We start from the raw sequence: 461373 nt of genomic DNA, 5'->3' as shown, positions 1-461373 counted from the left end.
GCTGTGAGCAATAATCTAAGGCAGAATTCATATGACCTGCAGCAGTGGTATCATATACAGCAACAACACCAAGCACAACAACAGGCATATCAAGAACAATTACAACAACAAGGATTTGTGAAGAAAAAGGGATGCAATTGTGGGAAAAAGAAGAACACAATAAAACAATATGAAGAATGAAACACTCATGCTACTGTGAGTGTTTTTTATTATATATAAAAAGCGGTATTTCTGTATAAGAAATACCGCTTTTTACTAGCTAATTTGTGCAACTGTTAATGCTGCAGCACGAATGTCTACAGTTCCAATTAACTGAACTGGCACAATTTGAATTAAGTCACCAGGATTTAAGTTAATAAGAATAACACCGCTGGATACGTCTACTTCACCAGTACCAATAACGTTAGAACGAACTGCTGTACCTGATCCAGGAATAATGTTAGCTGGTGTATTTAATGATAAGAAGAAACGACCAGCTTCTGGTGCAGTAGGTACGTTATCAAGACTAATTGTTAATGTATAACTAATTTGATAAATACCAGCTCGTAGAATTCGAATGCCATCTCCGACACTTACTGTATCATTTATTACAGGAACAGTAATATTTGGGTTTGGACTTACGCTAGGTAATAATAGTGGTGTAAATAGTGAAGCAAACTGAGGTGCAGACGCGTTGAAAGCAAAACCAAAGGCAGGTAGTGTACTAGCTGGCTTCGCCTCACAATCGATTTTAGTAAATTCGCAATCAGAAGAGAACATGTTTTTCACTCCTTTATCTGTTTCTACTTTCAGTTAATGAAAAGGACAGGTTCTATGTTCTAGACAAGTTCCCAATTTTAAGAAATTTACATAAGAATACTCTTTAAGCATGGATTGGGTGGCAGAATACTCTGCCACCCAATCCATGCTTAACTCATTATTTAGTTTTAAATAGAAACATCACGTAAGCATTGAATAGCGCAGAAGCAACTTAAATCAACAGTAATGCAAGTGGAGGTTGATATTAGTCTTGCATTTGGTACAGCTAAAAACGTACAGATTGGGTCGTCACCAGGTGGTACAGCGGTACCATCACCTAAAACTACAGTTAATACACGCAATACAGCACAGTCATCATCATCTATACTTTCTACGCGGAAAATAGGAGATCGGCAGCTAGTAAGGCTTGAAGATGGTGCAAATGCTTCAAAAGGTTCTCCAGTTTTTGTGTATAAAATAAAAGGACGTGTATTCGCTACTGATGCATTGTTATGTGCACCTAAAAATGGAACTTCGCAACCAGATCCACATGTTGTCGTTGCACATTCTTGTAGTTCATGTATAAAACGAACAACATTCGATACACAGTTGAAATCACACTCATGTTGATGATCTTCATTACAATTGCAGCTCATTATGTTCACTCCTTCTCGTGAGTTCTGACATACACTATTACAATATGAGTGGGATATGGCTGATATTACGTTAATTCTCACGATAAAAACAAGGAATTTATATAGGAGGGATGTACATAACGTGATATAAAAAAAGACATCCTTATTTAGTGGATGTCTTTTCAGGTAAATCTTTTCGCACAGTATATAAAAAACGAGATATATCTAATTTCTTTCCTCTGAAAAATTGCGGAGAAGAAATGTAAAGTTCTTCTTTCGCACGTGTAATGGCAACATAAAGTAATCGGCGTTCTTCTTCTAACGCTTCAGAAGTTTCCGTAACACGATCATTTGCATCTTTTAAAGAAGAAGTATGAGGCAGGATTCCATCACTCGCTCCAAGTAAAAAGACACATGGAAATTCAAGGCCTTTTGCGTTATGAATTGACATAAGTGAAACGGCATCTTTTTGCGGCATTGTTTTTAATGCTTCCATTTCTTTTTGACCTTGAATCGCCTCGTCGATAAATTGTAAATAAGCTGGAATATCGGTGAAACGAGTTGCAGACTCCATTAATTCTTCCAACATTTCTTCTTGTATGTCTTTATGCATTGTAAAGGAAGAACGATCGTTACTTTGTAAGTACTCTAAATATTTTCCTTTACCATGAATGATTTCTTTTAATGCTTTTTTCGGTTCTAATTCTTTAATAAACTTAATAAAATCGATGCGCTCATTTACCTTTTTCACTTGAAAAGGTTTTAAGCTTGGATTTAATAGTAAGAAATGAAGAAGAGAAGGGAAGCGCCCCTCACCATATTTCCATTGTTCACGTTCAATAAATGAAATACAATCATCACGTCCGATATACATCGTCGGCAATATGTTTGAAAGTGATTCTAGTCGAAACGGCTCAATCACGAGTCTTAAATGATCTAATACAGGCTTAATTAAAGAATGTTCATAAAATGATTGGCTCGCTCCGTGTTTAATAAACGGGATTTTATGAATGGTAAGCTGATCAAGTAACGAACGACTTACAGAATGTGTGCGATACAGTAAACAAAAATCTTTAAAGTTACGTTCACCACTCTCTACTTTTTCTTGAATAAGCTGCAAAATTTGATTTGCTTCATCAAGAGTCGTAGCAGGTCTTGCATAAAAAGGTTGTACACCTTCCTCACGAACAGAGTATAGCTCTTTATCAAAACGTTCTTGATTTAATTTTATAACTTCATTTCCAAGCCCGACGATAAAGGGATTGGATCGATAATTCGTATTTAGTGCAATGATTGTTGTGTTATCAAATTCTTTTGGAAAAGATAAAATAATTTGGTGACTTGCTCCTCGCCAGCCGTATATCGCCTGGTCGTCATCACCTGCGATAAATAAATTATTTCTTGGCGTGGCTAACAATTTTACGATTTCATATTGTGCATACGATGTATCTTGAAACTCATCTACTTCAATGTAGTGAAAACGTTGTTGTAATTGAGTTAGTAAAGGAGCATTATTTTCTAACATATAATATGTTTCCAATAAGATGTCATCGAAATCAATATAATTGTATCTTTGTTTTACCTCTTCAAAACGTTCGTATACTTCTTTAAATTCTTGTTCGACTGGTGTTTTCGCTTTTACATCTTTCGGACGATTTAATTTGTTTTTCTCAAGTGAAATCATCGCGAGCATCGTTTCAGCATCATAATCGTCTTTTAAACGCAATTCTTTTAAGATTTTCTTTATCATAATTTGTTTATGTTTTTCATTTGCTAAAATTTGCTGATTATAACCTTGACTACGAAGTAATTTTAAGAAAACAGAGTGGAATGTACCAGCAACTACGTAGCTACTTGCTGCATGATTCATACCTGGTAACTTCGCAACACGACTTCGTATTTCTTCAGCTGCTTTTTGTGTAAATGTAAGTAATAAAATATTTCGTGGATGAACTTGTTTTACATTTACTAAATAACCAACGCGAGTTGTTAAAACAGATGTTTTCCCGCTTCCGGCACCAGCTAGTGTAAGAACAGGACCTTCTGTTGTGCGCACGGCTTCTAATTGTTTTTCGTTTAAAAAAACATTTTGTTGTTCAAGAGCGCGGAAATAAGCCGCATCTACATCTTCTTCCATAATTAAATGGGTAGATGTTTTCGGAATATGATATGTCGCACGCGGAATATCAGCGTGTGTTAACGATTTTTGTGAAAATTTTTCTTGTGTCATATGTTCACCTTCAAAACTATAGCATCAACATTTAACTTTAGCGGAAGAAAAAGAAAATAGCAATGTAAAAAAACAGGAGGGATCACCTCCTGTTTTCAAATTACAATTCTTTTATCATTACGACGTGCGGGATATTCGCTTCCATAAATACATCAGAACTTGTTACATATCCAAGTTTTTTATAGAAATCTTCGGCATGTGTTTGAGCGTGAAGTTTCAATTTCGGTAGCGAATTTTCTTTTGCATACGCTTCAAGAGAATCCATAACAATTTTTCCAATCCCTTTTTTGCGATGGGAATTTAGCACGCAAATGCGTTCCATTTTTCCTATACCATCAAGGGTGCGAAAACGTCCAGCACCAACTGGAACATCATTGTCATATATAACAACGTGTGTTGAAGTTTCTTCAAACTCATCGTACTCTTCTTCAGCAGAGACACGTTGTTCATTTACAAACACTTGTTTACGTACAGAGAATGCATCTCTTAGTTGTTCGTCCGTTTGTACAATCTGTGCGTGCAAATTAGTTGTTCCCCTTTCCAAGACGGAATGTTTCGTGTACAGTCCATGTTCCATTTTCTAATTGATATAGAAGATGGAAACGATCAATTGGTTGTTCGTAATAGAAATCTTTCATACGTAATCGGCCCAACACATCAGCATGCTCTGCATCTGATAAGCCTTGTCCGATTGTTAAATGAGGTACGAAAGCATATTCGCGTTCTTGCGTGAATAACCCGCTATGCATTTCTTCATTTAAGAAAGTAAGTTCAGGTGTTTTTTCTACTTTAAAGTAAAGGACGTTATTAACAGGTGCGAATGAACCAACTTTCCCAACATGAAGGGTGAAAGGGTTCGTTTTACTTGCGATTGTATGTAACTCGTTTACAATCGACTCTAATTGTTCATCTTGCGCCTCAAAGGGTGTTTTCAATGTAATATGTGGCGGAACTAATGCGTAGTGCGGGTCATAACGTTTACGCAATCCGTTCGCTTTATCTTGAATCATTTTAGATGGAAAAATTACAATGCCTAATTTCATGTTCCAATTCCTCCCTTTGTAAGTCTAGTTAGATTTTGAGATAAATAAATCTCTTTATCTATTATATCAAATTATTCTGAATACTGCTCTCTATTATTTCATTGATAGAATATGAGAGAAGGCTTTCGGTAAATCAGTCTGCCAATATTTCCAAGTATGATTACCTTCAAATTCCTCATAATGCGTGATGAAGTTTCTATCTGTAAGAAGCGTATTTAACTCACGGTTCGGCCCTACGAAATCAGATACTTGTCCATCAGTACGCTTTACAGCCGTTTCTTCTGTACCGATGACGTGATACAGTTCTAACGCCTGTGGATCTTTGAATTCTTTTGCTAAGTTCATCACTGTCTCATCCACAAATGGTGATTGCATAACGACTTTACCGAATGTATGCGGATACATAAGTGCAGTCATAAAGGAAACTGTTCCGCCAAGAGAATCACCAATTAAAACACGACCTTTTCCCATTTGGTACGTTGGATAATTTTCATCAATATATGGTGCAAGTTCATGAGCAAGGAAACGAATATATGCAGCATTTTTTACTTCATTTGGGAAATATTTTTCTTTACGATCATGTACATTTTTATATGGAATACCGACAATAATTGTACGGTCAATTTCTTCGGTTTCACGAAGGCGCTCAATTACACGGTGCGCTTTACCAAGCTGAAAATAATCTCTACCATCTTGTGCAATTACAACTGTATGTTTGTGCAGTGGTGTGTAATTTACTGGTAAATAAACGAGAAGTGTAACATCTTCTTGAAGTGATGCGCTATAAAATGAAATTTCTTCAATTCTCCCTATTGTTTGACTCATGTAGATCCCCCTAAATAAAAATTTACTGTAACGATTGTAAGAGCGACTCTTGTAGTGAAAAGGAAAGAAATATTCACTAATTGGTGCCTTAATTTCTATTTTACCATAATGGTACGAAGAATCTAAAAAATTAGTATTTAAGTTGCGAAAGAAAACGGATATAATGAAGTGGGATTTTTGACAGGTGAGAGGGGAGACAGGATTTGAAACAAGAAAAATCAATCGCACTACCATTAGCAATTTCTATAATTGCCATTTCCTTTGCAGCAGTTTTTGTAAAGATGTCCTCAGCACCATCTTCAATATTAAGTATGTACCGCTTATGGATTATCGTACTTATTATGCTGCCTATCGTATGGAAAAAAAGAGAGGAATTTAATAGGATTCAAATGAAAGATTGGGGCTTTTTAATTGGATCTGGTTTCTTTTTAGCACTGCATTTTCTTTTATGGTTTGAATCTTTAAAGCATACAACAGTTGCTAGTTCAACAATTATTTTGGCACTTCAACCAATCGTATCTTTAGTTGGAGGTTTTTTTCTATTTAAAGAAAGAACAACATATTCAGCCATTGCAACGATGGGAATCGCTATTTTAGGAGTAATGTGCATTGGTTGGGGAGATTTAGGTTTAAGTAAGCAAGCAATTTATGGTGACATATTATCCTTTCTAAGTGTAATAGCGGTTGTCGGTTATTTATTTATCGGGCAAACGACAGTGAAGAAAGTATCGCACTGGATTTATAGCTTTACAGTCTTTGCGTTCGCAGGTCTTTTTATGGGGATTTATAATGTTATATTACAAGTACCCTTTACAGGTTATACGAAGTGGGATTGGACTGTTTTTCTTTTACTTGCGGTTGTGCCGACAGTGTCACATGTAATTAATAACTGGCTATTAAATTATGTAAATGCAACGACAATTTCAATGAGTATTTTAGGAGAACCTGTTGGAGCATCTATACTTGCGTTCTTCTTACTTGGAGAAAAATTAAATGCAATGCAAATGATCGGTAGCATGCTCGTATTGTTTGGTGTATCTGTTTTCTTAATGCAGCAACAAAAGCGAACAGCAAAAAATGTCGTAAACGAGCCAGTGTATACACAGGAATTATAGTGTTAGGGGAGAAAAGAGAAGTTATGATACTTCTCTTTTTGTTTTATAGAAATGCGGGCGTAGAAGGGGGAGGAAAATGGAAGAGATATTAAAGAAGTATATGAATAGATTTACAACACTAAGTGAAGAAGAGCAGCAAATGATCCTCAGGGAATTACAAATTGAAGAATATAAAAAAGGAACAGTGCTCCTAAGACAAGGAAATGTTCCGTTAAAATGTTATTTTGTATTAAAAGGATGCGTTAGGCAACATAGTATAGATGAAGCAGGGAAAGAAGTTACATCAAATTTTTATACAGAAGAACAGGCAATTTCGAATTTCAACCATCATAAACAAGATAAATCTTCATCATATACGTTAACGTGTTTAGAAGATTGTACTGTAGTTGTTGGTGATCTACATAGTGAAAAGGACATGTATAATAAGTATTCACAATTAGAAGAAATGACGCGTAAAATGATCGAGTACAATTTCGGTGAAGTACAAGATGAACTTGCTGTATTTATCTCATCGACACCAGAAGAGCGATATAAAACATTGTTACGAAAACGCCCGTATTTAATTCATCGCGTTCCACAATATCAGCTAGCAAGCTATCTTGGCATGACACCAGAATCATTAAGTAGAATTAAGAAACGGCTTAATTAGAGTGTTTACCACCTTTCAATAGTAGCCATATCGCAAGTCCTAATTCACCTGCAATCATAGGTAATTGGAATAGTGATTGTATGAGTGAAATCATTGTATCGTATTGTGTAAACATTGTATTCATGACGTGAATTAGCATATAACCGGTAGCAGCAATGAACAGCAGTATACTAATAAACTTTGGTATCTGTTTAGAGAGAAAAGCTACATAGCCTAAAACGAAAAGATGCAATCCAAAAATGATCAATCCTACAGACCAAATGTATTCGAATGCACTGAGAAACAACATTGTATATGTTTCTGGATTTGCAATTGTATTTTTTGAAAGCAATAATGCCAATATTAGATTGAATATAGCAATCCCAAGTATAGCTGTATACATAAGACGAAGCAAAGCGGCTAGTAATGAGAGGCTAGTATGAATTGGTTTTAGAAAGAAATAAAGAGCCCACGCAGCGACAATATCAGTGATAAAAATGATAATCCACCCAAAAACTTCCGCTTTGAAAAGTGAATTTGAAGTTTGGATATTATGGAATGTTGTACTCGCATCTCCTTGTATAACGAGGTTTCCATGAACAAAACCGTAAGAGAAAAATGCAATGAATGCCATAACAAGAAGAGATGTGCTAGCAAATAAGGCGTACTTTCGTTCAGTCATAATATGTCCTCCTTTTCTAATATTGTTTTCATTGTAATAGGGAAGAGAAGGAGATTCATTGACTTAAATCAAGACGGGGAAAGTTTAGTAGAATTTCCATCAAAAAAAATGTATGGTTATATCCAATTTTTTATTAACCTTGTAAAAAGTAAAAACTCAAATATTGAAATCAAGTAAAAGAGTGGCTACGAAGCCACTCTTTTACTTTGGATTTGTCATATAAGGTTGTACATGAATGACACATAGGTCACGAAATTTGCCTTCAGCAGTTGTGACAATTACGACTGCTTTACCTGCACTTTTTCCAGTAATCGTCACGGTGTCACCTTTTGGATATATGGTGATGATATCAGAATTCATATTTGACCAAATAAGCTCTTTATTCGTTGCTTGTATTGGTAAAATAGAAGCTGATAACACAATGTTTTGTCCCGTTTTTATTTTTAATTTATGTTTTTCCATATGAACACCGATGACTGAAATAACAGAAGGAGCAATTGAAATTTTAGGCGGGTTAGGTTGCATGTTTAAACAAGACGCAGAAGTATTTGTGATAGGTGAAAATTTTCGTGTTTGTTGTTGCTGGAAAGCTGCTAACATGTTGGAGTCCCCTTTCTGTATAAGTGCTGATACTCATACTATAAAGGAGTAGTGTTATGTTAAATTTAACGAAACATAAAGAATTTGTTAAATTTGATAAAAAGATTGTCGAACTGTAAAAAATCTCTGCTGTTATGATAACAGCAGAGATTTTTTTATAAATTATGACGATGTTGTTTTTCGAAATCCTCAAATTGCTCTTTAACTTCTTTTGAAGGTTGTGTTAGTAAACTAACAATTACGATGGCTAGTAAACTAATAGCGAAACCTGGAATCATTTCATATAAGAAATCTTTTAAGAATTTGAATTGAGTCCATATAATAACAGTAGCGGCACCAGAAATCATACCGGCAAGTGCGCCCCACTTCGTCATACGTTTCCAATATAAGCTTAATAAAATAGCAGGTCCGAATGAAGAACCAAATCCAGCCCAAGCGTATCCAACAAGAGCTAAAATCGTATCATTTTGTTTAAACGCTAATGCGCACCCAACTAATGCAATAACAAGTACAGCCATACGACCGACAAATACAAGTTCTTTATCAGATGCAGAACGTTTGAAGAATGTACGATATAAATCTTCAGTTACAGCACTAGAAGTAACGAGTAGCTGTGATGAAATTGTACTCATAATCGCTGCTAGAATGGCTGCTAATAAAAATCCAGTAATAAGTGGATGGAATAAAATTTTCCCAAGTTCAAGGAAAATTGTCTCTGGATTAGATAATGTCAACTCTTGTTGTGAATAGTAAGCAATACCAATAAGACCAGTAAACATAGCTCCAACAACAGAGAAAATCATCCAGCTCATACCAATTCTTCGTGCACTTTTAAGTTCTTTTACAGAAGAAATTGCCATAAAGCGTACGATAATATGAGGTTGTCCGACATAACCAAGGCCCCATGCGAATAGAGAAATCATTCCTAAAGTAGAGGCACCTTTAAAAATATCTAGACGTGTTGGATCTACAGATCGAATTGTATCAAATGCAGGTCCAAGTCCGTTCGAATTCATAATTGTTACGATAGGAACAAGAATAAGAGCGACCACCATAATGATTCCTTGTACGAAGTCTGTCCAACTTACTGCTAAGAAACCACCAAATAATGTGTAAGCGACAACAACGCCTGCAACAATGAATAATCCAACATGATAGTTCATGCCAAATGAATTTTCAAATAATACAGCGCCTGAAACTAATCCTGAAGCTACATAAAAAGTAAAGAAAATCATAATAACAAGTCCGGATACTAAGCGTAGCATATGAGATTTGTCGTGGAAACGGTGTTCCAAAAATTCTGGAATAGTAATAGAGTTATTTGCAATTTCTGAGTAGGTACGTAAGCGAGGAGCGACATAAAGCCAGTTTGCGTATGCGCCTAGTGTTAGGCCGATCGCAATCCAACTACTACTTAATCCAACGCTAAACATTGCACCGGGTAATCCCATTAAAAGCCAACCACTCATATCGGATGCTCCAGCACTTAATGCTGTTACTGCGGGGCCTAGTGTACGCCCGCCAAGCATATAATCTGTTAAGTTGGACGTTCGTTTGTAGGCGAAATAGCCGATTACTAACATCCCGAGCATGTAAATAGAGATAGAAGTTAAAGTTAACATCTGCGTACTCATGTAGTTCCCCTTTCTTTTGTCAGGTCTTTTGATGCGTTATGCATATTTATCCCGCATTAACGGGCAGCAAAACTCCCACCTTAAAATTGGCTGGGCAAGGAAGTTAGGTGGGAGATCAACTGTCCGTTAATGCCCGATTGATTCAACTAATAATCAGTGGGGATGAACACCCTCTACTGATTAAAGTTTCACTTTATAATCTATCATGATTATTCTGAAAAATCCATATAGAAATACGAATTTTCAGAAATGTAAGCGTTTTTTGATGTCATTTTACTTTTTTAATATATAATATTCATACAAAAAACCTTATTTTTAATAGAGTATTTATTATATTTACATAAAAAGAGGTTGTTTTGTCAATATAATATTGAAAGGAAAGAAAAATAAAATTTTTAAAAAAGTATTGACTTGTGAAAAAAGTCAGGTCTATAATGAGTGCAACTTAAAAAAATGCAAGCGTTGATGAAGAAGAGTACACATGATGAACATGTCAGAGAGCTGATGGTTGGTGCGAATCAGTATGGAATTGATGTGGAATGGGCTTCGGAGCTTCCAAACCGAAACGAAAGAAGTAGGCTTTGGCGACATGATCTCATCGATACAAGAGACACGTATTGTTTTTGATACGGTAAAGTGCGTTACATTTGTAACGAATTAAGGTGGCACCACGGGAGTACCCGTCCTTTCTATAGGATGAGTACTCTCTTTTTGTGTATAAAAAATTAAATAAATGAAATCGTTTAAGTAAGAAGAGTACGTATATTGGAGACGTTACAGAGAGCCGGGAATAGGTGGGAGCCCGGTACGGTGCCATATACGGAATGGGCTTACGAGAGGTATGCTGAACAATTATTTTTAGTAGGCAACCCGGGTTCCGCCGTTACAAGGATAAGGTATAAAATTTGTACCTGAACAAAGCGGGATGCTTTTGCATCCAACACGAGGTGGTACCGCGGTATATTTATCGTCCTCTACATATTTTCGATATGTAGGGGACTTTTTTATTTTTCAGGGTGAGGTGAAGGACATGATGACGAAAGAAGAATTTATAAAACAAAAAAGAGAGAGAAAGACATTTTTAGTAATCACTGAAGAAGAAGGAGATAGCATTACGCCAATTTCTTTATATAGACGTATGAAAGGGAAGAAGAAATTCTTATTAGAAAGTTCACAGCTTCATCAAGATAAAGGGCGTTATTCTTACTTAGGATGTAATCCTTATGGAGAAGTGAAAAGCGTTGGTACGGAAGTGGAACGAACGATTTACGGCCGGGCAGAAAAGTTACAAGGTAACGTACTGCAAGTGTTAGAAGAAGTAATCGTACCATCACAAGTAGACAGTCCATTTCCATTTTGCGGAGGAGCAGTTGGTTATATTGGATATGATGTCATTCGACAGTATGAAAACATTGGAGCGGATTTACACGACCCATTAAATATTCCGGAAGTACACCTTTTACTATATCGTGAGTTTATCGTTTACGATCATTTACGCCAAAAGTTGTCGTTTGTATATGTATGCAGGGAAGATGATTCAACAGATTATGAGGAAGTATACGAAAGGCTACGAGTATACAAAGAGGAAGTGCTACAAGGAGAAGAAGCTGAAGTAAATGCAATACAATCCCCATTATCATTCACTTCTTCTATAACGGAAAAAGAGTTTTGTGAGATGGTAGAAATTGCGAAAGAATATATAAGAGCGGGAGACATATTCCAAGTCGTACTATCACAGCGTTTACAAAGTGAATGTATTGGGGATCCATTCGGGTTATACCGAAAACTTCGAATTGCAAATCCATCACCATATATGTTCTATATCGATTTTCAAGATTATGTTGTACTCGGTTCTTCGCCGGAAAGTTTACTATCAGTAAGGGAGGATAAAGTGATGACGAATCCAATTGCTGGTACAAGGCCGAGGGGGAAAACGAAGAGGGAAGACGAGGAAATCGCAAAAGAACTGTTAGGCAATGAGAAAGAGCGAGCAGAGCATATGATGCTTGTAGATCTTGGGCGAAACGATATTGGTAGAGTGAGCGAAATCGGCTCGGTTACGATAGATAAATATATGAAAGTAGAAAAATATTCTCACGTTATGCACATTGTATCTGAAGTTTACGGAACATTGCGAAAACAAATGGGTGGATTTGATGCGTTAGCGTATTGCTTACCAGCAGGGACGGTTTCTGGAGCTCCGAAAATTAGAGCGATGGAAATTATAAATGAACTAGAGAATGAAAAAAGAAATGTATACGCTGGTGCAGTTGGATACGTTAGTTTTTCAGGAAATCTTGATATGGCGCTCGCTATTCGAACGATGGTCGTAAAGGATGAAAAAGCATACGTTCAGGCAGGAGCAGGAGTCGTTTACGATTCAGATCCAGTAGCTGAATATGAAGAAACATTAAATAAAGCGAGAGCGCTTTTGGAGGTAATGAAATGATTGTACTTATCGATAATTACGATTCGTTCACATATAACTTGTATCAACTGTTAGGCGAACATGAAGAAGAAATTGTAGTTGTAAGAAATGATGAAATAACGATAGAACAGTTAGAAGAGATGAATCCAAGAGGAATTGTACTTTCACCAGGACCAGGAAAACCAGAGGATGCTGGCGTTTGTATCGACGTCATCCGTCATTTTTATAAGAACGTTCCCATATTAGGGATTTGTCTTGGCCACCAAGCGATCATAGCTGCATTTGGAGGAGACATTGTTAGAGCAGAACGTATTAAACATGGAAAAACATCGCGTGTGAAACATAACGGAATGTCAATCTTTTCATACGCTACACAGCCGCTAACGGCGATGCGCTATCATTCCCTTGTTGCAGAGCAAACGAGCTTGCCAGAGTGTTTTGACATATTAGCGACAGCGATGGACGACGGAGAAATAATGGCAGTCCGTCACAATTATTATCCGCTCTTCGGATTACAGTTTCATCCGGAATCAATCGCAACAGAAGAAGGCGGAAAGTTAATACGTGCCTTTTTAACAGAAGTAAAAGAGGAGGAAAGAGTATGAATAACTATCTTCGTAAATTAGTTGAGGGTCAACATTTAACAGAAGAGGAAATGTATAAAGCAGGATTACTTTTATTAAGTGAAAACATATTAGAAAGTGAAATTGCAGCTTTCTTAGTCTTACTGAAAGCGAAAGGTGAAACTGCAGAAGAAATATACGGTCTCGTTCGAGCTCTTCGCGAAAAGGCATTGCCGTTTTCGAACCATATACAAGGAGCAATGGATAATTGCGGGACGGGTGGCGATGGTGCTCAAACGTTTAATATTAGCACAACATCAGCATTCGTACTGGCAGGAGCAGGTGTAAAGGTTGCAAAACATGGTAATCGTGCTGTTTCTAGTAAAACAGGAAGTGCAGACTTATTAGAAGAACTAGGTGTAAATATTAGTAGTACGCCAAACGAAATTGATTATTTACTAGAGCATGTAGGTATTGCATTTTTATTTGCACCAGCGATGCATCCAGCACTAAGGCGCATTATGAAAATAAGAAAAGAGTTAAACGTGCCGACGATCTTTAACTTAATTGGCCCTTTAACAAATCCAGTGAATTTAGAAACACAATTTGTCGGTATTTATAAACGAGATATGTTATTACCAGTTGCACAAGTATTACAAAAGTTAGGCCGGAAACAAGCGCTTGTCGTAAATGGAAGTGGTTTTTTAGATGAAGCATCATTACAAGGGGAAAATCACGTGGTCCTTTTAAAAGATAATGAAATAGTAGAAATGAGTATTGATCCAGAAAAGTATGGTTTTTCAAGAGTGAAAAATGAAGAAATTAGAGGGGGGAATTCAAAAGAAAATGCAAAGATTACGCTTGAAGTATTGAGCGGAGAAAAGAGTGTTTACCGCGATACCGTTTTATTAAATGCAGGTCTAGCTCTTTTCGCAAATGGAAAAACGGAAACGATTGAAGAAGGAATTAAACTCGCGGCACATAGCATCGACTCTGGAAAAGCATTAACCAAATTAAACTTATTAATTGCAGCAAGCAACGAAAAATTAGAAAGGGTGAACTAAAGTGGGGACGATTTTAGATAAAATTGTAGAACAGAAGAAAAAGGAAGTTGCGGAGTTATATGAAATATATACACCAGTAAAAACAAAAAGAAAGGCACATTCACTTGTAGAAGCGTTACAGCAGTTTACTGTCATTGCAGAAGTAAAGCGAGCATCACCATCAAAAGGAGATATCAATTTACACGTTGACGTACGAAAACAAGTGGGAACATATGAGAAATGTGGTGCAGGAGCAGTTTCTGTTTTAACAGATGGTCAATTTTTTAAAGGATCGTTTCACGATTTACAAACAGCAAGAGAAGAAAGTAACATTCCGCTTTTATGTAAAGATTTCATAATCGATAAGATTCAAATCGATAGAGCGTATGAAGCGGGAGCAGATATTATTTTACTAATTGTAGCAGCGTTAACGAAAGAGAAGTTAAAAGAGTTGTATAGCTACGTGTTAGAAAAAGGATTGGAAGCGATTGTTGAAGTTCATGATGAACAGGAATTAGAAACTGCGATTGTATTAAATCCGCACGTTATTGGCATTAATAATCGTAATTTAAAAACGTTCGAAGTAGATTTAAGCCAAACTGAAAAGCTTGGAAAAAGATTGAATGAGGAGAAACTACTTTGGATTAGTGAAAGCGGGATTCATTTAAAAGAGGATATTATTCGTGTTAAAAAAGCAGGAGCAAAAGGTGTATTAATTGGAGAGGCACTTATGACATCATCTTCTATTAGTAACTTTTTTGAAGACTGTAAGGTGAATATATGAAAGTGAAAATTTGCGGCATCACTGATATGGAAACAGCAAAACGTGCTTGCGAATACGGCGCAGATGCACTCGGATTTGTTTTTGCAGAAAGTAAGCGGAAAATCACTCCAAAGAGAGCGGAAGAAATCATTCAGGAGCTTCCAGCCAACGTGTTAAAAATCGGTGTTTTCGTAAATGAATCAGTAGAAGTGATCCAGAAAATTGCAGATGAGTGCGGGTTAACACATGTACAACTACATGGAGATGAAGATAATTATCAAATCAGAAGATTGAATATTCCGTCTGTAAAATCACTAGGAGTAACTTCAGAAAGTGATATGAAAAACGCTCAAGGGTATGAAACGGATTATATATTATTTGATAGCCCGAAAGAAAAGTTTCATGGAGGAAATGGAAAGACATTTTCATGGGAACTACTTGGGCATATGCCAAAAGAATTGCGAAAGAAAACGATATTAGCTGGTGGATTAAACGCTCTTAATATAGAAGAAGCAATTCGAACTGTTCGGCCTTATATGGTCGATGTGAGCAGCGGAGTAGAGACAGAAGGAAAGAAAGATGTAGAGAAAATAAAACAATTTATTATAAAAGCGAAGGAGTGTTCCAAATGAACTACGCATATCCAGATGAAAAAGGACATTACGGTATATACGGAGGACGATACGTTCCAGAAACGTTAATGCAATCTGTACTAGAACTAGAAGAAGCATATAAAGAAGCGATGCAAGATGAGGCATTTCAAAAGGAATTAAATCATTATTTAAAAACGTACGTCGGAAGAGAAACACCGCTTTATTTCGCTGAAAATCTGACGAAGTATTGCGGAGGTGCAAAGATTTATTTAAAACGTGAAGATTTGAATCATACAGGAGCTCATAAAATTAACAATACAATCGGTCAGGCACTACTTGCAGTGCGAATGGGCAAGAAAAAAGTTGTCGCTGAAACAGGAGCTGGACAACACGGAGTGGCAACAGCTACTGTATGTGCTCTTCTCGGATTAGAATGCGTCATTTTTATGGGAGAAGAAGATGTAAGACGTCAAAAATTAAATGTGTTCCGAATGGAATTACTCGGAGCGAAAGTAGAAAGTGTAGCGGCAGGTAGTGGTACATTAAAAGATGCGGTAAACGAGGCGCTTCGTTACTGGGTTTCACATGTGCATGATACGCACTACATTATGGGATCTGTTCTCGGACCACATCCATTCCCGCAAATTGTACGTGATTTCCAAAGTGTAATTGGAAATGAAACGAAAAAACAATATGAGGCGTTAGAAGGAAAGTTACCAGAAGCAGTCGTTGCTTGTATTGGAGGTGGTAGTAATGCAATGGGGATGTTTTATCCGTTCGTACACGATGAAGAAGTTGCTCTTTACGGCGTAGAAGCAGCTGGAAAAGGCGTTCATACAGAAAAACATGCAGCAACTTTAACGAAAGGAAGCGTTGGGGTTTTACACGGATCAATGATGTATCTTCTGCAAAACGAAGAAGGACAAATTCAAGAAGCACACTCTATTTCAGCAGGACTTGATTATCCAGGTGTTGGTCCAGAACATAGCTTGCTAAAAGATATTGGCCGCGTTTCTTATCATTCGATAACAGACGAAGAAGCATTAGAAGCATTTCAATTATTAACGAAAAAAGAAGGCATTATCCCGGCGCTAGAAAGTTCACATGCTGTCGCATATGCATTAAAATTAGCTCCGAAAATGAAGGAAGATGAAGGACTTGTTATTTGTTTATCTGGCCGTGGTGATAAAGATGTAGAGAGTATAAAACGTTATATGGAAGAGGTGTAAAAAATGGGAGTAGAAAAAATTAAAGCAGCGTTTGAAAATGGTAAGAAAGCATTTATTCCGTATGTAATGGGCGGAGATGGTGGTCTTGAAAAATTAAAAGAAAGAATTCGTTTTTTAGATGAAGCAGGAGCGAGCATCGTTGAAATCGGCATTCCTTTTTCGGATCCAGTCGCAGACGGTCCAACGATTCAAAGAGCAGGGAAACGAGCGCTAGATAGCGGTGTAACAGTAAAAGGTATTTTTCAAGCATTAATAGAGGTAAGGAAAGAAGTGCAAATTCCGTTTGTACTCATGACATATTTAAATCCAGTACTTGCATTCGGAAAAGAACGATTTGTAGAGAAGTGCTTAGAGGCCGGTGTGGATGGTATTATCGTTCCAGACTTACCGTATGAAGAACAAAATATTATTGCGCCGTTACTTCGAGAGGCAAACATTGCGCTCATTCCACTCGTTACCGTAACGAGTCCTATTGAAAGAATTGAAAAAATTACGAGTGAATCAGAAGGGTTCGTTTATGCTGTTACAGTAGCGGGCGTAACGGGAGTACGTCAAAACTTTAAAGAGGAGATTCATAGTTACTTAGAAAAAGTAAAATCACACGTCAACTTACCAGTAGTCGCTGGATTTGGCATCTCAACAAAAGAACATGTAGAAGAAATGGTTACAATATGCGACGGAGTTGTCGTTGGAAGTAAGATCATTGAGCTTTTAGAAAATGAAAAGCAAGAAGAAATATGTGAATTAATATATGCAACAAAACAAAAAGAAGAGGCGTAGTCTCTTCTTTTTGTTTTGCGTAATAAATGTTAAAATATACAGAAAATACATATAATTTAGAGGGTGAGAAGGCATGCTAAGACGTAAACTACTATATCTATTCTTAACTGTACCGCTATACGCTTGGCTCATTAGCATGACGAAAATAGAGTTAATGGCTCTATTTTTAGGGTATGTATTCATCTTTTCCAACTTAAATCGCATTCAAGAACAGTCTATTTTAGAAATATGTCTATTTTCGATTAGTATAGAATTATTTAGTATCGTTTCGATTGTATTATTAAACGAATTATTTCTACGGATTCATTCATTTACATTAATGAAATTTTGGAATATTATATTGCAAGCAATATGTACTTACATTGTGTTTGTTGTGTTGAAAGAAATAGTCGGAAAGCAGACAGTTTTTCAGGATAATAGAAAATGGGGGTGAATGAAAAGGAGCCGTTTGGTTCCTTTTTTGAATCTGTTGTAAAAACAATTGAAAATTATAGTATCTGTTATATAATAGTTAAAAATTGTATTTTAAACGAAATGAGATGATAACATGGCCATATTGTTGGCACTTATCCCAATTATGATGATTTTCATTTGTTTATTTTTATTTAAACAAACGTCATTAAGGTCCTCGTTAATTTCTTATGCTGTGTCTGTTGGAATCGTTTTACTCTCGCCAATGTTTCAATTAGGGATAAGTGAAACTGTGCACGCAACGATTAAAGGATGGTTAATTTGTTTTATTGTCGGGTACGTTTTATTTTTCGGTATTTTTTTATTTCACCTCATGAACAAAATGGGGTACATCGATCAAGTAGCACGTTTTCTAGAAGCAGTTACTCAGGATCGCTTATTACAAATGCTGCTTATGTGTTTTGGCATTTGCCCGCTTATTGAATCAGTAAGTGGATTCGGTATTGGCTTCATGGTTGCAGCACCTATTTTTCTTTCACTAGGATATAAACCATTTCAAGCTGTACTACTCTCATTCATCGGCTTACTAGCTAGTTCATGGGGCGCAATGGCAACTGGTACGATTATCGGTTCGCAGCTAATAAATATGCCTCTTACAACACTTGGCACAAATACAGCGCTATTAAGTATTCCGATGTTTGCTTACTTCGTTATTCTTTCTTTACACGTTGTTGGCGGCTGGCAAGCGGTTATAGAAAAGTGGAAAGAAGGAGTAGGGTTCTTTCTATTATTTTCTCTCGGAATCTATCTTTCTAATGCGTACGTAAGTGTTGAACTAGCCGGGATATTAAGTTCTATCGTTACGATTACCTTTGGCTTTTTTATCATTAAATTAAAAGGAAAAAGTGGGCAAAATCTTATAACAGAACATGCGGCTGCAACGGAGAGAGAAGTATCCATTATAAAAATTATTAGCCCTTATATATTTCTAACAGTTTGTATTTTACTTTCTCGCCTCGTTCCAGCATTACATGATTTGTTCAGATCATATGCAGTCCTTGATTTAAAATCATACTCTTACAAATTAGAAATGCTGTATTCACCAGGATTTTGGCTCGGTATGACTTGCTTATTTACTATTATTTTCTTCCGGATACCATCTCATATTATTAAACAATCACTCTCGCAAACGATAAAACAATGGATTCCATTTGCGATTACGACGACAATGTTTATCGCCATTTCAGAACTAATGGGTGCATCTGGTATGCATTTATTACTTGCAAAAACCGCTGGTGAAACGTTTGGAAATTTTTTCGTTTTCGTTGCCCCGTTTATTGGCGCTATTGGTGGATTTTTAACAGGTAGTAACGCAGGATCAAATGCAATGTTTATAAAACTACAAATGCAAACCGCACAAAACGTAGCACTCCCGTGGCAATATGTCACAACACTTCAAAACACCGCATCATCAGTAGCGACAATTGCTTGTCCATCACGGATTACACTAGGTGCTTACTTATGTAATATCCCTTACCGTGAAAATGAACTATTAAAGAAGACGACGTTAATGATCTTTGGTGCGGTTTTGCTTGTAGTGGTAGAAGTTATTGTTTGGTATATGTTGAGAAATTAAAAATCCTCCTAACATAGGAGGATTTTTTTTATGAGTGGATAATGATTTAAATATGAATAGCTTCTACTAAATGAATAGGAGATGAAATGTATGCCCCTAAAAAACTACGGTGTGTTAAAAGGTACAGTTATACAATCAAAGATTGGAAAAGGGAAAACACCTCATTATCAAGTTCATTTACAGGGCGAGACAGGAGTAAATTATCGTATTGCAATTAACGTAAAATCGCAAAGCTATCCGTCAGAAGTTTTATATTTTGCGAGTAACAATATTAAGTCAGAGGCGATTCATATTTTACCGACATTACCATTCGGTTTTACAGAAATAAAAAACAATGAACCGAAAGTAGCTTTAGATTATGTAAGAGGAAATCTATTTGACTCAAATCAAATGATTCCTTTGCCTCCCGAAAAAGCAGGAGCAGATAATGATTTAAATGAAAAAATAGAACGTTATATAAAACGAGCAATAGAAGAAAAAGCAATTATTTACGCGTTTGGTGAAAGATGGGGACCAGAAGAAAATACACCAGATTCCTATTTTCATTTCAAACCAGGAAACGGTATACATGATATTCATATGAATCAAGGGAATGTAGAAAAATGGCAAGGTGATGATGGCATATGGCAAGACGGAGGAATACTCATTCACTTCGAAAAGGAAGAAGAATGGATTGGTATCTTTCTTGCATTCCAATCACAGTCATGGTGTACCGATGAAGAAGGGCATGCTCGCGTTCCGGTTGAGCATTGTGATTATAAGGGGAATAATTAATAAGAAGAGGGCGTTCAAAAAGAACGCCCTCTTCTTATTTTATAAAACGAAAAACTAACGAGTGTAGAAAGACAAGAGAACAGCAGTGCCACACTAGAAAACGCAATGAGATACATATTATATTTCATAACCTGTCCAATTAGCTGATTACTGTCGTATTGAAACAGTCCTGCTATTATGTTGAATAAAAATAACACGATAAACATGACGATAACACCGTCTATTGATCCTTTAATATCTGGTTTACTTAAAGCGATATGTGCGGAAATGCAAATGGCGATAAATAAAAATAACCAAAAGGAAGGATTCAATAAATTGCCGATTGTAAATAAGCTTTTCAATAATACAAACGTCGACAAGAGCATGTTTTGAATCATTTCTACATTAATAGAAGTAGAAGCAATCGTTTTTTCGAGAGTTGTATTAAATAAAAAATATGATTCTGGTACGAAATAGCGCATTAAAAGGATTAATGCAGTAATACCAGAAATAATAGGCCCAATGCCGATGAAGAAATTCCCAATCCGTTGATACACACTTTTTTGATTGTATTGATGTTGTACGTAACCTAAAGCCCCTTGACTTGTATCTGTCGGGAAGAACTGCGTTGCTACAATCTTATGACGGAACAGCACGCACATAATGGCATGTCCAAGTTCGTGAATAGGAACACCGATCCAAGCCGTTAATAGGAATCCTTTTCGTCCAAAAGCTCTCGACCAATACATCCGTGTGAGAGATTCTAAATAGCCTAATAGAAATCCAATTACAATGATAACGCCAATTAAAGATAATAATTGGATTACGCTTGTAAGGAGTATTTGAAAAATTGAGTTTACCAATTCCATTGCCAGTCATCCAATCTGTTAAAAATATTATTTATTCTGTTTCATAATAGCATTTTTTTTCAAGATTACTAGCACATATATTTTCTTTCGGAAGAAGGATTTCAGAATCTTTTTCTTGTAGTCATGTTTTATGTACAAATTCATATATTGAATTTGTAACACCCTATACGGTATATCCTTAAGGAGGGATAAGAGAATGAAATGTCCGTCATGTCATACAGAAAATGCAGCGGAGGCAAAATTTTGCGGGAATTGTGGACATTCGTTAACGGAAGAAGTAGTGGCAAGTAGTGGCCAAGAAGAAGGGCCGGAACAAGCACGTGCGGCACAAGCAAAGGAAGCTCGGCAAAATGAAACGGTAGAGCAAGCGAAGCGGTTTGCGAGCGGCTATTTTCAATTTTTTAAACATGCATTACAAGCACCGACAGCGATTATGCAAAGCGGCGCTATTGAAGTACGAAATGGAATTGTAAGTCTTGTTCTTATTTGTTTTTTAGGAGCATGTATTTTTTATAGAATGATGAGTGCAGCATCAGCAGTTACGAGAACATTTGCACCAGATATATCTACTCCCACGTTTTTTGTAGAATCTATAACGGTCTTTTTCTTTTTATTAATTTTAACTTTATTTGTCGGATTTATTATTTTTGTAAGTGGTAAGATGATGAAATCATCTTTTTCGTTTCTTGAAGTATTCGGTATATGGGGAACGATAGCGACGCCGGCTATTGTCATATTAGTCCTTTCTTTTCTTTTTAGTTTCTTATTAATCTTTTTCTTACCGATATTATTATCCGTAGCTGCAACTTATATAGGGATTAGTATAACTGTAGCCGTATTAAAGCTAGACAATGGCGGATTAGATCTCGTTTACACACTTATTATTGCAAATGTTTTAATTGGAATTGCAACATTCATTGTACTTTGGTCTTACATTAGCACGATAATTCAAGCCTTAACACAGGGAATAACTGGCTTCTAATGAAAAGGTGGTTGACTGGATGAATGTATGTACAAAGTGCGGAGTTCAGTTTGAAGATGGTGTGCAGTTTTGTCAAAACTGCGGGACGAAGAGGGGACGTTCTGTAGTAAAGAAGAACATGAGCGGTGGTGTAAAAGTTGACATTACACTGTTAGCGCTATTTGTTATAGCGATTATTGGATTGTATTTGTACGGATTGTCGTATTATACGCAGGTGGCACAAGTAGACCGGATGATTACGATTTTACAAGAGAGGGACGGAGAGAAATTAGCTGAGATCGTTACGGCAGATGATCCATCGGTTATGATAACGAGAGAGAGCGTAACGCCTCTATTTTCATATATAAAAGAAAATCCATCTTACGTGAATGAATTAAAAGAATATTTGAGACAAGGTGAAAAACAACGGGACGGAATAGAAAGAGCTGATTTTTCATTAACGAAAGACGGAAAGTATTTCTTTATATTTGATCGATATAAATTGAAAGCGAAGACGTACTATGCAACTTTGCTTTCAAATGAAAAAGACGTATCGTTAAAAATGAACGGAAAAGAAATTGATAAGACAGATGACAAAAAGTTTGAGAAGCAATATGGGCCATTTCTTCCGGGAAATCAAGTGTTTCAATCAGAATATAAAAATGACTACGTAAAACTATCGCGTGAGGAAAAGGTTGTACTTATGAAACAAAGCCAAAATAACGTAACGGTAGATTTAACGTTGCAAGGTCAATATATTACAGTTCAAACGAACGCGCCTGGTGCAACATTGTACGTAAATCAAAAACCAGTTACAGCGCTCGCAGGAGAAGAAATTACATGGGGGCCTGTAGCGACTGATGGAAGCGCGAAAATTTATTTAGAACGAAATGGAGAAAATGGACGGGAAACGACAAAAGTAGAGACGGTAACGGCACTTTCGTCTTATAATCTTCCATTCCAAACGAAAAGTGCAGAAAAAACAGTTGTTTATAATGTTACTCCAACGCCCGCGACTGGGTATGTATATAATGGTTTCATCTTTCCTGATAGTGATATTCGAAAATTAACGAGCACAGATTTAACATATTTATCGAAAGAACAGTTGAAAATTGCTAGAAATGAAATATATGCAAGGCATGGACATATTTTTCAAACGAAAGATATGCAAGCGTATTTTGCAAAACAGTCTTGGTATAGAGAAAATCCTTATTTTACAGGAAAGTTAACAGATATCGAAACTTATAATATTGAACTAATTAAATCAAGAGAATAGAGCGCGGGAAAAAGGTACAGTGTATATTACTGTACCTTTTCTATCGTTATTTGGCTGGACCAGGTTCCCTAGAGAAAAAGATATGAAAGAGAAATGTGACTTTACTTGCCCCTCCTGATGTACTGGCTTGCACATCAGATAAAGAACTAGACGTTAAAGCAGCTTCAGAATGGGGAGGGACGATTATTTTAAGAGCATCATCTGATTCTGAGGATGCAGTAACTGTTATTGTATCGTCAGAAAAATTTATAATTTTAACAGTACCGACTGGAAAGATGGCCTTGCGAGTGTGTGATGAAGAAGCGAAGCGGGTAGCTTTCCAGATAGTTTGTGAGAAAGTGTCATTGTCAGATAACCAAGCACGAGCACTGTATAAAGTTACACTAACGGTAAACTCCTGTTCAAGCGGGAGGGCGGGTTTCGGTTCTATCGGTTCCTCTGGAAGCTGGACGAGAAGGCCGGCGCACATGTATGTTTCACCTACTTTCAACTGGTTACTGTTATAGGATATTAAACATGTTGTTTATAAGACACGACAGTTACCTATTCAGGCATAAGTTTGTGCACAAAATTTGAAGATGAAATTCTCTTTCTTTACAATGGAAGTAGGTGTTATTTCTATAAAATATGGAAAACGTAAAGAGTATGTAAAAAAGAAGGAGTGGTAAAGTGAACTATGTCATTATTGGCGGAGATGCAGCTGGTATGAGTGCAGCGATGCAAATTGTTAGAAACGATGAAGATGCAAATGTTGTAACTTTAGAAAAAGGTGAAATTTATTCGTACGCGCAGTGTGGGTTACCGTATGTCATTAGTGGTGCTATCGCTTCAACGGAAAAGTTAATCGCGCGTAATGTAAAGACGTTTCGTGAGAAATATGGAATTGATGCGAAAGTGCGTCATGAAGTAACGAAAGTAGATACGGAAAAGAAAATGGTGTACGCAGAGCATACAAAGACGAAAGATGTCTTTGAATTTCCGTACGATCGATTATTAATTGCGACCGGGGTACGTCCTGTTATGCCGGAATGGGAAGGACGGGAATTACAAGGCGTTCATCTTTTAAAAACAATTCCAGATGCTGAGCGCATATTAAAAACGCTAGAAACGAATAAAGTTGAAGATGTAATCATTATTGGTGGTGGTGCAATCGGACTGGAAATGGCAGAAACATTCGTCGAACTTGGTAAGAAAGTAAGAATGATTGAGCGAAATGATCATATCGGTACGATTTACGATGCAGATATGGCAGAGTACATACATAAAGAAGCAGATAAGCATCATATTGAAATTTTAACGAATGAAAATGTAAAAGCGTTTAAAGGGAATGAACGAGTAGAAGCAGTCGAAACGGATAAAGGTACGTATAAAGCAGATCTTGTTTTAGTATCGGTTGGAGTGAAACCAAATACTGATTTTCTTGAAGGAACAAATATACGTAAGAATCATAAAGGAGCAATCGAAGTAAATGCATATATGCAAACGAATGTGCAAGACGTATATGCAGCCGGTGATTGCGCAACACATTACCACGTTATAAAGGAAATTCATGATCATATCCCGCTCGGAACGACAGCCAATAAGCAAGGGCGACTTGCTGGACTGAATATGCTTGATAAACGAAGAGCTTTTAAAGGTACGTTAGGCACAGGCATTATTAAATTTATGGATTTGACACTCGCAAGAACAGGCTTAAATGAAAAAGAAGCGAAAGGGCTACACATTCCGTATAAAACGGTCAAAGTAGATTCTACAAATATGGCGGGCTATTATCCAAATGCAAAACCACTTTACTTGAAATTACTATATCGCTCCGATACGAAACAATTATTGGGCGGGCAAGTAATTGGAGAAGAAGGCGTAGATAAACGTATTGATGTGATTGCGATGGCGCTTTTCAATAAAATGAGCATTCATGATTTAGAAGACGTCGACTTAAGTTATGCACCACCATATAACAGCGTGTGGGACCCAATTCAACAAGCGGCAAGGAGAGCAGAATAGCACTTTTTAAAGTGCTATTTTTTTGTTAAAGGGGAATTATCATTTTTGTCGAATGAAGAGGATCAGGAAATAGTTACATATGAGGAAGGGGAGTTTTTTTATGATTGTAGCACTTCAAAAAGTTCAAGAATCAGAAAAAGAAATATTACGTAATTTGTACGCATTATATCTTCATGATCTTTCTAAGTTCACTATGAATATAACTATCGGAGCCGATGGTTTTTTTGGATACAAAGATTTGCATATGTTTTGGAAAAATGACGGAATCACGCCGTATTTTATAAAAGTTGATCATAGTATTGTAGGATTCTTATTACTACTGGAACGTCCGTTTTTGAAGAAGGAAAATGATTTTGGTATTAATGATATTTTCATATTGAATCAATATAAAGGAAAAGGAATAGGTAAACAAGCTGTTGAGAATTTACTAGAAGAGAAAAGAGGACAATATTTCGTTATCGAACTTCTAAAAAATGTACCAGCAGTGTCGTTTTGGAAGAAAGTATATAAAAAACTGAACATAGAATTTGATGAGAGAGAGCAGTTAATTGATGATGAAGAATGTCTCGTTCAAACGTTTAAAATTTAATGAAATTGGTTTTCCTTTTATATTACTTTGAAATTTAACTTTATCCCGCTATTTGCGGACAGTAAGACCCCACTGATTAAAGTTTCACTTTATTTTGAATATACCGTTTCCCCTTGAAAACATATTACGTATCGCTTATATTTTCATATAGTATTTATTTTTTAAACGAAGCAATGAACGAACCAGGGGGCGCAGTATGGCAATTAACATGAAAACAATCGAAGAATGGATTGCTGAATCAAATGCAAGACATGAAGAAGACTTTGGACACGTTGTGGAAGAAATGAAAGAAGTATGTGTCGGACTTGATAACGCGACATTAATTTATACGAAAAATGTATTTTGTTTCGGTAAAAAAGTAGAAGTCTTTTTCTTCTTCCAAGACCATGTCGTGATTGGACAAGAAAAAGACGAATATGTTGAGATTGAAAAATTAAAGTATGATGCCATTACAAATAGTAACTTAAAAACAAATGACAAAAATACTACGTTAGAATTAAAGTTTGCTAACGGACAATCTATCAATTTAGATAGTTTAAATGATAACTACGGTACGAAAAATTGGTTATTTGCTAGACAAATTAAGAGTATTTTTAAGTTAATCTAGTGAAAAAGCAGACCCTTTGAGGTCTGCTTTTTATTTAATTCCTATTACGCAAAGACAACCTCTTTCTTCGTAACATTGTACACTTGTAAATCCTGTTTTATAAAAGAGATTTATTAGTTCTTCGGTCGTGTTAAAATTCTTCATATGATATTGAATTTTGAAAGTTTCAGCTACTAATAAAAAGGAGCCGTCCGGTTTTAAGACGCGAAATACTTCTTTTATATCTTGTTCAACATCAGGCCAAAAATAATGAGTTTGAAAGGCGGTAATGAGATCGAAGAAGTTCGTATGATGTGGAATAGAAGAAACGCTTGCTTGTTGAACAATTACTTTTTGTTTTTGAACATCTTTTGCATTCGTCTGTATAGAATTTTTCACAGCTTGATCGGAGTAATCAATTCCATATATTTCCCCAAGTGGAGTTCGTTTTGAAAGAGTGTGTATGGTTTTGCCTCCACCACAGCCGATGTCTAATACGACTGCATCTGTCTTTATATGTACTTTCTGCAATGCCCAATTTATTAATCTCGTATGTGCAGCGTTCATAATACAAAGCATGGAGGAACCAATTGTTCCGCTAGGATTTTTTGCTTGCTGAATTAACCGTTGTAAAATGCTCAAGTTAAATTCTCCTTTTATGTAAGAATATATACTCATTTCGCTTTTTATAAATTAAATCCTTTAAAAAAAGCACGCCGATAGACGGCGTACTTCTAACTATGCAAAGCCCCTTTTAACCAATTCCGCGCCCGATATGCCCCAACTGGAACTTGAATAAGAGATGTTTCATTCCCAGCATCTATTCCGTACAATTGATCACATGCATTTGTATCAAAACTAAGTAAAGGATGCCCGCCCATCCCCATAGCGGTCGCTGCAAAAACGAGTTTATGAACGAGGATACCAGCTTCCATTTGGTGAATGCGATATCCTCTATAGCCTAATGCACGTGTATAGTAATCTTTCTGTCCGACTACATGTAAGCAAAGTGGTACTTGAAAAAGGTTTACGTTATCCATCGTCATACTAGACTGAAGTGGGTAGCGAAGGTCTCCATACCGAATTGGTTGTATGAAATGTGTTTTACTGTTATAAGCGTAAGCTCCGTTTTCAATATTTTTCACGTTATAAAAACATCCATATAAGGAGACGCGTGCATTTTCTTTTGTATACTTACCGTCAAGGTCGTTGTAATAGGGGAAGGAGAGGCTCGCTTCTTGTAGTAAAGTAGCGAGCTCGGCTGCATCCCATTTCGTTAAAATAAAGTCCGCATCAGGAGAATATCGTTTTTTACAAAGTTGTAGGAAATCATACGATAACCGTTCTACTTTCGGTAGCTGTACAGCGTACGTATTATGTTGATAGTGCTCTTCATGATGTAGCGTTTGGAAGTGTGCTGTCGATTCGATCATAGAAGCTTCATTTATTTTTGTTATCATCGGATATTCACCTACATGTTTTGAGCGAACGAAATGTTCATGTGCGAGCGGCGGAATTTGTTGCAACAACTCATGAGAAGTAACTATTTTATTTTCACGGTAATTATTGTGAAACCAATTAGTTTCTGGTTCTGTACTTAAAGGAATAACGGCATACACACTTTCTTCACCTTCTGACAATCCGAGTAAATGGTTCAGTGCACGGTCTAGAAATTGAAAGTATACGCCGTTCGTATAACCGAACTGTTTTGCACATTCTAGCAATTGTCCAATGAGAACCCCGCTATCTAATCCTTGAAGTCGATATGAAAAGTTATTGTATTTAAAGAAGTTTTTCCAAAACATAGTGGATACGAATGCAGCACCGAAACAATCATGTATATTACAGCGATTACCGAGTGCGTCTGCCAAATAAGAATCGAAATTTCCTTCGCGAAGTAAAATAAGTCGGTGATGCGCGGCGTCATAATGGTAAATGCCGTCTGGATAATCGTCAATCTTTAAATAGATATACAATTCATTCGGGTATAAGGCACCGCCTGAAGGAATGGATCTACGTAATACATTTCTCTCGCTATTTAGCTGACATAATTGTGTTACACCAAATGAATACCAAAGGTAGTGACCAATCTCATCTAAAGTAGGTGTAGTAGAAGAGTTCGATAAAGATAATGGGATTTCTAAGGAGAGCGGGATGGTAGGAACATTTCGATATAATTTATAAGGAAGCGGTGCGTCTTTCCAGTCCACCTCATGATTCGGCATAATTTCGTCAATAGAGAAATGGAGATGATGTAAAAAAGTATCTAGCTGCATGAAATCCCTCCTTTACTATGGAAACGGATGTGGATGTGGATTTAATCTTTCATTCGTTAAAGGTTCGTCTGTATATCCAAGTGTCATCGGTACGGTATATACCCGGTCCAGTCCTGTAACTCGAGTAAGATGGTGACCAAACGTCATCGGTAGCATGCCTGGAATAATAACTTTTACACAATGTAATCCATTCTTTTCTATGAGGGGAACGGTTTGATCTACAACGATTATTTCAAGATTAGATTGATGCAAACGATTTAAAAGTTGGTGGAGATCGGATGTTAAATCCATATCAAATGATTGTGATACATTCATTTCTTGGAACGTTTGCACCGGTGCATCTTCCCGTAAAAGGAAGTGAAGACGTTCTTCTGTTTCTTTCAATCCATACAGCATACTATGGTCTTCCATTTTATTAACGAAATAAGGATCTTGTAAGCATTTTTCGTAGTATTCTCTTTTGTGCTCGAGCTCATCGTCTGTTATAAGTAACATGCCTGCTATTTCTTGAATGGCGCTTTTTAAGGCTCGAATAGGATCTAAATGAGCGCCTCCTGCACAAACAACGTTCATTCCATTTTCACGCGTATTTTTTGCAATTACCCATAAGCTAGGAATGCCGTGTTCCATCGTCGCGTTAAAAGCGTGTAATTCATATCCGGTAATCGTACGTAACCGCTGAATCATTAATTGTAATTCTGTATCATTTGCTGAACTAAGATCAAGGCGGGGAAGAGGTAATTCGGCATACCAAGTGAGTAAGAAGGCATCACGCTCTACTATTTCTAAAATGCCGTGAAAAATCGCTTCTTCTAAACTACCGCCAATTGCACATCCATTTGATGTTTCATACACGAAAGCATCTCGATGACCAAGGCTATAATAAGCAATTGATTCAGGAACTAAAAGCGGTCTGTTTTGTGATAAAGAATATCCCCATACCCAGTTTTGCTCATAATCAGGATCAAACGGCTTGAATGGAAAGTTATCACGATTGTAATGTTCATTTGTATGGACACCGAGTGTGAGGGGATTTAGTGCATGTTCCTCTAAATCATGAAAACTACCATGCACATTTGTCTTTTTCCCTCGAGGCGACATACCGCAATATCGTTCTAAACCTTCTAAAATAGCAGTTGCTTCACTCACTGCAAATGAATGAGTTCGTCCCGCAACACCTTCATTTCCGAACATTAATGGCATGTTTATAATGACGTCAGCGAATGGTAATACAGAATGCTGCATTTTTCCGTTCAACATACCGACCCGATAATCTAAATAGTCTCTCGTTAAAAATGTGTTTAGCTCATGAATGGAACGGCAGCGATACGTTTCGGTGCTTACTTTTAAACTCGGTTGTAAAGAAACTTCCGCCGCATCCGCAGTATCATCAGGTAAATTACTACATACAGGACAGAGAGGATCTGGAAGAAAAGAATGCCGCGTACATTGTAATGTTTGTAAGTTTAGTAAAATAAGTTCATTTTCTAAAGAAGAATGGTTATGAGTTAATATTTTTCCTGTTTCTGCGCAAATAAGATGGCACATTTGCAACATTCCATTTTGGGTGGCACGTACGTCACGTCTCGTTACATTATCTGCTTTAAAGGCATATTTCCGCTGTAGTTCCCACATTTCTTTTTGATCAAAGCCAGCGATAAAACGGCGTCCATCAGAACAATGGGAACATCCAGGCGTAAGAGGATGAATGTAAGGACCGATAATACCTTCGCCAAATGAAGTGAAACCACGAAGCCATGGAATATGATTTGAGCGAAAAATAAGTTCGGCATCATGATGAATAGTAGAAGGAGATCCGTCATGTAATACGAGAGCGAGATGAATATTTTCAGGAAGTTCTTCTGTAAGGGTCTGCTGACGAATGATGGAATATTGTTTGCATAATTGATCATGTACATAGTCTGCAAGAAGGCCATCTCCTATAAGCAATATATTTTGAATCATAAACCGTCCTCCTTTGCAATTAATACCCCATACACACCGTCTAGGTTTTCTTTCAAAAATGGTTCGATTGCTAAATCGAACACGAAGGGATAAAAATTATGTTCTTCTAAATGCTGTAAGGCAAGCTGTAAAGATTGCACACTTGGAATTTCTTCTTCCGCTTGTATTTCCACTCTAAAAGAATCTGTGTCATATAAAATAATAGAGGATTCAGGCAAGATATTAGCTCTGTAAGGAATTTCTTCATTTTGAACGTGAAAGAGTGATAGTTGTAGTGCGTTTCGTAACGCTAACGTCATATTAATATTAGATGCACCGTACCATCTATCATTTATACCAACCCAAACGACTGGAAAACTGAGAATCTCTTCACTCATTGCGATTTTAGGTGTTTCATGGATTGTAGAGAGAGCATCGTAATAAAATCTACAATGTTTATCTTGAATATCAATTAAATCAACAGTTGTAAGTTCCTCTAGAATATGTGACTGCCGCTCATACAGTTTATTGTTTAAATGTTGTTGTAGTGCCCGGTAAAATCCTTCTGTCATCGTTTCTCCAGCACCGATACCGATATTGTTATGTTCAGGAATAAGGCGGTGAATGATTTCTGCTACATATGTTTCAATTCCTGTTAAACCAGCTTCTCGGCGTGCTTCATTATGAGTCAATCCACTACGAGTCATAAGAGGCAGAAGGGGAGCTGGGCCATCTGATAGTGGAGTAGCTACTTGAATATAGCATTGTGATAATGGTAATTGATATGAATCTTGTTCATCCCATACATGGAATATACCGGCTTCTTTAGAAGTTAATGAATCGAAAAAGCGGAATACATCAGTTGAAGTATGTTGGCCATACCGATGCTCAAGTTTTTCAGAAATATTTTCTATCGTATCAATTGTAAAACTTTCATCAGTTGCAAGAGGGTGTTTTATAAAAGGATGCCACGTTCCTTCAAGTGTTTCATAGTTTAATAAAAAGAATTGTGATTCTTTTTCACGATATGAATCATCCGCGGCATGTTTAAACAATTCAAAAACAATTACATTTGCTAACATGGCAGATGTAATTGGTGAGAAGGAATCCGATGAATTTTCATTTTGTAAAGTCGTTTCATGTAGCCGATGCCATGCGGATTCCCAGCATTCATCACGATTTTCTGTTACGACAGGTCCAGCTATACCGAGTGTTGATAAACAAATAGCTGGTATGAAATTCTTTTTCGTTTCTCTACAAATAGTGTGAACTGTTTTTAAACCGTCAATGTCTCCGTTTTGAGAAACATATAAAATCCAATCAAAAGGTTCGAATACTTCACGCAAGGGACGGTCAATTGTAGTATCGATTTCTTGAAGGAGTACACTGTTATCAACTTCATATGCACGTTCTATTAGCTCATGTATTCTGTCATAGTTTGTTTCATTCCGATCTGTAACGAGGTAATGAAATGTAGGTAAACCAGATTCTAATAAAGAAGAAACTAAGGAAGTGAGCATATCCCCAGAACCAAGTACAAGGACATTTGCTCCGCGGTATGTTTCAAACTTTAAAGCACCTGAATGAGAATCAGCTTCTAAAAATTCAATTTGTGAAGCATATCTGTCGAGTAATGTACTGTTTAATTCATGAGGTGCATCTTGATTTGCATCGCGAACGAAACCATTTTCATATAAAATCTCTCCAATTTCAAATACACGGTTTTGATAGGGGAGAGGGAGGCCATCGGTTATTTCGGCTAAAGAATAATTCCCGTTAAACATTGGCATTAATTTTTCAATCCAATCATAAATTCCATCACCGTCCATACGAAATGAACTGGCGTTATTTCGAAAATAGACACCCCCGTTTGAATCGGGGAGGAAGAAAGTATCCTTATTTACTTTAAGTTTTGCATGAATTGGAAGGTTATTCATTTTAATCCTCCTTACGTTTAGGCATACATTATTACCTTATGTCATGAAATTTGTCCCGTATGAACACAATAAAAAAAGGCTGTAGAATGATTCATTCTACAGCCTTTAATAGATTTTTAATCTATCAACCTTCTAATAATAATGACTTTGGATCTTCAAGCATATCTTTAACAGCAACAAGGAAGCTAACTGCTTCTTTACCATCAACAATACGGTGATCGTAAGATAAAGCAATGTACATCATTGGGCGGTTTTCCATACGCTCGTTATCAATTGCAACTGGGCGTACTTGGATTTTATGCATTCCTAAAATACCAACTTGTGGGCTATTTAGGATCGGTGTTGACATTAGAGAACCGAACACACCACCGTTTGTAATTGTAAATGTACCACCTTGTAGTTCTTTTAATGAAAGTTTGTTGTCACGTGCTTTTTTACCTAATTCACGAATTTCACTTTCAATTTCAGCGAAATTTAATTGGTTGGCATCGCGTACAACTGGAACAACTAATCCATCTGGAGCTGCTACTGCAATACCGATATCATAGAATTTTTTAATGATAAGCTCGTCACCTTGAATTTCAGCATTTAATAATGGGAATTGTTTTAATGCTGCAACAACTGCTTTTGTGAAGAATGACATGAAGCCAAGACGTACATCATGTTTTTTCTCGAAAGCATCTTTGCGTTCTTTACGTAATTCCATGATCGCACTCATATCAACTTCGTTAAATGTTGTTAACATTGCAGATGTTTGTTGAACTTCTACAAGACGTTTTGCAATTGTTTGACGGCGGCGGGACATTTTCACGCGCTCAACTGGTTTTTCGAATTCCGTTTTTGCAACTGGAGCAGGAGCTGGACTCTTTGGAGCAGCTGGTGCTTCTTTTGGTGCTGCAGCATGAGCTTGTACATCATGTGGTCTCACGCGTCCAAGTGGGTCTGTGCTACGTACGTCGTTTAAGTCGATTCCTAATTCACGAGCCATTTTTCTAGCAGCTGGTGATGCGATAGGACGGTTTGTATTTGGTAACCCTTGTAGTGTTGCAGTTTGCTCAGCATTTGGTGCCGCAGCTTTCGGTGCTTCAGTCGTTTCTTGTTTTGGTTGCTCAGCCACTGGTGCAGGTGTACTTACTGCAACTGGTGCTCCATTAGCATCTAAAATTGCGATAGTTGCACCAACTTCAACTGTATCCCCAGGTTCGCCTAGTAACTTCGATACAATACCTGAATCTTCTGCAATGATTTCTACATTGACTTTATCAGTTTCAAGCTCAACAACGCTGCCACCTTTCTCAACTTTGTCGCCTACGTTGATAAGCCATTGTGAAATAGTTCCTTCAGTAATAGATTCTGCAAGCTCAGGTACTTTAATTTCGATCATTTTAAATGTCCTCCCCTTATTTGCCTAACGGTGTGTTTTTTCTTCTTTTGTCTTCGGTAATCTCCATTTGTTAGCCTGGCCTTGGGCAGAATATCTGCCCAAGGAACAAGCTAGAAAGCTTCATTGTTACTTTTTAGTTGCTGTAAACTTCAATTTCTTGTTTATCTTGACGGAAGTTATACTTCACATCTAAAGCATGTGCAACAATTAGTTCTTGCTCAGCTTTGTGAGCGAATGGATCGCCGCCAGATGGACTAGAGCGATCAGGACGTCCAATGTAGCCTGTTTTCACTTTATCTCCAGCAAGTTCGAACAGAATTGGAGCCATGTAATGCCATGCGCCCATATTACGAGGTTCTTCTTGAACCCAAATGATTTCTTCTAAGTTTTTAAAGCGTTTAATAATAGATTGAACTTTCTCAGCAGGGAATGGGTACAATTGCTCAATACGAACGACATGAACTTCGTCTAAGTTGTACTCATGTTTACCAGACTCGATTTCTGCTGCTAAGTCAATCGCCATTTTACCTGTGCTTAAAACAAGACGTTTTACTTTATTTGGTTTCATGCCAAGGTTTTCTTGTTCTAAAGCAGGTTGGAAACGTCCTTCGCTTAACTGACTAGCAGTTGAAAGCGTAAGTGGGTGACGTAATAAACTCTTCGGCGTCATCAATACTAATGGTCGAACAGCTTCTGTTCCTAAGATAGATGCTTGACGACGCAGGATATGGAAGTATTGAGCCGCGCTCGTTAAGTTTGCAACTGTCCAGTTATTCTCAGCAGCTAACTGTAAGAAACGCTCTGGACGTGCACTAGAGTGCTCTGGTCCTTGACCTTCATAACCGTGTGGTAATAGAAGAACTAAGCCAGATTTTTGACCCCATTTTGCTCTTCCAGCTGAAACATATTGATCAAATAATGCTTGCGCAGTATTTGAGAAGTCACCATATTGCGCTTCCCACATAACAAGAGTTTCTGGAGCGAATACGTTATAACCATATTCGTAACCAACAACAGCAGCCTCTGATAACGGACTGTTATGAACAGAGAATGAAGCATTAATGTTTGGTAAGCGATGTAATGGTGAATATGTTTCATTTGTATCAGTATCGTGTAATACGATATGACGGTGTGCGAATGTACCACGCTGTGAATCTTGACCAGTTAAACGAATTGGCGTACCTTCTTGTAAAATAGAAGCGAATGCTAATGATTCAGCAAGTGCCCATTCAATTTTGCCGTTCTCTTCAAGAGCATCTTTACGGCGCTCAAGAATTTTCTTCACTTTCGGATATACGTTAAAGCCTTCTGGCCAAGATAGTAGACCTTCATTAATTGCACGAAGTGAGTCAATCTCAACGCCAGTATCAATTGACTGAATACCTTTTGCAACAACATCTGGTACTTTAACGTGAATTGTTGCATCACTCGTATCAGCTGGTGGTACTTGTGCATAGTCGGATTTTAATTGCTCTTGTATAAACTGTGTAATTGTTTCAACCTCATCTGCATTTAGAACACCAGCAGCTTGTAATTGATCTGCATAAATTGCTCTTACAGTTGGATGGTTTTTAATTTTTTTGTACACTTGTGGTTGCGTAACTGCCGGGTCATCCATTTCGTTATGACCGTAGCGGCGGTAACCAATTAAATCGATTAAGAAGTCTTTTTTGAACAACATGCGATATTGAATCGCAAGGTTAGCAGCTGCAAGACAAGCTTCCGGATCATCAGCATTCACGTGAACAATCGGAATATCGAAACCTTTTGCAAGGTCACTTGAATATTTCGTAGAACGAGAATCATAGCTATCAGTCGTAAAACCAACTGCATTGTTTGCGATAACATGAATCGTTCCGCCTGTTTGATACGCGTTCAATCTGCTTAAGTTGAGTGTCTCAGATACAATACCTTGACCAGGGAATGCAGCATCACCATGAACTAAAATTACGAATGATTTTGAAGTATCTTGATCTGGAAGACCAGATTTTTTACGATTCTCTTGAGCCGCACGTGCGAAACCTTCTACTACAGGATTCACGAACTCAAGATGACTCGGGTTATTTGCTAATGTAACGCGAGTACTAACTTCTTCGTTACTAACGACTTGTTCTCTACCTAAATGGTATTTCACGTCGCCAGTCCAGCCTGAATTAGCCACTGCGCCTTCTATTTTTGCATGTTTGAACTCAGCAAACATGTGGCTATATGGTTTTTCTAATACGTGAGCAAGTACGCTTAGGCGACCGCGGTGAGCCATACCAATCATGACATCCTCTACGCCGTTCTTAGCACCTTCTAGAACAATTTCATCTAAAACAGGTACAAGCATATCAACGCCCTCGATAGAGAAACGTTTTTGCCCAACGAATGTTTTATGCAAGAATTGCTCGAAACCTTGAACAGCTGTTAAACGTTTTAAAAGAGCAGTTCGTTTTTTATTTGATAGTGGTTGACGCAATGAATTTGATTCCACCATTTGATGCAACCACGCGCGTTCTTCACTATCTTGTATATGAGAAAATTCATAAGCTAAAGATTTTGTATAAACGTCTTTTAATCTATGAATTACATCAAGTGCAGTGTGAATACCTTCTGGTGCATCTTGCCATACCGTTTTCGCTGGAATCGCTTTCAAGTCAGCATCGCTCAGTTCGTTCATTGCTTTCTCAAGAAGAGATTGTCCATTTGCAGCATCTTCCATCGGGTTGATGTGAGCCAACGTGTGCCCGAAAGAACGAATCTGCTCAACAAGTTGAACGACTTTAAGAATTTTTTCAATGTTACCTGTGTTTTGAGGAGAAAAATGTGTTGCTGTGTTGTCCCCTGTTACGACATCATCTTGAAACGAAGGAGCTCCAAAAATTTCAAAAAGCTCTTGTAATTCCGGATCAACAGAACCTGCTCCAGTTACGTAAAGATCATACTGCTCAATAACATAACCAAGGTTCGGACCGTGGAACTTGGCCCAAGGGTTTGTCGTTGTATTCTTCCTCGTCATTTGTTTAAACCTCCCAATGCATATAATCCTTTTCCATACAAAGGTGCATTTTGCTCTTTTTCAATAAGTAATGAATCAATAATCAATGTAAATGTTTTTCTTTACTCTTATGTTATTACAATAATTTACATAATACCAAACACTATTACTTATCTGTTTTGTAAAAAAACATTCACAATAACTTATCACCCAAGTTAATCTTTCATGTTATAAAGTAATTTTACAGAAAAATGGGGTGGATATATTTGGTATGCCTATACTAATAGCTATAATTGTTGCATTTAAATATAGGTATAATAGTTAGAATGTTTCGATAAAAACAGTTTGAATTATGTATATTGAAATAATAAGCGCTTTCATAGATATTATACAACAATATAACGGAATATAGTATAAAAAATAAAAAATTATGAATTTATCGTAAACTTTATTTAGATAGTGTTAAATATTAAAAGGAAAGTGAAGGATTTCTACAAAAAAAGTTGCTAAACATAAAAAATGCTCCATAAACAGTTAGTTTCTATAAATATGACGAAAAACACCGTAAAACAAATAACGCATTTCGTGAAATAAAGAAATAAATGAAATATTTTAAAAGGATAAAACAAATATGGAGATATTAAATTTTAAAAAAAGAAGTGAGGAGATATAGTAACAGTTATTTACAGTGTTCCGTGTTTCGCTTCAAAATAGACGTGCTGAAATTTAAAAAAGTTTCTTCTATATAAATAGCGTGAATAATAATCAAAATATATGTAAAGGGAACTTGACGTAAAGTTTCCTTTACGTATATACTCGGTATATGGAAGGAGGGAGAAATTTCCTTGGAAAATAAAATGGTCGAATACCGAAAAAAATTTGGACTATCTCAAGAAAAGTTGGCTGAGAAACTTGGAGTTTCCAGACAAACCATTATCTCAATTGAAAAAGGGAAATACGATCCATCACTTCCGCTAGCATTTGAAATAGCGAAAACATTTCAGACAACAATAGAACATGTATTTATTTATGAAGGAAAAGAAGAGGGGGAATAGGGATGAATTATTCACAAAAGTACTTTGTAATTATGGGGATTATTTTTCTATTTATGAGTGGATTTATGATATTAACAGGTATAATGACGCATTCTGCACCGCCAGCCATAACGTATCCATTGCTGGGGATGATGATTATGTGTTTCTGTCTAAGCTACTTGCATCCGCAATTTAAAGAAAAAGACGAGCGAATGAAACTGATTCGTTATAAAGGAATGTTTGTAACCTTTTTTGCATTAACGGCATATTATCTTCTTTTCTCTATCGGCTTAAACTTAAAAATACTTACACTATCAGCTACTGAATTATTGAATATACTTATGGCACTTACAATGAGTACCGTCTTTATCTCATTTGTTGTTTTAGCAAAAAGATTTTAAGATGGAGGAGAGAAAGGAAGATTAACATATGCAAATGATGTATGCTTTTGGCATTGGGCTTGTATTATTTTTAGCCGTATTCTTATTTATTCGTAAAGACGTTCAAGGTGGGACATTAACGAAGCGAGGATTTTATAAATTAATCGGCTGTTTAGTTGTTATGCTTATAGCAATTATTGTAATGATCGTATTAATTAATCAGTCACTATAGAATGTAAAAACGGAACCTTACTTTGGTAAGGTTTTTCTTTATTGTTAAACCTAAAAATTACCACTAAATCCATTTACTATAAATAACTTGTATTATATAATCCAATGAAATGATAGATAAGGAGTGTAGTATATGAATAAAAAAACTATCTTCTATTTATTAACTTGTATACTACTTGTAGCTAGTACTACTTATATAATATGTAACAAAAGAGAACAAGTGCCACCTATATTAGTATGGAACGAACAAGAATACTATGTTACGAATGAACCTGCCAAAGTAGAAGAAGTTGGGCAAAAACTTGGCGAAGTAACAAAGAAAATTAAAACAAGTAAAAAACCTACTAAAAATAGAGAATCTAATACATTACAAGAGAAAACAGAAGTATTCACAATGATTGAGGAAGAAAAAAGTGATTACCCGCCTTTAATCATAAAGGAAGCTTATAGTGATGAATATAGGGTAGTGAGGCCGATGTTGAAGCAAGTATTATGATGAAAAGGGGATTCATATGCAGACAGTAACTTTGTATCCGTGGTCGTTAAGAAAAATATTTGTCTTTTTCCTCCTATCGGTGCCGCTTACATTTTGATGAATAGAGGAGCAATGCAAAAGAGAGATTTCATTTTATATTTATTATTTACTGCTATTAATATATCGCTTTGGTTATTGCTTATGATTTTTGATTGGAGTATGTGGATGGTGGCGGGTAGTAGGGAACAGAAAATGTGGTTCATTTGTGCTACGGATACGGATTAATAGATAAAGAGTCTTGTAGGAATGCTGCAAGGCCCTTTATCTTTTGGGAATTAATAGAAAACGAATCATATAAATGATATACTAAAAAATGTTTGTAATGTCAGTTTCATACTATTATATAATGCTGACTTACTAGAAAAGATAAGAGGAGAATGAGCGTGCAAAAGATAAAGAGATTATTGCTATTAATGATGGTAGTAGGATTAACAGCAGTTGTTTTAGCAGGGTGTGCAAATCCGAAAGATACTACAGAAGAATTTTTAACAGCGATACAAAAAGGTGATGTAGAAAAGGCTCGTACATTTGTTGAGAGTGACAAGGAATTTAATAAACTAAATGAAAAAACAGATGATGCTGAGGCAAAAGCAATGCTAAGTGCAATTACAAAAACCTTTAAATTTGAAAAGCTAGAAGAAGTATCGAAAAAGGATGACAAAGCAGAAGTGAAAGTGAAAATTACATCTGCTGATCTATCCGTTGCTGTAACAAAAGCAGTGGGAGAAGTTATGCCAATGGCGTTCGCTAGTGCCTTTAGTGAAGACAAAGAACAATCTGAAAAAGCAATCGAAAAAACAATGACATCAACTATCGTCAAAAACTTAGCAGATAAAGATGCAGCAATGGCAACTCGCGAAGTTACATTGAACTTAAAGAAAGACAAAGATGGCGACTATAAAATCGTTGCTGACGATAACTTGAAAGAAGTATTGTTTGCAAATGCGAAGTCTTTGGAGAAGATGTTTGGTGGGAAGTAATTGAATTAGATAAAAAAGAGACGCCATATCACGTAGAAGGTTGATATGGTGTCTCTTTTTTATGAACCTGGAGAGGTTTGAACTCAAGAAATTAATTCTATAAATTTTATATTATGATTTTTTGGTTTATGACATACAGCTAGTTGTAACAGAGGAGGTACTGTATTCTATGTTTTCTTATGCGGATCCTGTAACGTAGAAAGGTAAAGTTTCTGGACCAGATTTTAATTAGTGTTCCTTCAGCTTTAATGAGGAGGTGTACGAAGATGTTGTGACTATACCTGCTGGGTATTATTAATTGTGAAGTCAAATAAGAAAACAATTTATTAGAGGAAGATTAGTTAGTTTAAGTATCAGATTTAGGTGTTTAACAGGGGGTACTAATTAATTTCAGTTCTTTCATGAAAAATTATAGAAAAAGTATGGATAAACAAATTCTTGTTTTAAGTGAATTTTGTGAATGTGGGGGCTGCTTTAAATAAAGATGGTCAAACACTATGTAAATAATTAGGAATGTTAAAATATGCAAAATTGCATATTAAATATTTTAAATCTTATGCTAACCTTATAATGCGAAATATAACATTTGTTGGTAATTATTCATTTTTGAAAGATAAAAAATGAATAATTACAGTGAATTGTATACCACTGTCCTATAGTATAAACGATAATAACGAAAGCTATTTGAAGTCCTTTGAAGGAAATAAGTTATTTAAAAAATTCCATATAGAAAATTTGTTAAAATTTCAGATGTAACAAATGTCATTTTATTTTTAATGTCTGATAAAAGCGATGCCATTAGAGGGCAAAATATTGTGGTTGACTATGGATATACAATTGTATAAATAAATCATCTTGGGAATTAAGGGTGTGGATAATGAGTTTACTAATTAAAGATTTAACAAAGAAATTTGACGAGCATGTTGCAGTGAATAATTTGAATATCGAGATACCAAAAGGTGAAATATTTGGATTCTTGGGCGGGAATGGAGCAGGTAAAACGACTACATTTCGAATGATACTTGGACTTTTATCGAAATCAAGTGGGACCATTTCATGGAATGGTAAACCTATAAATTATGGTGTTACAGATAAAATTGGGTATTTACCAGAAGAACGTGGTCTTTATGCGAAAATGACTGTCAAAGAACAAATTAACTTTTTTGCAAAACTAAAGAACATGAAAAGTAAAGATGCAGAAAAAGAACTTCACTATTGGCTGGAGCGTTTTAATATTACTGAGCATCTGAACAAAAAGGTAGGAGAACTTTCTAAAGGCAATCAGCAAAAAATCCAGCTGATAACAGCGATTATACATAAGCCTGAACTCTTAATTTTAGATGAACCATTTAGTGGTTTAGACCCAGTAAATGTTGAAATGTTAAAAGACGCTGTTCTTGATATGCAAAAACAAGGGTCGTCAATTCTTTTTAGTTCACATCGTATGGAACATGTGGAAGAGTTATGCCAACACATTTGTATTATGCACAAAGGTGTACCTGTTGTTCAGGGTGACATTACCAAAATTAAAAGTGATTTTGGTAAAAAGAACGTTGTAATCATTGGCGATCATAACTTTGACCATTTGAAAGAAATAAAAGGTGTAGAAAGTATGAAGAAACGTAAAAATGCAGTTACTCTTAAAATTTCATATGAAGAAGTTTCACATGTTTTATTTAAAGAGATAACAAAATTAGGGTATGTTAAAAAGTTTGCAGTAGAAGAGCCTACATTAAATGATATCTTTATTGCGAAAGTAGGTGCACAAAATGAATAGTTTCTGGACAATTTTTTTACAAAACTATAAATCTAAAGTGAAATCAAAATCATATTTTGCTATTACAATAATAGTTTCTATGTTAATTATAGGATTGATGAATTTTGACAAGATTTATAACTTGTTTGCAGGTAACGAGGACGATCAAGTTGTTGTTGTTACAGAAAAAGAAGAATTATATTCAACCATTCATCAAGTGTTTAAAAATGTCGATAGTAAGATACAAGTTAAACGTAGCACGGATAAGCAAAAAGCAGAATCAGGTGTTAAAAATGGTGATTATACATATGCAATCGTTGTAGAGGAATTGAATAATAAACAATTAAAGGCTACGTATATAACTGAGACGGATGTAAATCAGCAAGATGTTAGCAAGGTTCAAACGATTTTATCTCAAATACAATCTTCTAATTTCGCCCAGCAATTGAATCTATCTCAAGATGAATTAAAGGTGTTAACAACGCCAGTAGAAATTCATACCAAAACGGTTTCAGATAAGGTTAAAGATGGAGAACATACTGAGGGTGTAGGGATTTTAATTAATGTCTTTATCATGCTAAATTATCTAATGATATTAATGTATGCTGCACAATTAGCAACAGATGTTGCAACAGAGAAATCTTCTCGTGTTATGGAGTTAGTTGTTTCGAGTATTTCGCCTACCAAACATTTATATGCGAAGCTATTCTCAACATTATTGGCTGGTATTACGCAAATCATAATTTGGGGCTTGGTCGCAACTGTTGGATATAAAACAGCAATTAATGATTCGAAAAATGATATTTTAAATAGTATTGATTTAAATTCTGTTGCTCCAACTCTAGTGTTTTATGGGATTCTATTCTTCACATTAGGATTCTTATTATATGGCTCATTATCTTGTCTATTTGGCTCTATCATTACGCGTATAGAGGAATCTTCTCAAGCTGTTATGCCGCTGATGTTTATGTTACTTGCTGCTTTGTATATAGCAATTTATGGAATGTCAAACCCAAGCAGCATGGTTGTTACCATTACTAGTTATGTACCTTTCTTCACTCCTATTGTTATGCTTGTACGAATTGGATTCCTCAATATCCCAGTATGGGAGATTGCGCTTGCATTAGCAATTCTAATTGCAACAATATGTATGATGATTGGTTTAACGAGTCGTGTTTACCGCGGTGGCGTATTAATATATGGTAAAGGTGCATTTAGTAATATCAAAAAGGCAATCAAATTAGGGCAAAAATAGGATTCGTCTATTCATTTCTAAACTTAAATTTACAAAGATCTGCATAGTTAAACTGTGTAGATCTTTTTTGTTGAGAAATTTATATAAATAAATATAAAAATTGCTGTATTAGGCTATTTTTCAAAGAGAATTTTAAAAAGCTCCCAAAAGAGAGTAAAGAATCGAGTTCTAGCGAACAACGTAGAGCGATAATTAATATAATTTATGTCTTTCTCCAAAATGGAGAAAAGAAGTAGGGAAAAATTTAGTTTTAATAATAATCATTTATTTGCTACATAAAGAAAACCCCTTGACTATCAAGGGGTTTTTCATATGACCCCGGAGAGGCTCGAACTCACGACCTCCACCCTGTCAAGGTGGCGCTCTCCCTGCTGAGCTACGGGATCCCAACTATAAATGTTACCATCAGCAATGTATTTTCATTTCATTCGTGTAATCGGAGAATTTGTACAATTTGTTGAGTATTGTAACATTTGATGTATTCCTATAATAGCAACAAACTTTAATGGTGTAAAGATGTAATTTTATGAATATTCATATTCTAATTTTTGTATAAAAAAATAAGCCCCGAAGAGCTTATTTTAATAATAATATCAACGCAATTATCAATGATATTTTCAAAAATACAATCATAAATAATGGAGCTTGTTCATAAGCTATCGTCCTGTAACTGTCATTCCTGCTGTGTAAATTGTATCAATAGAACCGTCAGCGCCTTTTATTTCGACTTTATAACGATATGTTCCATCTTCATAAATATCATCGCCATATCCTGTGAAAGTTGCAATTTCATCATTGCTTCCAGCTGGGACCCATTGATTTTGCCAACGGAAGTTGGTTTCAAATTCTCCCCATCTATCGCCATATTTCTTTTCAAGGCTGACATTGTAATGAATTTCTTCAGCTCGGTCATTTGTAATTCTTGCAATTACGCTGTTACCAAAAGTAACTTGTGTAGAGTGTACCTGAACTGTAACACCGTTCACCGTTTCACCAGGACCACAAATGTAATGACAACCATCCCATTCGTCAGCATGTGCTTTTGGTGTTTCAATGTTCATAACCGTTAAACCGCCTAAAGCTAATGCGCCAGTTAATAATACTTTACCAAATGTTTTCACTTGAAATTCCCCCTAAGTATATTCTCAATTCGTTCGATAGATATCACATTAATCTAATGGAACGTTTTTTCCTTAAGTGTATTCGCTATGAATCTTTCATCTTGTAGTAATCTAATCACTACATAAAATTTCATAGTTTTGATTCCATATATGTATCATGATTTACATAGAACAAATCTGTTAATACGCTTTGGTTATTTACTTATTCCACCACTTCTTATTACCTTTTATTGGTAAAACGTTGGTTTTATTATATAACATTATTATCTATTTACAAGAGAAAATAATACTGTATGCAAAAATGCATAATAAAAAACACTGCTTGTATTCTAGATTACAGATTAAATGGAGTGTGGGGTTTCAATTAATATTTGAGTGGAACTTAATGCTAATTTTTTATGCTTAACAGTATGCATATATCATCGTTTATTAAAGTCATAATTGATAAACCTTGTTCAGGGGACGCTCTTCCTGCTGAGCTACAGAATCTTCAAAAGGGAAAGTATAAGCGATTATGCTAGTAATGTATGAAGGAATAATGATGAGAAGCGAATTTAGTAGAAAGTAGTCTTTGGATGTAGTGGTTATATTATTTACGATACCAATCCAAAGGACCTTCAGCACTCAAATCAACAAGAAAAGGGAGTAAGAAATGTAAAGGTAAGCTTATAAGTTCTGGCATAGCGTTCACCGTTTTCTTTGATAGATATTGTCTCATAAAACAATACGGACAATCCTTTTCAAATGTCACGAGTATTGCCCATACATCTTTTATTGTCCACTTCGTTTTACAATACGTACAACGCGTCATGAGGTTCCTCCTCATTTTAAGTTTTCTTCTAGTATACTCCATTCCATTGTAAGAAAGTCATTTGTATTTAGTGTGGTAAAATGTAAGTTGTTTTATTTTTATGTGAATCTATTCAGTCATTTATGAACAATTACATATCATTTGATATTTTTGCAGAATGATAGATTTTCAGTTTCAATATACCAATTGGCCAATATATCCTTTTTACAATTTACTGAAAATCATGTATAACAGAGATACATGATTATTTTATCTCGCTATTTGCGGGCAGTAAGATCCCTTACCTCGAAATTCAGCAAAAGTAAAGAAGTTAGGTTCGGGTCGGAATGCCCGTAAAAGTCCGATTCGTGAGGGTTGATGAAAGTTTCACTTTATAAATATTCAGAAGTAGAGGGAGAAAAGTTGTAATGGTAAGAAAAACGTTCAAGATGCGCGTGTCTAAAAATAGAACGATTTCGATTAATGGATCGATTCTTGATGTGGATGTTACACATGATGAATTTTTACAAGAGTTTGTTGAGTGGGTTGATTCTAAAGGTTGGTCGTTTATGGGAATAACAGATGAGATTACGCCCGAGGAAGCTAGTCAAAAGTTAATAGATTCGTTGATTGATGAGAAGGATAAGAAAGAGTAATTCCTTCTTATTTTTATTGTATATTTATGTTCTTTATCGTAAAAGTATGATATAGTAAAAAATAGTGAAAATTCTTCCAATATAATACAAATTACATATGATTGGTAGATTTATTATTTTGTTAAGGAGTAAATGGAAAAGGGAGAGTCATATGGTAAATTTTAAGAAAATTTTGGTTTTTATTACAGTTATTTGTTCGTTTTTTTTGACGCCCATAACATTGCGTGCTGAGACGAATATTGGAGTAAATCCAGAACAAGTTGCACCACCACCTGCGGAAGGACCGAATGTTTTTAGTCAGTTTGCAACGACAATTGATGCAAAAACAGGAGATGTTTTGTATGACAAAAACGCATATCACCGCGCATTTCCTGCTAGTACGACGAAGGTGTTAACAGCGATTTTACTCATGGAGCATACAAAGCCAGAGGATCAATTTACATTTTCACAATTAGCATTAGATCAAGAGAAGAGTAATTATCAAATTGAGTTTCAACCTGGAGAGACAATTAATAGAAATACTGCGCTTATGATTTTAATGGTGCTGAGTGCGAATGATGTGTCGTATGCGATTGCGGAGCGGATTGGCGGGAGTGTTGAGAATTTCGCTAATATGATGAATGAGAAAGCGAAGCAATTAGGGGCGAAAGATAGCCACTTTGTAACACCGAATGGATTGCATGATCCGAACCATTATACGACGCCGTATGATATGGCTATGATTACGAAGGGTGTGCAAAAGTATCCTGAAATTTTACAAGCGATGAATACGAAAAGAACGACAGTTACGACGTCTAGGCAGACGGTGTCTATTTTTAATAAATCTAATTTTTTTGAAAATCCATATAGCATTGGCGGTAAGACAGGGTTTACGAATGAAGCACGTAATACACTTGTTTTATTAAATGAGAAAGATGGAAATCGTATTATAAGCGTAGTAATGGCTTCTCAAAGACCTGAAATTTATGAAGATTTGAAGCAGATGGCGGAATATTCTTTCGGTCAATTTACGAAGCAAATGGTGCTTGATAAACATAATTGGCATCAAAAAACAACATATTTAAATAAAGATGTTAATTCTGAGTTGGAACAAAGTGCGGAGCTTATGCTTAAGAAAGATGAAGGGAAAAATGTGAAAACTATTTTCCGGGCGGCTTCATTAGATAAAGAATCTTTATATCATAAAGGAATACATCGTGGTGAGGTAGTTGGTGCAGTTGATATTACGAAAAATAATCAAACAATTGCGACGGTAAATGTTCTTTCAACAGAAGATGTCACTTTTACGATGCCTAAAAAAGATACAACTATGCCTGAAGTAAAAGACTCAAATGTGAAAGTAATAAGTGTTGGGATAGGTGCGATTATATTATTTGGAGCAATTTTATATGTAGTGTTGCGCCGAAATACAAAAGGAATGAAATCAGAAGGTAAATAAATTACTAATAAAAAGACTGTGTAAAATTTTGGCACAGTCTTTTTTCTATATTTTAAATAACTAATAATTGTAAATTTTCTTATTGCAATAACTTAAAGTTCGTTATATCATTTACTTGTGTTCTTGTTAAAGAACAAAGTGGATATTGCATACTTCAAATAATATAAAACAACGGAGAGGGAGAGAGACGATGAAATTAATATGGAAGATAATTAGCAACGCGATCTCATTTGTTTTATTTGCATTGATGGTTTTTTTAGCTTTTGTAGTTATTTCTTCAAAAGCAAGCGGTGGTGATCCGACAGTGATGGGATATCAATTTAAGAGCGTTCTTTCAGGATCAATGGAGCCGACGTTTTTAACAGGATCAATCATTGCAATAGAACCAAACAAAGATGGTTCTAAATATCAAAAAGGTGATGTTATTACCTTTAAAGAGAAAGATCAAAAAATTATCACTCACCGTATTATCGGTGTGAAAGATACAAATGGAAAAGTAATGTATGAAACAAAAGGGGATAACAACAACGGACCAGATTTAGAGCCAGTACTTGCAGAAAATGTAGTTGGAAAGTATGCAGATATTACAGTTCCGTATGTTGGTTATTTACTGAATTATGCGAATTCAAAAGCGGGAGCAGCATTGCTTCTTATTATTCCAGGAGTCTTTTTACTTGGGTATTCCGCGATTTCTATTTTTGGTGCTATTCGTAGCATTGACGGAGAAAAGAAAGATAAAAAAGTAGAACAATCCGTCTAGTTCGTTTGGTTATACTTTCCGTTTAGGAAGTTAACAAATATATATTAAGGGGATATGGACATGACTTTAAAGAAAAAATTAGGAATGGGTATTACATCAGCAGTATTAGGAGCAGCTTTAGTTGGTGGAGGAACATTTGCATTTTTCAGTGATAAAGAAGTGTCAAATAATACATTTGCGGCTGGAACACTGGATTTAGCATTAAATCCATCAACAGTTGTTAACGTATCGAATTTAAAACCTGGGGATACAATTGAAAAAGAATTTAAACTAGAAAATAAAGGCTCTTTAAATATTAAAAAGGTTCTACTGAAAACAGATTATAATGTAGAAGATGTAAAGAAAGACAATAAAGATGATTTTGGTAAACATATTAAAGTAACATTCTTAAAAAATGTAGATAAGCATGAGACAATTGTGAAACAAACTACTTTAGATAAATTAAAAGGTGACACACTTACAGCTGTAGATAATGATTTATCGGCTTGGTTCTGGGATGAAAAAGGTATTTCAGCAGGTAAATCTGATAAATTCAAAGTGAAATTCGAGTTCGTTGATAATGGAAAAGATCAAAATCAATTCCAAGGCGATAAGTTACAATTAAATTGGACGTTTGATGCACAACAAACAGCAGGTGAAGAAAGATAATAAGAAAAAGGGCTATCACATGGATAGCCCTTTTTCTATTTTTCTAGTATTTGTCTATCAATTTTAATAGTTCTTTACTATAATATAGATAATGTTCTGTATAAAGAACGTGATGTTCGATGGGAGAGATTAAGATGCTGAAAAGACCGCGTAATTTTAAAAAGATGCTTATATTGCCGTGTATGTGTTCTATTACGTTTTATTTAGGATCTCAAATTATGACGCATACAGAAGCGGCGTTCATTCATGAAACGAAAGTAGAAGCGACGCTTTCTACAGCAATTATATTTCCGAAAACAGTTAATACGTTAAAAGAGCAATCTGAGAAACATAAACAGTTTATTGAGCGTGAGTATGGAACGATGAAGGGAAAATCGAAAGCAACTTCTATTGAAGAAATAAAACAGGCGATTTCTGTATGGCAACAAGGGCGTGAGAAAATTGTTGCTGAGAAGGAAGCCCTGCAAAATGTATATACTGAAATAGAAGCTCCTTACAATCAAATACAAGAAGAATTAAAGGTAAATAAAGATGAATCGATGCAGCAAGTGTCCATATATGTAAATGAAGGCTTCCGCAGTATCAAAGAGAAGCGTGACTATATTGAGAAAGAAATTAGCTTGAAAGCTATTGATGAGCAAATTCAGGCTCTTCAGCAACAATTAAACGTTGCAATTGAAGCAGAAGAACAGAAGAAAGCAGAAGAACAGAAGAAAGTAGAAGAACAGAAGAAAGCAGAAGAACAGAAGAAAGTAGAAGAACAGAAGAAAGCAGAAGAACAGAAGAAAGTAGAAGAACAGAAGAAAGTAGAAGAGCAAAAGAAAGCGGAGTAACTGCTTTAGTGAAACAGCCGGAAAACAAGAATGTGGTGTAAGAGAGAGTGAACGAATAAGCAAGACTAGTAATATTTATACGAGTGTGAGGGAACGTTAGCCCTCACCTCTTTGTTTTTCTTTTTTCTTATAGTATTAAATGATTTGAGTGTGAAAAAAGTTATAAATTATCATTGTTTTTTTCTGAAAAGTCTAAATGATATTGAGAAATAAAAATAACTGAAAATATTAATAAATATGTGTTGTGTTTATATAGGGTTGTTCGTTATAATGAACATAAGGTTTTTAAAAAAGAACGCATATTAGCTAAGCTAATATAGTTTTCTTTACATCTCTTATTGAAAAATAAGTGATAAAAATATAAAAAAAAGCTAGGGGGAATTGATTGTGAGTCTGAAAAAGAAATTAGGTATGGGAGTTGCATCAGCAGCATTGGGGTTAGCTTTAATTGGTGGAGGAACATTTGCATTCTTTAGCGATAAAGAAGTATCAAACAATACATTTGCAGCTGGGACGTTAGACCTTACATTAAACCCTAAGACGCTTGTAGATATTAAAGATTTAAAACCAGGGGATTCTGTTAAGAAAGAGTTCTTATTACAAAACAGCGGTTCGTTAACTATTAAAGACGTTAAATTAGCAACAAAGTATACTGTTAAAGATGCAAAAGGTGATAATGCTGGTGAAGACTTTGGTAAGCACGTTAAAGTAAAATTCCTTTGGAACTGGGATAAACAAAGTGAGCCTGTATACGAAACAACTTTAGCAGACTTACAAAAAGTTGATCCAGATCTTTTAGCTAAAGATATCTTTGCTCCTGAGTGGGGAGAAAAGGGTGGATTAGCAGCTGGTACAGAGGATTATCTATGGGTACAATTTGAATTTGTAGATGATGGAAAAGATCAAAATATCTTCCAAGGTGATACATTGAATTTAGAATGGACATTCAATGCTAACCAAGAAGCTGGGGAAGAAAAATAAAAAAAAAGCGGGTATTCCCGCTTTTTTTTTTTATAAAGAAAAAGAAGTGCTGGTTGTAAGCACTTCTTTCTATTATTATTTTTGATTTTGCTTCCACTTTGTAAATTCAAGAAATTCACGAAATTGTTCTTTGGAGACACCAGAGTTCATTGCATCTTTAACGAGTTGTGTCCATTCGGAGTCTAGGTTAGTTTCCTTTGTTGTTTCATCATGAAGTAAAGTATCAACTGGAATTTGTAGAACTGCTGCGATCTTTTCAAGAAACTGAATGGAAGGGTTTTTTTGTAAATTTCGTTCTATAGAACTAATGTAAGATTTAGCAACGCCAGCTTTTTCGGCAAGTTCAGTTAATGAAATCCCTTTTTGTAAACGAAGGCGTTTTATACGTTCTCCAATCATATTTGCGCACCTTTCTATCAATATGTAGTTGTCTTATGATGTCATTATTATAACATAAACTTCGTTAAAAAGAACAAACCTATTGAGCCTGACTGGATGGCTTCATACGTTGGAAAAATTGCTCGATGTCTTGCATGGCGATACCAGCATCTAGAGCTTCAAGTATTAAATCAATCCATTCTTGATCCAGTGCGTCTGTCTTATCTTTGTACAAATGTAATTCCTCCCTAATTATCGGTCATAATTGCTGCTACAGAATACATGATAATGCAATCCGATTTTGTGTTTTATATAGTGAATTATCAAATATTGTGTAGATGAAACAAAGATAAAATCCCCATTAAACTCCCTCTATGGAAATTATAAATTGTTCGATAAAAACTTTCAATATTTTCAGAAAACATTGTTGAATTGTGATATATTCGTATGCTAACTATGAAATTTTTACAAATATATTAAAAACATTACATAATATGACTAAATATTGAAAAAATATTGAATTTTTAATAAAATTCAATTTGTAATACATATTATTTATTAGGGGAGGAAATAAGGGATGAACAAGAAACCGTTCAAAGTTTTGTCATCAATCGCATTGACAGCTGTATTAGGCCTTTCATTCGGAGTTGGCACTCAATCTGCATATGCTGAAACGCCTGTGAATAAAACAGCTACGAGCCCAGTTGATGATCATTTAATTCCGGAAGAACGTTTAGCAGATGCATTAAAAAAACGTGGGGTAATTGATTCGAAGGCTTCAGAGACAGAAACAAAGAAAGCAGTCGAAAAGTATGTAGAGAACAAAAAGGGTGAAAATCCTGGGAAAGAAGCAGCGAATGGGGACCAACTTACGAAAGATGCATCCGACTTTTTAAAGAAAGTGAAAGATGCGAAAGCAGACACGAAAGAAAAATTAAATCAACCAGCAACAGGCACACCTGCAGCGACAGGCCCAGTTAAAGGCGGTCTAAATGGTAAAGTACCAACTTCTCCAGCGAAACAAAAAGACTATAACGGTGAAGTTCGTAAAGACAAAGTACTCGTTTTACTTGTAGAGTACGCTGACTTTAAACATAATAATATCGACAAAGAGCCTGGATATATGTATTCTAACGATTTTAATAAAGAACATTATGAAAAAATGTTATTCGGCAACGAGCCATTTACATTAGATGATGGAAGTAAAATTGAAACGTTTAAACAATATTACGAAGAACAATCTGGTGGTAGTTACACAGTGGACGGAACAGTTACAAAATGGTTAACAGTTCCTGGTAAGGCGGCTGATTACGGTGCAGATGCTGCTAGCGGCGGCCATGATAATAAAGGACCAAAAGGGCCACGTGATTTAGTAAAAGATGCATTAAAAGCAGCTGTAGATAGTGGTATTGATTTATCAGAGTTCGACCAATTTGATCAATACGATGTAAATGGTGATGGAAATAAAAATCAACCAGACGGTTTAATCGATCACTTAATGATTATTCATGCGGGTGTTGGACAAGAAGCAGGCGGTGGTAAATTAGGCGATGATGCAATTTGGTCGCACCGTTGGACAGTTGGACCAAAGCCATTCCCAATTGAAGGTACACAAGCGAAAGTACCATATTGGGGTGGAAAGATGGCAGCATTCGACTACACAATTGAACCAGAAGATGGAGCGGTTGGTGTATTCGCACATGAATATGGTCACGATTTAGGTCTTCCAGATGAGTACGATACACAATATAGTGGTCAAGGTGAGCCGATTGAAGCTTGGTCTATTATGAGTGGCGGAAGCTGGGCTGGTAAAATCGCTGGAACGACGCCAACGAGTTTCTCACCACAAAATAAAGAGTTTTTCCAAAAAACAATCGGTGGTAACTGGGCAAATATCGTAGAAGTAGATTACGAGAAATTAAATAAAGGTATCGGTCTAGCGACATATTTGGATCAAAGTGTTACGAAATCTAACCGTCCGGGTATGATTCGTGTTAACTTACCAGACAAAGATATAAAAACAATTGAGCCGGCATTTGGAAAACAGTATTACTACAGCACAAAAGGTGATGATCTTCATACGAAGATGGAAACACCACTGTTCGATTTAACAAATGCAACGACTGCAAAATTTGACTTCAAATCATTATATGAAATTGAAGCAGAGTATGATTTCCTTGAAGTACACGCTGTAACGGAAGATGGTCAACAAACGTTAATTGAAAGACTTGGTGAGAAAGCAAATAGTGGAAATGCAGATTCGACAAATGGAAAATGGATTGACAAATCATATGATTTAAGTCAATTCAAAGGCAAGAAAGTAAAATTAACATTTGATTACATTACTGATGGTGGTTTAGCATTAAATGGATTCGCTCTTGATAATGCTTCATTAACAGTAGATGGTAAAGTAGCATTCTCTGATGACGCAGAAGGTACACCACAATTAAAATTAGATGGTTTCGTTGTATCTAACGGAACAGAGAAGAAAAAACATAACTACTATGTTGAGTGGAGAAACTATGCTGGGGCAGATAACGCGTTGAAATTTGCTCGCGGTCCAGTATTTAACACTGGTATGGTTGTATGGTATGCAGATTCAGCTTATACAGATAACTGGGTTGGTGTACATCCAGGACACGGTTTCCTTGGTGTAGTTGATTCTCATCCAGAAGCAATTGTTGGTACTTTAAATGGTAAACCAACAGTTAAGAGTAGTACACGATTCCAAATCGCTGATGCAGCGTTCTCATTCGACAAAACGCCAGCTTGGAAAGTCGTATCTCCAACGCGTGGAACATTTACGTATGATGGTTTAGCAGGCGTACCAAAGTTTGATGATTCTAAAACGTATATTAATCAACAGATTCCAGATGCAGGACGTATTTTACCGAAGCTTGGTTTGAAATTTGAAGTAGTAGGACAAGCTGATGATAATTCTGCAGGTGCTGTTCGTTTATATCGTTAATACAGTAAAACTACCGAGAGATTTTCTTTCGGTAGTTTTTTTGTGAGCAATGAATTTTATATAGCTGAAAAAGTCATATATAATGTAACCTTAAGAATAGAAATTTGTTATATATGAAGTCTATATAAATAATGAAAGAATTGGATAAAAATAGTGGGAGAAGGTGAGTGAATGAGTATTTCCTCTATTGTAAGTAGGCAAAAGGAATATTTTTTAAAAGGGCATACGAGAAGCATCGAAATGAGAAAGAATAATTTGAAGAAGCTTTATGAAGGCATTCAGCGTTTTGAAGAAGAAATATTTCAGGCATTGAAATTAGATTTAAATAAGTCAGTTCACGAGTCGTTTACAACGGAAGTTGGATATGTATTAAAAGAAATTTCCTTTCAATTGAAACATATGTCATCGTGGAGTAAACCGAAACGAGTTCGAACAGCACTCACTCATTTTGGATCAAAAGGAAAAGTAGTGCCAGAACCGTATGGTGTGACGCTTATTATTGCACCGTGGAACTATCCTTTTCAATTAGCAATTGCACCACTTGTAGGAGCACTGGCAGCTGGAAATACAATCGTTTTAAAGCCGTCAGAGTTAACGCCAAGCGTTTCAAAAGTGCTTAAGAGAATGTTAGATGAATTATTCCCAGAAGAGCTTGTAGCGGTAGTAGAAGGTGGCGTTGAAGAGAGTACATCTTTGCTGAGGGAACCGTTTGATTATATTTTCTTTACTGGTAGTGTTGGAGTTGGAAAAGTTGTAATGGAAGCAGCAGCGAAACAGTTGACACCGCTCACTTTAGAACTTGGCGGGAAAAGTCCTTGTATTGTACATAAAGATGCAAAGATAGAGATGACAGCAAGAAGAATTGTTTGGGGTAAGTTTTTAAATGCAGGGCAGACGTGTGTAGCGCCTGATTATATGTATGTGCATTCTTCCGTGAAAGAAAAGCTAATTGAGGCACTGCGACATGAAATTACAGAGCAGTATAGTAAAGAACCTTTGCGAAATGAAAATTATGTGCGTATTGTAAGTGAGCGTCATTTTGAACGATTATGTGGATTCTTACAAGATGGTCAAGTCGTAATTGGTGGAAACTATAAGAAAGATACATTACATATTGAACCGACAGTACTAGCGGATATTACATGGAAAGATACTGTTATGGAAGATGAAATTTTTGGTCCGATTTTACCAATCATAGAGTACGACAACATAGAAGATGTAATTGGCACAATCCAGCAACATCCGAAGCCGTTAGCGTTATATGTATTTTCTGAAGATAAAGAAGTACAAAAGAAAGTGACGAGTAATATTTCATATGGTGGAGGCTGTATTAATGATGTTGTCTATCATCTTGCCACGCCATATTTACCTTTTGGGGGTGTTGGAAGTAGTGGATTAGGGGGTTATCATGGGAAAGAAAGTTTTCGGACTTTTTCACATTATAAAAGCATTTTAGCCCAATCTACAGCATTCGACATGAAAATTCGTTACTCTTCTACAAAAAGTGCTTTAAAATTCATACGAAAGTTGTTAAAATGATGATGGTGTTTATCAGTAGGCGTAGCCGTATGATAATAGCCCCTTCGCAATGGAAGGGGTTTTTCTGTTCGACGTTATGTATCATGCGAAAATGAATCCAACATACTACATAAAGAATAGAAACGAACGCTTGTTAAATAATCATTTTTGTTTGGATCGAAACAAAAAATAGTCTATAGAACATAAATATTTATTCATGAATATAAAAATTAAAAATTTAAGGTAGATAGGACGGGAAAATGAAAAAGATTATTAAAGTTGAAGCAGTTGAAAAACATTTTGGAAATCAAGTGATTATCCCACCTCTTTCTTTAGATATTAAAGAGGGAGAGTTTTTAACAATTTTAGGACCGAGTGGCTGCGGGAAAACGACTTTACTTCGTATGATCGCAGGATTTGAAACTCCAACTAAAGGGAATCTTTTATTAGATGCTGAAAGAATTAACGATTTGCCGCCATATAAGCGTCATATGAACCTAGTGTTCCAACATTACGCACTATTCCCACATATGACAGTAGAGAAGAATATTTGTTTTGGTATGAAAATGCAGAAAGTATCAGCAGCAGAGCAGAAAGAGCGTGCTGAAGAGGCAATGCGTTTAACGCAGTTACTTGAGTTCCGTAATCGTAAACCTGCGAAGCTTTCTGGTGGACAACAGCAGCGTGTTGCAATTGCAAGAGCGATTGTAAATAATCCGCGTGTATTACTATTAGATGAGCCACTTGGAGCGCTTGACTTTAAGTTACGAAAAGACTTGCAACGTGAATTGAAAAACTTACAACGTAATTTAGGAATTACGTTCATATACGTAACGCACGATCAAGAAGAAGCAATGAGCATGAGCGATCGTATTGTAGTTATGAATAAAGGACATATCGAACAAATCGGAACACCGAAAGAAATTTATAATAAGCCGAAAACATTGTTCGTTGCGACATTCATCGGTGAAAATAATATTGTGAAAAACGGGGAAGGCTATGTAGCAATTCGCCCTGAAAATGTAAAAGTACGTTCGGTTGAAGAGTCAATTTTAAAAGAATACCATCTTGGACATATTGAAGATATCGAGTTTGTCGGAAATATGGAGAAGCTTTATGTACGTGATGAGAAAACATCAGAATTACTAATGGCATATCAAACTGCTGAAGAGGCAGCGCAGTGGAGCATTGGAGATAATGTATATGTAGGCTGGGAGCAAGAGGACGAGGTGACCTTAAATTGAAAAAAGGGAAATTACTCGCACTACCTACAGTCGCGTGGCTGTTAATTTTCTTCCTAATCCCGCTCGTATTCGTATTAGGATTCGCCTTCATGCAGCGCGGAGCTTACGGGACAGTAGAAATGCAATTTACGCTGGAGAATATATCCCGTGTGTTTGATCCTTTGTACTTAGGAACGTTATGGGAAACTGTTAAGATCGCAGTTATTACAACAGTAATATGTTTATTAATTGGTTATCCGTTTGCGTATACAATTACAATTGTTGACCGCAAATACCGCTCTATTCTTTTATTATTGGCAACGATCCCGTTTTGGATTAACTTTCTTGTTCGTTCATACGCATGGATTGTTATTTTACGTTCACAAGGTCTTGTGAATACGTTGTTATTAAAGCTTGGCATTATTAGTGAACCGTTAAATTTATTATATAATACTCCTTCTGTAATACTCGGAATGGTCTATTCTTTATTACCATTTATGATTTTACCAGTGTATGCAGCAATTGAGCAGCTGGATAAGCGTAAGCTAGAAGCGGCTTATGATTTAGGAGCAACACCAATAAAGGCATTTTGGAATATAACAGTGCCGATGACTATGTCAGGAATTGCGACTGGTTCTATTTTAGTATTCGTTTCTTCTATCGGAATGTTTGTTGTATCAGACGTGATGGGCGGATCGAAAGTAGCATTAATCGGAAACGTTATTCAAAATCAATTCTTAGGTGCACGTGACTGGCCATTTGGATCTGCGTTATCGATTATCGTTGTTCTATTCTCTGTTCTGTTAATTTACTTATATTATCGTGCAACGAAAGTATATAAATATAATGAGAACGGAGGGGAATAGGCAAAGATGAAGAAGTTTTTAGTTTCTTATTCTTGGTTAATTTTGTTATTCTTGTATTTTCCAATGATGGTTTTAATGGTCTATTCTTTCAACGACTCTCGCATTAATGCGGAGTGGGAAGGTTTTACATTCCATTGGTATACAGATTTATTTCAAAAACAAGATGTTATTGATGCATTTGTAAATAGTATTACGATTGCAGTTATAACAACGATTGTGACAACGGTACTTGGTGTATTCTTTGCAATTGCTTTACATCGTTATAAATATCGTTTCGAAGGGGCTATTAATGGCCTTGTATATTTACCAATTTTAATTCCTGATATTTTAATGGGATTATCTTTACTAATTCTTTTCAGCCAGTTAGGAATGGAACTTGGACAAACAACGATTATTATTGCACATATTACATTTAGTATTTCGTTTGTTGTTGTTATTTTAGCTGCGCGTCTTTCAAGTATGGGACGTGACTTAGAAGAAGCTGCAAATGATCTAGGAGCAACGCCTTGGCAAACGTTTCGTTATGTAACGTTCCCAGCAATTGCACCGGGAGTTATTTCGGCAGCATTATTAACATTCACATTATCAATTGATGATTTTGTAATTAGTTTCTTCGTATCAGGACCAGGATCAACAACATTGCCATTATATATTTACAGTATGGTTAAGCGCGGAGTATCACCAGAAATTAATGCTCTTTCTACAATTTTAATTGTTGCTATCGTAGGATTAATGGTTCTATCTGAAATCTTCCGGAACAAAGGTGCAGATGGTGAAGAAAACTCTGGAGGACACCTTCCTTTATAATACGAACGATATAGAAAGTACAAGGGGGTAATAAACCGATGAAATTAATGAAAAGAATAGCTGGCGCAGCAATTAGTTTTAGCCTTGTTGCTGGTGTGCTTGCTGGTTGTGGTGAAAAGAAAGAAGAATTAAATATTTATAGCTGGGCTGACAATTTTGATGAGCAAGTGCTAAAAGATTTTGAAAAGAAATATAATGTGAAAATTAACTATGACAAGTACGCAAGTAATGAAGAAATGCTTGCGAAATTACAAGCTGGTGGCGCAAAGTATGACTTAATCCAGCCGTCGGATTACATGGTTAAAACAATGGCGAAAATGGACTTATTAGCGCCGTTAGATAAAAAGAATATCCCGAATATCGAAAATATGGTTTCTAATTTCAAAACACCTGCGTTTGATCCAGAGAATAAATATTCTTTAGTGTACACTTGGGGTGTAACAGGGATTGCATACAATAAAAAGTATGTGAAAGAAGCACCTACAAGCTGGGCGGACTTATGGAATGAGAAATATAAAGGACATGTAACGTTACTGAACGATTCTCGTGAAGTATTAGGAGTGGGTCTTAAGAAGCACGGGTTCTCAAACAGTACGAAAGACGATGCACAATTAAAGACAGCAGCAGATGATTTAAAGAAGCTGCTTCCAAACTTATTAGCATTTGATACAGATAACATTAAACAAAAATTCATTACAGAAGATGCTTGGATCGGAACAGTTTGGTCTGGAGATGCAGCATTTATCGCAAAAGATAATAAAGATGTAGAATATGTTGTACCGAAAGAAGGCGGCACAATTTGGGCTGATACGTTAGCAATTCCAAAAGGTGCAAAACATAAAGAGCTTGCTGAGAAATTTATGAACTACTTACTAGATGAAAAAGTAAGTGTGAAAAACTACGAGTCAATTGGTTACAGTAATCCAAATGAAAAAGCTCATCCTCTTCATAGTAAAGAATACCGTGATAATCACATGATTTTCTTAACGAAAGAAGAGTTAGATCGTACAGAATGGCTTGTTGATGTAGACGATAAGTTAAAAGACTATGATCGTTACTGGACAGAGCTAAAAACAAAAGGTAAATAAGTAAGGAAATGCGGTTTCTAAAGTAGAAATCGCATTTTTTTCATAGTAGGAGGAAATCGTTTGAAGAAGAAGTTACATCAGTATGAGGTAATGTGTATCGGTTTGTTATTTGCTGTATTTGGTATTGTTGCTTGGCGCGTACATGCAGGTGGCGTTACAGTGATGGATACATATGTCCGTGGATTAGTAAGAGGGCTACAAACGGAAAGTTCTCTTATATTTTTCTCGTACTTTACAAAATTGGGATCAGCAATTGGGATAGTCGCTACGCTCGTTATAAGCTTGCTTGTTTTTTGGAAGAAGCGTTATTATGCTGCGATGATTGTATATCCAATGGGGATTTTAATAACACATCTTGTGAATAAAGGGATAAAAGAGATTGTAAAGAGAGAACGTCCGTCATTAAATGAAGCGCTAGATGCACTTGGATATAGTTTTCCTAGTGGACATGCAATGCTATCGATTATGACATTTGGATTTCTTACTTATATCATTGCTGCTAATTTGAAAAGCGTAGCTGGGAAATGTGTCACAACGATTTTGATGGGTATAGTAATTCTATCGATTGGATTAAGTAGAGTCATTTTAAATGTACATTACCCAACTGATATTTTAGCTGGTTACTGCGTAGGTGGTATTTTGTTAATTATCGCGATTTACTACCATCGTTTACTTACTGAGAGATTAGGGTTTAATAAAGAGAGATAGAAAAACGTCTGGAAAAACTATTATTATAGTTTTTCCAGACGTTTTTTGTTTATATCAAGATGTGATACAGTATAAGTGACAATTGAATTATTTAAAGTAGGTGAAAATGTGTGAAGACAAACGTACATAAAGTTGATAAGTGGGGGAAGTTAGGAGCCTTTTTGTATCAGTTTCGTTATACAGTAATTGTAGCGTTACTGTTGCTCGCAATCGCACTTGGGATTTTTGCTCCAAAGCTACCGGGAGTATTAGGTGGTGACGGTTTCCAAACGGAAGGCGACTATCAAAAAACAAAAGAAATTTTAGATCAAGATTTTAAGAAGTCTCAAGATACGCTTCTGCTCGTTTTTGAGAAAAATAAAGATGCTTCGCATGAGGAATTTAAAAAGCGAATAGATGAAATTGTAAAGAATGTTCAAGAGAAAGAGAGCTATGAATCTTTCCATCACCCAATCCAAAATAAAGAAATGCTACAAGATGACATCGGTTATGCGACAATTTTATTTTCCGGGAAAACAAATAAAGAAAGAATGGAAAAGACATTACAATTTGCTGATGAGATTGAGAAAGAAAGTAATGTAGCATTAAAAGTAACACCTACAGGATTTCCGAAAATTAATCAAGAGATTAATGAAAGAACGCAAAATGATTTAAAAGTAGCAGAAATGATTGGATTACCAATTGCGTTTCTTGTATTACTATTTTCGTTTGGTAGTCTTTTGGCATCAATTTTACCGATTTTGAATGGGGCGCTTAGTGTTATTAGTACGATGGGGATATTGTATTTCATCGGTGTTGATAAAGAACTATCTATTTTCGTGTTAAACGTTGCACCGATGATTGGACTTGCATTATCTATTGATTTTGCGCTATTATTTGTGAACCGTTTTCGAGAGGAAGTTGCTAAACGAGCGGTAAAAGAAGCGATAGCAATTACATATCAAACGGCAGGACGTGCGATTGTATTTTCAGGATTATGCGTATTTGTTGGGTTATCCGGTTTGTTTTTCTTTAAGATAGATTATATTCAATCTGTCGCGATTAGTGGAATGATTGTTGTCATTATGAGCATTTTATTCTCACTCACACTTCTTCCAGCACTATTATCGTTAATAGGTAAAAGAATATTAAAAAAGAATCAAGTAGCACATACGCCGGCAAAAGCATGGCGTAAATTTGCACAATTTGTGATGAAACATCCAATTGCAATGATTATTGTTGTTACAACATTTATTGTTATTTGCTTATTACCGTTACGTACAGCTAATTTACAGTTCCCTGGTGTTGAAGCTTTACCTGAAAAGAGTGATACAAGGATTGCATATGAAAAGTATGAAGAAGCATTTAATGAAACTGTCAAAACACACGCTGATGTTACGTTAGTTGTAGAGACGAAAAAAGATATGAAAGAAAAAGAAAGTCTACAAAAGATAGAAGAAGTCGTTCAAAAGTTAAAAGATGATAAGAAAGTACATGAAGTAAGAAGTTTATACGACGGGTTAACTGGAATGAAAGCAGATCAAGTTGTTGGAATATTGCAGTCGCCAGAATCAGCGAAACTAACTCCTGTATTTGAAGCATACACGCAAGGGAATAAGACGACGATAGAAATCTTTTTGAAAACAAAACCACGTACAGAGACTGCAAAACAGTGGGTACGTGACTTTAAAAAGAACTATAAAGAAACGGATGTTACGTATTATCTAGGCGGAATGACGACGTTTCAACAAGAATTAGAAGATGAAATTAAAGATAAAGTTGTAATTGGTATGTCTGTTATATTTGGATCGACCTTTGTTATATTATTATTTGCATTCCGATCTATACTCATTCCAATTAAGGCAATTGTTATGAATATACTTAGTTTAAGTGCAACCATTGGAATTGTTGTTTGGTTATTTGAAGGTGGTCATTTCGGTTTAGAAGCAAGTCCGGTTCTGTTTGTCTTACCAATCTTCATTTTTGGCCTCGTATTTGGGCTTAGTATGGATTATGAAGTATTTCTTATTTCACGTATTCATGAGCTCTATGAAGAAACAGGAGATAACGATCAAGCAACGTTAGAAGGGCTCGTTTCAACAAGTAGAATCATTACATCAGCTGCTTTAATAATGATTGTTGTAACTGGTGCATTCGCATTTACTGATATTTTACCAGTAAAGCAGATGGGTCTTGGCGTTGCATTAGCAATATTTCTTGATGCAACAATTATTCGTCTTATGCTCGTACCAAGCTTAATGAAGTTATTTGGAGACTGGAACTGGTGGTTACCATTTCGAAAAAAACGAGAAAAATCATCATAAAAAATGCTCATCATATTGATGAGCATTTTTTATGAATAGCAAAGCCTACATTTTGCAAATAGTATGTGATAAGAACATTACATAATAAGTAGGTGAAGGCAATGTTTCGTTATTTTAAGTTTAAGTTAAATGATACAGTACAGTTTGCCGAGAACGATGGGCATATGTATCGCATTGTCGGTTATCGGTTAGAAAAAGGATTTTATCCAAAAGATGAATGGACTCATATCATTTATGAACTACTTAGAGAATTTGACGGGTATACGATGGATGCAGAAGAGGAAGAACTTGTAAAGGTCGTTCAAGTAGAGGATGAGTATTATAAAATACAAGAAGTATCAGGTTATCGCTATCCAGTAAAAATGAAACAAAAACAACAAGTGATGAAAATAGAAAAGATGGACGATTTATTAGATGCTTACAATGATTATAAAAGGTTGGCGGATTTCTTTAAAGATTTATCGTATGAACAAAAAGCTGAAGAAGTATTATTAGAAATGAAAAGACTTAGAGCTTGAGGGGCAGTCTATTATAAGACTGTCCTCTATTTTTGACAGTGCATCAAAGTGTGTTTTCCGTTACAATGAGAGAATCAATAGAAATAAGGTGATAAACAGTATGGAAACAAAGAAAAAGGGCGAATGGTGTGAAATTATCGTTCCAGCTAAATGGAATGGTATAAGTATTGAATCGGTATTAAAAGTAGAATGGGAAATACCGAAAAAGCTATTACATCAGCTTCGTATGGAAAAAGGTGTTACGGTTAACGGGGAACAAAGAAGATGGAATGAGCTTTTAAAAGAGAACGATAAGTTACAAGTCCATATGTTTGCGGAGGAAGAGTACGGTGTAGATCCAGAATATGGTGAATTACATGTAGTATACGAAGATGATCACGTACTTATCGTAAATAAACCAGAGCAAATGGACACACACCCTGCTGAAAAAGGTGGAACCGGGACGCTTGCAAATCTTGTTGCTTTTCATTTTCAAATGCAAGGTTTAGAGACGAAGGTGCGTCATATTCATCGTTTAGATAAAGATACGACAGGTGGTGTCGTGTTTGCTAAGCATAGAATTGCTGGTGCAATTATGGATCGTCTATTAATGGAAAGAAAAATTAAAAGAACGTACGCAGCGCTCGTTGAAGGGAAAGTAAAGAAGAAACAAGGAAAGATTGATGCTGCTATCGGAAGGGACCGCCATCATGCTACAAGGCGTCGTATTTCTCCAAAAGGTGACCAAGCTATCACATATTATAAAGTAGAAAAGTATTTTAAGAAGCAAAACACGACTTTCGTAACGTTACAATTAGAAACGGGTAGAACACATCAAATTCGTGTTCATATGAGTCATAATGGTAATCCACTAGTTGGGGATGTATTATATGGTGGACAAACAAAATATATGTCCAGTCAAGCATTGCATGCGATGAAGATAAATTTCTTGCATCCAATTACGAAAGAAGCAATTGAAGTTGATGTGCCGTTTCCTACAAAGTTAAATAAAAAAATAAAAGAATTTCAAAAAGAAAATGCGTAAAGTATAAGTTTTAACTTGAAAAAAGTAGATTTTTGCAGGGATTTCTCTAAAAGAAGCGAAGCCGTTAAGAGAAAAGAGAGGTGAGAATCACTTGATCAAATATAAGTATGTACTTGGAATATTTTTCGCTTGTCTTTTACTTACTCTATTTCTCTATCCCTATTTACCAAATCGTATGGCAGTACATTGGAATGTAAATGGTGAGCCAAACGAGTTTATGAGTAAACAAGTTGTTGTAGCATTTATTCCTTGTTTTATTATTTTTTCATATGGATTTTTGTATATTATTTCACATAATATATTTAAGTTTAATGAAAGAGAGCATGGTATTATAGGCGGATTTATAAAGAAAATTACGTTATTTATGTTGTTTATTCATATGCTTATCCTCTTTATTAATTTGGGGGAGTTGATATCCTTTCAAACAGGATTAACGATTGGGATTAGTATGTTTCTTTTTATGCTGAGTAAAGAATTTAAGAAAATAAAAGGCAAAGAAAAAGATCCAATTAAATTACAAAAAATTCGTTTAGTAAGTAGACGAATTTTTCAAGTGATGGCATGTGGCATATTGTTTTCATTGTTTTTGAACTTAGAGTGGGGATTTTATGTATTGCTTAGTGTAATAAGCTGTGGATCTATGTTGTTTATGTTATATATTTTCTATTCATACATAATAGAAAGCTATGAAACTTAAAAAAGAGTCTTCTCATGAGAAGACTCTTTTAATCTATTTACTTCGTAATAAATTGTTGTGTCCAGTAGTTGCCGCTTTCTACATAACCAACACCGATGTGAGTGAAGCCGTTATTTAAGATGTTTGCACGGTGTCCAGCGCTGTTCATCCAAGCTTGTACTACTTCTTCAGGTGTACGTTGACCTTGAGCGATGTTTTCACCTGCAGATGTATAAGAAATACCAAATTTCTTCATCATGTCAAACGGAGACCCATATGTAGGGCTGTTATGATCAAAGTAGTTGTTTTTTTGCATATCTTCAGACTTAATACGTGCTACTTTGCTTAATTCAGTATCGATTTTTAGTGCTGGTAAGCCTTGTTTTGCACGCTCAGCGTTTGTTAATTCAACAACACGTTGTTCAAACTCGCTTAAAGATTTTGCTTCTTCAGCAGGCTTTTGCTCAGCTGGTTTTTGTTCAGCAGGTTTTTGAGTATTGTTGTTTTCAGCAGGTTTTTGAGCTTCTGGTTTTTGAACTTCTTCAGCAGGCTTTTGCTCGGCAGGTTTTTGTTCAACTGGCTTTTGAGTTTCTGGCTTAGCTGTTGGTTGCTCAGTTACAACATTTTCAGTAGGTTGTTGACCAGGAATGAAGCAGTTTGGTTGGAAGTTTCCTTGTTGCCATTGTGCTAATGATTCAACTCCCATAGATTGTAAGAATGCTTGTAATTCTTGTTGGCTCATTTGTTTCATCATCACTTTTGAATGCTGAATATTTTGAACCTTTACGTTAGATGGTTGTACTGTTGCAGCTTGTGCATCTAGAGAAGATACTCCTAAAGTAAGAGCTGTTGCAGCAGCTACAGATAATAAAACACGCTTTTTCATGATGTGTGTCCCCCTATATAAAGTTTTAATTTGTTTTCACACGATTTGTTTTTGACAGCCTGTCTGACTGACAAATTCATCGTAGCATACAATTTGCGAGAAAAAAGATGGAAAAAAATTCATAGACTTTAAAATTACCTAATTTATCCTAAGAGAAGGAGGGAGCAAAAATAAGAGAAATATAGAGTATAAAAGGAATTTATAGTGTTTTTATACTTGGTTTTAAGAGGGGATTTTTGGATAAAGTTACCTAAATAGAAAATGAAGAATCCTATTGTATCAATGGTTTGAGCGATTTTTTAAGGAATATAATGGATTGATTTTTACAAAACTGTAATGTTTCTGTTGTTCTTTTTTATAATAAAGTAACATATTTTTAATGTTGTAGCAGACAAAAAAGCGGCTATCTCTTTACATAGACGAAGGAGATAGCCGTTTTCCTATTATTACGTATGTTACGAGTTGTTACGAGTTAGTTTCAATTGCTTCTAATAATAAATCCACAATGTGAATTCCTCTCATCTTATGAGAAAGCCCTTCTCGCTCAATACCCAATTTCATTTGTAATAAACAACCTGGATTTGCAGTAACAATGGTTGCTGCTTCTGTTTCATGCACACGGTCCATTTTGTAATCTAGAAATTCCATTGATAACTCTGAATGAACAATATTGTAAATACCAGCAGAGCCACAGCAACGATCGGCATCTTTCATTTCTCGATATGTTGCACCTTGGATAGCCTCTAGTAACATACGAGGTTCAGAAGATGTGCGCATAACATTGCGTAAATGACAAGAGTCTTGATACGTAATAACTTGCGGCGTGAGTCGTAAGTCAGTTCGCTTATGGAAGTCTAGTTCTACTAGTATAGCAGTAATATCTTTAATCTTAGAAACAAACTGCTTAGCACGTTCAGCCCAATCCGGATCATCCTTTAAAAGATAATCATAGTCTACGAGGTAAGCTCCGCAACCACCTGCATTCGTAATAATATAGTCGATGTTTAAGTCTTCGAATGCTTTTATATTGCGCTTTGCTAATTCTTTTGCTCCACTCTTTTCACCAGCATGTCCATGCAATGCACCGCAGCAACTTTGTGTTTTCGGAATAACGATATCACAACCAGCTAATTGAAGAAGTTTCATCGTTGCGTTATTTGTTTCTAAAAACATCGTATCCATTAAGCAGCCTGTGAAGAATGCAACTTGTTTTTTCTTTGTACTTTCTGCAGGTAAAAATGAAGGACGATCTTTCATCGCTTTCATTTTAGGGACTTTTGGTAAAACGAGATCCATCGTTGCAAGTGTTTCGGGGAATAACTTCATAATCCCTGTTTTATGTGTTAGCGTTTGTAAACCAGAACGTTGATAAAATCCGATTAGTCCAGTTAATGTTCTCATTCGATTTTGATGGGGGAATAATCCTTCAAAAACGACTTTTCGAACAGCTTTCACTGGCACCGAGAATTTTTTATTTTGATTAATAATATCACGAGCTTCTTCTAATAAATGCCCATAATTTACACCAGATGGACAAACAGGTTCACAAGCACGGCAACCAAGACAAACGTTTAATGTATTCTCAACATCTTCATCTGGTTCGATTAAACCATCAACGACAGCTTTCATTAATGCGATACGTCCGCGCGGTGAATGTGACTCTTTATATCCGGATTGAATGTAGGTAGGACAAGTAGGTAAACAAAAACCGCATCGCATACAGTTTAGTAATTCATCTTCATTTAATCGTTCTTTAAATTCTTTTTGAATATTTTCTTTATTCAATGTCGTCATCGCTCAACCACCACTCTTTTTCGGGTGTCTTTCGCGAACATTTTTCCAGGATTCATAATGTTATTTGGATCGAAAGCTTGCTTTATTCCTTGCATAGCTGCAATACCTTCCTTACCTAATTTCATTTCTAAATATGGAGCTTTCATCGCACCAACACCATGTTCACCAGTAATTGTGCCACCAAGTTCAATTGCTTTCGCAAATATTTCAGCAAAAGCTTGTTCAGCTCGATGCATTTCTTCTGCATTACGAGCGTCTGTCATACAAGTTGGATGTAAGTTACCATCACCAGCGTGTCCAAACGTACAAATAGGAATATTATATTTTTTTGCAATGGTATTAATAGCTTCAACCATTGGAGCTATTTGTGAACGTGGTACAGTTGCATCTTCTAATATTGTAGTAGGTTTTAATCGTGCGAGCGCTGATAGGGCACTACGGCGAGCGGTACGAAGCGCATCTGCTTCCGTCTCATCTTTTGCAACGCGAACATCAACTGCATTCATAGAGTGGCAAACGTTAGCCATTTTTTCAATATCTCGATTGACTACTTCGGGTGGACCGTCTTGTTCGATTAATAAAATTGCTTTTACATCTGTAGGTAAACCGATTTGTGCAAACTCTTCTACTACTTCAATTGTCGGTTGGTCTAAAAACTCCAGTGTTGCTGGAATGATTTTATTTGCAATAATAGAAGAAACAGCACGTGCAGCTTCATTAATATCTTCATATAATGCAAGCATTGTTTTCTTTGTTTCAGGCATAGGAACAAGTTTTAATATGGCTTCTGTTACCACGCCAAGTGTTCCTTCAGAACCGATAAATAAACGAGTTAAATCGTAACCAGCTACATCTTTTGCTAATTTACCACCAGTGCGAATAATATCACCATTTGGTAAGACAAGTTCAAGCCCCATTACATAATCACGTGTTACGCCATATTTCAAACCGCGTAATCCACCTGAGTTTTCATTAATATTACCGCCGATTGTAGAAATTTTCATCGAGCTTGGATCTGGTGGATAAAATAAACCTTTTTCTTCTACCGCTTTAATAATATCAAGTGTAATGACACCAGCTTGTACAGTAATTGTTAAGTTTTCTTCATCAATTTCTAAAATATTGTTCATATGGCGGAAAATAAGGACGATACCGCCTTCAAGTGGACATGTTCCTGCGCAAAGATTTGTTCCAGACCCGCGCACATACACAGGAATTTTGTGAGTGTTACATACTTTTAACACTTCAGCTACTTCATTTGTATTACGAGGAGCAATGACTGCATCAGGCATTGCTTGGAAGTTTGGAGTGGCATCATAACTATAAGTTAAACGCCCCATATTGGATGTATCTACATTATCTTCGCCAACAATAGATACGAATGAATGAATAATTTGTTTTTCTAACATTGGAAATCCCCCTCAAACTGTTAACGTGTTTAGTTATAATAAACAACGTGGTAACAGTGCTTTCATTATAATGATAAAAAAGTCGAGGGATTCTTTCTATGTATAATCATCTAAAGATTAATCTATTTTATCGTTCTTTTTTGTATGATTATCTAATAGGAGGAGTGCGAAGTATAAAACGTTTAAGTCTTTGAATTGTTTTGGATCAAGTCCTGTATGTTCTTCAATCTTTTTTAGCCTATAATGTAAGGTGTTAATGTGTATATGTAATTGTTTAGCTGTCTGTTTATAAGATTGGTTATAATCGATAAATAAGCGTAAAGTGTGCATAAGCTCAGGAGATGATAGTAAGCTTTCGATGGTACGCTTTAGAAATTGTTCACGCGTTTCGACAGAAATATCTTGTAAACACATTTCTAAACGTAAATCTTCATTAAATACAATTTTTTTCGTTTCCAATGATACAGAAAGAGCACGTAATGCTTGTTCGTAACATATGTTCATATTGTTTGGGGTAACTGTTTGCCCAATCCCGATATATAAAGGAATAGAAAATAAAGCTTCGCAGTCTTGTTTTAACCGTTTTAAAAACTGATAAGTTTGTTCTTTGGAGCTCATCGCTGTAAATAAAATAAAACGATCATTTCCCCAGCGAACAAATAGATGCTCTTTTGTTAAAATATTTCGTACATGTTGCCATATTTTACGCTGGAGCATTGTGTCATTTTTGCCAATAGAAAACAAAACAAGTTGTTTTTTCTTATATAAATCAATGCCAAGTGTTTTGGCACGATCAAGAAAACTCGGGGACCACTCTGTATTTTGAAGCCAATCAAAGACAAAAGCTTCATAAGAACGGTGCTCAAGTTCTAATTGCTCTAAAAAGTAGTTTTCATGAATTAATAATTCGGTCATCTTACGCAATATTTCTCCGTAGCGTGAAATATTTTCAGGTTCTCCGGTAATCCCAATGACACCGATTACTTCATCATGAAATAATAGAGGAAGATTCATCCCAGCCTTTACACCTTGCAATCGCCTTTCATCTTCTTTTGTAATGATGACGGTTTTCTTTTGTTTAGCGCAGCGGAGTGCACCTTCATGAAATTGGCCAATTCTTTCTGTATCTGTACTTGCGATAATAACGCCTTCTATATTAATGATAATTATATTTTCTGTAATTAGTCTGCGTACTTCTCGTACAATTTTATTCGCTAAATCAGGAAATAGCATAATTGACACACCTCAAATTCTATTTGTTGTACATTATATATGTAAATTGAGTAAGAAAGGGGAATTTCACACTTTCCACACATTTATTTGTTATTTTACAATTATAACGAAATCATCTGAAGATGGAGGGAATCTTTTGAGAAAGTATGTTTTTCTTCTCTGTTTTTTATTTCTATTAGTAGGGTGTCAAGGAAGTTCATATACACCAATTGCTAAAGATAAAAATGTTATTATAACTACGAATATAAAAGAAGGCAGTATTAGTTTTATTGATAAAAAGGATAAAAAGTTAATTACGACATGGGAACTAAATGAGCCAATGGCCGGAATCACACTGCTTCCAAATGGCGATGAAATACTTGTATACGGTAAGCAATTAGAATATATGTATGTATATTCACTAGCGGAAGGAAGGCAAGTGGAAAAATATAAAACTGGAAAGGGCATTGTAAATGTGGTCGTATCAGCAGATAAAAAACAATTATTTGCTGCTGATCAAAATGTTCAAAAGGTAAGGTTCTTTACGATAAATGGGAAAGAGACAGGAAATGTTTCAACAGGAAAAGGGCCTATAACGATGGTAGAGTATCAGAATCGGTTATCTGTACTAAACTTTTATGATACGAAACTAACGACAATTGATACGAAGAAAAAAGAAGTTGTTCAATCCTTTATGATTCCGCCAGCATCAACAGGAGCGACGATTAGTCCTGATGGGAAAGAAATATGGATTGGCGGGCATGGTGATGGAAATCAAGTGAATGAGAAAGTATTAGTGTATTCTTTACAGAGCGGTGAAATGGTACGTTCTTTACACGCTCCATTTATGCCTGTGAACATAACGAAAGATAATAAGTACGTATATGCATTAAGCCACGGTTCGAATATGCTTAGAAAATTTGATACTAGTACGTATAAAGAGGTAGCTTCCGTTGAAATAGGCTCAAATCCATTTTCATTTTTGAAAAGCGGAGCAGAAGGATATGTAGCAAGTTATGATAGTGATGAAGTGTGCGTTATGGATATGAAGAGTATGAAAATAAAACAAACAATTAAAGTCGGAAAAGGACCGTTTCAACTCATAGAGAGGGAAGGGAAGGACAATGAATAAATATAGAGTGCTAGTTGTAGATGATGAAAGTGATATGAGGCAGCTTGTTGGAATGTATTTGGATAACTTTGGATATGAGTGGGGAGAAGCTGAAAACGGAAAAGAGGCTCTTAAAAAACTAGAAACGGATCATTATGATTTCGTTGTATTAGATATAATGATGCCAGAAATGGATGGACTTTCAGTTTGTAAAGAAATTAGAAAAACGTCAGATGTGCCGATTATATTTTTAACCGCAAAAGGTGAAGAGTGGAATAGGGTGAATGGCTTACGTATGGGAGCAGATGATTATATTGTAAAACCGTTTAGTCCTGGTGAATTGGTTGCACGTATGGAAGCTGTACTAAGAAGATATACAAAGCAAGAACAGCAAGAAGAGATTCAATTTGGACCAATTCTTATCAATGAAAAAAGCAGACGAATTGAGGCGAATGGTGAGTCGATTTCTCTTACTGTAAAAGAGTTTGATTTACTATATTTTCTTTGTCAGCATACAGGACAAGTATTTAGCCGGGAGCAATTACTTGAAAAGGTATGGGGATATGATTATGCCGGAAGTACAAGAACAGTAGATACGCACGTGAAAACGATGCGCTTGAAGCTTGGAGAAAGTGGAAACTACATTCAAACTGTTTGGGGTGTAGGCTATAAATTTGAGGTGTAACATATGTTTACGATGGTACAAAAACTTTGGCTTACAGTAGTATGTGCAGTATGTGTAACAGTGTCCTTTCTTTATTTCGTATCTTTATACTCGTATGAAAAGTTATACGTTGATAATTTAAAAACTTCGTTAGTAATGGAAGGGAAAAGTCTTGCTGCTCAATATGATAAGCGTGAAGGAATATCAACTTTTGAAGAGAAAGTAAGATCGTTTGATCAAATATCTAGTTCAGACGTTATTTTCGTATCTAATCCGCGTGATTTAAGCGCATGTTTGCCTTTTGATGTGCATCATCATTCTCTTATAAGTGAAGGAGACAGGCAAACGCTATTAGATGGGAAAACTGTGACAAAAATAGGATATGAAGAACATTTTGACCGTAATATTATGGGGGTTGTCATTCCTGTATTGGAAAATAAAAAATTAGTCGGAATTGTCTATTCGTATATTCCTTTAAAAAGTATAAAAGATTTAATCTATGATATGGGTCTTATTTTAGCACCGTTAGCAATTGCTATGATTTTAATTACGATATGGGTTGGAAGAAAAATTATAATTGCAATTACGAAGCCACTTTCGCAAATGGAGCGGGTTGCAAATCATTTGGCTACGGGAGATTTTTCGGAGCGGATTACAGTTTCTTCAGAGGATGAAATTGGACGATTAGGAAAAGCATTTAATAAAATGGCAAATTCATTAGAAACAGAAGATGTAAAGCGTAAGGAATTTTTAGCAAATGTTTCGCATGAACTTAGAACACCACTTAGTTATATAAAAGGGTATAGCGAGGCTATTTTAGATGGTGTTGCAAAGGGAGCTCAGCAGGAAAAAGTAACTCAGCTAATTCATAAAGAAGCAGGTCGTATGCAGCGTCTCGTTCATGACTTGTTAGACTTAGCACAATTAGAAGGTGAGCACTTTCCGTTAAAGAAGCAACCTATCGTTTTTTCACAGCTGATTGAAGACGTATTAGATACGTATGAGATTAAGTTTATAGAAAAGGAAATTCATATTTCAACCAATTTAAATCCAGAGGTCATTGTCATGATTGATGAGGATCGTATGCAACAAGTGCTTCATAATGTGTTAGATAATGCGATACGATATACAAATCAAAAAGGAAATATCGTTATAACTTTAGAGCAAATCGATGATTACTGTGAATTAAAAATAAAAGATACAGGAATTGGCATTGATATAGAGCATTTGGAGAATCTTGGGGAACGCTTTTACAGAGTTGATAAAGCGAGAAGTCGTCAACATGGTGGAACAGGTTTAGGCCTTGCTATTGTGAAACAAATTGTTCATATACATGGTGGACAGTGGAAAATTGAAAGTGAAAAAGATAAGGGAACAACGGTTATTATTAAACTGAATGTACAGGATGAGGGGGGCATGTTCTAATTTTTAGGGCATGTTCTTTATATTGAAGAAAATATTTATCCCGCTATTCGCCGGTCAGTAAGACCCTCACCTCAAAATTCAGCGGAAGCAAAGAAGTTAGGTAGAGGCACTGCTGCCCGTAAAAGCCCGATTGGTGAGGGCTAATAATCAGTGGGGGATGAACAAAACCCTCACTGATTAAAGTTTCACTTTATACGTAAAAATATAAATTAATATGTAATAAATATCGAAAATTTGACTATTTTATGAACAAAACATTTGTACTTCTTATCAATTCGGTCTAAAATAGTTATGATGCAAAGTTCTTATAAATCGTTTCAATTGTTGTTTGGAAGATACTGAGGTGATTTAACTGGAGTACAAATCTATTAAACCGAAAAAAATTTACGAAGAAGTATCTGAAGCTATTTTAACAATGATTAAAAATGGTACGTTAAAACCTGGTGACAAACTACTCCCTGTGCATCAATTAGCTGAGCAGTTTCAAGTTGGCAGATCTGCTGTTCGTGAAGCGCTAAGTGCGCTAAGAGCGATGGGCTTAATTGAGATGAAACAAGGAGAAGGTACATATGTGAAGAACTTCGATTCTTCTTCATTAACGAAATCATTAAACAATAGATTATTAATGAAGAAAGAAGATATTTTGAATTTATTAGAAGTACGAAAGGTGCTTGAAGTGGGGGCAGTTCGAGTAGCGGCGGCAAAACGTACGGAAGATAATTTACAAAATATGAAACATTGGTTAGATGAAATGGCAAAGAGCATTGGAGATGAAAAGGCTGGCGAAAAAGCCGATTTTCAATTTCATATGGGAATTGCAGAGTCTTCGCATAATAGCATTTTGCTTGAACTCATGAATCATGTTTCAGAGATGATTGCTGAAACGATTGGTGAATCAAGACGCATTATTTTATATGGTGAACAAACGACATCAGAACGACTTATAGAAGAGCATCAAGTTATATATGATGCGGTGTTAAAACAAGATGTAGAATTAGCGCAGCAAGCAATGCTAGATCACTTAACAAATGTAGAACATATTGTCACAGGTAAAAACGATATAAATTCGTAATTTAATCTTTTAAAAATTTAATTTTCTGATAAAATAGAGAAAGATTAAGTAAGCGTTTTCTTTAGAAGAGGGAGAGGATAGGCCATGGTTGAGCCTATTTCTTCTCTGCTAAGTCATCTGATGACCATATGTTTGTTGGTGAAGTTGTAAAAAGGGGGAGTAATAGTTATGAAAGTTACTTTATTTGTTACTTGTTTAGTCGATATGTTTGAAACAAATGTCGGTAAAGCAACGGTTGAAGTGTTGGAGCGTTTAGGTTGTGAAATTGAATTTCCAGAAGCGCAAGTTTGTTGTGGTCAGCCTGCTTATAATAGCGGCCATGTAGAAGCAGCAAAAGAAGCAATGAAACATATGATTGAAACTTTCGAAGATGCAGAATATATTGTTACGCCATCTGGTTCTTGTGCGACAATGTTTCATGAGTATCCACATGTTTTCAAAGATGATCCAAAGTGGGCTAAACGTGCACAAAAAGTTGCTGATAAAACTTATGAATTTACACAGTTTATTGTGGATGTTTTAAAGGTTACTGATGTTGGTGCAAGTTTACCAGGGGTCGCTACTATCCATAAATCATGTCATATGACACGTATGCTTGGAATAAAAGAAGCACCAGGAATTTTATTATCAAATGTAAAAGGATTAACTGTGAGAGATTTGCCAAACGTGCAAAATTGTTGCGGGTTTGGGGGAACGTTTTCAGTTAAGATGACTCCAATTTCTGAGCAAATGGTAGACGAAAAAGTAGATAGTGTAATGGAAACAGGTGCAGATTATTTAATCGGTGCAGATTGTGGGTGTTTGTTAAACATTGGCGGACGTATTGAGCGTTTAGGAAAAGAAGTAAAAGTAATGCATATTGCTGAGGTACTGAATAGTCGCTCATGAAGGGGGAACATAAGCTATGTCTATGAAAATCAGTGAGAAAAAATTTAATGATCGCGTTGGTGATGGAATTCAAGATTCGTTTATGCGCGGAGCAGTATCTTCTGCACAAACGCGTTTATATACGAATCGCTTAAAAGCCGCAGATGAACTAGGAAACTGGGAAGAGTGGCGTGAACTAGGTGAACAAATTCGTCAACATACGTTAGAAAATCTTGATTATTACTTAATGCAGTTAAGTGAAAATGTATCAAAAAGAGGCGGACACGTGTACTTTGCGAAAACGAAAGAGGAAGCAGCAAAGTATATTCAAGACGTTGCAAAAAAGAAGCAGGCAAAAAAGATAGTAAAATCAAAGTCGATGGTAACAGAAGAAATCAGTATGAACCATGCGCTTGAAGAGATTGGCTGTGAAGTGTTAGAGAGTGACTTAGGAGAGTATATCTTGCAAGTAGATAACGATCCACCTTCACATATTATTGCACCTGCACTTCATAAAAATAGAACGCAAATTCGCGATGTATTTAAAGAAAAGCTAGGCTATGAAAATTCTGATGACCCGTATGAAATGACAAAGTTTGTTCGTAAACAACTTCGTGAGAAATTTATGGATGCAGAAATTGGTGTAACTGGTTGTAACTTTGCTGTTGCAAATACTGGCTCTCTTTGTTTAGTAACGAATGAAGGTAATGCAGATCTTGTTATGTCAATTCCTAAAACACAAATAGCGGTAATGGGTATGGAACGTATGGTTCCGACAATGGAAGAATTAGATGTTTTAGTTGGTTTACTATGTCGTAGTGCAGTAGGTCAAAAATTAACAAGTTATGTAACAGTAGCGGGGCCAATTCAAGAAGAGGAAGTTGATGGACCTGAAGAATTTCATTTAGTTGTTGTTGATAATGGTCGCTCTCAAATTCTTGGATCTGAATTCCGTTCAGTATTACAATGTATTCGTTGCGCTGCTTGTGTTAATGTATGTCCTGTATATCGTCACGTTGGTGGACATTCATATGGATCGATTTACTCAGGACCAATCGGTGCGGTATTAACACCGCTTCTAGGTGGATATGATGATTACAAAGAGCTTCCTTATGCATCTAGTTTATGCGGAGCATGTACAGAAGCTTGTCCAGTAAAAATTCCATTGCATGATTTATTATTAAAACATCGTCAAGTCATCGTTGAGCAAGAAGGTCGTGCACCACTTGCAGAAAAACTGGCTATGAAAATGTTTAGTATGGGTGCTTCTTCAGCTGCTTTATATAAAATGGGTTCAAAAATGGCACCAGCGGCAATGAGTCCATTTACATCTGGTAATCGTGTATCAAAAGGTGTTGGACCACTTAAAAACTGGACGGATATTCGTGAATTCCCAGCTCCAAGTAAAGAACGATTCCGTGATTGGTATAAAGATCATAAGAAAGGCGGGGATAAATAATGACAGGATTAATTCAAAACCGTGATGCCTTTCTAGATAACATTGCAAAAGAACTTGGGCGCGCGCGTAAAACAGAAGGTGTAGAGCGTCCAGTATGGAAAAGTAATGTGAATATAGAAACGTTAAAAGATTATTCACAAGAAGAATTACTAGAAGTGTTTAAAGAGCAATGTACAAACATTCATACAACTGTAGTAGAAACGACAAACGACCGTTTAGGTGAAGACCTTCAAAAAGTAATCATGGAAAACGGCGGGGGACCTATTTTATTATCAGCAGATGCGCGTTTTGATGCATATGGTTTAACATCTTTATTTAAAGAAGAACTTCCAAAGCGAGATGTTGAAGTAAATGTATGGGATCCAGAGAGAAAAGACGAAAATATGCGTTTAGCTGAAAAAGCGAATATTGGTATTGCATTTAGTGATTATACATTAGCTGAATCTGGTACAATTGTTGTACAAAGTCATAAAGGTCAAGGGCGTTCTTTACACTTTTTACCGACTGTATATTTTGCTATTATTCCACGTGAAACACTTGTGCCTCGTATTACACAAGCAGTTCAGGATATGAACTCACGCGTAGAAAATGGGGAGACAGCGGCATCTTGTATTAACTTTATTACAGGGCCAAGTAACTCGGCTGACATCGAGATGAATCTTGTTGTCGGAGTACATGGACCATTAAAAGCAGTTTATTTCATCGTATAAAAGAGGGGAAAGCAGGCCAGGAAATGGCCTGCTTTTTAGTAGAATAAAGGATAATATGAAGTAGAAGTTCTCTCCTTTTTTTGCTATGTTTTTTGGGAAAGGAGAGGAAGGGATGTTCACTTATTTATATGCACTGTTAGCAGGGATGGTGTTTGGTTCTTTTTTTATGCTAGTTGCGATGAGGGTTCCATTAGGTGCTTCTATTATTACCCCGCGTTCACATTGTGATTATTGCAAATATGTGCTAAGGACAAAAGAACTAATCCCCATCATTTCATTTTATATACAAAGAGGCTGTTGTACGAATTGTAAGAGGAAAATTCCAATTATGTATGTAGCATTTGAATGTATAACAGGAGGTATATTTCTTCTTACAGTGTATATGATTGGAATAGAACGAGAGCTTATTATTATTTTATCCCTTTTTTCGCTACTTCTTATTATTTCAGTTACAGATTACTTATATATGTTAATTCCTGATTGTATTTTAATTTCGTTTGCCTTTTTACTCATTCTCGAAAGTGTTTTTGTACAATTAGTTACTTGGACAGATAGTATAGCTGGTAGTGGTGTTATATTTATTTTGTTATATTGCATGCAAAAGATATATCCAGAAGGGATTGGCGGAGGAGATATAAAACTACTTTCGTTACTTGGATTTATAGTAGGAGTGAAAGGAGTTTTTATCGTTTTATTTTTAGCATCTTGTTTTAGTCTTTGTTTTTTCGGGATTGGTATCGGATTAAAACGTATAGAAGTACGAAAGCCAATTCCATTTGGTCCTTTTATTAGTCTCGGGGCAATATGTTATGTATTGGCCGCATATTCAAATTAGAGAGGGAATCGAAAATGAACGTATATATGGATGATCAAAGAAGTTGCCCGTTCGGGTATGTGCCCGCAACTACAGTAGAATGTGCTTTGCAAATGGTTCGGGATTATGATGTGAATATTCTTTCTCTTGATTTTAATATGGGATGGGGAGCGAAAAATGGACTAGATTTTGTAGAAGCTTTTTGTACAGAGGGGTTATATGTAAATGAAATTCACTTTCATACGAATGATGTCATTGGTATGCACAAGATGAAACAGAGAATGGATAAGGGAAAGGAAGAAGGAGAAATTACTCCTCACCTTGTTGTTAAATACGTGGGTAGCTAAAAACTCCAAAGTAAAACTTTGGAGTTTTTAATGTTTCATATGGGCTTGTAAAGGAATAATCTCTTCTTGTTGAGCTGTTGCGATTTCAGTTTCTTCCTGTTGAACTTCAGGCGTTTTCTTTGTTAAGTAGTGGTATACCATACCGACAAATACTGATCCGCCAATAATGTTACCAATTGTAACAGGAATTAAGTTATGAATAGCACCTGAAAAAGAAATTGTCTCAGGATGCGGTGAAACTAAAGATAAAGCAAAGAGTGATAAGTTTGCAATACTATGTTCGTAACCAGATAAGAAGAATGTGAAAACAAGTAGCATCATCACCATTATTTTTGCTGTGTCACCTTTAACCTGAGAAGGTAAGAAGCAAGCAAGACATACGAGCCAGTTACATAAAATGGCTTTAAAGAATAACTGCATCGTAGGTGTATTCATCTTTCCTTCAACGACTTTACTCATTAAGTGACCGTGATCAATTGCTTCAAAAATTCCAGTTGCGTAAAATAGTAAGGCAAAGAATAATGCGCCGGCTAAGTTACCTGCATAACAAGCAACCCAGTTACGAAGTGTATCAGAAATCGTTGTTTCTTTTCTTAAAGTTGCGACAGTAAAGTACATTGTGTTCCCAGTAAACAATTCAGCACCACCATATATAATAAGTACGAGAGCAATCCCGAAAAACATAGAGGCAGATAAATAAGTTGCTGGTGAATCTGCAATGTGAAAAAAGTTACCTAATTTAAAACATAGTACAATAATAAAACCGATATAAATACCAGCAAGTGCAGCACGAATGAAATATTGCATTGGGTTTGTATCTAGTATTTTCTTTTTGCTTTTAGCCAGTTTGACAACATAATCTAGTCCTTGTTCTAGCATGAGTAATACGCTCCTTTAGTAAATCTTCTATAAATACTCCTTATATGAATAAAGTACATGGAATTGTTCCTACTTTCAATGAGTTTGTGCAATGTTTCACAAAAAGGACATACATACATTAAGAAAACGTTTACAAAAGATAGTATAATGGAATTTTTTCTGGACATTGCGAGGAAGAAAGGAAAAAGAAAAAGCGCTGTAATTACAGCGCTTTTTCGTCTAAATTCTTTTCCACTTTTACTTCTACTTCTTTTGAGAAGAACCAACCACCAACTGCGATTCCGACTAATACAATCCAGAATGTAAGCTTCCACGGAGTGGATTCTGGGAATGAATGTGGAATTACATTTAATGCAGGGTGTGCTAATGTATAAACTGCTAGCTTCACACCAACCCAACCTACAATTAAGAATGCTGCAGTTTCAAGCCCTGGTTTACGTTTTAAGATTTGTACGAAAGCAGTTGCTGCAAATCGCATAATGATTAATCCGATAAGTCCACCTACAAAGATAACAACGAATTGCCCAGTATCAAGACTACCAATTGTACCTAGTCCTGTTTTTGGTAAAGTCATTGCTAGTGCAACAGCAGCTAAAATTGAATCAACTGCGAAGGCGATATCAGCAACCTCAACTTTAAATACAGTCCACCAAAAGTTCTCTTGTTTTTTCTTTGCTTCTTTTTCTTCTGTTTCTTCATCTGTATTCTTTTTAACATATGTTTTAAATAAGTGATTACCAGCGATAAACATAAGGTAGATGGCACCGATTGCTTGCACTTGCCATACATCGACTAAGAACGAAATCATAAATAACGATCCAAATCGGAAAACGAATGCCCCCGCTAATCCGTAAAATAGTGCTTTCTTTCGTTTTTCTTCTGGTAAATGTTTTACCATAATTGCAAGAACAAGAGCGTTATCAGCCGCTAAAATCCCTTCAAGTGCAATTAGGATGAGTAATACCCAACCATACTCCAATAATAATGATACATCCATGTACATTCTCCTCTCATCTCTATAACTTCTAAATAAGTGAAGAATTTCCCCACTATTTAGTTTCCCCATACTCCTGCCTATTAATTTTGGAAGAATCTGGAAATGAATGCAAAAAAGACCTCTGCCGTTAATAGGCAAAGGTCTTGCTAGACATATGTAATAAAAATGCCAACAAAGCCGGAAGAACTAAGTTCTACGTAATGACGACTTTGTTTCCAAGATATATTCTTGGACGCTACTCCCCTTTGGAGATATGTTATTGTATTCTCATTATATGGATAATTTATACGGTTGTCAACCTGTTAAAATATCTTCATTCGGATATTTTATTTTTCGGTTCTTTTTACGAGCAAATGAAAATGCCAATGTTAAAGGACCCATTTTCCCAAAAAACATCATAAAAATAATAATCGTTTTTCCAATTATAGTTAAGTGGGGTGTTAAGTTCATACTGAGGCCAACAGTCCCAAATGCTGAAAATACTTCGAAAGCACTCATCAATAGAGGAACTCGTTCAGTAATACTCAAAATTAAAATAGCAAAAAAGATAAATGAAATAGAAATAATAGTAATGGTTAATGATTTGACAATGAGAGTATCTTTAATGGATTTTTTAAATACGACAATATCTTCTTGTTCTTGTAAAAATTTAAATACACCAAAAAATATGATTAAAAATGTTGTTAACTTAATCCCCCCACCCGTTGAAGCACTACCAGCACCAATAAACATAAGTAGCATCATTAATAGCAGGGAAGGTTTTGACAATGTAGAAATATCAACTGTATTAAACCCGGCAGTTCGTGTTGAAATTGCTTGGAAATAAGAGGCCATTCCTTCTTCAAATGGGGTAAAACCTCTCATAGAAAGAGAGTTATGGAACTCGAATATAAAAATAAAAAGGGTAGCAATAATGTTGATGATTAGAGTAGAAGAGAGCATAAGTTTTGAATGTAGTGTAAGGTTTTTAAAGTTTTTCTTTCTTTTTATGTCTACGATCACTGTAAAACCAATTCCACCTAAAATGATGAGAGAGGAAATGACGAAATTGACAATAATGCTATGAGAATGGGACATTAAATTATCGCTCCACACAGAAAAACCAGCATTGTTAAAGGCTGAGATTGAATGGAAAAAACTATAATAGATCCCTTTGGTAACCCCGTATTTTGGTACCCACTCAAAAGAAAGAATTAAAGTAGCGATACATTCGACTGTAAAAGAGAATAAAAATAATGCTTTGGCAAGACGGATGACGCCGCCTATATTCGTTTGATTTAATGCTTGTTGTAATAAAATACGATTTTGAAGACCGATTTTTCTGCCGAGCATAATCGCAATTAAGACAGCAAAGCTCATAATACCAAGTCCGCCAACTTGTATAAGCGTTAAAATGACACATTGGCCAAACAAAGTAAATACTTTTCCAGTGTCCACAACACCAAGCCCTGTAACCGTACAGGCAGAAACTGTTGTAAATAAAGCATCGAGCCATGAAATAGACGTTGTTGTAGCGATTGGAAGCTTTAATAAGCATGTACCTATAATTGATAACATGATAAAAGACAAAGTAAGAACGCGGGGAGGACTCATACGAATGTTAATCCGTTTCATGTTATATATCGTTCCTTTCTGTTTGCTCTTACTAGTATGTGAAAAAGTCCGATTATGTATGTGAAAAATAGAAAGAGGCAGAGAATATCTGCCTCTAAGCCATATGTTATATTATTATCCGCGTAATTGTTGTTGAGCTAAAGAAACAAGACGTTTTGTTACTTCACCGCCAACTGATCCGTTAGAACGAGATGCTGTATTAGACCCTAAGCTTACGCCGAATTCTTGTGCAATTTCATATTTAAATTGATCAAGTGCTTGTTCAGCACCTGGAACTAGTAATTTGTTTGTTTTTGCCATGATGATACACATCCTTATGAGTAATCCAGTCCAGATAAGTACTTATCTGAATTGGTACTGTTATTTTATGTGGAACCGGCGTGCTCATACGCGGAAGTAATCGGTGTGATTAGAAGTTATTGGATAGAAAAAAGAGTAGCAAATTTGCTACTCTTTTTTTAGTATTGTCGCTGTACCTTCCACGACAATATCATCCGATTGATTATATATATTTGTTTGCAACGTAATGATTTTTTTATCGTCACGCTTCTTAATAACCTCTGCCACAACGCGAAGTGTATCACCGATTTTGACAGGGGCACGGAATGAAACATTTTGGGATAAATAAATCGTATTTTTGCCTGGGAGTTTCGTTCCAAGGATGGTAGAAATAAAACTCGAAACGAGCATACCATGGGCAATGCGTTCTTTAAACATTGTCGTTTTTGCAAAAGAGTCTAAAATGTGAATAGGATTCACATCCCCAGTCAATTTTGCAAAATTGATAACATCTTCATCTGTAATTGTTTTTGTAAGGGATGCTTGATCACCGACTTGAATCTCATCATAACGAAGCTCCGGGACGGTTTGTGCTTCTTGGAATGGATTCATTTTGTCCTCCTTCTTTTCCATATCGAAAAATGCCAGCCATCTTGATGTAGTAGGAGGAAGAAAGAGTTTTGTTTGTGCTGCAGTTAGCTCCCACATTTTTCTTACTTGATGGAAGTAAATAGATTTTTTGAGTTTTCCTCGAACTTTTTTGCGAGTTCCAACTGTTTTGACTTGAACTCTTCCAAAAAACCCTCTAACTGTTTTTGAGCCTCTTCACGTTGTAATTGTTGTTGCTCAATAAATTGTTTTGTTGTTTCTTCAAATTGACCGCTTGTTTGTGTAAGAATTGACAAAGATGTTTTTGTAGGAGAAACAGTAAGTTGATGCATATGAGCAGAAAGTTCCTTCCATTTGTCCTGCCACTCGTTAATTTGATCATTTAAGGAGTTTCCAGTTAATTGTTTCACGTAATCTGTATATTGGTTGTTGAACTGAGCAGTGAGTTGTTGTAGTTCTTTTTCTAGTTCATCTACTCCTGATGTTAATTTATGCAAAGCGTCTTGTTGTTGTTTTAATGTTTCTAAAGTAAGCTGCTCTAATTGTTTCCCAGCTGAAGAGAAAAGGGAAAGTGATTGAGACCAGTTTTTCCAAAATGCATCGACTAATTCGTATGGTTTAGTTTCCATTATTTGACCTCCAAATGTTTTTTTGCATATTGTGAACGCAGATTACTCTGCTGTACCACCAGGTGAAGATGAAGAATCCTTTTCATCCTTTTCTGGAGAAGTAGAAAATGGAAAGAAAGCATTGGTGTATAATGTGAAAAACGTTCGCAACATATTTTGATAATGTTCAAAAGAAGTCGCACATGTTGTTAAATATTGCTCTCCATATTCAGTTAAAGAATAAATTCTTTTTGCCGGCCCTCCATCGCTTGTATCCCAAGTAGAAGAAATAAGGTTTTCTTTTTCTAATTTGCGTAGTGTTCTATAAACATTACCTTGGTCAACAGAAGAAAAGCCGATATCCATTAGCATTTGAATAAGTTTGTAACCATGAAGACTCCAGTCTTTTAGACAGAGAAGTAAGAAGGGAACTAAGAAGTTTTTTGGCATGGAGTTTGGTTGTTTCGCTTGGTTGCTTTCCAAACTTTCGCGTTGTTCTGGTTCATTTTGTAGCATGATTGTGCATCACCTCATGAATCAGTTAGATGGAATTTTTTGTTTATAAGTGCAATTTACACCTATCTGTTTTTAAAGTCAACACATTTGTTAGAAAATAGAAAAAAATAAAATATAGACTTGAAGTTTTATTCAGAATATTAGAAAATAGTGAATAGGTTGAATTGTTTCAAAAACGAAAAAGGGAGTGTAGGTAAAGTGATTGATCAAAAATTCGATCCACTACAAGCATGGAAAAATGCTTATGAACAAACCGAAACATTTTGGGGAAAAGCGCTCAATGAAACAATTAAAACAGAAGAATATTCTGCTTGGATGGGCAGCGTTCTAGATTTGAATTTGTTTTATCAAAAAGCATTAAATGATACGACAAAAAACTATTTAGAACAAGTAAATGTGCCGACGAAAGAGGATATCGCAAGAGTAGCTACGCTAGTTATTAACTTAGAAAATAAAGTAGATAACATTGAGGAGTTTCTAGAGGAAAAAGTAGATTCTTTAGGACAAGCTCCTACATTAAAGCGTGATGTAACGAAAGTAAAACAAGATATTCGTATGCTTGAAACAAAAGTAGATCAAATTTTAGAATTGCTAGAAAAGCAAAATGCAGTACTAGCTAAACTACAAGTACCTGTAAAAGAAGAGGTAAAGCCTGCGAATAAGCCAGAAAATAAAAAATGATAAAAGCGCTTGTTTATAACAGATAAAAGAGAGAGGGAGAATCTCTTTTCACGTATAAACAGCGAAACATAATTATATATGGACTCTATAGTATGAGTACCAAAATGATTCATAACAATCGTTCACAAATTCATTTAAGGGGGAAAAGAAATGGTTCAATTAAATGGAAAAGTAGCAATCGTAACAGGTGGAGCAAAAGGAATTGGAAAAGCGATTACAGTAGCATTAGCACAAGAGGGAGCAAAAGTAGTTATTAACTATAATAGCAGTAAAGAAGCAGCTGAAAACTTAGTAAACGAATTAGGAAAAGACGGACATGACGTTTATGCAGTGCAAGCGGATGTTTCTAAAGTAGAAGATGCAAACCGACTTGTAGAAGAAGCTGTGAATCATTTTGGTAAAGTTGATATTCTTGTTAATAATGCTGGTATTACAAGAGATCGTACATTCAAAAAGTTAAATCGTGAAGATTGGGAGCGCGTAATTGACGTGAATTTAAGTAGCGTATTTAATACGACAAGCGCGGTTCTTCCATACATAACTGAAGCGGAAGAAGGAAGGATTATTAGCATTTCTTCTATTATTGGTCAAGCAGGTGGATTTGGCCAAACAAACTACTCAGCAGCAAAAGCAGGTATGCTAGGATTTACAAAATCGTTAGCGTTAGAACTTGCAAAAACAAATGTCACTGTAAACGCTATTTGCCCAGGATTTATTGATACTGAAATGGTAGCAGAAGTACCAGAAGAAGTACGTCAAAAAATCGTTGCAAAAATCCCGAAAAAACGTTTTGGTCAAGCTGATGAAATTGCAAAAGGTGTAGTATACCTATGCCGTGACGGTGCGTATATCACAGGTCAACAATTAAACATTAACGGCGGATTATATATGTAATGAAGTAAGAAAAAAGTGCATATCCATAGCAGGAATGCACTTCTTTTTTTAGAAGGAAATCGACCAAAAAGGAGATAGAAAAATGACTACATTCGCAACAGAATGGGAAAAGCAATTAGAGCTATACCCAGAAGAGTACCGAAAAGCATACCGCCGAGTGAAAAGGGCGAGTGAAATTTTATTACGTGAACCAGAGCCGCAAGTAGGATTAACGCCGAAAGAGGTTATTTGGACGAAGAATAAGACGAAGCTTTATCGCTACATTCCAAAACAAGAAAAAACACAAAGAGTTCCAATTCTGTTAATATATGCTCTTATTAATAAACCATATATTATGGATTTAACTCCTGGAAATAGTTTAGTGGAATATCTAGTGGATCGTGGTTTTGATGTGTATATGCTTGATTGGGGCACATTTGGTTTAGAAGATAGTCATTTGAAATTTGATGATTTTGTGTTTGATTATATTGCAAAAGCCGTAAAAAAAGTAATGCGAACTGCGAAATCGGACGAGATTTCTTTACTTGGTTATTGCATGGGTGGAACGCTAACTTCTATTTATGCAGCGCTTCATCCGCACATGCCAATTCGTAACCTAATCTTTATGACAAGTCCTTTTGATTTCTCTGAAACAGGATTGTATGGTCCTTTATTAGATGAGAAATACTTCAATTTAGATAAAGCGGTTGATACATTTGGAAATATTCCGCCAGAAATGATTGATTTCGGAAACAAAATGTTAAAGCCAATTACGAACTTTGTTGGTCCATATGTTGCTTTAGTAGATCGTTCAGAGAATGAACGCTTCGTCGAAAGCTGGAGATTGGTTCAAAAGTGGGTTGGGGATGGTATTCCGTTCCCAGGTGAATCATACAGACAGTGGATTCGTGATTTTTATCAAAATAATAAATTGGTTAAGGGTGAACTCGTTATTCGCGGACAAAAGGTAGACCTTGCAAATATTAAGGCGAATGTCTTAAATATTTCTGGGAAACGTGATCATATCGCTTTGCCATGTCAAGTAGAAGCATTGCTAGATCATATTTCTAGCAATGATAAACAATATGTATGTTTACCGACAGGACATATGTCTATCGTTTACGGTGGAACAGCTGTAAAACAAACATATCCGACGATTGGAAATTGGCTTGAAGAGCGTTCTAATTAAAGATAAAAAATCCAACTAGCCTATGTTAGTTGGATTTTTTTATGAAAAATAACAAAACATAGAAAGGAGAAATTTATATTTTAGGAGTATAATTATGAAACTTATGATGGGTAAGTTGTTTTGGAACACAGGAGTTTCTGTACCTTGTTATCCACTGTTAGAAAATGATATGATATGTGATGTGCTCGTAGTCGGAAGCGGCGAAGCTGGTGCTCATATAGCGCATTCGTTAGCGAAAATTGGCGTGAGTGTTACACTTATTGAAAAAAGAGCCATTGCATGTGGTAGCACAGCTGCTAATACAGGTTTACTACAATTTCTCCATGATAAATCGTTAACCTCTCTTATCCATACATTTGGTAAAGAAAAAGGGGTGCGAGCATATAAGCTTTGTTATGAAGCGCTAAGAACAATGGAAGCGGTAATACCGACTCTTGATATTAATCCCCATTTTATTCTGCGAAATAGTTTATATTATGCAAGTAAAAGTGAGGATGTCTCATTTTTACAAGAGGAGTACAATACGTTACAGAATTATGGATTTCCTGTTGAGTATTTTACAGCATCTGATATTAAGGAGCGTTATCCTTTTATAAAACAAGCGGCATTATATACACACGGTGATGCTGAGGTAAATCCGTATTTATTAGCACATAGTCTTTTGCATAAAGCAAACCAAATGGGAGCTAATATATATGAACATACAGAGGCAATACATATAAAAAAACGCAAAAATGATTTAATTTGTTACACGAAAACAGGGAATCAAATTGTAGCAAAGAATATTATTATGGCGACAGGTTATGAAGCGCTTTTTGGAAAGAAAGAAAAAAATACAACAGTAGACACCTCTTATGCAATTGTAACAAATGAAATAGATCAGTTTGAAGGCTGGCATGAGCGATCGTTAATTTGGGAAACGGCACGACCCTACTTATATTTTCGAACGTATCAAAACCGCATTATTGTAGGCGGATTAGATGAAGCGATGCAAATTCAAACAATCGGTGATACGAAATTATTGCATAAGCGTGATATCCTTATTAATATTGTAAAAGAGATGTTCCCGCAGTATAAAAATATACAGGCAGACTACTATTGGGCAGCTGTATTTGGTGGTACTCATGATGGTCTTCCCATTTTAAAAGAAGATGAAAAGATACATAATTTATTTTACGCATTGCCGTATGGAGGTAATGGAACTGTATATGGAATGGTCTTTGCCAAATTATTTGAGCAGTTATTTACAAATAAAGAAAGTAAAGATTTTTCTTTATTTAATCGATAGAAAAAAGGTAGCGAAGTGATGGAATGAGAGATATAAAAAAGTTTTTACAAAAATTACGTCCTGTACAACTCATCGTTTTGTTTTATTTATTAGCGGTAGTTGTATCGGTAATATTGCTTAGTTTCCCGTTTGTTACGAAGCCCGGTGTGAAATGGACATTTATAGATGCTCTTTTTACATCGGTTAGTGCGGTAAGTGTTACGGGGCTGTCTGTTATTACGATTCCAGATACGTTTACTACTGCAGGAATTATTGTTTTAGCTCTTATTTTACAATTAGGCGGCTTAGGAATTATGGCGCTTGGTACATTTGTTTGGATCATTACGGGGAAAAAGATTGGTTTGCAAAGAAGAAGATTAATTATGGCAGATCATAATCAAGGAAATTTATCGGGTCTCGTAGAATTGATGCGTTCTATTTTAATTGTAATTATTTCGATAGAACTTATTGGAGCAATCTTATTAGGTACAAGATTTTTACTTTACTTTCCGACTTGGCAAGAAGCTTATTTTCACGGTTTCTTTGCAGCTGTTAGTGCGACTACGAACGGCGGATTTGATTTAACAGGACAATCATTAATTCCGTATAAAAAAGATTATATTGTTCAAATGATTCATATGTTACTAATTATTTTAGGAGCGATTGGTTTCCCTGTGCTAATGGAAGTAAAGCAATTTCTTAGTAAAAGGCGACAACAATTATTCCGTTTTTCATTATTTACAAAATTGACGACAACAACATTTTTCACACTCGTTGTTGTGGGTACAATTATGATTTTTTTACTGGAGAGAAATCATTTTTTAGTAGGAAAATCATGGCATGAAACTGTATTTTATACATTATTTCAATCTGTGACGACGCGAAGTGGTGGACTTGCAACAATGGATATACGTGAATTATCACAACCGACGCTTTTATTTATGAGTATATTAATGTTTATAGGGGCATCTCCAAGTTCGGTTGGGGGCGGAATACGTACAACTACATTTGCTGTTAGTATATTGTCACTATACACCTTTGCAAGGGGCGGTAGAACAGTTAGAGTCTTCAAACGTCAGCTACATGAAGAGGATGTACTGAAAGCATCTGTCGTTATGACGATGGGGATTTTGTTATGTGCTACTGCGCTATTCATTTTATCTATTACGGAAAATGTACCGCTTATGAGCTTAATTGTTGAAGTTTGTTCTGCTTTCGGAACGACGGGACTATCAACAGGTGTTACGCCTGATTTAACAACTGTTGGGAAACTTGTACTTATTGTGCTTATGTTTATCGGACGCGTTGGTATTTTAACATTTATTTTAGCTAGTGGTGGAAGGGAACAACCACCTCGCTATAAATACCCGAAAGAGCGGATTATTATTGGATAGTATGAAACCATTCTACCTACGTTAGGTAGAATGGTTTTTTAGTCGTTAATGCCAAATTGTGGATGCATAAAAGCTTCATTTTTATTATCCACTTCGTTTTTTAGCAACTCTTGATTTTCTTCTGAAATCCACCCAATATCATTTGTCGGATGGATCCACTCATCGCCAGCCATAATGGCAGGATCTACTTCATCACTCCAATTATTAAGCGGACTGTTCTCGGAATTATATTTACTGTCTCCAATTACAACATTATATTGATTCACAAAAGGTTGTTGCATCGTTTTTCCTGTTCCTTTAAAAGATGGAAAATTCATTTGATGCGGGAGCGTTTCGCCTAAAATGGGTGATTGAATCTTTTCTTTTTTCTTCAAAATTATCGCTCCTTTTTATAATGATTTCTTCATATGTAGTATTTCCATCTAACGCCTCTTATGTACTTGTTAACACTTGCCAGTAATAATTATTTTAAGTTGTTTCAAACTAGAGTAGAAAGTGATTTCTTGAGAGCAGGTGGATGTATTGGTAAAAAGAAAAGTGAAACAAAATGCGGCAATCAATAATAATAAAACTCCGAAAGAAAGCTTACCAGATGCAGAATTTGCATTAGAGTATGAAGGAGAAAATAGCGCAAAGTATGCGAATCGTAATTCAAAAAAAGGGAAACAAAAATGAGGCGTTTTTTACAAACGCCTCATTTTTTTGTGGGATTATAAAGGTTTTTTTAATTATTTGTAAATTTAGTGTTTTCTATTAGCAGAAAAATGCGAAAAAACATAGAAGTAGCAACGTATTACACAAAAACAAACAACAAACAAAAGATTAATGTTGGTTTAATACTGCTTTTACACTAGTTGTTTATATTTGAGTTGTACATAAGATTTGTAAAAGGAGAGAGAAACAGTGAAAAAAACAATCTTTAAAGCTGTAGCGACTGGAATGGTATTTTCGTTATTAATGGGGTGTGGTGCAAAGAAGGAAGAAAGTGCTGGAGCGAAAGTGAAAGATGACAAATTATCTGGATCATTAACTGTTTACACAGCAATTGAAGAAGAGCTTGTACCAATTTATCTTGATTCCTTTAAAAAGAAATATCCTGATGTGAAATTGAACATTGTACGTGATTCAACAGGAGTTATTACTGCGAAATTACTAGCTGAAGGGAAAAATACACAAGCCGATGTTGTATGGGGAACTGCGGCATCAAGTCTATTAGCTTTAGATAAAAAAGATATGTTAAAAGGATACTCTCCAAAAGGAGCAGATCGTGTTCTTCCACAATTTAAAGATGATAAGCAACCTGAAAAATGGGTAGGAAATACTGCATTTATGACGGGGATTGCTGTAAATAAAGAAGAGTTAAAGAAGAAAAATTTACCGATGCCAGAATCATATGAAGATTTAACGAAACCAGAGTATAAAGGAACACTTGTTATGCCACATCCAGCATCATCTGGAACAGGATTTTTAACAGTTTCTGCATGGCTACAAATCATGGGTGAAGATAAAGGCTGGGATTACATGAAGAAACTTCATGATAATATGGCAAGTTATACGCATTCAGGATCAAAACCAGCGAAATTAGCAGGAGCGGGTGAATATCCAGTTGGCGTATCAATGGTTTATAGTGCTTTGAAAGAGAAACAAAAAGGTGCACCAGTTGAAGTTGTATTGCCGAAAGAAGGATTAGGTTGGGAAGTAGAAGCGAACGCACTTATTAAAAAAGATAATGCAAAAAATGAAAAATTAGCGCAAGCATTTTTAGATTGGGCGATTACTGATGATGTAATGAAGTTATACTTCGAGAAAAATGGATTTGCGACAATTAAAAATGATTATAAACTTCCAGATGGATTTCCTAAAGATGTAACAGAAAAGTTATACAAAAAGAATGACTTTAAGTGGGCAGCAGAAAATCGTGACAAAATTTTAGAAAAATGGGAAAAAGAGTTTGGCCAAAAAGCAGAACCGAAAAAGTAAGTGAGTGGGAGAGAGAAAAAATGAGCGAATATTTATCAATTCAACACATTCAAAAACAGTTTGATGCATTTACAGCGTTAAAAGATATTTCTTTTACTGTGAACAAAAATGAGTTTGTATGTTTATTAGGCCCAAGTGGTTGTGGGAAAACGACATTGCTTCGAATTTTAGCAGGGCTAGAAGAGGCAACAACAGGTAGTATAGCTGTGAATGGAAAAGATATTACAGCATTACCTCCTGGAAAGAGAAACTTCGGAATGGTGTTTCAATCGTATGCATTATTTCCGAATTTAACAGCACTTGAAAATATTGAATACGGCTTAAAGACAAAAAAATATGGAAAAGTAGAAGTAAAAGAGAAAGCGCTAGAGGCGTTAAAACTTGTAGATTTGCTGAATGTAAAAGATAAATATCCTGCTCAAATGTCTGGTGGACAACAGCAGCGAGTGGCACTTGCACGTGCGCTCGCTCTGTCTCCAGATATTTTGTTACTCGATGAGCCGTTATCTGCTTTAGATGCAAAAGTACGTGAAAAGTTACGTAGAGAAATGCGTGATTTGCAAGAGAAAGTAGGAGTAACAACTATTATGGTCACGCATGATCAAGAAGAGGCATTAACGATGGCTGATAAAATTGTTGTAATGAATCATGCGGAAATTATGCAGATTGGAACACCAGAGGAGATTTATCAAAGACCGGCCAATCCGTTTGTGGCAGATTTTATTGGTTCTATTAATTTCTTTTCGAAAAATAACGAAGAGCATGCAATTCGTCCTGAACATGTAACAATTGTACAAAAGGACGGTATTAAAACAGTTGTGGAAAGTATGGAATTTCGTGGATCTGTATATCGAACGGAAGTGCGAGTCGTAGAAGAAAACACACACCTTTATAATGAGAAAATTGTAGTGGATATATTAGCATCAGAAGTAGAAGTAGCTGATATTAGAAAAGGAAAGCCGATTCAAATCTCTTTCTCAGAAAATCATATGTTGTCATATGGAAAGAAGGTCATTGTATAGATGGAGATGTTAGAAAACTACAAGGTAGAAAGTGCGAAAAAAAAGATTAAGAGAAGTATAGGGAAAGAGGAATGGATCCAAAGGCTTGTAATTATCGGTATGATTCTTTCCTTCCTTGTCATACTTGTATTACCACTATTACAACTATTTACACAAGCTTTTTATAATAAAGATGGAGTTTTCATTGGTTTAGCGAATTTCAGTAAATATTTTACAACACCAACTTTAGTTCAGTCTTTACAAAATACGGTATGGATTTCGGGCGCAACAACAATTATTTCAGTTTCAATTGCATTCGTTTACGCATATGCAATTGCCCGTACGAATGTTTTTGGAAAGCGTGTATTTCAGTATGTAGCGTTATTACCATTGTTTGCACCAACGATGATGCACGGTATAGCACTTACATATTTATTTGGTAATCAAGGGCTAGTAACGAAAGGAATGTTTGGGTTATTTGAAGGTATACAAATCCCTTTATATGGACCAGTAGGAATTGTAATAGCTGAAGTTATGTATACATTTCCGCAAGCCTTTCTCATATTACTAATTGCCTTTCAAGGATCCGATTATCGTTTATATGAAGCTTCTAATATGCTAGGGGCGAGTAAAACAAAACAATTTTTCACGGTTACTTTACCTAGTGTAAAGTACGGATTAATTAGTGCAATGTTTGTTGTGTTTACACTTAGTTTCACTGATTTTGGGGCACCAAAAATTGTTGGTGGACAATATAATGTGCTTGCTACTGACGTATACAAACAAGTAATTGGACAGCAAAATATGTCGATGGGTGCAACAGTTGGAATGATTTTATTAATCCCAGCTATATTCGCATTTGCAGTTGATCGTATTACGCAAAGAAAGCAGGCGAATTTCTTATCTTCAAAAGCAGTACCATACAGAATAATAGCTAATAAGAAAAGAGATGTCATCTCATTCATATACTGTAGTGTGATTACATTTATGATCATTCTGTTATTTGTGGCAGTTGGTATTGCTGCAAGTGTGAAAGTATGGCCATATAATATGAGTTTTACATTTGAGCATTTTAATTTTTCGAGTTTAACAGGAGATGGACTTGAAGCATTTAAAAATAGCGTAATTGTTTCAGCAGTTACAGCAGTTATTGGGGCGATTTTAACATTTGTATTTGCATATGCAATTGAGAAAATAGACCAGCTACAATTCTTCCGAAAAACAGGTTACTTTTTCTCTATCGTTCCTTTAGCCATACCAGGTTTAGTACTCGGATTAGGATATGTCTTTTTCTTTAGTCAACCAACGATTCAAATTTTGGGACTATCAGTAACGAACCCGTTTCATTCTTTATACGGAACAATCGCTGTGTTAGTACTAGTAAATATCATTCATTTTTATTCTGTAACATTTGTCACGGCAACGACTGCTTTAAAGAAATTAGATCGAGAGTTTGAGCTTGTTTCGCAGTCGATGGGTATTCCGTTTTATAAAACATTCTTTAGAGTAACGGTACCAATGTGTTTACCAGCAATTTTAGAAATGGTAATGTACTACTTCGTAAATTCAATGGTAACTGTATCGGCAGTTGTATTCCTATATGCAGCTGATTTTAAACTAGCTGCCGTATCAATCGTAAATATGGATGATGCAGGAAATGTGGCGCCAGCAGCTGCAATGAGTGTGCTTATTGTTGTTACAAATATTGTAGTAAGAGTTGTATATGAATGGGGAACGAAAGCACTTCGTAACCGAACTTCACAATGGCAAAAAAGATAAGTAAGAAAGGTGATGGACAGAATGAAAATTGAAGCAGTTATTTTTGATTGGGCAGGGACAACAGTTGATTACGGATGTTTTGCACCACTAGAAGTATTCATGGAGATTTTTCATAAACGGGGTGTAGCAATTACAGCAGAAGAAGCTCGTAAGCCAATGGGGTTATTAAAAATAGATCATGTAAGGGCACTTACTGAGATGCCTCGTATTGCGAGTGAGTGGAATTTTATTTTCCAACAATTACCAACAGAAGCAGACATTCAGGAGATGTATGAAGAATTTGAAGAGATTCTCTTCGCTATTTTACCACGCTATGCTTCGCCGATTAATGGAGTAAAAGAAGTGATTGCTTCTTTACGTGAAAGAGGAATTAAAATTGGTTCAACGACTGGTTATACGAGAGAAATGATGGATATTGTAGCAAAGGAAGCAGCGTTACAAGGATATAAACCTGATTTTCTTGTTACGCCAGATGATGTTCCAGCAGGCCGTCCATATCCATGGATGTGCTATAAAAATGCAATGGAACTTGGTGTGTATCCGATGAACCATATGATAAAAGTTGGGGACACAGTATCAGATATGAAAGAAGGTAGAAATGCTGGAATGTGGACAGTTGGTGTAATTCTTGGCAGTAGCGAGCTCGGTTTAACGGAAGAGGAAGTGGAGAATATGGATTCGGTAGAACTTCGTGAAAAAATAGAAGTAGTTCGCAATCGTTTCGTTGAAAATGGGGCGCACTTTACGATAGAAACGATGCAGGAGCTCGAAAGCGTAATGGAACATATCGAGAAACAAGAACTTATTATTTCATAAAAGGGGAATAGGATCATGACTGAAAATCACTACTTATTATTAACACCAGGACCATTAACGACAACAAAATCAGTAAAAGAAGTTATGCTATACGATTGGTGTACGTGGGATGATGAATATAATACGATGGTGCAAGAAGTAAGAGCTAAACTTGTATCGTTAGCGACGAAGGAAGAAGAGAAATATACAACAGTGTTAATGCAAGGAAGCGGTACGTTTTCAGTTGAAGCAGTAATTGGTTCTGTTATTCCGGCAAATGGGAAGATTCTCGTTTGTACAAATGGTGCGTACGGTAAGCGCATTGTGCAAATGGCAGAGATGTTACAGATTGATGTGGTGGTCAGTCAAACAGAAGAGTGGGAACCTACTAATATTGTAGAAGTAGAGAAGTTATTGCAAGAAGATAAAGAGATTACGCATATTGCAGTTGTTCATTGCGAAACGACGACAGGCATTATAAATCCAATTGTAGATGTATGTAAATTAGGAAAACAGTATGGAAAGGTTACAATTGTTGATGCGATGAGTAGTTTCGGCGGGATTGAAATAGACATTGCTGATTTACAAATTGATTTTTTAATTAGTAGTGCGAATAAGTGTATTCAAGGGGTTCCTGGATTCGGATTTGTAATCGCAAAACGTGATGAATTATTGAAGTGTAAAGGGCAAGGACGCTCTTTATCTCTTGATTTATATGATCAATGGGAAACGATGGAAAAACAAAATGGGAAATGGCGTTTTACTTCACCTACACATGTTGTACATGCTTTTTATCAAGCACTACTTGAACTAGAAAAAGAGGGAGGAGTAAGAGCGCGTTACAATCGATATTACAACAATCAAAAACTACTAGTAAATAGAATGGGAGAAATTGGATTTAAGCCACTAGTAGATGAGGAATACCAATCTCCTATTATTACATCTTTCATTTATCCAAAAGAGGGATTCGAGTTTCAACAGTTATATAACGAATTAAAGCGTTATGGATTTGTTATTTACCCTGGGAAAATTTCGAAAGTAGATACGTTCCGCATTGGAAATATCGGTGATGTACATGAACAAGATATTAATCGCTTAGTTGATAGTATTGCTAAAGGAGCTGTTATTGGGTGAAAGTGTTTTGCTTAGGTGGAGCAGGTAAAATTTGTCGCGAAGCTATTTTGGATTTAGTTCAATTTTCATCTTTTGAGACAATTACAGTAGCTGATTTTAACGAGGTGGAGGGCCGTAAAGTAGTAGAATGGCTCAACGACCCTCGTGTTGATTTTGTAAAAGTAGATGTAACGGATCACGAGGATACGGTTGCAAAAATGATTGGTTATGACATTGTAATGGACGGTACGACGATAAAGTTAAACAGATTGTCGACCCGCTGTATTGCAGAAGCAGGATGTCACGGTGTGAACTTAAATGGATTTGGTGAAGAAAATGAATCGCATGCTATATTTGTTGAAAATGAAAAGATATGTTTACCTGGATTTGGCATGACGCCGGGTGTAACGCAAATGATGGCAATGCATGCAGCAAATCAATTGGATACTGTAGAGTCTGTCCGTGTAAGTCACGGTTCGTATCGTCCGATTGCTTTTTCTGCATCAATTACAGAGACAACGACATATGAATATGATCCATATTTACCATCGCGTACAGTGTATGAAGATGGTGAATTTAAGCAAGTACCTCCGTTTGCGCGTCCGAGAGAAATAGAATTGCCAGAGCCTTATGGTAAGGCAACGCAGTATATCATTCCGCATTCTGAAACGATTACGCTAGCAAAGGCATTAGAAAATAAAGGTGTCAAACTGATAGAGACGAGAGGAACTTGGCCACAGCAAAATATGCAACTTGTACGTGCTTTATATGATTACGGCATATTGCGTAATGATCAGATTGAAATAAACGGGAAAGAAATAGGCATTATGGATTGTATTTCACAGTATTTATTGCAATCGAAAGAAGGGCAAGAAACAGAGCTTTATGGTTATGCACTTCATGTAGAAGTAATAGGTATGAAAAATAATGAGAAGCAAAGACATGTGTTATATCATACACATCCGTTATCTGATGGTTCTGTTGTAGGATGGGAAAAATTAAGAGCGTATACGAGAAACGTCGGTATTCCATTTGGGATTGCTGCAGAGTTAATTGCAAATGGAAATGTAAATAGGGTGGGTGTTGTTACGCCTGAAGAAGCCTTTGAAAATCCACAATTGATTTTTGATGAGCTAGCAAAGCGCGGTATTCATATTCATGAAGAAGTTTCTACTTATAAAGAAAATTATAGCTTTGTATAAGTAAGGACGTTTATAAGGGAGATATAAATGAGGTGAAGCTATGTCTGTAGTAGGAGAAGAAAGAAAGCGAACCATTCTTGAAAAGGTAGAATTTAAAGGGAAAGTAAAGGTTTCAGAATTAGCGAGAGAATTTGCTGTATCAACAGAAACGATTCGTCGATATTTAGAAGAATTAGATCGTGAAAAGAAGCTGAAAAAAGTGTATGGTGGAGCTGTTCAACTTCCAGGCGCTGGAGTAGAGGCACCAATGTTAGAAAGAGAAATGCTACATATAGAAGAGAAGAAAAGAATTGGTTATAAAGCAGCGACATTTGTAGAAGACGGTGATGTCATTGCAATTGATGATGGAAGTACACCGCTTCAAATGGTTCCATACCTTGTTCATCGTAAAAACTTAACGATTGTAACAAGTTCATTTCCAGTCGCAACACAATTAATTTCTTCTATTAATAAAAAGATGTTTCACGGTGAAGTTTTGTTTATAGGTGGAAAAGTATCTCCAAAGCATTCGCGTGTATCAGGGTCTATTTCTCAGCAAGTCATACAGCAATTTCATTTTCATAAAGCGTTCGTTTCGATTGATGGGTTATTACCTAGTTTTGGAGTTTCCAGCTTTGAATTAGAGAAAGCGAAATTGTCAGAGGCGATCATGAAATTAGCTGAGAAAACATATATTTTATGTGATCATACGAAGGTAGGCGTGAAAGGGAATTATCGTATAGCAGCAATTTCGCGTATTCAACACGTAATTTGTGATAAAAAAATGCCATATAGCTTTGAAGAAGAACTTAAGAAGCATAATATTCAGTGGACAGTTTGTTAAATACAGTGAAAGCACATAAACTCCCGCCTAATTTTTAGGAGGGAGTTTTATTATCTGTAAATTGTAAAATAAAAGATTTGCAGTTATGCAAAAAGTGGACACATTTTCTCACCTCTTTCATATAATTTACCAATACAAAAAAAGTTGGTCGAAGGAAAGAAGGGAGAACATGTCAGAACGAATATATAATAAACTTGTATTGTACGCGAATATTTTGCAAAAAATCGGTGTCATCAATGAGAAGGAAAAAAGTGAAATTCTTCATACGATAGGTAAAAAAGCCCTTTGAATAAAGGGCTTTTTTATTTTTTATCTTTAAAAATATAAATTTAATGTAATATTCTCATTGACAATGATAATGATATTCATTATCATTTATTTGTGGACAATTGATAATACTTATCAATTGTAAAGATTATATATGATAGGGGATATTATTTTGAAAAAAAATTACATGAAGGCGCTAGTAGTAGCGACAACATTAGCAATTCCATTTGCTACGTACTCTACTCCAGCATTAGCGGCATTAAAAGTTGAAGCAAATCAATCGGTAGCAGCAGCGAGTGATCGCACGTATGATACTGAGATTAAAATATATAAGGACCAAAAAGATGAGCCATCTATGGTTTCTCAATATATAAAAGATCCTAAAGTAACGATTGCAGCTGGCAAAAAAATTGTCACTGTAACAATGCAAGATAGTGATTATTTTCAATATCTTAGAATAGAAGATAGAAACCAGCCTGGTGTATTTCATGATGTGAAGGTTTTGTCAGAAGATAAGAGGAAGAATGGAACGAAAGTAGTTCAATTTGAAATTGGTGAGTTTGAGAAGAAGCACAATATGCAAATGCATATACTTATTCCAGCTATTGGATATGATCACAAATATCAAGTTCAATTTGAAATTAAAGATCCAACTGTAGGTAACAAAGAAACAGAGAAACCAGATGATAACTCTAATTCAGGCAATACGGAAACGGATAATCCAGTTGATAATCAAAATATGATAACAGATAAGAAATTAAGAGAGCTTGTTAATAAAAAAGTATTTAATAGAAAAGATTTAAATACACCAATTACGAAAGAAGATTTATTACAAGTAAAGGATTTGTTTTTAAATACAAATGAGATACTTGATTATAGTGCATTAAAATATATGCCAAATTTAAAATCTTTAACAGTTGCGAATGCGAAGATAAAAGATCCGTCGTTCTTTGCGAACTTAAAGCAATTAAGTCATTTAGCTTTGCGTGGTAATGAATTTTCAGATGTAACGCCACTTGTTAAGATGGATAATTTAGAATCTCTTGATTTAAGTAATAATAAAATTACAAACGTTGCACCACTAACTGAAATGAAAAATGTAAAAAGTTTATTTCTATCAGGCAACCAAATAGAAGATGTAACAGCATTAGCGAAAATGGAACAACTAGATTATTTGAATTTAGCAAATAATAAAATTACGAACGTTGCTCCATTAAGCGCTTTGAAAAATGTAACATACTTAACTTTAGCAGGTAATCAAATTGAAGATATTAAAGCGTTATATTCATTACCTTTAACAGACTTAGTATTAACACGTAATAAAGTTAAAGATTTATCCGGCATTGAGCAAATGAAGCAATTAGAAGAATTGTGGATCGGGAAAAATGAAATAAAAGATGTTACTCCTCTAAGTAAGATGACACAGTTAAAACAATTACACTTACCTAACAATGAGTTAAAGGATATTACGCCATTATCAAGTTTAGTAAACTTACAAAAGCTTGATTTAGAAGCGAATTATATTTCAGACTTATCACCAGTTAGTAATTTGAAAAAATTAGTATTTCTAAGTTTTGTTGCAAATGAAATCCGTGATGTGCGACCAGTTATAGAACTAAGTAAGACGGCTTATATTAATGTCCAAAATCAAAAAGTATTTTTAGAGGAAACAGAAGTAAATAAAGAAGTAAAAGTACCTATATATGAAAAAGATGGTGAGGTTTCTACGAAAATCCGTCTGAAGAGCGATAACGGTACGTATAGTAATGGTGTAGTGAAATGGAGTACACCAGGTGAGAAAATATATGAATTTGGTGTGAAAGATCCATTCGCGGATACAGGAATTTTCTTTACAGGGTCTGTTATTCAAAATGTAGTAGAAAGTAAAGACGGTAATACGTCTAAAGAAGATGAGAAAACAGAAGTGGTAGAATTTAAAGATGTACCAAAGGGACATTGGTCAGAAGAAGCAATTAATTACTTAGCGAAAGAAAAATTATTTATAGGCTATGGAAATGGTGAATTTGGATTTGGTGATAACATTACTCGTGGACAAGTAGCTCTTCTAATACAAAGGTATTTAAAATTAGAAAATAATCTAGTACCAAAAACGGCATTTACAGATACGAAAGGAAATATGTATGAAACGGCTATTGATGCAGTGGTTCAAGCTGGAATTATGACAGGCTATGGAAATGGTATGTTCCGTCCAGATGGAGTATTAACTCGATATGAAATGTCAGTAGTATTACAAAGAGTATTTCAGTTAAAAGAAAATGAAAATAGTGCAGAGAATTTTAAAGATATACCAAATGACCATTGGGCGAAAGGATATGTGAAAGCTTTAGTGGATAATAAAATATCAAAAGGCGATGGGGAAGGGAATTTTTTAGGAGATAATTTCGTAACACGTGAACAATATGCACAGTTTTTATATAATGCAATAAAGAAATGAAGTGAAACTTTAATCAGTGGGGGTTTTGTTCATTCCCCACTGATTATTAGCCCTCACTAATCGGGCTGCCCGTTAATGCGGAATAAAAAATGAGGAAAATACGCTATTCTTTAATTAAAGAGTAGCGTATTTTTATGTACAAAATGAAATAGGAAATAGATAGGAGTATAGACATATGAATAGCCTATTTTAAAGAAGAACCACGAAACTATATTGACAAAAAAGCGTTCTCATGTGATAATTCAATTAATTTTTAGAATAATCAAAAAATATTCCTTTTACATAGAAAGGATTTGAACCTTATATGAATATTATGCCGGGGGTGACGAAATGTTATTTTTTCTGAAGAAATGGAATGAATTAAAAGATGTGAAATCTGAATTGGCACTTCGTGATTGGTTTTATGGTACCAAAATTAGCTTATCGCTATGTACGTCAAAAGAGCCGTTAACATTCTTAGTAAATGTTGAAGGAAGAGATAAAGGGCTATTTTCGGAAGAAGATTTTATTGTCGTAAATTGCATGTGCGAGTCAGTATTTGAAAATGAAGAAAAACCAGCTGCAGAGTCATTTATGCATGCGGATATTTATAAAAAAAGTAGTGCAGGATGTATTTTACAAGTGCAGACTGTAGATAGTCATTTAATATCAGAGTTATATGGGGAAGAAGGAGAAGTAACGTTCGATAAACGCAGTGTGGAGCGTGTTTTCGGAAAAGAAGGTATAACAGAAATGACAATTCCAATTGTAGAAGATGAAAAAAAATTCGCTGATTTATTAGAAAGGAATGTTCCGAATTTCATTGAAGGTGGAGGGGTAGTTCTTGTTCATAATTACGGCATGATTGTGTGGGGAAAAACGCCAGAAGAGGCGAAAAAATGGCTAGAGGGTATAGAATATTTAATGAACTATCATGTAAAGTTATTAATGATTAAGGGGGCAAGAAGCTCTGTTATATAAAAATGGATGTGATATAGCTACAAGTTAATAAATAAATGAAAGCGTTTTAAAAATAATTTCACTCATAAAATATAGGTCTCCTTATTATATATAGATTACATGTTGACATGTAAGGAGGAACATATTTTGCGAGTTAAATATCATTTTCTGCCAAAGCAGCAAGTAACATTTTGCAAAATAAATGATTCTGGTGAAGAGGCACTGCAAATGATGAACGAAACGGGATTTCGAGCCATCCCGGTATTAGCAGAAGATGAGAAGAAATTCACGGGGATTATTTATAAAGTAGATTTATTAGAAAAAAAATGCAATAGCGGATTAGAGCATGTAAGTGCAGGGGATATGCTCGACGATTCCAATGCATTTATTTTTGAAAAGGATTCCTTCTTCAGAGCCTTTTATGTAATTCGTCGGCTTCCGTTTTTAGCCGTGCTAAATGATTATAATGAATTTGTCGGTATGTTAACGCATTCGAATATATTTGATGTTATTGAAGATTCATTTGGTATGCGAACAGGTGGTTATATATTAACAATTGCAACACAAGATTGTAAGGGAACGATTAAAGAGCTTGGGACATTGTTAAAAGCATATAATATCGGTGGCCTATTTACGCTAGATAACGGTGATCAATATATCCGCCGCGTTATTGTAAATATATCAGATGAGTTAGATGAAACAAAATTAAAGCAATTAATCGGAAAAATAGAGAAAAAAGGATTCAGAGTGAGTCACGTAGATTATATTTAAGTTAAAAAGAAAAGTACCTATCTGTTATATATAGATAGGTACTTTTTTGTCCCACTATTTGTGGGCAGTAAGATCTTCGCCTCAAAATTTGGTGAAAGCAAAGAAGTTAGGTGGGCGGGTGTTACCTGTAAAAGCCCAATTGGTGAGGGCTGATTATATGTGAGTAATGAACTTTATTTTGAAACAGGAGGCGGGGATAATGCTAGATCAGATAAGAAAATAAAGTCTGCATGCTCACGAATTTTAGGGATAGAAGTTTCAATAACGCGTGATGTAATTTCACCTGGGGGGCCCACATGCCCGATAGCTACCACAATAGGTTTTTCTTGAATTTTTTTGATGAGTAATTGGGCTTGTTTTGAAATATGCCCTGCTGTATATACATCATCAAAAAATAGTTGGTTTTCAATAATAGGAACTCCTAATTCTTTTCCGATTTTTGGGACGACACTATTAGGATTCGTTTTACTATCTAAGTAAAATAAACCGTGTTTTTTACAAGCAGCAAGTATAAGGCGAACAATTCTTTCATCCGCTGTTACTTTTGACCCCATATGATTGTTCATTCCAATTGCATGCGGTACTTCTTGAATCGCTTGTTCAAGTCGGTTGTTTATTTCTTCATCGCTTAAATCAGTTGTAATTGCTTTCGGCCCAAGCCATTCTTTTTTACCTTTTATAGGTTCCATTGGCATATGTATAATAACTTCATGTCCTTTCTTATGGGCAGCTATTGCGTCTTCTTTTGTGGAAGGAAGAAAAGGCATAACAGCAACAGTGAGTGGAATGGGAAGTGATAACATTTGATTAGTCCCCTTCATATTATTACCGAAATCATCAATGACAATAGCAACTTTATTCGTATGAGCATTTGCTTGAATAGGAAATAAGAAAGACGGTAAAAACAAAACAATGATGAATAATGCAATCGTATATTTTCGCATATAAATATTTCCTTTCTATTGTTATCCTGCTATTTGTGGGTAGTAAGACTCCCACCTCAACATTGGGCTGGATAGGTGGGAGATTCACTGCCTACCCGATTGGTGAATGCTAATTATCAGTGGGGGCTGAACAAAAAAACACTGATTAAAGTTTCACTTTATCAATCATCATTATGTTTTGCTTTTTTATATAAATTAAACAAAAAATGTCGAAGAAAAGTAGGTGGAAAATTAAGAATCCCCGGTTTACGTAGAATTTATAAAAAAAGAAGATGAAAAAAATGTCTATTATTGCGAATGTATTTACAAAGATAGAATAATTTGTAATAATTCTCAAAGTGAGGGTAAAGATTTGTAAATTACAGGGAGAAAATGTTAAATTTTCTGATTCTTCAAATTTGCATATGATTAAGTAGTTAAACAAGTCAATGGAGAAGTGAAGTTAAGAGCATGGAAGTATAATAAGGGGGATATGGATGTTTACTGTAAAAAGGAAGTACACATTAGAAAAGCTTTCACGTGATATTCATATGAAACGTGAAGAAATGATTCAACTAGGATTAACAAGTGGGCTAAATAGTAGGGAGACAATTCAAGTTAGTCAAGAATTGGACAAGCTTATTTTACAATATCAATGTTATAAAGAAAAACAAACACCGAAATGGTTTTCAATTATAAAAATACCTATTTTCCAAATCGGGTATGAAGGAAAATCAAATAATTTTTGGCGAATGCTTGTGGCTGGTTTTATGAAATAAGTATAATTACCCTTATAGGATAAGGATAATTATACTATGTGTAACGGAATTTCGATATGAACTGTCGTTCCTTCATTTTCTGTACTGTCGATAAAAATATGCCCATTATACATCTCTACAATTCGTTTACATATGACAAGTCCAAGACCTGTTCCAGTATCTTTATTAGTAAAGAACGGATGAAAGAGGTGTTTTTGAATATGTTGCGGAATCCCTTTTCCAGTATCTGTAATATGCAGTTGTGCGTGTGTTTCATTGTTTTTTACTACAATGGTTAGTGTATCATTAGAAGTCATGGCCTCAATTGCATTTTTGGTAATGTTTAAAACCACTTGTTTCATATGGTCTTTCGAACAACGGATATGAACAGGATGGTCTGGCAAATGTAAATGGAATACAATGTTATGTAAATTCGCCTCAGATTGAATAATTAATGCTACCTCATTTAGAATTGTTCTTACATCATATGTTTGTTCGATGATGGCGGTTGGCTTTCCTAGAATAAGAAATTCACTTACAATTTCATTGATTCGCTCTATTTCTTGTTCAATTACGGAAAAGTAGAACTGATCTTGTTCATCTTTATATTTCTCTTTTAATAGAGCGACGAGTCCTTTAATTCCAGTAAGAGGATTACGGATTTCGTGTGCTGTACTCGCTGCAAAAGTTCCAACTAATTCAATTTTCTGTAGTTCATTTTGTTGTCTTTCAAGTTTTGTTTGACGTTTTAACAATATATATTGAGCAAGCAAAAATAAAATAGACATTAAAAATAAAGTAGCTATACACTCTATTGCAACCCACTGGTATAAGGTTTTTTGATGAATGGGTAATGGAGAAACAGAGACCTTCCAATTTAATCTTTGGAGTGGGGTAGTAAGCATATTAGAATGCGTATCACTTGTGTCGTTATTATCATCGGTTAGAAAAACTACATCATGTTTATCAGTTACCTCAAAATGGTATTGTGGTTTAATGGCATTTAAAGAAGAGGAAATGTAATCAAAGCGTAAACTAGCTAATAATAATCCTGAGAGCTCCTTCTGTTTATTAAATATGGGGGCAGCAATCATAATAGCTTTATGTCCAAGAACGCGATCAGTAATGACTGATGATACAGTGGTTTTTTTAGTTTGGAGCGCGTCTTGAATATATTTACGGTCTGAAACATCTATAGGCTTTGATTCATCTTCAGATGCGATTGTAATGACTCCTTCTGGTGTAGCGTAATATAGACCAGAAAAGCGTGCATCGTTTCCATCTGTATCATGTACAATTTGTTTAATGCCATTTATATTACCAGTCTCGGTGCCTACAACTTTTGCAAGCATGTCTAAAGCAGAAATTGCTTCACCAAGATGATGATCCAAATAATCTCTATATAAAAAGAGAACTGTATGAGCAGATAATTTGTTTTCCTGTTTCATTTTATATGTATGATACGAATAAAATGTAGCACCAATCCCTATTGTCGGTAGGATAACAAGCAATATATATATAATTATGCTTTGGAATTTGACTTTCAAATGTGGTACTCCTTCTTTTTTTATTATCATTATATATAAACTATGTTAAAATTGTCATGTTTTTATTCAAGAATGATTTTTAATATATTAGGGGAGAGGAAATGGATGAGTGAATGCTCATTCGGAATTCACATGAAGTATGAAGTGGTATTTTCTTTTTATTGCTGAGAATTTAAGTGAAGGGTTGAAAGTTGTATGACATCAAATAATGAACGAGAAGATATTTCTCAATCTTTAAAAGTATTTATTGCATTATCTCGTGTACATCGTTCTGTTATGGATACTACAAATAAATCTATACAAAGTAACGGGTTAAATCCAACTGAATTTGCTGTATTAGAACTGCTATATCATAAAGGCGGTCAACCACTCCAGCAAATTGGTGAGCGCATTTTAATAGCTAGTGGCAGCATTACATATGTTGTAGATAAGTTGGAGAAAAAGGGATTAGTAAAGAGAATCCCATGTCCGAATGACAGACGTGTTATTTACGCGCAATTAACTGAGTCTGGCGAGAACTTTATTGCTTCTATTTTTCCGGGGCATGAGAAAGTTATACATCAGTCTTTTGAAATGTTAACGAAAGATGAAAAAGATGAATTACTTGATTTATTAAAAAAAATTGGGAAGTATGAAAAATAATATGTTCCAAAGGAGCTTTGGATAAATAAATCCAAGGCTTTTTTATTTGTAATGAACTCATGGCAGTCACTGCCGAAATTTGTTGAAAATTAAGAGGGGATTCGAGAATACGTATTGAATTATAATAAAGGTATGTAATGGAGAGGAGGCTCGTTCATGTCATTTAAAGACTATGAATATAAACGCCCAAATATTGAAGAGTTAAAAGAGAAATTTACTGTTGCTTTAGAGAAGTTTGATAACGCAAAAACTGTAGAAGAACAAAAACAAGTCATTCATTCAATTAATGAGATTCGCAACGATTTTGGTACAATGGGAAACCTTTGTTACATTCGCCATTCTGTTGATACGACGGATACTTTTTATAAGGAGGAGCAGGATTTCTTTGATGAATTCTCTCCAGTTGTACAAGGATATGGTACAAAATATTATAAGGCACTCATTAATTCTCCATTTCGTGAAGAATTAGAGGCGTATTATGGAAAACAATTATTTGCTCTAGCAGAATGTGATTTAAAAACATATTCAGATGAAGTCGTGAAAGATTTACAATTAGAAAATAAATTATCATCGCAATATACACAGTTATTAGCATCTGCAAAAATTGACTTTGCTGGAGAAGAAAGAACGTTATCGCAACTGATTCCGTTTATGCAAGGAAAAGAAAGAAGCGAACGTAAAGCAGCAAGTGAAGCATACTACGGATTTTTAGCTGGAAATGAGGAAGAACTAGATCGTATTTATGATGAGCTTGTTAAAGTGAGAACGAAAATCGCAAAATCTTTAGGTTTCAAAAACTTTGTTGAACTTGGATATGCAAGAATGTACCGTACAGATTATAATGCGGAGATGGTGGCTAATTACCGTCAGCAAGTGCTAGATTATATCGTTCCCGTTACAACGGAATTAAGAAAGCGACAACAAGCACGTATCGGTGTAGAGAAGTTAGCTTATTACGACGAAAACTTTGAGTTTGCTACAGGTAACCCAACTCCAAAAGGAGATGCGGATTGGATTGTTGATCATGGAAAGACAATGTATAAAGAGTTATCGGTTGAAACAGATGAATTTTTCAATTTCATGCTAGATAATGATTTATTAGATTTAGTTGCGAAAAAAGGAAAAGCTGGTGGCGGATATTGTACATATATTGAGAATTATAAAGCGCCATTTATTTTCTCAAACTTCAATGGAACATCTGGTGACATTGATGTATTAACACATGAAGCAGGTCATGCTTTCCAAGTATATGAAAGTCGTAAATTTGAAATTCCAGAATATAATTGGCCAACATATGAGGCATGTGAAATCCACTCTATGAGTATGGAATTCTTTACATGGCCATGGATGAAGCTATTCTTTGAAGAAGATGCAGATAAATATTACTTCTCTCACTTAAGTTCAGCACTCCTGTTTTTACCTTATGGTGTATCTGTTGACGAATATCAACATTATGTATATGAAAATCCTGAAGCATCACCGGAAGAGCGTAAGACAGCATGGCGTAACATAGAGAAGAAATATTTACCGCATCGTGATTATGAGGATAATGATTATTTAGAGCGCGGTGGTTTTTGGCAACGTCAAGGACATATTTATAGTTCGCCGTTCTATTATATTGATTACACGCTTGCTCAAATCTGTGCGCTACAATTTTGGAAACGTGCAAGAGATAATAGACAAGAGGCTTGGGAAGATTATGTGAATCTGTGCCAACAAGGTGGAAGTAAATCGTTCTTAGAATTAGTAGAAGTTGCAAATTTAACATCACCATTTGCTGAAGGCTGTGTGAAAAGTGTTATTACAGAAATTGAAGCATGGTTACATGCGATTGACGACACAAAATTGTAAAAAACATGCGCTTTTTTTCACATGTTTAACATCGACATAATGGGAAAATGATGAGATAATAAAAGAAAATTCAGAATACTAAAGAGGTGTTTCTAATAAGGAGCACCTCTTTTCACAAACAAAAGGGGGGAACAAGTATGCTTCAATCTAATATGGATGTAAGTTTAGAAAGTTTAGTAAACTCATTACAGTCTACTCGAAGCACGCTATTATCAGAAATTGAAATGTTAAATGACACAGAAGTGAATGTAAAGCCACGCCGTGATAAATGGAGCATTATTCAAATTTTACACCACTTGCATTTAGTTGAACAATCTGTCACGTCTGCCCTTGTATATGCTTTACAAAAAAAGGAAAGAAACATGACTCCATTTAAAGACCTCCAACTTACGCTTGATCGCACACATAAACGAGAAGCTCCTCAGCAAATGCAACCAACAGAAACTTTAATGAAAAAACAGCAAGGAATTCAATTGCTAGAACATTCACGCCAAGAACTATTACACGCGCTTCATAGTGTTATAGATGAAAAAGATTTATTTGAAAATGGATTAAAGCATCCTGTTTTTAATGATCTGAATTTGTATCAATGGGTTCAATTTCTTGATTTGCATGAACAAAGACATCTTACGCAGTTAAAAGAGGCGAAACATGCAATTTTGCAACGCTAAAGTGGAAGAAGTGGGAAACCACTTCTTTTTTGATACGTGCATAGTTTTCTTTCTTATTTTGGAATACTACATGGAGAAAGAAAAGAAGGAGTTGAAAAAACATGTCTAAAAAGAAGCGAGAAGAAGAGCGCGCCTGGAAAGCACGTAAAGAAAATCAACAACCGCACGGAAAAGTGAAAGCTTTTGCTGAATTAGTTGAAGGAACAGAAAAAACGTGATGAGTATTTCATCACGTTTTTTGTATGAGTGGAAAAGTTAATAAAAAGGTTGTACCGATTCCTTTTTCACTTATAATATCAATTTTTCCATTCATAGCTTGAACAACACTGAATACGACCATCATTCCAAGTCCAGTACCTTTTTCTTTCGTTGAATAAAAAGGAGAGCCAAGACGTTTTACTTGTTCTGAATCCATACCGACTCCTGTATCTTTTATATATAACTGAATATGCTTATGATCAGGAACTAATGTGAAATAAAGATCACCGCCTTTTGGCATAGCCTCAATGCAATTTTTTAAAATATTTAATAAACATTGATTTAGTTTTTGCTTTTCTCCAACGATAAAAAAAGAAGTGCTTTGCTTTATATAATGAGTACGTACATTTGTTAAATTAGCAAGTGGTGTAATTAACGACAATGCATGTAGTAATTCTTCTTCTAACTGTAATGTTTGTTCTTTTTCAATGCTTGGTTTAGCAAAGGTTAAATAATCTGTAAGAACATGATTTGCTTGTTCGATGCCATTAATGGCAATGTCGATATATAATTTTCGTTCCTGCTCAGTGCATGTACCTGATTGTAACAGTTGTAAAAAACCTTTCGTTGAAGTTAATGGATTGCGAATTTCATGAGAGATAGACGCTGCCATTTCACCAATTAAATGAAACTTTTCAGCATTTATAAGTTCGTTTTGGAGACGAACTTGAGTTTGTAATATGTGTAGTAAATATAGAATTAGAATCGTACCAAGCATTGAACATAATTCATACACAATAATATGCGGTATATAATCAGTCTTATTTGTAACCTTTGAAAGGAAGAAGGGTATCCAACTAAATCCGTATGTGAGACTGTAGATAATAGCAAGTGTTATTTTTATACGATTAGAAGTTCGATTGAAAAATTTATATGTTAATAATAGAACAATAAATAGAAGAACAGAACCGATAAGAGATGGGAAAACACCTACCCCACCTAATAATAAGCGATATATGTTTAATACAACTAAGATAGAACCACCAGCAATAGGCCCTCCCGTTAATGTACCGACAATTAATACAATATGGCGCATATCAAATTGAAAACCATTATTTGTTTTTGCTGCAAATGTAATACAGAGTACGGTAGCAAGGCAACAGAGTACAATGAATATAGCTGAATTTAATTTAGGAGAGCGTTTCCCTTTTTGATTCCAAAATAAATGATATACGAGCATTGTAATCAGGATGAATAATATATTTAAAAAGAGATAAATAATAAAGGATTTCAGTGGGATGCCTCCTCTCTTCTTAGATTAAATTAATCATACTATAAAATGAAAGAAATGAAATAATAAATAGCGGAAAAATCAGAAATTTTTACGCTAGTATACAATATGTTACAATAAGCTGTGTCAATGAAAGAAGAAATTCCGTGCATCGCGCGGGAGAGGTTCGCGAACTCCCTCTATAAAAAACTATGGAAACAACAATATCCTTAGGTATTGTTTTGTTTTTTTATTGTGACAGTTCAAGAACGTTCTTTCTTCTTATTTATAGTAGAGAAGGAGAATGAGTGAAATGAAAAAAGAAAAAGCAGTTGTTGTTTTTAGTGGAGGACAAGATAGTACGACATGTTTATTTTGGGCAATAGAGCAGTTTGCAGAGGTAGAAGCTGTAACGTTTAATTACAATCAACGTCATAAGCTAGAAATTGATTGTGCAGCGGAAATTGCAAAAGAACTAGGAATAAAGCATACGGTACTAGATATGAGTCTATTAAATCAACTTGCTCCAAATGCGTTAACGAGAACGGATATGGAGATTACACATGAAGAAGGTGAATTGCCATCGACATTTGTAGATGGACGAAATTTACTCTTCTTATCATTTGCTGCTGTATTAGCAAAACAAGTTGGAGCACGTCATATTGTAACGGGTGTATGTGAAACTGATTTCAGTGGTTATCCAGACTGCCGTGACGTGTTTGTGAAATCGTTAAATGTTACTTTAAATTTATCTATGGATTACCCGTTTGTCATTCACACGCCACTTATGTGGATTGATAAGGCTGAAACATGGAAATTATCAGATGAACTTGGAGCATTTGAGTTTGTTCGAGAAAAAACATTAACATGTTATAACGGAATCATTGGTGATGGTTGCGGTGAATGTCCAGCATGTCAACTTCGTAAAGCAGGATTAGATACGTACCTACAAGAACGCGAAGGAGCGAATAACTAATGGATAACTTTTTTGGATTTCGCATCGTAGAGAATTTGCAAAAAATGGACAAGGATATTCAGCGTAAACAACTCAAATACCATAATAAAAGAGTAATGGTCAGCAAGGAATTTACATTTGATGCAGCACACCATTTACACTGTTATGAAGGGAAATGTAAAAACTTACACGGTCACACATATAAAGTTGTATTTGGAATTAGTGGATATGTAAATGAAATAGGTCTTGCAATTGACTTTGGAGATATAAAAGAAATTTGGAAAAATGAAATCGAAATTTATCTAGATCATCGTTATTTAAACGAAACGTTACCTGCAATGAATACGACTGCTGAAAATATGGTCGTTTGGATTTATGAAAAGATGGCAGAAGCACTAACAAAAGAGAATCGAGTGAACGAATATAAAGGAGCTCGCGTTGAATTTGTTCGTCTATTTGAGACGCCGACTAGTTATGCGGAAGTAAGACGGGAGTGGATGCTTGATGAGTAAAATCCCTGTCTTAGAAATATTCGGTCCGACTATTCAAGGTGAAGGAATGGTTGTAGGGCAAAAAACAATGTTTATCCGTACAGCTGGTTGTGATTATAGCTGTGCTTGGTGTGATTCTGCTTTTACGTGGGATGGATCAGCTAAAGATCAAATTAGACAGATGACACCAGAAGATATTTGGGATGAGCTTGTTGCAATTGGAGGAGAAAATTTTTCTCATGTTACGATTTCAGGTGGAAATCCGGCATTGCTGAAAAATATTGAGTTTCTTCTTTCTATATTAAAAGAAAATGGAATGCGAACGGCAATTGAAACGCAAGGGAGTAAATGGCAAGATTGGTTACTTCAAATTGATGAGGTAACAATTTCTCCAAAACCACCAAGTTCAACGATGAAAACAGATTTTCATAAGTTAGATGCTATTATTCAGAAACTAGCAGGAAAAGATATTAGTTTAAAAGTAGTAGTATTCGATGATCATGATTTTGAATATGCAGTTAAGATGCACGAACGTTATCCAAAGGTACCATTTTTCTTACAAGTAGGAAACGATGATACAAAAACAGTGGATGATGCGATGCTTATAAAAAATTTATTAGATAAGTATGAATGGCTGATTGATAAAGCTGTAAATTGTAAAGAGATGAATGATGCAAAAGTATTGCCTCAGCTTCATGCGTTAGTATGGGGAAATAAGCGCGGCGTATAACGAGAAGGGATGTTTAAAATGACAGGAAGATTAGATGAAGATTTAAAAGATGTAACATTACTAGGGAATCAAAATACAAAATATTTATTTGAATATAGCCCAGAAATATTAGAGGTATTTGATAATAATCATCCAAACCGTGATTATTTTGTAAAATTCAATTGTCCTGAATTTACAAGTTTATGCCCGAAAACAGGACAACCAGATTTTGCAACAATTTATATTAGCTATATTCCAGAGCAAAAAATGGTAGAGAGTAAATCTTTAAAGTTGTATTTATTTAGTTTCCGCAATCATGGTGATTTCCACGAAGATTGTATGAACGTTATTATGAACGATTTAATTAAATTAATGGATCCGCGTTATATTGAGGTATGGGGGAAATTCACACCACGTGGTGGCATTTCAATTGATCCATACTGCAACTACGGGCGCCCAGGTACGAAGTATGAACAAATGGCTGACTACCGCATGATGAACCACGATCTATATCCGGAAACAATTGATAATCGTTAATAGAAAGAAAGGGCCTGTATACTATACAGGCCCTTTCTTTCTATTATATTATGCATTTTGATTAATGACAGTATAGTTTTTATGACTTACAACTGTAAGAGGTTCCATATCTAGTTCTCTAAAATTCTTCATAATTGTTATATCAACAATAACAGAGTTTTGATTTACTTTTTGAACACGGCCTTGCATTCCACCTTTAAATTCGATGATATCTCCAGTTTCTGCGATCTGCATAAGCAACTCTCCTTGTTACAGTTTTCCCAAAAAAAGAATAAATTTGGGTTTTTTTATTTCCTCCTATTTTGAACCATATTTCCTACTTTGTAAATGTTTCCAAAGTAAAAATTCGAAAAATATTCACTTTTTGTAAGAAAATATGTAGAAAATCCATGTTTTTTAGAAAAAATAGCAAAAATGCGAGAATCTTTATATCGAGGTATAATGAAAAAGTAGAATAACCTGCTGAAGTGGGAGAAATTAGAGGCGGTAAAATGATGTTTGAATTTGTGGGGAGTGTTATAGCTTTAATTTTATTTTTATTTTCTTATATGCATTTAAAAAAGATTCGTCAATATGATACGAGTACATATTTTGATGGGATGGATGGTATCCATGCTTCGATAACACATGATAGTGGTGGGGAGATGTAAAGGGATATAACTTTATTTTCTTGCGTGGTATGATGTTTAGAACTAGTGCATAATAGAGTTCATAAGTGATGAATGGAGAGTGAAAAGAATGAAGATTTCTTTTATTCGTCATGGTTGTTTAAGTCGTATAAGAGAACCGATGACAATTAATTCATTTCACGAATGGATGAAACAGTATGATTCCGAGTCAATGATACAAAAAGCTAAAATGCCGATAGAAACAATAGAGGCAATTGAAGCAGCGAAATTTGTCTTAACAAGTGATCAAAGGCGTGCTGTACAATCAGCAGCTGAATTGACGGATTCTTTATCTTTTATGCAAAATTCTCTTTTTAGAGAAGCTGAAGTTCCTTCATGCTTTTTTGCTCCGAAGTGGTTGAAATGCACAATTAAGGTATGGATGTTCATTGGACGAACATTATGGATACTTGGCTACCATAAAGATGTTGAGTCTTATAAGGAAGTAAGAGAGAGGGTAAGGCAAGCGGCTTACCTGTTACATCGTTATGCTCTCGTACATGGAAGTATAGCTCTTGTAGGTCATAATTATGTGAATGTAATGATTGGTGCCGAACTGAGAGCGATGGGATGGTCTGGTTCTCCTATTTTGCACAGAGAGCCATGGGGATGTACAACATATACGTTTCACGAGGCGATGGATGGAAATATATTAAATACAAATTTAACATAAAAGCACACGATTTATATAAATCGTGTGCTTTTATGTTAAGATATAGAAATTTTGACGTTTAATGGTTTTACGAGATGAGCATAAGGTTCCCCTACTAGCATAACAATTTCATCTTTTTTATAACCTAACTTTTCGTATAGTGAATAGGCGCGTTTGTTTTCTAAATTAACAAGTAAAGCGATTTTTTTATGCCCTTTTTCAGTTGCATAGATTTCGGCAGCTTCAATTAATTTAGAACCTATACCTTTTCCGCCGTGTGCACTTGAAACTGATAATGTATCAATGTAATACTCATCAAGCTCAGCTTCTTTTTCTAACGTAATTGATTCATCTTTATGTAATGCTCTTAAGTGATGTACAATTGGTGCGTCAAGCTGTGTTGCTTCACTACCGTGATAAGCGACAATAATTCCAACTGCACTCTCGTCTTGTTCATAGACAAAACAGTTTTCGTAGCTCAGACGGTTATTTTCTTTTGAGAACCATGTCTCAAGTCCTAGTAATACTTCTGCTTCAACTGTGCTACCTGTGATTTTTTCAGCAATTTCATGCAGAGCATTATACAATAAAGGAGCTATTGCCATCGCATCTGTCTTTTTTGCTTTCCGAATCATAGTATCCCTCCTAGTTCTATTTGTATATTGTAGCATAGTGGTATGGAACTTTGCATAATTGAATGCCGAAATGTTTGATATAGAGAAGTAGCTATGTTAGTATATGATATTTAGTGGACATATAGTAAAACAATATTGTTTGCGAAATAACGAAAATAAAATCATGGCATAACAACGAGATAAAGTGAAACGTTAATCAGTAAGATTTTTTGTTCATTCTACGACTGATTAGTAGTCAACACCAATCGGACTACCTACAAATAGCGGGATAAATTTACAGTTGTTGACCTATAGAATATAAGATAAAATAAAATATTGCAGAGAGGTGAAATACATGGATAAAGAATTAGCAAATACAATTTTAGATCAGCTAAAAAATGGTGAAATAAAGGAGTATGTTGTTACGAAAGATGTATTTTATACGTTCAGAGAAGTTGTTGTAAATAGAGAAGACTTTAAGCATTTCATTGGTAACGCACAGCGAGGCGGGCAAGTGATTTATACATATTCAGAAACGCCACGTTCATAAAGGAGAATTTTGATCAGCAGGGCATCTCTCACTGATTAGTAGCCTTCACCAAATGGACGTTTAATGCGGGATAAATAAAAGATAAAGGAGAGGGGAATTATGGGCGATTTTAAACAAGGCATTTTACCACATTGGGATTATATGTGGAAAGATAGAGCCGGCAATCGATTTATGGGAATGGTTATGTATCCAGAGAAACGAAAATGTTCAGCAAAAATGCTTCAGAAAATAAAAAGAGCATATGAAGAAGCAATAGAAATTAAAGTAACTGTACAAGTTCAACATACATATCAGTACGTAGAAGGACTGATTGTATACTTTGATGAAGAGGCTCCTGTATGTACAATGCTGGATAAAGATGAAAATCCACATCATATATTTGTAAAAGATATTTTGCGCATTGAGTACTCTGAATAAACTTTTCATAAATAAATTGAAGTTCCATAATAATAATCTTTTTCTATAATAGTTATCTTTTAGTATGTAACGAAAAACGAAAGTATATGTATAATATATTTAATAAGGTAAATTTGATAAATGTAATCGTTTTTTAGAGCAGATTATAGTTTCATATCTGTTCTTTTTTGCGTAATGCTGGAGAAATATATTTCTTCAGCATCTACCGTTTTATGACAAAATATATTGTTAACTTTTTTAAAAATAAGGTTAAATTCGTTGACAACTTTTTTGAAAAGCACTTTATTGACATGAGTTTTAGAATGTTGTTTCATAGTCATTGTATTGAAAAAAAACGGCTATCATGTCGAAAAGTAAAAGTTAAAAAAAGAAAGAATTTATACATATATCTTGTGTCTTATTTTGAAACGTAATACAATATATAGAGAAATCAAGAACAACATATAGAGAATATAGATTTGAGAGGGAGGGTCGGAAATGTTAGTTGCATATGATTCTATGACAGGAAACGTGAAGCGTTTCATTCACAAATTAAATATGCCGGCCGTTCAAATTGATGAAGATCTAGTAATAGATGAAGACTTTATTCTTATTACGTATACAACAGGTTTTGGAAATGTACCAGAACGTGTTTTAGACTTTTTAGAGCGCAATAATGAAAAATTAAAAGGCGTATCTGCAAGCGGCAATCGTAACTGGGGAGACATGTTCGGTGCAAGTGCTGACAAGATTTCTACTAAATATGAAGTGCCTATTGTATCAAAATTTGAGTTATCTGGAACAAATAACGATGTAGAATATTTTAAGGAAAGGGTGCGGGAGATTGCGACACATTGAACTGAATAATGAAATCACGCAAATGCAGGACGGTTTTTATCAGCTTCATAAAGATAAAGAGGCATTAGAAGTCTTTATGGAAGAAGCTAGAGAGAATACCGTTCCTTTTAATAGCGTGGCAGAGCGAATGGAGTATATGAAAGAACATGATTACTATTACAACGTTCTGGACGAGTATAGCTTGGAGGAAGTAGAGGAAGTATATAACATCGCTTATGGTGAAAACTTCGAGTTCCAATCTTATATGGCAGCATCTAAGTTCTACAAAGATTATGCGTTAAAAACGAATGATCAAAAACAATACTTAGAAAGCTATGAAGATCGTGTAGCAATTGTTTCATTATACTTAGGACGCGGTGATGTTTCGAAAGCAAGACAATTCGCAAGCATGATTGTAAAACAAAACTACCAACCAGCGACACCAACCTTTTTAAATGCGGGAAGAAGCAGAAGAGGAGAAATGGTGTCTTGTTTCTTGTTAGAGATGGATGATAGCTTAAATTCAATTGGCTTTAACATTAATACTGCGATGCAATTATCAAAAATCGGCGGGGGAGTAGCTTTAAACTTATCTAAGCTACGCGCACGTGGTGAGCAAATTAAAGGTATCGACAACGCTGCAAGTGGCGTAGTACCTGTTATGAAATTGCTTGAAGATTCGTTTTCATATGCGAATCAGCTTGGCCAACGAAAAGGTGCCGGTGCAGTATATTTAAACATTTTCCATTGGGATATTATTGAATTCCTTGATACAAAAAAAATAAATGCCGATGAGAAGAGCCGTATTCAGTCTCTATCAATCGGAATTATCGTTCCAAGTAAGTTCTTTGAGCTTGCTGAGAAAAACGAACCTTTCCATGTTTTCGCGCCTTATACGGTTTATAAAGAATATGGCAAGCATTTAGATGATATTGACATTGATGAAATGTACGATGAATTAATGAGCAATCCGAAAGTGAAGAAGAAGCCACTAGATATTAGTGCACGTGATATGCTTATTAAAATCGCTATGATTCAGCTTGAGTCTGGTTACCCATACTTAATGTTTAAATCAAATGCAAATAATCAACATCCATTGAAGGATATTGGAACTGTGAAGATGTCGAACTTATGTACAGAAATCTTCCAGCTTCAAGAAACTTCAGAAATAAATGATTACGGTACAGATGACATTATCCGTCGTGATATTAACTGTAACTTGGGATCGTTAAATATCGTAAACGTAATGGAAAATAAAGAAATTCGTGAAGCAGTTCATGCGGGAATGGAAGCTTTAACAGCTGTTTCTGATATGACGATTATTCCGAATGCACCAACTGTGAAAAAAGCAAATGACGAGCTTCATTCAGTTGGACTTGGAGCAATGAACTTACACGGATATTTAGCAAAAAATAAAATCGCTTATGAAAGTGCAGAAGCGAAAGAATTCGCTCGTACATTCTTTATGATGTTAAATTACTATTCTATTGAGAAAAGTATGGAAATCGCTACAGAAAAAGGCGAGACATTTAAAGACTTCGATAAATCTGATTATGCGAATGGCACATACTTCGAAAAGTATGAAACGACAGATTACAGTCCTGTAACTGAAAAAGTTCAGCAACTATTTGAAGGAATTCATATTCCGACAAAAGAAGATTGGACAAGTTTAAAAGAGCAAGTGCAGAAGAATGGTTTATACAACTCATATCGTCTTGCCATTGCTCCAACACAATCAATCAGTTACGTTCAAAATGCAACTTCAAGCGTAATGCCGATCGTAAGTCAAATCGAATCAAGAACATATGCGAATGCGACAACATATTATCCAATGCCGTATTTATCAAAAGATACGTTCTGGTACTATAAATCTTCTTACGATATGAATCAGTTTAAATTAATTGATTTAATCGCAGAAATTCAAGAACATATTGACCAAGGAATTAGTACAATTCTTTACGTTAATAGTGATATTTCAACACGTGAATTAGCACGTTACTACATCTATGCACATAAAAAAGGCTTAAAGAGTCTGTATTATACGAGAACACGTAAATTAAGCGTGGAAGAGTGTGTGGCTTGTACCGTTTAATATAAAAAGTGAGACATGATGAGCAGGGTTTTCTGAACCCTGCTCATGCTTAGTTATCATATTTAGAGAAGGGGCGATTTAATGCGTGCGGTAAACTGGAACAAAAAAGAAGATGATTTTAGTTTAATGTTTTGGAAGCAAAATATCGCTCAGTTTTGGACAGAAGAGGAAATCGCGGTATCTTCTGACAAAAATACTTGGGCACAATTATCAAAAGAAGAGCAGATTGCTTATAAGCGTGTATTAGGTGGTTTAACACTTTTAGATACGAAACAAGGCGGCGAAGGTATGCCTCTTGTACTTGTTCATCTTGAAAATTTACAAGCGAAAAGTGTATTAGCTTTCATGGGTGCTATGGAAGAAGTTCATGCGAAGAGTTACAGTCATATCTTTACAACGTTAGCTACTGAAGAAGAAATTGATGATATTTTTGAATGGGTAGATACTCATCCATTACTTGAGAAAAAGGCCGGTATTATTACTGGTTACTATCGTCGTTTGCTAAAGCCTGAAGTAACGAAAAAAGAGTTATACATGGCAATGGTAGCAAGTGTGTTCTTAGAAAGTTATTTATTCTATAGTGGATTCTTCTATCCGCTTTACTTAGCTGGTCAAGGTAAACTGACGGCAAGTGGTGAAATTATTAACCTTATTATCCGTTAACTTATGGCGGCTTTTGGTAGAGATACCAATTGAAAAACCCTTTTAATTGCTGGGACCCCCTATTGTAAATTTATCTGTATTATTATTGATGAATATATGCATTCAGGTTATTCTCTAACTATCAATAGATGGAAAGGAGAATAGCTGATAGGGCAATCAGCAGCGAAGCCTTTATCTAGCGATAACATGTACGGAAGTATCAGACATCGAAAACTGTATAAACAGTGGTGGGTGCGATACGTAGATAAAGGAACGTTCAACGACTATCCCAATGGCGGTGAAATTCCGCAAGAGGAGTAGGGCCAAGCGGTGGGTGAGAATCCCTTAAATCGAAATGGAGGGCTACCTGAGAAGGTAGATGATATAGTCTCTTCTTACAGGAAACTGTAAGCTGTATAAACGGCATAGGAGTAGCGAACTTATGTGAAGGTAAAGGATGAGTCAATTCACGGCGTATTCGTCGGTATTTTAGCACAACAAATCTTCGCAGAACTTTCTGTAGAAGAGCAACAAGAAGTGCAAAAAGAAACACAAGAGTTATTAATGGAACTATATGAAATTGAAATGGCCTATACAGAAGAAATTTACACTTCTATCGGTCTTGTAGAAGATGTAAATCGTTTCGTTCGTTACAATGCAAATAAAGGGCTTATGAACTTAGGACTTGAGCCGAAGTTTGAAGAAGAAGAAATTAACCCAATCGTTTTAAATGGTTTACGTACAGATACGAAAAACCATGATTTCTTCTCTGTAAAAGGAAATGGTTACGTAAAAGCAACGAACGTTGAAAAGTTAGCTGACGATGACTTCGTGTTTAACTTTTAATATAGGATTATAAGGAAAAGCTGTCTTATTGATTAATAAGACAGCTTTTCTTTATAATTTTGTTTACATAACACTATTATTTTTGTATAGCGATTTATATTTGGGAAGTTCTATTCGGTTAACGGATAGAACTTTTTTGTAATTAAATGGGTATTTACAAACCTTTTGTATCAGTGTATTATTAAACTAGTACACCGATACAAAAGGAGGGAAGAAATGAAAATAGAGTTTTCTCCAAATACACCAATTTACATTCAGGTAATGGAATACATAAAAAAAGAGATTGTAACAGGACATTTATTGCCTGGTGATAAAATTCCCTCTGTCCGTGAATTAGCGAGTGAATTACAAGTGAATCCAAATACGATTCAGCGTACATTTCAAGAGCTAGAACGGGATGGAGTTGTTGTCACACGTAGAGGAATGGGACGGTATGTAACGAATGAAGGGGAGAAAATTATGGAGCTACGAAAAGAGATGGCGAAAGAATTACTTCATTCTTTTATAGATGGAATGGACAATTTAGGTTTTTCAGAAGAAGAAATTCTTACAATTCTTCGTTCTTCATTACATGATAAGAGGGAGGAGAGCCAATGATAGAGCTATTGAAAATAGAAAACTTATGGAAGAGATACGGATTAAAAGCAGTGATCCGTGAATTAAACATAGAGATTACGGAAGGGAAAATCGTTGGGCTTGTTGGAGATAACGGGAGCGGGAAAACGACGTTATTGAAAATGATTGCAGGCTTGCAACACCCTTCTGAAGGTAGTATTACAATAGACGGCAAAAAGGTAGGATTACAGACGAAAGAAATCGTTTCATTTATGTCCGATAAGCCAGTCTTTGATGATTGGATGACTGTAAAAGATGCTTTATTTTTTTACCGAGATTTTTATAAAGACTTCGATATTCAAAAAGCGGTAGATACGATTGCAGAATTTAAAATACCGTTAGAAGAAAAAATTACAGCATTGTCAAAAGGTATGGTTGAGAAGCTGCAGATTATTTTAACGTTTTCTCGAAAAGTGAAGCTATACGTACTGGATGAGCCGTTGGGCGGGATAGATCCTCTTTCTAGAGAACATGTATTGGATCTAATTCTACAGTTCTATAGGGAAGATTGTACGATATTAATTTCCACTCACTTAATAAATGAAATTGAAAATATTTTTGATGAAGTGATCTTTTTAAAAGATGGAGAAATGGTTCTATATGAAAATGTAGAAGAAATTCGTTTTCAGAGAGGAAAAGCAGTTCATGAATTGTTTAAGGAGGTGTTTAGTAAGTGAAGTCAGTACTTTCCTATTTATGGAATGTAAATAAGAAAAGATATATTGTTACTTTTTTACTCTTTGTGCTAATTGAAGCTGTGTTATTTTCACAAATGATTGTAAGAAAAAGTGATGCGGCTATCAGTAGACAAGAGGGTATATTTGGAATCATTATGATTATATTTTTCTTTTATATTGTTTATATGTTTATACAAACAATGAAATCATATTCACGCTTACTGACTAATCCAATGTTACGACTTACAGCAATATCTGGGAAACAATATGTAATTTCTATGCTTATTTTCTCATTTATTGCAATGGCTATATGGTATGGGATATGTGGAATTCTTTTCTACGTAAGTTATGTATTAGCTTTTCCTACGACTTCTGTATATGTAGAGGCAAAAGAGATTATGCAAGTAGGCATAATTAATAATTTAATATATATGATAAGTGATTTATTTGAGTTTTTGTTTAGTGTGTTACAAATCATATTAGTAATTACTCTAGTTAAGTTACTTACGAAAAAGAAAAAGGCGCAAAATATACTAATTGTTATTATTTTTCTAGTAATAAATATAGCGATTACTTTAGCGACAACCTTGCTAGGAAAATTAGCTCCAGCTTTCCAAGTATTGCGAAGAGTAGAATATCATAGTGAAAGCAAGAGTCTATTTATTAATATGTTTCAAGAAAATGGATTTAACATTTTTAATATAAGTTTCATGGTAATGGTTAGTGCTCTAATAATATATGTAATTGCTTATATTATCGATAAAAAACTAGAAGTCTAAAGGAGGAATCAGCATTGGGAAACGTAGTAGTAAAGTTAGAGAATGTTCGAAAAAAGATTGGTGGAACGGAAATTATTCGTGGTTTATCATTTGAGGTTCGTGAAGGAGAAGTATACGGATTTCTTGGGCCGAACGGTAGCGGTAAGACGACGACGATCCGTATGATGACAGGTCTTATTTCAATGACAGAGGGCGATATTACAATTTGTGGACATAGTATTCGCTCGGAGCGTGAAAAGGCACTAGAGCAAATTGGAGCGATTGTAGAAAATCCTGAACTATATGATTATATGACAGGAATGCAAAACTTAAAGCATTTTGCGAATATGGCCATTACACCAATTAGTAAAGAGCGCATTGCTGAGATTGTAAAGCTTGTTGAATTAGAGCATGCGATTCATAAAAAGGTGAAAACATATTCACTTGGTATGAAACAACGTTTAGGAATTGCACAAGCATTACTTCATCAGCCGAAAATCTTAATTTTAGATGAGCCGACAAATGGATTAGATCCAGCTGGTATTCGCCAAATTCGTGATTATTTACAACGTTTAGCGAAAGAAGAGAATATTGCTGTAATCGTATCAAGTCACTTATTGAGTGAAATTGAATTAATGTGTGATCGCGTCGTTATTATTAAACAAGGTGAGTTTGTACAAGAGTACAACTTACATAAAAAAGTGAAACATGATGAGGCAGCCGTTGTAGCGTTTGAAGTAGGTGAAGTTCAGAAAGCAAATGAAATCATTAAAGGTAAAGCAAAAGGGAATGTAATTGTAGCATCTGTAACAAAAGACAACATTCCGCAACTTGTAAAAAAACTTGTTCATGCTGATGTGCTTGTATATGGCGTTACTGTTCAAAATAAAACGTTAGAGGATGAGTTCTTAGCGATTACTGGGGGAGTGAAAGCGTAATGTTTAAATTAATTCAAAATGAATTTTTAAAGTTGCATGCGAAAAAAGGTATGTATATTTTAATTGGTGTCATTGCGGCACTCGAAATTTTAGGTACTTTAGCAATGTTGAAGTGGGGAAAAGGTGATGAGTTTAAGGGGTCATATTTAGATTATGCAAACTCAGAGATTGGCTTAATTGTTTTATTTACAACGATTTTTGGGATTACACTTGCTGCCCGTACTCTTACTGATGAGTTCCAAAAAGGTACAATTAAACAATTGTTAATCCGTCCAAGAAAAAGACTTGCAGTTTTATTTTCTAAATATATTACAGTGTTATTAGCAATGTTATTTATCGTATTAGCTGGTATGCTAATTGCAATGATTATTGGCGGTATTGTAATGGATGGTAGTAAAACAGAATTAACATTAGGAATCGTAATGAAGTCCACTTTATATCAACTACTTTCACCGTTCTTTTTTGCAACACTTGCATTTTTCCTAGCAAATGTCTTTAGAAAATCTGTATTACCATTAATTATTACGATGTTCCTATTCTTCTTACAAGGTGCAATTAATATGGTATTAATAATGCTTGCAAAAGGTGTAGCGAAGTTTGTAGTATTCAACCATTTGGATTTAAGAGCTTACGATAGTAATAAATTAATCAATGGTGGAATGGAACCAACATTTACAGAATTTACGTTTACAACTTCATTATTACTTGTAGCTGCATACTTTGTTGTGTTACTTGTAGCATCAAGTGCATTATTCCAAAAACGTGACGTATTATAATAAAAGAAATCCCCGCTTGTAAAAACGGGGATTTTTATTACATAAATTTCTCTTAGATTGCAATCTGAAGAACAGCGATATGTTATTTTAAGAGATATGCTGTTTGAAATGATTTGAGAAAAATAGGAAGAATTTCAACTATATTCATATTATAATTTAGTTATCCTGCTATTTATAGGGAAAGTATTGATTAAAGTTTTATTGTATTTTTACTATCTTTGGGGGTGTTCTATATGCACTATGCATTTTCACGTATAAGGCTACGTAGCTTTTTTGGATGGATGATTATAGGGGTGCTCCTTATAATGATCCCATTAGGTCTAGCAAATGTTTCTGAGAATACGATGGAGGTTATTTCACAAATAACTGTATTTTTTGTATTTCCGTTACTTTGGCTATACGTAAAAACAAATAAAAATAATATTGTATTTAACAGTTTTTTTTATAAGCAAGGACATTTACCTTGGGGATTAATTGTATTAGCAACGATAATGGGAATGATTTTTTCAGTTGGCATATCTCAGATTCAATTTTACATATTAGCACATACGTTACCGAATTTCTTAGTTACTATGCTAGAAGACGGAAATGTTATTAATACGAGTAACGTATATATGACGATATTTACTTTCATTTCAGCATGTGTGTTAGCACCTATTATGGAAGAGGTTATTTTTAGGGGATTTTTCTTACAGCGAATGGCTTATAAATGGGGAATTAAAAAAGCTGTAATTATATCTTCAATTATTTTTGGCTTAGGACATTTTGATGTTATTGGTGCGTTCATGTTTGGTGTCGTTATGTGTCTTTTATATATAAAGACACAAAATATATGGACGAATATAGCTGTGCACGCTCTAAATAATTTGATTGCAACAAGTATGCAATTTTTCGGTGGAGAAGAAAGTGGTACAATCTCAATTACTGAATTACAAGCGCAAAGTAATTTATGGATTGGTATTGGTCTTACAGTTGTTGGATTACTTTGGTTAATTCCTTATGTTTGGAAACAATGGCGTACAGTAAAAGAAGTTGGCGTGCCACGCGTACGTTTTATAAATGAGCAAAAAGTAGTGAGTTCATCACAAGAAAATGAAGTGTATAGTCAAGTGATCGTAACCGATAGATTGATGGCCATAGAGTTACCAGATGAGGCTGTAAATAAGCTTCGGTTAGAAGAAAATGATTATGTAACAGTATCTGTAGAAGAAGATAAAATCGTTATAAAGAAAGCACATAATAGATAATTAAAAAGTAGCTCCTTAGGAGCTACTTTTTAATTTGTAATAATTTCTACACGAAAATTATTACCGTTCTTTACATATTTAATATCTGTAACAGTGCGGACCGTCTTTAAAATCTCCACTTTTTCACCAATTCGTGGGATGGTCGGAACATTGTCCCAAATACCAAGCAAGTCATCTAATTGTGCCGTTTTTTCATAAAACCAGATTTTCAATGTAAAGCCCCTTTCTCGAACTTTATGTATTTTAATACATAATATATTATTTTTATTCTTATTGTAAGGGTTTTTTTTATATTTTATGAATAAAAATAAATTAATCTTCTGGGAAGATATGTTCAATATCAGGAGTAAGAGATACTTCTGATAATACGATATGAGAAACGGTCGTTGCATATGAAGAAACATCATTGATAAATTCTTCCAGTTCAACGAGTGAAGGAACAGAAATTTTTACAATGTAGCATAAGCTTCCTGTTACTCGGTAACAAAAACTTGCAGATGGATAAGATTGAATAAACTGTTGCATACGTGTTGTATCACCATTTTTTAAAGTGATTTCTAAAATACAATCTAAAACGAGTCCTGCTTTTTTATAATCAATATCGATTGTGTATTTTTGAATAACACCTTCGCTTTCGAGCTTACGAACACGTTCTGAAGTAGATGGAGCAGATAAGTTTACTCGTTTCGCCAATTCACGCATCGAAAGGCGACTATCATTATATAATTCATTTAAAATTTTTCGATCAACACGGTCTAATTGCATTTGTAAATATACCTCCAGTAAAATAATGATTTTTGTAAAGGGAAAATATAAATTAAGATTCATATGAAATGTAAAGTGAACGTTATTTATTTTACAATAAAACAGAAGGAAATAGGAGGGGAAATGATGGAGAGAATTTCATTATCAAATGTAGGAGATACAAAGTTTCAAAAGTTATTAGGGCATAATTCGGATATATTACATTCGTGGAGTACGTTAGAAGATACACTGTACAATAAAGGAACTCTTTCAGCAGAGTTGAAGGAGCAAGTGAGAAGAACATTAGCGTATGGGAATGAATGTCCGTACTGTATGGCAAAAGGAAGACCTGATGATATGCAAAAGGCAGAGGAGATTGGTGTAGCCGTTACTTTTGCGCATACATTTGTTCATGACCGAAAAGCAATAGATGATACTATGTTTCACGTATTAAAACAATATTGGACAGAAAAAGAAATTGTAGAGCTTTGCGCCTATGTTTGCTTTATTACTGCGTCACAACAACTTGGTTTTCTATTTCAATTACAGCCAAATTAAGGGGGAAATGATGACAAATCAAATAGCACTTATCATAATCGATGTACAAAAGGCATTTCAATTACCAGATTGGGGCGAGAGAAATAATATTTTTGCTGAAGAAAACATGAGAATTTTATTAGAAGAATGGAGAAAAAGGGAACGACCAGTTTTTCATATTCAACATGTAAATAAAGAAAATGCTCAGTCAATGTTTTATGAGAGAGCGGAAACGGTAAACTTTAAAGAAGAAGTGCAACCACTACTTGGTGAAGTGGTTATTCAGAAATTCGTTAACAGCGCGTTCATTGGGACAAATTTAGAAGAGCAATTAAGAAAGAACAAATGTAATGCAGTAGTGGTTGTAGGATTAACGACAAATCATTGCGTGGAAACTACAACACGAATGGCAGGGAATTTAGGATTTACAACATATTTAGTGAGTGATGCAACGGCTACTTTTAACCGTAAAGGTTTAGATGGTAAGGAGTATAGTGCAGAAGATATTCACAATATGACACTTGTAAATTTACATGAAGAGTTTGCTACGATTGTGACGACAAAAGAAGTATTAAAATTATTTTAAGAAAATAATTGCAAATTATGTAGAAAAAAATAAGAATATTTCGTATAATCTAAGTACAATCATTTTGAAAATAGGGGTGGCATCATATGGAGCAAATTTCAGTAAAGAAATTAGAAGAGGTACTTGTTGTAGCAGGGGATGATAAACAGAAGCAAAAGGAATTTTATGAATTGCTCTTATCTACTGAGTTTTATGTTGCTGGTTCACTAGAAGCAGAGGACGGGGCAACAGAGGGAATACTTCGTTTGCGTCATTTCCAAGGAGAAGGTAGATGGATCGTTCCGTTCTTTACACAAATGGAATTTGTAAAAGATGTGTTGCCAGAAGGAACGCCCCTTATTACGATACGTGGGAAAGAGTTATTTGGTAGCATTGAGAAAGATGCTACAGCTGTATTAAATGTTGGTACTGATATAAGTAAAACATTTATTCCAGAAGAAATTGCAGATATCTCATCTGGACGAATTTTTAATTATTATAAGTAAAAGGAAAAGCGTAATCGCTTTTCCTTTTTAATTTGAATATGGAGTGGCTATACCGGAAGAAATAGAGACTGTTTTATTATTCGTGTTTATTGTCGCTGTAGCTCCAAGTGGAATACCGATGTTTGGACTTATATGTCCAATTGGTAAACCGAATAGGACCGGTATATAATATGGTGCGAAATATTCATATAATATTGCTTGCAATGATTGAGATGGCTTTGAAGGAGTGCAGTCGTGACAACTTGTGAAAATAACGCCCCTGCATTCATTAAACTTTCCAGATAAAAGTAGCTGATTTAACATACGGTCAATGCGGTACGGTTCTTCACCAATGTCTTCAAGTAATAAAAGTGTATTGTCCGTATTTATCTCGTAGGGCGAGCCAATTATACTTGTTAACACAGCTAAATTTCCTCCAACTAACGTACCTGTAACTGTACTGTGAGAGCAAGGTACGATACATTCTGATGCAGATAAAATGGTTGAATACGGATGGAATAGTTGATTGAAAGAGGATAAAGATAGGGAATCAATACCTTTTCCTAGTTCTTCAATCATCGGACCATGAAATGTTATAAGCTTTGCATAACGTGAAACAGCAGTATGTAAAGCTGTAATATCGCTATATCCCCAAAAGATTTTAGGGTTTTGGCGAATGATTTCATATTGAATGTGAGGGAGGAGACGAGCACTTCCGTAACCACCTCGTGCACAGAAAACGGCCTTCACTTCATTATTTGTAAATGCTTCATGTATATCGTCAAGCCGAACTTGATCACTTCCGGCTAAAAATCCATATTTCTCGTAAACGCTCTTCCCGATTATTACGGATAACCCCATCTCTTGTAATACATTCACACCTTGTAATACATTTTCGATTGTAGGTGGACCAGATGGTGCAATAATCATTACTGTATCACCTTGTTTTAATGCATTTGGATAAATCATTAAGCTCAGCCTCCTTCTCTTTCAATATATTCGCTTCATATGAAGTTCAACCCTTGCAAAAGCAGGGGAAAGCTTATCAAATAAAGAAGATATAAGGGAAATAGGAGGGAAAATGATGTTTACAAGTCGAGTAACAGACATATTAAAAATTGAGTATCCCGTTGTTCAAGCCGGTATGGCAGGCGCGATTACGACGCCAGAACTTGTTGCAGCAGTAAGTAATAGCGGAGGATTAGGGACGCTTGGAGCGGGCTATATGAGCCCAGAACAAATTCGTGAAGCGATTTATAGAATAAGAGAACTAACAGATAAGCCTTTCGGTGTTAATTTACTTGTAACGAAAGAGATACAAATAGAAGAAGAGAAGGTAAATGAGGCGAAAGTATTACTAAGCGGAGTGAATAGAGAATTAGGTATAGAAGTAGAAGGAACGTTAAAGCTTCCAAAAAGCTATAAGGAACAATTACAAGTGCTATTAGATGAAAAAGTACCGGTCGTTAGTTTTGCATTTCAAACGTTAGAAAAAGAAGAAATAAATGATTTAAAAAGAAGTGGAATAAAAGTTATCGGAACAGCTACCCATGTGAAGGAAGCGAAAGTACTTGCCGAGTTAGGAGTAGATATTATTGTCGGGCAAGGAAGCGAAGCCGGAGGGCATAGAGGAACGTTTATTGGGAAAGAACGAGATGCTATGATCGGTACTTTTGCGTTAATACCTCAGTTAGTAGGGGCTATTCCGCATATCCCAATTGTCGCAGCAGGTGGTGTAATGAACGGACAAGGGCTTGTTGCGGCATTGGCACTAGGAGCAGAAGGTGTTCAAATGGGATCGGCCTTTTTAACAAGTGAAGAGAGTATTACGCACGATGTGTATAAAGAAGCGGTTTTACATAGTACAGATACGAGCACAACTGTAACTCGTGCGTTTTCCGGGAAATATGCACGGGGTATTCGGAATGAATTTATAGAGAGACATGAAGGAAAAGAAGAAGGGCTTCCGATGTATCCAGTGCAAAACGTATTAACTTCTAAAATACGCAAAGAGGCAGCGAAGCAAAATAAGGAAGAATATATGTCGCTTTGGGCAGGACAGGCAGCATCATTAGCTCGAATCGAATCAGCTCAGTATGTAGTGGAGCGAGTTATGAAAGAAGCAGAGAATGCAATCGAACAATTACAAAATATATACAAAAAGACCACTTGAGTAATTCAAGCGGTCTTTTCACTAGTTTGCTTTATAAAATTGTTGGATGGCTTCGTCGATGTAAACCCAGCCTTTCCAACCTAAGTGCATATGATCTTTTAAGAAGTATTTATCATATTCATGATTTGAGAAGTCGGCAATTGGATAACCAGCTTTTTCAATTTGCTCATGAACTTTCTTATAGTATGCTTCGCGGCGTTCTTTCGGGAAGCCAGCGTAGTCGTACCAAGGACCTTTGACAGGAACAGAAATGAAGAGTGGTTTTGCACCAGATTGTTTTAATAAATCAAGTACAATTTGTAAATCTTCATATTCTGGCGATTGGTCGTAAGCATCATTTTTTAAGTAACCTTCACGTTGCTTTAATTTTTTCTTAATTTTGCTATTGAAGTAACCATCTTCGATACCATATTCATTAGATCCAGATTCTGCTGCACCTGTTTGATCCGCATGTTTACGAGCTTCTTCCCAGTTCATTTGTTTTAATGAAGGATCGAGCTTCTCTTTGTGCGGTTTAATATTAAACATAGCTGTAAATAAATCTTTACGATCTAAAATGTTACGGTAAATATAAGCGAAAGGTTTAGCAGCAATTGCTTTTACTTTATACTTCGTATCATCATAAGCGATACCTTCAAGCGAGATTTTTAATAAAGTTTCTTTTTTTACAATCTCAAAGTTTAATAAACGCTTTGCAATTTGTTTTTTCATTTCAGGTTTTAAATCATTGTTGAAAATGAAGTGGTAACCTTGTTGTTTTGAAAAGTTAGGTGCAAAGTGCGTTTCATCAATACCTTGTGGTACAAACCATTGCGGAGAAAGAACGAATACCATTTTCTTATCTTTCAATTGATCCATTGTAGATGCAAAGTTTAACACATGTACAAGGTCTTGTGTTCCGCCGCGTCCAAGAAGGAATGGTGTGAACCCTTCAGGCTTTACTTTAAAATAATTAGATGGATGGAAAGCATCCATACGTGCGAATTCCGATGAACCGTACATCGGAAGATATTTTGGATCTGCTAACATCTTTTGCTGTAAAATCATACTTTGAATTTTTTCTTCTTTTAAAGAAGTGGCAGCTTGTTCTACTTTTTCATCACTTAAAAGTGGAAGTAGGAAGCGCGTTGGAATAAGTAAGAATACAGCAAAAAGGGCCAATGCTAAAAGCATCGGACCAAATTTTGCTTTGTTCATCGGATTTCTTCCAACTTTTTAATAACCATGTTTGGTGTAGCCCACTCGTCACGGTCAAAATCAGAAATAGAAACTTCAATATCTAAACGCTCTTGGAATTCAACTAATAAAGATACTACAGCAAAAGAATCAAGAATACCTTCTTCAAATAATTGAACATCTAAGTTTTCTTTCACAATATCGTTTTCACATACTTCTTCTAAAATATCTAATACTTGCTCTTTGAATTCTGCCATTTTTAAAATCTCCTTTATATCCGAAATATATTATATGTGCAACTTCTTAATGGAATAAGAAGGGTGCATTAAAAGTATCTGTTAAGGTGTCCAGAGAAGATTAGGAAACCGAAACATACAATGTGGAACGTAATTACAATCGCAAGGATGCGTGTGAATTTATTGTTTGGCCAAAATTTATGCTTCTTGTTTTTTCGTTCGAAAATATCGAATAAAATAAACAGTGCGGCATGATATAGACCATAAATAATATACTGCGCAACAGCGCTTCCTTGGATATGCCAAATTCCCATAATGAAGAAGTTTAAAAATGCACCGATATACGAAATTGTGTAACGGTTCTTAATTAACTTTTTCTTCGTTGCAAAAAATACGAAACGCATGTAGATGAAGTCACGGAACCAGAATGATAAACTCATGTGCCAGCGGTTCCAGAAGTCTTTAATATTACGACTAAGGAATGGTTTATTAAAGTTTTCTGGCGTTTTAATTCCCATCATATAACTTACACCAATTACAAAAGAGCTATAACCAGCAAAATCAAAGAATAGATATAAGCTATAGCTATACATGTAAATCATATTTGAAAAGATTGTATCGTGTTGAGCGAATGCTGGATCCATACAATATTGCTTTATTAAGTAAGCAATAATAAATTTATACAAGAAACCTTGGAAAATACGATTTAGTCCTGTATATAGTAAATTTTGATATTCTTCAGCGCTAGGTGGCTTTTGAATATCTTTTTGGAATCTACGGTAACGATCGATAGGTCCTGTTGAAATCGCAGGGAAAAATAAAACGAATTCCCAGAAGTTAAAGAAAGAAAGCTCTTTAATTAAACCATCACGAACTTCAAATACCATTTGAACTGCTCTGAATGTTACGTAAGATATACCTAGAAAAACAACAAGTTTTAACTCAGGTAGTAACGATGCAAATGGTGCGATTTTTGCCAAAATAAGAGGCAAAATCGATAAAATAACAGCTATGCAAAATGTGAATGTACTATTATTTTGTTTTCTTAAAATTAAATAGCCTTTAATTAGGGCATATTGCCAAATAATAAATGCGGCTAACATCATTGCTTGCTTTGGTTTATCTGAGAAGATAATAGCAAGCATGACTAATGTTAAAACGGCATTATATTTACGCAACATTTTACCTTTTAATCCAGCTATGATAGTAGGTATTAATAAAATGCCCACTATAGCGAAAAAATAAAATGATCCATATGCGGTCATGCTGTAACCTCACTCAATAATTTTTTGCGATCTACCTTTCCATTTGGTGTCATTGGAATAGAAGATTGATACATGAATTTACGTGGAATCATGTAGTTTGGTAATCGCTCATTGAGTTCTTTTTTGATTGCAGATGTTAATTTGAATTCTTTTTCAAACGAATGCTCCCCAGGAACAACAACCGCTAATAAATAATCGTATTTCTCACCTTTTTTAATTGGAACGATAACTGCTCCTTCTACGTAAGAACACGCACGAAGGTGATGCTCAATTTCTTCTAATTCCATTCGATAACCATGCAACTTAATTTGGAAATCAAGACGACCATTATAGAATAGAAGACCATTTTCAACATAGCCAGCATCGCCTGTTTTATAGGCGCGCTCACCGTCAATCATAGTAAATGCTTTTTCTGTTAATTCAGGGCTTCCTAAATATCCAACGCTTACGCTTGGACCGACAATTACGATTTCACCTTTTTCACCATCAGGTGCAATCGTGCCATCTTCTTTCATAATAAGAAGGCGACAGTCTGATTTACAATAGCCAACTGGAAGTGATTTGTATTGATTAAGCACTTCTTCTGTAACGTGAATACCTGTTACAGCGACAGTAGCTTCTGTTGGACCGTAAGTATTCATAATTGTTGCTTTTGGGAAACGCTCAATTAATTTTCTAGCCACTTCATTTGGTAACACTTCACCGCAGAATAAGAATGTTTTCATGTTCGGTAGCATACTTTCAGAGAAGGATGATTCCATTAAACACATTTCAGCGAAAGAAGGTGTCGAAGTCCATACTTGAATATCCGATTGCTCTAAAGAAGCAAACAAGTCTTTTGGACGCGCAATCATATCTTTATCGATTGCCCAAAGTGTACCACCTGTTACTAATGATGGGTAAATATCCATTACAGATAAATCGAATGAGAAAGGTGCTTGATTTAAGAATACTTGCCCTGTTTGTAAGTTGAAATCTTCTACAGCCCATTTTGTAAAGCTAACAAGGCAGTTATAAGTAATCTGAACCCCTTTCGGATTACCTGTGCTTCCTGATGTGTAAATAATGTAGAAGTTCTCATCACCTTTTACCGCATGTTCAGGATTTGGAGTGTTCCCTTTATGAGTAAAGAAAATATCTTTTAAGTTGTCTTCACTTACGATGCGAACTGGTAAATCAGTTACAGTTACTGCTGTTGCCGATAAAAGTAATTTCGCACCAGAATTTTCAGCAATACGTTGTACACGATCAGCTGGGATAGATAAATCTACAGGAATGTAAGCATGTCCAGCTTTTACACATCCTAAAAAGTTAACAATCATTTCAGGTTGCATATGGCCATACACCATAATTGGTGAACGATCGTCTGGATACTCAGAAGAAATCCAATGTGCCAACGCATCAGAATCTTCCTTTAATTGTTTGTACGTAATTTTCGCATCTCGCCAAACAAAAGCGGTTTGATCAGGCGTTTCTGCAGCCCACTTTTCAATTTGTTCTAATAACTTCATAACGTTCCCACCCTAGAATTCATTGTAAATAAATGTACTTGTGTTTGTATCATGGAATCCATACAACCAAAGTAATGCAAATAAAATTGCAAGATAATAAACCGTCTTTGCAACCCATTGTGTGAGTGGTCGAGACCATATCTCTTTTAATCTTTCCATGTCTTTCCCTCTCTTAATGAAATAATAGCTCTTTGTAGGTATCATGTCCTACATTATTGTGAAAAAAACAAAATCCCACATTTTAGGTAAAAATAAGTCAAAAGGCTCTTTTTTGATATTAGCACTAAATACTAAAAAAGAAAATCCCTAACTTAGCAATTATATTACATTCAGCATGAATTTGTAATGGGTTTGACATGTAAATAGAAAGTGGATTGTGTGAATACATAAAAGTGGACTATAAGAATACGTAAAAATACAGTATTTGTTTTTATTAATCATTCAAGACGGAGTAAACTTTTAAATTTCTAGTTCTTTTGAAAAGGAGGAAATTATCATGAATAGAGTGTGGAAGAATCTAATTTCGGAAGAAAATATCGTGAAATGGAGAAGGCACTTCCATAAGTATCCGGAATTATCATTTCATGAAAAAGAAACTTCGCAATTTATATATGATACATTATGCTCATTTTCTTCTTTTGAAGTAACGAGACCGACGAAGTATAGTGTACTAGCAATTAAAAGAGGTGTGAAGCAAGGGAAAGTAATTGCGATTCGAGCTGATATAGATGCTTTGCCAATTCAAGAGGAGACAAGTAAATCTTATACATCTGTGAATAAAGGAATGATGCATGCATGTGGGCACGATGCTCACACAGCTATTTTATTAAGCACAGCAGAGGTGCTATCAAATATAAAGGAAGATTTTGCAGGTGAGATTCGTCTATTCTTTCAGCACGCAGAAGAGGTGTATCCTGGCGGGGGACAAGAAATGGTTGAGGCAGGTGTAATGGACGGTGTTGATTATGTAATAGGTTTACATGTTATGTCTGGATTAGAAAGCGGAAAGATAGGAATTGTGTATGGGCCGATGATGGCGGCACCAGACGTATTTACAGTTGAAATTCAAGGCAAAGGAGGACATGCGGCGCGACCAGAAGAAACGATAGACCCTATTGCTATCGGAGCACAGATTATTACAAATTTACAACATATCGTATCAAGAAATACGAGTGCTTTTATGCAAAGGGTTATTTCAGTTACACAATTTCATGGGGGAACGGCTGACAATATTATTCCTAGTACAGCAACTTTAATGGGAACCGTTCGTTCATTTAATCAAGCATTGAGGGTGGAAGCAGAAGGGAAAATCGAGAAAATTGTGAAAGGAATTACAGAAGCACATGGAGGATCGTATACATATACGTATCGATATGGATATGATCCGGTTATTAATGATGAATATATTACGAAAATAGTAGAAGAAAGTGCACTACATTTGTTTGGGAATGAGCGTGTTGTGAAGCTTGAACCTTCTATGGGTGGGGAAGATTTTTCAGCATATTTAAGAAAAGCACCCGGTTGTTTCATTAAATTAGGAACAGGTAATGAAAATATATATACTTGTTATCCACATCATCATCCGAAATTTGACGTGGATGAATCAGCATTAATTTGTGGAGTGGAGCTATTTTTAGAGACGACTATAAGATTACTAAAATCATAGAAAAACAAAAAAAGGCAACTGCACTCTATTGCAGTTGCTTTTATTTCTTTCCGTCAGAGAGGGCTGAGAAAGAACTATGCTCATTCATAGTATATGAATAGCTAACGGACAAGCTTGTACATTTTAATCATTTTTTTAAAAATAGTTGTTGACATTGATAATCAATGTCAATTAATCTAAAAGTAGTTGAAATTGATAATTATTATCAATAGGATGGATGCGACATGTTAATGAGAAAAAATTTTCACCTTCTGCGGAGGGGATTAAAAGATAAAAATAAAGATAAAGATGTTGATCAGCATATGGAATGGCAAAGAAATGTAATTCGGTCTGAATATGTAGATGAGAAGAAGAGCATTCAAACAGAAAAAGAGATACAAAGTAAAGGGAGAGGTTCAGTTGAGTAAGTTAGTAATGATTTTTGCAAGTATGAGTGGAAATACAGAGGAAATGGCTGACCACATTGCCGGCGTAATTCGTGAAACAGAAAATGAAATTGAAGTTATTGATATTATGGATTCACCAGAAGCTTCTATATTAGAACAGTATGATGGAATTATTTTAGGTGCATATACTTGGGGAGATGGTGATCTTCCTGATGATTTCTTAGATTTTTATGATGCAATGGATTCTATTGATTTAACTGGGAAAAAAGCGGCAGTATTCGGATCGTGTGATTCGGCTTATCCGAAATACGGAGTGGCAGTTGACATTTTAATAGAAAAGCTACAAGAGCGCGGGGCAGCAGTTGTGTTAGAAGGACTAAAAGTAGAATTAACGCCAGAAGATGAAGATGTAGAAAAATGTTTACAGTTTGGAGCTGAATTTGTAAAACACCTTTCTTAATGGCAGAAGGGAGATGAAGAGCAAGTGCATGAGAAAATCTCAATCAAAACGATGACAGATTATCATTTGTATGATTTTATGCGTTGTCCGCATAAATTTTATTTTCGTCATATAAAAAGAAGAGAACCTTCTTCATTTGAATGGCAACAAATAGCACAAATGATTGTCAATCAAATTATTAACGAGTATTACACGCTACCTGCGGGTCAACAAACGAAAATTGTACTTTTAATATTAATAGAAAAGTATTGGAAAAAAGTAAGGATTAATATGTTTGCTTCGAAGACGGAGTACTATATTGTATTAGCTAAGCTAACGGATCACTTATTACAGTTTGTTGAAAAGGATGATAGTCAGACACCACCATTGTTTTTATACGAGAAGTTTCAAACATATATGGAAGAGTTAGGTGTCCACATGTCATTGACATTTGAAGTTGGTGAGTGGAGTGCTGGGTCGTTTGTAATTAAAAAGTATGTCGTCGATGCGGATGAGGAAATGCTTGCTCTTTGTCAGAAGCTAATGACAGTATTCAGTTATAAAGCTTTCGGCGTTCTTCCAGGAAAGATTGAAGTTATTAATTTAATAGAAGGAACTAAGTATGAGTACATTCCAAAACAGGAAGATATTATAACTGGAATGGCTGATTTATCTAGAATGAAAGAAATGTTGCAACAACCTGAGCATTATACAGAGCGCCATTTTCGTTCTGAGTGTATAAGTTGTGCATTTCGTAGTGAATGCCAAGGGGAAGAAGTAAAGAAAGAAGCGGAGCAGAAGAAAAATATCGTACATTAAAGGATGCAACTTTGCATCCTTTTTTGTTGTTGACATGAAAAGCTTTTCATCATTTACCGTATATTTGTAGCAGATTTTAATAAAGGGAGGAATAATCAATGAAAGATGAAACGAAAGTATTTCAGTGGTTAAAAGAACAGAATGCTCCTTTTGAAATTCAACTGCAAATTTTACAAGCATTTCAACTGTATAAAGTCATTGTTGAAATGGATAAAAAGTTAATGTTGTATGAGGAGAGAGTATATAGGGAGAGAATGTAATCTCATCCCTGCAGTATTATTTTCAGTTGTTCTGTACCCGATATGAATTCAAGTTCCTCGTTTCTAAGTTAAGTTATTCCACTTTACGATATCAGAATTTTCTTTCTATATGTTAAAATATAGCTATCATTATGAAGAAGGGCGGGAGTATTACGAAAAAAAGACTGTTAATCAGTTCTCTATGTATCGCTTTTATATTGTTATGGTCATATAAAGAGGAGGTTTTTGCTACCTTTAAACCGATTGATCAGTACGAGTTAAATAAGGAGTTAAAGAACAAAAGTATAGAAAATTTAACTCATAATGAAATGAAAAAGGTAGGAGAGCATTTTGTGACCGAGCAACTATCAGTGTTTGGGTCTACTAATAAAGAAGATGTGAAACGAAAAGGTGAAGAACTATTTTTAAATAGAGGGTATGAACAATTAATGGGAAATTATTATCCAAATCGTTTTCGAGATTTAGAGTATAAATTTACAAACGAGGAGATACGTGAAGAGACCGATGAGAGTTTTCTTTATCAAGCTGTAGCGTACGTTGCGGGTACTGAAAATGGTAAGAGAAGCGAAATGAAATTGAATTATGAAGTGAAAATTGTAAAGGTTAATAATATATTTATGGTGCTAGAACAAAAGCAACGCGTACAATAAAGGAAATTCATTGCTCAATAGAACATTTTGGGGTGTGTACTACTTAATGCGGAATAAAAAGGCCCTCAAGGAATAAAGGGCCTTTAAAGATTTTCATTTTGTTGACCAAGTTCTTTTTGAGCAATATATAAATTTCCTTGCTCGACTTGTTTAAGGGTATGAACAGAATCCCCTGCATATCCTTTTTGTGTTTTAACAGTTCTTTTTGAACGATTGGAATCTTGTTTCTTCATATAATAGGCCACCTTTCATCAAAAATAAACGAAAATGATAAGTATGAGTAATACAGCAGCGAAAATGGTAATGCCCATTAAAAACGAAGTGTTTTTATATTTAGGTGGCTTATGTACATCTTGCCGATATCCAGGTGAAATTTCAGGGGCAAATTCTTCATCGAATGATTGCTTTTTTTCTTTGTCGTCCATATGTACCCACCTTTCTTGTTCATTATATTATACGTTACAAGAAAAAATATGCATAAAGAAAACAGCCGCTTTATTATTAGCGGCTGTTTTGTGTTGTATATTTTCGTTGTACTTGAAAGAGACGGATAAGTAGGAAGGCAGCGCCAAATGCTAGACCGATAATAAGACCGATCCAATAGCCTTTTGCGGCCCATTCTGTATACGTTGCTAATATATAACCTAGTGGTAGACCTATTATCCAATAAGCAATTAAAGTCATAATTAGAGCGACATTTACATCTTTATAACCACGCAGAGCTCCTTGTACAGGGGTTGCAATTGCATCTGAAATTTGAAATAAAATCGCAAAGATAAGAAATTCTTTTGCTAAATGATGAACTTTTGCATCTGTCGTATAAATAGAAGCAATTTGATCATCAAAGAAGTAGAGAAGAATCGAATATAATAAAGCAAAGGCAAGGGCTAATCCAATTCCAATCAGTCCGTATTGTTTTGCATTATCGAAACGTTTTGCACCAACTTCGAATCCGACCGCAATAGTCATTGCCATTGCTAAACTTAGCGGAGTCATATATAACAAGGAAGCAAAGTTCATAGCTGCTTGGTGAGCTGCAATAGTTGTCGTACTAAAATTACTCATCATAAGCGTTACCGCAGCGAAAATACTCGTTTCAAAAAAGATAGCAAATCCGATAGGGACGCCAAGCTTTAAGAATGCTGTCCAACTCGAAAGAGAAGGGCGGTATAATTGTTTGAAAATGTTGAAAGAGGCAAAAGGCTCTTTCGTCTGAATAATAATGACTGTAATAATTAAAATGCACCAATATGTTGCAGTGGAAGCAATTGCCGCTCCGACACCACCAAGTTTTGGGAAACCGAAGTTACCAAAGATTAATAAGTAATTTAATATTACGTTAATTGGTAATGATAGTAATGTAATAATCATCGTTGTTCGAGTTTTTCCTAATGCATCAATAAATCCACGTAAAACCGTGTAAGTGAATAAAGGTATAATTCCTATTGCGATAATACTTAAAAATTGAGCTGCAATACGTTCCACAGGTTCTTCTAAGCGCATGCCGTTTAAAATAGGTGAAACGACGAAGAAACCGATGAGGATAACAACGAAGCTAGCACAAATTGCTAAATAAACTGCTTGTATGACAACGTGAGGAACGTCCTCTTTTTTCTTGGATCCAACGAGCTGGGCAACAATGGGAGTCGTGGCCATTAAAATCCCTGTTAACCCAGTACTAACTGGAATCCATATACTTGTTCCAATTGCGACACCTGCTAAATCAGTTGGGCTTGCATGTCCTGACATTGTTGTATCAAAAAAACTCATCGCAAATAATGACATTTGCGTTACGAAAATCGGAAAAAATAGTAATACAAATTGCTTTAACTTTTGTGAGAATGAAGTAGTTTCTTTCATAAAATCCCCTTTCCGTATAAAAAAACAAACTCTTACTATCATACAATTTAATCAAAGATTAGAAAAGAAATACGCGCCTACAACATATGAAACCAATAAAAAAAGGATGCACTTTGAAAAGGGATAAGGTATTATGATAAGGTGTGAAAAAATTACATATTATTTGTTATTAAGGAGGCACTACTTGTGGCTGATTGGTTAATTGGTTTAATCATGGGTGCTGTTGAAGGGTTAACAGAGTTTCTACCAGTATCATCAACAGGACATATGATTTTAACAGGACATTTAATTGGATTTGACGATGAGAGAGCGAAAGTTTTTGAAGTTGTTATCCAATTGGGATCGATTTTAGCAGTTGTTGTTATATTTTGGAAGCGTCTATGGTCGTTAGTTGGAATAGGTAAAGTAACAGACGGACCATCGTTAAATTTATTACATATTATTATCGGGATGATTCCTGCCGGGGTACTTGGCGTATTATTCCATAGCACTATTAAAGAGGTTTTATTTGGTCCAGGACCAGTTGTTATTAGCTTAGTAGCCGGTGGTATTTTAATGATTGTTGCTGAGAAGTTTTCGAAACCAAGTACAGCAAGAACGTTAGATGAAATCACATATAAACAGGCATTTACAATTGGAATGTTCCAATGTTTAGCTCTTTGGCCAGGATTTTCTCGTTCTGGTTCTACAATAAGTGGTGGTTTATTAGCTCGCGTGTCGCATACAGCGGCAGCTGAATATACGTTCATTTTAGCGGTACCGATGATGGTAGCTGCAAGTGGCTTAGATTTAATTAAAAGCTGGGATGTATTAAGCTCAGCAGATATAACGCTATTTGTAACAGGATTTGTAACTGCATTCGTTGTTGCGATGCTTGCAATTGTTTCATTCTTGAAATTATTATCTCGTGTAAAACTAACACCGTTCGCTTATTATCGTTTCATTTTAGCTGCGGTATTCTATTTCTTCATTATGTAAAATAAAAACCTGCCGAGCTCGGCAGGTTTTTATTTTACTAATTTTTCTATCATGTTTTCCATTACATGTTCCCAAAGAGAAGTATCATCAGCTAATGTAGCACGGAAATTAGCATACATTTCTTTTTGTTTTTCTTCGAATGTTGGATCTTCTTTTTCAGGTAATGTAGCGCGCATTGAAGTTACTAATTCTTGTACTTTTGGAGCGCGTGGTCCAAAGACGGCTTGTTCATTTCCATCTTTATCAATGAAAATAAAGATTGGAATCGCACGTGCTGTTCCATTTGTTAAATATTGATCCATTAATTCTAAGTTTTCATCGCGAATTAATAAACGCATGTCAATATTTGCAACTTCAGAAATTCGTTTCATAACAGGTACGCATAAAAGAGCATCGCCACACCAATCGGCAGTTAATACGATAACACGCCAGCCATCATTTTGACGTTCTTCTAATACAGGAAGTAATTCATTTGGAATTAAAAAGTTATTGTAAATGTGTAGTAGCTCGTATTGGTTTACTTTCATTTCATTCACATATGTATCAAAGGACATACCTTTATCAGCCCATTGTTGTAAGTTCATAATTAACACCTCTTTAGTAAGATTTGCTTTCATTGTACCAATTTTTATATAGAAAAGCTTGTATTCTTACTCTTTCTTGTCACTTAATAATTTATTTAATAGAAAAAAGAATAGTACGGCACATAATTCAGCTAAGTTGGACATTTGTACATTTTCTATCCAATCATCAGCAGTATGAATGACGAACCAATCTAGTGTAATTTCAATGAATGAGAAAAGAGTGATAGAAATCCAATTTGGCATGTTTTGAGTCGATGGATATAGCAGCGCTTTGAAGAAACTGAAAATAAAAAATGTAATACCTTCTAAGAAAGTGATTAATAAAAAAAAGAGAAGTAAAGCAGTACGTGAACTATACGCTATACCTGTAATTTGAAAGATTCCTACATATACAAAAAATATAAATGCAAAAACTATAATGAGAAAAAGAGCAATAATACTAATAATAATTATTTTATCTTTTTGGCTGAGATTTGAGAACCTCTCCTCCTCACGCATTAAAATCCCCCTTTTTCTGGAAGTTGACTTCATTTTATCATGAAATACATATTAAAAAACTACGAATTATGGGAAAATAAGATGACAAAAAGTAAGATTTCATGTAAAATTATTAATAAGGTTTTTATTTAACTAAATGAAATAAAAGGAGCTGTCAATGTTGTCTCAAAATCGAGAGCAATTAATGGAAGAACTATCGACAAATGTGTTTGCTATGTTTCGCACATTGCGTAATGATATCGGAAAAATATTCGGTGGTTACATACCGTGGAATGAATTCATCGTTCTGAGAATATTAAATCGTACGAATAAAGAAATGGTATCGCGTGTAGCAAATGAATTAAATGTGTCGAATAGTCATATTACAGCTGTTACAGAAAAATTAATTAATAAAGGTTTTGTAACTCGTTCACGTTCTACATCAGATCGCCGAGTTGTGTATTTAGAGATTACAGAACAAGGGAAAGATTTAGTTGCGAAAATGGAAGATGCGAAAAAACAATATTTACAAGAAAGATTCTCTGCACTTTCAGAAGATGAAATGAATGTAATGATTTCAATTTCCAAAAAACTTATTTAAGTGATTATAAACAAGAAAACGCTTACGTGATGAAATAGAAGATCTTCCTTATATATGGGAGGTCTTCTTTCGTGTGTAATAGATGTTAAAAAATAAAATGTGTATGAAAAAACATAGAGCGCCATACTACTAATACAAGGAAGGAGGGAGAGATATGACGAATCGTAACGGTAGTAAAGGGAGCGGTAATCAAGGATCACCAAAGTCCGGCCAGTTTAATCAGGAATTTAGCACTGAATTTGAAACTGGTAATGATAATAAAGGGAAAGAATATCGTTCTAAAAAAGGGAGTAAATCAAAAAAGGAGTGAATTAATTCACTCCTTTTTTGATTTACGATGCTGCCGATTGATCCGTATTATATTTTTCTTCTGATTTTGCGACAATCATTGCGCAAATTGCATCCCCAGAAATGTTTACAGCTGTTCTAGACATATCTAGAATACGGTCAATACCGATAATTAAAGCGATACCTTCTACTGGTAGATTTACTTGATTTAAAACCATTGTAAGCATTACAAGTCCAACACCAGGTACACCAGCAGTACCGATACTAGCTAGTACAGCAGTTAATACGACCATAGCTAATTGCGGTAATGTAAGTTCAACTCCGTATACTTGAGCGATAAATACAGTGGCTACTCCTTGCATAATGGCAGTACCATCCATATTAATAGTTGCCCCTAGTGGTTGTACAAATGAGCTTATCGCTTTTGGAACGCCAAGCTTATCTTGTGCTGTTTTCATTGCAAATGGAAGCGATGCATTAGAGCTAGATGTACTAAATCCAATTGCCATTACTGGTCCGAAATGTTTAAAGAAACGAACAATATTTTCTTTTGCTAATACCTTTAATAAGCCACCATATACAAAAACCCCGTGAATAATGAGTACTAACATAACGACAATCATATACTTGAACATCGCAGCGACGCCTGCAAGCCCCATTTTACCAACGGATGAAGCGAGCAAACCGAATGTTCCAATTGGGGCTAATTTCATAACGAGATTAACAAGATACATCATTAATTCGTTGCCCTGTTCAAGTAATGAATGGATACCTTGAACTCGTTTTCCTAAAATAGCTATACCGAGTCCAATCAATACGGCAAAGGCAATGATTTGTAACATGTTTCCGTCAGCCATCGCTTTTGCTGGGTTATCTGGTACGATATTTAGCAATGTGTCAACGAAAGATGTTTCAGTTTTTGCACCTTCATACTTAAGACCTTCTGTTTTAAAATTACCGCCAGCTCCTGGTTTTATAATAAGTGCAAATGTAACCGCTATAGAGATGGCAACCGCAGTTGTTACGAGAAAGAATGAAATTGATTTTAAACCGATTCTTCCAAGTTGTTTCGGATCTCCAAGGCCGGCAGCACCAAGTACGATAGAAATGAACACAACAGGAACAACTAGCATTTTAATAAGTCGAATAAACAATTGACCAATTGGGTTGAACACATATTGATTTAGTGGCTCAAAGATAGATGGAGCAGCTAAATTTAGAGTGAGTCCAACAACTAGACCTAGAAATAATGCGATTAAGATTGCTTTTGTTTGTTTCAATAAAATCCCCCCTTTTGTTTTTGTGAAATTTCTTTCTAAAGTAATTATACCGAAAAAATCCCTAATTTAACAATATTTTCTGAATTTTTGGTTTTTAGGTGTAGATAGACTGATTTTGTGTTTGGAAAATAAAATAGACCATCACATAGGATGGTCTAGGGAAGGGGACAATTTATGTCAATTTAATTAGGGATGGAAGTTGCTTTAAGACACTGGGGAATGTCTTATAAATTAGGGAGGAACAACTTCAATACATATACTATAAAAGGTAGGTGTGACTCTCATGTGAACATAGGGTGAAAGAGAGAGGGAGTTTTAAATAAAAGGTAGAAAGACAAAAAAATAAGACCATCATTTATAAGATGGTCAAGGAAGGGGACAATTTATGTCAATTTAATTAGGGATGGAAGCTGTTCAAAGACACTGGGGAATGTCTTATAAATTAGGGAGGAACAACTTCGATACATATACTATAAAAGGTAGATGTGACCTCTGTGTGAACATAGAGTGAAAGAGAGAGGGAGTTTTAAATAAAAGATAGAAAGACAAAAAAATAAGACCATCATTTATAAGATGGTCAAGGAAGGGGACAATTTATGTCAATTTAATTAGGGATGGAAGTTGCTTTAAGACACTGGGGAATGTCTTATAAATTAGGGAGGAACAACTTCGATACATATACTATAAAAGATAGATGTGACCTCTGTGTGAATATAGAGTGAAAGAGAGAGGGAGTTTTAAATAAAATGAAAATTTAATGAGTGTTTTTTGTTCATCCCCTGTTGATTATTAGCCTTAACCAATCGGGCGTTTATTGCCCACAAATAGCGGAATAAAAGATAAAGCAAACAAAAAATAAGACCATCATTTATAAGATGGTCAATGGAAGGGGACAATTTATGTCAATTTAATTAGGGATGGAAGCTATTCAAAGACACTGGGGAATGTCTTATAAATTAGGGAGGAACAGCTTCGATACATATACTATAAAAGGTGGATGTGACCTCTATGTGAACATAGAGTGAAAGATATGGGGATTTGAAAGATAGTACATATGAAATTGTTATTGCTAGCAATATAGAATTAGGATATAGAGTTTTCCAGCATAAAACGAAAAGGAATCTGAATATAAATAAAAGTTGTAATCTATGAAAAAAAAGATTATGCTCAACTATATTATGAGAATATAAGGTTTGTCCCAATTATTTAAGGGCTTTTAAAAAGCTTTTTATTGTATGAGGGGAAGCTTCACTTTAATAAGGGAGTTAGTGATATGGACGTAACAAAAAAACAAGGGCTGTATAATCGTCTTATACGATTAAACCCACCACAAATATTAGCATTAGGCTTTTTCTGCTTAATTGTGGTTGGTGGTTTGTTATTAAAATTACCATTCGCAACGAAAGTACATATTAGTTGGGTAGATGCTTTCTTTACAGCAACGTCAGCAGCGACCGTAACTGGTTTGGGAGTAGTGGATACAGCAAGTACATTTACGATGTTTGGCGAAATTGTTATTATGTTTTTAATTCAAACAGGTGGTCTAGGCCTTATGACAATTGCCATTTTAATTGTTTGGGTACTAGGTAAAAAAATCGGATTACGCCATCGTTTATTAATTGGAGAAGCATTTAATCAAACAAATATAGGTGGTCTTGTAAAATTAGTAAAGCGTGTCTTTATATTTTCGATTTGTATTGAACTTATTGGGGTCATCTTTTTATCGTTTCGCTTTATTCCAGAGTTTGGTTTTGGAAAAGGTTTATACTATAGTATTTTTCATGTAATTGCATCTTATAATAATGCAGGGTTTGCTTTATGGCCAGATAATTTAACAAGATATGTAGGGGATCCCATTATTAATATTGGGATTTGCTCTTTAATTGTAATTGGTGGACTCGGTTTTACCGTATTAATTGATATATGGTATAGTCGCAGTTTTCGAAAATTATCACTTCACTCAAAAATAATGATTATTGGAACAGTAGTACTAAATGTTATAGCAATGATTGTGATTTTTGTATTGGAATATAATAATGTGAAGACGTTAGGGAATTTATCTTTAAATGAAAAACTATGGGCTTCCTTCTTTCAAGGTATTACTCCGCGGACAGCTGGATTTAATACGGTTGACTATGGAGGTATGGAAGAATCATCTATATTATTTACGATGATTTTAATGTTTATTGGTGCAGGAAGTGTATCAACAGGTGGAGGAATTAAATTAACGACGTTTGTTATCTTAATTACATCTGTCCTTTCTTTCTTTAGAAAAAAGGAGGAAATTGTTTTATTTCAGCGTACAATTAAAATGTCGACAGTAACGAGGGCCTTAGCGATTGCTGTTGCCAGTCAAATACTTATTTTAGCAGCGGTATTCATATTAATGCTTACAGAAAACTTCAGCTTTATTCAATTATTATTTGAGACAATATCAGCGTTTGGCACAGTCGGATTAACGATGGGAATTACTGCAAAGCTATCGGCATTCGGAAAATGTATTATTATGTTTGTTATGTTCTGCGGATTAATTGGACCATTAACACTTGTGTTCTCTTTAGCGCGACCAGCAAAACAAAAAATAAAATATCCATCGGAAGATGTGTTTACAGGATAAGGTATCCCGCGTTAAGCGAGATACCTTTTTCTTTTTTAGAACAGGGAGAACAATAGACCAATAAGTGCTACTCGGAATAAAATTGCGATAAGTGCAGCAATTCCACCGACAACTGCAGCGATACCGCCAGTTACAGTAGCTCCGCGATTATAAGCGTAAATACCGAGTAAAACAGAAACAAGACCAAATAGTGTTGGAAATGTAAATAGCGATAAGATAGATAGCGCAAGAGCGATAAAACCAGCAGTTGATCCAGCAGCGGACGATTTTACAACATCTTTATCGTCTTTATCATCGTAATCATAATCAATGCGTTGTGGTGCAACCTCAGCGGCGTACTCTTCTTTATAGTCACTATAATCACTATCTATTCTATCTCTTTTTTTATAATCATCAAATTTCTCAGTCAAAGTCATGACTCCTTTCATAACAAGGTTCAATAGTAGTATGTATCTCTTTTTCTTTTTTATCCCGCTATTTGTGGGAGTCGAGCTACGTACACATCCCACTGATTAAAGTTTCACTATACCGGAGCATGTACAGGGAGTAGTATCTTTTAAAAGAAGGAAAATGTTTTTTTGAAATAGGAAAAGTTAGTATGACTTCCTCTATTTTGGAAAATATAAAAAGGAATAATGAGGAAAGGGTGCAATACATAATGGAACATCCAATTGAAAATTTAATGAAAACGGCAATGACAAATTTAAAAGAGATGGTAGATGTAAATACAATTGTTGGGAGCCCGGTTTCAACAGCTGACGGAAATGTAGTATTAACGGTATCTCAAGTGGCTTTTGGTTTTGGAGCTGGTGGAAGTGATTTTAAAGGGGATTTCATCACTGAAAAACATAACGGTGGGCAAAATCAGCATAAAGAGAACAAACAACGGCATCCATTTGGAGGAGGAAGCGGGGCTGGGGTTTCCATTAGTCCAGTAGCTTTTTTAGTAGTTGGTTCTAATGGGGTGCAAGTATTACATCTCAACAGCAGTACACATTTAATTGAAAAGGCTTTAAATACTGTACCAAGCACTGTAGATAAATTTGTGAATGGTCGTCAAAAGTGAACTTGCATTTTTTAGGAATTATGATATATTAGAAAAAGTGCGCTTTAGGATGATCGGAATAATTGAAATGTAAATATATATGATGTGTGGAATAAGGGAGAGGAATTTATGATTAATATCAAAAACTTAGTAGTTGGCTTATTTATGTTAGTAAGCGGCTTTGTTGTATATGTAATAAAAGAAAAAGCTCCATTCTAAAACAGACAAACCGTTAATGTCTGTTTTTAATTTGCGGAAAAAAGTTGACAAGTTATTGTATTGGTGTTAAAATTTTAATTCGTGTCTCGGTTACAGCTAGTGTAAAGTAAATATCTCTTATGAATGCAATACGAAAAGTTTGCGAAAGATCGGGTAATTTTATCAACAACTTTTGTGAACAAACCCTATAAATTGTATTTGTAAGCTATATATGTATACTAGTGAATCAAGGAGCGGTCAGTGGAACCGTAATGATGAGAGAGAGGTAGGGCTTTCATCCAGTATATGTTACTTTCCCGTTAGGTGAATATAAAAAAGAGGACTCCTTTTAAAAGGAGTCCTCTTTCATTTTTTAAGTGCGACTTTCAACTTGTTGACAAATTTCATCCGTTGTTAAACCGTGAGCTGTAATGACTGATCCTTTAATTGATGTATCTGCAATGCCCATCACATTAGAATCTTGCCCAGTTACAATGCAACAATCACACCCTTGTGCATCCTGTTCTGAGTTAAGTGTAACAACTTCATGACCTTGTTGTTGAAGAGCTTGTTGAACGTCTGTTAATGAGTTTTCAACGCCAATTCTAGCCATAATTATCACCTCCTACCATCTAATTGCTAGTATGCTCAAGTTCACTGCATATATTTATGAAAAGACGGTAGGAAGTAAATCTTTGTTTAGTCGTTATATACGCCAGTAAGCATTTGACTAACGAATTGATCGTTTAATGTATCTTGTGCTGAAGAAGTATTTGAATGGATGTCGATTGAAGCAATAAAATGATTATGTTCTTTCGTATTTGGTTCTACCTCTACGTAATTATCGAATTTACAAAAACCTTTCGTATCCATTAGATCAAATAATTGCAGCATTTCTACTACCTCTTGTCTCGTTCCTTTAATTTGTACACACGCCATATTTATTTCCTCCTTTATTTTGACAAATTGTTTTTTAAAAATAGGATTATGATTACGAAATGAAAAATATGAATGTTATTTTTAGACAGCGCTATTTTTGTTATTTTCCCCCTTTTTCAGCAAAAGTCGTTATATATTCCCAGATTTATAAAATAGGACGTCCGTTTATTGAATACAATAGATTCGTATCAATTGATGAAAATCCTTCTTTTAAACAAATATTTTTTTTAGTGGAAATTGGCGAAAAAATTTTTGACTTTTTTGTAAACGTTAACAATGTTGTTAAATCAGTATAAGTAAAGAAGTACGTACGAATAAAAATTATAAATTTTCTAAAAATTCACTTGATTTATTTAGAAAGGAGAGTAAACTAGGAAACAATAAAAAATTCATAGAACATAGGAGGCGCTTCTAGTGAATGAGCAATGGATTTTCTTAAATGGAGAATTTGTTCCAAAAGATGAGGCAAAAGTTTCAGTATATGATCATGGCTATTTATATGGCGATGGAGTGTTTGAAGGAATTAGAGTTTATAGCGGTAATGTTTTCCGTTTGAGAGAGCATCTTGTCCGGCTGTATGAATCAGCAAAATCAATCCTTTTAGAAATTCCATATTCATTAGATGAAGTAACAAATATTGTTGTTGAGACGATTCGACAAAATAAATTATCTAATGGATACATTCGCCTTGTTGTATCAAGAGGAGCAGGAAATCTTGGATTGGATCCCGATTCATGTAAGAAGCCGAATGTAGTAGTAATTGCAGAACAATTATCTTTATTCCCACAAGAATATTATGAGAAAGGGATTCCAGTTGTAACAGTTGCAACGCGCCGAAATCGTCCCGATGTTTTATCCCCTCAAGTAAAATCTTTAAATTACTTAAACAATATTTTAGTTCGTATTGAAGCGAAATTAGCTGGAGTACAAGAAGCACTTATGTTAAATGATCAAGGATATGTAGCTGAAGGATCAGGAGATAACGTGTTTATTGTTAAAGGAAATAAATTAATTACACCACCAAGTTCTGCTGGAGCGTTAGAAGGTATTACACGAAACGCCATTTTAGAAATCGGCGAAAAACTTGGGTATGACGTAAGAGAAGAGTTATTTACAAGACATGATGTATATGTAGCTGATGAAGTGTTTTTAACAGGAACAGCTGCTGAAGTGATTGCTGTTACGACAGTAGATGGTAGAACGATTGGCTTAGGGCAAACAGGTCCACATACGAACCGTTTATTAAAAGAGTTTCGTAAGTTAGTTGTAGAAGATGGAGAGAAAATTTACGAAGAAAATAAAGTTGGATAACAACTTTTTTAACATAAGAAAGCGTTGATAGGGAGGAGTAGTTGATTGTGAAGCCTCACAGAGAGTCGGTGGTTGCTGAAAACCGATGGTTCACGTCGACGAACATCGCCCTTGAGTGCTAAGCTAAAGCATTTGTCTAGGCTTAGACGGTAGCTCCGTTATTAGCTAGATCCATTTATGGATCACTGAGGCAAGAGTATTCTTGCGAAGAAGGGTGGTACCGCGAAATCTTTCGTCCCTTCAGCACATAGCTGGAGTGTGGACGTAGGATTTTTTTATTGTATAAAAGTTTGAAAAAGGGGGCTTATAAGAACAATGTCTTCAAAAACGGAAGAGAAACTGGCAACTGGTGCACAGCTATTGTTAGAAGCGCTAGAAAAGGAAGGCGTAGAAGTGATTTTCGGTTATCCGGGTGGTGCCGTTTTACCTCTCTATGATGCATTGTATGATTGTGAAATTCCGCATATTTTAACAAGGCATGAGCAAGGGGCAATTCACGCTGCTGAAGGGTATGCCAGAATTACAGGGCATCCAGGGGTTGTAATTGCAACGAGTGGGCCAGGTGCTACAAATGTAATTACGGGTCTAGCTGATGCGATGATTGATTCATTGCCACTTGTAGTATTTACAGGCCAAGTAGCAACAACGTTAATTGGGAGCGATGCTTTTCAAGAGGCAGATATTATGGGACTTACGATGCCAGTGACAAAACATAACTATCAAGTACGAAAGGCCTCAGATTTACCTCGAATTATTAAAGAAGCATTTCATATTGCTAAAACTGGAAGACCAGGACCAGTCGTTATTGACCTTCCGAAAGATATGGTAGTCGAGAAAGGTGAGCAATGTAGCAATGTACAAATGGATTTACCGGGATATAACCCTAATTATGAACCGAATCTACTTCAAATAAACAAATTACTCAAAGTAATTGAAACTGCAAAAAAACCGTTAATTTTAGCTGGAGCGGGTATATTGCATGCGAAAGCTTCGAAAGAATTGACAAATTTTGCTCGTAAATATGAAATCCCTGTTGTGCATACATTACTTGGTCTTGGTGGTTTTCCACCAGATGATGAACTATTTCTAGGGATGGGAGGAATGCATGGTTCTTATACAGCCAATATGGCGTTATATGAATGTGACTTACTCATTAATATAGGCGCGAGATTTGATGATCGGCTTACAGGGAATTTAGCTTATTTTGCTAAAGGGGCTACTGTTGCGCATATCGATATCGATCCAGCAGAAATCGGGAAAAATGTGCCAACTGAAATTCCTATTGTTGCAAGTGCTAAGCGGGCATTGGAAGTATTACTTGAACCAGAAGGGGGAAAAGAAAATCATCATGAATGGATCACTTTATTAAAGGGGAGAAAAGAACAATATCCATTCTCTTATAAAAGAAATTCTGAAAGTATTAAGCCCCAATACGCAATTGATATGTTATATGAAATTACGAAGGGAGAAGCGATTGTAACAACAGACGTTGGGCAACACCAAATGTGGGCAGCCCAATATTATCCGCTGAAAAATCCAGATAAATGGGTAACTTCTGGTGGATTAGGAACGATGGGGTTTGGATTTCCAGCAGCAATCGGTGCGCAAATTGCAAAGCCTGAAGAATTAGTTATTGCAATTGTTGGTGATGCTGGGTTTCAAATGACTCTACAAGAATTAAGTGTATTAAAAGAACACGCTTTACCCGTTAAAGTATTTATTTTAAATAATGAAGCTTTAGGAATGGTAAGACAATGGCAAGATGAATTTTACAATCAAAGATATTCACATTCTTTATTACCATGCCAACCAGATTTCGTCGCTCTTGCGAATGCATATGGCATAAAAGGTGTTCGTATTGACGATCCACTTCTTGCAAAGAAGCAAATCCAGCATGCTATTGAATTACAAGAGCCAGTCGTAATTGATTGTCGTGTACTTCAATCAGAGAAGGTTATGCCGATGGTTGCGCCAGGAAAAGGTGTTCACCAAATGGAGGGAGTGGAAAAAGGGTGAAGAGAATTGTTACAGCGACAGTTCGAAATCAAAGTGGTGTTTTAAACAGAATTACAGGGGTTATGACACGAAGACATTTTAATATTGAAAGTATTTCAGTAGGTCATACAGAATCATCAGATATATCACGAATGACGATTGTTGTACACGTTGAAAGTGAACAGCAAGTGGAGCAGTTAATTAAACAACTGCATAAGCAAATTGATGTACTGAAAGTATCAGATATTACAGAAGAAGCGATGATTGCTAGAGAGCTTGCTCTTATTAAAGTAGCAACTTCTGTAGCGAGGGCAGAATTATATAGTTTAATTGAACCGTTTCGAGCCGCTGTAATAGATGTTGGGAAGGATTCCATAGTTGTGCAAGTAACAGGTACGCAAGATAAAGTAGAAGCGTTAATTGAATTACTTCGTCCATACGGTTTGAAAGAAATTGCTAGAACAGGTGTAACAGCATTTACACGTAGTATGAAAAAACAAGATAAGCAAGTTATGTTAATTCAATAATCATTTAAATATAGGGGGAAATGAAAATGGCAAAAGTTTATTATGAGAAAGATGTAACAGTAAATGTATTAAAGGAAAAGAAAGTAGCAATCATCGGATATGGCTCGCAAGGTCATGCACATGCGCAAAATTTACGTGATAACGGATTTGATGTAGTAGTAGGTTTAAGAAAAGGTAAGTCTTGGAATAAAGCGAATGAAGATGGATTTTCTGTATATACAGTAGCAGAAGCAGCGAAAAAAGCTGATGTAGTAATGATTCTACTGCCTGATGAATTACAACCAGAAGTATATGAAGCTGAAATTGCACCAAATTTACAGGCTGGAAACTCTCTCGTGTTCGCACATGGATTTAATGTTCACTTTGATCAAGTAAAACCACCAGCTAATGTAGATGTATTTCTAGTAGCGCCAAAAGGACCGGGGCATCTCGTACGCCGTACGTTCGCCGAGGGCGGGGCTGTTCCTGCATTATTTGCAGTATATCAAGATGCAACAGGAGTTGCGACTGAAAAAGCACTTTCTTATGCTGACGGAATTGGAGCAACGAGAGCTGGTGTACTAGAAACGACGTTTAAAGAAGAAACAGAAACAGATTTATTTGGAGAGCAAGCTGTACTCTGCGGCGGAGTGACTGCACTTGTAAAAGCAGGGTTTGAAACGTTAGTTGATGCAGGATATCAGCCTGAACTTGCATATTTTGAATGTTTACATGAACTGAAGCTAATCGTTGACCTTATGTACGAAGGTGGACTTGAAAATATGAGATATTCAGTTTCAGATACAGCGCAGTGGGGAGACTTCGTATCAGGACCACGCGTTGTTACTGAAGATACGAAGAAAGCGATGGGGGCAGTATTAGCAGAAATTCAAGATGGTACATTTGCAAGAGGCTGGATTGCAGAGCATAAAGCAGGAAGACCAAATTTCCATGCGACAAATGAGAAAGAGAATAAACATGAAATCGAAGTAGTTGGACGTAAATTACGTGAAATGATGCCTTTCGTACAGCCGCGAGTAAAGGTAGGGGTTAAATAATATGAAGCAGGTTTTGTTCATGGATACAACGCTTCGTGATGGCGAACAATCACCAGGAGTAAATTTAAATGAACAAGAGAAATTACAAATTGCTAGGCAATTAGAGAGGCTTGGTATTCATGTAATGGAAGCTGGATTCGCGGCAGCTTCCGAAGGTGACTTTCAATCGGTAAAACGTATTGCGAATACAATTCAAAATGCTACGGTTATGAGTTTAGCTAGAGCGAAAGAAAGTGACATTCGAAGAGCATATGAAGCTGTGAAAGGTGCTGTATCTCCTCGTCTACACGTATTTTTAGCTACGAGTGATATTCATATGAAATATAAACTTTGTATGTCAAAAGAAGATGTGTTAAATAGTATTCATCGCTCGGTTACGCTTGGAAAATCATTATTTCCGACAGTACAATTTTCTGCAGAAGATGCGACAAGAACATCGAGAGCATTTTTAGCTGAAGCAGTAGAAATTGCAATTCGAGCAGGAGCGAATGTAATTAATATTCCGGATACAGTTGGATATACGAATCCAGAAGAGTATTATTCTCTTTTTAAATACTTACAAGAATCCGTTCCATCATATGAAAAAGCGATTTTTTCTTGTCATTGTCACGATGATCTTGGTATGGCAGTAGCAAATTCGTTAGCTGCGGTTGAAGGAGGAGCATTGCAAGTAGAAGGAACGATTAATGGCATTGGAGAAAGAGCAGGGAATGCAGCGTTAGAAGAAGTTGCGGTAGCTCTTCATATTAGAAAAGATTTTTATAAAGCAGAGCCTTCAATGACTTTAAAAGAAATTAAGGCGACGAGTATATTAGTAAGCAGGTTAACGGGTATGGTTGTACCGAAAAATAAAGCAATCGTTGGAGCGAATGCATTTGCTCATGAATCGGGCATTCACCAAGACGGGGTTTTAAAAGAAGTAACAACTTATGAAATTATCGAACCAGCGCTTATAGGAGAATCTCAAAATCTCTTTGTACTTGGGAAACATTCTGGCCGTCATGCGTTTACGGAAAAAATGAAAGAGCTTGGTTATGAATTTACAAATGAAGAGCGAGATGCGGCATTCGAAGCATTTAAAAAATTGGCTGATCGTAAAAAGGAAATTACTGAAGAAGATTTACGCGCACTTATGCTTGGTGAAGCAGCATTTGCAGCTCAGCAATATAACATTACGCAATTACAAGTGCATTTCGTATCAAATAGTACACAATGCGCAACAGTTGTGCTGAAGGATGAGGAAGGAAATGTATATGAAGATGCAGCCACTGGTTCTGGTAGTATTGAAGCGATATACAATGCGATTCAAAGAATTTTAGGATTAGAATGTGAATTGGCAGATTATCGCATACAATCTATTACACAAGGTCAAGATGCACTTGCTCACGTTCATGTTGAATTAAAAGAAGGTAGTCACCAAATATCAGGTTTCGGAGTTGCGCAAGACGTATTGGAAGCGTCGGCGAGAGCTTATGTCCATGCAGCAGGGAAATTAAAATCTCTTATAGCGCTTGTGAAATAAATATTTGATAGGTGAGAGAAGCTTTCCTCACCTATTAAATTAAAGTTCTGAAAATTCAGTTAAAAGGAGTGTTAAAAATGGAAAAACGTATCGTTTGTTTAGCTGGTGATGGTGTTGGTCCAGAAGTAATGGAAAGTGCGAAGGAAGTATTGCATATGGTAGAAAGGCTATATGGACATCATTTTCATTTGCAAGATGAGTACTTTGGTGGTGTTGCTATCGATTTAACTGGGCAACCATTACCACAGCGAACACTTGCCGCCTGTTTAGCGAGTGATGCGGTTTTACTTGGAGCAGTAGGTGGACCAAGGTGGGATAGTGCGAAAGAAAGGCCTGAGAAAGGATTATTAGCATTAAGAAAAGGACTTGGTGTATTTGCGAATGTTCGCCCTGTAACGGTAGAAAGTGCAACTGCACATTTATCACCATTAAAAAACGCTGATGAAATTGATTTCGTTGTCGTTCGTGAATTAACAGGCGGAATTTATTTTTCTTATCCGAAAGAGCGAACGGAAGAAGTGGCGACAGATACACTTACGTATCATCGCCATGAAATTGAACGTATCGTTTCGTATGCTTTTCAATTAGCGAATAAGCGGAAGAAAAAAGTAACATCTATTGATAAAGCGAATGTTTTAGAGTCTAGTAAATTATGGAGAACTGTGACAGAAGAAGTAGCACTTCGCTACCCAAATGTGGAAGTAGAACACATTTTAGTAGATGCAGCAGCTATGGAATTAATTCGGAATCCAGGAAGATTTGACGTTATTGTAACGGAAAATTTATTTGGTGATATTTTAAGTGATGAGGCTTCAGTATTAGCTGGATCATTAGGAATGCTTCCATCAGCAAGTCACGCTGAAAAGGGGCCTTCATTATACGAGCCTATTCACGGATCAGCACCGGATATTGCGGGGAAAAATAAGGCGAATCCAATTGCGATGATGCGTTCTGTTGCAATGATGCTTGGGCAATCGTTCGGATTAACGAGAGAAGGATATTCAATTGAAGAAGCAGTTTCTGCAGTCCTTAAATCAGGAAAATGTACAGCAGATATCGGGGGGACTGAAACGACAACTTCATTTACAAAGGCAGTTATTCAAGAAATGGAAGAGCAAGCGTTAGTAGGGAGAGGAAGATAATGGGGAAAAGGTTACTAGATAAGCTTTGGGAAAGACATGTAGTTGCGACTAATGAAAATGGATTGGATTTATTATATATCGATCTACATCTTGTTCATGAAGTAACGTCACCGCAAGCCTTTGAAGGCTTGCGGCTTACAAATCGAACAGTCCGCAGACCAGATTTAACATTTGCAACGATGGATCATAATATTCCAACGAAAGATGTTTGGAATATTACCGACCGCATTGCGAAGCAGCAACTAGATACACTTCGGGAAAACTGTAAACAATTTCAGGTGCCATTAGCGGATATCGGAGATGAAGAGCAAGGGATCGTTCATGTAATAGGACCAGAACTTGGACTCACACAGCCAGGAAAAACGATTGTTTGTGGTGATAGTCATACAGCAACACACGGTGCTTTTGGCGCACTAGCGTTTGGTATTGGTACGAGTGAAGTGGAACATGTATTGGCGACGCAAACGTTATGGCAACGAAAGCCGAAAGCAATGGGCATTGAGTTAAAAGGAAAGTTACCGCAAGGTGTTTATGCGAAAGATATTATTTTACACCTTCTTTCAAAGTACGGAGTAGCAGTTGGAACAGGTTACGTAATGGAATTTTACGGAGAGGCCATTCATGCTATGGATATGGAAGAGAGGATGACGCTTTGCAATATGGCAATTGAAGGGGGAGCAAAGGCTGGCATTATTGCACCAGATGAAAAAACGGTTGCTTACGTAAAAGGGCGTAAATATGCACCGAAAGACTATGAATCTATTAAGAAAAAATGGTCAGAACTTTATACAGATTTAGATGCAGTTTATGATTTACATATTCTAGTAGATGTTACGGATTTAGCGCCGTACGTTACGTGGGGAACAAATCCTAGTATGGGCGTTCGGATCGATGAGAAATTGCCAGAAAAGCATGATGCAAATGACGAAAGAGCGTTTTCTTATATGGGATTGAGTCCCGGACAAAGTACGTATGACATTCCAGTTCAACATGTTTTCATTGGATCTTGTACAAATTCCAGGCTTTCTGACTTAGAAATTGCTGCATCTGTCGTGAAAGGTAAAAAAGTAAAAGAAGGTGTGCGAGCACTTGTTGTACCTGGATCTCAAAGGGTAAGAGAAGCAGCGATGCATAAAGGATTACATCGCATATTTGAAGAAGCTGGATTTGAATGGAGAGAGCCCGGATGCTCAATGTGTCTAGGTATGAATCCAGATCAAGTGCCTGAAGGGGAACATTGTGCCTCTACGTCAAATCGCAATTTTGAAGGAAGACAAGGAAAGGGAGCACGAACGCATTTAGTTAGCCCGGCAATGGCGGCAGCGGCTGCGTTATATGGTCATTTTGTTGATATTAGAAAGGAGAGTTATGATGGAGCCATTTCGTATTCATAAAGGTACTGCCGCAGTACTGATGAATGATAACATTGATACAGATCAAATTATTCCGAAGCAATATTTAAAGAGAATTGAAAGAACTGGGTTTGGGAAGTTTTTATTTGATGAGTGGCGATATGATAATAATCGCCAAGAAAACCCTAATTTCCCGCTTAATGCACAAGAAAGAAAAGGAGCCAGTATATTAATCACAGGTGATAATTTTGGATGTGGCTCGTCAAGAGAACATGCTCCATGGGCGCTTGCTGATTATGGTTTCCGCGTTATTATCGCTGGAGGATTTGCCGATATCTTTTATATGAATTGTATGAAGAATGGCATGTTACCGATTGTAATGGATAAAGATATGCGTGAACAACTTGCTAAAACAGATGCGAGGGAACAAATTACAGTTGATTTAGAAAATGAAATAATGACAACGAATACGCATAGATTCCATTTTACAATCGAGAAAATGTGGAAAGAGAAGTTATTAAATGGTTTAGATGAAATTAGTATTACAATGCAATATGAACAAGAAATAAAAGAGTATGAAAGAAAAGTGGCTTTACATTAAAAAAGTGACGGAATATTAAAAATGTATTTACATTCAAAATTAACTGTTATATACTATGTGAAAATCAGAGGAGAAAGGGAGTAAGTATTATGAATATCGTGCAATCTATTACAATGCTTACACAACTACATCATCATACATGAAACCCTTGAACCTAGCGTGAAAACGTGTAGGTACAAGGGTTATTCCCGTTGTACCTACACTCTACTGAAGAGCCTTGTAGGTATTTTGTCTACAAGGCTCTTTTTATTTTCGGCTTAGGGGAATGAAATAGGCATACATTAGAAGGGGAAAGGTGTGAAAATTTAGATGACAAAATGGAAACGAGCAAACCCGAATGGAACGAGAGATTATTTATTCGAAGAATGTACGTTAATTGAAGAAGTAGAACAGAAATTAAGGCTTACTTTTTTAGAGAGAGGTTATGAGGAAATAAGAACACCTACAATTGAATTTTATGATGTTTTTGCATTTCAAAATAGACCGATAGATGAAGAGAAGATGTATAAATTTTTTGATGAAAAGGGAAGGATTATCGTTTTACGTCCAGATATGACAATTCCTTTAGCGAGAGTTATTGGAACACAGAGATGGGATACGCCACTTAAAGTGACGTATAGCGGGAATGTATTTCGAGCGAATGAATCCCATTCTGGAAAATATAATGAAATCGTACAAAGTGGTATTGAAGTTATCGGGATTGATAATGTAAGAGCTGAAATTGAATGTGTAATAAGTGTCATTCAAGCACTTCAAAAGTTGAAGGTGCAATCTTTTACAATTGAGATTGGGCAAGTACAGTTATATAAATGTATTGTAAAAAAACTCTCCATCCATGATGAAGAAGAAAGGGTACTTAGAACGTATATAGAAAGTAAAAATTATGCAGCCCTCTCAAATTTTATCGGAGAAAAGAAATTAAATCGATGCGATGAGACAGTAAGGTTACTTGAGAAATTGCCAAGGCTATTTGGAAATTTAGAAGTTATTGAGGAAGCAGAAAAGCTTGCTTCAAGTAATGAAATGAAAATGGCAATTGCAAGAATAAAAGAAATGTATGAAACAATTGAAACGTTAGGATATGGTTCTTACATATCAATTGATTTGGGCATGATTCAACACTTAGATTACTATACGGGTGTTATTTTCAAAGGATATATATATGAAATTGGAGAAGAAATCGTTAGTGGCGGAAGATACGATGAGCTAATTGGCAATTTTGGAGAAATGCTGCCAGCTGTTGGACTCGCGGTACAAGTAAATCAAATTGTGAAGGCGCTGCAAGAGCAGCAAGAACCATATGAACGAAATCAAATTGATATTGTGATTCATTATGAGTTAAATAGATTAGCGGAAGCAGAAAGGTTACGAAATTTACTTCGAAAGGATGGGAAGAATGCTTGGTTATCTCTATTCTCTAATTTAAGCGATACCTTTCAATTTGCAAGAAAAAATAAAATAGGAACGGTTGTTGAGGCAAAGAATGAATATTTAGTGGAATATGTATGGAATGAGAAATGGGTAGTCCAGAAAGAAGGAGAGGCTTCATGCGTAACATTCAAATTGCGTTAACGAAAGGAAGATTAGAAAAACATGTCATTCCACTTTTTGAGCAGATTGGAATTGATTGTTCCGAGCTCAAAAATAAAGGTCGGAAGCTTGTATTTCAAAGTAAAAATACAAATATTTCATTTATTTTAGTAAAAGCGGTTGATGTTGCTACTTATGTAGAACATGGGGTAGCTGATATTGGCATCGTTGGAAAAGATATTTTAATGGAAAACGAGAAAGATATTTATGAAATGCTGGATTTAGGAGTGGGGATTTGTAAGTTTTGTGTTGCTTCTATTCCTACGTATAATCCGAAGAGTTACCGGAAGAAAAGAATCGCTACGAAATACCCACATATTACTTCTACTTATTTTCATGATAAGGGAGAGGATGTAGAAATTATTAAAATAGAAGGTTCTGTAGAAATCGCTCCTCTTCTTGGATTGGCAGATGCGATTGTAGATATTGTTGAAACAGGAAAAACATTACAAGAGAATGGACTCATTGTATTTGAGGAAATGTACTTTATATCGGCTCGGATGATTGTAAATAAGGCAGCCTTAAAAACTAAAAAAGACGAAATATTCAGCATTATAAATATGATGGAGCAAGAAATCTTATCAGGGAAATAGGAGGATTTAAAATGGAAATCATTTATGAAGACTTTAAGGAGGCATTATCTAAAATAAAAGTGCTAAGAGAAAACGCTAATATAATAGAAGAAACTGTTCAAAGAAGTGTAAGAGAAATCATTAGACATGTAAGGGAAGGAAATGATGAGGCTTTATCTTTCTATACAAAAAAGTTTGATGGTGTAGAGATGAAAGATTTTCGTGTAAGTGAAGAAGAAATACAGCAAGCGAGTATGTTTGTAGAGAATTCATTTTTAGAAGCTTTAAAAGAGGCGAAGAAAAACATTGTTTCGTATCACGAAAAACAAAAGAAGTATTCAATCTTCGATTGTGAAAGTAAAGGCATAATTAGAGGGCAGCTTATTCGGCCATTAGAAAATGTAGGTGTATATGTACCAGGTGGGACAGCTTCATATCCTTCTTCAGTATTAATGAATGTATTGCCGGCGAAACTTGCAGGTGTGAAAAAAATTGTAATGGTAACACCGCCGAGGAAAGGGGGAATTGATCCTCATATAGTAGCTGCTGCAAATCTTGCGGGAGTAGATGAAATTTATACGATAGGTGGCGCACAAGCAATTGCTGCTTTAGCATACGGGACGGAATCGATTCCGAAAGTGGATAAAATAGTTGGACCGGGAAATTTGTACGTCGCTCTAGCGAAACGAGAAGTATACGGGATAGTAAATATCGATATGATTGCTGGTCCATCAGAAATTGTAGTTGTCGCGGATGAAACAGGTAATGCAAAATATATCGCAGCGGATTTATTATCGCAAGCAGAGCATGATGAGAGAGCAACGGCGATTTGTATTACAACGAATATGGAACTAGCTAAAGAAGTAGAAAAAGAGGTAGAAAGACAGTTAGAAACGTTACCAAGAAGTGAAATTGCACGTGAATCAATAAATAGAAATGGAGCCATCTTTATCGTTGCTTCTTTAGAGGAGGCACTAAAGTTATCAAATGAAATTGCTCCAGAACATTTAGAGTTACATATAAAAGAACCGATGAATGCTCTAGATTATGTGAAACATGCAGGCTCTATTTTCCTTGGGCCATATGCACCTGAACCGCTCGGGGATTATTTGGCGGGACCGAATCATGTATTACCAACGAGCGGAACGGCAAGATTTTTTTCTCCGTTATCAGTCGATGATTTCGTGAAAAAATCAAGTTTTATTTCTTATACAGAGGAAGCATTAAAAAATGTACAGCATCATATTGTAGAGCTTGCAAATAAAGAAGGGTTACATGCACATGCGAGAGCAATCCAAATAAGGTTTGAGGAGGAAAAATAATGCGTCAGTCCAGTCAAGCACGTGAGACGAAAGAAACAAAAATTAAATTAAGTTTGCAGCTTGATGAAAGTACGAGTGTATCTATTCAAACGGGGGTTGGTTTTTTCGATCATATGCTGACTTTATTTGCTAGACATGGAAGATTTGGTTTGCAAGTTGAGGCAGAAGGTGATGTATTTGTCGATGCACATCACACCGTTGAAGATGTTGGAATTGTACTCGGAAATTGCTTGAAAGAAGCATTGCAAAATAAAGAAGGAATTAATCGTTACGGTTCCGCGTATGTACCGATGGATGAATCTTTAGGATTTGTTGCAATTGATATAAGTGGACGCTCATATTGTGTATTTCAAGGGGAATTAACAAATCCGAAGCTCGGGGATTTTGATACAGAATTGACGGAAGAATTTTTTAGAGCAGTTGCACATGCTGCCAATATTACATTACATGCGCGCGTTCTATACGGAAGTAATACACATCACAAAATTGAAGCATTATTTAAAGCTTTTGGTAGAGCGCTTAGAGAAGCGGTCGAAAAAAATGCCAACATTACTGGTGTAAATTCAACGAAAGGGATGTTGTAATTGATTGCCATTATAGATTATGGAATGGGGAATATTCGCAGTGTAGAGCAAGCATTAAAATATACTGGCGCAGAGTACATTGTAACGAGTGATAAAGAAGAGATATTGAGAAGCGATGGCGTGATTCTACCGGGAGTAGGTGCATTTCCGAAAGCGATGGAAGTATTAAAAGAAAGAGATTTAGTGTGTGTACTAAAAGAAGTTTGTGACATAGGAAAACCACTCCTCGGTATATGTTTGGGCATGCAACTTTTATTTGAACGAAGTGAGGAACTAAAAGATTGTAGCGGGTTAGGTTTACTACCAGGTGAAATTCGGAAGTTAAAAGTTTCGTATAAAATTCCTCATATGGGATGGAATGAATTAAGGAAGGAAAGAGAATTTCCGCTTTGGAATGGATTAGTGGATGGTTCTTTCGTGTATTATGTTCACTCATATTACGCGGATTGTCCAGATGAAATTGTATGCGGAGTAAGTGATTATGGAATGCAAATACCAGGGTTTGTCGCGAAAGGAAATGTATTTGGTGCACAGTTTCATCCAGAAAAAAGTGGCGAAATAGGCATGCAAATATTAAAAAATTTTCAAGGAGTGGTAGAAGCATGGAAATCTTCCCAGCTATCGATTTAAAAGAAGGGCGATGCGTTAGACTTTATCAAGGAGAGTTTAGTAAAGAAACGGTGATGAATGAAGATCCGGTAGCGCAGGCGATCATATTTGAAAAGCTTGGAGCGGAAATACTACACATTGTTGATTTAGACGGTGCAATTGCTGGCGAGTCGTTAAATTTGCCCGTCATTGAAAAAATCTGCAAGGCGGTACGTATTCCTGTGCAAGTGGGAGGAGGAATTCGTTCACTTGTAACGGTGGAGAAGTTATTGTCAGCAGGTGTAGAAAAAGTGATTTTAGGAACAGCAGCTCTTTATGATAAGTCATTTTTAGAGGAAGCAGTTCGTCTATATAAAGAGAAAATCATTGTTGGAATTGATGCGAAAAATGGTTTCGTAGCAACGAGAGGTTGGCTTGATCTGTCTGAAATTTCTTACGTTAGTTTAGCGAAACAAATGGAAAGTTTAGGTGTTCAAACGATTGTGTTTACAGACATTTCGAAAGACGGGACGCTTGCAGGTCCAAATTTTGAACAATTAGCGATACTTCAAAAAAGTGTGGGCATTCGTCTCATCGCCTCTGGAGGAGTGGCATCTATTCAAGATGTGAAAAAGTTAAATGATATGAATATATATGGTGTCATAATTGGAAAGGCGCTTTACGAGAAAACGATTGATTTAGAAGAAGTGTTACAGGTAACGAAGTTATGTTAGCGAAACGAATCATTCCATGTCTAGATGTGAAAGAAGGGCGAGTCGTAAAGGGTGTAAATTTTATAGGATTACAAGATGTCGGTGATCCGGTTGAAATAGCTGAAGCATATAACGAGGCAGGGGCAGATGAAATCGTATTTTTAGATATTACAGCGACTCATGAAGGAAGAAAAACGATTATAGATGTTGTAGAAAAAACAGCAGCTAAAGTATTTATTCCTCTTACGGTTGGCGGGGGGATTTCAAGTGTGAAAGATATGTACAATTTACTAAGAGCTGGAGCAGACAAAGTTTCAATAAACTCAGCGGCAGTGCGAAACCCGAAGCTTATAGAAGAAGGGACAGAACACTTTGGATCACAATGTATTGTCGTGGCAATTGATGCTAGAAAAGTAGCAGAAGGTAAATGGAACGTATACGTCAACGGCGGAAGAGTTGACACAGGAATGGATGCCATAGAATGGGCGAAGCGTGTTGTTAAACTTGGGGCAGGTGAAATTTTGTTAACGAGTATGGATGCAGATGGAACGAAAAGCGGATATGACCTTCGTTTAACAGAAGAAATTTCAAAAAGTGTTTCCATTCCAGTCATCGCATCAGGGGGCTGTGGTCATACGGATCACATTATAGAAGTTTTTCAAAAGACAACAGTTGATGCAGCGTTAGCGGCATCCATCTTTCATTATGGTGAGGCGACAGTGCAGAGTGTAAAGCGAAAATTAAGAGATGCAAATGTTGAGGTGCGGTTATGAAACCTAATTTTTCAAAAGGATTAATACCAGCAATTGTCATCGAAGAAGGTACGAAAGAAGTTTTAATGCTAGCTTATATGAATGAAGAAGCATATGAAAAAACGTTAGAGACGAAAAGAACATGGTTTTATTCTCGTTCTAGGCAGTCGTTATGGAATAAGGGGGAAACATCAGGGAATCTTCAATATGTGCAATCTTTATATTTAGATTGTGATCAAGATTCAATTGTTGTGAATGTGAAACAAGTAGGATCTGCTTGTCATACGGGAGAGAAGACATGTTTTCACTATCAAATTATATAGGGGGATACATATGGAAAATGCCTTTAAGTTGCTGTATAAAACAATTGAAGAACGAAAGGAAAGCCCACTTCCTGAATCGTATACAAATTATTTATTTTCAAAAGGAGAAGATAAAATTTTAAAGAAAATTGGTGAAGAGTGTGCTGAAGTAATTATCGCATGTAAAAATAATGATAAAGAAGAAGTAGTGAAAGAAATGGTTGATGTATTTTATCACTGTTTCGTTTTATTAGCTGAAAAAAATATTACATTGGAAGATGTCATGCGGGAGGTGAAAGAACGAAATGGAAAGCTTTCGAGAGTTGGGGATAGAAGGGAAATAGATACATTATAAGGGGGAATGTATATGAAAGTAGATTATCATCTTCACTTAGAAGAAGGACCGTATTCAATAGGATGGCTTGCTAAAATAAATGAAGCGCTGGAACGTTATGAACCGCTTCAAGAAAGGCATTCTATTGATTGGCTTATGAAAACACAAGAGCGTTTGCAAAAGCGTGTGAAGGAAGGGCCATTTACAACAGAATGGATGGACCTCTATTTAGAAGAAGCTGTGCGAAAAGGTATAACAGAAGTTGGGATTGTTGATCATTTATATCGTTTTCATGAAGCGAAAGGATATTATGAAAAATATGTAGATATTAGTGATTCTAAGCTCGGTCGTATACAGAAGGAATGGTTAGATCAAGTAAGGGTAGTTTCACTGTATGATTTTACAAAGGTCATTGAAGAGGCGAAAGAACGATGGAGTAAAAGAGGTGTCACACTTAAACTTGGAATTGAAGCGGATTATTTTATTGGTTGTGAAGGAGAGTTAAAAGAATTATTAGCGCTAGGAGACTTTGATTATATAATTGGTTCCGTTCATTTTTTAAATGGCTGGGGATTTGATAATCCAGATACGAAAGAATATTTTGAGAAGCATGACCTACGCGCATTATATGATATGTTTTTTAAAACAGTTGAGAGTGCGATTCGTACCGAGTTATTTGATATTATCGCTCATCTTGATAATATAAAGGTATTTAATTATCGATTGGATGAGAATGAACAGCTTTCTTATTATGAGGAAATTGCCTGTGCGTTAGTAGAAACGAATACGGCAACAGAAATAAATGCAGGATTATACTATCGTTATCCTGTTCGTGAAATGTGCCCAAGTCCACTATATTTACAAGTATTAGCTAAGTATGGTGTTCCAATTACGATTTCTTCGGATGCCCATTATCCAAATGATTTAGGGAATTATGTACAAGAAAATGTACAAACATTACTAGCTCACGGTGTTAATCAGGTTGCAACATTTACGAAGCGAGCAAGAGTAATGAGGTCGCTTGAAGAAGAAGTAACAAATTCAAAATGAAACGCAATTTTTTGATGAAAACCGTCCTTTTTGTTCAAAATAAGAAAGAATGAAAAGGAGGGTAAGAAATGGCGAAACAACAAAATAAACAAAATGTACAAGGTGCACAGCAACAAGCTTATACTTCTGAAACGAATGCTGAATCTCAATCGGTTATTGAGGAGCAAATTAGCGATACGGTTGCAGAAGGAACGATTGATGTGAAGCTTGGAAAAGAATCGCAGGAAAAAGCGTAAGAAAAGGGGAGAGTTGCATCTCCTCTTTTTTCATGGAAAAGTGTCGATTTTTAAAACTATAATCAAATTCCTTGGTTTTTATATGTGGATTTCTTACAATGAAATATAAGAGATATCTTATTTTCTATAGAAGAGGTGTTAGTAGTGGCAAAAATATTAGTAGCGGGAAAAATTCCGGAAATTGGATTAGAACTATTAAAAGATCATGATGTAGAAATGTACGATAAAGAGGAGTTAATTTCTATAGATGAATTAACAGAGCGTGTAAAAGATAAAGATGCATTGTTAAGTTTACTTTCGACAAAGGTGCCAAAAGAAGTTATTGATGCAGCGCCTCATTTAAAGATTGTTGCAAACTATGGTGCTGGTTACGACAATATTGATTACAAGTATGCGGGCGAAAAAGGAATTGCAGTTACGAATACACCGAAAGTATCAACGGAAGCGACTGCAGAATTAACATTTGCACTTCTTTTAGCAGCGGCGCGTAGAATTCCTGAAGGGGATACGTTATGTCGTACGACTGGATTTAACGGATGGGCACCGTTATTTTTCTTAGGACGAGAAGTTCATGGTAAGACAATCGGAATTATAGGTCTTGGAGAAATCGGGAAGGCTGTTGCAAAACGTGCGAAAGCATTTGGAATGGATGTTTTATATACAGGGCCAAATCGTAAGCTTGAAGCTGAAAGTGAGCTGGGGGCAACGTATGTGATGTTGGAAGAATTATTACAAACAGCAGACTTTATTACAATTAACTGTGCTTATAATCCAAATTTACATCATATGATTGATGAAGAGCAGTTTAAAATGATGAAGAAAACAGCGTATATTGTAAATGCTTCACGTGGACCAATTATGAATGAAGCAGCACTTGCTCATGCATTAAAAACGAATGAAATTGAAGGAGCAGCTCTTGACGTGTTTGAATTTGAACCGAAAATTACAGAAGAGCTAAAAGAATTAAAGAATGTAGTACTTGCTCCACACGTAGGGAATGCAACATTTGAAACTCGTGATGCGATGGCTGAAATGGCTGTCAGAAATATTTTAGCTGTATTAAACGGCGAAGAGCCAGTAACACCTGTAAATCAAAAGGTATTAGTTACAAAATAAAAAGAAACCTTCCGGACTCGGAAGGTTTTCTTATTTTTCTTTATTCGCTTTTTTAGACGGTCTTTGTCTAATGAATTGAGATAACATGTACAAAATATATAGTGGAATGGCAATAAATAAGAAAACAGAAAAATTTCCAAATCCTGTTTGATACATTGTAATAATGATTCCAACTAAAAATAGTGTAATAATGATGCTATATCGTGGAATTGGTACATCTTTTAAACTTGGGATACGAATGCGGCTCACCATTAAAAATGCGAACGTTACAAATACGGTAATAAGAACGATTTTTGGAATGGTATGTGAAAATAATGTTAAGAAAGCAACAAGCCCTCCCGCTGCTGTAATCGGTACTCCAGTGAAATATTTCATTGAAGTAGAAGATGGTGTTACATTAAATCGTGCTAAACGATATGCTCCGAAAAGAGGGAATAATCCCGCTATGTATAATCCGATGATTCCGTAGTTTGAGAAAGATGTGTAATACATTAAAACAGCTGGTGCTGCACCAAATGTTACGACATCTGCAAGCGAGTCGAGCTCTTTTCCCATTTGTGAATCAACACGTAATAAACGAGCAACACGACCATCAAGACTATCTAACATCATCCCGATAAGTACTAAAATAGCAGCTGATTTATAATATCCTAAAGATGCATAGCCGATTGATAAAAATCCGCTATATAAATTTCCGAGCGTAAATAAGTTTGGAATAGCTGCTCTATACAAAATCTGATCCCTTGCTTTCTGTAATAAATTCTTAATTAGTGTATGAAAGTTTACTTATTTTATCATACCATAAATTTATTCCTCATACGAAAGAAATTACCAATTTGTGAAAGATTTCATAGAAGGATGGTTTGAAAATTAAGTGAAAATAAAAAGAGGAAGCAACTTGTATAAAGTTGCTTCCTTTACTATTCAAATTTCGTTGTCATCGTTCCAGTTTTATATCGATTATTAGGATCGAAGCGTAATAAATCTCCATAAATTAATTTATCGGAGAGTTTTAATTCTGTTTTTGCTTTTTCAATATACGGCTGACATAGCGTCATGTCAGCTTCTTCACCCGTACTTCTTTTGTAGCACATATTTTTTGTATAAACATACTCTTCAGAAACAAAGCTACCATCACGCATTACCATAAGCGGGTCTTTCTCTTTAATAAATAAGTCAGTTCCAAATTCAACGGATTTATTTGTTTTAATACCAAGTAAATGAAGGAGCGTTGGCTTAATATCAATTTGACCGGATACTTTAGAAACAACTTTTCCTTCTTGGCCAGGCACATGAATAATAAGAGGGACTCGTTGTAATTGCATAGAATCGAATGGTGTAATAGTATCTTTTCCTAGGAACTGTGCCATAGCTGCGTTATGGTTTTCGGAAATACCGTAATGATCACCATAGATGACAATAACGGAATTATCATACAATCCTTCTTCTTTTAATTGTTTAATAAATAATTTAAGAGCTTCATCTGTGTAACGAACAGTTGGGAAGTAGCGGTTTACAACACCACTTTCCGAGTTGAATTCATCAACATATTGATCTTCCGGATTTAGAAGAAATGGAAAATGATTTGTTAATGTAATAAATTTTGTATAGAACGGTTGCGGTAAAGATTTTAACTTTGGAATAGATTGTTCAAAGAACTCTTTATCTTTTAATCCCCAACCGACAGACATTTGCTCCGTTCCTGCGTAATCATTTAAATTAAAGTAACGATCATATCCAAGCGCAGGATACATTACATCCCGATTCCAAAACGTTTTATCATTTGAATGGAAGACGGCAGAAGAATATCCGTATTTCTTTAATTGTTCTGGTGTCGCTGTGTATTCATTTGTTGCATGAGTAAAGAATACAGAACCACGATCTAGCGGATAAAGTGAGTTTTCAACGATAAATTCAGCATCAGAAGTTTTACCTTGTCCAGTTTGATGATAGAAGTTATCGAAATAGAAACTATCCTTAATAAATTCATTTAAAAATGGTGTAATTTCTTTTCCATTTATTTTTTTATTAATAACAAAGCTTTGTGTAGATTCCATTGAAATTAAAATTACATTTTTACCTTTTGCAGCTCCAAATAAGTTTTTATCAACTTGTTTGTCTTTTGAGTCTGTATAGTTTTTAATTTCAGAAAACCCATCCCCACTTGCAAATACACGCTCAGCTGAGGACTTGGATTGAAGCGTAATATCAAATAGATGATATGTGTATAAACCTAAATTCTTCACGACAGTTTGACGGTCAAATGAGCGTGAGAACATTTGTGGTTTATAAATAACTGATACAACAATTTGTAGTGCTAATAAAGCTGTTACACCGCTAAAGAAAGTTCGCTTCTCTGAGCGGGAAAGTGGTGTTTTGTCGCCAAATGATGGGAATTTACGCGAAATAAACATTAAAATAATTGCATCTGCAAATAAAAGTAATGTTTTGTACGTAAAGAGTTCTTTTATACTTGTCCCTAAATCAGCCATATTGTTTGTTTGGAATAAAACTGGGAAAGTAACGAAATCGTTATAGAACCCATAAAACATTGCGTTTCCAAATAAAATAAATGACAGTATAAAACTGATTCCAATTATAATTCGGTTTCGGTGCTTAGATGCAAGTAAAGCTAAGCCGAAAAATAAAAGTAACGCAGCTAGTGGATTGATAAAAAGCATGAATTCTTCAAAGAAATTATCAATTTTAATATCAAATGCTAGCTTGTACACAATATATGTTTTAATCCATAGTAAAACGACTGCAACGAGTGCAAATCGCAGTTTTGGAAACAGATGTTGTAGCATAATATACTCCTCTCCTAAAAAGCATGACAGTTCTTGAGAGTCAGTTTGCTTAACGACTCATTTTATATATACGAACAGTCCTTTGTTATTATGATTATTATACTATGAGTATCATTATACGAAAATAAAAGAAGGTTGTGGGCTTTTTTATAATAATCGAGTAGAAAAAGAGTGGTGGGAGACAATAAAACAGAATTTCTATGTATGATAATTATCGTACGCAGAAAGAATCGCGTGATAATACGGAGGTTATAATGCGAAAATTATTATATTTTATAGCATGCAGTAGTGTTATACTTTTTACTTCACCGAGTGTGTCGGTAGCCCAATATGATGCACCTCTTATGGAAGATGCACTTTATTCTGTTTTATTTCCAAAAATAAATAAAGCAATTGAAAAACAATATGGAAGTTTGAAACCTTATCAATGTCCTAAAATTATTAGTTTAAAAAAAGTGTATAGCGGTACATATTTATTTCAAGCAAGTATTGAAGTGACAAAGTATGAACGTGTTGCTGGGAAAATTGCTCCACCATTTGAGAAGGTAACGATTACATTTAATAACGAAGAAGGCGAATGGGAAGTAACAAAGGTATTAGTAAAGCGCTTACCAGACGATACGAAATTAAACTGCAAAAAAACAATATAAAAAATTGTTTGACAAATAAAATGGTCCTTTGGTATTGTTAATAGCAACAATTAGATGTTTGAAAATTAAATAGACTTACCTCATCTACTCTCAAAGGTAGAGGCCGCGATAGGAAAGAGTAAGCTATGGGAGATTTAATGGAATCTGTGATCATAGGTTGAAAGGGACTATTGCCGAAATATAAGAATAACCATCTTATTCATATATTGGGACTGCATTGAATAAATGTAGTACTGTCATAAGATTTATTTTATGGAGAGCTATTTGGAGATGTTGATGCGGTTTCTTATTTTGAGGAGATAACAACTCGTTTATTTTTTCAATATATATTTTTCCTAATAAGAAACGCGTGTGAACATTGTTCCGCGCGTTTTTTGTCTATCTAAAAGCGTGCTGCAATGAATAGAAGATTGGGGTTATGAGTTTTAGAGGAAATAAGGGAGGAATTTAAATGTATTTACACGGCACAAGCCGAATTAATGGGCAAGGACACTTAGAAATTGGAGGGTGCGATACGACGCAGCTAGCAAAGCAATACGGAACACCACTTTATGTATACGATGAAGAGTCTATCCGAGGAAAATGTCGAGCATTTCATCGTGCTTTTAAAGAAAGTGGTTTCTCTTATCAAGTAGCATATGCAAGCAAGGCGTTCTTGTGCATGGAGATGTGCCGAGTAGCTCGTGAAGAGAGTATGTCATTAGACGTTGTTTCTGGGGGAGAATTATATACTGCGCTCCAAGCAGGATTTCCGGCATCACGTATTCATTTTCATGGAAATAATAAAACAGAAGAAGAAATAGTGATGGCTCTTCAGGCGAATATCGGTTGTTTTGTCGTAGATAACTTCTTTGAATTAGAAGTTTTACACGATTTAGCGATGCAACATGGGAAATTTGTGAACATATTAATTCGTGTAACGCCTGGAGTAGAGGCGCACACACATGAATATATTACAACAGGTCAAGATGATTCGAAATTTGGATTTGGCGTTTCAAACGGTCAAGCGATGCAGGCAATTGGATTTGCTTTACAAAAATCAAATTATAATGTGTTAGGGATCCATTCACATATTGGATCACAAATATTTGAAACAGCTGGTTTTGTTCGAGCGATTGAAGTTCTTCGCCAATTTTTAGAAGAAGTGAGAGAGCAAACAAACTATGTAGTAAAAGTGTTAAATGTAGGCGGAGGATTTGGAATACGTTACACAGAGTCAGATACACCATTAACTCTTGAGACATATGTGCGAGCTGTAACAAGTGCAGTGAGAGAACAATTTACTGTATGTGAATATCCATTGCCAGAAATATGGGTTGAACCAGGCCGTAGCATTGTAGGTGATGCTGGGACAACACTTTATACAGTTGGATCTGTGAAAGATATTCCTGGTATTCGGAAATATGTATCAGTCGATGGTGGAATGACAGATAATTTAAGACCAGCTTTATATAGCGCGCGTTATGAAGCGATGTTAGCGAATCGAGGGAATGATGAGAATGAGGAACTCGTTTCGATTGCCGGGAAATGCTGTGAGAGTGGAGACATGTTGATTTGGGATATTCATTTACCGAAAGTCGCTGCTTCTGATTTACTAGCAGTTTCCTGTACAGGAGCATACGGGTACTCGATGGCGAATAATTACAATCGGATTCGAAGACCAGCCGTTGTCTTTGCAAAAGGCGGAACATCGCAAGTAGTTGTGGAACGTGAAACATATGAAAATATTATTGGGAACGATCGCATACGTATTAAAGAGCTTGTCTAAATAGGAAAAGGAGTTGTTCGTATGGGCAATTCCTTTTTTATAAAATAAAATAATTAAAATATATCGGAAAACTAGGATTGAAAAAAATCAGAATTGTGATAAAATACAAATACAAAGCTTATCAAGAGAAGCGGAGGGAACTGGCCCGAAGAAGCTCGGCAACCTGCTTATAGAAAGCAAGGTGCTAAATCCAGCAAAATGGGATCCATTTTGAAAGATAAGGTAAAATATATTACCGAACAGTCTTTTCGAAATGGGAAAGATTTTTTTTATGAATAAAAAGGGGGGCTGTTTGCGTGAGTGTACGGGAACATTTTGATGAAGTATCCGAGAAGATTGAAGCGATGCTTGCTGATATGAAATATGGTTCAATTACAATTGTTGTGCAAGATGGAAAAGTAATTCAGTTAGAGAAAAGTGAAAAAGTACGTTTAAAGTGAAAAGCGCTGACTAGAAAAACTAGAGGCGGTTTTAACCTATTTTCATTAGGTTAAAACCGTCTTTTTGCTTTTACAGGGGGAAAAAACATGTTGACGTATGAAACGTGGGAAGAAAATGTTGTTTCATTTTCGGAAGAAGACGAAACAAAAGGCGCGCTATCAGTATTAAAGTGGGCTTATGGAGAGTATAAAGATGAAATTGTCTACGCATGTAGCTTTGGGGTGGAAGGTATGGTATTGCTGCACCTTATAAACCAAGTAAATCCATATGCTAAAGTCGTATTTTTGGATACAAATGTTCATTTTCAAGAAACGTATGAATTAATTCGGAAAGTGCGGGAAAGATTTCCTTCATTGAATATTATAGAAAAACAGCCAGAACTTACACTTGATGAACAGACGAAGTTGCATGGTGAAAAACTGTGGGAGAGCAATCCGAATCTTTGTTGTAAGATTAGAAAAATTTTACCTTTAGAAAAATCATTAGTAGTGGAAAAAGCATGGATATCAGGCTTAAGAAGGGAACAATCAGAAACACGTAAGCATACAAAGTTTATAAATCAAGATCATCGTTTTCAATCTATTAAAGTTTGTCCACTCATTCATTGGACGTGGAAAGAAGTTTGGCGATATGTATACAAACATAGCTTGCCGTATAACCCGTTGCATGATATTGGTTATCCAAGTATTGGGTGTGAGAAATGTACGTTACCTGTTGGGGATGGTGGCGATTCAAGAGATGGTAGATGGGCTGGAAAAGTGAAAACTGAATGTGGTCTTCATTACCAATAAGATGAATCTTGAAATAAAGCTAAGAGAGGATATAGAAAAATGAGCATAGTAAACGAATTAGTAAACCGTATAGATGAGGCATATGACGTATCACAAATTGAAAAAGAAATTAAGTTAGACAATATTGCGTTAAGTGATTTAGAACTATTGGCGACAGGTGGATATAGCCCCCTTACTGGTTTTTTAGGGAAGGAAGATTATGATTCAGTCGTAGAAACGCTTCGTTTAGCAAATGGTAGTGTGTGGAGTATACCAATTACATTACCTGTAACAGAAAAAGTCGCAGAAAGCCTGAAAGTTGGAGAGGAAGTAAAGCTTGTCAACAATGGAAATATATATGGTGTCATTCAAATAGAAGATATTTTTGTACCAGATAAAGAAAAAGAAGCGTTACTTGTATATAAAACAACGGATGGGGCTCATCCAGGAGTGGAAAAATTATATGAACGACCAAACGTTTACGTTGGAGGAACTATTATTCTAACAAAACGCTTTGAAAATAATCAATTTCCTTCTTATCATTTAGACCCAATTGAAACGAGGGAAGAATTTAAAAAACGTGGGTGGAAAACAGTGGTCGGGTTTCAAACGAGAAACCCGGTACATCGTGCCCATGAGTATATCCAAAAGTCTGCTCTTGAAATTGTAGATGGTCTCTTTTTAAATCCACTCGTTGGAGAAACGAAATCGGATGATATTCCTGCTGATGTAAGAATGGAAAGCTATGAAGTACTCCTTCAAAACTATTATCCGAAAAATCGTGTCTTTTTAAGTGTATTTCCTGCTGCAATGCGTTACGCAGGACCAAGGGAAGCAATATTTCATGCGTTAGTAAGAAAGAATTTTGGATGTACCCACTTTATTGTAGGGCGTGATCATGCTGGAGTAGGAGATTATTACGGAACATACGAAGCGCAAGAAATTTTCACGAATTTTACGATAGAAGAGTTAGGAATTACACCACTATTCTTTGAACATAGTTTTTACTGCACGAAATGTGAAGCGATGGCTTCAACGAAAACATGTCCGCACGGAAAAGAAGATCATGTTATTTTATCGGGTACAAAAGTAAGAGAATTATTAAGAAACGGTGAGATTCCGCCGAGTACATTTAGTCGTAAAGAAGTAGTGGAAGTACTAATTAAAGGATTGAAAAAAGCAGTAGTAACAGAATAGGGAGAGAACGAGATGGATACGAATATTACTTGGCATACAGCGTCGGTTTCAAAAGATGAGAGAAGAGCGAAGAATGGACATCACAGTTTTGTAATTTGGTTTACTGGTTTATCAGCTTCGGGTAAATCTACAGTAGCGAATGCGGTCGCTCGTAAACTGTTTGAAAAGAATATTGGAAATTATGTGCTGGATGGGGATAACATTCGTCACGGTTTAAATAAAGACTTAGGATTTTCTGAAAGTGATCGCATGGAAAATATAAGACGTATTGGCGAAGTGGCAAAGTTATTTGTAGATCAAGGAACAGTTGTCCTTACAGCATTTATTTCACCATTTCGAGTAGACCGTAAACAAGTAAGAGATTTATTAGCGGCAGATGAATTTATTGAAATTTTTGTGAAGTGTCCGATTGAAGAGTGTGAGAAACGAGATCCGAAAGGGCTTTATAAAAAGGCAAGAAAAGGTGACATTAAGGATTTCACAGGTATTGATTCGCCTTATGAAGAGCCAGCACAAGCGGAATTAATTGTAGAAACGCACAAATATTCTATTGCAGAATGTGCGGAACAAATCGTGAAGTATTTACAAGAGCGTAGTTTTATATAGGGGGATAAACAATGAGTTATGAAAAAGTATGGGCTAACAATGAAAAATTAAATCAGACGGAGAAAAATAAATTAGAAAAAGATGGCTTAGAAATTTTTAATGATATTCCTTACTATGCGGAAAATGGATTCGAATCTATTCCGAAAGAAGAGTGGGATGCCTTTAAATGGGCAGGATTGTATTTACAACGTCCAAAAGAAGCTGGTTATTTTATGATGCGGGTAAATATTCCGTCAGGGATTATTACAAATGCACAGGCAGAAGTGCTTGCTTCTATCGCTGAAGATTATGGACGTGATGTAATAGATATTACGACGAGACAAGCGATTCAGTTTCACTGGTTAGAAATTCAGCAAATTCCAGATATTTTTAATAGATTAGCAAGAGTTGGGTTATCTTCAGCGGGGGCTTGTGGTGATATAACGCGTAATATTACAGGTAATCCGCTTGCTGGCATTGATGCAAATGAATTATTTGATACAACGCATATTGTAAAAGAAGTATACGATTACTTCCAGCACAATGAAGAGTTTTCTAATTTACCACGTAAATTTAAAATGTCTATTAGTTCTAATATTTATAACTCAGCAAACGCAGAGATTAACTGTGTTGCATTTACACCTGCTACGAAAGAAATAGATGGTGAGAAAAAAGTTGGTTTTCATATAAAAGTAGGTGGAGGATTATCAGCCCGTCCGTATTTAGCTGATGAATTAGATGTATTCGTTTTACCAGAAGAAGTGAAGGCGGTGGCGATTGCGATTGCTACTATATTCCGTGATTTTGGATATCGTGAAAAACGTCATTTAGCTCGGTTGAAATTTCTTGTTGCGGACTGGGGAGCAGAGAAATTTAAAGAGAAACTAATAGAGTATACAGGGCCTTTACAAAGTAAAGGGGAAAGTGCACTCAAAGGATGGAATGCAGGCTATTTTTATGGTGTTCAAGACCAAAAACAAGAGGGATTAAAATATGTAGGTTTTAATGTACCGGTAGGTCGTTTACATGCAGAAGAAATGTTTGAGATTGCAAGAATCGCAAAGCAATATGGAAATGGACAAATTCGTACATGTAACTCGCAAAACTTCATTATTCCGAACGTTCCTCCGGAAAATGTAAAAGGATTACTTAGTGAACCGCTGTTTGAAGCGATATCTGCTAGCCCGAAATCATTTATTGGTCATGCGGTTTCATGTACCGGTATTGAATATTGTAATCTTGCACTAGTAGAAACGAAAGAAAGATTACGAAAAATTGCAGAATACTTAGATACACAAATTGCACTCGATGTTCCAGTTCGAATTCATATGGTAGGCTGCCCGAATTCATGTGGTCAACGTCAAATTGCTGACATTGGGTTACAAGGTGTGAAAATGAAAACGAAGGAAAAAGGCATTGTTGAAGCGTTTGAAATATACGTAGGTGGAACATTATTAGATGGCGGTGCCTACAATCAAAAGTTAAAAGGAAAAATAGATGGCGAGGATCTACCTGATGTACTCGCATCATTTATAAGTTATTTCAAAGAGAATAAATTACCAGCTGAAACATTTTATGATTTTGTAGGTCGTGTTGGTGTAGATACATTACAAATAGCGTTAAATAACGTGCTAGAAGAAGTAATAGCGTCTTAGGAGGGACGATATGGATTTATATCGATTTGAAGCTGTGTTAGTAAATAGTATTGTTCCGATTGTTGTTGTTGCTCAAAGTGAAGAACAGGCATTTAAGCTTGCGGAGATTGAGCTTGAAAAGCATTTTTTACCGTTGCCAGAGGTAAAAGAGATTTCTTTGTTTGAAAAAAAGAAGATTCGAAAAGGTGCGGCATTTGTTATCCATGAGTAGAGATCAGTAATACGAAAAAATAAAAACTTCCATTCTTATATACGAATGGAAGTTTCATTTTAATAGAAGAAATGAGGAGAGATGATGGGAAAGGTTTATATTGTTGGAGCGGGTCCTGGCGATCCAGATTTAATTACTGTTAAAGGGTTGAAATGTATTGAGAAGGCAGATGTTATTTTATACGACCGACTTGTGAATAAAGAGCTGCTTTCACACGCAAAGCCTGACGCGGATTTAATTTATTGCGGAAAACTCCCGAATTATCACACGATGAAGCAAGAGACAATTAACACGTTTCTTATTAAGTATGCGAAAAAAGGAAAAGTTGTAACGAGGCTTAAGGGCGGCGATCCATTTGTGTTTGGTAGAGGGGGAGAAGAAGCTGAAGCATTAGCAAAGCAAGGTGTACCATTTGAAATCATTCCTGGTATTTCAGCTGGAATAGCTGCTCCTGCTTATGCGGGCATTCCAGTGACGCACCGTGATGCAAGTGCAAGTTTTGCTATTGTGACTGGGCATAGGAAAGAAGGTGCTGAAGAAGAAGTGAAATGGGAAAGTTTAGCGAAAGGTGTAGAGACTTTAGCGGTATATATGGGGGTTAGTAATTTGCCCTACATATGTGAGCAACTTATGAAGCATGGAAAAGATAAAAGTACGCCAGCTGCTATTATTGAGCAGGGGACGACGTCTATGCAACGCACAGTTGTTGGAACGTTAGGGACAATTGTAGATGTTGCGAAAAAAGAGCAAATTCAAAATCCGAGCATGATTGTAATTGGAGAAGTTGTCCGTTTTAGAGAAAAAATTCATTGGTTTGAGAAGCAGACAGAAAATGCTTATCAAGTAAGTGGAGTGTTGTAAAATGAAAGCCGTTTTATATATATGTCATGGAAGTCGTTTGAAGACAGCGAAAGAAGAGGCGATTCAATTTATTACATCGTGTATGAGCCGTATAGAAGCGACTATTCAAGAAGTTTGTTTTTTAGAGTTAGCGAATCCTTCTATTGAAGATGGTTTTCGTACATGTGTGAAGCGTGGGGCCACAGAGATTATTGCTATCCCTGTTTTTTTATTAGCGGCAGGTCATGTGAAGAAAGATATTCCGTTTGAATTGGTAAAGCTCAAGAATCAATATCCAAATGTTAAAGTGACCTATGGTAATCCGTTTGGTGTATCAGAAACACTTGTTAAATCGGTGTATAGCGGAAGTGGCATCGAACAGGAAGATAAAAATGAAGTGACGTTACTTCTCGTTGCAAGAGGGAGTAGTGATCCTGAAGTATTAAGAGATATAAACTGGATTGCTTCTTTATTTCAAACAAAAGAGAAGGTTAAAAAAGTAGAAGTTTGTTATTTAGCGGCTGCAGAGCCAAAATTTGAGAAGAAGTTAAAGGAAGTTGTAGAACGAAAAGAAAAGAACATCGTTGTACTGCCTTACTTGTTATTTACAGGTTTACTTATGAAACATATTGAGAAAGAAGTGCGCCAATATGAATTGGAAGAGATAAAAATCAGTCCATATTTAGGGAAGAATGAAGCGTTTCAAGATATGTTAATTCAGAAAACGACGGAGTTATTGAAAGGAGATCAGAATGTATCCACTTACAGTGCGAGTTAATGAGAAACGCGTTGTTGTTATTGGCGGGGGAAAAGTTGCAGGATTTAAAATTATTCCTTTACTCAAACAGGGTGCGGATATAGTTGTGATAAGTCCAGAATTAGATGCGAATTTAGTAAAACTTGTGGAAGAAAAGAAAATTCGTTGGTATCAAAGAGAATATGAAAAAAGTGATATTAAAAGTGCTTTTTTAGTTGTTGCAGCGAGTAGTGATTCAATATTAAATGAACAAGTTGCTGAAGATGCCGCCGAGAATCAATTAGTAAATGTTATTACAAATCCGGAAAGTGGTAATGTTCATTTTCCGGCAGCAATTCATCGTGGTTTACTTAATATAGCAGTTTCTACTGGGGGAGCGAGCCCTAAGCTCGCAAAAAAAATTCGAGATGAGATTGCAAATAAATATGATGAGACATATGAATTGTATTTAGATTTTTTATATGAAGTAAGGGTGAAGTTAAAAGATTTACAGTTAGAAAAGAGAGAGCGAAATATATTGCTCCAAGAAGTGTTGAAATCAGTATATGTGCAAAACGAGGGGAAAAGAGAAAGTTTTTTACGAGAATTAGAGGAAAAGGTTTTAAAATAATAAAAGATAAAGTGAGCTTTACAAATATAAAAATATAATTTATAATCACAAGTAACTTCAATAGATAAAATCGATGAGCAAGAAGAGTACGTATATTTGATGCGTTCAGAGAGCTGGGGTTAGGTGGGAGCCCGGTACGATAAAATATACAGAATGGGCTTGCGAGAGGTATGTTGAACATTGTAGTAGGCAACCCGGGTTCCGCCGTTAAAAGGATAGAGTATCGGAATTATTCCTGTACTTGAACAAGTGGGATTTATCAATCCAATTGAGGTGGTACCACGGTATTTATATTACATATATCGTCCTCTACATGCATATTTGCGTGTAGGGGACTTTTTTATTTTCTAAAGGAGGTGTGCGAGTATGAAATGAAAGTGTATAATTAACAAAAGTTTAAATATTCAGAAAAGGAGAATTTATGATGAAAGAAACACAGCAATGGACGTCGAAAATAGGCTTTGTACTCGCAGCAGCCGGAGCCGCAGTAGGTCTTGGTGCGATATGGAAATTTCCATATGTTGCAGGTAATGGCGGGGGAGGCGCATTCTTCCTTGTATTTTTACTATTAACTTTATTTATAGGTATGCCTCTTTTAATAGCGGAGTTTGTTATTGGACGTAGCACGCAAAAAGAGGCGGTTACAGCTTATAAAGTACTAGTGCCAAATAGCAAAGTATATCCTTGGATTGGTCGTATGGGAGTTGTTACTTGTTTTAGTGTACTATCTTTTTATAGTGTTGTAGGTGGATGGATTTTACTTTATTTATATTATAGTGTGACAGGAAGTTTCTGGAATAGAGCAGCTGATTATGGACAATTGTTCGGTGAAACGATTTCAAATCCGTTAAGTGCGATTGGAGCACAATTTATCTTTATGCTTTGTACAATTTTTGTCGTAAGTAAAGGTGTAGAGAAAGGTATAGAAAAGGCAAGTAAGTACATGATGCCGCTATTATTTATTTTATTTATTGCGATTATTGTTCGTGCGTTAACACTCGATGGTGCTTTTGCTGGAGTAGAGTTCTTCTTAAAGCCAGATTTTTCAAAGCTTACAGCAGATACGATTTTATACGCGATGGGACAATCTTTCTTCTCACTAACAGTAGGTGCCTCAGTAATGGTCACGTATAGTTCGTATTTAAAGAAAGAGGAACATTTAGCGAAATCAGCAACATCTATTGTGAGTTTAACTGTTTTTGTTACAGTACTTGCAGGATTAGCAATTTTCCCAGCGATTTTCGCATTAGGAGTAAAACCAACTGAAGGACCAGGATTACTGTTTATCGTCCTTCCAGCAGTATTTGCAAAAATACCATTTGGTCAATTTTTCTTTATTATGTTTTTAATTTTATTCTTCTTTGCGACTTTAACATCAGCAATTTCAATGCTTGAAATTGTAGTAGCATCTGTTGCGAAAGGTAATGAGAAGAAGCGTCCGTCAGCATCATTATTAATCGGTATTCTTATTTTTGCAGTCGGTATTCCATCAGCTTTATCATTTGGGATTATGAGTGACGTGAAAATATTCGGGAAAACATTCTTTGATTTAGTTGACTTTTCGGTAAGTAACGTATTGCTACCGTTAGGAGTACTAGCTATTTCATTATTTGTACCAAATAAAATGAGTAAAGAGTTATTGATGAAAGAATTAGAAGTGACGGAAACGAAGGGGAAAACGTTATTTAACATTTGGTTCTTCTTACTTCGTTATGTTATTCCGGTAACTGTAATAATTGTATTTTTAAATGCGATAGGTGTATTTAAAATGTTTGCATAAAAAAAGGCGGGGATCTCCCGTCTTTTTTTATGTGGATGTTGATGAGTGTAATAAACGATTATATGCTTTATAGGCTGTAGTGACTGCAAGGAATGAACCGATTAAAAATAATACTGAGCCGCCAAATGTAAATATCCGGCCAATATACGTCTCTCTAGCTTCTTCTATTTTTTGTTGTAATTGCGTATTCATATTGATCACCCCGTAAACTATAGGCATTTAGTTATAGTCTATGTAGAATGCCTATATTGTGTGAAGTGTAAATAAAAAACCTCGGTAGGCACCGAGGTTTTTTATAATCCGATATAAGGAGATGGGTCAACTGCGTTTGTCTTGCCGACATTCCATTCTCCAAGATGAAGTTCGAAGTGTAAATGTTGTCCGTATGATTGGCCCGTGTTCCCCATAAATCCAAGCTGATCGCCTTGTTTTACAGTTTGTCCATTCGATACAGAACGGCTATTCATATGAGCATATACTGTCGTATATGTTTTTCCGTTTATACGGTGAGATAAATACACTACGTTTCCGTAACTAGATGATAATTCTGAACGAATAACAACGCCATCTGCAGCGGCGATAATTGGAACCGTTCCCGAAGCAGCGATGTCAATTCCTTTATGGTTATCTAAAGAACGTACACCAAATCCGGAAGTTTTTGATCCAGCTGCTGGTTTGATAAAGCCACCGATGTTTGTATCATGTGGTGTTGGAGCTGCTTGAGTTGCTTGAGCAGATTTAGTAGCTTGTTGTTTGCGGGCCTCTTCTGCCTGGCGGGCTTCTTCCGCTTTACGAGCTTCTTCGGCCCGTTTTTCTTCTTCAATTGCTTTTTGCACAGCTTGACGTTGATTTTCTAAAATGCCTTTGGATTCTTCTAATCCTTCAATCTCTGAATCTACTTTTGCTACTTTCGTATGTAGATCGTTAATAAGAGTTTGTTGCTGTTGTTGGTTATTTTGTAATTCTTGCTGTTTTTGTTCTAGTTTTTGCTCAGATTCTTTCAGTTGTTGTTCTTTTTTCTCAACAGCCTCTTTTTCTGTAGTTACAGCATTTTGATCAGATGTTTGTTTTTTTACAATATCTGTATCGTTGTTTAATATTAAACTTACGGAGTACATATTATCAACAAGATCGGCAATATTTGAAGAATTTGTTAGTACCTCTGTAATGATATTTGTACGAGGTTTTTCTTGCATAGATTGTAATCGTTGTTTAATAACTTCCTGACGTGTATCTATGTTTGTTTGTAATTGTTCTATATGTTTCTTTTTGTCAGCAATTACTTGTTGAGTTTTGCTAATTTCTTTTTTTGTATCGTTTAATTCAGCTTCGTTTTTATTAATAGAAGTAGTTAATTCATCAATTTTCTTCTGTAATTCTTGAATTTCTTTTTCTATTTGTTCTTTCTCGACTGATTTATTTTGTAAATCACTTTGTTTGCCTTCTAATTCAGATTGAATGTTAGATAATTTATCTTGATTTGTTTCAGCGTATACGGGTGAAAGTAACGGGGAAGCAAAAATCGTTCCTGCTGCTAAAACACTAAACGCTGCAAATTTCTTTTTCATAGTTGTCTGACTCCTTTCTCTATGAATGTTATATATCATAAGAAGAAGAGTGTCTATCGTTGTAATCATAATGTAAAGAAAACTTTATAAAATTGCTAAGTTTTGTCGGAATTTATCATTTTTCAACTGTAATTGTCATAGTACATACATTTTATTCATATGTGTAACAAAGGTATATTTTGGAATTAATCTGTAAAATGAAGAAGGAAAGTAATCGTTTTTATGAGGTGAAATATTACTTGGAAAGCTAATAAAACACTAGTGAGGAATCGTTCTCATGTTAGGTTTTCTGACATGGGTCTGCTTTTTGTCAAGAAAATTATTTGTGTTCGGGCAAAGTTATTTTGTTGTCAGATTTAAATTTTTGATTTATGATTTTTAACAGGGACAAAATGTAGTGAATTGTCGAATAATATGTAATACTCTTAATTTCTTAGTTTTATAGAGATAGAATGAGAGATAGAGTGACACATCGAAGAGGGGGTTACAACAAATATGAAAAGAATAGGACTTGCATGGCAAATATTAATAGGGCTTGCGCTTGGTATTGCGGTTGGGGCGATTTTCTTTGATAATCCAGCTGTTGTGAAGTACTTACAACCAATTGGTGATATTTTCATCCGATTAATTAAAATGATCGTTGTACCGATTGTTGTAGCAAGTATTGTTGTTGGGGTTGCTGGTGTTGGTGATGTTAAAAAACTAGGTCGACTAGGCGGAAAAACAATTCTTTACTTTGAAATTATTACAACAATTGCAATTATTGTTGGTCTATTAATAGCGAATATTTTCCAACCAGGAAAAGGCGTAAATATGGAGCAGTTAACAAAGACAGATATTTCGAAATATACACATACGACAGAGCAAGTACAAAGTCATTCATTTGCAGATACGTTTGTAAATATTGTTCCAACGAACATTATGAAGTCATTGGCTGACGGAGATATGCTTGCTATTATCTTCTTCTCTGTACTATTTGGTTTAGGTGTAGCAGCAATTGGTGAAAGAGGAAGACCAGTTCTTCAATTTTTCCAAGGTGTAGCTGACGCAATGTTTTACGTAACAAACCAAGTTATGAAATTTGCACCATTTGGTGTGTTTGCACTAATTGGTGTTACAGTTTCTACATTTGGTCTTGCTTCATTAATTCCATTAGGGAAATTACTAATTGTCGTATATGGGGCAATGATCTTCTTCGTCGTAGTTGTCTTAGGACTTACAGCGAAAATATTTGGAATCAACATTTTCCAATTCTTTAAGATTTTAAAAGACGAGCTGATCTTAGCGTATTCTACAGCAAGCTCAGAAACAGTTTTACCAAAAATCATGGAGAAAATGGAGAAATTCGGTTGTCCGAAAGCAATTACATCTTTCGTTATTCCGACAGGTTATTCATTTAACTTAGATGGATCAACTTTATATCAAGCAATTGCGGCTATTTTCTTAGCGCAAATGTACGGTATTGATTTATCTATTACACAACAAATTACATTATTGCTTGTATTAATGGTTACATCAAAAGGTATCGCAGGTGTACCGGGCGTATCATTCGTTGTATTATTAGCGACACTTGGTACAGTAGGTATTCCACCTGAAGGCTTAGCGTTCATTGCTGGTATTGACCGTATTTTAGATATGGCTCGTACAGCAGTTAACGTTGTAGGAAACTCTTTAGCAGCTGTAGTTATGTCTAAGTGGGAAGGTCAATATGACGCTGAAAAAGGACAAGCTTATTTAAAAGAGATTTCTGAAAAGGGTCAAGCGGCTTAATTATAATATGAACAAGCTCTCACATAATATGTGGGAGCTTTTCTGTATATAGAAGAGGAGCAGACATAATGAAACGAAAATATGGTGACGGTTCTTCGTGGAAGAGACTAATAGAAAAGAGTTATACGGTTAAGCAAGTGGGAGAGGGAATGCTCGGAATACTGGATATAAAAAAGGTGAGAGAGCCTAGTTGTAAAGAATATGATGGTGAAGAACTTTGTATTGCAGCGGATCAGTATACGTGGATTCAATATTTCATAGACGGGAAAAACTTTGCGATTACCGCTATGTTAGATGATCAGAAAAAATTAGTGCAATATTATATAGATGTGGCGAAAGAATATAAAATAGACGATCGTGGTTTACCGTATTTTGATGATTTATATTTAGATGTAGTATTATTACCTAGCGGTAAGGTGTATGTATTAGATGAAGAGGAGCTAGAGTATGCTTATAAAAGTGGCGATGTCACGAAGGAAGAGTATGAGTTGGCTTGGTGTACTACGAAATGGATATTAGCAACAATAAATAATAGTAAATTTTATTGGATTTCAATATTGAAAGAAGAAATAGAAAAGTTGAAATGATTGTTGTATTCAAATTTTTGTATAATTACCAAAAAAATCTATACAAAAAATAATTGACTTTTGTTTTGTAAGCGAGTAAAGTTAGGGAAGAAATTATTATTAAAAAATAAATATGAAACCTTCTTATAAAGAGAGGCGGAGGGACTGGCCCTACGATGCCTCGGCAGCGGACTCGATTTCAGAGTGCTGTGCCAAATCCAGCAAGCGTGTGCTTGAAAGATGAGAAGAGTGTTTCTTATAGATGTATAAGACCTCTTCTCATCGGAAGAGGTCTTTTGTTATTCATTAGAAAAAGGTTGAAACTAGGGAGAGATGGTACTTTGAAAGAAACGAGAGAAAATGGTTTAGCTTTATTACCACTTGGGATATTTTTGGCGCTATTTATTGGTTCTGGAATTATTACAGGTGATTTCTATAAATTGCCGATACTTGTAGCGATTTCAATTGCTGTAGGAGTCGCTTTAGTGATGAATCGTAAAGAAAGTTTTAATGTGAAAGTAGAGCGGTTCGCTAAAGGTGCAGGAAATCCGGATATTATGATTATGGTATTAATTTTTGTGCTTGCAGGTGCATTTTCTGAAACTGCTAAAGGAATGGGCGGAGTAGACTCAACTGTTAATTTAGCGTTAACTATTTTACCGCCAGGATTTATCGTAGCTGGAATCTTTGTTATTGGTGCATTTATTTCATTAGCGATGGGAACTTCAATGGGAACAATTGCAGCATTAGCGCCGATTGCTGTAGGTATTAGTGGTCAAACTGATATCTCAATTGCGCTTGCAATGGCTACTGTTGTTGGCGGAGCGATGTTTGGTGATAATTTATCATTTATTTCAGATACAACAATTGCAGCTGTTCGTTCACAAGGAACAGAAATGAAAGATAAGTTTAAAACGAACTTTTTAATTGTGTTACCAGCGGCTATTATTACAATTGTACTATTAGTAATAGTTACTTCAGGAAGTGACACGCACATTAAAGCACATAACTTTGATTGGATAAAGATTTTACCGTACGCAGGAGTACTTATTACAGCGCTACTTGGCTGGAATGTACTTATTGTATTAACTGGTGGAACTGTACTATCTGGTGTTATCGGTCTTATAGATGGAAGTTACACGTTAGAAAGTTTCTTTAAAAGTGTAACGACTGGAATGGGCGGTATGATGGAGTTAGTATTACTTGCTATATTAATTGGCGGTATGGTTGAATTAATCCAATATAATGGTGGTATTCAATATTTAATGAATGTATTAACACGTAATATTCGTTCGAAAAAAGGAGCGGAATTTGGTATTGCTGGTTTAGTGAGTATGACGAATATGTGTACAGCGAATAATACGATTTCAATTATCTTTACAGGCCCTCTTGCAAAAAATATTGCAGATCAATATGAAATAGACCCTCGTAAATCAGCGAGTGTATTAGATCTTTTCTCATGTTGTGTGCAAGGATTAATTCCGTACGGTGCCCAAATGTTAACGGCAGCAGGATTTGCAGCGTTATCTCCGGTTGAATTGTTGCCATATGCATTTTATCCAATGTTAGTTGGAGTATGTGGGATTGTTTCTATTTTAATTGGGTTTCCAAGGTTTTCGAAAGTAGCTGAGAAAAAAGAGTATCATAAAACAGCTTAATTTAATATGAATGTTAGTAATTAAAAAACGTGCAGAGAATAGATTCTGCGCGTTTTTTTGCGTAAAGGGCTGAATATGACTCGGTCTTAAGTCTGAGTTAAAAACGGTTCTTAAGCTCGTTATGGGAAGATGAAAAATTAGTTAAGATAAGAGTATCAAATCGAAGGGAGGCAAGCACAAGATGAAACAATTTCTAGCGTTTATCGCAGCCGGTATTTTGGCTTTAATTGCTCTTGGTAGTCTTGCTGGTATTGTAGGATTCGCAATCGGAGCAGGAGTTGTATATTGGAGCTATAAATCATTTGTGCGAGCTAAATCATTTTTTGGAAAGTTAGCTTGGGGTATTGTTGGTTTAATCGGTTTATCCATTGCACTTTCTCATTCGCCAGCATTAATCGGTATCGCTGCTTTAGTGGTTTTATACTACGGATACCGTGAGTGGAAAAAAGAAAAAGATGTAGTTGTTGAATCTGCTCCAGAAAGTTCTAAACCATATAGCAACTTTGAAGATGAGTGGAACAAATTAATGAAAAACTAAAACAATAAATCAAATTATAAATAAAGTAGAAGAGAGGAAGATTTATAATGAAACAATCTTTATTCGGACGTGTACGCGATGCAATTTTAGCTGATTTTCATAACGTGTTAGATGAGAAGGAAAGAAAAAATCCAATTGCGATGTTAAACCAATATTTACGTGATAGTGAGCGTGAAATAACAAAAATTGAGAAGTTAATTGGGCGTCATAAAACATTAAAATCTAATTTTGCTCGTGAGCTTGAGCAAGCACGTTATTTCGTTAATAAAAGATCAAAGCAATCTATCATTGCTCAAGAAGCAGGCGAATTACAATTGCACGAACGTGCGTTAGAAGAGGTAGCTTATTATGAAGGGCAAGTAACTCGATTAGAAGAAATGTATGCAGGTGTTGTAGAGCAAATTGATGAGTTAGAGCGTCGTCTTTCTGAAATGAAAAATAAATTAAAAGAAATGCACGCAAAGCGTATGGAACTAATGGCACGTGAAAATATGGCACATGCAAATCGTCGTATGAATACTGCGATGCATAAAATGGATGAAAATAATCCGTTCTTACGATTTGAAGAGATTGAAGATCATATTCGTGACTTAGAAACTCGTATGAATGAAGAGCATGAGCGTGACACGTTTGATATGAAAATTGCAAAACTTGAGCGTGAAATGAAAGAAAAGAATGATGTATCGTTAACGAAAGAGTTAACAAAATAATAGTAGTATATTATAAAACAGGCTTATGATATAGTGATAGGAGAAAAGGTGTTGGAAAGCAATGCCTTTTCTTCTATGTATATGTGACAAGAAGGGGGGGAGCTGAAATGAAGAAACATTTTTCAAAGACACAATTAATGGGGATGCTCCTCATCATATTTGGATTCGGTCTTTTTCTTGATATGATACTTGGACATTTTGAACCAGGTGGTCTCATTTTTGCATTTATTATGCTTATGTTTGGAAGGCATTATCGTAAAAAGAATCGTCATGTACGGGGAAATGTATTTTTATTTGTTGGTGGTATCGTATTTTTATTCTTCTTATTTTCATCAGCAGCATTTGTTCTTGTCGTATTTGCTTGTTTAGCTTTAATAGGTTATCAACTGATTCAACAAGGACATCAGCAAAAAGCAATGAAGGTTGAAATTAAAGAAAAAGGGATTATAGACGAAGAGAAGCAAATATATCGTACAGAACCATATTTAAAAAATATGTTTGTAGGCAATGTACGAATGATGGATCATATTTATGAACTTGAGGATATTAATGTTCAATATGGTGCCTGTGATGTGGAAATAGATTTAACGACTGCTATGATTCCAGAAGGAGAAACGGTAATTGTTATTCGAGGTGTCGTTGGTAATATTCGTTTATATGTGCCATATGATATTGAACTTTCTTTAAATCATTCTGTTATTGTCGGACGTGTGCTCTTGCCAGGTCATGAAGAGACAGGGTTTAACCGCAATGTTATATTTAGAACAGAGCAGTATAAAGAGGCTCCTCGTCGTATTAAAATTATTTCTTCGCTTGTCGTAGGCGACACGGAAGTGAGGAAAGTATAATGAAGAAACAAAAAAATATTTCGTGGATGTATATTCGTTATTCTATGTTGTCCTCTGTTAGTATCGCACTCATTTGTACAATTGTATATGTATGGAAAAGCGAGCAACAAGTGTATGATTTATTATGGAAGGAATCCATCGCTTCTGTTCCAATTGGCTTGTTTATTATGACTACAAGTTTACTTATCGGGGGAATTGTAGGATATGCAATCGGTTACTATATAGAGCAGCGTATACAAGGATTAAATACGTTTCTATTTGAAGTAGAGCGAGGGAATTTTCCGAGCGATGTTTCGTTTACTGCAGATGATGAATTTCATGAAGTGGAACGAAAAGTAATCGTTCTGGCTCGTCGATTAGAGGAGCAAGCTGGACTCTTTCAAAAAGTAACGAATGAACGAGCTCATTGGAATGAAGAGATGAGACAAGAAGCGATTTCCCAAGAAAGGCATCGATTGGCGAGGGAGCTGCATGATTCAGTAAGTCAGCAGCTTTTCGCAATGTCGATGATGATGTCAGCGATTAATGAACAAATAACTGAATTTCCAGATGTGACAAAAAAACAATTGCAACTTGTTGAAAATATGGTTGTAAATGCTCAATCAGAAATGAGAGCATTGCTCCTTCATTTACGTCCTGTACAATTGGAAGGTAAGAAACTGACAGAAGGTATAGAGGAATTATTAACGGAATTATCGCGAAAACAACATATGAAAATTGAATGGCTTATTGAGCCAATAGAATTAAAAAAAGGTGTAGAAGATCATTTATTCCGTATTGTGCAAGAAGCGCTATCAAACACGTTGCGACACGCGAAGGCAAAGAAAACAGAAGTGCGCCTTCGAAAAATTGATCAATATGCGATTTTAAAAATCATTGATGACGGCGTTGGGTTTGAAGTAGGGGTTAATAAGGCTGGTTCATATGGCCTAAGATCGATGCAAGAGCGTGTTCATGAAATTGGTGGGACACTCAAGGTACTTAGTTTCCCAGCAAAAGGTACACAAATAGAAGTAAAAGTACCGATTATGATTGAGAGAGGGGGAGAAGTATGATAAAAGTATTGCTTGTCGATGATCATGAAATGGTTCGTATGGGTGTATCGGCATATTTATCTACACAGCCAGATATTGAAGTAGTAGGAGAAGCTGAAAATGGAAGAAAAGGATCAGAATTAGCATTGCAATTAAGACCGGATATTATTTTAATGGACCTTGTTATGGATGAGATGGATGGTGTCGAAGCAACACGTGCTATTATCCAAGAATGGCCAGAAGCAAAAATTGTAGTTGTAACAAGCTTTTTAGATGACGAAAAATTGTATCCTGTTATTGAGGCTGGGGCGACCAGTTACTTATTAAAAACATCAAGGGCAAGTGATATTGCTGATGCTGTACGAGCTACTTATGATGGAGAAACAGTATTAGAGCCAAAAGTTACCGGGAAAATGATGTCCCGTATGCGTCAAAAGAAAGAGCAACCTTTGCATGATGATTTAACGGAAAGAGAGTTTGAGATTTTGTTATTAATTGCAGAGGGGAAAAGTAATCAAGAGATTGCGGACGAGTTATTTATTGCACTGAAAACGGTAAAGACACATGTGAGTAATATATTAAATAAATTGAATGTAAGTGATCGTACTCAGGCGGTTATTTATGCATTTAGGCATCAATTAACGAAGTGATAAAGTGAAACTTTAATCAGTGGGAGGGATTCATCCCCCACTGATTATCAGCTCTCACCAATCGGGTTTTTACGGGCAGTTAATGCGGGATAAAGTGAAGCTTTAATTGGCGGGGAATTCCTCGCTAATTATTGGCTAGATACAATATAGATTTGGCGTTAAAACAATTGAATGTTTTTATTGACGATAAATAATGTAAGCGTTATCATTGAGGTGTTAACAGTACATATAAAAGGGAGAATGTATATGTTAGTTCAAACTATATTCGGAATGGATAAGTCTAAAAAATTAGGGGATTATGTGAACGCATTACAAGCGCTTTGTGAACAATATAATGTTGAAACAGATAAAATTGCGATTATTGAGGCAACAGAGGAATACTATTTATTTTTAGTAAAGCAAGAAGAGCACTATGATGTTGTCAAGGTAGAAACAGTTGATACGAATATTGAATATTATACGAAAGCTTATAAAATAAGCAGTTTTAATCATGCTGCGTATCAAATGTAAAAAAACTCCCTTTTGGGAGTTTTTTTAGGAGGCTTTTACTTCGTGAGAGTCGGTTACTAATGGAACTTTTTTCGTACCGCTTAGCTTAGCCATTGCAAGACCAATAAGAGCTCCTACTAATGCTGGTATTAGCCAGCCGATTCCTTCATTATATAAAGGGATAAATTCAAAATATGGTGTGATAAATGAAACTGAAATACCACCTTGTTTTAATCCATCAAATACGCTTACTACAGCTGCTCCGATTAAAGCACCTACATAAACAGAGCGATATCCACCGAAGTATTTATGAAGCAATGATAGTAGTACGAGTACAATTGCAATTGGATACACAACAAGCAGAATTGGAACAGAGATTGCGATAATTTTCGTTAAACCTAAGTTGGCAACTAGTAATCCTAATGCGCAAATGATACTCGCGAACGTTTTGTATGAAAATGTAGTCAATAATGTTGAAAAATATTGGCTGCACGCAGAGACGAGTCCAACGCATGTCGTTAAACAAGCGAGTGTAACGATAAGAGATAATAGGAGCAAACCATATGGACCGAATAATTGTTGTACGATAACAGTAAGTAGCTGTCCGCCATTTTTTGCATATCCGAGCGAGACGCTAGTTGCCCCAAGCCAGCCGAGTGCACCGTATACAAGTACGAGCCCTGTAGCGGCAATAAGCCCTGCTTTTGCTGTGGCGATGGCAATGGACTTACGATCATTCACACCTTTAGAGCGAATTGCATTTACAACGATAATTCCGAATGCAAGTGCTGAAATGGTGTCCATTGTTAAGTAGCCTTCCATAAAGCCTTTGAAGATTGGAGAAGTTTGAAACTCTTGCATTGCTGGTCCTGATTGTCCAAGTGGTGTAAATACACTTTTAACAAACAATAAGAAAATAGAGAGTAATAAAATAGGTGTTAATACATTTCCAATACGATCAACAAGTTTAGATGGATTCAAACTCAGCCAAAATACGATAGTAAAGAAGATGATTGTATATACAAATAGTACTAGGCTGCTAGAGCGGATTGTTTCTGGCAAGAAAGAACTAACACCCATTTCATAAGCGACATTTGCAACACGTGGGATGCCCATGGATGGACCGATGGCAATGTATACAACCACTGTAAAGAAAATTCCGAATAATGGATGAACATGACTTGCAAGTTGTTGCATTCCATTTCCTGATAGAGAAATTGCGATAACAGTAAGTAGTGGTAAGCCAACTCCTGTTAGTAAAAATCCAATCATTGCTGGCCAAAAGTTTTCACCTGCGTTTTGCCCAAGCATGGGAGGGAAAATTAAATTACCTGCCCCAAAAAATAAAGAAAATAGCATAAGACCCGTGAAAAAAATATGTTTTTTTGATACAGTGTTCATTGTTTTTCCTCCTTTTTCATTCATTTGTAAGAACACAAAAAACTCGTCCCTAAAGAAAGGGACGAGTTATATTTACCCGCGATACCACCCTAATTTACACATGTAGAAATTAATCTATATGTATACGGCTTTGCAACGTACAACATGATACGTGTTCCTTGTAACGGGGGACGGCCGGTAAGAACTTACTGTAACATTCGGTTCTACTTCTCGGAGATGATTTTCGGTTACGCACTGAACGTTGGCTTTCAGCAAATCGCCAACTCTCTGGGGAACAGTTCTATAACGTACTCGTTCTCGTCAATGAATTTTTATTCAAGTATTCTGACAGTATTGTTGCATGTTTTTTTTAGAAAGTCAATATGTTTTTGGAAAGATATATTTATATACGGAAATATCGAAAGTGATATTCGTTGTTGTAAAGGTAATGATGAATTGTAAATTTTATAGAGAAAATTGATATTTATAGGAGTGAAGAAGGGATTGTTTGAATTTATAGAGAATAATACAACAATCCACTTGCTGGAAAGAACAAACCAAAAGAGGTGACTGAAATGCTTGCGATGGGAGTATTATTTGGCATTATTGCTATAATTGGTTTTATGTGGTTATATTATTCGCGTTCGTTTAAACAAGCAGAAGTTTTACTCTTTCAAAAAGGTAGTTTGTTGACAAATCAGTCTAGATATTTAGTATGTCCGAAGTGTGGAAGTGCACAGGCCAGAAGTGGAGGATATCAAGAGTGTTGCAAAATTAGATTATGAAAGAAAGGAAGCCTCACATTATTTTGTGAGGCTTCCTTCCTTACAACTTCATCGCGCTCCAAATTGTCCATCGATCTCTTTCAATAATAGGAGAGACGTTTTGTAATGCGGTCTGTATATGTTGTAGAAGTTGAGAAAGTTCATCATCTGTTAACTCATATAGAATGGATCGACCTGTTCGAGGAGATAAATCTTGCAATAATGCTTCTACAGAATCATGTATTTTTCGTATTTCCCATTGTGTTTGTGTGGGAAGTACATGAAGAGAATGTTTTTGCAATTCAGTCTGTATAGTGTTGGTTTTTGGACGTCTTTTTGACTCTATTTCAATAAGTTTTGGAAATAGAGAGAAAAAATATCCGCGAATGTGTTCGGGACTTCCTGGAATTGTACAATCTTCAATTGTTCGATCTTGTAAAATAAGTACACCGTTTTTATTTAATATACGAGAAGCTTCACGTAAAAATGTAGGAATGTCTTGTAAATGATGAATAACTGCACGTGAAATAACTATGTCGAATGTTTCATTAGGGTATGGGATATTATGTGCATCACCGTGGATGAATGAAATGTTTGAAAAGTTGTTACAATTTTCTTTTGCAGCTTGTAATATTTCTTTTGAAAAATCAAGTCCCACAACATTATTGGCTCCCATAAGAGCGAGTTCTTTCGTATAAATCCCACCACCACAGCCGATATCAATTATTTGCTTGTTTTGTATTTCTGTAATGTTTTTTACCATTTCAGCCCAAGAAATATGAGCGTTTCTTGTTGCATATGTGTACTTATTATTTTCATCATGAAAATTAATGGACATGATAAAGACCTCCTTTCAATGATTAGTATAGCGTATTTAATAGGATGTCACGTTTTTGTTTTATGTATGAAGATTATAAGGATTTCTTATCGTAAGAGGAGGATTAATTTGAAAGGGAAATATGTATTGGTGTTGTTGTTTGTTATGTTACTAGCAGCTTGTGGTCAAGTTGAGCCGAAAAAAGAAACAAAAAAAGTAGAAGAGACGGTGAATGAAGTGAAAGAAACAATAGGGGTAACCGTTATACAAAAAAAATATAAAGAGAAAAAGTTGCAGGAATCAGAAGCGAAGTTAGTAATAGACATTTTGAATAAAGCTGAGAAACAAGAAATAACAGGAAGCTTCGGTGAACCTGAATATGAAATACAAATTAGTAGAGATGGGAAAAAAGAAACTTATTATGCATGGTTAAGGGGAGAAGATAGACGAGGATGGGTGCAATATAAGAAAGCTATGTATATGTTGAATGAAAAAGATACGGAAAAGCTTTTGGATATATTTCCAAATGTCTCAGAACAAAAAGAAGATGAGATGCAGGTAAGCCCTTTAACGGAAGTAACAAAAAAAGATTTGCAGATTACCGCGTTTCATATTAAAACAGGCGATCAAAACGTGAATTATACGGTACGGTATACGATTTCACAATCACTATACAATAAGTTAGTGAAGGAGCAAGAATATTATTTACAACTCAATTTTCCAGAAAAAGTTCAAAAATTAATTGGAGCAAAAGAGAGTGAAATGACTTTAGGTGAAAAAGTAAAGGAAGGGTATAAGCAATATGAATTACATGCTACTGTTCCGATAAAAAGCGCTTCAGAATCACAATTAAAATCATTAGAAACATATTACGAAAGTTATGATTTGAAAATATTAAACAGTAAAAAAGAAAAAATAGGTGTGTTTCAAAATATAATTCAGATTGTTAAAGATTATGGTAAAAAAATGAATTTTCAAAGATAAAGTAAGACTTTAATTAGCCCTTACGGATTGGAATGAATATAAACTCGTCAAATCTATATGACTTTTCCTAGGAAATGATAATAGAGAGGGGAAAGCACCCCTCTCTATTACTTTGCTTTTGCAGATGGCTCATTCATTGATTTTCGTGTAATAAGAAAAGAAATCATAAGAGCGGAAAGGATGACAAGGGCAATAAATACGTGATTGGGCAACAAATCTAATAATAATACGTAACTAACGGTATAAAAAATAAGAGTTGAAGCTAAAAACGATAGAGCACCTATTATAAGAGATTGTAAATTCATTTTTGTGCACCTCCTTTTATTTATATTTTTGGCTGAAAATGGATTATATAAACATTATTTCTAACAATAGAAAAAAATATGTCATAATAGAGAAAAGAACAAGCTTTAATGAATGAATATGATTCATTAATGAGAGATAAAGGAGAGGAATATGAAAAATAATAAAAAAGGATTATGGGGAATTATTGTTGCGATAGGTCTATTTTTACTGTCTAAGTTAAAGTGGGTATTTGCAATTTTTAAATTAGCAAAGTTTTCAACGGTATTTAGTATGTTTCTATCGCTTGGCGCATACGCAGTTCTATATGGTTGGAAATTTGGAGTGGCGCTCATTTATTTGTTGTTTGTTCATGAAATGGGCCATTTATGGGCTGCGAAAAGAAAGGGGATCCCAACATCGCCAGCAATCTTTATTCCATTTATGGGGGCCCTTATTGGAATGAAAGAGATGCCGAAAAATGCGAAAGATGAAGCTTACATTGCCTATATGGGTCCGTTTTTCGGACTTCTGTCATTTTTACCAGCGATACCGCTTTATATAATGACGAAAGAGCCATTTTGGGCGCTTGTTATTTTGCTTGGAAGTATGATTAATTTCTTTAATTTAATTCCCGTTTCGCCGCTAGATGGTGGGCGAATTATTTCAGTTGTCAGTACTAAAATTTGGGGAGCAGGCCTTATTTTATTACTTGGCTATTCAATTTACTTTAAAAGTATTTTGGGAGGATTTATTGTTATTATCGGTTGTATGGAGCTATATAGAGTAATAAAGAGAGATGAGCCGATTAAGGAATTAGGGCATAAAATTGATGGGATGAAAGAATATGTTACTAGGCTTGAAGAGGAATTAAAAGAAACGGGTGCTGTACATCGGACTATATACGTGATGCATCATGAGATGAATGCATTAAGACAAAGAGAACGGGAAAAAGAGTTACAAATAGGTGAACTTCAAAAAATGGAAGTGTTAGAGTATCTTTTACCGAAGTTCGAACCGTTAGATTATGTTCCATATGAAGATGAAAAAGATGAGTATACAATTCACATAAGGGAAGCATTTGAAGCGTCAGAAAGAAAATTAAATGAATGGAAAACAGAAAAGGAACAACAAGAAAACTATTATAAAGTGGATGCGAAAACGAAATGGACAGTATTTGCTTGTTATATCGGATTAATGGCTATACTCGGTTACACAGCTTATGAAGGATATATTGTTTTACAAGAACATTTGCCAACGAGAAATGTATAGAAAAATATTGTCGAAATGATAGGAAGAATTTATACAGGAATTATATTTCTACAAGAGAATGTTACAAGTATAGTCATACGTTGTAATATTTTTAGTAGAGAAGGAGTTCTGTATATGAAGAAATTGTTAAGTGTATTAGGTATTATTATCGTGATGATTATTGCGAGTTATAGTCTTATGAATGTGCTGTTACATTATGCGAATAAGCCTGCTGAGGTAAATACAATAGCTCAAATAGAAGATGTGCAAGAAGAGACAAAAGTGCTAGATTTTATTCGAATGACACATGAAAGCTATAATAATTTCTTAAATTACGGTAAAGCAGAGAATTATACAGATGGGGATTGGAATCAATTTAAGCAATGGTTTCAACAGCAAGAACAATCTTTAAAAAATATACATATGGAAATAAAGAATGAAAAAATAAAACGCGATGTAAATAGAAGCTATGAAATTGTAAAAAAAGGTGTGGAACTTCAAAATATTGAGTATGTAGTGTATGCCCACCGTGTATATCATGACTTGGATATCATCGTAAATAAATATAGAGGTGAAACGAATATCTGGGGGTATACGGAGTTTGGCGATGGGAAAGATATAAAAGTAATTGAACAAGCTATACAAACAAAATAATAAGCTAGCTAGAATTCTAGTTAGCTTATTTTCTTTTGTAAATATAATGTTCATATATTATTCACAAAAACACCGTGTTAATAGTGATTAAAATCACAATCTGCATTATAAGATTCAGTTAAACTAAAAATAGTTAAGGAAATAGAGGAGTGGGATACAATGTTAAGTGCAAAAACAATTGAAATCGTAAAGTCAACAGTACCATTATTACAAGAAAAAGGCGTTGAAATTACAACGAGATTTTACGAAATTTTATTTTCGGAACATCCGGAGTTATTGAATATTTTCAACCATACAAATCAGAAAAAGGGAAGACAACAACAAGCGTTAGCGAATGCTGTTTATGCAGCTGCAACGTACATTGATAATTTAGAAGCTATTATTCCAGTTGTAAAACAAATTGGTCATAAGCATAGAAGTTTAGGTATTAAAGCAGAGCATTACCCGATTGTAGGTACATGTTTACTGCGTGCCATTAAAGAGGTCGCAGGTGCACCTGATGAAGTTTTAAACGCATGGGGAGAAGCGTATGGTGTCATTGCTGATGCATTCATTAGCATTGAAGCAGAGATGTATGAAGAAGCTGCACATAAAGAAGGTGGATGGAAAGACTTCCGCAACTTTGTGATTGTTAAAAAAGTGAAGGAAAGCGATGTTATTACGTCATTTTATTTGAAACCTGAAGATGGAGGTAAAGTTTCTTCATTCATCCCAGGTCAATATGTAACGGTTCAAATCAATATTGAAGGTGAGACATATACACATAATCGTCAATACAGTTTATCCGATGCTCCTGGGAAAGAATATTATCGTATTAGTGTAAAAAAAGAAAAAGGTGTAGATACACCAGACGGTAAAGTGTCTAATTACTTACATGAACATGTAAAAGAAGGAGATGTTTTACCAGTAAGTGCACCAGCGGGAGATTTCGTGTTAAATATGGATTCAACATTACCAGTTGTACTAATTAGTGGTGGAGTAGGGATTACACCGATGATGAGTATGTTAAATACGTTAATTGAACAAGATTCAAAACGTAATGTATATTTTGTTCATGCAGCAATAAATAGTAATACACATGCAATGAAAGAAGACGTTAAGGCAGTAGAAAATGAATATGAACAAGTTAAAGCATATACTTGTTATTCTGCACCGACTGAAAAAGATTTAGAAATGAAGAACTTTGATAAAGAAGGTTTCATTGAAAGTGAATGGTTAAAAACTATTATTCCGACAACTGAAGCAGAGTTTTATTTCTGTGGTCCAGTAGCATTTATGAAGCATATAAATGCTGCACTAACTGATTTAGGTGTGAAACAAGAGCATATTCATTATGAATTTTTCGGCCCAGCAACAAGCTTACAATAAGCAAAAAAACGAGGTATTTATTTTACCTCGTTTTTTATTTGTTCTCGTAATAAACGGTTTACTGTTTCACGGCGTATACCTATCAGTTGACCAATTTCGGTTTGTGTTAATATTTCATATATAGGAATGTCACCTAAATATAGGGTGAACCATTCTTGTAAACGATGAAGACGTTCTTTCGGAGAGACGGTTGTCAATTGATCAATTCGTTGTTGCATCATTCTTAATTTAGATTGCAATTGCATAGCGATGTTAGCATACGATTCGGGATTTGCTTGAAGTCTCTCGTACCATTCACTACTAGTGATCGGTTCCACTTCTGTTTTTATTAAAGCGATAGCTGTACCGTGATATTCTTTCGGTGAAATTAAAGAATGATGAGGTATCGTTTCACCTGGAACGATAATGTTGAATAAAAATGGTGTTCCGTCTTCTTCTAGCCGAACTACTTTTAATAAGCCTGTTTTTATAAAGTATAAAGGACCGTCCTCGCCTTGACGGAATAGTACATCTCCTTTGTGTAGAATCAATGTTAGCCCCCCATTAATATGTTTCTATTTCTTCTATTTTAGCGTATATGTATATAGACAATATGCTATTTCAACAGCAATTTCATTGACGAAATGTATGCTATTACAGTAGTATACTATTTAGTGTGTAATAGTACTAGCAATGAATACGCTGTAGGGGGTTTAGTATATTGTTAGATGCGATGAGAATGACGGATATGAGAATTCCGGCGAATGCTATCATTCATGTAGAAGAGATGAAAGGTGGAGTCGTTTTATCCGTTGAAGTAGACGGCCAAATTATTTATACGATGGCTTATGATGAAGAAACAGATAGCTATGCTGAATTATATGATCGAAACGATAAGAGGGCGTGCCAAGTACATGAAGACTTCATGGGGTGGTCACTTCTTCATTAAAAAAGATGTCAATATGACATCTTTTTTTATTAAATCGATAGAATATACAAAGAAATGAAATATAAGGATAAAATTTGTAATAATTGATTTTGCATTGTTAGCACTCTGTAACTGCAAGTGAACTATTTTTTCGCTATCATAAAGATAACAGTCGCAGTTATAGGAGTGGTCAACTTGAAGAAAGTACATATTTCAAATTATATGTTATTATGTGTTTGTTTAATTTTATTTGTTCTCCTCGGAGGATTTTTATATTCATGTGTATAAGAAAAACGCATTCTAAAAAGAATACGTTATAAAAGGGAAATAATGATTAATCTAGTTCCAAGAATAATCAACGTAATACGTAATAAATTAATTACGGCGTTACCACTTAGTTTTGTATTAATGTAAGCCCCGATTTTTCCGCCAATCCATGCACCCGGAATCAGGATTAATGCATAAATCCAGCTGACATTTCCAAGTGAGATGTGAGTTGCAGAACTTACAATTGCTGATAGAAATACGATGAACATTGAAGTTGCTACTGCAATATGTGCTGGGAATGCAAAAAGAAGCATCATTGCTGGAACAAGTAAGGCACCGCCACCAATTCCAAATAATCCAGATATAAACCCAACTATAAAGGCGATAAAGATAGCAAGAAACGGTGGGAATTGGTAGTGTACAGTATTTCCATCATTATCTGTAAAAGAACGCTTAATTACAGACGTATTTGAGAGGGAAAGAGGTTTTAATTTGTCTCGAAGCATAAGTAGAATTGAGACGAATATAAGGAAAATCCCAAAGTATAAAGAAAATGTGTCTTGGTTTAAAAATTTATTTGCCCATGATCCGATAATACCACCAGGGCCGCTTCCGATAAATAAAATAAGTCCACTTTTATAATCTACTCGCTTATGCTTCATGTAAGTAAGGGTGGAAGATAGTCCTGTGAAAACGACTGTTACCATGGAAGTCCCTACTGCAAGTTGTGGTGATAAACTGTGTAATCCAATTAATAACGGAACAATAATAATTCCGCCTCCAAGCCCAACTAGGCTGCCGACTGTTCCGGCGATTAGTCCGATGAAAAGTAACATGATGTATTCCAAAATTGCCAACTCCTCTAAATAACTTATCCACCAATTATTATACACGCTTTTTAATGAGAAATAGGCTTGTTCACAAAAAAGTCGTCTTCCTAGAAAAATAAGGAAGACGACTTTTGATTAGAAAACAAAATGTAATAGGTAGTAAAACAGAGCAGCTAAAGAAGCTGAAATAGGAAGTGTAATAACCCATGTAATTAACATACGTTTTGCAGTTCCCCATTTTACCCCTTTCACACGGTGAGAAGCACCAACCCCTAAAATAGAAGAAGAGATAACGTGCGTCGTACTAACCGGTAAGTGAATGAATGTTGCACCGAAAATAACAAGTGATGATGATAAATCGGCAGCTACACCATTTACAGGACGAATTTTCATAATTTGTCCACCGACAGTTTTAATAATTTTCCATCCACCGACAGAAGTACCAAGCCCCATTGCGACAGCACAAGATAATTGTACCCAGAACGGGATATCGCTAGAAGTATGATAGTTATTAGCCATAAGTGCCATCGTAATGATCCCCATTGCTTTTTGTGCATCATTCGTACCGTGTGTGTAGGCTTGTAATGCTGCAGTGAAAATCTGGAATATACGGAAGTTCTTATTCGTTTTCGTTAAGTTAAAGTTTTTAAATACTACTTTAAAAATACTGTATACGATATAACCAATAACAAAAGCGATAATCGGTGAAATGATTAAAGCTTCAATAATTTTAATGAATCCTTTAAGATTTAGCGAGCTAATCCCAGCGGCCGCAATTGCAGCACCTGCGATTGCGCCGATAATTGCATGCGAAGAACTACTTGGAATACCGTAGTACCAAGTAATTAAGTTCCAAGCTATTGCCGCAAGCAAAGCAGCTAAAATTACAAGAGAACCATTTTGTAAGGCGAATGGATCAACGATATCTTTTGTAATCGTTTTTGCTACACCTGTAAATGTCATTGCGCCTAAAAAGTTCATAATAGCCGCCATAATAATGGCATGTCTAGGCTTTAGAGCTTTCGTTGAAACAGCCGTTGCAATAGCGTTTGCTGTATCGTGAAATCCATTGATAAAGTCAAAAGCTAAAGCGCAAATGACTACTAAAACGGTCAGTATCAAGAGTGTATCCATGATCAAACTCCTTACGCGTTCTTCATAATAATTGTTTCTAATACGTTTGCAACGCTTTGACAGCTATCAGCTACTTCTTCAAGCTCTTCGTAAATCTCTTTAAATTGAATAATCTTAATCGGATCTTTTTCACGAGAGAATAAGTGCTTAATCGCATGACGGCGAATATCATCACACTGTGATTCATAATCCTTAATCTTAATCGCATTTGTACGAATGTCGACTAATTTTTTGTTAGACATTAATTCAACAGAGTTTGCAATCTCAATCGCACATTGATTAATTGCTTCTACGAATTTAATCATGTATTCATCAGCTTCTGTAATAGAATACATTTCGAACAGACCAGCACTGTGATCTAATCCGTCTAATACATCATCCATACTCATTGCAAGTTGTAGGATGTCCTCACGCTCAATCGGAGTGATAAACGCTTTGTTTAACTCCATAATGATTTCGTGAATAAATGAGTCACCTTTTGACTCATACTCTTTCATGCGCATAGAAAACTCTTTTAAATCGCTAGCATTTTTAATTTTATACTCCACGAAAAACTGCGCGCCTTCTTTTAAATTTTCGGAAACATTCATTAACATTTCAGAAAATTTATCTTTTTTTGATTTAAAGACCATTATTGTTACCCCCACAAAAGTAATATATGTAAAATATATTGGCTAATCAATTCTAACAAAAAACTGTCGTTTTTTAAAACATTTTATCGAAAAGTTTACAAAAACTTAACATAACTCTCGTTGTTCTATTAATAATATTAATATCCAATAGTGAATATCTTACTTGTAGAATGTCCTTTTCTTGCAAAAAGTATGAATGTAAAAGAAAAGCTTTACACTATAGGAATGACTACGTTATTATAATAAATTTAAAAGGCGGTATATTCTTCCTTTTAAAAAGAAGAGTGTAAATAAATGAAGGAAGTGAACGAATGAAATTGAAGAACACTCATTTTAAAAAAATGCTTGAGTGGTTCAATAAGAGGAAGAAACTTCGTAATTCATTAATTGTATTGGGAAGTGTATTCGTTACTCTATTTATTGCTGTAAATATAATAATTTCCATTCAAGACATATCTGAACTAAAACAAGCTGTTCCACAACCGACTTTAATTTATGATGCAAATAATGAGGTCGCAACTAAATTAGCTTCTTCGAAAACAGAAGGCGTTAAAAGAAAAGATATTCCTGATATTATGGTTCAGGCAATTGTTGCAGTAGAAGATAAGGAATTTTTTAACCATCATGGTATTTATTATAGTGGAATTATAAGTGCGGTTTTTAAAAATATTACAGCAGGAGAAGTTGTAGCTGGGGGAAGTACAATTACACAGCAGCTTGCGAAGAATGTATTTCTGACACAAGATCGTACATTTTCTCGTAAAATAAAGGAATACTTTTTAACAAAAAAAATAGAACGTACTTATACAAAAGATGAAATTGTTGAAATGTATATGAATCAAATTTATTTTGGGGAAGGTGCTTGGGGTATAAAAAGGGCAGCAAAATCTTATTTTGATAAAGATGTAAAAGATTTATCAATTTCAGAAGCTGCAACGATTGCAGGCTTGATTAAAGCACCATCTGCATATTCACCTTATAAAAACTTTAACAAGTCAATTGAAAGACGTAATGTCGTATTAAGCTTAATGAAAGAGCAAGGGTATATTTCTGACGAACAGTATAATAAAGAAAAAGAGAGCGGTCTTGTATTAAAACGTGGTGTGGATGATAAATACAAGGGAAAATATTCTCAATATGTAGACTATATTGTTAGAGAAGCAATGGACAAGTACGAATTGACACAAAATGAAATTTTAGCGGGTGGTTATCGTATTTATACAGAGCTTGACCCGAAAAAACAACAGGCTGTAGAAGACGTTGTGAATAATGATAGTTATTTCAAAGATAATGGCTCAGACCAACTGATGCAAACGGGTGTAGTTCTTATGAATCCAAAAACAGGTGGTGTACCAGCTTTAGTTGGAGGGAGAGGACCGTACCAGTTTTTACAGTTTAATCATGCAACCCAATTAAAAAGACAACCTGGCTCAACGTTAAAGCCTTTAGCTGTATATGTACCCGCGTTAGAGCAAGGGTATGAAGTATACGATATATTGAAAGATGAACCATTTAATATTAAAGAATATAAACCACAAAATAGCGATCATACTTTTCACGGTGATGTGACAATGTATGAAGCTGTGGCAAAGTCGTACAATGTTTCGGCTGTTTGGCTATTGGAACAGATTGGATTAGATAAAGGGTTGAAATCTTTAGAGCGATTTGGTATTCCATTAGCGCCAGAAGATCGTACGTATCCAATCGCTTTAGGCGGTATGCATGTAGGAACATCCCCATTTGTAATGGCTCAAGCGTATAGTACATTTGCAAATGATGGTGTTCAAGTGGAAGCTCATGCGATTAGAGAGATACAAAATGCGGAAGGTGAAACGATTGGAAAGTGGTATAAGAAAGAGACACGAGTGACAAGCGAGAAAATTTCTCAAAAGATGACATATTTATTAAAAGGCGTTGTCGAAAAGGGAACGGGCGAAAAGGCGAAAGTTAATAATGTTGATACGGCTGGTAAGACAGGAACTACTCAAATTGTAAATGGCCCAAGCACCGGCGCAAAGGATTCATGGTTTGTTGGATACACACCAGATTTGGTAGGTGCGATTTGGGTAGGATATGATAAAACAGATAGCGATCATTATGTTCCGGGTGGTAGTCAAATTACGACGACAATGTTCCGGGATATTATGAAAAAAGCGAACGCAAATCCAGCTCAAAAAGCATTTCAGTTATCGCTCATATCTGAGGCTGATTATAAAAAACAATTGACTACAATAGAAGAGGAAAAACGAAGAAAAGAAGAAGAGAAGAGAAGGAAAGAAGAGGAACAACAAAGAAAAAAAGAGCAACAAGAGTGGATTGATAAAGTGAAAGAATGGATTCCTTCATTTTGGTAAAAGAAAGAGGCGAATAATGAAATTCGCCTCTTTTTTGTATGAAAAACAAAATGAAATTTTAAACGATTGAAATTATCCCTTCTCCGTACTAGTTACTACTCGTTAAGTATAATGTTCGTATTGCCAAAGGATTGAGAATCGTATGTGACAATTATTTTTCCTTTACTAATAGGTTCGTAAGGTAATTCTTCTTCGTAATTACCATTATTTTTATTGTGGATAGAAAGTGTAATTTCATCGATTTTTTTATTTGTATACTGATCTTTAATCGTTTCAGCAATTTGAAGTAATGCTTCGGAACTAGAAGCTTTCGTAATAAGCATTCCCGTTATAACTTTCTTTTCATTTTTTGTTGCATTGGAATAAGGGATGTTGCTTTGTTTCGTATACAAAATTTTGTATGGAACAGTTTTTCTATCTGCTTTTGAAATAGTGGAATATTTTAGAGTTAAAAAAAATCCTACACATAAAATAATGCATATCATAAGAGCAATCCAAATGCGTATCGGTGACATAACTCTCATTTTTCATCCCTCTTTCATATCTTTGACTTCATTATTTATCATACAAAATGAGGATTAAGATAGAGTAAATTTGAGGTAAAGAAACGTAAAGAAGGAGCACTTATCCTCCCAAACAAGTGCTCCTTTTTATTAAAAGAGAGATTTAATAGACAATCAAAATCACATCTATTACTTATAAATGTGCTTAGTCCTCCCAAAATATTTTCGGAAATTGTGGTTAGTAAATTCGGAAGACAGATAGTGTCGCAGTTGTATCGCCCGCAGGTCCTTGAGCGCCTTGAGGTCCTTGAGCGCCTTGAGGCCCTTGAGCACCAGTAGTCCCCGTAGTTCCTCCGCCTAGGCAACCAGATCTATATTGAACTAGAATAGCTTGACCAAGAGCTTGAAGAAGTCTTTCTGTAAGTTCTGACTTAGGGATGTTAATATGGCTACATGCTCTTAATTTGCAACAATCATTACCATAAAATACTTTTCCTTTATTTTTATTGTTCATCTTTTCATTCTTTTCTTTCATAGAATCATTAGTCATTACTATATATTAAAATGAAATTTATACTAAATTCGTGATGGACAAACTACCATTTCTAAAAAAATAAGAAATTGGCCCACCTAGAAAGAAATAAGTAAGATATAGAGAAAGGTTTATATAATGTAAAGAAGAAAAGTACAACATAAAAAACTACATGCTAATTGTTGGGAGTGTTTAACAATTGGCATGTAGTTCGTGGATTAGTCCTTTATTTACATTGGTTTAATTTTTCAAGGGTTGTTTTAGGTAAGATTGGAATTGAAATAGTGAAAGTTGTACCATCTTCATTACTAGTCATTTTTAATGTGCCGTTATGATTTTGGATGATTTTTTTTGTTACTGACAAGCCTAGTCCTGTTCCCGAATCCTTCGTTGAGAAGAATGGATCAAAGATATATTCTTGAATAGCTGGATGAATACCAATTCCATTATCTGTGAAAGTAATCCGAACGAAGTTATTAAGGCGATAACTAGTAATTTGAATAGAAAGAGGTTTGTCGCCTTGAGCATCGACGGCATTTTGAAATAGATTTAAAAACACTTGAACAAGTTCATGTCGATCAATATTGACTAAAATATCATCTAATTCATTAGAGAAGTTATAATCAATTGAAATATTATGCAAGGAGACTTCACTAGCTAGTAACTGTTGAATATAGTCACGTAAAAATGTATTGATGGGAAACGGTTCTCTTGTAAATTCCCGTGTTTTTGAAATGGCTAAAAATTTTGTAATAATATTATTTGCACGATCTAATTCAGGGATAAGCAAGTTTTTAAATAACTCTTTATTTGATGGAGAAATGCTTTCTTGTAAAAATTGTAAGTATCCTCGTACTGTTGTAAGAGGATTTCGTACTTCGTGTGCAATTCCAGCTGCGATTCGCCCTGCTAACGAAAACTTCTCAGCATCACGTTCTGTATTTAAATAATGAAAGACACTGATAACTCTAAAAATCTCCCCGTTATAATCGCGAATAATTCGGTTATTTATAATGCCATAGTTTTTGTCTAAAACTTCTTCATTATATATTTCTGTTCCCGTTTTTAATGTTTCAATTGCTTTAATTTTTTCTTCCGGCAAGTTTAGTAATTGTTGAATCGGTTTTCCGATAATATCATTTCGTATTACACCGAAATCATCTGCAGCAACTTGATTACATAAAGTAATATTCCCTTTACTATCGATAAAGGTTACATGATGTGAAAAGGCATCAAAAATATGTACAAAGTGTTTTTCAAGTTGTTCAAATAAAAATAATGAATCACAAGTAAGTTGAAAATGAGCCTCTTTATTCTCTTTTGGTATTTCTTGAATGGAATGAGTCGTTCTAGTTTTCTTTATTCGTAAACCAATATGTGGATTTTTGTATGTGAAATGATGTGGTAATTGATTCACAAGTTCTTCATAAAAACGTACTTTATTTTCTAGTTCTTCAATTCGTTTTTCATGAGATACAGTAGCATCGTTTGGAAGCATAAATAAATAACCCCTCATTTTAAAAATTCTTCCATATAGTATATCATATTTTTATAAGGATACCCTTAAAGAAAAGGCTACATGATGCAAAGTGAATAGAAGATGAAGTTAAAAAGGGAGGGGTATATGTGCTGTTTATTGGAGTGACAGGATGGGGAGATCATGATTCTTTATACATAAATCCCTATGAAAATAGAAATAAATTACGAACATACAGCGAGTATTTTCCTATTGTGGAAGTGGATAGTTCATTTTACGCGATGCAACCTGCACGAAATTATATAAAATGGGCAATGGAAACGCCGAAAGATTTTTCTTTTATCGTAAAAGCGTATCAAGGAATGACAGGACATATGAAAGGTGAAATTCCTTTTTCTACGTTCGATGAGATGTTTGATGTGTATAAACAGTCTATTCTTCCTTTAATAGAAGCTGATAAATTAAAAACAATTTTATTTCAATATCCACCATGGTTTGATTGCAAAAAGAAAAATGTAGATTTTCTTCGATATACGAAAGAAAAAATGGAAGGTTTACCATGTGCAATAGAATTTCGAAATCAAACATGGTTTTATCCAGAAATGAGAGATAAGACGTTACAGTTTCTAGAACAGGAGAAATGGATTCATACAATTTGTGATGAACCACAGGCTGGGATAGGTTCTGTGCCACTCGTGTTAGAGGTTACAAATTCAGACATGGCATTAATACGTTTTCACGGTCGAAATGTTCATGGTTGGCTTGATAAAGGGGAAAATTGGAGAGCGGTTCGCTGTTTATATCGCTACAACAATAAAGAACTCGAAGAATGGGTTGAACGACTAGAGCAATTAAAAAAGAAAACAAAGGATATATACGTACTGTTTAACAACAATTCAGGTGGGGATGCAGCAGATAATGCGAAACAGCTTATGAAAATGATGAACATTACATATGGTGAGCCGAAGCCGGAGCAATTAAATTTTTTTGAATGATAATAAACAAGAAAGGCACTGTACAAACAGGGGGAATGTACAGTGCCTTTCTATATGAAAAAGAGGGGTAACAATGTTACTGAGCGTTTGGTTGATTCATCAATTGTTGGCTTCATAATAAATGATAATGGTTATCATTATCATTGTCAATGGTTTTTCTAAAAATATATATAAAACTTTGTGTATTTTAAATAGAGATAAAAAAAGAACAGCGATTAATGCTGTTCTTTTCCATTGACGAATTGTTGTAAATCAAAAGGAGTTATCGCTTGGATAAATTCTTTTGAGATAAGTGTTTGAACGAGAGTGCTCTCAGAGATAGAAGCACCTGTTTTCTTTTCATAAGCTTGTTTTAATAAATCAAGTTTTTCAGCCGTTTCTTTTGGTAATTCAATTGTAAGTGTGTTCATAATTTCTCCCCCTTATTACTAGAGTACCACTACAGTATAGGAGAGACAAGAAAAGAGAATATGAAATATAAAAAAGGTTACCAAATTTTAAAATGGTAACCTTTTTTATGTATAAGAGTTATTAAGCAATACCGATATACTTTAAAGTTTTTGATGGAGTACTGTGATCAAAGAAGTGTTGTAAAAACGCAATATCAACACCTGATTTGTATGCACAATAACCCCAAGTTTTTCGAAGTGTATGTGAGCTAATCCCTTCTAATCCAACTTCTTTTGCAGCTTTGTTTAAAATGTACCATGCATGTTGTCTCGTAATAGATTTTGTTCCTTTTTGAGATTTTAACAATGGTTCATTACGTTTCCAAGTTTTACGTTCTTTCATGTAGTCTTCGATTGCGTGCTGTAAGTCTTCATTTACAGCAAACCATTTATGTTTCTTCACTTTTTCATTGTAAAATAAAATGGAATGGCGAACATTTTCATTTTCATCGATTACATCACTAACTTTTAATTGTAAGATTTCACTTACTTTTAAGCCAGAATTTACAGCTAATACGAATAATAAGCCATCACGTTTCGAAGATTGTAAAAGTATATTTTTGATAGTTTCTAATTGTTTTTCATTTTGAATAGGTTGTCCTGCTTGTTTCATTTCACGCACTCTCCTCTTTTATATGTGTAAAGGAAAGGATTAACTTGTTTCTTACTATAAAGGGAGAGTGTGAATTTCATGTGAACTCCTAGTGAAATTAAGACAAATTATTTGACTTCTTTTACTTTTTGTAAATTGAAATAGAATACAACACTGTTAGTCGTATTATACACACCATACTCGGCATGATGTAGGTCTAAAATGTTTTTTACAATAGATAATCCGAGACCGGTACCTCCAGTGTGACGGCTACGTGATGCATCTAGACGATAGAAGCGATCCCAAATTTTTTCAAGACTTTCTTCAGGAATAGGGTTTCCTGTATTCTCGATTTCGACTTTTACGGTATCTTCTGCTTCTATAATGGAGACTTGTATTTTTTCTCCCTCTGGCGTATAACGGATTGCATTACTTAGTAAGTTCACAACTACTTGCTCAATGCGACTGCGATTTGCTGTAACAAGTATAGAAGGGTCTGCATCGATGTTCACTTGTAAATGTTTTTCTTCCATGCTAAATAATAATTTTGTGTAGACTTGTTGCGTTAATTCACCGATTGAGAACGTCGTCATATCTAGTTTGTAAGTACCAGATTCCAACTTTGCTAATTCTAACATTTCAACAATCAGCCTGTTCATATTTTCTGTTTCTTCTAAAATAACATCAGTATAATACGAAGTATCCTTACTAACACCATCTTTAATTCCTTCTGCAAAACTTCTAATTACACTTAGCGGTGTTTTTAATTCGTGTGATACGCCAGAAATGAATTCTTTTCTTGTTTTTTCTAATTGACGTTCACGTTCAATATCTTGTTGTAACTTTGTATTAGCAACATTTAATCGATCGATTCGATCTTTTAAATTTACAGATAATGTATTGATACTGCCAGAAAGCCCGCCAATTTCATCGTCAGCTGTAACAGGTAATTTCTCGCTGAAATCAAAATTAGCCATTTTTTTTGTAACACGATTTATTTTAATTAATGGCTTAACAATGATTTTTGAGTAGTAGAAGGATAACAAAATAATTACGAGAAACACGATGATTAAGGCATAGACATAATAATCTTTTAAAACGAGCATCGCTTCATTAACAGGCTGCAAAGATGCTATCGCAAAAGCGTATTCTGTAATCCTTCCATTTTCTATAATCGGTTTTACAAAGATACTATTTTTTATATTTTCTCCGCCATCTAATATGAAAGTACTTAATTGGTTCGAGTTAGAAGTTCCCTCTCTAATCATATCTGCAAAATATTGAACGGCTTGTAATGTTTCAATATCATTTGCAAGACGAACCTCAGCTTTGGATGGGAGCTGTAACTTAGTTATAACACCTGTAAAGACGATTCGAGTTGTAGATTTGTATCGGCTTGCAAGTCTGTTCTTAGAAGGGTTACCATTAATTGACTGAAAATCCGAATAGAAATGTTCGTTTTGCCATTGATTATAATTCGTTCCTAATTTTTGTGGTGTGATTATATTATTCTCTTGCACGACTCCATCAACATTGATTATTACATCTTTTTTTAAACCTAAATTTTCGAATTTATTATATTCTTCTGGTGTTAAAAGATTATTGAGTGGAATGGAATACTGTTTATTATTGTTGGGATTAAATACATCGATATAGTAATTGTTATCACTTTTAATAATACCGTTAGAGTCCAAAAACTGCATATCGGCATTTGTTTTATCATGAAATTCTTGTTTTAGTTTTCTAACCTGCTCATAACTTTTATCACTTTTATCATAATTATCTACGAATTTTTCAAAAGCAGTTTGGACTGTTTTTACTTTCTTATTAATATAAAATTTCTCTAAAAATAGAGATTGTCCTAGGAAAAAAAGTAGGAATATGATTGTAAATAAAGTGGATGTTAATAAAAATAGTTTAAAGACGATACTTCTGTTTTTCACTACGTCACCTCTTATGAGAAATACTGTAAATGATTTCTTTATCCCGCTTTAACGGGCAATAAGACTCCCACTTCAAAATTCGGCGAATACAAGGGAGTTAAGTGGGAAATCAATTGCCCGTAAAATCCGATTGGTTCAACTAATAATCAGTGGGGGATGGAAAAAACCTCCACTGATTAAAGTTTCACTTTATTATAACAAACGTTACAAGAAAGTAGAGGGGAGAAATCTGTCTCTTTATAAAGTAGTTATTTATAAAAAGTCACATAAAAAGAACTCGCCAGACGTATGACAAGTTCTTTAGTGTATTATTGTTGAATTGCTGCATCTAAAGCGATTTCAATCATTTCGTTAAATGTAGTTTGACGCTCTTCAGATGTTGTTTCTTCGCCAGTGAAGATGTGATCGCTAACTGTTAATATAGATAATGCATTTACACCGTATTTCGCTGCTAATGTGTAAAGAGCAGTTGTTTCCATTTCTACTGCTAATACACCGTAATCTCCAAGTTTTTTAACCATGTCCATGCTTTCACGATAAAACACATCTGCTGTTAAAACGTTACCGACACGAACGTGTAATCCTTTTTCAGTTCCAGCATCATAAGCTTTCTTTAAAAGGTCAAAGTTTGCAGCTGGTGCAAAATCAAATCCTGGGAATGTTAAACGGTTCATATTAGAATCAGTACAAGCCGTCATTGCGATAATAACATCACGAACTTTTACATCTTTTTGAATTGCACCGCAAGTTCCAACGCGAATTAAATTTTTAACTCCGTAGCTTTGGATTAATTCGTTTACATAAATAGAAATAGAAGGAACACCCATACCTGTACCTTGAACAGATACACGTTTTCCTTTATAAGTTCCAGTGAAACCTAACATACCACGCACATTATTATAGCAAGTAACGTCCTCTAGAAATGTTTCAGCGATATATTTTGCACGTAATGGATCACCAGGTAATAGAATAGATTCAGCGATTTCACCTTGTTTTGCTTCGATATGTACACTCATAAAAAAGTCCTCCTTATAATGTATTGATAGAAATCAATATCATTTGCATTATACACTACGAATCCTTTCAATTAAAATCTTTTTATTATTTGTAATATGTGCAAAATAGGAGGATTTCATAAATCATAATCTAGAATATATATCTTAAGAAGTTTTGTATGAATAGAGACAATAAAAATGGTAGGTGATGTTTTGAAAAATCTTGTCATCGGGCTTATTGCGTTAGTACTTATTGTGGCAGGAGGATTTTACATAAAAAAATATCAAGAAAACGAAGAGACTGTAGGAGATGTTCAGGAAGTAAAGTGGGGTGTTTCAAATGGAAAGGGAAATGAGAAAGTAGATATTGTATTTCAGTTGTTAAACAACAAGAATAATGAAATTCGTGGTGTAAATGATCAAATGCGGGCAGTGATTGTAGATGGACAGTTAAAAAACATACAACAAATTAAACCCACATTTGCAGGGAACGGGTCATATAAGTTATCTTCCAAAATAGCGAAAGACGAAGAATATACAATATTTTTATACGAAGACAAAAATAAGTCCGTAGAGTCATTCGCTAGGAAGAATTTTGGTAGAACGAAAGAGGAGAACAATAAGAAAAAAGTGAAATTTCCAATCGACAGTGTACTTACAAAAAAAATAGGAGAGTATGAAGTTTCTCTTTTATTTGGCGCATTACATCCGAATGAACCAGTTACGTTAACATTTCAGTTTCAAGCGAAAAAGGGTGAAAAATTGAAATTGCATTCAGAGAGAGGAGAAGTAGAGTCACTCTATATCGTGGATGAAACGAAGGAGAATTTTTTATACGCTATGCCTGTAGATACGGATGAACAATTACAATACCGAATTACATTTCCTGCCGAAGGCACGTATAAAATGTGGGGGAATTTCTATATAAATGGTAAGAAGTATGAAAAAGAATTTATTGTACAAGTTCAAAAAAGAAAAAACAGCTAAGATTTTAGCTGTTTTTTCTTTTTCCTATTAATTTTGTTACAGAGAGCATTGTAATTGGTAAAGAATGATTCTTCCTAAATGCTAAATATTTACCGCTCCATGCTGGTTTATATTTTTCTTTAAAATGTCGTAATCCGCTGAAACTATACGTATAACGAACGTTATTAAAGATTGCAGCAGCCACTCGTTCAGACCAGAAAGACTGTGTGGATAAACCAACATTTGAAAGTGGTGCCATACCGATATTAAAGGAGTGGTATTCATTTTCTTTTGCCCACTGGAATAAGTGGATGAAAATTGCGTCCATAATGCCGCTAGGCGCATCTGGATAATATCGCATTAAATCGACAGATAATGATCCGTTTTGATATACAGGCATGAATGTTGTGAATGCAATAATTTTTCCATCCGCATCAGATAATGTTGCGATAGGAGCGCGACTAATATATTCACGATCGAAGTATCCGAGTGAAAAACCTTTCTCTTTTTTTCCACCAAGCCATGCATCTGAAACTTTTCTTAACTCTTCATATAATTCGTCGGAGAAAGGTGGCTCATGAATAGAGAATGTATAGCCTTCTCTTTCAAAACGGTTGAAAGTAGCTCGCATGCCAGCGCGTTTCTTTCCTGTTATTGTAAAGGTATTTAAATCAACAACAGCTTCTTCACCAAGCTTAAAGAAGTTATAACCAAAATCGTGGTATAAACTCATCCATTTACTTTCAATTTGATAGAATACACAAATGTATCCAAATCGATCAGCCTCAGCTAAAAACTCTTGCAATACAGTACGATAGGAGGAAGGGTCCCCAATTGGATCACCTAGTACAATAAGTCGTTTTCCAGTTATTGAGAAGAGAATGAGTGCTTTTCCATCACTACTGAAAAAGAACTGTTTATCTCCTAAAAAACCTAAATGACTAAGTACATTTCCACCATGTTCATCTAAGAAGTTTTGTAATCGTTTATCATTAGCTGGTTGCCCGGGAAATTCATTTCGATAACGATTTGCAATGAGTGAACCAATTAGTAAAAAAGTAGGAACAAAAAAGGCAGCTGCTAATGCACTTCGTTTCACTTGTGTAATATTACGAACGACAAAATCAGGTTTGAAAGCTTCTTTTGCACCTGCAAATAAAATACCTAAGTTTTTATATAAATATAACGTTACAAGTAGGAATATAAAAACTTTTACGATATCGGAAAGTGAGACTTCCATTTTCTCACGTACAAACCTTTTACGAAGCATATACAATACAGCGAGTACGATTAATAAAATAAAAGTTTCTTCAACATCAATTCCTTTTAGTGTGTTAAAAATAGCGGCTCCAATTAAAGAAACAATCGTCATATAATAAGAACGTTTTGTTCCGTAATATATCCCCCGCGAAAGAATGAGGAGGAGAATACCGAATGTTAGCGATAAGCTAAAAGAAAATTGAATAAGATGTTTTGGAGCTAGAATATGTAAGGCGTGTGCCCGATTTATACTTGTCGGTAGAATGGTTGATAAAATAACCATTAAGCCAGCAAATACTGTTAAAGCAGCAGATGCCCAAGAACCTAACTTTCCTAGAAAGTCACGCTGCAAAGTCCATATAACACCAGTTGTCTCTAATGCAGGCGCAATAAAAGGTTTATCTTCAAACTTTTTAATGGCTACTCCTGTCATTTCAAAAGCTGCAAAAATGAGACCAAGGCAGAAGGGCAAGATGTAATAGACGAGACGATATAATAACATAGCAGGGAGTAAAACACCTGTATCGATGCCGTATTGCCCAAGCCCAGTTAAGAAGACAAGATCAAATGATCCAAGGCCACCAGGAACAAGACTAACGACACCAGCTAAAGCAGCAATAACATATACGCCTAAAAACTTTTGGAATTCGATTTCAATGCCAAATAATAGTAATATGACGTACATAACAATACCAGCAGATACCCATTCGACTAATGAAACTAATGAGTATAAAACAGTTGGGTTTTTCTCCTCTTCTTCTTGTTCCTCTGTTTGCGTCGCTTTTCTATTTTTTAATTTAGAAAATCCGATATATATAGGGACGAAAAGAGCGAAGAAGATAAGAACAGGCCATAGCCATGGTTTTTCATGCAAAATAAATCTCGTGTCTAATATTCCGATGAGACCAAGAAATGAAAGAATGGCTAATCCATTAATAAAGGCAGTTGTCATCCAAGCGATACTTTTAATAAGTTTTCCATTTTCTTTTATATATGGACGATAAAGCATTGTGCGTACGCCGGCTCCAACAAGACCACCAAACCCGATAAATCCATTTAAAGTATTAGCAATCCACGAGATACGGAAAATCTTTTGGACAGGGATATCAGCTTTTAAGTAACGAAGCATAACATAGTCATAAAAGAACATTGTTGATACAGCGAATGCACCAAGTGTAATTGCTAAAAAGACTCCTCCAGTTGGAATGTTTTTAATTGTATCAATCGCTTCTAAAAAAGAAATGCCCGCTAATTCTTTTTTTGCTTGAAAGAATACAATTGTTAATACAACAAATGGGAAGACAATTTTCCCGATTTGTAAGAAACGTTTCCATGAAAACGACATAAATACAACTCTCCTTGTATAAGAAAACTGAGACAATAATATTATTATGACAAACTTCCAGAAAAATAAAAAGGTAAATTCCTGTATAGGCGAGCTATTTTTTATATAGGTATATTTAAAAGAATATTTTGTTTATCAGAAAATTAAGTTAGAATAAGATGAAAGAGGGGGAGGGGAGTATATGATTATAAAAGGTTACGTAGGATATGAGTTAGAAAAAGCGAAACCTAATACATCAGAAGATTTTTTTAACAGATCTGAAGTGACATATATATTAAATGGTAAAGAGAAAACTTTTTCGGTTTTATACGTTCGATATTTTGAAGAAGTTTTACAAGAAATTACTCCTTTTGAAGGAAATCCAGTGTATAAAGTAGAAGAACAAAACATATATTTGCGTGATATTGTAGCGATATGTTGTTTAGTGAAAGATAAGGAGCTTCGTGCGCAAAAACGTTTGTATTTAAATAATATGGAAGAATTTCAACAATATTTTGATGAGGGAACGGTGTCGAAAGTACAAGAAATATTGGCTGAATTACATAAAAATAAAAGAGTAGAAATAGCGTGAAATGGCAAAGGAGAGAGAAAAATGTCTAATTTGATGGTTGAAAATCAAACAGAACAAGTTTCTATATTTTTAGAAGATGCTATTAATTTGATAACCAATTATGTAAATTATCATACGTTACCTTCTTTATTAGAGGAAACACCAGCAGGGAATGAGCAATATTATAAAGGGGTATTAGCATCAATGAGACGACTTCTCGTTTTTTGCGAAGAAGGACAGGATGCATGTTTTGTTTTGTTGAATAGCCAGCCATTTCGAAAAACAGCAGCTGAAAAAATTTTATATAAGATTTACCATCAAGTAATTGCAGAGTTTTTTTCACCGAAGAGTGATCATTGGTATGAAAATAGTCGGTCTGCATATACAGGGAAAAATTCTATCGTTTTTCAACAAACACCACCTGCATCTTTGGAGCAAGTGATGAAGAGTTTAGAAGGTAAATTTCAATTGATGCGTGAAGAACTAGAATATTATGAGACGGATTATCAGACAAAGATGTTACACAAATATTGATTGAGGAAAAGAAGCTAAGGTTACTTAGCTTCTTTTCCTTTTGTACAGTTATATAAGGGATTTTCATTGAATATAGTTAAGTGGATAGCATTAGGGAGGTGCAACATGAATCAGCAAGGTGTATTTACAGATTACTTTCATGAAGTAGAAAATTGGTGTGAAAGTGTTCTTCACGTATTAGATAGCCGCGCAATGGAAGTGTATGATGTCCATATGCTTGCCTATAAAATTCAGACGTTATTAGAGCGTATGAAAGAGCATGAGTATGAAACAGATGCAGAGTTTATGTATGAAATAAGCGATGATGTAGAACATATTCAGCATCACTTGCAGGAAGTATTTATGCAAGAAGAAGAGGAATATGAATTATATGAAAGAGGGGATAGTGAACGAGCTGTCCCAATTGGAGGACATACACTCCCGCCATTACCTTATCCGTATAATGCATTAGAACCGTATATTTCTAAAGAAATTATGATGTTACATCATGATAAACATCATCGGAGTTACGTGGAAGGGTTAAATAAAGCAGAGAAGATGATGGAAGAAGCGAGAAAAACAAATAAATTTGATTTAATTAAGCATTGGGAAAGGGAAGCGGCTTTTCATGGGTCAGGTCATTACTTACACACGATATTTTGGAATAACATGAAAAAAGACGGTGGTGGAAGTCCAAGAGGAGCTTTTTCACAACAAATTGAACAAGATTTTGGGAGCTTTTTACGTTTCCAAAAACATTTTACAGAAGCGGCCTCTAAAGTAGAAGGTTCAGGCTGGGCAATTCTCGTTTGGGTACCCCGGTCTGGAAGGTTAGAAATTTTGCAAAGTACACTTCATCAATTATTTACACAATGGGATACGATACCGCTCCTTGTACTAGATGTCTGGGAACATGCGTATTATTTACAATACCAAAATCGAAAAGATGAATATATTAAAAACTGGTGGAATGTTGTAAATTGGCCTGATGTAGAAAAAAGGTTTGAAACTGCGAAACAAATTGAATGGACACCATATTAGACGCAAATTCTCTGCGTCTTTTTTAATGGAAGTAGAAGGAAGATTTCGTTCATATTTTAAAAGGCCAAGCATACACTTGTACAAAAAGTGCCAAAAGGACGTGGGGGGAAATATGAGACGAATTTGTGTAATCATTACGCTTCTTATGATGTATGCAAGCGTTATGCCGATTCCTACATATGCAAAGATGAACAGCAATGTCAGTGCTCGAAATGCTGTATTAATGGAGCAACAGTCTGGTCGTGTATTATACGGAAAAGCAGAACATGAGCCTCAAAAAATTGCTAGTATAACAAAAATTATGACCGCTTTATTAGCTGCTGAATCAGGGAAGATGAAAGAAATGGTATCAGTTAGTAATGAAGCGGTGAGGGTGGAAGGATCGGCAATCTATTTAAAGCCTGGACAAAAAGTGAAGTTAGAAGATTTAGTATACGGACTCATGCTTAGATCTGGTAATGACGCAGCGCAAGTAATTGCTGAAAGTGTGGGTGGGAGTATAGATGGATTCGTATATTTAATGAATCAAAAAGCGAAAGAAATTGGAATGAAAGATACGCACTTCTCAAACCCTCACGGCTTAGATGGAGATGGATCACATTATTCGTCGGCTTACGATATGGCATTATTAACGAAATATGCAATGGGAAACGAGACATTTAAGAAAATCTTTGGAACCAAAACATATAAATCAGATTCTTGGGATTACCCGTGGAAAAATAAACATAAGCTGGTAACGTCTTATTATGAATTTGCAACAGGAGGAAAAACAGGCTTTACGAAGAAAGCTGGGCGAACGCTTGTGACAACGGCATCAAAAGATGGACTAGATTTAATTGTCGTAACTTTGAGTGCCTCTAGTGATTGGGATGATCATATGAATTTGTTTGATAAAGGTTTTGAACGTTTCAAACAAACGAAAGTTTTAGGACAAGGAGCAATTGCTGAAATAAATGAAAAGAAGTATGCCAACCATGTTTATACGAAAAATAGTTTTTCGGTACCGTTAACTGAAGAAGAAAAAAAGAACGTAGTATTAAAAGTTGAACTCCATAAAAGTATAAAACTTACGGATGGAGTAAAGGTTGGGAAGACAGACATTTATGTTGGTAATGAAAAAGTTGGAGAACGGAATTTATTTTATAGTAAACGGAAGTTAGTAGCTACAACGGGACTTTACTGGAATAATGTGAAAGAAATTTTTTCTTACATGATAGGTGTTGGGAACGATGGTTAATCTCGTATGGGTAGCGATGGCTGTCATTGGGATTGTATACGCCATGATAAATGGCACGATGGAAGAAGTGAATAAAGCTGTATTTGACGGAGCAAAAGATGCGGTAACGATTTGTATAGGACTTATTAGTGTTTTAGTATTTTGGCTCGGTTTAATGAAAATTGCAGAGGAAGCCGGATTGTTAAAAAAATTAGTTACACTTTTTATGCCGATAGTAAAAAGGTTGTTTCCAGAAATACCAAAGGATCATCCGTCCATGGGATTTATTCTATCAAATATGATGGCAAACTTTTTTGGTCTAGGTAATGCAGCAACCCCTCTTGGTATTAAAGCGATGGAACAACTGAAAGAGTTAAATGGAGGAAAGGATTCGGCGAGCCGTTCTATGGTGACGTTTCTAGCATTAAATACATCAGCCATTACATTAATTCCTACGACAGTCATTTCCATTCGAATGACGTATGAATCAGCGAATCCTACTGAAATTGTTGGGGTAACATTTATTGCACAAGTACTTTCTATGATTGGAGCAATTTGGATTGACCGCTATTTTTACCGAAGAAGGAGTAGAAAGGGGCGGAAAAAATGAGTATTGTAAATACAATTTCCTTATGGGTAATTCCTTGTGTAATTGGTTTTATCCTTTTATATGGCACAATAAAGAAAGTACCGACGTATGAATCGTTCGTTGAGGGAGGAAAAGAAGGGATTCAAATTGCAATTTCCATCTTACCGTTTATGGTTGGAATGCTTGTGTCTATTTCTATATTCCGGTCTTCAGGTGCGTTAGATGCAATGATATCGGTAATGAAGCCAATGTTAGATTTGATCCATGTTCCAGCAGAAATTGTTCCACTAGCACTTATACGCCCTATTTCAGGCTCTGCTGGTTTAAGTATTACGACCGATTTAATTGCCACATATGGGCCAGATTCGTTTATTGGGAGATTGGCTTCTACGATGCAGGGGAGCACAGATACGACTTTCTATATTTTAACTGTATATTTTGGAGCGGTCGGGATTAGAAAAATGGGTGATGCACTAAAAGTAGGACTTTTTGCAGATTTAATCGGGATTATATGCTCAATTGTGTTCGTTTCTTTATTGTTTCAGTAATACTATTCATTTTTTACGCTATTTCGCTTATAATACGTATACGACCACTATTAAGGTGTAGCTTAATAGTGGTTTTTTTATGTGGTATTTTTGACAAAATGATGAACTTTTATTGTGAGAAATATGAAAAATATGGACAATAATAAAAGGTAAAAACATGATTTGACCTTTATATGTTTATTATCATCGCTATGTTGTTTAAGTAAGATGAAGCGAATAGCCGTAAAGCGTATGCGGTTGCCAAGTCTTTCTAATGTAAGGTAAGATAAATTCGAGGTGAAAAAAAGAAATGGAACGATTACAAAAAGTGATTGCGCAAGCAGGTATTGCATCGAGAAGAAAGGCTGAGGAATTAATTCAGCAAGGAAAAGTGAAAGTTAATGGAAAAATAGTGAAGGAGTTAGGGACAAAAGTAACTCCTCAAGATAAAGTAGAAGTAAATAACATCCCTCTTGAAAAAGAAGAACCTGTTTATTTTTTACTATATAAACCAACTGGCGTAATTTCAAGTGTATCAGACGATAAAGGAAGAAGTGTTGTAACGGACTTTTTCCCGGAAATTACACAACGTTTATTCCCAATCGGACGCTTAGATTATGATACGTCTGGCGTATTATTAATGACAAATGATGGGGACTTCGCAAACGTATTAATGCATCCTAGATATAAAGTTGAAAAAACATATGTTGCAAAAATAAAAGGGCCATTAACAGGTGAGAAAATTCGCATGTTAGAACGCGGTGTTACGTTAGAAGACGGTAAAACAGCACCAGCACGTGTGAAAATTATTTCTTGGGACAAGCGTAAAGAGATGGCTATTGTACAATTAACAATTCATGAAGGACGTAATCGTCAAGTACGTCGTATGTTTGAAGCGTTAGACTGTAAAGTAGTGAAATTAAAACGTGAACGTTATGCTTTCTTAGAAGTAGGAAGCCTGCGACCTGGTGATGCGAGAGAATTGACACCACATGAGGTGAAACAATTACGCGCGCTTGCTTCTACAAAGCCAAGATAAGCTATAGAGTTAAAAATTCACCAGTGGAGTGCTCTGCTGGTGATTTATTCAATACAACATTTACAGAAGATAATACATAACATTTATCGAGGAGAGGAGAAGTAATATGAAGAAAAATCGCTTATTATTTCGCGTTATTATTCTACTCATTTTATGTGGTGCTGTAGGATTTACCCTTTATCAAGGATTCTTTGCTAATAAAGAGAAAATGCAAATCGGAAAAGAAGCACCTAACTTTGTTGTGACGGATTTAGAAGGGAAGAAAATTGAACTAAAAGATTTAAAGGGAAAAGGTGTATTTTTAAACTTTTGGGGCACGTGGTGTAAACCTTGTGAAAAAGAAATGCCTTATATGAATGAATTATATCCAAAGTATAAAGAAAAAGGTGTTGAAATCATAGCGTTAGATGCAGATGAAACGGATATTGCAGTAAAGAACTTTGTGAACCAGTATGGTTTGAAATTCCCAGTTGCCATTGATAAAGGACAAAAGATTATAGGAACATATGGAGTAGGTCCATTACCGACAAGCTTTTTGATTGATAAAGATGGAAAAGTAGTGGAGCAAATTATAGGTGAACAAACGAAAGAACAGTTAGAAGGGTATTTAAAGAAAATTACTCCGTAATAAAGAAAGCCTTTACATAAGGGGTGCGTGTCTATAGTGCCTCTGGTTTAAAAATTCTGAGTATTGCGGTAACTTGAGGTTAGAATATACAATAGTACATATAGATACAGGGGCGGTGAGAGTGTTGAAAGAAATTAAATGTGAATGTGGACATGTTAATCCGATAGGAACCGTTTTTTGTGAAGCTTGCGGGAAACCATTTGAAAGCAATGAAAATACAAAACTATTGGATATGCGCTATGAGGGGAGTGCACGGAGATCTCTCACGCAGACAAAAACGATAATCGATAAAATTTGGAGCTTTTTCTCTTCTGTAAAAGTGGGTGTATGGCTAATCGTAATAACTTTAGCTGCATCAGCGATAGGAACTATTTTTCCGCAAGAAATGTACATAACTCCAGGGATTGCACCAGCTGAATATTATAAACAAGAATACGGATTTTTAGGACAATTATACTATCAATTAGGGTTTAATAATTTATACGGTTCATGGTGGTATATGATTTTGATTGCTTCTATCGGTATTTCACTTGTGATATGTAGTTTAGACCGTGTTATTCCACTTTATAAAGCTTTAAAAAAGCAAGGCGTAAAAAGACATCCTAGCTTTTTAAAGAGACAGAGATTATATGGGACTGGTACACCGCAAGAAGGTGACCTGGAAAGAGTGCAAAAGAATTTAAAGAAAAGAAACTATAACGTGAAAGTGGAAGACGGAAACGTTTTAGCAGAAAAGGGACGCTTCTCGCGTTGGGGTCCATATGTAAATCATATCGGTCTTATTATCTTTTTATTCGGTGCGATGCTTCGTTTTTTACCGAGTATGTACGTAGACGAAGCACTTTGGTTACGTGACGGTGAAACGAAAGAGATACCAGGGACGGATGGACAATACTACTTAAAAAACGAGAAATTTATAAAAGAAGTTTATGATAAAAGTAAGGACAAGGAAGTTTTTGATGAAGCGATTGATCGTGTAGGCGATAAAATGATTGCGAAAAACTTCCAAACGAATGCCGTATTATATAAAGCAGTAGGAGAAAATATAGCAGGACAAAAACCGAAATTAGAAAAAGTAAAAGAAGCGGAAATTCGAGTGAATGAACCACTGAAATTTGATCAATTTGCAGTGTATCAAGTGGATTATAAAGAAAGTGAATTTAAAAGTATGTCCTTTAACTTACAAAATAAAGAAAATAATCAAAAGTGGGGACCGATTAAAGTAGATTTAACGAATCCTAAGGAAAAATATGATTTAGGAACTGGTTATTCTCTAGAACTATTAAGCTATTTTCCTGATTTTTATTTTGATGAGAATGGAAAACCAAATACGAAAACGAAATTACCAAACAATCCTGCATTTGTATTTAAAATGTTTACACCTGAAACACCAGATGGTGAAGTGAGTTTTGTTGGTATTCAGCAAAATATAGAACCAGATGGAAACAACAAATATAAAATGTCGTTTGCAGGTGTTGAAATGCAGAATGCAACAGCACTTACTGTAAGAAAAGATTTAACGCTTTGGATTCTCGGCATTGGAGGATTTATATTTATGGTTGGTGTCATTCAAGGTATGTATTGGAATCATCGCCGTATTTGGATACAACGTGTTAATGATGAATGGTGGATTGCAGGGCATACAAATAAAAATTGGTTCGGTTTAAAGAAAGATATTGAAAGAGTAATAGAAGGTACAGCAATTCCACAGCCAAATGATAAAGTAATTGATAAAAAAATTAGTTAAGGTGGGGAAACGATATGGTGCAAATAAGTAGTAACTTTCTCTTTACCGCATTTATTTTATATTTAATTGCGACTCTATTTTTTGGGGGAGCCATTAAAGAAAAGGGTCATAAATGGGCAAATGTAGGAATAACGATTACAATTTTAGGGTTTATAGCACAAACAGTATATTTTGTTACAAGGTGGATTGCATCAGGGCATGCGCCAGTTAGTAACTTTTTTGAATTCGGTACATTTTTCGGCATGATGCTTGTAGGAGCATTTATTGTCATGTATTTTATGTACCGTGTAAGCATAATCGGACTATTTGCATTACCAGTTGCGCTTTTATTAATTGCCTATGCAAGTATGTTTCCGAGGGAAATATCTCCGCTTATTCCATCTTTAAAAAGTAATTGGTTACATATTCACGTGACGACGGCAGCAGCAGGACAAGCCATTTTAGCGATTAGTTTTATTACAGGCGTTATGTATTTATTGAAAAATGTAGATCAATCGACGAGAAGTAAACGTACATTTTGGCTAGAGACGGTAGTATTTACACTTGTTTGTACAGTTGGATTTATTGGAGTAACAACGGTATTTTCTAGTATGAAATATGAAGCGAAGTTTCAATGGATTGATAAAAATGAACAACAACTGGAAATGAAGTACAATCTTCCGGCTTTAGTTGGACCGCATGAAGGGAAGTTACTGACAGAAAATAAATTAGAACCGGCAGTTGAAGTTCCAGTAATTGTAAATGCAAAAAAATTAAATACTGTTATTTGGTCAGTGTTAGTTGGAACATTACTGTATATTGTATTAAGACTCGTTTTACGGAAGCGAGTATCGGCGGCACTTCAGCCGTTAGTAAAGAATACGAATAGTGATTTACTAGATGAAATCGGATATCGATCTATTGCAATTGGATTCCCAGTTTTCACATTAGGTGCATTAATTTTTGCGATGATTTGGGCTCAAATAGCGTGGACGCGCTTTTGGGGCTGGGATCCGAAAGAGGTTTGGGCACTTATAACGTGGCTCTTTTATGCTGCAGTACTACATTTACGATTATCTAAAGGGTGGCATGGAGAGAAATCAGCTTGGCTTGCAGTAATTGGTTTTGCAATCATTATGTTTAACTTTATTGTAGTAAACTTAATTATTGCCGGTTTACATTCATATGCATAGAGAAATAAAATAGGAGAGTGCATGTCACTTTCCTATTTTATTTTTGTCAACTTTTCTTCTTTTTTGAGAAAAACATGACAAAGTAGCGGTTGATTTTGTAAAATGATGTCGAGGACATTATATACAGTTCAAAAAAAATACATAGTTTTGGAAAAAAATTGAACAAAATTTATTATTCTTGTGAAGCATAATATGGGAAGTGAAACATTTAGAAGATTGCTTAAATAAACGAGAATAGCGCAACATAATAGTTAAAGAAGGGTAGGTGTGAACCGCTGAGGTGAGAGTACGCAGCGGGTAGAGATGGAAAATGAATCAAGAATTTTAATTGTAGATGATGAGGATCGTATTCGTCGTTTATTGAAAATGTACTTAGAAAGAGAACAATATACGATTGAAGAAGCAGATAATGGTGATACAGCTTTAGAAATGGCGTTGCAAAATGATTACGATTTAATCTTATTAGATCTTATGATGCCTGGTAAAGATGGCATTGAAGTATGTAAAGGGGTTCGTGAGAAGAAAGCGACACCAATTATTATGCTGACAGCAAAAGGTGAAGAAGTAAATAGAGTACAAGGATTTGAAGTTGGAACAGATGATTATATTGTAAAGCCGTTTAGTCCACGTGAGGTCGTGCTACGTGTGAAAGCGGTATTACGTCGTGCTGTACCAACAACATTCTTTACACAAGATACAACGACAAAAGATGTTACTGTATTCCCTCACTTAACAATTGATAACGATGCACACCGTGTTACTGCAGATGGCAATGAAGTAAACTTAACGCCGAAAGAATATGAGTTACTATTATTTTTAGCGAAAGCTCCTGATAAAGTATTCGATCGTGAGCAGCTGTTAAAAGAAGTATGGCAATATGAATTCTTCGGAGATTTACGTACAGTTGATACACATGTAAAGCGTTTACGTGAGAAGTTAAGCAAAAAATCACCAGATGCAGCGAAAATGATTGTTACTGTTTGGGGTGTAGGTTACAAATTTGAGGTTGTGAACGACTGATGCTTTGGAGAAGTGTAGTAGGGAAGTTATGGATGACCATATTACTTCTCGTTTCGTTTGTTCTTGGATTTGTTGCGATTTTACTTTCACAATTTTTTAGAACGTATTATGTTGATATGAGTGAAAATAGACTTCAAAAAGTCGCAACAAGTGTTACGGAATTAATTGAAGAAGGTGCCGATGTAAAAACGATTGAGAACATCGCGTACAAATTCTCTGATCCACTTTCAAGGATTATTATTGTAGAAGATGGCAAGGAAATCTCTTCTTCACCGAAACAAGAAGGGTTAGTCACCCTTACAATGGATAATTTAAAAGAAGATAAAGAATTAGCCGCTGTTTTTACGGACAAAAAAGAAATTAAGAACAACATTAGAAAAGCTTCTGATAGTAGAAAGAATAAAAGCACTGAAAATGATATTGTGATCGTTGGGAAACCAGTGCAATCAAAAAATCAAAGCGCAGTGTTCGTATATGAATCTTTACAAGTGCCAATAAAAGATATGGAGAGAACGACTGATTTCATTTTCTTAGCCGCTGGGATTGCGATTATATTAACAACTTTCTTTGCGTTCTTCTTATCTACTCGGATTACAGCACCGCTTCGTAAAATGCGTGAGGTTGCTTTTGAAGTGTCACGTGGGAAATTTGATGCAAAGGCTCCTATGGTATCTCAGGACGAAATTGGTGAGCTGGCAACGGCCTTAAATCAAATGGGTAAACAGTTGAAGTTTAATATGAATGCTTTGCAGCAAGAAAAAGAACAGTTAGCTAGTATTTTGAGTAGTATGGCAGATGGAGTTATTACGTTAAATCAAGAAGGTGAAGTCGTAGTTATTAATCCACCGGCTGAACATTTCTTACAAGTTTGGCAAGAAGAAAAAGAGATAGAGTTAAGTAAAAAATTACCTTCTGAACTTGTGGAACTATTCCATCTCGTTGTAGAAAGCGAGCAACAACAAGTTGTTGAAATTAATTTACAAAAAGGGAACTATGTAGTTCTTATGACACCACTTTACAATCAAACGAAAATTCGTGGGGCTGTAGCGGTACTGCGAGATATGACGGAAGAACGTCGTCTTGAGAAAATGCGTCAAGACTTTATTGCGAATGTATCACATGAACTTCGTACACCGATGGTCATGCTGCAAGGGTATAGTGAAGCGATTTTAGATGATATTGTGCAAACGAAAGAGGAAATAGATGAGTTTGTTCAAATCATTTATGATGAATCCGTTCGTTTAGGTAAACTTGTAAATGAATTGTTAGATTTAGCTCGTATGGAAAGCGGTCACGTAGAGTTACATATTGGTGAAGTGGACATACATCCGTTTGTGGAAAAAATTGGTCGTAAATTCCAAGGGATTGCAAAGGATAAAGAAGTTGAACTAACAGTTGATTTCCGGAATCAGATTGAAGAATATGCGTTTGATGCAGATCGGATGGAACAAGTGTTGACGAACTTGATTGATAACGCAATTCGTCATACGAATGCGGGTGGACATGTAACGCTTGTAATTGATACGAAAAATAATGGCCTCATTTTTGAAGTACAAGATTCGGGTGTAGGCATTCCAGAAGAGGATATTCCATTTTTATTTGATCGTTTCTATAAAGCTGATAAAGCAAGAACACGTGGGAAAAAGGGTGGAACAGGACTCGGGCTTGCAATTGCGAAAAATATTGTTCAAGGCCATGACGGTAAAATTTCTGTATCAAGTGTTGTTGGAGAAGGAACTACATTCTCTGTATATTTACCGAATCGTATAATTTAGATATGCTTTTTTAAAGTTGATAATGAATAAAGTTCTGCTGTTTTTTATTTTTTTGTAAACTCAATTAAATAAAGAATGGTAGAACTTTTTTCTATCTTGGTCGAATCAAGAATAACAAGAGAGGGTGCTGTGAAGAAATGAAATTATATACAAAAACAGGAGATAAAGGAACGACAAGTGTAATAGGTGGCAGGGTTGATAAAGATGATATCCGTGTGGAAGCGTATGGAACAATAGACGAGGCAAATTCTCATATTGGATATGCAATGACTAAGGTTCAAGGCGGGGCTTTTAGAGATATTTACAATGAGCTCGAAAATATTCAACATGAACTATTTGATTGCGGAGGAGACTTGGCAATAGTGGAACAAAAAATTCCTTATAAAGTGACAATTGAGATGGTTGAAAGTTTAGAAAGAAAGATTGATTTATATATAGAAGAAGCCCCGCCATTAGAACGCTTTATTTTGCCAGGTGGTAGCGAGGCGGCGGCTACTATTCATATTGCACGTACTGTTGTAAGGAGAGCAGAACGCTCTATAGTATCATTGCAAAAAGAAGTGAAAATAAATGAAGTTGTCTTAAAGTATGTAAATAGATTATCTGATTATTTGTTTGCGATAGCTCGAGTAATAAATGCCCGATTACAAGTGAAAGATGTGGAGTATAACCGTAGTGCATTAGTTTTTCGTGATAAGAAAGAGAAGGAAGTGGAGTAATTCACTTTCTTTTTTTGTATACTTTTTTCTGTAATATACCAAAATAGAGAAGGTATGGTGGTAATTAGAAAACGGAGGATGTATATGAAAGTTTTAAAATGCGGCGTCATGTTATTGAGTATGCTGTTTGTATCTCAATTACATGTTTATGCAGAAGAAAATCGATGGACATGGCCTGTTGAAGGTCAGATAAGTGATTATTTTGGGACAAGGCATGGAAAACACTATGGTATTGATGTAGCTGCGCCGATTGGAACGCCTGTGGCAGCTATTCAAGATGGTAGGGTAACGAAGTCTTATTATTCAAGTAGTTATGGAAATGTTGTATTTATTAAACACGGAGAATATGAGGCTGTATATGCACATTTAAATAAGAGATATGTGGGGCAAGGAGATTATATTTCCAAAGGAGAAAAAATTGGAGAAGTAGGGAACACGGGAGAATCGCGAGGTGCACACTTACATCTAGAACTTCATCAAGGAAGATGGACGATGGCGAAAAAGAATGCGATGAACCCATTGCTTGTTTTAAATGAACAAAGAAATGAAGTTGTTTCTTCATCATTATATGTCGTACAAAAAGGGGATACTTTAGTTAGTATTGCACGGAAATTTAGTATGACACTTAAGGAAATTAAAGAAAAAAATGGATTGCAGCAAGAGCTAATTTATCCTAATCAACAATTATATGTTAAGTGAAGGAAACATTTCAAAAATTAAACTTTGAACAAATTTATGTTCTTCTTAAATAAGGTTCAATGTAAATGAAATTATATGGGCGCTTTTGCTAGAACTATTGAGTGAATTAGAGCATCTATATCTAAAAGAAAACCGTCCCAAAATTTATTTTGGGACGGCTTCTTTTACCAAAAAATAAAGACACATATAAATCCAGAAATAGCTAAATAGCTATATAAGTAAAAAACTTTTGTTCTTGTTTTCTCTTTTGTTCGAAACAGTACGATAGTCGGTTCAATTAAACCGATTGTCAAACAAAGTAGGCCAAGAAGCATACAACCAATCGAAATAGAATACAGGGCGATTTGTGGTGCTTGAAATGGAATCATCCATTTTAATAAAAATGCAATAAGTGCAGTGTAACAAATACTACCGATGTATTTATTCAGTGGTGTATTAGAACGAAAACCAGGAAGTTTTTTTAAGAAAGAGCGGGAAACAACTTCTGTTTGTAAAGATGTATGCTCTTCAATAATTTTTTGAGCTTCTTTTCCTTTTTGAAAAAGAGATAAGATCCAATTTCGCTCACCCTGAAAAATAAATTGAGAAGTTGTCAAATAGTGATCAATCTTCACTTTATTCCAACTCTTCCACGGATGACGCTCACACAATTTTAATTTACTTTCTGTTTTTTTATCATACTGATAAATACTAATGCCATCTTCATCGAAAGTAGCATAGTATGTCTCGTTTGAGAATGTGCCTAAATCAATTGGGCAGTAGAAAAGTAATTCTTTTTTTAAGTAAAAGTATTCTTTTCTTAAGTTTTTTTTCATTGCTTCTCGAATAGAATGTCTCTTGTCTTTTTTCATGACATTTCCTCCATAACTCAGAAAATGTTCTTATCTTAACAATTCAATATCTTATCACTTTTAATTATATATGACTAGGTAATTCAAAAGAGAAATGCCGAATAATAAAAAATATGGATTGTATTGTAAAATATCTCGCAATTTATTTTTTTGTTACGAAAAATAAATAACTAATTTTAAATAAGTTACAATTTTTTAGTTCACAATGTTATGAGGTTGTTGTATAATGAAGGGGAAAATAGAATATCGGTCTATCTTCGGGGCAGGGTGAAAATCCCGACCGGCGGTGATGAACTATTTATGATTTTGTTCTAAGCCCGCGAGCCTTTAAGGCAGGATTTGGTGTGATTCCAAAGCCGACAGTATAGTCTGGATGGGAGAAGATGGAGGTTCAAGCGTTCAAAAAAGATATGGATTTGAACGTCTGTTTGATGTGCCTTAAATTCTCCCTTTGTGTAAAACACAAAGGGTTTTTTCGTTCTATGAAAAAATAGGCATAGCAGAACCTTTCCACTTTCCATGAGATGATCGATGGAAAAGGAGAGAGAAAGATGAAACAAAAAAACAGTGTAGTGCAGATGGTGAGTGTAGCGATGCTAAGTAGTATTGCATATTTACTAATGATGTTAGATTTCCCGTTCCCAGGGCTTCCGCCATTTTTGAAAATTGATTTTAGTGATGTACCAGCTCTAATTGCAGCAATTATCTTTGGACCAGTAGCAGGAGTGATTGTAGAGGCGATAAAGAACATTTTACATTACGGGATTCAAGGAAGTTTAACGGGAGTACCAGTTGGAGAAATTGCAAACTTTATTGCAGGATGTTTATTTATTGGACCAGCAGCTTTCTTATTTAGAAAGTATCGTACTGTGAAGAGTTTAACTACAGGATTAATGCTAGGGACAATTACAATGGCGCTTATTATGAGTGTATTAAACTACATCATCATATTCCCGGCTTACACTTGGTTTTTAAATTCACCGGCTATGTCTAGCGAAGCTATAAGAACAACGGTTGTAACGGCAATCTTACCATTTAATTTAATTAAAGGGATTGTTGTAACAATTGTATTTGTAGCATTATTCTCACGCCTGAAAGTATGGGTGTTTGCAAAAATGAAAAATGCATAATATATATTAAAATCATTAGTAGTGTGAAACTACTAATGGTTTTTTATTAAGGAAAATAAAATTTAGATACAAAAAATGCCCCTCATATTGATGAGGGGCATTTTTTGAAGTTAATAAAAGACTATTCGAATTTTAAAGCGTCTCCGTCGAATGATTCGTCAGCAACTTTAATTGAGTCAGTTGGACAGCCTTCGAATGCATCCATCATATCTTCAATTAATACATCTGGAATTTCAACGATACCTTGGTTATCATCTAATGTTACAAATGCAATACCTTCATCATCATAGTCATAAATGTCTGGTGCAGCAGCGCCACAAGCACCACATGCAATACAAGTATCTTTATCAACGATTGTATATTTTGCCATCTTTTTTCCCTCCTGATAATATGTATGTGAAAAGCTCGCCATAAAAATTATAACCTTATTGTAAAACGGTTTGTAAAACTTTTCAACATAAAATTATAATGATAATGCTTATCAATTAGAGTGTCAACTTATTTTTGAATTATGTCATAAGATTTTCAAAATACGTAAATATGATTTCGTTTGATACAATAGAATATATACAAGTATATAGTTCTCATATGATAAGTTTAATGAGCGAAAGTAGATAGTGTAATTGTACTGAAAAGAATGAAGTTAAGATTGGAAGGTGGAAGCGGTCATGCAAATACAATATACTTTGTTGCATTGTTTAAAACAATTGAATGGTGAAAGAACCGTTTCTTCTATTTATTATTTACTAAAGGGCAAACGTTCTTCGCAAACTTTACAAGATGGAAATATGTTCCGAATTTCTTTTTTGTTCGGAATATACAAATCATTGAATAGAAATGACTATGATGGTGAAGTTGCAAAGTTGTTGCAAGCGAATTTTATTCAAGAAATACATGAAAATACATATGTGTTAACACCTACGGGTAAAATGCAGTTACATAAATGGGAGGAAGTTTATGCTTTTCCGGCGCATTTGCATGGTTTACATTATGGTGAATTAGGTGAAACATTTTGGAAAAGATTATCATTAATTATTCAAACTATATCAAATTTACAACAGAATAATACGAAGTTTATCCCAATTCAGCAAGATACAGAAATAATGATGTGGGTGAAACGTTTTCTAACAGGAATACCATATAAGAGAAGTGAGTTGGCGAGAAAACTATGGACGGAAGTACATAATCTTTTAGAAAAGAGCAATACGATAGAAGCGACGATTGTAACATATCGACTAACGGGTTATGAACGTATTGGTTGTACATTGCAACAATTAGCAGAAATTACGAAACAAGATATATTCAGAGTGTATTTTTTATTTTGGGGTACAATGCATTTCTTTATACAAGAAGTTCGTGATAAAGAAAATGAATTTCCACTATTAGCTGAAATTATATCTTATCCAAATGAGAGAGCTGAATTATTTAGTTTATCGACGAAAAAAACATATAATTTTTGGAGACAAGGACGTTCTTTAGAAGAAATAGCGACGATTCGGAATTTAAAGGTTGCAACGATAGAAGATCATTTTGTTGAAATTGCTTTGCGAGAAAAAGATTTTTCTATTGAAATGTTTATGGAAAAAGAAAAGATAGACAAAGTAATAAAAGTAATTGAAGCATTGCAAACGCGGAAGTTACGTGTTTTGAAACAAGCGGTTGGAGAAGATATCTCTTATTTTGAAGTTCGTCTTGTATTAGCGCGGATGGAGGGTGTAAATGAAACTTGAAGAATATTTATATAAGTGGTTTGGATATTCTGAATTTCGTCCAGGTCAAAAAGGAGTTATTACAGATTTATTAGAAGGAAAAGATGTGATAGCAATGCTTCCGACTGGAAGAGGGAAATCTATGTGCTATCAGTTTCCGGGGCTTATGCGAGAAGGAACAGTGCTTGTTGTATCACCGTTATTATCTTTAATGGAAGATCAAGTAACACAATTAAAGTATGTTGTGAAAAACCGAGTAATAGCATTTAATAGTTTTCGGACATTAAATGAAAAAAGAGAAGCGATGAAAAAATTATCTTCATATAAATTTATTTTTGTTTCACCAGAGATGTTACAGTCGGAGTTATTAATTAGGGAATTGAAGAAAATTCATATTTCATTATTTGTTGTTGATGAGGCTCATTGTATTTCTCAATGGGGTTATGATTTTAGACCGGACTATAAAAAACTAAATGTAGTTATTGAAAATATTGGTTCTCCTACAGTATTAGCATTGACAGCCACAGCGACAAAAGGGGTACTGCAGGATATCGCAAATAGTTTAAATTTAAAGGGTGCCGCGGAACATGTATACTCTATTGACCGTCCTAATATTGCAATGGATGTGCAATTTGTAGAGACGATAGAAGAAAAGAAAGAGGCGCTTTTAGAGCAGGTGATGTATTTACAAGGGCCGGGGATTGTATATTGCTCAAGTAGAGCGTGGACAGAAAGGTTAACGGAATACTTGAGAGGAAAAGGTGTTACTGGTGTAGCTTTTTATCATGGTGGTATGGAACATGAAGAGCGTATGTTAATTCAACAGCAGTTTATGAACGATCAATTGCAACTTGTAATATGCACAAGTGCATTTGGTATGGGGGTAAATAAGGCGAATACGCGATATATTATTCATTTTCATTATCCAACTAATATAGCTTCTTACTTACAAGAAATCGGAAGAGCTGGAAGAGATGGCGAACCGAGTATAGCTATTTTATTATGTAGTCCGTTGGATCATGATTTACCAATTTCAATCATTGAGGATGAATTGCCAAGTAAGTCACAAATACAATTTTTATTTTCTTTACTACAAGAAAGAATGTTTCAAACGAAAGAATTACCAATAGAAGATGTAGAAGAAATTTGTTATAATGCAGCAAGATTTAATGAGCAATATTGGCGTTTCGTTCGTTATCATCTCGAACAGGTTGGAATTATACAACAACGAAGATTATTATTAGAAGGTTTGTCAGATGAAATTATGAACCGATTAATAGCTGAAGTAGAAATAAGGTTGCGTAATAAATATAGTGAGCTAGAAAATATGAAGTCATGGATACAAGTTAAAGGATGTAGACGTGAATATGTGCTGCAACAGTTCGGTTATAGGAAAGAGCAAGAGTTAATTAATTGCTGCGATTATTGCGGTATTACAAAAGAAGATTATAAAAAAAGACGAGCGCAACAATCGGATTTCGACTATAATTGGGAAACAGAGTTACAAAAGCTTTTCGGCCTAGAAAAGATGGAGGAATGATGAACATTCAAAGGCATAATGTTGAAGATATGAGTCCGCAGGAAATAAGGCTGAATCTATATATAACACAGTTAATTATTATCGGTATTGGCTGTTTACTGGCATATATATTATTTCAAGATGTAAAAGAAGTCTTTAATTTATGGAAATGGGAACCAGTATCTGTACTTATTATAGGTGGTTTGTTAGCGATTGGTATTGTGTTATTAGATTATGTTGCAATGCGAGTGTTTCCGGAGTCTTGGTTTGATGATGGTGGTATTAACGATAAGATGTTTCGAGGAATGTCCGTTCTGCATTTACTCGTTATTACGTTCTTAATTGGTTTTGCAGAAGAATTTTTATTTAGAGGTGTAGTACAGACTCATTTTGGAATTGTAATTGCGAGCTTCGTATTTGCAGTGTTACATATTCGTTATATAACAAAGCCATTTTTGTTTTGTTTCGTCTGTTTCATTAGTTTTGTCTTTGGTTATGTATTTGAATGGACAGGAAATTTGTTTATAACAATCTTTGCACACTTTCTTGTTGATTTTATAATGGGACTCCAATTAAGAAAATAAATGGAAGGTGGTGGTGAACAACATGAGGAAACGAATTCCTGATTTTGAAGAGGAATTAGAAGTTGAGCGAGTGGAAGAAAAAGAAAGTTTACCGCCGCGTAGTGAAATTCATAGAAATAAAGAAAAAAAACAAAAGTTTAAAATAAATCACATTTTCGTCCGGGTTTTAACATTTCTATTCATTCTGCTGCCGATTAGTATTTTGTGGTACACGGATAAATATATTCAGGTGAAGGGTGATAGTAATAATGCCGGAAAAAGTGCGTTTGAAGTAATCTTCTTTGATTCAGCTAAATCTGAGTCGCAGAAACATTCTGAAAAAGTAATAACGCATACTGTGAAAGAGGGAGAAACTTTAGAAAGTATAGCGAAGCAATATTTTTCAGATGGAAATGGAATTGAAGTAATTAAAAAGTATAATAACTTGCAAGACGATGAAGTGAGTGCAGGTCAAGAATTAAAAATTCCGATAAAAGATAAGTCCACAAAGCAAGAAAGCTAGTGAGTTAAGCGATCACAGTTTGTTATAAAAGCCTAGGATTATCTTTATGAGGAGGGGAGTCAAAAATATGATATGGATTATATTATTCAGTACTCTCATAGGCATGGGGATTTTATTGCTTCTTGTGATGTATAAAGAAGCGATGCGTAATACGGTGTTGGAACATACTTTAGTATTTAAAGAATTTCCGAAAAGTTTTCAAAAAGTAAATGTGTTTTTTATTTCTGATATTCATAGAAGAGTCATTTCGAATTTGTTAATTGAACAAGTAAAAGGAAAAGTAGATCTCGTAATTATCGGAGGAGATTTAGCAGAGAAAGGTGTCTCTTTATCAAAAATCTCTGCGAATATTCAAAAGTTAAGAGAGATAGCTCCTGTATATTTTGTGTGGGGAAACAATGATTATGAGATAGAATATCATGAATTAGATGCGTTATTATTAGAAAATAACGTAAAAGTTTTAGATAATACAAGAGTGGTATTTGAGTCTGAATTAGGCGAGAAAATTTGTTTGCTCGGTATAGATGATGTTGGATTGCACCGTGATCGTCTAGATTTGGCATTGGCGGATTGTAAAGAAGATGGTTTTCGTATCCTAGTTAGTCACAACCCTGATATAATAAAAAAAATGTCTGGAAATGAACAGATTTCACTTGTCTTAAGTGGACATACGCATGGAGGGCAAATCCGATTATTCCCATCTAAAAAATATTTAAAAGGTGGCGTATATAACCATTTAAATACGATTCTCTTTGTTAGTAATGGGTATGGAACAACATTGATACCACTTCGTTTCCGAGCACCTGCTCAAACACACATCATTACATTGTGCGGAGGGAAATGATGCCAACTCTTAATGGGAAATACAATATAAAAGCCGTTTCGAATATAATTGGAGTTCAGCCGAGTACGCTTCGTGCATGGGAAAGACGATATCAAATTATTGCCCCAAAGCGGAATCAAGCTGGGCATCGTTTATATACAGAAGAGCATATTCAAATTTTAAAATGGTTAATGGAAAAAGTTTCTTCCGGTATGATGATTGGACAAGCAGTTCAATTATTAGAAGAGAATCGTTTGCAGAGTACAGTTCAAAAAGAGATACATTTCGATAAAGAAGTTGTTTTAGTGGACGATTTGCTACAAGCTTTGTTAAAATTTGATGAAATTACAATTGCTGCATTATTAAACGAAGCTTTTAGTATATATTCAACAGAGAAGGTTGTTGCCAGTATTGTTCTTCGAGTGACAGACAAATTATTAACGTCAAAAAATAATAATGAGATTTCAATGGTGCAATTTCAATATGCACTATCATTTTTACAAACGCGTCTAGGGATGGTGTATCACAATGCCTCAATGTTTTCCTCTTTACACAAAGTTATTGTGTTAGAAAAGGATGCATTGAAAGGATTTATTTTTTCAACTTATTTACGCTTAAAAGGATATGAGGCGATATATATTAGGACAAGCTTAGCTGAAGATGGTATGTTATCAGCGGTAGAGGAAATACAGCCGAAATATGTATTTATATCTTTTGCTGACGAACAAGAAATGAAAAAGACGATGAACTTTATAAATTTATTACAAGAAAAAAGGGAATCTCTTTTAGTTGGATTTATCGGAAAGCTAGGCGTTCTAAACCAGTTGGACATTGAAACAATCTTAATTGGTGATACGAAAGAAGAATGGGATGGATGGTTAAAAATGTCGGAATAGTTGTTCGAAAAGAACCATCTATTTTCTATTTCATATAATAAAAATTAGATGCATTGGTTACGTAGGGAGGGTATGAGATGAGGCTGGAACGATTAAATTACAATAAGATAAAAATTTTTCTAACATTTGATGATTTATCTGAACGAGGATTAACGAAAGAAGATTTATGGAGAAATGCACCGAAAGTACAGCAATTATTTCGTGATATGATGCAAGAAGCAAATAAGGAATTAGGATTTGAAGCAGATGGTCCGATTGCAGTTGAAGTGTTTTCTCTACAAGCACAAGGGATGGTTGTAATTGTAACGAAAGAAAATCAAGAAATAGATACAGATGATGAGTTCCGTGACGAGTTTATTGAAATGCAAGTGACTCTAGATGAAAGTGAGCATATATTATATGAGTTTGCTACGCTAGATGACGTAATTAACCTGTCGAATCGCTTATATAACCTTGGTGTAACTGGCGGAAAGCTATATACGTGGGATGAGCGCTTCTATCTTTGGGTGGAAGAAGAGGAACAAATTCAATTGTTAAAGGCGGATTTTATAGCTATTTTAGCGGAATACGGTAATCCGTCTACAGCAACCATTTATCGCATCATGGAGTACGGTAAAGAATTAATGGATGTTAACGCGATAGAACAAATACACAATTACTTTGTGAAAAAACAAAACCTCAGCTAATACAACATAGCTGAGGTTTTGTTCTTATTTGGAGAAGGGAAGGGATGATTGTAAATACTCGAACATACTTTTTGAAAATAAAATATGCAGTTTTATGGGAGTGTGGTTGATGAAAATAAAAAATATTTAAATATTTAAGTATTTTACTTTTCTAAAAGTAATAAAAGGACTATAATAATGGTGAAAACGCTTGCAATAGAAAGTAGTTTGTATATATTTGTTAGCGTTTTCTATTGCATTCCAAATTTAAGGGTGTATACTAGGCAATGAAGGTTTACTAAACAAGTGAAATTACAGGGGGTTTACTTACTATGGTAGCCGAAAAGGGAACTCAAACAAAAACACAACAACAAAGGGAACAACATTTTGAACTATTGAATTCAACACAAATTGTTATTAGTGAAGCGTTAGAAAAATTGGGTTATCCAAACGAAGTATATGAATTATTAAAAGAACCAATTCGTATGATGACAGTGAAAATACCAGTTCGTATGGATGACGGGACTGTTAAAATATTTACAGGATATCGTGCGCAACATAATGATGCTGTTGGTCCAACGAAAGGTGGAATTCGCTTCCATCCGAATGTAACAGAAAATGAAGTGAAAGCACTTTCAATCTGGATGAGTTTAAAATGTGGTATTGTTGATTTACCATATGGTGGAGGTAAGGGTGGAATTATTTGTGATCCACGTGAAATGTCATTCCGTGAGTTAGAAAGATTAAGCCGCGGTTATGTACGAGCAATTAGCCAAATCGTAGGACCGACGAAAGATATTCCAGCTCCAGATGTATTCACAAACTCTCAAATTATGGCATGGATGATGGATGAGTATAGCCGTATTGATGAATTTAATTCACCAGGATTTATTACAGGTAAACCGCTTGTACTAGGTGGATCACATGGACGTGAAACAGCAACAGCGAAAGGTGTAACAATTTGTATTCGCGAAGCTGCGAAAAAACGTGGCATTGATATTAAGGGGGCACGCGTTGTTGTTCAAGGATTCGGTAATGCTGGTAGCTTCTTAGCTAAATTTATGCATGATGCAGGTGCGAAAGTTATTGCAATCTCAGATGCTTACGGCGCGTTACATGATCCAAACGGATTAGATATTGATTATTTATTAGACCGTCGTGATAGCTTCGGTACAGTAACAAAGCTATTTAACAATACAATTTCAAACAAAGAATTGTTAGAACTTGATTGCGATATTTTAGTTCCAGCTGCAATTGAGAACCAAATTACAGAAGAAAATGCTAATGATATTAAAGCGAAAATCGTTGTTGAAGCTGCAAATGGTCCAACAACATTAGAAGCGACTAAAATTTTAACAGATCGCGGAATTTTACTTGTTCCAGACGTGTTAGCAAGTGCTGGTGGTGTAACAGTATCTTACTTTGAATGGGTACAAAATAACCAAGGTTACTACTGGACTGAAGAAGAAGTAGAACAACGTTTAGAAAAAGTAATGGTAAGATCATTTGATTCTATTTATGAAACAGCACAAGTTCGTAAAGTGAACATGCGCTTAGCGGCGTACATGGTTGGTGTTCGTAAAATGGCTGAAGCAAGCCGCTTCAGAGGTTGGGTATAAAATATTATATCTTGAGAAAACGTGATTTCCTTTCGAGGGAATCACGTTTTTTTGTTGAAGTATTAAATGAGGTGTTGTATATGGAGAATGAAATGTTGGAACGAGTAGAACAATTAGAAGAAAAGGTTAATAGGTTAGAGGGAGAACTCGCAAGAACGATGAAAGCTCGCAAAATAAGTACCGTTCGGATGTTCGGGGAAGGGCTACTGTTTCTGATATTTGGTGTGGTTGTAGTAGGGCCGATTATTGCCGTTGTAATCTCAATTTTTACTTGGCTTGCTGAAAAATAAAATAAAAACAAAAAAGAACGCTTGTTCTATGCGAACAGATGTGCTATACTCTCCTTAGATAAACAAAACGGAAATGATTTTAAGGAGAGATAAATGATGAAAATGACAGTAGACCAAAGATTTATGATGCCAGCAGATGTTGTAGAGCGAGTGGAAGTATTACGCAACAAACAAAGTAAGCGTGGCACATTATTACAATCGGTAAATAAATTTTTCGGTTTAGATACGAAAGAAGATTGTGTTTGGTTTTACGGTTTTTATGGAGTGGCTGTAAGTATCTTGTTGTTTATGGTGTTCACTTCAAATATTTTCGATTTTCTCTTCGCGTAAGAAATATGCGATAAGGACATTGCTACCGAATACATATATAAAGAAGTAAGGTAATCTTCTAGAGCGGGAGTTGGTAGCAATGGCGATGTTTCCTATAGAGCGCAATTATATTGGATATGGAAGTTCACGACCGGGGATTCCTCTGACTAAAGTGAGATTTATCGTAAGCCATGATACGGGGAATCCTGGAAGCAATGCGATAGGCAATCGAGATTACTTTAATGAATTACAACCGAAAGCTTCGGCGCATACATTTATAGATGATAAAACAATATTGGAGATTATTCCTATAAATGAAGTTGCGTATCATGTTCGATATGGTGTGCCGACGGATAATGACTTATATGGCTATGACGCGAATAAGGCGGCCATTGGAGTGGAACTTTGTTATGGTGGTGATGTTAACTTTTGGGAAGCGTATAATCGTTTTACATGGTATCATGCGTATTTATGCCAAAACTTTGGCTTAAATCCGAAAAAAGATATCGTGTCACATAAAACGCTTGATCCAGCTAGAAAGATTGATCCTGAGAATGTATTAGGGAAACAAGGTATTAAATTTCAGCAGTTTTTAGCAGATGTCTATCGGATGTACGTTTCGTTTAGATGACAAATATATGAAAAATGAATACAATAAAGATAGGTGCCTACTGCTGTAAGTAGGTTTTTTCTTGTTTTTATAAAAAGTGCATTGGTAGAAGACTAGGAGTGGACGAGTATGCAGAAAGAAACAGTTATTATAATCGGAGGCGGTCCGTGCGGATTAGCGGCTGCAATTTCGTTGCAAAAGGTAGGGATAAATCCGTTAGTAATTGAAAAAGGAAACATTGTAAATGCCATTTATAATTATCCAACTCATCAAACATTTTTCTCTTCTAGTGAAAAATTAGAAATTGGTGATGTAGCTTTTATTACAGAAAATCGTAAGCCATTTCGAAATCAAGCGCTTGCGTATTATCGTGAAGTAGTAAAACGTAAATCTGTACGTGTAAATGCTTTTGAGCGAGTGGAGAAAGTTCAAAAAGATGGAGAAGTTTTTCAGGTTGAGACGACAAAGCGTGACGGAAGTAAGGAAATGTATATAGGGAAATATATTGTTGTAGCAACTGGATATTATGATAATCCAAATTATATGAATGTTCCAGGTGAGGAATTGAAGAAAGTAGCTCACTATTTTAAAGAGGGGCATCCTTATTTTGATCGAGATGTAGTAGTTATAGGTGGGAAAAACTCGAGTGTAGATGCCGCGTTAGAACTTGTTAAATCTGGTGCACGTGTAACGGTACTGTATCGTGGAAGTGAGTATTCACCAAGCATAAAGCCTTGGATTTTGCCGGAATTTGAGGCGTTAGTACGAAACGGTACAATTCAAATGCATTTTGGAGCTCATGTGAAAGAGATTACTGAGCATACATTAACGTTTACAGTTGATGGTGAAGCTTTTACAATCAAAAACGATTTTGTATTTGCGATGACTGGTTATCATCCTGATCATAGCTTCTTAACGAAGATGGGTGTTCAGATTGATGAAGAAACAGGACGTCCAATTTATACAGAGGATAGAATGGAAACGAATGCTGAAAATATTTTCATTGCAGGTGTCATTGCTGCTGGAAATAATGCAAATGAAATATTTATTGAGAACGGTAGATTTCATGGAGATGGGATTGCGCAAACCATTGCATCAAGAGAAAAATAAAAAGGAGCTGTCGGGAAAATCTCGACAGCTCCTTTTTATTCGTGCATAAACATATTTTGAATGGATTCATGAGAATTTGTATTCTCTAATGCAACAAGTAATTTAATGCGTGCTTTTTGTGCATTTAAGCCGTATGTGAATACAATGCCCATATCTTTTAAGTGTTTACCGCCACCTTCATACGAATATACGTCTTGAACGATACCGTTGAAACAGCGAGAAACTAATACGACAGGAATACCTTTATTTAATAATCTTTCTAGGCTAGGTAGTGTTCTTGGAGGGAGATTACCTTGTCCAAGAGCTTCGATAACAATGCCGTCTACAGGAAGATTTTCGATTGCTGCTAATAATGTATCATCCATGCCAGCATATGCTTTTAGAACAACTACATTTTTAGACACTTTATTTATCGTATATGATTCGCGATGTACTAGAGCGTGATGGAAGACAACGCCGCGTTTTGTTACCATTCCAATTGGTCCGTATTGTGGACTTTGGAATGTTGCGACATTACTTGTATGTGTTTTCGTTACATTTGTAGCGCAATGAATTTCGTCGTTTAATACGACTAAAACACCTTTTTCTGCAGCTTCATCACAACTAGCAACTTTTACAGCTGATAAGAAGTTATATAGACCATCAGCACCTAACTCATTGCTAGAACGCATTGCACCTGTCACTACGATCGGAATAGTTGCTTGTACTGTTAAATCTAAGAAATAAGCTGTTTCTTCTAATGTATCCGTACCATGCGTAATAACTACGCCATGAATGTTGTCTTGTTTTACTCTTTCATCAATGATGACTTGTAATTGTAACATTTCGCTCGGTGTCATATGAGGAGATGGTAGATGGAACACATCTTCAACGATTAAATCAACATCGCCTTCTAAATCAGGAATGAATTTTAAAAGAGGATTTTTTTTACCTGGTTGTACGACCCCAGTTTCTTTATCTTCCTCCATTGCAATTGTTCCACCTGTGTGTAAAACTAGGATTCTTTTCAATGCTTATACCCCTTTCAAGTAAAAAAATACATTTAGAACATAACATGTTTTGAGTAAATTCGACAATGGAAATGTATAAAAGTATGCCTGGAAAATGACAATAAAATTAACTGCTATATGTACGATGTATAAAATTACGAAACGAAATGTGCAAATATAGTATAGGAGGGAGAAATTACGGTGAAAAAGATGGAGAGAATTTTTATTCGTATATTAATAATACAATTCATTTGTCTTTCTGTTGTACAATTGTTATTTATACATAAGTCATCAGTGAAATATTTATCTAAAATTGTTTATTATGAGGGTGTTATGGTAAAAAACAAAGTGGAAATCTTGCAGGTGAATCGGTAGTTTTCATTTTCTTCTATGAAGGATTATGCTACAATAATTGAGGATTTAATGACGCGAAGCAAATGAGAAGAAGCAGGGTGAACACCTGCTTTTCGTTTTGTTTTATAAGTGAAAAAATGAGGTGTTACAATGGATAAACGAATTTCAATTGCTATAGATGGTCCAGCAGCTGCAGGGAAAAGTACAGTGGCAAAAGTTGTTGCGAAGGAACTTTCTTATGTTTATATTGATACAGGCGCAATGTACCGTACGCTTACATATGCAGCCCTTCAACAAAAAGTAGACATTGAAAATGAAGAGCAGTTAATGGAAGTTGTAAAGAATGTAAATATTGAGTTTCAGCAAGGAGAAAATACACAGCTTGTATTTTTAAATGGACAAGATGTTTCTGAAGTAATTCGTACACCTGATGTGACGAATCGAGTATCTATTGTAGCGAAACATCGCCTTGTTCGTGAAGAAATGGTACGTCGTCAGCAAGAGTTAGCGAAAAAAGGCGGCGTTGTAATGGACGGCCGTGATATTGGTACACATGTATTACCGGATGCTGAAGTGAAAATCTTTATGCTTGCTTCTGTTGAAGAAAGAGCGGAAAGAAGGCATTTAGAAAATTTAAATAAAGGTTTCGATTCTAATTTAGAGCAGCTAAAAGAAGAAATTGCTCAGCGTGATAAATTAGATTCAGAACGCGAAGTTTCTCCACTAAAAAAGGCTGATGATGCATTGGAATTAGATACGACTTCTTTATCAATTGAAGAAGTTGTCCAAAAAATTATGAGCATTGTTTCTGGAGTGTTTGCGAAATAAAGAAAGGGGATAATCCTCTTTCTTTTTTTGTTTAAATAGAAATGTAAAGGATACGTGAATTGTGAGTCTCTTTCCTTGACAAATGAGCTGATTTGTAAGAAGTTAGTTAAAGAGGAATAAAACTGTCAGAATATATTCGCTATTATATTTCAAAACATACTTTTTTCAAGCTGGTTTTGCTGTATACTATTTATATAGGTTTAATATATTTTCTTGTGAATGTTATTGAAAAAGAGTATGTGATGAGAAATTCTTAAACATGCAAATGAAAACTTTGTTTTCATTTCGTATATACATAAAAAATGCTTTGTCAATTCTGTAGGGAGGTATTTCCATGGTAGAGAAAATGAATGAAGAAGTTATGGATTCAAAAGAATTACAAGTTGGTGACGTTGTTACAGGTTCTGTAACGAAGGTTGAAGAGAAACAAGTGCTTGTAAATGTTGGATACAAAACAGATGGCGTAATTCCAATTAGTGAATTAGCTAACGTTCATATTGAAAAAGCAAGCGATGTTGTAGAATTAGATCAAACACTAGAGTTGAAAATTATTAAATTAGAAGAAGATGATCTTGTCTTATCTAAACGTGCTGTTGATGCAGAAAAAGCATGGGTAGAACTACAAGAGAAATTTACTTCTGGTCATGTATTTGATGTTACTGTAAAAGATATTGTGAATGGCGGATTAGTTGTGGACCTTGGTGTTCGCGGTTTTATTCCAGCTTCACTTGTAGAAGTACATTATGTAGAAGACTTTACTGACTATAAAGGTAAAACATTAGCGGTGAAAATTGTTGAATTAGACCGTGAAAAAAATCGTGTAATCCTTTCACATAAAGCGGTAGTAGAATTAGAACTAGATTCTAAGAAAAAAGAAGCAATTTCTTCATTAAAAGAAGGGGACGTTGTTGAAGGAACAGTACAACGATTAACTGACTTTGGCGCATTCGTTAATGTTGGTGGAGTGGACGGTTTAGTTCACATTTCACAAATTTCACACGAACGTGTAGAGCAACCTTCTGAAGTGTTAGAGCAAGGTCAAAAGGTTAAGGTAAAGGTGTTATCTGTTGATGCTGATACACAACGTATTTCTTTATCAATTAAAGCAGCTCAACCAGGACCTTGGGAAAACGTTGCTGGCGAAATAAAAGCTGGAGATATTCGTGAGGGAGTAGTAAAACGCCTTGTTACATTTGGTGCATTCGTTGAGATTTTACCGGGCATTGAAGGACTTGTACACGTATCTCAAATTGCAAATCGTCACGTGAAAAATCCGAATGAAGTATTGGAAATGGGACAAGAAGTAAAAGTGAAAGTACTTGAAGTTCACGTAGCAGAGAAACGTATTTCTTTAAGTATAAAAGAAGCGCTTGAGGAAAATAATGTAACTGAAGATTATAGTCAGTATGAGCCAAATGCTGATTCTGCTACTTTCCAATTAAGTGATATTATTGGTGAACAACTGAAAAAATTAAAGAAATAATGAGGGGTACAAGTGGTAAGGGCAAAACGTAAATTAGATCATATTGAATACGCTCTTTCTACTGGTCAGTCTCGTACGCATGGCTTTCATGATATTGATTTTGTGCATCAAAGCTTGCCAAATTCAAATTATGACACAATAACATGTGAAACAAAAATCGGCGAACTTTCACTAAGTTCGCCGATTTTTATCAATGCGATGACTGGTGGTGGAGGAGAGAAAACGTTACATATTAATGAGCAATTAGCATATGTAGCGAAACATCATAACCTTGCTATGGCTGTAGGTTCGCAAATGGCGGCGTTAAAAGATGAAAGTGAAGCTGCTTCTTATAAGGTGATCAGAAAGGTAAATCCAAATGGTATTTTCTTTGCTAATTTAGGTAGTGAGGCAACTATCGAACAGGCAGAGCGTGCCGTTGATATGATTGAAGCGAATGCATTGCAAATTCATTTAAATGTCATACAAGAGTTAACGATGCCAGAAGGAGACCGTGATTTTACTGGAGTACTTCAGCGCATTGAGAAAATTGTTTTAAATAGTAAAGTTCCTATCATTGTAAAAGAAGTTGGATTTGGGATGAGTAAGGAAACAGTGCAGCAGTTAGCGAACGTAGGTGTAACAGCAATTGATATTGGTGGGCAAGGTGGTACGAATTTTGCTGCTGTTGAAAATGAAAGAAGACAGCGAATGCTTTCTTATTTTAATAACTGGGGCATACAAACAGCAACCTCGATTATTGAAGCAACCTCTACAAATAATAACCTCTCTTTTATTGCATCTGGGGGCATACAAACAGCGCTTGACGTAGCGAAAGCGATCGCATTAGGGGCGAATACAACTGCGTTTGCTGGTTACTTTTTACGTATTTTAATGCAAGATGGTATCGAGAAGTTAGTGGATGAAATTGAGCTTCTACATACAGATTTGAAATTTATAATGACAGCTCTTGGTGCGAAGACGATAGAAGAGTTGCAATCTGTACCTCTTGTTGTAAAGGGTGAAACATATCATTGGTTAATGCAGCGTGGTATTGATACTGCGCATTATAGTAGGAGATAAAGTTATTTAATATCAACCGGAGAATTATTTATATCCGGTTGATATTAAATTAATATGAATTGCGTATAGAATTTTTAAATTTGTATATAACTATATAAAAATATTCATATAGAGAGGCTATTCTTTAGTGAATTTATTGCTGTAATATAGAAAGGCAGTATTAGAAAGGAGCAAATGTTTTGAGGGATATAGCATTTTTTATGGACAAATTTCGAATTCATTTATTAGAAAAAGGTGAAGAAAATAAAAAAACATCAGATTTGATAGCGATTTTATATATAATATATTTTATTAGTATATTAATGTTGGTTCCTATGTTGTTAAAAAAAGTCGGTATAATAGAATTATCAAATTACTTTGTTGAATTGTTTGATATACTTAAAGGGGTTTTACGTGGGGATATTAGCTACGAAACGCAAAATAAATTAATCATGATGACAGATAAGTTAATGAAATTTACGAATGAATATATAAGCGATTTTAGTCTGTACATAAAATGGACAATTATCGTGTTTATTTTTATGTTAATTAGTCAAGTGATAAGAGTGGTATTTAAATCTATAAAAGTTCGATTGATTGTACAAAGTGTGTTGTCTTTTGTATATTTGATAATGCTTGAAGAAAATATGATTTTTGCATTAATAATTGGGCTAGTAATTCTTTTTTTGGATGACACGATATATAAGTGTAGGAAGTTTAAAATATGTTAATTTTTTTATGTATTTAAGTGGTGCAATTCGCATTTATCATTTAAATAAAGCAGAAGAAAAGGCGAGGGTTATCAAGAGTCGGTTTAGCTATTGGTTAGTAATTTTAATTAGCTTTTTTGTCGTGACTTATTGTACGAAAATGATTTTTTGGGGTATATCTCTTAAGATGAATGCCTTGATTGGTCTCTCTTTATTTTTGTTAATATGGATGAATTCGAGTTCTAATAAAGTAATAGAACTAGTTAGAAAATTAGTAGTTTATGTATTGTTTATACCTATTGTAATATTAGCTAATGATGTGTTTAATAGTTCTGATGTAGTTAAAACGTTATCTATCTTTATAACTGTCTTTTTTTCATTAGAGCGAATTATCGGGATTGGCAAGGAAATCAAAAAACAAGTTGAAGAATATGATATTAACTATATTTTTAATTTTTATGAGATGAAGGACTATAGGGCCATCCAAAATGTAGATATTTTGAATGAATTAGATTTGGAAATAGAGGAAGAAGAGTTAGTAAAGCAGGTATTATGTTATATGGCTATTGATAAAAATATAGCAAAAAAATTAATAGAATTTTATTTGAAGAATTTTTATAAATACGAGGCGCTAGTACTTTACTGTCAGTACCAATTAAAGATTGAGAAATATAATGAGAGGGAAATTGGAAAAACACAATTGCGTGATTTGTTAAGCGTTATGCAGAGGGTACAAAAAGCGAATAGTAAAGAGCAAAATATTATTAAAATGGAAAACGCAGCGAAAGAATTAGCTGATTTGTATTTTCAATTAGGGGAAAATGAATTGGAAATTATAAACCTTTTATCTGGGTATGTTATGCTATCTGACTATTATAAGTTTATATTGGTAAACTCGTATATCAAAGTTGATAATATTGTAAAGGCCGAGGAAGTATTTTGTACAATTAATGATAAAGATACTTATTCGTTAGAGATATAATATTAATTTAAATAGGTATCGAGATAATCGCTATTCTCAGATATATTTGTAAATTATAGTCTAAACCAATAGGTATAGTGACGATTGATGCCACGTCAAGTAATCGAATCTATAATGCGAACACAAAAGAATTGTATTATGAGTAGAAATTATGAAGAAATATGTAAAAGACGGTTTCGTACAATATCGAAACCGTCTTTTTGTATTAATTAGTGCTGGTTTTGTTTTCGAGCCTGTTCTGGTGTATCAAGTCCAGTTGCACCTGGATATTGTAGTGATTGATCACGATCGGATTCAACGCGGCGTGATTCTCGTAGTTTTCGTTCTTGGCGATCTTTACCCATAATGAATAACACCTCCTTGTTAAAAGTGTTGCTGTTATAAGAAAAAACTATGCGTAAATAAAGTGGATTAACTTTCATAAAAAGTTCCCATAATGGAAAACATAGGAGGTGAAGTTGATGGATGGAAGTACTTTTTATTTTGTAGCTTGGATAGGGTGGATCATTGTAACCTTTTTTATGAAAAAGGACCTTATTCGGTGGAAGTTAGGCGCTTGTATACTGATTTTTATAATTTGCTCTCCGTTACATGTAACGATCGCCTCATTCGTGGTATCAGTAAATGCTCTTTTACTTTGTATTATTTCTTTTATAGGGATCACGCTATATTCTGTCTGGAAAAAATTATATAGCTTACTTTCGGCGCTTATTATTGCAATGTTATATACAAGTTTTCATCTGTTAGAAATATATGATCCGATTTGGATTGTGGTGGATAGAGTGTTTCTGCTAAGTAGTGCTCTTGTGTATGCATCGGTGTTATTGCATGGAGATCGCATATTACGATTATGTTCTCTATATGTAGGGATGTTACAAGGAGAGCTGCTAGTGACATTTATTTTTAGGAAATTGAATTTTCCATATGATTACGGTAGTTTAGCATTTTTTGATATCGTCGCCATTTCTACATTATTCATGGCAATATTGTTTTGGATTGCAAAAGCATCAGTATACATGGAACGGTTTAAGAGAAAAACACGTAAAAGAAAGGCGAGGGTAATACATGACTGAATATACACCAGCCATTTTATGCGGCGTAATAGCGGGGACAGTTACAAGGGTGCTAATGCTTCGGACAGATACGCGGCAATATCCGACGAGGCTACATGGGAAAATTATTCATATTGCAATGGGGTTAATTGCAGCTGCTTTAGGAGCGATTGCAATCCCGTCTATTTTGAAAAAAGATTTTTCTGCCATTACATTTCTTACATTAGCAGCGACACAATTTCGTGATGTACGTAATATGGAAAGAAATACGCTTCAACAATTAGATGGGTATGAGCTCGTACCGCGTGGAAATACATACATTGAAGGAATTGCATTGGTTTTTGAAAGTCGCAACTATTTGGCAATGTTAACGTCGTTTGTGACGACGTTTGCATATATAGGGTTTCGTTCGTGGATTGCTGGAGTAATTATGGCGATCATCGCATTTTTTATTGCGAAAAAATTAATGTCTGGCAGAAGGTTACATGATCTTGTTGATATCGAGCATGTTCCGCTTCGGTTTGAAGGAGCGGGGCTATATATTGATAATATTTACATTATGAATATTGGATTGCCAGCAAGACAAGAAGAAATTATGAAATATGGTATGGGTTTTATTTTAAAGCCGAAATCAATTGATGCGATGGTTACAATCTCAAATTTAGGGCAACGACAAGCTATTTTACACGATGTTTCAGTAGCGTTAGGGATTTATAGAGATTCTGGTACACCAGCGCTTGTACCGTTAGCAAAGCGTGATTTAGAGGATGGCAGGGTTGGGATTTTTGTCCTGCCGCAAGATCAAGATGCAGAGAAAGCGATAGGTGTCATAGGAAATGTACCAACGTTAGAAAGTGCTGTCCATATGTCATCGGAAGCCCCGAAAGGAAGGGGAGATAAGAGATGATGTTAGAAAGTGTTATTCTGGCAGTTATAACAACGACTCCAGAAAAATTTGCAGGTGGTGCTCCTTTATTCGTTTGCGAATCGACAGAGGAACTAGAATTTGTTGCAAATAATTTAGAGGCAATTTTAGATGGTATTGCACATCGCTTACAAGAGAATGTATATATTATTGTGAAACATTAGCAACGTGTGTTATAATGTGAGGTGTTTTGATACGTTGAGAAATATTCTGGAATGCAAATCCCTTCTTGCACAAAGAAGGGTTTTTTACATAATAAACAGAAGCAAGTTGAAAGGATGAAAGTATATGCCGAAACCAGTAATAGCGATAGTAGGTCGCCCGAACGTAGGGAAATCTACTATTTTCAATAGAATTGTTGGAGAAAGAGTTTCAATCGTAGAAGATATTCCAGGTGTAACGCGCGATCGTATTTATAGCGCTGGAGAATGGTTAAATCATGAATTTAACATTATTGATACGGGCGGAATTGATATTGGAGACGAGCCGTTTTTGACACAAATTCGTCAACAAGCTGAAGTAGCAATTGATGAAGCGGATGTTATCATTTTTATGACAAACGGTCGTGACGGTGTAACAGCAGCTGATGAAGAAGTTGCAAAAATTTTATATCGTTCAAATAAACCGGTTGTACTTGCAGTAAATAAAGTGGACAATCCGGAAATGCGCAGTGACATTTATGACTTTTATGCATTAGGATTTGGCGAACCATTCCCAATTTCAGGTACACACGGATTAGGGTTAGGTGACTTACTAGACGAAGCTGCACAACATTTTCCAAAGATTGAAGAAGATGGATATGATGAAGACACAATTCGTTTCTCTTTAATTGGACGTCCAAACGTAGGAAAATCATCACTTGTAAATGCTCTTCTTGGTCAAGAGCGTGTAATTGTTAGTAATGTAGCAGGAACAACTCGTGATGCTGTCGATACACCATATAGTAAAGATGGAAAAGATTATGTAATTATTGATACAGCTGGTATGCGTAAAAAAGGAAAAGTGTATGAAAGTACAGAAAAATATAGTGTACTTCGTGCGCTAAGAGCGATTGAACGTTCTGACGTTGTTTTAGTCGTTTTAGATGGTGAAGAAGGAATTATTGAGCAAGATAAAAAAATCGCTGGATATGCTCATGATTCAGGGCGAGCTGTTGTTATCGTTGTAAATAAATGGGATGCAGTGAAAAAAGACGAAAAAACAATGAAAGCATTTGAAGAAAATATCCGTGCTCATTTCCAATTCTTAGAATACGCACCAATTGTTTTCTTATCTGCAAAAACAAGAAAACGTACACAAACATTAATACCGGTTATCGATGAGGTAAATGAAAGTCATAGTATCCGTATTCAAACGAACGTATTAAACGATGTAATTATGGATGCGGTAGCGATGAATCCGACGCCAACTCATAATGGTAGCCGTCTGAAAATTTTCTATGCAACACAAGTTGCGGTAAAACCACCGACATTTGTTGTGTTTGTAAACGATCCAGAATTATTGCACTTCTCATATGAGCGTTTCTTAAAGAATCGCTTACGTGAATCATTTGGCTTCGTAGGAACGCCGATTCACATTATCGCTAGAGCAAGAGACTAATGGAGAGGATGTGATTTTATGACAAAAATCACAGTAGTAGGAGCAGGTAGCTGGGGAACAGCGTTAGCGATGGTATTAGCTGACAATGGACATGATGTACGTATTTGGGGAAATCGCCCAGAACTTATGGATGAAATTAATACGAAACATGAGAATAGTCGATATCTCCCAGGCATTACATTGCCAAGCACGATCGTAGCCTACTCTTCTTTAGAAGAAGCATTAGTAGATGTAAATACAGTACTGTTAGTAGTACCAACGAAAGCGTACAGAGATGTATTACAAGAGATGAAAGAAATTGTTACTGAACCAATTACTTGGATTCATGCGAGCAAAGGAATTGAACCTGGTACGTCAAAACGTATTTCGGAAGTGATTGAGGAAGAAATTCCAGAGCACTTAATTAAAGATGTTGTTGTACTGTCTGGACCGAGTCATGCTGAAGAAGTCGGTTTACGACAAGCGACAACAGTTACGTCTGCAGCAAAGCGTATGGAAGCGGCTGAGGAAGTACAAGATTTATTTATGAATAGTTATTTCCGTGTATACACAAATCCAGATATCGTTGGAGTTGAACTTGGTGGTGCGTTAAAAAATATTATCGCATTAGCTGCTGGTATAACTGATGGTCTTGGATTAGGTGATAATGCAAAGGCGGCATTGATGACACGTGGTTTAACAGAGATTGCTCGTTTAGGAAGAAAAATGGGCGGGAATCCGTTAACGTTTGCTGGTCTAACTGGTATGGGAGACTTAATTGTAACTTGTACAAGTGTTCATAGCCGAAATTGGCGTGCTGGAAATATGCTTGGAAAAGGACACTCTTTAGAAGAAGTGTTAGAAAGCATGGGTATGGTGGTGGAAGGTGTAAGAACAACGAAAGCTGCTCATGAATTGGCAGAGAAAATGGAAGTTGAAATGCCGATTACAGCTGCTTTATATGACGTGCTGTTCAATGGGAATAACGTAAAAGATGCGGTAGGCTCATTGATGGGACGTGTTCGAAAACATGAAGTGGAAGCTATACCTGATTTACTGTAAAGAAAAGCGACAGAAGTACATTTGTACTTCTGTCGCTTTTTTTATTTTTTGGGTCTTTTCACCATTTTTTCATTTTTGCATAGGATGAAGAGTAACTTGAGGAGAGGGTGAAAAGAATGGATAATAACATTTTTAATAATATTGAGAAGGAAGCGAAAGTAAATAAAGAGGATATTTTTAAATTAGCATCATCTGTGCAAAATGCGAATTTACGTGATGAAACTGTACTTCGTCAATTAATTCATCAAGTGGCTCTTATGGCGGGACGTGAAGTGCCGAAAGAGCAAGAGGATCAAATTGTAAAAGCGATTATTAATAATAATATGCCAACAGATTTTGGCTCGTTAAGCAAAATGTTTAAAAAATAAATTATGAGAAACAAAGAGTTTGTAGATTGCATATGATAGCCATGAAAGAATGGGAATAGAGCTGTTTTTGGGCATATTTGGTCAACCGAAGCGAGAGATACAATCGCTTCGGTTTTATTTTTGCTTAGATTGGTGAGAAATGCTGGAAAACCTATTGATTAAAGTTATATATTCGCAATTTGTAGTAAAATGTTCTTTTTGTATTTGTTTAAAGATTTTAATTTGTTAAAATAGTATAAAAATAGATTAATAAAAAGGGGTGTGTATATGTCAGAAGGGCTTATGAAAATGTGGTTAGCTTTAGGGGCAATTGGATTTATGTTTTTTGCAGTAAGTTTTATTTTATTAAGTAGACATAAAATAAAGAATAAATTTTTGAAAGGGATTACAGCGTTAGTAGCGTACACCCTTATGATTGTGTCAGGAATTGTTATTTTTCTTGTTGTATTTAGTGGACCTGTACAGCAGTAAATGGAATGGTCTCGAAAATACTACATACAGAGCAAATTAGATTAGTATGAAAAGGTGATGCTAGTGAAAAAATTACATATTATTTTAATATTTTGTTGTATGAGCCTTTTAACGGGGTGTCTGTATCCGAAAGAAAATATGAAGCAAAATGCGGTTCCTTATGAAGATCAGCTACAGGTTGTTCAAAAAGCTGTTGTGACATTTAAGGAGCAAAATGATGGGATATTGCCAATTAAGACGAGGGATATGAGTACACCTATTTATCAAAAGTATCCGATCGATTTTCAACAGATTGCCCCGCGTTACATACAAGAAGCGCCAGGGAATGCGTATGAAAGTGGAGGAGTATATCAATACGTATTAATAGACGTTGAAACAAATCCAACAGTAAAGTTAATTGATGTTAGGATGGCTGAACAAATTCAGGAACTATCTTTAAAGCTTAGGATATACCGTGATGAACATCAATATCCACCTTTTAAAAAAGTAATTTCAGATGGTGTATATGAATTGGATTTCAAAAAACTAGGATATAAAGATGTGCCACAAGTGACAAGCCCATATTCTGGTAAAGGACTTCCTTTTGTAATTAATGAAAAAGGAGAAGTTTTTGTTGATTATAGAATCGACTTATATGACGCTTTGAAAAAAAATGAAGGGCAGTTTACGGAGGGAGAAGATATTCGAAATATACTTTCGAAAGGTTCCCCGTTTGTACCAGCTTATTCTTTACCGTACACAGTAAAGGATGGAGAACCAATTTTTTTAAAATGATAAGTCATGAACCTTTCTTTTAGTGAATAAGTTCTAGAAGAAAGGTTTTTTATGTTATACAACTTACGATGCAAACAAAAGATATTTTTTAATAGTCATATGAAATTGGACAAAATTATATGATATATTGTCCGAACTTCTAGAATACCATTATATTATATCAGATATTATAGGCAACGTTAGAGAAGGTATTAGTTGACTATAAACGCGGAATTATTCCCAAAAATTTTGAGGGAGGGAATCACTTGGAAAAGGTAGATATTTTTAAAGATATTGCAGAACGAACAGGCGGTGATATTTATTTTGGAGTTGTAGGAGCTGTTCGAACAGGGAAATCAACATTCATTAAAAAATTTATGGAACTTGTAGTTATTCCAAATATTGAGAATGAGTCTGACCGTCAAAGAGCGCAGGATGAATTGCCTCAAAGTGCTGCTGGTCGTACAATTATGACGACGGAACCGAAGTTTGTTCCAAACCAAGCGGTTTCTATCGAAGTAGATGAAGGACTTGAAGTGAATATTCGATTAGTAGATTGTGTTGGATATACGGTTCCTGGAGCGAAGGGCTATGAAGATGAGAATGGCCCGCGCATGATTAATACCCCTTGGTATGAAGAACCTATTCCATTCCATGAAGCTGCAGAAATCGGCACGCGTAAAGTAATTCAAGAACATTCAACAATTGGTGTTGTAATTACAACAGATGGAACAATTGGTGAAATTCCAAGAAGAGATTATATAGAGGCAGAAGAACGCGTTGTAAATGAGTTGAAAGAAGTAGGAAAACCTTTCATTATGATAATTAATACGGTACAGCCGTATCATCCAGATACAGAGCAATTACGCCAAAGTTTATCAGAAGAATATGATATCCCGGTTATTGCAATGAGTGTGGAGAGTTTAAGAGAAACAGATGTATATAATGTACTTCGTGAAGCGCTATTTGAATTCCCTGTATTAGAAGTGAATGTGAACCTTCCGAGCTGGGTAATGGTGCTAAATGAAGGGCATTGGTTGCGTCAAAGTTATCAAGAAGCAGTTCAAGAAACTGTGAAGGATATAAAACGTCTTCGTGATGTGGATCGCGTTGTTTGGCAGTTTAGTCAATATGAATTTATTGATCGAGCGAGCCTAGCTGGCATTGATATGGGGCAAGGTGTGGCGGAGATTGATTTATATGCGCCAGATGAATTATATGATCAGATTTTAAAAGAAGTAGTAGGAGTAGAAATTCGAGGGAAAGATCATTTATTAAAGCTTATGCTCGATTTATCTCATGCGAAAATAGAGTACGATCAAGTGGCGGATGCACTGCGTATGGTTAAGCAAACAGGATATGGTGTAGCAGCGCCTGCATTAGCGGATATGAGCTTAGATGAGCCAGAAATTATTCGTCACGGTTCAAGGTTTGGTGTGAAGTTAAAAGCGGTAGCGCCATCTATTCATATGATTAAAGTAGATGTAGAGTCAACGTTTGAGCCGATTATTGGTACTGAAAAGCAAAGTGAAGAATTAGTTCGTTATTTAATGCAAGATTTTGAAGATGACCCGTTATCAATTTGGAATTCTGATATATTTGGACGTTCACTTAGCTCGATTGTTCGAGAAGGAATTCAAGCGAAATTATCTTTAATGCCAGAAAATGCTAGATATAAATTAAAAGAAACGCTAGAAAGAATTATTAATGAAGGATCTGGCGGATTAATTGCGATTATACTATAAGAAAAAATCCCTCTCACTGTAGAGGGATTTTTTGTTTTTTTTGATTATAAAATAGAAAAATAAACAGTCATTATCTAATACATTGTTGTAAATTGTCAAGTTTCATCAGATTTTCACATTTTCAGAGTAACAATTTCCTTAAAAATATTGAATTATAAAGGAGAATCGTATAATATAGGCGTTGATAATGATTTATCTACATCTTTGTAGTATAGAATTTGCAAAAATTGCCTACAAATGAAAGTAAGACTCATTTTATGATCATTATACAGTCTTATCTTTGGGAGGAGGTGAATGGCATGAACAAGACAGATTTAATCAATGCTGTTGCAGAAGCAAGTTCCCTTTCTAAAAAGGACGCAACAAAAGCAGTAGACGCTGTTTTTGATTCTATCTTAGAAGCTTTAAAACAAGGTGATAAAGTACAACTGATCGGATTCGGTAACTTCGAAGTTCGTGAGCGTGCGGCTCGTAAAGGTCGTAACCCACAAACAGGTGAGGAGATTGAAATCGCTGCAAGTAAAGTACCTGCATTCAAACCTGGTAAAGCGTTAAAAGATGCGGTTAAATAATCCTTACATATTAACAGGGAAGAAGAGTTTCCTTTTTGGGAACTCTTCTTTTTGCTTTTAAAAACATAAATATGCTAGAATGTGTTCGTATCACTTTTAGGTTTTCGGGAGGGCTAGCGGATGGCAAAAGTTAATTTAGAACAAATTGAACATGCAGTACGCCTTATTTTAGAGGCGATTGGGGATGACCCAAATCGTGAGGGAGTACTTGATACACCAAAGCGTGTTGCAAAAATGTACGCAGAAGTGTTCTCAGGTATGCATGAAGATCCGAAAGAGCATTTGCATAAAGTATTCGGAGAAGATCACGAAGAGCTTGTACTAGTAAAAGATATACCATTTTATTCGATGTGTGAGCATCATTTAGTTCCATTCTATGGAGTTGCTCACGTTGCATATATTCCGCAAGGTGGAAAGGTGACAGGGTTAAGTAAATTAGCTCGTACCGTAGATACAATTGCACGTCGCCCACAACTGCAAGAACGTATTACATCAACAGTAGCGAACTCTATTATGGAAGTACTAGAGCCTCATGGTGTAATGGTAGTAGTAGAAGCAGAACATATGTGTATGACGATGCGTGGTGTAAAAAAACCAGGTGCGAAAACAGTAACGACAGCAGTGCGTGGTGTGCTTGAAAATGATGCTGCAGCGCGCAGTGAAATTTTATCGTTTATTAAAACGAAGTAAAGAAAAGCGGGAAACTGCTTTTCTTTTTTTTTTTTAGTAAATAAATGATATAGTTTTAACTAGACAGAGTGAGATTAGAAAGATTGCTTACATGAATGGTAGGTGTAGCCAAGTTTTGGTTATAGAAAATAGAGTGTATGTGTTATAATAAGTTTTATGAATTAGAAAACAAGGGTGATTTTTTGTGTGTGACATCTACGGAGGGTATGCGGGTATAAAAGAAAAATTGATGGAGAAATTACGCCATCCTTACTTTATAAACTATATTGAAGAACCATTTATTGATGAAGAAAAGATAGCATTGTTATATGGTGCTTTAAAGAGTGCAAACTTACATATAGAACAAATTGAGCATTACGTAGTAACAATTATGCTTGTACAAATTGCGCTTGATACGCATGAAAGGGTATCAAATAAAGCAGGCGAGGAAGAGATTGAATTCCATAAATGTCGTCAATTAACAGTACTTGCAGGCGATTACTATAGTGGACTATATTATTATTTATTGTCTATGAATCGTGATATTGTTTTAATTCGTGCACTTGCTGAAGGAATTAAAGAGATAAATGAACACAAAATTATGTTATACCAAAAAGCGCATGAAACGACGGATGACATAATGAAAAGCGTAGTAGCGATTGAATCTGCGCTCCTTCAAAAAACATGTGATCATTTTCATTTATCACATTGGAAGCCATTTATTACATACGTATTAGGTGGAAATCGCCTTCAAAAAGAAATTCAATTGTATGCTGATAAGCAACATTCACCTGTTTTTCAAGCTATGCAAGATGCTTTAGGGGATAAAGCAGAAGTAGTGATTAATGGTTGGATGAAGGAATTGAGAAAGAAAGAAAAACAATTTTTAGAAAATCACACAGACATAAATGAAATAAATTCTGTGTTAAGGAATAAATAGAAGACATAAGCAATTTTACATTGGAAGAAGGTACGAGCATGCAACAATCAAAAGAAGAAAGAGTACATGACGTATTTGAAAAGATTTCTGATAAATACGATGTGATGAATTCTGTAATTAGTTTTCAAAGACATAAAGCGTGGCGTAAAGAAACGATGCGAATTATGGATGTACAACCAGGTAGTCAAGCGCTTGATGTATGCTGTGGAACCGCAGATTGGACAATTGCGCTAGCTGGAGCCGTAGGTGAACAAGGAAAGGTTGTTGGCTTAGATTTCAGTGAAAATATGTTATCTGTCGGTAAGCAAAAGGTAGAGGCGTTACAATTAAAACAAGTAGAACTTCTACATGGGAATGCAATGGAACTTCCGTTTGAAGATAATACGTTTGATTATGTGACGATTGGGTTTGGTTTACGTAACGTACCGGATTATATGCACGTATTAAAAGAAATGACACGTGTAGTAAAACCAGGTGGAAAAGTAATCTGTTTAGAAACATCTCAACCAACAATGATTGGTTTTCGACAAGGGTATATTTTATACTTTAAATATATCATGCCGTTATTTGGAAAGATGTTTGCGAAAAGTTATAAAGAATATTCATGGCTTCAAGAATCTGCTAGTACGTTCCCAGGGATGAAAGAATTGGCTCAAATGTTTGAGCAAGCTGGACTTGAACGTGTGCAAGTGAAACCATTTACTTTCGGGGTAGCAGCGATGCATTTAGGTATTAAACCAGAATCAAAATAGAAAAAAGAAGTTTTAGGTTAAGGTGAACAATATGAAGTTACAACTTATGTACTCTTTTTTACGATCGGATATTAATGTGATAGAAAAAGAATTAAAAAAGACAGTCGCTTCTGAACAGCCATTAGTAGAAGAGGCAGCATTACAGCTTATTGAAGCTGGTGGGAAACGAATTCGTCCTGTATTTGTGTTGCTTGCAGGGAAATTTGGAGATTATAAGTTAGATGCGATTAAGCATGTTGCTGTTGCGTTAGAACTTATTCATATGGCTTCTCTTGTTCACGATGATGTTATTGATGCTGCATTTTTACGACGCGGCAGTGCGACTGTGAATGCGAAATGGGGAGATCGTATTGCGATGTATACAGGGGACTATCTGTTCGCTAAGTCTCTTGAATGTATAACAAATATCGAAATTCCAGAGGCGCATCAAGCGTTATCACATACTATTTTAGAAGTCTGTAAAGGTGAAATTGAACAAATTAAAGATAAATACAATTATGACCAAAATTTAAGAACGTATTTAAGAAGAATAAAGCGAAAAACAGCATTATTAATTGCCGCGAGTTGTCAATTGGGAGCGATTGCTGCTGGTGCTAATCGTGATACGGTAAATCGTCTATTTTGGTATGGGTATTTTGTAGGGATGTCTTATCAAATTATTGATGACATTTTAGACTTCGTTTCCACAGAAGAGAAACTTGGAAAACCTGCTGGCGGAGATTTACTACAAGGGAATATTACACTTCCTGCTTTATATGCGATGGAAGATCCAGTACTTCGTCAGAAAATCACATCTGTACATGAAAATTCAACAGCAAGTGAAATGCAAGAAATTATTGATGCTGTAAAAAATAGTACAGCAATTAATCAAGCATTTGCGTTTAGTGAACGTTATTTACATAAAGCTTTAGAAATAATAAAACCACTTCCACGTGGAAAAGCAAAGTACGCATTACAAAATGTTGCAAAGTATATTGGAAAACGAAAATTTTAATGTTTATTCTAAAAAATAAAATAATCTCTCTATTTCAAAACTATTGCACAATTGTGATAAGGGTGATAATATGTGTGTGGGGATATACAATTACATACATAATTCAGAAGTGGAGAGATTTTTTATGGAAAAAACATTTCTAATGGTAAAACCAGACGGTGTACAACGTGCCTTCATTGGGGAAATTGTAGCTCGTTTTGAGAAAAAAGGCTTTCAATTAGTTGGTGCAAAATTAATGCAAGTCACTCCGGAAATTGCTGGACAACACTACGCTGAGCATAAGGAAAAACCTTTCTTTGGTGAGTTAGTAGACTTTATTACATCTGGACCTGTGTTCGCAATGGTATGGCAAGGTGAAGGTGTAGTAGATACAGCGCGTAACATGATGGGGAAAACAAGACCACATGAAGCAGCTCCTGGAACAATTCGTGGAGATTTCGGTGTAACTGTTGCGAAAAACATTATCCATGGTTCTGATTCTTTAGAAAGCGCAGAGCGCGAGATTGCTATTTTCTTTAAAGAAGAAGAATTAGTTGACTACTCAAAATTAATGAATGAATGGATTTACTAATTATTTTGAAATAATTTGTAAACGCTTTAATCACTGTGATAATAGTAAAAAGTGCAAGGAGAATAGGGGTATTCTTCTTGCACTTTTTTTATTTTCAGTTAGTTACGAAGTTTGAGCTGTTATGATATGTTGATATTTAAATTAGGCCTATCGGAAATATAGAATAAGAAAATGGTCGATTTATGATATAATTTCTTTAATATTTTTAGAATGATAAAAGTTAATATAGTGAGATAAATACATATACGAAAAGAGGAATAACGTATGCGATATATTACAGCTGGTGAATCTCATGGTCCACAACTTACAACGATTATAGAAGGTGTTCCGGCAGGATTGTCTTTAGTAGCAGATGATATAAACGAAGAGTTAGCTAGAAGGCAAAAGGGATATGGGCGCGGTAGACGCATGCAAATTGAAACGGATCAAGTGCAAATTTTAAGTGGTGTTAGACATGGAGAAACATTAGGTTCCCCTATTGCACTTGTTGTTGAAAATCGTGATTTTGCACACTGGACAAAAATTATGGGGGCGGAGCCTTTAACTGAGCAAGAAGAAAAAGAGATGAAAAGGAAAGTGACAAAACCAAGGCCTGGGCATGCTGATTTAAATGGTGCGATTAAATATGGTCATAGAGATATGAGGAATGTACTGGAACGTTCGTCAGCGCGCGAAACGACGGTGCGTGTTGCTGCTGGTGCGGTTGCTAAAAAGGTGTTAGCAGAACTTGGTATTAAAGTGGCGGGCCATGTAATTGAAATTGGCGGTGTACAAGCTAAGGAGATTACGTATAGTTCAATTGAAGAATTAAAGAGTATTACAGAAGCATCTCCTGTACGTTGCTTAGATGAAGAAGCTGGTAACCAAATGATGAAAGCGATTGATGATGCGAAAGCAAATGGTGATTCAATTGGTGGAATCGTTGAAGTAATTGTGGAAGGGATGCCAATTGGAGTAGGTAGCTACGTGCATTATGATCGAAAACTGGATGCGAAATTAGCAGCTGCAATTATGAGTATTAATGCTTTTAAAGGTGTCGAGATTGGAATTGGTTTTGAAGCAGCGCATAGACCAGGAAGTGAAGTTCATGATGAAATTCTGTGGGATGAGGAGCATGGATATACACGAAGAACAAATAATGCAGGTGGACTAGAAGGCGGTATGACGACTGGAATGCCGATTGTTGTGCGCGGTGTGATGAAACCGATACCTACACTTTATAAACCTCTTCAAAGTGTAGATATTGATACGAAAGAGCCTTTTACAGCGAGCATTGAACGTTCAGATAGTTGTGCAGTGCCAGCAGCTAGTGTCGTTGCAGAAGCGGTTGTGGCTTGGGAATTAGCGACAGCTTTAATAGAACAATTCGGATTAGATCGTATGGAACTAATTCGTGAAAATATTGAGAAACATAATGAATATGCGAGGGGATTTTAATGGGAAACATACATATTCAAACGAAATCAAAAGAATATGATGTACATGTTGGTAAAGAAGCGTTGTCAAACTTAACAACGATCGTTCAAAATATGCAGCCAGCGGTATCTAACGTAATGATCATTTCAGATGAAGCTGTTGCATCACTACATTTACAGACAGTTATCGATGCATTACAAGTAGAGCAGCACGTGTTTTCGTTTGTTGTACCAAGTGGCGAAAAAGAGAAGTCTTTCGAAAATTTCTATGCGGCTCATACGTCGGCTCTTGAAAATAAATTAGATAGAAATTCTTTAATTCTTGCACTTGGAGGCGGAATGATTGGAGATTTAGCTGGTTTTGTTGCTGCATCGTTTATGCGTGGTATTCGCTTTGTGCAGGTTCCGACAACTTTATTAGCGCACGATAGCGCAGTGGGTGGGAAAGTAGCGATTAACCATCCGTTAGGTAAAAATATGATTGGTGCATTCCATCAGCCAGAAGCAGTTGTATATCATACACCGTTTTTACAGTCTCTTCCTGAAAAAGAGTGGCGTTCAGGTTATGCAGAGGTGATAAAGCATGCTCTTATCGGTGATGTGGAGCTATACCATTGGTTAAAAGAAGAAGTGCAAACATTAGCGGATCTTCATGATGAGAAGTTAATCCATATATTAACGAAGGCGATTCCTGTAAAGGCAAATGTTGTGTCACAAGATGAAACAGAGAAGGGTGTACGTGCTCATTTGAACTTTGGACATACGTTAGGACATGCTCTTGAAAAAGAGCTAGGGTATGGAAATATTACTCACGGTGACGGTGTAGCGGTTGGAATGTTATTCGCCATATTTTTAAGTGAGCAAGTGTACAAGGTTGATCTTGCTTATGAAGATATGAAGCAGTGGTTCTTGAAATACGGCTATCCAAAAATGCCAAGAGATTTGAATGTAGAGCGCCTCGTTCAATTGATGAAACAAGATAAGAAAGCAAATGCAGGAGCAATTCATATGGTGCTTATGCAGGAATATGGGGTAGTGAATGTCGTATCTATTTCAGATGAGACTGTTCATATTGCGTTAGAGGCATTTCAAAAAGATATGGTTTAAAATGATAGCGAAGTGCTGTGAAGTGCTCATTTAGAGGTATTCTCGTAATAGTGACGGTTATGACAAAAGATTACAGTAAGGGGCTATAACCGTATTGTAATCAAATTGAATGAAATGACTGGGGGAAGAAAAATGAGAGTGAAAGAGCAATTGTTAACTTTGAGAGCGTATGTGCCTGGGAAAAACATTGAAGAAGTAAAAAGAGAATATGGTTTATCAAAAATTGTGAAATTAGCATCCAACGAAAATCCATTCGGTTGTTCAGCACGTGTGACAGAAGCATTAACTTCTTTAGCGAGCCAATATGCCCTTTATCCAGATGGATATGCCTTTGAACTTCGGACAAAAGTAGCGAAACATTTAGGTGTAAAAGCAGAACAACTACTATTTGGTAGTGGATTAGATGAAGTCATTCAAATGATTAGCCGAGCGTTATTACATGAAGGAACAAACGTTGTAATGGCGAATCCTACGTTTTCACAATATCATCACCATGCTGTTATTGAAGGAGCAGAAGTTCGTGAAGTATCACTTAAAGATGGTATTCACGATTTAGATGCAATGCTAGAGCAAGTAGATGAGAAAACGAAAATTGTATGGATTTGTAATCCGAATAATCCAACAGGTACATATGTTGAGAAACAAAAATTACTTTCATTTTTAGAATCAGTTCCTAAGTCGGCTCTCGTTATTATGGACGAAGCATATTATGAATACGCGGAAGCAGAAGACTATCCGCAAACATTACCACTTCTTGAAAAGTATGAAAATCTTATGGTTTTACGCACGTTTTCAAAAGCATATGGTTTAGCTGCTTTTCGTATCGGATATGCGATTGGGGATGCGAAGTTAATCGGACAGCTAGAAGTAGCTAGGTTACCATTCAATACATCAACTGTAGCCCAATCTGTAGCACTCGCTGCATTAGAAGATCAAGCCTTTTTACAAGATTGTGTGCAAAAGAATGCTGAAGGTTTAAATCAGTATTATGCATTTTGTAAAGAATATAACGTATTCTATTATCCATCTCAAACAAATTTCATTTTCTTAAAACTTGGTATACCGGGTAATGAAGCTTTCGAACGATTAATGAAAAAAGGATATATCGTTCGTTCTGGTGCTGCATTTGGTATCGATGATGGTATTCGTATTACTGTCGGTTTGAAGGAAGAAAATGATGAAATTATAGAGTTGCTGAAAGAGCTTGTAAATGAGCAAGTACAGAAAGAAGAAACATATTCTTAAGAGATTGTGAAGGCTCCTAGTATAGGAGCCTTTTTTATCGCATTCAAAATAAAGGTTGAAGACTGCTAATTAAGTTATTCTGTAAACCACGGTTTGTATGGCTTGATAATTAGTGAGAGAAGTTATTTGCACGGTCATAAAAGAAAGCGGTACAATAGAAGATGATGATAAGGTATCGGTGTCATATCCGAACCTTTTGAACAATTAACTACTCTGTAAGAAGAAGTATAAGAAGAAGCATGCTCATTCTAAAGGTTGCGTTCTAACAGTGAGTTGCTTATGATAAATGAACAGAAGAGAATATTTTTTAGAATTAAAGGAGACGTTTATGCAAAAGTTTGAACAAGCTGTTTCATATATTGAAAATGGTGAAGCGGAAAAAGGATTACAATTATTAAAAGAACAATTAAAAATTGCGAATGATGAAGAGAAGTATGATATCGCTCGTTACTATCATACGCTTGGATTTACAGATGAGGCATTAGCAATTACTGAAGACTTACGTTTACTGTATCCAGAAGAAAGTGAATTCACTGTATTTTTAGCAGAATTATATATTGATCTAGATAAAGAAGATGAAGCGATTGAAGTGCTTCATGATATTCCAGAAAATGACGATTTATATGTTCAATCGTTATTACTTGTTGCAGATTTATTCCAAATGCAAGGTTTTGATGATGTAGCAGAGCAAAAACTATTAAAGGCGAAAGAAATGATGCCTGATGAACCTGTTATTACGTTTGGGTTAGCAGAATTATATAGTAGTAAAGGTGAAGAACAAAAGGCAATTACTTATTATGAATCGCTATTAGCGGAACATAAAGTAATGGGTGGTGTTGTGATCGCACTTCGCCTCGCAGAAACGTTAAGCGCGATCGGAAACTGGGAAGAAGCGATTTCTTATTATGAAGCAGGCCTAGAGGAACAAAAAGATATTCACTCATTATTTGGATATGCCTTTACATTATACCAAGGTGAAGAATATCAGAGAGCAATTGGTGCTTGGCAAGAACTAAAAGAATTAGACCCTGAGTACGCATCACTGTACATGTATTTAGCGAAAAGCTATGAAAAAGAAGGAATGCTTCAAGAAAGCTATGAAACGCTTCATGAAGGAATTAAAGTAGATGAGCTTTCAGTTCCATTTTATGTAGAGTTAGCGAACATTGCGGCGAAATTAGGAAAAATAGTAGAAGCAGAGGAAGTTCTTCAAAAAGCGCTTGAGTTAGATCCTGGGCATTTAGGTGCAACATTAAAATATGCATATATCTTAAAAGAACAAGAAAAGTACGAAGAGTTAATTGCAATTGTAGAGCGTGCTATTGATAGTGGAGAACCAGATACACAACTACTCTGGGATCTTGCGTATGCAAAAAAACAATTAGAAATGTATTCGGATGCATTAAAACACTATGAAAGTGCATATACTTCTTTTAAGAATCATCCAGACTTCTTAGAAGAGTACGGTTATTTCTTATTGGAAGAAGGAAAACGAAAAGAGGCGAAAGAAGTATTTACTCAGTTATTACAACTAGACCCGACACAAATTCATATTGAAGAGTTGTTATATAATTTAGAGGATTTTTCATAAGTTGGAAGGAAACTGAATGCCGCTTCTTGAATCTAAAAAGAAAAGAGAAAGACAGAGGAGGGACTTAATTGCTATGAATACCCCTGTTTCTGTAAACGAGAAGAAGGATTTTGTAAAATGGTTTTTGAATAATTACCAACTGAAACAGCGTGAATGTGTATGGATTCTGAATTATTTAATGAGTCACGACCAATTGATGCATAAAGTCCACTTCGTAGAGCATGCAAAATATTGTCCGCGTGGCTTAGTGATGTCAGCGAATTGTGTGAAAGACACACCGTTTCACTTTTTTAAACAAAATGTTATGACAACAGATGCTGAAAAATCGTTTCATGATATTCGTTTAAATCGAGATGAGGATATTTATATTCAACTCAACTTTAAATCATCGTTTCAAAATGCGAATTATGTAGCTGTATTAGAAGAAAACCCATATTTACCAAAGCATATTGAAGTAAATGAAAAAGATCGTTTACTTGCAGAAAGGTTTTTGGAAGAAAGTGTATTTTCGTTTAGGAGAGAACGCCTTTTAAAACAAATTGATGAAGCGTTAGATAAGCAAGATAAGGAAGCGTTTCATAGATTAACGGCAGAGTTAAAGACTTTATAGAATTTATTTGGATTAATTAATTTTTACAAATTTCAGACTTTTATCAAGAAAAACTACCTATATTGGGTAGTTTTTCTTTTTTTACCTCTTTTAGTGTGGTTTAATATATATAAAGTGAAAGTTCTGTCATTTGTAAGTGAAGGAGGGAAGGGATTTGAAGTGGATTGTAAAAGATGTAGAACAGTTTGAGCAAGCAAGAGAGTATGTTGATACAGGAGTAATACCGCTGTTATCAGTTTCGGCAGCAAAAGAAATGAAAATGGTTGTAGAACAAGGTGAATTTATCGAATTGTTGAGCACGGAATTGGAAAGAGAGTATAAAGGAAGAGTGCTTTTACTGCCTGCGTTTACGTATTTGGTAGAAAGTCAAAAGAATGAAAAAGGTCGTTTGCAAGAATGGACAAATCATTTACGAAGTGAAGGTTTTAAGCATATTGCTTATGTTACAAGTGATTTTTCATGGAAAGAGGATATGCAAGAATTACAGGGAGATTTATTTTGGTTTCCTTCATTAGCGTTAGAACAATTTAGTGATCAAGCAAAAAGAGAAGTTATTCATGCGCATATAAAAAATATAATGGTGATGTTGGAAGAGAAATGGGGAAACTCGCAATAAACAGAAAGTTCTTATTATTATGAGTAGTATGATATTGACCTGTGCATGAGCGTATTATATCATGATAGTGTCCTAGTTTTTATTTTTTATATAATTTATCACGAGGGGACAATTTCTGATAGAGGGGGGAAATTTTCGTGAGCGACAAAGAACATCGCGTGTCAAGAAGACAATTTTTAAATTACACACTCACAGGGGTAGGAGGCTTTATGGCTGCCGGTATTTTAATGCCGATGACGCGATTTGCGCTTGATCCGGTGTTAAGAAAAGAAGCGGGAACAGATATGGTTGCTGTTGCGCAAGTAAAGGATATTACAACAGAGCCGAAGCGTTTCGATTTTAAAGTGAAGCAGGTTGATGGTTGGTACAAGTCTGAAGAACCAAAATCGGCTTGGGTTCATAAAGATGAAAGCGGAGACATTGTTGCGTTCTCTCCAGTATGTAAACATTTAGGATGTACAGTTAACTGGAATTCGGACAAAGCACATCCGAATCAATTCTTTTGCCCATGTCACGGGGGGCGTTATACAAAAGATGGGATTAACATTAAAGGTACGCCACCCCTTGCTCCGCTTGATGTGTACGAGTCTAAAGTGAAAGATGGAACGCTGTATCTAGGAAAAGCGAAGCCAAGAGGGGGTGCAAAGTAGATGTTAAATAAAATTTATGATTGGGTGGATGAAAGATTGGATATTACACCAATATGGCGTGATATCGCTGATCATGAAGTACCTGAACATGTAAACCCGGCACATCACTTCTCTGCATTCGTCTATTGCTTTGGAGGACTTACCTTTTTCGTTACTGTAATTCAAATTTTATCTGGAATGTTTTTGACGATGTATTATGTGCCTGATATTAAAAATGCTTGGGAATCAGTTTACTATTTACAAAATGAAGTTGCTTATGGGCAAATTGTTCGTGGTATGCACCACTGGGGTGCTAGTCTCGTAATTGTAATGATGTTTTTACATACACTCAGAGTTTTCTTCCAAGGTGCGTATAAAAAGCCCCGTGAGTTAAACTGGATTGTTGGTGTTCTTATTTTCTTTGTTATGTTAGGTCTTGGTTTTACCGGATATTTATTGCCGTGGGATATGAAAGCTTTATTTGCTACAAAAGTAGGGATTCAAATTGCAGAGCAAACACCGCTCATTGGTCCTTATATTAAAACATTACTCGCTGGTCATTCCGAAATTGTTGGCGCTCAAACATTAACTCGCTTCTTTGCTATTCACGTCTTCTTCTTACCAGCAGCACTTCTAGGTTTAATGGCCTTCCACTTCATCATGATTCGCAAACAAGGTATTTCCGGTCCACTATAAGAGATTGCTAAATTAAAGGGGAAAGAACAAAAGGAGGGAGATTATGCATCGCGGCAAAGGGATGAAGTTTGTAGGAGATTCTCGGGTACCAGTAGCTCGGAAACCAAATATTCCAAAAGACTATTCTGAATACCCAGGGAAAACAGAAGCATTTTGGCCGAACTTCTTGTTAAAAGAATGGATGGTTGGTGCAGTTTTTTTAATCGGTTATTTATGTTTAACAGTGGCGCATCCGTCGCCGCTTGAGAGAATGGCGGACCCAACTGATGCTGGATATATACCACTTCCAGATTGGTATTTCTTATTCTTGTATCAGTTATTAAAGTATTCTTATGCTTCCGGTTCATTTACTGTAATTGGAGCATTTATTATGCCAGGGATTGCGTTTGGAGCATTACTGTTAGCTCCATTTCTTGATCGAGGTCCAGAAAGACGTCCATTGAAGCGTCCTGTGGCAACTGGATTTATGCTTTTAGCAATTGCATCGATTATCTTTTTAACTTGGGAATCTGTAGCACACCACGACTGGGAAGCTGCAAAAAAACAAGGAGCAATTGTAAAAACAGCGCCAGTTGATAAAAATGATGATGGCTATAAATTAATGCAAAAAAATACTTGTTTAACATGTCATGGTGACAATTTACAGGGCGGGGCAGCAGCACCGGCACTGCAAAACTTAACTTTAAAGCCAGAAGAAATTGCTAAAATTGCGAAAGAGGGAAAAGGTTCAATGCCTAAAGGTGTATTTAAAGGTACGGATGAGGAACTGAAGAAGCTTTCGGAATTCGTTGCAAAGTATAATAAAAAATAATAAAAAGCTGACTACAAAATTTGTAGTCAGCTTTTCTATTTAGTTGGATGAAGTTTGTTATAATAGAGTAGGATTTAATGAATGAATTACTTTGCTTGAAAGGTGTTGGACATACGGATTGGTGTACTTGTATGCAATGTTAAGACAACGCTCGGTATTATTATTTTTATTAATTGTTAACATATTAGGTACAATTTACGGATTTATATGGTACGGAAATCAATTGAAAGAAACGTCACCTATATTTTGGCCGTTTGTACCAGATAGTCCTATGGCGAGTCTCTTTTTTGTCTTTGTTTTAATTGCTTTTTTGGCAAAGAGAAACTGGGGATTAATAGAAGCGTTAGCGATTGTAACTTTAATAAAATATGGTATTTGGGCTGTTGTTGTAAACGGGATTATGATTTACGTAAAAGGGCCTATTGGCCTTATGGGCTACATGTTAATGCTTTCGCACTTTGCGATGGCAGTACAAGGATTTTTATATGCTCCATTCTATCGTATAAAAAAATGGCATTTTATAGTAGCAGCTGTGTGGACGTTGCATAACGATGCAATTGATTATTTATTTTGGCAAATGCCGCGATATGGAATTATGCATTTGTTTGTAGAGGAAATTGGTTATTTTACGTTTTGGTTAAGTATTGCTGTACTATGTATTACATATTATTGTTGCTTACGTGAGCAAAGGAAACAATTTTCTTTATGATGGTTAGAACATTTAGGGGGAGAACATGGAGAAAAATAAGAGTGGTACAAAAATATTGGATCGATTGATTACTTTAGTTGTTTCATATAGCATAGCATTTTCTATTTTTGCACTCGCAACAACGGCAGTTGTCTATGGAAAATGGCTGTATTATTTTGAAATTGATTTTTTAAATATTCCTGATTTAGCGGATATGACGAAGGATGAAATTAAAAGAAATTACGATGTGCTTATTACATATTTATCCCCGTTTTATGACGGAGCATTACATTTGCCAACATTAGATATGTCCACAAATGGCCGTATTCATTTTGTAGATGTTAAAAATATTTTAGTAAAGATTCAATATGTGATGTATGCGACAATTATGATTGCAGTGATAGGCGGAATTTATTTATTAAAAAAGAAAAATGAAAAGTTTTTACTGCACGGATCGATTTTAACAATCATTTTTCCGATAGCGCTTATGTTACCAATTGCTATTAATTTTGAAAAGAGTTTTGTATTATTCCATAAACTTTTATTTAGTAATGATTATTGGGTTTTTGATCCTGAAAAAGATCCAATTATATTAATGTTACCAGAAGAGTTCTTTATGCATGCTGCGTGTGCTATTTTATTATTCATTTTAGGTGGTAGTATACTTTGTTACAGTTTATATCGATATTTCGTAAAAAAGAAAAGGATGTCACAGAAAAAATTCTCTGCTTAAAGAGAATTTTTTTCTTTGTAAAATGATAATATATTTTTCGGTCTAGTTCTGTTCTATTCTTGTCCAAATTAACATATTTTGTACTAGTAGTTATAGGGGGGACCGGGATGAAGAGAACATTAATTGGATTGATAGCATTTCTAATTATAATGTTTCCGTTACGTATATATGCTGAAGAGTGGAATGAGCTAACAGGGTTGTTAGACGACTCGTTACAGTTAGTGAAGCGTAATGAAGATGAAAAAGCGGTACAAGTATTACAACATTTCTCGGAGCAATTTTTAATAAAGGGGAATGAAAAGAAGCAGGAAGTAACACCAGATCAAGTTAGAGTTATTTCTTTAGCTTACGATAAGGCGCAACAATCGCTCTCTGAAGAAGGTTTAGGTAAGCAAGCTAAAATTGATAATGTGCTGGCATTACAACTTGCTGTTGATGCACAAGTATCGAAATATCAACCACTTTGGATGGAAAGAGAAAGGAAAGTAATGGATGCCTTTTCTCAAATGGAAAAAGCGATGGAAAAAGAAGATGCTGGGCAGTTTCAACAAACGTTAAATACGTTTTTAAATGAATTCAATATTATTTATCCAAGCTTAATGATTGCTTTGCCAGAAAACGAGGTTCAGCGTGTAAATGTTCATTTATCTTATTTAGATGAATTTCGTAACGTTATGTTAAAAACGAAAGGCGGCCAAATGCAATTAGGGATTATTAAAGGGGATTTGCAAAAGATATTTCACACAGTAAAAAAAGATGAAATTGCACCCTCTCTCATTTGGTTTATGACAATTACTGGGGGACTTATTTTCTTCACATTAACTTATGTTGGATGGAGAAAGTATAAAGGAGAGAGAGAAAAAAGAAAAAGTAATGTACATTCTAAAAATAGATAATGCAATAAATAAAGATATGGATTGTAAGGTTTATTCATTGACAATAGTGGCAGAAGAAAATAGAATGAGAAGTACTATAATTAAAACTTCAATGGAGGTTCATGATGTTTTATTTAATTTACTTCGCGATCATAATGATCATACCGTTGTATGCACAGTCAAGAGTACGTAGTGCCTATAGCAAGTATTCACAAGTTTATTCAACATCAGGTATGACAGGAGCGGAAGTGGCTCGAAAAATTTTAGATGAAAATGGATTATACAACGTAGCTGTAGAAGAAACACCAGGTCATTTATCAGACCATTATGATCCAACCGCTAAGACGGTTCGATTATCAACAGATAACTATTATGGACATTCAGTTGCTGGTACAGCAGTTGCAGCACACGAAGTAGGACACGCAATTCAAGATGCAAAAGATTATAAATTTATGCGCGTTCGTCATTCGTTAGTGCCAGTTGCAAACTTTGGTTCGAATATGTCTTGGATTTTCGTCCTAATCGGTATATTTGCACAAATGTCTGGTTTGTTGTTATTAGGTATCATTTTAATGGCAGCAGGTGTTGTGTTCCAGCTCGTTACATTGCCAGTTGAGTTTGATGCGTCAAAGCGCGCAATGCAACAAATTGAAGCGTTAGGTATTGTATCAACAGATGAATATGGGCAAGCTCGTAAAGTATTAAATGCGGCAGCATTAACATATGTAGCAGCTGCAGCTGTAGCGGTATTTGAATTATTACGTCTCGTATTAATGTATACTGGTATGCAGCGTAGCGACGACTAAAGACTATCAATTTTGATAGTCTTTTTTTGTTGTATGGATTGAATTATATAATGTATTGCAAATAGAAATAATAGAAGTAATGCGGAAAGGCGGTGGGGGGAAATGAAATATCCAGACCATTTAGTAAAACAAGTGCAAGAGCGCAGTGCTCCTTATCAACTAGAAGGTTTTTTAAGTGGACAAGGTCCTGAAAATCCCAAATTTATGTTGTTAGGAGAAGCGCCTGGTGAAACAGAAATTCATAATGGGATTCCGTTTAGCGGGAGGGCGGGAAAACAATTAATGGATTTTTTAGAGCGTATTGATGTTACAAGGGAAGAAGTATATATTACGAGCGCTGTTCGAAGTAGACCTTATAAATGGCGAGAGAAAAAAGAAAGAAATGGTGAAATCATACAAAAAAAGTATAATAGAACGCCAAATCAGGGAGAAATAGTTGCCCATGCGCCTTTGTTAGATTATGAATTAGAGAAAATACATCCGAAGCTTATCGTCACGCTTGGAAATATCGGTCTTCAACGTTTAACAGGAGAAAATAAAAAAATCACAGATGTACACGGGCAATTATTAAAACAGCCCATTCAAAAATTAAAGGATATGCAAAGTGCAGAGTTTACATGGTCAGAGAAAGAATATCATGTTTTTCCGACTTTTCATCCAGCTTCCATTTTTTATAATCGGAGTTTATTGGAGCTTATTCATGAGGATTTTGAGAAGCTTAAAAGACTTGTAATAAAAAACTAGAAAAGCTAAGGCGCTTTTCTAGTTACATTTAATTATGTAAAGGGTTTTTATTTTCATCTAACGTAAATCCTTCACCAACTACATCATGTACATCACTTACAGCGACAAAAGCATGAGGATCTACAGAAGTAATGATATTCTTTAATTTCACGATTTCATTTTTAGCAACAACGCAATACAATACGTTACGTTCCACTTTTGTATACGATCCAACAGCTTTTAAAAAGGTTGCTCCGCGCTCCATTTCAGATAAAATTTTGGCAGCAATTTCATCGTTTTTCTCTGAGATAATAGTCGCTCCTTTGGCAGCATAAGCTCCTTCTTGCATAAAATCAATGACTTTAGCACCGATAAAAACAGCAACTAGCGTATACATGCCCTCGCGGTATGATAAATAGGTAAGAATAGAGACTACGATAACGACAGCATCAAACATAAACATTGTTTTCCCCATACTCCAGCCAACATATTTGTGAGCTAGTCGTGCGATAATATCTACACCGCCAGTAGTCCCGCCATATTTAAATATTATTCCAAGGCCGATACCGATAAATGCCCCGGCGAATAAAGCTGCGAGTGTCATATCATTTTGCAAGTTTAAATGTAAGTTGAGTACTTCGTAACGCTGGAAAATCCATAGAAATAAAGATACGCTAAAGGTGCCAATTAATGTATATAAAAATGTCGTTCTGCCAAGTAACCTCCAACCAATAAAAAATATAGGGATATTTAAAATTAAGTTTGAGTAGGAAGGATCAAACTTAAATAAAAAATACAATAATAGTGTAATTCCAGTAAACCCACCCTCTGCAAGGTGGTTTTCAATATTGATATTGACAATACCGAAAGAAAATATAGCGGAACCGATTAAAATAAAAATAATATTTCGCATCTTCAATTTTGATGTCATATAGAAATCCCCCTAATTATGTAATGATTGCATTGCTCCGCTGAAACAGTAAAACATAATAATAAGTAATTTCTAGTTGCTAGTGAAAATAGTAAGAATTTGATTGATGTGGGCTGATCTTTTGCGAAAAGCACAAAAGAAGGTTTCACTTTATCCCGCTCTAACGGCTGGTAGGAGATAAAGCTCTGAAGAAAGGAGAACCAGCCGTAGGAACCCGATTAGTTCAACTAATCTTTTGCAAAAAAACGCAAAAGAAGTTTCACTTTATTATAGTCTATCCAAAAATGGGTCGCAAATAGGTGTTTGGCGGGGAATAATATTTGTCAAATCGCGATGAATTGGCTAACATGAAAGAGGAAGGATTAGAGGTGAATAGTATGGAAGCAAAAACGATGAAAGATATGCAGAAAGAAGTAGATGCATATATTGGTCAGTTTAAAGAAGGTTATTTCAGTCCGCTTGCAATGATGGCTCGTTTAACGGAAGAAATGGGAGAGCTTGCAAGAGAGGTAAATCATTATTATGGTGAGAAACCGAAGAAAACAACTGAAAAAGAAAGAAGTATTGAAGAAGAGCTTGGAGATGTATTATTTGTTATGATTTGTATGGCAAATAGTTTAAATATTGATTTAGAGACAGCACATAACATTGTAATGAATAAATTTAATACACGTGATAAAGATCGCTGGACACGTATTGATGAGGGAGAGAAAGAATAATGAAAGAAATTAAAGTAATTATCGCCGGACCAAGAGGACGTATGGGACATGAAGCAGTTCTTCTTATGGAAAGAACGGAACATTTTAATTTAGTAGCAGCAGTGGATTATAAGCATGGTGGTGAGAAGATTTCTGATTTACCTGGCATGCCAGCATTACATGCACCGATTTACGCTGATTTACATACTTGTTTAGATGAAGTAGAAGCAGATGTGTTGTTAGATTTAACAACACCAGAAGTGGGGAAACAACACGTTACACTTGCAGTTGAGCGTGGACTTCGTTCGGTTATTGGTACAACTGGATTTACAGAAGAAGAATTGGCACGTTTAACAGAGAATGCAAAAGAAAAAGCAGTAGGAACAATTATTGCTCCAAACTTTGCAATTGGTGCAGTTCTTATGATGAAATTCTCACAAATGGCAGCGAAATATTTCCAAGATGTTGAGGTAATTGAATTACATCATGATCAAAAATTAGACGCACCATCTGGTACAGCTGTAAAAACGGTAGAGTTAATTCGTCAAAATCGTGAATCAAAGCAGCAAGGTCATCCAAATGAAGTAGAGCAACTAGCAGGTGCACGTGGTGCAAATGTAGACGGTATTCACATTCATAGTGTACGTTTGCCAGGGCTTATTGCACACCAAGAAGTAATGTTCGGTGGAGATGGACAAATGTTAACAGTTCGTCATGATTCATTCAATCGTGCATCATTTATGTCAGGTGTAAAACTATCAATTGAGACAGTAATGAACCTTGATCATCTTGTGTACGGTTTAGAAAATATTATCGACTAAAGGGGAGACAACGGATGAAAATTGCCTTAATCGCACATGACAAAAAGAAAAATGATATGGTTTCGTTTGCATACGCATATAAACCAATTTTTGAACAACATGAATTATTTGCAACAGGAACGACAGGGCTTCGTATTATGGAAGCGACTGGATTAGTTGTAACAAGATATCAATCTGGCCCTCTTGGTGGAGATCAAGAAATTGGTGCAATGATTGCAAAGAACGACTTAGATATGGTGATTTTCTTCCGCGATCCATTAACAGCACAGCCGCATGAACCGGATGTGAATGCATTGCTTCGTTTATGTGATGTATATGCGATTCCACTTGCAACGAATATGGCAAGTGCTGAAATGTTAATGCACGCATTAGAGCGAGGAGATTTAGATTATCGTAAGTTAAGAAAATGAGGGGAACAATTATGAGTGGATTACATATATTAGCGTTTGGTGCTCATGCCGATGATGTTGAAATCGGCATGGCTGGTACCATCGCTAAATATACAAAGCAAGGGTATGAAGTAGGTATTTGTGATTTAACAGAAGCTGATCTTTCTTCAAATGGAACGATAGAGTTGAGAAAAGAAGAAGCGAAGGTCGCAGCTCGTATAATGGGAGTAAAAACGAGGCTGAATTTAGCGATGCCAGACCGTGGTTTGTATATGAAAGAAGAGTATATACGTGAAATTGTCAAGGTGATCCGTACATATAAACCAAAACTAGTTTTTGCCCCGTACTATGAAGATCGCCATCCAGATCATGCAAATTGTGCAAAGCTTGTGGAAGAGGCTATTTTTTCAGCAGGAATCCGTAAATATATGCCGGAACTTTCACCACATCGTGTGGAGTCTTTTTATAATTATATGATTAATGGTTTTCATAAACCGAATTTTTGTATAGATATAAGTGAGTACCTCTCTATAAAGGTGGAAGCATTAGAAGCGTATGAAAGTCAGTTTTCAACAGGGAGCGATGGTGTTAAGACACCGTTAACAGAAGGTTACGTTGAAACTGTGATCGCTCGTGAGAAGATGTTTGGAAAAGAAGTTGGAGTCTTGTATGCCGAGGGATTTATGAGTAAGAAACCGGTTTTATTACATGCTGATTTATTAGGGGGATGTAAATGAAATTAAAAATAGGTATTACATGTTATCCTTCTGTAGGTGGTTCTGGAGTTGTTGGAACAGAATTAGGAAAGCAATTGGCGGAACGTGGGCATGAAATTCACTTTATTACATCGGGTTTACCATTCCGGTTAAATAAAGTATATCCAAACATTTATTTTCATGAAGTGACGGTAAATCAATACTCTGTATTTCAATATCCACCATACGATTTAGCGTTAGCAAGTAAAATGGCCGAGGTTGCACAAAGAGAAAACTTAGACATTTTACATGTGCATTACGCAATACCACATGCAATTTGTGCATATTTAGCAAAACAAATGATCGGAGAGCGTATTAAAATTGTTACAACCTTACATGGAACAGATATTACTGTGTTAGGTTCCGACCCTTCGTTAAATAATTTAATTCGTTTTGGTATTGAGCAATCAGATGTTGTCACTGCTGTCTCGCATTCATTAATTAACGAAACACATGAGCTTGTAAAACCAAGTAAAGAAATTCAAACGGTATATAACTTTATAGACGAACGTGTATATTTCAAGCGTAATATGTCTCAATTAAAGAAAGAATATGGTATAAGTGAGAGTGAAAAAGTACTTATTCATATTTCGAATTTCCGTAAAGTGAAACGTGTGCAGGATGTTGTTCAGGCATTTGCTAAAATTGTTAAAGAAGTAGATGCGAAGTTGCTTCTTGTTGGAGACGGACCAGAATTCTGTACGATTTTACAGATAGTGAAAAATTTACATATTGAAGATCGCGTTTTATTCCTAGGGAAGCAAGATAATGTTGCAGAACTACTTGCGATGAGTGATTTAATGTTGCTTCTATCAGAGAAGGAAAGTTTTGGTCTTGTTTTATTAGAAGCAATGGCGTGTGGTGTACCTTGTATCGGAACGCGGGTTGGAGGTATTCCAGAGGTTATTCAACACGGGGAAACAGGATATTTATGTGAAGTTGGCGATACAACAGGAGTGGCAAATCAAGCTATTCAGCTATTAAAGGACGAGGAACTTCACCGTAATATGGGAGAGCGAGCAAGAGAAAGTGTTTATGAGCAATTTCGCTCAGAAAAAATTGTTTCACAATATGAAACGATTTACTATGACGTACTAAGGGATGACAAAAATGGAAAGATTTAAAAAAGCTAGTTCTATTATTGAGACATTAAAGCAACAAGGACATGAGGCTTACTTTGTTGGTGGGAGCGTACGAGATCTTATTATCGATAGGCCGATTGGAGATATTGATATTGCGACATCTGCTCTACCAGAAGAAGTGATGGCTATATTCCCAAGAAATGTTCCTGTTGGTCTTGAGCATGGAACTGTAATTGTTGTAGAAAATGGTGAGCCTTATGAGGTAACTACTTTTCGAACAGAAAGCGAATATGAAGATTTTCGAAGACCTAGTAGTGTTCAATTTGTTCGTTCATTAGAAGAGGATTTAAAACGTCGTGATTTCACGATGAATGCAATTGCTATGACAGAAGAAGGCAAAATGGTTGATTTATTTGCTGGACAGGAAGCCATTCAACAGAGAGAAATTGTGACAGTTGGAAATGCTGCGGATCGTTTTCAAGAAGATGCCCTGCGAATGATGCGTGGTATTCGGTTTGTAAGCACGTTAGGTTTTTCATTAGAAATGAAAACGAAGCAAGCGATTGAAACGCATGGGCATTTGCTAGAACATATAGCAATTGAGCGTATTACAGTAGAGTTTGAGAAACTGTTAACTGGTACCTATTGTGTGAAAGGTCTCAAAGAATTAGTAGAGACGAAGCTATTTTCTCATTTGCCATATTTACAAATGTCAGAAGAGAGACTGTTAAAAGCTACGCAGTATAAATGGGATTCTTTCGAAACGGATATTGAGGCGTGGGCATTTTTCTTATATTGTATCGGAGAAGAACATCCATCTGTCTTTTTACGTCAATGGAAGTTTTCGAATAAAAAAATAAAAGATATTGTTGCAGTTTTATTGGCAATTCGTACTAGAAAGGAGAAGGATTGGGATACAGTCCTTCTTTATAAAACGGGAATTCATATCGCTGAAATGGCAGAGAGAGTATATGAAGCGATGATTGAAAGCTATGATCCTACATCTGTTGAACGAGTACAATCAATGTTTCATGCATTGCCAATCCAGGAGCGTCAAGAAATGAATGTGACTGGTAATGATTTATTAAACTGGGCAAACAAAAAGCCTGGTCCGTGGGTTGCTGAAATGCTTCAGAAAATCGAAGAAGCAATCGTACAAGGAAACGTAGTTAATGAGAAAGAGCGTATAAGGGAGTGGCTGCAAGGATGCAATCTACTATAAGAAAGCAGTTATTGCAAGTTTTTTCTGAAGCGGATGGCGAGTTTGTATCCGGCCAAACAATTAGTGATAAACTTGGTTGTTCAAGAACTGCTGTGTGGAAACATATGGAGGATCTCCGGAGTGAGGGATATGAACTTGAAGCTGTGCGCCGATTAGGTTACCGAATTGCAAGTAAGCCAGACAAAGTGACTGCTAATGAAATTCAGTTAGGGCTACAAACGAAGCGGATTGGTAGAACAGTGTATTTTGAAGAAACTGTTGAATCAACGCAGCACATTGCAGCAAAACTTGCTTATGAAGGTGCAGAAGAAGGAACTGTCGTTGTAGCAGAAGAACAAACAGCGGGAAGAGGTCGTTTAAGCAGAAAATGGCATTCACCAAAAGGAACAGGGATTTGGATGAGTATTATTTTACGCCCATCAATCCCAGTTCATCATGCACCGCAACTTACTTTGTTAGCGGCTGTTAGTGTTGCACAGGCAATTGAAAAATGTACAGGTGTAAACGTAGGAATAAAATGGCCAAATGATATTTTAATTCAAGGTAAAAAGGCTGTAGGTATATTAACAGAAATGCAAGCGGATCCTGATAAAATTAATGCTGTCATTATGGGCATCGGTATTAATGCGAATCAAAAGCAAGAACATTTTGATGAAGAAATTCAGCACATTGCTACTTCATTAGCGATTGAATCAGGTAAGCCGATTGTTCGTGCAGAACTTATGCAACAAATCTATTTACAACTAGAAAAATTATATGAAGAGTATTTACAAAATGGTTTCTCTGTCATTAAAATTCTTTGGGAAAGTTACGCTGTGAGCATCGGGAAAGAAATTACCGCTCGAACAATGAGAGAGACGATTACGGGTGTAGCAAAAGGAATTACAGAGGATGGTGTATTGCTTCTAGAAGACCATGAAGGAAAAGTACATCATATTCATTCTGCAGATATCGAAATTAAGTAAAAGAAGTTCCTCTTTTGGAACTTCTTTTTATTTCAATAGTTTTGAGTTGAATTTGTAACATGATAATAAATTCTTTTCATATTTAAAGTTCATTTCAAAATAGCTTCCGTCGAGTTGACCTGGCATGTTATTTGACGATTACTTTGCCTGTCATTCCTTTAAGAAGATGGTATCGACATATTAATTCATATGTACCAGTATTTTTAGGTTTCACGGTAATATTCTTTTCTTTTCCTGACTGGACTACGACGTCAATACCGAGTTTTTTCACTGTAAAGGTGTGCTCGTTTTTACCTTTATTTTTCAATAGTAATGTTGTTGATCCTTCAAGCGGAATCGTTATGACATTTGGATTAAAGTAATCATCATTTAGTTCAACCTCAATCACTTTCGTTAAATCGGTGGGTTGTGTTACGACATGAACTGAGGCAAATACTTGGGAGGATCCTAAAGACATCCACCATACAATCATTACAAGCAAACTGCTGAATCGAAATAACCACCTGTTCATAGACATCTGCAATTCTCCTTTGTTAAGTACTTTCCTCAATTAACCTGCATCATTAGTTTAAGAGTTATACTATATAGTTAAATTGATTACAGAAAAAATTAACTTGGACTTTTTTAACATGCGTTGAAAAAACATGTATCTTTTCAGGATTGAATTATCCATAAAAACTGTATAGCATATATACTCTCGTGTTAAATTTCATATACCGTAATAAGAATAAAAAATTATTTTTTCGAAAAAATGTAGTAATTCCTTTTTGTAGTTTGCTATAATTAGTTCGAATGTGGGCAGTATCAGAGCGAACTGCACCATGATTCGAAGTCATACGAAAAATAATAACTTGGATTCTGCCTTGATCCAATAACGGACTGGGACAGAGGGATGAATAATGCCGACTAACACACAACCCTTCTGCCCTTTTATGGCCAGAGGGGTTTTTTTATATGATTTCGGCCATCTCCTCTCTCCTGCATAAAGGAGGAGTAGTTTTTGAAAACAAAAACAGATTTTTTGAAGATGAAAGAGCAAGGTGAGCCGATTACAATGCTAACGGCGTATGATTATCCATCTGCTAAATTAGCAGAAGAAGCTGAAGTTGATATGATTCTAGTTGGAGATTCTCTTGGAATGGTTGTACTCGGATACGATTCAACAGTACCTGTAACAGTAGAGGATATGATTCATCATACGAAAGCTGTACGCCGCGGAGCGAAAGAGACGTTTATTGTAACTGATATGCCATTTATGTCGTATCACGTATCATTACAAGAAACGATGGTGAATGCACGCCGCATCGTTCAAGAGAGCGGGGCACACGCACTGAAGGTAGAAGGTGCTGGAGAAGTTATATCGACGATTCAATATTTGACGAACGCAGGAATTCCTGTTGTAGCGCATTTAGGTTTAACCCCTCAATCTGTAGGAGTGTTGGGTGGATATAAAGTGCAAGGAAAAGATGCGGAGAGTGCAAAAAAATTAATAGAAGATGCAAAGAAATGTGAAGAAGCTGGTGCAATAGCGCTTGTGTTAGAATGTGTACCAATGCAGTTAGCAGAACTTATTTCAGAGCAACTAACAATACCGACAATTGGGATTGGCGCAGGACAAAAAGTAGATGGGCAAGTGCTTGTTTATCATGATCTTATCTCATACGGCGTAAATCGTGTTCCGAAATTTGTGAAGCAATATACGTCTGTTCAAGAGGAGATTGTGCGTGGGATTTCACAATATGTTACTGAAGTAAAGACAAGGCAATTTCCTGAAGAAAAACATTCGTTCACAATGAAAGAGGAAGAATGCTTAGCGTTATATGGAGGAAAACAATAATGAAAATCGTAACTACAGTGCAAGAGATGCAGCAAATTACGAGCGAACTTCGTGCAAGTGGAAAGAGTATTGGTTTTGTTCCAACAATGGGTTATTTACATGAAGGCCATGCTACTTTATTACGTAAGGCAAGAGAAGAAAATGAAACTGTAGTTTTAAGTGTATTTGTAAACCCACTACAATTTGGCCCAAATGAAGATTTAGATCGATATCCTCGTGATATTGATAGAGATGAAAATGTAGCAAAAGAAAACGGTGTAGATTATTTATTTTATCCGAGTGTAGAAGAAATGTATCCAGCAGAACAAACAACAACGGTAGAAGTTGTGAAGCGCACGGACGTATTATGCGGTCAACAAAGACCTGGTCATTTTGCTGGTGTTGCAACTGTACTAATGAAACTATTTAATATTACGCTGCCAAAGCGTGCTTATTTCGGTATGAAAGATGCTCAACAAGTTGCAGTAATTGAAGGGTTTGTAACTGATTTCAATATTCCAGTTACAATCGTACCAGTTGATATTGTAAGGGAAGAAGATGGTTTAGCGAAAAGTTCTCGTAACGTGTACCTATCACAAGATGAACGTGAAGAAGCTCTTCATTTATACCGCAGCCTATGTATAGCGAAAGAAAGAATTGAGGCAGGTGAACGTAATCCCGAAATCATTACAAATCTTGTGAAAGAGTATATTGAGACGCATACGAAAGGCACTGTAGATTATGCAGATTTATATGCATATCCGTCATTAACAATGGTAGAGAAAGTCAAAGGAAGAATCATTTTAGCTATTGCAGTTAAGTTTGAAAATGTAAGATTAATTGACAATATAACATTAACAGTTAAATAAGGGGGAGCATCTATGTTTCGCACAATGATGAGAGCAAAGTTACATCGTGCAACTGTAACGGAGGCAAATTTAAATTATGTAGGTAGTATTACAATTGATGAAGACTTAATGGATGCAGTAAATATTGTAGAAAACGAAAAAGTCCAAATTGTAAATAATAATAATGGTGCTCGCTTAGAGACATACGTTATTAAAGGGGAACGCGGTAGTGGTGTTGTTTGTTTAAACGGTGCTGCGGCAAGGCTTGTACAACCAGGGGACAAAGTAATTATTATTTGTTATGGGCTAGTTACGGAAGAAGAGATTCATAAACAAGAACCAAAAATTGCAGTATTAGACGATAATAATCAAATTATTGAAATGTTAGGTGCTGAAAAAGCGGGTACGATATTATAAGTAGAAAGGCTATCTCCATTGCGGAGATAGCTTTTTTGTGCATCTTTTCATTAAGATGAGATAAAACGTGGTATAGTAACATTATATAAATTATTGTTGTTTGAAAGGTAAGAAATTGAGGTGTTACATATATGAGTAAGCGTTATGTCGTTGTTGATTTAGAGACGACAGGGAACTCCTGGAAAGATGGGAAGGATAAAATTACCCAAATTGCAGCTGTTGTAGTAGAAGATGGAGAGATATTGGAGATTTTTTCGTCTTTTGTTAACCCAAAGAGAGAGATCCCACCATTTATTACAGAATTAACAGGGATTGATGAAAGTCTTGTAAAACAAGCCCCGTTATTTCAAGATGTAGCCCCGATGATTGTTGAGCTATTACAAGGTGCGGCTTTCGTTGCGCATAATGTTCACTTTGATTGGAATTTTTTAAATGAAGAATTAAGGCAAGCTGGATATACAGAAATACATTGTCCGAAAATCGACACGGTTGAATTGGCTCAAATTCTTTTGCCGACAGCCGATAGTTATAAATTACGTGATTTAGCTAAGAAGCATGAACTAGAGCACGATCAACCACATCGTGCGGATAGTGATGCTCTTGCAACAGCGGAATTATTTTTACAATTTTTAAATGAAATTGAAAAGTTACCACTTGTCACGTTGCAATCGCTTTATGAATTAAGTGATGTGTTCCAAAGCGATATAGCTGATGTGCTTTCTGAAAATATTTTAAAGAAAGTAATGCACGGTAAAGAAGATATAGCGGAGTATGAAATACATCGAAATATTGCGCTGAAAAAGCGGAACTATTCCTTAAACCTTGGAGAAACGTGTTCATCAAAGTTTGATGCTTTCTTGAATAAAACGATGGATAAATTGGAATCACATATGCCAAAGTTTGAAAGAAGAGAAAGTCAACAACTGATGATGAAAGAGATATATACGGCGTTAAGAGATTCTCGTTTTTCACTAATTGAAGCGGGTACAGGAACAGGAAAGACTCTTGCTTATTTGCTTCCTAGTCTTTATTTTGCAAAGAGAAAAGAAGAACCTGTCATTATAAGTACACAAACGGTACAACTCCAACAACAAATATTAGAAAAAGAAATTCCGTTATTACAAAAAATAATGCCATTTTCATTTGAGGCAGCTCTTCTAAAAGGAAGAAAGCATTATTTATGCTTACATAAATTTGAGTATGCTTTGCAAGAGGAAGAAAAAAATTATGATATGGCACTTACGAAGGCGAAGATTTTAGTTTGGCTATTGCAAACTGAAACAGGTGATCGAGACGAATTAAATATTCCTGAGGGCGGAAAGTTACTTTGGAATCGTATTTGTAGCGATGCGTATAGTCCAGGCGGTATGCAAAGTAATTGGTTTAGTCGTTGTTTTTATCAGCGAGCGAAGAATAAAGCTTTATTTGCAGATATCGTTATTACAAATCATGCGTTATTATTTCAAGATTTTTCAAGTGAAGAACCGTTGTTTGCTTCATGCGAACATATTATTTTTGATGAAGCTCACCATATTGAAGAAGCTGCGAGTAGAACATTGGGTGAACAGTTCTCTTGTATGTATTTTCAATTGGTTATATCTCGTCTTGGGACGCTAGAAACAGAAGATGTACTCTCCAAAGTATATAAAATGATGAAAAAATCAGAGCAAGCATCTCGTTCAACTTTCCGTATGATAAGTTATAGTTTGAAGGAACTTAAGTTTGATGCGGATGAACTCTTCCAAATGTTACGTACTTTTATATTTAAACAAACAAAGCAAGAGCAAGGAACGAATAATATGCCGCTCATCTATAGGTATAACGCAGAACTAGAAAAAGGTAAGTTGTGGGATAGTATCGTCGAATTAACAAATCGTTTTATATATGAATTAAGAAGGGTAGTAACTGCTCTTGAGAAGCAAGTGGATATATTGCAAAGTAAGTTAGAATGGGAGATGCATGTTGTAACAGGTGAATTTATGCATTTAATTGAGTTGCTGAGAAAGATGGCAGAATCATTACAGTTACTCGTATTAGAAAAGAATTCGTATGTAACTTGGATGGAGACTGAAACGAAAGGGACGATTCATTCAACAGTTCTATACGCACAGCCTGTCCATATTGGTGAAAGATTTGCTGATGAATTTTTAACAGAAAAAAAGAGTGTTATTTTTACATCCGCAACACTAACAGTTAACGATACGTTTGATTATATAAAAGAGGAACTTGGTTTACATGATTTCGCTCCAAATACATTAAAGGTTCCGTCACCATTTCGTTATGATGAACAGATGAAATTAATGGTTTCAACGGATGTACCTTTTATTAAGCAAGTAAGTAATGAGCGATATATTGAATCTGTATCGGAACATATTGCAAAGATAGCAAAAGCCACAAAAGGCAGAATGCTCGTTTTATTCACTTCGTATGAAATGTTAAAAGAAGCGTATGCGAATTTAAAAAATAATGATGAATTAGAGGGTTATTTATTACTCACCCAAAGTGTGAATAATAGAAGTCGAAGCCGCTTAATTCGAAAGTTTCAAGAGTTCGACAAATCAATTTTATTAGGGACGAGCAGTTTCTGGGAAGGAATAGATATTCCTGGAGATGCCTTAAGTTGTCTTGTTATAGTCCGTCTACCATTTACACCTCCTCATCAGCCGATGATGGAAGCGAAAGGTGAGTGGCTAAAAAATCAAGGTGAAGATGTATTCGCTAAATTAGCGCTCCCACAAGCAATATTACGTTTCAAACAAGGATTCGGCCGCTTAATTCGAACGAATACAGATACAGGAACGGTAGTAGTGTTAGATCGTCGTTTGACGAGTTCTTCCTATGGAAAACGATTTCTACAATCGATTCCTAACGTACCTCTTTATGAAGGACCATTAGAAGAATTGTTAGTACAATTAGAAGAACCATCAAATGAATAAAAATGGAAGAAAAATACGCCTGAAGTACTTATAAACTTCAGGCGTAAAAAATGTGGGTAGGAGGAATTTTATTTTTCTTACTTCTTGTATATAAAATGTGTTGGTTTTCGACTTGAAACCTTTTTTTGCTGTACATGTCCTGCTATAATAGATGGGTGATGAAGCAGGGGTTGTAAAGAATGTACTCTTATTGTAACCGCATTGCGTTCTTCTATAATTAGAAATTTTTGTGTAACGGAGGAGTTTTTTCATGGATAAGAAAATCGAAGTACTATCAACGACGCGTATTAAATATTCGTCGGATTTGTATAAAATTGTTGATAGTTTAAATCGTACGTTAAAAGAGCAGGACCTCATGTTCGGACTAGCATTAGACGAAAAAGATAAAGAAACAGCTGTATTTACGATTTACAGAACGTAGTGATACAATGAAAAAGTGGATCTTTGCAATCATTATTGTTATCGTTGCTAGCGGAATATATGGGGCGTATGTTTATAATAAAGCGATGGGAAAGAAAATTCCAAAAGAGTCGAAATTTGTAGAAATTGCTAAAGAAAAAGCAAAGCTTACAAAGGTGAAATCTGTTGATTATTACAACGGAAAATCTGCATATATAGTCGTGCAAGGTACAGATGAAAAGGGAGAACAACTTATCGTTTGGGTGCCTGAGAAAAAAGGGGATACTGTAGTAAGGAAAAAGAGCGAAGGTATTTCTGAAAAAGAGGCTATACAAAGAACAATAGAGCAAGTCGGCAATGAAAGTAAGGAATCAAAAAGTAAGCCGAAAGAGATTATGAAAGTGAAATTAGGCTTTGAAAATGATGTACCACTATGGGAAGTTACATATATTGATGATGACAATCGTTATAGTTATTACTATCTTGAATTTAAAGATGGAAAATTTTTAAGACGATATAGCATTGAAAAATAGATGTAGGGGGAACTACAAATGAAATTAGCAAAGCGAGTAGCTGCTTTAACACCGTCTTCAACTTTAGAAATTACAGCAAAGGCACAAGCATTAAAAGCAGAGGGTCATGATGTAATTGGATTAGGGGCAGGGGAACCTGACTTTAATACACCAGAGCATATTATGGATGCTGCACATAAAGCGATGTTAGAAGGGCATACGAAGTATACACCAACAGGTGGATTACAATCGTTAAAACAAGAAATTGTGAAGAAATTTACTCGCGATCAAGGTATTGCGTATGATCCATCTGAAATTATTGTATGTAATGGTGCAAAGCATGCATTATATACATTATTCCAAGTATTACTTGATGAGGGAGATGAAGTTATCATCCCAACTCCTTACTGGGTAAGCTATCCAGAGCAAGTAAAGCTTGCTGGCGGTAAGCCGGTTTATGTAGAAGGTTTAGAAGACAATGAGTACAAAATTACAGCAAAGCAGCTGCGTGAGGCAATTACAGAGAAAACGAAAGCAGTTATTATTAATTCACCGAGCAATCCAACAGGAATGATTTATAGCAAAGAAGAATTACAACAGCTTGGAGAAGTATGTTTAGAACATGATATTTTAATCGTTTCTGATGAAATTTATGAAAAATTAATTTATGGTGGCGTAGAATATACTTCAATTGCCCAGCTTTCTAATGCATTAAAAGAACAAACACTTATTATTAATGGTGTATCTAAATCTCATTCTATGACAGGATGGCGTATTGGATATGCTGCAGGAAATAAGCAGCTTATTAAAGCAATGACGAATTTAGCGAGTCATAGTACGTCAAACCCTACTTCAATCGCTCAATACGGCGCAATTGCGGCATATGCAGGCTCACAAGAACCTGTGGAAACAATGCGTCAAGCCTTTGAAGAGAGATTAAACATCATTTATGATAAATTAATTCAAATCCCTGGCTTTACTTGTATTAAACCGCAAGGGGCATTTTACTTATTCCCTAACGTAAAAGAAGCTGTAGCTTTATCAGGATATGCAACAGTTGATGATTGGGCAAAAGCTCTATTAGAAGAGGAAAAAGTGGCTCTTGTACCAGGTACAGGATTTGGTGCTCCAAATAATGTTCGTTTATCATATGCGACATCTCTTGAACAAGTAGAGAAAGCATTAGAGCGCATCCATACATTTATGAAAAGTAAAGTGCAAGCTTAATTTTATATTTCATTCATGTAATATAAAAAACCTCCCTATTAATGGGGAGGTTTTTTTGACGGATTGTGGCAAAAAGAAATAGCTAAAGGTGTGTTATACTAGAGAGCGAGGTGTTTGGTGATGAAAAAGAAAATGATGTTACAGTGGTTTGAGCAGGGAAGCATTGCAATTCCAAAATTGCTTATGATGCATTATAAAAAATTAGGTTTAAATGAGACGGAATTTATGGTTGTACTTCATGTACACACATTTTTAGAATCAGGTAATTCGTTTCCGACTCCTTCAGAGATTTCTGAACGGATGACGATAACGGAAATGAAATGTATGGAAGTAATTCAGACGTTGATTCAAAAAGGTTTTTTATCACTAGAAGGTGGACAAAGATCAGAAGCGATGATGTGCGAAAGTTATTCTTTACAACCGTTATGGGAAAAAATATTACATTTCTTAATGGATGAATCAATAGAGGAAGAGCAAAAAGAAAAAAAACAGCTACAAGTAAATTTATATACAGTATTTGAAAAAGAATTTGGAAGACCACTTTCGCCGTTCGAATGTGAAACGTTAGGGATGTGGGAGGACCAAGATCAACATCATCCAAATTTAATTCAAGCGGCTCTTAGAGAAGCTGTAATGAGTGGAAAACTAAATTTCCGATATATTGATCGTATTTTATTTGAGTGGAAAAAGAATGGAATTAAAACGGTAGATCAGGCTCAAAATCAAGGTCAAAAATTTAGAGCGAATCAACAAAGGGCACAACAAATGACAAAACAAGAGACGAAATTTACTGGAAAAGTGCCTTTTTATAATTGGTTGGAGCAGTAATATAGGAGGAAAAATATGCTTAACAAAACGCAAATCCGTTATTGTTTAGACACAATGGCGGATATGTATCCAGAAGCACATTGTGAATTGGTTCATGATAATCCATTTGAACTTGTAATCGCGGTGGCGTTATCTGCACAATGTACGGATGTACTTGTAAATAAAGTGACAAGAAATTTATTTCAAAAATATAAAACACCAGAAGATTATTTAAGTGTTTCTCTAGAAGAATTACAACAAGATATACGCTCTATCGGATTGTATAGAAATAAAGCAAAAAACATTCAAAAATTATGCCGAATGTTATTAGATGACTATAATGGAGAAGTACCGAACGATCGAGATGAACTTACGAAATTACCAGGTGTAGGAAGGAAAACAGCGAATGTTGTAGTTTCCGTAGCGTTTGGAATTCCGGCAATTGCTGTTGATACACATGTGGAGCGAGTGAGTAAACGATTAGCTATGTGTAGATGGAAAGACTCTGTGTTAGAAGTAGAAAAAACATTAATGAAGAAAGTACCAATGGATGAGTGGGGAGTTACACATCATCGTATGATTTTCTTTGGACGTTATCATTGTAAAGCACAACGACCGCAATGTGAGGAATGCAGACTGTTAGAAGTATGTCGTGAAGGAAAGAAGCGAATGAAGGTGAAATAAAGGATGGAACGAGTTATAGAAATACCGAAAGAATTTCACTGTTTACCATTTTTTAAAGAAAGTGTAAATTTAATTAAGTATCATACAGACAATTCTTTTGAAGAGATAATACAAAATACTTACTTTATATTTGATATTGAAAGACAGTATGAGCCATGGAAGGAAATTGAAAACAGCATTCCAGCGATGTTGAATGTATGGAAAAATAAGCATGAAGACATTGCTATACTGTTTCGAAATAGAAATAAGCAAGAGGCTGAGGGACCAATGATTCTTTTTGCAGCTCACTTGTTATCGGTTGTCTATTGGCTAAATGAACAACCTGTTCATAGTTTGAATGAAATGCAAATAAATACGAATAAATTAAAAGTGCAACCTGTTAATTTTATGGAAAGATATTCATTCATTATAAAGAAACCGAGTAATTATCATTCTTATATTCAATTAGCGCAGTTGTATATCGAAATAGAAAAGCTGTATGTAAAGAAAATGATAACAAAAAAGAAGTCCGCTTCTCGTTAAGAGAAACGGACTTCTTTTTTTGTATATTAGGACTCTGTTGTAACAACAGCACCGTCTGCGTGAGGTGTATCTCCTCCGGGATTTTGGTGTTGCTGTTCTTGTTGTTTCTTAGCCTCTTCTTCAGCTTTTTTCTTGGCCTCTTCTTCAGCTTTCTTCTTAGCTTCTTCTTCAGCTTTTTTCTTAGCTTCTTCTTCAGCTTTCCTTCTAGCTTCCTCATCAGCTTTCTTTTGAGCTTCTTCTTGCTGTTTACGTTGTTGTTCTTGCTGTTGCTGTTCTTGTTGTTTCTTAGCCTCTTCTTCAGCCTTTTTCTTAGCTTCGTCTTGTTTTACTTTATCTTCATTAGCCTTTTTCTGGGCTTCCTCATCAGCTTTTTTCTTAGCTTCTTCATCGGCCTTTTTCTTAGCCTCTTCTTCAGCTTTTTTTGCATCTGGAGTTCCGCCAGGCGCAGTGAAGGATGCACCAACTGCTGGGCTTGTGCCAGTACCTTTTTTCGCTACTACAGAGAAGCTGTAAGTAACACCTGGTTTAATACCACCAAGAGTAGCTGTCGTACCACTTATTGATAGGCTACCACTTGAACCGTCAGTTGCTTTATAGCTGGCTGCATATGCATCAACTTCTGCTGGTCCAGACCAGTTTAGTGTAACTGTGCTAGCGCCATCAAAAGTGACATTCAGACCACTAGGGGCATCTACTTTAATTTGTTTAATTGCATCTTTTTTCGCACCTTTTACGTATAACTCTCCGTTTATTTCTTGTACAGAAGAAGGACGTTCAAAGCGTGATTTATCTGTAGCGAATTTGCTCATCATTACTTGGAACATTTGCTGTGCAATTCTAGTGGAGCGATCGCTAACATAATTTTTTGGACCATCTTTTTCGTAACCGGTCCAAACAGCCATTGTGTATTGTGGCGTATATCCAGCAAACCAGCTATCTCTGTTTGCATCAGCTGGGATGTCATATTTTTGAAGAACTGATTCATCAAAGTTTTGTGTTCCTGTTTTACCTGCTACGTCAACACCTGAAACGTATGCTGTTGGACCTGTACCACCAGAACCAGGTTTTACTACGTCACGAAGAACGTCAGTAACCATATAAGCTGTATAGTCTTGCATTGCGCGATGTTCTTTCGGTTTAAAGCTTTTCTTTTTCCCGTCCGGGAAGGTTACTTCTTTTACGAAGTGTGGTTTATTATAGTTACCACTATTACCAAAGGTTGCATATGCACCTGCTACTTCTAATGGAGAACTATCGTTACTACCGATTGCTGTTGATTCGTAGACTTTTCCTTCTTTAAAGGTCATGCCTAAACCTTCAGCAAATTCTTTTGACTTATTAAGACCAACTGTTTGTGCTGTCTTTAAAGCTGGAATGTTTAATGACTTTTTCAAAGCTTCACGTAGTGAAACGTCACCTTTGTAACTCTTTGTTGCATTTTGTATTTTCTTACCATTGGAATACGTATACTCTGAGTCGTTTAATTGATGGTATGTAGACCATTGTAAATTTTCAATTGCCGGACCGTAGTCGAAAATTGGTTTCATTGTTGAACCAACTTGGCGTTTTAAATCAGTTGCCATATTATGACCTTTGAAAGTAGACTTACTTTCTTTACGTCCAGCACCAATTGCTCGAACTTCTCCAGACTGTGTATCCATAAATACGAATGACCCTTGGAATTGATCGTCCGGATACTTAATAAGATTGCCATCCATAATTTTGTCGGCGTAATCTTGAGCATCTTGATCAAGTGTTGTATGAATCGTTAAACCATCTGAACCGATATTTACATCAGGATATTCTTTTTCAACTTCTTTTACAACCGCATCTAAAAATGCTTGATACTTCATCTCAGTTACTTCTGAAGACGGTTGAAGGCCCTCAGTTACTGGAATCTTAACGGCGTTATTCATTTCTTCTTTTGTTATATAACCATGTCGATTCATTAATGATAATACGACATTACGACGATTTGTTGCTCGTTCAACATTTTCCTTTTTTGTTGGATCATAAATGTTTGGACCTTGGGGTAAACCAGCGAGCATAGCAGCTTCATGTAATTGCAAGTCTTTTAAATCTTTACCATAATATTTTTGCGCTGCTGTCGCAATACCGTATGAACGGTTACCTAAATTAATCTTATTTAAGTACATTTCTAAAATCTCATGTTTAGAGTATTGTTGCTCTAATTTGTAAGATAAGTACCATTCTTGCACTTTTCTTTTAGCAGTTTTGTCCATCGTTAGAAAGTAGTTTTTAACGACTTGCTGTGTAATCGTACTACCACCTTGGGAACCGAAACCACCAGTGACATTTTCCATAACTGCTTTTGTAGTTCGTTTAAAATCAATTCCATTATGATCATAGAAACGCGAATCCTCAGTTGCAAGAAATGCATTTTCAACTACTTTTGGAATTTGATCATAAGTAACATGTGTTCGTTTTTCAGCACCGTATTCATAAAAGAAATTTCCGTTTTTATCGAGAAACTTTGTTGATAAAGGATTAACAAGTTTGGATTTGTCTAATTTTGGAGCGTCCTTTACCATAACAAAGAAAGCGGAAACGCCGGCTACAAGACCAACGATACCAAGAAGTAGACAACCTATAAGGAATTTCTTGAAAAAGGAGCCTTTTTTCTTTGGTTTTTCTTCTTTATGTGTTTTTTTCTCTTGATTTTTCACATGATTTCGTTCTGTACGAGAACGATAATTATCTGACATTATACTTTCTCCTACCTTTCATTCTCTCCCCCAAAAGTCGAAAAAAGAGCCTTAGTGATGACTCTATCACGAAAAATAAACCATGTCTAGTACACGGATATAGTCAATCCGAGGGTGATAACCGCATGATAATAAGGATCCATGCTCTTCTATTTCTTCTTTCGTAATCGACTTGCGTCCACCAGTATTTTGACGATTCCAAAATGCAATAATATGTTTTGCATCTAGTAAATAAAATTCATCAAAAAGTGTAAATTTAATAATAACAAATGCAATTCCATTATGAGCAACCACTTGCTTCATATGTTCAATTTGATGAAGGTGGAAGTTTTGAAGTGGGAAACTAGTTTTATTTTTGGTTTCCTTTGCTTCAAAATCGATGTATTTCCCTTTGTATACACCGTTGTAATCTGTTGTAGAAGGTTGTTTAAAATACGCTTCTTTTACCACTGCAGCACTTCGAGCGGGGTAATCTACTTTTACAATTTGAAGAGGTGTAGGCTTTTTATGTACACATGCAATATTATGGGTTAAGTAATATTGATTTGTTTCATTCAATTCCTCTTCAAGGGACATACCTCTATTACTATAAGTATGTGTTTTTATAGGTGTTTTTTGAGGTTGTGAAGCTTGATTATACCTTTTTCCATTTGGGTAACGAATGGTCATAGTGTGTCCACCCCCAACTTGCTAAGAATTACTTACAAAGGTGATTATATCAAAAAATGAAAAAAGATGTGACCTTTTTGATGAAAGGTATGATGACTTATTTATGTTTACATGGAATGATTATATGAAAATTAAACAAAATCGAGAAAAAAATTTTTGTATAGAGGAAGAAAAAGCAATCATTCACAATATTAAAAAGAAAACAGAAATAGCTAATGTGGACAATATTTCTCGGACACAATCTTATCAAGAATATTATTTAAGAAATAGTGAAATCAGGTGGGCCTTTTTAGCGAGTATGGTTTCGAGAAATGCGGGCTGGAATATGACTGATTTAGAAGGGAGATATTATGCTACTGTTTTACCTAGAACGGTAAAAAAACATTTATTTCTTCTGTACGAACAGGCTAATTGGATTATTTTTTTAGATGCATTTCCTCAGCTATTATTGTATGAGGAAAGTAAGAAGAGACATGCACCTCTCTTTCATTTGTTGCAATACTTCAATGTATCAATTTTTATGGAAAAAGAATGGTTACTTTTCTGGGAAAGAAGAGATATGAATAGACTTATGACAGCGCTTATTATAAATGAACAAAATAAAATTCAAAAACCAGTCATTGAGAACACATATTTTAAAAAACATGTATTCCATACTGCACTTTTTAAAGTACAAGAAAGACTTCATATTAGTGCAGTTATCTTCCCAACAATTGAAGGGAGAATGTATGGGTTTTCGGTTTATCAATTTGAAACGTTACAAAAGCGTATAGAACTAGGAAAAAAATTAGCATGGTTATTGTTTCATCCAATTTATAATGGTTCGTTTTATAAGTTTGCACTGCAAACTACACATACTGGGTCTAGAGAAGATTATGAAGTTTACGCAAAGGAAACTCGAAAGTCTTATACGCCAACACTTAGAGATATTTATCCTGTTATTTTACATGGAGAAATAAAAATGAGAGATTGGTTTTGTGCAAATATGAAAATGAATGTGCTATTTGTACTTGAAGAACCTAAAGGGGAAGTTAATATAACAGAATGGTATAGAAGAAAGAGAGAACAAATCTATAGGCTATCTATCGTAAACCGTTTTGCTAAAAGGATCGATGAGTTCATGATATAATAAAAAAGAAGTCCCGTCTTCCATTTTGAAGACGGGACTTCTTAATTTGAAAAAATCCTGCTATGCGTGCTACAACTTTAATTTCAAAACGTAATGCTAGTAGGAGATTAAGGATGATTTGAAATTTAAATGTTCGTAATAAAGTCTCGCTTTATGTAGCAGGGAAGTTTGGACCATCTAGCTTTGGATTGCCAGTCTCGGGTTTATTTTGTTGTTTGTTTTGGTTTTTCTTTTTTTCATTTTTGTTCTTTGCCATTGTAATACACCTCCTTTTTGTATTGTTACCATTTCTATAAATGACATACGAAATGATTTCTTTGACGAATAACAACTAGTTTTGTCATGTGGGCAGGAGTGGTGAATCATTCGGCGAAATTACATGACAAAGGAAAAGCAAAGAAGGAGGCGTTTTGTATATGGCGATGGTTCAGAAGGAAGATGTAATGAAAAAAATGGATCAAATGTTAAGTTCTCTCGATTTGCTGGAAATGAATATAGGGATTAGAATGAATCATGCATTAAAGGATGCGAGTGAAAAAATATGTAATAAGATAGAAATAACAGAAATGCATATTGAACATATGGAAAATAAATTAGTGCATCACGAAGAAAAAGGGAATTGGGTGAAGACATTTCAAAACGTCGTAGTGAGTGCATAATAAGGTGGGAAAGAAATGAAGAATGAAGCATTAATACAGTCTTCAGAAAAACTCATGCAGTATAATAATGAAGCGAATGTAAAAAAAAGAGAACTAACTGAATACGACTTTTATAAGGATATGAAACCGTTTGTAGATATGGTAGATGAGGAATTAAAGAAGTGGAAAGAACTAGCTTATACGTGGATTAAAGAAGAAAAGCCAAAGTATATACATGTACAGCAAATTGATCAAGTATACGATAATTTACAAACGAATGTGTTGCAATGCTTTGTAAATAAAGGTAAAGGTAAACGATTCTTTGAAACACACCAAGCCATTTCGTATACTTTGCAAAATATAGTTGAGCAATGTAAATAACAAGAGGGAGAGCCCTCTTGTTATTTTTATGCTTCTGTCATTGTTGTAGGTTTTGTTGCGCCGTTTATTTCTAATTCTTTTATTAATGTTCGATAATCTGATATGCATATTTTTCCTTCGAGATACCAATGTCTCGCAAAGTCTAATAATTCATTTGCATTCTCTGTGCAATACCCCTTTTTTTGAGAAAACGCTTGTTTTAAATCCCCTAATACCATGTTGATTCCTCCCCCATGAGAATCTTCTTCTTAATTATCATAGCATGGAAGGGTTTTCTTTTTTAATTTTTTAAAAATTTAAACTTCCGACAAAAATAGACATATATTCCATCACACATATTATTTTATAGGTACATATTATATATGTAGAAACTTATGTGAAGGAGGAGAGAATGCATGTTTCAACAACCTAACGTATATCAGCAAACGAATCCATATGCACAGCAAAATATGTACCAATATAATACGGATACATATTTACGGTATAATATGTATCCTTTCGAGCCTTATTATGGAAATCAAAATTATTATCAACCGTTTGAAGTGTCCTTTATGAATCAAGCTCAACAACCACAACAGCAGCAACCTTATGTGAATCAAGTTCAACAATCACAAGCTCAGCAACCATACATGAATCAACCACAGCAGCAGCCTTATATGAATTCGCAATATTATATGCCACCACCATCGCCGTATGCTAATCAACAAGCGATGTTTTATCCACCAAAACAACCGTACCCGACGCAGGGTAAGCAAAAGCAACAACAGCCAAGCCAGTTTTCTAGTTTTGTTTCTCAATTTAAAACATCAGATGGTAACTATGATGTAAATAAAATGATGAATACAGCTGGACAAATGATGAATGCGATGAATCAAGTGACAGGTATTGTAAAGCAAGTTGGAGGCTTTTTTGGTAAGTGATGTTGAAGGATTGTCTATAAAAACAATGTAAATGAAATAAAGGACTAGACAAATTTCCTTGTAATAAATGGGTATATATAACAAACGGCTTTCTCTCTTTTCTCATACTGTAAAGTGTAATCAGATTTTTTTAACGAGAGAGGAGAGAAAAAACTATGCATCATTGTCATCCTTGCTTTGGAGGGCATAAGCCTACAGGACCTATTTGTACGACTGCTCCTGTCATTCATCCGACGAAACAATGCGTAACACACTCTTTTTCAACAACGGTGGTGCCACACATTTTCCCAACACATACAACACATGTACATCATCAACAAATTAAAAACCAAAACTTCTTCCCGCAAACAAATTCAAATGTAAATGTTGTGGACCCAATCGACCCAGGATTCGGCGGCGGATGTGGACCGTGTGGCCATGGACATCATGGACATCATGGACATCACGTATCACCATTTGGTCCAGGACCAAATGTATCTCCGTTTGGACCAAACGTATCACCATTCGGACCGAATATTGGACCAAACGTATCACCATTCGGTCCAAATATCGGACCAAACGTTGGTGGAATGTTTAAAAAGTAAATGATATGTTAGAACTAGCGAAATGCTAGTTCTTTTTTTGTAATTGGAGTGTTGATATGAAAGTTATTGCAGTAACAGGATATAAGCCATTTGAACTTGGAATATTTAAAAATGATCATCCAGGGGTGGAGTGTATAAAGAAAGCGTTACACCGTAAATTAACCAATTTTGTAGAAGATGGTTTAGAGTGGGTTATAATAAGTGGCCAATTAGGTGTAGAATTATGGGCTGCTGAAGTTGTTTTTGAAATGCAAGTAGAATATCCAGATTTAAAATTAGCGGTATTCACTCCGTTTTTAGAACAAGAAGAAAATTGGAAAGAAGATAATCGTGAATATTATGAATTTATCCTTTCTCAAGCAGACCATGTTGATAGTATCACGAAACGGAAGTATGAAAGTCCAGAGCAATTTAAATTAAAAAATCACTTTTTTATTGAAAAAAGTGATGCGCTTTTAGCGGTATACGATGAAGAAAAACCAGGAAGTCCCAAATATATTGTAGAAGCAGCAAAGAAAAAAGGAGAAATAGAAAATTATCACAGTTATTTCATTCTTTTTTCTGATTTACAAGATATAATAGAAGAGGAACAGTGGAATAATGCAGAGTAATATGTAATATAGTACTCGTATATATGATTGACAAAAAGCATTGTTTCTGAAAAAATTTAGTTAATGAAAGTTTTGGTAAAAATTTGAGGTGAAGAAAATGATTTCGGATAAAATTAAATTAACAGCGAAAGATATTTTAGAAAAAGAATTTAAAACAGGTATGAGAGGTTATCAGCAAGAAGAAGTAGACAAGTTTCTTGATATGATCATTAAAGACTATGAAGCTTTCCACAAAGAGTTTGAGCAATTAAAGCAACAAAATGCTCGTTTAAAGCGTGAATTAGAGGAACAAAAACTAGCAGTAACGCAAGTTCCACAACAACCTGTACAAACACCAGTTGCACAACCAGTTTATAACAACACGAATACGGATATTTTAAAACGCTTATCTAACTTAGAAAAAGCTGTATTTGGAAGTAAGTTATACGAATGATGTAAGGTGGGAAAAGGTTTAAGCATTTTACATAGAAAAAAACGTTGCAAAATCTTTTTGTTTCCACTATACTAATGGATGTCATAACGTTTGGGTAATCGCTGCAACGCCAACGTTGTAGAGGAAAGTCCATGCTCGCACGGCCTGAGATGGCTGTAGTGTTCGTGCCTAGCCAATTCATAAGCTAGGGTATTCTGGCTGTAAGGCTGGTTTAACGGCAGGGAAAAAACCTAAGTCCTTTCGGATATGGTTTGACTACCTTTAAAGTGCCACAGTGACGAAGTCCTTGAAGAAATGATAGGAGTGGAACGAGGTAAACCCCACGAGCGAGAAACCCAAATAATGGTAGGGGAATCTTTTCCAAGGAAATGAACGACGGGAAAGGACAGGTTTTATAACCTGTAGATAGATGATTGCCACCGGAGTACGAGGCGTGGGCCGTTTGTAGTACAAAGGAACAGAACATGGCTTACAGAACGTTATGAACCAACTATGAAATAACTCAGCTCTCCTTTGTTAGAGGAGGGCTTTTTATTTGTATGAAGTTATAAAGTATGAGTTAAAATGGTTAATGAGAAAATTTTTCGTAAAATGTAATGATTAATAGGACCAATTGCTATTAATTATTGTTTGAATATACATAAGAGGTGAATGCAAATGGGAAAAGTTACTTTAATTGCAACAGCGGCAATGGGTATTGAAGCGTTAGTTGCCCGAGAAGTTCGCGATCTTGGTTATGAATGTCAAGTAGAAAACAGCAAAGTAACATTTGAAGCAGATGAAAAGGCGATTTGTCGTACGAATTTATGGTTACGTACTGCGGACCGTGTAAAAATTAAAGTTGGCGAATTTAAAGCAACAACATTTGATGAGCTATTTGAAAAAACGAAAGCATTAAACTGGGGAGATTATATTCCAGAGAATGGTGAATTCCCTGTTATTGGTAAATCTTTAAAATCTGAATTATTCAGTGTTTCGGATTGCCAACGTATCGTTAAAAAAGCTGTCGTTGAAAAATTAAAAACAACATATAAACGTACAACTTGGTTTGAAGAAGATGGTCCATTATTCCGTATTGAGATTGCAATGCTCAAGGATATTGCAACATTAACAATTGATGCGAGCGGTGTTGGACTTCATAAACGTGGATACCGTATGGATCAAGGGGAAGCTCCGTTAAAAGAAACATTAGCTGCGTCTTTAATTAAATTAACAAACTGGAAGCCAGATCGTCCATTTGTTGATCCATTCTGTGGATCAGGTACAATTCCGATTGAAGCAGCATTAATTGGACAAAACATCGCACCAGGATTTAACCGTGGTTTCGCATCTGACGAGTGGGGCTGGGTAGGTAAACAAAACTGGCGTGAAGCTCGTCAAGAAGCTGAAGATTTAGCGAACTATGATCAACGATTACAAATCATTGGATCAGATATTGATCATCGTATGATTCGAGTTGCTCAAGATAATGCAGAAGAAGTAGGCTTAGGCGATTTAATTACATTTAAACAAATGCAAGTAAAAGATTTCACAACAAAAGAGGATTATGGCTATGTTGTAACGAATCCTCCATACGGAGAACGTTTAAGTGAAAAAGCACTTGTTGAACAATTGTACAAAGAAATGGGACAAGTATTCCGCCCATTAGATACATGGTCAGCGTATGTATTAACAAGTTACGAAGCATTTGAGAAGTGCTATGGAAAAGATGCATCGAAGAAACGTAAACTGTTTAACGGATTTATCCGTACAGATTACTATCAGTACTTCGGAAAACGTCCACCGCGTAATTCATAGTATAAAACTCCTCCAGCGCGCATATACTGGCTATTATGTAATGCGTAAAGGAGGAAGTGATATGGATAATTTCCAATTATCAATGATTCAAAAAGCTATTCACCGTACGTATGATGAGCTCGGAAAAGAAGTGGATAGTCAAGATGCGATTGTAGATGAAATACAAAAAGCACAAGAAGAATATTTGTCAGCTCTTTCACATGAAACAGCGATTGATAAAAGGTATTTAAAGTCATTAATATAGAAGAAAATTTTCCTTTTTCGAAAGGAAAATTTTTTTTCGTGTATTTATATGTATGGCAACAGGGGAAAGTAGCTGCACACATATGAGTAGCGGTTACTATATCTTTTTATAGAAAAACTTTTTGGTTGGAGGCTAAGGATGTTTACTGAGAAGAGATTACCATTTGAAGTAGGAAAACAAGACAATTTTTATGATAAGTTGAATGAGTGGATTGGAGATGTGTTTTACGACATCCTTCCGGAAAAAGGTTTTGAAGAGCGTGATGAACAAATTTTTATGGCGTTTCAATTAGAGCGTGCTTTCCAAGAAAAGAAAGTTATGTTCGCAGAAGCGGGTGTAGGAACAGGGAAAACTATTGTATATCTTCTATATGCAATTTGCTATGCGCGTTATACTGGAAAACCAGCTATAATTGCTTGTGCAGATGAAACGTTAATTGAGCAGCTTGTGAAAGAAGAAGGAGACATTGCGAAATTATCTGAAGCGTTAGGCTTATCTGTAGATGTAAGACTTGCGAAATCAATGGATAATTATTTATGTTTACGTAAGCTTGAAGATGTTATGAGTGGACGAGCTCCAGAAGTAATTGAAGACGTATATTATGAATTACCACAATTCGTATTTGATCATGGTACGATGCAAAACTTTACTCACTATGGTGACCGAAAAGAATTTCCACTATTAAATGACGAAGAATGGTCAAAAGTAAATTGGGATTACTTCCAAGATTGCTTCACTTGTGATTCTCGTCATCGTTGCGGTCAAACTCTTTCACGTGAACATTATCGTAAAGCAGCAGATTTAATTATTTGTTCTCAAGATTTTTATATGGATCATATTTGGACGTACGATGCTCGAAAGCGTGAAGGACAAATTCCATTATTACCAGAAAGTAGTTGTGTTGTATTCGATGAAGGACATCTTGTAGAATATGCAGCTCAAAAAGCTTTAACATATCGTTTAAAGCAAACGATGATGGAGCAACTTTTAACGAGATTATTACAAAACGATATTCGTGAAGAGTTTGCACATTTAGTAGAAGAAACAATTTGGCAAACAGAGCGATTCTTTGATGTGTTACAAGAAAACAAAAAAGAAATTGCCGGTTCTGATCGTTTAGAAATTACTGTGACAGAAAAAGTAACAGCTGAAGCAAAACGACTTTATGCGAAAATTGGTGAAGTCGGTGATGCGTTAGTATTTGAAAGTGAAATGCATACAGTAAATACGTATGATTTAAATATCGTTGATGAACATTTAGATGTATTAGAACATTCACTTCGTCTATTCATGCATGAGAAAAATGTAATTACATGGGGTGAAGAAGGTGATGGAGCCTTCACGTTAGTAATTATGCCACGTGCAGTTGAAGAAGTATTACAAGAGAAAGTATTCTCGAAGAAAATCCCGTATATCTTCTCATCTGCTACATTATCTAATAACGATTCATTCGCATTTACAGCAAATAGCCTAGGGGTAAAAGATTACTTATCATTCTCAGTTGCCTCACCATTTGATTATGAAGAGCAAATGGCAGTAAACTTACTATCGCATACGAAAGAAGATGAGTGGGAAAGAAAGTGTCAATATACACTTGAAAATATACAGAAAACAAACGGACGTACACTTGTATTATTCCGTACAACGCAAGAACTTGCAGCGTTTAAAGAATATGTAAGTAAAGAACAAATGTCAGTTCCGTTCTTATATGAAGGGGATCAAGAAATTAGTCAGCTCGTTTCTCGTTTCCAAAATGAAGAAGAGAATGTACTTTGTGCCGTTCATTTATGGGAAGGTTTAGATATTCCTGGTTCATCATTATCACATGTTATCATTTGGTCATTACCATTCCCTCCAAACGATCCTGTGTTTGAAGCGAAGCGTAAACATGTGAATGACCCGTTCTGGGATGTAGATGTACCGTATATGATTTTACGTCTTCGTCAAGGGATTGGCCGTTTAATTCGTACGAGCGACGATAAAGGTGCTATATCAATCTTCTTATCTGATACAGAAGATGAGAAAGTGATAGAAGCGGTCAAAAACGTACTACCAGTAGAAGGTAAAGAATTATAAGGAGAAAGCTTGGCGCTTGCCAAGCTTTTTTTCTATTATAAAAGGAAATTAGATTTTCATGTCGAATTAAGTTTGAGGTAGAAAAAGGAGGTTTTTATACAATGACAGTAGCTACATATGAAGTAGAAAAACAATTTTTAACATACGTGAAGAAGATACAAAATTACGGAGAAGCATTAAGCTTAATGTTTTGGGACTTGAGAACAGGGGCGCCTAAAAAAGGTGTAGACCAGCGTTCAGAAGTAATTGGCATGCTTTCATCAGAAGTATTTGCCATGTCGACTTCAGATGAGATGGGGAACTATTTAACAGAGCTTGAAGCTTTAATACGTGAAGATAAACTTTCTGAAACGACGAAGAAAATGGTTGAAGAGTGTCGTAAAGAATATGATAGAAATAAGAAAATTCCACAAGCGGAATACGAAGCGTATGTGAAATTAGAAGCGAAAGCAGAGAGTGTGTGGGAAGAAGCTCGCGAAAAATCTGATTTCGAAATGTTCCGCCCGTACTTAGAAAAAATTGTTGAATTTAAAAAGAAATTTATTACATATTGGGGTTACGAAACATATAAATACAATACATTATTAGACATGTACGAGCCAGGTATTACAGTAGAAGTTTTAGATCACGTATTTGGTCAACTTCGTGAGCGCATCGTGCCGCTTGTAAAAGAAATCTCTGAGTCTAAAAAAGGATTAAAAACAAGTGCTTTATCGGAAAAATTTTCAAAAGAAAAACAAAAGAACTTTACATTAGAACTATTAAAGCAATTGAATTATGACTTTGAAGCAGGTCGTCTTGATGAAACAGTACATCCATTCGAGATTACATTAAATAGAGGGGATGTTCGTATTACGACACGCTATGACGAAAAGGATTTCCGCATGGCTGTGTTTGGAACAATTCATGAATGTGGTCATGCTGTATATGAACAAAATATTGCAGAGAAATTTGAAGGTACACCGTTATGTAGTGGAACATCTATGGGTATTCATGAGTCACAATCGTTATTCTTTGAGAACTTTATCGGCCGTAATAAATCATTCTGGAAGAAAAATTATGATTTATTAAAAGAGTATAGCAATGGTCAATTTGATGATATGTCAGTCGATGAATTTTATGATGCAATTAACGAATCAAAGCCGTCATTCATTCGTATAGAAGCAGATGAGCTTACATACCCGCTTCATGTTATGGTGCGTTATGAATTAGAGAAAGAATTATTTGATGGTACATTACAAGTGAAGGACTTACCAGCAGCTTGGAATGATAAGATGGAAGCATATTTAGGAATTCGTCCGGAAAATGATGCGCAAGGTGTATTGCAAGATGTTCACTGGGCTGGTGGCTCATTTGGATACTTCCCATCTTATGCGCTTGGTTACATGTATGCAGCGCAATTTAAGCAAAGAATGTTAAAAGACATTCCGAACTTTGATGCATTGTTAGAAGAAGGAAACGTAACACCAATTCGTGAATGGTTAACAGAACATATTCACCAATATGGTAAAACGAAAAAGCCACTTGAAATTTTAGAAGATGTAACAGGCGAAGGGCTAAATGCAAATTACTTAGCAGATTATTTAGAAACGAAATATAAAGAGATTTATGAGTTGTAAAAAAAGAGCTGCTTAATTGCAGCTCTTTTTATTAAAGGGGATGAGAGAATGGGGTATACATATACAGTAATGAAGCAAGAAGAAGCGGAGGAAATCGCGTATAACTGGCATTATAAAGGGGAATATTCCTTTTACGATATAGAGGCAGATGAAGAAGATTTAGCTGAGTTTTTAGAGGGTGAGAGTAGAGGGAATCATGTGTTTTCTGTGAAAGAAAATGGTACTCTCATTGGGTTCTTTACGGTTTGTAAGATAAATAATGGAACGGTTGATATAGGACTTGGAATGAGACCTAATATAACTGGTAATGGATTTGGTTTACAGTTCGTGAATGCTGGACTAGCTTTTAGCAAAGAAAAATACGGATGCAAATATATAACACTATCAGTAGCGACATTTAATGAGAGAGCGATAAAAGTGTATAAAAGGGCGGGATTTGAAGCGGTTGGAACGTTTATACAGAAAACAAATGGTGGTTGTTTTGAGTTCTTGAAAATGAACTATATATGTAAACGTGATTAAAAAACAGAGGATCTTCTGTTTTTTTATTTTGATTTAGAAATATATGATACATATTGTTTACTTGTTGTAATTGAGGCTTTTGAAATTTTGGTAGAGGGTGTGTATGATAGAAGTTTAGTAGCAAATAGCAGGTTTAGCAAGGAAAGGTAGAGGTAGTATGATTACAATTAAAACGAAAAATGAAATAGATTTGATGCATGAATCTGGAAAATTACTTGCTTCATGTCATAAAGAAATTGCGAAAATGATAAAGCCAGGTATAACGACACAAGAGATTGATACGTTTGTTGAAATGTATTTAAAAAAGCATGGTGCCACATCTGAACAGAAAGGTTACAACGGGTATCCATATGCGATATGTGCATCTGTAAACGATGAAATGTGTCATGCGTTTCCGGCCGATGTTCCTTTAACTGAGGGTAATATTGTAACAATTGACACGGTAGTAAACTTAAATGGTGGTCTTTCAGATTCTGCTTGGACGTATAGAGTTGGAAAAGTTTCTGATGAAGCAGAAAAGTTGTTGTTAGTAGCTGAGAATGCTTTGTATAAAGGGATTGATCAGGCGGTAATTGGTAATCATGTAGGAGACATTGGCTATGCAATTGAAAGTTATGTAACAAATGAAGGTTTTTCTGTCGCAAGAGACTTTACGGGACATGGGATTGGTAAAGAGATTCATGAAGAACCAGCAATTTTTCATTTTGGGAAACAAGGACAAGGACCTCAGTTACAAGAAGGAATGGTAATTACAATTGAACCGATTGTAAATATAGGTATGCGATATTCTAAAGTAGATTTAAATGGGTGGACTGTACGAACGATGGACGGGAAATTATCAGCTCAATATGAGCATACAATTGCGATTACAAAAGATGGGCCAATCATTTTAACGAAGTTGTAATTGGGAATGAAAGAGTTTGCAAAACTCGAACAAAGATAGTGGTTTTTAAAAATTTGTACGTGTTTTTTTGATAAATGCTTTTCAAAGCATAAAAAGTACGTTATAATCCTTCTATAAAATAAATAGTTAGCTACACTCATATAATCGCGGGGATATGGCCTGCAAGTTTCTACCGAAGTACCGTAAATACTTTGACTATGAGTGAGGACGAATATAATTGCTTGTTTAGCATTCTTTTTTTGCGAAACTCCAAAAGCGCGTCTCTCACTTGTAACGAGTGGTGGCGGCTTTTGGAGTTTTTTTATTGCATAAGAGGGGGAACAAACATGAAAGTATTACAAGAAAAGATTTTGAACGAAGGAAAGGTTTTATCTGGTGACGTATTAAAGGTAGATGCTTTTTTAAATCATCAAATTGATCCAGTACTTATGCAAGAAATCGGAAAAGAATTTGCTAAACGTTTTAAAGAAGAGAACATTACAAAAATCGTGACGATTGAATCTTCAGGCATTGCACCAGCAGTTATGGCTGCATTAGAGCTTGGTGTAAAAGTAATTTTTGCAAGAAAACGTAAATCGTTAACGTTACAAGATAATATGTACGTTGCAAACGTATATTCATTTACGAAACAAGAGACGAATGAAATTTCATTATCTCGAAATCATATCGATGAAAGTGATCGCGTTTTAATCATCGATGACTTCTTAGCAAACGGTCAGGCTGCTTTAGGTTTAATGAGCTTAGTAGAGCAAGCAGGAGCGAGTATTGCAGGAATTGGAATTGTTATTGAAAAAGCATTTCAAGATGGAGGAAAGAAGCTTCGTGAACAAGGCGTTCGTGTTGAATCACTAGCAGAAATTGCATCACTTGATAACGGCACAGTTACATTTGTACAGCAAGAAACTGCGGAGGTGAAATAAACGATGAAGCAACATCCATTTAAAATCGCATCGCTCGGTATGCAGCATATGCTTGCTATGTATGCTGGTGCAATTATCGTTCCGCTGATTGTGGGCGGTGGACTTGGTTTAAATCAAAAAGAGTTAACGTACTTAGTCTCAATTGATTTATTAATGTGCGGCGTTGCGACAATTTTACAAGCATTATCAAATCGCTTTTTCGGTATAGGACTTCCCGTTGTACTTGGTTGTACATTTACAGCGGTTGGGCCGATGATTGCAATCGGGAAACAATACGGCGTATCTTCTATTTATGGAGCAATTATTGCTGCCGGGTTATTCGTTGTTATTTTTGCGAAATTATTTGGAAAGCTTGTAAAACTGTTTCCCCCTGTTGTAACAGGATCTGTCGTTACTGTAATTGGAGTTACACTTGTTCCAGCAGCAATTAATGATATGGCTGGAGGAGTAGGAAGCAAGGATTTCGGTAGTCTTGAAAATTTAGCATTAGCATTTGGTGTGTTACTATTTATCATCATTATGTATCGTTTCTTCGACGGATTTATTCGTTCAATCTCTATTTTACTAGGACTTTTATTCGGTACAATCGTTGCAGCATTTATGGGGAAAGTAAGCTTGCAAGCAGTTGGAGAAGCAGATTGGTTCCATGGTATTCAGCCATTTTACTTCGGTACACCAACATTTGAATTGACGCCAATTATTACGATGACTTTAGTTGCTTGCGTAGGGATCGTAGAAGCAACAGGTGTATACTTTGCATTATCTGATATTTGCAATAAAAAGATTGGTGAAAAAGAATTAACAAAAGGCTATCGAGCAGAAGGATTAGCGATGGTGTTAGGTGGTATTTTCAACGCGTTCCCATATACAACATACTCTCAAAACGTAGGGCTTGTTCAATTAACTGGAGTAAGAAATCGCGTTATTATTTATACTTGTGGTGGTATGTTAATCGTTCTTGGATTCATTCCGAAAATTGCAGCTATTACAACAATTATTCCGAAATCAGTACTGGGCGGTGCGATGTTAGCAATGTTCGGTATGGTAATGGCATATGGTATTAAAATGTTAAGTAGCGTTGATTTTGGTAAACAAGAAAATTTATTAATCGTTGCATGTTCTGTCGGAATCGGACTTGGAGTTACAGTCGTTCCTACTTTATTCTCACAACTTCCAGAAAGCATTCGTATTTTAACAGATAACGGAATTGTACTTGGAAGTGCGTCAGCAGTACTTTTAAATATCGTATTTAATATGGTGCCGCAGCGCAAAGTGAAAGTAGAAGAAGAGCCAGTATCTATGCAAAGTGCAGTAAGAGAAGCGTGAAAAAGCAAGGTCTCGTTATGAGACCTTGCTTTTCTTTTTAAGTGGCATCATTTTCCCGTACGTACCAAGACGCCAAATGTACTCAAGTGGCCCGTATTGGTAATGTGAAAGCCACCAGCGGCTAATAAAGATTTGTAACGTGTAGAAACTAATGCAGAATATTGGTCCAACCCATAATGGAGCAGGATAATAATTTTTAAGGAATAGACCAAATACAAGTAATGTAACAATTGTATGCGAGATGTAATTTGTTAATGCCATTCGTCCAACGTGTTGGAACGGACGTAATAACGTTTGCCATTTTTCTTTTTGTAATAAACGCATTAGTGTGAAAATGTAGAATATGAATAACGTTTTTCCGCTAAACATTGTAAAGACCTGCATATAAATTGGTTCATAAAATGGTTTTGATAAGAAGTAACGGACCATGAAGAACCACATTGGTAATGTAAAAAGGAACATAATAATTTGCCATTTTTTAAGCTTTGAATCTAACTCTTTCGCGCGGCGGAAAATATCCTTTTTCCCGGCGTATAAACCAAGTAAAAACAGCCCAACTGTTTCTGGAAGCATAAGTAAATTTAATCCAATTCCATCAGCGTAAAATGCATGGAAACGATTTTGTATTTGTGACAGCCAATCTTCTAATGGCATGATAGGTAAGGAAAAACCTAGCTCTTCCTTTGGTACCAATGCAACTGTAATACCAGCCATTAGCATAATGAATTGAAAAATACTCAATAAAACGATAGCCCATATTAAAATAGTACGAGGTTCTCTCTTATAAAATAAAAATAAGAAAAATCCAGCAATCGCATAAGTATGTAAAATGTCTCCGTCCCATAAAAGAACGTAATGTAAGAAACCAAATAATAATAAAATAAGTAAGCGGCGAACAAATAAAATTTTCGGATGATCTGTTTTTGCTTCAGCACGAGTCATAAAAATGTAAAAGCCTAGGCCAAATAAAAAAGAAAAGATAGTATAAAACTTTGTTTGAATAAACATATCGTAAAATAGACGGATATAGCTATCTAGCCCTTCATAAACTCCTGAAATATCACGTGAGTCAATCCCAGCGATAACAGGCCAGTTCACAAGAAAAATACCTAGTACAGCTATTCCCCTAATAATATCGATGGAGTGGATCCTCTCGCCTTGTGAAATATTTTGTGTCATTTTTTTCCTCCTTGTTAAGTAATTCCCTTTTATTATACAAAATGTAAGATGGAGGGGATAGGGGATATTTCCATTTTTTTAAACTGTTAAGTTATGTAGGATGAGATATAATAAGAGTGCACAACAAGTTTTAACCTTTTTCAAAACAGGCAGTAAAGCTCCTTCTTATAAGGAGCTTTCTTTATGAAAAGTGTTGATAATGATTCTCTTTAATGATAAAATATATTTAAAATTGATAATCATTATCAAAAAGGTTGGTGTGTAAGTATGGTATATGCATTAGTAGCAGGTACAGTCGCTGTATATGCAGTTATTGCGAAGTATGTTTTAAATGGAGTAGGAACAGCAAAATGAGTGATATGACATAAAATCCCTTTCATTTGTAAAAAGAATGAAAGGGATTTTTTATTTTTAATGAGAATATGCTGAAAATTTAGTATGATAGTAAAGTGAAACTGTAATCAATGGGTAGGTGTAACTCTCACTGGTTATGAGCTCGCAAATAGCGGGGAAAAGTATATACATCTTGGATAAAGGGGAACAAGGGGATGACAAACATAGTACAGACAAACGGTATGAAAAAACTTGTTTGTTTTTATGAAGAGTGGCAAAAACACGGCGATGCAGAGAATAGTTTAAAGTTGTTTGAGGTGATTCAAAAATATAAACAAGAACAGCTTATGATAGCGTTCTGTGGTCACTTCTCTGCAGGGAAATCAACGATGATGAATCATCTATATAAAGCGCAGTTGTTACCAACAAGTCCAATTCCGACAAGCGCTAACGTTGTCAAAATTGAAAAAGGAATGGATCGTGTTGTTGTAACGGTTAAATCTGGAGAACAGTACGAGTATGACGGTGCATATTCAGCTGAAGAATTAAAACAAATTTGTAAAGATGGTGATGAGGTAATTGGTGTTCACATTTATCGGAATGATGCGCCAATTCCTGAAGGTGTTATGTTAGTAGATACACCAGGGATTGACTCAACAGATGATGCCCATCAATTAGCGACAGAATCAACGCTACATCTAGCAGACGTAATTTTTTATATGATGGATTATAATCACGTCCAATCGGAAGTGAATTTGCAATTTGTTAAAGAATTGAAACAACGTAATAAAACGGTTTATCTCGTTGTCAATCAAATAGATAAACATAAAGAAAATGAATTGTCGTTTGAGAATTATAAAGATAGTGTAAAGCAATCGTTCTCTAACTGGGATATTGAAGTAGATGGAGTATATTATACGTCATTACGAATGATGAACCATCCACATAATGAAATTGGAAGCTTAGAAACGTTAATTACTTCTATTATGAAAGAAAAAGAGCAGTATGTAAGGACTGGAATGGAGCGAGAAACAGAATATTTAATGGGGGAACATTTCTCGTTTATTGTTTCTGAAAATGAAAAAGCTCTTTTGAAATATGAGGAAGAGTTAGCATCACCACTTTCTATTTCAGAGGTAGTTGAAAAGAAGGAAGAGTTAACGGAAGCGAAAAATCGTGAGGCAAGTAAAGAGTCTCATGTGAGAAATGAATTTATAAAAGGCCTACAAGCTATATTAGATAACGCGTATTTAATGCCATTTGAAATGAGAGAATTGGCAAATGCGTACTTAGAAACGAAATTAACAAAGTTTAAAGTCGGTTTGCTATTTGCGAAAGGAAAGACGGAGCAAGAAAAACAAAGGCGTGTAGAGGCGTTTTATTCTGCCCTTCAAAAGACTGTTGAAACGCAGCTTGATTTTCATGTGAAGGAATTTATTGTAGCCTTCTTAAAAGAAGAAGGATTGTTCACGGAGGAAATTGGGAAAGACATATATGGGTTAGAAATTGCTTTCGGACCAGAAATGTTGGCTGAGGTAATTAAACAAGGCGCAGGTTTCACAGGTGATTACTTACTTCTTTATACAGCGGATGTAGCGAATGAACTAAAGAAGCGTTATTTTATAAAAGCACAGCAAATTTTTGATAAAAGTGCGGTCGTTTTAAAGCAAAAGGTGAGGGAAGCAGTTGCTCGTATTGAAGAAGAGATTGAAACATATACGATGTTGCAAACGGCGAAAGAAACACAATTACAATACAATAACAATTTGGCGGCATATGAAGACTATTTACGAAATGTTTGGCACGATCATGTTGCTACGCCTGAAGGTTTGCAAATAGATGAGATATTGCAAAGGGAAAAGCAAATTGTTAGTGAGAAATTTACACTACAAGAGCAGAAAATCGTAAATGATAACGTAGCGATTCATGAAGAAGAGCTGAAAGGAACGGCGGCTTTAAATATTCAGCGGATATTAGAGAAAGTGAAAAAAGCTGAAACGATATTAGAGCCATTGCCAGCGCTGAAACATGTACAGCAAGAGGTAATAGAGAAAAGAAGACGTGTAGAAACAAAACAATTTACAGTAGCGTTATTCGGGGCATTTAGTGCTGGAAAATCATCATTTGCCAATGCCTTACTCGGTGAGAAAGTACTTCCTGTATCACCAAACCCGACGACGGCAACGATTAATCAAATTTTGCCGGTTACAGAGGAAAAACCACATGGAACAGTAATTGTTCAGTTTAAATCAAAGCAAGCGTTATTAGAAGATATGAAAGCTGTTTATAAGCTGTTTCATTATGAGATTGCTACGTTAGATGAAGCGTTAGCACAAATTGATAAAGTTATGAAATATCCTTCACCAACTGGGAAGCAAAAAACAACATTTAGCTTTTTACGAGCGGTACAAAAAGGGTATGATGCAGTTTCTACTTATTTAGGAGAACAAGTACAAGTTACATTAGAAGAGTTCTCTGATTATGTAGCGAATGAAGAGAAATCATGCTTCGTTGAGTATATGGAACTTTATTATGATTGTGCTTTAACAAGGCAGGGAGTAGCGCTTGTAGACACACCTGGAGCGGATTCTATCAATGCTCGCCATACGGATGTTGCATTTCAGTATATTAAAAACGCAGATGCTATTTTATTTGTAACATATTATAACCATGTATTCTCTCGTGCTGACCGTGAATTTTTAATTCAGCTTGGTCGTGTAAAGGATACTTTTGCCCTTGATAAAATGTTCTTCTTAATTAATGCTGCGGATTTAGCAGAGTCTGAAGAAGAACTTGAAATGGTAAAAGGTTATATCGCAGATCAGCTACTGCAATACGGTATTAGAAATCCGCGTTTATTTGCAATTTCAAGTTTATGTGCGCTTGAAGAGAAACAAGGAAAGAATGTTGAAAAAGAGAAGTATGGTATTTTACAAAACTCTGGGATTACTAAGTTTGAGGAATCATTTACGTCCTTTATGATGAGAGATTTAATGCTTGTTTCTGTGCATGCTCTATATGGTGCGTTGCAAGGGGCAGATCAGCTTTTAGTAAACATGATAAAGGGTGCAAAGCAGGGGAATGAAGAGAAAGAGAAGCAAACGAAAAAATATGAAGCAGAGCGTGATCAACTACTTCATATCATTTCTTCATATAGTGTACTTGCTGAAGAACAGGCGATGCAAAATGAAGTGAAAGAGTTGCTTTATTACGTGCAACAGCGTCTATTCCTCCGCTATAATGATGTGTTTACTGAATTTATTAATCCGGCATCACTTCGAACGGATGGAAATGTGAAAACACAATTGCAACAGTGTGTTATGGAATTAGTAGCATTTATTCAGCATGATTTATTACAAGAAATGCGTGCGACATCATTACGCCTTGAAAAATGGATAGACGAAGCGATGAAGCGTGCAAAGGATGAAATTGTAGTGAACTGTAAAGTAGAAAATGAATCAATTTCTATGAATGGAACAGTGGAGTATGAATACAAAGATATTACACATAAAGAACCGTTCCCTTCAGTTGAAATAAAAGATTTCAAAAAAGCACTGGCACATTTTAAAAATGAGAAAAGCTTTTTTGAAAAGAATGACAAGGCTTTTATGCAAGAAGACGCTAAATCTGTATTAGAACCGCTCGTATCAAACTATGTAGCTGATGAAAAACATTTATTTGTTCATCATTATAAGCAAGAGTGGGATATGAAGTGGAATTTATTCGAAAAAGTGATGCAGCAAGATGTGATGAACTATTATGAAAGTATATTGTTTGCATTGGCTGAAACGATCGATGTATCTCTATATGAACAAAGTAAAGAACAATTGCAAAAGCAGTTAGTAGAGATTGAAAAAGAAATTTATGTTATATAGTCGTTATGAGAAAAAGATTCGTTCAATTTTCTTTTGAAGTACAGTATCTAAAGATTTTACAAATCCAGCAAATTCATCGGTAGAAATCATATGAGTAAGAACGAGTCGTCTGCCATCTGGTGTTTCACCGCATAAGACGAATGAAGAAAATTCATATGTTTTGTTTTCAACTACTAATTTTGGATAGGAATACGTGTCGCTTTTCTTCTTCTTTCCATCAATAGAGATGACGTTGCATTTTTTCTCATTGTTGTCCATGGTGAATCCCTCCTTTCTATTATTTATGGTAGACAAGGAGGGTTTAGAACAATAGAGAAGGGGGAATTTTTTATGTCTGTTGTAATAGAACGTATTCCAAAAGAGGCTATACCGAAGGCTTTAATGTTACTTGCTGATCCAAGTGAACGGCAAATAGCTACGTATGTACAAAGAGGATTAACATACGTAGCTAAGCAGGGGGGGAGCGTTATCGGTGTATATGTTCTTTTGGAAACAAGGCCAAAGACGATGGAAATCATGAATATTGCGGTTGCAGAGCATTTGCAAGGAAAAGGGATTGGGAAGAAGCTATTAAGGCATGCTGTAGAAACTGCTAAAGGATATGGTATGTCAAAACTTGAAGTTGGTACAGGCAATTCTAGTGTTTCACAACTTGCTTTATATCAAAAATGTGGATTTCGTATTTTTTCTATTGATTTTGATTACTTTTCGAAGCATTATGAAGAAGAGATTATTGAAAATGGAATTGTATGTCGTGATATGATCCGGCTTGCAATGGAATTGAATAAAAACGTATAACTATTTAGGGGGAAGAGAAGATGGAAGTACATAAAGCAATTACAGCACATTCTCGTAAACAAAATGAAAGTGTAAAAGCATGTTTACAATTAGATGCACAGCGTGAAGCAGCTATTGAAGCTGCCGTATCTCTTGCGTCAAATGGGAAAGAATTTTCGGTTGATGTCATTAATGTTGTAACGAAGCAGATTAATGATCTTGCAAAAAATGGTGTTACCTTGCAGCGTAAATATGTTACAGAAGAAATGGTTATGGAGTATGTAAGTCGTTTGAAAGAGAAAGAAGGTCGTTAAAGATGATAGTTACAGTCGAATGGTTACGTGAGCATATAGAAGATGAGAATGTCCGTATAATCGATTGTCGTTTTGATTTAGCGAATCCTAATTGGGGTAGAGAAAAGTATGAAGAAGGACATATTCCTCATGCGTTATATTTTGATTTGAATTTAGATTTATCAAGTCCTATAGCAGAACATGGTGGCCGCCATCCTTTACCAAATATTGAGGAGTTTGCAGACAAGCTTTCGAAGGCTGGTATTGATGAACATACGACAGTAATTGCGTATGACAGTCAAGCCGGTGCAAATGCTGCTCGTTTATGGTGGTTATGTAACTATGTAGGACATGAGAAAGTATATATATTAGATGGTGGTTTCCAGGCTTGGAAAGAGAATGGACTACCGACAACAGCGGAAATTCCTGTTGCTATACGAAAAACATTCAAAGCTAATATACAAGATCATATGCTTGTAACGATGGAAACGGTCAGAGAGAATATCCGTGCAGGTGCGGATGTTACATTAATTGATTCAAGAGAGCCGAAACGTTATGCTGGTGTAGAGGAACTTGTCGATCATAAAGCAGGACATATTCCAACAGCAGTAAACCATTTTTGGAAGGCTGGAATGTTGCAATCAGGACAATTTAAGAATAAAGCTGAGCAACAAGAACGATTCCAAAACCTGTCGAAAGATAAGGAAACCATTGTATATTGTGGTTCTGGTGTTACAGCGTGTCCAAACATCCTTGCATTAAAATTAGCTGGATTCCAAAATGTTAAATTGTATGCAGGTAGCTGGAGTGATTGGATTTCTTATCCAGAAAATCAAATTGCAAAAGAAGAAGATTAATCACTTGCATGCAAAAATAATTTGTATTAAAATAAGGTCACAAGCAAGAGATTGCTCGAAAAACTTTGTATTTTACACATTGGAAACAATGTGATAATATAACGACAAGTAAATAATACATCCTGCGGTGTGCGTAACTTATTTATGTCTAAAACCGATGTTAGTTATACGGAAGCTCAATATTTAGCGACCATCATCAAGCCTTCCTTGTGGAGGAAGATGTACGGTAACTGTGAGGGCATCCACCTGCGAGTAGCGGGTTTTTGGACATTTACGAGGAGCGGCACGTGCGGGGGTCTTATTTCAACTAACCTTATATAAAATTCCTACGGTGTACGTAGCTTATGCATGTCTTAAACCAATAAGTTTAATATGGAAGTTCAATATTTAAATGTAGCTAACATGCCATCTTTTTAAGAAGGAAGTTACAAACATTTGTGAGGGCATCCACCTGTGAGAGCAGGTTTATGGACATCTAGAGAGAACGGCATATGTGGGGCTATATAAAAACCTTACGTTTTATACGTAAGGTTTTTTTGTTGCATAGATATATTAATATTATCTTGATTCACCTGTGAAGTTTCCGTAATAAATGTAGCACTTTCTGTCTTCATCAATCTCTCTTGAATCCAAGGAGAATTCCATAGAAATGCCGTCTCGCTGAATATATATAATATCTGAATGAAGAGATGGTAAAATTTCTTCGTAGTTCCATACATCTTGACTATCTACTAAGCTTGAACTTGTTTCACTTAGTTCTCTAATTTCAAAACCGATGTGGGAGTATGTAGGGTCTGAAGGGTCATTGGCGAAAACTTCTTTTTGAATATAAATAACTGCTGTTCCGTCTGGATCAACCGAAGTTGCAGTAACAACATAAGTATTTTTCTCTTTAATAAAATATTCACAAGTCATGCGTGCGATAATTTCAGAATTAGAAATATTGGCGTAGTTCCATAAAGCAGGATACCCTTTCGTTTCATCATTAAGTCGATATTCTAAGCGCATTTAATCCCTCTTCTTCCTTTTTCTTCTACTTTATCATGCCATCCTATATAATAGGAATAGAATTTAAAAAGGGGAGTGCGAAGGTGACAAAAACGAAATGGTTAGTAGGTGGTGTCGTAACGTCTTTAATGACTGGCACTTTATTTGGTTGCGCACAAGATCTTCCCCCAAAACCGAATGATAATAGTTGTTCTGATTGGGATTGGGATGATGAACTTGGGGTATGGCAGTGTGATGATAGTAGTTCAGGTTATCGTGGGCATTATTTCTATGGTGGGCGATACTATCAAAATAAATCCACTTTTAAAAATTCATCGGCGTTTAAATCGTATCAATCGTCTGCTGAATTTAAAGGTGGAATTGGAAGCGGTTCAAAGGGAGGATTTGGGGGCTAAAATATGTCGCAATACATAAGGGATCGAAAAGAATTTTATTTAAAATATCCGAATTTTTGGTCGGATTTATATGAATGTGAGTATAGTTTGTTTCATGTTTTTTCTATAACAAATCAGACTTTGGACCAATTACACTTAGCGACTGAACGAATGGGGAAAATATTTTTTAAGACTGCTAGACTGCTGCGTAATTTAAGTGACGAACAGCTTCTAGATCTTGGCTTTCCATCCGCGAGTTTATCATTCATTAGAATGAAAGGGCTTTATCCTGAATCTGTAATTTCGCGATTTGATTTTGCTGTAACAGAGGATAACAAAATTAAAATGCTTGAGTTTAATAGTGATACACCAACTTTTATTGTGGAATGTTTTCAAATGAATGGAAAAGTTTGTGAGAATCTAGGCTATGATGATCCAAACTCAGATCAAGAACGATTGCTATCTTCTGGTGTTACGAAAGCTGTAATGGAAGCGACAAAGGAATTAGACAATCCAAATGTTGTTTTTACAGCACATCATGAACATATCGAGGATTGGAATACGACTATGTATTTGAGTCAGCTATGCCATGTTGAAAATAAAGTAGTGCCAATGTCAGAACTTAGAATTACAAAAGATGCTCTAGTTGATAAAGATGGGGCGAAGATTGATGTTTTATATCGCCAAACATATCCGATAGAAGATTTAATTGAGGATCAAGATCCTGAAACAGGAGATTTGGTAGGTGTGGAACTGCTGCAACTTGTAAAAGCCGGAAAGCTTTTTATAATAAATCCTTTGTCAGCATTTTTACTTCAGCCAAAATCGATTCAGTGTCTTATTTGGGGGTTAGCAGAAGAAGAGGTCTTTTATACAAACGAGGAACAACAGTGGATTAAAGAATATATGTTACCTACATATTTAGAACCAGATTTATTTTTAGGAAAAGGTTCTTTCGTTCAAAAACCTTCATTTGGTAGAGAAGGAGATACAATTACGATTCGCGATAAGGATGAAAATATTATGCTTCAAAATGCACATCAAACGTATAAAACTGCACTGCCGATATTTCAAAAGTATACAGAACTGCCAGTCGTATCCTTGGAAACAGAAAAGGGGATGGAGAAACTGTCCTATGTGTTTGGTTCTTTTTTAATTGCTGGAAAAGCGAGTAGTATCGGTATTCGCGCGGGAGAAAAGATTACAGGAAATGAATCGTACTATTTACCGGTAGGTATAAAAAGGAGGAGGAAAAATGATTAATTTTTTATTATATTTAGCAGTAACACTTGGACTTTTATGTATTGGTCTGTTCTTGATGGAAGTGACAACGAAAGTTAAGGAATTTAAGTTAATGGCTCAAGGGAATAAGGCGGTAAGCTATGTGCTTGGAGGGCGATTACTTGGGTTAGCTATCGTTTTATATTCGACAGCAGCTAATTCAATTTCACTTCTTGATATGATTTCGTGGGGAGCAGTTGGGATTTTGGCTCAAATTATCGTCTTTTATTTAGCTGAGTGGCTTACACCACGCTTTAATATAAACAAAAGTCTTGAAGAAGATAATCAAGCAGTCGGTCTTTTTCTTATGTTTTTATCGCTTTCAATTGGGATTGTAATCGCTGGTTGTATAACTTATTAAAAACTTTACGTTTAAACGTAAAGTTTTTTATTTTATACCGCTATTTGCCGGACAGCCCGATTGGTGAGGGCTAATAATCAGTGGCGGATGAACAAAACCCCCACTGATGAAAGTTTCACTTTATATACGTTAGTTTGCCATACCATTTGAAAAAATTGTAGGCTACGGTTGACATCTATTTTAAATAAGAGTAACATTTTCAATGTAATGAAAATAAGTCTCTGTTAGGTGAGGCTCCTGTATAGAGAAATGCTACTGCCCAAAAATGTCGAGAGACGCCAATGGGTCAACAGGAATGATCGAATTAAGGTTTTTCTTAACGTAGCTGGTAATGTACCTATGCTATACAGTGCTAAAACTCGGTGAGGGAGAGGTCCGTAGATTTCTAATTATATTAGAAATCGTTTATTTGTGTATGTAATGGCCGCTACTCTCTTAAGGGTAGGGGTCTTTTTTGTTACCAAGCTATGAGTAATTTCATATTATAAACTATAAAATTAAACGAGGAGGTGAGGAGCATGTCAAATTCTGACTCGGTTCCGTTACCCATATACTTCAAATCAAAAATATATGATGTAGGCAGGAAACGATTTGTTCCTCCCTCTATATTTATCACAATGTAGCGTTTATAAAGCGCGAGACACTTTCACAGTAAAGTGGATAAATTGAGAAACAAAGCGTTTCTTCCTATGTTGTAAAGGAGGAGACGATAATATGTTATATGCAAACAAAACTGTGGGTAACACGTCATATAAACTAAGTAAAAAATCAATAAAAGAACAAACAATGCTCCAAAAAAATAAAGATTTATTAATTGAAATTGCAACAAGAGATGTAAAATCTGTATTTGCATATTTTAAAACAACAAGAGACGGACTATCAATGAAAGAGGCACAAAAACGTATTCAAGTATATGGCCGAAATGAACTAACTTCAAAAAGAGCACTTCTTGCGGAAGTAATGATGAAGCTAGGTGGCATGATTCCAGGTTTTTCAAAACAACGTGTGTGTGATGAATTACAACGTGAAACGATTACTGTATCTAGAGTAGAATATTCTAGTAGTACAGGGCTAAATAGTGAACTGAAAATGATGGAGATACCTGTGCAAGAACTTGTACCTGGAGATATGATTTTTCTTTCGGCTGGAGATGCTGTGCCAGCTGATGTACGTATTATTTATGCAGATGATTTATTAGTGAATGAGTCTGTGTTAACGGGAAACGAAGCGAATATAGAGAAGTTTGAGAGCTGCTATCACCTTGAACGTAAACGATTTATTCCATTAAAACGGATGAAAGATTATAATCCACTTGAGCTTGAAAATGTATGTTTTAAAGGTTCGCATATCGTTAGTGGAAATGCAAAAGCTATCGTTGTTTCTACTGGAAAAAATACGTATTCAGGTATCTTGCATACTTGTTGTAGTAGAACGTCTTAATGTGTTAATGATGCTAAATATACAAAAACAATGTATAATAGACAAAGTTGAGCAAAAACGTAGAATGGTAATCTATTTATATAACCTTACGTGATAACGTAAGGTTATTATTTTTTTAATAGGAGAGGAATTATGAAAAAAGTATTATTAGTTGATGGTATGGCACTATTATTTCGTGCTTTTTACGCAACAAGTGTCTACGGACAATTTATGAAACGACAAGATGGAACCCCTACGAACGGGATTCATGGTTATATGAAACACTTATTAACAGCTACGCAAGCGATCGAACCAACACATATCGTTACATGCTGGGATATGGGAAGTACGACATTTAGAACAGAATCGTTCTCGAATTATAAAGCAAATCGTGCAGCGCCACCAGAAGAATTAATTCCTCAATTTGATTTAGTGCAAGAAATGACTGCAAAATTATCCATTCCAGTTATCGGTATGAAAGGCTACGAAGCCGATGATTGTATCGGTACGCTTGCAAAACAATATTGCAATGAAGCTGAAGTTTATATTTTAACAGGTGATACGGATTTACTTCAACTTGTTGATAAGAACGTTACAGTTATGCTTCTGCGTAAAGGAATTGGAAATTACGAATATTACACACCGGAGAAAATCATGGAAGAAAAAGGTGTAGAGCCGTGGCAAATCGTCCATGCAAAAGCTTTCATGGGAGATACAAGTGATAATTATCCAGGTGTAAAAGGTATCGGTGAAAAAACAGCGTATAAGCTTATTCAAGAGCACGGAACAGTATCCGCTGTACTAGAAAATGTAGAATCATTAACAAAAGCGCAGCGTACGAAGATTGAAAGTGATTTAGAGAACTTAAATATTTCGTTGCAATTAGCACAAATTCACTGTGAAGTTCCAATTTCATGTTTACTAGAAGAGGGATTACACACAATGGATGAAGAAAAACTTAGATTTGTTTGTGAAGAAATGAATTGGGGAAGACCTGAAATATTAATAAATATGCTATAAATAGTTTGGAAAGAGGGATGTTGCATAAGTCGAAATTTGACTTGGTGACACCTTCTTTTTGTTTTTGTAAACAGTATTATAGTAAATAAAATTATGTCGAACTCAATTTTAAATATATAAATGTTTCGACAAGATATAATGATAAAAGTTGATGGGAATAGTAATTTTTATAATGAAGTGAATTAATTTCAACATAGTTTTAGAGAGTCTTTTTTTCGTGTTCACAAAGTTGTCAGAAAATAAACGGAATTTTCATATGAAGTTCAAATAGAATTCACAACAATCAATTATTATAAGGACACACAGATAATTCTTTATCTTTTATATAAACCATCCCCCAAGGAGGACAATGAAAATGAGAAAAAAAGTGAGAAAATCTTTTAAACAATTATTAATTGAAAATAAACAATCACTATTAAATAATAAAGAAAATATGAAAGAAATTGAAGAGAGAATTGAGAAACGACATGTAGCATATAGTGGTGCCAGTAATTAAATAAAATAAAAAAGATAGCCTATGTAGGCTATCTTTTTTATTTTATATTGAAAAAACGCTATTCAGCTCTTTAATTTTGTAAATATGCAAGATATTTTTATAGCGTTTTTCTATCAATATTACTCATTTTTCGAGGTTGAAATTGGTATATACCAATTTTTGAGATTTTCTATTCAAAATATTACAAAAAATGTTACAATACACTCAAATTTATACTATAAAATCATTTTAATATGAAAAATTGGAATGAAAAGAAAGGAGGGGAATATGAATAAAGATGTCGCTTTGAAATGATTATTATCATTTCATTAGGAGTTGATGTAAAAAGATGAAGAGATACGAAGAATTGGACTCTATAAGAGGAATTTCTTCATTAGTAGTAATGATTGGTCATCATTTAATGATTTTTTCAGCATTTCAAAATTACAGTTATGAAGATAATAAACCATTTGTTGTGTATCTATTAAAAGAAACGCCTGCTCGTCTAATTTTTAGTAGTGGTAACGAATCAGTTATTATCTTTTTTGTTTTGAGCGGATTTGTTTTGTATGAATCTATTCAAAAAAACTATAGTAGCTATGGGTCATACCTTTTAAAACGTATATGCAGAATATATATTCCTTATATTGTGGCAATAATTATAGCTATTGTATGCCAGATTACAATTAGTGAATATGGTATTTCTTATTTAAGTGAATGGTTTAATCGCTCATGGACGATTGAAAGTTCTTCAAGCTTAATCGCACAACATATTTTATTGGTTGGGAAATATAATACAGATGCATATAACGGTGTGATTTGGTCACTTGTCCATGAAATGCGAATATCAATAATTTTCCCGTTAATTTTGATGATTTGCTTACGAAAAACGTTAAGGTGTTCATTACTATTATTGTTTAGTTTTAGTATATGTTCTGTCGTAATATTATTTTTGTTTCGCTCGGGCTTAACATTAACAAGCTATGCATTAACATTGCATTACACAGTACTGTTTTTACTAGGAGCACTAGTTGCGAAGTATAAAAATAATTTAATAGTTTTTTATAGTAATTGTACTAAAAACACGAAAATTGCATGGTTTTTATTTGCGATTTTACTTTTTATGTATGAAGGGCTTATAGGAGAAATTAAAGTGCTCAATAATTTTATATTTCGAGACTACGTAGTGGCGATAAGTGCATGTTTATTTGTCATATTAAGTTTGTCAATATCAACTTTGTCGTCCTTGCTACATAATAAATATTTGTTATATTTGGGGAAGATTTCTTACAGTCTTTATTTATACCATATTATATCGTTGTTTTCCCTTATATACATGCTCCATGAAATATTACCGTTGCCTATTATTTTAATTTTTTCACTTATATTTTCGTTTATATTTGCAATACTTTCGTATATATATGTAGAAAAATTTGCATTCGGAGTCGGAAAGTATGTAACAAAACAAGTGGATAGAAGAGAGAAAGGGTTATCTGTAAAGAGTGAATTGCAGGATGTTATTCAGAAAAGGGCGGTGAAATAATTGAAGCAAGAAATGAGTATAAAAGATTTTCAACAATTATTGAAAAGAAGATTCGTAACGATTATTTTAACGATGTGTTGTTTAACCGCTTCTTTAGTTCTTATCTCTATGTATGTTTTAAAGCCGTCATATCAATATTCAACGCAAATTCTTGTTGGGAATTTAGATGAGTTTAATAAGGAAAATTCAACAAATAAAACACAAGAAAATAAGCAACTAGTAACATCGTATGTTGATATTTTAAAAAGCCCATTAATTATTTCAACAGTCAAAAAAACTTTGAAATTAGAGCAATCAAGTTATGAATTAGCACAAAAAATCTCGGTAGTGAATACGGACAACTCACAAATTGTAACTGTTACAGTAAAAGATTCCAATCCGAAAGTCGTGAAAGACATTGTAAAGACATTGGCAGAGCAATCACAAAAAAGTTTTCAACAGTACACAAATGTACAAGGTGTGAAAGTGTTGACGGATCCTGAGTTACAGGAACAGGCTGAAAAATTGTTTCCGAAATTTCAACTGATCATTCCTATTTCTTTAATTGTTAGTTTTTTTGTTGGGATAGGTTTAGCTGTATTTCGAGATTATTTTGATGAACGTATATACACGGAACAAGATTTAGAGAAAATAACAACAGTCTCTGTTATTGGTCACATAAATATGAAACCGAATAGAAAACAGAAATCTACAGAGGTTGATAAACAATCATCTATATATCGAGGTGAACATGTCGATGTTTAGGACAAAGAAACAGCTGCCATTCGATCTGCATGATGATCTGATGAAAGAGCAGTTTTATACGGTGTATCACGAGTTGAAAAAATCTGGAAAACAACTGTTCACAGTTAGTTCAACGAAGGACAGAGGTGTTGTTGCCTCGCTTATAGTAAATATGGGTCTAGTGTTTGCTGAAATGAAGAAAAAGGTGTTACTTATTGATGTGAATTTTTCTGACCCAAAATTACATGTATTATTACAAAGTGATCACATGATAACAGTAAACGATATAATAAGCTCTTCCCCCTGTAATTATGAATCTTTTTCTAGTAATTTGTCTAAATACTTATATTGTATTCCTGCAAAAAAAACAGTACGTACAGGGACGCCTTTAGTTGCTATGGATGAATTTGATAATGCGATTGCTAAGTGGAAAGAAGATTTTGATTACATTTTCTTTTATTCTTCTGAAGTATTTGATCTTCCTGCTACGCACATTATTGCAGGGAAATGCGATGGAGTAGTCTTAGCAGTTAAAAAGCGAAAAGATTCACTACGTACAGTGCAAAAAGTAATAGCGAATATAAATAGAAAAGAATGTGAATTAATAGGGATAATTTTATATTCTTGAATGTGGGGGTAACGATCCATGATTCGTGAAACAAATCAAGCCAAGTTGTATACGATTCCAGCTCAAGAAAAGCCTAGCATATTGAATCGAAGTGTAAAACGCTTGTTTGATATTATATTTTCAATCATATTGTTACTATTAACGATACCAATTATGTTGTTCTTTTGTATTATGATTACTTTAGAAACATCAGGGGCTCCAATTTACTTTCAAGAACGTTTAGGTATAAACGGGAAGAAGTTTAATGTATTTAAATTAAGATCGATGGTAAAGGATGCTGAAATAAATGGCCCACAATGGGCAAAAGAACATGATCCAAGAATTACAAAAGTTGGATTGTTTATAAGGAAAACGAGAATTGATGAATTACCGCAACTTTTAAATATTTTAAGAGGAGATATGTCTTTTGTAGGTCCTAGACCAGAGAGAGAGTTTTTTTATAATGAATTTGATGCGTATATTCCAGAATTTAAGGAACGTTTAATGGTAAAACCAGGATTAACCGGATGGGCACAAATAAATGGAGGGTATAATCTTGATCCAAAGGAAAAGTTGAGGCTGGATATGGAGTATATTGAAATGAAAACGATTCGGATGGACATCCGTATTTTATGTAAAACCGTTTTAATTGTATTGAACGGTAACGGTGCAAGATAAATATAAAGGTAAACAAACAACATATGTAAGTAGGTTACTTGCAAAGGAGAACTTGTATGGGTAGATCTATTCTAAACAATATTATCCATCTATTTTATAGTACGATTTTAGCTAACCTTCTTCAGGCCGTCAGTTTAATTGTTTTAGCAAACTTTTTTAACGCACAACATTATGGGATGTTTAGTGTTGCCATAGCAGTGACGTTTGTTATGTTATTTTTTACAGATTTAGGACTTAGTAATACGTTTCTTCGAGAAGGGGCAAAGGATGGAGCAGATTTAGAGAAGATTTTATCATCGTATATAAAAATAAGGATGATTCTACTTATTCTTATTTCTATAATCGGTTATATTGTTATTCATTATATGTATGCGGATAAAAATTTAATTTATATGATGATAAACGTAATGTTTTTCATGTTAATAGGATTAACTTGGCAAAACATAGGAATTGCCTATTTTCAACTGACGGAACGTATGAAGTATATAGCGCTCATAAAAGTTGTATCAGCATCAGTTGTCATTATAATTACATGTTTTTGTATTTTCGGAGAGTTACCGGTGTATGTAACGGCTCGCTTATATGCTTTTGGGTATATGATCGGCGGTTTATTCAGTATATATATCATGAGAAGAAAGACGAAAATGAATATGAAAGTCGTAATTCATAAAGCGTTATTTTGGCAATTAACTCCCTTTATTATAAGCGGTTTTTTAATAATGAGTACGCCACAATTAGCGCCTATCTTGCTTAACTATACATTGCCATTAAGTATGGTAGGTGTTTTTGCAGTGGCGTACCGGATGCCGGCAGCTTTATATCAAGTACCAGGGGTAATTGCAGGTGCATTTTTTCCAGTGCTTTTTAAGCATTATAACCAGAATAATATAGAAGAGCATACGAAATTAAATTTGCTTCAAATTAAATCAATGGCGATTGTAGGAATATGTATGACAATCGGTTTATATCATTTAGCACCATACTTTATTTCTATATTTTTTCATGAAGAATGGAGCGATGCAGTAGAACCACTCCAAATATTATCATTTCTTATTGTGCTACAAAGTTTAAATATTGCCATTGCTGACGGTTTAACGACGAGTGGATGTCAAAATAAGAGGACTGTTGTGCAGTGTGTAGCATTGGTGATAGGTGGGGTTATGCTTTATAGCTTTAGTAGTATTGGTGGAGTGATAGGAGCGGCATACGCTATGGTTTTATTTGAAATCGTCGCTTTAGTGGGATACATAGCGGTAAGTGTAGTGAAGAAAAAAATTGTATTCCAAATTGTAATACCGTATACAATTTATTTTGGTGTAACCTTTATTGGAGTGCAATATATATTGCATACATATCATTTAATTGCGCTTGTTCTTAATATATTAATCGTAGTAGCTGCCATATTCCTATATGATTATGAGCTGAAAAAACTTCTTCTTTCTTTTATAAGAAAAATACGCAAAAAGGATTATATTACGAAACAGGGGATATAGCCTATGGAAAATAATATGAAAGTATCGATGGGATGGATTATTCTTCTAATATTATTTGTTATGTTAAGTAAATACAATTTATATATTGGATTTTCATTGAAGATATATATGATTTTTTTAGTCATATATTTTTGTTTAACAATTAAAAACTTTCATATTCAAAAGTTATATTTTCATGAAGTTGTATTTTTACTGTTTTATTTCATTTATTGTTTAAGTGGAATTCTTTCTATGTATTTAAATGCTAGTATTCGTATGATTTTTGGCGTGCTACTCGTGTTAGGATGCTATTTTATAATGAGGAATTTATTGGGGAATACTGAAATAGTGGTACTTGAATCATCTATTGCTTATGTAGGAGTAGTATTTAATGTTGTAAGTCTAATACTATATATAATTGGTTTACAATACTTTAGTTTATACGGTGGAGAAGAGAGAGAAATTTTTGCTGGGTTATTAGTGGATAGAGGATATCCACGATTAATTGGATTGCTAGATGATCCTAACATTTTTATTTTTTATAATACAATATTTTTTATGTACTATATGACGAATTTACAAAATATTACTAACATCTTAGGATTGATTTTATGTGTTACGACGAGTCTATTAACCTTTTCAAGAGGGGGAATATTAGCGCTTGTGCTTGTCATTTTTGTATATATATGTATGTCTAGTTTCGCTAAAAAAATAAAAATAATTATGAGTTTAGTATTGTTTAGTGTAGTTATTTTTAGTTTATCGAATAGTGTAATGGGGGGCCAATTAGATGACATATTAAATAAACGAATTTCTGATTTTTCCCATGATAATGGAAGTGGTAGATTTACATTATGGGAAGCTGCTTTTAAATATTATTTATCCAATCCATATATCGGAATTGGTGCGTTTAACTTCTCGAATTATTATGAGTATCAATTTAATGAAAAATTATATGTACACAATACATTTTTAGAAATTTTGTCTGAATCGGGTACAATTGGTTTTCTTCTATATAGTGCGTTTTTATTCATATTAATGTTTAAGTTAGCGCAGCATACTTTGTTTCGTGAAAAACCATATCTTCTATTGACTATGATTGCATTTTTATTTCAGATGATGTCATTGTCACTCATTATTAACGAAGCGTTCTTTTTATTTTTAGCAGTTGTTGTGAAGTATATTTCAATATATGAAGGAAGGGGAAAGATAGATGGTAAAATGTCTATCAGCACATAACGAGCCGCCTTATGTTTCTGTAATAACACCTTCTTATAATAGTATACGATTTATAGGTGAGACAATTTCATCTGTACAGAATCAATCGTATGAAAACTGGGAAATGATTATCGTTGATGACGGTTCAACCGACCAATCTGCCGCAAAAATTAAAGAGATAATAGAAGGAGACTCACGAATTAGGTTATTATCATTAAAAGAAAATGTTGGTGCTGCTAAAGCTCGGAATTTAGCGATCCAAGAGGCAAGAGGAAGGTACATTGCCTTTTTAGATAGTGATGATATATGGTTGCCACATAAATTGAAGACACAATTGTTATTTATGGAAGAAATGAATATAGCTTTTTCATATGCGTCGTATAGTTTAATTGATGAAAATGGTAATGAATTAAATCGTGAAGTGAGTGTACCAAAATCTGTTGACTATCATTATTTAGTAGGAAATACAATTATCGGGTGTTTAACAGTGATGATTGATCGTGAAAAAATTCCGTATGTCGAAATGCCTAGTATACAGCCGGAGGATACAGCGTTATGGCTGAACTTATTACATGAAGGGTATGAAGCAAAAGGGATACAGCAAGTGTTAGCAAAATATAGAATTGTTACAAATTCTGTTTCTAGAAATAAAATTAGAGCAGCTTTTCGGTATTGGAAATTGTTAAGGGAACAAGAACGACTGAATTCGGTGCAAATTTTTTACTATTTTAGTAAGTATGCTTATCATGCTTATAAAAAAAATAAAATCAATGTAGTTGGGAAGACGCAATTATGAATATACTGTTGATGACAGATAAATTGATAACTGGCGGAGCCGAAAGCTATTTCTGTAAATTGGAAAGTAATTTGCGTTATGATGATTTTAAGATTTATACAGCTGCAGGTGATGGAGAACTATATGAATCTCTTACTAGAAAAGAAAATTTTATATTACTTAGTCGATGGAATCATTTGAGAAATATTTATTATTTACGAAACGAAATTTGTAAACGAAAGATAGAACTTATTCATGCAAATAGTTTGCGAATGGTATTATATGCTTTTCTAATTCAAAAGTTTATTAAAAAAAAGATGAAAATTGTTTATACGAAGCATAATGTAACGATATTAGAAAAGAAAATGCCAACGCTTTTTCGTTATTTCATGAATAAATATGTAAACAATATTATTACAGTAAGTGAGTTTGAAAAGAATAATTTAATTTCAATTCATGTAGCAGAAGAAAAAATAAATACAATTTATAACGGTGTCGATATTGAAAAGTTTTTATTCCAGCAGAAAAAGAAAGAACCTACATATAAAATAGGGATATTAGCTAGATTATCCAAAGAGAAAAACCATCAACTATTTGTCAAAATTGCAAATGTGTTGAAAAAGAGAAATGATTTTATGTTTTATATTGCTGGTGATGGACCAGAGAAAGAATCGATTATGAAAGAAATAGAAAAATATGGATTGCAGCAAAGGGTGAAGATGATAGGGAATATTTCAGAGCCGCATGAGTTTATAGGGAATATGGATGCCTTACTTTTATTATCTTTTCGTGAAGTGTTTCCAATGGTAGTAATTGAAGCGATGGCTACAGGGACACCAATTGTTTCAATAGATGTTGGCGGAATAAATGAAGCGGTAATAGATGGAGAGTCAGGCGTTTTGATATCTGAATATTGCGAATCTGAATTCGCAAGTGCACTTGAAGAACTACAAGGGAATGAAGAAAGGGTAAATGATATTAGATTGAAAGCACGAGAGAAAGCAGTGAGGTATTTCTCGTTAACTAAAATGATAGAAGAAACGAAAAATATATATGAGTTAAACAAATGACCGAGTAGGTCGTTTGTTTTTTTTATTATAGAAACTTTTAAGAGAGAACTCACATATTATATGAAAAAAGGTAATATGAGGAGTGAATTTATTTTGTCAGAATATATTTCTTCCCAAGAAGATTGTGCGCCAGAAAGTAGCGTTCACATTGATTGTTTTGGCGCAGTTCCAAACTCGGTAAATGATAGCTCATTAGCAATTCAACAAGCTATTGATTATTGTGTAGCTAACCGAATTTCGACAGTAAAAATTACAGGAGTAAATACGTACAAAATTGTAAAGCCGATTGTTATTAAATCAAACGTAAGATTAGAGTTAGATCCTACCGTAACGCTGCAAATTGATGGAGATTTTAATGCATTTGAGCTACAAAGTAACGCTTCGATAGTTGGTGGTACTATTCAAGTTATAAATCCATTGTTTCAATCTGCTGTTATTTATGTTTCTGGTTCACAACAAATCGAAGTACCTAATCAATCTGTTATATCAAATATAAATATAATAAATACAACTCCATCGTATAAAGGAAAAGCTATACATTTTTATTGTCAAAAGGCATGGGATTATATTAGTTTCTTTCAAGTTAAATTTATTCAAATTAAAAACTTTCAAACTGCAATATATTTGAAAACAGAGTATATAGATGATATTAATACACCTTGTTGGATTAACGCCAATGTATTTCAATCTATATTTATTGATGGATGTGTGTATGGGATTGAAGTAGATGGAAATAGTGATTTGCCAAATGAAAGTTCAGGAAATACGTTTCATGATATTCAAGTGCAATGTAGACAACAAACGAACAAAGTAATTCGTTGTTCAGGTGCGTATAATACATTTGATTGTATGATCTGGGATACGTACCGGATGAGTAGTGAACAAATTGTCATTGAATTTTCTTCCAATTCTCATCGTAACTACCTTTTTTCAAATCTGCTTTCGACAACTATTGTAGATAAAGGACAATACAATGTTTGTAAGTCTACTTATGAAGAATCTCTACGAATTCAGTTACCTTTGACGTTAAATAGACCTCATTTAATAGGAAATCAAGATGATATTTTAGTAAATGCTCAGCAGAAATATAACGTTAAGCAAGTAAGTGGAAAAGTGCCGTACGGGGGAAATCTCACAAATTGCTTTAATTTAATAGATGAACAAAGTGTAAACTATATTGACGTTCCAGATAGTAATCCAGTTGTAATTGAACTGGATTTTACGAAAAAACCAATACAAATGTTAAATTGTTTTGGAATGTATTTTGGGTGGGGAGAGAGTCCAAAGAAAATTAAAATTGAATATGCATTAAGTGCAACTGGAAGTTGGGTTATCGCGTTGGATGTTCCATTAAATGTTGGCGATACAATTATATCGAATATGAAGGCGAGTCAGTTATATAAAGTTAGAATTACATTAAGTGGTTATTCTCAAGACCATAAGCGTTTTCGAATTAATCGTATCTTTGCAAGATCTTCTATGGAAAATGGGAGTGCTTGGTTAGCGACAACTGGAGGAAGAATGTTTGGAGATATTGAAATAGAGGCAAGTAAAGGTATAATCATGAAGACTGCTAGTGGAGTGAAATGGAAAGTTACTATTAATGAAGCTGGCCAACTTATTACGACTAAAATAACTTGAGATGGTGTTTAATCGTATATCATTGGACGAGTTACAACGTAGTGGAATATAGGTAATGAAAAAGAGATTGTAATTTGGTTTCAACCAAACTACAATCACTTTTTTGTTTCAATTACTTCCACCAAATCCAAGTCCAAAGGTAATTTCGTACATTTCGAGGAGTAATACGAATGAAGCGCTCACCGTCAAAGAAGCAATTTAAATTTGGAAGTGTTTCATCTGGATTTTCTGAAACAAAGGTGACGATGTTTTCGTTACTTGTAACGGTTACTGTAATTGGTGGGTCGGTAGGTGAGACTTGAAGTTGTAACGAAATATTGGCTGTATTTTTAAAGGGATTATTAACAGGTGGACTTATTACTTGTACTGTGAATAACACGATAATTGTTTCGTTTGGTTCCAAATTAGTAGCGACTAGGAAACCGATATTCGGATTCGCTAGTGGAGAGCGTTCACCGTTAATAAAGACAGTGCCGTTTATAAATTGTAAACCTGCTGGAATAGTATCTTGTAATGAAATATTTGAGAGTGAAATTTTGGAAGTATTCGTAATGCGCACCGTGTAATCAAAATATTGATTTAAATAAGCAGAGCTGACGGAAGCATTTTTCGTGACTGTTGTAGTTATAAATTGAACTGGTATACGAACGATATTTGAATTAACAATGAAAGTAATAATTGGATCCTGTGGTGTCAATTGAAAGGCAGCGGTAACTGTTGCAGAATTTATAATTGTACTGTTTGAAGGAATAGAAGTTACGAGGACTTGAAATGTTATAGTTGCTACTGAATCTGCAGGTAAAGAGCCGATATTAATACCAGTGTCTGGACGAACATTTGGAACGGGAGTACCGTTAATTGTTACGCTGTTTTCTATAAATGTTGTACCAGCTGGAATTGTGTCTATAACAGAAGTGCTGATTGTCGGAATTGGGGAGTGATTAAATACCGCTAATGTGAATGTAATGATATCTCCTATAACGACAATAGATTTGTCAGTTGTTTTTTCAATACGAACCATTGGATCAATGACTGTCGTTGTAACGGTATTTGTTTGCTTTGTAATTGTAATAGGTGGTTTTGTTGGATCAATGATAACGGTATAGGAAACAGAAGCATCATTATTAATTGTAGATTGAAGAGTAGAAGAAGATATTGTCACTTGGAACGTAATAATAACAAATTCATTAGGAGCAAGATTTCCTAACGTAATACCATTTTCAGGATTCTCATTAGGCTGATTGATTCCGTTAATCGTAACACTACCAGCAACAAAAGTCGTATCTATTGGTACGGCGTCTATGGCAAGAAGGTCTTCAATCGTTACATTACCGCTATTCGTAATCGTAATTGTATACGTTAAAGTTTGACCAGGTAAGGCGTTTGTTACATCAGCAGACTTAAAAGCAATGACATTATCATTTTGGACAGTAGTTTTGACAGTATTTGTTGTAGTCGTATTTGTAACAGGTACGTTATTTGGGTTGACTATATAGTTAAAAGTAGTAATTGCGTTGTTGTTTAGTTCATTTGGTGTTGGAATAGAAGTCACAGTTACTTGGAATGAAACGATAGCATCTCCACCAATAGTTATAGTACCAATTGGTATGCCGCTTACTGGATTCACTCCTGGAAGAGTTTCTCCGTTTACAATGACGCTATTTTCTATAAACGTAGTACCTTGAGGAATAATATCTTGAATGATTACATCATTTACTGCAACATTACCGGTTTGATTTAGTGTAATCGTATACGTTAACGTATCACCAACCGTTGCAAATGCAAGGTCAACAGCTTTATTACTATTCAAATTCGCATGATTAATTTCTGTTAAAGCAGCTGATGAAATAATAGTTTCGGTAATAGGTGGTCGATTTGGTACCGTGTATTCATATTCAATTGTACTCATGTTAGAGATTGGATTTGTTTGTGGAATCGAAGTAACCCGTACTTGGAATAGAATGGTTGCTGTCGTATTAGGCGGAATGTTATCAATTTGTATACCGTTAAGTGGATTGTCATTTGGCCGAGCGTTGCCATTCACGATAACACTATTCTCTATAAAGCTCGTATTTGCTGGGATGATATCTGTAACAATAATGTTTTCTACTTGTATATTCCCATTGTTTGTAATGGAAATAGTGTAAGGGATAATAGTTTGTAGGTCAGCATATTGGATAGGTGTTGTTTTTGTCGCAATTACATTAGCAGAAATAACTTCAGTGAAGGTAATATTGCTAGTGGATATTTGTTCTTCCACGTTTATTGTATAACGAGAAGTTGATTGATTTTGAACATGGCCACTAGCAGGAAGAGCTACGACGGTAACAGAAAATGTGACTGGGATAGAAATATTAGGAGCAATCGTTCCTACAAGTATACCTGCACTTGGGTTGGCATTAAGCTGAGGAATGTTATTTACTAAAACGCTACCATCAATAAAGGTTGTTCCATCAGGTATATTGTCTGTAAATACAACAGTAGTGGCATCCGTATTCCCTGTATTCGTTAAAGTTGTTGTATAAGTTAAAATGTCACCAATTGTTACAGAGGTCAAATCAACAGTTTTAAGTGAAATGATATCAGCATCATTAATTTGAACGAAAGTAGTATTGGAAGTAGTAGATTTTTGAATTGGCGCAAAGTCAGGATTGAAAATAAAGTCGTAAACGATGTTTGCAGTATTAGGTGTTGGATTTACAGCAGGTAAATTCGTAACGGAAACTTGGAATGTTATTGTAGCCATTTGACCTGCTACGACATTAGGAATGGAAAAGCCGATATTCGGATCTGCTGCAGGAAGTACAGTATTGTTAACTATTACACTTCCTGGAATAAATACTGTTCCATCCGCTATAGTATCTGTAAAAAAGATGGAGTTAGTTGTAGTCGATCCATTATTTTGAATGAATACTGTATATTCAATGGTTTCATCAATGTTAGCTAATACAGTATTAGCGGATTTTGTAGCAATAAGAATAGCATCAATAAATTGTATATTTGTACTATTGGAAGAGGTTGTTTCTGAAATTGGTGGTCCGCTTGGGTCTGGTCGATACTCATAGTGAATGACGGCGATATTATTAATGTTATTTTGTGGCGGTATAGAGACTACGCTTACTTGGAACGTAACAATAATCGTATTATTTGGAAGAATTATATCAAGATTAATACCGGTAATTGGATTTTCGTTAGGTCTTGGTACGCCATCTACAAGAATGCTATTTGGAACGAATGTGGTGCCAGAAGCAATTGCGTCAAGTAGGAGAGTATTTGTAATAGGTATTGTACCGGCGTTTGTAACTGCGACTGTATATGTGATGATTTGACCGATACGTGTAATGGATCTGTTAGCGGATTTAATTGCACTAACATTTGCCGTTCGCACTTCAGTATTTACTGCATTTGATAACGATCTACGCTGAATAATTGGAGAACTAGGGTCAATTTGGTATTCGTACGAAGTGTCTGAAATATTAATGACTGTATTGCCCTCTGGTATATTTGTAAGTTGTACTTGGAATGAAATAGTGACTGTTTCATTTGGTTGTATCGTGCCGAGAGTTACTCCGTTTTCAGGATTAGCGCCAGGCTGAGTTACATTATTTATTGCTAAGCTATCTTCAATAAATATAGTACCTTCCGGAATGTTATCAATGAACACGGTATTGTTAGCTGGAACGGTTCCTATATTTTGTAGTGTATTTGTGTAGGTAATAATTTGCCCGATTGATACAAAAGTTACATCCGCGCTTTTAACAGAAATAATATTTGCGTTTTGAAGTGATGTTGTAACAATGTTAGAATTTGCAGAGCGATTTACTGGTGGGGCTGTAGGGATACTTACATATTGGTAAGTTGCTGAAGATTGATTTACAATTTCGGTTTCAGTAGGTGGATTATTTGTTTGCACTTGAAATAGTATCGTTTTGGAACTATTTGCTGGAATTGTTCCAATCGGTATTCCGTTTTCAGGATTTAGACCTGGCTGAAGGACACCGTTAATTGTGACACTATCAGGAACGAATGTAGTCCCAGCTGGGATAGAATCTGTGAAAACAATATTTATTGCGTCAACATTACCGATATTTTTCACTTCAGAAATATAAAGTATAGTTCCGCCAATATCTACAGTTGTTGGATTGGATGTTTTTGTAATTGTCAATTGTGCTTGCACGAAATTTGTAATGACGATATTACTAGTAGATGTTTCAGTAATAGGCGGTTGCCCTGGGTCTGGTTGGATTGTATATGTTGTATTGGATTGATTTGTAATCGATTCTCGCGAGAATGAATCGTTAATAAGAATTTGGAACGAAATAAGGTGAGTATCGTTTGCTGCTAAGGTAGGTAAAGTAACACCTACATTTGGATTGGCATCAAGTATAGCTGTTCCATTAAGTGTAAAACTATTTTCTACGAATGTAGTATCTTGGGGAATCGTATCTGAAAATATGAGATTCGCAGCTGGAATATTTCCGGTATTTTCTAGTGTTATTGTGTAAGTCAAAATATCACCTGTTGTTGCTTGAGGTGCATTGACTGCTTTTAAAGAAAGGATAGTCGCATCCGAAATTTGTGTGAAAGCAGGATTAGACGTAATTGTTCGAGAGATGATAGGAGCAGTTGGATCGGCGATAAAAGTATAGTCAATACGGGCTGTATTAGAAATTGGGTTCACGCTTGGAATAGATTGAACGATAACTTGGAATGTTACAGTGACGTTTTCTGACGGTGCGATGGAGTTTAATGGTATTCCTACGTTAGGATTGGCACCTGGAACGGAAACACTATTAATAGTTACGCTATTCGGAATAAATGCAGTTCCTTCTGGGACCAAATCTGTTAAAGTAACTGTATTTGCAGTAGTATTTCCGTTGTTTTGAACGACTACTGTGTAAGTGATTGTACCGTCAGTAGATTGTACGAGAGAATCTGTACTTTTAATTACGGATAACGATGCATCAACAACAGCTGTATTAACCGTATTAGACGAGGATGTTGCTGTAACAGGAGGTTGACTTGGATCGACAATATACGTGTAACTTGTAAGTGCTTGATTTATAATCGCTCCTTGCGGTGGAATAGAACTTGCAAGAAATTGGAACGTAATAGTAGCGGAATCACCTGGTGCGATAATACCAACTGGAATACCGAGAGTTGGACTTGCATCTGGAAGTGAAATCCCGTTGAGCGTAACACTATTTGGAACAAATAATGCTCCTTCAGGAACTCCGTTAATGAGTAATACAGAGTTTGCAGGGAAGTTTCCAGTATTCGTTAATGATGCTGTATACGTAATTACATCCCCGATAGATACAATTGAACGATTTGCTTGTAAAACAGTTGTAACAGTCGCGTTATTAATTTGTGTTGAAGCGCTATTAGAATTTATCGTGCCTGTAACAGGAGGAGAGGCCGGATCAACGATGAATGCGTATTGAATAGATGCTACGTTTGTAATCGGATTTGAAGGTGGAGTAGATGTAACTATGACTTGGAAAGTAACGGTTAAGGAACTACCTGCGCTAACTGTTCCGATATTCACTCCGTTATTTGGATTTGCGCCTGGAATGGTACTTCCATTTACAGCAAAACTATTTTCAACAAAGGTCGTTCCAGTTGGAACTGGGTCTGAGAAATTTACATTCGTAGCGTTTGTATTGCCGTTATTTTGAATCGAAACTGTATAAGTGATCGTATCTCCAATATTTGCAAAGGCTGTATTAGCAGTTTTTACAGCTGAAAGTATGGCTGTATTAATAGAAGTAACGAAGACATTCGTTTCCACATTGCCAGGCTGAGCCAGTAATGCATTGCCTACGTTATATTGGAAGTTAACAAATCCTAAGTTTTGGAGTTCAGGTGTGAACGTTGTTGGATTACTTACGATTTGTACTTGGAATATGATTGTAACAGTTTGATTTGGATTGATTGTATTTATGCCAACACCGTTAATAATCGAAGCGGATGGTAATGGAGTGCCATCAACAATAACTGATCCTGCAACAAATTGTGTCCACGATGGTAAAGGGTCTGAGAATATAGCGTTGTTAGCAGGAATATTGCCTGTGTTCGTAATAGTCGTTGTATACGTAATCGTATCACCAATCGTTGCAAAAGTTTTATCTCCTATTTTAATAGTATTTAAAATAGCACTTTCAATTTTGGTTGTCACGTTGTTAGAAATAATATTTTTTGAAACTGGAGGATTAGCTGGATTAACGATATGTTGAAAGCTAACGCTAGCTTGATTAGTAAGTGGATTTATAGGCGGAATTTCATTTGCGATAATGTGAAATGCTACGATGACAGATTCGTTTGGCGCGATATCACCGATTGGAACGCCTGTAATGATGTCTGCATTTGGGATGCTAGTTCCGTTCAGTGTAAAGCTATTCGGTTCAAAGGAAGTTCCGTCTGGAATAAGATCGGTAAAAATAACATTCGTTGCACTAACATTTCCGCCATTTGTAATTGTAACGGTGTAGGTAATATCCTGCCCGATATCTACCGTTGATACATTTGAATTTTTTTGTGCAGTAAGGATAGCGCTATTAATTTGTGTTGTCGTTGTATTAGATTGATTGGAAGTTGTAATAGGTGGCTGGCTAGGGTCAACGACATAATGATATGTGGTAGAAGCAGAATTAGAAATAGAAATAGGATTAAGTGTTGGAAGTGTAATAACAGTTGCTTGGAATGTAACGATTGCCGTATTACCACCATTAATGGAACCAATATTTACACCAGTTGATAAATCGGCGTTTGGAATGGTTTGCCCATTAGCTGTGAAACTATTTGGAACGAAACTTAAATTGCTATCAAGAATATCGATAATAGTTACATCAGTTGCGGTCACATTCCCGGTATTAGGAAGGTTAAGTGTAAATGTTATTGTATTACCAATGTCCGCAAAAGTAAGATTTGCTGTTTTTGTGGTAATAATAGTTGCGTTGTTTATTTGAAGAAGTGTAGTGTTGGAAGTAGCTGCACTCGATGCCGGCGGATTACTTGGATTAACAGTAAACTCATACGTGGTTGATGCTGTATTTGGTGCAGGGTTACTAGGAGGAATGCTGTTCACTGTAACTTGAAAGACGATACTATATATTTCATTTGGTGGAAGTGTTGCAAGTAATACACCTGTATTTGGATTCGCGTTAGGTTGTAAAACACCATCGACAGTTAATGTGTTAGGAACAAATGTGAGTCCACTTGGTAATGCATCTGTGAATACAATATTAGTTGCATCGGTATTGCCTATATTGGTAATAGAAGTAGTATAAAAAGCAGTTTGCCCGATATCTGCAAAGGATACACTTTCATTTTTCGTCATAGATAATATGGCTTCTTTAATCTGTGTTGAAACAGGATTACTAATTGAAGTTTCTGAGTCAGGTGGTGAGACTAATTGATACGATGTTGATGAGAAATTTACAATTGGGTTTTCGGTTGGTAATGATGTAACAGTAACTTGGAACGAAACTGTTACTGTAGTCCCGGCTGTTATTATCCCAATATTCACACCGTTCGATGGATCCGCCTCACTTTGAGGAACTCCATTAATAGAAAATGTGTTTGCAATAAATGTAGTTCCACTTGGCACGGTATCTGTGAATATAACATTTTGTGCAGATGAGTTTCCATTGTTTGTTAAAGCGACAGTATAAGTGAGTGTGTCTCCAATACGACTAAAGGATTTATCGACTTGTTTTAATGAAAGAATGGTAGCTGTATTAATCGTAGTAAACACTGTGTTTGAAGTAACGTTTCTTGAAACAATAGGTGCATTGGGATCAGCAATAAATGTGTAAGAAGCAGTAGCGGAATTGGCAATAGGATTTTGAACAGGGGTAGAAGTAGCGGTAACTTGAAATGCTATAGATATTGAGCTGTTAGGAGCAATTGATCCAATCGTTATGCCTGTATTAGGATTCAATCCAATTTGTGTGAGTCCATTTATTGTAACGCTATCAGTAATAAATGTTGTACCATTTGGTATAAGATCCGTGAAAGTAATATTCGTTGCATTTGTATTACCGTTATTCGTTAAAATTGTCGTATAGGTTATGGTATCGCCTAGTGTTACAAGGGTTTGATCGACCGATTTTACCATCGTTATCATAGCATTTAATACAGGGTTTGTAGCAATATTCGTTGAAGTAGAGGTAGTAGCAGGAGCGCTGTTTGGATTAACAGTATAAGAATATAAAATTGTGTCATTACCCATAATTGAACTGGAAGGGGGAACAGAAATAACATTTACTTGGAAAGTAACAGTTACTGTTTCACCAGGAGCGATATTTGGTATGTTTACTCCAAGTGCTGGTTGCGCACTAGACTGCTGAACGCCATTTATTGTGACTGAATTTGGTATAAAGGTAGTGCTAGCTGGAATAGCGCTTGTGAAAGTAATATTCGTTGCGGCTGTATTTCCGGTATTTGTAATAGTAGTTGTATACGTAATCGTATCTCCAACTGAAACGATAGATTTATCAGCACTTTTTTTGGTTGTTAAAATTGCGCTATTGATAGTTGTCGAAACTGCATTAGATACATTTGTTTGTGATACGGCAGGTTGGCTAGGATCGACCACATGTGCAAATTGTACAGAGCTAGAATTAGAAATTGGATTTATACTTGGAATGTTTGTAACAAGTACGTTAAGAGTAATCACGGCCGTTCCATTTGGGTTTATATTTCCAATCTGAATTCCGTTAGCTGGATTTCCGATTTGCTGTGTACCAGAATCGTTTGTAAGAGTGCCAGATATGAATGTCGTTCCATCAGGTAAAGTATCCGTAAAAATTATATTTTGTGAAGTGACATTTCCAGGGTTACTTAATGTAATTGTATAAGAAATTGTATCGCCAATTGTTGCGAAAGTTTTATTTACAGATTTGATTGCCACAATTTCCCCAGAATTTATTTGTGTCAAAACTGGATTGGACGTCGTACTTCTTGAAACGAGTGGTAAGTTTGGACCTGTCATAAATTGATAATTAATGGAAGCGCTGTTTACAACCGGTGAGTTTGGTCCGCCTGGTCCAATTGTGAAAATTGGATTTGGAATGCTAACTACTTGCACACGGAAGGTAACGTTTATAAAATCTCCAGCAATAATATCCCCAATCGGTATCCCATTCGCTGGATTTACTCCAGGCAATAAAACTCCGCCTACTCGAACGCTATCTTCTATAAATACTGTGTTATTTGGAATCGGATCTGTAAAAATGATATTCGTAGCAGTTGCGTTTCCTATATTATCCAATAAAACAGTATACGTTAAAAATGAATTTCCAGGTGCTACGTCAGAAAATAGTCGATCTACACTTTTCGTTGCTTGAATAATCGCTTCGTTAATTTGAACTAAAGTTGGATTACTTGTAGCTGTTTCTGTCACCGGCGGCTGGGTAGGATCAATAATGATCGAGTATGTTGTGCTAGATTGGTTCAAAGTTGGGTTTGTAGCTGGTATTGAGCCAACGATAGCTTGAAAGCTAATTGTTGTCGTTCCTCCAACTGGAATTGAGTCTAAAGAGATTCCGCTATCTGGTCTAAATCCAAGTTGTGGGATTGTATTAATTTGTACGCTATCAGGAACGAATGAAAGTTCAGGTGGTAATATATCGATAAAAACAGGTGTGTTTGCTGAAGTATTTCCGCTATTGGTGAGGATAGTTGTATACGTAATTGTATCTCCAACAGCAGCAAAAGCACTGCTTGCAGTTTTTGTTGCGATAACGGAAGCAGTATTTACTTGTGTAAAAGTTTTATTAGATTGAACTGTTCGTGAAACTGGCGGTTCATTTATATCTACAATAAAGCTATATTGAAGCGATGATTTGTTCGGGATTGGATTAGGGTTTGGAAGTGTTGTAATGTTTACTTGAAAACTGAGTGTAGCAGATGCATTTGAATTCAAGTTACCAATATTGATACCGTTTTGTGGATTTGCATTAGTAATAGTTGTTCCATTTACCGTAAAACTATTTGGAATAAACGTTGTACCATTTGGAATTACATCTGTAAAAATAACATTGTTTGCGGTAGTATTACCGGAATTAGTAATGGTAGAAGTGAAAGTAAGTGTATCTCCAATAGTAGCGAATGTTGAATTGACAGTTTTATTTATAGAAAGAGTAGCATCAATAATTGGAGTAACCGTTGTATTCGTAATTGTACTATTAACAGCAGGTGATTGGTTGGGATTCACGGTATATTCATAATTTACAAGAGCATTATTTGTTAATGTGCCACTAGGTGGTATCGCTAAAATTTGTGCTTGAAAAGTAATGAATACAGTATCTCCTGGCGAAATATCTGCCAAGTGAATACCAAGTGATGGATCTAATCCTGGTTGTGGGACATTATTGATCGTTACGGAGTTTTGGATAAATGAAGCTCCTGCACCAAGCCCATCCGTTAAAACAGTCGCACTAGCAGGAGTATTACCTGTATTTGCTACTGCAATCGTATAGGTAACGATATCACCAATTGCAGCTGTCGGTGTATTCACAGACTTCGTAGCGACAATAGTAGCGTTATTAATTTGAGTTGTTATTACGTTACTTAACGTATTAGCGGATGCTGGAGGTAAGTTAGGATCTACGACATACTGGTACGTTGTATTGCTTTGGTTCGGGATTGGATTTGGATTCGGGATGGAATTTACTTGCACTTGGAACGAAATTATCGTATTTGCATTCGGGTTTATTGGATCAATTGCTATTCCACTCGCTGGATTTACATTAGGTAGTATATTCCCATTTACTGTTACACTATTTGGAATAAAAGACGTCCCGCTTGGGATAGCATCTGTAAATACTATATTTGATGCAAGTGTGTTCCCGTTATTCGTTAAAGTAGTCGTGTACGTAATAATATCATTTACGTTAGCAAACTGTTTATCTACCGATTTCGTAGCGGCAATTGAGGCGTTATTAATAGTTGTCTGTACAGTGTTAGAAGCAACCATCTGCATTACAGCTGGTTTGGATGGATCATACGTATATTGGAATGTTGTGCCTGATTGATTTGTAATTGGATTTACAGCAGGGATAGTTGGTACAAAAACTTGGAATGCAACGGTGCGTGATGAATTCGCTCCTATCGTACCAATTGAAATGCCGGTAGCAGGATTTGCGTTAGCTACAGGGACATTATTAATCGTTACAGTATTAGGAATGAAGAGGTTACCCGCTGGAATGATATCTGTAAATGTTACATTAGCAGCAGGGATATTCCCGTTATTTGTTAAAATAGTCGCATATAGTATGACATCACCAATATCAGCGAAGTTTGTACTCGTTAGTTTTGTAGCAACGATATTAGCAGTATTAATTTGTGTAGTTACTATATTGCTAGCGGCGTTTCTAACAAGAGCAGGTAAGTTTGGATCAGTGATAAAGCTATATTGAAGTGAAGCGCTGTTTTGAATTGGGTTTGGTGAAGGTAGCCCATTTGCACTTATTTGAAACACAATCGTTGTAAAACCACCTGAAGGAATGGAGCCGACTTGAAGACCGGTACTAGGGTCTGCACCTTGTTGTAAAGTACCACCTATAAAAATACTATTTGGTACGATAGTGGAGCCATTAGGAATTATATCGGTAACAATAACATTATTTGCTATAGTATTTCCAAGATTAGCTAAAGAAATTGTATATGTGATTGGTTGCCCGACATCGGCGATAGTTAAATCTACTTCTTTGACAATCACTACATTTGCTAAATTAATTTGTGTACTTACAGTGTTACTTACAGATGTTTCTATAGTTGGTGGATCGCCCGGATTTAGAATAAAACTATACTGTGTACTAGATGAATTTAATGTTGGGTTTTGTGTTGGTAAAGAGGTGATGGTTACTTGATAAGAGACGGTAAGTGAGCCGTTAGCAGCAATGGAAGGTAGCGGAACACCTATATTTGGATCTGCGTTATTTTGGAGTACACCATTAATAAGAAAAGTATTTGGAATAAAGGTAGTACCGTCTGGATTCGTATCTACGAAAGTAGGACTATCAGCAGAAACACTTCCTGCATTCGTCAAAGTAACAGTATAAGTTAATGTATCCCCTACGGTAGCGAACGCTCGATTCACTGTTTTGGCTGAAATGACATTTGCATCGTTTACTTGAGTAAATGTAGTGGTTGAAGTAGTGTTTTTACTTACAGGTGAAGCGTTTGGATCAACGATAAAGTTGTAGGAGATAGAAGCACTATTCGAAATAGGATTTGGATTTGGAATGCTAGTTATTACTACTTGGAATGAAGCTGTAATTGTAGTATTAGCATTGATGCTACCAATATTGATGCTAGTTGGTGTAACGCCTGGTTGAGTAACACCGTTAACTATAACGCTATTTGGTACAAAGGCGGTTCCATTCGCAATTGAATCGGATAGTAATACATTGTTCGCTGCAACATTCCCATCGTTAGTAAGAGCAAAGGTGTAAGTTAATACATCGCTAACTTCCGCAAACGTTTTATCTACAGATTTATTAACGTGGAGATTTGCTAGTCTAATTGTTGATGTAACAGAATTAGAATTTGCTGTTTTTGAAGTCGGTGGCAAACTTGGATTTACAGTGTAAATATAAGAGGCAAAAGCATTATTAATAATAGGGTTTTGGGCAGTAATGTTAATGACTGTTACTTGAAAGGATAAGGTAAAAGTAGCTCCACCAGGAATTGTGCCGATAGGTAATGCAACGAGAGAATCTACATTTTGCAAAACTCCGTTTAGTGTTACAGTACCAGGATTTAATATCGTTCCATTTGGAAGTGGATCTGTTAGTTGTACGTTATTAGCGGCTGTATTTCCGCTGTTTGTAATAAGGATTGTATAACTTATCGTTTCGCCAATTGTGGCAAATTGTTTGTTAGTTGATTTTGTTAATGTTACATTCGCATTGTTAATTTGAGTGGAAACGAGATTAGAAGAAATGTTTTTTGTAACGGGTGATTGGCTAGGGTTGACGGTATATTGATAAGAAGCACTTGATCCGTTAGATACGACATTTGACGCGGGTATTGTATTTACTACTACTTGAAATGCAACATTTTTTGTTGTGCCGCTTGGGATGGATCCAATATTCACGCCGTTAGCGGGAGTTGCGCCCACTTGTGTCGTGCCATCTATTGTTAAACTGTTTAGAACGAAAGTTGTTCCAGTAGGGATGACATCTGTAAAAATAACATTGTTCGCATTTGTATTACCTGTACCTGTAAAGGAAACGGTGTACGTTAGTGTGTCACCAATATCTGCAAAATTTTTATCTACTGCTTTCGTCATTGTTACAGTAGCATTATTCACTTGAGTGGAGACAATATTTGTCGTATCAGTCCCACTTACTGCTGGTTGATTAGGTACAGGAATGTATTGATATGTTGTTGTTCCACTATTTAATATTGGGTTTGTTTGAGGGATAGAAGGAACGAGCACTTGGAATGAAACAGTAGTAGTGGAATTTGCTGCAATCGAACCAATTGGTATACCATTAGCGGGATTTGCTCCAGCTTGAGTAACTCCGTTAACAGTTACACTCCCTGGAATGAAAGTAGTTCCGCTAGGAATCGGATCCGTATATATAACGTTCGTTGCAGCGATATTTCCTATATTAGCTAAGGCAATACTGTAAGTTAATGTTTCACCAATATCGGTAAAAAGTTTGTTAACTGATTTTGTTCCATTAATATCTGCGAGGTTAATTTGTGTTCCAGCAGAGTTGCTTGTTGCAAGGCCGTTAAAGGTTGTTCCTCCAGCGATTGGTGTATATTGAAATGTAATATTAGCAGTATTAGAGATAGGGTTTTGATTTGGAAGAGAAACGACGGTAGCTTGGAAAGTTACTGTACGAGAAGCACCATTATTGATTGTTCCAAGAGATATACCAGCCGCAGGATTAGCATTTGTTTGTGGTACGTTATCTACTGTTACAGTGCCGGGTATAAAAGAAGTACCGTTAGGGAGACTATCTATAAAAATAGCGTTATTGGCAGGAAGAAGCCCGGTGTTAGGGATAGTAACTGTATAAGTGAGAATATCTCCAATTGCAGCAACACTTTTATTCACGCTTTTCGTCGCTTGTATATTTGGTGAGTTTATATTAATTTGTAAACCGACTGTATTTAACATATACGCATCTCCGTTAGTTGTTAAACGGATTGCGGCGGATACTTGTGAGTTTGTTAAATAAGGAGAAATATCAATGGAAGTAATGTCCCAGCCCTGTCTTCCTGCGGAGATGTTTGTACTTGTAGAAGCACTTTGATTTCGCGTTCCAAATGTCCCTGTTGTATCTAAGTTTCCTGCAGCATTATTAACTTGAGAACCGAAGAAATTATTTATAGCATTGTTTGGTCCAGATAAAGCATTTAATGAACTGAAATTTGGTCCAAATAAAGCTTGATCCCCGGTTAAATCTGCATCTCCTTCGGTAGAACTTAAAAATAATCTCCCGCTTACTGGTCCTCCTGAAGGTGTTAAAAATCCAGAAACAGATACATCGGCACTACCAGTTTCTGCAGAAACACGGTTACCAGCTACATAAATGGTTAAGTTTCTTGCAGGTAATGTCCCGTTTTGATAAGCGACAATGAGTGTCCATCCGGCCGAGTTAATGGATCCATTTGAAGCATCTAAAGGATCAACAAGTCCAGGGACAGCTCCTGTAGTATAAGAACCAGAACCTCCAGCTTGAATAAGAGTTGTTACGTCTGCTGAACGAGTATAAAAGCCAAATGTAATAGAGTTTGAAACGAACGTTTGATTTGAAGCTGTAACAGCTGAAGGAGTAATTGAGTATGTTGAAACGGGTGTTGTAAATGAAACGGGATTACCTAGAACACTCGTAATGTTTTGATCACGAGATAAATAGTTTCCACCCCAAACGAGTTCTGCGTAAAGAATAGTGCTACCAGCAGGGATATTTAAAATAGCGGTAGAACTATTTTGTGTATAGGTTAACGTTGTACCTGCGGGAAAAGTAGGTACTTGTAAAGCGGTATTCGTAGTTATAAACGCACCAATTGCCCCGATTGTACCAGCACGGTTTTGATTACTAATTTTACTTAATCCTAAAGTATTACCTGTAATAGCGAGTGCGCCGTTAGTGGTGGTAGAAAATCGATTCGTAATGGGCATGTTGTCACCTCATTTCCAATATAGTCTTGGTCAAAATAGGATATGTGTGTGATAAATAAATGGAAACATGTACAAGTTGATTTGATAATAATGATTTAAATGTCTAGATAAGGGGATGGAGTATGATTGAATTGGAAATTAGAGTGGAGCGTCTTAGGGAAGCAAAAACAGGGAATATTGTATCATTATCTTCTTATATTGGGTGGGATTATAACAGAGAAGAAATTGAGACTATTTTTAACGCAGGGAATGTATACGGTGTTTGGAATGAGAGAGAGGAACTAATTGCTAGCGCGGCAATAATATTATATGGGGAGAAATTAGCGTCTATCGGAATGGTGATTGTACATCCAGATTATAAGGGGAGAGGGATTGGAAAGATAATAACGGAAGCGTGCGTTAAAAGCGTATCAGCTCATACCCCAATTATGCTTATTGCTACGGATGAAGGGAAACCTTTATATGAAAAGTTAGGATTTAGGGCAGTAAGTTATGTTTCTAAATACATATGTAACTCATACAATGCGAAAGATTATTGTGTAAGAAATGAAGATTATGTGATGAATTATGAAGAGGGTGATTTAGAAAAAATAATAAAAATAGATGAATATGCGTTTGGAACAAATAGAAAAGAGTTTTTAAAGAAAAGAATTATGCAAAGTGAACAGTGTATCGTTGTAAGGGACAAGGAACAAAATGTATTAGGTTACGGTTTAAGCATACAAACACCAGAAAATAAGATAATAGGGCCGGTTGTTGCTAAAAATGATGAGATGGCAATGAGAATTGTACATGATTTAGCAAGAGGGCATAATGGAAAATTAAGAATGGATGTACCAGAAGGAAAGAACGATTTCATGAAAGAATTAGAGGTTGCTGGTTTTAAAAAAGTGAATACACCACCAATTATGATGAAAAATAGTAATCGGTTATTAAAAAGAAATAGTGAACTATATAGTATTGCAGCGCAAATTTTTGGATAAAAAAGAATCCTTTTAAATGAAGGATTCTTTTTTGAGCCAATTTAATCACGATATTGGTCATGAGTTGGCTGAAAGAGGTCTTCCTCGATATCTCGCACCATAGAAAAATGATCAACGTTATAATGACCGTGTAAAGTTTTATTGTGATGACCAATAATTTGTTCTGCAGACAATACGTTAGAATCAGTTGTTGAATGACCGTTTTTAATTAATGTAACGTCAAATCCTTGTACAGTTGCTGTCCTAACGGCAGTGTCAATGCAATGTTCTGTTTTACATCCGCCTATAACAATATGATTAATGTTTTCTTCTTTTAAAAGTTCAAGTAAAGAAGTACCGTAGAATGAATTGGTTGCTGCTTTATTAATAAAGATTGCAGACTGGGGTACTTGAATTTGATTATGTACTTCAAATCCTTCGCCACTACCAGAAGCAACATCGATATCTCTTACGAAAACAATAAGAGCATTTGAATCTATTGCTTTCTGGAGGGCTATATTTAGTGTAGATAATAGCTCGGTTTTACGAAAAACTTCATTTTCTTGCTCATTTCCATCAATTAATTCTTGCTGAGCGTCGATAATTAATAGTGCTTGTTTCATCGTGTCTCCCCTTTAATATGAAATAAGTTTCACTGTACATATTCCTTCAGATTGTTAGAAAATCCTCCATTGTAAGAGAAGTAGAAGATTGATTTACAAAGTTGTCAAAGAAATTTCATTCTCATAGCGTGTAAAAACATGTATGATAGGAGATGGAGAATTTTTGAGTAGGTGGGAATAACATGCAAACAGTAGAAGATTATCTTTCATTCTTACATACGAAAGGATTTAAATTATCAGAGGAAGCACAAGGGTTTATTATGTTTGGACAAGGATATACTGGTGCGTCTGATGGGATTGTGAACGCAGCAATAGAAGCGACAATTAAACATCAATTGCAGTTTGATGGTAGTTATTTCGTTGCGTTATTAGAACGATTGAAAGAGGAAGAAATTACAGATAAAAAAAGCGCTAAGGCTTTTATGCGGAAGTTACAAGCGTAACTTCACGCAGCCTGCGCTTCTTTTTTTGTTTTGGAAGGTAATTCAACAAAAATCATGCCTAGAAAAATACATAGACATCCGATAATAGCAGAAATAGAAAGTTGTTCATTTGCAACGAGAACGCCTGTTAATGCAGCAAAAACGGGCTCCATTGCGAAAATAATTGCTACTCTCGTTGGAGAAGTGTGTTTTTGTGCCGATGTTTGAATGAAAAAAGCAATAGATGTTGCAAACAGGGCAGTTAGAAAGAGTGCGAATAAAAAGGATTGATTCGTCCATAGTGATACTGAAAATAACTTTTCCCAATCTTCAAACAAGAAAGCGCAAATAGAAGAAAATATACCAACAGCTAATACTTGAGATGTGCTTAATAATAAAGGTGATATTTTTTTAGAAAAGAAGCCGTTAATAAGAATATGGGCAGCGAAAGCGACTGCACAACCGAGAACAAGTATATCTCCTATATTTAATTGGAAAGAATCAGCAGCTGTTAATAAGTACAAACCTGTTGTAGCTACAGCAATACCAAGTACGATGAAAATGGTGGCTTTTTGTTTTAAAAAGATAAAGGATAAGATTGGGACCATAACAATGCTTAGCCCAGTTAAGAAACCTGCTTTTGAAGAAGTTGTATAGAGTAAGCCAAATGTTTGTAATAAATAGCCGACAAATAAGAAGAACCCAACTATTAATCCAGCTAAACTACTATGTTTTAATTCTTGTTTTGAAGTTTTCTGTGAGAAAATAATTTGAACGAATAATAAAATAATTCCAGCGAATAAAAAACGAATACCATTAAACGTAAATGGACCAACGAAAGACATAGCGTTTTGAACGACAACAAACGTAGCTCCCCAAATAAAAGAGACAAATAATAAAGCAAGAGGAGCAATCCACTCTTTTTTCACACTCATACCCCCGTTAATTTTGTAAGATAGCTTTTCTAGCTAATTCATCAGCTACTTTATTTTGACTACTTGGAATCCACTTAATAAAAAACAGATCGAAGTTTTTTATGTACTGTAGTGCTTCATCTAAAAGAGGTGCAAATATTTTATTTTTTGCGTATTCCTTTTCAAGAGCTCGCTCAACAAGCTGCGAATCTGTACGAAAAGAGACAGTGCTATAATTATGCTCAATGCAATATTTTAATGCTAGAAGTAAAGCGCGGTATTCTGCTTCATGATTGGACATTGTTCCAAGTGGTACTGATAATTGTACAGGCGGCTGAACGCCTTTAATAAACACTCCTGCACCAGAAGGACCAGGATTTCCTTTTGATGCACCATCAATATATACTTCAATCAAAATGAGAAACCTCCAAATTATAAGGTTATCCCCTACTTAAATATTTTTTTGAAGTAGGGGATAGAGTAGTTATCCGATTGTGATGCTGTAACGACATGTAAATGTTTCATTCGCTTGTAAAGATTGAATTCCCTTTTTGTCCTTGAAATCTTTTGCTGGATTTACTTCATCAGCGATTCCATACCAAGGTTCAATACATAAGAAAGGTGCGTTATCCCCTGGTGTCCATACGCCGACAAATGGAAATTCATCAAATTCTACTTTTACAAATTTATTATGTTTATGAGAACGAATCGAAATTTCATTTGTATTCATATGTTCAAAAATAAGTGCATCATTTTTGAATAAATCGTATGTAAGTGGCAATTCAGTCGTATTTTCAGCGATTAATTGCTTTTTGTTTGAAAGATAAGGTCCTTCTAATACGCTTGTTTCTAAGCGTTCCGAACCATTAAACGATAAGTGATAATCTGTAAATGATTCACCGTCCAATAAAGGGAAGTTGAATCCAGGATGTGCGCCGATTGAGAAGAACATTTCTTTAGAAGTAGGATTGTTTACTTCATATGTTACATGAACACTTTGTCCATCTAGCTCATAAGAAACGAGTAATTCGAATTCGTATGGGTATTTTTTTAATGTTTCTTCATTACTAGTAACGATATAAGTGATCTTTGTTTCGCTTTGTTCTTTCACAGAGAAAGTAAGATCACGAGCGAAACCGTGTTGTGTTAATGAATATGGTTTACCGTCTACGTAGTATGTATTATCTACTAATCGACCAACAATTGGGAACAAAATTGGTGCACGGCGTCCCCAATAAGTAGAATCACCTTGCCATAAATATTCTATGTTGTCTTCTTTTAAGCGAACGCTCTGTAATTCTGCACCTTTGTCAGAAATAGAAACGATCACTTTTTCATTTTGAATTGTTGCTGTCATGAAGTGAAACCTCCTAAATTTTTCATATGTTTCATTATACGTTGTCTAAAAGGAAAAAGGTAGTTTATGATAGGAAATCTATTGACGAAAGAGGGGCTACCACGTAAAATATAATCTTGTTGCTTAAAAAACGAATAACGTGGTTCGAAACCATCCCACGTAAAAAAACTAAGGAGATTTTGTCATGAATATTAGAACATTAGTCGGTAATGGTATTTTAGCGGCATTATATATTGCTGTTTCTATGCTTATTCAGCCATTTGGCTTTACGAATGTACAGTTTCGTATTTCAGAGATGTTTAATCATCTCGTTGTATTTAACAAGAAAGCAATTTACGGAATTGTATTAGGTGTATTTTTAACGAATCTCTTTTTCTCACCTATGATCGCTTATGATTTAGTATTTGGAGTAGGGCAATCTATTCTTGCATTAGTTGCAACGATTATTTCTATGCGATTTATTAAAGGTGTTTGGGCTCGTATGATTTTTAATACAGTTATCTTTACGATTACAATGTTTATGATTGCAATTGAACTTCATCTTGCATTTGACCTACCATTTATGTGGACTTGGTTAACATGTGCAGCAGGTGAATTCGTAGTAATGGCGATCGGTATGCCTGTAATGTACTGGATTAATAAGCGAGTACAATTTGAAAGATTTATGTAATAGATGAAAGAGCTATTCCTTATATAGGATGGCTCTTTTTGTATGTGATTATATTGAATATAATACTGTGACTCTTGATAAAATATAATAAAATAAAGTGAGGCTTCAATTAGCCGGATAAATAAGAAGTCTTACATAAGGGGAATGTAGTATGAAATATAAAATTCATTGGTTGTATAAAACGAAGCGCGGATTGCAGACGGAATTAACGACAGAGTATATGAACATAGAAGAAGTACTTCAATTTGCAGAGGATTTTGAGAAAACAGGAAGAGTAAAAGAAATTTCATTTTATGATGAAATGGACGCAGAATGGTCATTAAAAGAGATGAAAAAGTTAAGTAAGCAAGTAGAGGAAGATCCCCAAGAAATACTCGTTTATTTTGATGGGGGATATGATGTGCAAACGAAAGAAGCTGGCGTTGGTATATGTGTGTATTATAAAAAAGGAAATACAAACTACCGGATTCGCCGCAATGCATATATAGAAGGTATATATGATAATAATGAAGCGGAATATGCATCGTTACTATACGGTATGAATATACTCGAGGAATTAGGGGTTAAGTATGAAGCAGTCACACTTCACGGTGATTCTCAAGTTGTACTGCAGCAATTAGCCGGAGAATGGCCTTGTTATGATGAGCATTTAAACCATTATTTAGATCAAATTGAACAAAAGGCGAAGCAAATGAAATTAAAACTTATATGTGAACCAATATCTAGAAAACAAAATAAAGAAGCACATCAATTAGCTACGCAAGCATTGGAAGGAACAGTTATTGATAGTCATAAAGAAATAACTGAATAGAGAGGTGCAAAGGTGGATAAAAAGCAACTCATTACAGAGGTAAATGACTTATTAGAAACGTATTGTGAAGGATGTTTCTTGCGAGAACATAATCGAAAGACAAATAGTAAATATTATGCCCATTCATTTTGTATACGGCAATGTACAGTTGGAGAAACATTGAAAAAGTATGGAGAACAGTTGTCATGAAAAAACATCCAGAGAAAATTCTCTGGATGTTTTTTAGTGTCTTGCTTCGTTTAGTTGATGCTCACATTTATTTAATTTCTTTTCCTCATTCATTAAAAATGGCTCATCTAAATCAGTTGCAACTGATTTCATAATTTCAAGCTGAGAGCGAGCTGCTTCTACAGCAGTAGTAGCATGCTCTAATGTATCTGGATCCATTGAAATTGTTGCTGATCCTACCATTTTTTGTGCTGTTTCTACACGGAATTTCACTTCTTCAAAATCATTTACTTCTGATCCCATTAATAATTCCTCCTTTGTATAGTGCGCATTTCACATAGTTTTTGCTCTGTAAAACGGAAATATACAAAGGAATAACAAAGGAGGTTACCAAGTAAGGCAACCTCCTGTTATATGTTGGATTAAAGTTTTACTACGTTAGCAGCTTGAGGTCCGCGGTTACCTTCAGTAATGTCGAAAGATACTTCTTGACCTTCTTCTAAAGCTTTGTAGCCGTCTCCTTGAATAGCAGAGAAATGTACGAATACATCGTCAGCGCCTTCCATTTCGATAAATCCAAAACCTTTTTCGTTGTTAAACCATTTTACTTTTCCTTGCATGTTACAATTCCTCCTAAAAGCGTTTACTATTTTCATTTAGTGAAATTCATTAAAAAAATAATATAAACTAAAAATGCTATATTCTTGAATATTCTGCTAAATGATTAATTTAAATATACACGAATTGGGAGAATTTAGTCAAGTAAGCGATTTTATTTTTTTGTATTTTTAAATAATTTTCCAGTCAAATTTTTAAATAGGTATAGGACAGGCCTTGTACGTAATATTCTTAATTGAATGCTATACATAATGAGGTGAAAGAATGAATAAGTCTTACTTATTAGATAATGAAGGAATGAGAACGAGAACCGACATACCGGATTGGGTTGCAAAAGAATTTGAGATTTTTTCAAATGTTGTGTTAGAACCAACTTTTCCATGTTATTTCGGTTTAACAGCTTTGAAAAAGAATGAACTTCGTTATTCATTTCTTTCTCATAATGATTGGAGTCATTTGCCGCATACAATGTTATCTTTTTTAGACTTAATGAAAGAGAGACCGATTGTAAGAAGGGGCTTTTTCCTTTTTGTAGAACCGGAATGTGAAGAACGATCACTCGAATATTACCGTGATTCTTTTTGGAAAGTGTTACAGTATTTACATGAAAACGATAATCAAGCATGGCCAAAGCAAATTCCTGAAGACCCAGACCATTATTTATGGGAATTTTCATTTGGTGGTGAGCCAATATTCGCATTTGGAAATGCGCCAGCTTATAAACAACGAAAAACTAGACATTTAGGGAATTCTCTCGTTATTGGGTTTCAGCCACGCACTATTTTTGATGGATTAGAGGGAGATCGTCCTAAAGGAGCATATTCAAGACAAATGGTCCGTGAGCGAGTTGAAAAGTGGGATCAATTGCCGAAACATCCTAACATTAGTCATTATGGTGACCCAGAGCATCGTGAATGGAAACAATATTTCATAGGAGACGATGTAGAGCCAATAAAAGGGAAATGTCCTTTTCTTCATAGGATAGAAAAGTAAGAGCCATCATCTAGATGGCTCTTTTGTATATTTTGGATAAAAAAGGGTATTTTATTATGAAAGCTAGTCTATTTTTTTAAATTACATCATTAACTAGTAGTAAAGAGAGTAGAAAGGATAGAGCGATGATTGGAGCAATTATACAGCAAATCGTATTAGGTATATCATTAGCTGCGCCAGTAGGGCCGATTAATATTGAAATGTTAAAACGAGGAATTGAACGTGGTTTTTGGCACGCTTGGGTTGTTGGAATTGGTGGAATGACTGCAGATGTTTTATTTATGCTTCTCATTTATTTCGGTTTATCTTCTGTGTTTATGTATACATATGTACAAGCCTTCATGTATTGCACGGGTTTTTTCTTGTTATTTTATTTAGGATTTCAAAGTGTAAAACAAGGAATTTTCGAATCGAATATGGAATATAAAAAAGAAGAGGTAGGTGGCCTTAAGCAATCGTTTATGGCAGGATTTTTAATTGCGATATCCAATCCATTAAATCTTGTTTTTTGGTTTGGTATATACGGAAGTACACTTAGCTCATTACTTACGAAGGTAACGAAACAAGAAGCTTTTTTGTACAGTCTTTGCATTATTGTTGGTATTATTTTATGGAATTTAAATATTGCTTTTTCTGTACATTTTGGAAGAACTTTATTAAAACCAAAAGCGCTTGGCTACATAACAGCCGGAGCAGGTATTATTTTAGTAGGTTACTCTATACATTTTGCATACAAAGCTTTACAGTTGTTCACATAAGATTGAAGGGGAGATTTTTATGTATCGAACCACTATTGACGGAAAAGAAATTATAATTACGTTAGCGCCAAAAATCCGAAAAGAAATTACTGATAGAAATCCACTATATGAAGCGGTATTTCATAATGCTGCAAGATTGTTACAAACAAAGCAACCGACGTTTGCAGTAAATCATGAAATATTTGGGCTCATTATTGGAGAAGTGCAAAGAGGAGAAGTAACAGTGTTTGCAGTGGAACATATTATTCCGAAGCAAAATATATTTGGATCAAACAATTTTTTCTCGGCAATAGAACAGCAGGCAAATTTGTAAAGTGAATAGAATAAGAATAGAAAAGAAATAGTCGTAACGATATGTTGCGGCTGTTTTTTTGGAAAAGGGGGAAATAAGATGAAGAAAGTGGGGAAAGAGTTCTTTTTACAACATGATATTGTTATTATGTATAGCATTCTATTTATTTTCATTATTATTTTAAAAATGCAATTTTTTACTTGGTTTGGCATGTTAGCATGTATGTTTGGGATTGTTTTCTATACGCTTAATGAATATATGACACATCGTTTTTTATTCCATATAAAGCCACCTAAAAACAAATTTCTATTAAAAATGTTAAGAAGATTGCATTATGATCACCACGTATATCCAGATGATTTAAAACTTTTGTTTTTACCTGTATGGTTTAGTATACCTAGTTTTACTATATATTTACTTATAGCATATGGTATTACAAAAAGTGTTACTATTGCACTTTCATTTGGAATCGGAATGATTATCATGCTGCTCGTTTATGAATGGAAACATTATATTGCTCATAGACCGATTCGTCCCGTCACTAAGTTTGGAAGATGGCTAAAAAAACAACATATATTACACCATTATAAAAACGAAAAGTTTTGGTTTGGTGTTTCAAATCCAGTATTCGATTTTATATTTGGAACACTTAAAGACGGAAAAGATGTTGAGTTAAGCGAAACGGCTCGTAATTTAGAAAAGGAAAAAAAGACAAAAGTAGTGCGTTAAGCACTGCTTTTGTCTTAATGAGGATAAATAAGTAAGGTGTCACTTTATTTTGAAAAAGTATATTAAAAATTTAGGGGAAATTGCCGAAAAATGTCTATCAAAAAATCTTTGCATGAATGCATGGATTGTCTAAAATGAATATAAGTTTCTGAATATTTATAAAATTTAGTCTTTAGGTATGCAAGGGGGAAGTGTATTTTAAGTAAGAGAGGGGATCGGTTAATGAAACGAGACGATACGTCAGCACGTAAGTTGCAAAATGAGGTGAATTATACAGAGGTCGTTCAGTCGGAAGAATTTCAATTGTTATTAAATACGAAAAAGAAGTTTATCATTCCAATGAGTATTTTCTTTTTTAGTTTTTTTATCGCATTACCTATTCTAACATCGTATTCAAAGGTGCTTAATACACCTGCATTTGGAGACGTTACATGGGCGTGGGTATTTGCTTTTTCCCAATTTATTATGACATGGGCACTATGTATGATTTATAGCAAAAAAGCAGAATCATTTGATGAAATCTCCCGAAAAATTTTGCAAGATATGCAAAAAGGGAGGGGCTGAACTTGAATACTACTGCATTTGCACTATTTTTAATTATTGTTCTTGGTACGCTCGTCATAACCTATTTTGCATCGAAAAAAACGAAAAATGCGAGTGAATTTTATACGGCTGGAGGGGGATTAACTGGTTGGCAAAATGGTCTGGCCATTGCTGGAGATTACATGTCTGCTGCTTCATTTCTCGGTATAGCTGGAGCAATCGCATTAACTGGGTTTGATGGATTCTTTTATAGTATCGGTTTTTTAGTTGCTTATTTAGTTGTACTATATCTTGTTGCAGAACCGCTTAGAAATTTAGGAAAGTACACTTTGGCGGATATGATTGCAGCACGCTTTGACGCGAAAAAAGTTCGCGGAGTTGCAGCTCTTAATACGATGACGATTTCTATCTTTTATATGATTGCACAATTAGTTGGCGCGGGTGCACTTATTAAATTATTATTAGGGATTGAATATACGACATCTGTATTAATCGTTGGAACACTTATGACGGTGTATGTTATTTTTGGTGGTATGACAGCAACGAGCTGGGTACAAATTGTAAAGGCTGTATTACTTATGGCCGGTACGTTTATTATTTCTGTTATCGTTTTCGCAAAATTCAACTTCAGCGTGAATGAAATGTTTGCCCAAATGAAAACAGCTACACCATTAAAAGATTCATTTTTAAATCCAGGTGTAAAGTATAAGGATGGCCTTGATACACTTTCTTTAAATTTAGGACTAGTACTTGGTACAGCTGGATTACCACATATACTTGTCCGCTTTTTTACAGTACGTGATGCAAAAACTGCACGTCAATCTGTCGTATATGCGACATGGTTAATTGGTGCATTTTATATTATGACGATTTTCTTAGGATTTGGTGCGGCAGCGTTTGTAGGAAATGAAGCGATTATTAAAGCGAACCCAGCGGGTAATATGGCAGCACCTTTATTAGCCAAAGCGTTAGGTGGAGACTTCTTATTTGCTTTCGTATCAGCAATTGCTTTTGCAACAATTTTGGCTGTAGTGGCAGGTCTCGTATTAACGGCAGCATCAGCATTCGCTCATGATTTTTATAATGAGATTATTCGCAAAGGGAAATCAACGGAAAAAGAGCAAGTATCTATGGCTCGTTATGCATCTATTGGGGTAGCGATATTATCTATCATACTTGCATTATTTGCCCAAACATTAAACGTAGCATTTTTAGTATCATTAGCATTTGCAGTTGCAGCGAGTGCAAATCTACCAGTGATTTTATTTACAATATATTGGCAGCGTTTTAATACAACGGGTGCTATTTCCGGTATGATTGTAGGACTCGTATCAGCAATTGTTCTCGTAGCGTTGAGTCCGAATGTTTGGAACCCTGTAGCTGGAAAAGCTATTTTTGTTGGGGAAGCGATATTCCCATATACGACACCAGGAATTATTTCAATTCCGCTCGGATTTCTTGCAGCATATTTAGGAACTGTTTTATCTAGTAAGAAAGAAGATGCAGCGAAATTTGATGAAATTCTTGTGAAATCTAATACTGGTCACGGTATTAGTGATGCGTCTTCACATTAAATAAAAGAGGAGCTTTTCGATAGATAAGAAAAGCTCTTTTTTCTTTTGTCATTTTCTTGTAAATATTACTGATTTGTAAGTAGGATTTGTCTTAATTTTGTGGAATGAAAATAGCAGGGAGAAATTTAAGTCATCATGGCACCAGCGCAGCTTTTGTGAAAAATAAGTTGTTATGGAAGGTGGAAGTAATGATGAAAACGAAGCAAACTGATGAATTATTAGCAAAAGATGAGCAATATGTTTGGCACGGAATGCGTCCCTTTAGTCCAAATAGTACAATGGTAGGGGCAAAAGCTGAAGGGTGCTGGGTTGAAGATATACAAGGAAAAAGATATTTAGATGGTATGAGTGGTCTTTGGTGTGTGAATAGTGGATATGGAAGAACGGAGCTCGCAGAAGCGGCTTATAAGCAATTACAAACATTATCATACTTTCCAATGTCACAATCTCATGAACCAGCTATAAAGCTTGCTGAAAAGTTAAATGAGTGGCTTGGGGGAGAGTATGTTATTTTCTTCTCAAATAGTGGTTCAGAAGCGAACGAAACAGCTTTTAAAATAGCAAGGCAATACTATGCGCAAAAAGGTGAACCACATCGTTATAAATTTATGTCACGTTATCGTGGGTATCACGGGAATACAATGGCGACAATGGCAGCGACGGGACAAGCGCAGCGTAGATATCAATATGAGCCGTTTGCTTCAGGCTTTTTACACGTAACACCACCGGATTGTTACCGTATGCCTGAAATTGAAGGGCAGCATATCTATGATGTAGAATGTGTGAAAGAAGTCGATCGTGTTATGACGTGGGAATTAAGTGAAACAATTGCTGCGTTTATTATGGAACCTATTATTACAGGCGGGGGCATATTAATGCCACCACAAGACTATATGAAAGCTGTTCATGAGACATGTCAAAAACACGGTGCCTTGCTTATAAGTGATGAAGTGATTTGCGGCTTCGGTCGTACAGGAAAAGCATTCGGATTTATGAATTATGATGTGAAGCCAGATATTATTACAATGGCAAAAGGCATTACGAGCGCATATTTACCATTATCTGCAACAGCTGTGAAAAAAGAAATATATGAGGCTTTTAAAGGTAAAGGAGAATATGAATTTTTCCGCCATATTAATACATTTGGTGGAAATCCAGCAGCTTGTGCATTAGCACTTAAAAATTTAGAGATTATGGAAAATGAAAATTTAATTGAGCGATCTGCACAAATGGGTTCCCTTTTATTAGAGCAACTAAAAGATGAAATTGGGGAACATCCGCTTGTTGGGGATATTAGAGGAAAAGGTCTATTAGTTGGAATTGAATTAGTAAATGATAAAGAGACGAAAGAGCCAATTGATAACGACAAAATCGCAAGTGTCGTAAATGCTTGTAAAGAAAAAGGGCTTATTATAGGACGAAACGGTATGACGACAGCAGGATATAATAACGTCTTAACATTAGCACCGCCGCTTATTATTTCAAGTGAAGAAATTGCCTTTGTTGTTGGAACGTTGAAGACGGCGATGGAACGTATTTAATAAATAGAGAGAGGAGCGAGCTTTAATATAAGGCTCGCTTTTGTTTAGTAGAGGGGACTTTTAATGGATAAATATGATCCGAACAAACATTATCACATCGGATATTATGAAGACGGATATGATTCAGAAGTGACGGCGTACAAAAGAATAAATGAACCAGTTTGGGATGCTTATCTTCCGCACTATGAGGTAGACGATTTTTATAAGAAAGTGGAGGAAATGAAGCTAGGTGAATATATAGATAATTACGGCATTATGATGTATTCATTTAGTAATGATATGGATGATGAAGAAGCACGAACTATTTTTGAAAAATGGTTAAAAACGAATGGAATTGTTTAAAGATAAAATGAAAAAGGAGATTGCTATCTTATAAAATAGCAATCTCCTTTTATTATAGTAAACTTATTTACTTGCTTTCATTGCTTTATCTTTTGCACCAAACGTGTATTTTAACATTGGTGGTGTAATCATTGTAGTTAAAATAACGACAATAACGATTGCTGTAAAGTAATCTTGTGCCAATAGACCTGAAGAAAGTCCTGTTCCTGCAATGATAAGTGCAACTTCACCACGAGAAACCATACCAGAACCGATAATTGCAGAAGACTTAGCATCAAATCCAGTCATGCGTGCACCAACACCACAACCAATTAGTTTCGTTAATACAGCGATTACTGTTAATGCTAAGATGAACCAAATTTGATTGCCAATACCGTCAAATGTAATATTCATACCGATACTAACGAAGAATACTGGAACGAACATAGCGTAAGCAATTGGTTCTACTTTCTTTTCTACTTCATGTTTGTAGTTTGTTTGAGAAATTGCAATACCAGCAGCGAAAGCACCGATAATACCAGCAATTCCTAATAGTTCGCCGAAATATGCGAATGAGAAACAGATGATAAGAGCTGCGCTCACGATAGACTCAGATACGCGCAGTGGTGACAACCAACGCATAATTGCTGGAACACCTTTCCATCCAATTAAAATAATAGAAGCGAAGAATACTACTTTCTTCAAGATAACCATTGTTAAGTTAACATCATCAGTGCCTAAGAAGCTCATTGCGAATGCTAATAAAATAACAACAAGAATATCATCAAATACAGCGGCTCCAAGCATCGTCGTACTTTCACGTGTTTTCATTTTACCTAAATCACGAAGTGTTTGTACGGAAATACTAACACTTGTCGCACATAGAAGTAATCCTAAGAATACAGCGTTTCCTTGTTCCATTCCCATAACAAGGCCGGAAACGTAACCACCTACGAATGGAAGAATAATACCTCCGAGTGCAACTGCTAAAGAAGAATTACGATTGGCGTTTAATTCTTCTAAGTCTGTTTCAAGTCCAGCCATAAACATTAGAAGAATAACCCCGACATTACTTAATTGAGTTAGAAGCTCTGAATTTTCAATCCAACCTAATACAGCTGGACCGATAACGATACCGACAATTAATTTACCTAGTACAGAAGGTTGACCTAATCTAACACTAAGATCACCAGCAAGCTTTGTACTTAATAAAATAAGTGCAATTTGAAAGAAAAATTCGAATTCCATCTGATCCTCTCCTCATCATTTTTAGTTTTATCATACGATTTCTCGGAATTTGCCTAATGAAAATATGTAAAACCCATTAAACAAAAGGGTCTGATTACAAGTTCTTTTGAACTCGTAATTTGAACCTGTAATTAATATATAATATATTTTGCAAAAAATCAATGAAAAAATGGGAGCTTTTTTAGAGAGAGACGGTGTTATTAGAGGTATACATATAAGAATAGTGTGTGAATTTTTATATGTATGAAATAGTATGAAGTCCTTTTTCATTACAAATAATAAAGCCTAAATGCTATTTCACGAATTATAAATGTGAAAAGGAGGTTTTATCATTTGAATTCATTAAAAAATAACTTGTCTATTGTTGCTTTAGGTGGAGTAAATGAAATAGGAAAAAATATGTATGCTATCCAATATGAAAATGATATTGTCGTCATTGATTGTGGATCTAAATTTCCAGATGAAAGTTTATTAGGGATTGATTTAATAATTCCAGACGTCACATATTTGCAAGAAAATAAAGAAAAAATTCGCGGTTTAGTAGTAACGCACGGGCATGAGGACCATATTGGCGGAATACCATATTTTTTAAAACAACTAAATGTACCAATCTATGCAACAAAGTTAACGTTAGGTTTAATTGAAATTAAATTAAAGGAACACAATCTTCAAAATGATACGGAATTAATCGTTATTCATTCAGAATCAGAAATTGATTGTGGTTCTATTAAGGCAACCTTTTTTAAAACGAACCACAGTATTCCGGATTGTCTCGGTATTGTTTTTCATACACCAGAAGGTACTGTAGTACATACAGGTGATTTTAAATTTGATTTAACACCAGTAAATAATCAACATCCTGATATTCATAAAATGGCTAAAATAGGAAGTGAAGGTGTACTAGCTTTATTATCTGAAAGCACAAATGCAGAACGCCCAGGTTTTACTCCATCAGAAAGGTCAGTAGGAGAACGGATAGAGGAAATATTTATGAAAGCAAATAGAAAAGTAATTATTTCTACATTTGCTTCTAATGTGAATCGTGTTCAGCAAATAGTTGAAGCTTGCATAAAAACAAATCGAAAATTGGCTTTGCTCGGGAGAAGTATGGTAAATGTAGTAGAAGTTGCTCTAGAGAAAGGTTATTTACATATTCCAGAAGGTATGTTAATTGAAGCAAATGAGGTAAATCGTTTAGATCCAAAGCAGGTTGTAATACTTTGTACAGGAAGTCAAGGAGAACCGATGGCAGCTTTAGCGCGTTTAGCGAGTGGAAACTATAGACAAGTTGATGTTTTACCAGAAGATACGGTTATTATAGCCGCGACTCCGATTCCGGGAAATGAACGTAACGTTTCAAGAATTATAGATAATCTATTTGCTTTAGGAGCAAAAGTAATTTATGGATCAGGTAGTTCTACTGGAGTCCATGTATCTGGTCATGCGTATCAAGAAGAATTGAAATTAATGCTCACTTTAATGAAACCTAAATATTTTATCCCAATTCATGGAGAGTTTAGAATGCTACATCACCATAGTTTGTTAGCAGAATCAATTGGTATTGAAAAGGAAAATATCTTTATCGTACGTAATGGAGATGTTGTAGATATAAGTAATGAAGTGGCAATTCAATCTAGAAGAATACAGGCAGGAAATATATATGTAGATGGATTAGGAATTGGAGATGTTGGAAATGCCTTATTACGTGATCGTAAACAACTTTCAGAAGATGGAATGCTCGTTATAGTTATTACTTTTAATAAAGTAGATGGAGAAATAATTTCAGGTCCTGATATTATTTCTCGTGGATTTGTCTATGTTCGTGATTCAGAAGAATTTTTAAGAGAATTAAATAAATTAGCTGTTATTACAATTAATAATTTAAAGAAAGAGAATGTGAATAGCTGGGGTATTTTGAAAAGGGAGGTAAGAGAAGCGTTAGGGAAGTATATATATACAAATACAAAACGAAAGCCGATGATTCTTCCTATAATAATAGAGGTTTAATAGTAAAAAAAGAATTCTCGTATGGGAATTCTTTTTTGTTTTGAAGACAAAATGAACATATAATGAAATAAATAGAAATGGAAGGAAATAAAAGATGTTATTAAATAAACGTTTTACAATTGGAGAAATGGCAAAAATGCATAATATCGCAGAATCTACATTAAGGTATTATGATGAAAAAGGAATTTTTCATCCGTCCATTGTTGATCCTCAAACGAATTATCGTTATTATACAATCGATCAATTTTCACTATTAGATACGATTAAGTTTTTACGCCAATTAAACATTCCATTAAAGGAAATTAAAAAATATATTGATGAAAGAAATCCAGCATACGCACTCAATTTACTGGAAAAACAACAAGAGATGATGCTGAAGAAACAAAGAGAAATTGAGTATGCTTTAGCGAAAATGGAGCATAGAATTCATTTAATTAAGGAAGCAACAAAAGCAAAAGCTGAACAAATGGTAATAAAAGAGATCCCGCAGCGAAAAATAACAGCTATTGCGGTTGCCCCGAATACGACGGATGATATGTTTGAGTACTACATTCATTCGTTGCAAAAAAATATGAGGCAAATGGATGATAGCTTATTTTCTGGAGATATTGGTGTAACTGTTGCGAAAAAAGGGTTAATGCAAAATGAGTTTCAAGCATATAGCAGTGTATTTATTCTTTTGGATTATATGCCTTTTGAAGTACAGAGTTCAGATGAAATTAAAGAAGGTATGTTTGCCTGTGTATATCATCATGGGCCATATGAAGAAACTGATGAAACATATAAGAAGCTAATGAAATATATTGATCAAGAAGGATACGAAATAAGTGGAGATGCAATTGAGATTGCATTAATTGATTGGTCTGTAACAGAAGATCCTGAGGAGCAAGTAACAGAAATTCAAATTCCTATAATGAAAAAACAAAGCAATAAGTTATAGGACTTGTATAATTACAAATGAGCATCAAACGCGATAATTAAGTCACCTATTTTTTAATTCTCTATTGACCTTAAAGTTACTTGAAGGTTTAAACTAAGAAAAGAGAGTTGAAAAAAAGGAGCATATTAGAGTATGGAAGCAACAGAAAAATTAAGAGAAAAACCAATTAAAAGCTTATTTATTTCTTATTTAATACCAGCAGTTCTTGGAATGGTATTAATGTCAGTGAATATTGTAATTGACGCGGTTATGATTAGTAGAGGAGTTGGGGCGAACGGTTTAGCAGGAGTGAACGTGGCTATTCCAGCCTTTTCGATTTTCTTCTCTATTTCATTATGGATCGGAATGGGCGGGGCAACGTTATACTCCATTGCATTAGGTGAAAATAAACGAGAAAGAGCAAGGTCTATTTTTACTCAATCAATGACGGTAGCAGTTGTTATCGTAGGGATTTTAGCAGCGATTTGCTTATGGAGAATAGAAGATTTAGCATACTTATTTGGTGCAAACGAAGTGATTCTACCATATGCGTTAGACTATTTACACGTATTATTAACATTTGGAATGATATACGTTTTAGAAAATATTTTAAGTACATTTATACGAAATGATGGAAATCCTAATTTAGCAATGGCTGGTCTTGTTGTAACGGCTGTATTAAATATAGTGTTTGACTATATCTTTATTTTTATCTTTGGATGGGGCGTAACAGGTGCTGCCTCAGCGACTATTCTTTCGGCAGCGATTGGTTTCCTTGTATTATTAACCCATTTCTTTAGAAAAAGTAGTATTTTAAAGTGGACGAAATTTCATTTTGAATGGGATACTGTCAAACAAATTATGGTGATTGGTTTCCCAAGTTTTACAGCAGAAAGTACGGTTGCAATCGTAACGATTGGTTTTAATATCGCATTTGTCCAATATGCAGGAGAAGTAGGAGTAGCTTCCTATGCGATGGTGAATAGTATTCATGCAATGACATTACTATTATTCTTTGGTGTTGGAGCAGCATTACAGCCAATTGCTAGTTTCCATTACGGGGCAAATTTATCAGAGAGACTTCGTGAAGGATTGAAGTTTGCTGTGAAAATTGCAGTTGTCCTTGGAGGCGTTGCGATAATTGTCGGATTATTCTTCGGGAAATATATCATTGGTTTATTTGATGTTCAATCTCCAGAATTATTGGAGTTAACCTTAACAGGTATTAGTTTATTCTTTATCCAATACGTATTTTTAGGTTATAACATTGTGTATGGAGAGTACTTCCAATCAGTGCGACAAACGAAGAAATCAGTACTTATTATAATGAGCCGAGGATTACTATTTATTATTCCATTGTTATGGATTATGCCGAAACTATTTGGTATAAATGGAATTTGGCTCGTTATGCCAGTTGCAGAAGTAATGACAGCGATTATCGTATTTACGATGAATCGTATGAAACATCCTGTTCCATTAAATATGGCAGGAGAGAAAGAAGCGATATGATAAAAAATCCCCTTAAGCAATTAAGGGGATTTTCTTATTCCTTTAAACTAATAGCAAAAGATCCATCCGTTTCTTGAACAGAAGCAAAGGCAACGTTTTTAATATTTGTAATTCCTTTTTCTTTTAATTCTTTATATAACCATTTTTCATCTTTATGTATTAACTTTAAGTTATCATATTGAATTTGTGAATCGACGATAAGTGCAATTGGTAATCCAGCATACTTAACATCTATGTTTAAATCTTTTGGAGTTAATGGTACAAGTTCTCTTTTTGGTAAAATACTAATAGCGCCGTTCGCTTCTAAAATAGCGTATTCAATTTCATGAACACTTGGATATCCTGCAACGCGAAGATTAGAAAGCAGTTCTGCAATGGGGTATCTACTTTTTTGTAAGTTCTCAAAAATAATATCACCATGTTTAATTAAAATGATAGGGTGTCCGAGAATAAAACGATTTAGTTTGTTGAATAGGCTTAATTTTGTAAGGAGTAAATGTAAACATGTGATAACAACCATACCGAGAAATGCTTGTAAAGCACCAGAGACGGGTATGGCCTGGAAAGCTAAATAAGATAAAAAAATTATAGCCCCAAAATCATGAGGAGTTAGTTGCGCTAACGCGGATTTACCGAGTAACTTAAGCGATAGCAAAAATAAGATGAAAAAGAACGACACGTTACATAAAAAGAGAAGCAATAGAGACACTCCTTCGTGTAAAGTTGTACTTACTATTCCCGAAAGTAATATAAATATTACCTTTCAGAGGATAAATTAGGGTTTATTGGAATTTGTCTGTATACAAACAAATAAATGGATATTATCATGAAGGAAGTAAAAGAAAATAGGAGTATATGAATATGAGAAAGAAGAAAATAATGAAGGGCATTTTAGTTGTTATAATGATTTGCGCCGTGTATGCGGGGTTTTTACAATATCACATTTATAAGCATGGGCATATGAATGCAACATACGATGCTGATTACATAATTGTACTAGGATCGAAAGTAAATGGGACGAAACCATCTTATTCATTGCAATATCGTATTGATAAAGCAGCTGAATATTTAAAATCACATGAGAAAACAATCGCCATCGTATCTGGAGGACAAGGAAAAGGCGAAGACATTTCAGAAGCATTAGCAATGAAACAAGGACTAATAAAACAAAATATCGCAGAAGACCGCATTATAATGGAGGACAAATCTACGAGTACAGATGAGAATATTACATTCTCAAAACCGTTAATTCCAGCCGATATGAAAAAAGGTATGATCGTAACAAACGATTTTCACATGTTTAGAGCGAAAAAAATAGCGGCCAAACAAGGTTTACAATTAGAAGGTCTTCCGGCAAAAACACCGAAACCAATCATCATTCCATCGAATGTACGAGAATATTTAGCAATTACACAGTATTGGTTTATGAATCGAATATAGTGAAAGTGATCCCGTCTGAAACTCAGGCGGGATTTAGTTTGAGGAAAATCTTACAAATATGTCACGTTCGTGAAAGGTAAAGCGATAGTTTCTAGAATGATTTCCTGACATAATGAAGGTAACAAAAACTATTTAGAGGTGAATCGGATGAAAGGAAATAATATTTTATCTTCGTTATGTTACTTTAGTATCTTTTTTGCACCATTTTTACTACCAATTATCGTGTACTTTGTTGCAGAAGATGAAGTGAAGTATCACGCGAAAAAAGCATTTTGGTCACATGTTTTCCCATACGCAATCTTATTTGGAGGACTAGCAGTATCAGGCATGTACGGTTTAGGTTTCAATCAATCTGACGGTGCTGGAATTGGAATGGCTATCACATATGCAGTGTTCATTCTTGTAGGAATTTACTACTTCATTTGGAATATCGTAAAAGGTATTAAAGTTTTGAAAACGGCGTAAAAAGATAATTATAATTTCATTTACCGTATCGATAAACGTTTTAAAAAAGGGCAATTCAAAAAGAATTGCTCTTTTTGTGCTTATAAGTTGTGAAAATTGAAAAAGATATGTTAATTTTTCATTATGAAGAGAAAAAAGGAGTGATTTTCATGAATGAGATCATACATAAGATGGAGCAACATGTTTCAGTTCGTAAATATAAAGAAGAATCAATTCCGAAAGATGTAGTAGAAAAGATGGTGCATGCTGCGCAACATGCAGCTTCATCACATTTTGTACAGGCGTATTCTGTTATATATGTAACAGATCAGGAATTAAAGGCTAAACTAGCAGAGCTATCCGGAAATCGCCATGTGAAGGACTGTGCAGCATTTTTTGTTTGTTGTGCAGATTTAAAACGACTTGAAATTGCATGTGAAAAACATAGTACAGAGATAAAGCATGAGGGAGTAGAAGACTTTATCGTTGCGACGGTAGATGCTTCACTTTTTGCGCAAAACTTAGCACTAGCAGCAGAATCGTTAGGATACGGTATTTGTTATATTGGTGGTATTCGTAATAATCCGAGAGAAGTGAGTGAACTGCTTCATTTACCGGATAAAGTATATCCTGTATTCGGAATGACAGTCGGTGTACCAGATGAAGAACATGGAGTTAAACCACGTTTACCAGTAGCAGCAGTTCTTCATGAAAATGGATATGATGAACAAAAATATGATGAATTACTAAACGAATATGATGAAACGATGAACGCGTATTATAAAGAAAGATCATCAAACAAGAAAAACGTAACATGGACGGAATCAATGAGTTCGTTTATGTCTAAAGAAAAAAGAATGCATATGAAAGAGTTTTTAAGTGAAAAAGGATTAAATAAGAAGTGAGTAAAGAGGCAAACCTGTGATGCAGGTTTGCCTTTTTGAGAAGGAGAAATACCTAAGGCCAGAAAGTTGTTTATTCTTTCTGAACTTAGGTATTTTGTTTGTTATCATGTACATAGAAATAAAAATTAATAATTTTTTACAAAAGTGATAGAAAATGAGGATGAAATGCCAATAGTAAGTAAAAGCGGCATAATAGCCGCTTTTTATCGTTTTATTTAGTATTTGATTTGAAATATTTTCCTTATGAAAGAAATATTATTGCTAATTGTAAACTGTCAATAAAGTTATTTAAGTTTTGATATGGAATACCCCGCCGGAAAATACAGTAATAATTTCGTTTGAACATATCTGTTATTGCACGATCTAAAGCATCTTCTATAACAAGTTCAAACTTTCAATAAGAAGATAACCCCCTGTACAACTTAAAAGAATGTACGTAAATATTTTAAAAATCCGTTGATTAAGCCATTTAAAAATAATTTGACCTATAAACAAACCTAAAAATACAATTGGAATGGCATAAAAACTTGATTCCCAAATGGTTTTGTTTGTGCCAGTAAAGAGTATTTGAGTTACTAGACTAATGAAATATATAAACAGATAAAAAGCTAATGTAGTTGCTCTTAACTTCTCTTTTTCAGTATTAGTTCCTGTAAAATAAAGTAACAGGGGTGGACCTGGCATACCGATACTTGTCGTTAAAAGACCCGATAATCCGCCAACTATGAAATCTCTAGATTGTGTTGATCTAACCTTAACGTTGCATATTAGCAACAATGTTAATAGTAAGAGTAGGATGCTAACTGCTAATTTAAAAGTGTTTATGTTAACGGAAATGAAAATTAAAATGCCAAAAGGAACACCAACTATACTTCCAAAAATAAACCTTTTCAGTAGAACAAAATCAACGTCCATTCTTATTTTCCAAATGAGTGAAATGGAGATAATTAAAGATAAAATAATGTTTATTTGTATAGCTTCTTGTGGTAGAAATAACATAAGTAAGAAAGGGGTTGCCATTATGGAAAAGCCAAAACCTGTACTTGCTTGCAGAATAGAAGCCACTAATATAATACATATGAAAAAGAATGTGATACCCAAAACAACCCTCCTATTTAATCAAGTTTAACTAGTTAAAGTCTATTATTTAAGTGCAATGTTTCACAAACTTATTTGTATTTTAACATAAATATCTAGTTTTTTCTCAAATAGTGTTGCCATATAAGGCTCTTTAACTAAAAAATCTGACTTGTATTTTTAAACAATTTTATTATGGGGAAACAAATAATGAATGGGATCAAAATGTATTGATTATCATTAAATTATTCACTGAGATCCCCGCGATAAAACAAGAACAGCCATATAAAACTTACAAAAATACAGCATGTAGCTAATAAACAGCCAATCATTTGAGGAGAAAGAATTTCTAACAGCCCTCCTGTAAAAAACATCGATAACTGAATAAGAGATCCGTAAATGGAATAATGGAATGAAAAAACTTTACCTATCATATTTTCGTGTGTGTAAGTTTGAAGTAATGTCGTATCAAGTGGAACATTATCTCCTCTTTTATATAATTTTAGCCCTAGTGATTCATAAAAAGGTATTGATACTTTTAAGTTGCGGACAGGTAAATGTGCTTCGTAAAGACCTCTAATCATTGTAATCCCCCTTAGTAAAAATGTTTCTTATTCCATAGTAAACAATATGTTGCTAGTTGAAATCGCAAATAAGAGGGATATAAATTCATACGAAAGTATGAAAAAAAACAGCTCATATTTGAGCTGTTTTTCTATAGTTTTTAGTTCATTTTTCAAGGATAGGATATATTAATATCCGTATCCGCCGCCACCCCAACAGCTACATCCGATGATGATTAGAAGGATGAATAGTACGATAAGCAAAGCAAATCCACCGCCGAAACCAGCGCAACTTCCACCATAACTCATATGTTTTCCTCCTTTTTAGTAAGTTAATCTATATGGTTCATGGACTACTATATACAGTATGTTTTTTGCATAGAAAACGAGCCAGTCTCATTTATAATTAGACAAATGCCTGTAGATTCATTAGGATTGCATGTTAGTGATTTGTAAATAAACCTTTACGTAATTCATAATTTAGGCATAAAAAATAAAAAATTGTAAAAAAAACCATTTTCTTATTTTTTTATGAGAGAATATGTACTATAATTTTACAAGTAATATTATGGGAAAAGGGAGTTTTAGTATAGAGATGGAGATGGGACAATTAAAAAATAAAATAGAAAACAAAAAGAAAGAGTTAATTCAACTTGTTGCGAGACACGGATTGGATCATGATAAAGTTTTGTTATTTAGTCGTGATTTAGATATACTTATTAATAAGTTTATGAACATAAAAGACAAAGTGCATAAATAAAAAATTTATAGTTTTTTATATTAAGATGTTTCACAGAAAGGAGAGGACAGTAATTGGAACATTTACAGGAAGAATTGTATAAACAAATAAAAGAAGAAAAAGGTACAGTTACAATTTTCTTAAAGAGTGGCGTTAGAATAATAGGAGAAGTTGTTGGAGTGGATAAATTTACAGTTTTAATCTTAGTGGATGGAAAACAACAGCTTATTTATAAGCAGGCTATATCAACAATAATGAAATAAGACACTCTTGTTGAGTGTCTTATTTCATTATTGCTTGCATGCCTCAACATCAATGCCGGCAGCAATTAACTTCTTTTCTCCATCTTGTTCAATAATTTTTTGTAATTTAGATAAGAAAGAATCAAAGTTTGTATGCTTTGCTACTTGGAACGTCATTTTATGTTCAATTGGTAGCCACGTATCAATATCAGCTTCGTTATGCTGAATTTTTACCTCAAGTTTATCGAGTGCATTAGCAACTTTTGCTTCGTACGTTTCTTTCGCTTCAAACTCCATCCATAAGTCATATAATTCCTCGCCGAGAGAACCTGTTAACGTTTGTTTAATATTTAAAATAGCCTCCAGTTCATTTTTTTGTTTTTGTAGCTGTAATTCGTGACTATTCATTGTATCAAAAGCAGGAATATCACCAGCTTCGGCTTCGACTAGGTCGTGAATAATAACCATTTTAAGTAATTTCTCAATACTTACTTTTTGATCCAAATAAGGTTCAACTAAAATGGCCATTAGAGACATCCGCCATGTATGTTCGGCAACACTTTCTTGACGTCCGTTGGAAAGCCAGCTATGTCGCATTTCATATTTTAGTTTTTCTGCTAATGCAATGACTTGTAAAATGTTGTGTTCCATCGTGATCCTCCTCATTTATTCATACCATAATTCTAATATAGAAATGAAATGTGTCAATTTTATGAGTATATTGCGATAAACAGATGATAAGCGTATAATACATGTTATATGTGAAAACGTATTATTAAAATAAAAAAATGTTATATAAAAATGGAAAGGAAAGGGCAGAAATATGGGAGAGAAAAATCAAGTATTAGCTAGACCACAAAGAAGAAAAAGGAAGTTTGATATTTCTAGCCCAGTGGGCATTATAGTAGGTTTCATTATAGTGATAGCGGCAATTATGCTTGGTGGCGGTGGAATAAAAGCTTTCAAAAACTTTTTAGATATTTCATCTATTTTAATTGTCATAGGGGGAACAACAGCGACAATTGTTGTGGCATATCGATTTGGAGAAATAAAAAAATATACGAAAAGCATTTTTACTGTTTTACATAGAAGAGAAGAAGATTTAGAACAGTTAACGGATTTGTTTGTCGATTTTTCGAAAAAGTCTAAAAAGAACGGCTTGCTTTCTTTAGAGGTAGATGGAGAGCAAGTAGACAATCCTTTTATTCAAAAAGGAATTCGATTAATGTTAAGCGGTTACGATGAAGATGAATTAAAAGAAGTGTTATTGAAAGATATTGAAACGGAAGTGTATGAGTTAAGAAAAGGAGCAGCATTATTAGATAAAATTGGTGATTTTGCTCCAGCTTGGGGCATGATAGGGACTTTAATTGGTCTTATCATTATGCTCCAAAACTTACAAGATACATCGCAAATTGGTACAGGGATGGCAGTTGCGATGTTAACGACATTATATGGGTCTGTACTTGCGAATATGATTGCAATCCCTCTTGCGGAAAAAGTATATCGTGGTATTGAAGATTTATATACAGAGAAGAAGTTTGTAATAGAAGCAATTTCAGAATTGTATCGTGGACAAATCCCTTCTAAATTAAAGTTGAAACTGGATACATACGTATACGAAACAAAGGTAAAAAAGGTAAAAGGAGCAGCCTAATATTTCAAGGAGTGGTATGATGAGTAAAGGACCGCAAAAGGGATCGCCTCGTTGGATGACGACTTTTACAGATTTAACGATGTTATTATTAACTTTCTTTGTATTACTAGTTGCTACATCAAAGCAAGATGCAGTAAAATTGTCAAAGATGCTTGAAAAGTTTAGTGATACGGGGCAAGTAGATGCAAAAGTAATGGAAAATACAATACCGGATATTTCACATGAAAAAAATGATGAAAAAATGATTTCAAAAAAGAGAATGGATGAATTATATAAGAAGTTAAAAGCATATGTAGATAATAATGGTATTAGTCAAGTGAATGTATATCGAGAGGATACAGGGGTAAGCGTCGTTATAGTAGATAATTTAATATTTGATACAGGCGATGCGAACGTTAAGCCCGAAGCGAAAGGGATAATAAGTCAATTAGTTGGATTTTTTCAATCCGTACCTAACCCAATTGTTGTAGAGGGACATACAGATAGTAGACCTATTCATAACGAGAAATTCCCTTCTAATTGGGAGTTATCTTCAGCACGAGCGGCAAATATGATTCACCATTTAATTGAAGTGTATAATGTGGACGATAAAAGGCTAGCTGCGGTAGGATATGCAGACACAAAGCCAATTGTACCAAATGATTCACCGCAAAACTGGGAAAAAAACCGTCGCGTTGTTATTTATATAAAAGAGTAGTATATTATTATTTTAATAATAAAATAATAAAAACACGAAAATTCTTTTAAAAAAATATTAAATTTTATCATTTTATTTTGTATAATGAGTGAGAATGATAAGGTGAAATATTAAGATATATTTATACATAGAAGGAGAGAATTAAAAAGAATGGCACATAAAATTTTAGTAGTAGACGATGCGATGTTTATGCGAACGATGATTAAAAACTTATTAAAAAGTAATGCTGAATTTGAAGTTATTGGCGAAGCAGAGAATGGTGTAGAAGCAATTCAAAAGTATAAAGAACTTCAACCTGATATTGTAACATTAGATATTACTATGCCAGAAATGGACGGGCTTGAAGCATTAAAAGAAATTATTAAAATTGATTCAAGTGCAAAGGTTGTTATTTGTTCTGCAATGGGACAACAAGGTATGGTATTAGATGCAATTAAGGGCGGGGCAAAAGACTTTATTGTAAAGCCATTCCAAGCGGATCGTGTAATTGAAGCTTTAACAAAAGTAGCAAATAGTTAATATAGAAGGGGTGCCACAAGGAATCAAAACAGTGATAGCGGATCGACGTGTGGCCCCCTTTTTTCTCATTGTAAAACACTAAATTGTTATACATAAATGAAATGTTTGTTAGACAGGTAGGGGATAAAAATGCAAACAGATCTATTAAATATATTTTTCGAAGAGTCAGAAGAACATTTACAGTCGCTAAATGAAAATGTGCTAGTGTTAGAACAAAATCCTGCTGATATGGATGTTGTAGGAGAAATATTCCGATCCGCTCATACATTCAAAGGTATGTCTGCGAGCATGGAATTTACGGAAATGGCTGATTTAACGCATAAGATGGAAAATGTGTTAGATGAAATTCGTCATGGAAATATAGTTGTAAATGCGGATATTATTGATGTGATTTTTGAGTGCATTGATAATTTGGAGAAGATGGTTGCAGATGTGCAACAAGGTGGAATGGGCAATATTGATGTAGCCTCAACTAAACAGAAATTAGAAGCATTATTGAACGGCAATGTAGAAACTCCTACGGAACATATAGAGCAAAATCATATAGACACCGATGATGGAGTTTCGCATGAAGTGCATATAACAGTTGAACAGCAAGCAATTTTAAAAGCGGTACGTGCTATTATGTGTATTGAAGCATTGCAAAATGTAGGGAATATACAAAAAACAGCTCCGAGTATTGAAGAAATTGAAGCAGATGCTTTCGGATTTGAATTTACAGTATTTATGGATACTGATTGTAGTATAGAAGAATTGAAACAAGTAGTACTTCATGTTTCTGAAATTGAGAAAGTGGAAGTAAAGCAAGGAGAACCTATATCGAAGGAAGTAGCTTCTAAAAAAGTCGTTACACAAGAAGTTGTGCAAGTAGAAGAAAAGCTACAACCTGCTGTGGTTACGCAAGTAAAATCACCGATAGAGGCAACGAATCAACCTTCAATTGCTATGCCAGCTAAAAGTACTACAAAAACGAAAAATGCTAAAGTGGAGAATCGTTCAATTCGTGTTCAATTAGAGAAAATCGAAAGATTAATGAATATGTTTGAAGAAAGTGTAATTGAACGTGGGCGCATTGATGAATTGGCTCAAACGATTCAAAACAAGGAGCTAATTGAACATTTAAATCGATTAGGCGATATTTCAAAAGATATTCAAAATGTACTATTAAATATGCGTATGGTGCCGATTGAAACTGTGTTCAATCGTTTCCCGCGTATGGTACGTATGTTAGCGAAAGATTTAGGGAAAAAAATCGATTTACAAATTACAGGTGAAGATACTGAAGTAGATAAAATTGTTATTGATGAAATCGGTGATCCGCTCGTTCATTTAATTCGAAATGCAATCGATCACGGTATTGAAACTGTTGAAAAACGACGTGATGCAGGTAAAAATGAGACAGGTACGATTAAATTAGAAGCCTTTCATAGTGGAAATCATGTCGTTATTCAAATTACGGATGATGGAAACGGTATTAATAAAGGGAAAGTATTAGAAAAAGCGATTAAAAATGGCGTTGTAACTGAAGCAGATGCGAATAGATTAACAGATCGTGAAGTGTTTGATCTTATTTTCCAACCGGGATTTAGTACAGCTGAAGTTGTATCAGATCTTTCAGGACGCGGTGTCGGATTAGATGTTGTAAAACATACGATTCATAGTTTAGGTGGACATTTAATTATTGATTCTGAGGAAGGAAAGGGAAGTACATTTAGAATTGAACTTCCATTAACGTTATCTATTATTCAATCTATGCTTGTTCAAACGAATGATAAGCGTTATGCTTTACCTCTTGGAAATATCGTTGAAGCAATTCGAATTAAGAGAGAAGACATCCAATCCTTACAAGGAAAAGATGTATTAAATTATCGTAATCAAATTATTGAAGTGAAACATTTAAGTACTGTATTTGGTGAAAAAACAGTAGATGAGGCGTTTGCGTCATATGATGGTCAAATGGTTCCTGTGTTAATTGTTCGTAACACACATCGCAGCTATGGACTTATTGTAAACACAATTATCGGTCAAAGAGAAATAGTCTTAAAGTCATTAGGTGACTTCTTTGCAGAGAGTTCTAACTATTTCTCTGGTGCGACGATTCTCGGTGATGGACGAGTGGTCCTCATTTTAAACCCAGAAGGTTTATAATAGGAATGAAGGAAAGCTCCCCACTTGTATACAATTGGGGAGCTTTTTGGCTAATCGTTACGAATCTAATAATGGATACATAGTAACGTTTTATACTAATGAGTTTGCTAAAATAAAATAAGAGTTTATATTATTTGATAGAAAAACAGAAATGAGGAGGCAGGGAAAATGCCTGAGCAACACACAAAAGGGGATACGAGCACGATTGTGCTAGAAAAAGAAAATGAGCATTTAACGCCCCAAGAATGCGATATTCTTGGCGAAATTGCAAATATATCATTTGGTTCAGCTTCGACTGTATTATCAACAATTTTAAATAGGCAAGTAAGCATTACTGCTCCTCGTATAGAGTTGGTAGATTTATATGATTCAAGAGATGTCGAAGTTCCGCATGTTGTATTAAACATTCATTTTACCAAAGGATTAGATATGGAAAACCTCCTTGTCCTTAAGCAAGATGTTGCATTGTCCATTGCTGATTTAATGATGATGGGAACAGGTGAAGTGGAGGACGGAAAAGAACTTGGTGAATTAGAGCTAAGTGCTGTACAAGAAGCGATGAATCAAATGATGGGATTCGCAGCTACATCTATGTCGGAATTCTTCCAAGATACAGTAGATATGTCTCCGCCGACGATTAAAGTTGTAAAGTTATCAGAAGAAATGGAGAAAATCTCTGAAATCGATGGGAATCATACGATTGTTAAAGTATCGTTTGATTTAAAGATAGATAATCTTGTAAACTCTAAACTTGTACAAATTGTTTCAGTTGAGCATGCGAAACAAATGGTAAATAAATTAATGCAATTATCTGGTGGAGTAGAAGAAACAGACGAACCAGCAGAAGTAGTGGAAACTGAGATTGTAGAAGAACAAGTTGAAAAAGAGCATTTAACACAAGAAGAGAAAGATGTTCTTGGTGAAATTGCAAATATTTCAATTGGTTCCGCTTCAACAGTATTATCAACGCTTTTAAATCAGCCAGTTACAATTAGTACACCAAATGTGGAAGCAATCAATGTTCGTCATTATGATGGAGTACCAGTACCATTTGTTATTTTAAATGTCGACTTTGTTGAAGGGCTAAAGAATGAGAATGTATTCGTATTTACGAAAGATGTTGCCTTAACAATGGTAGATTTAATGATGATGGGAACAGGGGAAGTTGATCCAGAAAAAGAGCTTACTGAATTAGAACTGAGCGGTATTAAAGAAATTATGAACCAAATGATGGGTCATGCTGCTACGGCGATGTCAGAAATGTTTCAAGAAAAAATGGACATGACGCCGCCAAATGTTAAATTTGTAACGTTAAAAGAAGAAATGGAATATTTGGGAGAGTCAATGGAAGTGGACGAACTCGTTCAAATTACGTTCAATCTTGAAATTGGCGATTTGCTTCAATCGAAGATGTATCAAATTTTGCCAATTTCCGAAGCAAAAGAAATGGTAAGGCGACTTCTGTATCCGATGGTGGAAGAAGAAGAGATTGCCACAGAAGAAATTGAAGAAGAAAAAATTGTAGAACCAGTTGTGCAACCTATTGAATTTAAAGAAGTAAAACAAATGGAACCAGTATATATGGACACGTCCATTCTACAAAATGTAGAAATGAACGTGAAATTTGTATTTGGAAGTACAGTGAAAACGATTCAAGATATATTAAGTTTACAAGAAAATGAAGCAGTTGTACTAGATGAGGATATTGATGAACCGATTCGTATTTATGTAAATGATGTATTAGTGGCGTATGGTGAACTTGTAAATGTAGATGGATTTTTTGGAGTAAAAGTGTCGAAATCACTATAAGGCATTGAAATAGGAGTTTGAACTAGTAGATGAAAAACGTAAAGTTTTTTCTAATGAGTTGGCTATGCATACATGTGTGCTTGTTCTTCCCCTTGCAAAGTCAGGCTGAGGAACAAATTGAGTCAGATCAAAAAATAAATGAAGTGAATGTACAAGAAGAAAATAAGGAATCTCAAGAATCGTCAGAACAAGTGGAAACGAAGCAAGATGAAGAGAAACAAAAAGAAGCAGAGCAACAAGAAGTAGCAAATAAACAATTGAATGAAAGAAAGATAGAAACGGAACAGGGAATTATTACAGTAAATAAGCCGGAGCTTAAAGTTGGCGAAGAAGTGCGAATTGCTGTAGAACCAAATGGGAAAAACATTCAAAGTATGAAAGGTATATTGCAGTTACAAAAAAATGGCGAGCAATATGCGCAAGAAAGAATACTATCTTTTGAGTATGATGAAGAAACGAAGAGCTGGGTTGCTAACTATAAAGCAGGGAATTTTGATTTGCAAGGTGATTGGAATCTTCAGCTCGTTCAAAGTTACAAAGAGAATGAGAAAGAAGAAATCGTAAAAAATGAAGTGAAAGTCCCGCTCATTCGTATTAAAAATGAAACGCCAACTATAGATAAAGAATTGCCAAAGTTACAGAAAGTTACTATTGATGAAGTAAAAGAGAACTTAGTTGAACGAAAACAGGGAGATTCTATACATATACGAGTAAAAGCGTCAGATATAGAATCGGTTGTAAAAGAAGTGCGCGTTACATTAAAAGGGAAAGAAAATAAAGAGCTTTCGTTTTTATTAGACTACAACAAGCATGATATGGATTGGCAAAAAGTATTTGAAATAACAGAAGCATTGCCGGCTGGGCCATACGAATTACTTGTAGAGATAATAGATGCAGCAGGTAATAAACTTGTTGAAGAAAGTGAATATACCATTTCTGTTTTGGCGCCAAAAAACGAAGATGATAAAAAGATAGAAGAGAAAGAGAAAGAGAAAGAAGAGAAATTAGATAATAAACTAGAAAATGAATTAGAAGATAAGAAAGAAAATGAGAAGCAAGAAGATTTGAAAGTCAAAAACCCGCTTCTAGAAGAAAAATTGCCGGTTGTTCAAATTCCGAAGCAAGATGAGAAAGTAAATAAGTTTATAAAAGAACCGTTGAAAGAGAAAGAGAAATTTACTTACGTTATAAAAGAGCCGTTCGAAGACAACAAGGAAGTACATAAGGCGAAGGACCAAAAAGAGAAAAATAACAAACAAGTTGTCTCTAAAAAGAAAGAACAAAAAGAAGAAACGAAAGACAAGGAAGAAGAAAAAGGTGAACAGGGAGTACAAGCTTCGGATGTATTTACTATCATGTCAGGTTTGTTCGTACTGTTTTTAGTTTTAAAGAGTAATAAAGAATGGGGCTAATTATTTCATAGTAGTGGAGGCGCTTAAATGGAGATTAAACGTACGACAATTGAAGATAAGACGCTACAACCATTAAAACAGCCTGCAGCTATTTCGGAACATGAAATCCAGAAAGAACGAAAGCGTAGCAATTTAGTGTTTACTGGACAGTCTAAAATTATTTCGAAAAATAATGAGATAGGTATTTTACTTGCAAGTTTAAGTGATGGAAAGATTATGAAGGAAATGCTTTCTAAAGAGATGGATACAGTGTTACAACTTTTTAAAAAGTTACATACGTTATCTGAAGAAGGAAAGCAATCAGAAAAAGTGTTTGAACAAGTAATTAGAAGCCTGCAAGGACTTGTTAAGCAGGCGCATATAAAAGAACTTCCTTTGTTAGATGGAACATATGATTTCGCTGAAGTGCAACTATCATTTGGTAGAAAAGTACATATTCCTTTACTAGATGTAAGTGCACTCATCTCTAGAGTGGAAAGTGATTCTTCAGAAGGAAATATAAATTTGATGGTAACGGTTATTACTGCTTATATAACGAAATTGTCTAACGAAACGATTTTAATTAGCGTTACAGACCGCATTGCTAAAGATCGGGATGTAAGTGTATGGAGAGCGCTTGCGGAAATGAACATGACACAATTATCACAGGCATTGAAACAAACGATGCAAGAACATAAATGGTCTATGACGTTTGTTTTTCTCTTCATATGGATTGTCGGTATTATTTTAATTCGAGTTATGTAAAAAGGTCGTCACTCCATTGTGACGACCTCTTTTATATTTTTTCGTAGAAGAATGTATCAAATCGCTGAAGATTGTAACGTTCAGGTGTTAAAATTTGTTCCGTACTACCAACAAATAGTACACCGCCTTTTCGTAAAGAACGACTAAATTTTTCGTAAAGTTTTACTCTTGCTTCTTCTGTGAAATATATCATTACATTACGACAAATAATCAAATCATAATTTGTATCGAATGACTGCATTAAAAGGTCGTGTTGTTTAAACGAGACGTTTTGTTTAATGTTTTGATGCAATGAATATAGATCATTCTCTTTTGTGAAATGACGTTCTTTCAAATCAGTAGGTAATTCCTTTAACGAACGTTCTGTATATTGAGCGCGTTTTGCGGTTTCTAAAATATGGAAATCAAGATCTGTTGCTTGAATTTCAAAACGAAATGGAGCTAGATGCTTTGATAAAATTAAAGAGAGTGTATATGGTTCTTCACCAGCAGCGCAAGCGGCACTCCATACCTTTAATTTTCCGCTATTTTGTTCGAGTAATTTTGGTAGTGCTTTCGACTCTAAAGTTTGCCATCGTTCTTTATTTCTAAAAAACTCTGAAACGTTAATTGTAATATAGTCAATAAAATTTAAAAATAAATTTTGATCAGCGCGTAATTTGTTTAAAAAATTAGTGTAGTTTTCGAAGCCTTTTCTCGAAATGAAAGCATCGATTCTACGGCGCATTCTATCTTGTTTATATGAAGCGATGTCCATATTGAATTGTTGTTTAAAACTCGCGATAAAATGATCATAATCTTGTTCAATTATCATATTTACAATGGGCACAATAATGATATTGTGCCTCCCCCTTTACATCATACGAATTTTTTGTTCAAAGCTTTTTTTCATTTGCTTTTCATGTAATCCTGGTAAATCATAAATGACAGCATCAATACCTGCTTCTTTTGCAACATCGACAGGGATGACAGATGTATGTTTGTCCCCGTTATAAAAACAGAGAACTAAATCAGTGTCTTCAATAATTTGTTTAACAAAAAACATATAATTTGATCGGTAAATGGAGTCAGAAGGATGATCAAAAGCAACATATTCGGCTCCGTGTTTTTTTAAGTAATCAACGACTTCTTGAAATTCATCTGTTATTGCTTGTAATGGTTGCAGCGTGTAAAGGCATAAATTTTGAGCGAGTCTTTCATTCTCAACGAAAAAACGAAGAACCTCATTTTCAATAGATTTATAACATAATATGTAAATTTTATGTTTGTGAGCATAGTCAGTTAAAAATTTTTTAATTTCTTCTTGATCTAATGCTGTTAATTGATTTGAACCACAAAGGAAAATATTCATAGAATTGTGCCACCTCATGCTAAATTGTAACATATCTTTTATAAAAAATAACTGCAAAATATTACTGTTCAGAGTATAATTATAAATAACTGGATTTTACGATTAAGTTTAGGAAGAAATAAAAAAATAAATAGGTGATATATATGCTACGTTCTATCTCGCATAATCCAATTTTATCGCATATACCGCCTGCTACTCAAATGCCGAAAGAAGCAAATGTCAGAACAGGACTTGCATTTTCGGATAATTTGCATGCAGATCCGAAAAAAGATAAATTACTAGAACAAATGGAAGCTTTTGTCGATAATATTGGAGAAATTAAAGAGAAAATTGAAATGGAATTAACGCTTGATAATGTAATGGAATACAAAAATACAGTAAAATCATTTTTGAATTTTTACGTGGATAATGTATTGCAGTATAAAGATGTCATGTCTCGTCACCCGCGTTACGGATATTCACAGAAAATGACGATTGTGAAACAGGCAGAAATGGGATTGAATGAATTAGAAGATGTTATGAATTTAATTAATACGAAAACAGGACATTTAGAAATGTTAAATCAAATTGGAGAAATCCATGGTTTAATTGTGAATTTAGTCTTGTAAAAGGAAGGAAGCTATATGTACATACAATTATATGAAAAACTCGTTATTATTCAAAAAGCGTATGAAAATATTCAAGCGCTTGGAGAGCAAATATATGAGAATTTAAAAAATAAAAATGTAAATGCAGTTCAAAAATTGCAAGTAGAGCAATTGCAGTACATTGATGGTTTAAAAGGGTTATCAAGCTCATTAGAAGAAATGGTTGTTCAGTTCTGTAAAGAACAAGGAGTTGAAGCGTTTCGTGTAAGTGCGTTATTTTCGTATTTTTCTCAAGAAGAAATTGAAAAAATGGAAGAATTACAAAAAAACGTAACTGAATTAGAAGAGAATGTAAAAATGCTTCTTTTGAAAAATCAATATTACTTAAACGTACTATTAAAAACTACAGAAAGTATTGTGGATTCTGTTTCTGAATATAACTTAGAGCGAAACAATAATTCGCAAATCTTTATGAACGAACTATTGTAAAGGAGAAGTGAAGCTTTATGAGATTATCTGATTATAATACACCGCTATCGGGCATGTTAGCGGCTCAAATGGGGTTACAAACAACGAAACAAAACTTGTCTAACATTCATACACCGGGTTATGTGCGTCAAATGGTGAATTACGGATCTGTTGGAGCAAGCAATGGTCATACGCCAGAACAGAGAATTGGTTACGGTGTACAAACGCTAGGTGTTGACCGTATTACTGATGAGGTAAAGACGAAGCAGTTTAATGATCAATTATCTCAGCTCTCTTACTATAACTACATGAATTCAACTTTATCACGTGTAGAGTCTATGGTTGGAACGACAGGGAAGAATTCATTATCTAGTTTAATGGACGGTTTCTTTAATGCCTTTCGTGAAGTAGCAAAAAATCCAGAGCAACCAAACTACTATGATACATTAATTTCTGAAACTGGGAAGTTCACAAGTCAAGTGAATCGTCTTGCGAAAAACTTAGATACAGTGGAAGCACAGACAGCAGAAGATATTGAAGCGCATGTTAATGAATTTAATCGTCTTGCTGCTAGTTTAGCAGAAGCGAATCATAAAATTGGACAAGCGGGTACACAAGTGCCGAATCAACTTTTAGACGAACGAGATCGCATCGTTACAGAGATGTCTAAGTATGCAAACATAGAAGTATCTTATGAATCTATGAATCCTAATATCGCGAGTGTTAGAATGAATGGTATTTTAACAGTAAATGGACAAGATACATATCCACTTCAATTAAATAAAGAAAAAGACCCAATGTCAGTTGAGATTTACGGTTCAGAAATCTCTGTAACTAGCGGAGCGATAAAATCAGCGATTGATACGAAAGCAAAGATTGTTGATTATAAAAAAAATCTCGAAGACTTAATGAGTTCAGTGAAAAATCAAGTGAATACAGTGATGGGAAAAGATTTCTTCGTTGGAGATTATGCAAAAGATATGAAGTTAAATCCAGAATTCCAAAAAGATGTTTCGAAAATGAAAATGTCTGCTGAAACAGCAAATAAACTAGCAGCAGTTACAGATGGAGATTATAAAGAAGGTCTTTCTTATAAACAAGCATTAGACCAATTTATAGTTCGTGTTGCATCTGATAAAAGTGCAGTAAATGGTTATCAAAAAATTCATGGCGATTTACTAGAAGGTATTCAGCAAGAAAAAATGAGCGTTGAAGGTGTAAATATGGAAGAGGAAATGGTAAATTTAATGGCCTTCCAAAAATATTTCGTCGCAAACTCTAAAGCTATTACTACGATGAATGAAGTGTTTGATAGTCTATTTTCGATTATTCGATAAGTGATAATAATTGATTGGAAATATATAAGGAGGAGATAGAAATGAGAGTATCTACATTTCAAAATGCAAACTGGGCAAAGAATCAGTTAATGGATTTGAATGTGCAACAACAATACCATAGAAACCAAGTAACTTCAGGGAAGAAAAATCTTCTTATGAGTGAAGATCCACTTGCAGCGAGTAAATCATTTGCGATTCAACATTCATTGGCGAATATTGAACAAATGCAAAAAGATTTAGCTGACTCAAAAAATGTATTAACACAAACTGAAAATACTTTACAAGGTATTTTTAAATCTTTAACGAGAGCAGATCAATTAACGGTACAGGCATTAAATGAGCCAAATGGTGAAAAAGAATTGAAAGCCATCGGTGCAGAGATTGATCAAATTTTAAAACAAGTTGTATATTTAGCGAATACGAAAGAGCAAGGTCGTTATATTTTCGGTGGTGATAGTGCAGAAAAGTCACCATTTACAGAAGATGGTACGTACCAGGGTGGACAAAATGATGTGAACTGGCAATTAAATGATGGTTATGAATTAAAGGCATTTCGTAACGGAGAAGCATTATTATCACCGGTTATAAAAACGTTAAAACAGATGAGCGAAGCGATGCAAAAAGGTGACCAAAAAGCGTTACAACCGTTATTAGGAGAAAACAAGAAAAACTTAGATGGCATCATTAACCGTACGACTGAAGTTGGTTCAACAATGAACACAATGGAGACGTTTAAAACAATTTTAAGTGAGCAAAACTTAGCGCTTCAAGAAAACCGTAAAGAAATTGAGGATGTTGATTTAGCGGTCGCAATTTCTGACTTGGCATATATAAATGCAACATATGAAGCGACGCTTAAAGCGGTTAGTACGATGAGTAAAACGAGTATTTTAGACTACATGTAATCTATAAGGAGTGAGAAAAATGGCAGGAACAACGATGACAGGTATTGGTGGTAGACAACAAATTTGGAACCTCGGAAATAATATGATCGATACTTCTAACTTCGTCGAATTAGAAATGAATGCTTTAGATATGAGGAAAACACCATATACGAAAGAAAAGAATGACCTTACAAATGATAAACTACTATATACAAGTTTAAAATCAGAATTTAGTTCTTTTACACAAACTTTTAAAAACTTAGCGGCTTTTAAAGGAAATGAGAAAAAAGTAACGACAACACAAGACGGTTATATTAATGTAAAAGCTGATGGTGGTGCGATTGCAGGAACTTTTAATATGACGATTACACAGCTTGCACAGCGTCATCAAATAGCTTCAAATGAAATTAAAGATATAAATGCAAAGCTTCCTAAAGATGAAACATTAAAACTAGGTGGTAAAGAACTAAAAGTAACAACTGATATGACATATAAAGATTTAATTAATAAGATTAATGATGGAGATTATGGCGTATCAGCTTATACACTTGGAAATAAAATTTTCATGACCTCGAAAAAAGAGGGAACAGATGGACAGATTAAGTTTGAGGCGAACACATCTACACTATTTCAAGATATGGGTTTAGCTAAGGCGGATGGCACAGCGCTCAATACAATCAATGAAGCACAAAATGCTATGTATACTATTAATGGTATCAAAGGGGAAGGTTCTACTAATACAATTGAAGCTCTTCCTGGTGTGAAAATTGAGTTGTTAAAGGTAACTGAGCCGAAAGTAGAAGGAGCGCCAGATGCTGGTACAACAACAGATCCAAAAGCAAAAGGTATAGATCTAAAATTTACAGTAAATGACTCAAACGTAACAGATGCATCGAATGTTATTAAAAAAATGGTAGCTGATTATAATAAAGCTGTTTCTACAGTAGATATCTTTGCTGGAAAAGGTGGAGCTTTCCAAGGTCAAGCTATTATGCAAAGTGTACGTCAGGCAATGAACAATGTCGTAACATTTTCTCAAGATGGTAATTATTTATTCACATTTGGTATTCAATTAAAGCAAGATGGAACGATGGAAGTTAATGATGAAAAATTAACACAAGCATTAAAAGAAAAACCCGATGCAGCGAAGCAATTTTTCTTTAGTTCTAACGGTTTAGGAAAAATGATGGAAGAACCGCTTGATAAACTATTCGGTGATAAAGGTGTAGTCGGCGAGAGAGTTAAAAACATTGACTCACGTGTAAGTGATTTAGATAAAAAGATTAAAGATATTGAGACGCAAAACTTGCAAAAGCAAGATGAAATCGTGAAGAAGTATCAAAAGCTAGAGAGTACATTGGCGGCGCTTGATAGCCAACTAAAAACAATTAAAGCAATGACAAAACAAAAAAGTGATGATTAATGAAAGTTGAGGAAGTGATCGTATGCAAGCATGGCAACGTTATATGCAAAATGATATTATGACGAGTAATCCGATTAAAAATACAATTTTTATTTATGAAAGATGTATTGTAGAGTTTCGTAATTTAGAAGAACTTTTACATACTTTTAAACTTCAAGAAGGGGACGCACTTCTTGAAAAATTAGAACGTATTTTTGAAGAGCTAAAGCTTCAATTAAATCCTGAAATTACGAAAGATTTATATGATAGTCTCTATGGTTTATATGATTGGATTAGCATTCAAATTCAAACGATGAAAGTAACGCGTGAAGCGAAAGATATTGATGCAATTGTGAAAGTGTTACAAGATTTAATAGACGGTTACCGCGGAGCACTTGAAAATGAACAATGATATTTATCGGACGTTTGTCAGCTGTTTTAATGAAATCGGTGAATTGCAAGTGTCAGACAGAGAGTTTGCTGAAAAGAGTGAGATGTTAAATCGCTGGATGGTGACATTGGATGAAGAAACGCGTGCGCAAGTTGCAGCAGAAGTAAGCCCGTTCATTATTAAGGCAGCTCAGCATATTCGGGATAAGCAAAAGATTTTGGAAGAAATGATTATGACAAATGATGGGCGAATGAAGGCTAATTCATTTTACGGTAAATATTAATAATAACGTTTGGAAACAGATTCCCCTTTTAAAAGGGGGTCTATTCCTTCGTTTACATAAAGAACTCCGCTGATTGAGGTTTCATTTTATGACTGTGATGAAAAAATAATAGTAATCCAAATAATAGAAAAATGGAATTTAGTTTATAGTTTATATATTGAAATGTTCTATAGATTACTATGTGTATACAGTTTTTTGCATTCTTTTTTATATTTTTGTATTTTTCTAAAGACAACAATGAAAAAATGGAATAAAATATGTAAGGGTACATAATAGTAAATATTTTAATAAACGCATATAAGAAAATAAATAATGAAGTGAAACTTCTATCAGTGGATCATTACGTTAGAAAAGGAAGGGTGTGGAATATGCCAGATTTAGTGAGTGATGTAAGCCATTATATGAATTATTTAGTGACGAAACGAAATACTGTTTCTAGTAATATTGCAAATGCGAATACACCTGGCTATAAAGCACAAGATGTAACATTTGCTGAGCAGATGAATAAAAGTAGTGCCTTATATAAAAATAATGCGGCTGATTTAAAGAGCAATCCAGATTTATATCAAACGAATGAAATGCACTTACCGACAGTAAATACGAAAAATACATATGCAAAGATTCAAACAAAATCAATGCAAACGAATAAAGACGGAAATAGTGTGGATGTAACGACAGAAATGCTAGATTTAATGAAAGCAAATCAGTTATACGGTATTTCAGTTAACGCAATTAATACACAATATGCAATTAACCAAGCGGCACGCGGACGTTAAAAGTAGAAGGAGAGACAACGGATGTTTCAGGCAATTAATGCAAGTGGCTCAGGACTAACGACAGCGAGAAAGTGGATGGAAGTTACTTCTAACAATATTGTAAATGCAAATACGACGGCGGCTCCGGGGGCAGATTTATATGAGCGTCGTAGTGTGGTGCTAGAATCAAACAATAGTTTTGCAAGTATGCTAGATGGGGCTCCTACTAACGGAGTAAAAATAAAAAGTATTGAAGCAGACAAAACGGAAAATTTAGTGTATGATCCGACGCATCCGCACGCAAATGAAGAAGGATATGTACGTTATCCCAATATTGATGTAACTGCTGAAATGACGAATGTAATGGTTGCTCAAAAAATGTATGAAGCGAATACGAGTGTATTAAATGCGAATAAAAAAATGCTTGATAAAGATTTAGAAATCGGCCGAGGATAAGGGGGAAGATAGTAATATGAAAATTCAACCAATGTTACATACACAACCATTTGGAGCAATTCAGTCAATTGGTGCACCGAAAACTTCTCAAACATCTGTAGTTGAGGGGAAAAAGTTTATTGATTTATTGGAAGATATGAATCAAACGCAAAACAATGCGCAAACAGCAGTATATGATTTACTAACTAAAGGGGTAGGAGAAACACATGACGTTTTAATTCAGCAAAAGAAAGCTGAGTCTCAAATGAAAACAGCTGCTCTCGTACGTGATAATCTTATTGAAAATTATAAGTCACTAATTAATATGCAAATTTAGGAAAGTGGACGGGTGTGTTTAAATGGAAAAGATGAAAAATGTTATCCAATCGTTAAAAACGTGGCATAAGTTAGTAATTGGTGCTGCGCTTTTAGCGATTGTAACAGGAGCACTTTTATACTTCACCTTGCCAGATAAATATGTTGTTGTATATCAAAATTTAAATGATACAGATAAACAAGAGATTACAGCAGAATTATCGAAGTTAGGTGTCGATTATCAATTAGCGGCCGATGGTTCGATTCGTGTGCAAAAGAATGATGCTCCATGGGTTCGAAAAGAAATGAATGGGATGGGCTTACCGTTTAATTCGAAAAGCGGTGAAGAAATTTTATTAGAAAGCTCTCTCGGTTCAAGTGAACAAGATAAAAAAATGAAGCAAATTGTCGGTACGAAGAAGCAATTGGAGCAAGATATTGTAAGAAACTTTGCGACAGTTGAAACGGCAAATGTTCAAATTACATTGCCTGAAAAAGAGACAATTTTTGATGAAGAAAAAGCAAAAGGAACAGCGGCGATTACGGTTGGAGTGAAACGTGGCCAATTGTTAACAGCTGATCAAGTTGCAGGTATACAGCAAATGATTAGTGCAGCAGTTCCTGGTGTGAAGGCAGAAGAAGTAAGTGTTATTGATAGTAAAAAAGGTGTTATCTCAAAAGGAGCAGATGAAGCACATTCTAGTAGTTCCTCTTCTTATGAGAAAGAAGTAGAGATGCAGCACCAACTTGAAGGTAAATTAAAGCAAGATATTGATGCAACGTTAATGACGATGTTTAAACCGAATGAATATAAAGTGAATACGAAAGTATCTGTAAACTACGATGAAGTTACACGTCAGTCAGAGAAGTATGGTGATAAAGGTGTACTTCGTAGTAAACAAGAGCAAGAGGAAAGCTCTACTGCGCAAGAAGGGGCAGATACGAAGCAAGGTGCTGGTATTACAGCGAACGGTGAAGTGCCAAACTACGGTACGAACAATAATCAAAATGGTAAAGTTGTCTATGATAATAAAAATGGTAACAAAATCGAAAACTATGAAATAGATAAAACAGTTGAAACAATTAAGAAACACCCAGAATTAACGAAAACAAATGTTGTTGTATGGGTAGATAATGATACGCTAGTAAAACGTAGAATTGATATGACAACTTTTAAAGAAGCGATCGGAACAGCGGCAGGACTTCAAGCTGATCCGAACGGTAACTTTATAAATGGTCAAGTTAACGTTGTAACTGTTCAGTTCGATCAGCCGAAAGCCGAAAAAGAGAAAGAACCAGAAAAAAGTGGTATGAACTGGTGGTTATTCGGTGGAATTACAGCTGGCTTATTAGCGATTGGTGGCCTAGTGTGGTTCTTATTAGCAAGACGTAAGAGAAAGAAAGAAGAAGAGGAATATGAAGAATACTTAGCAGAAGAGGAAATTGCTGCAAGTAATGAAAGTATCTTGGAAATTCCTGAAGAAAAAATAGTGCCAGAGCCAAAACCTGAACCAGAAGAACCGAAAGAACCAACGTTAGATGAACAAGTGCAGGATGCTACGAAAGAACATGTAGAAGGAACTGCAAAAGTAATTAAAAAATGGTTAAACGGACAGTAAGGGAGGAACAACGATGTTAGATGAAATCTCCTCCAAAGAAAAAGCTGCCATCCTTATTCGTACATTAGAAGAAGGGGTGGCAGCAAAAGTCATTGAATATATGACAGCTGAGGAAAAAGAAGTATTACTTCGTGAAATCGCAAAGTTTCGTGTATACAAACCAGAAACGTTAGAAAATGTACTAGGAGAGTTCTTATATGAACTAAATGTAAAAGAATTGAACTTAGTCACTCCAGATAAAGAATACATTCGTCGCATATTTAAAAACATGCCAGAAGACGAACTGGAAAAATTATTGGAAGATCTTTGGTATAACAAAGATAATCCGTTTGAGTTCTTAAATTCACTTACAGATTTAGAGCCACTTCTTACAGTGCTTAATGATGAGTCACCACAAACAATTGCAATTATCGCTTCTTATATTAAACCGCAACTTGCGTCTCAATTAATTGAGAGATTGCCAGATCATAAGCGCGTTGAAACGGTAATGGGTATAGCGAAACTAGAACAAGTTGATGGTGAGTTAATTAATCAAATTGGTGAGTTGTTAAAATCGAAATTAAATAATATGGCATTTAGTGCAATTAATAAAACTGATGGCTTGAAAACAATCGTAAATATTTTAAATAATGTTTCACGAGGTGTTGAAAAAACAGTCTTTCAAAAGCTGGATGAAGTCGATTATGAGTTATCTGAGAAAATTAAAGAAAATATGTTTGTCTTTGAAGACTTACTTGGTCTTGAAGATCTTGCGCTTCGCCGTGTATTAGAAGAAATTACAGATAACGGTGTTCTTGCGAAAGCACTTAAAATTGCAAAAGAAGAAATTAAAGAGAAATTATTTACATGTATGTCTTCAAACCGTAAAGAGATGATTCTAGAAGAATTAGATGGCTTAGGACCGCTTAAGATGACGGATGCTGAAAAAGCGCAGCAAACGATCACTGGTACAGTGAAAAAGCTAGAGAAAGAAGGAAGAATTATCGTTCAAAGAGGTGAAGAGGATGTCCTTATTTAAAAACAGAATTCCGAAGAATTCTGTTTCTTTTTCTGAAGAAACGTATGAATTACAATTTCCAAAACCAGCTTCAGTTCAAATTGAAGAGGAAGAATTACAAGCTGATCATGCAGAACTTCGCGCCCAGCAAGAATCGTTACATATGGAAATGAATCAGCTAAGGCAAGAGAAGCAAATGCTAGAACGAGAGCGGCAGCAGTTATTACAAGATAAAGAACAATTTCAAATGCATATTCATGAGCAAATGGAACAGATGGAAGCAGCGCGTGTGCAATTTCAAAAAGAACAACAAGAAACAGCATATGAATGGACAGAGTTATTATGGGATCAATCTTTTCATCTAGCAGAAAAAATCGTGAATCAAGCGGTAGATTCACGATTGCTTGATGTGTTACCTATTTTAACTGGCATCGTGCAAACATTGCCAACTTCGTTTGAAAAATTAATCATTACAGTACATCCAGAAACGTTTGAACGTATTCAACAAGAGAAGGAAAACACGCAAGAATATTGGTTACTACAATTAGTAGAATGGAAATATGATTTCTCCCTGCAGTTTGGTGAATTTGTTCTGGAAGAAGAGAAAGAATTCTTTGAATTTAAATTTGCACCTATATTTGTGAAACTTCGTCAGAAATGGGAAGAAGAGAAGTTATTTGAGGAGCAAAATGTATGAGCCGCCTGTTAATGAATGAGAACGAAAAATGGAATAAGTTCATTGAAACACCGCTGTATACGAAAGTAGGCAAAGTTCATAGTGTACAAGAACAGTTTTTCGTAGCAAAAGGGCCGAAAGCGAAGATTGGTGATGTTTGCTTCGTTGGAGAACATAACGTCTTATGTGAAGTGATTGCCATTGAAAAGGAAAATAATATGCTACTTCCATTTGAACAGACAGAAAAAGTATGTTATGGAGATTCAGTGACATTAGTTTCAGAAGATGTTGTTGTACCACGTGGTAATCACTTGCTCGGAAAAGTGTTAAGTGCAAATGGTGAAGTGTTAAATGAGGAAGCTGAAAACATTCCATTACAGAAAATAAAACTAGATGCACCACCTATACATGCATTTGAACGTGAAGAGATTACCGATGTATTTGAAACAGGAATAAAATCAATTGATTCTATGCTAACAATTGGTATCGGTCAAAAGATTGGTATTTTTGCTGGGTCAGGTGTTGGTAAATCAACTTTACTTGGAATGATAGCAAAAAATGCAAAAGCTGATATAAATGTTATTAGTTTAGTAGGAGAACGTGGCCGGGAAGTAAAAGACTTTATTCGAAAAGAGTTAGGCGAGGAAGGTATGCGAAAAAGCGTCGTTGTTGTAGCGACGTCAGATGAAAGTCATCTTATGCAACTTCGTGCAGCGAAACTTGCAACGTCTATTGCTGAATACTTCCGTGATCAAGGTAATAACGTATTACTTATGATGGACTCTGTTACTCGTTTTGCCGATGCACGAAGAAGTGTTGATATTGCTGTTAAAGAGTTACCGATTGGTGGTAAAACACTGTTAATGGAAAGTTATATGAAGAAGTTGTTAGAGCGGTCCGGAAAAACACAAAAGGGATCTATAACAGGTATTTATACGGTGCTTGTTGATGGGGATGATTTAAATGGTCCTGTACCAGATTTAGCACGTGGTATTTTAGATGGACATATCGTATTAAAGCGTGAGCTTGCAACGCTTAGTCATTACCCTGCAATTTCAGTATTAGATTCAGTAAGTAGGATTATGGAAGAAATTGTTTCGCCACATCATTGGCAACTTGCAAATGAAATGAGAAAGATTTTATCAATTTATAAAGAAAATGAATTGTATTTTAAGCTAGGAACGATTCAAGAAAATGAAGAAAATGCTTATATTTTTGAATGTAAAAATAAAGTAGAAGGTATAAATACATTTTTAAAGCAAGGTCGATCGGATAGTTTTCCATTTGATGATATCGTTGAAGCGATACAGCATATAGTATAAGGCCTCTGCCCAAGAGGTCTTATTTTTTTGTTTTTTAATATTTCACAGATTTTTTTGGAAAAAAACTATATAATAGAAAAAGAGAACGTTATAATAGAAAGGGGCTATGAAAACAGGTGGATAAACAGCAGTACGACACAATAAAATTGCAAATAAACCAAGAAAAAGAGCATATTTTAAAAGAAGTGTATGAATTAACAGCTGAAAAAAGAAAAATAGAACAAAAAAAAGAATATGATTTATATGTTGTGAAATCGCGTAGTAAAGTCGTACAAACTGGGCAACGTATTATGGCTGGCATGCTTTCTTCACATACGTTTTCACCTGAAAGAATAGAAGAATGGAATCGAAAAATTAAAAAAACAGAAGGTTTTATTCAAAAAAATGAAAGCCTTTTAGAGCAAGTAAAAGAAAAAGAACGTGTCATTGATGAGATGTATCAAGAAGATTGCAGAAAGCTTGCGAAAGCACAAGAAAAGCTGGAAGAAAAAATGCTTCTGGATTTGAAAATGTGTATGAATGGATGAGGTGAATGTAGTGATACAGTCTGTATTACCGGTGCAACAAAGTTTACCTCCGCAAAAAGAAAAAGGGCTAGAAGTACAATCGAAAAATGAAGATTCTTCATTCGATCGTACGATGAGAATCGAAAATAAAAAGCAGCCGAAAACGGAGAAAACGAAACGAGAAGAAGCACCAAAAGAAGAGAAAAAAGAATATAACCTTTCTAAACCATCGGTAACGAAAGAAGAACCAATTGTAAAGAAAGAAGAAAAAAAAGATACAGAACAGTTGTTATTAGCTGTATCTGAGCAAATGGTTGCAATTGAGCAATTACATGTGCAGCCGGAATTGTTATATCAATACATACAAAAAATACAAGAGCTATATAAAGAATATGGCAATATTAAACTTAATGAATTACCTGCAGCTGAATTACAACAATTACAAGAACTTCTTTCAAATATGAATATCAAAAATGCTATATGTTTAGAAGATACAATGCAAATGGTATTAGACAAAATGAAGATGCCAGAGCAAACGATGCAAGCATTGAAGGTTGTAGAAACAGAAACTTGTAATATTGCAAAGGAACAAGAAGAGTTTAAAGAGGTAGATCTTCCGAAACTTGAGAGCGATGATGCAAAGGTAGAGTTGCCAGAAGTTGATGCATTAAACGATTCGAGCTCTGCAGGTGCAGAATTATTAAATAAAACGACGAGTACCGAACAAATAGGGAAATCAAATAGTGGTGCTGAGAAAGTTTTATTACCTGACTTAGGAAAGAAAATGGAAGCGCAAGTAGAAGCGCTGCAAAAATTTGTAGTGAAACAAGAACGTGTTTTATTCCAGTTAAATCCAGAAAAACTTGGTACATTAACAGTGTTTATGAAAAAACACGGAGATCAAATTGACGTTCACGTAGAAATGGAAAAACACGATGCGAAAAAACGTGTTGAAATCATTTTTGATGAATTGAGATTAAAGTTAAAAGAAAAAGAAATCAATATTCAAATTAGCTATTCAGATAAAGATGAAAATCGCAAAGAACAGCGAGAACAAGAGCAAAGGCAAAAACAGAAATTAGCAAATACAAATCATGAAAAACAACAATCAACAGAATTTGCGGGATTATTGGAGGAATAAAGCGTGCCAACAGTTGGATTAAATACAACGAGTACAAATCATATTCCGTTACAAGCAGGAGCGCAAAAAAGTAATGTACCTGTTAATGGTGTACAATCGCCAGTGCAACAAAGTAATGGAGTTTCAGCAGGAGCGCAAAAGACTCCTGGGGTAATGGGGAAAGATGATTTCTTAAAATTGTTTTTATCAAGTTTCCAACATCAAGATCCATTTAATGCGATGGATATGAATCAAATGATGAATCAGACAGCGCAGTTATCTCTTATGGAACAAGTACAGAATATGACGAAAGCAGTAGATAAGCTGCAATCAACGATGTATTCAACAGCACTTGATGGTGGAATGAAGTTTTTAGGGAAATACGTAAGAGGTGTTGACGGTGACGGAAACAAAGTAACCGGTCAAGTAGAAACGGTTCGTCTTGCGGAAAATAACGATGTACAGCTCGTTATTAATAATAAAGTTGTCTCTCTTCGTTTCGTTGAGAGAGTGTCTGATAAACCGATTGGGGAAACGAATCCAGAAGACGCAAAGAAAGACGATCAAAAAGTAACTGAAGAAGTAAAAACTACAAATTCATAAGGAGTGTCCATACGTTATGATTAAAGCGTTATATACAAGTATTACAGGGATGAATGCAACACAAAATGCATTAAGTGTAACTTCAAATAATATTGCCAATGCACAAACAGTAGGTTATAAAAAACAAAAAGCAATGTTTGATGATTTACTATATAACAATTCGATTGGTGCAAAAGCCGATGATAAATATGCTGGAACAAACCCAAAAAGTATCGGTAACGGTGTAAAATTGAGCGGAACGGTTACCGATTATAGTGATGGTACAATTACGTTAACAGGTGGTAAAACACAAGCAGCAATGGAAGGTAATGGTTTCTTCGTTGTAGGTGATTCAAAAGGCGGAAATATGGAATTTACTCGTAAAGGTACGTTTGGGATATCTTCAGATTACTATATTACGAATACTGAAGGTCAATACGTATTTGCATACCCTGCAAATGAGGCAACTGGTGAAGTTGATTTATCTGGGATTCCAGGACCGTTGCAAATTCCAATGGGAACGGCAATTGGTGGTATTCGAACATCAAAAGGTGTAGTTGGAGGGAATGTTCCAGCTGATGCAAAAGCAATCTCACAAGAGATACCTATATATGATAATGCTGGTAACACTTGGACGATGCGTGTGGAGTTTACACAAACGAGCGAACATAATTATTCATATAAAGTACAGATGCGCAATGATTCGAAAAAAGAAGGGTTTAAGGATGTTGAAGGTGCAGGCGGTAATATGGCATTTGATGCTGTTGGAAATCCAAGTCCGAAAGAGCAAGCAGCTAATATTCCATTTAATGGCGGCAATATAAAACTAGACTTAAGTAATTTAACGAATCATCCAACAGATAAAACATTATCAGTAACAGGCGTAGATGGTAGAGCGGCGGCGACTGTTAAAGATTGCTTCATTGCTGATGGTGGATATGTGATGGTAAAATATTCTGACGGAAGCATGAAAGCTGCTGGCCAATTAGCTGTTGCGATGTTCCCGAATGAAGGCGGACTAATGAAAACTGGTAATGGTAACTATACAGCGACGAATACGACGGGTATTTTAGCTCTTGGTGCATCTGGACAAAATGGAGCAGGAAAAGTACGTGGTAGTGCACAAGAAGGTGCAAACGTAGATTTATCTGTAGAATTCGTTGACTTAATGTTATACCAACGCGGATTCCAAGGAAATGCGAAAGTAATTAAAGTTTCAGATGAAGTATTAAATGAAGTTGTAAACTTAATTCGATAATATATCGCATGGAAAAAATGTAATGGAGTAGAAAGGGTTTTTTATTCGTATGACAAGACAAGAGCGAATTTTACAATTGCCTTTTTTCGAAAATAAACGTGAACTTGCCGAGCAAGTATTAAAAATAGAACGAGAAGAGCATGTATATTTACCAGATCAATTTGAAATTAAGCAAGTGCCTCCGTATTCATTTGGCGAAAAACAAGCGATCATTGGCCGTATCCATGAGTTTTATTTCATAAGTGTTGGTAGCGATAGTGTTTGGAAGTATCAACTGTTTAAGGATGAGATGAAGTGTCGTGAGTTTTTTGTTATGTTGCCAAATATTACGGATCAGCAGATAGCGTTTTGGTTTAATAACATAGAGTTATTGAAAGGTTCTTAAAAGCACTTTTTAGGTTTTGAGAGAGGACCTGGCGATGTTTTGGAGCGGTTAGTGCCTAATAGAGTCCCGACCGATGTGTAAGACCAGAGATATGTAGCGTTACTAGAGTAGTGTGGTAGTGTAAGAAGTGGTAATATAAAATAGTTTTAAGTTAATTTAAGGTAGTTGTATATACGATTAGACTGAATTTCTATAAAAGGAGAGGTGAGGAGGATGGCGCAAAATAAGTATCGCGTTACATTCATTTCGCCGAGTGAGGTTGAGCAGCGGACTGTAATGGCGGCGAATAGTTTGCCAGATTTAATTCGTAAAGTAGAAAGTATTATCGCAGATCCAAACGGTTATTTTGTGAATGATAAAAAAAATAATTGTTATTTTAAAGTGATTAAAGAAAATGTTACGTTTATTCAATATGAGTTACTATTTTCGGATAAGGAAATTCATATTGAAAAATTAAAACATATAGCACCGGTAGTATTAAAGCGATTATTCGAAAAAATAAATGACCCGGAATTATATGCACTCGCGCTACTTGATGTTGATATAGCAACGAAAGAATATGTGCTAGCAGAAATGAATTCTGAGCTGAGAATAAGAGTAGAGACAGAGCTTTCGAAAAAATGGGAAGCAATGCCGACGGAAATTGTAGGAGCGCAGGAAGTGTTATTAGAAGCACTTGCTTCGTTTATACAAGATTAATTGTTTTTTAATAAAATGAATTGTTCGACTATCTATATTTTTTATATAGGTAGTTGACTTTTTCTCTTTTATAAAGCTTAATAATTAGATATACGGAATTAATGGAAGGGGAGCGACACCTTTATGTCACAAGCACAAAGTATTTTATTAGAAAGCGGAACAAATGAATTAGAGATTGTTACGTACACTGTTGGTGAAAACCTATTTAGTATTAATGTAATGAAAGTACGTGAAATCATTAATCCATTCCCTGTTACAACTGTGCCAGAATCTCATCATGCAGTTGAAGGTGTTGTTCAAGTACGTGGTGAAATTTTACCTGTTATTAACTTAGCGATGGCTCTTAATTTAAAGTCAACAAAGCCACTTGATCAAACGAAATTTATCATCTCAGAATTAAACCAAATGAAAGTTATTTTCCGCGTTGATGAAGTGCATCGTATTCAACGTATTTCATGGGAACAAATTGATGAACCAGCTTCATTATCTATGGGACTAGAAGAAACGACATCTGGTATTGTAAAACTAGATGGAAAAATCATCTTACTATTAGATTATGAAAAAATTGTATGTGAAATTAGCGGCACTGGTTATGACAATAAATCAATTGCAGGATTAGAACAAAAAACAGATCGAGCTGAAAAAGTAATTTACATTGCAGAAGATTCAGCGATGCTTCGCCAAATATTAGAAGAAACATTATCATCAGCTGGATATACAAAAATGAACTTCTTTAGCAATGGTGCAGAAGCGTTAGCGCAAATTGAAAAATTAGCGAAAGAGCAAGGCGAAAAAATGTTTGAGCATATTCACTTGCTAATTACGGATATTGAAATGCCAAAAATGGATGGACATCATTTAACGAAAGTGGTTAAGGATAGTGAAGTAATGAATCGTTTACCAGTCATTATTTTCTCTTCATTAATTACAAATGAATTATTCCATAAAGGTGAAGCTGTAGGAGCAAATGCTCAAGTAAGTAAGCCAGATATTCAAGAGCTAATTGGTTTAGTTGATAAGTTAGTGCTTTAAAAGCTTCTATTTAGCCGGAATAGAAGCTCTAGCCAAGTGTTGAGCGGTCAGTGCTTAATAGAGCCCTATGCGATGTTGAGATCAGATATATGGAGTGGTTATAGGTAAGTAGAAGAGCTGGTGTATAACATTTTTCTATTTAGTAGGAATAGAGGAACTACTTATGTAAGGAAGTTTTTCAGTGCTTAATAGAGTCCCATGCGATGTGAGTTCAGAGGTATGAAGTAGTTTTAGGTAAGAAGAAGTGAGACTTTGATTGAGGATTTGAAGACTGGGTTTATAACTCTATTCTGTTAGAGAGAGGAAGGAATTAGCCAATGCTACATATGGCTAATTCCTTTTTAGTATTCTATACTTTAAGCTGGTGGAAAAATGAAAGGTTTCTTGGGTGTTTGTCGCTGTATGTGTGAATAATCTTTATTTAGAGATTTTTGATTTAAAAATATAAGCAAACGTATTTTCGATTTTTATTTTAGTAATATTTCGTGGTAACGCAAATTTTTTCGGTGAAAAAACATTCAAAATACCATATAATATAATTAAATGTAATTAATATGCAATTTTGCATATTAATAAAAAAACATTTTCCAAATTTTTATACTTTCTATACATTTTTGTATGTTTATTATTTGACAGATAATTTCGAACTGTTATAATATGGATATGTAAAAATTGCTATTTTCTTAAAAGACATGGGAGTCAGATGAGAATTGTGAAAGGATGAGGGGGAGTGGCACAGATTATGTATCACCACACAGCAATTAATGTATTAGGTCTTTTGCAAAACATGTCAAATAATAAAATGAACGATATGCAACTAGAGGTGGAATTTAAAAAAATAGAAAAAGAATTCCAAGTAAAGTATGAAGAATTAGTTGATTTACATAATAGAATGGTATTATTTCAAATAGATATAGAAAAAAATGGCGGGATGCGAGCATATGAAAAATCAGCAATTACATGGCTGAAGTCTGAACTAGAGCTACTGTATGAAGTGTATCAATTTTGTCAACGTCACGGTTTAAACATTTTAAGTATTTCAAAATACGTAAGTAAAAATGAACTAAATCTTTTTCCAAAAACAGAAAGTCAATTGCAAAATACGTATTATAAATTAAAAAAACGTGAAATACCGTTTGAAAATATTGAAAAACAAAAACCAGGACGAAAGCGAAAATATATACCAGTAAAAGAGACAATCGCTGCAAGAAAACAAGAAAACGAGTACGAATTAAAAGAAGAAATCCAGCATAAAGAGGATGAAAAAAGTCTTGTAACAGTTATATCTGGTATCGTTGATAACTTTGAAACAATTAATCAATGTAGTGAAAGGAAAGAAGACGAACTACATCAGTTTATGGAAGGTATTTATAAGCTTTCTAGCATGGCAGCAGGGCGTTCTAGAGAAGCAAAGAATACACGTAGTCTAGAAGGTGAATTGCAGTCGTTACAACTGGAAAATGAAAGGCTAAAACGAGAGAAAGAAGAGCTTGTACAAGATATTAAAGGTATGACGCAGCTTTTAATTCATTTCATTACAAGTTCTGATATCGATCAAATTCGTAAATTACCAACTTTCGTACAAGATTGTAAAATGGAATTACATAAACTAGGTCTATATAATGCACAAGATGGTAAAATGAAAATAATGGTTGACCGTAGCGGACAAGTTATGACGGTAACACAGTAATAAAATTTGGGTACAAAATAAAAGGGAGATACATAGTTTATATGTATTTCCCTTTTGTTTTGTATGGAATCGTTCCAAAGAAGGAAGATTCATTTTTATGATTGTAGTAGTTTAGAGACCATTTGCGGAATTTGGTTCGCTTGTGAAACCATACTAAGTGCAACTTCAGTCAATAATTTGAACTTTAAAAAATCACTCATCTCCTGCGCCATGTCTGCATCTTCAATTAGAGATGCAGCATCTGTTAACGCCATACTTTGATTATTTAAATTTTCAATATTAAACTGTAAACGATTTATCATTGCACCAAGGTCGGCACGATGAAATGACACACTTTGCAAAGCCTCTTCGATTTTACGAATTGCCGTTCTTGCTTCTTGTTCCGTTGAAATCTTGATGTCATGTTGTGTAGGGGAAGGGGGAATATGTTTCGTCATATTTATTGTATGACCGATATCGTCTAATGTAACAGGACGGTTTTGACCGTCAAATACGGATAAATCATTAAACTCAGTCGTTTCGCCAATATAGCCAATTTGTTCTGTTAAAGATTGAAACTCTTTATTTAGTGAATGACGGTTTGCATTTGAATTTGTACCGTTTGAGGATTGAACGGCTAAATCACGCATACGCTGCAAAATATTTATCACAGTTTGAAGTGCAGCTTCTGCCGTGCGAAGCATCGATATCGCATCCTCATTATTACGAATCGCCACGCGCATACCACTTGCTCTCGCGTGCATACGAGTCACAATTGTAATATTAGCAGGATTATCAGAAGCATGATTCAACTTCTTACCGGTCGCCAAATGCTCCATTGCCACATTCATACGCTTCTCATTCTCATACAACGACTGCCTAGCATTCATACTCAAAACATTCGTACCAATACGCATAATAGAAACTCCTTATAGATTGATATAGTTAGTGTTCTAAAGCTAATAAACGGCTATGAAAAAATAAAAAGGCTTATGCTTATTTGCTATTTTTGTTTTAGCATAAGAGGGGATCAAGATAAGCACTAACCGCTTCTATGCGCCGCAGATGCTCTCTTCCACATAAAAAAGAAAGTTTTATAAATAATCTATCTATATAGAAAAAATAAACCTCTCCGCAAGCAGAGAGGTTTATTCAGGAAACTAACTCAAATGGCTTATTGTAATAATTTAGAAACCATTTGTGGAGTTTGGTTTGCTTGAGAAAGCATGCTGATACCAGCTTCGTTCAAGATTTTGAACTTAGTCATTTCAGACATTTCTTTCGCCATGTCAGCGTCTTCGATTTGAGAAGCAGCTGAAGCCATAGAAGAAGATTGGCTCTTCAGGTTGTTTACGTTAAAGTCAAGACGGTTTAATGTAGCACCTAGAGTTGCGCGATTTGAAGCGATTGTTTCTAGAGCTTCGTCGATTGATTTAATTGCATCAGAAGCATTTGGTTTCATAACAGATTTAGTAATTGTTCCTTCAGCAGGTTTCATACCAGCTGTAAATGCATTTCCGATTTCCTTAGCCGCGTCTACATCTGGGCTACTAGCATCGAATGCTTCAATTTTTGCCTGAACTTTTGCAATATCTTCGTCATTCATGAATTTTTTGATTTTTTCGAATGATTGTGTAAAATCTGTAACAGCTTTGTTAATTGCAGCAGGAGTACTACCTGGTGTTTTTACAGTGCCATCAGTCTCTTTTACCTCTTTTACTAAGTCTGCTAGACCTTGTTGAGCTTTATCGAATTCTTTGATGTCTGCATCTGCAGCTTTAATGTCTTCAGCAGTAATTGTAACTGTTTCTGTTTTTCCAGCAATAGCTGTTGAACCACTAATTGTTAATTTGTCAATTTTTAATGCAGAAGTAGAAGAATCAGCTAAATTGATGTTGATTTGTTTAGTAGTATCTGCATTGTCTAAAGTTTGAATAGCAATAGTTTTATTATCACCATTTAATAACTTCTTATCGTTAAACTCTGTGTTTTTAGAAATATAATCGATTTGTTCTTTTAATGCAGAAAATTCTTTATCTAATGCTTTTTGGTTATCACCAGTGTTCGTACCATTTGCAGATTGGTTTGCAAGGTCACGCATACGAAGTAAGATGTTAGATACAGAGTTTAAAGCTGAGTCAGCTGTACGGATTAAAGACATACCGTCTTGTGTGTTGTTAGCTGCTACTCCTAAACCGTTTTCACGTGCACGCATACGAGTTGCGATTGCAAGACCTGCTGCATCGTCAGAAGCGTTGTTGATACGTTTACCGCTTGATAAACGGTCCATAGCGTTGCTCATTTTAGCTTGGTTTTGGCGCATGTACTCTTGAGTACGCATGCTGTTAATGTTTGTATTAATTCTCATGTTAAGAAACCCCCATTTTTTTATATTGACTTTTCTGCAAATTGAAAAACGGTAATATGCGAAAAAATCAATTTCGAGATTTATTGTAATCCTTGCCACAACGGGTGTCAACTAAAAATTCGAATTAATAAATATAAAAAAATAACAGTTTAACAATATATTCATTTTTTTATTACATAATTATTAAAAGGATTATTGCAAACTTTAAAAAAAAACTCTAATATTAGATTATCTTTGTTTACCGAAAAGGTGATATTATGATAGTTGGAAATATAGTAAAAGAAGTGCTTGCATATAAGAAAGGGCAAATTCAGCAAAAGCTAAGTAGTCCACAAGCATTCGTTAGTAGTCGTTTTCAAGAGAAGTTGCAGAGTGAACCTGCGAAGGAGACGAAAGAAACTACGCAGCCGGCAAAAGTAGAAGATATGAGTCAGCCGGTACAATCTACGAAAATAGAAGCGGTTGTTAATAAACCGGCAGAAACTATTAATAAAGTAGAGGAAGCGAGTAAGCCTGAAGAAAAGGCTGAAACGAAGAAAGCAGATGAAGTGCAAGTTGCGCAAAAAGAGTTTGAACGACGTTTCCCAGAAACGAAAAATGAGGCCGCTGATACGTGGGAATTAACGAAGAAGTATAATATTCAAAAAATACGTTCTTCCAATGAAGGGAAGTATGAGGATATTATTGATCGAGTAAGTCGTACATATGGAATTCCGAAAACGTTAATTCAAAAAATGATTGAAGTAGAGTCTAATTTTAATCCGAAAACGGTGTCACATGCCGGTGCGATGGGTCTTATGCAGCTTATGCCAGCGAATGTGAAGGAGATGGGTGTGAAGAATCCCTTTTCACCAGCTGAAAGTATTGAAGGTGGCGTGAAAGAGTTAAGCGGTTATTTAAAGAAAAATAACGGCGACTTAGTATTGGCGCTTGCTTCTTATAATGCTGGTCCTGGTAATGTGAGAAAGTACGGAGGCGTACCGCCATTTAAAGAAACGCAAGGATATATTAAAAAAATATTAAATATCGACGTTTCAAAATAAGAAGTTTCATATATAGAGAGAACATGAAATTTTCGTGAACATGATATGGGAGTTGGCTAGATTTGAAATTACAAGATGATATTCCGTTAACAATTTATTTTGAAATCGGAAATACGAAAAAGAAAATTGAAGATCTGCTTCATATTACGAAAGGTACATTGTATCGTCTTGAAAATTCAACGAAAAATACGGTGCGTCTTATGCTTGAGAATGAAGAGATTGGAACCGGAAAGATTTTGACGAAGAATGGAAAGATGTACGTTGAAATCGTTGAATTGAAAAGGTAGGGAAGGGGATTGTCATGAGTGGCGAAAAATTAAGCCAAGAGCAAATTGATGCCCTGCTGAAGGCGGTAAATGAAGGCGAGGAAATGCCAGCTTTCGCACAAGAAGCAGGAAAGCAAGAGAAATTTCAAGAGTATGATTTTAATAGACCAGAGAAGTTCGGTGTTGAGCATTTACGTAGTTTGCAAGCGATTGCTTCTACGTTTGGAAAGCAGACGTCACAGACGTTATCAGCGCGTATGCGTATTCCGATTGAACTAGAACCTTCAACAGTTGAGCAAGTTCCATTTACGAGTGAGTATGTGGAGAAGATGCCGAAAGATTATTATTTATATTGCGTAATTGATCTCGGTTTACCAGAGCTTGGAGAAATTGTTATTGAGATTGATTTAGCATTCGTTATTTATATTCATGAATGTTGGCTTGGTGGAGATAGTAAACGTAACTTTACGATGCGTAGACCGTTAACAGCGTTTGAGTTTTTAACGCTTGATAATATATTCTTGCTTCTTTGTAAAAATTTAGAGCAATCATTTGAAAGTGTTGTTGCGATTGAACCGAAATTTGTAACGACAGAAACAGATCCGAATGCACTAAAGATTACGACAGCGAGCGATATTATTTCATTACTTAACGTAAATATGAAAACAGATTTTTGGAATACGACGGTGCGTATCGGAATTCCATTCTTATCTGTTGAAGAAATTATGGATAAGTTAACGTCTGAAAATATTGTCGAACATTCTTCAGATAAACGTAAAAAGTATACGTCTGAAGTGGAAGTGAAAGTAAATCAAGTGTACAAACCTGTTCACGTTGCAATTGGTGAGCAGAAAATGACAATGAGTGAGATTGAACAAATTGAAGAAGGCGATATTATTCCGCTTCATACGAAAGTTTCGGATGAATTACTTGGTTATGTAGATGGAAAGCATAAATTTAATTGTTTTATTGGAAAAGATGGAACGCGTAAGGCGCTCCTATTTAAAAGTTTTGTAGAGTAGGAGGATCCATATGAAGCATGAAGTATCTCCCGTGTCATTAATGGGATTAGAAGATTTTGCAGGAAAGCGAAATGAAGCAGGTAAGGCACATATTGATACTGTTTCAGATATTTCGATTGAACTCGGTGTAAAGCTTGGAAAGTCATCTATTACACTTGGTGATGTAAAGCAGTTAAAAGTTGGCGATGTTCTGGAAGTAGAGAAAAACTTAGGACATAAAGTAGATGTGTATTTAAGTAATATGAAAGTCGGCATCGGTGAAGCAATCGTAATGGACGAGAAATTCGGTATTATCATTTCTGAAATTGAAGCTGATAAGAAACAAGCGGCGCTTATGAAAGCCCAAAGTCAAATGCAAGATAAAGAGTAGAGGAGGAGTCATATGTCGTATATGACGACCTTATTTCAAGTCGTTTTACTGTTTGGTGCGCTCGGTTACGGTGCATATTATATGACGAAAAAGACGCGCAAACAGCAGTTTTTTAAGCAGGGTGAAAATGGCCATATTCAAGTAAAAGACGGCGTGTATTTAAATCATCAAACGAGTGCCTTTTTATTTGAAGTGGACGGAAAGCAAGTGTTCACTGTTATTAGTAATAACGGTGTGCAGTCTGTGCAATTAACCGGAACAGGAAATCAGTTTCAACAAGCACTAGAAGACGCGGTGAAGACTGAAACGAAAAAAGTAGAGGATCCATCATGAGAATAAAGAAACAGTTATCATTATTAGCCGTTATTTTCGTATTTTCTATCGTTTTTTCAATTATTTTTGTAAATCCAGCGTATGCGGCCCCGAACGGTTTTATTAATTTCGAAAATGGAAAAGAGTTTACGAGTAATTCAAGTGTACAACTATTTGCGCTCGTTACCCTTTTATCATTATCTTCTTCTATCGTTCTATTATTTACACATTTTACTTATTTTATGATCGTTCTTGGGATTACACGTCAAGGACTTGGGGTAATGAATTTACCACCAAACCAAGTGCTTGTTGGACTTGCATTATTTTTATCACTCTTTACGATGCAGCCTGTACTCGGGCAACTGAAGAGCGATGTGTGGGATCCGATGACGAAAGAGAAAATAACAGTAAGCCAAGCTGCGGAAACGACAGCTCCTATTATGAAAGAATATATGTCAAAGCATACGTATAAGCATGATTTGAAAATGATGCTGAAAGTACGCGGAGAAGAGTTGCCGAAAGATTTGAAAGATCTTTCCTTATTTACACTTGTACCATCCTTTACGTTAACGCAAATTCAAAAAGGTTTACTAACAGGGATGTTCATTTATTTAGCGTTTGTATTTATAGATTTGATTATTAGTACACTTTTAATGTACCTCGGGATGATGATGGTACCGCCGATGATTTTAAGTTTACCGTTTAAAATACTCGTTTTCGTATATTTAGGTGGATATACAAAAATTGTCGATATTATGTTTAAGACGGTCGCCTGAAGCGTTTGATGCTATGTGATAGGAGTCATATAAATGAATACGTCACCAATTATAGATATTTTCCAAACCTTTTTTTATAAAGGGGTTATGATTTTAATGCCGATTGCCGTTGTAAGTCTGATTGTCGTTATTATTATCGCGGTTATTATGGCAATGATGCAAATTCAAGAGCAAACGCTGACGTTTTTACCGAAAATGGCGAGTATTGTGCTCGTTATTATCATTTTAGGTCCGTGGATGTTCCAAGAGTTAACGATGCTTATTTTAGATTTATTTGATAAAATCCCATCGCTATTGCGTTCGTACTAAGATAGGTGAACTGAAATGAATATGGAATTATGGGCGGCAACGTTTTTTGCGTTTTGTCGCATTACTTCATTTTTATATTTTTTACCGTTTTTCTCAGGCCGATCCATTCCAGCAATGGCGAAGGTTACTGTTGGACTTGCTCTTTCAATTACAGTGGCTGATCAAGTAGATGTCTCTCACATCAAGACAGTTTGGGACGTTGCAGCTTATGCAGGAACGCAAATTGTAATTGGATTATCACTTTCAAAAATTGTAGAAATGCTGTGGAACATTCCGAAAATGGCCGGGCATATTTTAGACTTTGATATCGGTTTATCACAAGCAAGTTTGTTTGATGTAAATGCGGGCTCACAGTCTACTTTACTATCAACCATTTTTGATATATTTTTTCTCATTATTTTTATTTCACTTGGCGGCATTAATTATTTCGTTGCCACGATTTTAAAGTCGTTTCAATATACAGAGGCGATTTCAAAATTGCTGACGACTAGTTTCTTAGATAGTCTACTCGCAACGCTATTATTTGCGATCACATCAGCGGTTGAAATTGCTCTTCCGCTTATGGGAAGTTTATTCATCATTAACTTTGTTCTAATTTTAATTGCAAAAAACGCTCCGCAATTAAACGTTTTTATGAATGCATACGTAATTAAAATTACATGTGGTATTTTGTTTATTGCGATGAGTGTACCGATGCTCGGTTATGTGTTTAAAAATATGACGGATGTATTACTTGAAGAATATACGAAACTATTTAACTTTTTCTTAACGAAGTAGGGGGACGCGCATGGCAAAGGATAATAAAACAGAAAAGGCCACCCCGCAGAAGCGTAAAAAATCGCGTGAAGAAGGGAATATTGCCCGGAGTAAAGATTTAAATAATTTATTTTCCATTCTCGTATTAGCAGTTGTCGTTTATTTCTTCGGAGATTGGCTAGGGTATGAGATTGCAAATTCCGTAGCGGTGCTGTTTGATCAAATTGGAAAAAATACAGATTCAACCGAGTATTTTTATTTAATGGGGATTTTATTACTGAAAGTATCAGCTCCGATATTAATACTCGTATACGCTTTTCATTTATTCAATTATATGATTCAAGTCGGCTTCCTATTTTCTTCTAAAGTCATTAAACCGAAAGCGTCACGTATTAATCCGAAAAACTATTTTACGAGACTGTTTAGTCGTAAAAGTTTAGTAGATATTTTGAAATCACTGTTTTATATGGGATTAATCGGTTACGTCGCTTACGTTCTCTTTAAAAAGAATTTAGAGAAAATTGTCAGTATGATTGGATTTAACTGGACTGCATCACTTACTGAAATTATTAGGGAAATTAAATTTATTTTCTTAGCAATTTTAATTATTTTAATCGTTCTTTCTATTATTGATTTCATTTATCAAAAATGGGAGTACGAGCAAGATATTAAGATGAAAAAAGAAGAAGTGAAACAAGAGCATAAAGATAATGAAGGGGACCCGCAAGTTAAAGGGAAACGAAAAAACTTTATGCATGCAATCTTGCAAGGAACAATTGCGAAGAAGATGGATGGCGCAACGTTTATTGTAAACAACCCGACTCATATTTCGGTCGTACTTCGTTACAATAAACACGTTGATGCAGCACCAATTGTCGTTGCAAAAGGGGAAGATGAGCTCGCATTATATATACGAACGCTTGCCCGTGAACAAGAAATACCAATGGTGGAAAACCGTCCGCTTGCTCGTTCTTTATATTATCAAGTCGAGGAAGATGAGACGATTCCAGAAGATTTATACGTAGCTGTAATTGAAGTTATGCGCTATTTAATTCAGACGAACGAACTTGAAGTATAATAGCGCGTTTGGAGGAGATCTCTTTGTTTAAGATAGATTCTGCAAGAACCTATTTTTCTATCTTTTTAGCAGCGTCATTCGTAGTGGCGCTCTTAATTCCACTTCCACCATTTATACTTGATATCATTATCGTTTTTCTACTAAGTATGTCAGTACTTATTTATATGCGAGCGACAAGTATTAACGAGTGGGATGAATTAAAGTCATTTCCGACGATGTTGTTATTAATCGGGATTTTCCGCGTATCGATTAACGTTTCGACGACGCGAGCGATTTTGACAGACGGAAATGCCGGTCATGTTATTGAAGAGTTCGGCCAGTTCGTAATTGGCGGAAACTTATTAATTGGTATCGTTATTTTTACAGTATTAATCATATTCCAGTTTATCGTTGCAAACGGTGCATCGCGTACAGCTGAAGTAGCAGCTCGTTTTACACTTGATTCTTTACCAGGGAAACAAATGTCTATCGATGCTGATTTAAACCAGCGTATTATTTCAGAAAAAGATGCACAAGCAAAACGAAAAAAATTAAATATGGAAACAGAGTTTTACGGAGCGATGGATGGTGCCGGGAAGTTCATTAAAGGGGACGTTATTTTCGGGATTGTCATTTTATTCGTAAACATTATTTTCGGTTTAATTGTCGGAATGATGCAGCAAGGAATGAGCTTTGCAGATGCGGCTCTTCATTATACACAGTTAACTGTCGGTGACGGAATCGTAAACCAAATCGGTTCGTTAATGCTTGCGATTTCAACAGGTATTATCGTAACGCGTGTATTTGATGGTTCACCGGATACGGTAACGGAAGGAATCTTTAAAGAGTTATTAGCACATGAAGTTGTTGTATATGCGCTCGGTGGTTTGTTTATCGCAATGGGTATTTTTACTCCGCTACCGTTTCTACCATTCGCACTCGTTGGCGGAACGATTATCTTCTTGGGCATTCGTAATAAAAATCGAATAAAGAAAGAAAAAGAAGACGAGCTTCAAAAAGAAATAGAAATGATTCAAGGCGAAGATGAGCAACTGCAACAAGTGGAAGATTCATTTGGAGTATTTACGGATAAATATCCAATTATAGTAGAACTCGGTTTAGATTTAGCAGCACTTGTAAAGCAAAAAATTAACGGGGAAACAGCGCGTGATAAAGTTGTTCTTATGAGGAAGTCAATTATTACTGACCTTGGTATTAACGTTCCTGGAATTAACTTTAAAGATAATACGAGTTTTAGACCACGCGGACGTTACATTATTCGAATTAAAGGTGCGAAGGCGGCTGAGGGTGTTTTAAAATCAGGTTATTTATTAGCATTGAAAACGCCAAACGTAATGGCTGATTTAGATGCAGAGCCAGCGAAAGATCCAATTTTCGGTGAAGATGGATATTGGATTTTAGAGCATATGGTGCAAGATGCACAAATGAAAGGCTATCAAGTGTTAGAGCCACTTAGCATATTAATTACACATTTAGATGTTGTCGTTAGACGTAATCTTCACGAATTAATTCAGCGCCAACATGTAAAAGACTTAATTAATTCGCTTGAAAATGATAATGGCGTTCTATTAGAAGAGATTAAGAAGAAAGAAATTGATTTATCACTCGTTCAAAATGTTATTAAACAACTTCTAAAAGAAGGTATTTCTATTCGTGATTTACCAACAATTATTGAAGGTATTATTGACGGCAAAGAAATTTATCAAAACCACGTTGACGGTGTGACATCATTTGTTCGTGAATGTATTTCAAAAGTTATTTGTGAAAATGCGAAAAATCCAGACGGAAAAATATATGCAGCGCTCTTCTCTGATTCAATCGAGTTAGATGCGGATGTTGTGAATAATTCATATCAAGGTTACTTATTAAACTGGGATTTAGATTTAGAAACACGTGTCGTTGAGCAAGTGCAGCGCGTCTTTAAACAAGCACGTTTAATGGGAAGAGAACCAGTGTTATTAACACGTAGAAAAGATTTTAGATTTGCGATTGTAAGACTGCTAGAACGTTATCAAGTGGAAGCACAAGTACTTTGTATTAGCGAATTAGCACCAGAAATTGTTGTGGATCAAATTGCCTATATTGAATAGTAGGGGGTGAAGTAATGGAAAGTACAGAAAAGAAAGAAGCGTTAATGCGAATAAAAGCAGCTTCGAAAAATGAATTGTATCGAAAGTTATTTGACCAATATGGTACAGATTATTATTACGTTGTCGATGAAAGTGTAAAACGAAATATACCGTTTTTTTGGAAAAAGGATTATGAAATGTTAGTTGCTTTTCCAGAAGAAAAACAGGAAGAAGTGAATGAAGGTACAGCTCAATTTCATGAACAGTTAATGGATGTTGTGAATGATCCTTCAGAACAAATTGTGAAGGCGAATGGAATTCAATCAGTACTGCACAATTTAGAAAATGTAACGACTCCTATGTCATACGCGGCGATGCAAACAGGAAATAGTGAAGAATGGGCAAGAAAAAAAGAGAAACTATTAAAGCTGTTTGAAAAAGGAATTGTCGTGGTGAAACAGACGAAAGAAACGGAAGTAACGAAAAAGAAAAAAGTTGTGAAACAAGTCGTTCCACTAAAGAAAGAAGAAGTGGTTACAAAGAAAGAAAACCAAGAATCTGTACCGTTTATTATTCAAAAAGTAATTCGAATGCTAGAACAAAACGATGTGGAACAATATTTCATTCATGCATATGCTGAAAAGTTAAAAATAAAGTTTGAAAATGCAACGATGATTACGGAAGAAGAAGTTATCAGGTACATATTGGAAGATATGAAATCTCATTTTAATACGGAAAACGTCTTTGAAAAAGAAGTACAAACAATTGCATTAATAGGTCCAACTGGCGTTGGTAAAACGACGACACTTGCGAAAATGGCATGGCAATTTCACGGTAAGAAAAAAACAGTTGGTTTTATAACGACCGATCATTCGCGCATAGGGACAGTGCAGCAATTGCAAGATAACGTAAAGACAATTGGATCTGAAGTAATTGCTGTGCGTGATGAAGCTGCAATGACAAGAGCGCTTACGTATTTTAAAGAAGAAGCACGCGTCGATTATATTTTAATTGATACAGCAGGGAAAAATTATCGTACGTCAGAAACAGTGGAAGAAATGATTGAAACGATGGGACAAGTAGAACCAGATTATATTTGTTTAACGTTATCAGCTTCAATGAAAAGTAAAGATATGATTGAAATTATTACAAACTTTAAAGATATTCATATAGATGGTATTGTGTTTACGAAATTTGATGAAACAGCAAGTAGTGGCGAATTGTTGAAAATTCCAGCAGTATCATCAGCTCCTATTGTATTAATGACAGATGGCCAAGACATAAAGAAAAATATACATATCGCTACAGCTGAACATTTAGCAAAACAAATGTTACAAACATCGTAGAAAAGAGGTGAAGAATAAGGCGCTTGCCTTATTCAAACGAATATGAACGGTCTTTATATAGGTTCTATGGGCATGATGAATTACATGCAGCGCATTAATGTTCATTCGAATAACGTTGCAAATGCTCAAACGACAGGATTTAAAGCAGAAAATATGACGTCTAAAGTATTTGATGTACAAGACACATATCGCCGCGGAGATGGGGCGGTAACAAATATCGGTTCGGTCGATTACGCTGTAGTACCAGCTGCAACGCATGTGAATTTAGTACAAGGAAATATACAAATGACAAATAGCGCTACAGATTTCTTTTTAGATGACGGCGCGGCCGGCACAACATCATTTTTCGTTACTTCTAAAAATGATGAAACGTTTTTAACGAGAGATGGTAGTTTCACATTAAATAGTGATCGTTATTTACAAACATCTTCAGGTGCTTATGTGATGGATGTTAATAATGAGCGTATTCGTATTCCAGAAGGAGCAAAGGTTGCTGTACAAGCAGATGGTACATTATATGATGAAGTAACACAAAATAATATTGCTCGTTTGCAAACAAAAACAGTAGATGCCGAAACGAATGCACGTCTCGTGCAACGTGAAAACAAAAGCTTTACACTAGCAGAAGGAAACATTGCTAATTTACCGAACGGAACAGGAATAGTAAAAAATCATATGCTAGAAAATTCAAATGTAGATATGACGAAAGAGATGGCAGATCTTATGACAGATCAAAAGATGATTCAAGCATCACAGCGTGTTATGACGTCATTTGATAAAATTTATGAAAAAGAAGCGAATGAAATATTGAGATAGTGGACTCCTAATAAAGGAGTCTTTTATTAATTTCAAATTTCAGAATTATCAATTGACTTTATGAAGCTTCTTTTTTATATTAGTAGGTATAACTATAACTACTAAAGAGGTGAGAGTATGACAACGGCATTATATTTAGAAGATGCATACAAAACGAGTTGCGAAACAGAAGTGATAAGAGTAGAAGGGAATAAAGTATTTGTAAAAGAAACAGTTTTTTATCCAACTGGTGGAGGACAGGAATGTGATACGGGTGTCATTGTACAAGATGGGTCTGTATTTGAAGTTGAAAAAGTAAAGAAGGAGCAAGGAGAAATAGTTCACTATATAAAAGACGAAGCACAAGTAAAGTTAGGTCCAGTTAAATTAGAGATAAATTGGGAAAGACGTCATAATTTAATGCGTCATCACTCTTTACTGCATCTTATCGGAGCTGTTGTTTATGAAAAGTATGGAGCTCTATGCACTGGAAATCAAATTTATCCTGATAAAGCACGTATCGATTTTAATGAGTTACAAGAGTTATCGAGCGTGGAAGTAGAAGAAATTGTTGAGGAAGTGAATAAACTTATTAAGCAAAATAAAGAAATTTCCACTCGTTATATGAGCCGCGAAGAAGCAGAAAATGCTGTAGGAATGATTAAAACAGCAATAAATCTCCTACCAACTACCATCCAAGAAATCCGCATTGTTACAATTGAAAATTTAGACGAACAAGCTTGTGGAGGCACACATGTGAAAAATACGAGTGAAATAGGAACACTTGTTATTGATAAAGTAAAAAGTAAAGGGAAGCAAAATCGTCGTTTTGAAGTAAGGGCGATTTAGATTGTGAGGGGTTACCGATGGATGAAATTATAAAGGAATTACAAAAGTTAGGATTTTCCCAGTATGAATGTAAAGCGTATATTGGACTACTAAAACATTCCCCAGTAACAGGCTATGAAGTGAGTAAACAAACAGGAGTACCTCGTTCTATGATTTACGAGGTACTCGGTAAGTTAATGGATAAAGGAGCAGTGCATATTGTACCTTCTGAACCAGTTAAATATGTACCAGTACCATCTACCGAATTAATGAATCGAATGCGAAAAGACTTTGAAAAGTCCTTTGAATTTTTAGATGAGAAATTAAATTGTTTAGAACAAGAGCGACAAATAGATGTAATTTCGCATATTCGTTCAAATGATCGTGTTTTGAAAGAAATATGCAATATAATTAGTAGAGCTAAGGAAGAGTTATGGATTTCTGTATGGGAAGATCAAGTGCATGAAATTGAACCATACATTCATCAAAAGGAAGAGGAAGGCGTACATATATTTTCAATCTTATTTGGAGCTCCAGAAACAAAAATAGGAGCGACGTTTCATCATAATTATATGACGCCCCACGTTGTTGAAAAGAGAATGGGTGGTCATTTAACTGTTATTGCTCGTGATGGAGAGGAAGTATTAATTGCGAACTTCTCAAATGATAGCACTTCATGGGCCGTTACAACGTATGACCCAGCGCTAGTTCTCGTTGCTACAGAGTATGTGCGGCACGATATTATGGTTGAAGAAATCACAAAGGAATTTGGAGCTGATAAGTTAGATACGTTATGGCGTGAAAATATAGATTTAGTTCATGTCGTAACAGGGAAACGAACTTTAGAAGGAATGGAGGATGATAGAGATGAGTAAAGCTCAGGCACATGTAGCTTTGCAGAGTGACGATACATTTCAGCAAGGAGTAAAAGATTGTTTACCAACTATATTTGGTTACTTGAGCATCGGTATAGCAGCTGGTGTAATTGCAAAAACAGCTGGTTTCTCCATCATTGAAATTGCATTTATGTCCACTTTAATTTATGCAGGTTCTGCCCAATTTATATTAGCTGGTATGTATGCAGCTGGTGCTCCTGCTTCCGCAATTATTTTTACTGTATTTTTTGTTAACTTGCGCCACCTTCTTATGAGTGCTGCACTTGCACCGTACTTTACGAAAATTCCTCTATTTAAAAACTTAATCATCGGTTCGCAAATTACAGATGAAACTTTCGGCGTTGCAGTGCAGCATGCTGCGCAAAAAGGATATTTAGGTGAAAGATGGATGATAGGGCTTAATGTAACAGCGTATTTAAATTGGATTCTTGCCACTATCATTGGCGGGCTATTTGGTGAGTGGATACCAGATCCACATACATACGGCATGGATTATGCATTACCAGCAATGTTTATCGGATTATTTGTTCTTCAGCTCATAAGTAGTAAACCGAAACTAGCAATTCATTTAAGTGTTGCAATTGTAGCGATTATTATCGCATACGTTTCACACCTATTTATGCCAGATAGTATAGCGGTTATTATCGCAACCTTACTAGCTGCGACGATTGGAGTGTTGATTGAAAAATGGAAATGAGATTAGATGTATTATTACTTTTACTAGCAGCAGGAGCTGTTACACTCGTGCCACGTATTTTACCTCTACTCGTATTTAGCAAACTACAAATTCCTGACTGGGGTTTAAAATGGTTAAATTACATACCAATTGCGATATTAGCAGCGCTTTTAGCACAAGTTTTATTTATGCATGAAACGATGCAGTGGGATTATCTTATTGCAGCAATTCCAACATTTCTTGTAGCGATATATACTCGTAGTTTATTAGGTACAGTATTAACGGGAGTGATTGTGATTATTTTGTTACGTTTCCTTTTCTAAAAAGGATTACACTCATATCATAGCGAAAAGTGTAATAACATAAAAAATATAGGGGTGGTGTTATGATACTTTTAACGATAGGAGCAATTTTGTTAACGTTATTTATTTTCTTTATTATCGGCTTTATTACGTTTATGATGTTTGTTGATAAGGCGACACCTCAAATATATTATACACCTTGTGAATCAGTGACAGTGAAAACTAAAGGTAAACATAGAAGGAAGAAAAGTTGAACGTTGGCTTTTCTTCCTTCTTCTATTACATCCCGGAAAGAACTAACAACAATAACCCAAATAAAAAACTAGTTAAGGAAAGAAAACCGATACATATGGAGAATACACGATTATTTCCCCATTCGCGCCAGAAAGTTATAAAACCTAAAATACAAAGGAAAAACCAAATGGGTAAGAATAGGAACTCACTAATTTTCTCGGGAAGTAACGAATAAAAAGTTGTTACATATAAGATCCAATTAGTAAAAAATAAAAGGCAAACGATAATAGATTGTAAGTAGAGGCGGTTGAAAAATAGCCCTTTTTTTACGGTTATAAAAATGATAGTTAGCGCTGAGATAAAGGCAATGAGTATGAAAATAAGTAAGAGTAATGTCAGCGTCATTTTGAGTCTCCTTTATAAGATTGTTTTTATCACGCATGGGCAGTAAGACCCACACCTTAAAACTCAACGTAAGAAAAGAGATTAGGTGGGGGATAACCCCCCACTGATTGAAGTTTCACTTTACAAGAAATGAATCTATTAAATTGTATGCTTGTTTTGTAGAGTGCTCGTTATATTTTTCAGTGTACGGATTTAGAAATCCATGTTCACCGTGTAGTTGTTTGATTTCTAATAAAGGATTCTTTTGTTGCTGCAATGTGTGAATTAAAGAGGATACTGAAAAACTAGATTCTTTTTCAGGGAATATAAGTAATGTAGCGCATGTAGGCTTTATGTGGACATAGTCGCGTATACGAGAACCGTAACATCCGATAATAAAATCTATTTTCGGATTGTTACTACATAGCCATGAGATGGTAGCTCCAACACTAAAGCCGATAAGTCCAATATGTGTATAACTACTAGAAAGATGAGAAATGAATTCTTCAATTTGCTTTTTTCCATCATCAAATCCAATATGATTTACAAAATGTTCATATGCTTTTTCTTCATCACGATAATGAAATGCGTGTTGTGATTGTAGAAGATTAGGACAGAATACATCTATATGAGATGAAGTAAAGTGCTGGGTAACGTGATGCATATGGTCGTTCACACCATATATTTCATGAACAATAACGAGAGCTAATTTTTCCTTCATAGTTATAAATTACCTCTATGAAACTTAAATTCTTTCTCAACAAGGCAAATACGCAGATGGAAGTTTTCATACCATTGCTCACGACCTCTTTTTTTCGCTTCTTTATGTAAGGTGTTCTTCTTCCAATTTTCAATCGCATCAAGTGATTCCCAATAAGAAATTGTTATTCCGAGTCCAGAATTACCTCGTGCACTTTCTACACCTAAAAATCCAGATTGTTGCTTTGCAAGTTTCTCCATTTCTTCGGCAACGGTATTATAGTCAGTTGTATCATTTGATAAATTAGAAGTGAATATAACTGCATAATAAGGCTTGTTTTTTTCTAAATTAGATGCCATTATTTTTCCCCCTTAATGTATAGTACGAATAATTAATCCATAGTTTGTATTTTAGCAGGTCACAAAAAGAAAAGAAGTAGAAAATTCTTATTTTTTCAGCTCATGTAAAATAAAGGATTGAAGAACTTTATAATAAGTAATCTGAAAGAAGAAAAATGCCACTTCAAAAGAGAAGTGGCATTTCTTATATTTCCTCTAAGCTATTAACTGGAACAGTTAATTCGCGTCCTGGGTTTTTTACTTCATATATGCGGGCGGTTTCATTGCTTTCATCGACGTGTTGAATCATAACAGGCATGCCTTGAAAATTGACATTGGCTTGTTCTGCTGACATAGAAAGCTCTATTGCACGTTGAATATTCATTTATATTCCTCCCATCATTATTATCTTTGCTAAAAAAGAGGAATAATATACCATTTAGAGACATTCTTAAAGTTTTTGTATTATTTGTAATGTTTCTTTAATAAATGAAGTGAAGATGGAATCAGGATAGCTATCTATTGCTTGAACGGCTTCTTTTGCCTCTTTTAAGGCAGATTTTTTATCTTGAAGTTCTATATAGCAAAGGGCACGATAAGACCCAGCTGTTAATACCCACGATTGATCAAGTGGATGACTCATATAATCTGGTATGGTAGCGTGTTTTAATATTGCCAAAGCTTCCTTATAACGTTTTAAGCCATACAAAGATTTTCCTTTTTCAAGATAATATAATCCATCGTCTTGAAAGATTGGTTCATCTTTTAGTTTTTCTCGAAATTGTTCTAGATGTTTTAATGCGATTGTATATTCATTAGTAATTGTGTTGTAATAGTATGCTTTTAAAATATCAATAATTGCGATGGATAGAATATCTTCTGTAAAAATGGCAAATTGCTCAGATTTTTTTATGTAATATAAATATTGTTCTTTATCAGCTGTAATGACTTTTTGGTAAGATAAAATCCGGTAAAATTCATCTGTTTTATAATACACTTGATGCTTTTTTGAAAATGCAAGTGCATCTAAAATGACTTTTTCACATTTTTCATAATTGCCGTATGCGAGTAAAATAATGGCTTCTTTTAAGTATAGTTGTATATGTGTAATCAGATCCATTTCTAAATTCTTTGCTTTATATTCATCACGAATTGTAGCAATCATCTGTAAACATTCTTTATATTTTTTACGTTTGAAGAGCATATAGTAAAACAGTAGTTTCGTTTCAGTGCTTTCTCGATATAAAGTATATTTTTCAAATATAGAAACAGCAGTTTCAACGTAATATTCAATATGATAATCGTTCATAATAACTGCTCCTGTTAGGAACTGTTTATATAAGCGAGCTGTATTTAAAGTAGAAGGTAGCTCTGTTTGAACAATAGGTAGTAAAGTTTTGTATACTTCATCGCATTTATTTGCTTTTATTAATGGCTCCATTTTTTGAATGAGTTCTACAATTTCTCCTTCATCTTCTTCTAATAAAAAGCTCATTTCACATTCAAGTTTTTCAGCAATATATTGTAATGTTTTCATAGAAGGTGTAGCTTTTCCATTTTCAATTTGACTAAGCATACTTTTTGTCAGTTCCGAACCTACCAGCTCTGTTTGTGTAAGCTTTTTTTCTTTTCTTAATGTTTTAATTTTTTCGCCGAGAGTTGCCATATTATTGCTCCTTTATATTTAAAAAGTTAAATTATATTTAACTTTATGTTGTGGAAATCGGAAAATTGATTATATAATAAGTTTAACACAATTTAACTTTTAAGGGGAGAGAGTCAAAAATGGGAGATATAAGTATAGGACAACATGATTCAAGAATGAAGATTGCAACGAGAAACATCATTTTAATGATGATTGGAAAAATGACGTCTTTATTAGGCGCAGGTATTTATACGTTCGCAATGGGGTTATACGTATTAAAGACTACTGGTTCAGGGATGGGGTTTGCAACTACGCTCGTTTGCGGATCACTTCCAAGGATGATCTGTGGTCCAATTGCTGGTGCTGTAGCAGATCGCGTCAATCGAAAATGGCTTGTCATTGGTACTGATTTATTAAGTAGTTTAACGATGCTTAGTATGTTTATTCTTGCTACTATATTTGGACCATCACTTCTTTTTATTTATATTTCAGCAGCATTATTATCAATTTGTGCAAGTTTTTATTCCGTTGCATTAACTTCGTCTATTCCGAGTTTAGTAGATGAAGGACGTATTCAAAAAGCGAGTGCTTTAAATCAAACGGCGGCTTCTTTATCAAGTATTTTAGGGCCGATTATTGGCGGAGTTGTATTTGGTTTCTTTTCAATTCAGTCGTTCTTTTTGTTGAATAGCATTACATTCTTTTTAGCGGTTATTTTGCAATTATTTATTGTATTTGATTTATATAAAAAAGAAGTGGCTGAGAGTAAAGAGCATTTCTTGACGAGTATAAAAGAAGGTTTTTCATATATAAAACGAAAACATGAAATATATGGTTTAATGAAAATAGCATTGTGGGTAAACTTTTTTGCGTGTGGTCTAACCGTTGCACTTCCATACATTATCGTACATACATTACATTTATCTTCAAAGCAACTTGGTATTGTAGAGGGAATGTTAGCAGTCGGGATGTTAATTGGTGCGATTGCTTTATCGGTGCGTAAAGAAGTGAATAATCCGTTTCGTTCAATTTATACTGGACTGTTTTTGTTTGCAGGTTTAAGTTTATGTACAGTCTTTCCGTTGTTAGTTATCATTCCAAAAGTAGCAAGTTTTATTTACTATATTGCTTTTATGATGTTAACTGGTATAGCAATTATGATTGTAAACATTCCAATGCAAGTACATATGCAAAAAACGACAGATCCGAGCTACCTAGGGCGTGTGTTTGGCCTACTTGAAACAATTGCGACTGCAATCGCACCACTTGGTATGATTGTATATGGACTACTATTAGATATGTTGCCAACTAGCATTGTTATGATGACAATAGGTGGAGGTTTATTGTTAGTTGTATTAGTTGGAGTAAAGCAACATATGGCGAAAAAACAACTAGATGTGTCCGCTTGAAAATAAGAAAATAATAAAAATTTGACTTATCATTATAAAAATGACTAAATTAGTATTTTAGTTTTTGAAACTCTTTTTCATGTATGTTAAAGTAAAGTGAGCTTGCAAAGAAAAGGAGACAACAGCATGAAAAAATTAAGTTTTGTTATGCTTTTTCTGTTAGTCATGATGGCTGGATGTAGCAATTATGACACATATATTGAAACAGGTATGCAATCATTGAAAGATGAAAAATATAGTGATGCAGCAATGTGGTTTGAAAAAGCAGAAAAAGAGAAGTCCGGGAATGAAGCGAAATCATATAAAGAAATGGCCGAGAAAATGGATCACGGAGCAACAGCATTAAAAGACGGTAGGTATTTAGAAGCGAAAGACATTGCAAATGAAGTGTTACAAATGAAAAAAGACGATGCACTTGAAAAAGCTGTAACATCAAATGCAGAGAATATGCTTCAAAAAGCAAAAGATGTGGAAGAGAAAGTAAATGAAAGAGTGGCAAAGCGTAGAAAGGTAGAAGAAGAAGGAATCGATAAAATTATTAAAGCTGTCGATAGTATAGATGAAGTGAAAGAAAAAGAGAAGAAAGTATCAGAAGCATTAGATAAGGCTGAAGAGGCGCAAGCAAAAATTGAGGCAAAGAAAAATAAATAGATTTATAGTTTGAAAGGCTGTCGTGCATAACGACAGCCTTTTAATTTTTTGTTGCAAATGAAGTGATGCTCTGTAGTAAAAAAGAAATGATTTTAGAATTCCATCTGTCCTCATGATGAATCGTATAAATATTACGCTGAAATTCAAATTCAGGGATTGGTATATAGCATAGCTCATTTCGTTGTATTTCTTGTTCGATAGCAAGTTTAGAAATCAAGGCAATTCCATTACCATATTTTAAAATTTGTTTCATCGTTTCTAATGAATCTAATTCAATTTCTGATTGGAATGTAATGTTGTGCGCTAACGTCCATTGTGTAAGTAAATCTCTCGTTGTAGATGGGTTACGATGCAATAGTATGCGTTCCTTTTCTATATTTTGTAACGATACATTGTCTTTTTTTGAAAAATGATGTTCTTTGGAAAAGGCAAGAACAAGTGTATCGGGCATTATATTCGTTTGTTTTAAAAGTGGTTCATCAAATGGAGCAGCGGAAATTATCCCAAGATCGATTTCGTGATTTTGTAGCATCATTCGAATTTCAGGGGCTGTTTTAACTAGTAGCGTTATTTTTATATTGGGAAATTCACATTGAAATTGATGAACGACTGCTGGCAAAAGATAAGTCGCTGGTACATAACTAGCACCAATTGTTATAGCACCTTTATGAAAATCTTTAAACTCTTGCGTGACACGTCTAGCTTCTTTCATAAGTGCATCTATTTTACAAGCATAATGGTGCAAAGCCTCACCAGCCTCTGTTAAGAAATACCTTCCAGAACGTAATTCGAATAAAGACACACCGAGTTCTTCTTCTAAGCTTTTTATATGAAAAGTAATAGTTGGTTGTTTAACGCCAAGTTTTTCTGCAACGATTGTAAGCTTTTGGTATTTCTTAATAAGTACTACAATTTCTAATTTTAAGAGATTCATTATGAATTGCCGCCTTTTTTATTTTAACTATAGAAAAAATCTATAGAAATAAATAGTTTATTAGAAGTTTTTTAATTTAATCTTTACAGTGCATTAACATTCAGTATAAATCTTCCATATAGAATGAAAGCAGGTTAAGAATGAGGGGAGAGAGGTGAGACGATGGATATTAAAATTAATGGATTAGAAAAAACATTTGGAAAAACACAAGCGTTAAAGCCGTTGCAGATTGTAATGAAAAAAGGGGAATTCACTACACTTTTAGGACCTTCGGGATGTGGGAAAACGACTTTACTTAGAATGATAGCAGGACTTGAAGAACCGGATAAGGGAGAAATATATTTTGGAGACCAGTGCATGTATTCTGCTACAAAAAAGATAAAGACATCTCCTCATGAACGGAATATCGGTATGGTATTTCAAGATTTTGCTTTATGGCCGCACATGACTGTTTTTGAAAATGTTGCATTTGGTTTAAGAGCTACAAAGCAAACGAATCATTTACGAGAAAAAGTAGAGGATGCGATAAAGCGAGTTCGCCTGCAAGGTATGGAGAAAAGGTATCCACACGAACTTTCTGGTGGACAGCAACAACGTGTCGCATTCGCTAGAGCAATTGTAACAAAACCTCATTTTATTTTGTTTGATGAACCGCTAAGTGCACTCGATGCAATTTTGCGAGAAGAAATGAGAATAGAGCTTATGGATATCGTTCATTCCATTGGTTTAACTGCACTGTATGTCACTCACGATCAAACAGAAGCAATGTCAATGTCAGACCAAATTATTGTCATGAAACAAGGAGAAGTATTACAAAAAGGAACACCGGAAGATATTTATGTGAAACCGTCTCATGAATTTGTTGCCAAATTTGTTGGTAAGGCGAATTGGCTTGTAGAGGGTGAAAAAATGATTCGTCCAGAGCATGTGAGTTGGACAAAAAATGATGTGTGCGAAATGTATACAGGTGAAATTCAGCACGTTACATACGTAGGAGAGCGTTATGAAGTGAAAGTAAATATGGGGACTTTAGGCATCTGGACAGCCTATCACAATAGTAAGCTAAGCATCGGGAAACCAGTATCGTTATATGTACCCAAAAAATGTATTCATCATATAGGAGGAGAATCGTATGAAGAAATTCAGTTCGCTTAAGTCTTTATTTGTATGTACTTTACTATTTTCTACTGTAGTAACAGGTTGTAGTTCAAAGACAGGTAATGCAGATGCAAAAAGTAAAAATATGAATGAAAAGAAAATTGTTGTATATAGTGCAGGGCCAAAAGGGTTAGCAGAAAAAATTCAAAAAGACTTTGAAAAGAAAACTGGTATAAAGGTGGAAATGTTTCAAGGGACAACTGGTAAAATTTTAGCGAGAATGGAAGCTGAAAAGAAAAATCCAGTCGTTGACGTTGTCGTACTCGCTTCCTTACCAGCGATGGAAGGATTAAAGAAAGAGGGTCAAACGTTAGCTTATAAAGAGGCGAAACAAGCTGATAAGCTGCGTTCTGAATGGTCAGATGATAAAGGCCATTATTTCGGGTATAGTGCTTCAGCATTAGGGATTGTATACAATACAAAAAATGTGAAGACGGCGCCTGAAGATTGGAGCGATATAACGAAAGGAGAATGGAAAGGGAAAGTGAATCTTCCAGATCCAGCACTTTCAGGTTCAGCTTTAGACTTTGTAACAGGATACGTGAAAAAGAATGGACAAGATGGATGGAATTTATTTGAGCAGCTTAAGAAAAATGAAGTTACAGTAGCAGGAGCAAACCAGGAAGCGTTAGACCCAGTTGTAACAGGTGCGAAAGATATGGTCATTGCGGGTGTTGATTATATGACGTATAGCGCAAAAGCAAAGGGTGAACCTGTTGATATCGTATATCCAAAAAGCGGAACAGTTATTAGCCCACGTGCAGCGGGGATTATGAAGGATAGTAAAAATGTTGAAGGTGCAAAAGAGTTTATTGATTATTTATTATCCGATGATGTACAAAAACAAGTTTCTAAAGCGTATTTATTGCCTGGTAGAACAGATATAAAAGCTGAAAATAGACCAAATGTAGAAGAGATTCCAGTATTAAATATTGATTGGAAAACAGTTGAGAAAGAGCAAGATGAAATAGGGAAACAATTTAAGAAAGTATTTCAATAAGATGGTGATTCCATGGTAAATCGATTCGTATCAGTAAGACAAGTTGGAATGACGATAGCGTTATTACTTGTCGCGATGTTAATCGTCATTCCACTTTTTCTTATTTTATTTTCTAGTGTATATGAAAATAGCAGTTGGAATTTTTTAAAGCCTTTTGAAGTGATGCAGAGTGGTGGATTAGCGGGGATTTTTCTAAATTCGATGCTTCTAGGTGTACTCGTTGTAATAGGTGCTACAATATTTGCATTTCCATTGGCATTTATTATGAGCAAAACAGATGTAGGAAAGTATAGTAAGTTAGATATTGTTTTTATGATTCCATTTATGACACCGCCGTATATTGGATCGATGGGCTGGATTTTGTTCATGCAACCTAACGGCTATTTTGAACAATTTTTCCCGATGCTAAAGACAGTTTCATCATCGTTTTTTAGTTTAGGAGGTATGGTCTTAATTATGAGTCTGCATTTATTCCCATTCCTTTATTTCATGCTGAAAAACACGTTACTTCAGATTGGGAGTAGTAAAGAAGAAGCTGCAGCAGTTCATGGCGGAAGTTTTTTCTATCGCTTAAGAAAAATAATATTGCCGTTATTAGTATCAAGTTATGTAATGGGTGCTTTACTCATTTTCGTAAAGACGATTGCTGAATTTGGAACACCGGCTACATTCGGACGTAGAATAGGATTCCACGTGTTAACATCAGAAATTCATAAATTTATTTCGAGTTGGCCAATTGATTTCAGTAGTGCAACAGCATTATCTTCTTTATTACTTAGTGCTTGTATGCTCATTTGGTATATGCAAAATGTATTGAATCGAAAGTATTCATATGCAATGGTTAGTGGAAAAGGTGTGAAATCTAAAAGATATACTTTGTCTATATTTACGCGCGTTGTAGCATGGATGTATGTAATTGGTTTATTAATCGTATCAATTGGAATTCCATACTTTTCTATACTTATTGCTTCTTTTTCAAAATTAAGAGGCGGCGGTTTACATGTAAATAACTTTACAACAAGCCATTATGAGGCATTGTTTACAATGGGATCTCCGGGATTAGAGGCTTTATGGAATAGTTTTCTTTTTTCACTCGTAACAGCGATTATTGCGGTAATTATTGGAGTCTTTTTGGCACTTATGATTCGAAAAGGGAAAAAAAACTCTGAAAAATGGCTTGATATGTGCGGTATGTTACCGAATATGGTACCAGGAATCGTTATGGTTGTAGGTCTTATTCTATTTTGGAATTCACCATATATGCCTATGTCAATTTATAATACACCAATTATGGTTATCATAACGTATGTTATTCTGTTTTTACCTTACACGGTGCAATATGTAAAATCATCACTCGGACAAATTGATGATTCTCTCGTACAGGCAGGAAGTATTTTTTCGGGAAATTATATTTATATTTTTAGAAAAATAATATTGCCTCTTATTATCCCAGGCATTCTTGCCGGATGGGCGATGACATTTACAATTTCAATAAGAGAGTTAGTAGCATCACTTCTCGTATTACCTCCATCAGTAGAAACGTCAGCAACGTTTATTTTTGCTCAATTTGAACAGGGTGAAGTATCTATAGGAATGGCGATGGCCGTTGTTTCTGTTGGACTTACAACAATGTGCTTATTACTGCTGCAACATATGGAGCAAACACGAAAAGGGGTAGCATGATGAGAATGGAAGTATGGGGAGGAGCAGGGGAGTACGGTCGCTCCTGCTATTTTGTAAAAAATAAAGAGACGAAAATAGTATTTGATTGTGGTATTAATCGATCATATGAGAATAGTTATCCAAAAATAGAGGGAGAAGTTGTTCCATTTTTAGATGCGGTATTTTTATCACATATTCATGAAGATCATACGATGGGTTTACCTTTATTGGCGAAGTATGGATATAAGAAAAAAATTTGGACGACTCGTTATACGAAGGAGCAACTGCCGTTATATTATGAAAAATGGAGAAACTATAATGTGATGCAAGGGTGGAAGTTACCTTATAGGGACCAACATATAAAAGATTTAAATTATGTATGTATTGATGAGATTAGTAATCCAAATGAATGGATACAAATTACTCCTACATTGCGGTTTCAGTGGGGGTATAGTGGGCATGTATTAGGAGCTGTTTGGTTTTTAGTTGATATGTGTAATACATACGTATTTTATTCAGGCGACTATTCAGCAGAGTCTAATATACTACGAGCTAATTTACCTGAGAAATTGGGCCACAATATAAAAGTTGCAATTGTAGATGCCGCTTATCACACAGATGATGTTTCGCAAAATGAAAGATTAGACGATCTATGTGCAGAAATTGAACGAGTTATGCAAAATGAAGGAATAGCATTATTACCGCTGCCACAACTTGGTAGGGCGCAAGATATAGTATTGTATTTATATGAACGATATAAAGAATTTCCGCTTATAGTAGATAAAGAAATTTTGGCTGGATTTGAAGAGATGTTCATATATAAAGGTTGGATAAAAAATAATGAAGAACTTAAATGGATTATGGAGAGTTTAAAAAGAAACATAATAGTGATGGATAATGACATTAGTATGCAAAATAGTTACGGAATAGTTGTAATGAGTGATGCGAATATGCAAACGAAACGAGCACAGTTATACTATGAACAACTTCGGAATGAAAAACGGAATGCCGTTATTTTTACTGGGCATATTGCGAAAGGGAGTTTTGCAGAAAAAGTTATGAAAGAACATGTAAGGAGTACATGTAGGGTGAAGAGAGTTCCGTATAAAGTTCACCAAAGTATAAGAGACGTTAAAGAGATGCTAAATACATTATTACCAGAACATACGGTGTTAGTGCACGCTTTGAAAGAGGATACGGATCGATTACAACAAAAGCTAAGTACAGCAGGGTATGAAAATGTATATTCACTTGCAATGGAACGTATAGAAGTCATTTGAAATGTAAAGGGGATAGGTATATGAAAAAAGTATTTGTATTCGTAAGCATTTTCTTTTGTTGTTTCCTTTATAACGTTAAGGAAGGGTTTGCAGCTAGTCAAATGAAACCTAGTTTTGAAGTAAAGTTATTATTGAAGCCAGAACAAGTATTAGGTGATAACAAAGAGATGAAGCAAGAGGTGCTAGAACATTTCCAGGCTGGTACAAAATATGAAAGAATACAAGTGCAATTTTTAGATACTGCGAATAAAAGTTTAAGCGAGGAAGGTTGGTTTGCTAGAATTCGAAAGAAAGAATTTAGTAAAGATTTTGAATTAACATATAAAAAAAGATATCCTATTCCAAATGGTGTAATTCAAGATGCACTAGAAGTAGCTAAAAAAGAAGGATTCGATAGTAATACGGATAGTTATGAGGCGGAAATAGATTGGGGATTTGAGAAGAAAAAATTAAGCATTTCAAATAAGAAAAGTTACAGCGCTAAAGGATATGGGATACTTGATTTACCAAATGAACAAGCTGCTCAAAACATGTTAGTAGAAAAATTACCAGGGAAAATGAACAAATGGTTGTATACAAATTGGGGAGAGGAAATGTTAAAGAATTCCCGTATTTACGGTCCTGTATTAATGAAACGATATACAGGAGAGTTTGAAAACATAAAAGCAAATATTGAAATTTGGCCATTAAGTAATACCGGAAAATTAGAAGATGACTTCGTAATAGAAGTGTCATTTAAAACAAATGAAGAAAGTATTGCGACAAAACAAAGGGAATTATTAATGGCGAGTTTAGAGAAAAAAGGCTGGTTGTTACCGAAAGATAGTTTGAAGACAGAGCTTATTTTTCAGTAAATGAGAAAAAAAGGAATCCATATTTCTTGGATTCCTTTTTCTAATATATGAGTATTAAGCTAAGTCAGCTGACACGAACATATCACTATTTTGAAGGTTTTTAGAGCGTAAACTATAAGCAACTACCTTCTTTTTATATTGTTTTACAACATCAACATGCTCCTCGTGACTATAAATATAAAATGTAAAATTCTTTTTGCCACGTTTTGCATTGATAATTAAAGGCGTACCCTCATTGTGTGGTGGTGCATAATAGCGATCTAAAAATAAACCTTCGTTAAAATCATGAATAATTTTTGATTTCTGTTCGCCTTCTACGTTATTTCCGTGAATTGTAATAGTCACATTCTCTTCTTCAAGTTTTGGATGTGTTTCGTACTTGCTAATAATGGATTCAATAACAGTGTTAGGAAGGCTAGAAACGATAATTTTAAATGCTCCAAATACAACTAACATTACAATAAACCAAGTCGTCATAGTATATCATCCCCTTTATTCTATTTAATAATATAACTCATATGGTAATAGTACATATGGTGAAGTTTTGTATAATTTGTGAAAAATATGCCATTTTCACGAATGAAATGTTAGAAAAATCAATTTTGTTACAAAAAGTTGAAATCGAAGTATTTTAAAAGAAAAAGGTTTATAATAAAAATATAACTAATAACCACATTACTAATTATAAGGAAGTGTAACTATGAGTACTGTAGCAATCGTATATGGTATTATTCTTTCCACAATTATTGTTTTGTTTTTCGTTGGGGTTTCACGTTATATTCATAAATGGAAAGAAGGCGTTGCGAAATTAAATCACATTGAAGAAGAACTTAGTGATTTAATGTTACATCATGGTAAGTAAACATTTATTTTTTAACTAAACAATGTGAAGAATATCACAAAACGTGCTTTCCTAATGAAGGCATGTTTTTTTGTTGTTTAAGAAAAGAAGTGTTTTTGTATAAATAATCTAATTATTACTTAAAAAGGGAAATTTATTTAGTATAATATATAATATGTTTATTTTAGGGGGAGTATCATGAGGGGATTAAAAGTTGTTGGAATTATAGCTGGAATTACTATAGTAGGCTGTATAGCTTTCTTTTCAGTGAAGGAATATGTCAATTCCAAAGAAGACTCTAATTATGTGCTAAATTACATAAAAGAACATAAGGATGATAAAACAACTTCTTTAATTGTTAAAAGAAATGGTGAAACATTGACATCAATAAATGAAAAAGAAAAATTACCGCTAGCAAGTATGTCGAAAATCGTTATAGCAATTGAATATGCTAAGCAAGTAGCTGAAGGGAAAATAAGAAAAGACGAGAAAATTTCATTGAAAGAATTAGAAAAATACTATGTGAAAAATACTGATGGTGGTGCACACCCTGCATGGCTAGATGATGTAAAAGATAAAGAGTTAGTGAAGGGTGGTCAAACTTCTTTAGAAGAAGTAGTGAAAGGAATGATCCATTATAGTTCGAATGCGAATGCATCATATTTATTGGACAAGCTTGGAGCAGCGCGGATAAATGAAAGTTTGAAAGAGTTAGGCTTAAATAGTCACGATGAATTTTATCCAACGTATACAGGGGCATTATATATGAGGGGCTATGTTGAAAAAGAACTGCATATTCCTCAAAATAAAGCATTGGACAAGCTACGTAATATGTCTAATGATGAATATGTTAAGCATGTATGGCAAATACATGAATGGATGAAAGACGAGAAAGAATGGACAAAACGCGAGATATCGTTAAAAGCCGATATGGATTTTCAGCGTATTTGGTCAGATCGGTTTATAGGTGCAAATGCGAAGGATTACATGAGTTTATTGGAAAAGATAAATAGCAGAAATTATTTTACACCACAAATGCAAGGTGAGGTTGAGAATATATTTAAAGGAACCGTAGGAGAGGGTATATTCGAATTTGCTGGACAGAAAGGTGGTTCTACGGCATTTGTATTAACAAATAGTTTCTATGGTACTGATAAAAAAGGGAATAAGATTGAGATTGTCTTTATGATGAACAATTTGAGTGAAAAAGCATTTGAAAAACTTCTAAGTAATATGGATTACTTTATTCGAGATATTGTCATAAGTGAGGAATTCAGAAATAAATTATAATGAAATAATTTTATTATGTAAACAAAGGGGCACTTATGAAAAGTGCTCTTTTGTAATACAGGATTTTCCAATCTTATTATTGAATATAGATGGAAAATAAGAAAGGAGGTTGAAAAATGACAACAATATATTTCGTTCGCCATGCCCATTCTACATATACAAAAGAAGAACGGGAACGACCTTTATCTGAAAAAGGGCACTGTGATGCAGAAAATGTAACGCATTTATTAAAAGATAAACATATTGATGTTGTTATTTCTAGTCCTTACAAAAGAGCAATCCAAACTGTACAAGGAATTGCGAATACATATAAATTATCAATACAAACTGAAGAAGATTTGCGTGAAAGATTATTGAGCACAGAGCCAGTATCAAATTTTAATGATGCTATGCAGAATGTGTGGAAAGATTGGAGTTTTGCATACGAAGGCGGAGAATCGAATACTGTAGCACAAAAGCGCGCTGTAATATGTATACAAAATATATTAAAAAAATATGAAGGTAAGAATATTGTAATAGGTACGCATGGAAATATTATGGTATTACTAATGAATTATTTTAATTGGAAATATGATTTGGAGTTTTGGAAAACACTTCATATGCCTGATGTGTATAAATTAAATTTTGATAAAAATTGTTTCATTTCTGCTGAAAGAATAGAGAAAACAGGTCATCGGTTAAATATTTTGTAAAAGTTTATCAAAAAAAGAGGAAAGAGAGAAGTTATTGTAGAAGTATGACTTTGTAACATAAAAATTATATGTTAAAGGAGGCTGTTTACATGTTTGAGAAAGAGAAAGAAGGGCTTATTGAAGTTCACAACGTATATGAAATTGCACCAGCAGATGGAACAATTATTGGTATGGCAACAGAAGAAGAAATGGAAATTGCTGCTGAACTAGAGCTGCAGTACTATGCCCATTCTCGTTTGCTAGAAGCAAATATTCAGTTAGACGGTTCCTCCTATAAAGAGTTACTTCAGGAGTTCCAGGAGTACGAAAGAAAATCAATGAGCTTTTGGCGAGCAATACATAAGCGTTTAGCTGTGCCATGGGCATGGGTATTACGTATTGATGTTGCGAATGGCCCTATTTATGTAAGTAATGGGAATGCTTATTACGAAGAAATCGATGATGAAGAAGATTATGAATAGATAAGTAAGGAAGCAACTTTAGTTGCTTCCTTTTTTTATTTATAGAGATTGAACAGCCCCAATAATAATATCAGGCCGATCAATTTCGATTCCGTGACCAGCATGTTCGGCAAGTATATATTGGCTATGTATTGAGAGTTGTAATTGTTCATGGATCAGTTCTTGCCACATTGCTTCAAGTTGTGTTGCTTCCTCTTTTGGCATGCCACCATTAGTCAATTGAGTAATAGAATATTGAGGATCTCTACCGATAACGATTAATGGTATTTCTAATGTTTTACATAGCTCTTTTAGTGAGAGAGCACAGTTTTTCCACTCCGATAGTTCAGAAGCTGTCGCTTTATATAATGAAGGCGAGGTAGAGAATCCAATTTGCTGTTTTGATTGATCGGTGAGAATAGGTTTTAGTTCATTATAAAGTGTGTCTACATCCATTTTGGAGTATGTATTATATTTTTCAAGCCACATATCATCCGAGTCAGTTTGATCAGAAATTGGTAAATGAAGTTCATCTAAACGGTGTAAGTTCATCGAAGTAGAATCAACTAAAATAAGTGCTTGCAGCTTATCTTCATGTAACATCGCAAAATGTTGTGCACATAATCCTCCATAGGAATGACCGATTAGAATAAATGGCTCTTGAATAGCTAGTTTGTTTAGTAACATATGTAGCTCTTTTGTAACTTGCCTTATTGTACGTGGCTGATTTCCTAGCTCACTTTTCCCGTAACCTGGGCGATGGTATGAAACGACTGTAAAGTGCTGTGAAAGCTTTTTTATAATAGGAAGCCAATCATAAAATGAGCAACTCATTCCGGTTTGAATGACTACAGTTTGTTTACCACCTCCTTTTATATGTACTTCTATATTTTGCCCCATTATTTCTACAAATTTATGAATGTTAATTCCCCCTAAGCTTGAAATAATTTTTGAAAAGCAAAAACGATACACCAAACACCTATACCGAGTAGGACAGATGTACTAAGTGTAAATGAATTTTTTAAACCAATATAGACGATAAATAATAGTAGTGCTGATGCGGGGAATCCATATAATACCCCTAAAGCAAATTGACTCAATTCTTGTTTATTCCCGCCTTCAAATGAAATCCAAAATAGACTAAGTAAACTCACGAGAGGAAGGGCAGCAATAAAGCCACCTATCGTACTGTAGTGTTTAGCAATTTCAGTGATAACGCCGATAATAAGTGCCGAAACGATTACTTTAACGAGGAAATGCATATTTTGCCTCCTTCGCTAATAACGAAAATGCTTTTTCAATTAATTGTTGTTCTTCTTTTGATAACTGTGATTCTAATATTTTTATCTTTTCTTTATCTAGTAAAGTATGTTTTTCTAATACTTCAATTCCTTCAATTGTTAATGTAAGGTTTACCACTCTTTCATCTTTTTTATTTCTCTCTTTAACGATGAACCCCTTTTGAATAAGGCGCTTTATATGTTCAGATGCTGTGTTATGAGAAAGGCTAAGCTCAGTAGCGACTTTTCCAATTGTTATATCTTTCTCACGAGAAACGATTTGTAAAATACGAATTGCTTGGTGGGAAAGGTTGTCCTCGTATTCGTATCGTAAGTGATAATAAATGCTCTCCCAATGTTGATTAATGTTGTTCATAATAATAAATCCCCTTTTTTTATATCGTATAGTAAGATATATTCGTCATTTTAGAAATAAAATCCTTTTATTTGGATAAAAAATGTTGAAAAAGTTTATTTTTATTGAAATATAAGGTAATCTATGTGTAAAGGTATACATTTAGCAAGAGAGAGGATGATAGCTGTGAATACATTCAAATGGATGAGTCATGAACAGATGTATGTAGATGAAATACATGTTGAAAAATGTGGTCCTCTTTCAGTCGGCGTATATGGGGGAAATCAAGAAAGTGATGCATATGAACGAGGAGATGCGGTGCTTGCTTGGTGGGATCCTGAATTACAATTTGAATTTGTTATGATTTTTGATACACACCACAAAACAAAAAATATTGATTATATAATAGAAGCGATTTCAGAAAGAAAAGAGAAATTAAAAGAGTTATTCTCCTATCCAATACATTTAGCTTTTCATCATACACATATGTACTTATTAGCGTTATTTACAGATGAGTTATTTATTAAAAAGTGTGATCAAGATGATGAGGAACTCGCTTGCTTAATTTGTTTACGAAAAGGCGAATTTTTATATTGGTTATCAGTTGGTGATTGTTTCGCGTATTTATTCCATTCTGAGAAAACGAAAAATGGAAAAGGACGATTAAATAAACGGAAAAATTACGAATATATTGGCAGGAAAAATATTTTTGCAGCAAATACACCTTGCTTTACGTCAGGTGTAAGAGGATTAGAAAAAGGAATGAATCACATTGTAATGGCAACGGACGGTATTTTAGAGTGTGACAAACGAAGGTTTGATGATGATCAATCTTTAGTAGAAATATTACACGACGGAAATAGCTTGCAGATTGAGCCCGTATTAACAAATGTACTGCAGTGGAAAGGTAGAGACTGTGCCACGATTATTGGATGGTCTATTGATACTGATAATAAACAATGTGCTAATTAATATAAAAGGAGTTCAAGGTTTTTATCCTTGAACTCCTTTTTGTTAAGCAATATGGATGTGATATGTTTTCAACCATTCATTTACTTGTAGTATATACTCCATGGCACTTCTTGCTTCAAAATTGTTAATCACTTTATTACTTTGATCAGCAATTGAAAGTAAGATGGAATGGTTAATAAGTGAGAAAATAGGATTGTTTTTATTGTTACACATATCAAGTGTTAAATTACGGATTGTTTGTAAGTAGTGTGGATCTTGTGAAGTTGGATAAGCGCTTTTTCTTCTATTGCGTACATCGTCAGGTAAAGCTGGTTGTAGTGCTCTACGTAAAATGCCTTTTTCGATATTATCAATACTTTTTATGTTGAAAGGAACATTCCATAAATATTCAACTAATCTATAATCGCAAAACGGTACACGAACTTCAAATCCAACAGCCATACTCATACGATCTTTACGGTCAAGTAAGAAAGGAAGGAATCTTGTTAAAAATAAATAAAACATTTGACGTTGTTTCGCGGATTTTTTACTTTCGCCTTCAAGAGTAGGTACTTCAAGTATCGCTTCTTGGAATCGTGTATCAATATAGTCTTCTAGATTACATTGGTTACTTACTTCATTTAGTAGAAGAGGAGATGTATTTTTCCAATTTGTTAGCCAAGGAAACTTATCTACATATAGTAGTTCTTCTTGATGAAACCAAGGATATCCACCGAATACTTCATCAGCTGATTCGCCGGATAAAGCTACGGTCGCATCTTTTTTCATTTCGCAAAATAGTAAATATAGTGAAGTTTCCATTTCACCAGCACTCGGTAAATCTTTCGCATGAAGGGGAACGAATAAGTGATTTGCTAATTCTTCAGCATTCACAATAATATCATGATGCGCTGTCCCGACATGTTCAGAAACGCGTTTTACCCAAGGAGCGTCTAAACCAGTGCGAGCAAATGTCAGTTCGAAATCTTTTGCGCTATTTACAAAGTCAACAGAATACGTATGAAGTGTTTTATTTTCAGCAGCAAATTCTTTACCCGCAAGTGCAGTAATACCGCTAGAGTCTAATCCGCCTGATAACATACAAACGAGAGGAACATCGGCAATTAATTGTCTTTTTACTGTATCTTGTAAAATAGATAAAATATGCGAAGATGTATCTTCTATAGAGTCTGTATGGAACTTACTTTCTAAATGCCAATACTTAGTAACTACTTTTTTATGACGTGTAAATGTTATAGAATGTCCAGCACGTACTTCTTGAATATGTTTAAAGACGCCACATCCTGGAGTGCGAAATAAGCCTAATCCAAATATTTCATTTATTCCATTCGCATCAATTTCAGCAGGGACAGATGGATGCGCTAATAATGCTTTAATTTCAGAGCCGAAAATAATACTGCCATTTCTTTCTGTAAAAAAGAGTGGTTTTACACCTAAATGATCTCGTGCTAAAAACAATTGTTGCTTCTGATCATCCCATAAGGCAAAAGCGAAAATTCCGTTTAAATGTCGTACGCAGTCTTCTTTCCATTCTAAATAAGCATGTAGTAATACTTCTGTATCTGAATGGGTTTCAAATGCATGCCCACATTTTTGAAGCTGCTCTCTCAGTTCACGGAAATTATAAATTTCTCCATTATAAGTAAGAGCATACGTATAATCACCAGCACGAAATGTCTTAGGCTGTGTCCCGCCTTCTGGATCAATTACAATTAAACGCCGGTGTGCAAAGGCCGCATGAGGTGAAAACCAAAATCCTTCAGCATCCGGACCACGATGCTCAATACTATTTGCCATCTTTTTTAAAATAACATGTTGATTTGAAAGGTCTTCTTTCCAATCTACCCAACCTGTAATTCCACACATACACATCTCATCTCCTAATTTTTAAAATAGATTAATGAAATAAAATGTACACTAAATTAAAGAGTGACTATATAAATAGTGTACTACATGAATTAAATTACAGACTTGAGAAAGTTTTCTTTGAATGCATAGTTATGTGAGAAAATGGCTAAGGGAAAGTATTCCATTACATACAAAAAATAAAAAAGATGAGAGAAAAAATTTTCTCAGACGTTATATAGGGTGTAAAAGCTTTTACAAAACAATAAGGGGAATCGCTACATGAAATCAAATGAGAAAAATTTTATAAAAAGATTACAGCGGCAAAAAGAAGACGCGTTAGAATTCGTTGTCGATACATACTTACCACTCATAAAGGGGATCACGCATAAAGTTCTACTTCCCATTCAAAATAATGGACTCATAGAGGAATGTATAAACGATATATTTCTTTCCATTTGGAATAACGCAAATAAATTCCATGGAGAGCCGAGTGATTTTAAAAAGTGGATTGCAGCGATTGCGAAGTTTAAAGCAATTGATTATTACCGGAAATCGACTAAAACAGTAGAAATCATTTCAGATGAGTTTCATATCAGTACAGAAAAATCAGCAGAAGACGAATTAATCGTTATGGAAGATAGGGAAGAATTATTGAAGCTCATTAATCAATTAGAACCGCTAGATCAAAAGGTGTTCATTATGAAATATTTACTTGGTATGAAGACAGAGGAAATAGGTGACAAGTTAGGATTAACTCGGGCAGCAATTGATAATCGAGTGTACCGGGGGAAAAAGAAACTACAACAAAATGCTACGAAAATTAGTTTTGGAGGTAGTGCAATATGAAAGACATTTATGAACTATTAAATGATATTGATATAGATGAAAAAGAATTAGAAGAAATTGAGGCTTCTGAAATTGAAAAGGAAAAAGTAAAACGAAATGTAAAACAATCGATACGTACGAAGAAAAAGATGAAAAGTTGGAAGAAGGGTGTCGCTGCTGCATCAATTTTAGTAGGGTTATCGGTTGCAACTCTTGGTATCGGTTTTCCTACATATGCCGGGGGATTGCCAATTGTAGGTGACATATTCCGATTTTTAGATAATGGTAGAACGGGGTTATATGAAAATTATAAGGAATTTTCGACTGAGTTGAATATGACAAAAGAGAGTAATGGGGTTAAGGTTACAATTAATGATGCTGTATTCGATGGTAGAACAATTACAATTACATATTCTATTGAGAGCGAAAAAGATTTAGGAGAGAAACCGTTCCCATTTGGAAGTCCGCAAGTTATGGGCTTTGATGGCGGAGGAGGTAGTTCGAACGTTACAAAAGTTGGAGAGGGAAAATATGTAGGTATGACTACGATGAGTGGTCATGGTAGTGAAAGGTTAGATGTCGCAAATGTTTGGTGGGATATAGAGGCAATTGAGTTGGATTATGAAGGTAATGTAATAAAGGGAAACTGGAATTTCGCGCTTAGTTTAAAAGCAATGGATAGTAAGGAAGTAAAAGTTAATGGGGTTTCTGAAAATGAATTAATAAAAGTAAATATAGACAAAATGGAAGTAACTCCGATGTCATTTATCGTTTTTTTCAATCAGGAAGAATCTAAGGTATTAAGAAGTATATGGGATAGTGCGGATGTTGAGTTAGAAATAAAAGATGATTTAGGAAATCATTATGCTGGTGAAGGAAATGGCGGAAGTAGTACAGTAGCAGAGCCACATAAAAGTAGTTGGAGTGCTACATTCCAAAAGTTAAACGAAAATGCAACAAAGCTTCTCGTTACACCACGCGTACACTTACGAGTGCATACACCTGAAAATCATGGTGGAGTGGAATATGTGAATGGAAAAGAGAAGAAAATTGAAGTGCCGAAAAAAGAAGCGAAGAGTAAAGATATTGTTCTAGATGATATCGTAATTGATTTAAAGAAATAAAAGAGAGACTGCCTAAAACAAGTAGGCAGTCTTTTTTCGTTAAGAACTAGTTACGAGTAACGCATGGGGATGCTGCGTTTTATATTCATCTTTCCAAGGAATATTTAGTTGTTCCCACGATTTGCCGCTATCATTGGATTGAAACACGCCGTTGTTATTTAAAGTGTAAAATGTATGTGGTTCTGCAGGATTTGTCGCAAACATTGAGATGACTGTGCCGATTGCAGATGGTAGACCTTGTTGTACTTGCTCGAAAGGAGTATCTTTCGTTTTACGATAAATATAAGATTCATAAGGAATACGGTGATGAGCGAGGTCAGCACTTGGTGCGGCAGAAACGAGAATTGTATCGCAATCAGCCGGATCAATAGCCATGCTGTATAAATAATGATGTTCAAGTCCTGCACTACATGAGATCCAGCTGTTTCCATTGTTATAACTCTCAAGATAAGCACGATCAGGTCCGCCCATAAATCCGTCACCACATGATGCATAAAGGCGATTTGGTGCTTCAGGGTGCATAAGTAATTGATGAGCATCGATAGGAGCACCGAATTTTTTATCAATCCATGTATGCCCTTTATCATTACTTTGAATAACAGCACCAGCTTCGATTGAAACGTGTATTGTATTAGGGTTGTTTGGATCAACTGTAATCCAGCGTACGTGATGGGTAAAAGGTCTAGGCGGAAATGCCCACGTATAAGAAGATAATAATGATTTCATATTTTTAAGTTCAGTCCACGTTTCACCACCATTTTCAGAGCGAAATAAGGCGCTTGGTTCTGTGCCGACATAAACGACACCATATCCGTTAACTTGTTCATTTGAGCTTATTGTTATGGAAGTGATAGAGGAGTGCAAAATACCATCTTCTTTAGGGAAATCAAAGTAACGATAAGAATCTCCAATTGGTCTCCATGAATCCCCACTATCGTCACTTAACCATAGACCTCGTCCAAATGTTCCGCAATATACACGATTCTTTTGAAATGGATCAACAGCGATACAGGTAGGTTGCATATTTTGTAAGTGATAAGTCGTTTCATAGTTATCATTGTGTTCTTTCACTACAACAAGTTCACGTTCCATACAGAGAAATAAACGTTTCATTTAAGTAACCTCCTTCAAATTTCTTTCATTAGTAAACAATATGAAGCTGAAAAAGAAGTAGTCTTATTTTTTATTGAGAAAAAGGACTTGTTTGAAAAATAGCGAAATGTATAGATAGAGGAAGCGGACGTTTATGGGCGTTAATTCGGGATAAACACGGGGAGTTTGTTTCATACTAACATACAGATATTGTACTTAAAGGAGTATAAGTATGGGACATTCGCATGATCATGGTCATTCAAAAAATAAAAAGGCGTTACTAATTGCCTTCCTACTAACAACAAGTTTTATGATTGCAGAAGTTGTTGGGGGATTTGTAACAAATAGCTTAGCACTACTATCTGACGCGGGGCATATGCTAAGTGATGCAGTATCTTTAGCTTTAAGTTTACTTGCGTTTAAACTCGGAGAAAAAACAGCAACAACTGCGAAAACATACGGGTATAAGCGAGTCGAAATGTTAGCAGCATTATGTAACGGTGTCGTTCTTATTGTCATTTCGGTATACATTTTTATTGAAGCAATCCGTCGTTTTAAAGAACCAGTTGAGATTGCTAGTAAGGGGATGCTCATTATTGCAGTCCTTGGTCTGCTTATTAATATTTTATCAGCTTGGATATTAATGAGAGGCGGAGATGTGAAAGGTAATTTGAATTTAAGAAGTGCTTTCCTGCACGTACTAGGCGATCTATTGGGTTCCGTCGGAGCGATTATTGCTGCGTTACTTATTAAATTTTTCGGATGGACTGCTGCAGATGCGATTGCTAGTATTCTTGTGTCTATTTTAGTCATTATTAGTGGATGGCGTGTAACACGTGATACGGTTCATATATTAATGGAAGGTGCACCACAGCACATAAATGTTGAAGAGGTAAAAAGTACGTTATTAAATATTCCGATTGTCAAAGAAGTTCATGATTTGCACATATGGTCTGTCACATCAGATTTTCAAGTATTAACATGTCATCTTATTATTAAAGGGAATGAAACGCAAAGTGTATTAAAAGAGGCTACGTATGTATTAAAGGAGAAATTTCATGTAGAACATGTCACCATTCAAGTAGAAATAGATGGTGAATTTAATCATGATGAGACAACTTGCAAAGTATGAAAGAAAAAGGATAAGAAAAAGTGTCATAACATTTTTCGCACGGCATACATATATATAATGTGGCCACAAGTACTTTGCAAGGTAAATATTTCATGAAATTACTTTACTTATAAAGAGTCATCTTTTATAATCAAAAGTGGTAATTGATAGAGATTATCATTTTCAATGATCGTAGAAAGGAGTTTTTTAAAAGATGAGTAGTCAACTCCGTTTTGCTGTTGAAAATCGTAAGAGGCATTTAATTGATGAGTTAATTGGAGCAGGTGTGTTTAAGATTCGCGACCGACAATTATACGAGCTGTCTTTAGAGGAATTGGAAAAAGAGTACGAAGGTATGGAAGATTATGCGAATATTCAGGCGTAGCTATATAGATTAGTAAAAGGAGAGCTGGTTACGATTTTGTGTAACCAGCTCTCTTTTTATTTCGTAGAAATTATTTTTTGTATTTCTTTCATGGGACGGAGCCAGTTTTGGGTCATTATTTGTTCCATTTGTTTTTCGTCCTGCTTCTGTAATGCTTGAATGATAGAGTGATGTTCTTCAATAGATTGACTTGCTGGAACAAAGTTTTGGAAAAACAAATATTCAAGACGTAAAACGTGAAGTTGCATATTTTCTAGAAAGGGTTCAATATATTGGTTTTTAGCAATAGAAGAAATTGTATTGTGGAATTGTATATCTAATTCTAAAGCTTGTTTTGCGTTTTTTTTCTCTATAGATTGCTGAAAATGCTCATTTATTTCAGAAAGTAGTTGAATATCAGCGTTTGTAATGTTTTGAAGAGCTTGCTTTCCTATAATAGAGTGAAGACCAGCCATCGTCTCATAAATGATAGATACGTCGTCTAACTTAATAGGAGCAATTTTCGTTTTTTGCCCTGGTACCATTTCCACTAATCCAGAAAGCTCTAATATTTGAAGTGCTTCTCTTACAGGTGTTCTGCTTACTCCTAGTGCCTCAGCCAATTCCCCATCATTAATTTTTTCATTGGGCTTCAGTACACCTTCAATAATCCAATTTTGTAGTTGATTTAAAACGAGTGATTTTGCTGAAACTCTTCCTGGTTTTTTATAATTTTGAGGGACAGGCATAGTGAATTCAATCCTTTCATTGTATATTTTCCTTTTTGGCATGAACAAGCTTTAATTTTTGTTTCCCTTCATCCGGCTTTTGGCTTAAGATGAGCACCATTACAATGACACAAAAAGCGCCTAATAACTGAAAAGATTGAAATGGCACTTGCAATATAAGTACAGAAGAAATAATAGCTGCGAGTGGTTCTGTGCAACCAAATAATGTTGTTTCTTTCGGAGTCAGGTATCGTATGCTGTCTAAGTATAAATAAAAGGCAATAAGTGTCCCGAAAATGACGACAAATGTGATGAGCGGTAGGGTACTTAGTTTTACATATTTCATAGTTGATAATAAAATGAATTCGTTTGTAGAAATAAAGTGTACAATCGTTACACCAATACCCCCAATAATCATGCCCCATCCAACGATAACGGAGGAAGACCATTTTTCTAACAATTCCTTTGAATATAAACTATAAAAAGCGAGAGATAATCCAGATAAAACACCCCAAATAATAGCTGGTGTAGAAACAGCCAAGTTATGAACAGACCCGTTTGTTAGTAAGAGAAAAGTGCCTACTAATGAAAGGGTAATTGAAATGAAATCAATTTTTGATGGACGAACGTTCCATTTGAAAAGTAAGTATACAGTGATGAATATAGGAGCTAAATATTGTAATAATGTTGCCACGGCAGCATTTCCTTCTTTAATTGAAGCGAAATACGTATACTGTACAGCAAGCATACCGAATAGACCAAACAAAATCATTTTAATAGCATCAGATTTTTGTTTCCAAATGCTAAATATCTCTTTTTTTCTCGTTCCGAATGAGGAAATAATGAGCAAAATAATTCCAGATATAAGTAAACGGATCGTAACTAACCATTCGGTTGAAACATTGTCATATTGAAAAAGTTGTTGTGCAGCTGTACCAGACAAGCCCCATAAACAAGCACCGATTATGACCATTATAATTCCTTTTAATCGATTTGAATCCATATGATCTAAAATTCTCCTTTCTAAAAATACAAATTGAATACAATATGCAATATATCACAGAATGACTCATTAATAAACTGAAATTTCTAATTTGTTTTTTATGTATAGTAAAATATTGTAGAGGAGGGGGAGTATATGTTAGCTGGATTTTTAGTTTGTTTATTTGTTGGGTTACTTATCATTTTTTTAGGGTATCAAATACATGTGAAAAAGAGGTTGTTTTTGTTAGCAGGATATCAAGAAGAAACGTTTGTTGAAGATAAAAATAAATTAGCGAAGCTTTCAGGAGCATTTTCTTATATAGTTGGAGTTGCTACTATAATATTACCGCTTGGCTTAGAAAAAATAGGTGCTGTAGTTGGTATCGTATATGCTATATTAATTGTTTTAGGTACAATTGTATTCATAATTAAAGCAAACCTATTAAATAAGAGTGCTATAAAGTAAAAAAGGCTTCATTCTACTGAAGCCTTTTATTAATTGTTATGAAGTATAAGTAAAAGCCGGGATAGGATCAATAAATGTATTCCAGTTTTGTTGCATTTCTTTTTCTGTTAATAAACAATCATCTAATGATTGTTCAATTAAAGAACAGTTCATATCAATTCCGATAAATACGAGTTCGGTTATTCGATCTCCATATTGTTTATCCCAGTTTTTCAATACTTCTGGTTCTTCTGTAATCATTTGATTTTTTTCAGTTTCAGGTAATGCCGCTATCCATTCACCGGCTCCTTGAATTGTAATAGAGGAGCCTGCTTGAGATAGAAGCCCTATCATATTATTACGAGATGCCAACCAGAAGAATCCTTTCGCTCTTACAACATCTAAAGGCCATTTTTCTAGCCAATTCATAAGGCGCTCGGGATGGAAAGGATATTTGCGGCGGTAAACAAAAGAAGTGATACCATATTCTTCTGTTTCCGGTGTATGATGATCACTATTTAATTCTTGTATCCAGCCGGCCGATTGACTAGCTTCTTCATAATTAAATAGATTTGTGTTTAAAATTTCTTGTAATGGTACTTTGCTAAACGAAGATTCAAGAACTTTTGCATTAGGATTTAATTTTTTTAGTAAATGATGAAGCTCTATCACATCTTCTTTTTCTAGCAAATCTATCTTATTAAGAATAATTACGTTTGCAAACTCAATTTGATCTATTAATAAATCAATAACTTCTCGGGTATCATTCTCATCGATTGCTTGTTTTCGGTCTAATAAACTTTCTCCATCTGCAAAATCATCCCAAAATCTATTTGCATCTACAACTGTAACCATCGTATCGAGGCGACAATTTTTCGTTAAATCAATGGTAAGAACTTCGTCTGTATAAGTAAACGTTTGAGCAACTGGAATAGGCTCACTTATACCAGAAGATTCAATAATAATATAGTCAATATCACCATTTTCCACAAGACGATTCACTTCTATCATTAAATCTTCTCGTAGTGTACAACAAATACAGCCATTTTGAATCTCTACTAGTTTTTCCTCCGTACGTGAAAAACCACCCTTTTTTATAAGAGATGCATCAATGTTTACTTCGCTCATATCATTAACGATAACAGCTACTTTTAAGTTATTCTTATTAGTCAAAATGTGATGTAGTAAGGTAGTTTTTCCAGATCCTAAAAAACCACTTAATACAGTGATAGGTACTTTTTTCATGAAATGATCTCTCCTTTAAATCGTAATTATTACGTTTTATATTAAACGATAGGAAAAGAAAAATCAATAATAAATCATAATGATTACGATTTAAGAATAGAAATAGACTATAAAATTTGTGCTGTAGTATGAAGCATTTGGACAAGCACATGTTTACATATAAATAAAATGGAGGCGAGAAGCTTGGTCTTTAATAGAGTTTCAAAAGAATTAGTAGGCATAGCTCTTATCGCTATGTTTCTCTTTTTATTATTTTTTGTAGATTTTACAAGTCTAGTAAATTTGCACAAAAATATACCGCAGGAATGGCTGAATGTGAATACGGTATTTTTAAGTATCATTTTTGAAGCAATACCTTTTATTTTATTAGGGGTAATTGTTTCTTCATTTATTCAAGTGTTTGTGACGGAAGATATGATTCAAAAAGTAATGCCGAAATCTCCAATTGTTGCAATGATTCCAGCAGTATTTGTGGGAGTTCTTTTTCCAATGTGTGAATGTGTCATTATACCAATTGTAAGAAGGCTCATTCAAAAGGGGTTACCACTTCATGTAGGCATTGTTATTTTACTGAGTGCACCCATTATGAATCCAGTCGTTTTTTTATCTACTGTATATGCGTTTCAAAAAAATGATTACGTTGTATATGCACGCTTTGGGATAACAATTTTAGTTGCTCTATTCATAGGTCTAATTGTGTATTATTGCTATCGCGAAAGAAATGTTTTAAAAGACGTAGAGGTTTCAGTTCAAACAAGCAAAAAAAAGAGTTGGAAAGATGTTATGAATCACACTGTAGATGAGTTTTTTGATACTGGTAAGTATTTATTGATTGGTGCTTTTTTAGCAAGTGTATTTCAAACGTTTTTTGATCGGAATGTACTGGATGCAGTAGCACATAACGAAGTAATTGCTCCCATTATTATGATGGGGTTTGGTTATGTTTTATCAATTTGCTCTGCAGCCGATGCTTTTATAGCTGCGTCTTTTGGACATGTTTTCTCGATAAAGGCACTTCTCGCATTTCTTGTGTTTGGGCCTATGCTTGATATGAAAAATACGTTAATGCTATTTGCGTATTTTCAAAAGAGATTTGTATTCTTTTTGATGGGAATTGTCATTGTATCTGTGTATACCATCGTGCAAATCATAATGTTATAGGAGGTGAGAAAGAATGGAGAAAGAGGAGCAGAAGGCATATCATCGCTATATTCGTGGCATTATTTTAATTGGTTTAGCAATGCTCTTATTTAAACTACTTGTAACAGGGAATATTTATAATTTTATCGCTCCAAAAATGATCAAATTTACGTATATAGCTTTTGTAGTAATTTTAATTTTTGGTATTGTACAAGTTTGGGGAGATGGAAGAGAAAAACAGCATGATTATAATTGTTGTAAACATCATACAACATCAAAATCAGGGATAAAAAGTTTCTTTGTATATGTTTTATTTGTTGTTCCGATAGTTAGTGCTTTTCTCTTTGGAAGTGTAACAATTGATGGAAGTTTAGCAGGAAAAAGGGGTATGAATCAAAGTGTACAGGCGAGAAGTCTGGAAAGAAACGAAAAAGAGGGGAAACAGGTTAAGTTTGATGAGCGAGAAGTATTAGTTGATTCAGAAGAAACATCAAATTTAGCAACGACTTATAAAACGGAAGAGCAAGTAGTAAAAAGTATGTTAGGACAGCGTAAACTACAAGTAAAGGATAAGGATTATGTTCAAACAATGAATGTAATTGGTCAAAATGTTAATTGGTTTAAAGGGAAAGAAATTACATTCTTAGGGTTTATATATAAGGATAAAGATGTGACGGGTAATAAAGCAGTAGTGGCTCGATATGGCATAACTTGTTGTATTGCGGATGCATCAGTCTGGGGGATGATTGTTACCGGGAAAAATATTGAAAAAATTCCAGAAGAAACATGGGTAAAAATAACAGGATTATTAGATGAAACGACATATAAAGGAACAGTCTTTCCACTTGTAAAAGTAAACAAAATCGAGAAAATTAATAAGCCAACTGACCCATATGTATATGATGCGTTACCTCAATAGAAAAGAATAAATTCTTCATATTTTCATGAAATAGAATCATAATCAAGGCGATAAAAAAATAAAGATAAGAGTAATTTGGTTTGTTAAAAATATGTGCAGAAGGAGTTATGCGATGAACTGGGTTACTCATAAACCATCATTTGAATTTGAAACATTTAGTCCTATTATTCGGTCACAATCTGCGTGGAGTGGACATTTAGATTTTGCATATGACTTAGTACGATTTGAAAAACCAGAAACTTTAGTTGAGTTAGGTACACATTTAGGAGCTTCCTTTTTTAGTTTTTGTCAGGGAGTAAAAGATGGAGGGTTATCGACTAAATGCTTTGCAGTAGATACTTGGGCTGGAGATGGGCATACAGGCCCATATGGAGAAGGGGTTTTTCAAATAGTAGAAAAAGTAGTGAGCGATAACTACCTTAATATAGGAAATTTAATTCGATCTACTTTTGATGATGCTGTAGACCGGTTTCAAGATGAAACGATAAATCTTTTGCATATTGATGGCTATCATACGTATGAAGCTGTTTCTCACGATTATAATACATGGCTACCGAAAGTCGCGAAAAACGGTATTGTATTATTTCATGATATTGAAGTTAGAAGTAGTGATTTCGGCGTATATAAGTTTTGGGATGAGGTAAAAGCGAAGTACCCTCATTTTCAATTTGCGCATTCATATGGACTGGGAGTGTTATTTCCGAAGGGTTGTAGTGATAAGTTTGAGGAAATACTTAAAAATAAAGAAGAAATACAAAATATGTATAAATAAAGATAGGGCATACATCATTTTTATGATGTGTGCCCTATTTTTCATGTAGAAAATAATGGTGTGAATTAAAAAGCTAAGATAGTTGTAAAAAGTTTTATTGCAGCAAATATTAAAAAAGTTAGTATGGGATTGTTTTTTGTAAATAAAGTGAAGCTTTAATACGTTCATATCAATTCGGAATTTTACAGTAGTTAATTTCTTACCTAAGTGCTTTGCACTTACTGAATTTTGAGACGGGAGTCTTATTGGCCGAAAATATCGGGATAAATAAAAATACAACATTTTTTATATTTTTCATTGCGAAAAACGTAATCTACTTTTACAATAGAAAGGGTTGTGAATATATTATACTGGAAAAATAAATCGAAATAATATGAAAATTTTGTTTTGTCTTCGCTAATTGTATATTACATACATGTAAGACGACATACGTCATGTTATCGACTTGTAAGGAGAGAAAAAAATGAAAAGTGTAAGATTACCATCGATGCTAGAAATCATAGTTCTTTTATTACTATTTCTTGCTGTTGTCTTTTCCTTCCAAACGATTTTTGATCTCCCAATTCAATTAGCGCTATTTATTTCATGGTTTTTAGTAATTGCGCTTGGATTAAGATTAGGATTTCGTTATCAAGAATTGCAAGATGCAATTACGAAAGGGATTTCTAACGGATTAGAAGCGATACTGATTTTAGTTGCAGTAGGTGCTTTAATTGGAACATGGATTGCTGGTGGGGTAGTACCAACATTAATCTATTATGGATTAGAATTTATTCACCCTAGCATATTCCTATTAGCAACATTAATTATTTGTTCTATAACTTCTATCGCAACAGGAACGTCTTGGGGAACAGTGGGAACAGCAGGTATTGCTATGATGGCGATTGGTGAAGGACTTGGTTTACCACTTCCGCTTGTTGCTGGTGCAGTTCTTTCAGGAGCTTATTTCGGCGACAAATTATCACCACTTTCTGATAGCACAGTTCTTGCAGCTTCTATGGCAAAAGTAGATGTTATTGCTCACGTTCGAGCTATGCTCGTATTAGATGTTCCAGCTTATATTATTACTAGTATTATGTTTACTGTAGCTGGTTGGATGTATGGCGGCGATAATGTAGATTTGAATCGAGTAGAATTTTTAAAAGAAGCTTTATTAAAGCAATTTGATATTAAAATATGGATGCTTGTTCCGGCGGTCATTGTTATCGTTCTATTAGCGATGAAGAAACCGTCTATGCCAACAATTGCAATGGGAGCTTTAATTGGTGCAATTTGGGCAACTCTTTTCCAAGGGATGAACTTTGGAGAGGCGATTGGAACAGCTTATAACGGATTCTCAATTCAATCTGGTGTTGAGTTTGTTGACAAGTTATTAAACCGTGGTGGAATTAACGGCATGCTTGGCTCAGTAGCCGTTATTATTTTCGGTTTAGGATTTGGTGGATTACTTGAAAAACTAGGTGTTTTAAAAGTAATCGTATCAAAATTTGAGAAGAAATTAAATTCTGCAGGTAATGTAACATTGTCTACATTAATCGTGGCATTCTTAGCTAATATATTTGGTTGTGCGATGTATGTATCACTAATTTTAACACCAAAAATTATGGAAGATAGCTATGATAAATTAAAAATAGACCGTCGTGTATTAGCGCGTAACTCAGAAGTAGGTGGAACGTTAACTTCAGGTATGGTTCCATGGTCTGATAATGGTATTTTTATGGCTGGTATTTTAGGTGTAGCAACGTTCTCATACGTTCCGTTTATGTGGTTAAGCTTCGTATCGTTAATTTTAGCAGTTATTTACGGATATACAGGCAAATTCATCTGGTATGTAGATGATGCAGATAAAGGAAAGCAAGCATCATAAAATAAAAATCACCTTCTACAATATGTAGAAGGTGATTTTTTTATTTTTTAATAGCATTTGCTGAAGTTATTTCATTCTCATATTTAGCAATTTTTTGTTGTATCTTTTTTAAGTTTTTTTCAGTGTCTTGAATGAGCTGTAAGACATTGGTCTCCTGTTGTTTCATTAATTCTAACCTTTGAAGGATGGTAGATTCTCCTTCCATAGACCAGTCGATAAATTGTTTTATTTTTTGAATTGGCATACCAGTGTTTTTTAAACACAAAATCATCTCTAAATATTTCAGTGCTTCTTCATCAAAAACTCGATCTCCTTTTTCGTTTCTTTGCAGAAAAGGAAACAGTCCTTGTTTATCGTAATAACGTATTTGAGAAATAGTTAAGTGTTGCATTTTGGCGACTTGCCCAATTGTATAATACATATCATTCATCCTTTTATTACCAAGGTATAATGCCATCTTTGTTAAGTATTTTACCATTATAGTTTGTTTCACTTAATGCATATTTAATAATAATTTTAGCACTTTCAGTGGTTGTATGGCCACCGGGGGAATTTCCATTAAGATCCGTAGTTGTAAAACCAGGAGTTACCCCAAATACTTCTGGACCGTTAGTGGCAAATTCTTTACTAAAAGCTAATGTTAAAGCATTAATAGCTGTTTTTGAAGAATTATATCCTAGTGTATTAATTGGATGTGTTTCACCATTAGCAAACATTGTTAGTGAGGCCATGTCAGTTGTTACATTTATTATTTTACCGTTGCTTGAATTCTTTAATAATGGTAAAAAGGCTTGCATCATTTGGAAAGTTCCAAAAAAATTAACTTCAAATCCTTGGCGTAAAGTTTCAATATTTAATTCACTAGGTAGCATATTGAAGTCTAGCGCTATGCCTGCATTATTAATTAATAAATGTAAGTGATCAGTCGTTTCGTAAATTTTCTTTGTTGCTTCTTGAATGGATTGTGAATTTGAAATATCTACTTGAATATAGGAAACGTTTGAAACATTTAAAGATTCTACGGCTTGTTGTCCAAGTTGTTCATTACGAGCACCTAAAAATACGTGATAATCTTTTTCTGCTAATTGACGAACAAGTTCATATCCAATTCCTTTATTCGCACCTGTTATAAAAGCATATTTTTTCATATTGAATTCCTCCAGTAATGTTATAGTAGGTTACAATGGAAAGGATACAGCCTAAACTTAAGTTTAGGTCAAGAGGAATTTTTTAAAATAAATATAGAATATCTATATATAAGAGTGAGAATTCTTATCATTTAAGAGAAAGTCTGTTATTATAAGAGATGTAGGTATTATATTTTCAAGGGGATGAAAACATGGAGTACAGAATTGAAAGAGATACATTAGGAGAAATAAAAGTTCCAGCTGATAAATTATGGGCAGCACAAACACAACGTAGTAAAGAAAACTTTCCAATTGGAACAGAGCAAATGCCGCTTGAAATTGTAAAAGCATTTGCAATTTTAAAGAAGAGTGCAGCGCTTAGCAATCAAAAATTAGGAAAGCTATCAGAAGAAAAAGCAGAAGCAATTGTAGAAGCTGCGGATGAAGTGATTGCAGGGAAATGGAATGAACATTTTCCGCTTGTCGTATGGCAAACAGGTAGTGGTACACAGTCAAACATGAATGTGAATGAAGTAATTGCAAATCGTGGGAATCAAATTTTGAAAGAGAAGGGATCTGACGTACATATTCATCCGAATGATGATGTGAACATGTCACAAAGTTCAAATGATACATTTCCAACGGCGCTTCATGTAGCTTGTGTAATCGCAGTAGAAAATCACGTATTACCAGCAATTACGAAATTAAAAGAAACTTTAGCAGAAAAAGTAACTGCATTTGAACATATTATAAAAATTGGTCGTACACATTTACAAGATGCAACGCCGTTAACTTTAGGGCAAGAAATTAGCGGATGGCACCGTATGCTTGAAAAAACAGAGCGTATGATTGCAGAGAGCAATACATATATGAAAGAGTTAGCAATTGGTGGAACTGCGGTTGGAACAGGTATTAATGCTCATCCTAAATTTGGCGAGATGGTATCAGAGGAAATTAGTCAATTTACAGGTAAACAATTTGTTTCTGCACCAAATAAGTTCCATGCATTAACGAGCCATGATGAAGTTGTATATACTCACGGTGCATTAAAAGCATTAGCTGCGGATTTAATGAAGATCGCTAACGATGTACGTTGGCTTGCAAGTGGTCCACGTAGTGGTCTTGGAGAAATTATTATTCCAGCAAATGAACCGGGAAGCTCTATTATGCCAGGTAAAGTAAATCCAACGCAAAGTGAAGCGTTAACGATGGTTGTAGCGCAAGTAATGGGAAATGATGCAACAATCGGATTTGCTGCGAGCCAAGGTAACTTTGAGTTAAATGTATTTAAACCTGTTATTGCTTATAACTTCTTACAATCAGCTCACTTATTAGCGGATGCAATTGTTTCGTTTAATGACAATTGTGCAGTTGGTATTGAAGCAGATGAAGAAGTAATTAATGAAAATGTGAATCGCTCACTAATGCTTGTAACAGCGCTAAACCCACATATCGGATATGAAAATGCAGCGAAAATTGCGAAGCATGCTCATAAAGAAGGATTAACTTTAAAAGAAGCAGCATTGCAATCTGGGCTACTAACAGAAGAGCAATTTGATGAAATTGTAGATCCAAAGAAAATGATTGCTCCAAAAGAGTAATAGAAAAAGCCAGGGTTCTGAGTATAGAATCTTGGCTTTTTTGATGTTCATTTTTATGTTTCATCTACTTGCAATACTACAAGCTTCAAAATATATTATTTGTTAGCAGGCGTATTCATTACTTTCATCTGTGGGCAGTTCTCTTTTAAGAGTGAAATGAATTTTTCTTCTTCTAGTGGTATGAAAGTGGTCACTGAGTCAAATAAATTGTAATGGATTTCTAATTGTTGTCTAGTCCATTTTTTTGAATGAAGTTTTTTACCAGAGTATTTAACGTGACGAATATCTTCAAATGGAATTTCAGTATGAAAAATGAAACCGTGTTTTACAACAAGAGATGATTCCGTTACGTTGTAGTGAGAGAAATAGAATGAAGAAAGATTCACGATATTTAGCAGCATCATGAGAGTGAAAAAAATAGAATTTTCATTTTGGAAGAATAATGAAACGAAAAAAATAATTATAAATAATGTAATGAAAATGACGTGGAATGGATTTTTTTTCGCTTTAAATTTCAAGTTAGTCACCTCGGTATACTTGTTCTTTAACTAAATTAAATCATAACATTATGATAAAACGTGTGAATATGCAGAATTGCATATTCACACGTTTTATTATTCATGTAAAATTTCTTGATGGGATAAATTCAAAAGAAGTTTTGTAATAGTGGAGTGGCATAAAGTGACTTACAAGAATAGAAAGATAGCGTTAGTCATAATTAGTTGTATGATGATTATGAGTAGTTGTGCTAATAAATTTGTTGAAGATAGAAATCGAAAGCATACATTTGTACAAGCAAGTAAGGTTTTAGTAGAGACTGTAAATAGAATATATAAAGTGAAACGTTAATTAGTGGGAGGCTTACTGCCCGGTAAATAGCGGGATAAAAAGTAAAAGGTGTTTTCTTATACGGAAACATCTTTTTTGTAGTTAAAATTGAATACTGAAGTTTTGTAATGAGTGAATACCAGTTCCATATTCACTAATCGCATATGCGTTCTGTGTAATTTGCTTAACGGTAAACCAAGGGTCTTGAAGAATATTCATGTTCTATTTCACATCCTATAAAATGAGGTTGTATAAATACATTCGCTTTTCGTTATATCAAATCCTTTCGATAGATGTTTTTATAAAAGTTTATAAAATGGGCAAACGAAACGTTGAAATGTTTGTTTGTGTTGTGATAAGATGAAGAAGTGATAATAAACGATATAGCGATTTGTTTGGTTTTTAAATAAACATTTTGAAGGAGTGTTTAGTATGAGCGATATTTCAGAGAAGTTTTGGGATGCGTCAATAGAGGAATTAAAGAAAGGGTATGTGTTTGATGAAGAAAAAGAGGGGTACATTTGCTTAGCTTGTGGTGAAACATTTATTAAAGGTGTTATTTATCAAGATAATCAAGTTTTGTATGAAGCAGAGAAGTTCGTCCAATTGCATATTCAAAATGAGCATACGTCTATGTTTGATTATTTGCTAAATATGGATAAGAAATTTACTGGATTAACGGATTTACAAAAGAAAATGGTTCAGTTTTTCTATATGGGACTGAATGATAAAGAAATTGTAAAAGAGTTGGATGGCGGAAGTACATCAACAATTCGTAATCATCGATTTACACTGCGAGAGAAAATGAAGCAAGCAAAAGTATTTTTAGCGCTAATGGAATTATCAGAAGAAAAATCAAAAGTACAAACGAAATTTGTACCAATTCACAGAACAGCAACGATGGTGGATGACCGATACAATATTACAGAAGAAGAAAATAATGAAGTATTAAAAGCTCACTTTACAGAAGGATTAGATGGACCTCTCTCTAAATTTCCGAAGAAACAAAAGCGTAAATTAATTATATTGCGTCATTTAGTGAAAAAGTTTGATAGTAATAAAAAGTATACTGAAAAAGAAGTAAATACAGTGATAGAAAATGTATACCCTGATTTCGTAACTTTAAGAAGATATTTAATCGAATATGGATTTTTAGATCGAACAGCCGATGGAAGTCAATATTGGGTGAAGTTATAATCATATGAAAAGAAAATGAATAGAAGCACAGTATTATAACAACTATACAAAGAGATAGATATTGAAAATAGATTTTTAATAAAAGGAGAAATGAAATTTGAAACCACCTGCAGATAACAATAAAGAAGGTGCGGAGTCACATAAGTTGGAAAGTGAGAGTAAACCAATTTGGAAATCGATGTCGATGTTTTTAGTACCGTTATTATTAAGTAATGTACTACAATCAGTTGGACAATTATTTGGTATGGTAGTAGTAGGAAGATGGCTTGGAGTTAATGATTTAGCGGCCATATCAGCATTCTTCCCATTATTTTTCTTGCTCGTTTCATTTGTAATTGGTATCGGTTCAGGGAGCTCTATTTTAATTGGTCAGGCGTTTGGTGCTAAAAACGAAGATCGTTTAAAAGCTATCGTTGGTACGACGCTGACATTTACCTTTATTATTGGAGTTGTGTTGGCGATAATAGGAAGTATTTTTGCGATGGATATTATGCGTCTAATGGGAACGCCAGAAAATATTATTGAAATAAGTGTACATTATGCACGGATTTTATTTATATCGATGCCAGTATTATTTTTATATTTCGCATATACAACATTTATGAGAGGTACAGGAGATTCTAAAACGCCATTTTACTTTTTAATTGTAAGTACAGCACTAAATATGATTTTATTACCAGTTCTTATTTTTGGATGGTTAGGAGCTCCGAAATTAGATGTGTATGGAGCAGCCTATGCATCTGTTATATCTACAGTTATTACGTTTATTGTCATGCTTGTGTATTTAAAGAAGAAAAATCACCCATTACAACTAGATGGAACGGTTAGAAAATACCTTCGAATGGATGGGGAGTTATTAAAGCTATTGCTAAGGCTCGGTATACCGGCAAGTATAAATATGATATTAGTTTCATTATCTGAGATTGCCGTAATCGCATTTGTAAATCGTTACGGTTCGGATGCAACAGCTGCTTACGGCGTTGTGAATCAAGTTGCAAGTTATGTACAAATGCCAGCAGTTAGCCTTGGTATTACAGTTTCTATTTTTGCAGCACAATCAATTGGGGCGAATCAATTTGATCGATTGCAGAAAGTTGTGAAGGCCGGAATTATTATGAACTACGTCATCGGTGGTGTGTTAATATCTCTTATTTATTTATTCTCAAGAGACATTTTATCACTATTTTTAACGAGTCAAACTACAATTGAAATTGCTCATAGCTTAGTTATGATTACGTTATGGAGTTATTTAATTTTCGGTCATGCACAAATTATTAGTGCGACAATGCGAGCGAGCGGTACAGTACTTTGGCCAACTGTTATTGGAGTTGTTTCAATTTGGCTTGTAGAAGTACCCGTAGCATATTATCTTTCTTACCATACAAGTCTTGGAATAGAAGGCATTTGGATCGGGTATCCAGCAGCATTTATTGTCAGCTTACTATTGCAGTATGCATATTATAAGCTTTCATGGCAAAAGAAACGAATTACACGATTAGTTAGTTAAATAGAAAAATGTCCCTAAGTTATTAGACTTAGGGACATTTTTTCGTAAGTGCAGGTTTACAAATAGCTTTTTAAAGTTATATCAAAATGTTGTCTAATGAGTGTTTTATCACTCATATAAAACTCCCACGCTTTTTCCGGTTCACCGATAATCTCAAAGGATTCCTCTGTAATATATAAAGCGCAATTATCCTCCAGTGCAATTCCTTCTATATTCCCTTGATGATTTTGTAAAAAGGAATGGAAGGCGTTCATTCTGTTTAATTGATTATAATGTGGACAAAATCTTTTATTAACAATACCCCATCCGTTACTCTCTATGTAACCAGAACCTTCATAATCTGATCGGATACTAGACGTGAACCAACACATAGCACCAGCGCTATAACCAGCAATAAGTGTTCCTTGTTGCAGAGCCAATAATAATTTTTCATCAAGTCTATGTTCTTTCCATTGCGTAAGCATGTGAATATAGTTTCCGCCACCTAGATAAATTAAATCGGCTGAATGAATCATCTCCTCTATTTCATACTTAGAAGGTGAATCTGTTGTAATGCGTAAAATTTGTACTTCACAATGTAATTGTTTTTCAAACGTGTCTAAAAATAATTTTATATAGCTTTCATCATCATGACTAGCCGTTGGAATAAACAATACTTTTGGATACTGTTTATTTGTTAATTCTATAAGGCGTTCATTAATAGGCAAGTGATTTGAATCTTGTAAATCACCGCCACCAATGACAGCTAATTTCATAGTAAAGCACCACCTAATCATTTTTGTTATATAAAAATTCGATAGAAGAGAGTTACATTCCTTCCGTAATGTAATCAATAATTAGAAAATGTAGCTTAAGTATATTGGAATAGTAAAGAAACTACTGACTATATATAACAATACATTAGAAACCATTCATTGATATATAATATTTCATACTAATGTTTCAAAAAATGGAAAAAATATGTTTAAATAGATGTAATGAAGCATTCATTCATATTGAATTTATACTTATATTTTAAAAGGGTATCGGAAATAATAGCGATTTTCTAAAACAGTTTTTACTTTTAATAGGAAGTTGTATTACAATATGGTAAAATTATTTCAATATATTTATTTAATATGAAATACAAAGAAGGAGCGTGAAAAAAGTGGATTTTCGATTTGAATTTACAACGAAGCTGAAAGAATACTTAGACGATGAGAAGGATGAAAAAATAATAAAAGATGGACATAGAGATGTAATTTTTCACTATTTATATGCGTTAGAGACTGAAATTGGCGTTGTTAAAAATCCTAATTTTACTTTTTTTGCATCAGGAAGACGTTCACATATAGTGTTAGAAAACGTTGAATTTAAAACAGAAGTAAATGTAAAAAGTAATATAATTGAAATTACAAAAATAGTGGATAATGTAGTTATTCCGTTAGATACTATCGTAGCGAAGGATCGGGAATTATTTGCCCTTGGGCGTAATGAGAAGTTTAGTGTACAAATATTAGAGCAGTATCTCTTTGATACATTTGGAGATAAGTTAGGCTTATAATGAATAGAATGTGGTACGTATTTATAGGTAGTGAATTTTAGTTTGTATTACTTGCGTTTGACCTCTCATTTAATTTGTACTACAATTCGTAGTGTGAAAGGAGTCATACGATGTTTACGCAAAACTATAGGTTAAATGAGCAAGGATTAAATCATTTCTTTGGACCGCTTGAAGCGAAGATTATGGAGATTATTTGGTCTACTGAAGGTATTACTATTAAAGAAGTCCAGCAGAAATTAAGTGAAGAATCGCCTGTGAATTTTAATACTGTTATGACAGTTATGAACAGGTTAGTAGAGAAATTACACTTAGAAAAACAGACTGTGAAAAGAAGTGGCATATATCGTGCTATACAAACGAAAGAAGAATTCTTATCCAATCAAACGAAGAAAATGACACAGGAATTAGTGGGGGAATTTGGAGATTTAGTTATAACACATATGATAGATGAGTTAGAGCAGGCTGATCCGAATTTAATAAAAAAATTAGAAGACAAATTGAATCAGTTAAAAAAAGAGGATCGATGAAATGAAATGGAAAATGCGTAAAATCGTATTGTTAGCGCTCATTGTTAGTACCCTCTTTTTCAGCTTGTTATTGTATTATGTTACATATCCATTTCTCTTTCAAAATAAGGCATTCTTCCTTTCAAAGTTTTGCTTGTTTCAGTTAGAAAAACATATGAAAGAACTATCAATGGTTCGTATTATAATAGCGGGGTTATTATTAATTACTGTATTGATTGTGTGTAAAAGAATTTGGCGGCAATTTTTCTATAGTAAAAAAGTACAAAAAGTACTTATCCCATTTATTAGAAAAGGGAAACAAATATATATACTGCCGACTGCGGAAGTTGCAGCGTTTACAATTGGATTATTCCGTCCGAAAGTTGTCATGTCGGAAGGTTTGCTTCAGACGTTTTCAGATGAAGAGATTGATGCGATTATTTTCCATGAAGAATATCATCAAAATAATTGGGATCCGCTAAAATTATTTTGTTTTACGTTATTAGCAGAAGGAATGATGTACATCCCGATATTAAAAGAATTGTTACAACGATATCATACGTATCAAGAGTTAGCAGCAGATAAATATGCGATGCAAAAAATGGAATCTTCATTTGAGTTAGGTAGCGCATTATTAAAATTAATTAAAATAAAGACAATGGAAAATCGATGTGTTACAGCTTCATTTGCAAAAACAGCAATAAATTTACGAATCGAGCAAGTGTTAAATGAAAAGGTTGCTAAGCTTACTATTCCGTTACATACGAACTCGGTATATGTAACAATAGGGTTATTCTGTGTGTCGATTGTACTTATTGTCGGAGAGTGCATATAGCCTCTTTTTTTTAGGGTAAACACTACTCTATGTAGTGTGGATAGAGTGTTGTCATTTATATCATTATACTTTTTATCGCTATATATATCTTATTTATCATATATTACAGGTATTTTATTGTATACAAATCAAATGACGAAAATTACAGCATTCTTTATTCGTCTATTCGGTGGATTTACAGGTTTTTAAAAATGAGGAGGAAGAAAAGTGAAGAAACTAATTGCTATTATACTAGTAGGTGCTCTCGCTTGGGCGGGGGTTAACTTTTATAATTCAAAGAAAGAAGAAAAGGAAAGAAAAGCAAAGCAAGCAGAGTTACAAGAGAAAGAAGTATTACCACAAGTAGGTTTTAAAGCACCTGGCATCACATTAAAAGGATTAGACGGAAAGTTGCAGTCGTTAAATGATGCCAAGGGAAAACCATATATTATTAATTTTTGGGCATCATGGTGTGGGCCGTGTGAAATGGAGGCACCTGACTTAGTTCATATGTATGATAAATATAAAAAGGATGTTGAAATTTTTGCGGTGAATGCAACTGTTAGTGACCCAGTACAAGAAGCAAGCGTATTTGCTAATCGCTATGGATTTGAGTTTCCGGTTCTACTAGATATGGACGGAGTAGCTGGACTAGATTATAAAGTATTCTCTTTACCGACGACATTTTTTGTTAATAAGGATGGAATTATAGTAGATCATGTACGAGGTGTATTACCACCAGATCAATTAGAAAAGAAATTTAAGAAATTGATTGAGAGCTAAAAGGGGATTTCGTGATGATGGAGTGGATCGTGAGATTACAACCCGTATCTCTTATAATTGGAAGTCTATTTGGATTTATGTTGATGAAACGAAAGATGAGGCATCAAAATGCATCATATGAAAAAATGATGGATGCCGTAACAAATGCGTTTATTATCATCGTATTTGTATGGAAGTTTGCACCAGCAATTTTAAATCCTGTATGGGCTTTTAAATCGCCATTGCAAGCATTATTAGCTATAGGAAGTATGCAACATATTGTAGTAGGATGCGTAATTGCTAGTGTATACATTGTTTGGAAAAGTAAAAAGGAACAATTTTCGCTTCGTATTTTACTTGATGCATTGCCTTTTGGTCTGTGTGTAAGTATTATCTTTTATTTTCTATTACATCATGAAGTAGGTGTACAAACGACACTACCATGGGGAATGAATATATACGAATCTAAATTTTTGTATCATCCTATTTTTGTATATGAGATTATCCTCAACCTTTGTATAATGGGCTTGTTATGGATGAAAAATGAAAGGATCGGAAATGGAAAGAATATAAGTATTTTTCTAATTGTTGAGGGGTTTGCTCAAATCATTATTTCGCTTGTTAGTGAACAAAATTCGGTACAGTTTGGTCTATCAGCACAGCAAATAATGAGCTTTTGTATTATTAGTTTAGGGATTTTGTTGGTGCCGAAAAAATAAAAAATAGCCATTAACGGATATTCCCCGTACATGGCTATTTTTTATTACATATATTAAAAAATCGGCGGAGTAACAGAAAATAAGACTATCGCATTTTTCTCAAAATGATTCACCCATTTATGCTTTAAATAAGCAGGTATCTTTACACTGTCGCCAGTTTCTAATACGTATTCTTCCTCGTTTAAATATAATGTGATTTTCCCATCTAAGACAAATGCTAATTCTTCTCCTTTATGTTCTAGCACATTTTCTGATGAAGCTGTATTAGGCGGGACGGTCATAATTGCTGTTGCTAAATTTCCAGTGAAATCAGGTGAAAGCATTTCATATGATAAATTATCGATAATCATTTTCTTTCGTTTATGGGAACGTACAATTAAATCGTCTGTATTTGTATCTTCAAGTAAAAAGCTAAATGTTGGCACATCAAGAGCTTTAGCAAGCACTTTTAATGTTTGAATAGAAGGGTTAGCGGACCCACGCTCAATTTGACTTAACATAGATGGTGTAATATCGGCCATCTTTGCTAGTTCTTTACTAGTTAAACCTTTTTCTTTTCTTTGTTTTTCAATTTTTTTACCAATATCTATATTTTCCATAATGAAAATCTCCTTAAGGGTTATTAAATTATATTTAAATAAATTAAATTAAAATTAACTAAAGTTAACGATTTGTGTTAAACTATATTAAAATTAATTTAATTATAATTTATTATATGGTGAGCTACAAGGATATAAGGAGGAAACAAAATGAAAGAAATAGGGGCATTACAAGCAGAATACCCATTAGTGAATAAACTTATTGCAACAGAAGAAGTATTTTGGATAAATCCAAACATAGAAAAGTATGAAAGGGCAATAAAAGATTCACCACTTAATGAAGAGAATGTAAAAGATGCGGAAGAGAGATTAAAGCGTTTTGCACCATATATTGCGAAAGTTTTTCCTGAAACGAAAGGGACGAATGGCATAATCGAATCACCTTTAGTGAAAATATCTTCTATGAAAGAAGCTTTAGAGACAAATTACAAGCAACCTATTTTAGGAGAATTATTATTAAAATGTGATAGTCATCTTCCGATATCAGGATCAATTAAAGCTAGGGGCGGCATTTATGAAGTTTTGAAACATGCTGAGCAACTAGCATTGCAGCACGGAATGTTAACAGAGGAAGCGGATTATTCCATTTTAGATAGTGATATATGTAGAGAACTTTTCTCGAAGTATTCAATTGCGGTAGGTTCGACAGGGAATTTAGGACTTAGCATTGGGATTATGAGTGCGAAACTAGGTTTTAACGTAACGGTTCATATGTCAGCAGATGCGAAACAATGGAAAAAAGATTTATTAAGAAGTAAAGGTGTAAACGTTATTGAATATGAAGATGATTATAGTAAAGCAGTAGAAGAAGGAAGAAGACAAGCGGATTCGGATCCTAGCTGTTATTTTGTAGACGATGAAAACTCACATGATTTATTTTTAGGATACGCAGTAGCAGCATCGCGATTACAAAAGCAATTAGAAAAGTTAGAGATTGTAGTAAATGAAGAGCATCCTTTATTCGTTTACCTTCCGTGCGGAGTAGGAGGCGGACCTGGCGGCGTCGCATTTGGTTTAAAGTTATTGTATAAAGACAATGTTCATTGTTTCTTTGCAGAGCCAACACATTCTCCTTGTATGTTACTCGGCTTAATGACCGGCCTTCATGACAAAATTTCCGTTCAAGATATCGGAATTGATAATGTAACAGACGCGGACGGACTAGCGGTAGGAAGACCGTCTGGATTTGTCGGTAAAACGATGGAACCATTTTTGAGTGGGAATTACACAGTAAGTGATGAAGAGTTATATAGATTGTTAAAAGAACTAGCTGACACGGAGAATATTTATTTAGAGCCTTCTGCACTAGCAGGTATGATTGGGCCAGTGAAAGTATGTAAAGAAGATGAGTATTTACAAAAGCAACAGTTAACAGAGAAGTTGAAAAAAGGTACTCATATTGTGTGGGGAACGGGTGGAAGTATGGTTCCTAAAGATGTAATGAATGAATACTATAGGAAAGGTTTGGAATTAACAATATAAGAAAAATGAGGCTAGTTGTAGCCTCATTTTTTCATGTACATAAAAATCTTTGTTATTTTCACAATAGTTCTTTATAGTATATATAAAGGATAACTAATATTGAATAAATACAACAAAAAAGCTTTATTTTACATAATAAGAGGATGTGTATACGATGTCATTACAGACTAAATATATAGCGGGTATTTCGCTTGGGGTTATGGGTGTCGGCTTTGCGGCTTCTATCCCTTTTCAAGGAACGGTAGCAGGAGAGATTATACAAGGGGGATTTGAAGCTGGATTGGTTGGCGGGCTTGCAGATTGGTTCGCGGTTACTGCTTTATTCCGTCACCCGATGGGAATACCAATTCCGCATACAGCTTTGTTACCTAAAAACCGTAAACGAGTAACGAAAGGGCTCATCAATACGTTAGAAAATGAATGGCTGACGAAAGAAAGTATTACGAATAAAGTAAAAGAGATGCAGTTAGCACAAATGGTACTGCAAATTGCTGAGAGAGAAATGCAGTCTGATGCTGTGAAAAAAGGCATTGTAACGATTGCTGAGAAAGCGATTGTTTCAATCGATACGGAAAAATTAGCGGTTATTATTGAAAAAGAATTAAAGACGTATTTACATACAATTAATACAAATAACATTTTACAAGTGCTTGTTGATCAATTAGTAGTACAAGAATATGATGAAAAGACACTTGATTACATACTAGTAAAAGTGAAAGAATGGACAGCGCAAGATGAAGCTCGATACCAGCTCGGAAGCTTAGGTATGAAGGCGATGGAAAATATAAAAGTAGATGGATTTTTACAGTTTACATTGAAATCGTTTATGAATATTGTAGATGAAGATAAAATTGGCGGCATTTTGCAGAAATTTATTATTAGCAATATTAACAGCTTACAAGATGCAGATAATAGTACGAGACAACTTATTTTATCGAAAATTCGTCAAGAAATTATAAATGTAAAAGAAAATGAAGCGTTACTACAAGAATTAGAAAATTGGAAAGAAAAATGGATTGCCAATTGGGATGCTACTGACAAAATAAAAGAGATGCTGGAGCAAGTACAACAAAGAGCAGTTGCTTTTGTAAATAATGAAGAATTTGCTGATAAATATGTTATTCCATTTTTACAAAAACAAATGAATAAAATAAAAGAAGATGAACAGACAGTTCAAAAAATAGAAGATTGGTTACAAAAACAAGTTGTAAGTCTTGTTGAGAAGAACCATTCGAAAATTGGTAAGCTTGTACAAGAAAACCTTGATAAG

General features: G+C 35.1%; 495 protein-coding genes, 1 tRNA gene, 3 other RNA genes, 4 pseudogenes, 9 riboswitches and 5 other annotated features (2 of these 517 running past the window's edge). Of the genes and pseudogenes, 377 read left to right on the top strand and 126 right to left on the bottom strand.

Translation table 11 applies throughout. The annotated features are described in order from the left end of the window. Positions 1–180, top strand: partial view of a hypothetical protein gene (locus ACTFR8_RS08035; protein WP_021727509.1) — the 3' portion only. 6 nt of this gene lie to the left of the window's left edge; only the last 180 of its 186 coding nucleotides appear in the window; its start codon lies beyond the left edge, outside the window; the stop codon is at positions 178–180. A gap of 75 nt (positions 181–255) precedes the next feature. On the opposite strand, the gene exsF is transcribed toward ACTFR8_RS08035, so the two are convergent. From exsF to ACTFR8_RS08005, 6 genes are all read right to left on the bottom strand, one after another. After that, positions 256–759 (bottom strand): exosporium protein ExsF, encoded by a 504-nt coding sequence (exsF, locus tag ACTFR8_RS08030; protein ID WP_000492943.1) that lies wholly within the window; start codon positions 757–759, stop codon positions 256–258. A gap of 167 nt (positions 760–926) precedes the next feature. Further along, positions 927–1394, bottom strand: a complete 468-nt coding sequence (gene cotY, locus ACTFR8_RS08025) for a spore coat protein CotY (RefSeq protein ID WP_001277719.1) — start codon at positions 1392–1394, stop codon at positions 927–929. 142 nt (positions 1395–1536) lie between these two features. Next, complete coding sequence (locus ACTFR8_RS08020; protein WP_000191204.1) at positions 1537–3603, bottom strand: ATP-dependent helicase; 2067 nt, start codon at positions 3601–3603, stop codon at positions 1537–1539. Positions 3604–3703: 100 nt separating this feature from the next. Beyond that, positions 3704–4126, bottom strand: coding sequence for a GNAT family N-acetyltransferase (locus ACTFR8_RS08015; RefSeq protein ID WP_000543307.1), 423 nt, complete (start codon positions 4124–4126; stop codon positions 3704–3706). 1 nt (position 4127) lies between these two features. Continuing rightward, entirely contained in the window at positions 4128–4646 is a 519-nt protein-coding gene (locus ACTFR8_RS08010; protein WP_000765863.1) for a YjcG family protein, read from the bottom strand. A 93-nt stretch (positions 4647–4739) separates the two neighbouring features. Then, on the bottom strand, positions 4740–5471 hold the full coding sequence (locus ACTFR8_RS08005; RefSeq protein ID WP_000084013.1) for an alpha/beta hydrolase: 732 nt from the start codon (positions 5469–5471) through the stop codon (positions 4740–4742). A gap of 203 nt (positions 5472–5674) precedes the next feature. On the opposite strand from ACTFR8_RS08005, the gene ACTFR8_RS08000 reads away from it, so the two are divergent. Continuing rightward, positions 5675–6586 carry a DMT family transporter gene (locus ACTFR8_RS08000; protein ID WP_000806941.1) on the top strand — a complete coding sequence of 304 codons (912 nt, stop codon included), beginning with the start codon at positions 5675–5677 and terminating at the stop codon, positions 6584–6586. Between the two features lie 76 nt (positions 6587–6662). After that, positions 6663–7235 carry a Crp/Fnr family transcriptional regulator gene (locus ACTFR8_RS07995; RefSeq protein ID WP_070757200.1) on the top strand — a complete coding sequence of 191 codons (573 nt, stop codon included), beginning with the start codon at positions 6663–6665 and terminating at the stop codon, positions 7233–7235. On the opposite strand, the gene ACTFR8_RS07990 is transcribed toward ACTFR8_RS07995, so the two are convergent. The 3 genes from ACTFR8_RS07990 to putP form a co-directional block, all read right to left on the bottom strand. Continuing rightward, entirely contained in the window at positions 7228–7896 is a 669-nt protein-coding gene (locus tag ACTFR8_RS07990) for a DUF4386 domain-containing protein (protein ID WP_000140099.1), read from the bottom strand. The genes ACTFR8_RS07995 and ACTFR8_RS07990 overlap by 8 nt on opposite strands. A 201-nt stretch (positions 7897–8097) precedes the next feature. Beyond that, entirely contained in the window at positions 8098–8496 is a 399-nt protein-coding gene (locus ACTFR8_RS07985) for an Ig-like domain-containing protein (RefSeq protein WP_000878734.1), read from the bottom strand. Positions 8497–8651: 155 nt separating this feature from the next. Continuing rightward, entirely contained in the window at positions 8652–10130 is a 1479-nt protein-coding gene (gene putP / locus ACTFR8_RS07980; protein WP_000107211.1) for a sodium/proline symporter PutP, read from the bottom strand. Between the two features lie 453 nt (positions 10131–10583). Then, positions 10584–10821, top strand: a binding site (T-box leader). 42 nt (positions 10822–10863) lie between these two features. Then, positions 10864–11108: a binding site (T-box leader), on the top strand. A 52-nt stretch (positions 11109–11160) separates the two neighbouring features. Between putP and trpE the strand changes: the two genes are divergently transcribed. The 10 genes from trpE to ACTFR8_RS07930 all read left to right on the top strand — a co-directional run bounded on the left by trpE (position 11161) and on the right by ACTFR8_RS07930 (position 20350). Continuing rightward, the gene (trpE, locus tag ACTFR8_RS07975) at positions 11161–12579 is read left to right on the top strand and encodes an anthranilate synthase component I (RefSeq protein WP_033667026.1); all 1419 of its coding nucleotides are present in this window, start codon (positions 11161–11163) and stop codon (positions 12577–12579) included. Continuing rightward, entirely contained in the window at positions 12576–13163 is a 588-nt protein-coding gene (locus ACTFR8_RS07970; protein ID WP_025967017.1) for an aminodeoxychorismate/anthranilate synthase component II, read from the top strand. Before trpE ends, ACTFR8_RS07970 begins: the two co-directional genes overlap by 4 nt. Then, positions 13160–14185, top strand: coding sequence for an anthranilate phosphoribosyltransferase (gene trpD, locus ACTFR8_RS07965; RefSeq protein WP_087948072.1), 1026 nt, complete (start codon positions 13160–13162; stop codon positions 14183–14185). Before ACTFR8_RS07970 ends, trpD begins: the two co-directional genes overlap by 4 nt. Before the next feature lies 1 nt (position 14186). Further along, on the top strand, positions 14187–14948 hold the full coding sequence (trpC, locus tag ACTFR8_RS07960) for an indole-3-glycerol phosphate synthase TrpC (RefSeq protein WP_000536696.1): 762 nt from the start codon (positions 14187–14189) through the stop codon (positions 14946–14948). Next, positions 14945–15559: a phosphoribosylanthranilate isomerase gene (locus ACTFR8_RS07955; RefSeq protein WP_252209890.1), complete on the top strand. Its 615-nt coding sequence runs from the start codon at positions 14945–14947 to the stop codon at positions 15557–15559. The genes trpC and ACTFR8_RS07955 overlap by 4 nt, the downstream gene beginning before the upstream one ends. Next, the gene (trpB, locus tag ACTFR8_RS07950) at positions 15556–16749 is read left to right on the top strand and encodes a tryptophan synthase subunit beta (protein ID WP_001105015.1); all 1194 of its coding nucleotides are present in this window, start codon (positions 15556–15558) and stop codon (positions 16747–16749) included. Before ACTFR8_RS07955 ends, trpB begins: the two co-directional genes overlap by 4 nt. A 3-nt stretch (positions 16750–16752) precedes the next feature. Beyond that, entirely contained in the window at positions 16753–17529 is a 777-nt protein-coding gene (gene trpA, locus ACTFR8_RS07945) for a tryptophan synthase subunit alpha (protein WP_048568776.1), read from the top strand. A gap of 73 nt (positions 17530–17602) precedes the next feature. Then, complete coding sequence (locus ACTFR8_RS07940; RefSeq protein ID WP_252209892.1) at positions 17603–17962, top strand: DUF4029 domain-containing protein; 360 nt, start codon at positions 17603–17605, stop codon at positions 17960–17962. Between the two features lie 114 nt (positions 17963–18076). After that, entirely contained in the window at positions 18077–19576 is a 1500-nt protein-coding gene (locus ACTFR8_RS07935; protein WP_044584232.1) for an L-lactate permease, read from the top strand. Between the two features lie 90 nt (positions 19577–19666). Beyond that, the gene (locus tag ACTFR8_RS07930) at positions 19667–20350 is read left to right on the top strand and encodes a DUF2278 family protein (protein WP_001128613.1); all 684 of its coding nucleotides are present in this window, start codon (positions 19667–19669) and stop codon (positions 20348–20350) included. A 14-nt stretch (positions 20351–20364) separates the two neighbouring features. Here ACTFR8_RS07930 and ACTFR8_RS07925 read toward each other — a convergent pair whose 3' ends face one another. Next, positions 20365–21198 carry a hypothetical protein gene (locus tag ACTFR8_RS07925; RefSeq protein WP_000424530.1) on the bottom strand — a complete coding sequence of 278 codons (834 nt, stop codon included), beginning with the start codon at positions 21196–21198 and terminating at the stop codon, positions 20365–20367. 196 nt (positions 21199–21394) lie between these two features. Here ACTFR8_RS07925 and ACTFR8_RS07920 point away from each other — a divergent pair, with 196 nt between their 5' ends. Both ACTFR8_RS07920 and ACTFR8_RS07915 read left to right on the top strand, forming a co-directional pair. After that, a complete protein-coding gene (locus tag ACTFR8_RS07920; protein WP_000650090.1) occupies positions 21395–22180 on the top strand; it encodes a zinc ribbon domain-containing protein in 786 nt (261 codons plus the stop codon). Positions 22181–22199: 19 nt separating this feature from the next. Continuing rightward, the gene (locus ACTFR8_RS07915) at positions 22200–23435 is read left to right on the top strand and encodes a TcaA 3rd/4th domain-containing protein (RefSeq protein WP_252209893.1); all 1236 of its coding nucleotides are present in this window, start codon (positions 22200–22202) and stop codon (positions 23433–23435) included. A gap of 46 nt (positions 23436–23481) precedes the next feature. Here ACTFR8_RS07915 and ACTFR8_RS07910 read toward each other — a convergent pair whose 3' ends face one another. Next, a complete protein-coding gene (locus ACTFR8_RS07910; RefSeq protein WP_058839296.1) occupies positions 23482–23904 on the bottom strand; it encodes a hypothetical protein in 423 nt (140 codons plus the stop codon). Between the two features lie 200 nt (positions 23905–24104). On the opposite strand from ACTFR8_RS07910, the gene ACTFR8_RS07905 reads away from it, so the two are divergent. The 3 genes from ACTFR8_RS07905 to ACTFR8_RS07895 all read left to right on the top strand — a co-directional run bounded on the left by ACTFR8_RS07905 (position 24105) and on the right by ACTFR8_RS07895 (position 26635). Then, positions 24105–25439, top strand: a complete 1335-nt coding sequence (locus ACTFR8_RS07905) for a CoA-disulfide reductase (RefSeq protein WP_087875075.1) — start codon at positions 24105–24107, stop codon at positions 25437–25439. Between the two features lie 100 nt (positions 25440–25539). Further along, positions 25540–26028 carry a GNAT family N-acetyltransferase gene (locus ACTFR8_RS07900; RefSeq protein ID WP_097994907.1) on the top strand — a complete coding sequence of 163 codons (489 nt, stop codon included), beginning with the start codon at positions 25540–25542 and terminating at the stop codon, positions 26026–26028. Positions 26029–26224: 196 nt separating this feature from the next. After that, complete coding sequence (locus ACTFR8_RS07895) at positions 26225–26635, top strand: DUF3908 family protein (RefSeq protein ID WP_000996782.1); 411 nt, start codon at positions 26225–26227, stop codon at positions 26633–26635. 30 nt (positions 26636–26665) lie between these two features. On the opposite strand, the gene ACTFR8_RS07890 is transcribed toward ACTFR8_RS07895, so the two are convergent. From ACTFR8_RS07890 to odhA, 6 genes are all read right to left on the bottom strand, one after another. Beyond that, positions 26666–27256 carry a class I SAM-dependent methyltransferase gene (locus ACTFR8_RS07890; protein ID WP_000025747.1) on the bottom strand — a complete coding sequence of 197 codons (591 nt, stop codon included), beginning with the start codon at positions 27254–27256 and terminating at the stop codon, positions 26666–26668. Between the two features lie 92 nt (positions 27257–27348). After that, positions 27349–28890, bottom strand: coding sequence for a SagB family peptide dehydrogenase (locus ACTFR8_RS07885; RefSeq protein WP_252209896.1), 1542 nt, complete (start codon positions 28888–28890; stop codon positions 27349–27351). A 15-nt stretch (positions 28891–28905) separates the two neighbouring features. Further along, positions 28906–30855 carry a TOMM precursor leader peptide-binding protein gene (locus ACTFR8_RS07880; RefSeq protein WP_053513408.1) on the bottom strand — a complete coding sequence of 650 codons (1950 nt, stop codon included), beginning with the start codon at positions 30853–30855 and terminating at the stop codon, positions 28906–28908. Continuing rightward, entirely contained in the window at positions 30852–32771 is a 1920-nt protein-coding gene (locus ACTFR8_RS07875; protein ID WP_252209897.1) for a putative thiazole-containing bacteriocin maturation protein, read from the bottom strand. The genes ACTFR8_RS07880 and ACTFR8_RS07875 overlap by 4 nt, the downstream gene beginning before the upstream one ends. Before the next feature lie 124 nt (positions 32772–32895). Further along, entirely contained in the window at positions 32896–34155 is a 1260-nt protein-coding gene (odhB, locus tag ACTFR8_RS07870) for a 2-oxoglutarate dehydrogenase complex dihydrolipoyllysine-residue succinyltransferase (RefSeq protein ID WP_000569926.1), read from the bottom strand. A 133-nt stretch (positions 34156–34288) separates the two neighbouring features. Then, on the bottom strand, positions 34289–37156 hold the full coding sequence (gene odhA / locus ACTFR8_RS07865) for a 2-oxoglutarate dehydrogenase E1 component (RefSeq protein ID WP_252209899.1): 2868 nt from the start codon (positions 37154–37156) through the stop codon (positions 34289–34291). 824 nt (positions 37157–37980) lie between these two features. On the opposite strand from odhA, the gene ACTFR8_RS07860 reads away from it, so the two are divergent. The 9 genes and pseudogenes from ACTFR8_RS07860 (at position 37981) to ACTFR8_RS07820 (ending at position 43306) form a co-directional block, all read left to right on the top strand. Beyond that, positions 37981–38190 carry a helix-turn-helix transcriptional regulator gene (locus ACTFR8_RS07860; protein WP_000428506.1) on the top strand — a complete coding sequence of 70 codons (210 nt, stop codon included), beginning with the start codon at positions 37981–37983 and terminating at the stop codon, positions 38188–38190. Between the two features lie 2 nt (positions 38191–38192). Then, positions 38193–38570, top strand: coding sequence for a permease (locus ACTFR8_RS07855; protein WP_100619446.1), 378 nt, complete (start codon positions 38193–38195; stop codon positions 38568–38570). A gap of 28 nt (positions 38571–38598) precedes the next feature. Continuing rightward, the gene (locus tag ACTFR8_RS07850; RefSeq protein ID WP_001178294.1) at positions 38599–38781 is read left to right on the top strand and encodes a DUF3976 domain-containing protein; all 183 of its coding nucleotides are present in this window, start codon (positions 38599–38601) and stop codon (positions 38779–38781) included. Between the two features lie 132 nt (positions 38782–38913). Next, the gene (locus tag ACTFR8_RS07845) at positions 38914–39276 is read left to right on the top strand and encodes a hypothetical protein (protein WP_044584234.1); all 363 of its coding nucleotides are present in this window, start codon (positions 38914–38916) and stop codon (positions 39274–39276) included. Positions 39277–39292: 16 nt separating this feature from the next. Then, positions 39293–39540, top strand: a pseudogene (locus ACTFR8_RS07840) (hypothetical protein). Positions 39541–39698: 158 nt separating this feature from the next. After that, positions 39699–40295 (top strand): DUF4878 domain-containing protein, encoded by a 597-nt coding sequence (locus tag ACTFR8_RS07835; RefSeq protein ID WP_001169504.1) that lies wholly within the window; start codon positions 39699–39701, stop codon positions 40293–40295. Between the two features lie 719 nt (positions 40296–41014). Continuing rightward, positions 41015–41140, top strand: a complete 126-nt coding sequence (locus ACTFR8_RS07830) for an SDR family oxidoreductase (RefSeq protein ID WP_369333003.1) — start codon at positions 41015–41017, stop codon at positions 41138–41140. Between the two features lie 32 nt (positions 41141–41172). Then, the gene (locus tag ACTFR8_RS07825) at positions 41173–42072 is read left to right on the top strand and encodes an ABC transporter ATP-binding protein (protein WP_100619447.1); all 900 of its coding nucleotides are present in this window, start codon (positions 41173–41175) and stop codon (positions 42070–42072) included. Continuing rightward, complete coding sequence (locus ACTFR8_RS07820; RefSeq protein WP_001084160.1) at positions 42065–43306, top strand: ABC transporter permease; 1242 nt, start codon at positions 42065–42067, stop codon at positions 43304–43306. Before ACTFR8_RS07825 ends, ACTFR8_RS07820 begins: the two co-directional genes overlap by 8 nt. 313 nt (positions 43307–43619) lie before the next feature. On the opposite strand, the gene ACTFR8_RS07815 is transcribed toward ACTFR8_RS07820, so the two are convergent. The 3 genes from ACTFR8_RS07815 to ACTFR8_RS07805 all read right to left on the bottom strand — a co-directional run bounded on the left by ACTFR8_RS07815 (position 43620) and on the right by ACTFR8_RS07805 (position 45238). After that, positions 43620–43692, bottom strand: a tRNA-Val gene (locus tag ACTFR8_RS07815). A gap of 270 nt (positions 43693–43962) precedes the next feature. After that, positions 43963–44427 carry a hypothetical protein gene (locus ACTFR8_RS07810; RefSeq protein ID WP_000846655.1) on the bottom strand — a complete coding sequence of 155 codons (465 nt, stop codon included), beginning with the start codon at positions 44425–44427 and terminating at the stop codon, positions 43963–43965. 589 nt (positions 44428–45016) lie between these two features. Further along, positions 45017–45238, bottom strand: a complete 222-nt coding sequence (locus ACTFR8_RS07805; protein WP_000196288.1) for a hypothetical protein — start codon at positions 45236–45238, stop codon at positions 45017–45019. Between the two features lie 407 nt (positions 45239–45645). Here ACTFR8_RS07805 and ACTFR8_RS07800 point away from each other — a divergent pair, with 407 nt between their 5' ends. The 6 genes from ACTFR8_RS07800 to calY all read left to right on the top strand — a co-directional run bounded on the left by ACTFR8_RS07800 (position 45646) and on the right by calY (position 50533). Beyond that, positions 45646–45873: a hypothetical protein gene (locus ACTFR8_RS07800; protein WP_000251856.1), complete on the top strand. Its 228-nt coding sequence runs from the start codon at positions 45646–45648 to the stop codon at positions 45871–45873. Between the two features lie 151 nt (positions 45874–46024). Next, positions 46025–47311: a D-alanyl-D-alanine carboxypeptidase family protein gene (locus ACTFR8_RS07795; RefSeq protein WP_000247029.1), complete on the top strand. Its 1287-nt coding sequence runs from the start codon at positions 46025–46027 to the stop codon at positions 47309–47311. A 190-nt stretch (positions 47312–47501) separates the two neighbouring features. Then, on the top strand, positions 47502–48071 hold the full coding sequence (gene sipW / locus ACTFR8_RS07790) for a signal peptidase I SipW (protein ID WP_000767792.1): 570 nt from the start codon (positions 47502–47504) through the stop codon (positions 48069–48071). 60 nt (positions 48072–48131) lie between these two features. Beyond that, positions 48132–48719 (top strand): CalY family protein, encoded by a 588-nt coding sequence (locus ACTFR8_RS07785; protein ID WP_000172854.1) that lies wholly within the window; start codon positions 48132–48134, stop codon positions 48717–48719. A gap of 119 nt (positions 48720–48838) precedes the next feature. Further along, positions 48839–49552 (top strand): DUF4047 domain-containing protein, encoded by a 714-nt coding sequence (locus tag ACTFR8_RS07780; RefSeq protein WP_080025828.1) that lies wholly within the window; start codon positions 48839–48841, stop codon positions 49550–49552. Positions 49553–49939: 387 nt separating this feature from the next. Then, positions 49940–50533: a biofilm matrix protein CalY gene (calY, locus tag ACTFR8_RS07775; RefSeq protein WP_000053713.1), complete on the top strand. Its 594-nt coding sequence runs from the start codon at positions 49940–49942 to the stop codon at positions 50531–50533. Positions 50534–50608: 75 nt separating this feature from the next. Here the strand turns inward: calY and ACTFR8_RS07770 are convergent, their stop codons facing one another. Both ACTFR8_RS07770 and ACTFR8_RS07765 read right to left on the bottom strand, forming a co-directional pair. Then, a complete protein-coding gene (locus ACTFR8_RS07770; RefSeq protein ID WP_000578885.1) occupies positions 50609–50932 on the bottom strand; it encodes a helix-turn-helix domain-containing protein in 324 nt (107 codons plus the stop codon). A gap of 79 nt (positions 50933–51011) precedes the next feature. After that, positions 51012–51146, bottom strand: coding sequence for an anti-repressor SinI family protein (locus ACTFR8_RS07765; protein ID WP_000276219.1), 135 nt, complete (start codon positions 51144–51146; stop codon positions 51012–51014). A 342-nt stretch (positions 51147–51488) separates the two neighbouring features. On the opposite strand from ACTFR8_RS07765, the gene inhA1 reads away from it, so the two are divergent. From inhA1 to ACTFR8_RS07710, 11 genes are all read left to right on the top strand, one after another. Continuing rightward, positions 51489–53879 carry a M6 family metalloprotease immune inhibitor InhA1 gene (inhA1, locus tag ACTFR8_RS07760; protein WP_001035951.1) on the top strand — a complete coding sequence of 797 codons (2391 nt, stop codon included), beginning with the start codon at positions 51489–51491 and terminating at the stop codon, positions 53877–53879. A gap of 171 nt (positions 53880–54050) precedes the next feature. Beyond that, positions 54051–55418 (top strand): aldehyde dehydrogenase, encoded by a 1368-nt coding sequence (locus tag ACTFR8_RS07755; protein WP_000028383.1) that lies wholly within the window; start codon positions 54051–54053, stop codon positions 55416–55418. 239 nt (positions 55419–55657) lie between these two features. After that, positions 55658–56641: a spermidine/putrescine ABC transporter ATP-binding protein PotA gene (gene potA, locus ACTFR8_RS07750; protein ID WP_000720318.1), complete on the top strand. Its 984-nt coding sequence runs from the start codon at positions 55658–55660 to the stop codon at positions 56639–56641. After that, complete coding sequence (gene potB / locus ACTFR8_RS07745) at positions 56638–57486, top strand: spermidine/putrescine ABC transporter permease PotB (RefSeq protein ID WP_000715500.1); 849 nt, start codon at positions 56638–56640, stop codon at positions 57484–57486. Before potA ends, potB begins: the two co-directional genes overlap by 4 nt. A 6-nt stretch (positions 57487–57492) precedes the next feature. Further along, a complete protein-coding gene (potC, locus tag ACTFR8_RS07740) occupies positions 57493–58293 on the top strand; it encodes a spermidine/putrescine ABC transporter permease PotC (protein ID WP_000714192.1) in 801 nt (266 codons plus the stop codon). Positions 58294–58331: 38 nt separating this feature from the next. After that, complete coding sequence (potD, locus tag ACTFR8_RS07735) at positions 58332–59381, top strand: spermidine/putrescine ABC transporter substrate-binding protein PotD (protein ID WP_000772485.1); 1050 nt, start codon at positions 58332–58334, stop codon at positions 59379–59381. Between the two features lie 60 nt (positions 59382–59441). Beyond that, positions 59442–60089: a phosphatase PAP2 family protein gene (locus ACTFR8_RS07730; protein ID WP_114556292.1), complete on the top strand. Its 648-nt coding sequence runs from the start codon at positions 59442–59444 to the stop codon at positions 60087–60089. Positions 60090–60199: 110 nt separating this feature from the next. Then, positions 60200–62392 carry an MMPL family transporter gene (locus tag ACTFR8_RS07725; RefSeq protein WP_100619518.1) on the top strand — a complete coding sequence of 731 codons (2193 nt, stop codon included), beginning with the start codon at positions 60200–60202 and terminating at the stop codon, positions 62390–62392. 101 nt (positions 62393–62493) lie between these two features. Beyond that, positions 62494–62910 carry a hypothetical protein gene (locus ACTFR8_RS07720; protein ID WP_000490301.1) on the top strand — a complete coding sequence of 139 codons (417 nt, stop codon included), beginning with the start codon at positions 62494–62496 and terminating at the stop codon, positions 62908–62910. Between the two features lie 100 nt (positions 62911–63010). Then, positions 63011–63934, top strand: a complete 924-nt coding sequence (locus ACTFR8_RS07715) for an RluA family pseudouridine synthase (protein WP_000448320.1) — start codon at positions 63011–63013, stop codon at positions 63932–63934. A 91-nt stretch (positions 63935–64025) separates the two neighbouring features. Then, complete coding sequence (locus ACTFR8_RS07710) at positions 64026–64631, top strand: DUF1648 domain-containing protein (RefSeq protein ID WP_025967031.1); 606 nt, start codon at positions 64026–64028, stop codon at positions 64629–64631. 37 nt (positions 64632–64668) lie between these two features. On the opposite strand, the gene ACTFR8_RS07705 is transcribed toward ACTFR8_RS07710, so the two are convergent. From ACTFR8_RS07705 to ACTFR8_RS07690, 4 genes are all read right to left on the bottom strand, one after another. Then, the gene (locus ACTFR8_RS07705; protein WP_000747596.1) at positions 64669–65496 is read right to left on the bottom strand and encodes a CAP domain-containing protein; all 828 of its coding nucleotides are present in this window, start codon (positions 65494–65496) and stop codon (positions 64669–64671) included. A gap of 465 nt (positions 65497–65961) precedes the next feature. Next, on the bottom strand, positions 65962–67290 hold the full coding sequence (locus ACTFR8_RS07700; RefSeq protein WP_025967033.1) for a (Fe-S)-binding protein: 1329 nt from the start codon (positions 67288–67290) through the stop codon (positions 65962–65964). Next, complete coding sequence (glcD, locus tag ACTFR8_RS07695; protein WP_000890754.1) at positions 67287–68699, bottom strand: glycolate oxidase subunit GlcD; 1413 nt, start codon at positions 68697–68699, stop codon at positions 67287–67289. The genes ACTFR8_RS07700 and glcD overlap by 4 nt, the downstream gene beginning before the upstream one ends. A gap of 117 nt (positions 68700–68816) precedes the next feature. Beyond that, a complete protein-coding gene (locus tag ACTFR8_RS07690) occupies positions 68817–69932 on the bottom strand; it encodes a CdaR family transcriptional regulator (protein ID WP_025967035.1) in 1116 nt (371 codons plus the stop codon). Positions 69933–70068: 136 nt separating this feature from the next. Here ACTFR8_RS07690 and ACTFR8_RS07685 point away from each other — a divergent pair, with 136 nt between their 5' ends. The 9 genes from ACTFR8_RS07685 to ACTFR8_RS07645 all read left to right on the top strand — a co-directional run bounded on the left by ACTFR8_RS07685 (position 70069) and on the right by ACTFR8_RS07645 (position 78380). Further along, positions 70069–71043: a YncE family protein gene (locus ACTFR8_RS07685; RefSeq protein ID WP_001234148.1), complete on the top strand. Its 975-nt coding sequence runs from the start codon at positions 70069–70071 to the stop codon at positions 71041–71043. After that, positions 71036–71707: a response regulator transcription factor gene (locus ACTFR8_RS07680; RefSeq protein ID WP_001046400.1), complete on the top strand. Its 672-nt coding sequence runs from the start codon at positions 71036–71038 to the stop codon at positions 71705–71707. Before ACTFR8_RS07685 ends, ACTFR8_RS07680 begins: the two co-directional genes overlap by 8 nt. Before the next feature lie 3 nt (positions 71708–71710). After that, complete coding sequence (locus tag ACTFR8_RS07675) at positions 71711–73111, top strand: sensor histidine kinase (RefSeq protein ID WP_000494818.1); 1401 nt, start codon at positions 71711–71713, stop codon at positions 73109–73111. 382 nt (positions 73112–73493) lie between these two features. Continuing rightward, positions 73494–74183 carry a FadR/GntR family transcriptional regulator gene (locus tag ACTFR8_RS07670; protein WP_254904472.1) on the top strand — a complete coding sequence of 230 codons (690 nt, stop codon included), beginning with the start codon at positions 73494–73496 and terminating at the stop codon, positions 74181–74183. 168 nt (positions 74184–74351) lie between these two features. Continuing rightward, positions 74352–75071, top strand: a complete 720-nt coding sequence (locus tag ACTFR8_RS07665; RefSeq protein WP_000869150.1) for a (Fe-S)-binding protein — start codon at positions 74352–74354, stop codon at positions 75069–75071. A gap of 16 nt (positions 75072–75087) precedes the next feature. Continuing rightward, complete coding sequence (locus ACTFR8_RS07660; protein ID WP_000061922.1) at positions 75088–76509, top strand: LutB/LldF family L-lactate oxidation iron-sulfur protein; 1422 nt, start codon at positions 75088–75090, stop codon at positions 76507–76509. Further along, the gene (locus ACTFR8_RS07655; RefSeq protein WP_000147183.1) at positions 76509–77219 is read left to right on the top strand and encodes a LutC/YkgG family protein; all 711 of its coding nucleotides are present in this window, start codon (positions 76509–76511) and stop codon (positions 77217–77219) included. The genes ACTFR8_RS07660 and ACTFR8_RS07655 overlap by 1 nt, the downstream gene beginning before the upstream one ends. A gap of 112 nt (positions 77220–77331) precedes the next feature. Then, positions 77332–78054 (top strand): prepilin peptidase, encoded by a 723-nt coding sequence (locus ACTFR8_RS07650; protein ID WP_003313093.1) that lies wholly within the window; start codon positions 77332–77334, stop codon positions 78052–78054. A gap of 14 nt (positions 78055–78068) precedes the next feature. Then, positions 78069–78380 (top strand): cyclic-phosphate processing receiver domain-containing protein, encoded by a 312-nt coding sequence (locus ACTFR8_RS07645; RefSeq protein WP_001103761.1) that lies wholly within the window; start codon positions 78069–78071, stop codon positions 78378–78380. A 27-nt stretch (positions 78381–78407) separates the two neighbouring features. Here ACTFR8_RS07645 and ACTFR8_RS07640 read toward each other — a convergent pair whose 3' ends face one another. From ACTFR8_RS07640 to phaQ, 7 genes are all read right to left on the bottom strand, one after another. After that, complete coding sequence (locus tag ACTFR8_RS07640; RefSeq protein WP_000893029.1) at positions 78408–79259, bottom strand: formate/nitrite transporter family protein; 852 nt, start codon at positions 79257–79259, stop codon at positions 78408–78410. A gap of 202 nt (positions 79260–79461) precedes the next feature. Further along, positions 79462–80256, bottom strand: a complete 795-nt coding sequence (locus tag ACTFR8_RS07635) for a TerC family protein (RefSeq protein ID WP_000383326.1) — start codon at positions 80254–80256, stop codon at positions 79462–79464. Positions 80257–80346: 90 nt separating this feature from the next. Beyond that, positions 80347–80512, bottom strand: a riboswitch (yybP-ykoY riboswitch). A 38-nt stretch (positions 80513–80550) separates the two neighbouring features. Beyond that, positions 80551–81870 (bottom strand): TrkH family potassium uptake protein, encoded by a 1320-nt coding sequence (locus ACTFR8_RS07630; RefSeq protein ID WP_000822340.1) that lies wholly within the window; start codon positions 81868–81870, stop codon positions 80551–80553. Positions 81871–81984: 114 nt separating this feature from the next. Continuing rightward, on the bottom strand, positions 81985–82170 hold the full coding sequence (locus ACTFR8_RS07625; RefSeq protein WP_001140707.1) for an alpha/beta-type small acid-soluble spore protein: 186 nt from the start codon (positions 82168–82170) through the stop codon (positions 81985–81987). 147 nt (positions 82171–82317) lie between these two features. Further along, positions 82318–82761 carry a MaoC family dehydratase gene (locus ACTFR8_RS07620; protein WP_001067916.1) on the bottom strand — a complete coding sequence of 148 codons (444 nt, stop codon included), beginning with the start codon at positions 82759–82761 and terminating at the stop codon, positions 82318–82320. A 101-nt stretch (positions 82762–82862) separates the two neighbouring features. Further along, the gene (phaP, locus tag ACTFR8_RS07615; protein WP_000448594.1) at positions 82863–83387 is read right to left on the bottom strand and encodes a polyhydroxyalkanoic acid inclusion protein PhaP; all 525 of its coding nucleotides are present in this window, start codon (positions 83385–83387) and stop codon (positions 82863–82865) included. A 42-nt stretch (positions 83388–83429) separates the two neighbouring features. After that, the gene (gene phaQ / locus ACTFR8_RS07610) at positions 83430–83882 is read right to left on the bottom strand and encodes a poly-beta-hydroxybutyrate-responsive repressor (protein WP_000939955.1); all 453 of its coding nucleotides are present in this window, start codon (positions 83880–83882) and stop codon (positions 83430–83432) included. Positions 83883–84080: 198 nt separating this feature from the next. Here phaQ and phaR point away from each other — a divergent pair, with 198 nt between their 5' ends. The 5 genes from phaR to ACTFR8_RS07585 all read left to right on the top strand — a co-directional run bounded on the left by phaR (position 84081) and on the right by ACTFR8_RS07585 (position 89286). Continuing rightward, positions 84081–84563 (top strand): polyhydroxyalkanoic acid synthase subunit PhaR, encoded by a 483-nt coding sequence (gene phaR / locus ACTFR8_RS07605; RefSeq protein WP_003313087.1) that lies wholly within the window; start codon positions 84081–84083, stop codon positions 84561–84563. A gap of 150 nt (positions 84564–84713) precedes the next feature. After that, on the top strand, positions 84714–85457 hold the full coding sequence (locus ACTFR8_RS07600; protein ID WP_000250407.1) for an acetoacetyl-CoA reductase: 744 nt from the start codon (positions 84714–84716) through the stop codon (positions 85455–85457). Between the two features lie 82 nt (positions 85458–85539). Continuing rightward, positions 85540–86625 carry a class III poly(R)-hydroxyalkanoic acid synthase subunit PhaC gene (gene phaC, locus ACTFR8_RS07595; RefSeq protein WP_000206333.1) on the top strand — a complete coding sequence of 362 codons (1086 nt, stop codon included), beginning with the start codon at positions 85540–85542 and terminating at the stop codon, positions 86623–86625. A 94-nt stretch (positions 86626–86719) separates the two neighbouring features. Then, entirely contained in the window at positions 86720–87913 is a 1194-nt protein-coding gene (locus ACTFR8_RS07590; RefSeq protein ID WP_050821730.1) for an NAD(P)/FAD-dependent oxidoreductase, read from the top strand. 23 nt (positions 87914–87936) lie between these two features. Continuing rightward, positions 87937–89286 carry a TrkH family potassium uptake protein gene (locus tag ACTFR8_RS07585; RefSeq protein ID WP_001204691.1) on the top strand — a complete coding sequence of 450 codons (1350 nt, stop codon included), beginning with the start codon at positions 87937–87939 and terminating at the stop codon, positions 89284–89286. A 38-nt stretch (positions 89287–89324) separates the two neighbouring features. Here ACTFR8_RS07585 and ACTFR8_RS07580 read toward each other — a convergent pair whose 3' ends face one another. After that, positions 89325–89660, bottom strand: a complete 336-nt coding sequence (locus ACTFR8_RS07580; protein ID WP_003313079.1) for a DUF3905 domain-containing protein — start codon at positions 89658–89660, stop codon at positions 89325–89327. A gap of 148 nt (positions 89661–89808) precedes the next feature. Here ACTFR8_RS07580 and ACTFR8_RS07575 point away from each other — a divergent pair, with 148 nt between their 5' ends. The 11 genes from ACTFR8_RS07575 (at position 89809) to cbpA (ending at position 102411) form a co-directional block, all read left to right on the top strand. Further along, positions 89809–89961, top strand: coding sequence for a hypothetical protein (locus ACTFR8_RS07575; RefSeq protein ID WP_000240799.1), 153 nt, complete (start codon positions 89809–89811; stop codon positions 89959–89961). A gap of 228 nt (positions 89962–90189) precedes the next feature. Then, positions 90190–91266, top strand: coding sequence for a putative 2-aminoethylphosphonate ABC transporter substrate-binding protein (locus tag ACTFR8_RS07570; protein WP_000750895.1), 1077 nt, complete (start codon positions 90190–90192; stop codon positions 91264–91266). 20 nt (positions 91267–91286) lie between these two features. After that, complete coding sequence (locus ACTFR8_RS07565; protein ID WP_000006192.1) at positions 91287–92288, top strand: putative 2-aminoethylphosphonate ABC transporter ATP-binding protein; 1002 nt, start codon at positions 91287–91289, stop codon at positions 92286–92288. After that, complete coding sequence (locus ACTFR8_RS07560) at positions 92289–94046, top strand: putative 2-aminoethylphosphonate ABC transporter permease subunit (protein ID WP_000425518.1); 1758 nt, start codon at positions 92289–92291, stop codon at positions 94044–94046. Between the two features lie 21 nt (positions 94047–94067). Next, positions 94068–94862 carry a phosphonoacetaldehyde hydrolase gene (gene phnX, locus ACTFR8_RS07555; RefSeq protein WP_050821731.1) on the top strand — a complete coding sequence of 265 codons (795 nt, stop codon included), beginning with the start codon at positions 94068–94070 and terminating at the stop codon, positions 94860–94862. Positions 94863–94877: 15 nt separating this feature from the next. After that, positions 94878–95975: a 2-aminoethylphosphonate--pyruvate transaminase gene (gene phnW / locus ACTFR8_RS07550; protein WP_000138230.1), complete on the top strand. Its 1098-nt coding sequence runs from the start codon at positions 94878–94880 to the stop codon at positions 95973–95975. Continuing rightward, a complete protein-coding gene (locus tag ACTFR8_RS07545; RefSeq protein ID WP_000862174.1) occupies positions 95972–97156 on the top strand; it encodes a saccharopine dehydrogenase family protein in 1185 nt (394 codons plus the stop codon). The genes phnW and ACTFR8_RS07545 overlap by 4 nt, the downstream gene beginning before the upstream one ends. Positions 97157–97196: 40 nt before the next feature. Continuing rightward, positions 97197–97979, top strand: a complete 783-nt coding sequence (locus tag ACTFR8_RS07540) for a DeoR/GlpR family DNA-binding transcription regulator (protein ID WP_050821732.1) — start codon at positions 97197–97199, stop codon at positions 97977–97979. A 421-nt stretch (positions 97980–98400) separates the two neighbouring features. Then, positions 98401–100701, top strand: a complete 2301-nt coding sequence (locus tag ACTFR8_RS07535; protein ID WP_002004686.1) for an NEAT domain-containing leucine-rich repeat protein — start codon at positions 98401–98403, stop codon at positions 100699–100701. Between the two features lie 330 nt (positions 100702–101031). Further along, positions 101032–101661 carry a class II aldolase/adducin family protein gene (locus ACTFR8_RS07530; protein ID WP_000896005.1) on the top strand — a complete coding sequence of 210 codons (630 nt, stop codon included), beginning with the start codon at positions 101032–101034 and terminating at the stop codon, positions 101659–101661. A gap of 126 nt (positions 101662–101787) precedes the next feature. Then, positions 101788–102411: a cyclic di-AMP binding protein CbpA gene (gene cbpA, locus ACTFR8_RS07525; RefSeq protein WP_001264207.1), complete on the top strand. Its 624-nt coding sequence runs from the start codon at positions 101788–101790 to the stop codon at positions 102409–102411. Between the two features lie 173 nt (positions 102412–102584). On the opposite strand, the gene ACTFR8_RS07520 is transcribed toward cbpA, so the two are convergent. Then, positions 102585–103355, bottom strand: coding sequence for a divergent polysaccharide deacetylase family protein (locus ACTFR8_RS07520; protein ID WP_100619536.1), 771 nt, complete (start codon positions 103353–103355; stop codon positions 102585–102587). A gap of 476 nt (positions 103356–103831) precedes the next feature. Between ACTFR8_RS07520 and ACTFR8_RS07515 the strand changes: the two genes are divergently transcribed. Next, a complete protein-coding gene (locus tag ACTFR8_RS07515; protein WP_000495536.1) occupies positions 103832–104113 on the top strand; it encodes an aspartyl-phosphate phosphatase Spo0E family protein in 282 nt (93 codons plus the stop codon). A 29-nt stretch (positions 104114–104142) separates the two neighbouring features. Here ACTFR8_RS07515 and ACTFR8_RS07510 read toward each other — a convergent pair whose 3' ends face one another. Continuing rightward, positions 104143–105639, bottom strand: a complete 1497-nt coding sequence (locus tag ACTFR8_RS07510; RefSeq protein WP_000865052.1) for a DUF3149 domain-containing protein — start codon at positions 105637–105639, stop codon at positions 104143–104145. Between the two features lie 195 nt (positions 105640–105834). On the opposite strand from ACTFR8_RS07510, the gene ACTFR8_RS07505 reads away from it, so the two are divergent. The 4 genes from ACTFR8_RS07505 (at position 105835) to ACTFR8_RS07490 (ending at position 109021) form a co-directional block, all read left to right on the top strand. After that, on the top strand, positions 105835–106281 hold the full coding sequence (locus ACTFR8_RS07505) for a MarR family winged helix-turn-helix transcriptional regulator (protein WP_000203336.1): 447 nt from the start codon (positions 105835–105837) through the stop codon (positions 106279–106281). Between the two features lie 156 nt (positions 106282–106437). Next, entirely contained in the window at positions 106438–108132 is a 1695-nt protein-coding gene (locus ACTFR8_RS07500; protein ID WP_000008578.1) for a M3 family oligoendopeptidase, read from the top strand. A 137-nt stretch (positions 108133–108269) separates the two neighbouring features. After that, positions 108270–108803, top strand: coding sequence for a DinB family protein (locus ACTFR8_RS07495; protein ID WP_000941970.1), 534 nt, complete (start codon positions 108270–108272; stop codon positions 108801–108803). Between the two features lie 101 nt (positions 108804–108904). Next, complete coding sequence (locus tag ACTFR8_RS07490; protein ID WP_000038355.1) at positions 108905–109021, top strand: DUF6254 family protein; 117 nt, start codon at positions 108905–108907, stop codon at positions 109019–109021. Between the two features lie 11 nt (positions 109022–109032). Here ACTFR8_RS07490 and kinB read toward each other — a convergent pair whose 3' ends face one another. Continuing rightward, complete coding sequence (kinB, locus tag ACTFR8_RS07485) at positions 109033–110241, bottom strand: sporulation sensor histidine kinase KinB (protein ID WP_000964157.1); 1209 nt, start codon at positions 110239–110241, stop codon at positions 109033–109035. A 206-nt stretch (positions 110242–110447) separates the two neighbouring features. After that, positions 110448–110491, top strand: a riboswitch (PreQ1 riboswitch). Positions 110492–110584: 93 nt separating this feature from the next. Between kinB and queC the strand changes: the two genes are divergently transcribed. From queC to queF, 4 genes are read left to right on the top strand one after another with little or no spacing between them, the layout of a single operon-like run. Further along, positions 110585–111247 carry a 7-cyano-7-deazaguanine synthase QueC gene (queC, locus tag ACTFR8_RS07480; protein ID WP_000711595.1) on the top strand — a complete coding sequence of 221 codons (663 nt, stop codon included), beginning with the start codon at positions 110585–110587 and terminating at the stop codon, positions 111245–111247. Then, the gene (gene queD, locus ACTFR8_RS07475; RefSeq protein WP_000368414.1) at positions 111247–111738 is read left to right on the top strand and encodes a 6-carboxytetrahydropterin synthase QueD; all 492 of its coding nucleotides are present in this window, start codon (positions 111247–111249) and stop codon (positions 111736–111738) included. Before queC ends, queD begins: the two co-directional genes overlap by 1 nt. After that, positions 111731–112447, top strand: a complete 717-nt coding sequence (gene queE / locus ACTFR8_RS07470) for a 7-carboxy-7-deazaguanine synthase QueE (protein WP_000036298.1) — start codon at positions 111731–111733, stop codon at positions 112445–112447. Before queD ends, queE begins: the two co-directional genes overlap by 8 nt. Positions 112448–112465: 18 nt before the next feature. Continuing rightward, the gene (gene queF, locus ACTFR8_RS07465) at positions 112466–112963 is read left to right on the top strand and encodes a preQ(1) synthase (RefSeq protein ID WP_001986050.1); all 498 of its coding nucleotides are present in this window, start codon (positions 112466–112468) and stop codon (positions 112961–112963) included. Between the two features lie 48 nt (positions 112964–113011). Here queF and ACTFR8_RS07460 read toward each other — a convergent pair whose 3' ends face one another. Further along, on the bottom strand, positions 113012–113197 hold the full coding sequence (locus tag ACTFR8_RS07460; RefSeq protein ID WP_001165082.1) for a YkvS family protein: 186 nt from the start codon (positions 113195–113197) through the stop codon (positions 113012–113014). A 260-nt stretch (positions 113198–113457) separates the two neighbouring features. Between ACTFR8_RS07460 and ACTFR8_RS07455 the strand changes: the two genes are divergently transcribed. Further along, complete coding sequence (locus tag ACTFR8_RS07455) at positions 113458–113613, top strand: hypothetical protein (RefSeq protein WP_000461432.1); 156 nt, start codon at positions 113458–113460, stop codon at positions 113611–113613. 88 nt (positions 113614–113701) lie between these two features. Continuing rightward, on the top strand, positions 113702–114304 hold the full coding sequence (locus ACTFR8_RS07450; RefSeq protein WP_000703098.1) for a phosphoglycerate mutase: 603 nt from the start codon (positions 113702–113704) through the stop codon (positions 114302–114304). Positions 114305–114339: 35 nt separating this feature from the next. Here the strand turns inward: ACTFR8_RS07450 and ACTFR8_RS07445 are convergent, their stop codons facing one another. After that, positions 114340–114918, bottom strand: a complete 579-nt coding sequence (locus ACTFR8_RS07445; protein WP_000619548.1) for a GNAT family N-acetyltransferase — start codon at positions 114916–114918, stop codon at positions 114340–114342. Between the two features lie 334 nt (positions 114919–115252). Here ACTFR8_RS07445 and ACTFR8_RS07440 point away from each other — a divergent pair, with 334 nt between their 5' ends. Together ACTFR8_RS07440 and ACTFR8_RS07435 are read left to right on the top strand one after the other, a co-directional pair. Beyond that, on the top strand, positions 115253–115447 hold the full coding sequence (locus ACTFR8_RS07440; RefSeq protein ID WP_000356684.1) for a hypothetical protein: 195 nt from the start codon (positions 115253–115255) through the stop codon (positions 115445–115447). A gap of 99 nt (positions 115448–115546) precedes the next feature. Then, entirely contained in the window at positions 115547–115864 is a 318-nt protein-coding gene (locus tag ACTFR8_RS07435; RefSeq protein WP_000502197.1) for a hypothetical protein, read from the top strand. Between the two features lie 143 nt (positions 115865–116007). On the opposite strand, the gene ACTFR8_RS07430 is transcribed toward ACTFR8_RS07435, so the two are convergent. Further along, complete coding sequence (locus tag ACTFR8_RS07430) at positions 116008–116184, bottom strand: hypothetical protein (protein ID WP_170953017.1); 177 nt, start codon at positions 116182–116184, stop codon at positions 116008–116010. Positions 116185–116341: 157 nt separating this feature from the next. Between ACTFR8_RS07430 and nrdI the strand changes: the two genes are divergently transcribed. The 11 genes and pseudogenes from nrdI to ACTFR8_RS07375 all read left to right on the top strand — a co-directional run bounded on the left by nrdI (position 116342) and on the right by ACTFR8_RS07375 (position 125271). Next, positions 116342–116701: a class Ib ribonucleoside-diphosphate reductase assembly flavoprotein NrdI gene (gene nrdI / locus ACTFR8_RS07425; RefSeq protein ID WP_000959447.1), complete on the top strand. Its 360-nt coding sequence runs from the start codon at positions 116342–116344 to the stop codon at positions 116699–116701. Then, the gene (gene nrdE, locus ACTFR8_RS07420; protein ID WP_001215839.1) at positions 116688–118772 is read left to right on the top strand and encodes a class 1b ribonucleoside-diphosphate reductase subunit alpha; all 2085 of its coding nucleotides are present in this window, start codon (positions 116688–116690) and stop codon (positions 118770–118772) included. Before nrdI ends, nrdE begins: the two co-directional genes overlap by 14 nt. 81 nt (positions 118773–118853) lie before the next feature. Next, positions 118854–119432 (top strand): annotated as a pseudogene (locus ACTFR8_RS07415) (ribonucleotide-diphosphate reductase subunit beta); the annotation flags it as partial. A gap of 201 nt (positions 119433–119633) precedes the next feature. Further along, positions 119634–119735 (top strand): annotated as a pseudogene (locus tag ACTFR8_RS07410) (nuclease); the annotation flags it as partial. A gap of 129 nt (positions 119736–119864) precedes the next feature. Continuing rightward, positions 119865–120260 (top strand): annotated as a pseudogene (locus ACTFR8_RS07405) (ribonucleotide-diphosphate reductase subunit beta); the annotation flags it as partial. A 216-nt stretch (positions 120261–120476) separates the two neighbouring features. Next, entirely contained in the window at positions 120477–120857 is a 381-nt protein-coding gene (locus ACTFR8_RS07400) for a GntR family transcriptional regulator (RefSeq protein ID WP_000687512.1), read from the top strand. Beyond that, entirely contained in the window at positions 120854–121552 is a 699-nt protein-coding gene (locus ACTFR8_RS07395) for an ABC transporter ATP-binding protein (protein WP_000571496.1), read from the top strand. Before ACTFR8_RS07400 ends, ACTFR8_RS07395 begins: the two co-directional genes overlap by 4 nt. Then, positions 121549–122331 carry a hypothetical protein gene (locus tag ACTFR8_RS07390; protein ID WP_000843923.1) on the top strand — a complete coding sequence of 261 codons (783 nt, stop codon included), beginning with the start codon at positions 121549–121551 and terminating at the stop codon, positions 122329–122331. The genes ACTFR8_RS07395 and ACTFR8_RS07390 overlap by 4 nt, the downstream gene beginning before the upstream one ends. Before the next feature lie 14 nt (positions 122332–122345). Beyond that, on the top strand, positions 122346–123248 hold the full coding sequence (locus tag ACTFR8_RS07385) for an ABC transporter ATP-binding protein (RefSeq protein ID WP_252209901.1): 903 nt from the start codon (positions 122346–122348) through the stop codon (positions 123246–123248). Next, positions 123248–124024 carry an ABC transporter permease gene (locus tag ACTFR8_RS07380; RefSeq protein ID WP_000475429.1) on the top strand — a complete coding sequence of 259 codons (777 nt, stop codon included), beginning with the start codon at positions 123248–123250 and terminating at the stop codon, positions 124022–124024. Before ACTFR8_RS07385 ends, ACTFR8_RS07380 begins: the two co-directional genes overlap by 1 nt. Before the next feature lie 233 nt (positions 124025–124257). Continuing rightward, positions 124258–125271 (top strand): CPBP family intramembrane glutamic endopeptidase, encoded by a 1014-nt coding sequence (locus tag ACTFR8_RS07375; protein WP_000558819.1) that lies wholly within the window; start codon positions 124258–124260, stop codon positions 125269–125271. A 29-nt stretch (positions 125272–125300) separates the two neighbouring features. Here the strand turns inward: ACTFR8_RS07375 and ACTFR8_RS07370 are convergent, their stop codons facing one another. Next, the gene (locus tag ACTFR8_RS07370; protein WP_000707107.1) at positions 125301–125483 is read right to left on the bottom strand and encodes a DUF3913 family protein; all 183 of its coding nucleotides are present in this window, start codon (positions 125481–125483) and stop codon (positions 125301–125303) included. A 100-nt stretch (positions 125484–125583) separates the two neighbouring features. Then, a complete protein-coding gene (locus ACTFR8_RS07365) occupies positions 125584–126036 on the bottom strand; it encodes an Lrp/AsnC family transcriptional regulator (protein WP_001175505.1) in 453 nt (150 codons plus the stop codon). A 126-nt stretch (positions 126037–126162) separates the two neighbouring features. On the opposite strand from ACTFR8_RS07365, the gene ACTFR8_RS07360 reads away from it, so the two are divergent. The 3 genes from ACTFR8_RS07360 to ACTFR8_RS07350 all read left to right on the top strand — a co-directional run bounded on the left by ACTFR8_RS07360 (position 126163) and on the right by ACTFR8_RS07350 (position 127623). Then, positions 126163–126573 carry a carboxymuconolactone decarboxylase family protein gene (locus tag ACTFR8_RS07360; RefSeq protein WP_000439753.1) on the top strand — a complete coding sequence of 137 codons (411 nt, stop codon included), beginning with the start codon at positions 126163–126165 and terminating at the stop codon, positions 126571–126573. Positions 126574–126583: 10 nt separating this feature from the next. Continuing rightward, positions 126584–127138 (top strand): cysteine hydrolase family protein, encoded by a 555-nt coding sequence (locus ACTFR8_RS07355; protein WP_000184430.1) that lies wholly within the window; start codon positions 126584–126586, stop codon positions 127136–127138. 86 nt (positions 127139–127224) lie between these two features. After that, a complete protein-coding gene (locus ACTFR8_RS07350) occupies positions 127225–127623 on the top strand; it encodes an SseB family protein (RefSeq protein WP_000435266.1) in 399 nt (132 codons plus the stop codon). A gap of 27 nt (positions 127624–127650) precedes the next feature. On the opposite strand, the gene ACTFR8_RS07345 is transcribed toward ACTFR8_RS07350, so the two are convergent. Next, complete coding sequence (locus tag ACTFR8_RS07345) at positions 127651–128571, bottom strand: S66 peptidase family protein (RefSeq protein WP_000640074.1); 921 nt, start codon at positions 128569–128571, stop codon at positions 127651–127653. A 115-nt stretch (positions 128572–128686) separates the two neighbouring features. On the opposite strand from ACTFR8_RS07345, the gene ACTFR8_RS07340 reads away from it, so the two are divergent. Further along, the gene (locus tag ACTFR8_RS07340; RefSeq protein WP_000495285.1) at positions 128687–129775 is read left to right on the top strand and encodes an NAD(P)H-dependent flavin oxidoreductase; all 1089 of its coding nucleotides are present in this window, start codon (positions 128687–128689) and stop codon (positions 129773–129775) included. Positions 129776–129796: 21 nt separating this feature from the next. On the opposite strand, the gene dltD is transcribed toward ACTFR8_RS07340, so the two are convergent. The 5 genes from dltD to ACTFR8_RS07315 all read right to left on the bottom strand — a co-directional run bounded on the left by dltD (position 129797) and on the right by ACTFR8_RS07315 (position 134122). Continuing rightward, complete coding sequence (gene dltD, locus ACTFR8_RS07335) at positions 129797–130972, bottom strand: D-alanyl-lipoteichoic acid biosynthesis protein DltD (protein WP_001030265.1); 1176 nt, start codon at positions 130970–130972, stop codon at positions 129797–129799. Next, complete coding sequence (gene dltC, locus ACTFR8_RS07330; RefSeq protein ID WP_000807310.1) at positions 130969–131208, bottom strand: D-alanine--poly(phosphoribitol) ligase subunit DltC; 240 nt, start codon at positions 131206–131208, stop codon at positions 130969–130971. Before dltC ends, dltD begins: the two co-directional genes overlap by 4 nt. Positions 131209–131276: 68 nt before the next feature. Next, the gene (gene dltB / locus ACTFR8_RS07325) at positions 131277–132452 is read right to left on the bottom strand and encodes a D-alanyl-lipoteichoic acid biosynthesis protein DltB (protein WP_000127953.1); all 1176 of its coding nucleotides are present in this window, start codon (positions 132450–132452) and stop codon (positions 131277–131279) included. Next, positions 132449–133963 (bottom strand): D-alanine--poly(phosphoribitol) ligase subunit DltA, encoded by a 1515-nt coding sequence (gene dltA / locus ACTFR8_RS07320; RefSeq protein ID WP_000770513.1) that lies wholly within the window; start codon positions 133961–133963, stop codon positions 132449–132451. The genes dltB and dltA overlap by 4 nt, the downstream gene beginning before the upstream one ends. Positions 133964–133975: 12 nt before the next feature. Further along, positions 133976–134122 carry a teichoic acid D-Ala incorporation-associated protein DltX gene (locus tag ACTFR8_RS07315; RefSeq protein ID WP_000440293.1) on the bottom strand — a complete coding sequence of 49 codons (147 nt, stop codon included), beginning with the start codon at positions 134120–134122 and terminating at the stop codon, positions 133976–133978. Between the two features lie 337 nt (positions 134123–134459). Between ACTFR8_RS07315 and amaA the strand changes: the two genes are divergently transcribed. From amaA to ACTFR8_RS07285, 6 genes are all read left to right on the top strand, one after another. Then, positions 134460–135629, top strand: coding sequence for an N-acyl-aliphatic-L-amino acid amidohydrolase (amaA, locus tag ACTFR8_RS07310; RefSeq protein WP_001082787.1), 1170 nt, complete (start codon positions 134460–134462; stop codon positions 135627–135629). A 224-nt stretch (positions 135630–135853) separates the two neighbouring features. Next, a complete protein-coding gene (locus ACTFR8_RS07305) occupies positions 135854–136036 on the top strand; it encodes a hypothetical protein (RefSeq protein ID WP_000929021.1) in 183 nt (60 codons plus the stop codon). Further along, the gene (locus ACTFR8_RS07300) at positions 136029–136475 is read left to right on the top strand and encodes a flavodoxin (protein WP_000041153.1); all 447 of its coding nucleotides are present in this window, start codon (positions 136029–136031) and stop codon (positions 136473–136475) included. Before ACTFR8_RS07305 ends, ACTFR8_RS07300 begins: the two co-directional genes overlap by 8 nt. Positions 136476–136499: 24 nt before the next feature. Continuing rightward, positions 136500–137273: a hypothetical protein gene (locus ACTFR8_RS07295; RefSeq protein WP_000544577.1), complete on the top strand. Its 774-nt coding sequence runs from the start codon at positions 136500–136502 to the stop codon at positions 137271–137273. Positions 137274–137371: 98 nt separating this feature from the next. Next, a complete protein-coding gene (locus ACTFR8_RS07290; protein ID WP_000651084.1) occupies positions 137372–137533 on the top strand; it encodes a hypothetical protein in 162 nt (53 codons plus the stop codon). Between the two features lie 131 nt (positions 137534–137664). Continuing rightward, positions 137665–138183, top strand: a complete 519-nt coding sequence (locus ACTFR8_RS07285; RefSeq protein WP_000715262.1) for a hypothetical protein — start codon at positions 137665–137667, stop codon at positions 138181–138183. Between the two features lie 83 nt (positions 138184–138266). Here ACTFR8_RS07285 and ACTFR8_RS07280 read toward each other — a convergent pair whose 3' ends face one another. The 3 genes from ACTFR8_RS07280 to ACTFR8_RS07270 all read right to left on the bottom strand — a co-directional run bounded on the left by ACTFR8_RS07280 (position 138267) and on the right by ACTFR8_RS07270 (position 140043). Further along, entirely contained in the window at positions 138267–138416 is a 150-nt protein-coding gene (locus ACTFR8_RS07280) for a hypothetical protein (RefSeq protein WP_000743742.1), read from the bottom strand. Positions 138417–138434: 18 nt separating this feature from the next. Beyond that, on the bottom strand, positions 138435–138608 hold the full coding sequence (locus ACTFR8_RS07275) for a hypothetical protein (protein WP_000341062.1): 174 nt from the start codon (positions 138606–138608) through the stop codon (positions 138435–138437). A 76-nt stretch (positions 138609–138684) separates the two neighbouring features. Then, on the bottom strand, positions 138685–140043 hold the full coding sequence (locus ACTFR8_RS07270; RefSeq protein WP_000665550.1) for an MATE family efflux transporter: 1359 nt from the start codon (positions 140041–140043) through the stop codon (positions 138685–138687). Positions 140044–140229: 186 nt separating this feature from the next. Here ACTFR8_RS07270 and uppP point away from each other — a divergent pair, with 186 nt between their 5' ends. Continuing rightward, entirely contained in the window at positions 140230–141021 is a 792-nt protein-coding gene (uppP, locus tag ACTFR8_RS07265; protein WP_000796256.1) for a bacitracin resistance undecaprenyl-diphosphatase, read from the top strand. A 29-nt stretch (positions 141022–141050) separates the two neighbouring features. Here uppP and ACTFR8_RS07260 read toward each other — a convergent pair whose 3' ends face one another. Both ACTFR8_RS07260 and ACTFR8_RS07255 read right to left on the bottom strand, forming a co-directional pair. Further along, entirely contained in the window at positions 141051–141638 is a 588-nt protein-coding gene (locus ACTFR8_RS07260) for a thioredoxin family protein (protein ID WP_002004705.1), read from the bottom strand. A 33-nt stretch (positions 141639–141671) separates the two neighbouring features. Then, on the bottom strand, positions 141672–142103 hold the full coding sequence (locus ACTFR8_RS07255; protein WP_001206404.1) for a regulatory YrvL family protein: 432 nt from the start codon (positions 142101–142103) through the stop codon (positions 141672–141674). Between the two features lie 160 nt (positions 142104–142263). Here ACTFR8_RS07255 and ACTFR8_RS07250 point away from each other — a divergent pair, with 160 nt between their 5' ends. Both ACTFR8_RS07250 and ACTFR8_RS07245 read left to right on the top strand, forming a co-directional pair. Further along, entirely contained in the window at positions 142264–142683 is a 420-nt protein-coding gene (locus ACTFR8_RS07250) for a MarR family winged helix-turn-helix transcriptional regulator (protein WP_000081432.1), read from the top strand. 154 nt (positions 142684–142837) lie between these two features. After that, positions 142838–142993 carry a hypothetical protein gene (locus ACTFR8_RS07245; protein WP_000184928.1) on the top strand — a complete coding sequence of 52 codons (156 nt, stop codon included), beginning with the start codon at positions 142838–142840 and terminating at the stop codon, positions 142991–142993. Positions 142994–143015: 22 nt separating this feature from the next. Here ACTFR8_RS07245 and ACTFR8_RS07240 read toward each other — a convergent pair whose 3' ends face one another. After that, positions 143016–144251: a dicarboxylate/amino acid:cation symporter gene (locus ACTFR8_RS07240; protein WP_000814808.1), complete on the bottom strand. Its 1236-nt coding sequence runs from the start codon at positions 144249–144251 to the stop codon at positions 143016–143018. 1273 nt (positions 144252–145524) lie between these two features. Between ACTFR8_RS07240 and ACTFR8_RS07235 the strand changes: the two genes are divergently transcribed. Further along, positions 145525–146868, top strand: coding sequence for a TrkH family potassium uptake protein (locus ACTFR8_RS07235; RefSeq protein ID WP_000383526.1), 1344 nt, complete (start codon positions 145525–145527; stop codon positions 146866–146868). 35 nt (positions 146869–146903) lie between these two features. Here ACTFR8_RS07235 and ACTFR8_RS07230 read toward each other — a convergent pair whose 3' ends face one another. Further along, positions 146904–147278 carry a hypothetical protein gene (locus tag ACTFR8_RS07230; RefSeq protein ID WP_000136535.1) on the bottom strand — a complete coding sequence of 125 codons (375 nt, stop codon included), beginning with the start codon at positions 147276–147278 and terminating at the stop codon, positions 146904–146906. Positions 147279–147466: 188 nt separating this feature from the next. Here ACTFR8_RS07230 and ytfJ point away from each other — a divergent pair, with 188 nt between their 5' ends. Beyond that, positions 147467–147934, top strand: a complete 468-nt coding sequence (gene ytfJ / locus ACTFR8_RS07225; protein ID WP_001986234.1) for a GerW family sporulation protein — start codon at positions 147467–147469, stop codon at positions 147932–147934. 108 nt (positions 147935–148042) lie between these two features. Next, positions 148043–148132, top strand: a complete 90-nt coding sequence (locus ACTFR8_RS07220) for a hypothetical protein (RefSeq protein WP_000608227.1) — start codon at positions 148043–148045, stop codon at positions 148130–148132. Positions 148133–148484: 352 nt separating this feature from the next. On the opposite strand, the gene ACTFR8_RS07215 is transcribed toward ACTFR8_RS07220, so the two are convergent. Both ACTFR8_RS07215 and ACTFR8_RS07210 read right to left on the bottom strand, forming a co-directional pair. Continuing rightward, the gene (locus tag ACTFR8_RS07215) at positions 148485–148724 is read right to left on the bottom strand and encodes a YkuS family protein (protein ID WP_000101017.1); all 240 of its coding nucleotides are present in this window, start codon (positions 148722–148724) and stop codon (positions 148485–148487) included. Positions 148725–148810: 86 nt separating this feature from the next. Next, entirely contained in the window at positions 148811–149050 is a 240-nt protein-coding gene (locus ACTFR8_RS07210; RefSeq protein WP_000752512.1) for a DUF3911 family protein, read from the bottom strand. Positions 149051–149109: 59 nt separating this feature from the next. Here ACTFR8_RS07210 and ACTFR8_RS07205 point away from each other — a divergent pair, with 59 nt between their 5' ends. The 21 genes from ACTFR8_RS07205 to ACTFR8_RS07105 all read left to right on the top strand — a co-directional run bounded on the left by ACTFR8_RS07205 (position 149110) and on the right by ACTFR8_RS07105 (position 167696). Then, positions 149110–149346: a hypothetical protein gene (locus ACTFR8_RS07205; RefSeq protein WP_000794204.1), complete on the top strand. Its 237-nt coding sequence runs from the start codon at positions 149110–149112 to the stop codon at positions 149344–149346. 118 nt (positions 149347–149464) lie between these two features. Beyond that, positions 149465–150361 carry a branched-chain-amino-acid transaminase gene (gene ilvE, locus ACTFR8_RS07200; RefSeq protein ID WP_001005487.1) on the top strand — a complete coding sequence of 299 codons (897 nt, stop codon included), beginning with the start codon at positions 149465–149467 and terminating at the stop codon, positions 150359–150361. 15 nt (positions 150362–150376) lie between these two features. Then, positions 150377–150604 (top strand) — a binding site (T-box leader). Between the two features lie 72 nt (positions 150605–150676). Beyond that, complete coding sequence (gene ilvB, locus ACTFR8_RS07195; RefSeq protein WP_000095832.1) at positions 150677–152377, top strand: acetolactate synthase large subunit; 1701 nt, start codon at positions 150677–150679, stop codon at positions 152375–152377. After that, positions 152374–152883 (top strand): acetolactate synthase small subunit, encoded by a 510-nt coding sequence (gene ilvN, locus ACTFR8_RS07190; protein WP_000822952.1) that lies wholly within the window; start codon positions 152374–152376, stop codon positions 152881–152883. Before ilvB ends, ilvN begins: the two co-directional genes overlap by 4 nt. Positions 152884–152909: 26 nt before the next feature. Further along, positions 152910–153920: a ketol-acid reductoisomerase gene (gene ilvC, locus ACTFR8_RS07185; RefSeq protein WP_001151749.1), complete on the top strand. Its 1011-nt coding sequence runs from the start codon at positions 152910–152912 to the stop codon at positions 153918–153920. Position 153921: 1 nt separating this feature from the next. Further along, positions 153922–155442, top strand: coding sequence for a 2-isopropylmalate synthase (leuA, locus tag ACTFR8_RS07180; protein ID WP_000815753.1), 1521 nt, complete (start codon positions 153922–153924; stop codon positions 155440–155442). Between the two features lie 77 nt (positions 155443–155519). Further along, positions 155520–156584 (top strand): 3-isopropylmalate dehydrogenase, encoded by a 1065-nt coding sequence (gene leuB / locus ACTFR8_RS07175; RefSeq protein WP_000415386.1) that lies wholly within the window; start codon positions 155520–155522, stop codon positions 156582–156584. Further along, a complete protein-coding gene (gene leuC / locus ACTFR8_RS07170) occupies positions 156584–157978 on the top strand; it encodes a 3-isopropylmalate dehydratase large subunit (protein ID WP_000518102.1) in 1395 nt (464 codons plus the stop codon). The genes leuB and leuC overlap by 1 nt, the downstream gene beginning before the upstream one ends. Continuing rightward, the gene (leuD, locus tag ACTFR8_RS07165; RefSeq protein ID WP_000433189.1) at positions 157956–158537 is read left to right on the top strand and encodes a 3-isopropylmalate dehydratase small subunit; all 582 of its coding nucleotides are present in this window, start codon (positions 157956–157958) and stop codon (positions 158535–158537) included. Before leuC ends, leuD begins: the two co-directional genes overlap by 23 nt. A 309-nt stretch (positions 158538–158846) precedes the next feature. Further along, positions 158847–160109 carry an ATP phosphoribosyltransferase regulatory subunit gene (locus tag ACTFR8_RS07160; protein ID WP_000170293.1) on the top strand — a complete coding sequence of 421 codons (1263 nt, stop codon included), beginning with the start codon at positions 158847–158849 and terminating at the stop codon, positions 160107–160109. Further along, entirely contained in the window at positions 160085–160720 is a 636-nt protein-coding gene (hisG, locus tag ACTFR8_RS07155; RefSeq protein WP_001244487.1) for an ATP phosphoribosyltransferase, read from the top strand. Before ACTFR8_RS07160 ends, hisG begins: the two co-directional genes overlap by 25 nt. An 11-nt stretch (positions 160721–160731) precedes the next feature. Continuing rightward, a complete protein-coding gene (gene hisD / locus ACTFR8_RS07150; RefSeq protein ID WP_000402914.1) occupies positions 160732–162021 on the top strand; it encodes a histidinol dehydrogenase in 1290 nt (429 codons plus the stop codon). Then, positions 162021–162605 (top strand): imidazoleglycerol-phosphate dehydratase HisB, encoded by a 585-nt coding sequence (gene hisB / locus ACTFR8_RS07145; protein ID WP_001249948.1) that lies wholly within the window; start codon positions 162021–162023, stop codon positions 162603–162605. Before hisD ends, hisB begins: the two co-directional genes overlap by 1 nt. After that, positions 162606–163235: an imidazole glycerol phosphate synthase subunit HisH gene (gene hisH / locus ACTFR8_RS07140; RefSeq protein ID WP_000560362.1), complete on the top strand. Its 630-nt coding sequence runs from the start codon at positions 162606–162608 to the stop codon at positions 163233–163235. Beyond that, on the top strand, positions 163208–163927 hold the full coding sequence (gene hisA / locus ACTFR8_RS07135; protein ID WP_000402298.1) for a 1-(5-phosphoribosyl)-5-[(5-phosphoribosylamino)methylideneamino]imidazole-4-carboxamide isomerase: 720 nt from the start codon (positions 163208–163210) through the stop codon (positions 163925–163927). The genes hisH and hisA overlap by 28 nt, the downstream gene beginning before the upstream one ends. Next, positions 163921–164679 (top strand): imidazoleglycerol phosphate synthase cyclase subunit, encoded by a 759-nt coding sequence (hisF, locus tag ACTFR8_RS07130; protein ID WP_000880110.1) that lies wholly within the window; start codon positions 163921–163923, stop codon positions 164677–164679. The genes hisA and hisF overlap by 7 nt, the downstream gene beginning before the upstream one ends. After that, positions 164676–164981: a phosphoribosyl-AMP cyclohydrolase gene (gene hisI, locus ACTFR8_RS07125; RefSeq protein WP_000803962.1), complete on the top strand. Its 306-nt coding sequence runs from the start codon at positions 164676–164678 to the stop codon at positions 164979–164981. Before hisF ends, hisI begins: the two co-directional genes overlap by 4 nt. Positions 164982–164991: 10 nt before the next feature. Then, the gene (gene hisE, locus ACTFR8_RS07120; RefSeq protein ID WP_000426357.1) at positions 164992–165315 is read left to right on the top strand and encodes a phosphoribosyl-ATP diphosphatase; all 324 of its coding nucleotides are present in this window, start codon (positions 164992–164994) and stop codon (positions 165313–165315) included. A gap of 12 nt (positions 165316–165327) precedes the next feature. Continuing rightward, complete coding sequence (locus tag ACTFR8_RS07115) at positions 165328–166344, top strand: histidinol phosphate phosphatase domain-containing protein (RefSeq protein ID WP_000861845.1); 1017 nt, start codon at positions 165328–165330, stop codon at positions 166342–166344. A gap of 68 nt (positions 166345–166412) precedes the next feature. Further along, positions 166413–166580 carry a YozQ family protein gene (locus ACTFR8_RS07110; RefSeq protein ID WP_001118880.1) on the top strand — a complete coding sequence of 56 codons (168 nt, stop codon included), beginning with the start codon at positions 166413–166415 and terminating at the stop codon, positions 166578–166580. Between the two features lie 144 nt (positions 166581–166724). Further along, complete coding sequence (locus ACTFR8_RS07105; protein WP_001062829.1) at positions 166725–167696, top strand: NAD(P)-dependent oxidoreductase; 972 nt, start codon at positions 166725–166727, stop codon at positions 167694–167696. Positions 167697–167726: 30 nt separating this feature from the next. Here ACTFR8_RS07105 and pssA read toward each other — a convergent pair whose 3' ends face one another. Further along, complete coding sequence (gene pssA / locus ACTFR8_RS07100) at positions 167727–168428, bottom strand: CDP-diacylglycerol--serine O-phosphatidyltransferase (protein ID WP_000285417.1); 702 nt, start codon at positions 168426–168428, stop codon at positions 167727–167729. 188 nt (positions 168429–168616) lie between these two features. Next, positions 168617–170503 carry an LTA synthase family protein gene (locus ACTFR8_RS07095; RefSeq protein WP_000939082.1) on the bottom strand — a complete coding sequence of 629 codons (1887 nt, stop codon included), beginning with the start codon at positions 170501–170503 and terminating at the stop codon, positions 168617–168619. 254 nt (positions 170504–170757) lie between these two features. Between ACTFR8_RS07095 and ACTFR8_RS07090 the strand changes: the two genes are divergently transcribed. The 12 genes from ACTFR8_RS07090 to ACTFR8_RS07035 all read left to right on the top strand — a co-directional run bounded on the left by ACTFR8_RS07090 (position 170758) and on the right by ACTFR8_RS07035 (position 181767). Next, the gene (locus ACTFR8_RS07090) at positions 170758–171153 is read left to right on the top strand and encodes a DUF3888 domain-containing protein (RefSeq protein ID WP_001228824.1); all 396 of its coding nucleotides are present in this window, start codon (positions 170758–170760) and stop codon (positions 171151–171153) included. Positions 171154–171242: 89 nt separating this feature from the next. Then, positions 171243–171424: riboswitch (Lysine riboswitch) on the top strand. 180 nt (positions 171425–171604) lie between these two features. Beyond that, positions 171605–172921 carry a diaminopimelate decarboxylase gene (lysA, locus tag ACTFR8_RS07085; protein WP_000280677.1) on the top strand — a complete coding sequence of 439 codons (1317 nt, stop codon included), beginning with the start codon at positions 171605–171607 and terminating at the stop codon, positions 172919–172921. 115 nt (positions 172922–173036) lie between these two features. Then, positions 173037–173145, top strand: a riboswitch (SAM riboswitch). A 72-nt stretch (positions 173146–173217) separates the two neighbouring features. Then, positions 173218–173361: a YezD family protein gene (locus tag ACTFR8_RS07080; protein ID WP_000116158.1), complete on the top strand. Its 144-nt coding sequence runs from the start codon at positions 173218–173220 to the stop codon at positions 173359–173361. An 87-nt stretch (positions 173362–173448) separates the two neighbouring features. Next, positions 173449–174153 carry a phosphoadenylyl-sulfate reductase gene (locus ACTFR8_RS07075; RefSeq protein WP_000959011.1) on the top strand — a complete coding sequence of 235 codons (705 nt, stop codon included), beginning with the start codon at positions 173449–173451 and terminating at the stop codon, positions 174151–174153. Positions 174154–174192: 39 nt separating this feature from the next. Continuing rightward, the gene (gene sat, locus ACTFR8_RS07070; protein ID WP_000029484.1) at positions 174193–175329 is read left to right on the top strand and encodes a sulfate adenylyltransferase; all 1137 of its coding nucleotides are present in this window, start codon (positions 174193–174195) and stop codon (positions 175327–175329) included. A 12-nt stretch (positions 175330–175341) separates the two neighbouring features. Continuing rightward, the gene (gene cysC / locus ACTFR8_RS07065) at positions 175342–175935 is read left to right on the top strand and encodes an adenylyl-sulfate kinase (protein ID WP_000380492.1); all 594 of its coding nucleotides are present in this window, start codon (positions 175342–175344) and stop codon (positions 175933–175935) included. 11 nt (positions 175936–175946) lie between these two features. After that, on the top strand, positions 175947–177569 hold the full coding sequence (locus ACTFR8_RS07060; protein WP_000119614.1) for a nitrite/sulfite reductase: 1623 nt from the start codon (positions 175947–175949) through the stop codon (positions 177567–177569). Between the two features lie 10 nt (positions 177570–177579). Then, positions 177580–177780, top strand: coding sequence for a DUF3906 family protein (locus ACTFR8_RS07055; RefSeq protein ID WP_000366913.1), 201 nt, complete (start codon positions 177580–177582; stop codon positions 177778–177780). 84 nt (positions 177781–177864) lie between these two features. Further along, a complete protein-coding gene (gene cobA / locus ACTFR8_RS07050; RefSeq protein ID WP_000521255.1) occupies positions 177865–178641 on the top strand; it encodes a uroporphyrinogen-III C-methyltransferase in 777 nt (258 codons plus the stop codon). A 1-nt stretch (position 178642) separates the two neighbouring features. Further along, positions 178643–179398 (top strand): sirohydrochlorin chelatase, encoded by a 756-nt coding sequence (locus tag ACTFR8_RS07045; RefSeq protein ID WP_000648891.1) that lies wholly within the window; start codon positions 178643–178645, stop codon positions 179396–179398. Further along, positions 179373–179987, top strand: a complete 615-nt coding sequence (locus ACTFR8_RS07040; RefSeq protein WP_000283358.1) for an NAD(P)-binding protein — start codon at positions 179373–179375, stop codon at positions 179985–179987. The genes ACTFR8_RS07045 and ACTFR8_RS07040 overlap by 26 nt, the downstream gene beginning before the upstream one ends. 64 nt (positions 179988–180051) lie before the next feature. Beyond that, positions 180052–180300 (top strand) — a binding site (T-box leader). Positions 180301–180411: 111 nt separating this feature from the next. Beyond that, positions 180412–181767, top strand: coding sequence for a sodium-dependent transporter (locus ACTFR8_RS07035; protein ID WP_000665441.1), 1356 nt, complete (start codon positions 180412–180414; stop codon positions 181765–181767). A 27-nt stretch (positions 181768–181794) separates the two neighbouring features. Here ACTFR8_RS07035 and ACTFR8_RS07030 read toward each other — a convergent pair whose 3' ends face one another. Beyond that, positions 181795–181959: a hypothetical protein gene (locus tag ACTFR8_RS07030; RefSeq protein WP_001096002.1), complete on the bottom strand. Its 165-nt coding sequence runs from the start codon at positions 181957–181959 to the stop codon at positions 181795–181797. A gap of 101 nt (positions 181960–182060) precedes the next feature. After that, the gene (locus ACTFR8_RS07025; RefSeq protein ID WP_000726081.1) at positions 182061–183335 is read right to left on the bottom strand and encodes a murein hydrolase activator EnvC family protein; all 1275 of its coding nucleotides are present in this window, start codon (positions 183333–183335) and stop codon (positions 182061–182063) included. A 495-nt stretch (positions 183336–183830) separates the two neighbouring features. Here ACTFR8_RS07025 and gltP point away from each other — a divergent pair, with 495 nt between their 5' ends. The 9 genes from gltP (at position 183831) to ACTFR8_RS06980 (ending at position 191619) form a co-directional block, all read left to right on the top strand. After that, positions 183831–185105, top strand: a complete 1275-nt coding sequence (gltP, locus tag ACTFR8_RS07020) for a glutamate/aspartate:proton symporter GltP (protein WP_000821130.1) — start codon at positions 183831–183833, stop codon at positions 185103–185105. 68 nt (positions 185106–185173) lie between these two features. After that, positions 185174–185692: a DUF402 domain-containing protein gene (locus tag ACTFR8_RS07015; protein WP_000824670.1), complete on the top strand. Its 519-nt coding sequence runs from the start codon at positions 185174–185176 to the stop codon at positions 185690–185692. Between the two features lie 120 nt (positions 185693–185812). Further along, positions 185813–185918, top strand: a riboswitch (SAM riboswitch). A 94-nt stretch (positions 185919–186012) separates the two neighbouring features. Continuing rightward, on the top strand, positions 186013–187329 hold the full coding sequence (locus ACTFR8_RS07010) for a Na+/H+ antiporter NhaC family protein (RefSeq protein ID WP_000665465.1): 1317 nt from the start codon (positions 186013–186015) through the stop codon (positions 187327–187329). A gap of 181 nt (positions 187330–187510) precedes the next feature. Next, positions 187511–187867: a lmo0954 family membrane protein gene (locus tag ACTFR8_RS07005; RefSeq protein ID WP_000808640.1), complete on the top strand. Its 357-nt coding sequence runs from the start codon at positions 187511–187513 to the stop codon at positions 187865–187867. A 47-nt stretch (positions 187868–187914) separates the two neighbouring features. After that, a complete protein-coding gene (locus tag ACTFR8_RS07000; RefSeq protein ID WP_000814135.1) occupies positions 187915–188577 on the top strand; it encodes a PspA/IM30 family protein in 663 nt (220 codons plus the stop codon). Positions 188578–188684: 107 nt separating this feature from the next. Continuing rightward, positions 188685–189425 (top strand): cell wall-active antibiotics response protein LiaF, encoded by a 741-nt coding sequence (liaF, locus tag ACTFR8_RS06995; protein ID WP_000716086.1) that lies wholly within the window; start codon positions 188685–188687, stop codon positions 189423–189425. Then, on the top strand, positions 189425–190480 hold the full coding sequence (locus tag ACTFR8_RS06990) for a sensor histidine kinase (RefSeq protein WP_000744326.1): 1056 nt from the start codon (positions 189425–189427) through the stop codon (positions 190478–190480). The genes liaF and ACTFR8_RS06990 overlap by 1 nt, the downstream gene beginning before the upstream one ends. Continuing rightward, positions 190477–191109, top strand: a complete 633-nt coding sequence (locus ACTFR8_RS06985; protein WP_000598707.1) for a response regulator — start codon at positions 190477–190479, stop codon at positions 191107–191109. Before ACTFR8_RS06990 ends, ACTFR8_RS06985 begins: the two co-directional genes overlap by 4 nt. A 171-nt stretch (positions 191110–191280) precedes the next feature. After that, entirely contained in the window at positions 191281–191619 is a 339-nt protein-coding gene (locus tag ACTFR8_RS06980) for a DUF3922 domain-containing protein (protein WP_115735452.1), read from the top strand. 24 nt (positions 191620–191643) lie between these two features. Here ACTFR8_RS06980 and brnQ3 read toward each other — a convergent pair whose 3' ends face one another. Further along, complete coding sequence (gene brnQ3 / locus ACTFR8_RS06975) at positions 191644–192999, bottom strand: branched-chain amino acid transport system II carrier protein BrnQ3 (RefSeq protein ID WP_001099174.1); 1356 nt, start codon at positions 192997–192999, stop codon at positions 191644–191646. A 54-nt stretch (positions 193000–193053) separates the two neighbouring features. Then, positions 193054–193312 (bottom strand) — a binding site (T-box leader). 241 nt (positions 193313–193553) lie between these two features. Between brnQ3 and ACTFR8_RS06970 the strand changes: the two genes are divergently transcribed. After that, a complete protein-coding gene (locus tag ACTFR8_RS06970; RefSeq protein ID WP_000880630.1) occupies positions 193554–193763 on the top strand; it encodes a hypothetical protein in 210 nt (69 codons plus the stop codon). 40 nt (positions 193764–193803) lie between these two features. Here ACTFR8_RS06970 and ACTFR8_RS06965 read toward each other — a convergent pair whose 3' ends face one another. Then, positions 193804–194580 (bottom strand): class I SAM-dependent methyltransferase, encoded by a 777-nt coding sequence (locus ACTFR8_RS06965; protein ID WP_000026285.1) that lies wholly within the window; start codon positions 194578–194580, stop codon positions 193804–193806. A gap of 108 nt (positions 194581–194688) precedes the next feature. Between ACTFR8_RS06965 and ACTFR8_RS06960 the strand changes: the two genes are divergently transcribed. Beyond that, on the top strand, positions 194689–195543 hold the full coding sequence (locus tag ACTFR8_RS06960; protein ID WP_000677069.1) for a hypothetical protein: 855 nt from the start codon (positions 194689–194691) through the stop codon (positions 195541–195543). Between the two features lie 107 nt (positions 195544–195650). Here the strand turns inward: ACTFR8_RS06960 and ACTFR8_RS06955 are convergent, their stop codons facing one another. Then, complete coding sequence (locus ACTFR8_RS06955; RefSeq protein WP_001053356.1) at positions 195651–195848, bottom strand: hypothetical protein; 198 nt, start codon at positions 195846–195848, stop codon at positions 195651–195653. A gap of 151 nt (positions 195849–195999) precedes the next feature. Here ACTFR8_RS06955 and ACTFR8_RS06950 point away from each other — a divergent pair, with 151 nt between their 5' ends. The 3 genes from ACTFR8_RS06950 to hmpA all read left to right on the top strand — a co-directional run bounded on the left by ACTFR8_RS06950 (position 196000) and on the right by hmpA (position 199098). Continuing rightward, positions 196000–197097 carry a site-2 protease family protein gene (locus tag ACTFR8_RS06950; RefSeq protein ID WP_000794488.1) on the top strand — a complete coding sequence of 366 codons (1098 nt, stop codon included), beginning with the start codon at positions 196000–196002 and terminating at the stop codon, positions 197095–197097. A gap of 114 nt (positions 197098–197211) precedes the next feature. Further along, a complete protein-coding gene (locus ACTFR8_RS06945) occupies positions 197212–197730 on the top strand; it encodes a hypothetical protein (protein WP_000735540.1) in 519 nt (172 codons plus the stop codon). A gap of 159 nt (positions 197731–197889) precedes the next feature. Beyond that, positions 197890–199098 carry an NO-inducible flavohemoprotein gene (hmpA, locus tag ACTFR8_RS06940; protein WP_000947320.1) on the top strand — a complete coding sequence of 403 codons (1209 nt, stop codon included), beginning with the start codon at positions 197890–197892 and terminating at the stop codon, positions 199096–199098. Positions 199099–199115: 17 nt separating this feature from the next. On the opposite strand, the gene ACTFR8_RS06935 is transcribed toward hmpA, so the two are convergent. After that, on the bottom strand, positions 199116–199628 hold the full coding sequence (locus ACTFR8_RS06935; RefSeq protein ID WP_000600585.1) for a Crp/Fnr family transcriptional regulator: 513 nt from the start codon (positions 199626–199628) through the stop codon (positions 199116–199118). A 170-nt stretch (positions 199629–199798) separates the two neighbouring features. On the opposite strand from ACTFR8_RS06935, the gene ACTFR8_RS06930 reads away from it, so the two are divergent. Then, positions 199799–200026 (top strand): hypothetical protein, encoded by a 228-nt coding sequence (locus ACTFR8_RS06930; RefSeq protein WP_000883009.1) that lies wholly within the window; start codon positions 199799–199801, stop codon positions 200024–200026. 293 nt (positions 200027–200319) lie between these two features. Here the strand turns inward: ACTFR8_RS06930 and ACTFR8_RS06925 are convergent, their stop codons facing one another. The 3 genes from ACTFR8_RS06925 to ACTFR8_RS06915 all read right to left on the bottom strand — a co-directional run bounded on the left by ACTFR8_RS06925 (position 200320) and on the right by ACTFR8_RS06915 (position 202868). After that, entirely contained in the window at positions 200320–201120 is an 801-nt protein-coding gene (locus tag ACTFR8_RS06925; RefSeq protein WP_000455762.1) for a sulfite exporter TauE/SafE family protein, read from the bottom strand. A 117-nt stretch (positions 201121–201237) separates the two neighbouring features. Next, positions 201238–202236 carry an inorganic phosphate transporter gene (locus ACTFR8_RS06920; RefSeq protein ID WP_000380270.1) on the bottom strand — a complete coding sequence of 333 codons (999 nt, stop codon included), beginning with the start codon at positions 202234–202236 and terminating at the stop codon, positions 201238–201240. A gap of 11 nt (positions 202237–202247) precedes the next feature. Continuing rightward, on the bottom strand, positions 202248–202868 hold the full coding sequence (locus ACTFR8_RS06915; protein ID WP_000231447.1) for a DUF47 domain-containing protein: 621 nt from the start codon (positions 202866–202868) through the stop codon (positions 202248–202250). 311 nt (positions 202869–203179) lie between these two features. Between ACTFR8_RS06915 and ACTFR8_RS06910 the strand changes: the two genes are divergently transcribed. Continuing rightward, complete coding sequence (locus ACTFR8_RS06910; RefSeq protein ID WP_000769240.1) at positions 203180–205222, top strand: transglycosylase domain-containing protein; 2043 nt, start codon at positions 203180–203182, stop codon at positions 205220–205222. A 95-nt stretch (positions 205223–205317) separates the two neighbouring features. Here ACTFR8_RS06910 and ACTFR8_RS06905 read toward each other — a convergent pair whose 3' ends face one another. The 3 genes from ACTFR8_RS06905 to ACTFR8_RS06895 all read right to left on the bottom strand — a co-directional run bounded on the left by ACTFR8_RS06905 (position 205318) and on the right by ACTFR8_RS06895 (position 207755). Next, a complete protein-coding gene (locus ACTFR8_RS06905; protein WP_001265584.1) occupies positions 205318–205746 on the bottom strand; it encodes a hypothetical protein in 429 nt (142 codons plus the stop codon). 217 nt (positions 205747–205963) lie between these two features. Further along, entirely contained in the window at positions 205964–206260 is a 297-nt protein-coding gene (locus ACTFR8_RS06900) for a hypothetical protein (RefSeq protein ID WP_002098656.1), read from the bottom strand. A 223-nt stretch (positions 206261–206483) separates the two neighbouring features. Continuing rightward, complete coding sequence (locus ACTFR8_RS06895) at positions 206484–207755, bottom strand: ATP-binding protein (RefSeq protein ID WP_000937241.1); 1272 nt, start codon at positions 207753–207755, stop codon at positions 206484–206486. Positions 207756–207883: 128 nt separating this feature from the next. Between ACTFR8_RS06895 and ACTFR8_RS06890 the strand changes: the two genes are divergently transcribed. Further along, entirely contained in the window at positions 207884–208729 is an 846-nt protein-coding gene (locus ACTFR8_RS06890; protein ID WP_000897352.1) for a DUF72 domain-containing protein, read from the top strand. A 215-nt stretch (positions 208730–208944) separates the two neighbouring features. Here the strand turns inward: ACTFR8_RS06890 and ACTFR8_RS06885 are convergent, their stop codons facing one another. The 4 genes from ACTFR8_RS06885 to deoD form a co-directional block, all read right to left on the bottom strand. Then, positions 208945–209139: a DUF3924 domain-containing protein gene (locus ACTFR8_RS06885; RefSeq protein ID WP_001094860.1), complete on the bottom strand. Its 195-nt coding sequence runs from the start codon at positions 209137–209139 to the stop codon at positions 208945–208947. A 121-nt stretch (positions 209140–209260) separates the two neighbouring features. Next, a complete protein-coding gene (locus tag ACTFR8_RS06880; RefSeq protein ID WP_000806236.1) occupies positions 209261–209791 on the bottom strand; it encodes a tyrosine-type recombinase/integrase in 531 nt (176 codons plus the stop codon). A 107-nt stretch (positions 209792–209898) separates the two neighbouring features. Continuing rightward, the gene (locus tag ACTFR8_RS06875; protein ID WP_000797517.1) at positions 209899–211713 is read right to left on the bottom strand and encodes a sensor histidine kinase; all 1815 of its coding nucleotides are present in this window, start codon (positions 211711–211713) and stop codon (positions 209899–209901) included. Between the two features lie 308 nt (positions 211714–212021). Then, a complete protein-coding gene (gene deoD / locus ACTFR8_RS06870; RefSeq protein WP_000110705.1) occupies positions 212022–212729 on the bottom strand; it encodes a purine-nucleoside phosphorylase in 708 nt (235 codons plus the stop codon). A 177-nt stretch (positions 212730–212906) separates the two neighbouring features. On the opposite strand from deoD, the gene ACTFR8_RS06865 reads away from it, so the two are divergent. After that, a complete protein-coding gene (locus tag ACTFR8_RS06865) occupies positions 212907–213695 on the top strand; it encodes a hypothetical protein (RefSeq protein WP_000232614.1) in 789 nt (262 codons plus the stop codon). A 4-nt stretch (positions 213696–213699) separates the two neighbouring features. Here the strand turns inward: ACTFR8_RS06865 and mprF are convergent, their stop codons facing one another. Then, positions 213700–216279 (bottom strand): bifunctional lysylphosphatidylglycerol flippase/synthetase MprF, encoded by a 2580-nt coding sequence (mprF, locus tag ACTFR8_RS06860; RefSeq protein WP_000010892.1) that lies wholly within the window; start codon positions 216277–216279, stop codon positions 213700–213702. Positions 216280–216460: 181 nt separating this feature from the next. Here mprF and ACTFR8_RS06855 point away from each other — a divergent pair, with 181 nt between their 5' ends. From ACTFR8_RS06855 to ACTFR8_RS06790, 14 genes are all read left to right on the top strand, one after another. Continuing rightward, positions 216461–216850, top strand: a complete 390-nt coding sequence (locus tag ACTFR8_RS06855) for a hypothetical protein (protein WP_000584363.1) — start codon at positions 216461–216463, stop codon at positions 216848–216850. Between the two features lie 21 nt (positions 216851–216871). After that, positions 216872–217363 carry a YpuI family protein gene (locus tag ACTFR8_RS06850; RefSeq protein WP_000067556.1) on the top strand — a complete coding sequence of 164 codons (492 nt, stop codon included), beginning with the start codon at positions 216872–216874 and terminating at the stop codon, positions 217361–217363. Positions 217364–217468: 105 nt separating this feature from the next. Beyond that, the gene (locus ACTFR8_RS06845; protein ID WP_001075739.1) at positions 217469–218383 is read left to right on the top strand and encodes a superoxide dismutase; all 915 of its coding nucleotides are present in this window, start codon (positions 217469–217471) and stop codon (positions 218381–218383) included. 112 nt (positions 218384–218495) lie between these two features. Beyond that, positions 218496–219620, top strand: coding sequence for a D-alanyl-D-alanine carboxypeptidase family protein (locus ACTFR8_RS06840; protein WP_001252636.1), 1125 nt, complete (start codon positions 218496–218498; stop codon positions 219618–219620). Continuing rightward, positions 219613–220209 carry a spore maturation protein SpmA gene (spmA, locus tag ACTFR8_RS06835; protein WP_000247811.1) on the top strand — a complete coding sequence of 199 codons (597 nt, stop codon included), beginning with the start codon at positions 219613–219615 and terminating at the stop codon, positions 220207–220209. The genes ACTFR8_RS06840 and spmA overlap by 8 nt, the downstream gene beginning before the upstream one ends. After that, positions 220206–220736: a spore maturation protein SpmB gene (spmB, locus tag ACTFR8_RS06830; RefSeq protein ID WP_000029514.1), complete on the top strand. Its 531-nt coding sequence runs from the start codon at positions 220206–220208 to the stop codon at positions 220734–220736. Before spmA ends, spmB begins: the two co-directional genes overlap by 4 nt. A gap of 289 nt (positions 220737–221025) precedes the next feature. After that, positions 221026–221754, top strand: a complete 729-nt coding sequence (gene rluB, locus ACTFR8_RS06825) for a 23S rRNA pseudouridine(2605) synthase RluB (RefSeq protein ID WP_000440556.1) — start codon at positions 221026–221028, stop codon at positions 221752–221754. Between the two features lie 106 nt (positions 221755–221860). Further along, positions 221861–222382, top strand: coding sequence for a thiol-disulfide oxidoreductase ResA (gene resA, locus ACTFR8_RS06820; RefSeq protein WP_000742194.1), 522 nt, complete (start codon positions 221861–221863; stop codon positions 222380–222382). A 121-nt stretch (positions 222383–222503) separates the two neighbouring features. Further along, on the top strand, positions 222504–224129 hold the full coding sequence (gene resB, locus ACTFR8_RS06815) for a cytochrome c biogenesis protein ResB (RefSeq protein ID WP_000910547.1): 1626 nt from the start codon (positions 222504–222506) through the stop codon (positions 224127–224129). 14 nt (positions 224130–224143) lie between these two features. Next, complete coding sequence (gene resC / locus ACTFR8_RS06810; protein WP_000250082.1) at positions 224144–225301, top strand: cytochrome c biogenesis protein ResC; 1158 nt, start codon at positions 224144–224146, stop codon at positions 225299–225301. A gap of 303 nt (positions 225302–225604) precedes the next feature. After that, entirely contained in the window at positions 225605–226321 is a 717-nt protein-coding gene (resD, locus tag ACTFR8_RS06805; RefSeq protein ID WP_000426861.1) for a DNA-binding response regulator ResD, read from the top strand. Continuing rightward, a complete protein-coding gene (resE, locus tag ACTFR8_RS06800; protein ID WP_000964697.1) occupies positions 226321–228096 on the top strand; it encodes a sensor histidine kinase ResE in 1776 nt (591 codons plus the stop codon). Before resD ends, resE begins: the two co-directional genes overlap by 1 nt. 137 nt (positions 228097–228233) lie before the next feature. Beyond that, positions 228234–228815: a cob(I)yrinic acid a,c-diamide adenosyltransferase gene (locus ACTFR8_RS06795; protein ID WP_000781277.1), complete on the top strand. Its 582-nt coding sequence runs from the start codon at positions 228234–228236 to the stop codon at positions 228813–228815. 84 nt (positions 228816–228899) lie between these two features. Further along, the gene (locus tag ACTFR8_RS06790; RefSeq protein ID WP_000866125.1) at positions 228900–229514 is read left to right on the top strand and encodes a peptidoglycan DD-metalloendopeptidase family protein; all 615 of its coding nucleotides are present in this window, start codon (positions 228900–228902) and stop codon (positions 229512–229514) included. 164 nt (positions 229515–229678) lie between these two features. Here ACTFR8_RS06790 and ACTFR8_RS06785 read toward each other — a convergent pair whose 3' ends face one another. After that, positions 229679–230365 carry a hypothetical protein gene (locus ACTFR8_RS06785; protein ID WP_000710837.1) on the bottom strand — a complete coding sequence of 229 codons (687 nt, stop codon included), beginning with the start codon at positions 230363–230365 and terminating at the stop codon, positions 229679–229681. 249 nt (positions 230366–230614) lie between these two features. Beyond that, positions 230615–230754: riboswitch (FMN riboswitch) on the top strand. A gap of 162 nt (positions 230755–230916) precedes the next feature. Between ACTFR8_RS06785 and ACTFR8_RS06780 the strand changes: the two genes are divergently transcribed. Then, a complete protein-coding gene (locus ACTFR8_RS06780) occupies positions 230917–231495 on the top strand; it encodes an ECF transporter S component (RefSeq protein WP_000810856.1) in 579 nt (192 codons plus the stop codon). Between the two features lie 121 nt (positions 231496–231616). Here ACTFR8_RS06780 and ACTFR8_RS06775 read toward each other — a convergent pair whose 3' ends face one another. Further along, on the bottom strand, positions 231617–231865 hold the full coding sequence (locus tag ACTFR8_RS06775) for a ferredoxin (protein ID WP_001151993.1): 249 nt from the start codon (positions 231863–231865) through the stop codon (positions 231617–231619). A gap of 298 nt (positions 231866–232163) precedes the next feature. On the opposite strand from ACTFR8_RS06775, the gene ACTFR8_RS06770 reads away from it, so the two are divergent. The 12 genes from ACTFR8_RS06770 (at position 232164) to ACTFR8_RS06715 (ending at position 242131) form a co-directional block, all read left to right on the top strand. Then, positions 232164–233225 (top strand): helix-turn-helix domain-containing protein, encoded by a 1062-nt coding sequence (locus tag ACTFR8_RS06770; protein ID WP_001167008.1) that lies wholly within the window; start codon positions 232164–232166, stop codon positions 233223–233225. Then, positions 233215–234744 carry an ATP-dependent DNA helicase RecQ gene (gene recQ, locus ACTFR8_RS06765; RefSeq protein WP_000762980.1) on the top strand — a complete coding sequence of 510 codons (1530 nt, stop codon included), beginning with the start codon at positions 233215–233217 and terminating at the stop codon, positions 234742–234744. The genes ACTFR8_RS06770 and recQ overlap by 11 nt, the downstream gene beginning before the upstream one ends. Continuing rightward, complete coding sequence (locus ACTFR8_RS06760; RefSeq protein ID WP_050821736.1) at positions 234744–235307, top strand: CPBP family intramembrane glutamic endopeptidase; 564 nt, start codon at positions 234744–234746, stop codon at positions 235305–235307. Before recQ ends, ACTFR8_RS06760 begins: the two co-directional genes overlap by 1 nt. Before the next feature lie 22 nt (positions 235308–235329). Next, a complete protein-coding gene (locus ACTFR8_RS06755) occupies positions 235330–235809 on the top strand; it encodes a LysM peptidoglycan-binding domain-containing protein (RefSeq protein WP_001231550.1) in 480 nt (159 codons plus the stop codon). A 67-nt stretch (positions 235810–235876) separates the two neighbouring features. Continuing rightward, positions 235877–236653: a metallophosphoesterase gene (locus ACTFR8_RS06750; RefSeq protein WP_000637796.1), complete on the top strand. Its 777-nt coding sequence runs from the start codon at positions 235877–235879 to the stop codon at positions 236651–236653. After that, on the top strand, positions 236653–237528 hold the full coding sequence (locus ACTFR8_RS06745) for a MerR family transcriptional regulator (protein ID WP_050821737.1): 876 nt from the start codon (positions 236653–236655) through the stop codon (positions 237526–237528). Before ACTFR8_RS06750 ends, ACTFR8_RS06745 begins: the two co-directional genes overlap by 1 nt. Before the next feature lie 77 nt (positions 237529–237605). Continuing rightward, on the top strand, positions 237606–238214 hold the full coding sequence (locus ACTFR8_RS06740) for a genetic competence negative regulator (protein WP_001235397.1): 609 nt from the start codon (positions 237606–237608) through the stop codon (positions 238212–238214). 311 nt (positions 238215–238525) lie between these two features. Then, positions 238526–239812, top strand: coding sequence for an NAD-specific glutamate dehydrogenase (gudB, locus tag ACTFR8_RS06735; RefSeq protein WP_000225173.1), 1287 nt, complete (start codon positions 238526–238528; stop codon positions 239810–239812). Positions 239813–239892: 80 nt separating this feature from the next. Next, the gene (locus ACTFR8_RS06730) at positions 239893–240102 is read left to right on the top strand and encodes a hypothetical protein (protein WP_000426768.1); all 210 of its coding nucleotides are present in this window, start codon (positions 239893–239895) and stop codon (positions 240100–240102) included. A 93-nt stretch (positions 240103–240195) separates the two neighbouring features. Next, entirely contained in the window at positions 240196–240432 is a 237-nt protein-coding gene (locus ACTFR8_RS06725; protein WP_001983018.1) for a DUF3961 domain-containing protein, read from the top strand. Between the two features lie 79 nt (positions 240433–240511). Further along, positions 240512–241042, top strand: coding sequence for a peptidoglycan recognition protein family protein (locus ACTFR8_RS06720; protein WP_001240655.1), 531 nt, complete (start codon positions 240512–240514; stop codon positions 241040–241042). A gap of 108 nt (positions 241043–241150) precedes the next feature. Continuing rightward, positions 241151–242131 carry a YpdA family putative bacillithiol disulfide reductase gene (locus ACTFR8_RS06715; RefSeq protein ID WP_001168512.1) on the top strand — a complete coding sequence of 327 codons (981 nt, stop codon included), beginning with the start codon at positions 241151–241153 and terminating at the stop codon, positions 242129–242131. A gap of 35 nt (positions 242132–242166) precedes the next feature. Here ACTFR8_RS06715 and ansA read toward each other — a convergent pair whose 3' ends face one another. Beyond that, positions 242167–243141, bottom strand: a complete 975-nt coding sequence (gene ansA / locus ACTFR8_RS06710) for an asparaginase (protein WP_000822026.1) — start codon at positions 243139–243141, stop codon at positions 242167–242169. Between the two features lie 180 nt (positions 243142–243321). On the opposite strand from ansA, the gene ACTFR8_RS06705 reads away from it, so the two are divergent. From ACTFR8_RS06705 to ACTFR8_RS06680, 6 genes are all read left to right on the top strand, one after another. After that, a complete protein-coding gene (locus ACTFR8_RS06705; RefSeq protein WP_000738057.1) occupies positions 243322–243495 on the top strand; it encodes a YpfB family protein in 174 nt (57 codons plus the stop codon). A 129-nt stretch (positions 243496–243624) separates the two neighbouring features. Next, a complete protein-coding gene (gene cmk, locus ACTFR8_RS06700; RefSeq protein WP_000361257.1) occupies positions 243625–244302 on the top strand; it encodes a (d)CMP kinase in 678 nt (225 codons plus the stop codon). A gap of 334 nt (positions 244303–244636) precedes the next feature. Beyond that, entirely contained in the window at positions 244637–245785 is a 1149-nt protein-coding gene (gene rpsA / locus ACTFR8_RS06695) for a 30S ribosomal protein S1 (RefSeq protein ID WP_050821739.1), read from the top strand. 12 nt (positions 245786–245797) lie between these two features. Next, positions 245798–246847 carry a type 2 isopentenyl-diphosphate Delta-isomerase gene (locus tag ACTFR8_RS06690; protein ID WP_000251037.1) on the top strand — a complete coding sequence of 350 codons (1050 nt, stop codon included), beginning with the start codon at positions 245798–245800 and terminating at the stop codon, positions 246845–246847. A 179-nt stretch (positions 246848–247026) separates the two neighbouring features. Then, the gene (locus ACTFR8_RS06685; protein ID WP_252209903.1) at positions 247027–247557 is read left to right on the top strand and encodes a hypothetical protein; all 531 of its coding nucleotides are present in this window, start codon (positions 247027–247029) and stop codon (positions 247555–247557) included. A 7-nt stretch (positions 247558–247564) separates the two neighbouring features. Further along, a complete protein-coding gene (locus ACTFR8_RS06680; protein ID WP_252209905.1) occupies positions 247565–248518 on the top strand; it encodes a hypothetical protein in 954 nt (317 codons plus the stop codon). A 209-nt stretch (positions 248519–248727) separates the two neighbouring features. Here the strand turns inward: ACTFR8_RS06680 and ACTFR8_RS06675 are convergent, their stop codons facing one another. Further along, on the bottom strand, positions 248728–248862 hold the full coding sequence (locus ACTFR8_RS06675; RefSeq protein ID WP_000513900.1) for a YpzI family protein: 135 nt from the start codon (positions 248860–248862) through the stop codon (positions 248728–248730). Between the two features lie 117 nt (positions 248863–248979). On the opposite strand from ACTFR8_RS06675, the gene ACTFR8_RS06670 reads away from it, so the two are divergent. The 29 genes from ACTFR8_RS06670 to ACTFR8_RS06530 all read left to right on the top strand — a co-directional run bounded on the left by ACTFR8_RS06670 (position 248980) and on the right by ACTFR8_RS06530 (position 273536). After that, positions 248980–249591, top strand: a complete 612-nt coding sequence (locus ACTFR8_RS06670; RefSeq protein WP_000349095.1) for a YphA family membrane protein — start codon at positions 248980–248982, stop codon at positions 249589–249591. Beyond that, entirely contained in the window at positions 249584–250477 is an 894-nt protein-coding gene (locus ACTFR8_RS06665) for a YIEGIA family protein (RefSeq protein ID WP_000141601.1), read from the top strand. Before ACTFR8_RS06670 ends, ACTFR8_RS06665 begins: the two co-directional genes overlap by 8 nt. Beyond that, on the top strand, positions 250474–250659 hold the full coding sequence (locus ACTFR8_RS06660; protein ID WP_000979059.1) for a capping complex subunit for YIEGIA: 186 nt from the start codon (positions 250474–250476) through the stop codon (positions 250657–250659). The genes ACTFR8_RS06665 and ACTFR8_RS06660 overlap by 4 nt, the downstream gene beginning before the upstream one ends. Positions 250660–250783: 124 nt before the next feature. After that, on the top strand, positions 250784–252094 hold the full coding sequence (gene der, locus ACTFR8_RS06655; protein WP_001125893.1) for a ribosome biogenesis GTPase Der: 1311 nt from the start codon (positions 250784–250786) through the stop codon (positions 252092–252094). An 18-nt stretch (positions 252095–252112) separates the two neighbouring features. After that, the gene (locus tag ACTFR8_RS06650; RefSeq protein WP_000161763.1) at positions 252113–253135 is read left to right on the top strand and encodes an NAD(P)H-dependent glycerol-3-phosphate dehydrogenase; all 1023 of its coding nucleotides are present in this window, start codon (positions 252113–252115) and stop codon (positions 253133–253135) included. A 116-nt stretch (positions 253136–253251) separates the two neighbouring features. Next, a complete protein-coding gene (locus ACTFR8_RS06645; protein ID WP_000369754.1) occupies positions 253252–253503 on the top strand; it encodes a stage VI sporulation protein F in 252 nt (83 codons plus the stop codon). Positions 253504–253770: 267 nt separating this feature from the next. After that, the gene (locus ACTFR8_RS06640) at positions 253771–253974 is read left to right on the top strand and encodes a DUF2768 domain-containing protein (RefSeq protein ID WP_001289004.1); all 204 of its coding nucleotides are present in this window, start codon (positions 253771–253773) and stop codon (positions 253972–253974) included. Positions 253975–254037: 63 nt separating this feature from the next. Then, positions 254038–254748 (top strand): hypothetical protein, encoded by a 711-nt coding sequence (locus ACTFR8_RS06635; RefSeq protein WP_000733111.1) that lies wholly within the window; start codon positions 254038–254040, stop codon positions 254746–254748. Positions 254749–254993: 245 nt separating this feature from the next. After that, complete coding sequence (spoIVA, locus tag ACTFR8_RS06630; RefSeq protein WP_000416519.1) at positions 254994–256472, top strand: stage IV sporulation protein A; 1479 nt, start codon at positions 254994–254996, stop codon at positions 256470–256472. Between the two features lie 299 nt (positions 256473–256771). Then, a complete protein-coding gene (locus ACTFR8_RS06625; protein WP_001043860.1) occupies positions 256772–257044 on the top strand; it encodes an HU family DNA-binding protein in 273 nt (90 codons plus the stop codon). Between the two features lie 120 nt (positions 257045–257164). Continuing rightward, complete coding sequence (gene folE, locus ACTFR8_RS06620) at positions 257165–257734, top strand: GTP cyclohydrolase I FolE (protein ID WP_001151482.1); 570 nt, start codon at positions 257165–257167, stop codon at positions 257732–257734. A gap of 184 nt (positions 257735–257918) precedes the next feature. Beyond that, positions 257919–258653: a heptaprenyl diphosphate synthase component 1 gene (locus ACTFR8_RS06615; RefSeq protein ID WP_000332850.1), complete on the top strand. Its 735-nt coding sequence runs from the start codon at positions 257919–257921 to the stop codon at positions 258651–258653. Between the two features lie 38 nt (positions 258654–258691). Next, positions 258692–259405, top strand: a complete 714-nt coding sequence (gene menG / locus ACTFR8_RS06610) for a 2-heptaprenyl-1,4-naphthoquinone methyltransferase (RefSeq protein ID WP_001187674.1) — start codon at positions 258692–258694, stop codon at positions 259403–259405. A 31-nt stretch (positions 259406–259436) separates the two neighbouring features. Further along, positions 259437–260399, top strand: a complete 963-nt coding sequence (gene hepT / locus ACTFR8_RS06605; RefSeq protein ID WP_050821741.1) for a heptaprenyl diphosphate synthase component II — start codon at positions 259437–259439, stop codon at positions 260397–260399. A 124-nt stretch (positions 260400–260523) separates the two neighbouring features. Next, the gene (gene ndk, locus ACTFR8_RS06600; protein WP_000415883.1) at positions 260524–260970 is read left to right on the top strand and encodes a nucleoside-diphosphate kinase; all 447 of its coding nucleotides are present in this window, start codon (positions 260524–260526) and stop codon (positions 260968–260970) included. 264 nt (positions 260971–261234) lie between these two features. Continuing rightward, a complete protein-coding gene (gene aroC / locus ACTFR8_RS06595) occupies positions 261235–262407 on the top strand; it encodes a chorismate synthase (protein ID WP_001269386.1) in 1173 nt (390 codons plus the stop codon). Then, on the top strand, positions 262407–263492 hold the full coding sequence (gene aroB, locus ACTFR8_RS06590) for a 3-dehydroquinate synthase (RefSeq protein ID WP_000526812.1): 1086 nt from the start codon (positions 262407–262409) through the stop codon (positions 263490–263492). The genes aroC and aroB overlap by 1 nt, the downstream gene beginning before the upstream one ends. Before the next feature lie 132 nt (positions 263493–263624). Beyond that, complete coding sequence (gene hisC, locus ACTFR8_RS06585) at positions 263625–264737, top strand: histidinol-phosphate transaminase (protein ID WP_025967073.1); 1113 nt, start codon at positions 263625–263627, stop codon at positions 264735–264737. A 328-nt stretch (positions 264738–265065) separates the two neighbouring features. After that, complete coding sequence (locus ACTFR8_RS06580; protein ID WP_001168671.1) at positions 265066–266328, top strand: tetratricopeptide repeat protein; 1263 nt, start codon at positions 265066–265068, stop codon at positions 266326–266328. Positions 266329–266401: 73 nt separating this feature from the next. Then, a complete protein-coding gene (locus ACTFR8_RS06575) occupies positions 266402–266938 on the top strand; it encodes a ReoY family proteolytic degradation factor (protein ID WP_001095925.1) in 537 nt (178 codons plus the stop codon). Between the two features lie 154 nt (positions 266939–267092). Continuing rightward, entirely contained in the window at positions 267093–267554 is a 462-nt protein-coding gene (locus ACTFR8_RS06570) for a YpiF family protein (protein WP_050821742.1), read from the top strand. 137 nt (positions 267555–267691) lie between these two features. Next, positions 267692–268204 (top strand): menaquinol-cytochrome c reductase iron-sulfur subunit, encoded by a 513-nt coding sequence (gene qcrA, locus ACTFR8_RS06565; RefSeq protein ID WP_001280593.1) that lies wholly within the window; start codon positions 267692–267694, stop codon positions 268202–268204. After that, positions 268205–268879, top strand: coding sequence for a menaquinol-cytochrome c reductase cytochrome b subunit (qcrB, locus tag ACTFR8_RS06560; RefSeq protein WP_000932700.1), 675 nt, complete (start codon positions 268205–268207; stop codon positions 268877–268879). A gap of 43 nt (positions 268880–268922) precedes the next feature. Then, positions 268923–269690, top strand: coding sequence for a menaquinol-cytochrome c reductase cytochrome b/c subunit (gene qcrC, locus ACTFR8_RS06555; RefSeq protein ID WP_000554603.1), 768 nt, complete (start codon positions 268923–268925; stop codon positions 269688–269690). A 118-nt stretch (positions 269691–269808) separates the two neighbouring features. After that, positions 269809–270399, top strand: a complete 591-nt coding sequence (locus ACTFR8_RS06550) for a DUF1405 domain-containing protein (protein WP_025967075.1) — start codon at positions 269809–269811, stop codon at positions 270397–270399. A 25-nt stretch (positions 270400–270424) separates the two neighbouring features. Beyond that, entirely contained in the window at positions 270425–271111 is a 687-nt protein-coding gene (gene lit / locus ACTFR8_RS06545) for a lipoprotein intramolecular transacylase Lit (RefSeq protein ID WP_000414377.1), read from the top strand. Positions 271112–271218: 107 nt separating this feature from the next. Next, the gene (gene ypjB / locus ACTFR8_RS06540; RefSeq protein ID WP_000831583.1) at positions 271219–272007 is read left to right on the top strand and encodes a sporulation protein YpjB; all 789 of its coding nucleotides are present in this window, start codon (positions 271219–271221) and stop codon (positions 272005–272007) included. A gap of 101 nt (positions 272008–272108) precedes the next feature. After that, a complete protein-coding gene (locus tag ACTFR8_RS06535; protein WP_058839490.1) occupies positions 272109–272792 on the top strand; it encodes a zinc metallopeptidase in 684 nt (227 codons plus the stop codon). A 102-nt stretch (positions 272793–272894) separates the two neighbouring features. Beyond that, positions 272895–273536 (top strand): uracil-DNA glycosylase, encoded by a 642-nt coding sequence (locus tag ACTFR8_RS06530; protein ID WP_252209907.1) that lies wholly within the window; start codon positions 272895–272897, stop codon positions 273534–273536. 28 nt (positions 273537–273564) lie between these two features. Here the strand turns inward: ACTFR8_RS06530 and ACTFR8_RS06525 are convergent, their stop codons facing one another. Beyond that, entirely contained in the window at positions 273565–274446 is an 882-nt protein-coding gene (locus ACTFR8_RS06525) for a YitT family protein (protein ID WP_000202121.1), read from the bottom strand. 377 nt (positions 274447–274823) lie between these two features. Between ACTFR8_RS06525 and ACTFR8_RS06520 the strand changes: the two genes are divergently transcribed. Genes ACTFR8_RS06520 through ACTFR8_RS06490 form a run of 7 tightly spaced genes read left to right on the top strand, consistent with a single transcriptional unit; the run spans position 274824 to position 280378 of the window. Next, positions 274824–275165, top strand: coding sequence for a nucleotide pyrophosphohydrolase (locus ACTFR8_RS06520; RefSeq protein WP_002108639.1), 342 nt, complete (start codon positions 274824–274826; stop codon positions 275163–275165). Then, the gene (gene dapB, locus ACTFR8_RS06515; protein WP_000658810.1) at positions 275165–275965 is read left to right on the top strand and encodes a dihydrodipicolinate reductase; all 801 of its coding nucleotides are present in this window, start codon (positions 275165–275167) and stop codon (positions 275963–275965) included. The genes ACTFR8_RS06520 and dapB overlap by 1 nt, the downstream gene beginning before the upstream one ends. Positions 275966–275979: 14 nt before the next feature. Continuing rightward, the gene (gene mgsA, locus ACTFR8_RS06510) at positions 275980–276375 is read left to right on the top strand and encodes a methylglyoxal synthase (RefSeq protein ID WP_000684765.1); all 396 of its coding nucleotides are present in this window, start codon (positions 275980–275982) and stop codon (positions 276373–276375) included. 11 nt (positions 276376–276386) lie between these two features. Next, positions 276387–277091, top strand: coding sequence for a bacillithiol biosynthesis deacetylase BshB1 (gene bshB1 / locus ACTFR8_RS06505; RefSeq protein WP_000015673.1), 705 nt, complete (start codon positions 276387–276389; stop codon positions 277089–277091). Continuing rightward, on the top strand, positions 277088–278233 hold the full coding sequence (bshA, locus tag ACTFR8_RS06500; RefSeq protein WP_000768305.1) for an N-acetyl-alpha-D-glucosaminyl L-malate synthase BshA: 1146 nt from the start codon (positions 277088–277090) through the stop codon (positions 278231–278233). The genes bshB1 and bshA overlap by 4 nt, the downstream gene beginning before the upstream one ends. Continuing rightward, complete coding sequence (locus ACTFR8_RS06495) at positions 278220–279413, top strand: CCA tRNA nucleotidyltransferase (RefSeq protein WP_000439317.1); 1194 nt, start codon at positions 278220–278222, stop codon at positions 279411–279413. Before bshA ends, ACTFR8_RS06495 begins: the two co-directional genes overlap by 14 nt. Then, positions 279398–280378, top strand: a complete 981-nt coding sequence (locus ACTFR8_RS06490; protein WP_001192064.1) for a biotin--[acetyl-CoA-carboxylase] ligase — start codon at positions 279398–279400, stop codon at positions 280376–280378. The genes ACTFR8_RS06495 and ACTFR8_RS06490 overlap by 16 nt, the downstream gene beginning before the upstream one ends. 127 nt (positions 280379–280505) lie before the next feature. Here the strand turns inward: ACTFR8_RS06490 and ACTFR8_RS06485 are convergent, their stop codons facing one another. Continuing rightward, positions 280506–280895, bottom strand: coding sequence for a cupredoxin domain-containing protein (locus ACTFR8_RS06485; RefSeq protein ID WP_000062393.1), 390 nt, complete (start codon positions 280893–280895; stop codon positions 280506–280508). 483 nt (positions 280896–281378) lie between these two features. Here ACTFR8_RS06485 and panB point away from each other — a divergent pair, with 483 nt between their 5' ends. From panB to ACTFR8_RS06435, 10 genes are all read left to right on the top strand, one after another. Then, positions 281379–282215, top strand: a complete 837-nt coding sequence (gene panB, locus ACTFR8_RS06480; RefSeq protein WP_000851108.1) for a 3-methyl-2-oxobutanoate hydroxymethyltransferase — start codon at positions 281379–281381, stop codon at positions 282213–282215. Next, the gene (gene panC, locus ACTFR8_RS06475) at positions 282215–283063 is read left to right on the top strand and encodes a pantoate--beta-alanine ligase (RefSeq protein WP_000707027.1); all 849 of its coding nucleotides are present in this window, start codon (positions 282215–282217) and stop codon (positions 283061–283063) included. The genes panB and panC overlap by 1 nt, the downstream gene beginning before the upstream one ends. 12 nt (positions 283064–283075) lie before the next feature. Continuing rightward, positions 283076–283459: an aspartate 1-decarboxylase gene (panD, locus tag ACTFR8_RS06470; RefSeq protein WP_000490182.1), complete on the top strand. Its 384-nt coding sequence runs from the start codon at positions 283076–283078 to the stop codon at positions 283457–283459. Positions 283460–283590: 131 nt separating this feature from the next. Then, on the top strand, positions 283591–286395 hold the full coding sequence (gene dinG / locus ACTFR8_RS06465) for an ATP-dependent DNA helicase DinG (protein WP_000044957.1): 2805 nt from the start codon (positions 283591–283593) through the stop codon (positions 286393–286395). 250 nt (positions 286396–286645) lie between these two features. Beyond that, positions 286646–286816 carry a YpmA family protein gene (locus ACTFR8_RS06460; RefSeq protein ID WP_000358352.1) on the top strand — a complete coding sequence of 57 codons (171 nt, stop codon included), beginning with the start codon at positions 286646–286648 and terminating at the stop codon, positions 286814–286816. Between the two features lie 7 nt (positions 286817–286823). After that, positions 286824–287327, top strand: coding sequence for a cell wall elongation regulator TseB-like domain-containing protein (locus tag ACTFR8_RS06455; protein WP_000758739.1), 504 nt, complete (start codon positions 286824–286826; stop codon positions 287325–287327). 18 nt (positions 287328–287345) lie between these two features. Then, positions 287346–288533 carry an aspartate transaminase AspB gene (gene aspB, locus ACTFR8_RS06450; RefSeq protein ID WP_000761571.1) on the top strand — a complete coding sequence of 396 codons (1188 nt, stop codon included), beginning with the start codon at positions 287346–287348 and terminating at the stop codon, positions 288531–288533. Positions 288534–288653: 120 nt separating this feature from the next. Continuing rightward, positions 288654–289361: a DNA replication protein DnaD gene (gene dnaD / locus ACTFR8_RS06445; RefSeq protein WP_000728552.1), complete on the top strand. Its 708-nt coding sequence runs from the start codon at positions 288654–288656 to the stop codon at positions 289359–289361. A gap of 15 nt (positions 289362–289376) precedes the next feature. Continuing rightward, on the top strand, positions 289377–290024 hold the full coding sequence (gene nth, locus ACTFR8_RS06440; RefSeq protein WP_000933034.1) for an endonuclease III: 648 nt from the start codon (positions 289377–289379) through the stop codon (positions 290022–290024). Positions 290025–290027: 3 nt separating this feature from the next. Beyond that, positions 290028–290546 (top strand): YpoC family protein, encoded by a 519-nt coding sequence (locus tag ACTFR8_RS06435; protein ID WP_000442650.1) that lies wholly within the window; start codon positions 290028–290030, stop codon positions 290544–290546. 26 nt (positions 290547–290572) lie between these two features. Here ACTFR8_RS06435 and ACTFR8_RS06430 read toward each other — a convergent pair whose 3' ends face one another. Continuing rightward, a complete protein-coding gene (locus ACTFR8_RS06430; protein WP_001283099.1) occupies positions 290573–293272 on the bottom strand; it encodes a PBP1A family penicillin-binding protein in 2700 nt (899 codons plus the stop codon). Between the two features lie 66 nt (positions 293273–293338). Further along, positions 293339–293941, bottom strand: coding sequence for a Holliday junction resolvase RecU (gene recU, locus ACTFR8_RS06425; RefSeq protein WP_000155598.1), 603 nt, complete (start codon positions 293939–293941; stop codon positions 293339–293341). Positions 293942–294044: 103 nt separating this feature from the next. Here recU and ACTFR8_RS06420 point away from each other — a divergent pair, with 103 nt between their 5' ends. After that, entirely contained in the window at positions 294045–295070 is a 1026-nt protein-coding gene (locus tag ACTFR8_RS06420) for a DUF2515 domain-containing protein (protein WP_000495651.1), read from the top strand. A 151-nt stretch (positions 295071–295221) separates the two neighbouring features. Here the strand turns inward: ACTFR8_RS06420 and ACTFR8_RS06415 are convergent, their stop codons facing one another. Continuing rightward, positions 295222–295401, bottom strand: coding sequence for a hypothetical protein (locus ACTFR8_RS06415; protein ID WP_001987054.1), 180 nt, complete (start codon positions 295399–295401; stop codon positions 295222–295224). A gap of 85 nt (positions 295402–295486) precedes the next feature. Here ACTFR8_RS06415 and ACTFR8_RS06410 point away from each other — a divergent pair, with 85 nt between their 5' ends. Continuing rightward, complete coding sequence (locus ACTFR8_RS06410; RefSeq protein WP_001252036.1) at positions 295487–295729, top strand: hypothetical protein; 243 nt, start codon at positions 295487–295489, stop codon at positions 295727–295729. A gap of 15 nt (positions 295730–295744) precedes the next feature. Further along, positions 295745–296089, top strand: a complete 345-nt coding sequence (locus ACTFR8_RS06405) for a YppE family protein (protein ID WP_000786940.1) — start codon at positions 295745–295747, stop codon at positions 296087–296089. 26 nt (positions 296090–296115) lie between these two features. Here the strand turns inward: ACTFR8_RS06405 and ACTFR8_RS06400 are convergent, their stop codons facing one another. Beyond that, a complete protein-coding gene (locus ACTFR8_RS06400) occupies positions 296116–296307 on the bottom strand; it encodes a YppF family protein (RefSeq protein ID WP_000242652.1) in 192 nt (63 codons plus the stop codon). A 177-nt stretch (positions 296308–296484) separates the two neighbouring features. Here ACTFR8_RS06400 and ACTFR8_RS06395 point away from each other — a divergent pair, with 177 nt between their 5' ends. From ACTFR8_RS06395 to pbuX, 13 genes are all read left to right on the top strand, one after another. Continuing rightward, the gene (locus tag ACTFR8_RS06395; RefSeq protein WP_030024706.1) at positions 296485–297009 is read left to right on the top strand and encodes a YppG family protein; all 525 of its coding nucleotides are present in this window, start codon (positions 296485–296487) and stop codon (positions 297007–297009) included. 155 nt (positions 297010–297164) lie between these two features. Further along, on the top strand, positions 297165–297593 hold the full coding sequence (locus tag ACTFR8_RS06390) for a CotD family spore coat protein (RefSeq protein WP_000546268.1): 429 nt from the start codon (positions 297165–297167) through the stop codon (positions 297591–297593). A 56-nt stretch (positions 297594–297649) separates the two neighbouring features. Next, positions 297650–298204, top strand: a complete 555-nt coding sequence (locus tag ACTFR8_RS06385; protein WP_000862913.1) for a DUF1273 domain-containing protein — start codon at positions 297650–297652, stop codon at positions 298202–298204. 97 nt (positions 298205–298301) lie between these two features. Next, the gene (gene gpsB, locus ACTFR8_RS06380) at positions 298302–298637 is read left to right on the top strand and encodes a cell division regulator GpsB (RefSeq protein WP_000622431.1); all 336 of its coding nucleotides are present in this window, start codon (positions 298302–298304) and stop codon (positions 298635–298637) included. 86 nt (positions 298638–298723) lie between these two features. Continuing rightward, an RNA gene (gene rnpB, locus ACTFR8_RS06375) (RNase P RNA component class B) lies at positions 298724–299114 on the top strand. Positions 299115–299294: 180 nt separating this feature from the next. Further along, on the top strand, positions 299295–300434 hold the full coding sequence (locus ACTFR8_RS06370) for a THUMP domain-containing class I SAM-dependent RNA methyltransferase (RefSeq protein WP_000521224.1): 1140 nt from the start codon (positions 299295–299297) through the stop codon (positions 300432–300434). Positions 300435–300495: 61 nt separating this feature from the next. Further along, entirely contained in the window at positions 300496–300678 is a 183-nt protein-coding gene (locus ACTFR8_RS06365) for a DUF3921 family protein (protein ID WP_000368569.1), read from the top strand. 138 nt (positions 300679–300816) lie between these two features. Next, complete coding sequence (locus tag ACTFR8_RS06360) at positions 300817–302754, top strand: ATP-dependent DNA helicase (RefSeq protein WP_000493693.1); 1938 nt, start codon at positions 300817–300819, stop codon at positions 302752–302754. 101 nt (positions 302755–302855) lie between these two features. Then, positions 302856–304373 (top strand): carboxypeptidase, encoded by a 1518-nt coding sequence (gene ypwA, locus ACTFR8_RS06355; protein ID WP_000215068.1) that lies wholly within the window; start codon positions 302856–302858, stop codon positions 304371–304373. A gap of 48 nt (positions 304374–304421) precedes the next feature. Next, on the top strand, positions 304422–304895 hold the full coding sequence (locus ACTFR8_RS06350) for a GNAT family N-acetyltransferase (RefSeq protein WP_000542516.1): 474 nt from the start codon (positions 304422–304424) through the stop codon (positions 304893–304895). A gap of 157 nt (positions 304896–305052) precedes the next feature. Next, on the top strand, positions 305053–305799 hold the full coding sequence (locus tag ACTFR8_RS06345; protein WP_000628415.1) for a type I methionyl aminopeptidase: 747 nt from the start codon (positions 305053–305055) through the stop codon (positions 305797–305799). Between the two features lie 116 nt (positions 305800–305915). Beyond that, positions 305916–306017: riboswitch (purine riboswitch) on the top strand. A 108-nt stretch (positions 306018–306125) separates the two neighbouring features. After that, on the top strand, positions 306126–306719 hold the full coding sequence (locus ACTFR8_RS06340; protein ID WP_044584263.1) for a xanthine phosphoribosyltransferase: 594 nt from the start codon (positions 306126–306128) through the stop codon (positions 306717–306719). A gap of 3 nt (positions 306720–306722) precedes the next feature. Further along, positions 306723–308045: a xanthine permease PbuX gene (gene pbuX, locus ACTFR8_RS06335; RefSeq protein ID WP_000809228.1), complete on the top strand. Its 1323-nt coding sequence runs from the start codon at positions 306723–306725 to the stop codon at positions 308043–308045. 15 nt (positions 308046–308060) lie between these two features. On the opposite strand, the gene ACTFR8_RS06330 is transcribed toward pbuX, so the two are convergent. Then, the gene (locus tag ACTFR8_RS06330; protein ID WP_000193089.1) at positions 308061–309224 is read right to left on the bottom strand and encodes a DUF418 domain-containing protein; all 1164 of its coding nucleotides are present in this window, start codon (positions 309222–309224) and stop codon (positions 308061–308063) included. Positions 309225–309772: 548 nt separating this feature from the next. Between ACTFR8_RS06330 and ACTFR8_RS06325 the strand changes: the two genes are divergently transcribed. Further along, positions 309773–313432 carry a dynamin family protein gene (locus ACTFR8_RS06325; RefSeq protein ID WP_000182132.1) on the top strand — a complete coding sequence of 1220 codons (3660 nt, stop codon included), beginning with the start codon at positions 309773–309775 and terminating at the stop codon, positions 313430–313432. Positions 313433–313435: 3 nt separating this feature from the next. On the opposite strand, the gene ACTFR8_RS06320 is transcribed toward ACTFR8_RS06325, so the two are convergent. Then, positions 313436–313690, bottom strand: a complete 255-nt coding sequence (locus tag ACTFR8_RS06320; protein WP_000369740.1) for a DUF3931 domain-containing protein — start codon at positions 313688–313690, stop codon at positions 313436–313438. Positions 313691–313762: 72 nt separating this feature from the next. Between ACTFR8_RS06320 and ACTFR8_RS06315 the strand changes: the two genes are divergently transcribed. The 5 genes from ACTFR8_RS06315 (at position 313763) to ssrS (ACTFR8_RS06295) (ending at position 315863) form a co-directional block, all read left to right on the top strand. Beyond that, the gene (locus ACTFR8_RS06315; protein ID WP_044584265.1) at positions 313763–314230 is read left to right on the top strand and encodes a GNAT family N-acetyltransferase; all 468 of its coding nucleotides are present in this window, start codon (positions 313763–313765) and stop codon (positions 314228–314230) included. A gap of 20 nt (positions 314231–314250) precedes the next feature. Further along, positions 314251–314523, top strand: coding sequence for a YpbS family protein (locus ACTFR8_RS06310; RefSeq protein WP_000451818.1), 273 nt, complete (start codon positions 314251–314253; stop codon positions 314521–314523). A 2-nt stretch (positions 314524–314525) separates the two neighbouring features. After that, entirely contained in the window at positions 314526–315359 is an 834-nt protein-coding gene (locus tag ACTFR8_RS06305; protein ID WP_000637563.1) for a sulfurtransferase, read from the top strand. A gap of 116 nt (positions 315360–315475) precedes the next feature. After that, a non-coding RNA gene (gene ssrS, locus ACTFR8_RS06300) (6S RNA) lies at positions 315476–315658 on the top strand. Positions 315659–315679: 21 nt separating this feature from the next. Continuing rightward, positions 315680–315863: non-coding RNA, 6S RNA (ssrS, locus tag ACTFR8_RS06295), on the top strand. 54 nt (positions 315864–315917) lie between these two features. Here ssrS (ACTFR8_RS06295) and ACTFR8_RS06290 read toward each other — a convergent pair. Further along, positions 315918–316367, bottom strand: coding sequence for a hypothetical protein (locus ACTFR8_RS06290; RefSeq protein WP_001235520.1), 450 nt, complete (start codon positions 316365–316367; stop codon positions 315918–315920). Positions 316368–316450: 83 nt separating this feature from the next. On the opposite strand from ACTFR8_RS06290, the gene ACTFR8_RS06285 reads away from it, so the two are divergent. The 15 genes from ACTFR8_RS06285 to ACTFR8_RS06215 all read left to right on the top strand — a co-directional run bounded on the left by ACTFR8_RS06285 (position 316451) and on the right by ACTFR8_RS06215 (position 331024). Next, complete coding sequence (locus ACTFR8_RS06285; RefSeq protein WP_000169030.1) at positions 316451–316762, top strand: hypothetical protein; 312 nt, start codon at positions 316451–316453, stop codon at positions 316760–316762. 3 nt (positions 316763–316765) lie between these two features. Beyond that, the gene (locus ACTFR8_RS06280) at positions 316766–318004 is read left to right on the top strand and encodes a glutathionylspermidine synthase family protein (RefSeq protein ID WP_000084935.1); all 1239 of its coding nucleotides are present in this window, start codon (positions 316766–316768) and stop codon (positions 318002–318004) included. After that, positions 317997–318383: a DUF350 domain-containing protein gene (locus tag ACTFR8_RS06275; RefSeq protein ID WP_000606857.1), complete on the top strand. Its 387-nt coding sequence runs from the start codon at positions 317997–317999 to the stop codon at positions 318381–318383. The genes ACTFR8_RS06280 and ACTFR8_RS06275 overlap by 8 nt, the downstream gene beginning before the upstream one ends. Before the next feature lie 213 nt (positions 318384–318596). Next, a riboswitch (M-box (ykoK) riboswitch) is annotated at positions 318597–318762 on the top strand. Positions 318763–319097: 335 nt separating this feature from the next. After that, a complete protein-coding gene (locus ACTFR8_RS06270) occupies positions 319098–319823 on the top strand; it encodes a P-type ATPase (RefSeq protein WP_000964951.1) in 726 nt (241 codons plus the stop codon). 132 nt (positions 319824–319955) lie between these two features. Then, positions 319956–320822: a 5'-3' exonuclease gene (locus tag ACTFR8_RS06265; protein WP_000757069.1), complete on the top strand. Its 867-nt coding sequence runs from the start codon at positions 319956–319958 to the stop codon at positions 320820–320822. 355 nt (positions 320823–321177) lie between these two features. Continuing rightward, positions 321178–321318 carry an FbpB family small basic protein gene (locus tag ACTFR8_RS06260; RefSeq protein ID WP_001228048.1) on the top strand — a complete coding sequence of 47 codons (141 nt, stop codon included), beginning with the start codon at positions 321178–321180 and terminating at the stop codon, positions 321316–321318. A gap of 328 nt (positions 321319–321646) precedes the next feature. Next, positions 321647–322840 (top strand): acyltransferase family protein, encoded by a 1194-nt coding sequence (locus ACTFR8_RS06255; protein ID WP_000833053.1) that lies wholly within the window; start codon positions 321647–321649, stop codon positions 322838–322840. After that, complete coding sequence (locus ACTFR8_RS06250) at positions 322841–323584, top strand: YveK family protein (RefSeq protein WP_000807059.1); 744 nt, start codon at positions 322841–322843, stop codon at positions 323582–323584. Continuing rightward, a complete protein-coding gene (locus tag ACTFR8_RS06245; RefSeq protein ID WP_144608129.1) occupies positions 323571–324191 on the top strand; it encodes a CpsD/CapB family tyrosine-protein kinase in 621 nt (206 codons plus the stop codon). Before ACTFR8_RS06250 ends, ACTFR8_RS06245 begins: the two co-directional genes overlap by 14 nt. An 18-nt stretch (positions 324192–324209) precedes the next feature. Beyond that, complete coding sequence (locus ACTFR8_RS06240; protein ID WP_000617642.1) at positions 324210–324848, top strand: sugar transferase; 639 nt, start codon at positions 324210–324212, stop codon at positions 324846–324848. Between the two features lie 56 nt (positions 324849–324904). Next, positions 324905–326341 (top strand): oligosaccharide flippase family protein, encoded by a 1437-nt coding sequence (locus ACTFR8_RS06235; RefSeq protein WP_000533732.1) that lies wholly within the window; start codon positions 324905–324907, stop codon positions 326339–326341. Positions 326342–326344: 3 nt separating this feature from the next. Further along, entirely contained in the window at positions 326345–327559 is a 1215-nt protein-coding gene (locus ACTFR8_RS06230) for an O-antigen ligase family protein (RefSeq protein ID WP_000429878.1), read from the top strand. Beyond that, positions 327534–328334, top strand: a complete 801-nt coding sequence (locus tag ACTFR8_RS06225; RefSeq protein ID WP_000237686.1) for a glycosyltransferase family 2 protein — start codon at positions 327534–327536, stop codon at positions 328332–328334. The genes ACTFR8_RS06230 and ACTFR8_RS06225 overlap by 26 nt, the downstream gene beginning before the upstream one ends. Continuing rightward, on the top strand, positions 328331–329383 hold the full coding sequence (locus tag ACTFR8_RS06220; protein WP_001023700.1) for a glycosyltransferase family 4 protein: 1053 nt from the start codon (positions 328331–328333) through the stop codon (positions 329381–329383). The genes ACTFR8_RS06225 and ACTFR8_RS06220 overlap by 4 nt, the downstream gene beginning before the upstream one ends. Positions 329384–329476: 93 nt before the next feature. Further along, on the top strand, positions 329477–331024 hold the full coding sequence (locus ACTFR8_RS06215) for a hypothetical protein (RefSeq protein WP_000006064.1): 1548 nt from the start codon (positions 329477–329479) through the stop codon (positions 331022–331024). A 112-nt stretch (positions 331025–331136) separates the two neighbouring features. Here the strand turns inward: ACTFR8_RS06215 and ACTFR8_RS06210 are convergent, their stop codons facing one another. Further along, on the bottom strand, positions 331137–346175 hold the full coding sequence (locus ACTFR8_RS06210; protein WP_252209909.1) for a cell surface protein: 15039 nt from the start codon (positions 346173–346175) through the stop codon (positions 331137–331139). 122 nt (positions 346176–346297) lie between these two features. Between ACTFR8_RS06210 and ACTFR8_RS06205 the strand changes: the two genes are divergently transcribed. Continuing rightward, positions 346298–347158: a GNAT family N-acetyltransferase gene (locus tag ACTFR8_RS06205; RefSeq protein WP_000571012.1), complete on the top strand. Its 861-nt coding sequence runs from the start codon at positions 346298–346300 to the stop codon at positions 347156–347158. A gap of 41 nt (positions 347159–347199) precedes the next feature. Here ACTFR8_RS06205 and ACTFR8_RS06200 read toward each other — a convergent pair whose 3' ends face one another. Continuing rightward, the gene (locus tag ACTFR8_RS06200) at positions 347200–347760 is read right to left on the bottom strand and encodes a cysteine hydrolase family protein (RefSeq protein WP_000806320.1); all 561 of its coding nucleotides are present in this window, start codon (positions 347758–347760) and stop codon (positions 347200–347202) included. Positions 347761–347942: 182 nt separating this feature from the next. Between ACTFR8_RS06200 and ACTFR8_RS06195 the strand changes: the two genes are divergently transcribed. Further along, on the top strand, positions 347943–348203 hold the full coding sequence (locus tag ACTFR8_RS06195) for a DUF6123 family protein (protein ID WP_001195212.1): 261 nt from the start codon (positions 347943–347945) through the stop codon (positions 348201–348203). A 2-nt stretch (positions 348204–348205) separates the two neighbouring features. Here ACTFR8_RS06195 and ACTFR8_RS06190 read toward each other — a convergent pair whose 3' ends face one another. The 3 genes from ACTFR8_RS06190 to ACTFR8_RS06180 all read right to left on the bottom strand — a co-directional run bounded on the left by ACTFR8_RS06190 (position 348206) and on the right by ACTFR8_RS06180 (position 350453). Continuing rightward, complete coding sequence (locus tag ACTFR8_RS06190; RefSeq protein ID WP_000712602.1) at positions 348206–349111, bottom strand: DMT family transporter; 906 nt, start codon at positions 349109–349111, stop codon at positions 348206–348208. A 13-nt stretch (positions 349112–349124) separates the two neighbouring features. Continuing rightward, a complete protein-coding gene (locus ACTFR8_RS06185) occupies positions 349125–349511 on the bottom strand; it encodes a reverse transcriptase-like protein (protein ID WP_000573878.1) in 387 nt (128 codons plus the stop codon). A 69-nt stretch (positions 349512–349580) separates the two neighbouring features. Beyond that, the gene (locus ACTFR8_RS06180; RefSeq protein WP_000127395.1) at positions 349581–350453 is read right to left on the bottom strand and encodes an aldose 1-epimerase family protein; all 873 of its coding nucleotides are present in this window, start codon (positions 350451–350453) and stop codon (positions 349581–349583) included. A 133-nt stretch (positions 350454–350586) separates the two neighbouring features. Then, a riboswitch (PreQ1 riboswitch) is annotated at positions 350587–350631 on the top strand. A gap of 6 nt (positions 350632–350637) precedes the next feature. On the opposite strand from ACTFR8_RS06180, the gene ACTFR8_RS06175 reads away from it, so the two are divergent. The 3 genes from ACTFR8_RS06175 (at position 350638) to ACTFR8_RS06165 (ending at position 352123) form a co-directional block, all read left to right on the top strand. Beyond that, positions 350638–351123: a QueT transporter family protein gene (locus tag ACTFR8_RS06175; protein ID WP_001026471.1), complete on the top strand. Its 486-nt coding sequence runs from the start codon at positions 350638–350640 to the stop codon at positions 351121–351123. A gap of 151 nt (positions 351124–351274) precedes the next feature. Next, positions 351275–351934, top strand: coding sequence for a ribonuclease H family protein (locus ACTFR8_RS06170; RefSeq protein WP_000875555.1), 660 nt, complete (start codon positions 351275–351277; stop codon positions 351932–351934). Positions 351935–351946: 12 nt separating this feature from the next. Beyond that, positions 351947–352123, top strand: a complete 177-nt coding sequence (locus ACTFR8_RS06165; RefSeq protein ID WP_000358801.1) for a zinc-finger domain-containing protein — start codon at positions 351947–351949, stop codon at positions 352121–352123. A gap of 33 nt (positions 352124–352156) precedes the next feature. On the opposite strand, the gene ACTFR8_RS06160 is transcribed toward ACTFR8_RS06165, so the two are convergent. Continuing rightward, positions 352157–352405 (bottom strand): DUF2564 family protein, encoded by a 249-nt coding sequence (locus tag ACTFR8_RS06160; protein WP_000534392.1) that lies wholly within the window; start codon positions 352403–352405, stop codon positions 352157–352159. 119 nt (positions 352406–352524) lie between these two features. After that, a complete protein-coding gene (gene cspB, locus ACTFR8_RS06155) occupies positions 352525–352722 on the bottom strand; it encodes a cold shock-like protein CspB (protein WP_001161731.1) in 198 nt (65 codons plus the stop codon). 262 nt (positions 352723–352984) lie between these two features. Here cspB and ACTFR8_RS06150 point away from each other — a divergent pair, with 262 nt between their 5' ends. The 8 genes from ACTFR8_RS06150 to ACTFR8_RS06115 all read left to right on the top strand — a co-directional run bounded on the left by ACTFR8_RS06150 (position 352985) and on the right by ACTFR8_RS06115 (position 359492). Further along, positions 352985–353713 (top strand): YqcI/YcgG family protein, encoded by a 729-nt coding sequence (locus ACTFR8_RS06150; RefSeq protein WP_001043762.1) that lies wholly within the window; start codon positions 352985–352987, stop codon positions 353711–353713. A gap of 125 nt (positions 353714–353838) precedes the next feature. Continuing rightward, positions 353839–354471 (top strand): LysE family transporter, encoded by a 633-nt coding sequence (locus ACTFR8_RS06145; RefSeq protein ID WP_000578569.1) that lies wholly within the window; start codon positions 353839–353841, stop codon positions 354469–354471. Between the two features lie 19 nt (positions 354472–354490). Beyond that, complete coding sequence (locus ACTFR8_RS06140; protein WP_000286362.1) at positions 354491–354784, top strand: hypothetical protein; 294 nt, start codon at positions 354491–354493, stop codon at positions 354782–354784. Positions 354785–354862: 78 nt separating this feature from the next. Continuing rightward, positions 354863–355492 (top strand): sterol desaturase family protein, encoded by a 630-nt coding sequence (locus ACTFR8_RS06135; RefSeq protein WP_000755394.1) that lies wholly within the window; start codon positions 354863–354865, stop codon positions 355490–355492. 222 nt (positions 355493–355714) lie between these two features. Next, positions 355715–356056, top strand: a complete 342-nt coding sequence (locus ACTFR8_RS06130; RefSeq protein WP_000817366.1) for a DUF485 domain-containing protein — start codon at positions 355715–355717, stop codon at positions 356054–356056. Positions 356057–356058: 2 nt separating this feature from the next. After that, positions 356059–357609 (top strand): solute symporter family protein, encoded by a 1551-nt coding sequence (locus ACTFR8_RS06125; RefSeq protein WP_252209913.1) that lies wholly within the window; start codon positions 356059–356061, stop codon positions 357607–357609. Positions 357610–357800: 191 nt separating this feature from the next. After that, complete coding sequence (locus tag ACTFR8_RS06120; protein ID WP_000850983.1) at positions 357801–359150, top strand: aspartate aminotransferase family protein; 1350 nt, start codon at positions 357801–357803, stop codon at positions 359148–359150. A gap of 63 nt (positions 359151–359213) precedes the next feature. Further along, complete coding sequence (locus ACTFR8_RS06115) at positions 359214–359492, top strand: DUF3986 family protein (RefSeq protein ID WP_252209915.1); 279 nt, start codon at positions 359214–359216, stop codon at positions 359490–359492. Positions 359493–359555: 63 nt separating this feature from the next. On the opposite strand, the gene ACTFR8_RS06110 is transcribed toward ACTFR8_RS06115, so the two are convergent. Beyond that, entirely contained in the window at positions 359556–360719 is a 1164-nt protein-coding gene (locus tag ACTFR8_RS06110; RefSeq protein ID WP_000393905.1) for a cation:proton antiporter, read from the bottom strand. Positions 360720–361052: 333 nt separating this feature from the next. Between ACTFR8_RS06110 and ACTFR8_RS06105 the strand changes: the two genes are divergently transcribed. The 3 genes from ACTFR8_RS06105 to ACTFR8_RS06095 all read left to right on the top strand — a co-directional run bounded on the left by ACTFR8_RS06105 (position 361053) and on the right by ACTFR8_RS06095 (position 365154). After that, entirely contained in the window at positions 361053–362726 is a 1674-nt protein-coding gene (locus ACTFR8_RS06105) for a ribonuclease J (protein WP_252209917.1), read from the top strand. 94 nt (positions 362727–362820) lie between these two features. Continuing rightward, positions 362821–363666, top strand: a complete 846-nt coding sequence (locus tag ACTFR8_RS06100) for a MerR family transcriptional regulator (RefSeq protein ID WP_000925910.1) — start codon at positions 362821–362823, stop codon at positions 363664–363666. 132 nt (positions 363667–363798) lie between these two features. Next, positions 363799–365154 (top strand): MATE family efflux transporter, encoded by a 1356-nt coding sequence (locus tag ACTFR8_RS06095; RefSeq protein ID WP_000388390.1) that lies wholly within the window; start codon positions 363799–363801, stop codon positions 365152–365154. Positions 365155–365188: 34 nt separating this feature from the next. Here the strand turns inward: ACTFR8_RS06095 and ACTFR8_RS06090 are convergent, their stop codons facing one another. Continuing rightward, positions 365189–365854, bottom strand: coding sequence for a DUF421 domain-containing protein (locus tag ACTFR8_RS06090; RefSeq protein ID WP_000923922.1), 666 nt, complete (start codon positions 365852–365854; stop codon positions 365189–365191). Positions 365855–366015: 161 nt separating this feature from the next. Between ACTFR8_RS06090 and ACTFR8_RS06085 the strand changes: the two genes are divergently transcribed. The 3 genes from ACTFR8_RS06085 (at position 366016) to nfsA (ending at position 367943) form a co-directional block, all read left to right on the top strand. Next, on the top strand, positions 366016–366594 hold the full coding sequence (locus tag ACTFR8_RS06085) for a YdcF family protein (RefSeq protein ID WP_001227676.1): 579 nt from the start codon (positions 366016–366018) through the stop codon (positions 366592–366594). Between the two features lie 147 nt (positions 366595–366741). Continuing rightward, positions 366742–367059, top strand: coding sequence for a DUF4870 domain-containing protein (locus tag ACTFR8_RS06080; RefSeq protein ID WP_000678055.1), 318 nt, complete (start codon positions 366742–366744; stop codon positions 367057–367059). A 149-nt stretch (positions 367060–367208) separates the two neighbouring features. After that, on the top strand, positions 367209–367943 hold the full coding sequence (nfsA, locus tag ACTFR8_RS06075; RefSeq protein ID WP_001002392.1) for an oxygen-insensitive NADPH nitroreductase: 735 nt from the start codon (positions 367209–367211) through the stop codon (positions 367941–367943). 375 nt (positions 367944–368318) lie between these two features. Here nfsA and ACTFR8_RS06070 read toward each other — a convergent pair whose 3' ends face one another. From ACTFR8_RS06070 to ACTFR8_RS06060, 3 genes are all read right to left on the bottom strand, one after another. Further along, positions 368319–369044 (bottom strand): sulfite exporter TauE/SafE family protein, encoded by a 726-nt coding sequence (locus ACTFR8_RS06070; protein WP_000513081.1) that lies wholly within the window; start codon positions 369042–369044, stop codon positions 368319–368321. 221 nt (positions 369045–369265) lie between these two features. After that, positions 369266–369604 (bottom strand): hypothetical protein, encoded by a 339-nt coding sequence (locus tag ACTFR8_RS06065; RefSeq protein WP_044584273.1) that lies wholly within the window; start codon positions 369602–369604, stop codon positions 369266–369268. 168 nt (positions 369605–369772) lie between these two features. Then, positions 369773–369892, bottom strand: coding sequence for a YjcZ family sporulation protein (locus tag ACTFR8_RS06060; protein ID WP_000120179.1), 120 nt, complete (start codon positions 369890–369892; stop codon positions 369773–369775). Positions 369893–370124: 232 nt separating this feature from the next. On the opposite strand from ACTFR8_RS06060, the gene ACTFR8_RS06055 reads away from it, so the two are divergent. Both ACTFR8_RS06055 and hfq read left to right on the top strand, forming a co-directional pair. After that, the gene (locus tag ACTFR8_RS06055) at positions 370125–370343 is read left to right on the top strand and encodes an aspartyl-phosphate phosphatase Spo0E family protein (RefSeq protein WP_000291688.1); all 219 of its coding nucleotides are present in this window, start codon (positions 370125–370127) and stop codon (positions 370341–370343) included. Positions 370344–370396: 53 nt separating this feature from the next. Further along, positions 370397–370585, top strand: coding sequence for an RNA chaperone Hfq (gene hfq, locus ACTFR8_RS06050; protein ID WP_000400664.1), 189 nt, complete (start codon positions 370397–370399; stop codon positions 370583–370585). A 27-nt stretch (positions 370586–370612) separates the two neighbouring features. On the opposite strand, the gene ACTFR8_RS06045 is transcribed toward hfq, so the two are convergent. Beyond that, positions 370613–371215, bottom strand: a complete 603-nt coding sequence (locus tag ACTFR8_RS06045) for an HD domain-containing protein (protein ID WP_000400780.1) — start codon at positions 371213–371215, stop codon at positions 370613–370615. Positions 371216–371387: 172 nt separating this feature from the next. On the opposite strand from ACTFR8_RS06045, the gene ACTFR8_RS06040 reads away from it, so the two are divergent. The 7 genes from ACTFR8_RS06040 (at position 371388) to ACTFR8_RS06010 (ending at position 379550) form a co-directional block, all read left to right on the top strand. Further along, positions 371388–372221, top strand: coding sequence for a flagellar motor protein MotP (locus tag ACTFR8_RS06040; RefSeq protein ID WP_000504185.1), 834 nt, complete (start codon positions 371388–371390; stop codon positions 372219–372221). 19 nt (positions 372222–372240) lie between these two features. Then, the gene (locus tag ACTFR8_RS06035) at positions 372241–372918 is read left to right on the top strand and encodes an OmpA family protein (RefSeq protein ID WP_000033627.1); all 678 of its coding nucleotides are present in this window, start codon (positions 372241–372243) and stop codon (positions 372916–372918) included. Between the two features lie 150 nt (positions 372919–373068). Then, positions 373069–373437 carry a response regulator gene (locus tag ACTFR8_RS06030; protein ID WP_000940568.1) on the top strand — a complete coding sequence of 123 codons (369 nt, stop codon included), beginning with the start codon at positions 373069–373071 and terminating at the stop codon, positions 373435–373437. A gap of 129 nt (positions 373438–373566) precedes the next feature. Then, positions 373567–375585 (top strand): chemotaxis protein CheA, encoded by a 2019-nt coding sequence (locus ACTFR8_RS06025; protein WP_098481057.1) that lies wholly within the window; start codon positions 373567–373569, stop codon positions 375583–375585. A 168-nt stretch (positions 375586–375753) separates the two neighbouring features. After that, a complete protein-coding gene (locus tag ACTFR8_RS06020; RefSeq protein ID WP_098481058.1) occupies positions 375754–377394 on the top strand; it encodes a flagellar motor switch protein in 1641 nt (546 codons plus the stop codon). Between the two features lie 29 nt (positions 377395–377423). Further along, entirely contained in the window at positions 377424–378806 is a 1383-nt protein-coding gene (locus ACTFR8_RS06015) for a transglycosylase (protein ID WP_252209918.1), read from the top strand. A gap of 27 nt (positions 378807–378833) precedes the next feature. Then, positions 378834–379550: a hypothetical protein gene (locus ACTFR8_RS06010; RefSeq protein ID WP_252209919.1), complete on the top strand. Its 717-nt coding sequence runs from the start codon at positions 378834–378836 to the stop codon at positions 379548–379550. Positions 379551–379581: 31 nt separating this feature from the next. Here ACTFR8_RS06010 and ACTFR8_RS06005 read toward each other — a convergent pair whose 3' ends face one another. Both ACTFR8_RS06005 and ACTFR8_RS06000 read right to left on the bottom strand, forming a co-directional pair. Beyond that, positions 379582–380364 (bottom strand): CheR family methyltransferase, encoded by a 783-nt coding sequence (locus tag ACTFR8_RS06005; protein WP_000582873.1) that lies wholly within the window; start codon positions 380362–380364, stop codon positions 379582–379584. A gap of 39 nt (positions 380365–380403) precedes the next feature. Next, the gene (locus ACTFR8_RS06000) at positions 380404–380901 is read right to left on the bottom strand and encodes a flagellar motor switch protein FliG (protein ID WP_252209920.1); all 498 of its coding nucleotides are present in this window, start codon (positions 380899–380901) and stop codon (positions 380404–380406) included. 143 nt (positions 380902–381044) lie between these two features. Between ACTFR8_RS06000 and ACTFR8_RS05995 the strand changes: the two genes are divergently transcribed. The 22 genes from ACTFR8_RS05995 to ACTFR8_RS05890 all read left to right on the top strand — a co-directional run bounded on the left by ACTFR8_RS05995 (position 381045) and on the right by ACTFR8_RS05890 (position 399644). Then, positions 381045–381509, top strand: a complete 465-nt coding sequence (locus tag ACTFR8_RS05995) for a YaaR family protein (protein WP_000946323.1) — start codon at positions 381045–381047, stop codon at positions 381507–381509. Between the two features lie 15 nt (positions 381510–381524). Beyond that, positions 381525–381977 (top strand): hypothetical protein, encoded by a 453-nt coding sequence (locus ACTFR8_RS05990; RefSeq protein ID WP_000275882.1) that lies wholly within the window; start codon positions 381525–381527, stop codon positions 381975–381977. Between the two features lie 17 nt (positions 381978–381994). Continuing rightward, on the top strand, positions 381995–383293 hold the full coding sequence (gene flgK / locus ACTFR8_RS05985) for a flagellar hook-associated protein FlgK (RefSeq protein ID WP_001239714.1): 1299 nt from the start codon (positions 381995–381997) through the stop codon (positions 383291–383293). A 41-nt stretch (positions 383294–383334) separates the two neighbouring features. Then, complete coding sequence (locus ACTFR8_RS05980; RefSeq protein WP_001266405.1) at positions 383335–384198, top strand: flagellar hook-associated protein 3; 864 nt, start codon at positions 383335–383337, stop codon at positions 384196–384198. 19 nt (positions 384199–384217) lie between these two features. After that, positions 384218–385600: a flagellar hook-associated protein 2 gene (locus ACTFR8_RS05975; protein WP_070180002.1), complete on the top strand. Its 1383-nt coding sequence runs from the start codon at positions 384218–384220 to the stop codon at positions 385598–385600. 22 nt (positions 385601–385622) lie between these two features. Next, positions 385623–385991, top strand: a complete 369-nt coding sequence (locus ACTFR8_RS05970) for a flagellar export chaperone FliS (RefSeq protein WP_001149516.1) — start codon at positions 385623–385625, stop codon at positions 385989–385991. Then, on the top strand, positions 385981–386253 hold the full coding sequence (locus ACTFR8_RS05965; RefSeq protein WP_025709200.1) for a hypothetical protein: 273 nt from the start codon (positions 385981–385983) through the stop codon (positions 386251–386253). Before ACTFR8_RS05970 ends, ACTFR8_RS05965 begins: the two co-directional genes overlap by 11 nt. Before the next feature lie 317 nt (positions 386254–386570). Then, entirely contained in the window at positions 386571–387029 is a 459-nt protein-coding gene (gene flgB, locus ACTFR8_RS05960; RefSeq protein ID WP_372588481.1) for a flagellar basal body rod protein FlgB, read from the top strand. 21 nt (positions 387030–387050) lie between these two features. Further along, on the top strand, positions 387051–387464 hold the full coding sequence (gene flgC, locus ACTFR8_RS05955) for a flagellar basal body rod protein FlgC (RefSeq protein ID WP_000484680.1): 414 nt from the start codon (positions 387051–387053) through the stop codon (positions 387462–387464). Between the two features lie 16 nt (positions 387465–387480). Further along, positions 387481–387780, top strand: a complete 300-nt coding sequence (gene fliE, locus ACTFR8_RS05950; protein ID WP_000701672.1) for a flagellar hook-basal body complex protein FliE — start codon at positions 387481–387483, stop codon at positions 387778–387780. Positions 387781–387802: 22 nt separating this feature from the next. After that, positions 387803–389377 (top strand): flagellar M-ring protein FliF C-terminal domain-containing protein, encoded by a 1575-nt coding sequence (locus tag ACTFR8_RS05945; protein ID WP_000413953.1) that lies wholly within the window; start codon positions 387803–387805, stop codon positions 389375–389377. 13 nt (positions 389378–389390) lie between these two features. Continuing rightward, positions 389391–390395, top strand: coding sequence for a flagellar motor switch protein FliG (gene fliG, locus ACTFR8_RS05940; protein ID WP_000883364.1), 1005 nt, complete (start codon positions 389391–389393; stop codon positions 390393–390395). Then, positions 390382–391071: a FliH/SctL family protein gene (locus ACTFR8_RS05935; RefSeq protein ID WP_252209921.1), complete on the top strand. Its 690-nt coding sequence runs from the start codon at positions 390382–390384 to the stop codon at positions 391069–391071. The genes fliG and ACTFR8_RS05935 overlap by 14 nt, the downstream gene beginning before the upstream one ends. Next, positions 391068–392372 carry a flagellar protein export ATPase FliI gene (locus ACTFR8_RS05930; protein WP_000088691.1) on the top strand — a complete coding sequence of 435 codons (1305 nt, stop codon included), beginning with the start codon at positions 391068–391070 and terminating at the stop codon, positions 392370–392372. Before ACTFR8_RS05935 ends, ACTFR8_RS05930 begins: the two co-directional genes overlap by 4 nt. 116 nt (positions 392373–392488) lie before the next feature. Beyond that, the gene (locus tag ACTFR8_RS05925; protein ID WP_000360859.1) at positions 392489–392899 is read left to right on the top strand and encodes a hypothetical protein; all 411 of its coding nucleotides are present in this window, start codon (positions 392489–392491) and stop codon (positions 392897–392899) included. Positions 392900–392909: 10 nt separating this feature from the next. Continuing rightward, complete coding sequence (locus ACTFR8_RS05920) at positions 392910–394019, top strand: flagellar hook-length control protein FliK (RefSeq protein ID WP_252209922.1); 1110 nt, start codon at positions 392910–392912, stop codon at positions 394017–394019. Positions 394020–394022: 3 nt separating this feature from the next. Then, a complete protein-coding gene (locus ACTFR8_RS05915) occupies positions 394023–394601 on the top strand; it encodes a flagellar hook assembly protein FlgD (RefSeq protein WP_001143462.1) in 579 nt (192 codons plus the stop codon). Positions 394602–394617: 16 nt separating this feature from the next. After that, complete coding sequence (locus tag ACTFR8_RS05910) at positions 394618–395838, top strand: flagellar hook protein FlgE (protein WP_252209924.1); 1221 nt, start codon at positions 394618–394620, stop codon at positions 395836–395838. A gap of 49 nt (positions 395839–395887) precedes the next feature. Continuing rightward, positions 395888–396223, top strand: a complete 336-nt coding sequence (locus ACTFR8_RS05905) for a DUF3964 family protein (protein WP_000198166.1) — start codon at positions 395888–395890, stop codon at positions 396221–396223. A 213-nt stretch (positions 396224–396436) separates the two neighbouring features. Continuing rightward, positions 396437–396922 carry a hypothetical protein gene (locus tag ACTFR8_RS05900; protein ID WP_000068301.1) on the top strand — a complete coding sequence of 162 codons (486 nt, stop codon included), beginning with the start codon at positions 396437–396439 and terminating at the stop codon, positions 396920–396922. A 123-nt stretch (positions 396923–397045) separates the two neighbouring features. Further along, positions 397046–397954, top strand: coding sequence for a chemotaxis protein (locus ACTFR8_RS05895; protein ID WP_000075943.1), 909 nt, complete (start codon positions 397046–397048; stop codon positions 397952–397954). Between the two features lie 742 nt (positions 397955–398696). Beyond that, on the top strand, positions 398697–399644 hold the full coding sequence (locus tag ACTFR8_RS05890; RefSeq protein WP_046392543.1) for a DNA-binding domain-containing protein: 948 nt from the start codon (positions 398697–398699) through the stop codon (positions 399642–399644). A gap of 95 nt (positions 399645–399739) precedes the next feature. Here ACTFR8_RS05890 and ACTFR8_RS05885 read toward each other — a convergent pair whose 3' ends face one another. Beyond that, on the bottom strand, positions 399740–400540 hold the full coding sequence (locus ACTFR8_RS05885; RefSeq protein WP_252209925.1) for a flagellin N-terminal helical domain-containing protein: 801 nt from the start codon (positions 400538–400540) through the stop codon (positions 399740–399742). Between the two features lie 257 nt (positions 400541–400797). Further along, positions 400798–401991, bottom strand: a complete 1194-nt coding sequence (locus ACTFR8_RS05880) for a flagellin N-terminal helical domain-containing protein (protein WP_252209927.1) — start codon at positions 401989–401991, stop codon at positions 400798–400800. Between the two features lie 257 nt (positions 401992–402248). On the opposite strand from ACTFR8_RS05880, the gene ACTFR8_RS05875 reads away from it, so the two are divergent. From ACTFR8_RS05875 to ACTFR8_RS05795, 17 genes are all read left to right on the top strand, one after another. After that, positions 402249–403034: a lytic transglycosylase domain-containing protein gene (locus tag ACTFR8_RS05875; protein ID WP_078385178.1), complete on the top strand. Its 786-nt coding sequence runs from the start codon at positions 402249–402251 to the stop codon at positions 403032–403034. Between the two features lie 62 nt (positions 403035–403096). Beyond that, positions 403097–403321 (top strand): flagellar motor switch protein FliN, encoded by a 225-nt coding sequence (locus ACTFR8_RS05870; RefSeq protein WP_000775712.1) that lies wholly within the window; start codon positions 403097–403099, stop codon positions 403319–403321. Positions 403322–403335: 14 nt separating this feature from the next. After that, complete coding sequence (gene fliM, locus ACTFR8_RS05865; protein WP_000012360.1) at positions 403336–404322, top strand: flagellar motor switch protein FliM; 987 nt, start codon at positions 403336–403338, stop codon at positions 404320–404322. A 10-nt stretch (positions 404323–404332) separates the two neighbouring features. After that, a complete protein-coding gene (gene fliN / locus ACTFR8_RS05860; RefSeq protein WP_000680010.1) occupies positions 404333–404692 on the top strand; it encodes a flagellar motor switch protein FliN in 360 nt (119 codons plus the stop codon). Positions 404693–404704: 12 nt separating this feature from the next. Next, positions 404705–405025, top strand: a complete 321-nt coding sequence (locus ACTFR8_RS05855) for a hypothetical protein (protein ID WP_000121178.1) — start codon at positions 404705–404707, stop codon at positions 405023–405025. Beyond that, a complete protein-coding gene (locus tag ACTFR8_RS05850) occupies positions 405022–405780 on the top strand; it encodes a flagellar type III secretion system pore protein FliP (RefSeq protein ID WP_001220582.1) in 759 nt (252 codons plus the stop codon). The genes ACTFR8_RS05855 and ACTFR8_RS05850 overlap by 4 nt, the downstream gene beginning before the upstream one ends. 33 nt (positions 405781–405813) lie before the next feature. Then, a complete protein-coding gene (locus tag ACTFR8_RS05845) occupies positions 405814–406089 on the top strand; it encodes a flagellar biosynthetic protein FliQ (RefSeq protein ID WP_001098080.1) in 276 nt (91 codons plus the stop codon). A 15-nt stretch (positions 406090–406104) separates the two neighbouring features. After that, complete coding sequence (locus ACTFR8_RS05840) at positions 406105–406866, top strand: flagellar biosynthetic protein FliR (RefSeq protein WP_001055718.1); 762 nt, start codon at positions 406105–406107, stop codon at positions 406864–406866. A gap of 10 nt (positions 406867–406876) precedes the next feature. Then, positions 406877–407923 carry a flagellar type III secretion system protein FlhB gene (gene flhB, locus ACTFR8_RS05835; protein ID WP_001030111.1) on the top strand — a complete coding sequence of 349 codons (1047 nt, stop codon included), beginning with the start codon at positions 406877–406879 and terminating at the stop codon, positions 407921–407923. Positions 407924–407946: 23 nt separating this feature from the next. After that, on the top strand, positions 407947–410013 hold the full coding sequence (gene flhA / locus ACTFR8_RS05830; RefSeq protein ID WP_000472534.1) for a flagellar biosynthesis protein FlhA: 2067 nt from the start codon (positions 407947–407949) through the stop codon (positions 410011–410013). A 14-nt stretch (positions 410014–410027) separates the two neighbouring features. Continuing rightward, entirely contained in the window at positions 410028–411338 is a 1311-nt protein-coding gene (flhF, locus tag ACTFR8_RS05825) for a flagellar biosynthesis protein FlhF (protein WP_000446166.1), read from the top strand. A gap of 42 nt (positions 411339–411380) precedes the next feature. Further along, positions 411381–412154, top strand: coding sequence for a flagellar basal-body rod protein FlgG (locus ACTFR8_RS05820; RefSeq protein WP_001013938.1), 774 nt, complete (start codon positions 411381–411383; stop codon positions 412152–412154). Between the two features lie 117 nt (positions 412155–412271). Beyond that, the gene (locus ACTFR8_RS05815) at positions 412272–412982 is read left to right on the top strand and encodes an alanyl-tRNA editing protein (RefSeq protein WP_000205398.1); all 711 of its coding nucleotides are present in this window, start codon (positions 412272–412274) and stop codon (positions 412980–412982) included. A 17-nt stretch (positions 412983–412999) separates the two neighbouring features. Beyond that, positions 413000–413836 carry a TrmB family transcriptional regulator gene (locus ACTFR8_RS05810; protein ID WP_000343386.1) on the top strand — a complete coding sequence of 279 codons (837 nt, stop codon included), beginning with the start codon at positions 413000–413002 and terminating at the stop codon, positions 413834–413836. Next, positions 413829–414554: an AzlC family ABC transporter permease gene (locus ACTFR8_RS05805; protein WP_000030473.1), complete on the top strand. Its 726-nt coding sequence runs from the start codon at positions 413829–413831 to the stop codon at positions 414552–414554. The genes ACTFR8_RS05810 and ACTFR8_RS05805 overlap by 8 nt, the downstream gene beginning before the upstream one ends. After that, on the top strand, positions 414545–414856 hold the full coding sequence (locus ACTFR8_RS05800; protein ID WP_000425943.1) for an AzlD domain-containing protein: 312 nt from the start codon (positions 414545–414547) through the stop codon (positions 414854–414856). Before ACTFR8_RS05805 ends, ACTFR8_RS05800 begins: the two co-directional genes overlap by 10 nt. 62 nt (positions 414857–414918) lie before the next feature. Continuing rightward, positions 414919–415089, top strand: coding sequence for a DUF3951 domain-containing protein (locus tag ACTFR8_RS05795; RefSeq protein WP_000602236.1), 171 nt, complete (start codon positions 414919–414921; stop codon positions 415087–415089). 25 nt (positions 415090–415114) lie between these two features. Here the strand turns inward: ACTFR8_RS05795 and ACTFR8_RS05790 are convergent, their stop codons facing one another. From ACTFR8_RS05790 to ACTFR8_RS05770, 5 genes are all read right to left on the bottom strand, one after another. After that, a complete protein-coding gene (locus ACTFR8_RS05790) occupies positions 415115–415474 on the bottom strand; it encodes a hypothetical protein (protein ID WP_033685689.1) in 360 nt (119 codons plus the stop codon). Between the two features lie 115 nt (positions 415475–415589). Continuing rightward, positions 415590–416174, bottom strand: a complete 585-nt coding sequence (locus tag ACTFR8_RS05785; protein ID WP_000660124.1) for a dienelactone hydrolase family protein — start codon at positions 416172–416174, stop codon at positions 415590–415592. 2 nt (positions 416175–416176) lie between these two features. Beyond that, positions 416177–416512 (bottom strand): antibiotic biosynthesis monooxygenase family protein, encoded by a 336-nt coding sequence (locus ACTFR8_RS05780; RefSeq protein WP_000157879.1) that lies wholly within the window; start codon positions 416510–416512, stop codon positions 416177–416179. Positions 416513–416696: 184 nt separating this feature from the next. Further along, entirely contained in the window at positions 416697–416876 is a 180-nt protein-coding gene (locus ACTFR8_RS05775) for an H-type small acid-soluble spore protein (protein WP_001025731.1), read from the bottom strand. Positions 416877–416942: 66 nt separating this feature from the next. Beyond that, the gene (locus ACTFR8_RS05770) at positions 416943–418157 is read right to left on the bottom strand and encodes a helix-turn-helix domain-containing protein (protein ID WP_000212388.1); all 1215 of its coding nucleotides are present in this window, start codon (positions 418155–418157) and stop codon (positions 416943–416945) included. 119 nt (positions 418158–418276) lie between these two features. Here ACTFR8_RS05770 and ACTFR8_RS05765 point away from each other — a divergent pair, with 119 nt between their 5' ends. After that, on the top strand, positions 418277–419545 hold the full coding sequence (locus ACTFR8_RS05765) for an MFS transporter (protein WP_252209928.1): 1269 nt from the start codon (positions 418277–418279) through the stop codon (positions 419543–419545). Between the two features lie 126 nt (positions 419546–419671). After that, complete coding sequence (locus ACTFR8_RS05760; protein WP_000736421.1) at positions 419672–420196, top strand: DUF4398 domain-containing protein; 525 nt, start codon at positions 419672–419674, stop codon at positions 420194–420196. A 40-nt stretch (positions 420197–420236) separates the two neighbouring features. Here ACTFR8_RS05760 and ACTFR8_RS05755 read toward each other — a convergent pair whose 3' ends face one another. After that, complete coding sequence (locus ACTFR8_RS05755) at positions 420237–421130, bottom strand: LysR family transcriptional regulator (protein ID WP_001050633.1); 894 nt, start codon at positions 421128–421130, stop codon at positions 420237–420239. A gap of 162 nt (positions 421131–421292) precedes the next feature. Between ACTFR8_RS05755 and ACTFR8_RS05750 the strand changes: the two genes are divergently transcribed. The 5 genes from ACTFR8_RS05750 to ACTFR8_RS05730 are packed head-to-tail and all read left to right on the top strand — an operon-like array spanning position 421293 to position 427084. Then, on the top strand, positions 421293–422285 hold the full coding sequence (locus tag ACTFR8_RS05750; RefSeq protein ID WP_000351796.1) for an ABC transporter ATP-binding protein: 993 nt from the start codon (positions 421293–421295) through the stop codon (positions 422283–422285). Next, a complete protein-coding gene (locus ACTFR8_RS05745; protein ID WP_000714717.1) occupies positions 422263–423288 on the top strand; it encodes an ABC transporter substrate-binding protein in 1026 nt (341 codons plus the stop codon). The genes ACTFR8_RS05750 and ACTFR8_RS05745 overlap by 23 nt, the downstream gene beginning before the upstream one ends. Before the next feature lie 12 nt (positions 423289–423300). After that, the gene (locus ACTFR8_RS05740; protein ID WP_000248144.1) at positions 423301–424971 is read left to right on the top strand and encodes an ABC transporter permease; all 1671 of its coding nucleotides are present in this window, start codon (positions 423301–423303) and stop codon (positions 424969–424971) included. Next, the gene (locus ACTFR8_RS05735; protein ID WP_033685690.1) at positions 424968–426230 is read left to right on the top strand and encodes an MBL fold metallo-hydrolase; all 1263 of its coding nucleotides are present in this window, start codon (positions 424968–424970) and stop codon (positions 426228–426230) included. Before ACTFR8_RS05740 ends, ACTFR8_RS05735 begins: the two co-directional genes overlap by 4 nt. A gap of 20 nt (positions 426231–426250) precedes the next feature. After that, positions 426251–427084 carry a hypothetical protein gene (locus tag ACTFR8_RS05730; protein WP_000755325.1) on the top strand — a complete coding sequence of 278 codons (834 nt, stop codon included), beginning with the start codon at positions 426251–426253 and terminating at the stop codon, positions 427082–427084. 54 nt (positions 427085–427138) lie between these two features. Here ACTFR8_RS05730 and ACTFR8_RS05725 read toward each other — a convergent pair whose 3' ends face one another. Then, a complete protein-coding gene (locus tag ACTFR8_RS05725; protein ID WP_000214592.1) occupies positions 427139–427561 on the bottom strand; it encodes a YfmQ family protein in 423 nt (140 codons plus the stop codon). 41 nt (positions 427562–427602) lie between these two features. On the opposite strand from ACTFR8_RS05725, the gene ACTFR8_RS05720 reads away from it, so the two are divergent. From ACTFR8_RS05720 to ACTFR8_RS05700, 5 genes are all read left to right on the top strand, one after another. Further along, positions 427603–427719 carry a hypothetical protein gene (locus ACTFR8_RS05720; protein WP_001987133.1) on the top strand — a complete coding sequence of 39 codons (117 nt, stop codon included), beginning with the start codon at positions 427603–427605 and terminating at the stop codon, positions 427717–427719. A gap of 65 nt (positions 427720–427784) precedes the next feature. After that, positions 427785–427946 carry a hypothetical protein gene (locus ACTFR8_RS05715; RefSeq protein ID WP_000108701.1) on the top strand — a complete coding sequence of 54 codons (162 nt, stop codon included), beginning with the start codon at positions 427785–427787 and terminating at the stop codon, positions 427944–427946. A 177-nt stretch (positions 427947–428123) separates the two neighbouring features. Then, positions 428124–429215: a serine hydrolase gene (locus tag ACTFR8_RS05710; protein WP_001214672.1), complete on the top strand. Its 1092-nt coding sequence runs from the start codon at positions 428124–428126 to the stop codon at positions 429213–429215. Positions 429216–429331: 116 nt separating this feature from the next. Beyond that, positions 429332–429907, top strand: coding sequence for a histidine phosphatase family protein (locus ACTFR8_RS05705; RefSeq protein WP_000208267.1), 576 nt, complete (start codon positions 429332–429334; stop codon positions 429905–429907). 89 nt (positions 429908–429996) lie between these two features. Further along, the gene (locus ACTFR8_RS05700; protein ID WP_000461766.1) at positions 429997–430368 is read left to right on the top strand and encodes a hypothetical protein; all 372 of its coding nucleotides are present in this window, start codon (positions 429997–429999) and stop codon (positions 430366–430368) included. Positions 430369–430407: 39 nt separating this feature from the next. Here ACTFR8_RS05700 and ACTFR8_RS05695 read toward each other — a convergent pair whose 3' ends face one another. The 3 genes from ACTFR8_RS05695 to ACTFR8_RS05685 are packed head-to-tail and all read right to left on the bottom strand — an operon-like array spanning position 430408 to position 432003. Then, complete coding sequence (locus ACTFR8_RS05695; protein ID WP_114159456.1) at positions 430408–431319, bottom strand: alpha/beta fold hydrolase; 912 nt, start codon at positions 431317–431319, stop codon at positions 430408–430410. Continuing rightward, the gene (locus ACTFR8_RS05690) at positions 431280–431609 is read right to left on the bottom strand and encodes a DUF3147 family protein (protein WP_000545621.1); all 330 of its coding nucleotides are present in this window, start codon (positions 431607–431609) and stop codon (positions 431280–431282) included. Before ACTFR8_RS05690 ends, ACTFR8_RS05695 begins: the two co-directional genes overlap by 40 nt. Next, positions 431593–432003 carry a MarR family winged helix-turn-helix transcriptional regulator gene (locus tag ACTFR8_RS05685; RefSeq protein ID WP_001059785.1) on the bottom strand — a complete coding sequence of 137 codons (411 nt, stop codon included), beginning with the start codon at positions 432001–432003 and terminating at the stop codon, positions 431593–431595. Before ACTFR8_RS05685 ends, ACTFR8_RS05690 begins: the two co-directional genes overlap by 17 nt. Positions 432004–432126: 123 nt before the next feature. Between ACTFR8_RS05685 and ACTFR8_RS05680 the strand changes: the two genes are divergently transcribed. Then, positions 432127–432954: a protein phosphatase 2C domain-containing protein gene (locus tag ACTFR8_RS05680; RefSeq protein ID WP_002004821.1), complete on the top strand. Its 828-nt coding sequence runs from the start codon at positions 432127–432129 to the stop codon at positions 432952–432954. A gap of 42 nt (positions 432955–432996) precedes the next feature. Here ACTFR8_RS05680 and asnB read toward each other — a convergent pair whose 3' ends face one another. After that, positions 432997–434820 (bottom strand): asparagine synthase (glutamine-hydrolyzing), encoded by a 1824-nt coding sequence (gene asnB / locus ACTFR8_RS05675; protein ID WP_000333934.1) that lies wholly within the window; start codon positions 434818–434820, stop codon positions 432997–432999. 261 nt (positions 434821–435081) lie between these two features. Between asnB and ACTFR8_RS05670 the strand changes: the two genes are divergently transcribed. Together ACTFR8_RS05670 and ACTFR8_RS05665 are read left to right on the top strand one after the other, a co-directional pair. After that, a complete protein-coding gene (locus ACTFR8_RS05670) occupies positions 435082–435648 on the top strand; it encodes a sigma-70 family RNA polymerase sigma factor (RefSeq protein WP_000840015.1) in 567 nt (188 codons plus the stop codon). After that, positions 435645–436751, top strand: a complete 1107-nt coding sequence (locus ACTFR8_RS05665; RefSeq protein ID WP_000653123.1) for a DUF4179 domain-containing protein — start codon at positions 435645–435647, stop codon at positions 436749–436751. The genes ACTFR8_RS05670 and ACTFR8_RS05665 overlap by 4 nt, the downstream gene beginning before the upstream one ends. A gap of 39 nt (positions 436752–436790) precedes the next feature. On the opposite strand, the gene ACTFR8_RS05660 is transcribed toward ACTFR8_RS05665, so the two are convergent. Continuing rightward, a complete protein-coding gene (locus ACTFR8_RS05660) occupies positions 436791–437864 on the bottom strand; it encodes a WD40/YVTN/BNR-like repeat-containing protein (RefSeq protein WP_000825298.1) in 1074 nt (357 codons plus the stop codon). Between the two features lie 211 nt (positions 437865–438075). Between ACTFR8_RS05660 and ACTFR8_RS05655 the strand changes: the two genes are divergently transcribed. Together ACTFR8_RS05655 and fbpA are read left to right on the top strand one after the other, a co-directional pair. Further along, positions 438076–438975, top strand: a complete 900-nt coding sequence (locus ACTFR8_RS05655; protein ID WP_000510028.1) for a cation diffusion facilitator family transporter — start codon at positions 438076–438078, stop codon at positions 438973–438975. A 193-nt stretch (positions 438976–439168) separates the two neighbouring features. Continuing rightward, positions 439169–439339: a Fur-regulated basic protein FbpA gene (gene fbpA / locus ACTFR8_RS05650; protein ID WP_000098307.1), complete on the top strand. Its 171-nt coding sequence runs from the start codon at positions 439169–439171 to the stop codon at positions 439337–439339. A gap of 56 nt (positions 439340–439395) precedes the next feature. Here fbpA and ACTFR8_RS05645 read toward each other — a convergent pair whose 3' ends face one another. After that, the gene (locus tag ACTFR8_RS05645) at positions 439396–440067 is read right to left on the bottom strand and encodes a GntR family transcriptional regulator (protein ID WP_001987091.1); all 672 of its coding nucleotides are present in this window, start codon (positions 440065–440067) and stop codon (positions 439396–439398) included. A 16-nt stretch (positions 440068–440083) separates the two neighbouring features. After that, a complete protein-coding gene (locus tag ACTFR8_RS05640; RefSeq protein WP_000378088.1) occupies positions 440084–441049 on the bottom strand; it encodes a DMT family transporter in 966 nt (321 codons plus the stop codon). A gap of 135 nt (positions 441050–441184) precedes the next feature. Here ACTFR8_RS05640 and ACTFR8_RS05635 point away from each other — a divergent pair, with 135 nt between their 5' ends. Next, positions 441185–441496 carry a DUF3784 domain-containing protein gene (locus tag ACTFR8_RS05635; RefSeq protein ID WP_000879370.1) on the top strand — a complete coding sequence of 104 codons (312 nt, stop codon included), beginning with the start codon at positions 441185–441187 and terminating at the stop codon, positions 441494–441496. A gap of 36 nt (positions 441497–441532) precedes the next feature. Here the strand turns inward: ACTFR8_RS05635 and ACTFR8_RS05630 are convergent, their stop codons facing one another. Continuing rightward, positions 441533–442720, bottom strand: a complete 1188-nt coding sequence (locus ACTFR8_RS05630) for a GTP-binding protein (protein WP_000757681.1) — start codon at positions 442718–442720, stop codon at positions 441533–441535. Between the two features lie 168 nt (positions 442721–442888). Here ACTFR8_RS05630 and ACTFR8_RS05625 point away from each other — a divergent pair, with 168 nt between their 5' ends. From ACTFR8_RS05625 to nhaC, 4 genes are all read left to right on the top strand, one after another. Continuing rightward, complete coding sequence (locus ACTFR8_RS05625; protein ID WP_002004825.1) at positions 442889–443881, top strand: permease; 993 nt, start codon at positions 442889–442891, stop codon at positions 443879–443881. 13 nt (positions 443882–443894) lie between these two features. Next, a complete protein-coding gene (locus tag ACTFR8_RS05620) occupies positions 443895–444779 on the top strand; it encodes a TIGR03943 family putative permease subunit (protein WP_000409938.1) in 885 nt (294 codons plus the stop codon). A gap of 112 nt (positions 444780–444891) precedes the next feature. Continuing rightward, on the top strand, positions 444892–445551 hold the full coding sequence (locus ACTFR8_RS05615) for a class I SAM-dependent methyltransferase (RefSeq protein ID WP_001104673.1): 660 nt from the start codon (positions 444892–444894) through the stop codon (positions 445549–445551). Positions 445552–446014: 463 nt separating this feature from the next. Beyond that, positions 446015–447418 carry a Na+/H+ antiporter NhaC gene (gene nhaC, locus ACTFR8_RS05610; RefSeq protein ID WP_000843992.1) on the top strand — a complete coding sequence of 468 codons (1404 nt, stop codon included), beginning with the start codon at positions 446015–446017 and terminating at the stop codon, positions 447416–447418. 40 nt (positions 447419–447458) lie between these two features. Here the strand turns inward: nhaC and ACTFR8_RS05605 are convergent, their stop codons facing one another. Next, positions 447459–447839: a MerR family transcriptional regulator gene (locus tag ACTFR8_RS05605; protein ID WP_000291861.1), complete on the bottom strand. Its 381-nt coding sequence runs from the start codon at positions 447837–447839 to the stop codon at positions 447459–447461. 16 nt (positions 447840–447855) lie between these two features. Next, positions 447856–448566 carry an SDR family NAD(P)-dependent oxidoreductase gene (locus tag ACTFR8_RS05600; RefSeq protein WP_000759548.1) on the bottom strand — a complete coding sequence of 237 codons (711 nt, stop codon included), beginning with the start codon at positions 448564–448566 and terminating at the stop codon, positions 447856–447858. 191 nt (positions 448567–448757) lie between these two features. On the opposite strand from ACTFR8_RS05600, the gene fumC reads away from it, so the two are divergent. Beyond that, the gene (gene fumC, locus ACTFR8_RS05595) at positions 448758–450146 is read left to right on the top strand and encodes a class II fumarate hydratase (protein ID WP_000456608.1); all 1389 of its coding nucleotides are present in this window, start codon (positions 448758–448760) and stop codon (positions 450144–450146) included. A 95-nt stretch (positions 450147–450241) separates the two neighbouring features. Here the strand turns inward: fumC and ACTFR8_RS05590 are convergent, their stop codons facing one another. After that, positions 450242–450664, bottom strand: a complete 423-nt coding sequence (locus ACTFR8_RS05590; protein ID WP_000669070.1) for a PH domain-containing protein — start codon at positions 450662–450664, stop codon at positions 450242–450244. Between the two features lie 163 nt (positions 450665–450827). Here ACTFR8_RS05590 and ACTFR8_RS05585 point away from each other — a divergent pair, with 163 nt between their 5' ends. The 3 genes from ACTFR8_RS05585 (at position 450828) to ACTFR8_RS05575 (ending at position 453678) form a co-directional block, all read left to right on the top strand. Further along, a complete protein-coding gene (locus tag ACTFR8_RS05585; RefSeq protein ID WP_000221433.1) occupies positions 450828–450995 on the top strand; it encodes a hypothetical protein in 168 nt (55 codons plus the stop codon). Positions 450996–451406: 411 nt separating this feature from the next. After that, complete coding sequence (locus ACTFR8_RS05580; RefSeq protein WP_001280277.1) at positions 451407–452171, top strand: DUF2087 domain-containing protein; 765 nt, start codon at positions 451407–451409, stop codon at positions 452169–452171. 97 nt (positions 452172–452268) lie between these two features. Then, positions 452269–453678, top strand: coding sequence for an MATE family efflux transporter (locus tag ACTFR8_RS05575; protein WP_000804128.1), 1410 nt, complete (start codon positions 452269–452271; stop codon positions 453676–453678). 56 nt (positions 453679–453734) lie between these two features. On the opposite strand, the gene ACTFR8_RS05570 is transcribed toward ACTFR8_RS05575, so the two are convergent. Next, positions 453735–454433, bottom strand: a complete 699-nt coding sequence (locus ACTFR8_RS05570) for a peptidase E (RefSeq protein ID WP_000762121.1) — start codon at positions 454431–454433, stop codon at positions 453735–453737. A 392-nt stretch (positions 454434–454825) separates the two neighbouring features. On the opposite strand from ACTFR8_RS05570, the gene ACTFR8_RS05565 reads away from it, so the two are divergent. The 6 genes from ACTFR8_RS05565 (at position 454826) to ACTFR8_RS05540 (ending at position 458022) form a co-directional block, all read left to right on the top strand. Beyond that, a complete protein-coding gene (locus ACTFR8_RS05565; protein ID WP_000347526.1) occupies positions 454826–455221 on the top strand; it encodes a DUF3942 family protein in 396 nt (131 codons plus the stop codon). Positions 455222–455331: 110 nt separating this feature from the next. Continuing rightward, the gene (locus ACTFR8_RS05560; protein WP_000495075.1) at positions 455332–455748 is read left to right on the top strand and encodes a BlaI/MecI/CopY family transcriptional regulator; all 417 of its coding nucleotides are present in this window, start codon (positions 455332–455334) and stop codon (positions 455746–455748) included. Between the two features lies 1 nt (position 455749). Continuing rightward, positions 455750–456562, top strand: coding sequence for a M56 family metallopeptidase (locus tag ACTFR8_RS05555; RefSeq protein WP_000871408.1), 813 nt, complete (start codon positions 455750–455752; stop codon positions 456560–456562). 36 nt (positions 456563–456598) lie between these two features. Continuing rightward, positions 456599–456751, top strand: a complete 153-nt coding sequence (locus ACTFR8_RS05550; RefSeq protein WP_002004832.1) for a hypothetical protein — start codon at positions 456599–456601, stop codon at positions 456749–456751. Positions 456752–456769: 18 nt separating this feature from the next. Continuing rightward, positions 456770–457324: a TlpA family protein disulfide reductase gene (locus ACTFR8_RS05545; RefSeq protein WP_000733175.1), complete on the top strand. Its 555-nt coding sequence runs from the start codon at positions 456770–456772 to the stop codon at positions 457322–457324. Between the two features lie 17 nt (positions 457325–457341). Next, the gene (locus ACTFR8_RS05540; protein ID WP_021728690.1) at positions 457342–458022 is read left to right on the top strand and encodes a prolipoprotein diacylglyceryl transferase family protein; all 681 of its coding nucleotides are present in this window, start codon (positions 457342–457344) and stop codon (positions 458020–458022) included. A 53-nt stretch (positions 458023–458075) separates the two neighbouring features. Here ACTFR8_RS05540 and ACTFR8_RS05535 read toward each other — a convergent pair whose 3' ends face one another. Continuing rightward, positions 458076–458621, bottom strand: coding sequence for a helix-turn-helix domain-containing protein (locus ACTFR8_RS05535; protein ID WP_000427637.1), 546 nt, complete (start codon positions 458619–458621; stop codon positions 458076–458078). 150 nt (positions 458622–458771) lie between these two features. Here ACTFR8_RS05535 and ACTFR8_RS05530 point away from each other — a divergent pair, with 150 nt between their 5' ends. Together ACTFR8_RS05530 and ACTFR8_RS05525 are read left to right on the top strand one after the other, a co-directional pair. Further along, positions 458772–460103: a D-serine ammonia-lyase gene (locus ACTFR8_RS05530; RefSeq protein ID WP_000658533.1), complete on the top strand. Its 1332-nt coding sequence runs from the start codon at positions 458772–458774 to the stop codon at positions 460101–460103. A 154-nt stretch (positions 460104–460257) separates the two neighbouring features. Next, a protein-coding gene (locus ACTFR8_RS05525) for a DUF445 domain-containing protein (protein ID WP_000058319.1) crosses the window boundary here: on the top strand, positions 460258–461373 show its 5' portion. It continues 132 nt past the right edge of the window; 1116 of the gene's 1248 nt are visible here — the first part of the coding sequence; it begins with the start codon at positions 460258–460260; its stop codon lies off the right edge, out of view.

This window comes from Bacillus cereus group sp. MYBK15-3 (genome assembly GCF_051916765.1).
GTDB classification, from domain to species: domain Bacteria; phylum Bacillota; class Bacilli; order Bacillales; family Bacillaceae_G; genus Bacillus_A; species Bacillus_A cereus.
Note: the sequence above shows the minus strand (reverse complement) of the source record. Positions and strands in the feature narration are given on the sequence as shown.

Coding starts and splice junctions, on each gene's coding strand:
- exsF (WP_000492943.1), bottom strand. CDS start 759: ATGTTCTCTTCTGATTGCGAATTTACTAAAATCGATTGTGAGGCGAAG.
- cotY (WP_001277719.1), bottom strand. CDS start 1,394: ATGAGCTGCAATTGTAATGAAGATCATCAACATGAGTGTGATTTCAAC.
- ACTFR8_RS08020 (WP_000191204.1), bottom strand. CDS start 3,603: ATGACACAAGAAAAATTTTCACAAAAATCGTTAACACACGCTGATATT.
- ACTFR8_RS08010 (WP_000765863.1), bottom strand. CDS start 4,646: ATGAAATTAGGCATTGTAATTTTTCCATCTAAAATGATTCAAGATAAA.
- ACTFR8_RS08005 (WP_000084013.1), bottom strand. CDS start 5,471: ATGAGTCAAACAATAGGGAGAATTGAAGAAATTTCATTTTATAGCGCA.
- ACTFR8_RS07995 (WP_070757200.1), top strand. CDS start 6,663: ATGGAAGAGATATTAAAGAAGTATATGAATAGATTTACAACACTAAGT.
- ACTFR8_RS07990 (WP_000140099.1), bottom strand. CDS start 7,896: ATGACTGAACGAAAGTACGCCTTATTTGCTAGCACATCTCTTCTTGTT.
- ACTFR8_RS07985 (WP_000878734.1), bottom strand. CDS start 8,496: ATGTTAGCAGCTTTCCAGCAACAACAAACACGAAAATTTTCACCTATC.
- putP (WP_000107211.1), bottom strand. CDS start 10,130: ATGAGTACGCAGATGTTAACTTTAACTTCTATCTCTATTTACATGCTC.
- trpE (WP_033667026.1), top strand. CDS start 11,161: ATGATGACGAAAGAAGAATTTATAAAACAAAAAAGAGAGAGAAAGACA.
- ACTFR8_RS07970 (WP_025967017.1), top strand. CDS start 12,576: ATGATTGTACTTATCGATAATTACGATTCGTTCACATATAACTTGTAT.
- trpD (WP_087948072.1), top strand. CDS start 13,160: ATGAATAACTATCTTCGTAAATTAGTTGAGGGTCAACATTTAACAGAA.
- ACTFR8_RS07955 (WP_252209890.1), top strand. CDS start 14,945: ATGAAAGTGAAAATTTGCGGCATCACTGATATGGAAACAGCAAAACGT.
- trpB (WP_001105015.1), top strand. CDS start 15,556: ATGAACTACGCATATCCAGATGAAAAAGGACATTACGGTATATACGGA.
- trpA (WP_048568776.1), top strand. CDS start 16,753: ATGGGAGTAGAAAAAATTAAAGCAGCGTTTGAAAATGGTAAGAAAGCA.
- ACTFR8_RS07940 (WP_252209892.1), top strand. CDS start 17,603: ATGCTAAGACGTAAACTACTATATCTATTCTTAACTGTACCGCTATAC.
- ACTFR8_RS07935 (WP_044584232.1), top strand. CDS start 18,077: ATGGCCATATTGTTGGCACTTATCCCAATTATGATGATTTTCATTTGT.
- ACTFR8_RS07930 (WP_001128613.1), top strand. CDS start 19,667: ATGCCCCTAAAAAACTACGGTGTGTTAAAAGGTACAGTTATACAATCA.
- ACTFR8_RS07925 (WP_000424530.1), bottom strand. CDS start 21,198: ATGGAATTGGTAAACTCAATTTTTCAAATACTCCTTACAAGCGTAATC.
- ACTFR8_RS07920 (WP_000650090.1), top strand. CDS start 21,395: ATGAAATGTCCGTCATGTCATACAGAAAATGCAGCGGAGGCAAAATTT.
- ACTFR8_RS07915 (WP_252209893.1), top strand. CDS start 22,200: ATGAATGTATGTACAAAGTGCGGAGTTCAGTTTGAAGATGGTGTGCAG.
- ACTFR8_RS07910 (WP_058839296.1), bottom strand. CDS start 23,904: ATGTGCGCCGGCCTTCTCGTCCAGCTTCCAGAGGAACCGATAGAACCG.
- ACTFR8_RS07900 (WP_097994907.1), top strand. CDS start 25,540: ATGATTGTAGCACTTCAAAAAGTTCAAGAATCAGAAAAAGAAATATTA.
- ACTFR8_RS07895 (WP_000996782.1), top strand. CDS start 26,225: ATGGCAATTAACATGAAAACAATCGAAGAATGGATTGCTGAATCAAAT.
- ACTFR8_RS07885 (WP_252209896.1), bottom strand. CDS start 28,890: ATGCAGCTAGATACTTTTTTACATCATCTCCATTTCTCTATTGACGAA.
- ACTFR8_RS07880 (WP_053513408.1), bottom strand. CDS start 30,855: ATGATTCAAAATATATTGCTTATAGGAGATGGCCTTCTTGCAGACTAT.
- ACTFR8_RS07875 (WP_252209897.1), bottom strand. CDS start 32,771: ATGAATAACCTTCCAATTCATGCAAAACTTAAAGTAAATAAGGATACT.
- odhB (WP_000569926.1), bottom strand. CDS start 34,155: ATGATCGAAATTAAAGTACCTGAGCTTGCAGAATCTATTACTGAAGGA.
- odhA (WP_252209899.1), bottom strand. CDS start 37,156: ATGACGAGGAAGAATACAACGACAAACCCTTGGGCCAAGTTCCACGGT.
- ACTFR8_RS07855 (WP_100619446.1), top strand. CDS start 38,193: ATGAATTATTCACAAAAGTACTTTGTAATTATGGGGATTATTTTTCTA.
- ACTFR8_RS07850 (WP_001178294.1), top strand. CDS start 38,599: ATGCAAATGATGTATGCTTTTGGCATTGGGCTTGTATTATTTTTAGCC.
- ACTFR8_RS07845 (WP_044584234.1), top strand. CDS start 38,914: ATGAATAAAAAAACTATCTTCTATTTATTAACTTGTATACTACTTGTA.
- ACTFR8_RS07825 (WP_100619447.1), top strand. CDS start 41,173: ATGAGTTTACTAATTAAAGATTTAACAAAGAAATTTGACGAGCATGTT.
- ACTFR8_RS07820 (WP_001084160.1), top strand. CDS start 42,065: ATGAATAGTTTCTGGACAATTTTTTTACAAAACTATAAATCTAAAGTG.
- ACTFR8_RS07805 (WP_000196288.1), bottom strand. CDS start 45,238: ATGACGCGTTGTACGTATTGTAAAACGAAGTGGACAATAAAAGATGTA.
- ACTFR8_RS07800 (WP_000251856.1), top strand. CDS start 45,646: ATGGTAAGAAAAACGTTCAAGATGCGCGTGTCTAAAAATAGAACGATT.
- ACTFR8_RS07795 (WP_000247029.1), top strand. CDS start 46,025: ATGGTAAATTTTAAGAAAATTTTGGTTTTTATTACAGTTATTTGTTCG.
- sipW (WP_000767792.1), top strand. CDS start 47,502: ATGAAATTAATATGGAAGATAATTAGCAACGCGATCTCATTTGTTTTA.
- ACTFR8_RS07785 (WP_000172854.1), top strand. CDS start 48,132: ATGACTTTAAAGAAAAAATTAGGAATGGGTATTACATCAGCAGTATTA.
- ACTFR8_RS07780 (WP_080025828.1), top strand. CDS start 48,839: ATGGGAGAGATTAAGATGCTGAAAAGACCGCGTAATTTTAAAAAGATG.
- ACTFR8_RS07770 (WP_000578885.1), bottom strand. CDS start 50,932: ATGATTGGAGAACGTATAAAACGCCTTCGTTTACAAAAAGGGATTTCA.
- inhA1 (WP_001035951.1), top strand. CDS start 51,489: ATGAACAAGAAACCGTTCAAAGTTTTGTCATCAATCGCATTGACAGCT.
- ACTFR8_RS07755 (WP_000028383.1), top strand. CDS start 54,051: ATGAGTATTTCCTCTATTGTAAGTAGGCAAAAGGAATATTTTTTAAAA.
- potA (WP_000720318.1), top strand. CDS start 55,658: ATGAAAAAGATTATTAAAGTTGAAGCAGTTGAAAAACATTTTGGAAAT.
- potC (WP_000714192.1), top strand. CDS start 57,493: ATGAAGAAGTTTTTAGTTTCTTATTCTTGGTTAATTTTGTTATTCTTG.
- potD (WP_000772485.1), top strand. CDS start 58,332: ATGAAATTAATGAAAAGAATAGCTGGCGCAGCAATTAGTTTTAGCCTT.
- ACTFR8_RS07720 (WP_000490301.1), top strand. CDS start 62,494: ATGTTTCGTTATTTTAAGTTTAAGTTAAATGATACAGTACAGTTTGCC.
- ACTFR8_RS07715 (WP_000448320.1), top strand. CDS start 63,011: ATGGAAACAAAGAAAAAGGGCGAATGGTGTGAAATTATCGTTCCAGCT.
- ACTFR8_RS07705 (WP_000747596.1), bottom strand. CDS start 65,496: ATGAAAAAGCGTGTTTTATTATCTGTAGCTGCTGCAACAGCTCTTACT.
- ACTFR8_RS07700 (WP_025967033.1), bottom strand. CDS start 67,290: ATGACGACATTGAATAAAGAAAATATTCAAAAAGAATTTAAAGAACGA.
- glcD (WP_000890754.1), bottom strand. CDS start 68,699: ATGTTAGAAAAACAAATTATTCATTCATTCGTATCTATTGTTGGCGAA.
- ACTFR8_RS07690 (WP_025967035.1), bottom strand. CDS start 69,932: ATGCTATTTCCTGATTTAGCGAATAAAATTGTACGAGAAGTACGCAGA.
- ACTFR8_RS07680 (WP_001046400.1), top strand. CDS start 71,036: ATGAATAAATATAGAGTGCTAGTTGTAGATGATGAAAGTGATATGAGG.
- ACTFR8_RS07675 (WP_000494818.1), top strand. CDS start 71,711: ATGTTTACGATGGTACAAAAACTTTGGCTTACAGTAGTATGTGCAGTA.
- ACTFR8_RS07665 (WP_000869150.1), top strand. CDS start 74,352: ATGAAAGTTACTTTATTTGTTACTTGTTTAGTCGATATGTTTGAAACA.
- ACTFR8_RS07660 (WP_000061922.1), top strand. CDS start 75,088: ATGTCTATGAAAATCAGTGAGAAAAAATTTAATGATCGCGTTGGTGAT.
- ACTFR8_RS07655 (WP_000147183.1), top strand. CDS start 76,509: ATGACAGGATTAATTCAAAACCGTGATGCCTTTCTAGATAACATTGCA.
- ACTFR8_RS07650 (WP_003313093.1), top strand. CDS start 77,332: ATGTTCACTTATTTATATGCACTGTTAGCAGGGATGGTGTTTGGTTCT.
- ACTFR8_RS07645 (WP_001103761.1), top strand. CDS start 78,069: ATGAACGTATATATGGATGATCAAAGAAGTTGCCCGTTCGGGTATGTG.
- ACTFR8_RS07640 (WP_000893029.1), bottom strand. CDS start 79,259: ATGCTAGAACAAGGACTAGATTATGTTGTCAAACTGGCTAAAAGCAAA.
- ACTFR8_RS07635 (WP_000383326.1), bottom strand. CDS start 80,256: ATGGATGTATCATTATTATTGGAGTATGGTTGGGTATTACTCATCCTA.
- ACTFR8_RS07630 (WP_000822340.1), bottom strand. CDS start 81,870: ATGAAACGGATTAACATTCGTATGAGTCCTCCCCGCGTTCTTACTTTG.
- ACTFR8_RS07625 (WP_001140707.1), bottom strand. CDS start 82,170: ATGGCAAAAACAAACAAATTACTAGTTCCAGGTGCTGAACAAGCACTT.
- ACTFR8_RS07620 (WP_001067916.1), bottom strand. CDS start 82,761: ATGAATCCATTCCAAGAAGCACAAACCGTCCCGGAGCTTCGTTATGAT.
- phaP (WP_000448594.1), bottom strand. CDS start 83,387: ATGGAAACTAAACCATACGAATTAGTCGATGCATTTTGGAAAAACTGG.
- phaQ (WP_000939955.1), bottom strand. CDS start 83,882: ATGCTACAAAATGAACCAGAACAACGCGAAAGTTTGGAAAGCAACCAA.
- ACTFR8_RS07600 (WP_000250407.1), top strand. CDS start 84,714: ATGGTTCAATTAAATGGAAAAGTAGCAATCGTAACAGGTGGAGCAAAA.
- phaC (WP_000206333.1), top strand. CDS start 85,540: ATGACTACATTCGCAACAGAATGGGAAAAGCAATTAGAGCTATACCCA.
- ACTFR8_RS07590 (WP_050821730.1), top strand. CDS start 86,720: ATGAAACTTATGATGGGTAAGTTGTTTTGGAACACAGGAGTTTCTGTA.
- ACTFR8_RS07585 (WP_001204691.1), top strand. CDS start 87,937: ATGAGAGATATAAAAAAGTTTTTACAAAAATTACGTCCTGTACAACTC.
- ACTFR8_RS07565 (WP_000006192.1), top strand. CDS start 91,287: ATGAGCGAATATTTATCAATTCAACACATTCAAAAACAGTTTGATGCA.
- ACTFR8_RS07560 (WP_000425518.1), top strand. CDS start 92,289: ATGGAGATGTTAGAAAACTACAAGGTAGAAAGTGCGAAAAAAAAGATT.
- phnX (WP_050821731.1), top strand. CDS start 94,068: ATGAAAATTGAAGCAGTTATTTTTGATTGGGCAGGGACAACAGTTGAT.
- phnW (WP_000138230.1), top strand. CDS start 94,878: ATGACTGAAAATCACTACTTATTATTAACACCAGGACCATTAACGACA.
- ACTFR8_RS07540 (WP_050821732.1), top strand. CDS start 97,197: ATGTCTGTAGTAGGAGAAGAAAGAAAGCGAACCATTCTTGAAAAGGTA.
- ACTFR8_RS07535 (WP_002004686.1), top strand. CDS start 98,401: ATGATAGGGGATATTATTTTGAAAAAAAATTACATGAAGGCGCTAGTA.
- ACTFR8_RS07530 (WP_000896005.1), top strand. CDS start 101,032: ATGTTATTTTTTCTGAAGAAATGGAATGAATTAAAAGATGTGAAATCT.
- ACTFR8_RS07520 (WP_100619536.1), bottom strand. CDS start 103,355: ATGCGAAAATATACGATTGCATTATTCATCATTGTTTTGTTTTTACCG.
- ACTFR8_RS07515 (WP_000495536.1), top strand. CDS start 103,832: ATGTTTACTGTAAAAAGGAAGTACACATTAGAAAAGCTTTCACGTGAT.
- ACTFR8_RS07505 (WP_000203336.1), top strand. CDS start 105,835: ATGACATCAAATAATGAACGAGAAGATATTTCTCAATCTTTAAAAGTA.
- ACTFR8_RS07500 (WP_000008578.1), top strand. CDS start 106,438: ATGTCATTTAAAGACTATGAATATAAACGCCCAAATATTGAAGAGTTA.
- ACTFR8_RS07495 (WP_000941970.1), top strand. CDS start 108,270: ATGCTTCAATCTAATATGGATGTAAGTTTAGAAAGTTTAGTAAACTCA.
- ACTFR8_RS07490 (WP_000038355.1), top strand. CDS start 108,905: ATGTCTAAAAAGAAGCGAGAAGAAGAGCGCGCCTGGAAAGCACGTAAA.
- kinB (WP_000964157.1), bottom strand. CDS start 110,241: ATGCTCGTATATCATTTATTTTGGAATCAAAAAGGGAAACGCTCTCCT.
- queC (WP_000711595.1), top strand. CDS start 110,585: ATGAAAAAAGAAAAAGCAGTTGTTGTTTTTAGTGGAGGACAAGATAGT.
- queD (WP_000368414.1), top strand. CDS start 111,247: ATGGATAACTTTTTTGGATTTCGCATCGTAGAGAATTTGCAAAAAATG.
- queE (WP_000036298.1), top strand. CDS start 111,731: ATGAGTAAAATCCCTGTCTTAGAAATATTCGGTCCGACTATTCAAGGT.
- queF (WP_001986050.1), top strand. CDS start 112,466: ATGACAGGAAGATTAGATGAAGATTTAAAAGATGTAACATTACTAGGG.
- ACTFR8_RS07460 (WP_001165082.1), bottom strand. CDS start 113,197: ATGCAGATCGCAGAAACTGGAGATATCATCGAATTTAAAGGTGGAATG.
- ACTFR8_RS07455 (WP_000461432.1), top strand. CDS start 113,458: ATGTTTGAATTTGTGGGGAGTGTTATAGCTTTAATTTTATTTTTATTT.
- ACTFR8_RS07450 (WP_000703098.1), top strand. CDS start 113,702: ATGAAGATTTCTTTTATTCGTCATGGTTGTTTAAGTCGTATAAGAGAA.
- ACTFR8_RS07445 (WP_000619548.1), bottom strand. CDS start 114,918: ATGATTCGGAAAGCAAAAAAGACAGATGCGATGGCAATAGCTCCTTTA.
- ACTFR8_RS07440 (WP_000356684.1), top strand. CDS start 115,253: ATGGATAAAGAATTAGCAAATACAATTTTAGATCAGCTAAAAAATGGT.
- ACTFR8_RS07435 (WP_000502197.1), top strand. CDS start 115,547: ATGGGCGATTTTAAACAAGGCATTTTACCACATTGGGATTATATGTGG.
- ACTFR8_RS07430 (WP_170953017.1), bottom strand. CDS start 116,184: ATGACTATGAAACAACATTCTAAAACTCATGTCAATAAAGTGCTTTTC.
- nrdI (WP_000959447.1), top strand. CDS start 116,342: ATGTTAGTTGCATATGATTCTATGACAGGAAACGTGAAGCGTTTCATT.
- ACTFR8_RS07400 (WP_000687512.1), top strand. CDS start 120,477: ATGAAAATAGAGTTTTCTCCAAATACACCAATTTACATTCAGGTAATG.
- ACTFR8_RS07395 (WP_000571496.1), top strand. CDS start 120,854: ATGATAGAGCTATTGAAAATAGAAAACTTATGGAAGAGATACGGATTA.
- ACTFR8_RS07380 (WP_000475429.1), top strand. CDS start 123,248: ATGTTTAAATTAATTCAAAATGAATTTTTAAAGTTGCATGCGAAAAAA.
- ACTFR8_RS07375 (WP_000558819.1), top strand. CDS start 124,258: ATGCACTATGCATTTTCACGTATAAGGCTACGTAGCTTTTTTGGATGG.
- ACTFR8_RS07365 (WP_001175505.1), bottom strand. CDS start 126,036: ATGCAATTAGACCGTGTTGATCGAAAAATTTTAAATGAATTATATAAT.
- ACTFR8_RS07360 (WP_000439753.1), top strand. CDS start 126,163: ATGGAGAGAATTTCATTATCAAATGTAGGAGATACAAAGTTTCAAAAG.
- ACTFR8_RS07355 (WP_000184430.1), top strand. CDS start 126,584: ATGACAAATCAAATAGCACTTATCATAATCGATGTACAAAAGGCATTT.
- ACTFR8_RS07350 (WP_000435266.1), top strand. CDS start 127,225: ATGGAGCAAATTTCAGTAAAGAAATTAGAAGAGGTACTTGTTGTAGCA.
- ACTFR8_RS07345 (WP_000640074.1), bottom strand. CDS start 128,571: ATGATTTATCCAAATGCATTAAAACAAGGTGATACAGTAATGATTATT.
- ACTFR8_RS07340 (WP_000495285.1), top strand. CDS start 128,687: ATGTTTACAAGTCGAGTAACAGACATATTAAAAATTGAGTATCCCGTT.
- dltD (WP_001030265.1), bottom strand. CDS start 130,972: ATGAACAAAGCAAAATTTGGTCCGATGCTTTTAGCATTGGCCCTTTTT.
- dltC (WP_000807310.1), bottom strand. CDS start 131,208: ATGGCAGAATTCAAAGAGCAAGTATTAGATATTTTAGAAGAAGTATGT.
- dltB (WP_000127953.1), bottom strand. CDS start 132,452: ATGACCGCATATGGATCATTTTATTTTTTCGCTATAGTGGGCATTTTA.
- dltA (WP_000770513.1), bottom strand. CDS start 133,963: ATGAAGTTATTAGAACAAATTGAAAAGTGGGCTGCAGAAACGCCTGAT.
- ACTFR8_RS07315 (WP_000440293.1), bottom strand. CDS start 134,122: ATGGAAAGATTAAAAGAGATATGGTCTCGACCACTCACACAATGGGTT.
- amaA (WP_001082787.1), top strand. CDS start 134,460: ATGAATAGAGTGTGGAAGAATCTAATTTCGGAAGAAAATATCGTGAAA.
- ACTFR8_RS07305 (WP_000929021.1), top strand. CDS start 135,854: ATGTTAATGAGAAAAAATTTTCACCTTCTGCGGAGGGGATTAAAAGAT.
- ACTFR8_RS07290 (WP_000651084.1), top strand. CDS start 137,372: ATGAAAGATGAAACGAAAGTATTTCAGTGGTTAAAAGAACAGAATGCT.
- ACTFR8_RS07285 (WP_000715262.1), top strand. CDS start 137,665: ATGAAGAAGGGCGGGAGTATTACGAAAAAAAGACTGTTAATCAGTTCT.
- ACTFR8_RS07280 (WP_000743742.1), bottom strand. CDS start 138,416: ATGAAGAAACAAGATTCCAATCGTTCAAAAAGAACTGTTAAAACACAA.
- ACTFR8_RS07275 (WP_000341062.1), bottom strand. CDS start 138,608: ATGGACGACAAAGAAAAAAAGCAATCATTCGATGAAGAATTTGCCCCT.
- ACTFR8_RS07270 (WP_000665550.1), bottom strand. CDS start 140,043: ATGAAAGAAACTACTTCATTCTCACAAAAGTTAAAGCAATTTGTATTA.
- ACTFR8_RS07260 (WP_002004705.1), bottom strand. CDS start 141,638: ATGAAAGCAAATCTTACTAAAGAGGTGTTAATTATGAACTTACAACAA.
- ACTFR8_RS07255 (WP_001206404.1), bottom strand. CDS start 142,103: ATGCGTGAGGAGGAGAGGTTCTCAAATCTCAGCCAAAAAGATAAAATA.
- ACTFR8_RS07245 (WP_000184928.1), top strand. CDS start 142,838: ATGACGAATCGTAACGGTAGTAAAGGGAGCGGTAATCAAGGATCACCA.
- ACTFR8_RS07235 (WP_000383526.1), top strand. CDS start 145,525: ATGGACGTAACAAAAAAACAAGGGCTGTATAATCGTCTTATACGATTA.
- ytfJ (WP_001986234.1), top strand. CDS start 147,467: ATGACTTCCTCTATTTTGGAAAATATAAAAAGGAATAATGAGGAAAGG.
- ACTFR8_RS07220 (WP_000608227.1), top strand. CDS start 148,043: ATGATTAATATCAAAAACTTAGTAGTTGGCTTATTTATGTTAGTAAGC.
- ACTFR8_RS07215 (WP_000101017.1), bottom strand. CDS start 148,724: ATGGCTAGAATTGGCGTTGAAAACTCATTAACAGACGTTCAACAAGCT.
- ACTFR8_RS07210 (WP_000752512.1), bottom strand. CDS start 149,050: ATGGCGTGTGTACAAATTAAAGGAACGAGACAAGAGGTAGTAGAAATG.
- ACTFR8_RS07205 (WP_000794204.1), top strand. CDS start 149,110: ATGAAAAATATGAATGTTATTTTTAGACAGCGCTATTTTTGTTATTTT.
- ilvB (WP_000095832.1), top strand. CDS start 150,677: ATGTCTTCAAAAACGGAAGAGAAACTGGCAACTGGTGCACAGCTATTG.
- ilvC (WP_001151749.1), top strand. CDS start 152,910: ATGGCAAAAGTTTATTATGAGAAAGATGTAACAGTAAATGTATTAAAG.
- leuA (WP_000815753.1), top strand. CDS start 153,922: ATGAAGCAGGTTTTGTTCATGGATACAACGCTTCGTGATGGCGAACAA.
- leuB (WP_000415386.1), top strand. CDS start 155,520: ATGGAAAAACGTATCGTTTGTTTAGCTGGTGATGGTGTTGGTCCAGAA.
- leuC (WP_000518102.1), top strand. CDS start 156,584: ATGGGGAAAAGGTTACTAGATAAGCTTTGGGAAAGACATGTAGTTGCG.
- leuD (WP_000433189.1), top strand. CDS start 157,956: ATGGAGCCATTTCGTATTCATAAAGGTACTGCCGCAGTACTGATGAAT.
- ACTFR8_RS07160 (WP_000170293.1), top strand. CDS start 158,847: ATGACAAAATGGAAACGAGCAAACCCGAATGGAACGAGAGATTATTTA.
- hisG (WP_001244487.1), top strand. CDS start 160,085: ATGCGTAACATTCAAATTGCGTTAACGAAAGGAAGATTAGAAAAACAT.
- hisD (WP_000402914.1), top strand. CDS start 160,732: ATGGAAATCATTTATGAAGACTTTAAGGAGGCATTATCTAAAATAAAA.
- hisB (WP_001249948.1), top strand. CDS start 162,021: ATGCGTCAGTCCAGTCAAGCACGTGAGACGAAAGAAACAAAAATTAAA.
- hisA (WP_000402298.1), top strand. CDS start 163,208: ATGGAAATCTTCCCAGCTATCGATTTAAAAGAAGGGCGATGCGTTAGA.
- hisF (WP_000880110.1), top strand. CDS start 163,921: ATGTTAGCGAAACGAATCATTCCATGTCTAGATGTGAAAGAAGGGCGA.
- hisI (WP_000803962.1), top strand. CDS start 164,676: ATGAAACCTAATTTTTCAAAAGGATTAATACCAGCAATTGTCATCGAA.
- hisE (WP_000426357.1), top strand. CDS start 164,992: ATGGAAAATGCCTTTAAGTTGCTGTATAAAACAATTGAAGAACGAAAG.
- ACTFR8_RS07115 (WP_000861845.1), top strand. CDS start 165,328: ATGAAAGTAGATTATCATCTTCACTTAGAAGAAGGACCGTATTCAATA.
- ACTFR8_RS07110 (WP_001118880.1), top strand. CDS start 166,413: ATGGCGAAACAACAAAATAAACAAAATGTACAAGGTGCACAGCAACAA.
- ACTFR8_RS07095 (WP_000939082.1), bottom strand. CDS start 170,503: ATGCTACAACATCTGTTTCCAAAACTGCGATTTGCACTCGTTGCAGTC.
- ACTFR8_RS07090 (WP_001228824.1), top strand. CDS start 170,758: ATGCGAAAATTATTATATTTTATAGCATGCAGTAGTGTTATACTTTTT.
- lysA (WP_000280677.1), top strand. CDS start 171,605: ATGTATTTACACGGCACAAGCCGAATTAATGGGCAAGGACACTTAGAA.
- ACTFR8_RS07075 (WP_000959011.1), top strand. CDS start 173,449: ATGTTGACGTATGAAACGTGGGAAGAAAATGTTGTTTCATTTTCGGAA.
- sat (WP_000029484.1), top strand. CDS start 174,193: ATGAGCATAGTAAACGAATTAGTAAACCGTATAGATGAGGCATATGAC.
- cysC (WP_000380492.1), top strand. CDS start 175,342: ATGGATACGAATATTACTTGGCATACAGCGTCGGTTTCAAAAGATGAG.
- ACTFR8_RS07060 (WP_000119614.1), top strand. CDS start 175,947: ATGAGTTATGAAAAAGTATGGGCTAACAATGAAAAATTAAATCAGACG.
- ACTFR8_RS07055 (WP_000366913.1), top strand. CDS start 177,580: ATGGATTTATATCGATTTGAAGCTGTGTTAGTAAATAGTATTGTTCCG.
- cobA (WP_000521255.1), top strand. CDS start 177,865: ATGGGAAAGGTTTATATTGTTGGAGCGGGTCCTGGCGATCCAGATTTA.
- ACTFR8_RS07045 (WP_000648891.1), top strand. CDS start 178,643: ATGAAAGCCGTTTTATATATATGTCATGGAAGTCGTTTGAAGACAGCG.
- ACTFR8_RS07040 (WP_000283358.1), top strand. CDS start 179,373: ATGTATCCACTTACAGTGCGAGTTAATGAGAAACGCGTTGTTGTTATT.
- ACTFR8_RS07035 (WP_000665441.1), top strand. CDS start 180,412: ATGAAAGAAACACAGCAATGGACGTCGAAAATAGGCTTTGTACTCGCA.
- ACTFR8_RS07030 (WP_001096002.1), bottom strand. CDS start 181,959: ATGAATACGCAATTACAACAAAAAATAGAAGAAGCTAGAGAGACGTAT.
- ACTFR8_RS07025 (WP_000726081.1), bottom strand. CDS start 183,335: ATGAAAAAGAAATTTGCAGCGTTTAGTGTTTTAGCAGCAGGAACGATT.
- gltP (WP_000821130.1), top strand. CDS start 183,831: ATGAAAAGAATAGGACTTGCATGGCAAATATTAATAGGGCTTGCGCTT.
- ACTFR8_RS07015 (WP_000824670.1), top strand. CDS start 185,174: ATGAAACGAAAATATGGTGACGGTTCTTCGTGGAAGAGACTAATAGAA.
- ACTFR8_RS07005 (WP_000808640.1), top strand. CDS start 187,511: ATGAAACAATTTCTAGCGTTTATCGCAGCCGGTATTTTGGCTTTAATT.
- ACTFR8_RS07000 (WP_000814135.1), top strand. CDS start 187,915: ATGAAACAATCTTTATTCGGACGTGTACGCGATGCAATTTTAGCTGAT.
- liaF (WP_000716086.1), top strand. CDS start 188,685: ATGAAGAAACATTTTTCAAAGACACAATTAATGGGGATGCTCCTCATC.
- ACTFR8_RS06990 (WP_000744326.1), top strand. CDS start 189,425: ATGAAGAAACAAAAAAATATTTCGTGGATGTATATTCGTTATTCTATG.
- ACTFR8_RS06985 (WP_000598707.1), top strand. CDS start 190,477: ATGATAAAAGTATTGCTTGTCGATGATCATGAAATGGTTCGTATGGGT.
- ACTFR8_RS06980 (WP_115735452.1), top strand. CDS start 191,281: ATGTTTTTATTGACGATAAATAATGTAAGCGTTATCATTGAGGTGTTA.
- brnQ3 (WP_001099174.1), bottom strand. CDS start 192,999: ATGAACACTGTATCAAAAAAACATATTTTTTTCACGGGTCTTATGCTA.
- ACTFR8_RS06970 (WP_000880630.1), top strand. CDS start 193,554: ATGCTTGCGATGGGAGTATTATTTGGCATTATTGCTATAATTGGTTTT.
- ACTFR8_RS06965 (WP_000026285.1), bottom strand. CDS start 194,580: ATGTCCATTAATTTTCATGATGAAAATAATAAGTACACATATGCAACA.
- ACTFR8_RS06955 (WP_001053356.1), bottom strand. CDS start 195,848: ATGAATTTACAATCTCTTATAATAGGTGCTCTATCGTTTTTAGCTTCA.
- ACTFR8_RS06950 (WP_000794488.1), top strand. CDS start 196,000: ATGAAAAATAATAAAAAAGGATTATGGGGAATTATTGTTGCGATAGGT.
- ACTFR8_RS06945 (WP_000735540.1), top strand. CDS start 197,212: ATGAAGAAATTGTTAAGTGTATTAGGTATTATTATCGTGATGATTATT.
- hmpA (WP_000947320.1), top strand. CDS start 197,890: ATGTTAAGTGCAAAAACAATTGAAATCGTAAAGTCAACAGTACCATTA.
- ACTFR8_RS06920 (WP_000380270.1), bottom strand. CDS start 202,236: ATGGATACACTCTTGATACTGACCGTTTTAGTAGTCATTTGCGCTTTA.
- ACTFR8_RS06915 (WP_000231447.1), bottom strand. CDS start 202,868: ATGGTCTTTAAATCAAAAAAAGATAAATTTTCTGAAATGTTAATGAAT.
- ACTFR8_RS06910 (WP_000769240.1), top strand. CDS start 203,180: ATGAAATTGAAGAACACTCATTTTAAAAAAATGCTTGAGTGGTTCAAT.
- ACTFR8_RS06905 (WP_001265584.1), bottom strand. CDS start 205,746: ATGAGAGTTATGTCACCGATACGCATTTGGATTGCTCTTATGATATGC.
- ACTFR8_RS06900 (WP_002098656.1), bottom strand. CDS start 206,260: ATGAAAGAAAAGAATGAAAAGATGAACAATAAAAATAAAGGAAAAGTA.
- ACTFR8_RS06895 (WP_000937241.1), bottom strand. CDS start 207,755: ATGCTTCCAAACGATGCTACTGTATCTCATGAAAAACGAATTGAAGAA.
- ACTFR8_RS06885 (WP_001094860.1), bottom strand. CDS start 209,139: ATGAACACACTTACAATTGAATTACCAAAAGAAACGGCTGAAAAACTT.
- ACTFR8_RS06880 (WP_000806236.1), bottom strand. CDS start 209,791: ATGAAACAAGCAGGACAACCTATTCAAAATGAAAAACAATTAGAAACT.
- deoD (WP_000110705.1), bottom strand. CDS start 212,729: ATGAGTGTACATATCGAAGCAAAACAAGGTGAAATCGCTGAATCTATT.
- ACTFR8_RS06865 (WP_000232614.1), top strand. CDS start 212,907: ATGGTAGGTGATGTTTTGAAAAATCTTGTCATCGGGCTTATTGCGTTA.
- mprF (WP_000010892.1), bottom strand. CDS start 216,279: ATGTCGTTTTCATGGAAACGTTTCTTACAAATCGGGAAAATTGTCTTC.
- ACTFR8_RS06855 (WP_000584363.1), top strand. CDS start 216,461: ATGATTATAAAAGGTTACGTAGGATATGAGTTAGAAAAAGCGAAACCT.
- ACTFR8_RS06850 (WP_000067556.1), top strand. CDS start 216,872: ATGTCTAATTTGATGGTTGAAAATCAAACAGAACAAGTTTCTATATTT.
- ACTFR8_RS06845 (WP_001075739.1), top strand. CDS start 217,469: ATGAATCAGCAAGGTGTATTTACAGATTACTTTCATGAAGTAGAAAAT.
- ACTFR8_RS06840 (WP_001252636.1), top strand. CDS start 218,496: ATGAGACGAATTTGTGTAATCATTACGCTTCTTATGATGTATGCAAGC.
- spmA (WP_000247811.1), top strand. CDS start 219,613: ATGGTTAATCTCGTATGGGTAGCGATGGCTGTCATTGGGATTGTATAC.
- spmB (WP_000029514.1), top strand. CDS start 220,206: ATGAGTATTGTAAATACAATTTCCTTATGGGTAATTCCTTGTGTAATT.
- rluB (WP_000440556.1), top strand. CDS start 221,026: ATGGAACGATTACAAAAAGTGATTGCGCAAGCAGGTATTGCATCGAGA.
- resA (WP_000742194.1), top strand. CDS start 221,861: ATGAAGAAAAATCGCTTATTATTTCGCGTTATTATTCTACTCATTTTA.
- resC (WP_000250082.1), top strand. CDS start 224,144: ATGGTGCAAATAAGTAGTAACTTTCTCTTTACCGCATTTATTTTATAT.
- resD (WP_000426861.1), top strand. CDS start 225,605: ATGGAAAATGAATCAAGAATTTTAATTGTAGATGATGAGGATCGTATT.
- resE (WP_000964697.1), top strand. CDS start 226,321: ATGCTTTGGAGAAGTGTAGTAGGGAAGTTATGGATGACCATATTACTT.
- ACTFR8_RS06795 (WP_000781277.1), top strand. CDS start 228,234: ATGAAATTATATACAAAAACAGGAGATAAAGGAACGACAAGTGTAATA.
- ACTFR8_RS06790 (WP_000866125.1), top strand. CDS start 228,900: ATGAAAGTTTTAAAATGCGGCGTCATGTTATTGAGTATGCTGTTTGTA.
- ACTFR8_RS06785 (WP_000710837.1), bottom strand. CDS start 230,365: ATGAAAAAAGACAAGAGACATTCTATTCGAGAAGCAATGAAAAAAAAC.
- ACTFR8_RS06780 (WP_000810856.1), top strand. CDS start 230,917: ATGAAACAAAAAAACAGTGTAGTGCAGATGGTGAGTGTAGCGATGCTA.
- ACTFR8_RS06775 (WP_001151993.1), bottom strand. CDS start 231,865: ATGGCAAAATATACAATCGTTGATAAAGATACTTGTATTGCATGTGGT.
- ACTFR8_RS06770 (WP_001167008.1), top strand. CDS start 232,164: ATGCAAATACAATATACTTTGTTGCATTGTTTAAAACAATTGAATGGT.
- recQ (WP_000762980.1), top strand. CDS start 233,215: ATGAAACTTGAAGAATATTTATATAAGTGGTTTGGATATTCTGAATTT.
- ACTFR8_RS06760 (WP_050821736.1), top strand. CDS start 234,744: ATGAACATTCAAAGGCATAATGTTGAAGATATGAGTCCGCAGGAAATA.
- ACTFR8_RS06755 (WP_001231550.1), top strand. CDS start 235,330: ATGAGGAAACGAATTCCTGATTTTGAAGAGGAATTAGAAGTTGAGCGA.
- ACTFR8_RS06750 (WP_000637796.1), top strand. CDS start 235,877: ATGATATGGATTATATTATTCAGTACTCTCATAGGCATGGGGATTTTA.
- ACTFR8_RS06745 (WP_050821737.1), top strand. CDS start 236,653: ATGCCAACTCTTAATGGGAAATACAATATAAAAGCCGTTTCGAATATA.
- ACTFR8_RS06740 (WP_001235397.1), top strand. CDS start 237,606: ATGAGGCTGGAACGATTAAATTACAATAAGATAAAAATTTTTCTAACA.
- gudB (WP_000225173.1), top strand. CDS start 238,526: ATGGTAGCCGAAAAGGGAACTCAAACAAAAACACAACAACAAAGGGAA.
- ACTFR8_RS06730 (WP_000426768.1), top strand. CDS start 239,893: ATGGAGAATGAAATGTTGGAACGAGTAGAACAATTAGAAGAAAAGGTT.
- ACTFR8_RS06725 (WP_001983018.1), top strand. CDS start 240,196: ATGATGAAAATGACAGTAGACCAAAGATTTATGATGCCAGCAGATGTT.
- ACTFR8_RS06720 (WP_001240655.1), top strand. CDS start 240,512: ATGGCGATGTTTCCTATAGAGCGCAATTATATTGGATATGGAAGTTCA.
- ACTFR8_RS06715 (WP_001168512.1), top strand. CDS start 241,151: ATGCAGAAAGAAACAGTTATTATAATCGGAGGCGGTCCGTGCGGATTA.
- cmk (WP_000361257.1), top strand. CDS start 243,625: ATGGATAAACGAATTTCAATTGCTATAGATGGTCCAGCAGCTGCAGGG.
- rpsA (WP_050821739.1), top strand. CDS start 244,637: ATGGTAGAGAAAATGAATGAAGAAGTTATGGATTCAAAAGAATTACAA.
- ACTFR8_RS06680 (WP_252209905.1), top strand. CDS start 247,565: ATGTATTTAAGTGGTGCAATTCGCATTTATCATTTAAATAAAGCAGAA.
- ACTFR8_RS06675 (WP_000513900.1), bottom strand. CDS start 248,862: ATGGGTAAAGATCGCCAAGAACGAAAACTACGAGAATCACGCCGCGTT.
- ACTFR8_RS06670 (WP_000349095.1), top strand. CDS start 248,980: ATGGATGGAAGTACTTTTTATTTTGTAGCTTGGATAGGGTGGATCATT.
- ACTFR8_RS06665 (WP_000141601.1), top strand. CDS start 249,584: ATGACTGAATATACACCAGCCATTTTATGCGGCGTAATAGCGGGGACA.
- ACTFR8_RS06660 (WP_000979059.1), top strand. CDS start 250,474: ATGATGTTAGAAAGTGTTATTCTGGCAGTTATAACAACGACTCCAGAA.
- der (WP_001125893.1), top strand. CDS start 250,784: ATGCCGAAACCAGTAATAGCGATAGTAGGTCGCCCGAACGTAGGGAAA.
- ACTFR8_RS06650 (WP_000161763.1), top strand. CDS start 252,113: ATGACAAAAATCACAGTAGTAGGAGCAGGTAGCTGGGGAACAGCGTTA.
- ACTFR8_RS06645 (WP_000369754.1), top strand. CDS start 253,252: ATGGATAATAACATTTTTAATAATATTGAGAAGGAAGCGAAAGTAAAT.
- ACTFR8_RS06640 (WP_001289004.1), top strand. CDS start 253,771: ATGTCAGAAGGGCTTATGAAAATGTGGTTAGCTTTAGGGGCAATTGGA.
- ACTFR8_RS06625 (WP_001043860.1), top strand. CDS start 256,772: ATGAACAAGACAGATTTAATCAATGCTGTTGCAGAAGCAAGTTCCCTT.
- folE (WP_001151482.1), top strand. CDS start 257,165: ATGGCAAAAGTTAATTTAGAACAAATTGAACATGCAGTACGCCTTATT.
- menG (WP_001187674.1), top strand. CDS start 258,692: ATGCAACAATCAAAAGAAGAAAGAGTACATGACGTATTTGAAAAGATT.
- hepT (WP_050821741.1), top strand. CDS start 259,437: ATGAAGTTACAACTTATGTACTCTTTTTTACGATCGGATATTAATGTG.
- ndk (WP_000415883.1), top strand. CDS start 260,524: ATGGAAAAAACATTTCTAATGGTAAAACCAGACGGTGTACAACGTGCC.
- aroC (WP_001269386.1), top strand. CDS start 261,235: ATGCGATATATTACAGCTGGTGAATCTCATGGTCCACAACTTACAACG.
- aroB (WP_000526812.1), top strand. CDS start 262,407: ATGGGAAACATACATATTCAAACGAAATCAAAAGAATATGATGTACAT.
- hisC (WP_025967073.1), top strand. CDS start 263,625: ATGAGAGTGAAAGAGCAATTGTTAACTTTGAGAGCGTATGTGCCTGGG.
- ACTFR8_RS06580 (WP_001168671.1), top strand. CDS start 265,066: ATGCAAAAGTTTGAACAAGCTGTTTCATATATTGAAAATGGTGAAGCG.
- ACTFR8_RS06575 (WP_001095925.1), top strand. CDS start 266,402: ATGAATACCCCTGTTTCTGTAAACGAGAAGAAGGATTTTGTAAAATGG.
- qcrB (WP_000932700.1), top strand. CDS start 268,205: ATGTTAAATAAAATTTATGATTGGGTGGATGAAAGATTGGATATTACA.
- qcrC (WP_000554603.1), top strand. CDS start 268,923: ATGCATCGCGGCAAAGGGATGAAGTTTGTAGGAGATTCTCGGGTACCA.
- lit (WP_000414377.1), top strand. CDS start 270,425: ATGGAGAAAAATAAGAGTGGTACAAAAATATTGGATCGATTGATTACT.
- ypjB (WP_000831583.1), top strand. CDS start 271,219: ATGAAGAGAACATTAATTGGATTGATAGCATTTCTAATTATAATGTTT.
- ACTFR8_RS06535 (WP_058839490.1), top strand. CDS start 272,109: ATGATGTTTTATTTAATTTACTTCGCGATCATAATGATCATACCGTTG.
- ACTFR8_RS06530 (WP_252209907.1), top strand. CDS start 272,895: ATGAAATATCCAGACCATTTAGTAAAACAAGTGCAAGAGCGCAGTGCT.
- ACTFR8_RS06525 (WP_000202121.1), bottom strand. CDS start 274,446: ATGACATCAAAATTGAAGATGCGAAATATTATTTTTATTTTAATCGGT.
- ACTFR8_RS06520 (WP_002108639.1), top strand. CDS start 274,824: ATGGAAGCAAAAACGATGAAAGATATGCAGAAAGAAGTAGATGCATAT.
- dapB (WP_000658810.1), top strand. CDS start 275,165: ATGAAAGAAATTAAAGTAATTATCGCCGGACCAAGAGGACGTATGGGA.
- mgsA (WP_000684765.1), top strand. CDS start 275,980: ATGAAAATTGCCTTAATCGCACATGACAAAAAGAAAAATGATATGGTT.
- bshB1 (WP_000015673.1), top strand. CDS start 276,387: ATGAGTGGATTACATATATTAGCGTTTGGTGCTCATGCCGATGATGTT.
- bshA (WP_000768305.1), top strand. CDS start 277,088: ATGAAATTAAAAATAGGTATTACATGTTATCCTTCTGTAGGTGGTTCT.
- ACTFR8_RS06495 (WP_000439317.1), top strand. CDS start 278,220: ATGGAAAGATTTAAAAAAGCTAGTTCTATTATTGAGACATTAAAGCAA.
- ACTFR8_RS06490 (WP_001192064.1), top strand. CDS start 279,398: ATGCAATCTACTATAAGAAAGCAGTTATTGCAAGTTTTTTCTGAAGCG.
- ACTFR8_RS06485 (WP_000062393.1), bottom strand. CDS start 280,895: ATGTCTATGAACAGGTGGTTATTTCGATTCAGCAGTTTGCTTGTAATG.
- panC (WP_000707027.1), top strand. CDS start 282,215: ATGAAAATCGTAACTACAGTGCAAGAGATGCAGCAAATTACGAGCGAA.
- panD (WP_000490182.1), top strand. CDS start 283,076: ATGTTTCGCACAATGATGAGAGCAAAGTTACATCGTGCAACTGTAACG.
- dinG (WP_000044957.1), top strand. CDS start 283,591: ATGAGTAAGCGTTATGTCGTTGTTGATTTAGAGACGACAGGGAACTCC.
- ACTFR8_RS06460 (WP_000358352.1), top strand. CDS start 286,646: ATGGATAAGAAAATCGAAGTACTATCAACGACGCGTATTAAATATTCG.
- ACTFR8_RS06455 (WP_000758739.1), top strand. CDS start 286,824: ATGAAAAAGTGGATCTTTGCAATCATTATTGTTATCGTTGCTAGCGGA.
- aspB (WP_000761571.1), top strand. CDS start 287,346: ATGAAATTAGCAAAGCGAGTAGCTGCTTTAACACCGTCTTCAACTTTA.
- dnaD (WP_000728552.1), top strand. CDS start 288,654: ATGAAAAAGAAAATGATGTTACAGTGGTTTGAGCAGGGAAGCATTGCA.
- nth (WP_000933034.1), top strand. CDS start 289,377: ATGCTTAACAAAACGCAAATCCGTTATTGTTTAGACACAATGGCGGAT.
- ACTFR8_RS06435 (WP_000442650.1), top strand. CDS start 290,028: ATGGAACGAGTTATAGAAATACCGAAAGAATTTCACTGTTTACCATTT.
- ACTFR8_RS06430 (WP_001283099.1), bottom strand. CDS start 293,272: ATGTCAGATAATTATCGTTCTCGTACAGAACGAAATCATGTGAAAAAT.
- recU (WP_000155598.1), bottom strand. CDS start 293,941: ATGACCATTCGTTACCCAAATGGAAAAAGGTATAATCAAGCTTCACAA.
- ACTFR8_RS06420 (WP_000495651.1), top strand. CDS start 294,045: ATGTTTACATGGAATGATTATATGAAAATTAAACAAAATCGAGAAAAA.
- ACTFR8_RS06410 (WP_001252036.1), top strand. CDS start 295,487: ATGGCGATGGTTCAGAAGGAAGATGTAATGAAAAAAATGGATCAAATG.
- ACTFR8_RS06405 (WP_000786940.1), top strand. CDS start 295,745: ATGAAGAATGAAGCATTAATACAGTCTTCAGAAAAACTCATGCAGTAT.
- ACTFR8_RS06400 (WP_000242652.1), bottom strand. CDS start 296,307: ATGGTATTAGGGGATTTAAAACAAGCGTTTTCTCAAAAAAAGGGGTAT.
- ACTFR8_RS06395 (WP_030024706.1), top strand. CDS start 296,485: ATGTTTCAACAACCTAACGTATATCAGCAAACGAATCCATATGCACAG.
- ACTFR8_RS06390 (WP_000546268.1), top strand. CDS start 297,165: ATGCATCATTGTCATCCTTGCTTTGGAGGGCATAAGCCTACAGGACCT.
- ACTFR8_RS06385 (WP_000862913.1), top strand. CDS start 297,650: ATGAAAGTTATTGCAGTAACAGGATATAAGCCATTTGAACTTGGAATA.
- gpsB (WP_000622431.1), top strand. CDS start 298,302: ATGATTTCGGATAAAATTAAATTAACAGCGAAAGATATTTTAGAAAAA.
- ACTFR8_RS06370 (WP_000521224.1), top strand. CDS start 299,295: ATGGGAAAAGTTACTTTAATTGCAACAGCGGCAATGGGTATTGAAGCG.
- ACTFR8_RS06365 (WP_000368569.1), top strand. CDS start 300,496: ATGGATAATTTCCAATTATCAATGATTCAAAAAGCTATTCACCGTACG.
- ACTFR8_RS06360 (WP_000493693.1), top strand. CDS start 300,817: ATGTTTACTGAGAAGAGATTACCATTTGAAGTAGGAAAACAAGACAAT.
- ypwA (WP_000215068.1), top strand. CDS start 302,856: ATGACAGTAGCTACATATGAAGTAGAAAAACAATTTTTAACATACGTG.
- ACTFR8_RS06350 (WP_000542516.1), top strand. CDS start 304,422: ATGGGGTATACATATACAGTAATGAAGCAAGAAGAAGCGGAGGAAATC.
- ACTFR8_RS06345 (WP_000628415.1), top strand. CDS start 305,053: ATGATTACAATTAAAACGAAAAATGAAATAGATTTGATGCATGAATCT.
- ACTFR8_RS06340 (WP_044584263.1), top strand. CDS start 306,126: ATGAAAGTATTACAAGAAAAGATTTTGAACGAAGGAAAGGTTTTATCT.
- pbuX (WP_000809228.1), top strand. CDS start 306,723: ATGAAGCAACATCCATTTAAAATCGCATCGCTCGGTATGCAGCATATG.
- ACTFR8_RS06330 (WP_000193089.1), bottom strand. CDS start 309,224: ATGACACAAAATATTTCACAAGGCGAGAGGATCCACTCCATCGATATT.
- ACTFR8_RS06325 (WP_000182132.1), top strand. CDS start 309,773: ATGACAAACATAGTACAGACAAACGGTATGAAAAAACTTGTTTGTTTT.
- ACTFR8_RS06320 (WP_000369740.1), bottom strand. CDS start 313,690: ATGGACAACAATGAGAAAAAATGCAACGTCATCTCTATTGATGGAAAG.
- ACTFR8_RS06315 (WP_044584265.1), top strand. CDS start 313,763: ATGTCTGTTGTAATAGAACGTATTCCAAAAGAGGCTATACCGAAGGCT.
- ACTFR8_RS06310 (WP_000451818.1), top strand. CDS start 314,251: ATGGAAGTACATAAAGCAATTACAGCACATTCTCGTAAACAAAATGAA.
- ACTFR8_RS06305 (WP_000637563.1), top strand. CDS start 314,526: ATGATAGTTACAGTCGAATGGTTACGTGAGCATATAGAAGATGAGAAT.
- ACTFR8_RS06290 (WP_001235520.1), bottom strand. CDS start 316,367: ATGCGCTTAGAATATCGACTTAATGATGAAACGAAAGGGTATCCTGCT.
- ACTFR8_RS06280 (WP_000084935.1), top strand. CDS start 316,766: ATGTCGCAATACATAAGGGATCGAAAAGAATTTTATTTAAAATATCCG.
- ACTFR8_RS06275 (WP_000606857.1), top strand. CDS start 317,997: ATGATTAATTTTTTATTATATTTAGCAGTAACACTTGGACTTTTATGT.
- ACTFR8_RS06270 (WP_000964951.1), top strand. CDS start 319,098: ATGTTATATGCAAACAAAACTGTGGGTAACACGTCATATAAACTAAGT.
- ACTFR8_RS06265 (WP_000757069.1), top strand. CDS start 319,956: ATGAAAAAAGTATTATTAGTTGATGGTATGGCACTATTATTTCGTGCT.
- ACTFR8_RS06260 (WP_001228048.1), top strand. CDS start 321,178: ATGAGAAAAAAAGTGAGAAAATCTTTTAAACAATTATTAATTGAAAAT.
- ACTFR8_RS06255 (WP_000833053.1), top strand. CDS start 321,647: ATGAAGAGATACGAAGAATTGGACTCTATAAGAGGAATTTCTTCATTA.
- ACTFR8_RS06245 (WP_144608129.1), top strand. CDS start 323,571: ATGTCGATGTTTAGGACAAAGAAACAGCTGCCATTCGATCTGCATGAT.
- ACTFR8_RS06240 (WP_000617642.1), top strand. CDS start 324,210: ATGATTCGTGAAACAAATCAAGCCAAGTTGTATACGATTCCAGCTCAA.
- ACTFR8_RS06235 (WP_000533732.1), top strand. CDS start 324,905: ATGGGTAGATCTATTCTAAACAATATTATCCATCTATTTTATAGTACG.
- ACTFR8_RS06230 (WP_000429878.1), top strand. CDS start 326,345: ATGGAAAATAATATGAAAGTATCGATGGGATGGATTATTCTTCTAATA.
- ACTFR8_RS06225 (WP_000237686.1), top strand. CDS start 327,534: ATGGTAAAATGTCTATCAGCACATAACGAGCCGCCTTATGTTTCTGTA.
- ACTFR8_RS06220 (WP_001023700.1), top strand. CDS start 328,331: ATGAATATACTGTTGATGACAGATAAATTGATAACTGGCGGAGCCGAA.
- ACTFR8_RS06210 (WP_252209909.1), bottom strand. CDS start 346,175: ATGCCCATTACGAATCGATTTTCTACCACCACTAACGGCGCACTCGCT.
- ACTFR8_RS06205 (WP_000571012.1), top strand. CDS start 346,298: ATGATTGAATTGGAAATTAGAGTGGAGCGTCTTAGGGAAGCAAAAACA.
- ACTFR8_RS06200 (WP_000806320.1), bottom strand. CDS start 347,760: ATGAAACAAGCACTATTAATTATCGACGCTCAGCAAGAATTAATTGAT.
- ACTFR8_RS06195 (WP_001195212.1), top strand. CDS start 347,943: ATGCAAACAGTAGAAGATTATCTTTCATTCTTACATACGAAAGGATTT.
- ACTFR8_RS06180 (WP_000127395.1), bottom strand. CDS start 350,453: ATGACAGCAACAATTCAAAATGAAAAAGTGATCGTTTCTATTTCTGAC.
- ACTFR8_RS06175 (WP_001026471.1), top strand. CDS start 350,638: ATGAATATTAGAACATTAGTCGGTAATGGTATTTTAGCGGCATTATAT.
- ACTFR8_RS06170 (WP_000875555.1), top strand. CDS start 351,275: ATGAAATATAAAATTCATTGGTTGTATAAAACGAAGCGCGGATTGCAG.
- ACTFR8_RS06160 (WP_000534392.1), bottom strand. CDS start 352,405: ATGGGATCAGAAGTAAATGATTTTGAAGAAGTGAAATTCCGTGTAGAA.
- cspB (WP_001161731.1), bottom strand. CDS start 352,722: ATGCAAGGAAAAGTAAAATGGTTTAACAACGAAAAAGGTTTTGGATTT.
- ACTFR8_RS06150 (WP_001043762.1), top strand. CDS start 352,985: ATGAATAAGTCTTACTTATTAGATAATGAAGGAATGAGAACGAGAACC.
- ACTFR8_RS06145 (WP_000578569.1), top strand. CDS start 353,839: ATGATTGGAGCAATTATACAGCAAATCGTATTAGGTATATCATTAGCT.
- ACTFR8_RS06140 (WP_000286362.1), top strand. CDS start 354,491: ATGTATCGAACCACTATTGACGGAAAAGAAATTATAATTACGTTAGCG.
- ACTFR8_RS06135 (WP_000755394.1), top strand. CDS start 354,863: ATGAAGAAAGTGGGGAAAGAGTTCTTTTTACAACATGATATTGTTATT.
- ACTFR8_RS06130 (WP_000817366.1), top strand. CDS start 355,715: ATGAAACGAGACGATACGTCAGCACGTAAGTTGCAAAATGAGGTGAAT.
- ACTFR8_RS06120 (WP_000850983.1), top strand. CDS start 357,801: ATGAAAACGAAGCAAACTGATGAATTATTAGCAAAAGATGAGCAATAT.
- ACTFR8_RS06115 (WP_252209915.1), top strand. CDS start 359,214: ATGGATAAATATGATCCGAACAAACATTATCACATCGGATATTATGAA.
- ACTFR8_RS06110 (WP_000393905.1), bottom strand. CDS start 360,719: ATGGAATTCGAATTTTTCTTTCAAATTGCACTTATTTTATTAAGTACA.
- ACTFR8_RS06100 (WP_000925910.1), top strand. CDS start 362,821: ATGTTATTAAATAAACGTTTTACAATTGGAGAAATGGCAAAAATGCAT.
- ACTFR8_RS06095 (WP_000388390.1), top strand. CDS start 363,799: ATGGAAGCAACAGAAAAATTAAGAGAAAAACCAATTAAAAGCTTATTT.
- ACTFR8_RS06085 (WP_001227676.1), top strand. CDS start 366,016: ATGAGAAAGAAGAAAATAATGAAGGGCATTTTAGTTGTTATAATGATT.
- ACTFR8_RS06080 (WP_000678055.1), top strand. CDS start 366,742: ATGAAAGGAAATAATATTTTATCTTCGTTATGTTACTTTAGTATCTTT.
- nfsA (WP_001002392.1), top strand. CDS start 367,209: ATGAATGAGATCATACATAAGATGGAGCAACATGTTTCAGTTCGTAAA.
- ACTFR8_RS06065 (WP_044584273.1), bottom strand. CDS start 369,604: ATGATTAGAGGTCTTTACGAAGCACATTTACCTGTCCGCAACTTAAAA.
- ACTFR8_RS06060 (WP_000120179.1), bottom strand. CDS start 369,892: ATGAGTTATGGTGGAAGTTGCGCTGGTTTCGGCGGTGGATTTGCTTTG.
- ACTFR8_RS06055 (WP_000291688.1), top strand. CDS start 370,125: ATGTACTATAATTTTACAAGTAATATTATGGGAAAAGGGAGTTTTAGT.
- ACTFR8_RS06045 (WP_000400780.1), bottom strand. CDS start 371,215: ATGGAACACAACATTTTACAAGTCATTGCATTAGCAGAAAAACTAAAA.
- ACTFR8_RS06040 (WP_000504185.1), top strand. CDS start 371,388: ATGGGAGAGAAAAATCAAGTATTAGCTAGACCACAAAGAAGAAAAAGG.
- ACTFR8_RS06035 (WP_000033627.1), top strand. CDS start 372,241: ATGAGTAAAGGACCGCAAAAGGGATCGCCTCGTTGGATGACGACTTTT.
- ACTFR8_RS06030 (WP_000940568.1), top strand. CDS start 373,069: ATGGCACATAAAATTTTAGTAGTAGACGATGCGATGTTTATGCGAACG.
- ACTFR8_RS06025 (WP_098481057.1), top strand. CDS start 373,567: ATGCAAACAGATCTATTAAATATATTTTTCGAAGAGTCAGAAGAACAT.
- ACTFR8_RS06020 (WP_098481058.1), top strand. CDS start 375,754: ATGCCTGAGCAACACACAAAAGGGGATACGAGCACGATTGTGCTAGAA.
- ACTFR8_RS06015 (WP_252209918.1), top strand. CDS start 377,424: ATGAAAAACGTAAAGTTTTTTCTAATGAGTTGGCTATGCATACATGTG.
- ACTFR8_RS06010 (WP_252209919.1), top strand. CDS start 378,834: ATGGAGATTAAACGTACGACAATTGAAGATAAGACGCTACAACCATTA.
- ACTFR8_RS06005 (WP_000582873.1), bottom strand. CDS start 380,364: ATGATAATTGAACAAGATTATGATCATTTTATCGCGAGTTTTAAACAA.
- ACTFR8_RS06000 (WP_252209920.1), bottom strand. CDS start 380,901: ATGAATATTTTCCTTTGTGGTTCAAATCAATTAACAGCATTAGATCAA.
- ACTFR8_RS05995 (WP_000946323.1), top strand. CDS start 381,045: ATGCTACGTTCTATCTCGCATAATCCAATTTTATCGCATATACCGCCT.
- ACTFR8_RS05990 (WP_000275882.1), top strand. CDS start 381,525: ATGTACATACAATTATATGAAAAACTCGTTATTATTCAAAAAGCGTAT.
- flgK (WP_001239714.1), top strand. CDS start 381,995: ATGAGATTATCTGATTATAATACACCGCTATCGGGCATGTTAGCGGCT.
- ACTFR8_RS05980 (WP_001266405.1), top strand. CDS start 383,335: ATGAGAGTATCTACATTTCAAAATGCAAACTGGGCAAAGAATCAGTTA.
- ACTFR8_RS05975 (WP_070180002.1), top strand. CDS start 384,218: ATGGCAGGAACAACGATGACAGGTATTGGTGGTAGACAACAAATTTGG.
- ACTFR8_RS05970 (WP_001149516.1), top strand. CDS start 385,623: ATGCAAGCATGGCAACGTTATATGCAAAATGATATTATGACGAGTAAT.
- ACTFR8_RS05965 (WP_025709200.1), top strand. CDS start 385,981: ATGAACAATGATATTTATCGGACGTTTGTCAGCTGTTTTAATGAAATC.
- flgC (WP_000484680.1), top strand. CDS start 387,051: ATGTTTCAGGCAATTAATGCAAGTGGCTCAGGACTAACGACAGCGAGA.
- fliE (WP_000701672.1), top strand. CDS start 387,481: ATGAAAATTCAACCAATGTTACATACACAACCATTTGGAGCAATTCAG.
- ACTFR8_RS05945 (WP_000413953.1), top strand. CDS start 387,803: ATGGAAAAGATGAAAAATGTTATCCAATCGTTAAAAACGTGGCATAAG.
- fliG (WP_000883364.1), top strand. CDS start 389,391: ATGTTAGATGAAATCTCCTCCAAAGAAAAAGCTGCCATCCTTATTCGT.
- ACTFR8_RS05935 (WP_252209921.1), top strand. CDS start 390,382: ATGTCCTTATTTAAAAACAGAATTCCGAAGAATTCTGTTTCTTTTTCT.
- ACTFR8_RS05930 (WP_000088691.1), top strand. CDS start 391,068: ATGAGCCGCCTGTTAATGAATGAGAACGAAAAATGGAATAAGTTCATT.
- ACTFR8_RS05910 (WP_252209924.1), top strand. CDS start 394,618: ATGATTAAAGCGTTATATACAAGTATTACAGGGATGAATGCAACACAA.
- ACTFR8_RS05905 (WP_000198166.1), top strand. CDS start 395,888: ATGACAAGACAAGAGCGAATTTTACAATTGCCTTTTTTCGAAAATAAA.
- ACTFR8_RS05900 (WP_000068301.1), top strand. CDS start 396,437: ATGGCGCAAAATAAGTATCGCGTTACATTCATTTCGCCGAGTGAGGTT.
- ACTFR8_RS05895 (WP_000075943.1), top strand. CDS start 397,046: ATGTCACAAGCACAAAGTATTTTATTAGAAAGCGGAACAAATGAATTA.
- ACTFR8_RS05890 (WP_046392543.1), top strand. CDS start 398,697: ATGTATCACCACACAGCAATTAATGTATTAGGTCTTTTGCAAAACATG.
- ACTFR8_RS05885 (WP_252209925.1), bottom strand. CDS start 400,540: ATGCGTATTGGTACGAATGTTTTGAGTATGAATGCTAGGCAGTCGTTG.
- ACTFR8_RS05880 (WP_252209927.1), bottom strand. CDS start 401,991: ATGAGAATTAATACAAACATTAACAGCATGCGTACTCAAGAGTACATG.
- ACTFR8_RS05875 (WP_078385178.1), top strand. CDS start 402,249: ATGATAGTTGGAAATATAGTAAAAGAAGTGCTTGCATATAAGAAAGGG.
- fliM (WP_000012360.1), top strand. CDS start 403,336: ATGAGTGGCGAAAAATTAAGCCAAGAGCAAATTGATGCCCTGCTGAAG.
- fliN (WP_000680010.1), top strand. CDS start 404,333: ATGAAGCATGAAGTATCTCCCGTGTCATTAATGGGATTAGAAGATTTT.
- ACTFR8_RS05855 (WP_000121178.1), top strand. CDS start 404,705: ATGTCGTATATGACGACCTTATTTCAAGTCGTTTTACTGTTTGGTGCG.
- ACTFR8_RS05850 (WP_001220582.1), top strand. CDS start 405,022: ATGAGAATAAAGAAACAGTTATCATTATTAGCCGTTATTTTCGTATTT.
- ACTFR8_RS05845 (WP_001098080.1), top strand. CDS start 405,814: ATGAATACGTCACCAATTATAGATATTTTCCAAACCTTTTTTTATAAA.
- ACTFR8_RS05840 (WP_001055718.1), top strand. CDS start 406,105: ATGAATATGGAATTATGGGCGGCAACGTTTTTTGCGTTTTGTCGCATT.
- flhB (WP_001030111.1), top strand. CDS start 406,877: ATGGCAAAGGATAATAAAACAGAAAAGGCCACCCCGCAGAAGCGTAAA.
- flhF (WP_000446166.1), top strand. CDS start 410,028: ATGGAAAGTACAGAAAAGAAAGAAGCGTTAATGCGAATAAAAGCAGCT.
- ACTFR8_RS05820 (WP_001013938.1), top strand. CDS start 411,381: ATGAACGGTCTTTATATAGGTTCTATGGGCATGATGAATTACATGCAG.
- ACTFR8_RS05815 (WP_000205398.1), top strand. CDS start 412,272: ATGACAACGGCATTATATTTAGAAGATGCATACAAAACGAGTTGCGAA.
- ACTFR8_RS05810 (WP_000343386.1), top strand. CDS start 413,000: ATGGATGAAATTATAAAGGAATTACAAAAGTTAGGATTTTCCCAGTAT.
- ACTFR8_RS05805 (WP_000030473.1), top strand. CDS start 413,829: ATGAGTAAAGCTCAGGCACATGTAGCTTTGCAGAGTGACGATACATTT.
- ACTFR8_RS05800 (WP_000425943.1), top strand. CDS start 414,545: ATGGAAATGAGATTAGATGTATTATTACTTTTACTAGCAGCAGGAGCT.
- ACTFR8_RS05795 (WP_000602236.1), top strand. CDS start 414,919: ATGATACTTTTAACGATAGGAGCAATTTTGTTAACGTTATTTATTTTC.
- ACTFR8_RS05790 (WP_033685689.1), bottom strand. CDS start 415,474: ATGACGCTGACATTACTCTTACTTATTTTCATACTCATTGCCTTTATC.
- ACTFR8_RS05785 (WP_000660124.1), bottom strand. CDS start 416,174: ATGAAGGAAAAATTAGCTCTCGTTATTGTTCATGAAATATATGGTGTG.
- ACTFR8_RS05780 (WP_000157879.1), bottom strand. CDS start 416,512: ATGGCATCTAATTTAGAAAAAAACAAGCCTTATTATGCAGTTATATTC.
- ACTFR8_RS05775 (WP_001025731.1), bottom strand. CDS start 416,876: ATGAATATTCAACGTGCAATAGAGCTTTCTATGTCAGCAGAACAAGCC.
- ACTFR8_RS05770 (WP_000212388.1), bottom strand. CDS start 418,157: ATGGCAACTCTCGGCGAAAAAATTAAAACATTAAGAAAAGAAAAAAAG.
- ACTFR8_RS05765 (WP_252209928.1), top strand. CDS start 418,277: ATGGGAGATATAAGTATAGGACAACATGATTCAAGAATGAAGATTGCA.
- ACTFR8_RS05760 (WP_000736421.1), top strand. CDS start 419,672: ATGAAAAAATTAAGTTTTGTTATGCTTTTTCTGTTAGTCATGATGGCT.
- ACTFR8_RS05755 (WP_001050633.1), bottom strand. CDS start 421,130: ATGAATCTCTTAAAATTAGAAATTGTAGTACTTATTAAGAAATACCAA.
- ACTFR8_RS05750 (WP_000351796.1), top strand. CDS start 421,293: ATGGATATTAAAATTAATGGATTAGAAAAAACATTTGGAAAAACACAA.
- ACTFR8_RS05745 (WP_000714717.1), top strand. CDS start 422,263: ATGAAGAAATTCAGTTCGCTTAAGTCTTTATTTGTATGTACTTTACTA.
- ACTFR8_RS05740 (WP_000248144.1), top strand. CDS start 423,301: ATGGTAAATCGATTCGTATCAGTAAGACAAGTTGGAATGACGATAGCG.
- ACTFR8_RS05735 (WP_033685690.1), top strand. CDS start 424,968: ATGATGAGAATGGAAGTATGGGGAGGAGCAGGGGAGTACGGTCGCTCC.
- ACTFR8_RS05730 (WP_000755325.1), top strand. CDS start 426,251: ATGAAAAAAGTATTTGTATTCGTAAGCATTTTCTTTTGTTGTTTCCTT.
- ACTFR8_RS05725 (WP_000214592.1), bottom strand. CDS start 427,561: ATGACGACTTGGTTTATTGTAATGTTAGTTGTATTTGGAGCATTTAAA.
- ACTFR8_RS05720 (WP_001987133.1), top strand. CDS start 427,603: ATGGTAATAGTACATATGGTGAAGTTTTGTATAATTTGTGAAAAATAT.
- ACTFR8_RS05715 (WP_000108701.1), top strand. CDS start 427,785: ATGAGTACTGTAGCAATCGTATATGGTATTATTCTTTCCACAATTATT.
- ACTFR8_RS05710 (WP_001214672.1), top strand. CDS start 428,124: ATGAGGGGATTAAAAGTTGTTGGAATTATAGCTGGAATTACTATAGTA.
- ACTFR8_RS05705 (WP_000208267.1), top strand. CDS start 429,332: ATGACAACAATATATTTCGTTCGCCATGCCCATTCTACATATACAAAA.
- ACTFR8_RS05700 (WP_000461766.1), top strand. CDS start 429,997: ATGTTTGAGAAAGAGAAAGAAGGGCTTATTGAAGTTCACAACGTATAT.
- ACTFR8_RS05690 (WP_000545621.1), bottom strand. CDS start 431,609: ATGCATTTCCTCGTTAAAGTAATCGTTTCGGCACTTATTATCGGCGTT.
- ACTFR8_RS05685 (WP_001059785.1), bottom strand. CDS start 432,003: ATGAACAACATTAATCAACATTGGGAGAGCATTTATTATCACTTACGA.
- ACTFR8_RS05680 (WP_002004821.1), top strand. CDS start 432,127: ATGTGTAAAGGTATACATTTAGCAAGAGAGAGGATGATAGCTGTGAAT.
- asnB (WP_000333934.1), bottom strand. CDS start 434,820: ATGTGTGGAATTACAGGTTGGGTAGATTGGAAAGAAGACCTTTCAAAT.
- ACTFR8_RS05670 (WP_000840015.1), top strand. CDS start 435,082: ATGAAATCAAATGAGAAAAATTTTATAAAAAGATTACAGCGGCAAAAA.
- ACTFR8_RS05665 (WP_000653123.1), top strand. CDS start 435,645: ATGAAAGACATTTATGAACTATTAAATGATATTGATATAGATGAAAAA.
- ACTFR8_RS05660 (WP_000825298.1), bottom strand. CDS start 437,864: ATGAAACGTTTATTTCTCTGTATGGAACGTGAACTTGTTGTAGTGAAA.
- ACTFR8_RS05655 (WP_000510028.1), top strand. CDS start 438,076: ATGGGACATTCGCATGATCATGGTCATTCAAAAAATAAAAAGGCGTTA.
- fbpA (WP_000098307.1), top strand. CDS start 439,169: ATGAGTAGTCAACTCCGTTTTGCTGTTGAAAATCGTAAGAGGCATTTA.
- ACTFR8_RS05645 (WP_001987091.1), bottom strand. CDS start 440,067: ATGCCTGTCCCTCAAAATTATAAAAAACCAGGAAGAGTTTCAGCAAAA.
- ACTFR8_RS05640 (WP_000378088.1), bottom strand. CDS start 441,049: ATGGATTCAAATCGATTAAAAGGAATTATAATGGTCATAATCGGTGCT.
- ACTFR8_RS05635 (WP_000879370.1), top strand. CDS start 441,185: ATGTTAGCTGGATTTTTAGTTTGTTTATTTGTTGGGTTACTTATCATT.
- ACTFR8_RS05630 (WP_000757681.1), bottom strand. CDS start 442,720: ATGAAAAAAGTACCTATCACTGTATTAAGTGGTTTTTTAGGATCTGGA.
- ACTFR8_RS05625 (WP_002004825.1), top strand. CDS start 442,889: ATGGAGGCGAGAAGCTTGGTCTTTAATAGAGTTTCAAAAGAATTAGTA.
- ACTFR8_RS05620 (WP_000409938.1), top strand. CDS start 443,895: ATGGAGAAAGAGGAGCAGAAGGCATATCATCGCTATATTCGTGGCATT.
- ACTFR8_RS05615 (WP_001104673.1), top strand. CDS start 444,892: ATGAACTGGGTTACTCATAAACCATCATTTGAATTTGAAACATTTAGT.
- nhaC (WP_000843992.1), top strand. CDS start 446,015: ATGAAAAGTGTAAGATTACCATCGATGCTAGAAATCATAGTTCTTTTA.
- ACTFR8_RS05605 (WP_000291861.1), bottom strand. CDS start 447,839: ATGTATTATACAATTGGGCAAGTCGCCAAAATGCAACACTTAACTATT.
- ACTFR8_RS05600 (WP_000759548.1), bottom strand. CDS start 448,566: ATGAAAAAATATGCTTTTATAACAGGTGCGAATAAAGGAATTGGATAT.
- fumC (WP_000456608.1), top strand. CDS start 448,758: ATGGAGTACAGAATTGAAAGAGATACATTAGGAGAAATAAAAGTTCCA.
- ACTFR8_RS05580 (WP_001280277.1), top strand. CDS start 451,407: ATGAGCGATATTTCAGAGAAGTTTTGGGATGCGTCAATAGAGGAATTA.
- ACTFR8_RS05570 (WP_000762121.1), bottom strand. CDS start 454,433: ATGAAATTAGCTGTCATTGGTGGCGGTGATTTACAAGATTCAAATCAC.
- ACTFR8_RS05560 (WP_000495075.1), top strand. CDS start 455,332: ATGTTTACGCAAAACTATAGGTTAAATGAGCAAGGATTAAATCATTTC.
- ACTFR8_RS05555 (WP_000871408.1), top strand. CDS start 455,750: ATGAAATGGAAAATGCGTAAAATCGTATTGTTAGCGCTCATTGTTAGT.
- ACTFR8_RS05540 (WP_021728690.1), top strand. CDS start 457,342: ATGGAGTGGATCGTGAGATTACAACCCGTATCTCTTATAATTGGAAGT.
- ACTFR8_RS05535 (WP_000427637.1), bottom strand. CDS start 458,621: ATGGAAAATATAGATATTGGTAAAAAAATTGAAAAACAAAGAAAAGAA.
- ACTFR8_RS05530 (WP_000658533.1), top strand. CDS start 458,772: ATGAAAGAAATAGGGGCATTACAAGCAGAATACCCATTAGTGAATAAA.